The sequence below is a fragment of the Pseudomonas sp. YeP6b genome, from assembly GCF_025642995.1.
GTDB lineage: Bacteria > Pseudomonadota > Gammaproteobacteria > Pseudomonadales > Pseudomonadaceae > Aquipseudomonas.
Genome location: NZ_CP080090.1, coordinates 2491116 through 2952488 on the forward strand (window position 1 = coordinate 2491116; position 461373 = coordinate 2952488).

Annotated in this window: 370 protein-coding genes, 3 tRNA genes, 3 rRNA genes, 25 pseudogenes and 2 riboswitches (1 of these 403 cut by a window edge); of the genes and pseudogenes, 219 read left to right on the forward strand and 182 right to left on the reverse strand. The window is 60.0% G+C overall.

Going from position 1 to position 461373, the window contains the following annotated elements; all coding sequences use genetic code 11:
- Positions 1-60: 60 nt before the first annotated feature.
- Both KZH41_RS11230 and rhtA read right to left on the reverse strand, forming a co-directional pair.
- The gene (locus tag KZH41_RS11230) at positions 61-342 is read right to left on the reverse strand and encodes a hypothetical protein (RefSeq protein ID WP_094953514.1); all 282 of its coding nucleotides are present in this window, start codon (positions 340-342) and stop codon (positions 61-63) included.
- A 165-nt stretch (positions 343-507) separates the two neighbouring features.
- On the reverse strand, positions 508-1395 hold the full coding sequence (gene rhtA, locus KZH41_RS11235; RefSeq protein WP_094953515.1) for a threonine/homoserine exporter RhtA: 888 nt from the start codon (positions 1393-1395) through the stop codon (positions 508-510).
- Positions 1396-2096: 701 nt separating this feature from the next.
- Between rhtA and KZH41_RS11240 the strand changes: the two genes are divergently transcribed.
- The 6 genes from KZH41_RS11240 to mrdA all read left to right on the forward strand — a co-directional run bounded on the left by KZH41_RS11240 (position 2097) and on the right by mrdA (position 9651).
- A 16S ribosomal RNA gene (locus KZH41_RS11240) occupies positions 2097-3633 on the forward strand.
- An 82-nt stretch (positions 3634-3715) separates the two neighbouring features.
- A tRNA-Ile gene (locus KZH41_RS11245) sits at positions 3716-3792 on the forward strand.
- A gap of 30 nt (positions 3793-3822) precedes the next feature.
- A tRNA-Ala gene (locus tag KZH41_RS11250) sits at positions 3823-3898 on the forward strand.
- A gap of 251 nt (positions 3899-4149) precedes the next feature.
- Positions 4150-7041 (forward strand): 23S ribosomal RNA (locus tag KZH41_RS11255).
- A 170-nt stretch (positions 7042-7211) separates the two neighbouring features.
- Positions 7212-7327 (forward strand): 5S ribosomal RNA (gene rrf, locus KZH41_RS11260).
- The 16S, 23S and 5S rRNA genes sit together here with 2 tRNA genes alongside, the layout of an rRNA operon.
- 431 nt (positions 7328-7758) lie before the next feature.
- Positions 7759-9651: a penicillin-binding protein 2 gene (gene mrdA / locus KZH41_RS11265; RefSeq protein WP_094951188.1), complete on the forward strand. Its 1893-nt coding sequence runs from the start codon at positions 7759-7761 to the stop codon at positions 9649-9651.
- 1 nt (position 9652) lies between these two features.
- On the opposite strand, the gene KZH41_RS11270 is transcribed toward mrdA, so the two are convergent.
- A complete protein-coding gene (locus tag KZH41_RS11270; RefSeq protein WP_094951189.1) occupies positions 9653-10054 on the reverse strand; it encodes a GFA family protein in 402 nt (133 codons plus the stop codon).
- 96 nt (positions 10055-10150) lie between these two features.
- Between KZH41_RS11270 and KZH41_RS11275 the strand changes: the two genes are divergently transcribed.
- Positions 10151-10618 carry an SRPBCC family protein gene (locus tag KZH41_RS11275; protein ID WP_263274827.1) on the forward strand — a complete coding sequence of 156 codons (468 nt, stop codon included), beginning with the start codon at positions 10151-10153 and terminating at the stop codon, positions 10616-10618.
- A 54-nt stretch (positions 10619-10672) separates the two neighbouring features.
- Here KZH41_RS11275 and KZH41_RS30450 read toward each other — a convergent pair.
- Positions 10673-11047, reverse strand: a pseudogene (locus KZH41_RS30450) (hypothetical protein); the annotation flags it as partial.
- A gap of 157 nt (positions 11048-11204) precedes the next feature.
- On the opposite strand from KZH41_RS30450, the gene KZH41_RS11285 reads away from it, so the two are divergent.
- From KZH41_RS11285 to KZH41_RS11300, 4 genes are all read left to right on the forward strand, one after another.
- Positions 11205-13562, forward strand: a complete 2358-nt coding sequence (locus KZH41_RS11285) for a DNA polymerase II (protein ID WP_263274829.1) — start codon at positions 11205-11207, stop codon at positions 13560-13562.
- 74 nt (positions 13563-13636) lie between these two features.
- On the forward strand, positions 13637-14215 hold the full coding sequence (locus KZH41_RS11290) for a GNAT family N-acetyltransferase (RefSeq protein WP_094951192.1): 579 nt from the start codon (positions 13637-13639) through the stop codon (positions 14213-14215).
- 13 nt (positions 14216-14228) lie between these two features.
- A complete protein-coding gene (locus KZH41_RS11295) occupies positions 14229-14861 on the forward strand; it encodes a glutathione S-transferase N-terminal domain-containing protein (protein ID WP_094951193.1) in 633 nt (210 codons plus the stop codon).
- 163 nt (positions 14862-15024) lie between these two features.
- A complete protein-coding gene (locus KZH41_RS11300) occupies positions 15025-15606 on the forward strand; it encodes a DUF4174 domain-containing protein (protein ID WP_094951194.1) in 582 nt (193 codons plus the stop codon).
- 109 nt (positions 15607-15715) lie between these two features.
- Here KZH41_RS11300 and KZH41_RS11305 read toward each other — a convergent pair whose 3' ends face one another.
- Genes KZH41_RS11305 through KZH41_RS11360 form a run of 12 tightly spaced genes read right to left on the reverse strand, consistent with a single transcriptional unit; the run spans position 15716 to position 31091 of the window.
- Complete coding sequence (locus KZH41_RS11305; protein ID WP_094951195.1) at positions 15716-16750, reverse strand: acyltransferase family protein; 1035 nt, start codon at positions 16748-16750, stop codon at positions 15716-15718.
- Between the two features lie 43 nt (positions 16751-16793).
- Entirely contained in the window at positions 16794-18203 is a 1410-nt protein-coding gene (murJ, locus tag KZH41_RS11310; protein ID WP_263274830.1) for a murein biosynthesis integral membrane protein MurJ, read from the reverse strand.
- 2 nt (positions 18204-18205) lie between these two features.
- Positions 18206-19639, reverse strand: coding sequence for an O-antigen ligase family protein (locus KZH41_RS11315; RefSeq protein ID WP_094951197.1), 1434 nt, complete (start codon positions 19637-19639; stop codon positions 18206-18208).
- Positions 19636-20739 carry a glycosyltransferase family 4 protein gene (locus KZH41_RS11320; protein ID WP_263274831.1) on the reverse strand — a complete coding sequence of 368 codons (1104 nt, stop codon included), beginning with the start codon at positions 20737-20739 and terminating at the stop codon, positions 19636-19638. Before KZH41_RS11320 ends, KZH41_RS11315 begins: the two co-directional genes overlap by 4 nt.
- On the reverse strand, positions 20730-21947 hold the full coding sequence (locus KZH41_RS11325; protein WP_263274832.1) for a glycosyltransferase family 4 protein: 1218 nt from the start codon (positions 21945-21947) through the stop codon (positions 20730-20732). Before KZH41_RS11325 ends, KZH41_RS11320 begins: the two co-directional genes overlap by 10 nt.
- Before the next feature lie 8 nt (positions 21948-21955).
- The gene (locus KZH41_RS11330; protein ID WP_263274833.1) at positions 21956-23284 is read right to left on the reverse strand and encodes a GH39 family glycosyl hydrolase; all 1329 of its coding nucleotides are present in this window, start codon (positions 23282-23284) and stop codon (positions 21956-21958) included.
- Entirely contained in the window at positions 23274-24464 is a 1191-nt protein-coding gene (locus tag KZH41_RS11335; RefSeq protein WP_263274834.1) for a glycosyltransferase, read from the reverse strand. The genes KZH41_RS11330 and KZH41_RS11335 overlap by 11 nt, the downstream gene beginning before the upstream one ends.
- The gene (locus KZH41_RS11340) at positions 24464-26455 is read right to left on the reverse strand and encodes a GumC family protein (RefSeq protein WP_263274835.1); all 1992 of its coding nucleotides are present in this window, start codon (positions 26453-26455) and stop codon (positions 24464-24466) included. Before KZH41_RS11340 ends, KZH41_RS11335 begins: the two co-directional genes overlap by 1 nt.
- Before the next feature lie 14 nt (positions 26456-26469).
- Positions 26470-27246 (reverse strand): polysaccharide biosynthesis/export family protein, encoded by a 777-nt coding sequence (locus KZH41_RS11345; protein ID WP_094951203.1) that lies wholly within the window; start codon positions 27244-27246, stop codon positions 26470-26472.
- Positions 27247-27275: 29 nt separating this feature from the next.
- Positions 27276-28187 carry a glycosyltransferase family 2 protein gene (locus tag KZH41_RS11350; protein WP_094951204.1) on the reverse strand — a complete coding sequence of 304 codons (912 nt, stop codon included), beginning with the start codon at positions 28185-28187 and terminating at the stop codon, positions 27276-27278.
- 1 nt (position 28188) lies between these two features.
- Positions 28189-29652, reverse strand: coding sequence for a mannose-1-phosphate guanylyltransferase/mannose-6-phosphate isomerase (locus KZH41_RS11355; protein ID WP_263274836.1), 1464 nt, complete (start codon positions 29650-29652; stop codon positions 28189-28191).
- The gene (locus tag KZH41_RS11360; RefSeq protein ID WP_263274837.1) at positions 29652-31091 is read right to left on the reverse strand and encodes an undecaprenyl-phosphate glucose phosphotransferase; all 1440 of its coding nucleotides are present in this window, start codon (positions 31089-31091) and stop codon (positions 29652-29654) included. The genes KZH41_RS11355 and KZH41_RS11360 overlap by 1 nt, the downstream gene beginning before the upstream one ends.
- A gap of 506 nt (positions 31092-31597) precedes the next feature.
- Here KZH41_RS11360 and KZH41_RS11365 point away from each other — a divergent pair.
- Positions 31598-32227, forward strand: a complete 630-nt coding sequence (locus KZH41_RS11365) for a LysE family translocator (protein WP_263274838.1) — start codon at positions 31598-31600, stop codon at positions 32225-32227.
- Positions 32228-32277: 50 nt separating this feature from the next.
- Here KZH41_RS11365 and inhA read toward each other — a convergent pair whose 3' ends face one another.
- Positions 32278-32958 carry an isonitrile hydratase gene (gene inhA / locus KZH41_RS11370; protein ID WP_263274839.1) on the reverse strand — a complete coding sequence of 227 codons (681 nt, stop codon included), beginning with the start codon at positions 32956-32958 and terminating at the stop codon, positions 32278-32280.
- Between the two features lie 90 nt (positions 32959-33048).
- Here inhA and KZH41_RS11375 point away from each other — a divergent pair, with 90 nt between their 5' ends.
- Positions 33049-34017, forward strand: coding sequence for a GlxA family transcriptional regulator (locus KZH41_RS11375; protein WP_094951209.1), 969 nt, complete (start codon positions 33049-33051; stop codon positions 34015-34017).
- A gap of 84 nt (positions 34018-34101) precedes the next feature.
- Here KZH41_RS11375 and KZH41_RS11380 read toward each other — a convergent pair whose 3' ends face one another.
- From KZH41_RS11380 to KZH41_RS11400, 5 genes are all read right to left on the reverse strand, one after another.
- Entirely contained in the window at positions 34102-35007 is a 906-nt protein-coding gene (locus KZH41_RS11380; protein WP_094951210.1) for an alpha/beta fold hydrolase, read from the reverse strand.
- A gap of 84 nt (positions 35008-35091) precedes the next feature.
- Positions 35092-35637 (reverse strand): GNAT family N-acetyltransferase, encoded by a 546-nt coding sequence (locus tag KZH41_RS11385; RefSeq protein ID WP_263274840.1) that lies wholly within the window; start codon positions 35635-35637, stop codon positions 35092-35094.
- A complete protein-coding gene (locus KZH41_RS11390; RefSeq protein WP_263274841.1) occupies positions 35634-36113 on the reverse strand; it encodes a cysteine hydrolase family protein in 480 nt (159 codons plus the stop codon). Before KZH41_RS11390 ends, KZH41_RS11385 begins: the two co-directional genes overlap by 4 nt.
- A gap of 234 nt (positions 36114-36347) precedes the next feature.
- Positions 36348-38174: a glycoside hydrolase family 15 protein gene (locus KZH41_RS11395; RefSeq protein WP_094951213.1), complete on the reverse strand. Its 1827-nt coding sequence runs from the start codon at positions 38172-38174 to the stop codon at positions 36348-36350.
- Positions 38167-38967, reverse strand: coding sequence for a glucose 1-dehydrogenase (locus KZH41_RS11400; RefSeq protein WP_094951214.1), 801 nt, complete (start codon positions 38965-38967; stop codon positions 38167-38169). The genes KZH41_RS11395 and KZH41_RS11400 overlap by 8 nt, the downstream gene beginning before the upstream one ends.
- A gap of 156 nt (positions 38968-39123) precedes the next feature.
- On the opposite strand from KZH41_RS11400, the gene KZH41_RS11405 reads away from it, so the two are divergent.
- From KZH41_RS11405 to KZH41_RS11435, 7 genes are all read left to right on the forward strand, one after another.
- Positions 39124-39624, forward strand: a complete 501-nt coding sequence (locus KZH41_RS11405) for a sigma-70 family RNA polymerase sigma factor (protein ID WP_094951215.1) — start codon at positions 39124-39126, stop codon at positions 39622-39624.
- 26 nt (positions 39625-39650) lie between these two features.
- Positions 39651-40604 carry a FecR family protein gene (locus KZH41_RS11410; protein ID WP_094951216.1) on the forward strand — a complete coding sequence of 318 codons (954 nt, stop codon included), beginning with the start codon at positions 39651-39653 and terminating at the stop codon, positions 40602-40604.
- A gap of 108 nt (positions 40605-40712) precedes the next feature.
- Positions 40713-43118 (forward strand): TonB-dependent siderophore receptor, encoded by a 2406-nt coding sequence (locus KZH41_RS11415; RefSeq protein ID WP_094951228.1) that lies wholly within the window; start codon positions 40713-40715, stop codon positions 43116-43118.
- A 196-nt stretch (positions 43119-43314) separates the two neighbouring features.
- Entirely contained in the window at positions 43315-44268 is a 954-nt protein-coding gene (locus tag KZH41_RS11420) for a hypothetical protein (RefSeq protein ID WP_263274842.1), read from the forward strand.
- A gap of 153 nt (positions 44269-44421) precedes the next feature.
- Complete coding sequence (locus tag KZH41_RS11425; protein ID WP_242155301.1) at positions 44422-44763, forward strand: type III secretion protein; 342 nt, start codon at positions 44422-44424, stop codon at positions 44761-44763.
- 175 nt (positions 44764-44938) lie between these two features.
- Positions 44939-45301, forward strand: coding sequence for a hypothetical protein (locus tag KZH41_RS11430; RefSeq protein WP_141240554.1), 363 nt, complete (start codon positions 44939-44941; stop codon positions 45299-45301).
- A gap of 1 nt (position 45302) precedes the next feature.
- Positions 45303-45851 (forward strand): type III secretion effector protein, encoded by a 549-nt coding sequence (locus KZH41_RS11435; RefSeq protein WP_094951219.1) that lies wholly within the window; start codon positions 45303-45305, stop codon positions 45849-45851.
- A gap of 24 nt (positions 45852-45875) precedes the next feature.
- Here KZH41_RS11435 and KZH41_RS11440 read toward each other — a convergent pair whose 3' ends face one another.
- The gene (locus tag KZH41_RS11440; protein ID WP_094951220.1) at positions 45876-47027 is read right to left on the reverse strand and encodes an MFS transporter; all 1152 of its coding nucleotides are present in this window, start codon (positions 47025-47027) and stop codon (positions 45876-45878) included.
- 360 nt (positions 47028-47387) lie between these two features.
- On the opposite strand from KZH41_RS11440, the gene KZH41_RS11445 reads away from it, so the two are divergent.
- The 5 genes from KZH41_RS11445 to KZH41_RS11465 all read left to right on the forward strand — a co-directional run bounded on the left by KZH41_RS11445 (position 47388) and on the right by KZH41_RS11465 (position 54488).
- Entirely contained in the window at positions 47388-48374 is a 987-nt protein-coding gene (locus tag KZH41_RS11445; protein WP_242155305.1) for a diaminopimelate epimerase, read from the forward strand.
- A gap of 303 nt (positions 48375-48677) precedes the next feature.
- Positions 48678-50696, forward strand: a complete 2019-nt coding sequence (gene tssI / locus KZH41_RS11450; RefSeq protein ID WP_263274843.1) for a type VI secretion system tip protein TssI/VgrG — start codon at positions 48678-48680, stop codon at positions 50694-50696.
- Positions 50696-51532, forward strand: coding sequence for a DUF4123 domain-containing protein (locus KZH41_RS11455; RefSeq protein WP_263275098.1), 837 nt, complete (start codon positions 50696-50698; stop codon positions 51530-51532). Before tssI ends, KZH41_RS11455 begins: the two co-directional genes overlap by 1 nt.
- A complete protein-coding gene (locus KZH41_RS11460) occupies positions 51525-52316 on the forward strand; it encodes a hypothetical protein (RefSeq protein WP_094951221.1) in 792 nt (263 codons plus the stop codon). The genes KZH41_RS11455 and KZH41_RS11460 overlap by 8 nt, the downstream gene beginning before the upstream one ends.
- Before the next feature lie 15 nt (positions 52317-52331).
- The gene (locus KZH41_RS11465) at positions 52332-54488 is read left to right on the forward strand and encodes a lipase family protein (RefSeq protein WP_263274844.1); all 2157 of its coding nucleotides are present in this window, start codon (positions 52332-52334) and stop codon (positions 54486-54488) included.
- Positions 54489-54496: 8 nt separating this feature from the next.
- On the opposite strand, the gene codA is transcribed toward KZH41_RS11465, so the two are convergent.
- The 7 genes and pseudogenes from codA to KZH41_RS11500 form a co-directional block, all read right to left on the reverse strand.
- On the reverse strand, positions 54497-55732 hold the full coding sequence (gene codA / locus KZH41_RS11470; protein WP_263274845.1) for a cytosine deaminase: 1236 nt from the start codon (positions 55730-55732) through the stop codon (positions 54497-54499).
- A gap of 27 nt (positions 55733-55759) precedes the next feature.
- The gene (locus KZH41_RS11475) at positions 55760-56977 is read right to left on the reverse strand and encodes a PucR family transcriptional regulator (protein ID WP_094951224.1); all 1218 of its coding nucleotides are present in this window, start codon (positions 56975-56977) and stop codon (positions 55760-55762) included.
- A complete protein-coding gene (codB, locus tag KZH41_RS11480; protein WP_263274846.1) occupies positions 56974-58242 on the reverse strand; it encodes a cytosine permease in 1269 nt (422 codons plus the stop codon). The genes KZH41_RS11475 and codB overlap by 4 nt, the downstream gene beginning before the upstream one ends.
- A 191-nt stretch (positions 58243-58433) precedes the next feature.
- The gene (locus KZH41_RS11485; RefSeq protein WP_094951226.1) at positions 58434-59057 is read right to left on the reverse strand and encodes an NUDIX hydrolase; all 624 of its coding nucleotides are present in this window, start codon (positions 59055-59057) and stop codon (positions 58434-58436) included.
- A gap of 9 nt (positions 59058-59066) precedes the next feature.
- A pseudogene (locus KZH41_RS11490) lies at positions 59067-59252 on the reverse strand (GNAT family N-acetyltransferase); the annotation flags it as partial.
- Between the two features lie 138 nt (positions 59253-59390).
- Positions 59391-59747: a 6-carboxytetrahydropterin synthase QueD gene (queD, locus tag KZH41_RS11495; protein WP_003237990.1), complete on the reverse strand. Its 357-nt coding sequence runs from the start codon at positions 59745-59747 to the stop codon at positions 59391-59393.
- A 97-nt stretch (positions 59748-59844) separates the two neighbouring features.
- Positions 59845-60924, reverse strand: a complete 1080-nt coding sequence (locus tag KZH41_RS11500; protein ID WP_094953706.1) for a hypothetical protein — start codon at positions 60922-60924, stop codon at positions 59845-59847.
- A gap of 161 nt (positions 60925-61085) precedes the next feature.
- Between KZH41_RS11500 and KZH41_RS11505 the strand changes: the two genes are divergently transcribed.
- Genes KZH41_RS11505 through KZH41_RS11520 form a run of 4 tightly spaced genes read left to right on the forward strand, consistent with a single transcriptional unit; the run spans position 61086 to position 63686 of the window.
- Positions 61086-61388: a PepSY domain-containing protein gene (locus tag KZH41_RS11505; protein ID WP_263274847.1), complete on the forward strand. Its 303-nt coding sequence runs from the start codon at positions 61086-61088 to the stop codon at positions 61386-61388.
- Positions 61388-61702, forward strand: a complete 315-nt coding sequence (locus tag KZH41_RS11510; protein ID WP_263274848.1) for a PepSY domain-containing protein — start codon at positions 61388-61390, stop codon at positions 61700-61702. Before KZH41_RS11505 ends, KZH41_RS11510 begins: the two co-directional genes overlap by 1 nt.
- Positions 61702-62370 carry a response regulator transcription factor gene (locus KZH41_RS11515; RefSeq protein WP_263274849.1) on the forward strand — a complete coding sequence of 223 codons (669 nt, stop codon included), beginning with the start codon at positions 61702-61704 and terminating at the stop codon, positions 62368-62370. Before KZH41_RS11510 ends, KZH41_RS11515 begins: the two co-directional genes overlap by 1 nt.
- Positions 62367-63686: a sensor histidine kinase gene (locus tag KZH41_RS11520; RefSeq protein ID WP_094953710.1), complete on the forward strand. Its 1320-nt coding sequence runs from the start codon at positions 62367-62369 to the stop codon at positions 63684-63686. Before KZH41_RS11515 ends, KZH41_RS11520 begins: the two co-directional genes overlap by 4 nt.
- Positions 63687-64775: 1089 nt before the next feature.
- On the opposite strand, the gene KZH41_RS11525 is transcribed toward KZH41_RS11520, so the two are convergent.
- Positions 64776-66923 carry a methyl-accepting chemotaxis protein gene (locus tag KZH41_RS11525; protein ID WP_094952541.1) on the reverse strand — a complete coding sequence of 716 codons (2148 nt, stop codon included), beginning with the start codon at positions 66921-66923 and terminating at the stop codon, positions 64776-64778.
- 244 nt (positions 66924-67167) lie between these two features.
- Between KZH41_RS11525 and KZH41_RS11530 the strand changes: the two genes are divergently transcribed.
- The 4 genes and pseudogenes from KZH41_RS11530 (at position 67168) to KZH41_RS30460 (ending at position 71291) form a co-directional block, all read left to right on the forward strand.
- On the forward strand, positions 67168-68487 hold the full coding sequence (locus KZH41_RS11530) for a Na+/H+ antiporter family protein (RefSeq protein WP_176462983.1): 1320 nt from the start codon (positions 67168-67170) through the stop codon (positions 68485-68487).
- A gap of 178 nt (positions 68488-68665) precedes the next feature.
- Entirely contained in the window at positions 68666-69496 is an 831-nt protein-coding gene (locus KZH41_RS11535) for an N-acetylmuramoyl-L-alanine amidase (RefSeq protein ID WP_263274850.1), read from the forward strand.
- 115 nt (positions 69497-69611) lie between these two features.
- Positions 69612-70433: pseudogene (locus tag KZH41_RS30455) on the forward strand (cache domain-containing protein); the annotation flags it as partial.
- Between the two features lie 102 nt (positions 70434-70535).
- A complete protein-coding gene (locus KZH41_RS30460) occupies positions 70536-71291 on the forward strand; it encodes a methyl-accepting chemotaxis protein (protein WP_370004746.1) in 756 nt (251 codons plus the stop codon).
- Positions 71292-71314: 23 nt separating this feature from the next.
- Here the strand turns inward: KZH41_RS30460 and KZH41_RS11545 are convergent.
- Positions 71315-71425 (reverse strand): annotated as a pseudogene (locus KZH41_RS11545) (flagellar basal body rod C-terminal domain-containing protein); the annotation flags it as partial.
- A gap of 218 nt (positions 71426-71643) precedes the next feature.
- Positions 71644-72957, reverse strand: a complete 1314-nt coding sequence (gene yegQ, locus KZH41_RS11550; protein WP_263274851.1) for a tRNA 5-hydroxyuridine modification protein YegQ — start codon at positions 72955-72957, stop codon at positions 71644-71646.
- Positions 72958-73203: 246 nt separating this feature from the next.
- Between yegQ and KZH41_RS11555 the strand changes: the two genes are divergently transcribed.
- A complete protein-coding gene (locus tag KZH41_RS11555; protein WP_094952546.1) occupies positions 73204-74271 on the forward strand; it encodes an AI-2E family transporter in 1068 nt (355 codons plus the stop codon).
- A 3-nt stretch (positions 74272-74274) separates the two neighbouring features.
- Here KZH41_RS11555 and KZH41_RS11560 read toward each other — a convergent pair whose 3' ends face one another.
- The 3 genes from KZH41_RS11560 to KZH41_RS11570 form a co-directional block, all read right to left on the reverse strand.
- Positions 74275-74457 carry a hypothetical protein gene (locus KZH41_RS11560; protein ID WP_083359190.1) on the reverse strand — a complete coding sequence of 61 codons (183 nt, stop codon included), beginning with the start codon at positions 74455-74457 and terminating at the stop codon, positions 74275-74277.
- Between the two features lie 94 nt (positions 74458-74551).
- On the reverse strand, positions 74552-74746 hold the full coding sequence (locus KZH41_RS11565) for a hypothetical protein (RefSeq protein ID WP_010211349.1): 195 nt from the start codon (positions 74744-74746) through the stop codon (positions 74552-74554).
- A 233-nt stretch (positions 74747-74979) separates the two neighbouring features.
- Positions 74980-75333, reverse strand: coding sequence for a hypothetical protein (locus KZH41_RS11570; protein ID WP_083359188.1), 354 nt, complete (start codon positions 75331-75333; stop codon positions 74980-74982).
- 156 nt (positions 75334-75489) lie between these two features.
- Here KZH41_RS11570 and KZH41_RS11575 point away from each other — a divergent pair, with 156 nt between their 5' ends.
- Positions 75490-76308 (forward strand): shikimate 5-dehydrogenase, encoded by an 819-nt coding sequence (locus KZH41_RS11575; protein ID WP_094952547.1) that lies wholly within the window; start codon positions 75490-75492, stop codon positions 76306-76308.
- A gap of 119 nt (positions 76309-76427) precedes the next feature.
- Here the strand turns inward: KZH41_RS11575 and KZH41_RS11580 are convergent, their stop codons facing one another.
- Complete coding sequence (locus KZH41_RS11580; RefSeq protein WP_094952548.1) at positions 76428-77078, reverse strand: YceH family protein; 651 nt, start codon at positions 77076-77078, stop codon at positions 76428-76430.
- 116 nt (positions 77079-77194) lie between these two features.
- Here KZH41_RS11580 and KZH41_RS11585 point away from each other — a divergent pair, with 116 nt between their 5' ends.
- Complete coding sequence (locus KZH41_RS11585; RefSeq protein WP_094952549.1) at positions 77195-77704, forward strand: DUF1993 family protein; 510 nt, start codon at positions 77195-77197, stop codon at positions 77702-77704.
- Between the two features lie 91 nt (positions 77705-77795).
- Here KZH41_RS11585 and sstT read toward each other — a convergent pair whose 3' ends face one another.
- On the reverse strand, positions 77796-79016 hold the full coding sequence (sstT, locus tag KZH41_RS11590; RefSeq protein ID WP_094952550.1) for a serine/threonine transporter SstT: 1221 nt from the start codon (positions 79014-79016) through the stop codon (positions 77796-77798).
- A 240-nt stretch (positions 79017-79256) separates the two neighbouring features.
- Here sstT and KZH41_RS11595 point away from each other — a divergent pair, with 240 nt between their 5' ends.
- Positions 79257-80411, forward strand: coding sequence for an MFS transporter (locus KZH41_RS11595; RefSeq protein WP_094952551.1), 1155 nt, complete (start codon positions 79257-79259; stop codon positions 80409-80411).
- Between the two features lie 3 nt (positions 80412-80414).
- Here the strand turns inward: KZH41_RS11595 and nhaR are convergent, their stop codons facing one another.
- Positions 80415-81317 (reverse strand): transcriptional activator NhaR, encoded by a 903-nt coding sequence (gene nhaR / locus KZH41_RS11600; RefSeq protein WP_094952552.1) that lies wholly within the window; start codon positions 81315-81317, stop codon positions 80415-80417.
- 134 nt (positions 81318-81451) lie between these two features.
- Here nhaR and KZH41_RS11605 point away from each other — a divergent pair, with 134 nt between their 5' ends.
- From KZH41_RS11605 to mnmH, 4 genes are all read left to right on the forward strand, one after another.
- Positions 81452-81703, forward strand: coding sequence for a hypothetical protein (locus KZH41_RS11605; RefSeq protein WP_094952553.1), 252 nt, complete (start codon positions 81452-81454; stop codon positions 81701-81703).
- 28 nt (positions 81704-81731) lie between these two features.
- Positions 81732-82481 (forward strand): TerC family protein, encoded by a 750-nt coding sequence (locus KZH41_RS11610; RefSeq protein ID WP_094952554.1) that lies wholly within the window; start codon positions 81732-81734, stop codon positions 82479-82481.
- A 95-nt stretch (positions 82482-82576) separates the two neighbouring features.
- Positions 82577-83611, forward strand: coding sequence for a selenide, water dikinase SelD (gene selD, locus KZH41_RS11615; RefSeq protein ID WP_094952555.1), 1035 nt, complete (start codon positions 82577-82579; stop codon positions 83609-83611).
- Positions 83611-84714, forward strand: coding sequence for a tRNA 2-selenouridine(34) synthase MnmH (gene mnmH, locus KZH41_RS11620; RefSeq protein ID WP_094952556.1), 1104 nt, complete (start codon positions 83611-83613; stop codon positions 84712-84714). The genes selD and mnmH overlap by 1 nt, the downstream gene beginning before the upstream one ends.
- A 131-nt stretch (positions 84715-84845) precedes the next feature.
- Here the strand turns inward: mnmH and KZH41_RS11625 are convergent, their stop codons facing one another.
- Together KZH41_RS11625 and KZH41_RS11630 are read right to left on the reverse strand one after the other, a co-directional pair.
- Positions 84846-85901 (reverse strand): permease, encoded by a 1056-nt coding sequence (locus KZH41_RS11625; protein ID WP_094952557.1) that lies wholly within the window; start codon positions 85899-85901, stop codon positions 84846-84848.
- 47 nt (positions 85902-85948) lie between these two features.
- Positions 85949-86650 (reverse strand): histidine phosphatase family protein, encoded by a 702-nt coding sequence (locus KZH41_RS11630; RefSeq protein WP_263274852.1) that lies wholly within the window; start codon positions 86648-86650, stop codon positions 85949-85951.
- Positions 86651-86904: 254 nt separating this feature from the next.
- Between KZH41_RS11630 and KZH41_RS11635 the strand changes: the two genes are divergently transcribed.
- The 3 genes from KZH41_RS11635 (at position 86905) to hemB (ending at position 89555) form a co-directional block, all read left to right on the forward strand.
- Positions 86905-87603 carry a glutathione S-transferase N-terminal domain-containing protein gene (locus KZH41_RS11635; protein ID WP_094952559.1) on the forward strand — a complete coding sequence of 233 codons (699 nt, stop codon included), beginning with the start codon at positions 86905-86907 and terminating at the stop codon, positions 87601-87603.
- 18 nt (positions 87604-87621) lie between these two features.
- Complete coding sequence (locus KZH41_RS11640) at positions 87622-88464, forward strand: PhzF family phenazine biosynthesis protein (protein WP_263274853.1); 843 nt, start codon at positions 87622-87624, stop codon at positions 88462-88464.
- A gap of 116 nt (positions 88465-88580) precedes the next feature.
- The gene (gene hemB / locus KZH41_RS11645) at positions 88581-89555 is read left to right on the forward strand and encodes a porphobilinogen synthase (protein WP_094952561.1); all 975 of its coding nucleotides are present in this window, start codon (positions 88581-88583) and stop codon (positions 89553-89555) included.
- Between the two features lie 51 nt (positions 89556-89606).
- Here the strand turns inward: hemB and KZH41_RS11650 are convergent, their stop codons facing one another.
- The 5 genes from KZH41_RS11650 to KZH41_RS11670 form a co-directional block, all read right to left on the reverse strand.
- The gene (locus KZH41_RS11650; RefSeq protein ID WP_242155440.1) at positions 89607-89987 is read right to left on the reverse strand and encodes a hypothetical protein; all 381 of its coding nucleotides are present in this window, start codon (positions 89985-89987) and stop codon (positions 89607-89609) included.
- Between the two features lie 51 nt (positions 89988-90038).
- Positions 90039-90389, reverse strand: coding sequence for a hypothetical protein (locus KZH41_RS11655; protein ID WP_242155441.1), 351 nt, complete (start codon positions 90387-90389; stop codon positions 90039-90041).
- A gap of 141 nt (positions 90390-90530) precedes the next feature.
- Complete coding sequence (locus tag KZH41_RS11660) at positions 90531-90845, reverse strand: contact-dependent growth inhibition system immunity protein (protein ID WP_242155443.1); 315 nt, start codon at positions 90843-90845, stop codon at positions 90531-90533.
- The gene (locus tag KZH41_RS11665; protein WP_263275099.1) at positions 90842-95518 is read right to left on the reverse strand and encodes an RNase A-like domain-containing protein; all 4677 of its coding nucleotides are present in this window, start codon (positions 95516-95518) and stop codon (positions 90842-90844) included. Before KZH41_RS11665 ends, KZH41_RS11660 begins: the two co-directional genes overlap by 4 nt.
- Positions 95519-95714: 196 nt before the next feature.
- Complete coding sequence (locus tag KZH41_RS11670) at positions 95715-96329, reverse strand: LysE family translocator (protein ID WP_094952382.1); 615 nt, start codon at positions 96327-96329, stop codon at positions 95715-95717.
- A 144-nt stretch (positions 96330-96473) separates the two neighbouring features.
- Here KZH41_RS11670 and KZH41_RS11675 point away from each other — a divergent pair, with 144 nt between their 5' ends.
- A complete protein-coding gene (locus tag KZH41_RS11675; protein ID WP_263274854.1) occupies positions 96474-97559 on the forward strand; it encodes a DUF1615 domain-containing protein in 1086 nt (361 codons plus the stop codon).
- Here the strand turns inward: KZH41_RS11675 and KZH41_RS11680 are convergent, their stop codons facing one another.
- Positions 97560-98399: a DUF4349 domain-containing protein gene (locus KZH41_RS11680; protein WP_263274855.1), complete on the reverse strand. Its 840-nt coding sequence runs from the start codon at positions 98397-98399 to the stop codon at positions 97560-97562.
- Positions 98400-98484: 85 nt separating this feature from the next.
- On the opposite strand from KZH41_RS11680, the gene KZH41_RS11685 reads away from it, so the two are divergent.
- A complete protein-coding gene (locus KZH41_RS11685; RefSeq protein ID WP_263274856.1) occupies positions 98485-98883 on the forward strand; it encodes a PaaI family thioesterase in 399 nt (132 codons plus the stop codon).
- Positions 98884-99012: 129 nt separating this feature from the next.
- Here KZH41_RS11685 and KZH41_RS11690 read toward each other — a convergent pair whose 3' ends face one another.
- Genes KZH41_RS11690 through KZH41_RS11700 form a run of 3 tightly spaced genes read right to left on the reverse strand, consistent with a single transcriptional unit; the run spans position 99013 to position 101595 of the window.
- Positions 99013-100194, reverse strand: a complete 1182-nt coding sequence (locus KZH41_RS11690) for an acetyl-CoA C-acetyltransferase (RefSeq protein WP_094952385.1) — start codon at positions 100192-100194, stop codon at positions 99013-99015.
- 11 nt (positions 100195-100205) lie between these two features.
- Positions 100206-100865, reverse strand: coding sequence for a CoA transferase subunit B (locus KZH41_RS11695; protein ID WP_094952386.1), 660 nt, complete (start codon positions 100863-100865; stop codon positions 100206-100208).
- Positions 100866-100896: 31 nt separating this feature from the next.
- Positions 100897-101595: a CoA transferase subunit A gene (locus tag KZH41_RS11700; RefSeq protein ID WP_058425579.1), complete on the reverse strand. Its 699-nt coding sequence runs from the start codon at positions 101593-101595 to the stop codon at positions 100897-100899.
- A gap of 133 nt (positions 101596-101728) precedes the next feature.
- Here KZH41_RS11700 and KZH41_RS11705 point away from each other — a divergent pair, with 133 nt between their 5' ends.
- Positions 101729-102631 carry a LysR family transcriptional regulator gene (locus KZH41_RS11705; RefSeq protein WP_094952387.1) on the forward strand — a complete coding sequence of 301 codons (903 nt, stop codon included), beginning with the start codon at positions 101729-101731 and terminating at the stop codon, positions 102629-102631.
- A gap of 60 nt (positions 102632-102691) precedes the next feature.
- On the opposite strand, the gene KZH41_RS11710 is transcribed toward KZH41_RS11705, so the two are convergent.
- The 6 genes from KZH41_RS11710 to KZH41_RS11735 form a co-directional block, all read right to left on the reverse strand.
- On the reverse strand, positions 102692-103021 hold the full coding sequence (locus KZH41_RS11710) for a hypothetical protein (RefSeq protein ID WP_094952388.1): 330 nt from the start codon (positions 103019-103021) through the stop codon (positions 102692-102694).
- A gap of 1049 nt (positions 103022-104070) precedes the next feature.
- Positions 104071-104919, reverse strand: a complete 849-nt coding sequence (locus KZH41_RS11715; RefSeq protein ID WP_242155453.1) for an NAD-dependent protein deacetylase — start codon at positions 104917-104919, stop codon at positions 104071-104073.
- An 8-nt stretch (positions 104920-104927) separates the two neighbouring features.
- The gene (locus KZH41_RS11720; RefSeq protein ID WP_094952389.1) at positions 104928-105368 is read right to left on the reverse strand and encodes a CBS domain-containing protein; all 441 of its coding nucleotides are present in this window, start codon (positions 105366-105368) and stop codon (positions 104928-104930) included.
- 132 nt (positions 105369-105500) lie between these two features.
- The gene (locus tag KZH41_RS11725) at positions 105501-107450 is read right to left on the reverse strand and encodes a DNA topoisomerase III (RefSeq protein ID WP_094952406.1); all 1950 of its coding nucleotides are present in this window, start codon (positions 107448-107450) and stop codon (positions 105501-105503) included.
- 165 nt (positions 107451-107615) lie between these two features.
- Positions 107616-109238, reverse strand: a complete 1623-nt coding sequence (locus tag KZH41_RS11730; RefSeq protein ID WP_094952390.1) for an MFS transporter — start codon at positions 109236-109238, stop codon at positions 107616-107618.
- A gap of 65 nt (positions 109239-109303) precedes the next feature.
- Positions 109304-110950, reverse strand: coding sequence for a GMC family oxidoreductase (locus KZH41_RS11735; RefSeq protein ID WP_242155455.1), 1647 nt, complete (start codon positions 110948-110950; stop codon positions 109304-109306).
- Between the two features lie 129 nt (positions 110951-111079).
- Between KZH41_RS11735 and KZH41_RS11740 the strand changes: the two genes are divergently transcribed.
- On the forward strand, positions 111080-111973 hold the full coding sequence (locus tag KZH41_RS11740) for a LysR family transcriptional regulator (protein ID WP_242155457.1): 894 nt from the start codon (positions 111080-111082) through the stop codon (positions 111971-111973).
- A 213-nt stretch (positions 111974-112186) separates the two neighbouring features.
- Here KZH41_RS11740 and KZH41_RS11745 read toward each other — a convergent pair whose 3' ends face one another.
- The 4 genes from KZH41_RS11745 to KZH41_RS11760 all read right to left on the reverse strand — a co-directional run bounded on the left by KZH41_RS11745 (position 112187) and on the right by KZH41_RS11760 (position 117251).
- Positions 112187-114046 carry a DUF3857 domain-containing transglutaminase family protein gene (locus KZH41_RS11745; protein WP_094952407.1) on the reverse strand — a complete coding sequence of 620 codons (1860 nt, stop codon included), beginning with the start codon at positions 114044-114046 and terminating at the stop codon, positions 112187-112189.
- 156 nt (positions 114047-114202) lie between these two features.
- The gene (locus KZH41_RS11750) at positions 114203-115303 is read right to left on the reverse strand and encodes a DNA alkylation repair protein (RefSeq protein WP_094952393.1); all 1101 of its coding nucleotides are present in this window, start codon (positions 115301-115303) and stop codon (positions 114203-114205) included.
- A gap of 32 nt (positions 115304-115335) precedes the next feature.
- Positions 115336-116682 carry a glutamine synthetase family protein gene (locus tag KZH41_RS11755; protein WP_094952394.1) on the reverse strand — a complete coding sequence of 449 codons (1347 nt, stop codon included), beginning with the start codon at positions 116680-116682 and terminating at the stop codon, positions 115336-115338.
- An 11-nt stretch (positions 116683-116693) separates the two neighbouring features.
- Positions 116694-117251, reverse strand: a complete 558-nt coding sequence (locus KZH41_RS11760; RefSeq protein WP_242155461.1) for a helix-turn-helix domain-containing protein — start codon at positions 117249-117251, stop codon at positions 116694-116696.
- 22 nt (positions 117252-117273) lie between these two features.
- Here KZH41_RS11760 and KZH41_RS11765 point away from each other — a divergent pair, with 22 nt between their 5' ends.
- The 3 genes from KZH41_RS11765 (at position 117274) to KZH41_RS11775 (ending at position 119348) form a co-directional block, all read left to right on the forward strand.
- Positions 117274-117684, forward strand: coding sequence for a nuclear transport factor 2 family protein (locus KZH41_RS11765; RefSeq protein WP_263274857.1), 411 nt, complete (start codon positions 117274-117276; stop codon positions 117682-117684).
- An 82-nt stretch (positions 117685-117766) separates the two neighbouring features.
- Positions 117767-118075, forward strand: a complete 309-nt coding sequence (locus tag KZH41_RS11770; protein WP_094952396.1) for an RcnB family protein — start codon at positions 117767-117769, stop codon at positions 118073-118075.
- Between the two features lie 76 nt (positions 118076-118151).
- Positions 118152-119348, forward strand: coding sequence for an MFS transporter (locus KZH41_RS11775; protein ID WP_094952397.1), 1197 nt, complete (start codon positions 118152-118154; stop codon positions 119346-119348).
- Here the strand turns inward: KZH41_RS11775 and KZH41_RS11780 are convergent.
- From KZH41_RS11780 to KZH41_RS11790, 3 genes are all read right to left on the reverse strand, one after another.
- A complete protein-coding gene (locus KZH41_RS11780; RefSeq protein ID WP_094952398.1) occupies positions 119343-119618 on the reverse strand; it encodes a DUF1652 domain-containing protein in 276 nt (91 codons plus the stop codon). The two genes, KZH41_RS11775 and KZH41_RS11780, sit on opposite strands and share 6 nt — an antisense overlap.
- Positions 119619-119631: 13 nt before the next feature.
- Positions 119632-119883: a CsbD family protein gene (locus KZH41_RS11785; RefSeq protein WP_094952399.1), complete on the reverse strand. Its 252-nt coding sequence runs from the start codon at positions 119881-119883 to the stop codon at positions 119632-119634.
- Between the two features lie 131 nt (positions 119884-120014).
- Positions 120015-121514, reverse strand: coding sequence for a PAS domain S-box protein (locus KZH41_RS11790; RefSeq protein WP_094952400.1), 1500 nt, complete (start codon positions 121512-121514; stop codon positions 120015-120017).
- Positions 121515-121710: 196 nt separating this feature from the next.
- On the opposite strand from KZH41_RS11790, the gene KZH41_RS11795 reads away from it, so the two are divergent.
- The 9 genes from KZH41_RS11795 (at position 121711) to KZH41_RS11835 (ending at position 131429) form a co-directional block, all read left to right on the forward strand.
- Positions 121711-122679: a hypothetical protein gene (locus KZH41_RS11795; RefSeq protein ID WP_094952401.1), complete on the forward strand. Its 969-nt coding sequence runs from the start codon at positions 121711-121713 to the stop codon at positions 122677-122679.
- A 117-nt stretch (positions 122680-122796) separates the two neighbouring features.
- Positions 122797-123417, forward strand: a complete 621-nt coding sequence (locus tag KZH41_RS11800) for a hypothetical protein (RefSeq protein WP_242155468.1) — start codon at positions 122797-122799, stop codon at positions 123415-123417.
- A gap of 127 nt (positions 123418-123544) precedes the next feature.
- Positions 123545-123889, forward strand: coding sequence for an FKBP-type peptidyl-prolyl cis-trans isomerase (locus KZH41_RS11805; protein WP_263274858.1), 345 nt, complete (start codon positions 123545-123547; stop codon positions 123887-123889).
- A gap of 24 nt (positions 123890-123913) precedes the next feature.
- The gene (locus tag KZH41_RS11810) at positions 123914-124351 is read left to right on the forward strand and encodes a DUF1851 domain-containing protein (RefSeq protein ID WP_263274859.1); all 438 of its coding nucleotides are present in this window, start codon (positions 123914-123916) and stop codon (positions 124349-124351) included.
- 22 nt (positions 124352-124373) lie between these two features.
- Positions 124374-124976, forward strand: a complete 603-nt coding sequence (locus KZH41_RS11815; RefSeq protein ID WP_263274860.1) for a GNAT family N-acetyltransferase — start codon at positions 124374-124376, stop codon at positions 124974-124976.
- 620 nt (positions 124977-125596) lie between these two features.
- Complete coding sequence (locus KZH41_RS11820) at positions 125597-126313, forward strand: MgtC/SapB family protein (protein WP_094952804.1); 717 nt, start codon at positions 125597-125599, stop codon at positions 126311-126313.
- A gap of 299 nt (positions 126314-126612) precedes the next feature.
- Positions 126613-127242: a response regulator transcription factor gene (locus KZH41_RS11825; RefSeq protein ID WP_263274861.1), complete on the forward strand. Its 630-nt coding sequence runs from the start codon at positions 126613-126615 to the stop codon at positions 127240-127242.
- A gap of 6 nt (positions 127243-127248) precedes the next feature.
- Positions 127249-130875 carry a transporter substrate-binding domain-containing protein gene (locus tag KZH41_RS11830; protein ID WP_263274862.1) on the forward strand — a complete coding sequence of 1209 codons (3627 nt, stop codon included), beginning with the start codon at positions 127249-127251 and terminating at the stop codon, positions 130873-130875.
- A gap of 134 nt (positions 130876-131009) precedes the next feature.
- The gene (locus tag KZH41_RS11835; RefSeq protein WP_094952807.1) at positions 131010-131429 is read left to right on the forward strand and encodes a chemotaxis protein CheY; all 420 of its coding nucleotides are present in this window, start codon (positions 131010-131012) and stop codon (positions 131427-131429) included.
- Here KZH41_RS11835 and dkgB read toward each other — a convergent pair.
- On the reverse strand, positions 131426-132244 hold the full coding sequence (gene dkgB, locus KZH41_RS11840; RefSeq protein ID WP_094952808.1) for a 2,5-didehydrogluconate reductase DkgB: 819 nt from the start codon (positions 132242-132244) through the stop codon (positions 131426-131428). The genes KZH41_RS11835 and dkgB overlap by 4 nt on opposite strands.
- A gap of 231 nt (positions 132245-132475) precedes the next feature.
- Between dkgB and KZH41_RS11845 the strand changes: the two genes are divergently transcribed.
- Positions 132476-132871 (forward strand): carboxymuconolactone decarboxylase family protein, encoded by a 396-nt coding sequence (locus KZH41_RS11845; protein WP_094952809.1) that lies wholly within the window; start codon positions 132476-132478, stop codon positions 132869-132871.
- A 386-nt stretch (positions 132872-133257) separates the two neighbouring features.
- Here the strand turns inward: KZH41_RS11845 and KZH41_RS11850 are convergent, their stop codons facing one another.
- The 3 genes from KZH41_RS11850 to KZH41_RS11860 all read right to left on the reverse strand — a co-directional run bounded on the left by KZH41_RS11850 (position 133258) and on the right by KZH41_RS11860 (position 136102).
- Positions 133258-133458 (reverse strand): hypothetical protein, encoded by a 201-nt coding sequence (locus KZH41_RS11850; protein ID WP_242155475.1) that lies wholly within the window; start codon positions 133456-133458, stop codon positions 133258-133260.
- A gap of 122 nt (positions 133459-133580) precedes the next feature.
- Positions 133581-134159, reverse strand: coding sequence for a cupin domain-containing protein (locus KZH41_RS11855; RefSeq protein WP_094952811.1), 579 nt, complete (start codon positions 134157-134159; stop codon positions 133581-133583).
- The gene (locus KZH41_RS11860) at positions 134147-136102 is read right to left on the reverse strand and encodes an FAD-dependent oxidoreductase (RefSeq protein WP_263274863.1); all 1956 of its coding nucleotides are present in this window, start codon (positions 136100-136102) and stop codon (positions 134147-134149) included. The genes KZH41_RS11855 and KZH41_RS11860 overlap by 13 nt, the downstream gene beginning before the upstream one ends.
- Positions 136103-136233: 131 nt before the next feature.
- On the opposite strand from KZH41_RS11860, the gene KZH41_RS11865 reads away from it, so the two are divergent.
- From KZH41_RS11865 to KZH41_RS11915, 11 genes are all read left to right on the forward strand, one after another.
- Positions 136234-137004 (forward strand): class II aldolase/adducin family protein, encoded by a 771-nt coding sequence (locus KZH41_RS11865; protein WP_094952813.1) that lies wholly within the window; start codon positions 136234-136236, stop codon positions 137002-137004.
- Between the two features lie 39 nt (positions 137005-137043).
- Positions 137044-137682 (forward strand): TetR family transcriptional regulator C-terminal domain-containing protein, encoded by a 639-nt coding sequence (locus KZH41_RS11870; protein ID WP_242155479.1) that lies wholly within the window; start codon positions 137044-137046, stop codon positions 137680-137682.
- Positions 137683-137830: 148 nt separating this feature from the next.
- Positions 137831-138622, forward strand: coding sequence for an enoyl-CoA hydratase/isomerase family protein (locus KZH41_RS11875; protein WP_094952815.1), 792 nt, complete (start codon positions 137831-137833; stop codon positions 138620-138622).
- Positions 138623-138649: 27 nt separating this feature from the next.
- Positions 138650-139810 carry an acyl-CoA dehydrogenase family protein gene (locus KZH41_RS11880; protein WP_094952816.1) on the forward strand — a complete coding sequence of 387 codons (1161 nt, stop codon included), beginning with the start codon at positions 138650-138652 and terminating at the stop codon, positions 139808-139810.
- 18 nt (positions 139811-139828) lie between these two features.
- Positions 139829-141937, forward strand: a complete 2109-nt coding sequence (locus tag KZH41_RS11885; protein WP_263274864.1) for an acetate--CoA ligase family protein — start codon at positions 139829-139831, stop codon at positions 141935-141937.
- Positions 141927-143534 (forward strand): 5-guanidino-2-oxopentanoate decarboxylase, encoded by a 1608-nt coding sequence (locus KZH41_RS11890; RefSeq protein ID WP_094952818.1) that lies wholly within the window; start codon positions 141927-141929, stop codon positions 143532-143534. The genes KZH41_RS11885 and KZH41_RS11890 overlap by 11 nt, the downstream gene beginning before the upstream one ends.
- 19 nt (positions 143535-143553) lie before the next feature.
- Positions 143554-145140, forward strand: a complete 1587-nt coding sequence (locus KZH41_RS11895) for an ABC transporter substrate-binding protein (protein ID WP_094952819.1) — start codon at positions 143554-143556, stop codon at positions 145138-145140.
- Between the two features lie 159 nt (positions 145141-145299).
- Positions 145300-146259, forward strand: a complete 960-nt coding sequence (locus KZH41_RS11900) for an ABC transporter permease (RefSeq protein ID WP_263274865.1) — start codon at positions 145300-145302, stop codon at positions 146257-146259.
- A 3-nt stretch (positions 146260-146262) separates the two neighbouring features.
- On the forward strand, positions 146263-147090 hold the full coding sequence (locus KZH41_RS11905) for an ABC transporter permease (protein WP_094952821.1): 828 nt from the start codon (positions 146263-146265) through the stop codon (positions 147088-147090).
- A gap of 2 nt (positions 147091-147092) precedes the next feature.
- Complete coding sequence (locus tag KZH41_RS11910; RefSeq protein ID WP_263274866.1) at positions 147093-148712, forward strand: ABC transporter ATP-binding protein; 1620 nt, start codon at positions 147093-147095, stop codon at positions 148710-148712.
- A gap of 9 nt (positions 148713-148721) precedes the next feature.
- A complete protein-coding gene (locus KZH41_RS11915) occupies positions 148722-149423 on the forward strand; it encodes an NAD(P)H-dependent oxidoreductase (RefSeq protein WP_242155487.1) in 702 nt (233 codons plus the stop codon).
- Between the two features lie 512 nt (positions 149424-149935).
- On the opposite strand, the gene KZH41_RS11920 is transcribed toward KZH41_RS11915, so the two are convergent.
- Positions 149936-151015 carry a 3-deoxy-7-phosphoheptulonate synthase gene (locus KZH41_RS11920; protein WP_263274867.1) on the reverse strand — a complete coding sequence of 360 codons (1080 nt, stop codon included), beginning with the start codon at positions 151013-151015 and terminating at the stop codon, positions 149936-149938.
- Positions 151016-151636: 621 nt separating this feature from the next.
- Here KZH41_RS11920 and KZH41_RS11925 point away from each other — a divergent pair.
- Together KZH41_RS11925 and KZH41_RS11930 are read left to right on the forward strand one after the other, a co-directional pair.
- Positions 151637-152386 (forward strand): carbon-nitrogen hydrolase family protein, encoded by a 750-nt coding sequence (locus tag KZH41_RS11925; RefSeq protein ID WP_263274868.1) that lies wholly within the window; start codon positions 151637-151639, stop codon positions 152384-152386.
- Positions 152387-152833 carry a GNAT family N-acetyltransferase gene (locus tag KZH41_RS11930; protein WP_094953692.1) on the forward strand — a complete coding sequence of 149 codons (447 nt, stop codon included), beginning with the start codon at positions 152387-152389 and terminating at the stop codon, positions 152831-152833. It abuts the gene before it with no gap.
- 35 nt (positions 152834-152868) lie between these two features.
- On the opposite strand, the gene KZH41_RS11935 is transcribed toward KZH41_RS11930, so the two are convergent.
- Positions 152869-153108, reverse strand: coding sequence for a DNA-binding protein (locus KZH41_RS11935; protein WP_094953693.1), 240 nt, complete (start codon positions 153106-153108; stop codon positions 152869-152871).
- A gap of 82 nt (positions 153109-153190) precedes the next feature.
- Here KZH41_RS11935 and KZH41_RS11940 point away from each other — a divergent pair, with 82 nt between their 5' ends.
- From KZH41_RS11940 to KZH41_RS11980, 9 genes are all read left to right on the forward strand, one after another.
- Complete coding sequence (locus KZH41_RS11940; RefSeq protein ID WP_263274869.1) at positions 153191-153556, forward strand: helix-turn-helix domain-containing protein; 366 nt, start codon at positions 153191-153193, stop codon at positions 153554-153556.
- Between the two features lie 151 nt (positions 153557-153707).
- Complete coding sequence (gene uvrY / locus KZH41_RS11945) at positions 153708-154349, forward strand: UvrY/SirA/GacA family response regulator transcription factor (RefSeq protein WP_003190387.1); 642 nt, start codon at positions 153708-153710, stop codon at positions 154347-154349.
- Position 154350: 1 nt separating this feature from the next.
- Positions 154351-156174: an excinuclease ABC subunit UvrC gene (uvrC, locus tag KZH41_RS11950; protein WP_177017687.1), complete on the forward strand. Its 1824-nt coding sequence runs from the start codon at positions 154351-154353 to the stop codon at positions 156172-156174.
- A gap of 32 nt (positions 156175-156206) precedes the next feature.
- Positions 156207-156767 (forward strand): CDP-diacylglycerol--glycerol-3-phosphate 3-phosphatidyltransferase, encoded by a 561-nt coding sequence (pgsA, locus tag KZH41_RS11955; protein ID WP_003232771.1) that lies wholly within the window; start codon positions 156207-156209, stop codon positions 156765-156767.
- A 63-nt stretch (positions 156768-156830) separates the two neighbouring features.
- Positions 156831-156906 (forward strand) — tRNA-Gly (locus tag KZH41_RS11960).
- 242 nt (positions 156907-157148) lie between these two features.
- Positions 157149-157595: an integrase arm-type DNA-binding domain-containing protein gene (locus KZH41_RS11965; RefSeq protein WP_256589284.1), complete on the forward strand. Its 447-nt coding sequence runs from the start codon at positions 157149-157151 to the stop codon at positions 157593-157595.
- A 498-nt stretch (positions 157596-158093) separates the two neighbouring features.
- The gene (locus KZH41_RS11970) at positions 158094-158987 is read left to right on the forward strand and encodes a hypothetical protein (protein ID WP_242155491.1); all 894 of its coding nucleotides are present in this window, start codon (positions 158094-158096) and stop codon (positions 158985-158987) included.
- A 37-nt stretch (positions 158988-159024) separates the two neighbouring features.
- Positions 159025-159357 (forward strand): hypothetical protein, encoded by a 333-nt coding sequence (locus KZH41_RS11975; RefSeq protein ID WP_094952066.1) that lies wholly within the window; start codon positions 159025-159027, stop codon positions 159355-159357.
- Between the two features lie 74 nt (positions 159358-159431).
- Positions 159432-160598 carry a restriction endonuclease gene (locus KZH41_RS11980; protein ID WP_263274870.1) on the forward strand — a complete coding sequence of 389 codons (1167 nt, stop codon included), beginning with the start codon at positions 159432-159434 and terminating at the stop codon, positions 160596-160598.
- 41 nt (positions 160599-160639) lie between these two features.
- On the opposite strand, the pseudogene KZH41_RS11985 reads toward KZH41_RS11980, so the two are convergent.
- Positions 160640-160881, reverse strand: a pseudogene (locus tag KZH41_RS11985) (transposase); the annotation flags it as partial.
- Positions 160882-161073: 192 nt separating this feature from the next.
- Between KZH41_RS11985 and KZH41_RS11990 the strand changes: the two are divergent.
- Positions 161074-162528 carry a TrkH family potassium uptake protein gene (locus KZH41_RS11990; RefSeq protein ID WP_094952068.1) on the forward strand — a complete coding sequence of 485 codons (1455 nt, stop codon included), beginning with the start codon at positions 161074-161076 and terminating at the stop codon, positions 162526-162528.
- A 91-nt stretch (positions 162529-162619) separates the two neighbouring features.
- Here KZH41_RS11990 and KZH41_RS11995 read toward each other — a convergent pair whose 3' ends face one another.
- From KZH41_RS11995 to KZH41_RS12010, 4 genes are all read right to left on the reverse strand, one after another.
- Positions 162620-162916 carry a DUF6388 family protein gene (locus tag KZH41_RS11995; protein WP_094952069.1) on the reverse strand — a complete coding sequence of 99 codons (297 nt, stop codon included), beginning with the start codon at positions 162914-162916 and terminating at the stop codon, positions 162620-162622.
- A gap of 17 nt (positions 162917-162933) precedes the next feature.
- A complete protein-coding gene (locus tag KZH41_RS12000; protein ID WP_094952090.1) occupies positions 162934-164142 on the reverse strand; it encodes a D-alanyl-D-alanine carboxypeptidase family protein in 1209 nt (402 codons plus the stop codon).
- Positions 164143-164246: 104 nt separating this feature from the next.
- The gene (locus KZH41_RS12005) at positions 164247-165644 is read right to left on the reverse strand and encodes a sensor histidine kinase (RefSeq protein WP_094952070.1); all 1398 of its coding nucleotides are present in this window, start codon (positions 165642-165644) and stop codon (positions 164247-164249) included.
- Positions 165622-166302, reverse strand: a complete 681-nt coding sequence (locus KZH41_RS12010) for a response regulator transcription factor (protein ID WP_094952071.1) — start codon at positions 166300-166302, stop codon at positions 165622-165624. Before KZH41_RS12010 ends, KZH41_RS12005 begins: the two co-directional genes overlap by 23 nt.
- A 404-nt stretch (positions 166303-166706) precedes the next feature.
- Between KZH41_RS12010 and KZH41_RS12015 the strand changes: the two genes are divergently transcribed.
- Entirely contained in the window at positions 166707-168029 is a 1323-nt protein-coding gene (locus tag KZH41_RS12015) for a chloride channel protein (RefSeq protein WP_242155495.1), read from the forward strand.
- Positions 168030-168035: 6 nt separating this feature from the next.
- Here KZH41_RS12015 and KZH41_RS12020 read toward each other — a convergent pair whose 3' ends face one another.
- Positions 168036-169313 carry a DUF2254 domain-containing protein gene (locus tag KZH41_RS12020; RefSeq protein WP_242155497.1) on the reverse strand — a complete coding sequence of 426 codons (1278 nt, stop codon included), beginning with the start codon at positions 169311-169313 and terminating at the stop codon, positions 168036-168038.
- Between the two features lie 106 nt (positions 169314-169419).
- Complete coding sequence (locus KZH41_RS12025) at positions 169420-170673, reverse strand: cation:proton antiporter (RefSeq protein ID WP_094952074.1); 1254 nt, start codon at positions 170671-170673, stop codon at positions 169420-169422.
- Positions 170674-170973: 300 nt separating this feature from the next.
- Between KZH41_RS12025 and KZH41_RS12030 the strand changes: the two genes are divergently transcribed.
- On the forward strand, positions 170974-172854 hold the full coding sequence (locus KZH41_RS12030) for a DUF294 nucleotidyltransferase-like domain-containing protein (protein ID WP_094952075.1): 1881 nt from the start codon (positions 170974-170976) through the stop codon (positions 172852-172854).
- Complete coding sequence (locus KZH41_RS12035) at positions 172851-173573, forward strand: 3'-5' exonuclease (RefSeq protein WP_094952076.1); 723 nt, start codon at positions 172851-172853, stop codon at positions 173571-173573. The genes KZH41_RS12030 and KZH41_RS12035 overlap by 4 nt, the downstream gene beginning before the upstream one ends.
- A gap of 231 nt (positions 173574-173804) precedes the next feature.
- Here KZH41_RS12035 and KZH41_RS12040 read toward each other — a convergent pair whose 3' ends face one another.
- Positions 173805-175472, reverse strand: a complete 1668-nt coding sequence (locus KZH41_RS12040; RefSeq protein WP_094952077.1) for a BCCT family transporter — start codon at positions 175470-175472, stop codon at positions 173805-173807.
- A 341-nt stretch (positions 175473-175813) separates the two neighbouring features.
- Here KZH41_RS12040 and nhaA point away from each other — a divergent pair, with 341 nt between their 5' ends.
- The 3 genes from nhaA (at position 175814) to KZH41_RS12055 (ending at position 178499) form a co-directional block, all read left to right on the forward strand.
- Positions 175814-177007, forward strand: a complete 1194-nt coding sequence (gene nhaA / locus KZH41_RS12045; RefSeq protein WP_094952078.1) for a Na+/H+ antiporter NhaA — start codon at positions 175814-175816, stop codon at positions 177005-177007.
- Between the two features lie 412 nt (positions 177008-177419).
- Positions 177420-178061, forward strand: a complete 642-nt coding sequence (locus KZH41_RS12050) for a glycoside hydrolase family 25 protein (protein ID WP_242155498.1) — start codon at positions 177420-177422, stop codon at positions 178059-178061.
- An 81-nt stretch (positions 178062-178142) separates the two neighbouring features.
- Positions 178143-178499 carry a hypothetical protein gene (locus tag KZH41_RS12055; RefSeq protein ID WP_242155500.1) on the forward strand — a complete coding sequence of 119 codons (357 nt, stop codon included), beginning with the start codon at positions 178143-178145 and terminating at the stop codon, positions 178497-178499.
- Positions 178500-178693: 194 nt separating this feature from the next.
- On the opposite strand, the gene KZH41_RS12060 is transcribed toward KZH41_RS12055, so the two are convergent.
- Complete coding sequence (locus tag KZH41_RS12060; protein ID WP_263274871.1) at positions 178694-179137, reverse strand: GNAT family N-acetyltransferase; 444 nt, start codon at positions 179135-179137, stop codon at positions 178694-178696.
- Positions 179138-179269: 132 nt separating this feature from the next.
- Between KZH41_RS12060 and KZH41_RS12065 the strand changes: the two are divergent.
- A pseudogene (locus tag KZH41_RS12065) lies at positions 179270-180116 on the forward strand (DNA/RNA non-specific endonuclease).
- 831 nt (positions 180117-180947) lie between these two features.
- On the opposite strand, the gene KZH41_RS12070 reads toward KZH41_RS12065, so the two are convergent.
- The 5 genes from KZH41_RS12070 to KZH41_RS12095 all read right to left on the reverse strand — a co-directional run bounded on the left by KZH41_RS12070 (position 180948) and on the right by KZH41_RS12095 (position 184696).
- Entirely contained in the window at positions 180948-181595 is a 648-nt protein-coding gene (locus KZH41_RS12070; RefSeq protein ID WP_141240582.1) for a glycosyltransferase family 25 protein, read from the reverse strand.
- Positions 181596-181713: 118 nt separating this feature from the next.
- Positions 181714-182043 (reverse strand): hypothetical protein, encoded by a 330-nt coding sequence (locus KZH41_RS12075; protein ID WP_094952083.1) that lies wholly within the window; start codon positions 182041-182043, stop codon positions 181714-181716.
- A 229-nt stretch (positions 182044-182272) separates the two neighbouring features.
- Positions 182273-183334: an ATP-binding protein gene (locus tag KZH41_RS12085; protein ID WP_094952085.1), complete on the reverse strand. Its 1062-nt coding sequence runs from the start codon at positions 183332-183334 to the stop codon at positions 182273-182275.
- On the reverse strand, positions 183331-184080 hold the full coding sequence (locus KZH41_RS12090) for a response regulator (protein ID WP_094952091.1): 750 nt from the start codon (positions 184078-184080) through the stop codon (positions 183331-183333). The genes KZH41_RS12085 and KZH41_RS12090 overlap by 4 nt, the downstream gene beginning before the upstream one ends.
- A 313-nt stretch (positions 184081-184393) precedes the next feature.
- On the reverse strand, positions 184394-184696 hold the full coding sequence (locus KZH41_RS12095; RefSeq protein WP_176462971.1) for a hypothetical protein: 303 nt from the start codon (positions 184694-184696) through the stop codon (positions 184394-184396).
- Between the two features lie 218 nt (positions 184697-184914).
- Between KZH41_RS12095 and KZH41_RS12100 the strand changes: the two genes are divergently transcribed.
- The gene (locus KZH41_RS12100) at positions 184915-185691 is read left to right on the forward strand and encodes an ABC transporter substrate-binding protein (RefSeq protein ID WP_094952086.1); all 777 of its coding nucleotides are present in this window, start codon (positions 184915-184917) and stop codon (positions 185689-185691) included.
- A gap of 573 nt (positions 185692-186264) precedes the next feature.
- Here KZH41_RS12100 and KZH41_RS12105 read toward each other — a convergent pair.
- Genes KZH41_RS12105 through KZH41_RS12115 form a run of 3 tightly spaced genes read right to left on the reverse strand, consistent with a single transcriptional unit; the run spans position 186265 to position 188991 of the window.
- A complete protein-coding gene (locus tag KZH41_RS12105) occupies positions 186265-186891 on the reverse strand; it encodes a transcriptional regulator (RefSeq protein ID WP_094952087.1) in 627 nt (208 codons plus the stop codon).
- A complete protein-coding gene (locus KZH41_RS12110) occupies positions 186891-188024 on the reverse strand; it encodes an NAD(P)/FAD-dependent oxidoreductase (RefSeq protein WP_263274872.1) in 1134 nt (377 codons plus the stop codon). The genes KZH41_RS12105 and KZH41_RS12110 overlap by 1 nt, the downstream gene beginning before the upstream one ends.
- Positions 188025-188043: 19 nt before the next feature.
- The gene (locus KZH41_RS12115) at positions 188044-188991 is read right to left on the reverse strand and encodes an ornithine cyclodeaminase family protein (protein WP_263274873.1); all 948 of its coding nucleotides are present in this window, start codon (positions 188989-188991) and stop codon (positions 188044-188046) included.
- Positions 188992-190026: 1035 nt separating this feature from the next.
- Between KZH41_RS12115 and KZH41_RS12120 the strand changes: the two genes are divergently transcribed.
- The 4 genes from KZH41_RS12120 to KZH41_RS12135 all read left to right on the forward strand — a co-directional run bounded on the left by KZH41_RS12120 (position 190027) and on the right by KZH41_RS12135 (position 194979).
- Positions 190027-193722 (forward strand): DUF637 domain-containing protein, encoded by a 3696-nt coding sequence (locus KZH41_RS12120; RefSeq protein WP_263275100.1) that lies wholly within the window; start codon positions 190027-190029, stop codon positions 193720-193722.
- A complete protein-coding gene (locus KZH41_RS12125) occupies positions 193719-194117 on the forward strand; it encodes a hypothetical protein (protein WP_226501951.1) in 399 nt (132 codons plus the stop codon). The genes KZH41_RS12120 and KZH41_RS12125 overlap by 4 nt, the downstream gene beginning before the upstream one ends.
- A 128-nt stretch (positions 194118-194245) precedes the next feature.
- The gene (locus KZH41_RS12130; protein ID WP_141230115.1) at positions 194246-194536 is read left to right on the forward strand and encodes a hypothetical protein; all 291 of its coding nucleotides are present in this window, start codon (positions 194246-194248) and stop codon (positions 194534-194536) included.
- Complete coding sequence (locus tag KZH41_RS12135) at positions 194533-194979, forward strand: hypothetical protein (protein WP_263274874.1); 447 nt, start codon at positions 194533-194535, stop codon at positions 194977-194979. The genes KZH41_RS12130 and KZH41_RS12135 overlap by 4 nt, the downstream gene beginning before the upstream one ends.
- Before the next feature lie 421 nt (positions 194980-195400).
- Here KZH41_RS12135 and KZH41_RS12140 read toward each other — a convergent pair whose 3' ends face one another.
- Positions 195401-195688: an RstR family transcriptional repressor gene (locus KZH41_RS12140; protein WP_263274875.1), complete on the reverse strand. Its 288-nt coding sequence runs from the start codon at positions 195686-195688 to the stop codon at positions 195401-195403.
- A gap of 482 nt (positions 195689-196170) precedes the next feature.
- Between KZH41_RS12140 and KZH41_RS30285 the strand changes: the two are divergent.
- The 10 genes and pseudogenes from KZH41_RS30285 to KZH41_RS12190 all read left to right on the forward strand — a co-directional run.
- Positions 196171-196719 (forward strand): annotated as a pseudogene (locus KZH41_RS30285) (hypothetical protein); the annotation flags it as partial.
- A 63-nt stretch (positions 196720-196782) separates the two neighbouring features.
- Positions 196783-197945 (forward strand): IS3 family transposase gene (locus KZH41_RS12150; RefSeq protein ID WP_094953915.1). Its coding sequence is split into 2 segments (ribosomal slippage): positions 196783-197035 and positions 197035-197945, totalling 1164 coding nucleotides; the frame shifts between segments, so codons are not numbered across the junction.
- 309 nt (positions 197946-198254) lie between these two features.
- On the forward strand, positions 198255-198644 hold the full coding sequence (locus tag KZH41_RS12155) for a hypothetical protein (RefSeq protein ID WP_263273626.1): 390 nt from the start codon (positions 198255-198257) through the stop codon (positions 198642-198644).
- Positions 198645-198952: 308 nt separating this feature from the next.
- The gene (locus tag KZH41_RS12160) at positions 198953-199627 is read left to right on the forward strand and encodes a hypothetical protein (protein WP_318654903.1); all 675 of its coding nucleotides are present in this window, start codon (positions 198953-198955) and stop codon (positions 199625-199627) included.
- Positions 199628-200051: 424 nt separating this feature from the next.
- A complete protein-coding gene (locus KZH41_RS12165) occupies positions 200052-200456 on the forward strand; it encodes a hypothetical protein (protein WP_263274878.1) in 405 nt (134 codons plus the stop codon).
- A gap of 134 nt (positions 200457-200590) precedes the next feature.
- Positions 200591-201783 (forward strand): annotated as a pseudogene (locus KZH41_RS12170) (IS4 family transposase).
- A 223-nt stretch (positions 201784-202006) separates the two neighbouring features.
- Complete coding sequence (locus KZH41_RS12175; RefSeq protein ID WP_263274879.1) at positions 202007-202309, forward strand: hypothetical protein; 303 nt, start codon at positions 202007-202009, stop codon at positions 202307-202309.
- 178 nt (positions 202310-202487) lie between these two features.
- Positions 202488-202733, forward strand: coding sequence for a hypothetical protein (locus KZH41_RS12180; protein WP_263274880.1), 246 nt, complete (start codon positions 202488-202490; stop codon positions 202731-202733).
- 173 nt (positions 202734-202906) lie between these two features.
- Positions 202907-203458: a DUF6990 domain-containing protein gene (locus KZH41_RS12185; RefSeq protein ID WP_263274881.1), complete on the forward strand. Its 552-nt coding sequence runs from the start codon at positions 202907-202909 to the stop codon at positions 203456-203458.
- A gap of 154 nt (positions 203459-203612) precedes the next feature.
- The gene (locus KZH41_RS12190; RefSeq protein WP_083359004.1) at positions 203613-203858 is read left to right on the forward strand and encodes a hypothetical protein; all 246 of its coding nucleotides are present in this window, start codon (positions 203613-203615) and stop codon (positions 203856-203858) included.
- Positions 203859-203946: 88 nt separating this feature from the next.
- Here the strand turns inward: KZH41_RS12190 and KZH41_RS12195 are convergent, their stop codons facing one another.
- From KZH41_RS12195 to KZH41_RS12210, 4 genes are all read right to left on the reverse strand, one after another.
- A complete protein-coding gene (locus KZH41_RS12195) occupies positions 203947-204249 on the reverse strand; it encodes a DUF6124 family protein (RefSeq protein WP_242155542.1) in 303 nt (100 codons plus the stop codon).
- Between the two features lie 475 nt (positions 204250-204724).
- Entirely contained in the window at positions 204725-206065 is a 1341-nt protein-coding gene (locus KZH41_RS12200; RefSeq protein WP_263274882.1) for a c-type cytochrome, read from the reverse strand.
- Positions 206066-206081: 16 nt separating this feature from the next.
- Positions 206082-208319: a xanthine dehydrogenase family protein molybdopterin-binding subunit gene (locus tag KZH41_RS12205; protein WP_242155548.1), complete on the reverse strand. Its 2238-nt coding sequence runs from the start codon at positions 208317-208319 to the stop codon at positions 206082-206084.
- The gene (locus KZH41_RS12210) at positions 208319-208771 is read right to left on the reverse strand and encodes a (2Fe-2S)-binding protein (protein WP_094951512.1); all 453 of its coding nucleotides are present in this window, start codon (positions 208769-208771) and stop codon (positions 208319-208321) included. Before KZH41_RS12210 ends, KZH41_RS12205 begins: the two co-directional genes overlap by 1 nt.
- 287 nt (positions 208772-209058) lie before the next feature.
- Here KZH41_RS12210 and KZH41_RS12215 point away from each other — a divergent pair, with 287 nt between their 5' ends.
- Complete coding sequence (locus tag KZH41_RS12215) at positions 209059-209799, forward strand: hypothetical protein (protein WP_094951511.1); 741 nt, start codon at positions 209059-209061, stop codon at positions 209797-209799.
- A gap of 4 nt (positions 209800-209803) precedes the next feature.
- Here the strand turns inward: KZH41_RS12215 and KZH41_RS12220 are convergent, their stop codons facing one another.
- Entirely contained in the window at positions 209804-210229 is a 426-nt protein-coding gene (locus tag KZH41_RS12220) for a septation protein IspZ (protein ID WP_176462954.1), read from the reverse strand.
- A 211-nt stretch (positions 210230-210440) separates the two neighbouring features.
- Between KZH41_RS12220 and KZH41_RS12225 the strand changes: the two genes are divergently transcribed.
- Positions 210441-210731, forward strand: a complete 291-nt coding sequence (locus KZH41_RS12225; RefSeq protein WP_094951509.1) for a hypothetical protein — start codon at positions 210441-210443, stop codon at positions 210729-210731.
- Positions 210732-210998: 267 nt separating this feature from the next.
- Positions 210999-211499 (forward strand): hypothetical protein, encoded by a 501-nt coding sequence (locus KZH41_RS12230; protein ID WP_176462953.1) that lies wholly within the window; start codon positions 210999-211001, stop codon positions 211497-211499.
- Positions 211500-211548: 49 nt separating this feature from the next.
- Here the strand turns inward: KZH41_RS12230 and KZH41_RS12235 are convergent, their stop codons facing one another.
- Together KZH41_RS12235 and KZH41_RS12240 are read right to left on the reverse strand one after the other, a co-directional pair.
- On the reverse strand, positions 211549-212100 hold the full coding sequence (locus tag KZH41_RS12235) for a helix-turn-helix domain-containing protein (protein WP_176462956.1): 552 nt from the start codon (positions 212098-212100) through the stop codon (positions 211549-211551).
- 80 nt (positions 212101-212180) lie between these two features.
- Complete coding sequence (locus KZH41_RS12240) at positions 212181-212339, reverse strand: hypothetical protein (protein ID WP_176462952.1); 159 nt, start codon at positions 212337-212339, stop codon at positions 212181-212183.
- Positions 212340-212607: 268 nt separating this feature from the next.
- Here KZH41_RS12240 and KZH41_RS12245 point away from each other — a divergent pair, with 268 nt between their 5' ends.
- Entirely contained in the window at positions 212608-214722 is a 2115-nt protein-coding gene (locus KZH41_RS12245; RefSeq protein WP_094951507.1) for a TonB-dependent receptor family protein, read from the forward strand.
- Positions 214723-214861: 139 nt separating this feature from the next.
- Here KZH41_RS12245 and KZH41_RS12250 read toward each other — a convergent pair whose 3' ends face one another.
- Positions 214862-216694 carry a sigma-54-dependent Fis family transcriptional regulator gene (locus KZH41_RS12250; protein ID WP_094951506.1) on the reverse strand — a complete coding sequence of 611 codons (1833 nt, stop codon included), beginning with the start codon at positions 216692-216694 and terminating at the stop codon, positions 214862-214864.
- Between the two features lie 298 nt (positions 216695-216992).
- Between KZH41_RS12250 and KZH41_RS12255 the strand changes: the two genes are divergently transcribed.
- The 6 genes from KZH41_RS12255 to KZH41_RS12280 all read left to right on the forward strand — a co-directional run bounded on the left by KZH41_RS12255 (position 216993) and on the right by KZH41_RS12280 (position 223015).
- The gene (locus KZH41_RS12255) at positions 216993-218087 is read left to right on the forward strand and encodes an ABC transporter ATP-binding protein (protein WP_090402916.1); all 1095 of its coding nucleotides are present in this window, start codon (positions 216993-216995) and stop codon (positions 218085-218087) included.
- Positions 218087-219184 carry an ABC transporter ATP-binding protein gene (locus tag KZH41_RS12260; RefSeq protein WP_263274883.1) on the forward strand — a complete coding sequence of 366 codons (1098 nt, stop codon included), beginning with the start codon at positions 218087-218089 and terminating at the stop codon, positions 219182-219184. The genes KZH41_RS12255 and KZH41_RS12260 overlap by 1 nt, the downstream gene beginning before the upstream one ends.
- Complete coding sequence (locus tag KZH41_RS12265; protein WP_025858174.1) at positions 219181-220047, forward strand: carbohydrate ABC transporter permease; 867 nt, start codon at positions 219181-219183, stop codon at positions 220045-220047. Before KZH41_RS12260 ends, KZH41_RS12265 begins: the two co-directional genes overlap by 4 nt.
- Positions 220048-220057: 10 nt before the next feature.
- The gene (locus KZH41_RS12270) at positions 220058-220858 is read left to right on the forward strand and encodes a carbohydrate ABC transporter permease (RefSeq protein WP_003232361.1); all 801 of its coding nucleotides are present in this window, start codon (positions 220058-220060) and stop codon (positions 220856-220858) included.
- 10 nt (positions 220859-220868) lie between these two features.
- A complete protein-coding gene (locus tag KZH41_RS12275; RefSeq protein ID WP_094951503.1) occupies positions 220869-221141 on the forward strand; it encodes a DUF2160 domain-containing protein in 273 nt (90 codons plus the stop codon).
- Between the two features lie 131 nt (positions 221142-221272).
- On the forward strand, positions 221273-223015 hold the full coding sequence (locus tag KZH41_RS12280; RefSeq protein ID WP_263274884.1) for an ABC transporter substrate-binding protein: 1743 nt from the start codon (positions 221273-221275) through the stop codon (positions 223013-223015).
- Positions 223016-224225: 1210 nt separating this feature from the next.
- Here the strand turns inward: KZH41_RS12280 and KZH41_RS12285 are convergent.
- Complete coding sequence (locus KZH41_RS12285) at positions 224226-224657, reverse strand: hypothetical protein (RefSeq protein ID WP_242155556.1); 432 nt, start codon at positions 224655-224657, stop codon at positions 224226-224228.
- Between the two features lie 165 nt (positions 224658-224822).
- Here KZH41_RS12285 and KZH41_RS12290 point away from each other — a divergent pair, with 165 nt between their 5' ends.
- Positions 224823-225836 (forward strand): ABC transporter substrate-binding protein, encoded by a 1014-nt coding sequence (locus tag KZH41_RS12290; protein ID WP_263274885.1) that lies wholly within the window; start codon positions 224823-224825, stop codon positions 225834-225836.
- 1121 nt (positions 225837-226957) lie between these two features.
- Here KZH41_RS12290 and KZH41_RS12295 read toward each other — a convergent pair.
- Positions 226958-227746: an AraC family transcriptional regulator gene (locus tag KZH41_RS12295; protein ID WP_263274886.1), complete on the reverse strand. Its 789-nt coding sequence runs from the start codon at positions 227744-227746 to the stop codon at positions 226958-226960.
- An 85-nt stretch (positions 227747-227831) separates the two neighbouring features.
- Between KZH41_RS12295 and KZH41_RS12300 the strand changes: the two genes are divergently transcribed.
- The 5 genes from KZH41_RS12300 (at position 227832) to KZH41_RS12320 (ending at position 231773) form a co-directional block, all read left to right on the forward strand.
- Entirely contained in the window at positions 227832-228830 is a 999-nt protein-coding gene (locus tag KZH41_RS12300) for a bile acid:sodium symporter family protein (protein ID WP_094953425.1), read from the forward strand.
- 87 nt (positions 228831-228917) lie between these two features.
- Positions 228918-229280 (forward strand): hypothetical protein, encoded by a 363-nt coding sequence (locus KZH41_RS12305; RefSeq protein ID WP_094953424.1) that lies wholly within the window; start codon positions 228918-228920, stop codon positions 229278-229280.
- Positions 229281-229391: 111 nt separating this feature from the next.
- Positions 229392-230576 (forward strand): sugar transporter, encoded by a 1185-nt coding sequence (locus tag KZH41_RS12310; RefSeq protein WP_094953423.1) that lies wholly within the window; start codon positions 229392-229394, stop codon positions 230574-230576.
- Positions 230577-230716: 140 nt separating this feature from the next.
- Positions 230717-231415 carry an aquaporin Z gene (aqpZ, locus tag KZH41_RS12315; RefSeq protein ID WP_094953422.1) on the forward strand — a complete coding sequence of 233 codons (699 nt, stop codon included), beginning with the start codon at positions 230717-230719 and terminating at the stop codon, positions 231413-231415.
- Positions 231416-231503: 88 nt separating this feature from the next.
- The gene (locus KZH41_RS12320) at positions 231504-231773 is read left to right on the forward strand and encodes a hypothetical protein (RefSeq protein WP_263274887.1); all 270 of its coding nucleotides are present in this window, start codon (positions 231504-231506) and stop codon (positions 231771-231773) included.
- Between the two features lie 104 nt (positions 231774-231877).
- Here KZH41_RS12320 and tal read toward each other — a convergent pair whose 3' ends face one another.
- From tal to KZH41_RS12335, 3 genes are all read right to left on the reverse strand, one after another.
- Positions 231878-232801, reverse strand: a complete 924-nt coding sequence (gene tal / locus KZH41_RS12325) for a transaldolase (protein WP_094953421.1) — start codon at positions 232799-232801, stop codon at positions 231878-231880.
- A gap of 314 nt (positions 232802-233115) precedes the next feature.
- Positions 233116-233337: a hypothetical protein gene (locus KZH41_RS12330; RefSeq protein ID WP_094953420.1), complete on the reverse strand. Its 222-nt coding sequence runs from the start codon at positions 233335-233337 to the stop codon at positions 233116-233118.
- 147 nt (positions 233338-233484) lie between these two features.
- Complete coding sequence (locus KZH41_RS12335; RefSeq protein ID WP_094953419.1) at positions 233485-234429, reverse strand: aliphatic sulfonate ABC transporter substrate-binding protein; 945 nt, start codon at positions 234427-234429, stop codon at positions 233485-233487.
- Positions 234430-234636: 207 nt separating this feature from the next.
- Between KZH41_RS12335 and KZH41_RS12340 the strand changes: the two genes are divergently transcribed.
- Complete coding sequence (locus KZH41_RS12340) at positions 234637-235968, forward strand: LLM class flavin-dependent oxidoreductase (RefSeq protein WP_094953418.1); 1332 nt, start codon at positions 234637-234639, stop codon at positions 235966-235968.
- A 189-nt stretch (positions 235969-236157) separates the two neighbouring features.
- Here the strand turns inward: KZH41_RS12340 and KZH41_RS12345 are convergent, their stop codons facing one another.
- Positions 236158-236700, reverse strand: a complete 543-nt coding sequence (locus tag KZH41_RS12345; protein WP_094953417.1) for a thioesterase family protein — start codon at positions 236698-236700, stop codon at positions 236158-236160.
- 109 nt (positions 236701-236809) lie between these two features.
- On the opposite strand from KZH41_RS12345, the gene KZH41_RS12350 reads away from it, so the two are divergent.
- A complete protein-coding gene (locus KZH41_RS12350; RefSeq protein ID WP_263274888.1) occupies positions 236810-237769 on the forward strand; it encodes a GlxA family transcriptional regulator in 960 nt (319 codons plus the stop codon).
- A 1-nt stretch (position 237770) separates the two neighbouring features.
- On the opposite strand, the gene KZH41_RS12355 is transcribed toward KZH41_RS12350, so the two are convergent.
- Positions 237771-238634, reverse strand: a complete 864-nt coding sequence (locus KZH41_RS12355; RefSeq protein WP_242155565.1) for a LysR family transcriptional regulator — start codon at positions 238632-238634, stop codon at positions 237771-237773.
- A 102-nt stretch (positions 238635-238736) separates the two neighbouring features.
- Between KZH41_RS12355 and KZH41_RS12360 the strand changes: the two genes are divergently transcribed.
- Entirely contained in the window at positions 238737-239735 is a 999-nt protein-coding gene (locus KZH41_RS12360; protein ID WP_263274889.1) for a quinone oxidoreductase family protein, read from the forward strand.
- 63 nt (positions 239736-239798) lie between these two features.
- Here the strand turns inward: KZH41_RS12360 and KZH41_RS30290 are convergent, their stop codons facing one another.
- The 3 genes from KZH41_RS30290 to KZH41_RS12375 all read right to left on the reverse strand — a co-directional run bounded on the left by KZH41_RS30290 (position 239799) and on the right by KZH41_RS12375 (position 241567).
- On the reverse strand, positions 239799-240185 hold the full coding sequence (locus KZH41_RS30290; protein ID WP_318654900.1) for a hypothetical protein: 387 nt from the start codon (positions 240183-240185) through the stop codon (positions 239799-239801).
- Between the two features lie 144 nt (positions 240186-240329).
- Positions 240330-241052, reverse strand: a complete 723-nt coding sequence (locus KZH41_RS12370; protein WP_094953412.1) for a pirin family protein — start codon at positions 241050-241052, stop codon at positions 240330-240332.
- Between the two features lie 92 nt (positions 241053-241144).
- A complete protein-coding gene (locus KZH41_RS12375) occupies positions 241145-241567 on the reverse strand; it encodes a helix-turn-helix domain-containing protein (protein ID WP_263274891.1) in 423 nt (140 codons plus the stop codon).
- A gap of 170 nt (positions 241568-241737) precedes the next feature.
- On the opposite strand from KZH41_RS12375, the gene KZH41_RS12380 reads away from it, so the two are divergent.
- From KZH41_RS12380 to KZH41_RS12395, 4 genes are all read left to right on the forward strand, one after another.
- Positions 241738-242328, forward strand: a complete 591-nt coding sequence (locus KZH41_RS12380; protein ID WP_242155569.1) for an antibiotic biosynthesis monooxygenase — start codon at positions 241738-241740, stop codon at positions 242326-242328.
- Positions 242325-244163 (forward strand): amidohydrolase, encoded by a 1839-nt coding sequence (locus KZH41_RS12385; RefSeq protein ID WP_263274892.1) that lies wholly within the window; start codon positions 242325-242327, stop codon positions 244161-244163. The genes KZH41_RS12380 and KZH41_RS12385 overlap by 4 nt, the downstream gene beginning before the upstream one ends.
- Before the next feature lie 24 nt (positions 244164-244187).
- Positions 244188-244805 (forward strand): isochorismate family cysteine hydrolase YcaC, encoded by a 618-nt coding sequence (gene ycaC, locus KZH41_RS12390; RefSeq protein ID WP_242155571.1) that lies wholly within the window; start codon positions 244188-244190, stop codon positions 244803-244805.
- 178 nt (positions 244806-244983) lie between these two features.
- On the forward strand, positions 244984-245871 hold the full coding sequence (locus tag KZH41_RS12395; protein ID WP_242155573.1) for a LysR family transcriptional regulator: 888 nt from the start codon (positions 244984-244986) through the stop codon (positions 245869-245871).
- A 1147-nt stretch (positions 245872-247018) separates the two neighbouring features.
- Here the strand turns inward: KZH41_RS12395 and KZH41_RS12400 are convergent.
- From KZH41_RS12400 to KZH41_RS12425, 6 genes are all read right to left on the reverse strand, one after another.
- Positions 247019-247966: a D-isomer specific 2-hydroxyacid dehydrogenase family protein gene (locus KZH41_RS12400; protein WP_242155575.1), complete on the reverse strand. Its 948-nt coding sequence runs from the start codon at positions 247964-247966 to the stop codon at positions 247019-247021.
- Between the two features lie 13 nt (positions 247967-247979).
- Positions 247980-249236, reverse strand: coding sequence for an acyl-CoA dehydrogenase family protein (locus KZH41_RS12405; protein ID WP_263274893.1), 1257 nt, complete (start codon positions 249234-249236; stop codon positions 247980-247982).
- Positions 249233-250597, reverse strand: coding sequence for an LLM class flavin-dependent oxidoreductase (locus KZH41_RS12410; RefSeq protein ID WP_242155578.1), 1365 nt, complete (start codon positions 250595-250597; stop codon positions 249233-249235). Before KZH41_RS12410 ends, KZH41_RS12405 begins: the two co-directional genes overlap by 4 nt.
- A 14-nt stretch (positions 250598-250611) precedes the next feature.
- Positions 250612-251586, reverse strand: coding sequence for an ABC transporter substrate-binding protein (locus KZH41_RS12415; protein ID WP_263274894.1), 975 nt, complete (start codon positions 251584-251586; stop codon positions 250612-250614).
- A 99-nt stretch (positions 251587-251685) separates the two neighbouring features.
- Positions 251686-253269, reverse strand: coding sequence for a rhodanese-related sulfurtransferase (locus tag KZH41_RS12420; protein WP_242155581.1), 1584 nt, complete (start codon positions 253267-253269; stop codon positions 251686-251688).
- Positions 253266-253877 carry a cysteine dioxygenase gene (locus KZH41_RS12425; protein ID WP_242155582.1) on the reverse strand — a complete coding sequence of 204 codons (612 nt, stop codon included), beginning with the start codon at positions 253875-253877 and terminating at the stop codon, positions 253266-253268. Before KZH41_RS12425 ends, KZH41_RS12420 begins: the two co-directional genes overlap by 4 nt.
- Before the next feature lie 225 nt (positions 253878-254102).
- Here KZH41_RS12425 and KZH41_RS12430 point away from each other — a divergent pair, with 225 nt between their 5' ends.
- Together KZH41_RS12430 and KZH41_RS12435 are read left to right on the forward strand one after the other, a co-directional pair.
- Positions 254103-255008 (forward strand): LysR family transcriptional regulator, encoded by a 906-nt coding sequence (locus KZH41_RS12430; protein ID WP_263274895.1) that lies wholly within the window; start codon positions 254103-254105, stop codon positions 255006-255008.
- Between the two features lie 244 nt (positions 255009-255252).
- Positions 255253-256047 carry a class II aldolase/adducin family protein gene (locus tag KZH41_RS12435; protein ID WP_263274896.1) on the forward strand — a complete coding sequence of 265 codons (795 nt, stop codon included), beginning with the start codon at positions 255253-255255 and terminating at the stop codon, positions 256045-256047.
- 99 nt (positions 256048-256146) lie between these two features.
- Here KZH41_RS12435 and KZH41_RS12440 read toward each other — a convergent pair whose 3' ends face one another.
- Together KZH41_RS12440 and KZH41_RS30465 are read right to left on the reverse strand one after the other, a co-directional pair.
- A complete protein-coding gene (locus KZH41_RS12440; protein WP_263274897.1) occupies positions 256147-257229 on the reverse strand; it encodes an LLM class flavin-dependent oxidoreductase in 1083 nt (360 codons plus the stop codon).
- Positions 257230-257406: 177 nt separating this feature from the next.
- Positions 257407-257544 (reverse strand): annotated as a pseudogene (locus KZH41_RS30465) (two-component sensor histidine kinase); the annotation flags it as partial.
- Positions 257545-257753: 209 nt separating this feature from the next.
- Between KZH41_RS30465 and KZH41_RS12445 the strand changes: the two are divergent.
- The 5 genes from KZH41_RS12445 to KZH41_RS12465 all read left to right on the forward strand — a co-directional run bounded on the left by KZH41_RS12445 (position 257754) and on the right by KZH41_RS12465 (position 261341).
- Positions 257754-258785 carry an isopenicillin N synthase family dioxygenase gene (locus KZH41_RS12445; RefSeq protein WP_242155586.1) on the forward strand — a complete coding sequence of 344 codons (1032 nt, stop codon included), beginning with the start codon at positions 257754-257756 and terminating at the stop codon, positions 258783-258785.
- A gap of 13 nt (positions 258786-258798) precedes the next feature.
- Entirely contained in the window at positions 258799-259593 is a 795-nt protein-coding gene (locus KZH41_RS12450; RefSeq protein WP_263274898.1) for a MetQ/NlpA family ABC transporter substrate-binding protein, read from the forward strand.
- Positions 259590-260336, forward strand: coding sequence for a methionine ABC transporter ATP-binding protein (locus KZH41_RS12455; RefSeq protein WP_263274899.1), 747 nt, complete (start codon positions 259590-259592; stop codon positions 260334-260336). The genes KZH41_RS12450 and KZH41_RS12455 overlap by 4 nt, the downstream gene beginning before the upstream one ends.
- Positions 260333-260998: a methionine ABC transporter permease gene (locus KZH41_RS12460; protein ID WP_263274900.1), complete on the forward strand. Its 666-nt coding sequence runs from the start codon at positions 260333-260335 to the stop codon at positions 260996-260998. The genes KZH41_RS12455 and KZH41_RS12460 overlap by 4 nt, the downstream gene beginning before the upstream one ends.
- A gap of 142 nt (positions 260999-261140) precedes the next feature.
- Positions 261141-261341 (forward strand): hypothetical protein, encoded by a 201-nt coding sequence (locus tag KZH41_RS12465; RefSeq protein WP_263274901.1) that lies wholly within the window; start codon positions 261141-261143, stop codon positions 261339-261341.
- Here the strand turns inward: KZH41_RS12465 and KZH41_RS12470 are convergent.
- Positions 261319-262731 (reverse strand): PLP-dependent aminotransferase family protein, encoded by a 1413-nt coding sequence (locus KZH41_RS12470; protein WP_263274902.1) that lies wholly within the window; start codon positions 262729-262731, stop codon positions 261319-261321. The two genes, KZH41_RS12465 and KZH41_RS12470, sit on opposite strands and share 23 nt — an antisense overlap.
- Positions 262732-262854: 123 nt before the next feature.
- Here KZH41_RS12470 and KZH41_RS12475 point away from each other — a divergent pair, with 123 nt between their 5' ends.
- The 4 genes and pseudogenes from KZH41_RS12475 (at position 262855) to KZH41_RS12490 (ending at position 266830) form a co-directional block, all read left to right on the forward strand.
- The gene (locus KZH41_RS12475; protein WP_242155596.1) at positions 262855-263712 is read left to right on the forward strand and encodes a TIM barrel protein; all 858 of its coding nucleotides are present in this window, start codon (positions 262855-262857) and stop codon (positions 263710-263712) included.
- A gap of 67 nt (positions 263713-263779) precedes the next feature.
- A complete protein-coding gene (locus KZH41_RS12480) occupies positions 263780-264412 on the forward strand; it encodes a LysE family translocator (protein WP_242155598.1) in 633 nt (210 codons plus the stop codon).
- Positions 264413-264492: 80 nt separating this feature from the next.
- A pseudogene (locus KZH41_RS12485) lies at positions 264493-265551 on the forward strand (diguanylate cyclase).
- A gap of 49 nt (positions 265552-265600) precedes the next feature.
- Positions 265601-266830 carry a M20/M25/M40 family metallo-hydrolase gene (locus tag KZH41_RS12490; protein WP_263274903.1) on the forward strand — a complete coding sequence of 410 codons (1230 nt, stop codon included), beginning with the start codon at positions 265601-265603 and terminating at the stop codon, positions 266828-266830.
- 232 nt (positions 266831-267062) lie between these two features.
- Here the strand turns inward: KZH41_RS12490 and KZH41_RS12495 are convergent, their stop codons facing one another.
- The 3 genes and pseudogenes from KZH41_RS12495 to KZH41_RS12505 form a co-directional block, all read right to left on the reverse strand.
- A complete protein-coding gene (locus tag KZH41_RS12495; RefSeq protein WP_242155603.1) occupies positions 267063-267479 on the reverse strand; it encodes a hypothetical protein in 417 nt (138 codons plus the stop codon).
- A gap of 7 nt (positions 267480-267486) precedes the next feature.
- A complete protein-coding gene (locus KZH41_RS12500; protein WP_263275101.1) occupies positions 267487-272280 on the reverse strand; it encodes an RHS repeat-associated core domain-containing protein in 4794 nt (1597 codons plus the stop codon).
- A 285-nt stretch (positions 272281-272565) separates the two neighbouring features.
- Positions 272566-273432: pseudogene (locus KZH41_RS12505) on the reverse strand (efflux RND transporter periplasmic adaptor subunit); the annotation flags it as partial.
- Between the two features lie 98 nt (positions 273433-273530).
- Between KZH41_RS12505 and KZH41_RS12510 the strand changes: the two are divergent.
- From KZH41_RS12510 to KZH41_RS12525, 4 genes and pseudogenes are all read left to right on the forward strand, one after another.
- Positions 273531-273746: pseudogene (locus KZH41_RS12510) on the forward strand (MFS transporter); the annotation flags it as partial.
- Between the two features lie 137 nt (positions 273747-273883).
- Positions 273884-274750: a pirin family protein gene (locus tag KZH41_RS12515; RefSeq protein WP_263274904.1), complete on the forward strand. Its 867-nt coding sequence runs from the start codon at positions 273884-273886 to the stop codon at positions 274748-274750.
- 155 nt (positions 274751-274905) lie between these two features.
- On the forward strand, positions 274906-276351 hold the full coding sequence (locus KZH41_RS12520) for a mechanosensitive ion channel domain-containing protein (RefSeq protein WP_263274905.1): 1446 nt from the start codon (positions 274906-274908) through the stop codon (positions 276349-276351).
- Positions 276352-276383: 32 nt separating this feature from the next.
- Positions 276384-276533, forward strand: a pseudogene (locus tag KZH41_RS12525) (thioredoxin reductase); the annotation flags it as partial.
- Here the strand turns inward: KZH41_RS12525 and KZH41_RS12530 are convergent.
- Positions 276523-277221 (reverse strand): SDR family oxidoreductase, encoded by a 699-nt coding sequence (locus KZH41_RS12530; protein ID WP_242155610.1) that lies wholly within the window; start codon positions 277219-277221, stop codon positions 276523-276525. The pseudogene KZH41_RS12525 and the gene KZH41_RS12530 overlap by 11 nt on opposite strands.
- Before the next feature lie 105 nt (positions 277222-277326).
- Here KZH41_RS12530 and KZH41_RS12535 point away from each other — a divergent pair, with 105 nt between their 5' ends.
- Positions 277327-277755, forward strand: coding sequence for a winged helix-turn-helix transcriptional regulator (locus KZH41_RS12535; protein WP_242155612.1), 429 nt, complete (start codon positions 277327-277329; stop codon positions 277753-277755).
- On the opposite strand, the gene KZH41_RS12540 is transcribed toward KZH41_RS12535, so the two are convergent.
- Positions 277752-278339 (reverse strand): TetR/AcrR family transcriptional regulator, encoded by a 588-nt coding sequence (locus KZH41_RS12540; protein WP_263274906.1) that lies wholly within the window; start codon positions 278337-278339, stop codon positions 277752-277754. The two genes, KZH41_RS12535 and KZH41_RS12540, sit on opposite strands and share 4 nt — an antisense overlap.
- A 205-nt stretch (positions 278340-278544) precedes the next feature.
- Here KZH41_RS12540 and KZH41_RS12545 point away from each other — a divergent pair.
- A pseudogene (locus KZH41_RS12545) lies at positions 278545-279128 on the forward strand (LysE family translocator).
- Here the strand turns inward: KZH41_RS12545 and KZH41_RS12550 are convergent.
- The 5 genes from KZH41_RS12550 to KZH41_RS12570 form a co-directional block, all read right to left on the reverse strand.
- Positions 279070-279963: an AraC family transcriptional regulator gene (locus KZH41_RS12550; RefSeq protein WP_242155619.1), complete on the reverse strand. Its 894-nt coding sequence runs from the start codon at positions 279961-279963 to the stop codon at positions 279070-279072. The pseudogene KZH41_RS12545 and the gene KZH41_RS12550 sit on opposite strands and share 59 nt — an antisense overlap.
- A 74-nt stretch (positions 279964-280037) precedes the next feature.
- On the reverse strand, positions 280038-280463 hold the full coding sequence (locus KZH41_RS12555; protein WP_263274907.1) for a GNAT family N-acetyltransferase: 426 nt from the start codon (positions 280461-280463) through the stop codon (positions 280038-280040).
- Positions 280464-280533: 70 nt separating this feature from the next.
- The gene (locus KZH41_RS12560) at positions 280534-280920 is read right to left on the reverse strand and encodes a hypothetical protein (RefSeq protein ID WP_263274908.1); all 387 of its coding nucleotides are present in this window, start codon (positions 280918-280920) and stop codon (positions 280534-280536) included.
- 322 nt (positions 280921-281242) lie between these two features.
- Positions 281243-281734, reverse strand: a complete 492-nt coding sequence (locus KZH41_RS12565; RefSeq protein WP_263274909.1) for a GNAT family N-acetyltransferase — start codon at positions 281732-281734, stop codon at positions 281243-281245.
- A 241-nt stretch (positions 281735-281975) separates the two neighbouring features.
- Positions 281976-282233, reverse strand: a complete 258-nt coding sequence (locus tag KZH41_RS12570) for a fructose-bisphosphate aldolase (protein WP_406980447.1) — start codon at positions 282231-282233, stop codon at positions 281976-281978.
- A 951-nt stretch (positions 282234-283184) separates the two neighbouring features.
- On the opposite strand from KZH41_RS12570, the gene KZH41_RS12575 reads away from it, so the two are divergent.
- A complete protein-coding gene (locus KZH41_RS12575) occupies positions 283185-286298 on the forward strand; it encodes a metallophosphoesterase (RefSeq protein WP_263274911.1) in 3114 nt (1037 codons plus the stop codon).
- 45 nt (positions 286299-286343) lie between these two features.
- Here the strand turns inward: KZH41_RS12575 and KZH41_RS12580 are convergent, their stop codons facing one another.
- The 3 genes from KZH41_RS12580 to KZH41_RS12595 all read right to left on the reverse strand — a co-directional run bounded on the left by KZH41_RS12580 (position 286344) and on the right by KZH41_RS12595 (position 288809).
- Entirely contained in the window at positions 286344-287294 is a 951-nt protein-coding gene (locus KZH41_RS12580; protein WP_406980398.1) for an IS4 family transposase, read from the reverse strand.
- A gap of 237 nt (positions 287295-287531) precedes the next feature.
- Positions 287532-287720: a hypothetical protein gene (locus tag KZH41_RS12590; protein ID WP_263274912.1), complete on the reverse strand. Its 189-nt coding sequence runs from the start codon at positions 287718-287720 to the stop codon at positions 287532-287534.
- A gap of 360 nt (positions 287721-288080) precedes the next feature.
- Complete coding sequence (locus KZH41_RS12595) at positions 288081-288809, reverse strand: hypothetical protein (RefSeq protein WP_263274913.1); 729 nt, start codon at positions 288807-288809, stop codon at positions 288081-288083.
- Positions 288810-289198: 389 nt separating this feature from the next.
- Here KZH41_RS12595 and KZH41_RS12600 point away from each other — a divergent pair, with 389 nt between their 5' ends.
- Complete coding sequence (locus KZH41_RS12600; RefSeq protein ID WP_263274914.1) at positions 289199-290173, forward strand: hypothetical protein; 975 nt, start codon at positions 289199-289201, stop codon at positions 290171-290173.
- A gap of 458 nt (positions 290174-290631) precedes the next feature.
- Here KZH41_RS12600 and KZH41_RS12605 read toward each other — a convergent pair whose 3' ends face one another.
- Positions 290632-292047: a purine-cytosine permease family protein gene (locus KZH41_RS12605; RefSeq protein ID WP_263274915.1), complete on the reverse strand. Its 1416-nt coding sequence runs from the start codon at positions 292045-292047 to the stop codon at positions 290632-290634.
- Between the two features lie 250 nt (positions 292048-292297).
- On the opposite strand from KZH41_RS12605, the gene KZH41_RS12610 reads away from it, so the two are divergent.
- Positions 292298-293209: a LysR substrate-binding domain-containing protein gene (locus KZH41_RS12610; RefSeq protein WP_263274916.1), complete on the forward strand. Its 912-nt coding sequence runs from the start codon at positions 292298-292300 to the stop codon at positions 293207-293209.
- A 162-nt stretch (positions 293210-293371) separates the two neighbouring features.
- Here KZH41_RS12610 and argE read toward each other — a convergent pair whose 3' ends face one another.
- The 4 genes from argE to KZH41_RS12630 are packed head-to-tail and all read right to left on the reverse strand — an operon-like array spanning position 293372 to position 296968.
- Positions 293372-294517, reverse strand: a complete 1146-nt coding sequence (argE, locus tag KZH41_RS12615) for an acetylornithine deacetylase (RefSeq protein ID WP_263274917.1) — start codon at positions 294515-294517, stop codon at positions 293372-293374.
- Positions 294514-295191 (reverse strand): DUF1028 domain-containing protein, encoded by a 678-nt coding sequence (locus tag KZH41_RS12620; RefSeq protein ID WP_263274918.1) that lies wholly within the window; start codon positions 295189-295191, stop codon positions 294514-294516. The genes argE and KZH41_RS12620 overlap by 4 nt, the downstream gene beginning before the upstream one ends.
- Before the next feature lie 10 nt (positions 295192-295201).
- Entirely contained in the window at positions 295202-295612 is a 411-nt protein-coding gene (locus KZH41_RS12625) for a RidA family protein (protein WP_003207327.1), read from the reverse strand.
- A gap of 24 nt (positions 295613-295636) precedes the next feature.
- Positions 295637-296968 (reverse strand): flavin-containing monooxygenase, encoded by a 1332-nt coding sequence (locus KZH41_RS12630; RefSeq protein WP_406980400.1) that lies wholly within the window; start codon positions 296966-296968, stop codon positions 295637-295639.
- Positions 296969-297121: 153 nt separating this feature from the next.
- Here KZH41_RS12630 and KZH41_RS12635 point away from each other — a divergent pair, with 153 nt between their 5' ends.
- The 4 genes from KZH41_RS12635 (at position 297122) to KZH41_RS12650 (ending at position 302417) form a co-directional block, all read left to right on the forward strand.
- Positions 297122-297961, forward strand: a complete 840-nt coding sequence (locus KZH41_RS12635; RefSeq protein ID WP_094953437.1) for a helix-turn-helix transcriptional regulator — start codon at positions 297122-297124, stop codon at positions 297959-297961.
- A 45-nt stretch (positions 297962-298006) separates the two neighbouring features.
- Positions 298007-299389 (forward strand): aspartate aminotransferase family protein, encoded by a 1383-nt coding sequence (locus KZH41_RS12640; protein WP_242155643.1) that lies wholly within the window; start codon positions 298007-298009, stop codon positions 299387-299389.
- Positions 299390-299508: 119 nt separating this feature from the next.
- Positions 299509-300888 carry an APC family permease gene (locus tag KZH41_RS12645; protein ID WP_242155645.1) on the forward strand — a complete coding sequence of 460 codons (1380 nt, stop codon included), beginning with the start codon at positions 299509-299511 and terminating at the stop codon, positions 300886-300888.
- 38 nt (positions 300889-300926) lie between these two features.
- Positions 300927-302417: an aldehyde dehydrogenase gene (locus KZH41_RS12650; protein ID WP_263274919.1), complete on the forward strand. Its 1491-nt coding sequence runs from the start codon at positions 300927-300929 to the stop codon at positions 302415-302417.
- 65 nt (positions 302418-302482) lie between these two features.
- Here KZH41_RS12650 and KZH41_RS12655 read toward each other — a convergent pair.
- Positions 302483-302569 (reverse strand): annotated as a pseudogene (locus KZH41_RS12655) (DNA-binding response regulator); the annotation flags it as partial.
- A 275-nt stretch (positions 302570-302844) separates the two neighbouring features.
- On the opposite strand from KZH41_RS12655, the gene KZH41_RS12660 reads away from it, so the two are divergent.
- Positions 302845-303336 carry a GNAT family N-acetyltransferase gene (locus KZH41_RS12660; protein ID WP_242155649.1) on the forward strand — a complete coding sequence of 164 codons (492 nt, stop codon included), beginning with the start codon at positions 302845-302847 and terminating at the stop codon, positions 303334-303336.
- Positions 303337-303635: 299 nt separating this feature from the next.
- Here the strand turns inward: KZH41_RS12660 and KZH41_RS12665 are convergent, their stop codons facing one another.
- Positions 303636-304121 carry an HIT family protein gene (locus KZH41_RS12665; protein WP_242155651.1) on the reverse strand — a complete coding sequence of 162 codons (486 nt, stop codon included), beginning with the start codon at positions 304119-304121 and terminating at the stop codon, positions 303636-303638.
- 140 nt (positions 304122-304261) lie between these two features.
- On the opposite strand from KZH41_RS12665, the gene KZH41_RS12670 reads away from it, so the two are divergent.
- Entirely contained in the window at positions 304262-304591 is a 330-nt protein-coding gene (locus KZH41_RS12670; RefSeq protein ID WP_094953803.1) for a DHCW motif cupin fold protein, read from the forward strand.
- Between the two features lie 33 nt (positions 304592-304624).
- Here KZH41_RS12670 and KZH41_RS12675 read toward each other — a convergent pair.
- The 4 genes and pseudogenes from KZH41_RS12675 to KZH41_RS12690 form a co-directional block, all read right to left on the reverse strand.
- A pseudogene (locus tag KZH41_RS12675) lies at positions 304625-304813 on the reverse strand (LysR substrate-binding domain-containing protein); the annotation flags it as partial.
- Between the two features lie 15 nt (positions 304814-304828).
- A pseudogene (locus KZH41_RS12680) lies at positions 304829-305173 on the reverse strand (argininosuccinate lyase); the annotation flags it as partial.
- A 64-nt stretch (positions 305174-305237) separates the two neighbouring features.
- Positions 305238-305768 (reverse strand): copper chaperone PCu(A)C, encoded by a 531-nt coding sequence (locus KZH41_RS12685; protein ID WP_256589328.1) that lies wholly within the window; start codon positions 305766-305768, stop codon positions 305238-305240.
- Positions 305768-306376, reverse strand: coding sequence for an SCO family protein (locus KZH41_RS12690; protein WP_053255622.1), 609 nt, complete (start codon positions 306374-306376; stop codon positions 305768-305770). Before KZH41_RS12690 ends, KZH41_RS12685 begins: the two co-directional genes overlap by 1 nt.
- Before the next feature lie 180 nt (positions 306377-306556).
- Between KZH41_RS12690 and KZH41_RS12695 the strand changes: the two genes are divergently transcribed.
- The 3 genes from KZH41_RS12695 (at position 306557) to KZH41_RS12705 (ending at position 308926) form a co-directional block, all read left to right on the forward strand.
- Positions 306557-306940 carry a DUF2946 domain-containing protein gene (locus KZH41_RS12695; RefSeq protein WP_263274920.1) on the forward strand — a complete coding sequence of 128 codons (384 nt, stop codon included), beginning with the start codon at positions 306557-306559 and terminating at the stop codon, positions 306938-306940.
- Positions 306941-307002: 62 nt separating this feature from the next.
- Complete coding sequence (locus KZH41_RS12700; RefSeq protein WP_094953801.1) at positions 307003-307548, forward strand: putative natural product biosynthesis protein; 546 nt, start codon at positions 307003-307005, stop codon at positions 307546-307548.
- A 196-nt stretch (positions 307549-307744) separates the two neighbouring features.
- On the forward strand, positions 307745-308926 hold the full coding sequence (locus KZH41_RS12705) for a lysozyme inhibitor LprI family protein (RefSeq protein ID WP_242155657.1): 1182 nt from the start codon (positions 307745-307747) through the stop codon (positions 308924-308926).
- A 181-nt stretch (positions 308927-309107) separates the two neighbouring features.
- Here KZH41_RS12705 and KZH41_RS30295 read toward each other — a convergent pair.
- Positions 309108-309224: pseudogene (locus tag KZH41_RS30295) on the reverse strand (peptidase); the annotation flags it as partial.
- A gap of 111 nt (positions 309225-309335) precedes the next feature.
- Here KZH41_RS30295 and KZH41_RS12715 point away from each other — a divergent pair.
- The gene (locus tag KZH41_RS12715; protein ID WP_094953799.1) at positions 309336-309542 is read left to right on the forward strand and encodes a PLD nuclease N-terminal domain-containing protein; all 207 of its coding nucleotides are present in this window, start codon (positions 309336-309338) and stop codon (positions 309540-309542) included.
- A gap of 111 nt (positions 309543-309653) precedes the next feature.
- A pseudogene (locus KZH41_RS12720) lies at positions 309654-311072 on the forward strand (IS1182 family transposase).
- A 129-nt stretch (positions 311073-311201) separates the two neighbouring features.
- Here KZH41_RS12720 and KZH41_RS12725 read toward each other — a convergent pair.
- Positions 311202-311762, reverse strand: coding sequence for a type 1 glutamine amidotransferase domain-containing protein (locus tag KZH41_RS12725; RefSeq protein WP_094950191.1), 561 nt, complete (start codon positions 311760-311762; stop codon positions 311202-311204).
- Positions 311763-312047: 285 nt separating this feature from the next.
- Here KZH41_RS12725 and KZH41_RS12730 point away from each other — a divergent pair, with 285 nt between their 5' ends.
- Both KZH41_RS12730 and KZH41_RS12735 read left to right on the forward strand, forming a co-directional pair.
- Positions 312048-312260 carry a hypothetical protein gene (locus tag KZH41_RS12730; protein WP_263274921.1) on the forward strand — a complete coding sequence of 71 codons (213 nt, stop codon included), beginning with the start codon at positions 312048-312050 and terminating at the stop codon, positions 312258-312260.
- Between the two features lie 25 nt (positions 312261-312285).
- Positions 312286-312369 (forward strand): annotated as a pseudogene (locus KZH41_RS12735) (DNA methylase); the annotation flags it as partial.
- Positions 312370-312509: 140 nt separating this feature from the next.
- Here the strand turns inward: KZH41_RS12735 and KZH41_RS12740 are convergent.
- Entirely contained in the window at positions 312510-313295 is a 786-nt protein-coding gene (locus tag KZH41_RS12740) for a DeoR/GlpR family DNA-binding transcription regulator (RefSeq protein WP_094950193.1), read from the reverse strand.
- Positions 313296-313416: 121 nt separating this feature from the next.
- On the opposite strand from KZH41_RS12740, the gene KZH41_RS12745 reads away from it, so the two are divergent.
- A complete protein-coding gene (locus KZH41_RS12745) occupies positions 313417-314577 on the forward strand; it encodes an alpha-hydroxy acid oxidase (RefSeq protein ID WP_094950194.1) in 1161 nt (386 codons plus the stop codon).
- Between the two features lie 192 nt (positions 314578-314769).
- Here the strand turns inward: KZH41_RS12745 and KZH41_RS12750 are convergent, their stop codons facing one another.
- Positions 314770-315696 (reverse strand): alpha/beta hydrolase, encoded by a 927-nt coding sequence (locus KZH41_RS12750; RefSeq protein ID WP_094950232.1) that lies wholly within the window; start codon positions 315694-315696, stop codon positions 314770-314772.
- Between the two features lie 98 nt (positions 315697-315794).
- Positions 315795-316943, reverse strand: a complete 1149-nt coding sequence (locus KZH41_RS12755) for a sensor domain-containing diguanylate cyclase (protein ID WP_094950195.1) — start codon at positions 316941-316943, stop codon at positions 315795-315797.
- A gap of 116 nt (positions 316944-317059) precedes the next feature.
- Between KZH41_RS12755 and KZH41_RS12760 the strand changes: the two genes are divergently transcribed.
- Positions 317060-317647: an NUDIX domain-containing protein gene (locus KZH41_RS12760; RefSeq protein ID WP_094950196.1), complete on the forward strand. Its 588-nt coding sequence runs from the start codon at positions 317060-317062 to the stop codon at positions 317645-317647.
- A 608-nt stretch (positions 317648-318255) separates the two neighbouring features.
- On the opposite strand, the gene rtcR is transcribed toward KZH41_RS12760, so the two are convergent.
- On the reverse strand, positions 318256-319854 hold the full coding sequence (gene rtcR / locus KZH41_RS12765; protein WP_094950197.1) for an RNA repair transcriptional activator RtcR: 1599 nt from the start codon (positions 319852-319854) through the stop codon (positions 318256-318258).
- A 212-nt stretch (positions 319855-320066) separates the two neighbouring features.
- On the opposite strand from rtcR, the gene KZH41_RS12770 reads away from it, so the two are divergent.
- From KZH41_RS12770 to rtcA, 3 genes are read left to right on the forward strand one after another with little or no spacing between them, the layout of a single operon-like run.
- Positions 320067-321293 carry an RtcB family protein gene (locus KZH41_RS12770; RefSeq protein WP_263274922.1) on the forward strand — a complete coding sequence of 409 codons (1227 nt, stop codon included), beginning with the start codon at positions 320067-320069 and terminating at the stop codon, positions 321291-321293.
- A gap of 13 nt (positions 321294-321306) precedes the next feature.
- Positions 321307-322095 (forward strand): nucleotidyltransferase domain-containing protein, encoded by a 789-nt coding sequence (locus KZH41_RS12775; protein WP_094950199.1) that lies wholly within the window; start codon positions 321307-321309, stop codon positions 322093-322095.
- An 8-nt stretch (positions 322096-322103) separates the two neighbouring features.
- Positions 322104-323129, forward strand: coding sequence for an RNA 3'-terminal phosphate cyclase (gene rtcA / locus KZH41_RS12780; protein ID WP_242155670.1), 1026 nt, complete (start codon positions 322104-322106; stop codon positions 323127-323129).
- A 152-nt stretch (positions 323130-323281) separates the two neighbouring features.
- On the opposite strand, the gene KZH41_RS12785 is transcribed toward rtcA, so the two are convergent.
- Positions 323282-324154 (reverse strand): undecaprenyl-diphosphate phosphatase, encoded by an 873-nt coding sequence (locus KZH41_RS12785; RefSeq protein ID WP_094950201.1) that lies wholly within the window; start codon positions 324152-324154, stop codon positions 323282-323284.
- A gap of 122 nt (positions 324155-324276) precedes the next feature.
- Between KZH41_RS12785 and KZH41_RS12790 the strand changes: the two are divergent.
- The 7 genes and pseudogenes from KZH41_RS12790 (at position 324277) to KZH41_RS12820 (ending at position 331883) form a co-directional block, all read left to right on the forward strand.
- Positions 324277-324851, forward strand: a pseudogene (locus KZH41_RS12790) (GNAT family N-acetyltransferase).
- A gap of 79 nt (positions 324852-324930) precedes the next feature.
- Positions 324931-325197, forward strand: coding sequence for a hypothetical protein (locus tag KZH41_RS12795; RefSeq protein ID WP_094950203.1), 267 nt, complete (start codon positions 324931-324933; stop codon positions 325195-325197).
- A gap of 321 nt (positions 325198-325518) precedes the next feature.
- On the forward strand, positions 325519-327051 hold the full coding sequence (locus KZH41_RS12800; protein ID WP_371917666.1) for an ABC transporter substrate-binding protein: 1533 nt from the start codon (positions 325519-325521) through the stop codon (positions 327049-327051).
- Positions 327052-327063: 12 nt separating this feature from the next.
- On the forward strand, positions 327064-328005 hold the full coding sequence (locus KZH41_RS12805; protein ID WP_094950205.1) for an ABC transporter permease: 942 nt from the start codon (positions 327064-327066) through the stop codon (positions 328003-328005).
- Positions 328002-328856 carry an ABC transporter permease gene (locus KZH41_RS12810; protein WP_094950206.1) on the forward strand — a complete coding sequence of 285 codons (855 nt, stop codon included), beginning with the start codon at positions 328002-328004 and terminating at the stop codon, positions 328854-328856. The genes KZH41_RS12805 and KZH41_RS12810 overlap by 4 nt, the downstream gene beginning before the upstream one ends.
- Before the next feature lie 2 nt (positions 328857-328858).
- Positions 328859-330487 carry a dipeptide ABC transporter ATP-binding protein gene (locus KZH41_RS12815; protein ID WP_094950207.1) on the forward strand — a complete coding sequence of 543 codons (1629 nt, stop codon included), beginning with the start codon at positions 328859-328861 and terminating at the stop codon, positions 330485-330487.
- 157 nt (positions 330488-330644) lie between these two features.
- Complete coding sequence (locus KZH41_RS12820) at positions 330645-331883, forward strand: OprD family porin (RefSeq protein WP_406980144.1); 1239 nt, start codon at positions 330645-330647, stop codon at positions 331881-331883.
- Positions 331884-332491: 608 nt separating this feature from the next.
- On the opposite strand, the gene KZH41_RS12825 is transcribed toward KZH41_RS12820, so the two are convergent.
- On the reverse strand, positions 332492-333370 hold the full coding sequence (locus KZH41_RS12825; RefSeq protein ID WP_094950209.1) for a GntR family transcriptional regulator: 879 nt from the start codon (positions 333368-333370) through the stop codon (positions 332492-332494).
- Between the two features lie 142 nt (positions 333371-333512).
- On the opposite strand from KZH41_RS12825, the gene KZH41_RS12830 reads away from it, so the two are divergent.
- From KZH41_RS12830 to KZH41_RS12840, 3 genes are read left to right on the forward strand one after another with little or no spacing between them, the layout of a single operon-like run.
- On the forward strand, positions 333513-335018 hold the full coding sequence (locus tag KZH41_RS12830; RefSeq protein WP_242155672.1) for a serine hydrolase domain-containing protein: 1506 nt from the start codon (positions 333513-333515) through the stop codon (positions 335016-335018).
- 12 nt (positions 335019-335030) lie between these two features.
- A complete protein-coding gene (locus KZH41_RS12835) occupies positions 335031-336326 on the forward strand; it encodes an aminotransferase class III-fold pyridoxal phosphate-dependent enzyme (protein WP_263274924.1) in 1296 nt (431 codons plus the stop codon).
- On the forward strand, positions 336323-337750 hold the full coding sequence (locus tag KZH41_RS12840) for an aldehyde dehydrogenase family protein (RefSeq protein ID WP_263274925.1): 1428 nt from the start codon (positions 336323-336325) through the stop codon (positions 337748-337750). Before KZH41_RS12835 ends, KZH41_RS12840 begins: the two co-directional genes overlap by 4 nt.
- Before the next feature lie 195 nt (positions 337751-337945).
- Here KZH41_RS12840 and KZH41_RS12845 read toward each other — a convergent pair whose 3' ends face one another.
- Entirely contained in the window at positions 337946-338884 is a 939-nt protein-coding gene (locus KZH41_RS12845; protein WP_094950213.1) for a GlxA family transcriptional regulator, read from the reverse strand.
- Between the two features lie 173 nt (positions 338885-339057).
- Between KZH41_RS12845 and KZH41_RS12850 the strand changes: the two genes are divergently transcribed.
- The 3 genes from KZH41_RS12850 to KZH41_RS12860 all read left to right on the forward strand — a co-directional run bounded on the left by KZH41_RS12850 (position 339058) and on the right by KZH41_RS12860 (position 341562).
- Positions 339058-339687, forward strand: a complete 630-nt coding sequence (locus KZH41_RS12850) for a TetR/AcrR family transcriptional regulator (protein ID WP_094950214.1) — start codon at positions 339058-339060, stop codon at positions 339685-339687.
- A complete protein-coding gene (locus KZH41_RS12855; RefSeq protein ID WP_094950215.1) occupies positions 339684-340361 on the forward strand; it encodes a type 1 glutamine amidotransferase domain-containing protein in 678 nt (225 codons plus the stop codon). The genes KZH41_RS12850 and KZH41_RS12855 overlap by 4 nt, the downstream gene beginning before the upstream one ends.
- 79 nt (positions 340362-340440) lie before the next feature.
- Positions 340441-341562: an alkene reductase gene (locus KZH41_RS12860; RefSeq protein WP_263274926.1), complete on the forward strand. Its 1122-nt coding sequence runs from the start codon at positions 340441-340443 to the stop codon at positions 341560-341562.
- A gap of 165 nt (positions 341563-341727) precedes the next feature.
- On the opposite strand, the gene KZH41_RS12865 is transcribed toward KZH41_RS12860, so the two are convergent.
- Together KZH41_RS12865 and KZH41_RS12870 are read right to left on the reverse strand one after the other, a co-directional pair.
- Positions 341728-342726 carry an NAD(P)H-quinone oxidoreductase gene (locus KZH41_RS12865; protein ID WP_263274927.1) on the reverse strand — a complete coding sequence of 333 codons (999 nt, stop codon included), beginning with the start codon at positions 342724-342726 and terminating at the stop codon, positions 341728-341730.
- Between the two features lie 134 nt (positions 342727-342860).
- The gene (locus KZH41_RS12870) at positions 342861-343679 is read right to left on the reverse strand and encodes an alpha/beta fold hydrolase (protein ID WP_263274928.1); all 819 of its coding nucleotides are present in this window, start codon (positions 343677-343679) and stop codon (positions 342861-342863) included.
- Positions 343680-343825: 146 nt separating this feature from the next.
- Between KZH41_RS12870 and KZH41_RS12875 the strand changes: the two genes are divergently transcribed.
- Positions 343826-344893: an NAD(P)-dependent alcohol dehydrogenase gene (locus tag KZH41_RS12875; RefSeq protein WP_094950219.1), complete on the forward strand. Its 1068-nt coding sequence runs from the start codon at positions 343826-343828 to the stop codon at positions 344891-344893.
- Between the two features lie 177 nt (positions 344894-345070).
- On the opposite strand, the gene mntP is transcribed toward KZH41_RS12875, so the two are convergent.
- The 3 genes from mntP to KZH41_RS12890 all read right to left on the reverse strand — a co-directional run bounded on the left by mntP (position 345071) and on the right by KZH41_RS12890 (position 347082).
- Complete coding sequence (gene mntP / locus KZH41_RS12880; protein WP_094950220.1) at positions 345071-345634, reverse strand: manganese efflux pump MntP; 564 nt, start codon at positions 345632-345634, stop codon at positions 345071-345073.
- A 210-nt stretch (positions 345635-345844) separates the two neighbouring features.
- On the reverse strand, positions 345845-346627 hold the full coding sequence (gene scpB, locus KZH41_RS12885) for a methylmalonyl-CoA decarboxylase (RefSeq protein ID WP_263274929.1): 783 nt from the start codon (positions 346625-346627) through the stop codon (positions 345845-345847).
- Complete coding sequence (locus KZH41_RS12890) at positions 346624-347082, reverse strand: CoA transferase (RefSeq protein WP_263274930.1); 459 nt, start codon at positions 347080-347082, stop codon at positions 346624-346626. The genes scpB and KZH41_RS12890 overlap by 4 nt, the downstream gene beginning before the upstream one ends.
- Before the next feature lie 86 nt (positions 347083-347168).
- On the opposite strand from KZH41_RS12890, the gene KZH41_RS12895 reads away from it, so the two are divergent.
- Entirely contained in the window at positions 347169-347687 is a 519-nt protein-coding gene (locus KZH41_RS12895) for a LysR substrate-binding domain-containing protein (RefSeq protein WP_263274931.1), read from the forward strand.
- Positions 347688-347694: 7 nt separating this feature from the next.
- Here the strand turns inward: KZH41_RS12895 and KZH41_RS12900 are convergent, their stop codons facing one another.
- Complete coding sequence (locus KZH41_RS12900) at positions 347695-348282, reverse strand: LuxR C-terminal-related transcriptional regulator (protein WP_094950222.1); 588 nt, start codon at positions 348280-348282, stop codon at positions 347695-347697.
- Positions 348283-348411: 129 nt separating this feature from the next.
- On the opposite strand from KZH41_RS12900, the gene KZH41_RS12905 reads away from it, so the two are divergent.
- From KZH41_RS12905 to KZH41_RS12915, 3 genes are read left to right on the forward strand one after another with little or no spacing between them, the layout of a single operon-like run.
- Positions 348412-349590, forward strand: a complete 1179-nt coding sequence (locus KZH41_RS12905) for an acetyl-CoA acetyltransferase (RefSeq protein WP_242155687.1) — start codon at positions 348412-348414, stop codon at positions 349588-349590.
- 3 nt (positions 349591-349593) lie between these two features.
- Positions 349594-351126, forward strand: coding sequence for a class I adenylate-forming enzyme family protein (locus tag KZH41_RS12910; RefSeq protein ID WP_263274932.1), 1533 nt, complete (start codon positions 349594-349596; stop codon positions 351124-351126).
- Between the two features lie 43 nt (positions 351127-351169).
- Positions 351170-352498 carry an MFS transporter gene (locus KZH41_RS12915; protein ID WP_263274933.1) on the forward strand — a complete coding sequence of 443 codons (1329 nt, stop codon included), beginning with the start codon at positions 351170-351172 and terminating at the stop codon, positions 352496-352498.
- Positions 352499-352550: 52 nt separating this feature from the next.
- Here KZH41_RS12915 and KZH41_RS12920 read toward each other — a convergent pair whose 3' ends face one another.
- Positions 352551-353426: a LysR family transcriptional regulator gene (locus KZH41_RS12920; protein ID WP_263274934.1), complete on the reverse strand. Its 876-nt coding sequence runs from the start codon at positions 353424-353426 to the stop codon at positions 352551-352553.
- A gap of 93 nt (positions 353427-353519) precedes the next feature.
- Here KZH41_RS12920 and KZH41_RS12925 point away from each other — a divergent pair, with 93 nt between their 5' ends.
- The 4 genes from KZH41_RS12925 to KZH41_RS12940 are packed head-to-tail and all read left to right on the forward strand — an operon-like array spanning position 353520 to position 356212.
- Entirely contained in the window at positions 353520-354071 is a 552-nt protein-coding gene (locus tag KZH41_RS12925) for a DUF4865 family protein (RefSeq protein ID WP_263274935.1), read from the forward strand.
- Positions 354072-354124: 53 nt separating this feature from the next.
- A complete protein-coding gene (locus tag KZH41_RS12930) occupies positions 354125-354679 on the forward strand; it encodes a histidine phosphatase family protein (protein WP_094950228.1) in 555 nt (184 codons plus the stop codon).
- A gap of 45 nt (positions 354680-354724) precedes the next feature.
- Positions 354725-355480, forward strand: coding sequence for a precorrin-6A synthase (deacetylating) (gene cobF / locus KZH41_RS12935; RefSeq protein WP_263274936.1), 756 nt, complete (start codon positions 354725-354727; stop codon positions 355478-355480).
- Between the two features lie 12 nt (positions 355481-355492).
- Complete coding sequence (locus KZH41_RS12940) at positions 355493-356212, forward strand: alpha/beta hydrolase (RefSeq protein ID WP_263274937.1); 720 nt, start codon at positions 355493-355495, stop codon at positions 356210-356212.
- A gap of 802 nt (positions 356213-357014) precedes the next feature.
- Here the strand turns inward: KZH41_RS12940 and KZH41_RS12945 are convergent.
- The 7 genes from KZH41_RS12945 to gloB form a co-directional block, all read right to left on the reverse strand.
- Entirely contained in the window at positions 357015-358628 is a 1614-nt protein-coding gene (locus tag KZH41_RS12945; RefSeq protein ID WP_094953755.1) for an ABC transporter ATP-binding protein, read from the reverse strand.
- Between the two features lies 1 nt (position 358629).
- Positions 358630-359649, reverse strand: coding sequence for an ABC transporter permease (locus KZH41_RS12950; protein ID WP_094953756.1), 1020 nt, complete (start codon positions 359647-359649; stop codon positions 358630-358632).
- A 1-nt stretch (position 359650) separates the two neighbouring features.
- On the reverse strand, positions 359651-360724 hold the full coding sequence (locus tag KZH41_RS12955) for a microcin C ABC transporter permease YejB (protein ID WP_094953757.1): 1074 nt from the start codon (positions 360722-360724) through the stop codon (positions 359651-359653).
- Positions 360725-362557, reverse strand: a complete 1833-nt coding sequence (locus KZH41_RS12960; RefSeq protein WP_263274938.1) for an extracellular solute-binding protein — start codon at positions 362555-362557, stop codon at positions 360725-360727. It abuts the gene before it with no gap.
- Positions 362554-364383 (reverse strand): extracellular solute-binding protein, encoded by a 1830-nt coding sequence (locus KZH41_RS12965; protein WP_094953759.1) that lies wholly within the window; start codon positions 364381-364383, stop codon positions 362554-362556. The genes KZH41_RS12960 and KZH41_RS12965 overlap by 4 nt, the downstream gene beginning before the upstream one ends.
- A gap of 287 nt (positions 364384-364670) precedes the next feature.
- On the reverse strand, positions 364671-366083 hold the full coding sequence (locus KZH41_RS12970; protein ID WP_263274939.1) for a transglycosylase SLT domain-containing protein: 1413 nt from the start codon (positions 366081-366083) through the stop codon (positions 364671-364673).
- Between the two features lie 98 nt (positions 366084-366181).
- Complete coding sequence (gene gloB, locus KZH41_RS12975; protein WP_094953854.1) at positions 366182-366949, reverse strand: hydroxyacylglutathione hydrolase; 768 nt, start codon at positions 366947-366949, stop codon at positions 366182-366184.
- A gap of 65 nt (positions 366950-367014) precedes the next feature.
- Between gloB and KZH41_RS12980 the strand changes: the two genes are divergently transcribed.
- From KZH41_RS12980 to KZH41_RS13000, 5 genes are all read left to right on the forward strand, one after another.
- Positions 367015-367773: a methyltransferase domain-containing protein gene (locus tag KZH41_RS12980; RefSeq protein WP_094953853.1), complete on the forward strand. Its 759-nt coding sequence runs from the start codon at positions 367015-367017 to the stop codon at positions 367771-367773.
- A gap of 86 nt (positions 367774-367859) precedes the next feature.
- A complete protein-coding gene (gene rnhA / locus KZH41_RS12985; RefSeq protein WP_010171667.1) occupies positions 367860-368312 on the forward strand; it encodes a ribonuclease HI in 453 nt (150 codons plus the stop codon).
- Positions 368313-368392: 80 nt separating this feature from the next.
- Positions 368393-369133 carry a DNA polymerase III subunit epsilon gene (gene dnaQ, locus KZH41_RS12990; protein ID WP_176463026.1) on the forward strand — a complete coding sequence of 247 codons (741 nt, stop codon included), beginning with the start codon at positions 368393-368395 and terminating at the stop codon, positions 369131-369133.
- A gap of 1275 nt (positions 369134-370408) precedes the next feature.
- Positions 370409-372664, forward strand: a complete 2256-nt coding sequence (locus KZH41_RS12995) for an Orn/Lys/Arg decarboxylase N-terminal domain-containing protein (RefSeq protein WP_263274940.1) — start codon at positions 370409-370411, stop codon at positions 372662-372664.
- Between the two features lie 20 nt (positions 372665-372684).
- Positions 372685-373254 carry a GNAT family N-acetyltransferase gene (locus tag KZH41_RS13000; protein ID WP_094953791.1) on the forward strand — a complete coding sequence of 190 codons (570 nt, stop codon included), beginning with the start codon at positions 372685-372687 and terminating at the stop codon, positions 373252-373254.
- A 231-nt stretch (positions 373255-373485) separates the two neighbouring features.
- On the opposite strand, the gene KZH41_RS13005 is transcribed toward KZH41_RS13000, so the two are convergent.
- From KZH41_RS13005 to KZH41_RS13015, 3 genes are all read right to left on the reverse strand, one after another.
- The gene (locus KZH41_RS13005) at positions 373486-374073 is read right to left on the reverse strand and encodes a hypothetical protein (protein ID WP_263274941.1); all 588 of its coding nucleotides are present in this window, start codon (positions 374071-374073) and stop codon (positions 373486-373488) included.
- 183 nt (positions 374074-374256) lie between these two features.
- Entirely contained in the window at positions 374257-374517 is a 261-nt protein-coding gene (locus KZH41_RS13010) for a hypothetical protein (protein ID WP_141240631.1), read from the reverse strand.
- Positions 374518-374675: 158 nt separating this feature from the next.
- A complete protein-coding gene (locus KZH41_RS13015) occupies positions 374676-375593 on the reverse strand; it encodes a LysR substrate-binding domain-containing protein (protein WP_094953789.1) in 918 nt (305 codons plus the stop codon).
- Positions 375594-375738: 145 nt separating this feature from the next.
- Between KZH41_RS13015 and gspG the strand changes: the two genes are divergently transcribed.
- Positions 375739-376188, forward strand: coding sequence for a type II secretion system major pseudopilin GspG (gene gspG, locus KZH41_RS13020; protein WP_094953788.1), 450 nt, complete (start codon positions 375739-375741; stop codon positions 376186-376188).
- Positions 376189-376273: 85 nt separating this feature from the next.
- Positions 376274-376618, forward strand: a complete 345-nt coding sequence (locus tag KZH41_RS13025; protein ID WP_242155705.1) for a hypothetical protein — start codon at positions 376274-376276, stop codon at positions 376616-376618.
- A 62-nt stretch (positions 376619-376680) separates the two neighbouring features.
- Here KZH41_RS13025 and KZH41_RS13030 read toward each other — a convergent pair whose 3' ends face one another.
- The gene (locus KZH41_RS13030) at positions 376681-376914 is read right to left on the reverse strand and encodes a hypothetical protein (RefSeq protein ID WP_094953786.1); all 234 of its coding nucleotides are present in this window, start codon (positions 376912-376914) and stop codon (positions 376681-376683) included.
- Between the two features lie 227 nt (positions 376915-377141).
- On the opposite strand from KZH41_RS13030, the gene KZH41_RS13035 reads away from it, so the two are divergent.
- Positions 377142-377699, forward strand: coding sequence for an NADPH-dependent FMN reductase (locus KZH41_RS13035; protein WP_094953785.1), 558 nt, complete (start codon positions 377142-377144; stop codon positions 377697-377699).
- Positions 377700-378208: 509 nt separating this feature from the next.
- Here the strand turns inward: KZH41_RS13035 and KZH41_RS13040 are convergent.
- Positions 378209-379574, reverse strand: a pseudogene (locus tag KZH41_RS13040) (IS3 family transposase).
- Between the two features lie 695 nt (positions 379575-380269).
- Here KZH41_RS13040 and KZH41_RS13045 point away from each other — a divergent pair.
- Positions 380270-380626 (forward strand): annotated as a pseudogene (locus tag KZH41_RS13045) (LysR family transcriptional regulator); the annotation flags it as partial.
- Positions 380627-380629: 3 nt separating this feature from the next.
- Here the strand turns inward: KZH41_RS13045 and poxB are convergent.
- Both poxB and KZH41_RS13055 read right to left on the reverse strand, forming a co-directional pair.
- Positions 380630-382354: a ubiquinone-dependent pyruvate dehydrogenase gene (gene poxB / locus KZH41_RS13050; RefSeq protein WP_094953390.1), complete on the reverse strand. Its 1725-nt coding sequence runs from the start codon at positions 382352-382354 to the stop codon at positions 380630-380632.
- Positions 382355-382431: 77 nt separating this feature from the next.
- Positions 382432-383664: pseudogene (locus KZH41_RS13055) on the reverse strand (NADH:flavin oxidoreductase/NADH oxidase family protein).
- 72 nt (positions 383665-383736) lie between these two features.
- Here KZH41_RS13055 and KZH41_RS13060 point away from each other — a divergent pair.
- Positions 383737-384141 carry a MerR family transcriptional regulator gene (locus tag KZH41_RS13060; RefSeq protein ID WP_094953387.1) on the forward strand — a complete coding sequence of 135 codons (405 nt, stop codon included), beginning with the start codon at positions 383737-383739 and terminating at the stop codon, positions 384139-384141.
- 152 nt (positions 384142-384293) lie between these two features.
- On the opposite strand, the gene KZH41_RS13065 is transcribed toward KZH41_RS13060, so the two are convergent.
- A complete protein-coding gene (locus tag KZH41_RS13065; RefSeq protein ID WP_017136920.1) occupies positions 384294-384788 on the reverse strand; it encodes a DUF934 domain-containing protein in 495 nt (164 codons plus the stop codon).
- Positions 384772-386430: a nitrite/sulfite reductase gene (locus tag KZH41_RS13070; RefSeq protein WP_242155711.1), complete on the reverse strand. Its 1659-nt coding sequence runs from the start codon at positions 386428-386430 to the stop codon at positions 384772-384774. Before KZH41_RS13070 ends, KZH41_RS13065 begins: the two co-directional genes overlap by 17 nt.
- Positions 386431-386851: 421 nt before the next feature.
- On the opposite strand from KZH41_RS13070, the gene KZH41_RS13075 reads away from it, so the two are divergent.
- Positions 386852-387919, forward strand: coding sequence for an ABC transporter substrate-binding protein (locus KZH41_RS13075; RefSeq protein WP_242155712.1), 1068 nt, complete (start codon positions 386852-386854; stop codon positions 387917-387919).
- Here KZH41_RS13075 and KZH41_RS13080 read toward each other — a convergent pair.
- Positions 387916-388134 (reverse strand): DUF2970 domain-containing protein, encoded by a 219-nt coding sequence (locus KZH41_RS13080; protein ID WP_094953380.1) that lies wholly within the window; start codon positions 388132-388134, stop codon positions 387916-387918. The two genes, KZH41_RS13075 and KZH41_RS13080, sit on opposite strands and share 4 nt — an antisense overlap.
- Positions 388135-388247: 113 nt before the next feature.
- Here KZH41_RS13080 and KZH41_RS13085 point away from each other — a divergent pair, with 113 nt between their 5' ends.
- Positions 388248-395444 (forward strand): NEL-type E3 ubiquitin ligase domain-containing protein, encoded by a 7197-nt coding sequence (locus tag KZH41_RS13085; protein ID WP_263274942.1) that lies wholly within the window; start codon positions 388248-388250, stop codon positions 395442-395444.
- Positions 395445-396342: 898 nt separating this feature from the next.
- Here the strand turns inward: KZH41_RS13085 and KZH41_RS13090 are convergent.
- Both KZH41_RS13090 and metH read right to left on the reverse strand, forming a co-directional pair.
- Positions 396343-401163: a dermonecrotic toxin domain-containing protein gene (locus tag KZH41_RS13090; RefSeq protein WP_263274943.1), complete on the reverse strand. Its 4821-nt coding sequence runs from the start codon at positions 401161-401163 to the stop codon at positions 396343-396345.
- Positions 401164-401257: 94 nt separating this feature from the next.
- A complete protein-coding gene (metH, locus tag KZH41_RS13095) occupies positions 401258-404968 on the reverse strand; it encodes a methionine synthase (protein ID WP_263274944.1) in 3711 nt (1236 codons plus the stop codon).
- 166 nt (positions 404969-405134) lie between these two features.
- On the opposite strand from metH, the gene KZH41_RS13100 reads away from it, so the two are divergent.
- From KZH41_RS13100 to nfuA, 3 genes are all read left to right on the forward strand, one after another.
- A complete protein-coding gene (locus KZH41_RS13100) occupies positions 405135-407441 on the forward strand; it encodes a fatty acid cis/trans isomerase (RefSeq protein ID WP_263274945.1) in 2307 nt (768 codons plus the stop codon).
- 86 nt (positions 407442-407527) lie between these two features.
- The gene (locus KZH41_RS13105; protein WP_242156041.1) at positions 407528-408553 is read left to right on the forward strand and encodes an acyltransferase family protein; all 1026 of its coding nucleotides are present in this window, start codon (positions 407528-407530) and stop codon (positions 408551-408553) included.
- A 58-nt stretch (positions 408554-408611) separates the two neighbouring features.
- On the forward strand, positions 408612-409196 hold the full coding sequence (gene nfuA / locus KZH41_RS13110; RefSeq protein ID WP_017136914.1) for a Fe-S biogenesis protein NfuA: 585 nt from the start codon (positions 408612-408614) through the stop codon (positions 409194-409196).
- A 111-nt stretch (positions 409197-409307) separates the two neighbouring features.
- Here the strand turns inward: nfuA and cobM are convergent, their stop codons facing one another.
- The 4 genes from cobM to KZH41_RS13130 all read right to left on the reverse strand — a co-directional run bounded on the left by cobM (position 409308) and on the right by KZH41_RS13130 (position 411420).
- Complete coding sequence (gene cobM / locus KZH41_RS13115; RefSeq protein WP_242155720.1) at positions 409308-410054, reverse strand: precorrin-4 C(11)-methyltransferase; 747 nt, start codon at positions 410052-410054, stop codon at positions 409308-409310.
- Positions 410055-410123: 69 nt separating this feature from the next.
- Positions 410124-410516, reverse strand: a complete 393-nt coding sequence (locus KZH41_RS13120) for a cobalamin biosynthesis protein (protein ID WP_263274946.1) — start codon at positions 410514-410516, stop codon at positions 410124-410126.
- On the reverse strand, positions 410513-411220 hold the full coding sequence (locus KZH41_RS13125) for a CbtA family protein (RefSeq protein WP_263274947.1): 708 nt from the start codon (positions 411218-411220) through the stop codon (positions 410513-410515). Before KZH41_RS13125 ends, KZH41_RS13120 begins: the two co-directional genes overlap by 4 nt.
- An 11-nt stretch (positions 411221-411231) precedes the next feature.
- Complete coding sequence (locus KZH41_RS13130) at positions 411232-411420, reverse strand: CbtB domain-containing protein (protein WP_242155723.1); 189 nt, start codon at positions 411418-411420, stop codon at positions 411232-411234.
- Positions 411421-411515: 95 nt separating this feature from the next.
- Positions 411516-411721: riboswitch (cobalamin riboswitch) on the reverse strand.
- Between the two features lie 1007 nt (positions 411722-412728).
- Positions 412729-412929, forward strand: a riboswitch (cobalamin riboswitch).
- A 92-nt stretch (positions 412930-413021) separates the two neighbouring features.
- On the opposite strand from KZH41_RS13130, the gene cobW reads away from it, so the two are divergent.
- The 9 genes from cobW (at position 413022) to KZH41_RS13175 (ending at position 449221) form a co-directional block, all read left to right on the forward strand.
- Positions 413022-414089, forward strand: a complete 1068-nt coding sequence (cobW, locus tag KZH41_RS13135; protein WP_094952739.1) for a cobalamin biosynthesis protein CobW — start codon at positions 413022-413024, stop codon at positions 414087-414089.
- A gap of 3 nt (positions 414090-414092) precedes the next feature.
- On the forward strand, positions 414093-417854 hold the full coding sequence (gene cobN, locus KZH41_RS13140) for a cobaltochelatase subunit CobN (protein ID WP_263274948.1): 3762 nt from the start codon (positions 414093-414095) through the stop codon (positions 417852-417854).
- A gap of 96 nt (positions 417855-417950) precedes the next feature.
- The gene (locus KZH41_RS13145) at positions 417951-418949 is read left to right on the forward strand and encodes an ATP-binding protein (RefSeq protein WP_263274949.1); all 999 of its coding nucleotides are present in this window, start codon (positions 417951-417953) and stop codon (positions 418947-418949) included.
- A 53-nt stretch (positions 418950-419002) separates the two neighbouring features.
- Positions 419003-419605 carry a vWA domain-containing protein gene (locus KZH41_RS13150; RefSeq protein WP_083360413.1) on the forward strand — a complete coding sequence of 201 codons (603 nt, stop codon included), beginning with the start codon at positions 419003-419005 and terminating at the stop codon, positions 419603-419605.
- A gap of 215 nt (positions 419606-419820) precedes the next feature.
- Entirely contained in the window at positions 419821-432738 is a 12918-nt protein-coding gene (locus tag KZH41_RS13155; protein WP_263274950.1) for a non-ribosomal peptide synthetase, read from the forward strand.
- The gene (locus KZH41_RS13160) at positions 432735-444059 is read left to right on the forward strand and encodes a non-ribosomal peptide synthetase (protein WP_263274951.1); all 11325 of its coding nucleotides are present in this window, start codon (positions 432735-432737) and stop codon (positions 444057-444059) included. Before KZH41_RS13155 ends, KZH41_RS13160 begins: the two co-directional genes overlap by 4 nt.
- Positions 444060-444589: 530 nt before the next feature.
- Positions 444590-445741 carry a macrolide transporter subunit MacA gene (macA, locus tag KZH41_RS13165; protein WP_263274952.1) on the forward strand — a complete coding sequence of 384 codons (1152 nt, stop codon included), beginning with the start codon at positions 444590-444592 and terminating at the stop codon, positions 445739-445741.
- A 3-nt stretch (positions 445742-445744) separates the two neighbouring features.
- A complete protein-coding gene (locus KZH41_RS13170) occupies positions 445745-447703 on the forward strand; it encodes a MacB family efflux pump subunit (RefSeq protein WP_263274953.1) in 1959 nt (652 codons plus the stop codon).
- Between the two features lie 142 nt (positions 447704-447845).
- Positions 447846-449221 (forward strand): IS3 family transposase gene (locus KZH41_RS13175; protein ID WP_406991834.1). Its coding sequence is split into 2 segments (ribosomal slippage): positions 447846-448325 and positions 448328-449221, totalling 1374 coding nucleotides; the frame shifts between segments, so codons are not numbered across the junction.
- Between the two features lie 79 nt (positions 449222-449300).
- Here KZH41_RS13175 and KZH41_RS13180 read toward each other — a convergent pair.
- Complete coding sequence (locus KZH41_RS13180) at positions 449301-449978, reverse strand: response regulator transcription factor (RefSeq protein ID WP_094952733.1); 678 nt, start codon at positions 449976-449978, stop codon at positions 449301-449303.
- A gap of 231 nt (positions 449979-450209) precedes the next feature.
- Entirely contained in the window at positions 450210-451454 is a 1245-nt protein-coding gene (locus KZH41_RS13185) for a methionine gamma-lyase (RefSeq protein ID WP_263274954.1), read from the reverse strand.
- A 123-nt stretch (positions 451455-451577) separates the two neighbouring features.
- Here KZH41_RS13185 and KZH41_RS13190 point away from each other — a divergent pair, with 123 nt between their 5' ends.
- Both KZH41_RS13190 and KZH41_RS13195 read left to right on the forward strand, forming a co-directional pair.
- A complete protein-coding gene (locus tag KZH41_RS13190; protein WP_094952731.1) occupies positions 451578-452048 on the forward strand; it encodes an Lrp/AsnC family transcriptional regulator in 471 nt (156 codons plus the stop codon).
- Positions 452049-452242: 194 nt separating this feature from the next.
- A pseudogene (locus KZH41_RS13195) lies at positions 452243-452317 on the forward strand (carboxymuconolactone decarboxylase family protein); the annotation flags it as partial.
- A gap of 4 nt (positions 452318-452321) precedes the next feature.
- Here KZH41_RS13195 and KZH41_RS13200 read toward each other — a convergent pair.
- The gene (locus tag KZH41_RS13200; protein WP_094952730.1) at positions 452322-453092 is read right to left on the reverse strand and encodes an AraC family transcriptional regulator; all 771 of its coding nucleotides are present in this window, start codon (positions 453090-453092) and stop codon (positions 452322-452324) included.
- 94 nt (positions 453093-453186) lie between these two features.
- Between KZH41_RS13200 and KZH41_RS13205 the strand changes: the two genes are divergently transcribed.
- A complete protein-coding gene (locus KZH41_RS13205) occupies positions 453187-454317 on the forward strand; it encodes an MFS transporter (RefSeq protein WP_094952729.1) in 1131 nt (376 codons plus the stop codon).
- Here KZH41_RS13205 and KZH41_RS13210 read toward each other — a convergent pair.
- Positions 454307-456448, reverse strand: a complete 2142-nt coding sequence (locus tag KZH41_RS13210) for a TonB-dependent siderophore receptor (RefSeq protein WP_263274955.1) — start codon at positions 456446-456448, stop codon at positions 454307-454309. The two genes, KZH41_RS13205 and KZH41_RS13210, sit on opposite strands and share 11 nt — an antisense overlap.
- Before the next feature lie 671 nt (positions 456449-457119).
- Positions 457120-458016 carry a helix-turn-helix domain-containing protein gene (locus KZH41_RS13215; RefSeq protein ID WP_242155748.1) on the reverse strand — a complete coding sequence of 299 codons (897 nt, stop codon included), beginning with the start codon at positions 458014-458016 and terminating at the stop codon, positions 457120-457122.
- A 138-nt stretch (positions 458017-458154) separates the two neighbouring features.
- Here KZH41_RS13215 and KZH41_RS13220 point away from each other — a divergent pair, with 138 nt between their 5' ends.
- The 3 genes in view from KZH41_RS13220 to KZH41_RS13230 are tightly spaced (at most 21 nt apart) and all read left to right on the forward strand, a layout consistent with a single transcriptional unit that may run on beyond the window.
- On the forward strand, positions 458155-459513 hold the full coding sequence (locus tag KZH41_RS13220) for a glutamine synthetase family protein (protein WP_263274956.1): 1359 nt from the start codon (positions 458155-458157) through the stop codon (positions 459511-459513).
- Positions 459514-459534: 21 nt separating this feature from the next.
- Positions 459535-460623 carry a polyamine ABC transporter substrate-binding protein gene (locus KZH41_RS13225; protein WP_242155750.1) on the forward strand — a complete coding sequence of 363 codons (1089 nt, stop codon included), beginning with the start codon at positions 459535-459537 and terminating at the stop codon, positions 460621-460623.
- Positions 460620-461373 carry the 5' portion of an NAD(P)/FAD-dependent oxidoreductase gene (locus KZH41_RS13230; protein WP_094953820.1) on the forward strand. The gene runs 542 nt beyond the window's last position, so 754 of the gene's 1296 nt are visible here — the first part of the coding sequence; its start codon is at positions 460620-460622; its stop codon lies beyond the right edge, outside the window. The genes KZH41_RS13225 and KZH41_RS13230 overlap by 4 nt, the downstream gene beginning before the upstream one ends.

A 461373-nucleotide genomic window follows, 5' to 3' on the forward strand; every position in this document is an offset into this window, starting at 1 on the left:
GGCCGGGGCGACGTCAGAAATTTTAGAAGGGGGAGCAGTCGCAATTGACTGCTCGGGCGGTCATTTACAGATGACGATCATGCTGCGGCTGGTATAGCCGGCAGGGTTGAGGCCGAAAGGGTAGTCGCCAGGTTCTTCGGAGTTGTCACCCGACTTGGCGATAACCCGGTAGCCCTTGGCACCACATGAATTGGTTGCACTGGTGTAGCACTGGTCCCAGGAGGAGGACAGCCCGGAACAGTTGATATGCAGCCCTTTTTTGCCCCGTTTCACTTCTGTTTTGGTGGTCGCTGCACAGCCAGCAATGCCTACGACCAATAACAGTATCAAAATTCGCTTCATTCCCGTCCTTAATAGCCGCTTCGCAAAAAGGCGCTAGGCAGGCTTTACTCGCTCTCGATTGTAGCGTTCAGGCGTCCTTGTCGAAACTCTCCATGAATGACATTCGTTTGCGACTTAAACATGGCCTAAATGAGCGGCAAATACTAGAGCTACCTTTAAAGATGATCAGTCCGCCGGCACCAAGGGTTTGGATTCGTTGCGCATCGTCAGTGTGGCGCCTACTGAGGCCAAAATAATGCACGCGATGGCCAGCCATTGTGCCAGGGACAAATGTTCCTGCAGGAAGAACAGACCGGAAAGCGCGCCGAATGCGGGTTCGATACTCATCAGGGTGCCGAAGGTGCGGGCAGGAAGGCGAGTGAGCGCGACCATTTCCAGGGTGTAGGGCAAGGCCGTGGAGAGAATGGCGACACCAATCGCCACGGGGATCAATGCGGGCGTGAGTAGAGCGGAGCCAGCATGCACGATGCCGATGGGGGCGACAAACAAAGCGGCGATCATTACGCCGAGAGCCGCAGTTTGGACGCCATTGTCATTGCCGGCCTTCTGACCGAACAGAATGTACAACGCCCAGCAGACACCGGCACCCAGTGCGTAGGCTGCACCGGTCAAGTCGATGCCGCTGTTGGCTTCCCCAATTGGGATTAATAAAAGAAGGCCAGCAATTGCGAGGCCAATCCACAGAAAGTCCACTGCTCGGCGCGAAGCGTAGATAGCAACGGCGAGTGGGCCTGTGAATTCCAGCGCTACCGCGATGCCCAGTGGCACTGTGCGCAAGGACATATAGAAGAGAAAGTTCATACCGCCCAGTGCCATGCCATAGATGACGACGGTGCGCAGGGACTTGGCCGTCAGCTTGGCGCGCCAGGGGCGTAACAGAAGCAGCATAATCGCACTGGCGAAAATCAGTCGCAGGGTCGTGGTGCCCTGTGCGCCGACGATGGGGAACATGCTCTTGGCCAGCGAAGCGCCCGACTGGATAGAGGCCATGGCGATCAACAGCAGGCCGACAGGAAACAATGCCGAGGCCAGGCTGCGGGGTGGGGTGCTCATTGGGGGTGTTCGTCCGAAGTCATAGTAGAGAAGAAGCAGAAGGCCTATGATGCTTAACAGTTGAGTTTTGAGCAATATATTGCTCAGCCGGCTCTGTTTGACTCTCTATATAGAAGGGATGTGTAGGTTTTCTGACTGTTTGATAGGAAATCCAAATTAAGGGTTGACGGCAGATTCTGGAAGTCTATAATTCGCCCCACTTCCGGCGCAGTCGAAACGGAAAACTCCTTGGTAAACAAAGAGTTATGCAGAATTCGACAACGGTTCGCTTCAGTTAATCGAAGTCCAGAAGGAGTTGGTAGAGCAGTGTTGTTTGGCTCTATTAACGTTTCGATCTTCTCGGTCGAAAGCGGAGAAAAAGAGGTGTTGACAGCAGCGTGTAACGCTGTAGAATTCGCCTCCCGCTAACGAGAGATCGGAAGCGCAAGTGGTTGAAGTTGTTGAAGAAATCTTCGAAAACTTCTGAAAATAATCACTTGACAGCAAATGAGGCTGCTGTAGAATGCGCGCCTCGGTTGAGACGAAAGATCTTAACCAACCGCTCTTTAACAACTGAATCAAGCAATTCGTGTGGGTGCTTGTGGAGTCAGACTGATAGTCAACAAGATTATCAGCATCACAAGTTACTCCGCGAGAAATCAAAGATGTAACCAACGATTGCTGAGCCAAGTTTAGGGTTTCTTAAAAACCCAAAGATGTTTGAACTGAAGAGTTTGATCATGGCTCAGATTGAACGCTGGCGGCAGGCCTAACACATGCAAGTCGAGCGGTAGAGAGAAGCTTGCTTCTCTTGAGAGCGGCGGACGGGTGAGTAATGCCTAGGAATCTGCCTGGTAGTGGGGGATAACGTTCGGAAACGGACGCTAATACCGCATACGTCCTACGGGAGAAAGCAGGGGACCTTCGGGCCTTGCGCTATCAGATGAGCCTAGGTCGGATTAGCTAGTTGGTGAGGTAATGGCTCACCAAGGCTACGATCCGTAACTGGTCTGAGAGGATGATCAGTCACACTGGAACTGAGACACGGTCCAGACTCCTACGGGAGGCAGCAGTGGGGAATATTGGACAATGGGCGAAAGCCTGATCCAGCCATGCCGCGTGTGTGAAGAAGGTCTTCGGATTGTAAAGCACTTTAAGTTGGGAGGAAGAGCAGTTACCTAATACGTGATTGTTTTGACGTTACCGACAGAATAAGCACCGGCTAACTCTGTGCCAGCAGCCGCGGTAATACAGAGGGTGCAAGCGTTAATCGGAATTACTGGGCGTAAAGCGCGCGTAGGTGGTTTGTTAAGTTGGATGTGAAATCCCCGGGCTCAACCTGGGAACTGCATTCAAAACTGACTGACTAGAGTATGGTAGAGGGTGGTGGAATTTCCTGTGTAGCGGTGAAATGCGTAGATATAGGAAGGAACACCAGTGGCGAAGGCGACCACCTGGACTAATACTGACACTGAGGTGCGAAAGCGTGGGGAGCAAACAGGATTAGATACCCTGGTAGTCCACGCCGTAAACGATGTCAACTAGCCGTTGGGAGCCTTGAGCTCTTAGTGGCGCAGCTAACGCATTAAGTTGACCGCCTGGGGAGTACGGCCGCAAGGTTAAAACTCAAATGAATTGACGGGGGCCCGCACAAGCGGTGGAGCATGTGGTTTAATTCGAAGCAACGCGAAGAACCTTACCAGGCCTTGACATCCAATGAACTTTCTAGAGATAGATTGGTGCCTTCGGGAACATTGAGACAGGTGCTGCATGGCTGTCGTCAGCTCGTGTCGTGAGATGTTGGGTTAAGTCCCGTAACGAGCGCAACCCTTGTCCTTAGTTACCAGCACGTAATGGTGGGCACTCTAAGGAGACTGCCGGTGACAAACCGGAGGAAGGTGGGGATGACGTCAAGTCATCATGGCCCTTACGGCCTGGGCTACACACGTGCTACAATGGTCGGTACAGAGGGTTGCCAAGCCGCGAGGTGGAGCTAATCCCACAAAACCGATCGTAGTCCGGATCGCAGTCTGCAACTCGACTGCGTGAAGTCGGAATCGCTAGTAATCGCGAATCAGAATGTCGCGGTGAATACGTTCCCGGGCCTTGTACACACCGCCCGTCACACCATGGGAGTGGGTTGCACCAGAAGTAGCTAGTCTAACCTTCGGGAGGACGGTTACCACGGTGTGATTCATGACTGGGGTGAAGTCGTAACAAGGTAGCCGTAGGGGAACCTGCGGCTGGATCACCTCCTTAATCGACGACATCAGCTGCTCCATAAGTTCCCACACGAATTGCTTGATTCATTGAAGAAGACGATAAGAAGCAGCCCGAAATTGGGTCTGTAGCTCAGTTGGTTAGAGCGCACCCCTGATAAGGGTGAGGTCGGCAGTTCGAATCTGCCCAGACCCACCAATTTTGTGTGGGAAACGCCTGTAGAAATACGGGGCCATAGCTCAGCTGGGAGAGCGCCTGCCTTGCACGCAGGAGGTCAACGGTTCGATCCCGTTTGGCTCCACCACTACTGCTTCTGAAAGTTTTGAAAGCTTAGAAATGAGCATTCCATCGAGGTGATGGTGAATGTTGATTTCTAGTCTTTGATTAGATCGTTCTTTAAAAATTTGGGTATGTGATAGAAAGATAGACTGAACGTTACTTTCACTGGTAACGGATCAGGCTAAGGTAAAATTTGTGAGTTACTCGTAATTGAGTATTATCGAATTTTCGGCGAATGTTGTCTTCACAGTATAACCAGATTGCTTGGGGTTATATGGTCAAGTGAAGAAGCGCATACGGTGGATGCCTTGGCAGTCAGAGGCGATGAAAGACGTGGTAGCCTGCGAAAAGCTTCGGGGAGTCGGCAAACAGACTTTGATCCGGAGATGTCTGAATGGGGGAACCCAGCCATCATAAGATGGTTACCTTACACTGAATACATAGGTGTAAGGGGCGAACCAGGGGAACTGAAACATCTAAGTACCCTGAGGAAAAGAAATCAACCGAGATTCCCTTAGTAGTGGCGAGCGAACGGGGACTAGCCCTTAAGTGGCTTTGAGATTAGCGGAACGCTCTGGAAAGTGCGGCCATAGTGGGTGATAGCCCTGTACGCGAAAATCTCTTAGTCATGAAATCGAGTAGGACGGAGCACGAGAAACTTTGTCTGAATATGGGGGGACCATCCTCCAAGGCTAAATACTACTGACTGACCGATAGTGAACTAGTACCGTGAGGGAAAGGCGAAAAGAACCCCGGAGAGGGGAGTGAAATAGATCCTGAAACCGTATGCGTACAAGCAGTGGGAGCCCACTTTGTTGGGTGACTGCGTACCTTTTGTATAATGGGTCAGCGACTTATTTTCAGTGGCGAGCTTAACCGAATAGGGGAGGCGTAGCGAAAGCGAGTCTTAATAGGGCGTCTAGTCGCTGGGAATAGACCCGAAACCGGGCGATCTATCCATGGGCAGGTTGAAGGTTGGGTAACACTAACTGGAGGACCGAACCGACTACCGTTGAAAAGTTAGCGGATGACCTGTGGATCGGAGTGAAAGGCTAATCAAGCTCGGAGATAGCTGGTTCTCCTCGAAAGCTATTTAGGTAGCGCCTCATGTATCACTGTAGGGGGTAGAGCACTGTTTCGGCTAGGGGGTCATCCCGACTTACCAAACCGATGCAAACTCCGAATACCTACAAGTGCCGAGCATGGGAGACACACGGCGGGTGCTAACGTCCGTCGTGAAAAGGGAAACAACCCAGACCGTCAGCTAAGGTCCCAAAGTTATGGTTAAGTGGGAAACGATGTGGGAAGGCTTAGACAGCTAGGAGGTTGGCTTAGAAGCAGCCACCCTTTAAAGAAAGCGTAATAGCTCACTAGTCGAGTCGGCCTGCGCGGAAGATGTAACGGGGCTCAAACCATACACCGAAGCTACGGGTATCACTTAGGTGATGCGGTAGAGGAGCGTTCTGTAAGCCTGTGAAGGTGAGTTGAGAAGCTTGCTGGAGGTATCAGAAGTGCGAATGCTGACATGAGTAACGACAATGGGTGTGAAAAACACCCACGCCGAAAGACCAAGGTTTCCTGCGCAACGTTAATCGACGCAGGGTTAGTCGGTCCCTAAGGCGAGGCTGAAAAGCGTAGTCGATGGAAAACAGGTTAATATTCCTGTACTTCTGGTTATTGCGATGGAGGGACGGAGAAGGCTAGGCCAGCTTGGCGTTGGTTGTCCAAGTTTAAGGTGGTAGGCTGGAATCTTAGGTAAATCCGGGATTCTAAGGCCGAGAGCTGATGACGAGTTAACTTTTAGTTAACGAAGTGGTTGATGCCATGCTTCCAAGAAAAGCTTCTAAGCTTCAGGTAACCAGGAACCGTACCCCAAACCGACACAGGTGGTTGGGTAGAGAATACCAAGGCGCTTGAGAGAACTCGGGTGAAGGAACTAGGCAAAATGGCACCGTAACTTCGGGAGAAGGTGCGCCGGTGAGGGTGAAGGACTTGCTCCGTAAGCTCATGCCGGTCGAAGATACCAGGCCGCTGCGACTGTTTATTAAAAACACAGCACTCTGCAAACACGAAAGTGGACGTATAGGGTGTGACGCCTGCCCGGTGCCGGAAGGTTAATTGATGGGGTTAGCTAACGCGAAGCTCTTGATCGAAGCCCCGGTAAACGGCGGCCGTAACTATAACGGTCCTAAGGTAGCGAAATTCCTTGTCGGGTAAGTTCCGACCTGCACGAATGGCGTAACGATGGCGGCGCTGTCTCCACCCGAGACTCAGTGAAATTGAAATCGCTGTGAAGATGCAGTGTATCCGCGGCTAGACGGAAAGACCCCGTGAACCTTTACTATAGCTTTGCACTGGACTTTGAATTTGCTTGTGTAGGATAGGTGGGAGGCTTTGAAGCGTGGACGCCAGTTCGCGTGGAGCCAACCTTGAAATACCACCCTGGCAACTTTGAGGTTCTAACTCAGGTCCGTTATCCGGATCGAGGACAGTGTATGGTGGGTAGTTTGACTGGGGCGGTCTCCTCCTAAAGAGTAACGGAGGAGTACGAAGGTGCGCTCAGACCGGTCGGAAATCGGTCGTAGAGTATAAAGGCAAAAGCGCGCTTGACTGCGAGACAGACACGTCGAGCAGGTACGAAAGTAGGTCTTAGTGATCCGGTGGTTCTGTATGGAAGGGCCATCGCTCAACGGATAAAAGGTACTCCGGGGATAACAGGCTGATACCGCCCAAGAGTTCATATCGACGGCGGTGTTTGGCACCTCGATGTCGGCTCATCACATCCTGGGGCTGAAGCCGGTCCCAAGGGTATGGCTGTTCGCCATTTAAAGTGGTACGCGAGCTGGGTTTAGAACGTCGTGAGACAGTTCGGTCCCTATCTGCCGTGGACGTTTGAGATTTGAGAGGGGCTGCTCCTAGTACGAGAGGACCGGAGTGGACGAACCTCTGGTGTTCCGGTTGTCACGCCAGTGGCATTGCCGGGTAGCTATGTTCGGAATAGATAACCGCTGAAAGCATCTAAGCGGGAAACTAGCCTCAAGATGAGATCTCACTGGGACCTTGAGTCCCCTGAAGGGCCGTCGAAGACTACGACGTTGATAGGTTGGGTGTGTAAGCGCTGTGAGGCGTTGAGCTAACCAATACTAATTGCCCGTGAGGCTTGACCATATAACACCCAAGCAATTTGACTACTTCGGACTTGGAAACAAGTAGAGGCATCAGATTGCGGTGTGTGAAGACGATAGAACCGAAAGTTCGATCTCACAAAACACCGAAAGCTATCACATACCCAATTTGCTGAAGCGAGGCCATAAGGTCACGACTCAGTACCCGAATTTCTTGACGACCATAGAGCATTGGAACCACCTGATCCCATCCCGAACTCAGCAGTGAAACGATGCATCGCCGATGGTAGTGTGGGGTTTCCCCATGTGAGAGTAGGTCATCGTCAAGATTAAATTCAAGAACCCCTGTTTGCTAACGCAAACAGGGGTTTTGTTTTGGGCGGTCGGAAAGTGTAAAAGAAGTCATGCTCGCGAGTAATCTCAGTGTTAACGCGCGTATCTGACACGCTCTAGCGCCTAAGCCCTCAGGGAGGAAGCGCTGGGGCCATCGCCAACGACACACCCTACGGTCTCCAGGCCCACATTTTTTCCTCGGGCATAGGGACTGTAAAGAGTCCATACCCTTGCCGAGAGTATGGCACTTCGATCTGGAGGCCTTTCTGGAGCCAAAATCGGTCCTGGCCTGACAAAACAGCATGCCGTTGGGGAAATCGATGCAAAGTGTTTCTGCATTTTTGGTATGGTGCAGCACATTTTCACAAGGATTGATCTTTCATTCGCAGGACGCGGCGTCGACCTTCTTCAACGAGATGCTGTAGAAATGCCTGAACCGATACCGATCAAGGATCACGAAAAAGAAAACCGCCTGGTCAACAAGCGCCTGCTCGCCTGTGCGCTGTTGGTCATCGGCATCACCTGTGCCCTGGTGGGCCGCATGTATTTCCTGCAAGTGGTGCAGTACGACTATCACTCGACCATTTCCGAAAACAACCGGGTCCACGTCCTGCCGATTACGCCCACCCGCGGGCTGATCTATGACCGTAACGGCGTGGTGCTGGCCGACAACCGTCCCAGCTACAACCTGACGATCACCCGCGAACGTACCACCGACCTCAAGGGTGAACTGGACGCCATCGTCAATCTGTTGCACTTGCCCGCCGAAGACCGAGCCGTATTCGACAAGGCGCTGAAACAGGCGCGCCATCCTTTCGTGCCCGTCACGTTGTTCTACGAATTGACCGAAGAACAGATCGCCGTATTGGCTGTTAACGAATTCCGCCTGCCCGGGGTGGACGTTGAACCGCAGTTCGTTCGCCATTACCCGTTGGGCGCGCACTTTGCGCATTCAATCGGCTATGTCGGCCGAATCAACGAAAAAGAATCCAAAGCCCTCGACTCCGTGGAGTACCGCGGTACCCAGTCCATCGGCAAAACCGGTATCGAGCGCTTCTACGAGTCCGAACTGCACGGCCACGTGGGTTATGAAGAGGTCGAGACCAACGCCCAAGGCCGTGTGCTGCGGGTGCTTAAGCACACCGACCCGATCCCCGGTAAAAACATCGTTCTGAGCCTGGACGTCAAACTGCAGGAAGCCGCGGAAGAGGCCTTGGGCGATCGGCGCGGTTCGGTGGTTGCCCTCGACCCGCAAACTGGCGAAGTCCTGGCGATGGTCAGCAAGCCGAGCTTTGACCCGAACCTGTTCGTCACCGGCATCAGCTTCAAGGAATATGCCGCGCTGCATGATTCCATCGACCGGCCGCTGTTCAACCGCGTGCTGCGCGGGCTCTACGCGCCCGGTTCGACGATCAAGCCGGAAGTCGCTATCGCCGGCCTCGACAGTGGCGTGGTCACCGCGCAAACTCGCGTGTTCGACCCCGGTTACTACCAGTTGCCCGATTTTGACCACAAATACCGTAACTGGAACCACAGCGGCGACGGCTGGGTGGACATGGACGCCGCCATCATGCGTTCCAACGACACGTATTTTTACGACCTGGCCCACAAGCTGGGCATCGACCGCCTGCACGACTACCTGGCCGAATTCGGCCTCGGCCAGAAAGTCTCCCTCGACATGTTCGAAGAGTCAGCCGGCCTGATGCCTTCCCAGGCCTGGAAGCGCGCGACACGGCGCCAGCCGTGGTTCCCGGGCGAAACCGTGATCCTCGGCATCGGCCAGGGCTACATGCAAGTCACACCGTTGCAGTTAGCCCAGGCCACCGCTTTGATTGCCAACAAAGGCGTGTGGAACCGACCGCACCTGGCCAAAACCATCAATGGCGTGCCGCCAGTGGATGAGAACCCGATGCCCAACGTGGTCCTCAAGGACCCGCGTGATTGGGAGCAGGTTAACCATGGCATGCAGCTGGTGATGCATGACCCGCGTGGTATCGCGCGGGCCGCAGCAGCAGGCGCGCAATACCGCATCGCCGGCAAGAGTGGTACAGCACAAGTCGTCGCGATCAAGCAGGGTGAGCGTTACAACCGTAACAAGACCCTGGAGCGCCATCGCGACAACGCCTTGTTCGTTGGCTTCGCGCCGGCCGAGCACCCGACAATCGTGATCTCGGTGATGATCGAAAACGGCGAGGCCGGAGGCCGGGTAGCGGGCCCTGTGGTGCGGCAAATCATGGATGCCTGGCTACTCGACCAGGACGGCCACCTGAAGCCGCAATATGCCACGCCGGCCAAAGCCCCGGGCGACCCGCGCGTTTAAATCAGGCCTTCCATTCGTCCCAGTGCTCTACGCCTGCATACGCAAGCCAGGGCACATCATGGGCCGTCCAGATGTGCGCGGTGGGCCGTACGCCCGGATCATTATCCAGCGTCGCCACCCGCACAATCACATGGGGCTGATGCCCTCGCTCCGCCATCAGATGTGAGCCGCAACGCGAGCAGAAATGCCGGAGTTTGCCGGGCGAAGACTCAAACGATGACAGCAGCGCCTCACCCTGCGTCCAGCGAAAATGTTCGCGCATCACCCCAGCCGTGGCCACAAATGCTGCGGCATGCACCTTACGGCAGCTGTCGCAGTGGCAATGGCTGATGGGCATGTCCAGGTTGTCGACTTGGTAGCGCACAGCCTCGCAGAAGCAACTTCCATTCAACGGGTCAGTCATACTCGTATTACCTGATCAGGGATGGGCTCATCATCGCGCAGAACCGACGGTTGCGCATTGGTCGATGTCGCCTACTGTCAATGGAGGAGGTGACTTATGCATGTATTAGATCGCATCGAACGAAAAGTCCTGCTCAACGCTCCACGTAAACAGGTGTGGGAAGCACTCACCGATGCCGAGCAATTCGGCAGTTGGTTCGGCATCGCCCTCGAAGGCAAAACCTTTGCCCCCGGGCAAACCATCGAAGCGCCGATCACCTATAAAGGCTACGAGCATGTGGTGTGGAAGGCCAAGATCGAACGCATCTTGCCACAAACCCTGTTCTCGTTCTGGTGGCACCCTTACGCGGTCGAAGAAGGTGTCGACTACGACAGCGAAACACCAACCCTGGTGGAATTCACCATCGAAGATCGCGCGCCAGGCATTCTGCTGCGGGTGGTTGAGTCCGGTTTTGACGCCGTGCCCGAAGCCCGACGCCAGAAAGCCTTCAAGAAGAATTCCCGTGGCTGGGATGAGCAAATGAGCAACATCGAAACCTATCTGGGCCAGGCCCGTCGCGCCTGACCCAAACGGGCATCTTGATGCTGCCCGTTATCAAAACGCTCAGTCGTTTGACTGGTTGCGCGCCTGTGTCCAGATCCCCGTCAGCCCGACACTGAGTGTGTGGCTGACGGCACCTACCGTTCAGCCGGTCATCAAGCGGGTGTTGTCTTCCAAGTGGTGAATACGCGAGCCCGTCACCGTGCGTTGCCGAGATTGTCTGTCAGCGTCACCGACGAATAACGGCCATCCTCATCGGCATGTTTGTCGCCGCCCGCGAGGTAAGCCGTCCAGTGGTCGCTTAGGTCATATTCAGCGCGCAGCATGCCGACCGTGTCTTCAATATTGGTGTAACCCCATTTCGGTGCGTAGTGGCTAGCCGCCGATGTCGAGGTGTTCGCCAACCCGCCCATCGCTGCTGATGTCCGTGCTGAAACGGCGCAACGGCACATCCAAACGCGCAGACGACTCCGGCGCGAATAATAGTAAGTGTTATTAATGTTCTTCAGCCAATTTGTGAGATTGCGTTCGCCCTGCGCGTTAACGTGCCGCGTTTGCCCGGATGCCGAGTAGAATCACGCCCTGAAAGCGATTCCTGAGGTGCGGTACGGTGGATTTACAGCAGGGTTTTGTCCTGACCCGGCATTGGCGCGACACGGCGGCAGGTACGGAGGTCAGTTTCTGGCTGGCGACCGACCAAGGCCCCCGGTGCGTGCGCTTACCCGCGCAAACCTCGGTGATGTTCATTCCCGAGGCCTATCGCAAGCCGCTGGGTTGGTTGCTCAACGGCGAGCGCGATATCGAGCTGCGCCCGCTGCAGCTGTGCGATTTCCATCACCGCCCGGTATTGGGCCTCTACACCCGCCAGCACCGCCAGTTGATGGACCTGGAAAAACGCCTGCGTGCCGCCGGTGTGGATGTCTACGAAGGCGACGTGCGCCCGCCCGAGCGCTACATGATGGAGCGCTTCATCACCGCCCCGGTGTGGTTCGGCGGCACACCAGACGCCAACGGCAGCCTGATCGACGCGCAGATGAAACCCGCGCCCGACTACCGCCCGCCGCTGAAGCTGGTGTCCCTGGACATCGAGACCACCGCCCAGGGCGATCTGTATTCCATCGCCCTCGAGGGCTGCGGCGAGCGCCAGGTGTACATGCTCGGCCCGGCGAACAAAACCTGCGCGGTGGACTTCAAACTCGACTACTGCGACACCCGCGCGCAACTGCTCGAACGCCTCAACCAATGGCTGGCCACCCATGACCCCGACGCGATCATCGGCTGGAACGTGGTGCAGTTCGACCTGCGCGTGCTCCACGAGCATGCCCAGCGCCTCAACGTGCCGCTGTTGCTGGGCCGTGGCGGTGAAGCCATGGCCTGGCGCGAACACGGCAGCCGCAATCACTACTTCGCGTCTGCAGCGGGGCGCTTGATTATCGACGGCATCGAAGCCCTGCGCTCGGCCACTTGGAGCTTCGAGTCCTTTAGCCTGGAAAACGTCGCGCAAACCCTGCTCGGCGAAGGCAAGGACATCTCCACGCCGTACCAGCGCATGGACGAAATCAACCGCATGTTCGCCGAGGACAAGCCCGCCCTGGCGCGCTACAACCTCAAGGACTGCGAGCTGGTCACGCGGATTTTCGAGAAAACCGAGCTGCTCAAGTTCCTGCTCGAGCGCGCCAGCGTCACCGGGCTGCCGGCCGACCGCAACGGCGGTTCCGTCGCGGCGTTCACCCATTTGTACATGCCGCTGATGCACCGCCAGGGCTTCGTCGCGCCGAACCTGGGCGACAAACCGCCCCAGGCCAGCCCCGGCGGGTTCGTGATGGACTCGCGTCCCGGCCTCTATGAATCGGTGCTGGTGCTCGACTACAAAAGCCTTTACCCGTCGATCATTCGCAGCTTCCTGATCGACCCGGTGGGGCTGATCGAAGGCCTCAAGCACCCCGATGACAGCGAGTCGGTGGAAGGCTTTCGCGGCGCGCGCTTTTCGCGTACCCGGCACTGCCTGCCGTCCATCGTCACCCGCGTTTCCGAAGGGCGCGAAGCCGCCAAGCGTGACCACAACGCGCCATTGTCCCAGGCGCTGAAGATCATCATGAACGCCTTCTACGGCGTGCTCGGTTCCAGCGGTTGCCGGTTCTTCGACACCCGGCTGGCGTCCTCGATCACGATGCGCGGGCATCAGATCATGCGCCAGACCCGCGAGCTGGTGGAGGCCAAGGGGTATGAGGTGATCTACGGCGACACCGACTCCACCTTCGTCTGGCTCGGCAGTGCGCATGCTGCGGATGACGCCAGCCGCATCGGCCGGGAATTGGTGCAGCACGTCAACGACTGGTGGCGCGCGCATTTGCAAGCTGAATACGGCCTGCAAAGCGCCCTGGAACTGCAATACGAAACCCACTTCAGCCGCTTTCTCATGCCGACCATTCGCGGTGCGGAGGAGGGCAGCAAAAAGCGTTACGCCGGCTTGGTCGTGCGCGCTGATGGCAGCGAAGAGATGATCTACAAAGGCCTGGAAACCGTGCGCAGCGACTGGTCGCCCCTGGCCCGGCAATTCCAGCAGGAGCTCTACCAGCGCATCTTCCATCGCCAGCCCCATCAGGACTACGTTCGCGACTACGTGCGCCGCACCTTGAGTGGCGAACTCGACGACTTGCTGATCTACCGCAAACGCCTGCGCCGCCAATTGGACGACTACGAACGCAACGTGCCGCCGCATGTGCGCGCCGCACGCCTGGCCGATGAATACAACGACCGCCTGGGGCGCCCGCGCCAGTACCAGCGCGGTGGCTGGATCAGCTATGTGATCACGGTCAACGGCCCGGAACCGCTGGAAGTGCGGCAGGCGCCGATCGACTACGACCACTACGTCACCCGGCAATTGCAGCCGGTGGCGGATGCGATTCTGCCGTTCGTCAACGACGATTTCGCCACCCTGGTCGGCGGGCAAATGGGCCTGTTCTAAAACGCTTGCCTGGAGGGGATACGAGCCTGCACTCTTGGCCTGATGATGACCACCCTCAGACGGCGCAGCTTCTCATGACTCAGATCACCCTGACCGGCAACACGGTCGAACTCCAGCCACTGCAACGTGAACACGCGGCTGCCTTGGTCGAGGCTGCCGCCGACGGCGAGCTGTGGAACCTCAACGTCACCAATGTGCCCGGCCCCGAGACTGTCGACAAGTACCTCGACATTGCGCTCATCGGCCGTGAGGCCGGCAGCATGATCCCGTTCGCTGTGGTACGTCGCGACAGCGGCCAGGTGGTCGGCAGTACACGCTTCTGGAAGGTGGACAGGGTGAATCGCAAGCTTGAGATCGGCCACACTTTCTTGGCGCAATCCACGCAAAAAACCGCGGTCAACACCGAAGCCAAACTGTTGCTGCTGACCTACGCCTTCGAAGTATTGGAGTGCGTGCGCGTGCAATTCAGCACCGACGAACTCAACGAAAAGTCCCGCGCCGCGATCCTGCGCCTCGGCGCCTTACAAGAAGGCATCGTGCGCCACGAACGCATCATGCCCGACGGGCGCAAGCGCAACTCGGTGCGCTTTAGCATCATCGATTCGGAATGGCCGCAGGTGAAGGCCAACTTGCAGGCCAAACTGCTGCGATAAGGAAGAAACGCCCATGTACACGCTCTACGGCATTGATGAATCCGGCTCTTGCATGATCGAAATCGCCCTACAGCGTTGCGCGGTGCCCTGGCGCCGTATCGACGCCAGTTCCTGGGCGGACGGCGAGGGCAGCGAAGACCTGGCGCGCATCAACCCGCTCAAACAGATTCCCACCCTGGTCACGCCCGATGGCCAGGTGCTGACCGAAAGCGCCGCGATCCTGATCCACCTGGGCCTGGAGTTCCCCGCCTCCCATCTACTCGCCGGCAACCGCGCGCAGATCCTGCGCGGCCTGGTGTACATCGCCGCGAACTGCTACTCGGCCATCGGCATCATCGACTACCCGCAACGCTGGCTGGGCACCGCAGATGAAGCGCTGCAAACGCAATTGACCACCGGTACGCGGCGCTATCTGCATCACGCCTGGGTGGTGTTCGCCCAGCAGTTCGCCGACCAGTTGTTTACCCCGGATACTGTGCCGAATGCACTGGGCATCATGGCCGCAGCGGTGTCGCGCTGGGATGCGGCGCGGGATGTGTTAAACGACCTGGCGCCAGGCTTTGCCCAGACGCTGGCGCAGGTGGATGCCGACCCCCTCGTGGCGCCCGTGTTTGCTCGGCATTGGCCGGAATGGGGCGTCTCCTAATGTTTCTGCAATCAGAAGAAACAATCACCGTTGCACCTGTCCAACCCCTTGCGTAGCGGGCTTCCTGACCTACGCTTCTTAATGAGGTGTAGGAATCATCCTTGAATTTGGCTGTCGCAGACATGAAACTCAAGAACTTGCATGGAATTCAAAGGAGGTGCGCATGCTCATCCGGTCGCTGACCCTGGCTACCTTGATGGCTTTTACGGGGCCGCTGTTGGCCGCGGATGATATCAACCCGCTCAAGCAGGACGTGGGCAAGTCCCGTCCGCTGGTGGTGGTGGAACTTGATTCCGGCAACGACACATTGGCGACCCTCAAAAAACAGCTGGACGAGCCTGCCAACAAGCAGTCCTTTGAAGAGCGCAACATGGTGTTCTACACCGTGAAGTTCGGCAGCATCGGTGCTGAAGGCGAAAAATTCGCCAAGGACGCGAAGGACAACAAAAAGCTCACGCCGCCTGAAACCAACGCGCTGATCCGCGCCCTCAAACTCGGCGCCGGCAGCGGCACCAAAGTGATTCTGGTGGGCAAGGACGGCGAGAAGAAAGTCGAGAAAACCGTGCCACCGGATACCCTCGACCTGAAAGAGTTCTTCAGCGCCATCGACCAGATGCCCATGGCTGAAAAAGAACTCGCCGCCCCAGCCGAACCCGAGCCAGCCGCCGAGCCAGCCAAAGGCGCCAAAGCAGCCAAGCCTGCCAAGGCCGGCAGCAAGGCAGCCCCTGCGCAACTCGATGATTGAACCTACATAACCCTTGTGGGAGCGGGCTTGCCCGCGATGACGGAGTGTCAGTCAAAACACCTTTGAATGATCCACCGCTATCGCGGGCAAGCCCGCTCCCACAGGCGTGTTAGCGTTGCTCTGAAGTTTTAGCGGCCTTGCGCACCGGAAACGGAAAGTAGAAAAACCGCAGGAACGCCACCCGCTTGATCACTTCCCCGATCAGCAACGGCACCACCACCGCCACCACCAGGCCCACGCAGGCCGACACCAACGGGTGCAGGCCCAGGCGCTCCATCAGGTCGACGGTCTTGTGCTGGATCTCCCCATGGAAGATCAACAGGATCAGGGTCGACTGGCCGATGTAGGTCATCGCCCGCGTGATCACGGCCGAGACCATCAGCACCCGCGCCAGTGCCCAGCACGCGTACACGCCGATTACCGCCAGCAGGCTGGTCCACAACCAGTGGTCGTAGCGCCGCTGCGCCAGGTCCATGGTGTCGTGGCTGTAGAGGAACACCGCGGCGAACAGTGCCACTGAAATCACCAGCGTCAGCAGCGAGCCTTCATGGCGGCGCAGCCAATCGCGCAGCAGGTAGCCGTACACGAAGTAGGTACTGCTGATCAGGGTGATCTCGAGGCTGAAGGGCAGGCCGGGCAGCGTCCAGGTGTGCTCACCGACGGTCACGGGAATTTGCCAGAACCACGGCAGCACCCAGATGCCGAGTAACAGTTGCGCGACCATCAGCAGGCAGCCCATCGCCAGTGACAGCTTGAGGCGCTGGATCAGCCGCAGCATCAACCCACTGAACAGAATCGCTACCCAAAAGTGCGGCAGAAACCACAGTGCCTGCCATGGAATGGTGTCCACCGAGGCGTACAGCACGCCGCCAACATCCGGCAGCAGCGGTTGCCCGCGCAATAGGCTGCGTACGATCACATACACCAGCATCGTGAAGAAAAACGGCTTGAGCAGGCCGTCGGCCTTGCGTATCGCCATCTCCACAAACGGTTGCTCGGGCTTGAAGAACACCCCGGACAGGAAAAAGAACAACGGCAATATGAACGACGCGATGACCGGATAGATCAGCTCCGGAGAGTTGGCGACGAACCAACTGTGGCCATACACGATCATCAGGATGCCAATGCCTTTGGCAATATCCATCTGTATCCAACGATGTTTCACCTGACCACCCCCGAACGATTATTCACGCCTTGCGCCACGGCTTCAGCCACAGCCCCATGCCCAGCAACACCACGACGCCTGCCAGGGTGCTGAGCCCCAGTTGCAGCCATACGCCTTGAATCCGAAACAGCACCAGCGCGGCCAACCCCATGACAGCCGCACTGAGTAACCATTGCCGCGCCCAGGGCAGGGCGCCCAGCAGGTTTTGACGCTGCATCAGCAGCAATGCCGTGCAGATCACCCCCGCCAGCGCGGCCAGCGGGATACCCGCCAAGCCAAACGCAAACGGCAGGGCGCCCAGCAACAGCACGTTGACCAGGCTGCCGAGCAACTCGCAACGCAGCGGCTGGCGCGTATCGCCGGCGGCGTAGGCATAGCGCGCGAGTAAGGCGTTCCAGGCGCCGAACACCAGCGGCACGGCGAACCACGCCAGCAGCAGCGGCAGTGGCGAGTCCGCCGATTGTTTGGGCAGCAGCAGCGCCACCAGGCTCGGCGCCGCCGCGACCAGCCCAACCCCGGCCGGCAATGTCAGCACACTGGCGGTTTCCAGGCCGCGCTTGAGCAAGGCCAGGCGCTCATCGCCCTGGCGTCGGCTCATCATGCCCAGCAGCACCTGGTTGAGGCTCATCAACGCAATCAGCGGCAGGTTCATCAGCTTGCGGGCGAGGTTGACCCAAGTCACCGCGCCTTCGCCGAGCAGCGAGGCCACCAGCCGCTCGATCAACGCCAGCCCTTGGCTGGCGCCATTGCTCAGCAACAGTGGCCCGATGCGCTGGCCCAGCTCGCGCAGTGGCGCAACACTCAATTGCCAGCGCCACGGCCGCCAGCCCTGACGCCAGATCGACGGCAGCAGCGCCAAGGGCATCAACAGACTGCCGGCCAGGCAAGCGAGTGCCAACCCATGGGGTTGGGTGGCGGTGCCGGCCACGGCGAGGTACGTCACCGGCGGCAGGTTGAACAGCAGCGAACCCAGCCCCGCCAGCACAAACCGCTCGCTGGCCTGCAACGGAATACTGAACAGCGCATGCAGCATCAAGCCCGGCACACACCACGCGACGATCTGCAGGTTGCCGCTGGCCAGCGCCGTGGCACTCGCCGCGAGCCCCGGGCCCAGCAACTGCACCAGCCACGGCGCCAACAACGTCAGCAACAGGCTGGTGAGCAAGGCAATCAGCATCAATGCCGGGAACAGCACGCCCAGCCAGTCCAAGCGCTCGCCATCTTTGCGTTGCAGGTACAACGGCAGCGCGGCGGCGCTGAGCACGCCACCGGCCAGCGACATACGCAACGCCTCAGGCAAAAACAGCGCGATCAGGAACGCATCGCTGCGCTCGCCCGCGCCCCAGGCCGCCACCAGCAGCCACTCGCGGGCGAACCCCAGGCACAGGCCCAATAAGGTCGCCAGGGTCAGCCAGACGGCGCTGCCAAGCACGGCTAAGGCCTTGCGCCGTCAAGCATCGGCTTGCGAAGAGCCACGGCCTTGGCCTGCGGCAGTCGCGCCGGAAACAGCCGCCGTGCCTCCAGCACATTCAGGCCCACCATCAACCAGAACAGCGACACCATCACCACGGCAAAACTGAAGTAGTGGTCAAACAAGCCGCTGACCAGCGCCGAGAGAATCCCGGCGGTGCTGCCCAGCCACAACGCGTTGTCCTTGGTCAGGCGGATTGGGCCTGGCTCCGGGCGCGCTTCACGCCACCAGCGCACGGTGACGGCGACAAACAGCAGCATGCCGACAATGCCGATCTTGTAGATGTAGTTCAGCCACAAGTTCGAGATCCCTAAAAAGTGCGTACCTGGCACCGGCGGGTCAACCTTGAAGCCGATGCCGAACGGGTACGCCTCCACGGCCTGCGGGAACATGCGGTATTCGTCGAAACGGACTTCGGTACTGGCGTTGTCCGACGAAAAAATCGTCGCCAGGCGATCCTGCAGCGGCGGATAAGCCATCACCAGCGCCACCGTCAGTGCTGCGCCGATCATCAACAAGCGCCCGGTGTAGGGCACGCGACGCGTGGCCATCCAGATCAGCACCAAGGCCAGGCTGACCATCGCGCCACGGCTACTGGCCAATAGCAACGCAGCGGCGCCCAGACAGGCCACGCTTAGGCCCAGTGCGCGTTTCCAACCTTGTTCGGTCATGCCGTAGCAGAACGCCAACGGCAGCAGCAGCGCCATGATCCCGCCGATGGCATTGGGGTGCATCCACGGCGAGCCCATGCGTGATGCCATTGCCTCCAGGCCGAATTTCAACATGTCGAAGTTGCCGTAATTGAACAGCGCCAGAATCGGCGCAATGCCGGCGCCCGAGCGGGTGCGCACAAACACCGCAATCGACAGCACCAGCATCGCGAGGCTGCCCAGCAGCAGGGCAATGACCAGGGATTCGCGCTGCTTTTGGTTCACCAGTAACTTGGCGGTCAGGAACACCCCCGACAGGTTCAGCAACCAGCGCAGCCAGTTGGCCACGCCGCTGCTGTCGGCGTGGATGGTGACTTGGCCGACGATAAACGGGAACACGCTGAACAGCATCAGCCACAACAGCATCTGGTCGGTGGGGCGGCGCGACAGGCTCGGCGTGTCGGGCAGTCGCGACAGAAAGCTGTGCCACAGCACCGCGCCCCAAGTCAGCGCGAGGATGGCTTCGCTCACCGTACTGCGGATGCCCAGGTTGAGCGTCGAATACGGCATAAACGTCGCGACCCCGGCAAACAGCAACAAGCCCCAGAGCGGGAAGCGCAGGATGGTCACGGCAGCGGCCAGGCCGATCAACGCGAGGAACGCCTTGGCCGGTGACAGCAGCAAGGCCAGGGCGCCAAACAGCAGGCCGAACAGGATCGCGACGAGGCTTGCCAGGGAGACTCTCATTTCAATTCCTCGATCAGTTCGGCCAGGCGTCGGCGATAAGCCTGATGGTTGAAACGTTGCGCCCACAGCCGGCATTGCTCAGGCGACTCTTGCGCGGGGCGCGCCACTAGGTCGAGCATCAACTGCATCAGCGCTGGACCGTCAGTGGGCGAGAAGCGCGGCGCTGAAGGCGGAGTGATTTCATCCAGCGAGGTGCCACTGGCGACGGCCACCGGCGTGCCGACGCTCAGGGCTTCAATCACCGGCAAGCCGAACCCTTCGGCATACGACGGCTGCCACAGGCGCGAGGCCTGGCGGTACAGCGCGTGCAGCTCGGCATCCGTCACACCGCTGAGGGCGCGAATGCCCGGCAGGTTGCGCTGCGCCTCGGGCAAATGCTCAAGGCTGCCCACCAGCACCAAGGCCGGCACGTCGGGTGACAGGCGCCGCGCTTGCTGCCAGGCGTCGACCAGAAATGGCACGTTCTTGCGCAGTTCGCGGGTGCCCACCAGCAGCCAGAACTGCTCGGGCAGCTTGCGCGGCGTGAGGTCGGCCGCCAGTTCGACAAAACTGTCCACTTGATTGGGCAGCACCCGAATCTTGCCTGCTGCCTTGGGAAACAGCCGCGCGGTTTCTTCAAAGCTGTACTGCGAAGGCGTCCATACGCGGTCGGCGCTGTGCACCGCGTAGGCAATCGACAGCCGATCGCAGGTCTTGTAGATCAGCGCCTTCAAGCGGTTGGCGTGGTAGTTGTTCAAGGTGATCTGGAACAGGTCATGCAACAGCACCACGGTGCGCAAACCCTTGGGTTTGGGAGGCAGCGGCAGGCCCATATTGAAGGTGCTGATGTACAGGTCGATCTGTTGTTCACGCAATGCACGCGGCAAAAAACCGGCCTCGAAACGCAGGCGATTCTGCGGCTGATGCATTGCGGTTTTCGCACAACCCCAGGCCGGGCAGTGCGCCTGCAAGCGGGTTTCATCGCCCAGAGGCGCCACGGTAAACCGCTCAAGTTCAACCTGCGGCAAGGTACGCAAGGCAGCTTCCAGCGCGTACACTTGGCGGCTGATCCCTGAGTGCGGCGAGGTGCCGACGGTGCGGTAATCCAGGCCTATGCGCATGCGGGCTCCTTTTGATTGAGCGGCGCAAGGCGCGCGTACACCTGCTCAAGCTGGCTGGCGGCGACGCTCCAGTCATGAGCTCGGCGAACATAGGCGCGGCCCGCTTCGCCCATGGGCGCGGCGGCCTCGGGAAATTGCAGCAGGCGCACCACGGCATCCGCCAGGCTGTCGGCGGTTTGCCCGCCCAGATAGTCCAGGCCTTCGATCAGGTCCAAGCCCGACACGCCTTGCTCGGTACTCGCTAAGGGTAGCCCGGCGGCCAGCGCTTCGAGCACTTTCAATTTGGAGCCGCCGCCATGGCGCAGCGGCGCCAGAAACACCGAACAGCTCGATTGCAGGTTCAACAGGTTCGGCACAAACCCTTGCCATTCGATGCGCGGGTCTTTCCATCGCTCACGCCAACTGCCGGGCATGCCGAAGCCGCACACGCTCATGCGCGCGTCGGGGCAGCGCTCCCAGACTTTGGGCAGGATTTCATCCAGGGCCCACTCGATGGCGTCCACGTTGGGCGCGTATTCATAGTTGCCGAGGAACAACACGCGGCGCGTCGACGGGTCGGGGTGGGCGGCGGCGAAGTGATCGCAGTCCACGCCATTGACCACCACCGGCACCGGTTTACCGGCGATCGTTGCCAGCACCTGCGCATCGCCGTCGGTGACCGCCACCACCTGCGTGGCTTGGCGCATCACCCGGCGTTCCCAGTGCACATAGCGCCATTGATCGTAGCGAATGAACGGCAGTGCCCAGCGTGGCAGGCGGTCATAAGTGGCCGCGCCCAGCGCCGATTCAACGTTGTGTTCGGTCAGCACGAAAGGCTGGGATGTGCGCGCCAGGGCGTCTTCGTACGGCTGGAACGTGTAGCTGTGCTCGATCTGCACCACGTCCCAATGCTCCTTCAGCAATTGGTTGAAGGTGTCCTGCAACACCCCCGACAGGCCATTCACGCTGGCCAGCAACGGGTAGGGCGCAAACAGCCCGGCCACCAGGGTTTTCAAGCTGCGCAGCGGGCGGCGCGGCAGGATGATCAGTTGTTCCAGGAACGCTTCCAGCACCTGGCGATCGGTCAGCGACACCGGGTGCTTGTCATGCAGCAGCAAGGTAATCCGATGCCCACGCGCGGCGAGGCTGCGCAGCAGGTGAAACTGGCGCGTCTTGCCGCCGCTGGTGGCCGGCCAGGGCGAGTAAGGCAGGATCCATAAAATACGCATGGCGGGCTTCAATCCCATAACAAAATTTGCAGGTTCGACTTGACCGCGAGGGTCAGCCCGTTGGTGCCGCTCACCGGGGTTTGCGTGCCGCGCAGCGGGTCGTACAGCGTGGCGCTGGCGAGGTTGGGCAAGTGCGCGTTACCGCCTTGGGCCGACCAGAAGAACCACAGTTTGTGGCCGTCGGCGCGGGTCCAACCGATGCTGAACAGGCCGTCGGGCAATTGGTCGGCGGTCGGCGGGTCGCCGGGCGTGAGCTGCGGGCCGCTGACGTCGAGGAAGTTCTTCAAGGCGGTATAGACCGGCTTGGGGTTGGCGTCGATGTCGAGCAAGCCATAGAACTGGTCGCGCACGCTGGCGCGCTGGTCGAGGTCGCTCAAGGTGAACAGGAAGATCCGGTCGTAATCCATTGCGCTCATCAACGCCACGCGGCGCACCACATAATCGGCCTGGCCCTGCAGGGTGATGAGGTCCTGGGCGTCTTTCGGCCCGGGGTAGGTCGACCAGCCCCACTCGGTGCTCCACAGCGTTTGCACGCCGGCGTTGCGCAGGGACTGGTTAAGCGCAGTGGTCTTGGCGATAAAGTCCAGGTTGGCCGGGTCGTTGCCTTCGGGCAGCTGCGTGTAAGGGTGGTAGGAAATTACCGTGTTAAGGCTGGCCACGCCGAGTGCGCCGAGGGCATCGAACAGGGTCTGGCCGTTGGGCATTTCGCTGAAGAATGCCATGCCGGCCGCCACCACCGGTTTGCTCGGGTTAACCGCGCGTAACGCGGCGGCCGTGGCGGTCAGCAAGTTGGCGTAGCCGGCCGGGTCGGCCACCGGGCGCCAGAAACCGAGCAAATTCGGTTCGTTCCACACCTGCCAGGCATTCACGCTGGGGTAGCGCTGCGACAACAGCGCCATGCGGTTGGCAAACACGTTCGGGTCCTTGGGCGGGTATTGGTCCTGATAGGGCGCACCGACCGGCGCGGTGGTGGCGAAGGGCGCCGAGCCCACCAGGTAGAACACCGACTTGAGCTGGTTGGTTTGCAGGTTGCCGACCAATTGATCAAGGGTCGCCACCTGATACTGGTTTTCCACCGGCTCAAGTTGATCCCAATGCAGGTCCAGGCGCACCCATTCCAGGCCCAAGGCCTTGAGGCGGTCGATCTGCATCTGGTAGCGCTCGGGGCTGAACCACAGGAATTGCGCGTTAACCCCCAAAAAATCCTTCCACACCACCACCTTGTTGCCCTTGAGCACATGGCTCTCGGCGTCGGCCTGGCGGCCCCACATAAAGGCGGTCAGGCCAAGTGCGGCAACCACCGCAAGGATGGCGAGGAACGTGCGTTTACGCGCCATCAGGGGCTCCTGCAATTGCCTGCTCAAAGAGTTGCTTGAATTGCTGTGCGGTCAACGGCCACAGGCGTTCGCGGCCAATTTCCCCGGCACGTTCGGCCCAGTCGCGGGCCAATGTCGGCGTGCGCGCCAGGCGCAGCAGTTGTTCGCTCAGCGCCGCCACGTCGCCTTGGGGATAGATCGCGCCATTGCCGCTGGCGACTTCTTCGGCAAACGCCCGCGCATCCGAGGTAATCGCCCCGCGCCCGCACGCCGCAGCCCAGGACAGCGCGCCACTGGTGCCGCGCTGGCGCCCCAGCAGGCTGAGCTTTTTCGATTCGCGGTACGGCAGCACCATCACATGGTGCGCCTGGATCGTCTGTGCAATCTCGCTGGCCGGCAGGTTCAGCCGCCAGTCGATTGAGCCCGCCAGGCCAAGTTCAGCGATCTGGCGGTTCAACTGTTCGAGGTAATTGCCGCCTGCGCCGAACGCCATTTCGGCGGCAGTGCCACCGGCCAGGGTCAGGCGCACACGGTCACGCAATTGGGGGGCTTGCTTGAAGGTATCGGCCAGGGCCTGCAGCAGGTCCTCAATGCCCTTGCCACGGTAGACAAAACCGAAATACAGCAGGTGCAAGGTGTCCAGCGAGGTTAATGGCGCGGGAGCAATCGCCAGGTTGGCGTGGTTGATCACCGCCACTTTGCCCGCCGGCAGTTGCATGCGCAAGCCTAGGCAATCGGCACCCAGGCGGGTGAGGGTGATCAGCCGCGTCAGGCCTTGGGCGACGTGGCGTTCTTCACGCAAGGTCAGCGGGTCGGCGAGCACCACCGCCGCTTGCGGCAGCGGGTTGGGCAAACGTTCCAGCAGGTTTAACGGGAAGGGCAGGTGCTCGCGGCGCCACACCATGCGTTCCGGGTCGTGCACCGTGGCGGTCAGCGGCAGTCGGGGGTAAGCCTTGCGCAGTTCGCGCAGGGCCAGGAACTCGCCCAATCGCCCGCCGCCCAGCTCGGCGTGGACCAGGTCCACGCTGTGCCAGTCGAACGCGGCGATGGCGTGCTTGATCGCTTGCGTCGTGCCTTGCACGCCACTCAACGGTGTCGCCACCGTCACGCCCAGCTGTTCCAAGGCCGTCTTGAAATGGTTCGCGTAGTCGGCGATCCCATTTTTCTCCGGCGGCAAAGGCGCGAGCAGGGCGATGTGCATCAGAACGCCCCCCGGTATTTGGCGATGGTTTTAAGCACCTTGGCCGGCACTTCGAATCTGCGCCGGTTGATGATGATGCCGTCCACCTTGCCGAACGCGGTGTTGAGGATCGACAGCGCGTGTTCCACCACCGGCACCGTGCTTTTCTGCGCTTCCACCACCAAGGCGATCAGGTCGGCGCGGCGCAGGTTGATGAAGGCATCGCGGTTGTCCAGCAGCGCCGAGGCATCCAGTAGCACCACTTCGCCGCGGGCTGGCGGCTCGACGCCGCCGACCCGCACGGTGATGCCGTTTTCCTGCAGCAATTGACGCAGCTGTTCCACCACAAAGGTCACGCCTTCGCCGTGGCGCGCCGAGGTCAGCCCGAGGGTCAGGCCTTGTTCGGCCACGCGGTCCAATTGCAGCAAACTATACAGCCGGTAAATGCTCGCATTGAACGCGTTGGTACTCTGCGCGGTGCTGGTGTCCAGCTCCGGCAGTGTCGTCCACAGGGGCAAGCCGAACTTGCGCTCTACCAGCCCGCCGTCGTGAATGCGCTGGTCGAGCAGGTAGCACAGGTAGATCACCAGCAGGCCGACGACGATCGCGAACGGGATCGCCAACACCAGCATCACCAGGGTTTTGGGGAAGATGCGGCCTGGGTTCAAGGTGGCTTCTTCGATCACCGCGATGTTGCTGATTTGGCTGTTGTCCAGCTCACGGTCGATGCGCGATTTTTCCAGGTTGTCCACGTACAGCGCGTAGTTGCGCTCGGTGGCGCTCAGCTCACGGGCAAGGCGCGCCAGTTCCGGCTCTATTTCCAGGGCTTGCTTGCGCTGCGCTTCGAGGTTCACCAATTGCTTCTGCTGCTGCACCAACTGGGTACGCAAGGCCAGGTTGTTACTCGACTCATCCAGCAGCACGCGCTGCAAGTGGATTTCCAGGGTGTTCGGCGCACGGTTTTCCGAGCTTTGCACCGTGTTGCTTTCACCTGCAACCTGGGCCTGCATCGCCCGGATCGAGGCATCCAGGGCTTTGACCGGCGGCGCGTTGTCGGTGTAGGTGCGCATCATGTCGGCTTTTTCCAGCAGCTTCTGGTTGAGCAGGCGACGCAAATCTTGCTGCTGCGGGTTCAGCGCAATCTGGCGGACCGTGGTCACCTCCTTGGGCTGGGTCTTGAGCTGAGTGCGGGTGCTGTCCAGAGCGCTGTCGGAAGAGGCGATCAGGCGCGTGGTGTTGAACGTTTCGCCGCGCAGCACGTTGATGCGTTCGGACAAATCTTCCAGGCGATCGGTGATGCTCGCCGCGCCGATCTCATTTAAATGCTTGAGGATTTGCTCCTTATAGCGCTTGATCTCGGTGGCGCTGTTGGACACCTGGCCTTCATAGAAGGCGTAGAGGCTCTTGCGCCCCAAGGCCTGGGTGCGTTCGTTGATGTAGGTCTCGACCCAACTTTTGACCACCGCCTGGGCGATCTCCGGGTCGCCCCACTTGAAGCTGATATCCATCACCGTGGAGCCGGCGGCGTGGCTCACTTCGAAGTTCTTCTCCAGGCTCGCGGCCAGGCGTTCCACTGGGGTGGTTTTTTCAACGATGCCCACCGTTTCTAACACCACGCGCAGGCCGTCGAACACGGCGCCGACGCCACTTTTGACGTAGTACTTGGTGCGCTTCCAGAAGCCTTCCGGTGGCGGCATTTTGTCGATCGCTTCCAGGTATTGCTCGGCCACCGCACGCACGATGGGGCGCCCGGTCAGCAGGCGCTCCTCGTCGACAATCGGGTCACGCTGGGTGCTGGGCATGACCAGCGCCTGGCGGTTGCTGATCTCGATCGGCAAGGTCGAATCGCGCCCCGGCTTGACCAGCAGGCGCGCGGTGGATTCGTACTTGGCCGGCAGCAAAAAGGCCCCCAGCAAAATGATCACCAGCGCCGCGATGGCCGCCAGTTTGAACTCATGCCGGAAGATGAAGAACAGACGCAGAAGATCACGAAAAGAACGGATCTCGATCATGGGATGTCGCTCCTTTAGTTATTGCCGCCGCTGGTTCGGGTGTAGTTGTAGCCAACCCCAATGGACTTGGTGAACGGGATCAGTTGGTTCAAGTAGGTATCCACTCCTTGGATGCGCTCGCCCACATTGGATTTGGGCACGAACACCACGTCACCGCGTTGCAGGTGCACCGGTTTACGCCCGTTGGGGCCGGGCTTGAGGTATTGGCTGAAGTCCAGGAAGTAGGCGTGGTAGGCGCCTTGGGCATCTTCGCGCAACAACGCAACCATGCTGGCATTGCCCGATGGGTTCACCCCGCCGGCGCCGACAATCGCTTGCTCCAGGGTGTTGGCCGTGCCCAGTTGTACCGCCGTCGGGTTATTCACCGCGCCGCCGACGATCACCGAGTTGCCCGGTGCCTGGTTGATGTTCACCGTGACGCGTGGCTCGCGGTAAACCGGCGCGAGCTTTTTGCTTAGCTCGGTGGCCAGTTCCGATGGCTGGCGCCCGGCGACTTGGATCGGGCCCAGGAACGGGTAGTTGATCTTGCCGTCGGTCTGCACCGTGTACAGCGTCAGCTCGTAGATGGTGCTGACGTTGAACGCCGACAGCGTCGGCATCTCGCCGGCATCGCGCACGATGCGCAACTGGTCGCCGATGCGGATGCGTTCCACCGCCGGCGGCAACTGCGCCAACTGGTCGAGGGCGCGTTTGCCGTCCTCCACGGTCTGGTCATCCGGCGGGACGATGCGTGCCGGCGTATTGCAGGCGGCCAAGGCCAACATGGCCAAGAGGAGCACGGTTTTTTTCATCAAGGGGGACTTCCTGTAGGTCATGCTGCTCACCTCCAATAACCGGGGAACATGCTGATGCGCCGCTTGAGGGCGAGTGGGAGCCGGCGTTCCAGATGGCCCAGCCGATAGCCGAGCAACTTGAACGCGCTGCGCACCAGTACTTCGGGTACGCGGTGCAATGCACCGGCTGCGCGCAATGCCGCGAGCTCAGCCTGTACATAGCGTTTACCTTCACCGCCGGCATCGCCAAAGGCCTGGCGAATCCACGGCTCGCGGCCGTAAAACACGCCAATGTCGAAGTAGCGGTGAAACTCATCCATGAGTCGGTAATCGTGGGAGTGGTACACCCGCGCTGACGCGGCGTAGCGCACCTTGTAGCCGTCAAGCAGCAGGCGCGCAGCGACGTAGGCGTCTTCGCTGCCGATCACATCGGCGGGAAAACCGCCGACGGCCTGCAAGGCGCTGCGTCGGTACACGCAAAACGAGTCGGAGCTGAAGCAGGTCTTGATCCCCAACTGCGGCGCATCGGCCAGGCTCTTGCTGCGGCTGTGTTGCGGGTAGTTGAAGTGCCGTGATTGCGCACCCAGCACGCCGGCGCCGGGGTGCGGCAGTTGGCGGCCGTAGGCCACGCCGTTGAGCGGGTCTTGCTGCAATTCTTCGAGCAGGTTGGCGAAGGTCTCGGGGCTTTCGGGGATCGCGTCCTGGGTCATCACGATCAGCGCGTCACCGCTCACCTGTTCACTGGCCCAACGTCGTGTGCCGCCGTGGTTGAAATCGCGGGCGTTGATCACCTCGACCCGCGCGCCGAACTCTCGAAAGCGCGCCACGGTGTCATCGCTGGAGGCGCTGTCGACCACCAGCATTTCGTCCGGTAGCAGCGTCTGCATTTTCAGCGCGGGCAGCAATCGCGCCAGGTGGCTGGACGCGTTGCGGGTCGGGATGATCAGCGAGGTACGCATATCACTTTTTCACGTCGGCAGCGGGCGCACGCCCGTAAATGTCGTCAAAACGCACAATGTCGTCTTCGCCCAGGTACTCGCCGCTCTGCACCTCGATCATCACCAGGTCGATGATGCCGGGGTTGGTCAGGCGGTGTTTGTGCCCGGCCGGAATGTAGGTGGACTCGTTGGCGTTGATCAGGAATTCGCGCTCGCCATTGGTGATCTGTGCCGCGCCGCTGACCACCACCCAGTGCTCGCTGCGGTGGTGATGCATCTGCAATGACAGCGACGCCTGCGGCTTGACCACGATGCGCTTGATCTTGAAGCGGCTGCTTTCCTCCAGCACCGTGTAGGTGCCCCACGGCCGGGTTACGGTGCGGTGCAGGCTGTACGCCGGATGGTCCTGGCGCTTGAGTTCGGCAACGATGTAGCGCACATCCTGGCTGCGATTGGCGTCGGCGATCAGCAGCGCGTCAGGGGTATCGACAATGATCAGGTCGCGCACGCCGACAGCACCGAGGACACGCTTGGGCGAGTCGACGTAGCAGTTGTGCACGTCATGCAAAATCGCTTCGCCATTGACCTGGTTGCCATTGGCATCGCTGGGGGTGAGCTGGCGCAGCGCTTCCCAGGAACCGATGTCGCTCCAGCCGATGTCGCAGGGCACCACGGCAACTTGCTTGGACTTCTCCATCAGCGCCACGTCGATGGAAATATCCGGCGCAGCGCCAAAGCCTTCGGCGCTCAGTTCACGCTGGCGCGAGGTTTTATTCTGCAGGTTCTGGCTGTGTTCCAGCGCGGCTCTCGCGGCCGCGAGTACGTCGGGAGCATGAACGGCGAGTTCGTCCACCAAGGTGCTGGCCTTGAAGCAGAACATGCCGGCGTTCCACAGGTGTTTGCCACCGTCGAGGTAGCCTTGCGCGGTGGCCAGGTCGGGTTTCTCGACGAAGCGTTTGACGCGGTTGCCGGTGCCCAGCACGTCGCCTTTTTCGATATAGCCGAAGCCGGTTTCCGGGTGGTCGGGCTGGATGCCGAATGTCACCAGGTAGCCCGCTTCGGCCAGCTCACGGGCCTGGGTCACAGCGGCGGCGAACGCGGTTTCATCGCTGATCAAGTGGTCGGCAGGCATTACCAGCAGATGCGCCTGATCGCCGAAATGCTCCTGCACATGCAGCGCCGCCACCGCGATGGCCGCCGCGGTGTTGCGCCCGAACGGCTCCAGCAACAGGTCCAACGGCAGGTGCGCCTTGTTGACCACGCGGTAGTCATCCAGGGTGCGAAACAGCAGGTCGCGGTTGGTCACCGTGAGCACACTTTCCACACCTGGCAGGCGCGCGGCGCGCTGGAAGGTCTTTTGCAACAGGCTCATGCCGTCACGCATGCGCATGAAGGGCTTGGGCATGTTCTGCCGCGACACTGGCCACAACCGTGTGCCCGAACCACCGGAAATAATGCAGGGAATCAAGCCGTTGAGGGCATTCATCAATAGACCTCCTTGGTGGAGAGGACGGCGGGGACCGTCATAAAGACGATGTACAAGTCAAACCACACCGACCATTTGGAGATGTACTCCAGGTCGTACTCGACGCGCTTCTGGATCTTGATCAGGGTGTCGGTCTCGCCTCGGTAGCCGTTGATCTGTGCCCAGCCGGTGATGCCCGGCTTGACCCGATGTCGCGAACTGTATTCGCTCACCGCGACTTCGAACGGGATACCGGCGGCCTTGGTCGCCGTGGCGTGGGGGCGTGGGCCGACCATCGACATATTGCCCAGCAGCACGTTGAACAGCTGCGGCAGTTCGTCGATGCTGGTTTTACGAATAATCCGGCCCACGCGGGTGATGCGCGGGTCTTTGCGGGTGGTTTGTTGCTCGGCGGTGAAGTCGCTCTGGTCGGTGAACATCGAGCGGAACTTGAACACGCGAATCTCGTTGTCGTTGTAGCCGAAGCGGTTCTGGCGAAACAGCACCGGGCCTTTAGAGTCGAGCTTGATCGCGATTGCCGTCGCCAGCATCACCGGTGACAGCGCCACCAGTGCGAAGCTGGCCAGCAGCACGTCTTCACAGCGCTTGATTACCGGCGACCATCCGCGCAGCGGCAACTGCGAGGTGTTGAACATCAGAATGCCGCCCACGTCGGTGATGCGGCTGTGGCCGTAGCGTAGGGCGGCCATGTCCGGGACCAGCATCACGTTTACCGACATCTGGCGCAGGCGATTGACCAGCCCGTGGATACGTTGCTCGGCAGCCCACGGCAGGCAGATCATCACTTGGTTGACCTGCTCGGCGCGGATCAGTTTTTCCAGGTCGCGGGTGTTGCCCAGCAGCGGCAGGTTGCTCAGTTCCTTGGGAATGCGCTCGGTGCGGTCGTCGATAAAACCAATCAGGCCGGAGCGGATATCGCCATTGCGTTGCAGGTGGTCGGCGACGTGCACGGCGGTGTCGGTGAAGCCCAGGATTACCGTACGTTGCAGGTATTTGCCCTTGCGCATCAGGTTGCGGTACAGGCGTAGCATCAACAGGCGCTCAAGGCAGAACAGCCCTAGGCTGGCGAAGTACCACGCGACCAGATTGCGCGGGGTCAATTGCGGGAAAAACAGCAGGATCTGGTACATGAACAGCAAGATGCAGAACGCCGCCGACCAGGCGACTATCTTGGCCCGCAGGCGCAGGCGATTACTGAACAGATCCTCGGAATAGATGCTCAGGGCCTGGAACAGAATAATGGTCAGAATCGCGAAAAACAGCAGCAAACCGAGGAAGTGAGAACGCAGTTCGGGGGCCATCGGGTCGAGGAAAAGCACCAGCACCAGTGGCGGCAAAATAGCCGTCAGGCCGTGGATCAATTTGACGAAAACAACAAAAAACTCAACAAATCCGGCGCGGGTCAGAAACAGGCTGTCGACTGACGACTTCTCTCGCATAAAACATCCCTCATTGCACTCCAGACTTCTGTTCGGCTTGCTTGAATACGCACAAGACGAACGACGGCTACTCTGGCTAAAACGCAACTGACCCTTCATCTGAAGCTATCCAAATGAATGTTTTACGTGGGCAGTGACTTAAGGAATGTTCCTTAGGATTGCTTTGTCGGTGGGTTGACGATGCTCTGGAGGTGGCGTGCTAGACACGTTAACTGGTATTTTTTGTGGCATTTTATTGACGTTCCTTGTTCGAGCACTCGGTGTTGGGGGTGTGTTTTTGAGTGTAGGAACAAATATGAGAATTTTCCTGCTAGATGGGTAAAGCTTTTTTGAGCGGCGGTAGGAAAAGGGGACAAAGAGGGCACGCTAAGTCCCAGAAAGTACGGCCTTTGAGACGGGTGGAAGTTGTTTTTAAACTCAGATAAAAATGTATCCAGCACAATTTTTTGTGGGTTTTTTGACGGCCATTTAATCTGTCCGTTCTTATTGGGGTGGGTGGTTTGAGCATGATTGATTTCTCAACTTTGCTTGTGTTCTCGGGCGCTGTCTTGCTGTTGCTGTTATCGCCGGGGCCGAACATGGCGTTTGTTATCAGCCATGGTGTGAGTTACGGCTGGCGTGGGGGTGTGGCCTCGGGCCTGGGTATCTGCGTGGCGGACGTGCTGCTGACCGCGTTGACCGCCACCGGCGTAACGGCGCTGGTCGCCAGTTGGCCGCCGTCGTTTGATGTGATTCGTTATGCCGGTGTGATTTACCTGCTGTGGCTGGTGTTCAAGACCTTGCAGAAAAGCCCCGGGCTGGACACTGCCCAGGTAAAGCGCGTGCGTCTGAGCCGTGTGTTTGTGCAAGCGATGCTCAACAGTTTGCTCAATCCCAAGGCGTTGCTGTTTTTCATGGTGTTTTTGCCGCAATTCGTCAGGCCGCAGGCCGGCTCTATCACGCTGCAACTGCTGATGCTGGGTGGCGTACTGACCCTGATTGCCGGTGTTTTTCACGTGCTGCTAGGGGTTTTTGGCGGTGCGCTCAGCCGGTTTTTTGCCGGGCGCGCTGGCAGTGCCAGGCTACAGAAATGGGGCCTGGCGAGTGTGCTGATGCTGTTGGCCGCCAGGCTGATGCTGATGTCTCGGCCAGCCTGAGGCCGGCGAGCGGGCTCGCCACACGAAGCCCGCCAGCCACATTCATTGCATCACCCCAACCGCGCCGCCGCCCGTGCCGCGATCTCGCCGCGCACCCGACGCGATTCCGCCGTGCGTTTCCTGGCTTCCTCCAGCACAGGCTCGGGCGCGGTGTGCGGGCTGCCCGCATCGAACGGCGGCGCCGGCGCGTATTCAATCTGCAACTGCACCAGTTGCGCGGCGGCCTCGCTGTACAGCTCTGCCGCCAGGGTCAGGGCAAAGTCGATGCCGGCGGTGATGCCGCCACCGGTGAACAAGTTGCCGTCACGCACCACGCGCGCCTGCACCGGGATCGCGCCGAGCGGGGCGAGCAGGTCGTGGTAGGCCCAGTGAGTGGTGGCCTTGCGACCGCCCAGCAAACCCGCAGCCCCCAGTACCAGCGAACCGGTGCACACCGACGTCACGTAGCGTGCGGTTTGGGCCTGGGCCTTGAGAAAGTCCAGGGTTTGCGGGTCCTCCATCAACGCGCCTACGCCTGCACCTCCGGGCACGCAAATCACATCCAGGCGCGGGCAGTCGGCATAAGTCATGGTCGGGGTAAACACCATGCCGGTGCTGGACGTGACCGGCGCCAGGTCTTTCCACACCAGGTGCAGCTTCACATCCGGCAGCGAACCCAGCACGTCATAGGGGCCGGTGAGGTCCAGTTGCTGAATGCCGGGGAACAACAGAAAGCCGATCTGCAGGGTCATGAGTGAAGCTCCGATAAAGGGGTGGACGGCTTCACTCTAGCGGCCTAGGCTTTGGCGTATGCGCCATTGAGCCCACAGATTACGCCAATCATGACCCGGACTATTCACGTACTCGCTTTCAATAATGTCCAGGTGCTTGACGTCACCGGCCCGTTGCAGGTGTTCGCCACCACCAATGACTTGGCGCGCCAGCGCGGCCTGCCGTTGCCTTACGCGGTGTCGGTGATTGCCGCGCAGGCAGAACCCGTGATGACCTCCGCCGGCCTGGCACTGGTGGCTGAGGCGCTGCCCGCAGCCGACACGCCTTGCGACACCTTGGTGATCGCGGGCGGCTGGGGTGTGTACGGCGCTGCCGAAGACGTGGAGTTGGTCGATTGGGTGAAGCAAAAAGCCCAGCACACCCGGCGGATGACCTCGGTGTGTACCGGCGCTTTTCTGCTCGCCGCCAGTGGCTTGCTCGACGGCTGTCGCGTAGCCACTCACTGGACCCGCTGCGAAGAACTGGCGCGCAGGTTCCCGTCGCTGACCGTGGAATCCAACCCTATTTTCATCCAGCAAGGCTCGGTGTGGACCTCCGCCGGCGTGACGGCCGGCATCGACCTGTGCCTGGCCCTGGTGGAAGAAGACCTGGGCCGCGCCGTGGCCCTGGAGGCGGCGCGGCACTTGGTGGTATTCCTTAAACGGCCAGGCGGTCAATCGCAATTCAGCGTGGCCTTGTCCCTGCAAAAGGGCGACAGCCGCTTCGCTGATTTGCACGCCTGGATGGCTGACAACCTCACCCTCGACCTGAACATTCCTACGCTGGCCGCCCAGGCCGGTATGAGCGAACGCAGTTTCGTGCGCCACTACCGTGCCGAAACCGGCCAGACCCCGGCGCGGGCGGTGGAGTTGATCCGCGTGGAAACCGCGCGCCGGCAGTTGGCTGACAGCACAGCGTCGATCAAACGCATCGCCGTGCAGTGCGGGTTCGGCTGTGAAGAGACCCTGCGGCGCAGTTTCCTGCGCGCCCTGGACGTCACGCCCCAGGCCTACCGTGAGCGCTTCTACGACCCGGCTTGAACGAAAACGTGCACATTTGTATCAAGGTGCTATGTCGGCGTGATGACCTTGCGCCGTGGGTGGTCCCCTAAGCGCCGCTAACATTCACGCGCGGTCCAGCAACTCGCAGATCGCCGCGAGGGTCGCCTGCGGCGCTTCCTGAGGAATGTTGTGACCCACCCCCGGCAAAACGTCGCGCCGATAAAAGCCAATGAAGTGTTCCACATCGTCATCCTCCACCGGGGCCGGGCCCACGCCATCATCGGCGCCGCAGAGTGAAATCGTCGGCACCGAAATCGGCGGTTGCGCTACCAGCGCCTGCTCGATGGCCTCCACTGCCGGGTCGCCCGGCGCGTACATGAAGCGGTGGCGATAAGAGTGGATCACCACCTCGACAAAATCCGGGTTATCAAACGACGGCGCCGTGCGGCCATACAGCCCCGGCCCCTCGGCCCAGGTCGGCGACCACAGCTGCCACAGCAACTCACACAACTCACGGCGATTGGCAGTCAAACCGTCTACACCGCGCTGGGTATGAAAGTAGAACTGATACCACAAGCGATGCTCTGTCTCGGGCGCGTGAGGCTCGAGCGACTTGGCAATGTCCTGGATGTTATAGCCGTCCCCGGTTACCAACCCACGCACTCGCTGCGGCCACAACGCGGCGACGATACACGCGGCGCGGCCCCCCCAGTCGTAACCGGCGAGCGTGGCCTGCGGGATGCCCAGGGCATCCATGAAATCCAACAGATCCTTGGCCAACACCGCCTGTTGACCGGAGCGCATCACCTGCTCGTTGATAAACCGCGTAGGGCCATAACCCCGCAGGTACGGCACCAACACCCGGCAGCCACGCTCAGCCAGGTGCGGTGCGATGTCATCGTAGGCACGCGGGTCGTAAGGGAAGCCGTGCAGCAGGATCACCGGTTCACCGTCTTCTGGGCCGTGGGCTTCGTAGGCTACTTCGAGCAGGGGCGTACGCACAGACAGCAGTGGGGCGGAAATGGTCATGATGGGCTCCTCGAAGCCGGCCAAAAGTGCTTGAACTCTAGTCAAATGCTGTGACGGGGTCACGGGCATTCGCAGGCAATGTGCTTACTTGTCTAGCCACTCCTGTACCAACAACCCTAACACCACAAGGTCATGCCGCTGGCCATTCCAAAACCCAGCCTCTCGCAATGTCCCTTCGGCTTTGAAGCCCAAACGTTGCAACAGCGCCAGTGACGCCGTGTTGTGCGGATGCACCCAGGCTTCAATCCGATGTAATTGCATGTGCGTAAAGCCCCAGTCGAGCATCGACCGCAAGGCTTCGCTCATCAGACCTTGGCTGCGGGCTGCGGGTGCCAGTTCGCAGGAGAGGGCGCAGCTGTTCCAGCTGCGATTCCATTTGAACAGGCCGCAGCTGCCGATCAGTTCGCCAGCTCGTTCAATCCCCCAGCGTGTGCCGGGGTTGGGCTGGGTGCGCCATTGGGCGAAGGTGTCGATCAAGGCGTGGGCCTGGGCCAGGTCGATCATCGGATCGGCGCCAAACCAGCGCATGTTGGCGGTGTCGCCGTGGATGGCGAATAACGCCGGGGCGTCGGTTGCGCGTAATTCGCGCAGGCGCAGGCGCTGGGTAGCAAGCGTCGGGAATGCATTCATGAGGCGGTCGTCGCGATTACTTGGGCGCGATCTACTACGTTGCCGAAGTGATGCCGCCACAGGTCAACGCCTAATTTGCCTGACCGATCCAGCGATGAGCCCACGGTCAAGTCGCTGATCAATGTCGGCTGCAGCCCCGCATCAAACAATGCGAAGCCGGCCGCGAGGACGCAGGTGTCGGTCTGGATGCCACACACCAGCACGCAGTCCGGCGTCAGGCTTTTCAGGTAGTCGAGGGTCTCGGGCGTGGGGGCATAGCCGTGTTTGATGAAGATGCGCTCGGCGGCAATCAGGCTGTGGTCGTCCGGCGCAGGTTGCCAGCCGAGTTGGCGAGTGAAGGGGGTGATGCTTTCGTCGTGGCGCTCCACGGTGGCCACTGATGGCAGGCGCTCGAGCAAGGTGTTAATGCCATCGACCAGCCACGCCGGCGGGTTGAAACAGGGTTGCACGTCGATGATCAGCAGTACCTGGCGCATGGGGTTCCTGGTGGCGGCTTGGGGCTGCCTATTGTGCACCATAGACCTGATCCTGGAAGCTGAACTCAATCAAATGTGGGTGCTGGCTTACCTGCGATGCAGCCCCCTCGGTTTATCAGTGACACACAGTCGATGCCATCGCAGGCAAGCCAGATCCACATCTGAATCTCATTACTTTCAGGTAGAGATTGGCGGCTTTAGAGCTGTTTTTTTGCTTCTACCCCTCAGGCCTCCTCAGGGTTGCCAGGTGGTCTTCGTGCCACTGAGCTTACGGTCCAAAAACGTTGCCGCGCTGATCAACGCTAAATGGCTCAGCGCCTGGGGCGTATTGCCCAAGTGATGCGCCTGGTTATCGAACTCTTCGGCATACAGCCCCAACGGATTGGCGTATCGCAACAGTTGTTCAAATTCCAAGTGCGCCTTTTCCACTTGCCCAGCGCGGGCGAGGCATTCGACGTACCAGAACGAACAGGCAGCAAACGCGCCTTCGGTGCCTTGCAAACCGTCGATCTGGCTGTCGTCGTTGCGGTAGCGGTAGACCATGCCGTCACGCACCAGGCTTTTCTGAATCGCCGCAAGCGTCGACAGCCAGCGCGGGTCGGTAGCCGCAACGAAGCGCACCAGCGGCATCAACAGCATCGAACCGTCGAGTGCGGTGCTGCCGATATGCTGCACAAAGTGCCCGCGTTCTTCGTTCCAAAAGTTACTCCAGATATCCGCATAGATCGCCTGACGCGTCTGGTCCCACCGCGCGAACGGAGCGGGCAGCGAGCGCTTGGAAGCCAGGCGGATTGCGCGGTCCAGCGCCACCCAGCACATCAGCCTCGAATGCAGGAAGTGATGCTCCTCGCCGCGCATTTCCCAGATGCCCACGTCCTTGCTGTTCCAGATCTCGCAGACCTGATCAGCCACTTCCACCGTGTGTTTCCAACCTTCGTGGGAGATGGCTTCACCGTATTTATTGACCAGGTACACCGCATCCATCAGCTCGCCGTAGATATCCAGCTGGATCTGGTCGAAGGCCTCATTGCCGATACGTACTGGCTTGGCACCACCGTGGCCGCTGAAGTGATCAAGCGTGGTTTCGGGCAGTTCCTGGCGGCCGTCGATGCCGTAGAGAATGTTGATTTTGGTCGGCTGGCCGCAGCAGTCGCTGACGCGGCCTTTGAGCCAGCGCATGTAAGCATTGGCTTCTTCGATGAAGCCCAGGCGCATGAATGCATAGACCGTGAACGAGGCGTCGCGGATCCAGGTGTAGCGGTAATCCCAATTGCGCTCGCCGCCAGGGGTTTCCGGCAGGCCGAAGGTGGCGGCGGCGATGATTGCGCCGTGTTTGCGTGAGGTCAAAAGCTTCAGCGCCAGGGCCGAGCGGTTAACCATTTCGCGCCAGCGCCCACGGTAATTCGATTGTGCGATCCAGCCGCGCCAGAACTTCAATGTGTGTGCCAATGCCAAATCGGTGCAGCCGCTGTTGACCCGTGGATCATCTTGGCCGCCGAGGACGAACTCGGCGCCTTCTTCCTGGGCCAGGGTGAAACTGGCCACGGCGGCATCGGCTTCGATCTGCATTGCGTGGCTGCTCGCCAAGCGCAGGCCGGGCTGGCCGTCGGCGGCGAAATAGACCATGCCGTCGTCGATACTGGCTTGGGTCGGCGTGCGCGCGTAGTCGTGGCGTACGGCGCAGCGCAGATGGATTGTGGCTGTGCCGCTGACTACTCGTACGCGACGAATCAGCAGCGGCAAATCATCAATCTCTTCACTGATGACCAGCAGGTCGGTGATTTCGACCACCGCCTCATCGCTTAGCCAACGGGTTTGCAGCACGTTGGTGTCGGGCAGGTAGATTTGTTCACGGCGGGCGTTTTTCAGGTCGGGTGTGAGCTGGAAAACACCGGCCTCGGGCGTGTCGAGCAGCGAGCAGAAGATCGACGGGCTGTCGAATTCCGGCCAGCAGAAAAAGTCGATACTGCCGCGGTCATTGACCAATGCCGCACTGCGCATATCGCCAATAATGCCGTGGGCATCGATGGCGCTCTGCTGTTCATTTTTAAAATCAACCATTGCCACGAAACTCCGGATAAAGGCTCATGCCACCATCAATAAACAGGGTGCTGCCCACCACATAGTCGGAGGCATCACTGGCCAGCCACACCACCGCGTTCGCCACGTCTTCCACGTCGCCGACGCGGCCATAGGGAATCAACTTCAACAGCTCTTTTTCTGCCGCGCCTTCGGTGGCCGCACGGTTGATCGCCGTACGAATCGCGCCGGGCGCAATGCCGTTGATGCGGATACGCTGCTCGCTGACTTCCTGGGCGAGGGTGCGCATCAACATCTCCACACCGCCTTTGGAGGCGGCGTAATTCACATGCCCGGCCCAAGGGATGATTTGGTGCACTGAGCTCATGTGAATGATTTTGCCGGCGGCGCGCGACACGCCATCGCGCACGCCCTGGCGATTGAAAATGCGCACGGCGGCGCGGGCACACAGGAACTGGCCGGTGAGGTTGACGCCGATCACCGTGTTCCAGTCGTCGAGGGTCATGTCGACCAGGTTGGCGTCTTTTTGCAGGCCGGAGTTGGCCACCAGAATGTCCAGATGCCCGAAGGCATCGAGGGTCTGGGCGAACAGGCGTTCAACGTCGGCCTCTTGGGACACATCGCCGCCGATGGCAATTGCACGGCCGCCGTTGGCGTTGATCTGCGCAGCGAGGGCTTCGGCCGGCGCCGCCTGGGAGTTGTAATTGAGTACCACCGCCGCACCGGCCTCGGCCAACGCTTGGGCGGCGCCTGCGCCGATACCGGAACTGGCGCCGGTGACCAGGGCCACTTGTTGCTGCAAGGAGATCTGCATTGCCCACCCACCGTTTTAAGAGAGTCTTTGCAGCTGACTGGCGGCGCGTGGCGGAAGTTCACCAGTGGGAAGTCCAAGGCGCGGCGACGGGAAGCAATTGCTCCACTTAATAGGAAGCATTACTATTCACGCCCCCGCCTCCCCAGTGCTCACGCAATGATCCCTCAGCCGCCCCGTAGAACAGGCTTTTTCGAGCATTACGAAGAGTTGATCGGCACCTGGACACGCCGCCTGAGAAACCGTCAGCAGGCTGAAGACCTGGCCCACGACACCTTCGTGCGAGTGCTTGAGTCGCGTTCGAGCGAGGTTGAGCAACCACGCGCCTATCTGCATCAAACAGCGCGCAACATCGCCGTTGATGCCTACCGGCGCGAAGACCGGCGTGAGGCGCTGGCGCTGGAGACCTTTGACCAGCGTTCGCCCCACAGCGGCGACCCGGAGCATTTTATGCACGCGATCCAGTTGGCGGACTCCATCGAGCGGGCCTTGGCCGAGCTGCCGCTTAACTGTCGCAAGATATTTATCTGGCAGAAAATCGAAGGCCTCACCCAGCAGGAAATCGCCGTGCGCCTGGGCCTGTCTAAAAACATGGTTGAAAAGTATATGATCCGCACCTTGCGGCATCTGCGTGACCGTCTGGATGCGCTGGCCCCATGACCCGCTTTGATGAAACAGGACCTTCCATGATGGATAGCCGTGCTCGCGACGAAGCCGCGCAATGGTTTGTACGCTTGCAAGACGCCGAGCTGAACATCGAAGAGCGCCGGCGTTTCGACGCATGGCGCGCAGAACGGCCTGAGCACCAATATGAATTCGACGTGCTGCAAGGGGTGTGGAACGCCACCGACTTGTTGCCCAAGGCCCGTTTGCAGGCCTTGTGTGATGCGCCGGTGGAGCGGCCCATGCGCCGTACCATTGTGCGTTATGCAGTCGCCGCAAGCGTGGTGGCTATCGCCTTGGGCCTGGGTTTGTTCAGCGGCCTTGATCATCCAAAAGCTTACAACGCCGAGTTCAGTACGCGCTTGGGGGAGCACCGCCAGGTGGCTTTGCCCGACGGTTCGGTGATGGACCTCAACAGCCGCAGCGTGGTCGCAGTGCATTACGAAAAAGGCCGGCGCGGCGTGGAGCTCAAGCAGGGCGAAGCGATGTTCAGCGTCGAGCATGACGCCAGTCGACCCTTTGTCGTCGCCGCCGGGGCAGGGCAGGTGACAGTTACCGGTACGCGCTTTGATGTGCGCCGCGATGATGATCAGACCCGTGTGGTGGTCGAGGCTGGCACGGTCAAGGTCCAGGGGCGTGCATCGGACCGGATCGTCACGCTTACGGCGGGCCGAGGCACGCAAGTTGATGCCGTGGGGCAAGTGGCTGCGGCGTACGCGGTGAATACCGATGAGTTGACCGCCTGGCGCAGCGGCAAGCTGGTGTTCAACAACGCCAGCCTTGGCGAAGTGGCCCGCGAAGTGTCGCGCTACCGCGAGCAACCGTTGCGGGTCAGTACCGCTGCGGTGAGCAGCCTGCGCTTGACCAGTGTGTTCAAATCCAGCGACACCGACGCCTTGCTCAAAGCCTTGCCGCACATCCTGCCGGTCGCCTTGCGTACCTTGCCGGACGGCAGCCAGGAAATTATTTCACGCTGAGGTTCAGGTTTTTTTCGAGTTCTTCGTCTTCTCTTGCAACTGCAACTGGTTTGCATTAACAGCCGCACGCTCTTGCGATTACAGGGGTTTGATGTGAAAAGCTTCGATGTGAAAAAACTGACCGTCTCCCACAATAAAATTTCCCGCTGGGTGCCCCTGGCCCTGGCGCTTGCTGTCAGTGCCGGGCTGCCTGCGGCTTATGCTAACGACGGTATCCATATCCGCGCCCAGCCTTTGGGGGCGGCATTGAGCCAACTGGGTCAGCAAACGTCCCTGCAAGTGTTCTTCAACCCCGACATGGTCGCCGGCAAGCAAGCGCCTGCGGTGGACGGCAACCTCTCGCCCGAACAAGCCCTGCGCCAGTTGCTGCAAGGCAGCGGCCTGGATTACCAGATCGACGCCGGTTCAGTGACCCTGCGCCCGCAAAGCAACGGCACCGGTGAAGCCGGCTCGCCGCTGGAACTGGGCGTCACCGATATCAAAGTGGTCGGCAACTGGCTGGGCGATGCTAACGCCGAAGTGGTGCAGAACCACCCGGGCGCACGTACGGTCATCCGCCGCGAAGCCATGGTGGAGCAGGGCGCGATGAACGTGGGCGATGTGTTGCGCCGCGTCCCTGGCGTACAGGTGCAGGAATCCAACGGCACCGGTGGCAGCGATATTTCACTCAACGTGGGCGTACGCGGCCTGACCTCGCGCCTGTCGCCACGCTCCACCGTACTGATCGACGGCGTGCCGGCGGCCTTCGCACCGTATGGCCAGCCTCAACTGTCGATGGCGCCGATTTCCGCCGGCAACCTGGACAGCATCGATGTGGTGCGTGGCGCCGGTTCCGTACGTTATGGGCCGCAGAACGTCGGCGGTGTGATCAACTTCGTGACCCGCGCTATCCCCGAGACATTCTCCGGTGAGGTCGGCACCACCTTGCAAACCTCCGCCCACGGCGGCTGGAAGCACATCGAAAACGCCTTTATCGGCGGCACGGCGGATAACGGTATCGGCGCGGCGTTGCTGTATTCCGGGGTCAAGGGCGATGGCTATCGCAACAGCAACAACTCCAACGACATTGACGACGTGATCTTCAAGACCCACTGGGCACCGACCGATCAAGACGACTTCTCGCTGAACTTCCACTACTACGACGCCAGTGCCGATATGCCGGGCGGCCTGACCCAGAAGCAGTTCAGCGCCAACCCGTACCAATCGGTGCGTGACTGGGACAGTTTCAGCGGGCGCCGCAAGGATGTGTCCTTCAAGTACATCCGCCAGATCGACGACCGTACCCAGGCCGAAGTGCTGACCTACTACTCCGACAGTTTCCGCGGCAGCAATATCGCCAACCGCGACCTCAAGACTCTCAGTTCCTATCCGCGCACCTACTACACCTTCGGTATCGAGCCGCGGGTGTCACATGTATTCGACGTGGGGCCGAGCACTCAGGAAGTCAGCGTCGGTTATCGCTACCTTAAAGAAGGCATGCACGAGCAGGCCACCAGCCTGAACCTGGTCAACAATGTGCCGACGCCGGGCGGCCAGAGTGACGGTCACGTCTATCAGGACCGTACCGGTGGCACTGAGGCCAACGCCTTCTATATCGATAACAAAATTGATATTGGCAAGTGGACCATCACGCCGGGTATTCGCTTCGAAGACATTCGTACCGAATGGCATGACCGCCCGGTAGTGGCCTTGAATGGCACCCGCACCCAGGAAAAACGCCGCGAGGTCAATAACAACGAACCGCTGCCGGCCCTGAGCGTGATGTACCACGTCTCGGATGCCTGGAAAGTGTTCGCCAACTACGAAACCTCCTTCGGCAGCCTGCAGTACTTCCAGCTCGGGCAGGGCGGTAACGGCGACCAGACGGCCAACGGCCTGAACCCGGAAAAAGCCAAGACCTACGAGGTCGGTACGCGCTACAACGACAGTGTGTGGGGCGGCGAAGTGACGTTGTTCTACATCGACTTCTCGGATGAGTTGCAATACGTCAGCAACGACGTGGGCTGGACAAACCTGGGGGCGACCAAGCACCAGGGTATTGAAGCCTCGGCCCACTATGACCTGTCGAACCTCGACCCGAGCCTGGACGGCCTGACCGCCAACGCTGGTTTCACCTACACCAAGGCCACCTCTGAAGGCGATGTGCCGTTCAAGGGCCGCGACCTGCCGCTGTATTCGCGTGAAGTGGCGACTGTGGGCCTGCGTTACGACATCAACCACTGGACCCATAACCTGGACGTCTATGCCCAGTCCAGGCAACGTGCGCCAGGCACCGGCACCACCTACATCACCCAAGGCACCGCCGATGGCCAGTACGGCGACATCCCCGGTTATGTCTCGGTCAACGTGCGCAGCGGGTATGACTTTGGTGCGCAACTGTCGAACTTGAAACTGGGTGTGGGCGTGAAAAACGTCTTTGACCAACAGCACTACACACGCTCCAGTGACAACAATTCCGGGTTGTACCTGGGCGAGCCACGTACGTTCTTCGTACAGGCGAGTGTCGGGTTCTGATCTGCCGTTGATAGGAAAAATCGCAGCCTAAGGGCTGCGATTTTTTTTGCCTGTTTCCTACGCCGGTTCACGCGATTTTCTGCTTGATCAGGAACCTATTCCGACAGATACGCCACACAGGAGGCAAACCTGGTCGGCTTCCACATAAGCGGGCAGCGACAGGTTGATAATCGTACCCCTTGCCCTGGAGGCACTTATGTCGGTATCGAATACCACTGTTTCTGTATCAATTTCATCCAGTGCGGACACCACGCAGGTTAATTCCAACCCCGTAGCCCAGGCCAGTGCTTTTGCGTCGACTACGGCGCCTTACCACAGCCACAACGGTGCAAGCGTCAATTTTCACGCATCGCAAAGTCAGGGTGGGCCGGTGTTTGGCCAGCAACAACAGGCAGCGAGTCATCATAATTATTTCAATAGCTCAGCCCATTCCCAAGATTTTTCTGCCATGACGCACCATGCCTCACACTACGGGGGCACGCAGCAGCTTGAGCAATGGGGGAGGCCTTGGATGGGCAGGCCCAACCCACCCATTAATGCGCATGGCCCGTACCCGATCACGCTGGGTAAGCCGGACCCGCTGTATTCGAAGAAAAGCAACGATCAACTGGCGACCGATCTTCTGAGAAACGCCCGCGCGTTTACAACGCCGGGTAACCGTTCGACTATCAATAAGAGCGCTATTGAAGAAATGGCGTATCAAAAACCAGGCCGAAACCCTGTGATGAATCAAAACATTCGGCTGGCCAGCGAGCTCTTAAAACGTCCCGACGTGATGGATGCCTTTTTCCGGCAGCCGGGTACAGGTGAGCTTGGCGATCAGGTAGAAATCAGCAACCTCAGTGCGTTCAACCGCGATCCAAACCCCTTGAAATACAGCACTGATAAGCAAGTAGTTCAGGAGCTGCTGAGCCATTTCGATAATTTCACAGAGCACTTTGGTAGGCGCCAGATCGGCATCGGCGATCTCCAATATCTGGCCGGTCTAGGCCTGACGGGCATCCCTTCACTGGACCACTATCTTCAGTTGAGTAAAACGGCCGTCAATCGCAGTGACTTGCTGGAAATAATGGACAACGTTGCGAGTAAATATGGCGACAAGCGAATCAGCCAGGAAGGCCTGATGTTGTTGTCCCTCGGGATGGCATAACGCAGTGCAATAAGGCGCTGCTAACACGTAGCGGCGCCTCGTGCTTCGAATTGTGCAAGGAACTATTTCCACACATTTGCCACTCAGGGCATACACATCCAGCGGCTTTGACGGAGCCGGTCGCTTTTTCAGACACTGAATCAGGGCCCTGACATGACTTCAACTTCGTTTCAATCCTGCCAAGCGGGTGGCCATGACACCCTTCACAACAGCCATCTGGTTGAACGCTCACCCTCGGTAAACGGTGAGGGCGCGTCGCAAGATGTGCTCGGTGTGGCGCTGTCGAACGACTACGCCGCAGAACAGCAGCGCATGAAAGCGCTCGCGGGACAGCGTAGATTCCAGGCCCCGGTTGCCGATGATTTCGCTCGTGGCATGCTTGCCCCAGACGATGGCGGCGCGACAGTCACTGCGTCGCTGAAACGCTCCAATGGCGTATGGGCCGCATTGACGGGTGGCCTTACAGCCAGGTGGCGTGGGCAAAAATCTGTTTGATCCAGCGGCCCACTTTTTTACATGCTGTCATTAGTATTCAGCGGTTGCCCGGAACGATTGCATTCAACTCACCACATATCGGTTGCTAGCCGCCCTGGAATGGATTCGAAGAATTTGGGTGCCTCAATGGTGGCCTTCAGGCAAGCGTAGATCCGGAAAAGGTGGGAGATGAAACATGAAAATTGAGAGTGCAATACCGCACGTACAGCCAACGGCCATGGGCGTGCCAGAGGCTGGTCGGGCTTCGTCACCACCCAGTGTTCAGCCGCCTGGCGATGATCATTTCGCCCCGCCGGAGGTAGCGCGGCCGCGCCCCGGCCTGTGGCGCGGAACCTCGCTTTCGCCGCGCCGCCAGGCATTGCAGAACGCGCCGACTGTTCGTGCGAACACAACCCCGCCGGGCCCGAGCTTTACCGATAGCCAACTAGCGAGCGAGTTTCAGAAACACTTTGGCGAATTGCACGACTTTTTACAGGACGGCCGCCTGACGCTGTCATCCCTGCGCAAGATTGCGGCTCAACCGCTGGGGGGCGATTAACGTGCGCGACAGCATCATTCTGGTGGCCAGGGAAATTATCAGTCGCCCGCTACTGAACGATTCGATCATTGATGGCGACGGGTACATCACCCGCGACAGCCTGGGCGCAGCCGCATCAGCCTTGCGCGGTAACAGCTCCCCCGGCGCCTTCAGCCAGGATCCTTTCCATGGCCTGGGCAATGCCGACGTGGTTCAGGCCCTGCAAGGCTACTTCAAGCAATTGAGGGATAAGCCCAAGGACCGCACGGTTTTTTTTGAAACCTTTGAGTACGTGCATATTGCACTGCTCAGAACCGTGATGAATGACCCCGACGACACTGACTCAAATGGCATGCCCATTTTGGAACCGTCCACTGGGCTACCCAAGAAAAAGTACAGCGAACACTGTGTGTACACGGCAAAAAACACCATTGAACGCCCAGGTTTATTGCGTTCGTTAGAGCGCGCCAACAACATGCGCTTGTTAGGTCGCCCCAAGCATGAGGGATGGCTTTGCAATCGAAGCCTGGAGCGCTGGCTTGAACAGCATGAGGTGCACAAGGCCAGGTAACGCCTGGCCTTGTGCAGCAGCGGTTTACACTTTGAGAATTTTACCGCTGATGGCCACACCAGCCAGCAACATCGCAATCAGTACAAAGGCGGTGCTCAAACTGCTGCCGTGGGCGATAAAGCCGATCACCGCAGGGCCTGCGAGAATACCGGCATAACCCAGGGTGGTGATGGCCGGCACCGCAATATGCTCCGGCATAACTGTTTGCTTACCTACCGCGGTGTACAGCACCGGCACGATATTCGAACAACCGGCGCCTACCAAGGCATACCCCAGTAGCGCGGTTTCCCAAGCGGGGAAGAGTGTGGCGAGTAACATGCCGGCGGTGGCCAGCGCGCCGCCAATCACAATCACCCGGGTGGCGCCCAGGCGTCGAACAATCGCATCACCGGTCAGGCGGCCTGCGGTCATGGTCAAGGCAAAGGCCGCGTAGCCAAGCCCGGCGTAAGCCTCATCGAGACCCCGCTCGGCGCTGAGGAACACTGCGCTCCAATCCAGCACGGCGCCTTCGGCCAGAAACACGATGAAGCACAGGCAGCCGATAAACAGCACCACGCCGTGAGGCACGGCAAATGCCGGGCCCGAGCTTTCACTGCCGTAGGGCAACAGGTGTGGCCCGGCCTTGAGCAGCGCGGCCGCCATGATGACAATCACCACCAGGGTCGCCTGCAACGGCGACAGGCCCAACCCCAGCAGCCCGGAAACACCTGCCGCGCCGACGATGCCGCCCAGGCTGAACAAACCGTGGAAGCCCGACATCATGGTTTTGCCGCTGGCACGCTCCACAATCACCGCTTGCAGGTTGACCGTCGAATCCACGGTGCCTAGGCCTGCGCCAAACAGAAACAAGCCTGCCATCAGCAGCGGGATCGAACTGACCGTGGCGAGCATCGGCAGTGCCAGGCAGATCATGATCGTGCCGGCAGTCAGCACACGTCGGCAGCCAAAGCGTGATGCCAAGGCACCCGCCACTGGCATCGCGATGATCGACCCCACCCCCAGGCACAACAGCAACAGGCCAAGCGTGCCCTCATTGAGTTGCGCGCGCGCTTTGGCGTACGGCACTAGCGGTGCCCAAGCGGCGATACCGAAGCCGGCGATGAAAAAAGCGATACGGGTCGACATTTGCTCCAGCCGCCCGGGAACCACGGGCGCTGGGGTGGGGATGGCAGTCATGAAAAATCCTTGGTTTTGCGTTCAACGAACGATGTCCGGCGCGACATCCTTGCACATCAGGCCTTGTCGAGCGAGCCAGGTTCCCTGCGGATTGCGGATTGCGCTTGGGATAACGACTTTTATTTTTACAAACTCGGAACGCTCTGCACGAAGTCGCCACACATAAGCGTATCGAACGTGCGGGATGTGGCCTGGAAGGTGCGTAATCCTGGTGAGAATTGCTGAACCCCGGGGTTCTTGCACTGGATTACCACCTTCCAGGCCACCTCCCACAGGTTGGCGGTTCTGTAATACGCTGCCGTTCCAGTGTGTAGGCAATTGGATGGGCGAGCCGATGAAGGTTTTGAAACGGGTGGCAAAATGACCTTGTTCTACGACGCGCGGGGCAATATCTACGGCGTGGTCAGCCCGGCGTATCTGCGTAACCAAGGCGTTGACGTGCCCGAGCACGCGGGCCTGGCCGCGAGTACTCGCAAGGCTTGGACACCGTCGGCTATCGCCGCCGAATGTGGGTGGGGCGCCTTGCCCCATGCGGCCGATGCCAAGGCACACCGCTGCGATGGTTTGTTGGTCGGGCCATTCCAGGCCGCGCCGCCGTTTGACGTGCTGATCGTCAATACGGATGGCTCACTCGCCGAACGCAGCGGCAACGGCTTGACCATTTTTGCCCAGGCGCTGACCGATCAAGGCTTGATGACTCAGGGCTGTGAATTGCGCGTCCATCACGACAACGTGCACACGGCGTCACCGCTTGCGACCTATGTGGAACCTGCGGTCAACGAACAGGTTGCGGGCTTCTGGCTGGCCCTGGGGCAGCCGGCGTTCGGGCCATCTGCAGTGGCGGCTTGCGGTATTGAGCCGATCACTATGGGGCATCGAGAATTCAGCCATGTCGCTGCGCTGGCTGCGATCAACCCGCAATGGGCGCACAGCCAGTTTGTCCGTGTCGGTAACCCCCACTGCGTGACGCTCGTGGAGCACGCAGGGGCATTACCTGACAATCAGTCGATGCATCAGAGCGCATTGTTTGACCCTTTGCAGGCGATTGCCTTTGCGCCACCGGTGGGGCGCGGCCAACCCTGTGTGGCTGGCGTCAACCTGCAATGGGCCGCAAGGTCTTCGGGCAATCGGGTGATTGCGCGAGTGTTTGAGCGGGGCGAGGGGCCAACTGCGTCCTCCGGGACCAGTGCCAGTGCTGTGGCATGCGCGGCATGGCGGGCCGGTTGGGTTGAGGCTGGAGAAGTGGCCGTGGTCATGCCAGGTGGCACTGCGCCGGTACGGTTGCAGGGTCAGGCTGAAATATTGCTGAGCGTCAGTTTGTTCGGGACTGCACAGCGGCAAACCTGAATTTTGGTGTGCGGCTGATATCTTGAATAAGTGTCGGCTGTTTCCTTATCAACTAGTTAAGTTTGTAAAGTTGATGTGGGAAGTTTCTTGTTGTGGAAATGTGTTTAATTGATCGTTTGTCTTGTTTTGTAAAAGACACTTCCTCCCAAGTCGTACGAAACTTCTTTTTTGTTTTTTTCGGCGCCGCAATTCGCCTGTAATCGCTAAGCTTTAGGGCGTTCAGGTGCTTTTTTCCAGCAGTTAAATCGGTATCCGATGGGAGAAAGCCTTTCAATCAAATCATTGATGATGGGTAACTTGCGGATGGTTGATGCGTTTGTTTCTTCACGTTTTAAATTGATACTTCCACAAGTGAACAACGACTTTCAGGTGTTGGCCTTCAAAGGCAGCGAGTCCCTGGACCAGCCTTATTTCATTGAGTTGCAATTAGTCAGCGAAAACCCTTCCCTGGACCTGGAGGCGCTGCTCCACCAGCCTGCCTATCTAGACGTTGGCGAAGCGGATGCGGGCCTGCATGGGCAGGTCTACGCCATTGGCCGGGATGACCCCGGCGCCCGGCTGACCCGCTATCACCTCACCCTGGCACCCCGCCTGGCGTGCCTTGCCCATCGGCGTGACCAGCGGATCTTCCAGCAACGCAGCGTGCCGCAGATCATCGTCGCGGTACTCGAACCCCATGGCATCTTTGCCGACGCCTATGCCTTCGAACTTGGCCCTGTGGTCTATCCGCCGCGCACGTTCTGTGTGCAATACGCGGAAAGCGACCTGCACTTTATCCAACGGCTGTGCGAAGAGGAGGGCATTCACTACCACTTTCGCCACAGCCCGAATAATCATTTGCTGGTGTTTGGTGATGATCAAACGGTGTTTCGACGCTTGCCTGTGCAGCAATACTGCGCGGTGGGCGACCTGGCGGCTGAAACAAGAGCGATCCGGCGTTTCGACGTGCGCCTGGAAACCCGCAGCCGCCAAACGGTGCGCCGCGATCATGACTTCGAACATCCGTCGTTGCGCCTGCAACAAAAGGCCAGTGCTGCAGCGTTGCAAACCCTTGAAGATTACCGTTGCCCCGCCGGGTTTACCGGCCACGCACGTGGCAAGCAACTGGCACGTCGGGGGTTGGAACGCCATCTGAGCGATCGCCATCGTGCATTGGGTAAAAGTGATCAACCGGCGTTAAGCAGCGGCTACTTTCTAGAGCTGCGTGATCACCCGGACCCTGCCTGCAACGACCTGTGGTTGATCACGTCGGTGCGTCATGAGGGGTATCAACCGCAAGTGCTGGAGGAGGCCGTGCTTGAGGCTGACGTATTCCAAGGCTATCGCAATCGATTCACCGCTACGCCATGGCGTGCAACGCATCGACCGCCCCTCAAACATCCCAAACCGACGATCAGCGGCAGCCAGACGGCCACGGTGACAGGGCCGGAAGGCGAGGAGGTGCATTGCGATGCCTACGGTCGGGTGAAGGTCCGTTTTCACTGGGACCGGCTGGACAAAACCGACGATAAAAGCAGTTGCTGGGTCCGAGTGGCTTCCGGCTGGGCAGGCGATGGCTTCGGCGCGATGCTGATCCCTCGGGTGGGCATGGAGGTGCTGGTGACCTTTCTGTACGGCGACCCCGACCAGCCCTTGATCAACGGCTGCCTGCCCAATGCGTTGCACATGCCAGCTTATCCTTTGCCACAACACAAGACGCGCAGCGTGTTGCGCAGCTGCAGCGCCCTGGGCGGCGGCGGGGCCAACGAGCTGCACCTTGAAGACCGTCGCGGCGAGGAGCTTATCTACCTGCGCGCCCAACGGGACCTGGAGCAGCAGGTGGGGCATGACAGCCGCCTGGAAGTGGCCGGAGAGCGCCGTGAAATCATTCGTGGGGCAAGCACGGTTCGCCTGGAAAGCGAAGAGCACCATCACACCACGGGTAATCGCAACGTGGTGCTCCAAGCGAATGATCGCCTGGATGTGCAAGGTAACAGTGAGACCCGTGTGGGGCGCACGCTGGTCATCGAAGCCGGGCAACAGGTTTATCTCAAGGCCGGTGCCAGCCTGGTCATCGATGCAGGCGCACAATTGAGTTTGCAGGCCGGGGGAGAGCACCTGATGATCCAGGCGGGTGGGGTGTTCAGCAGTCGGCCCATCACTGTCGGCGGCGCCCCGCCTGCAAGCGTGTCGGCGAACCCGTTTTCTGCAGCGGGTGGCCCGAAGTTTACAGCAGCGCAGGGCGCTATCATGGATACGGCCCGGCAGTTAGGTGCCGACTACTGCCCAGTGTGTGAGCAATGCCGTGAAGGTCGGTGTGACATCCCAAGGAGGGCTGCATGATGGAGCGCATGCCCAGCCTGTGGATGGCCCGACAGCAACAGGCGGGGCGCCGCCTTTGTTTGATCCTTGAGGGAAACAATGACGCCCGCGAGCCGTTGTTGGCGGCTCGTAATGTTTCGCAGTACTGCTTTCTCTACGGTGAAACGGCCGTGGCCGAGCTGGCAACTCTTGGCCCGGTGATCCTGCTGCTGGAGCAGGTAGGGGAGCCCGCGCTGGTTCAATTGCTACAACACCCGCAGGCGAATTGGGGCTGGCTGGGCAGCCTGCCCGATGATGACCTGGCCGGAGTGGCTCGACACTGGCGCGAGCGAATGTTGGTAGGGCCCGCAGGCAGCCAGGCGCTGTATCGCTTTCACGATAACCGTACCGTGGCCCGCGCTTTAGCCCACCTGCCGATCGAACGTTGGCCGGTGTTTCTCGGGCCACTGATCAACGTGTACTACTGGCATGAGGGCCACTGGTGCGAGGGCGAAAACCCTGCCCCCGGTGAGTACCCGACGCCTGTGCCCGCGCCCTGGCTGAACACGCCCAACCCCCAGGCCGACGCCATCCTGCACGCCAATATCCTGCGCTACCTGCTGACCGAGCACGGCGAGGGCTTGGCCGCCATGGTCGAATTTCAGGAGCCCAGAATCTGGCTGGCCCAGGTGCTGGAACAAGCACGCGGTTGGCAATGGCGTGGGCCGCAGCAACTTGAATTCCTGGTGGTTCGCAGGTTGGAGGAGGCGACGCGAAGCAGTGTGATCCAGTGGCAGCCGCTGCAAGAGGAGGCGCCTGGCGATCATTTTGAGCGAGTGTCGCAGCAGTGGCGCACTTTGAGGAGTAAGCATGAGTAAGCGACTGCGTGGCGCCTTGATTGCGCTTGTAACGGGATGGCTTTCGGGGTGTGCACTGGTGCCGTCGGGGCCGGTGAATCACTTTACGCTGGAGGTGGACTTGCCGGCGCAATTCAGATTTGTAGGCGCGGCTTACTATGAACCCGCCAGGTACCAAATGTGCAAGTTGCCACAGCGTCGAGGCAACAGGCCTGAACGCAAGATCATTATTGCTGAATACAAACCCGTGGCTGGAAGGATGAGTTATGACCTGCCGTTGACTCAAACCATTGAGGGGTGCCCTACGACGCTACACCGTGTGATCTTCGAATTTTATGCGAAGTGGGGCGAGCGCAGCAGTGATGTCGGTGGGGATCTGGGGGGGATCTACTTTATGGATCCTATTGAGTCTGAGGATGTGGCGGGGATGCCGGATTCGGGCGTACAGGAATTACCTGGGCAATGTATGTGGTTTTTTCGGACGGTGGGGCGGTCGCATGCGATCAGGAAACTGCTGGAATGCAAAGCATTGGACGCAATGGGACAGCGGCAAAAAGTCCGGGCGGGTGGGCTTGTACAGCGCGAGCTGCTACCCGGAAAGACACTTAGGCTGGTGCTGGCATTTACAGACGAGGAGGCGCCGGCTTTTGACCGACGGTGGATAGCTGTACCAGGCGGCTGGAAACGCTGCCGGGGGGAAAGTTATGAGGATACGCGGGGCATTTGCGACAGCGATACAACAGACTTTAAACCCATAATAATGCCGGATGGACGCTCTTGTGATGTCTATCCCACGTGTAAATAACAAGGGAACTGGTTCATGAAACAGGAAGCATGGAAGCAACCTTTTTTTAGTGGCAAGATGCCTGCTTGCGCGTTGAAAGGGCACTGGGCAAGCTTTTGTCTGGTTGATGAAACGGGCTGTGGGAAGGCGTACGGCGGGCTCGCGTACAGCATCTGCGACAGTACAGGGCAGCAGTACAACGGAAGGCTGACGGGTGAGGGATTTGCCAAGCTGCAAGGGTTTTACTGCGGTCCCGTCGTGCTTGCTTTGGAAGGGCTGTATTCTGGGAAAGAGGAGCCGTATTTTGAATTGAGTACGCGCCAGACTTACAGATTACCTATCACCGAACTCCAAATTCGCGCTGAACAAACCCGCTTTGTTGCGGCTGATGGTCAGCGCATTGAGGGGAACCCCGCACAGCGGCAAGCGGATCGGTTTTATCAGGTTGAAGTACGCGACTTGGTCCGACATGTTGCCCACTTGCCGCCGTTGGCGCCCCGGATCTTCGCACCTCAGCGGCACGCGCTAAGAATGATGGCTGAGCTTGGGTTCGGTCCGCCTCAGCCGGCTTTGTCAGGCGTTGTGCTGTTCCCTAACCTGCACACAGTGCTGGAAGTACGACCGTTGCGTGCGCTACGCCCGATGCTGTCCGGGGATGATCGGTTTTGTGCCTTGAACCTGTATCAACTGGCGCTCATGTCTACGTTGAGTTACTGCGAGTTTGGCCAGGAGCCTCCAACCCGACCAGTGGATAAAGTCAGCTTTCCGCGGGATCCAAGCATAGGGAATTTGTTTGCGGAAAAACTCTCGGGGTATCAGGAAGCCTGGAAGGTCGACGGTAAGCAGGTTCAACGCTTTTATCCGCTCTATGAGGAAGTCGCCTACTCACAGCGCTTTGAAATTGTGCCCTTCGATCCGGAGTTGTATTCGCAGAACCGTACGCAGCTTGGAGCGAAACAGGAGCATCCTGCTCTCGTGCACTTTTTCGACGATAAAAATTTCGGCACTGATACGCAGGCATTTATTACTCACCACGATGAAGTCATCCTGATTGCTGTGCGAGGCACCGCCAGTGGCGCTGACGCACTGCGAGACGCAAACGCTCACCAAGTGCCGTTTGCCGATGGCGTAGGTAAAGCCCATGAAGGCTTCTATCTGGCCTATCGAGCGATGCGCGAATTTGTCTTGCAATACCTCGATAAATTTCACGACCGCCAACGCATTATCATTTGTGGGCACAGCCTTGGTGGCGCCATCGCCTTGCTACTGGCAGAAGGGCTGCGTCGAGTCTCCAGCGCCCACTACAACATTCTTCTCTACACCTACGGTGCGCCTCGCGGCGCCGACACCGAGTTCACCGAAGGCGCCTCATCCCTGGTCCACCACCGCATCGTCAACCACAACGACCCGGTCCCCAGTGTTCCCGCCACATGGATGAACACCACCGCCAAACTCTGGGTTCCTGGGGCCGTGATATTGTTCAGTGCCCCAGCGTCGGGCGGCTTGTTATTCGCCGCCGGGCTGGTGCGCGTCGTTGGCAATCCTTACCAGCATCATGGTGAACAACAGCACTTCATGCCGATCACGCTTCCGGATGGCACGCACTCCTCGGTGTTATGGCGGCCCGCGTGTGAGTCCATCCTGGAGGCCGGCTGTAATCGGGCGCTGCAACTGCAGGGCGACATGCCCGACCGCGCCAACCTGCTGAAACAACTGTTCCAGGCCAGCCAACACTCCATGACCGCCAGCTATATTCCAGCAGCCTGGGCCACATTTCGTCGCTGGCAACAAACCGTGGATAGGCAAGGGCCTTTGGTCACGCCAAGAGAGTTCGAGCTACTGGACCATGCGCTCGAAACCATGACTCAACAACTGCGCGACAAAAACCGCGAGCTTGATCGCCGCCGCCCTTCAAACCAGCGCGGATATGGGCACGAACATAACCAGGCATTGAATGCTGAAATCGATCGGTTGCGCACCAGTCGCCAGCGCCTGGAAACCCTACGCTGGCGACGTCTGGAAGCGCGCGACGTATACGGCAGTCACGCGTCCTCCAGCTATTTGCAACCCAGCCTGAAGCGCTGGTTCAGCCACCACGAAAACCGTGTGCTGGCGCAAGTTGCCAGTATTCCTTCACCGACTCATAACGGCCCAGGGCGTGCGCAACCGTTGGACCTCGATTCGATTGTCTGAAACGGCGCCTATAAAAACGCCACCTGCGCCGGTTGCCGTTTCATCAGCACCTTGCCATTGCGGATCGAGTACAGCGGCAGGCCTTGGCTGCGGATCACCTCGTAGTCGCTGTCGGCCGACAAGATCAACAGGTTGGCCGGGCGCCCAGGTTCCAGGCCATAACGCTCACCCAGGGCCATGGCTTTGGCGCTGTTGTCGGTGACCAGGTCCAGGGCGCTTTGCAGGTTGCGGTAGCCGAGCATGTGGCAGATGTGCAAACCGGCCTCCAGCACACGCAGAATGTTGCCGTTACCGAGGGGGTACCAGGGATCGACAATGGAGTCCTGGCCGAAGCACACGTTCATGCCGGCTTCGAGCAGTTCGTTGACGCGGGTCACGCCGCGGCGTTTCGGGAAACTGTCGAAACGCCCTTGCAGGTGGATGCTTTCGGTGGGGCAGGAGACGAAGCTGATGCCCGAGTGCCCCAACAGGCGGAACAGTTTGGCGCAGTAGGCATTGTCGTAAGAGCCCATGGCCGTGGTGTGGCTGGCGGTCACGCGCGCGCCCATGTCACGGCTGCGGGCTTCTTCGGCGAGCACTTCGAGAAACCGCGAGTGCGGGTCATCGGTTTCGTCGCAGTGCACGTCCACCAGGCAGCCGGTGCGTTCGGCCAGGTCCATGAGGAACTTCACCGAACTCACGCCTTGGTCGCGGGTGTATTCAAAGTGGGGAATGCCCCCTACCACGTCGGCACCCAGGCGGATGGCTTCTTCCATCAGTTCGCGGCCATTGCGGTAGGACTCGATGCCTTCCTGGGGAAACGCGACGATTTGCAGGTCGATCAGGTGCGAGCTTTCTTCGCGCACCTCGAGCATGGCTTTGAGCGCTGTGAGGTCGGGGTCGGTGACGTCGACGTGGGTGCGCACATGCTGGATGCCGTGGGCGGCGAGGGCCTGGATGGTTTTCTTGGCGCGGGTCTTGGTGTCCTCTTGAGTGATGGTGGCTTTACGCTCGCCCCAGCACTCGATGCCCTCGAACAGCGTGCCGCTCATGTTCCAGCGCGGCTCGCCGGCGGTCAGGGTGGCGTCGAGGTGAATATGCGGCTCAACAAAAGGCGGTATGACCAGGTTGCCGGCGGCGTCCAAGTCGCCGGCCGTTAAAGCAGGCACCCGCGTTTGTGGGGTGATGCTGGCGATCCGGCCGTGTTCCAGGTGCAGATCATGCAGGCCTTCACGGTTGCGCAGGCGGGCGTTGATGATATGCATGGGCAAGTTCCTCTTGGCTAAAGACAGTCAGGCAGATAGCCGCCAGATCATCAGGGCGATGCCGATGTCCAGGCGGTCATATGAGTTGTCCAGCGTCAGCCCACAGAGGGCTTCGATGCGCTGGACGCGGTGCGTCAGGGTGTTGCGGTGCACGGCCAGGCGCTGGGCGGCGGCGACTAGATTACCATTCTCGTGAAACCAGGCTTCCAGGGTCGGCATCAGGCTTGGGCCATGGTGCAGGTCGTGACGCAGCAACGGCCCCAAGCGCTCGTTAAGAAACTGGTCGAGCAGGGCGCGATCACGCACGCCGCTGAGCAGTTTCAACACGCCCAGTTCGTCGTACACACAGAGCCCGTTGCGGTCGCTGAAACGCCGCGCCGCCGTCAGCGCCTGGCGTGCCTCATCGTGCGCCTGGGCCAGGCGCGCAGGTGGGTGCGCAGCGGCGCTCAGGCCGATAAACAGCTTCAAGGGTGCCAGGCGCAGGTTCAAGGGGTTAAGCCAAGCGGCCAATTGCTCACGGTTGGCCAGCGCCGCAACAGCATCGGTGGCCGGCAGCAGCAAGGTCCATTGCCCAGCCCGCCCCAGCACCGGCAACAGCGCATGATGCTGCGCCGAAAACTGCCGCAACCGACGGCCAATACTGTCGTGCTGGCGCGCCAACTGCGCCTCCACCTGCGCCGTGTCGTTTTGGGCAAATAACGCCTCGCCACCCTCCAGTTGCAACTGGACGATCTGCCAATGCCCTGCCAGCGACATGCCCAGTTGCGCGGCGCGATGCAGTAACACCTCCAAGGATTGATAATCACCGGCCAGCAAGCGCTCCAGCACATCATGCCGCGAACGGCCCAGTTGCTCGGACTGGATCAACGCCGAGCCAATCGCCTGGGTCACCAGCACCATTTTCAGCGAATAAGGTTGCTCGATCAGCGGCATACCGGCGGCTTCGGCGGCGTCCAATAAGCGTTGGGGAATCGCCTGGATATAGGCAGGCCCTGTAAGAATCACCAACCCGGCGACTTGGCGCTGACAGGCCTCATCCAGCAAACGCAGCAAGTTGGCCTCATCGCGCGGGTGGTTGATACCGGTGACGAACACCAGTTCGCCACCCAGTACCCATTCGGCGATCCCACTGTTTTCCGCGACATAGGGCCAGCGCACGGTGTTATCGCGGCCGGTGTCACCGGCGCGCAGGCGCATCGATTCCAGGCCCGGCAAGGCCAGCACATCCGCGACCGTCAGGCTCATACCGGGGCGTCAGCCAGCGGCGCACGTACGCGCAGTACTAATGTCAGCACTATGTAGGTCAGCGACGCCGCCACAATCCCCACCAACGGCGCTACCCATGGCGAGTGGAACGCCAGCACGGTGCCCACCGCATAGGCCACCAGCCCAGGCCAATTGAAGGCGGGCAGGCGTGTCTCGGCCAGGCGCGGGTACTGGCCGCGATAGCGGTAGAAGAAATCGGCCATGATCACCCCGCCGATTGGCGGGATCACCGTGCCCAGCAGAATCAGGTAGGGCACCAGCATGTCGTACATGCCGAGCAGCGCCAGCAGGGTGCCGATCACTGCACCGGCGAGCGTCACGGTCTTGCGGCGTTTAGTGCGTAGCAGGTTGCAGCCGGCGACGGCGAAGTTATAGATGGTGTTGTCCTGGGTGCTCCAGATATTGAGCAGCAACATGGCCATTGCCGCCATGGCGAAGCCTTGCACCAGCAACACTTCGACCACGTCCGGTTGTTGATAGACGATGGCGCCATACGCCCCGATCAGCACCATCAAGCCATTGCCGACAAAAAATCCAATCAGGCTGGCCAGCACCGCGACCTTGGCCGAGCGGGAGAATCGCGTCCAGTTGGTGGCTTGGGTCGCGCCGCTGACAAAGGTGCCGAACACCAGGGTGATCGCGGTGGACAAGTCCAGTTCAGCCGCGGGCACCACCGCCAGCAGGCCATCCAGGCCGCCGACTTTAACGGTGGCGACCCACATCGACACAAACAGCAAAATGCCCATGGCCGGCACTGCGATGTAGGACAGGATCTCCAGCCCGCGATACCCCACATACGCGGTGGCGCAGAACACCATGCCGAACAGCACCATCAACCCCAGCACGCTGCCTTGGCTCAGCTCGAAGTACTTGCCCAGCACCACCGCGGCGGTGGTGGTGCCCCAGGCGTACCAGCCGATCTGGGTGAAGCCGAGGATCAAGTCACTGAGCTTGCTGCCCACTTCGCCAAAGCAGAAGCGGCCCATCAACACCGAATTCAAGCCACTCTTGAAGGCGATGTAACCCAGGCCAGCGGCGTAGATGCCCAGCAGTAGGTTACCCAAGGCCACGACGCCGAGCATGTCGGTGAAACTGAACGCTACGCCCAGCTTGCCGCCGGCAAACATGGTCGCGGTAAAAAACGTAAACCCCAGCAGCACCATGGCGGTGGACGCCAAGCCTTTGCGCGCATGCATCGGCACTTCGCTGAGGGGGTAATCGTTGCCCGGTTCTTGCTGCGTCATGTGCCTTGCTCCCTGAATGAGTGACGCAGGCTTATTGCACCGCGCGTGCCAAATCAGCAGCAGTGGCGCACGCACGGTGGGCGTTGTGCACTGTGCACAGTATTTATAGCCAAACAGGGGTGAATGGCCGGAAGGGGTGGTCTTTGTGCCCAGTCGGGCACGAAAGCGGTGCGCCAGTGATACAAATTGGATCAGTCGAACAGCGTCTGGGTGGTCTCGCCGCGATGAAACGCAAACGCAGCCTGCAGATCACTTTCGATGGTGCGCCCACGGGACAGGGGCGGCAGCTCATCCAAAGCAAAAAAGCCCACGTCTGTGGTTTCGAATCCGGCCATCGGTGCCAGCTGATCCACGCGTTCACACAGGAAGTACAACTTGTAGAAGTCCCGCACATCCGGGCGGTACAAACCCTTGGCCTTGTGCGTGACGCTGTACAGCGCCCGCGCAGTAACGTTCAGCCCGGCTTCCTCGCGAATCTCCTTGACGATGTTTTGCGCCGCCGACAAACCAATATCGGCGTAGCCACCCGGCAGCGCCCAACAGCCATCGGTCAGCTCACGCACCAGCAGAATGCGCTCGCCCTCGATCACCGCGCCGCGCACATCGATCATGGGCGTCGAATAGCGCTTGGCGAAATCCGGCACCAGCCCGGTGATACGTTCCAGCGGCACATCCGCCAGTTGCGCCAGCATGCTATGGGCAATCTCGGCGATTTCCTCAAGGCGTTCGCGCTCAAAGGCGTCGGTGCAAAAATGCAGCCCCGTGGACGCCAATGCCTGCAGGCGCTTGGCCTGGGCCAGCCAGATAGTTTCCATGGGCTTCTCCTAGAGGCGTTTGGTCATGTACGCGCGGCGCAGGCCATGCTCTTGCGCGCGATGGGTTTCGACATAGCCGCGGCGGGTGTACAGCGTGATGTTTTCGGTCATGGTTTCATGGGTGTACAGGCGGATCGCTTCGTAGCCCGCGTCGATCGCCTGTTGCTGCGCAAAGCCCATCAACAGCCGCCCGAAATCAGGGGCGACGGCCCGGCAGTGGCGGGGCGTATTGAAGGGCGCATCCACGCGTGCTCGTTTTGGTGGGGAGCCACGACTGTAAGGTAGGCGGCCATAAAAAAACCACCGCAAGGGTGGTTTTTTTACCGCAGCGGCTTACTCGCCGCGATAAATGCAACCGCTGGTGCAGGTCTCATGGATGCGAATCGCGCTGAGTTCCGGCAGCAGAGGTTTCAGCTCAGTCCAGATCCATTTGGCCAGCACTTCGCTGGTCGGGTTTTCCAGGCCTGGGATGTCGTTGAGGTAGTTGTGGTCGAGGCGTTCATAGAGCGGCTTGAAAATCGCCTTGATCTCCGAGAAGTCGCGAATCCAGCCGGTATGGGGATCCAGGTCGCCGCTCAGGTGGATTGCCACCTTGAACGAATGCCCATGCAGGCGCCCGCATTTGTGGCCTTCCGGTACGTGGGGCAGGCGGTGGGCGGACTCGAAGGTAAACTCTTTGAAGATTTCCACAGTATTTTCAGCTCGGTCAGGTATCTGGCAGGCGGCGAGTTTAGCAGTTTGATCCCTCGCCGGGCATACCGCCCCTCTGCAAGAGGCCTGTGTCGCGTCAAAGTGGCTGCAAACGCTCACCCAGGCCGCCGTTATCGGCCAATTGAAGGAACTCATCGCCCAGGCGTTGGCTCTCGCTCATCGCGGCCTGCCAGTATTTGTTGCGGCTCGGGTCATCGCCCATGAAACGCTTGAAGTCGCTGCGGTCCGGCAACTTGCCGTAGGGCAGGCGCGCCAGGTAGTCCTTGGATGGCGCGAGCAGCAACACATCCTGCAGACCCTGTTGATTGCTGCGCCGCCACGGCAGGCCTTTGTCGAACCAGCCGGGGATGACCCGGTCGGTGAAGTGCGGGTACAGCACGATGTCGTCGCCGTGGTAGGGCAGGTCGAGGTGATAGTCCAGCAGGCCACCGTCGCGGTAGGTGCCGGCGCCTGCGCCGGGCAGGTCGCGCACGCCTTGCATAACCATCGGGATCGAGCCGGATGCCAGCAGTGCCTGGCGCAGGTTGCCCAGCTCCAGCGCGAGGAAACGCGAAGGGAAATCCTTGAGCGGATGCACCGGTGGCGCCTGGCGTGGGTCGTGGATGATCAGCCGCTCGAAATGCCGCGACAGCCGCGCGCGACCGCGCAGGTTGTCGGCAATCACCGACGACAGGCCCAGGCCGAGCCGCCCACGGTGGTCATCGGCGAGCAGGCCGTGGCTTTTGACCACCATGATGTTCAGGCGATAGTCGGGGTTGTCCAGCACCCGCGCATCGCGGCCGGCGAACAGGTCATCGAGCATGCGCTGGCAGCTATGGCTGACCTCGGCCATGCTCACGCCTTTGGCAAAACGCTGTTCGTTGTACAAGCGGCCAAGGTCGAGCAGGCCTTGCACTGGGTCGGGCAGGCAGGCGCTGGCAAACCGCCAGGAGCCGATGGAGGCGCCGATCAGCGCACGTTCGCGTGGCGCACGCGGCAACCAATCGCCGAACAGCGCCAGGTCAAGGCCCTGGATGCCCAGCGCCTTGGGGCCACCGGCGGCGCCGGGAAGAATGCCGACATCCGCAGGCGCCAGGCCTTGTTCGCGAATGCGCGTGAAGGCGCGTTTGCCGGCCTTGAGCGTCAAGGCGGGGAATTTGATGTGGATGGCTGTCATACCGGTCTCTTTTGAAGCGAGCGGGGCAGTATAGAAAAACTCGCAGCGTGATAGGTGAAGAAGATCGCGAGGAAATTGCCATGGTGGCAATTCAGTTTCAGTTAAGTTGCAGCGGGTACGGTGGCCTGCGTAGGAAAAACATCCTGAAACGGAGACTTATCATGAAGCGCCTCACAGCGCTGGTCGCCGCCGGTATCATCGCCTTCTCGGCGGCACAGGCCCAAGCAGTGGACCCCGACAAGCCACTGAAATTGCCTGGCACTGTTACAATTGTCGCCTTCGATCAGCTGGAAGCCACGGCCCTGGCGCTGCACCCAGGTTCGAGCCTGCTGGACACCGACCTGGACGAGGCCTACGGCAAGTGCGTTTATCAAGTCGAACTGGAAGATGCCGACGGCATCGAGTGGGAAGTCGAATTGGACGCGCTCACCGGGCACGTTCTCAAGAATCATCAGGATACGTAATGAAGGTATATCGACGCGCCAGCGGTTGGATGGTGCTGGCGCTCATGGCTTTTTGCTCAAGCCTGGCGGCCCGCGACCTCAACCAGGATGAAGCCTTGGCCTTGCGCCAGCAGGGGGTGATCCTGCCGCTGGAGCAACTGCTGCAACAGGCCATGGCGCGCTACCCGGGCTCCCGGCTGCTGGAGGCCGAGCTTGAGACGAAGCACGGCCAATATGCCTATGAAGTGGAGCTGGTGACCACCGAGGGCGTGGTGCGCGAGATCAAGCTGGACGCAACGACCGGTGTACTGCTCAAAGATAAGGAAGACGACTGATGCGCCTGCTCCTGGTGGAAGACAACGTACCGCTGGCCGATGAGCTGCTGGCTGGCCTGCAACGCCAAGGCTACGCCGTCGACTGGCTGGCCGACGGGCGCGATGCCGCGTATCAGGGGCGCAGCGAGCCCTATGACCTGATCATCCTCGACCTTGGCTTGCCCGGCCTGCCTGGGCTGGAGGTGTTGGCGCAATGGCGCGCTGCCGCCCTGGCCACACCGGTGCTGGTCCTCACTGCCCGCGACTCCTGGGCCGAGCGTATCGAAGGGCTCAAGGCCGGCGCCGACGATTACTTGAGCAAACCCTTTCACCCCGAAGAACTGTACCTGCGCATCCAGGCCTTGCTGCGCCGTTCCCACGGCCATGCCAACCAGCCGACCTTGCAAGCCGCCGGCCTGCACCTGGATGAAGGCCGTCAGTGCGTGCTGCGCGATGGCGACGAGATTCAACTGACTGCCGCCGAATTTCGTCTGTTGCGCTACTTCATGTTGCACCCGGAACAGATCCTGTCGAAAAGCCACTTGGCCGAGCACTTGTATGATGGCGAGACCGAGCGTGATTCCAACGTATTGGAAGTGCACGTCAACCACCTGCGCCGCAAGTTGGGCCGCAGCGTGATTGAAACCCGGCGTGGCCAGGGTTACCGGTTTGGCGCCGGCCCTGCATGAAGTCCATTCAACGGCGCCTGAGCCTGGGGCTGATCAGCGTGATGGTGGTCGTCGGCGTGGTGCTGGCGCAAACCAGTTTGTGGTTGTTCGAGGCCGGTTTGCAGCGCTACCTGGAAGCCGGCTTGCGCAATGACGCCGAGAACCTGCTGGTGGCGCTGGTGCGTGGGCCGAACGGCGTGCAATTGGATGAACAACGCCTGTCACCGGCTTATCAGCGGCCGTTTTCCGGGCATTATTTTCGTATCGATTTTGCCGACATTCATTGGCGTTCCCGCTCGCTGTGGGACCAGGAATTACCGCGACTGCCCGAAGCCGGGCTCAAGGGCAACTTGCAGCTAGGCCCGGAAGGCCAGCAACTGCTGGTGTTGCGCGCGGACTACAAGCGTTTTGGCCAGTCGATTTCCATCAGCGTGGCCCAGGACTACACGCCGGTGCGGGAAAGTTTCCGTTTGATGCGTCAGATCGGCCTGGTGATGGGCCTCGCGGCATTGCTGCTGGTGCTGATCCTGCAACGCGTGACCGTGCGCCGAGCCTTGCGCCCGCTGGAAACCTCTCGCGAACAGATCGCCCAATTGCAACAGGGCCAGCGCTCGCAACTCGATACCCAGGTACCGCTGGAGCTGGAGCCGCTGGTGGCGCAGATCAACCACCTGCTGGCCCACACCGAAGACAGCCTCAAGCGTTCGCGCAATGCGTTGGGCAATTTGGGGCATGCGCTGAAAACACCCTTGGCCGTGCTGTTGAGCGTGGCATCCAGCGAACAGCTCAAGGCCCATCCCGAACTGAGCAAGCTCTTGCGTGAACAGCTGGAGCACGTGCAGCAACGCCTGAATCGCGAACTCAACCGCGCGCGCCTTGCCGGTGAAACCCTGCCGGGCGCCTTGTTTGATTGCGAAAAAGAGCTGCCGGGTCTGTTGGCAACGCTAAACATGATCCACGGTGAACACCTGGACTTGAGTTACCACGTCACGCCGGGCCTGCAATTGCCGTGGGACCGCGAAGACCTGCTGGAACTGCTCGGCAACTTGCTGGACAACGCCTGCAAATGGGCGGATGCGGAAATACGCTTGGTCATCAGCGAAACGCCGCGCAGCTATCTGCTGGCTGTGGAGGACGATGGTCCCGGCATTCCGCAGAGTCAGCGCGACCAGGTGTTCAGCCGTGGCACGCGCCTGGACGAGCAAATTGACGGCCATGGCCTGGGGCTGGGGATCGTGCGGGATATCGTCGAGGTGTGGGGTGGGGTGTTGCAGTTGCAGGAGAGTGAGTTGGGCGGGCTAAAGGTGCTGATCGAATTGCCCAAGCGCCAGGCCTGACCCACCGTCATCGCGGCGTAGGTATCTACACATCTTTTTATGGGCTGAATTCTTTGGTTGTCGCGGGGGGGGTACATATCCGTTGCTGCGGTAACGGCTTCGTAGGGTTCCGCTCTTACAGCGGGTCACTTTTGGAAAAGAGCCCCAAAAGTAACCAAAGGGCTCTTGCCCCACCACTCGGCACCTCGCCTGGGGCTCGGTGTGCCCTCACTCCGGCTTTGGGCGGGGCCGCCGCCATGGGCCATCCTTGGCCCATCGCGGCTAAACCGGCGTCCTGCCGGTTTACCCCGCTCCAAAGCCTGCGTTCGGCCAGCGTGGTTTAACGGGGCGCCTAAGATCAAGATCAAAAGCAAGAGCACGGCGGCCTAGTAGCCGACCTGAGTGGTTAAATCAAAAGCAAAACCGAGGCGGCCTGACAGCCGACCTGATCTTGATGGCTGAACTCAATCTAATGTGGGAGCTGGCTTGCTTGCCTGCGATGCAGACACCTCGGTCCATCAAGTACACCGAGTTGATGCCATCGCAGGCAAACCAGCTCCCACAGAAAAGCAGAGCACTGCGGTCTGGCAGCTAAACTCGGTCAAAATTGTGGGAGCGGGCTTGCTCGCGAAGGCGGTGGGTCAGTTACATATGAGCTGACTGACACACCGCCTTCGCGAGCAAGCCCGCTCCCACATTGGGACCTCAGTACATCAGCTAGAAAGGGTGGTGCTCTGCTTCTGCTCTGCTTCTGTCTTGCTTTTGCTTCTACCACTCAGGTCGGCTACTAGGCCGCCGTGCTCTTGCTTTTGATCTTGATCTTGATCTGAGGCGCCCCGTTAACCACGATGGCCGGAGTGAGGGCATGCCGAGCCTGGGCGAGGCACCGAGTGGTGGGGCAAGAGCCCTTTGGTTACTTTTGGGGCTCTTTTCAAAAGTGACCCGCCGTAAGGGCGGAACCAATAGCCGCCGTTACCGCAGCAACGGATATGTACTCATATCTACCTAAAACCCGGTCAAAAACTTAGCGCAACACAAAAGTTGCGTAGATACCTATGGCCATCGCGGGTAAGCCCGACTCCCACATTAATCATTCGACATTTTGAAGATTTAGACCCTGAACTGATCCATCAACCCCTGCTGCTGATTAGCCAGGCTGTTCAACGCCTGGCTCACCCGCGCCGATTCATTTGCCTGCTCTGACAGCGACTCGGTCACATCCCGGATCGTCGCCACGTTGCTGTTGATCTCTTCGGCCACCGCGCTTTGCTCTTCGGCGGCGCTGGCGATTTGCAGGTTCATGTCGCTGATCACCGTGACCGCCTCGCCAATCTGGCGCAGGGCGGTGACCGCTTGGCCGACTTGCTCGACACTGCCCTGGGCCTGGCGATAGCTGTTGCCCATGGAGCCGACCACTTCGGTGGTGCCGTTTTGCAGTTGCTCGATCACCACGCGGGTTTCCTCAACCGATTCCTGGGTGCGCCGCGCCAGGTTGCGCACTTCGTCGGCGACCACGGCAAACCCACGGCCGGCCTCACCGGCACGCGCGGCTTCGATGGCGGCGTTGAGTGCCAGCAGGTTGGTTTGCTCGGCAATGCCCCGAATCACTTCCAGTACCGAACCGATTTTCTCGCTATTGGCCGCCAAGCCTTCGACCTGAACCATGGCGGTGCTCATGTCCGCCGCCAGGTGCCCGATGTTGGTGGTGGTGCGGTCGATCACGGTCAAGCCTTCGCGGGTGGCCTGGTCGGCATCGCGCGCAGCGTGTGCCGCTTGGGCGGCGCTGCGGGCCACGTCCTGGGCGGTGGCGCTCATTTCGTGGGAGGCGGTGGCCACTTGGTCAACTTGGCGGTATTGCTGCTCCATGCCGGCGCTGGTTTGTGTGGCAATCGCGGCGGACTGGTCGGCGGTGCCACGGGCGTCCTGAACCGAGCGTTTGACCTCGGCAATAATCGGTTGCAGCTTGTCGAGGAAGCGGTTGAACCAACCGGCCAGTTGCCCCAGCTCATCGTGTTTGTCGTAGGCCAGGCGGCGGGTCAGGTCGCCTTCGCCACTGGCAATGTCTTCCAGCATGCGCGCCACGCCGAGGATCGGCCGGGTCACGCTGCGCGCCATCAGCCATACCAGGACCAAGCCGACCACCGCCGCCAACAAGCCCAGGCTCAGTTCCAGCAAGGTGCCGCGGGTGTTATCGGCATCCAGTTGCGCCTTCAGTACTTCGGCGGGGCCGACCAGGACTGTTTCCGGCACATCCAGCAACACGCCCCACGGCTTGCCGCCGGGAATGGGTGCGAAGGGCGCCAATACCTTGAGTTGATGGTCGGTGCGCAAGCTATGGATCTGCGTGCTGGTCGCCAGTGCGCTGATCAATTGCGCGCCGCTGGCCGTGTCGACTTTATCCAGGCGCTGGCTGAGTTTGCTGGCGTCCGGGCTGTAGCCGGCGAGCAAACCGCTGGGGCTGAGGATGCTGACTTGGGTCTGGCCGTCATACAGCTTCTGGCTCGCCTGTTGGCTCACGGCCTGCAGGCTGTTGAGGTTGATGTCCACCGACAGCGAGGCGATGACTTTACCGTTGACCATCAACGGGAACACGATGCTGGTCATCAGCACGTTTTGCCCGTCGATTACATAAAAGTACGGTTCGATCACGCAGGGTTTCAGGGAGGTGCGCGGGCACGTGAACCAGGCGTTGGCTTTTTCTCCGCTCGGCCCGACGCTGGTGTCGGCCATGTCACTTTCCGGCAGCGACATGGAAGTCAGCTTGCCCGGCGTCGGCTGCGACCAGTACAGGGCAAAGCGGCCTTTGTCATTGCTGCCCAGCTCCGCCTGGTTGGCGAACAACTCATCTTTGCCATCCAGCGCGTTGGCTTCGAACACGAGCGACAAACCGAGCAGGTCTGGGTTGGCCTGTAGCGCGGCCTTGACCTGGCGGGTCAGGTCTTCGCGGGTGTCGAAGGCGTCGAGGAAGCGCTTTTCGGCCTGTTCGCGCAAAAACAGCACTTGGCGGGAAAACCCATGACCGTACTGGTAGGCGTCCATGAATTGCTGGCGAATCCCCAACGCCTGCACTTCACCTTGGGCCTCGATGCGCGCCTGGGCAGACTCGTCGAGCATTTGCATACTCGAGGCTTTGACCTGCTGCGAGCTGTGCTCCATGCGATACAGCGACAGACCCACCAGCAGGGTCACGATCCCCAGCAGGCACAGGCCGGCGAGCAGGGTGATTTTCCATTGAATGGAGAGCTGTCTGAGGGGCATCGAGGAGCATCCTTAACCTGAAAACGCAGAGAGCCTCTGTATCGGCCGTTATTGTTGCTTCTTTATTATTTAAACGTTCAATTTAATGCTGAAAGCGACGCCGCTTTTTGACATGCGCGCCCGCCTGCTGCAAAGTGCGCGCCCTCTAATAAGACCTCCTAAAGCCTGCACGCCGGCAGCCAACCCCATGGACGCTCGGACGCGGGCATGCCTGTTTTTATGTTTCTGTCTTGAGGTAACCATGATTAACGCAGTCATCGCCGCGGTCGGCACCATGCTGGTGCTCAGTTTGTCCCGCGTGCATGTGGTCATCGCCATCATTGTTGGCGCCCTGGTGGGTGGCTTGACCGGTGGCCTGGGCATTGAGGCCACGCTCAAGGCCTTCAACGGCGGTTTGGGTGGCGGCGCGACCGTGGCGTTGTCCTACGCCTTGCTCGGCGCTTTCGCGGTGGCGATTGCCAAGTCCGGCCTGGCCCATGCCCTGGCGGACAAGGCGTTGACGCTGGTGGACCGCCAGGAAGCCACCGGCGGGAGCCACGTCAAATGGCTGCTGATCGGCCTGTTGTGGGTGGTGGCGATTGCCTCGCAGAACATCCTGCCGATCCACATCGCATTTATCCCGCTGCTGGTGCCGCCGCTGTTATACGTGCTGACCAAGCTGCAACTGGACCGCCGGCTGATCGCCTGTGTAATGACCTTCGGCCTGATCACCCCGTATATGTTCCTGCCGGTGGGCTTCGGCAACATCTTTCTCAACCAGATCCTGCTGGCCAACGTGGCCAAGAGCGGCGTGGACATCAGCCAGGTCAACGTCACCCACGCCATGGGCCTACCGGCGCTGGGCATGGTGGTTGGCTTGCTGGTGGCGGTGTTTGTCAGTTACCGCAAAAAACGCGTGTACGACCTGGAGAAAATCGAGCGGGTCGAGCAGGTGGCAGTGCAGTACAACCCGCTGACCCTGCTGGTGGCCGGGCTGGCGATTGCTTCGGCGTTCATCATTCAGCTGTGGCTGGACTCGATGATCATCGGCGCCCTGGCTGGGTTCCTGATCTTTTCGGTGTCGGGCATTGTGCGCTGGCGCGAAACCGACGATTTGTTCACCGAAGGCATGAAGATGATGGCGATGATCGGCTTCATCATGATCGCCTCCTCGGGCTTTGCCGAAGTGCTCAAGGCCACCGGTGACGTGCGCTCGCTGGTGGAAGCCTCGGCGGCGTTTATCGGCCACAGCCGTGGCGTGGGCGCATTGCTGATGTTGCTGGTGGGGCTGCTGGTGACCATGGGCATTGGTTCGTCGTTTTCCACGGTGCCGATTCTTGCGGCGATTTTTGTGCCGTTGTGTGTGCAGTTGGGGTTCAGCCCGCTGGCCATTGTGTGCATCGTCGGCACCGCAGGTGCGCTTGGCGATGCTGGCTCGCCTGCGTCGGATTCCACCCTCGGGCCGACCTCTGGGCTCAATATTGATGGTCAGCACCATCACATCTGGGACACGGTGGTGCCGACCTTCTTGCACTACAACATTCCGTTGTTGGCGTTTGGGTGGCTGGCAGCGATGACCCTTTAGTGCTTGCAGGCGTGTAGCGACACCCTCGGTGATTGAGGCTAAACAGAGAGCTTGCCTGAAGGTGCTCTTTTTTATGTAAGACCTTTCTCTATTCGGCACTCAGGCAGCATCTGTGCGGTATTTGGGTGGCAAGGGTCTTTACATTCTTGAGCATCTTATTCGCCGCTCAGGTACACCGATGAAAACGCTGATCCTTTTCCTAGCCATCCTGACCATGGCAGGCTGCACCACGGGCCCGAAAAACCTCATCGCAAAAAACGGTTACGCCATAGACACCACACATGAGTCCCAAAGCCAGAACGAACGGGTCCGCCATTTAGTCCTGCATTACACAGTCCTTGACGACCACCACTCCCTTCAAGCGCTGACCAACGGCACCGCCAGCGCTCATTACCTGGCCTTTACTACGCCGCCCACGCACCACGAACTACCCGTAGCTCTGCAGTTGGTGCCGGAGGGGAGGCGCGCCTGGCACGCCGGGGTCAGCCAATGGGCAAGCCGCAATAACCTTAATGACACGTCTATCGGTATCGAAATCGTCAATGCTGGCTTTATCGAGGGACCCACCGGGCGGCTATGGTTCCCGTACACGGAAGCACAGCTGACGTTGGTCAAGCGCCTCTCAGCAGACTTGATCAAGCGTTATGGCATCGAGCCGCAAAATGTGGTCGCTCACAGTGACATTGCCCCTTTGCGTAAATCAGACCCCGGCCCGTTATTTCCCTGGCAGGCATTTTCCGAACACGGCATAGGCGCTTGGCCCGACGCGGTCACCGTACAAAAGCACCTTGCCCAGCGCCCCGAGTTCCAACGGGTTGAAGCCGGTACGTTGCAAAAAGCCCTTGCTGCTTATGGCTACAAAATTGCGCAAACCGGAGTGCTGGACGAAGAAACCCGCCAAGTGTTTCGCGCGTTCCAAATGCATTTTCGTCCGGCTGGTATCTCGGGCATCCCCGACGCCCAGACCGAGGCTATTGCATTGGCCCTGGTGGAAAAATACAGACCCTGAGCGCCAAGGAGTACCGACCTGAAGGGTGAGCTCGGCGACACGTCGTTTGAGTCCTTTAGAATCCAGGCAGTTGGCCGTTAACCTCTCAAGTCGCCCCTAATAAGAGAGAAATGCCATGCGTCTGAGCTTGAAGGCCAAAGTCCTGTCCCTCGCCGTCGTGCCGGTGTTGTTGTTTGCTGTGGTCATCAGCCTGACCACCGTGTGGATCCTCCAGGGCCAGGCGCGCAACGAGGTGGATGAAACCCGCCAGCGCCTGCTCAACAACGCCAAGGCCACCCTGCAAAGCTATGTAGAAGTGGCCATGACCACCGTCAAACCGCTCTACGACGCTGCCGCCCCTGGTGATACCGCCGCGCGGGCTGAGGTGGTCAAGTTGCTCTCCAACACCACCTACGGCAAGGACGGTTACTTTTTCGGCTACGACTCCGAGACCATTCGCCTGTTCAAGGGCAATAGCCCGGACGGCGTGGGCAAGAGCTTCAAGGACAACCGCGACCCTAACGGCGTCTACGTCAACCGCGACCTGGTCAAGGTCGGCAAGGATGGCACTCACTACCTGCAATACAGCTCGACCCAGCCCGGCCAGAGTGAACTGGTGCCCAAGCTCGGCTACACCGAATACCTGCCCAAGTGGGACATGGTGATTGGTACCTCGGTGAACCTCGATGGTATCGAAGCCCAGGTGGCGGTGGTCGAAGCCAAGGTTGAGAAGCGCATGGAAGGCGTGCTGCTGAGCATTCTTGGTGTCGCTGTGGTGGTGTTGCTGGTGATTGCCGCCGTGGGCATGGTGACGGCCAATACCATCCTGCGTCCGTTGAGCTTGATGAAAGCCAACCTCGACGATATCGCGGCGGGCGAGGGTGACTTGACCCGCCGTCTGGCGATCACCAGCCAAGATGAACTGGGCGATCTGGCCGGTGCGTTCAACCGGTTTGTCGACAAGATCCACGGGCTGGTGCGCCAGATCACCGAGATGACCTCGCAGCTCACCGGGCTGGTCGGGCAGGTGTCTGAGCAAGCCCAACGCTCGGAAACCGCGATGGAGCGCCAGCGTCACGAAACGGACCAAGTGGCCACGGCCATTAACCAGATGTCCTCCGCGGCCCACGAAGTCGCCCGCAGTGCCCAGGGTGCCGCCGTCGCTGCGCAACAGACCGACGCCGAGGGCCAGGCGGCCAAGCGCGTGGTAGACGGCAGCATCGCGCAGATCCATGCGCTGGTGAACGACATTCGCAGCAGCGGCGTGTCCCTCGACAGCCTGCAGCAGGATGTGTCGTCGATTGTCAGCGTGCTCGGGGTGATCCGCTCGATTGCTGAACAGACCAACCTGCTGGCGCTCAACGCCGCCATCGAAGCCGCGCGGGCCGGTGAGGCCGGGCGCGGTTTTGCCGTGGTCGCCGACGAAGTGCGCGCCCTGGCCAGCCGCACCCAGACCAGCACCCAGGAAATCCAGGGCATGATCGACCGCCTGCAAAAAGGCACCGAAGCCGCCGTGGACGCGATGCGCCGCTCCAGCGATGCCGGCGACGGCACCTCGGCCCAGGCCAACCAGGCCGGGGCGTCGCTGGACACCATGGCCCAACTGATCGGCACCATCAACTCAATGAACGCGCAAATCGCCAGCGCCGCCGAAGAGCAGACCGCCGTGGCCGAAGAGATCAACCGCAGCGTGCATCAGATAGCCGTGGCGGTGGACAGCGTGGCCGACGAAACCCAACTGGGCGCCCAGACCTCACGCAGCCTGGCGGATTTGGGCCAGCGCTTGGGGCAATTGGTGGGGCAGTTCAGGATCTGATCTTCAGTGCATGGCCGGCAGCAGGTCATCTGTATCAAGGTCTTGAGGATCGTGCTCTCCGTCGAGATGGTCTTCGCGTTCGCCTGATAGTTGCTCTGGGCCTTGATCAGTTCCACCCGTTCGTTGGTCATGTTGGCCATGTTGACCACCACACCGCCGGGGTTGGCAGCGGCACCGTTGGCTTTCCACACGCCCCCGGTGCCCGGTAGCCCGTTGGCAATGGCCAGGGCGGTGTTGGAGGCCGTGCTCGGCGGGGTGACGATGCCGCTGAGTGTGCGCAAGGCGCATGGACGTTCGTGGGAGCCTGTATAGAGAGCCGGTGGAGGCCGCGGATTATTTACGTGGCGCCGGGTTAGAGGTCGCGCATCAGCAGGCCGAAGCGCAGGTCCATCTCGGCCGGGAGCGGCACATACACGGTGTGCCCATCGCCCGGCGCCACCTCGATGGCTTCGCCCTTGGCGTTGTGCAGCGTGGCCAGGTCAAAGTGAAAGTTGCCGGCGGGGGTCATCAGTTCGAGGCGGTTGCCCACGGCGAAGCGATTCTTGACCTTGACCTCGGCCAGCTCGCCACGGCGTTCGCCGGTCAATTCCCCGACAAACTGCTGGCGCTCCGAGACTGAACTGCCGTTCTGGTAGTTCTGGTATTCGTCGTGCACGTGGCGGCGCAGGAAACCTTCGGTGTAGCCGCGCTGGGCCAGGGATTCCAGGTCGGTCATCAGGGTGCGGTCAAATGCGCGGCCGGCCACCGCGTCATCGATGGCCTGGCGATACACCTGGGTGGTGCGTGCGCAGTAGAAGTGCGATTTGGTGCGGCCTTCGATCTTCAGCGAATGCACGCCCATGTGCGTCAGGCGCTCCACGTGCTGCACGGCGCGCAGGTCCTTGGCGTTCATGATGTAGGTGCCGTGTTCATCCTCGAACGCGGGCATGTGCTCATCGGGGCGGTTGGCTTCCTGCAACAGGAACACTTGATCGGTCGGCGCGCCGATGCCCAAGGTCGGCTGGAATTGCTGGACGATCTCGCCCGTGGCGTTTTCCACGGCCGGCGTGGCCTGGTACTTCCAACGGCACGCGTTGGTGCAGGTGCCTTGGTTGGCATCGCGTTTGTTCATATAGCCGGATAACAAACAGCGCCCGGAATAGGCCATGCACAAGGCGCCGTGCACGAACACTTCCAGCTCCATGGTCGGCACCTGCTGGCGGATCTCGTCGATCTCTTCCAACGACAGCTCGCGTGACAGGATCACCCGGCAGATGCCTTGCTGCTGCCAGAACTCCACGCTGGCCCAATTCACGGTATTGGCCTGCACCGACAAGTGAATCGGCATCAGCGGGAAGTGGCGGCGCACCAGCATGATCAGACCTGGGTCGGACATGATCAGCGCATCCGGGCCCATGGCGATCACCGGCGCCAGGTCCTTGAGGAAGGTCTTGAGCTTGGCGTTGTGCGGCGCGATGTTCACCACCACGTAGAAGCGCTTGCCCAGCGCGTGGGCTTCCTGGATGCCGAGGGCCAGGTGGGCGTGGTCGAATTCGTTGTTGCGTACGCGCAGGCTGTAGCGCGGCTGGCCGGCGTAGACCGCGTCGGCGCCGTAGGCGAAGGCGTAGCGCATGTTTTTCAGGGTGCCGGCGGGGGCGAGCAGTTCGGGGGCGATCACAGGGGGCATGGGCTCACGTCGCAAAAGGTCGCGAGGGTAGTGGAGCTTGAGGTGGGATTTATTGATCCAGGTCGGCCTTTGCTGATTTTTTATCATGACTTGATTGATGCGCAGGGCGAGTGCGAAGACTCAGGCTTCAAGCCCTTGAATCAGGCCGTCTATGCTGGTTGGAGAATCAAGGGCACTCCCAGGATTGGCTGCGGACTAAGCAACAGGGCCTACACAGGGCCTTTGCTTTTCTGACATGGACCGGACATGAATCAAACCAACCTGCAATTCAAAACCCTGCTGTTGCTGCTGGCCCTGGTGACCATCGCCTTCATCTGGATATTGCTGCCGTTCTACGGCGCGGTGTTCTGGGCGGTGATCCTCGGCATTATCTTTGCCCCGATGCAGCGGCGCCTGCAACAGCGGTTCAGTTGGAACCGCAACCTGACGTCGCTGGCGACCCTGACGGTGTGCCTGATCATTGCGATTCTGCCGGTGATCATCACCAGCATATTGCTGGTGCAAGAGGGCGCGACCCTCTACAAAAACATCGAAAGCGGCAAATTGGATGTGGCCGGGTACATCGAGCAGTTCAAGAACGTGCTGCCGCCGTACTTTCAGCACCTGCTGGACCGTTTCGGCATGGGCAACCTGGAAGGCCTGCGGGAGAAAATCGTCAAGAGCGCGATGCAAGGCAGCCAGTTCTTTGCGACCCAGGCATTCAGCTTCGGCCAGGGCACGTTTGATTTCCTGGTGAGCTTTTTCATCATGCTGTATCTGTTGTTTTTCCTGCTGCGTGATGGCCCCGAGCTGGTACGCAAGGTGCGCACGGCGGTGCCGCTGGCCGAGCCGCAAAAGCGTCGCTTGCAGCTCAAGTTCAACCGGGTGGTGCGGGCCACGGTCAAAGGCAACGTATTGGTGGCCGTGACCCAAGGTGCGCTGGGCGGTTTGATCTTCTGGTTTCTGGACATTCCCAGTGCCTTGCTCTGGGCGGTGTTGATGGCGTTTCTGTCACTGCTGCCGGCGGTGGGCGCGGGAATTGTGTGGGGGCCGGTGGCCGCCTACTTCCTGTTGAGCGGTTCGATCTGGCAGGGCGTGGTGCTGGCGTTGTTCGGCGTATTTGTGATCGGGTTGGTGGACAACGTGCTGCGTCCGATCCTGGTGGGCAAGGACACTAAAATGCCCGACTATTTGATCCTGATCTCGACCCTGGGCGGCCTGTCGGTGTTTGGCCTGAACGGGTTTGTGATCGGGCCGCTGGTGGCGGCGTTGTTCATGTCCAGCTGGGCGCTGTTTGTGGAGAGCAAGCCGCGGGTCAAGCTGCCGCTGCCTTGAGCATCACGCGTGCAGCCTGAACGTGGACGCTTGTTGCAACTGTTTTTGTGCGGCGGATAACGAGGTGAGCGGGCCGCTGATGGGCTCGCCATCGCGTACCAGGTACCAGCAGGCCAGTAATCCATGCTCGCGAAGAGAGGCGGGGACGGCGCTGCCGATGACGGACATGATCTGGACAGTGGGCATGATAGATACCTCCGATTGCTATGGAGGCCACCTTAAGCGGTGAATGCACGCAGGAAAAATCACCTGGCTCGATAGTCGACATCAACGCTAAGCGTCAATCCACGACCTGATCCAGCATGTTCACCACTTCCTGCTCACTGAGCAGGCCCTTGCGCACCAGGTTTTCTGCCAGCAAAGCCAGGAACTTCGCGCTGCGGTGGCCTTCCAGGTGTTTGAGTTCGGTGAGTGCGCTGTAGACCTTACTGGAGGTACACAGGCCGGCGGTGCGGTGTGGGTTCTGCGTGGGCATGGTCAGTCGTCCTTGTTGTTATTGGGTGGACAGGGTCAATTGTGAGACTGTTTCGTGACGTAAACATGACAGCGCGAGTATCGGTCCGGCAAGTAGACATTGGCCTTAATGATGTGCGATTACGGCCATGCCATTGTCCTCATAGCGACCTTGGCACTCTAAATCCGGACTTTGCGGGCAAAAAAAAGGCCCCGCGTGTAGGCGAGGCCTGTGCCTGTCATGTCAGTTAAGTGTTACCAGCCGCGACGGTAATAGCCGTGGGGAGGGCCGTAGTAGCCACGCGGTGGGCCGTAATAGACCGGCGCCGGGCGGTAATAAACCTGCTGTTGCACATACACCGGCGGTGGCGGTGCGTAGTAGACCGGCGGCGGAGCGGCATACACCGGCTGCGGCTGGACGTACACCGGCTGCTGCACGTAAACCTCACGCGGTTGGCTGGCAACCACGGAGCCCACGACAGCTGCGCCCACTAACGCACCCAAGACGGCCGGGCCACCCCATCCACCACCGTGGGCGGAGGCTTGGCCTGCCATAGCGAGTGCACCGATAAGCAAGGCGATCTTGGGGATTTTACGAATCATGGTCATTCCTCGGTTAGCCCCTGCGCTTGTGGTCTGCAATCAATAGACTCAAGGATTGTCGCGGGGATACTTTTAAGACAGCGTGTTTCTGAAAAACAGCACAGCCGATAGGTAAAGGTTGTGTAAGGTCTGTACCCAATTGCTTACTCAAAGGAGTTACCCATGCAGATGCACCCCAACAAGGACACCCAACTGTGCATGTCATTGTCGGCGCGCCCTGGAAATTTTGGCTTGCGTTTCCATAACCATCTGTATGAACAGCTGGGTCTGAACTTTTACTATAAGGCCTTCAGCAGCCAGGATTTACCCGGCGCGATCGGCGGTATACGCGCGTTGGGCGTGCGCGGCTGCGGTGTTTCCATGCCGTTCAAGGAGGCCAGCATTGCCCTGGTCGATGAGCTGGACGACTCGGTCAAGGCCATCACGTCCCTCAATACCATCGTCAACACCAATGGCCACCTCAAGGCCTACAACACGGACTACATCGCTGTCGAACAACTGCTGAAAAAGCACGCGGTACCGAAGGATTCGACCTTTGCCCTGCGTGGCAGCGGCGGCATGGGCAAGGCCGTGGCCAGCGCTTTGCGCGACGGCGGTTACGCCAACGGCGTGATTGTGGCGCGTAACGAGGCAGCGGGCCGGGCGTTGGCCCAGAACTTGGGGTATGAATGGCTGCCGGAATTGGGTGACCTGCGCCCGCAGATGTTGGTCAACGTGACGCCGATCGGCATGAGCGGCGGGGCGCAGGCGAATCAATTGGCGTTTGACGCTGAGGCTGTGGATGCGGCCGATACGCTATTTGATGTGGTGGCGATCCCCGCCGAAACGCCGCTGATCGTGCGCGGGCGTGCCAAAGGCAAACGCGTGATTACCGGGCTGGAAGTGATCGCGATCCAGGCGTTGGAGCAGTTTGTGCTGTACACCGGCGTGCGGCCGACTGATGAGCAGTTTAAGGCGGCAGTGGCCTTCGCCCGAGGCTAAGCCTTGTACATAGTCAATGTGGGAGCGGGCTTGCTCGCGAAGGCGGTGTGTCAGTCAATAGATGAACCGACTGATTAGCCGCTTTCGCGAGCAAGACCGCTCCCACATGTTTGACCGAGTTAAGCCTGTTCCAGCTGGGCCAGGCGCTCTTCCAACGCAGCAATCCTGGCTTCAAGCTCTTCGATACGATCCAGAGAGACTGCACCAGCCGACCGCTCCACCGGACTCCCGCGCGCCGCCAGAATCACCTCGATATCCGCCGGATCCCCCAGCGCGTGGGTATACCGGTCTTCCCGCTGCCCCGCCTGTTTCGGCACCAGCACCGCCAGCCCGCGCGCAATCAGGCGCTCCAGCTGGTGCACGACCTGCTCGGCATCTTCAAAGTCATGCATGCGCCCGCTGCGGGTCAGCAGCTCATTGACGGTTTGCGGCCCGCGCAGGAACAGCAGCCCGATCAGGATCACCTGTGCCGGTACCAGCTCCAGCGCCTTGTCCACGCGATGCTCCCAACGGTCGGCGCGGCTGCCCATCACCAGGCGGGTAAAGCCCTGGCCTTCCAGCGCGCGCAGGCTTTGGCCGACCTGGCCTTGGCTGAGGTTGGTCACCGGCTCGCGGCTGGTCTTCTGGTTGCAGGCCAGCACCAGGGCGTTGAGGGTCAGGGGGTAGGTTTCCGGGTTGGTCGCCTGTTTTTCGATCAGGCAGCCCAGGATGCGGATTTCCGTGCTGTTCAGGCGCGGCTCAGGGGTCTCGGTGTCGTGCTCGGCGGTCATCGCGCTTTCCCTATGCAGTGAATGCACTAGCCTAAGCTGGAAAAAATAAAAGACAAGCAGCTGGCATGTCTATAATCGCCGCTGGTTCCAAACCCTGCCATAACCGCGAGACTGTCATGACTATTTCCCTGTACGCCGCCTCCATCCCGGTCTTCAAGCAAATGCTCAACGCCCTGAGCGATGTGCTGAACAAAGCCGAAGCCCACGCCACCGCCAAGAACATCGAGCCGAACGCACTGCTGCAAGCGCGTCTGTTCCCGGACATGTTCCAACTGGTACGCCAGGTGCAGATCGCCGTCGACTTCGCCAAGGGTGTTTCCGCACGCCTGGCCGAGATCGAAGTGCCGAAGTACGAAGACAGCGAAGTGACCTTTGCCGACCTGCAGGCACTGATCGCCAAGGTGCTGGCATTTGTCGACACCATCAAGCCTGAGCAAGTCGACGGCAAGGAAGGCATCGAGATCATCACCCGCCCAGGCACGCCGAAAGAGAAGCGCTTCAGCGGCCAGTCCTACCTGCTGACCTACGGCCTGCCGCAGTTCTTCTTCCACGTCACCACCGCTTACGCCTTGTTGCGTCACAACGGTGTGGAAGTGGGCAAGCGCGATTACATGGGCTCTTTCTAAATAGCCGCTTTCTACATAGCCGCTTTCCAAGCCAAAAAAAGCCCGGGGTGGTTCTTCAATGAACCTCCCCGGGCTTTTTTGTGCCTGAGCGTTAAGCCGGTTGCTCTTCCTTGCCCAGGCACGCCGCCGCAGTAAACAGCACATCGGTGGACGAGTTGAGTGCGGTTTCCGCCGAATCCTGCAGCACGCCGATAATAAAACCGACGGCCACCACCTGCATGGCGATCTCGCTGGGAATACCAAACAGGCTGCATGCCAAGGGAATCAGCAACAGCGAACCGCCGGCCACACCCGATGCGCCACAGGCACACACCGCCGCGACCACGCTGAGCAGCACGGCGGTCGGCAGGTCGACGGCAATCCCGAGGGTGTGCACGGCCGCCAGGGTCAACACGGTGATGGTCGTCGCGGCACCGGCCATGTTGATGGTGGCACCCAGCGGGATCGACACCGAGTAGGTGTCTTCATGCAGGCCCAGGCGTTTGCTCAACGCCAGGTTCACCGGGATATTCGCCGCCGAGCTGCGAGTAAAGAACGCGGTGATGCCGCTTTCGCGCAGGCACAACAGCACCAGCGGGTACGGGTTACGGCGCAGTTTCCAGAACACGATGGCGGGGTTGACCACCAACGCCACGAACAGCATGCAGCCGATCAGCACCGCCAGCAGGTGCGCGTAGCCGAGCAGGGCGCCGAAACCGGAAGTGGCCAGGGTCGAGGCCACCAGGCCGAAGATGCCCAACGGTGCGAAGCGAATCACCACGCGCACAATCAGCGTTACCCCGTTGGACAGGTCATCCAGCACCGTGCGGGTCGTCTCGCCAGCATGGCGAATCGCTATGCCCATGCCGATGGCCCAGGCCAGGATGCCGATGAAATTGGCATTCATCAGCGCACTGACTGGGTTATCCACCACGCTGAGCAGCAAGCTTTGCAGGACCTCGCCGATACCGCCGGGGGCGCTGACGGTGAGGTCATGGGAGGCCAGTACCAGCGTCGAGGGGAACAGCGTGCTGCCCACCACCGCGACGACGGCAGCCGCAAAGGTGCCCAGCAAGTACAGGAACAGGATCGGCTTGATATGGGTTTCCTGGCCATGTTTATGGCCGGCAATCGAAGCCATCACCAGCACAAACACCAGGATCGGCGCCACGGCCTTGAGCGCGGCGACAAACACCTTGCCGATAAAACCGCTGGCCTTGGCTGCCTCGGGCAACAGCAGGGCCAACAGTATGCCGGCGACCAGGCCGATGAGGATTTGCGTGACCAGGCTGACGCGGGTCAGGCGCTGGAAGAGGGAAGGGGCGGCAGTCATAAACAGTTGTCTCTAGTTCTTTTAATGGGAAGCAGCATTGCAGGCAGGAAGCGCAGATGAAAGCAGGCGCAAAGTCTAACATGCTGTAGGAAGCGTCCCGTTCAGTGCGACATTCCGTCACCGCGGCCGTAGGCTTTGGCCATATCCCGACATACTCTGTTAACATTCTCGCCTCTCAACTTTCCTATCCGTCAGCGAGCCCTTCGGGCTGTCGTTGATGTCGTCGTTTCTGGAGTTTTCATGCTGTTTCCCATCCTGCTGCTGTCGGCTGCCGGCTTTACTGTGCTGACCACAGAATTCATCATCGTCGGCCTGTTGCCGGCCATTGCCCGGGACTTGCATGTCAGCGTGTCCCAGGCCGGGCTGCTGGTGACCCTGTTCGCCTTTACCGTGGCGGCGTTCGGCCCGTTTCTCACGGCGTACTTCGCACGCTTCCCACGCAAACGGCTGTTTATCAGCATCCTGATCATGTTCGGGGTGGCCAATACCGTGGCGGCATTGGCGCCGAATATTTGGGTGATGGCCTTTGCACGGTTGATTCCGGCGCTAGGGTTGCCGGTGTTCTGGGCCTTGGCCAGTGAAACCGCGGTGGACATCGTCGGCCCGGAATACGCCGGGCGCGCCATCGAAAAGATTGGTTTCGGCATCGTCTGCGCCACGGTGTTCGGCATCCCCGTGGGCACCTTGATTTCCGACATGTTCGGCTGGCGCACCGCGTTTGCCATCCTCGCCGTCGTGGCGTTGGCCAAAGCGTTGCTGCTGTTCATCTACCTGCCGGTGACAAAACCGAAGAACGATCAGGTGACGCTGCGCTCGCAGTTCAAGATCCTGCGTAACCCGGTGATGCAGGGCCATATTTTGCTGTCGATCCTGGTGTTCAGCGGCATGTTCACCGCCTACACCTACCTGGCGGACATCCTCGAGCGCCTGGCCGGCTTCGACGGCACACTGGTGGGCTGGTGCTTGATGGGCTTTGGCGCAGTGGGCTTGATCGGCAACTCCCTGGGTGGGCGCGCAGTGGATCGCCACCCGTTGATCGCGTCCATGGTGTTCTGCGGCTTCATGATCGCGGGCATGGTGGCCTTGGTCCCGGCGATTCACTCACCGGTCGGCCTGGCGGCGGCCATGGCGGTGTGGGGCGTGACCCAGGCGGCGATGTTCCTGGTCAGCCACGTGCGCTTGATGAAGGCCGCACCCCATGCGCCGGCGTTTGCCGCCTCGTTGAACATTGCCGGGGCCAACCTGGGGATTGGCCTGGGGGCGATGGTCGGCGGGCATGTGATCGACACCCTCGGCCTTGGCAGTCTGGGCTTTGCCGCCTCCGGGTTTATCCTGGTGTCGATCCTGCTGGCGCTGTGGCTGATGATTGCCAAACCGCCCGCCGCCCGCGCCTGATCATCAGGGCAGGGCGGTAAACAGCTCGCGTCGCGCCCCTTCGGTAATCGCCACGATGCCGGGGTGCTTGACCTTGCGCTCCACCGAGATCGCGTAGAACGACTCGGTGACCGCATCGGTCTGGCCGATCAGCGCCACGCCGTACTGGCGCACCACCTCATCGGCAATCACGCTGGGCGCGATAAAGATCCCGCTGCCGGATTGGCCAAATGCCTGCATCAAGGCACTGTCGTCGAACTCGCCGATGATCTTCGGTTGAATCTGCTGCTCGGCAAACCAACGCTGCAAGCGGCTGCGCACCACCGTTTCTGCACCCGGAATCAACAAGGGTGCGCCCTGCAAGCACTGTGGGAAATCGCCGCCGTATTGGTCAGCCAATGCCTGGGTGGCGAAAAAACTGATGCCGCATTCGCCCAGTTTCTGGCTGTAGCCCTTGATGTCCAGGTGCGTGGGCATGGGGCTGTCGGAAATTACCAGGTCCAGGCGCTGGATCGCCAAGTCGGCCAATAAACGTTCGAGTTTGTCCTCGCGGCAGGTGATGCGGATCGGCTCGCTCAGTTCCATGGTCGGTGCAATCAGCCGGTACACGATGGACTTGGGCACCACATCCGCGACCCCGACCCGGAACAGGATCTGCTGTTCATTGGGCTCTGCGCGCAACAACGCCTCCAACTCATTGCCGGTCTGGAACATCTGCTCGGCGTAGGGCAGGACGCGGCGCCCGGCTTCGGTGAGTTCCAACTGGCGCCCGACGCGCTGAAACAACGCGATACCAAAGGTTTGCTCCAGCAGGCTGATCTGCCCGCTGATGGTCTGGGGCGTGAGGTTAAGTTGCTCACAGGCGCGTACGATGCTGCCGGTCTTGGCCACAACCCAGAAGTAATGCAGCTGTCGGTAATTGAGCATGGCGGGCTACACTTCGTAAAAAACGAAGTATACGTGAAAAAAATACGAATTTTCCTGAAGTGTTCGCGTGCATAGAATGCCTCGCTATCGAGGGGCCACTATTTGGACCCAATGGTTCTAACGAGGAATACATCATGAAACTCAATTCTCTGGGCGCCGCGTCGTTGCTTGCGCTTTCATTGGTAATGGTCAGCGGCTGTGATCAGGTGGAAAAGAGCGCCCAGCAAGTGCTGGGCAAGGCCACCGAATCCGCCAAGCAGGCTATCGATGAAACCCATAAAGCTGCCGAACAGGCATTGAGTGAAGCGACACAGGGCCTGATCAGTCCGGAAAAAAACGATGATCAGAAACAAAAAGAATCTGAATCAAGCAGCAAAGAAGCTTAACTCCCCAGCACAACGTCAGGACTGACCTATGGATTACCTTTTACAACTGGCTGCCAGCCCCACCGCCTGGGTCGCACTGGCCACCTTGATCGTCATGGAAATCGTGCTGGGCATCGATAACCTGATCTTTATCTCGATCCTCACCAACAAATTGCCCGAGAAGCACCGAGCCAAGGCGCGGCGCATCGGCATCAGCATGGCGCTGGTGTTACGTCTGGGCCTGTTGAGCACCATTGCGTTTATCGTGCAGTTGACGGCGCCGGTGTTCGAAATCTTCGGCCAGGCATTTTCGTGGAAGGACATGATCCTGATCGCCGGTGGCCTGTTCCTGGTGTGGAAGGCGACCACCGAGATCCACCACAGCATGGACCCGGAGCCGGAGCAGAAGGAGTCCGTCAGTAACGTCGTGACCATTGGCTTTGCTGCGGCCATCGGCCAGATCCTGTTGCTCGACCTGGTGTTCTCCATCGACAGCATCATCACCGCCGTGGGCATGACCGAGCACTTGCCGATCATGATCATTGCTGTGGTGGTCTCGGTGATCGTGATGCTGGTGGCGGCTGAACCGCTGGCCAAGTTCATCAACGACAACCCGACCGTGGTGATGCTGGCCCTGGGCTTCCTGATCATGATCGGCATGACGCTGATCGCCGAAGGCTTCGGCGCCCATGTGCCAAAAGGCTACGTGTATGCGGCCATGGCGTTCTCGGCAGCGATTGAGTGCTTGAACATCGCAAGACGCAATCGCCATCAGCGTTTGCTCGCCGCCAGGCAGTAACGCTAGAAACGCAAAAAGCCGGCTGAGCTAACAAGCGCCCAGCCGGCTTTTTGCTGTCTGATAGAATCTGCGCACTTGTTACCTTGAGGTCCACCATGAACGAGCCGATTCGCCTCACCCAGTACAGCCACGGCGCGGGTTGCGGCTGCAAGATTTCACCCCAGGTGCTGGAAGTGATCCTCGCCGGCAGCGGCGCACAGAACCTGGATCCCAACCTGTGGGTAGGCAACGCCTCACGCGACGACGCGGCGGTGTACGCCATCGACGACGAGCGTGGCGTGGTCTCCACCACCGACTTTTTCATGCCGATTGTCGATGACCCCTTCGACTTCGGCCGCATCGCCGCCACCAACGCGATCAGCGATATCTACGCCATGGGCGGCGATCCGTTGATGGCCATCGCCATTCTGGGCTGGCCGGTGAATGTGCTGGCGCCGGAAATCGCCCGCGAAGTGATCCGTGGCGGCCGTTCGGTGTGCGACGCCGCCGGCATTCCGTTGGCCGGTGGGCACTCCATCGACGCGCCGGAGCCGATCTTCGGCCTGGCCGTCACCGGCATCGTGCAAAAGCGCCATATGAAGCGTAACGACACCGCCACCGCCGGGTGCAAGCTGTACCTGACCAAACCGCTGGGCATCGGCATCCTCACCACCGCCGAGAAGAAGGGCAAGTTGCGCGAGGCGGACATCGGCCTGGCCCGCGACTGGATGTGCACCCTCAACAAGCCTGGCAGCCGTTTCGGCAAGTTGGCGGGCGTTACTGCCATGACCGATGTCACCGGTTTCGGCCTGCTGGGCCATCTCGTGGAGATGGCTGACGGCAGCGGCCTGACAGCGCGCATCGAGTATGAAAAAGTCCCACGCCTGCCGGGGGTTGAAGACTACCTGGATCAGGGTTGCATGCCCGGTGGCACGTTGCGCAACTTCGACAGCTATTCGAGCAAGCTCGGGCGCCTGCAAGAACTGCACAAGCGCGTGCTGTGCGACCCACAAACCAGCGGCGGCTTGCTGATTGCCGTGACCCCGGAGGGCGACGCCGAATTCCACACGGTGGCCGCCGAGCTGGGCCTGAGCCTTGAGCCAATCGGCGAACTGGTTGAGCGACAGACCCACGCGGTAGAGGTGTTTTGATGGCAACTGACATCACCGACTACCGCGACATCTTCCTCAACGACCGGCCGATGATGGATACCCGCGCGCCAATCGAGTTCACCAAGGGCGCATTTCCCGGGGTGATCAACCTGCCGCTGATGACCGACGACGAGCGCCAGCGGGTCGGCACTTGCTACAAGCAGCAGGGCCAGCAGGCGGCAATCGTTTTGGGGCATGAACTGGTGTCCGGGGCGACCAAGGCCGAGCGCATCGAGCAGTGGGCGCAGTTTGCCAAGGCCAACCCTGAGGGTTATTTGTATTGTTTTCGCGGCGGTCTGCGTTCGCAGATCGTGCAGCAATGGCTGAAGACCGAAGCCGGTATCGAGTACCCGCGGGTGGGCGGTGGCTACAAGGCCATGCGTACCTTTCTGCTGGAGACGCTGGAGCACGCCACGGCAGAGTGTGATTTCGTGTTGTTGGGCGGCATGACCGGCACCGGCAAGACCGAAGTGCTCGGCCAACTGCGCAACGCCCTGGACTTGGAAGGCCACGCCAACCATCGTGGCTCCAGCTTCGGCAAACGCGCGACATCACAACCCTCAAACATCGACTTCGAAAACCGCTTGGCCGTGGACCTGCTCAAAAGACGCGCGGCCGGCGTCGAGCAGTTTGTCGTCGAGGACGAAAGTCGCACGATCGGCAGTTGCGCGCTGCCCTTGCCGTTGCACAAGGGCATGCAGACATTTCCAATGGTGTGGTTGGAAGACAGTATTGAAGGCCGCGTCGAAAGAATCCTGCGCGATTACGTGGTCGACCTCTGCGCCGAGTTCATCCAGGTATTTGGCGACAATGGCCAGGCGCTGTTTGCCGAACGCCTGACCCAGAGCTTGGCCAATATCCACAAACGCCTGGGCGGCGAGCGCTTCCAGCGGTTGCAGGCAATCCTGCAGGACGCTTTGGCCGAGCAGGCCCGCAGCGGTGCGGTGGAACTGCATCGGGTGTGGATCGAGGGCTTGTTGCGCGAGTACTACGACCCGATGTACGCCTTCCAGCGTGAAAGCAAAGGCGCGCGGATCGAGTTTGCGGGCGAGCAGAGCGCGGTGGTGGAGTACCTGCGCGAGCGCATTGCCAGGTCAGCATAATGGAGTGGGTTTAAGGGCCTTTTCGCGAGCAAGCCTGCTCTCACATTTTTGACCGCGTTCATTCTGTAGAAACGCGGTCAAAAAGTGGGCGCTGGCTTGCCTGCGATAAGGCCCTCAGCCTCACCTGAAAACTAAAGAATCACCGCCCCAATCAACCCACACACCACACCCACCAGCATGGTCAGCCCGGCCACCGTCACCAGCACCCGCGCATCGAAATCCTTGCGCAGCATCAACAGTGACGGCAGGCTCACGCTGGGCAGGGTCATCAGCAAGGCCACGGCGGGGCCGGTGCCCATGCCCAGAGTCATCATGGTTTGTACGATAGGGATCTCAGCTGCTGTAGGAATCACGAACAGTGTGCCGACGATGGCCAGCGGTACCAACCACATCAGGCTGTTGGCCATGGCCCCGTCGACATGGGGGAACAGCCAGACCCGCGCGGCACCCAACACCAGCACGGCGAGGATATAGACCGGGATCGTGCTCCAGAACAACTGCCACAGGGTACGCAACCAACGGCTCAGGAACGGTTGCGATTCGCTCAGGCTAGCGTCGGCTACCGCGTCTAAAGCGGCTTCGGGCACCTGATCGGGTCGGGCAATCCGCTGTGCCACCAGGGACACGCCGACCACCAGTACAATCCCCGCAACCAACCGCAACGCGGTAAAGCCCCAGCCCAACACAAAGCCCATGAACACCAGCGTCGCCGGGTTCAAGACCGGGTTGGCGATCCAGAACGCCAGTGCGGCGCCTACCGATACGTGCTGACGGCGCATGCCCGCCGCCACCGGTGCTGCGCAGCAACTGCACATCATGCCCGGCAAGGCGAACAGCCCGCCGCGCAGGGTCGAACCCAGGCCGGCGCGGCCAAACAGGCGCAGCAGCCAGTCGCGGGGGATCAACACTTGCAGCAGCGAACCCAGAATCACCGCCAGCACGGCGGCCTTCCAGATGGCTAGGAAATACACTTGGGCATAGGCCAGCGCGGCCGTCAGGGGGGCGGTTTGCTGATCATTGAGAATCGAGGCGCCGATGCTGTGGTTATCCGCTGCCACGAACGCCTTGAGGTAATAGGGCGACCACTTCACGTAGTAGAGGCCGATGCAGGCCACCAGCAGGAACAGCGCTGGTTTCCACCAGAACGACCAGCCCCGGTTGGGCTGGGTGGAGATGAGGTTGGGCATGGTGCAGGTCCGCAGAGGGTTCAATAGCGGGGCATCATACGCCTGTGTCAGATATCCGCAGCGGTCTGCGTTGCATCCGGGCACGTCTGCTGGCCGTTATCCAGGCCTTGCTTGTAGTTGCGGCTGAGCAGCGAGGCCTTGCCGTTATGCCAGGTCAAGGTCAGTACATACAAGGTGTCGAAGTCACTGCCTGACCAATCGTCGGTGATGGTGTGTTTTTCACCCGAGGCTTCACTGGCCACCTTGTTGATCAGCTCCGGCAGGTAGCCGTGGGACCAGGCGGTGTAGATGATCGAGTTGTGGTACTTGTCTTCCACCAGCTCGTCAGCGAGGTCGCTGGTGTCGTTGGCCGAGAATTTGATGTTAACCGGCAGGCCGAGCTTGATGGCGCTAGGGCTGATGGTCATCAACGGGCGAATGTAGCTGTACGAATTGTCCTTTTCGCCTTCTTCGACATTGCGCGTCGGGTTGGGGGCAAACACATAGTTGGCATTACCGAATTTTTGCGGCAGTACGGTGGCCAGGTTCATGGCGCGGTTCAGGCCTTGGCAGTTCAACTGGCCGAGGCCGCCGGCGGGTTTTTCGCCGTGGCGCAGGAATACCAGGGTTTGTACGCCGTCTACCGGCCCGGCGCTGCTGATTCGTGATTCCAGGGTCAGACCGATCGCGCCGCCGACCACGAGCAGCGGCAACACGATGTATGAGTAACGTTTAAGGCGACGAGCAAGGCACAAAGGCTTGATTCTCATTGTAGGTTCGAGTCTTCAGTGCATCGGGTTAAGGCGGAAAAGCCCGGCCCCAGCGACGCATGCGGCGCCCTGCGGTTTTTCCATGTCGTTGTAACAGGGTGTCTCCTTTCACCGTGATGGCGCAGTTAAGAGTGCATATAGCCACTTTGGTTCGCCTGCGCGCCAGATTAGCGTGGCAATGTTGCGCAATGATGACCCATGCACGACGCTGGGTAGGTGGTTATTATGTGAGCTTTGCGCCTGGGGATTTTCTGATGAACGCACTCGCCGCTTTCCCGATTAATAGCAAATGGCCTGCCCAGCATCCGGAGCGTTTGCAGTTGTATTCGTTGGCTACGCCCAACGGCGTCAAAGTATCCATCATGCTTGAAGAACTGGGCTTGCCTTATGAAGCGCACAAGGTCAGTTTCGAGACTCAGGACCAGTTTTCGCCTGAGTTCTTGTCGCTGAACCCCAACAACAAAATCCCCGCGATTATCGACCCCAATGGTCCGAGCGGTCAGCCATTGGCGCTGTTCGAGTCAGGCGCGATCCTGATCTACCTGGCGGAGAAAACCAGCCAATTGCTCTCCGAAGACCCGGCCACCCGTTACGAAACCCTCCAATGGCTGATGTTCCAGATGGCCGGTATCGGGCCGATGTTCGGCCAAGTGGGGTTCTTCAACAAATTTGCCGGCAAGGCCTACGAAGATAAACGCCCTCGTGATCGCTACGTGGCCGAGTCCCGGCGCTTGCTGGATGTGTTGGAAAAACGCCTGCTGGGCCGCACCTGGATCATGGGCGACGAGTACAGCATCGCCGACATCGCTACCTTTCCATGGATTCGCAACCTGATCGGCTTCTACGAATCCGGCGACCTGGTAGGCATTGCCGATTTCCCGAACGTACTGCGCGCGTTGGACGGCTTTGTCGCACGTCCGGCGGTGATCCGTGGCCTGAACATACCTGCCTGACCCCAAGAGCGTTGAAATATGCCGACTTTCGATTTTAAGCAACTGGATGTATTCAGCAGCGTTTCGCTCAAGGGCAACCCACTGGCGGTGGTGTTGGGGGCTGACAGCCTCACCGACCAGCAAATGGCCGATTTCGCCAACTGGACCAACCTCAGCGAAACCACGTTTTTGCTGACACCGCGCGACCCACGAGCGGACTACCGGGTGAGAATTTTCACCACGCTCAAAGAGCTGCCATTCGCCGGCCACCCGACGCTGGGCAGTTGCCATGCCTGGCTGCAAGCGGGGGGCGTTCCCAAAGGTGAGGAGATTATCCAAGAGTGCGAAATCGGCCTGGTGCGTATCCGTCGCGAAGGCGATGAGCTGGCCTTTATAGCTCCGCCGTTGTTGCGTAGCGGTGCCGTTGAAGCGCCCTTGCTGGAACGCGTGCGCTTGGGGCTCGGCCTGGCACCCGACGCCATTGTGCGTAGCCAATGGGTCGACAATGGCGCGGACTGGCTGGCAGTAATGCTCGCCGATCGCGAACAAGTACTGGCGCTGCAGCCGGATTACTCGCAACTGCATGGGTTGGCCATTGGCGTCATCGCGCCCTGTGACCCGACGAGGGACGCTGTGGGCACGCACTTCGAAGTCCGCGCATTTATCGCGGGCGACAGCGCCCAGGAAGACCCGGCCACCGGCAGCCTGAATGCGGGCATTGCCCAATGGTTACTGGGTGAAGGCCTTGCGCCGAGCCGCTACGTAGTCAGCCAAGGTACGGCCATTGGGCGCGCCGGGCGTATTCGCGTCGATCGCCACGGTGATGAAATCTGGATCGGCGGCGCCGTTTCGGTGTGCATCGAAGGGCGCGTACAGCTCTAGATCAATGAATTGTTACGGGCTGCGCAATACACTATTGGCCCCTCGGCGTTTGTGCTGCCGGGGCCAAGGGGCATAAGCTTTCGCCCCAACTATTTCTGCCGCAACCTAGGACAGCCATGACCAGCCAGTTCCCCCAAGCCCGTCCACGCCGCCTGCGCCGCTCCCCGGAGTTGCGTGGTCTGTTCCAGGAAACCGAATTCACCCTCAACGACCTGGTGCTGCCGATCTTCGTCGAAGAAGAAATCGACGACTTCGTCCCCATCACCAGCATGCCGGGTGTGCAGCGTATTCCTGAAAAGAAACTGGCCGGTGAGATCGAGCGTTATGCCCGCGCCGGGATCAAGTCAGTCATGACCTTCGGCGTGTCCCACCACCTGGACGCCAACGGCAGCGACACCTGGAAAGAACGCGGCCTGGTCTCGCGCATGTCCTCAATCATCAAGGACGCCGTGCCGGAAATGATCGTGATGTCTGACACCTGCTTCTGCGAATACACCGACCACGGCCACTGCGGCGTGATGCACGGCGCCCATGTCGACAATGACGCGACCCTGGTCAACCTCGGCAAACAAGCCGTGGCCGCCGCCCGCGCCGGTGCTGACGTCATCGCGCCTTCCGCCGCCATGGACGGCCAAGTCCAAGCGATCCGCCGCGCCCTGGACGATGCCGGCTTCACGCATATTCCGATCATGGCCTACTCCACCAAATTCGCCTCAGCCCTCTACGGCCCGTTCCGCGAAGCAGGCGGCAGCGCGCTCAAAGGCGACCGTAAAAGCTACCAGATGAACCCCATGAACCGCCGCGAAGCCGTGCGCGAATCGCTGCTCGATGAGCAGGAAGGCGCGGATGCGCTGATGGTCAAACCAGCCGGTGCCTACCTCGACATCATCCGCGACATCCGCGAAGCCTCGCGCTTGCCGGTGGCGGCGTATCAGGTCAGTGGTGAATACGCGATGATCAAATTCGGTGCCCAGGCGGGCGCGATTGATGAGGCGCGCGTGGTGCGGGAGACGTTGGGGTCGATCAAACGCGCGGGGGCGGATTTGATTTTCACGTACTTTGCGATGGATTTGGCGTTGGCGGGGATTTGATATCGGGTTGTAGTCCTGTGGCGAGCGGAACTGCTCGTCTCGGGGCTACATCTACACCGATTCTGCCCAGCGCTGGCAGAAGTCGTGTTGCTCCTGTATGTCGTTGGTGAGATTACTTTCTTCATAAGAGAAAATATGCACAAGTTCACCGTCCGGAACTCCCATAGTCAGCTCGTAGGCGACTAGGCCGTTAGACATTTGCGAAGACATTCCTGATGTGTGGACGTTGATTTTTGATCCTTTGCATAGAAATTTTATATCTTTCAAGTCTGCCCTCATTAAGCCGAAGCAGCCGTACAGGTCCAAGGCGGTGTAGGATTTTTGGGGCTCATTACCTAGAAGTAGATAAAGGGTAGGTTTGCCTCCTTCGTATTCGAGGATTGCGCTTTCACGTATGCCGTTTTTGATGATAGTGATTTTACGGGGTTTCATCGGTGATCCATAATTGAAAAGTGCGTTATTAAATATTTTCGGGTTTTGTAATTAAATAGTGAGTTGGGTCTTATTCTTTTGCTTGTTGTATTTTTTTAGTCGGCTTAGAAGGGTTTGCATAAAGCTTTGTTGGTGCGTTATGGGGGAGCTAAAATAGGTTGCCATCGTTTTGAAGATGGCGTCGAAGTTATCATTCTTTGATAGGTAGTGCTTGATAGAGGAGATAAACCATTTTTGTTCAAGGGCTGTATAAGCTAGAAATTCTGGTTTTGTCAGTGCGTCAAAGATCTCTATAAGCTCTTTTTCGTTATTTGGGTCTTTTGAAGAGATAAGTTTTTCTCTTTCTAAGTTATCTGTGTTTTCAATGTCGTAAGTGAACAGTAACCCACGGATTATTTCCATGCTCGGCTGTCTTTTCATATTTATGATTTGGTATGAGTGATTCTGGGTTTGTTGTTTGATTTTTTGTTTGTATCTTGTTTTTTGGCTGTATTTTGCTCGTCTCGCGAGTGTCCGCCTCTACGGATGCATCGAAACTTAAAATTAAAATTTCATTGTGTTCAGGTGTTTGTCGAACTTTTTCATTATATGGCTGAGCCACAACAGTCCTGATGGCCATTGATGAGGGTAATAGTAATAGCAATACTGTTCGTAGAGGAGGTTTTCTTGGAGGTCTGACTCATTTGTGTAGGAGTTTATCAGCTCAAGGATTTCTTTTTTTACGGAAATTATTACGTCTTTAGACGAGTCTTGTAAAAAGGAATCAATGACCTCATCGGCTGATGAGTATTCCTCAGTCCAGTCCTGATTGAAATAGGCGCCAAAAAACTGCTGGAGTTCTGTCAATGGTTTGTTCATTTTTCTAATGGGTATCCTGTCAGTAATAGGTAGCCTTTCGGCATGTTATGCTTTCGCTTTAAAACTAGCAAAAATTTATAAGCGGGAACTGATTTGTCAGTTCCTCTAATGACGCTAACTCCTACCGCCTGACTTGAGTTTTCTCTAATAATAAGTTTATCTTTTTTTCCTTTTAGGAATTCCAATATGTCTTGGTTGTGTGTCGCTAAGCTTTTGGATACGAGTGCTTCTGCCTCCTCTAAAGTTCTGAATGTAGATGCCGCTGGAATATTTGGCTCTGACTCAAGCCTTGCGGTTAGCTGAGCGTCCGTTTGATCTATGTGCTTCCTAATTAGGTGCCCCCCTGACTTTTCATGCGAGTCTAGTACAGGGGCCTTGCTTGATTGAAGGGGGTCGACGTTTGAGCCAGGGCACCCTCCAACCTTGCAACTTAATCCCAGCGGATCCACCCATCCCGTAGGATTGGGCGCGTACTGGTACGCGTTGATCCCACCGGCCAGCTTCACCGGGTCGGGAGTCAGGTAACGACCAATATCTGGATTGTAGTAGCGATGGCGGTTGTAGTGCAGCCCGCTTTCTTGGTCGAAGTATTGGCCTTGGAAGCGCAGCGGGTTGTCGATTTTATTGATGTCTAGGCGAGCAATTTCACCGTAGGCGCGGTAGTGCGCGGACCAGACGATTTCGCCGTCAGGTGCCGTGAGTTCTTGCGGGGTGCCAAGGTGGTCGAGTTGGTAGTGGAAGGGCTGGGTGTCTTTTGGACCAAAGCCTTCCAGCAGTGCCAGCGGACGGAAGCTCTCCGGTTCGTAGATGTAACGGCGATGGCGATCTGCGTGATGCTCCGCGATCAGCTTGTCGCCTTGCCAGAAAAACTCCGTGGTTATGTCATCAACGGTTTTGCTGATGCGCCGACCAAACGGGTCATAGCGGTAGCTGGCCGTTTGCCCGTTCGGTTGGGTAATGCCGATCAACCGATGCTGACAGTCGTAACGGTACTCGGTGACGAGCTGGTGACCCTTACCGCGCCTTTGGCGGATGAGGTTGCCAAAGGCGTCATAGTCATAATGATGATCGCCTTGGATCACTAACCGGTTACCCGCAACGATGTCCGGCCCAGGACGGTCTTGCATCAGCAGGTTGCCGGCTGGGTCATGGCCAAAGCATTCCTGCACATCTTGCGAGTGATCCGCTCGAGTCAGGCGGGCGAGGGGGTCGTAGTGGTAGTGGTGTTCACCTTTGCGAGTGTCTAGCAGGCGGGTCAGGTTGCCGGTTTTGTCGTAGTCGTAGTGGCGGCGGTAGAGGTCATGGTTTTCTTGAGTCACCGCGTGGGCGTGCAGGCGGTTTTGCTCGTCGTAGTGGTAGTGGCTGAGGAGCTGGCCTTGTTGGCGCTGGCGTTCTCGGCCGGTTTTGAACAGGTGAGACGTGAGGGTTTTGCCATTCAGCTCGACGGTGGCGAGGTGGCCGCCTTTGTCGTGGTTGAAGGTGAGACGATTGTTGTCCGGCAGGCGCAGGTTTTTCAGCTGGCCGCAGGCGTCGTAGCCGTAGCGCAAGGTGCCCCAGCCTTGGTGTTCGGCGGTGAGGCGGCTTTGGGCGTCGTATTCGTAGGCTAGCGCCCAGTGGCCGTCGTCGACGCTGAGGAGGTTGCCTTGGCGGTCGTAGGCGTAATCAACAACTCCACCGTCGGGCAGGGTTTTTCGTACGAGGCGGCCGGCAGGGTCTCGCTCGTAACGGGTGACTAGCTGACTGCCATCGTCGCCGTGTTCGGTCTTTTCCAGCAGGTTGCCGTTGAGGTCGTAGACGTAGGCCGTGCGCTGGCCGTCAAAGCCGATTTCTTGCTGGATCAGCCCGTTGAGGTGGTAATCAAGCTGGTAGGTTTCGCCAACTTCATTTTCGATCTCTGTCAGCAGCAACCGGGCGTTGTCGTAGCGGTATTTGACCTGGGTGCCGTCAGAATTAATGCGCCGGCTGATCAGGTGCAGGCCGTCGGCATATTCGTAGCGGGTGACGTGGCCCAGTTCATCGCGTTCGGTGGTGATTTTTCCGTAGGGGTTGTAGCTGTATTCCCGCGTTGCACCATCGGGCTGGGTCAGTTTCTGCAAGCGCGCGGCGGCATCCCATTGATACTGGGTCAGCGCGCCATGCTCATCCTCGCGCGCAACCTGTCGTCCAACATCGTCATAGCGATAACGCTTAACCCCACCATTCGGTAGTTGCTCTTCGGTGAGCTGGCCACGCTCATTCCAGACCAGCCGGTGACACCCGTTATCTGGGTACCAAACCCCAATCAGTTGCCCATGTTTGTTGTAGGTGTAGTCCGTAACGTGGCCATCAGGATCAGTCTTACGCGTGACGTCGCCCTGGTCATTACGCTCATATTTCCAAACCGCTTCACCACGCCGTACGACCCGTACGAACCCGTTGTCATGCTCGTAGGAAGTCGGCTCATCCTCTCCAGGAAACATCGCCACCAAGCGTCCGGCTTCGTCGTATTGATACGCCGTCACCGCCCCCAGCGGGTCCTGCTCAACCGTCAGCCGGCCCTTGGCGTCATAGGATTTGAAATGCTCAGCGCCGTCCGGATCAATGCGCTGCACCAGCCGCGCCCACTGGTCATGGACATAAACTTCCTGGCTACCATCCGCGTTGTGAACCGTAACCTTGCCGCCGTTTTCCCACAGATACCGCGTGTCCATCTGCGAAAAACTGGCCCAATGCCGAACACAGCGCGCCGCCTTACCAGCCCGTTCCCACTCCCAAAAGAAACTCGCCCCACCGGCCAACTGCCGCTCAAGAATGACGTGCTGATCGTCGTACCGATAAACCTCGCTTTCACCTACGGCATTGGTCGCTGAAACCAGTCGTCCAGCCTCGTCATAACCGTAGGAAACGACGTTCTGCTCGGTCACCCAAACATACGGCTCACGCCCTTTGGCACGATGAACCTGATAGTCAACGGCAACAATGCGACCGAGTTCGTAGCGTAGAAATAGCGACCGACCGGCACCGTTATCCAGCCGCTCAACCCGCCCCAAGCGATCACGAGAAATCCGCAGCCGGTTGTCATACGGATCGCTGATCGCGGTCAGCACACCGTCGCGAAAGTGATAAAACCGTGACGCCTGAGCCAGCACCAACTCATCAGGCAGCGACCCTAAGTAAATCGCCGCTTCCGCCAAGCTGTTGGTAATCGCCGGCCGTGAGGCGGTAGGCAACGGAAACTCAGTACTGCGGTTCTCATGATCCGTCCAAACCACCGAATCACCGTCCACCACCAACCGCTGCGCCAGCGAGTGACTCCAGCCAAACCCCAACCCACAATCCACTTCCACCGCACTGGTGCGGTACAAACGGGTCCACTCAAACGGCAAAATCCCGTCCAACGCGCCATCGGTAAGGGTCAGCAATTCCTCGCCGGTCACCATCGACACTGGGCAGCCATTAGTGGCCGTTTTATCCGCAGGCGCCGCCGCATCTCCCTGCGGATTCTTCGCAGCGACAGGCACATCATCGACATGTTCCTGGCGCACCAACGCCGTCTTCTGCGTCTTGCTGCGAACCGCTGGCACCGCGTTCGTAACCAGGTTCTCCCCAGCCTTCAACGGCGCACCTGCCACCGTGTTGATCGACGTCGCCGGCCCTGCGAGCAATATCGGCTTAGCCGCCTCAACATGGGCATCCAGGCGAGATTTGCTGAACTGGCTGGCCATGTGTTCCAGCCACTCGCGCGCTCGGCGAGACTTGATGCCGCCCAGCACCTTGGTGCTCAGACGTATCACAATACCCATGCCGGCAGTCGCAAGGCCCAGCAGCACGTTGATCAGTACTTCGACGCTGATCGACCCCAGCAACTCATTCATATACGGCGGCGGCATCATCCGCATCCAACTGACCATGGCCGCCAAGTAGATGAACAGCAGCGGCTCATCGCTCAGCACCAGCAGGCCTTTGGCGAGGGTTTCGGCGCTGACCTTCAGCAGTTTTTCGAGCTCGGCCTGTGACAGGTAATGCAGCAGCTTTTCGGCGTTCGCCAGTGGGTGAGCCAGCCACTCAACCAGCTGTTTGAGCGTGTCCCAAAGCGAGTACAGTGCATCGCCAAAGCCTTTGGCATACGCCTGGTGCAGCGAGAGATAGCGTTTGAGGAAATTTGCCTCGGCGTAGTTCTTCCACAGCGGCGCAAAGGTGCCGTTCCACTCACTGCGCAGCCAATCTTCCAGCGGTGCAATGACCGACTGATAGGAGGCATGCAGCGCCTTGAAGTGTTCTTTGGAAACGTTGGGGTAAAAACTGACTCGGTACTTCTGGTTACGATCACACTCGGTGATTTCCAGAATGCCGCTGGGCCCGATGGTTTTATGGATGGGTTCGCCCAGCGGGCCACCGTTGGGGTCGACACGTTGTAACACCACGGGCGTGTTGCCAATGGGCACGAATCGAGCACTCTGGAACATATGCACCAAGGTCAAGGTGCCGTCTTGCTTGCACGCTGCAACGGTGGTGCTGGGCAGGATAGAGCGATCGATCGGCGCGACGAGCGCCACCTCATTCCCGACTTTGAATACCTGCTCGACATCCAATGCCGAAAAGCTGAAAAAGCTCTCCGCCCAGGCGTCGTAGGTATTGAGGCAGCGTCTGAAATCGCTGAGAACGGATTCGACGTCGCGCGTCTTTGAATCCATGGCGGCCAGCACCAGAAGGCCAATAGCTTGGCTGGTGGCGGCGATCAAAAGACAGCCCCAAAAACTAGGGCTTTAACGGAAAAAACCATCTGCAATCCCTCGCACTGTGTGATCAGGCGAAGGACTTTGCAGAGGTTTTCAGGCGGTATCTGTAGAGCTTATCCGGTAGTTATGTGGGATGTTTCAGTAGTCCTTGTCAGCGCTGCGCAAACGCCAAATTCAACCCCAGTCCTGCAAAGGCTGCCGCAAAACTGCAGCGCAGCCAGTTCTGCACTCGAGGCGATTCGATCACGGCACGGCGGAAGCCATTGGCCAGCAGGCCATAGATCACGAAAACCGCAAACGTCATCGCCATGAATACGCCGCTCAGTACCAGCATTTGCACGGCGGGCGCGGTGCTGCCGAGGGTGACGAATTGGGGCAGAAAGGCCAGGAAGAAAATCGTCAGTTTGGGGTTGAGGATGTTCAGCAGCAAACCCCGGAGCATCAGGCTGCGCGCTGTGGCTACCGTCGGTGCGTCATTCATGGCGAAGGCCGAGCGATCACGCCAGGTGGCGTAGGCCAGGTAGAGCAGGTAGGCGACGCCCGCATATTTGAGTACTTCAAACGCCAGCGCGCTGGTGTGCAGCAGCGCGGAAAGGCCGAGCACGGACGCCAGCAAGTGGGGGAGGATGCCCGCGGTACAGCCCAACGCTGCGAACACGCTGGCGCGCTTGCCGGCGGTGAGGCCGGTGGACACGGTAAAGATCACACCGGTGCCGGGGATCAGCACGACGATCAGGCAGGTAACGAAGAAGTTCACACTGAGCATGGCATTCAAACTCCTGTAGGAATGGTCGATGACAGATCCTGTCACGTTAGTTTGCGGCTGGCGAGTGCAGCATGTCGGCGAACCCCGGTTAGACTTACCTGTCGATATGCGCAATGCCGGCCCGTCGTTAGCCAAGGAAACCCCATGTATTCAAGCCGCCTGATCCTGTGCCTCACCACGTTGCTGGTGCTGGCCGGTTGCTCCACTTCACGCAGCCCGCAACAGCCGGAACGCAGCGAGGCCGAGGTGACCGCGCAGATTGTGCGGCTGCTGCCGGCATCGGTACCGGACCGTAAAGGCTGGGCCCAGGATATCTACACTGCCTTTGACACCCAGAAGATCTACCCCAGCACCGAAAATATCTGCGCCGTGCTGGCGGTGACCGAGCAAGAGTCCACGTACCAAGTTGACCCTGCGGTGCCAAACATGGGCAAGATCGCCCAGGATGAAATCTTGCGGCGCGCCGGCAAGGTCCATGTGCCGGCCTTTGTGGTACGTAGCGCGCTGCAATTGCGCTCGCCCACGGGCAAGTCCTACGCCGATCGCTTGAGTGCTGCGCGCACGGAGAAGGACCTGAGTGGGATCTTTGACGATTTCATCAGCGTGGTGCCCTTGGGCAATACCTTGTTCGGCGGTTTCAACCCGGTGCATACCGCAGGCCCCATGCAAGTCAGCATCGACTTTGCACAGAAACAGGCGCGGGGTTATCCCTACACGGTGGATGGCACGATTCGCCGGGAAGTCTTCACGCGTCGCGGCGGCATGTATTTCGGTATCGCCCACTTGCTGGGCTACCCGGTCAATTATGACCAGCCGTTGTACCGCTTTGCTGACTTCAACGCCGGTTGGTACGCCAGCCGTAATGCCGCGTTCCAGGCAGCGCTCAGCCGTGTCACCGGTACCGAGCTGGCGCTAGATGGGGACTTGATTCGTTACGGTTCATTATTGCCGGGCACCACCGAGCTGGCGGTGCGCTCCCTGGGCGCCAAGTTGGACATGCGCAACCCCAGTATCCGCAGCCAGTTGGAGAAGGGTGAGCAATTGGACTTTGAGGAAACCACCCTCTACAAACGCGTGTATGCACTGGCTGATAAAGCTGCGGGCAAGCCAATGCCAAGGGCGATCTTGCCGGGCATCGTGCTCAAGAGCCCGAAGATCACTCGCAACCTGACGACAGCCTGGTTTGCCAAGCGAGTGGATGAGCGGTATCAGCGCTGCATGAAGCGCTGATCATCGTGACGATTCGACAAGCCCGCTCGCCACAGGAAGCTCGTTTGCAGCAGTACGCCTGCCCACCACAACAAAGCGGCGCCACAGCCACACCCACAGCCACACCACCGGGAACGCCAGGATCACGAACGGCAGCACATAACTGGCGCGCTCCAAGGCGTCTGCTGTGCCGCCCACTAGGTTGTCGCCCAGGTTGCTGAACATCCGGCTGAAGCGTGACGGCTGGTTCGCGCCATCGGATGAGCGGAAATTCAGGGTCACGCGGTTGGTATCAAGGCGGCGTTGCTGGCCTGCGGCGACCTGGGCGAGTTCCTGCAGTTCGTTTTCGATGCCGGCCTGTTCCTTGCTCAAGGCGATCAGGTCGCTGACGGTGATGTCCTTGCGTTCGGTCAGTTCGTCGAGGCGTTGCTGCTGGGCTTGCAGGCGGTCCTGGCGACGGCGCACATCGGCGACTGCGTCGGCCAGGTCTTCGGCGGTGGTGATGCGCTGGCCGAGTTTTCCACCTTCGGCGGCCAGTGCGACCATCGGCTCCACGCCGGTGGGCGCAATGCGCAAGATGATCTCGCCGCCGTTGCCATCCTCGGTGATGCCCAGGATATTGCAGACGCCAAAACGTGCCGACTCACAGGCCTCGCGAGTTGCCTGCATGCGCGGTGCGAGCAGGGCGCCGGGCAGGGCCAGGGTCAACTCGTGCTCATACGCCAATTGCGCGCCGGCTCGGCCCTGTTCGCCGTTGATCACGGTGGCGCGAGGGTGATCCTTGGGCGAACAACCGGCCAGGGCCAAGCCGGCCAGCAAGATCAAAAGCAGCGGTTTTGTTGTGCCGTCCAGGTGGCGCATTGCAGTTCCTTGGAGTGTGCGGGGGAAATTGACCGCGATTAAAGCGGGTCTGGCGGATTTACGCAAAGCATCGCGCAGGATTTGCGTGGCTGATGATGATGGCTGCCTTAGGGGGCAGGGCGTACACCTCAAGCCTTACTCCAAGGATGAATTCGCCATGATCGCCTACGCCGTGCTCGGCCTGCGCGCCGACAACCGTCACGCGAATGGGCGCGGCACGGTGCATGGCGGGGTGTTGGCGACCCTGGCGGATGTCGGCATGGGTTATGCGATGGCGTTTTCCAGTGAGCCGCCGTTGCCGTTGGTTACCGCGAGCATGACCTTGGATTACTTGGGGGCGGTGCAGGTCGGGGAATGGATCGTGGTGCGGTTGGAGCATCACAAGCGAGGGCGGCAGATGGCCTTTGCCACGGTGAGCTTGCAGGTGGGGGAGAAGGTGGTGGCGCGGGCGAATGCGGTGTTTGCGGTGCCTCGTACGGACTGATAATGCCGGTCATTGTGGGAGCAGCAAGCCAGCTCTCACAGTTGGACTGTGGTTTTTCAGGGGTACCGCGTAAAAAGAAAAGGCCCGATTTTTCGTGGAATCGGGCCTTTTCTCATGCTGCTCTTTGAATCAGCTGCGTTCGAGGGCGAGGGCTACACCCTGGCCGCCACCGATGCACAGTGTCGCCAGGCCTTTCTTGGCATCGCGCTTGATCATTTCATGCAGCAGGGTCACCAACACGCGGCAACCTGACGCGCCGATAGGGTGGCCGATGGCGATGGCACCGCCGTTGACGTTGACTTTGTCGGCGTCCCATTCCAGTTCTTTGCCCACCGCCAGCGATTGCGCGGCAAAGGCTTCGTTGGCTTCGATCAGGTCCAGGTCGCCCAGGTTCCAGCCGGCTTTGTCCAGGCAGCGGCGGGTGGCCGACACCGGGCCAATGCCCATGATCGCTGGGTCGACGCCGGCATTGGCGTAACTGGCGATACGCGCCAGAACAGGCAGGCCGAGGGCCTTGGCCTTGTCGGCGCTCATCAGCAACACTGCGGCGGCGCCGTCGTTGAGGCTGGAAGCGTTGCCGGCGGTGACGCTGCCGTCTTTCTTGAATGCAGGTTTGAGCTTGGCCAGGGACTCGGCGGTGGTGCCGGCGCGCGGTTGTTCATCCACGGCGAAGGCCACCGGGTCGCCCTTGCGCTGAGGGATCAGGATCGGGGTAATTTCATCAACAAACCGGCCGGCTTCAATCGCCGCAGTGGCTTTCTGCTGGGAGGCGGCGGCGAAAGTGTCCTGGGCTTCACGGCTGATGCCGTACTTGTCCACCAGGTTCTCGGCGGTGATGCCCATGTGGTAGTCGTTGAACGCATCCCACAGGCCGTCGGTGATCATACTGTCGATCATTTTGGCGTGGCCCATGCGCAAACCGGTGCGCGCGGCGGGCAATACGTACGGCGCCAGGCTCATGTTCTCCATGCCGCCAGCGATGATCACCTCAGCGTCGCCGCAACGGATCGCTTGGGCGCCCAGGTGCAGGGCCTTGAGGCCCGAGCCGCAAACTTTGTTGAGGGTCAAGGCCGGCACGGCGTGGGGCAGGCCGGCGAGAATCGATGCCTGGCGTGCAGGGTTCTGGCCGCTGCCAGCGGTGAGTACCTGGCCGAGGATGACTTCATCCACCTGTGCCGGGTCCAGGCCGGTTTGCTCCAGCAGGCGACGGATTACGGCGGCGCCCAATTGCGGTGCCGGAATGTTCGCCAACGAACCCTGGAAGCTGCCCACGGCGGTGCGGGTGGCAGCAACAATCACGACGTCTTGCATGGAATCTGTCCTCACTGGAAGTGCATTTCTGGAACGTGGTCCGGGACGATCAGTTTACCGGCGGTCTTGCTCACAATCTCTTCAACGCTGACGCCAGGTGCGCGTTCCTTGAGGACAAAAGCGCCATTTTCGATTTCAAGGTAAGCCAGGTCCGTCAATACACGCTTGATGCACTTGGCGCCGGTCAGCGGCAGGCTGCATTGGCTGAGCAACTTGGACTCACCGTCCTTGGACGCGTGGGTCATGATCACGATGATGTTTTCTGCACCGGCCACCAGGTCCATGGCGCCGCCCATGCCTTTGACCAATTTGCCAGGGATCATCCACGAGGCGATGTTGCCGTGTACGTCCACCTCAAACGCGCCGAGCACCGTGAGGTCAACGTGGCCGCCGCGAATCATCGCGAAAGACTCGGCGGAGGAAAAGATCGAGGCGCCAATGCGCGCAGTCACGGTCTGCTTGCCGGCGTTGATCATGTCGGCATCGATGGTGTCTTCAGTCGGAAACGGGCCCATGCCGAGCAGGCCGTTTTCCGATTGCAGCATCACTTCCATGCCTTCGGGAATGTAGTTGGCCACCAGGGTTGGAATGCCGATGCCCAGGTTGACGTAGAAACCGTCCTGCATTTCGCGGGCGACGCGTTGAGCCATTTGTTCGCGGGTAAGAGCCATTGTTTGTCTCCTTATTATTTGGGCTGGCGGATTATTTGCGGACAGTGCGCTGTTCGATGCGCTTCTCGAAGGTGCCGCAGATGATCCGGTCGACGTAGATGCCTGGGGTGTGGATCTGCGCCGGGTCCAGCTCGCCCGGTTCGACGATTTCCTCGACTTCGACCACGGTGATCTTGCCGGCGGTGGCCGCCAGCGGGTTGAAGTTCTGGGCGGTGTGGCGATAAATGACGTTGCCGAAATGGTCGGCTTTCCAGCCTTTGACGATGGCGAAGTCACCGGTGATGGACTCTTCCATCAGGTACGGGCGGCCATTGAATTCACGGGTTTCCTTGCCTTCGGCAACGGGGGTGCCGACGCCGGTGGCGGTGAAGAACGCCGGGATACCTGCGCCGCCTGCGCGCATTTTTTCCGCCAGGGTGCCTTGGGGCGTCAGTACCACTTCGATTTCGCCGCTGAGCAATTGCTTCTCGAACAGGGCGTTTTCACCGACGTAGGACGCGATCACTTTGCTGATCTGTTTTTGTTCCAGCAGCACGCCGAGGCCGAAACCGTCGACGCCGCAATTGTTGGAGACGACGGTCAGATCGCGGGTGCCTTTGCGCTTGATCTCGGCGATGAGGTTTTCCGGAATGCCGCACAGGCCAAAACCACCGGAAAGCACGGTCATGCCGTCTTCCAGGCCAGCCAGCGCTTCTTCATAGGACGCCACGCGTTTATCGAAACCTGCCATATGCACCTCTTTTATTGTTTGTGGGCCAGCCAATGACCTGAGTGTTGCGCCGACGGATTGATTTGTTAAGTTGTTTTTTAAGGTTGATTGATTTAGAAAACAGCATAGTCGACCCGCCGTCCGGAGCAGCCTCATGACAGTTAAACAGATGCGTGCCTTTCTCGCCGTGGCCCAGAGCCTGAGTTTTGCCGCCGCCTGCGAGCGCCTGCACCTTTCCCAATCGGCGCTGAGCCTGACCATCAAGGGGCTGGAGGAGGGCTTGGGCGGTCGTTTGTTCAGCCGTAATACGCGTAACGTTGCGCTGACGCCTGAAGGTGAGTCGTTGCTGCCCCTGGCGCGTCGCTTGATTGCGGATTGGGACAACGCCGAGGATGAACTACGCCAGCGTTTTACCTTGCAGCGCGGCCGGGTGACGGTGGCGGCGATGCCGTCGTTTGCGGGCAATTTACTGCCGCCGATCCTGAAGATATTTCGCGCACGTTACCCTCAGGTGAATGTGACGGTGCATGACCTGATCAACGAGCAGGTGCTGGAGATGGTCCGCGACCGTCAGGTGGAGCTGGGCGTGGCGTTCGAACCGTCCGAAGGTTCGTCATTGGCCTTCACGCCGTTGTACCTGGACCGGTTTATTGCGGTGGTGCCGGGGGATTCACCGTTGGCCCAGCGTGCCGAAATCGACTGGAAAACCTTGCTGGAACAGCCGTTCATTACCTTGCAGCGGCCTTCCACGGTACGGGTAATGCTGGAGGAGCATCTGGGCGCGTTGCAGATGAAATTGCCGGTGGCGTTGGAAAGCCATCAACTGGCAACGGTGGGCAAGATGGTTGCCAATGGCCTGGGCGTCAGCGCGGTACCGGCATTGTGTGCACGGCAGATGGAGGAGGCGGGCGCCCATTGCATCACGTTGAGTGATCCGGTGATTGAGCGGCCGATTGGAGTGCTGACCAAACCTGGCCATGAGCTGTCGGCGGCGGCGCAGGTGTTGTTTGATATCTTTCGGGATGAAGCGGGGAAGGGCAGATTTCCAACCTTTTAAGCGCACCGCAAAACAACGGTGGGAGCTGGTAAACCAGCTCCCACCGTGAGTAAGTTGTACTTAGTAGTAACGGTCGATGACTTTAACTTGCGAGTTGTCTTTGAAAGACGACCAGGCATTGTTAAGTGTGTCGAATACGTGCTCGATAAAGTTCTGGTCGGCGGCTGCCTTCTTGCCGACATAACCCTGGCCGCGGCGGTACATCTTCAGGCGCGCCGCCAGTTCACGGTTGTTTTTATCGAACTCTTCCTCAAGGGTATGGGGCGCCACGCAGTCGATATGGACTTGACCCGATTTTTCGACCCACAAGATATGGTCGTCGAGTGTGTCTTTCTGCGCTGCGAACATCTCAGCCAATTCATCGATAGTGGGTTGGTTGTTCAGATTCATGTGTAAGCCCCTTGACCAGTTGGCGATCTATCAGTTGATTCCGTTAAAACTGCTTAGTTGTCTCCGGCGTGGAAAACCGGGCGTCAGTGAGGGTCTGCCGAATACGGGCAGGGTCTTGAACCTGATGCATGTAGTCTTGCTGATGAACTGCTACGCAATGGTTTCATAACGAAGACAAGCAGCGTTTGAGCTCCTTGTACCGATCCTTACAGGCCGGTCAGCTTCATCAATCTGCCTTGTGGGCAGTGCACATCCGGAAAAAACAGCTCGGCGGTCAGACGAGCTTGTTCAAAACGCTTGTTACCAACGCTCCCGATCCGGGAGACGTCTCGATAATGCAAGGACAAAAAGGTTACGTCAACGATTATGTAGTGATTTTTTTAGGGCACTACATAAATCGTAGTGGGGACGGGAGAATGCGGGAAAACGTGACTTGGGCGTCATTTTTTGTGCGGTTGGTCGAAGGGCTGGGGCGGTCGATTCAGCGATGGATTCCCTGTGGGAGCTGGCTTGCCTGCGATGGCCATAGGTATCGACACAACTTTTTTACGGGTTGAGTACTGTGGTTGACGCGGGGCCGCTGGGTACATATCCGTTATTTGGATCACGGCTGCTATGGGGGCCGCCCTTACGGCGGGTCACTTTTGGAAAAGAGCCCGGAATGCCGGCCCAGCCAAAAGTAACCAAAAGGGCTCTTGCCCCACCACTCGGCACCTCACCTAGGCTCGGTGTGCCCGCACGCAGGCTTGGTTAACGGGGCGCCTCAGATCAAGCTCAAAAGCAGATCAAAAGCAAAGCTGAGGCGGCCTGACAGCCAGCCTGATCTCTGAAGCTGAACTCAATCAAATGTGGGATCGGGCTTGCCCGCGAAGGCGTCGGCTCAGCAAACATTGATGTTGACTGACCCACCGCTTTCGCGGGGATGAGGCGGCCTTTCAACGTTGTGTCGATACCTATGCTGCGATGGCTGTGTATCAGTCAGCAAATGCTTGCCTGACACACCGCCATCGCAGGCAAGCCAGCTCCCATATTTTTGATTTGCGGCGTTCTTACAGTCCCAGTCGCTCGACCAGCAACGGCAACAGCCGCTCGCATGAGGCCTCGACCTTCACCTGCAACAGCTCATCCCCGCGCGTTTTGCCCAGGTTGATGGCAATGACCGGTTTGCCTTGCTCCACCATCGCCTTGCACAGGCGAAAAGCCGAATAGGCCATCAGCGAGGAGCCCACCACCAGTAAACCCTCAGCGTTCTGCACCGCAGCCATGGCCTTGGCCGCCGTCGCCTGGGCGACGTTTTCACCAAAAAATACCACGTCCGGTTTCAACCGTTGGCCGTTGCAGTGCGGGCAGTGCGGGACTTGGAAGCGCTCCTCAAACGCGCGATCAAGCAGCGTATCGCCATCGGGTGCCTGCACGGCATCGACGCCGGCCAGGTACGGGTTCTGGTCTTCCATCACCCGTTGGATCACATCGCGCTCGCTGCGCTGCTGACAATCGAGGCACAGCACCCGGTGCAGGCTGCCGTGCAGTTCGATCACATCATGGCTGCCGGCCTGGTCATGCAAGGTATCGACGTTCTGCGTGATCAGCCCACTGATGCGCTCGCGTTGCTGCAGCGTTGCCAGCGCCAGATGCGCCTTGTTCGGCTGTGCAATGCGCACTCGTGGCCAACCCAGCATCGCCCTTGCCCAGTAACGACGCCGCGCGTGTGGGGTGGCCAGGAACTCCTGGTACATCATCGGCGCCTTGCCCCGGCGCACGCCTTCGCTGTCGCGATAATCCGGGATGCCCGAGGATGTGCTGATCCCCGCACCGGTCAAGACCAAAAAGCGCCGTTCAGTCATCGCCCGGTGCAGGGTGTCGAGGTGGTCCTCTTGGTGTTCCAGCGTGTCGAGCATGGGTTCCCCTATTCGCCGCGGATGTACTGCTCCAGTTGCTTGATCAGGTCAGCCTGTTCGGCAATGGCTTCTTTCACCAAGTCACCAATGGACAGCAGGCCGATCAGCTTGCCATCTTCGACCACGGGCAAGTGGCGCAGGTGACCGTCCGTCATGATGTTCATGCACTTTTCGACACTCTGGTGCTTGTCGACCGTGATGACCGGCGAACTCATGATTTCACTCACGGCCGTTGTCGCGGAAGAGCGGCCCTTGAGGATCAGCTTGCGCGCGTAGTCGCGCTCACTGATCACCCCCACGACCTTACCTTCGTCCACAACCGGCAAGGCCCCGACGTTTTTGGCTGCCATCTGGATCAATGCCTCCATCACCGTCTGGTGCGACTTGATGGTGTGGACCTCCTGGTTTTTCTGGTCCTTGGCTTTGAGCACTTGTGCGACGGTTTTCATGGCGGCCACTCCGGTGTTGTTGTTAGGTAGTCAGCAGGTCCTCTACAGAATCCTAGACGGCCCACGCCGGAACAAGGCCCAAAGCGGCATTAAACCCGTCGAAAAACGTCATTCTCTGGATTTATTCAACGTTTACCCGGCGTTTGTCGGTTTTTTTGCCCGCTTGGGCGTGCCAGTCGCCTTGCGGGGTGCGGCCTTGCGTTTGTTTTTCCACGGCGTGGCGCCTCGGACAGCGGGGCTGGCCGGGCCGGTGATGGTCATGCGCATGCCATTGCAGCGCGCCACTTGTTTACTCATCCACGCCGCCTGCTTGGCGACGAACTCCTCCAGGCTCATTTCACCGCTCTGCACCATGTCCAGCGCCTGTTCCCAGATCGCGGTGGTACCCGGGTCGGCGATGGCGCGTGGCACTGCGTCGATCAGGCTGAACGCCGCCGCAGTAGCTGACAGCGCCTTGCCGTTCTTCACCAGATAACCCCTGTCCAACAGGCCTTGGATGATACCGGCGCGCGTCGCTTCGGTACCGATGCCGGTGGTGTCCTTGAGTTTTTGCTTGAGCAGCGGGTCTTCCACCAGTTTGGCGACGTTTTTCATCGCCTTGATCAAGTCGCCTTCGGTGAACGGCTTGGGCGGCTGCGTCCACAGGTCCTTGAGGTTGACCTTGGCCACCGTGTAATCCTGGCCCTGAATCAGCGTCGGCAAGGCTTGCGGCGCGGGTGCCTCGCGCCCCTTTGCCGGTGCCAACGCTTCGGGCAAGGCGCGTTTCCAGCCTGGTTCGATGATGACTTTGCCCACCGCACGCAAGGCTTGGCCGGCGCAGTCGAAATCCGCCTGGGTGCGATCGTATTCATGGTTGGGCAGGAACTGCGCCAGGTAGCGCGCGCGAATCAGGGTGTAGACCGCGCGATGTTTGCCGGTGAGCTGCCCGACGTCCTTGCCGGCGCCTGTAGGAATGATGCCGTGGTGCGCGCTGACTTTGGCGTCGTTCCACGCCCGCGAACGGCGCTGGGCATCAATATGCGGCATCAGCTCGTTCACCGCCGCATCCGCGCGGCCCAGCGCGGCGAGGATTTTCGGCGCGTCACTGTGCTGGCTTAACGGCAGGTAGCCGCAATCGCTGCGCGGGTAGGTGATGACCTTGTGGGTTTCATAGAGCGATTGGGCGATATCCAGGGTTTCTTGGGCGCCGAGCCCGAGTTTCTTGGAGCAGATTTCCTGCAGGGTGCCGAGGTCGAAGGGCAGGGGCGCCACCTCGCGCATGCGTTCGGTACGCAGCTTCACCAGCCGCGCGGTGGCAGCGTTGCGCATGGCGTCTGCAGCGTCGCGAGCCAGCTGCGGGTTAAGGCAGCGACCCTGGTCGTCACAGGCATCCTCCATGGCGCGCCATTGGGCGGTGAAGGTCATACGCTCATGGCGCAGGTCCACATCGATGGCCCAGTAAGCCACCGGCACAAAGTCGGCGATGCTGCGGTCGCGGTCCACCACCAGGCGCAAGGTTGGGGTTTGCACCCGACCCACCGGCAGCACGCCTTGATAGCCGGATTGGCGCCCGAGCAGGGTGAACAGGCGGCTCATGTTCATGCCGATCAGCCAGTCGGCGCGGGAACGGCCCAGGGCCGAGTGGTACAGGCTGAAGGTTTCGGCGCCCGGTTTGAGCGCGGCGAGGGCCTTGCGGATGGACGCGTCATCCAGCGCCGACAGCCACAGCCGCTGGATCGGGCCGCGATAACGGCAATGCTCCACCAGCTCACGGGCGATCATCTCGCCCTCACGGTCGGCGTCGGTGGCGATCACCAGTTCCTGGGCTTCGCCCAGCAAACGCTTGACCGCCTTGAACTGGCTGGCGGTCTTGGGCTTGACCTGCATCTTCCATTTTTCCGGAACGATGGGCAGGTCGGCCAGCACCCAGCGTTTGTATTTGGCGTCGTACGCATCGGGCGGGGCGGTTTCCAGCAGGTGGCCGATGCACCAGGTGACTGTGACGCCATTACCCACCCAGCAACCGTCGCCGCGCCGGCTGGCGCCGAGCACGGCCGCGATATCTTTGGCCTGGGAGGGTTTTTCACAGAGGTACAGCCGCATGGTCATCACATCAGATCAGGTTGATGCCTTGCAGGATGCTGAGTCAGAAGGATTTGAGCAATCATTATCTGTATGGATGTACAGCTTTAAGTTTCAAGCTACAAGCTGCAAGTAGAGGCCGATCAGCTCCTACTTACCGCTTGCAGCTTGCCCCTTGAAGCTGACTCAGTTGTTATCGATGTCCACATGCCGAGTTTCTTTGAGGCAGAACAACCCCACGATCAAACTCACCCCGGTCACCACCACGGGGTACCACAGGCCATAGAAAATATCGCCGGTGTACACCACCAAGGCAAACGACACAGTCGGCAGGAACCCGCCAAACCAACCGTTACCGATGTGGTAAGGCAGCGACATCGAGGTGTAGCGGATGCGCGTCGGGAACAGTTCCACCATCAGTGCCGCCAGTGGGCCGTAGCACATGGCGGCGATCAGGATCAGCACCACGATCAGTACCACCACCATCACCTTGTTGACCTGAGCCACATCCGCTGAAGTCGGGTAGCCGGCCAATGTCACTGCGCCGCGCAGGGCCGCTTCGTCGAAACCGTCGATGCGCACATCACCCACGCTCACCTGCACTGGGCTGCCCGCTGGCGCTGCGCTGCTGCTGTACGGCAGGCCTTGCTTGACCAGGAAGGTCTTGACCTTGTCGCAGGGGCTGTCAAACCGCGCCTTGCCCACCGGGTCGAACTGGAAGGTGCACGTGGCCGGGTCCGCCAGTACAGTTATCGGTGCCTGACGGCTGGCCTGGTCCATCGCCGGGTTGGTGTAGTGCGCCAGGCCCTTGAAGATCGGGAAGTACAGCGCGGTCGCCAGCAGCAGGCCGAGCATCAGCACCGGCTTGCGACCGACCTTGTCCGACAGCCAGCCAAACAGAATAAAGAACGGCGCGCCGATCACCACGCTGATGATCAACAGCATGTTGGCCAGGGCCGGGTCCATCCTCAGGAATTGGGTGAGGAAGAACAGCACATAGAACTGCGCCGCGTAGAAAGTCACCGCTTGCCCACCGTTGATGCTGAACAGTGCAATCAGCACCACCTTGAGGTTTTCCCATTTGCCGAAAGACTCGCGGATCGGCGACTTGCTGGCCTTGCCTTCCTCTTTCATTTTCAAGAAAGCCGGCGACTCATGCAGGCTCATGCGGATCCAGGTGGAAATGCCCAGCAGCACGATGGAAAACAGGAACGGAATGCGCCAGCCCCAGACTTCGAATTGGTCGCCGGTGAAGTAGCGGCAGGCCAGCACCACCAGCAACGACAGCAACAGGCCGAGGGTGGCGGTGGATTGAATCCAGCTGGTGTGCAAGCCGCGTTTGCCGGCCGGCGCGTGTTCGGCCACATAAGTGGCTGCACCGCCGTATTCACCGCCCAACGCCAGGCCTTGCAGCATACGCAGCACGATCAGGATGACCGGCGCGGCAATGCCAATGCTGGCGTAGGTCGGCAACAGCCCGACACAGAACGTGGCCACGCCCATCAGGATGATGGTGACGAGAAAGGTGTACTTGCGCCCGATCATGTCGCCCAGGCGGCCGAACACCAGCGCGCCGAACGGGCGCACCACAAAGCCGGCCGCAAAGGCCATCAAGGCAAAGATAAACGCCGTGGTGTCGTTGACCCCAGCAAAGAATTGCTTGCTGATCACCGCCGCCAGGGCGCCGTAGAGGAAAAAGTCATACCACTCGAACACCGTCCCCAGGGACGAGGCGAAGATGACTTTTCTTGATTCGCTGCCGGTGCTCGCGCTGACGGCCGAGCCCAGGGGTTGAGCATGTTCTGACATTGGGTAACCCTCACAGTGATTATTTATTGTTGTTCCACTGTCGGCGCCGGGTGCGGCGCCGCTATTCAGATTGCATGAACCGTTTCTTTCTGCGGGGCGAGGCTCCTTGTGTTCGGCGAAAGAATCAACTGCGCGGCTTTCTCCGCAATCATCAGTGTCGGTGAGCAGGTGTTGCCGGACGTGATGCGTGGCATCACCGAGGCATCGGCGATACGCAGGCCCGGCACGCCATGCACGCGCAGTTGGGCATCGACCACCGCGTCTTTGTCGCTGCCCATGCGGCAGGTGCCCACCGGATGGAAGATCGTCGTGCCGATACGCGCGGCGGCTTCGTGCAGTTGCTCTTCGGTTTGCAGTGAATCGCCCGGCAGGTATTCCACCGGTTTGAATTGGCTCAAGGCGGGTGCGGCCACGATGCGCCGAGTCAGGCGGATCGCATCGGCAGCGACTCGCAGATCTTCCGGATGGCTGAGGTAGTTGGGCCGAATCAACGGTGCATCCGCCGGGTTGGCGGAGCGAATATCGATACGGCCACGGCTTTGTGGGCGCAGGTCGCAGACCGAAGCGGTAAACGCCGGGAACGCGTGCAAAGGTTCGCCAAAGCGCTCCAGGGACAACGGCTGCACATGGTATTCAAGGTTGGCCGAGGTCTGTTCCGGGCCGGAGCGGGCAAACGCGCCGAGCTGGCTGGGCGCCATCGACAGCGGGCCGCTGCGGTCATACAGGTAGCGCAGGCCCATGCCCATCTTGCCCCACACGGTGCCCGCGATCTGGTTCAGGGTGCGCGCGTTTTCCAGTTTGTAGATCAGCCGCAATTGCAGGTGATCCTGCAGGTTGCCGCCCACGCCCGGCAGTTCGTGCACCACGTCGATGCCCAACGGCTTGAGCACGTTGGAGGGGCCGATCCCTGAGCGTTGGAGGATGCCCGGCGAGCCCACGGAACCGGCGCACAGCACGATTTCCTTGCGCGCTTTCCAGCTCATCTGTTGGCCGTTTTGACGCCCGAGCACGGTGCAGGCGCGGCCGTTTTCCAGCACCACGCGGTCCACTTCGACGTCGGTCAGCACGGTCAGGTTGGGCCGCTGGCGGATCGGCTTGAGAAACGCCTTGGCCGCGTTCCAACGCACTCCGGCCTTCTGGTTGACTTGGAAGTAGCCGCAGCCTTCGTTATCGCCCCTGTTGAAGTCGCTGATCGGCGCGATACCGCTTTGCGCCGCCGCGTCGCGAAAGGCATCCAGGATCGGCCAGTGCAGGCGCTGTTGCTCAACGCGCCACTCGCCGCCATCGCTGTGAAATTCCGAGCTGCCGGCAAAATGGTTTTCGCTCTGCTTGAACAACGGCAGCACATCGTTCCAGGCCCAACCCGGGTTGCCCTGGGCCGCCCAACCGTCGTAATCCTGGGCCTGGCCGCGCATATAGATCATGCCGTTGATCGACGAACAGCCGCCCAGCACCTTGCCGCGTGGGTAACTCAGCGCACGGCCTTGCAGGCCTTCCTGGGCTTCGGTCTTGAAGCACCAGTCGGTGCGCGGGTTACCGATGCAGAACAGGTAGCCGACGGGGATATGGATCCAGGGGTAATTGTCGCGGCCACCGGCTTCGAGTAGCAGCACGCGATGGGCGGGGTTGGCGGACAGTCGATTGGCCAGCAAGCAGCCTGCGGGGCCGGCGCCTACTACCACGTAATCGTATTCAGCAGCTGCAATGGGCATCTGAGGTCTCGCTTGTTTTTCTTATTGGCCCCATCCTAGTTGTTAGTTTTCGTCTTAAAAATGTTAGTTTTTACCCAGCTGCTGTGCGTTTTTAAACAGCGCGGCTCAGGCTCTCGCATTGGAGGCGACATGTTCGACTGGAATGACCTGCGGTTTTTTCTCGAGTTGCAACGCAGCGGCCGCTTGATCACCGCCGCGCAGCGCCTGAAGACCACCCACGCCACTGTGGCCAGGCATATCGAGGCCATCGAGAAGAGCCTCGGCACTGCGCTGTTCGTGCAGCACGCTCAGGGCTATGAGCTGACGCCCTCTGGCGAAGCCCTGCTCAAGCACGCCGAAGCCATGGAAAACGTCGCGCTGCTGGCTGAAGACGAACTCACTCATTCCGCTGCGCCGCTGGGCAAGATTCGCCTCGGTGTGGCCGAAGGTTTGGGTGTGATGTTCCTCGCCGGTCGCATGGGCGGGTTGTTCGACCGTTACCCGGGCTTGGAAGTGGAACTGGTGGCTGTGCCGCGCTTTGTCAGCATCCTCAACCGCGAAGCGGAAATCAGCATCCACCTGGAACGGCCCAGCGTCGATCAGTTGGTCACGCGCAAACTCACCGATTACCGCCTGGCGCTCTACGCCAGCCGCGCCTATCTGGAGCGCAACCCGCCCATCGAGAAACGTGAAGACCTCGCCGTGCATGCGTGGATCGATTATGTGGATGACTTGCTGTTCAGCCAGGAATTGAAGTTCCTTAGCAGCTTCTGCCGCAACCCCAAGGTGGTGTTTCACAGCACTAGCGTGATTGCCCAGCACCAGGCGGCGCGTTCGGGTTTGGGCATCGCTGTGTTGCCGTGCTTTATGGCGGCGGGTGACCCGGATTTGGTGGCATTGCTGCCGGGGGAGGGGATTGAGCGTAGCTACTGGATCAGCTCGCGCCGGGAGCTGCACAAGTCGGTGCGGTTGCGGGTGTTGTGGGATTACGTGGTGGAGTTGTGCGCGCGCGAGCAGAGGTTGCTGCTGGGCGAATCTCACTGAGTAGGCCGGATCAAAAATGTGGGAGCGGGCTTGCTCCCACAATTTTGACCGAGTTCAACTGCCAGCACCGCAGTGCTCTGCTTTTCTGTGGGCGCTGGCTTGCCTGCGATGGCATCAACGGTGTGTCACTGATAGACCGAGGTGCCTGTATCGCAGGCAAGCCAGCTCCCACATGGGCTCTGCGTTTACAGGACCCAAGGGGGCTCACTTACCTTAAAGCTTCACCACCTGATGCACCTGCTCGGCACACGCCCGGGCTTCGTCAATCATCTTGCCAAACGCCTCACTGGCAACCTCGGCATGGGTCAGCCAACGCGTCTTCTGGCTTAGGCGATAGTGATAGCGCAGCCCGTCGTCCAACCGTTTCCCTTCCAGGTCCAGGTCATACCACGGCGAGCGCACCTGGCAGCCGGGAATGGCTTTTTCCATTTTTCCGCCCGTCAGCGTGAAGCTGTAGTCGTAGGTCTCAGGGTTGCCCAGGTAAAGGTCGGCCTGTTGATCGTGGCGGCGGTAGTTGATGAAGCCATCCCAGCGGCCTTTGAGCGACTCATCGGTATAGACGTAGTCATTCGCCAGTTTTTCCAGGGCGCGCTGGTCGTTCAGGGTTGCGTTGACGGTGTAGCCGTCGTGGACCACAAAGGCGGTGGGCGGGCGGGTGATCTGGCAGTCGCTGATGTCGTTGCCAAAGTGGGCGCAGAGGTTCTGGTCGGTGGCGGTGGTGCCTTGTTGGCGGTCGGCCACGCTCATTTGCATCAGCGGCAGGCGGCTGAAGGTGATGGTGGCCTGGGTGGCGCCATTGCCCTGTTTGTCGAAGTGCACCTGTTTATCCAGGCGCAAGGTGGTTTCGGGGTGTTCCAGCGGGATCTGTTCTTCGCGTACTTGACCCTGAGCATTGTTGACCAGCACCCAACGGTCCTGGATGTCGGGCATGGTCTGGCCTGGGGCGAACACCGGGTTGGTCGGGTCCAGCCACCAGACCTGGCCGTCCACTTCGGTGCGCACGATCGCATGATCCGGCGCATTGGTGCCGGGGATCAGTAATGCATACGCCACGTCGCCGCGGCTGACCCAGGCGGTCTCAGCCTTGATGCCGCTGGCTTTGAGCATCGCGGTCAGCAAGATCGCCAGGTCTTTGCAATCGCCATAACCATGCTGCTCGATTTCAGCCAGGTCGAACGGCACATAACCGCGCTCCGTGGCGCGCCAGTCGCCCAGGTAACGGTAGTGATCATTGATGTGCTGCATCAGCGCGGCGACCCGTTCCGCCGGCGCCAAGCGGCTTGCGGCTGCCACCGCGGCGGCCGCTTGTGCAGGCAGGTTGGCAGCGAGGATCTGGTTGTAGCGCTGGGCAAAATCACCGAAATACGCCTGGCGATCGAGGGCGCTGCCCACTTCCAGGCGCGGGATGCGTAACAGCGCGGCGCTGGAAGATTCGTTGATGTAGTTGAGATAGGTCGGGGCTTTTTGCACCACGTCCAACGTCTTGCCATTGGCCGACGGGGTCACTGTGAAACCGTCGAGCAGTTCGCTGCGCCACTGGATCGGTCGCTCGGCGGTAAAGCGCGCCTTGATGTGGTCGCGACGGAACGCGCTAGGGCCAAACGTAAGGGCATAGTGAAACTGGGTCACCAACGGTTTGGCGGCGTGATGTTTGCGCACGGTGTAGCGAATCTGTGTGCCCACGCGTAGGTTCGGGAAAGCCAGTGAGGTCTGCTTGTCGCGGCTGAAGCCCTGGTCAGGGTTGGGCGCGGTGCGCGTGTCGATTTGCGCGGCATCCAGGGCGACCGGCTTGGCGCCAGGTTGGGTGGATTGCGCGCTGACCACTTCAAAGGTGTCGCCTTCGGAGTAATCGAAGTCTATGCGCGACAGGATCTCGCGGCCGTTGGGCTTGAGGATGGTGTAGTGCTGTGTGGTGGTGCAGTCGGTGCTGGCGTCGCGGTTGAAGTGGCAATGTAGCTCGGTGTCGCTGGCCAGCGGGGCTTCGGCCATGGGTTGCAGTGCGGCGCTGACGGAATGGGTAACCAGCCCCAGGCTGATAGCAATCAAAGAGCGGTGACACGAAAATCGGTACAAACGGGACATTGGCGCCTCGGGTGACACATTGAAACAACTACCCGACGGGTAGTGAGAAGGCGACGGATGATAATGGGTCGCAACAAAAAAAGCCAGGATTGTTCGACAATCTATCTGGCTGAAAGCCCCGTGCTAGAGCCTTTTCTTTGATGTGTATCATGGTTTTCGCAGTTCGAACTCGGCGCTGGCGAGCTTCTCGCCGTTGACCAACACATGCACCCAATGCGTGCCGGGGTAGTGCTTGCGGGTGGTCAGTTCACGAATGTGTTGTTCGCGGCGAATGCTCTGATGCTCGCCCGCGCCGAGGGTAAATGCCTTGAGTTTGAACACTTTGGCCGCGCTATGACCGGCGCTTTTCACGTAGTCGACGGCGTAGTCCACCACCAGTTTTTGCGCGGTGGCCGCGGTGGATTCGAGGCTGAACGAGAGGCTGATGCGCTCGCCCAGGTTGATCACCGCCGGGGTGACGGCCAGGTGATGAATCTTCACCTCGGCCTTGGCCCCGGCGCCCATGAGCGTCAACGCGCGGGTGTTGCCTTGTTTGATCAGGCTGCGCAGCGCATGGCGGGCAATCCACGCAGTGTGCGGGTTATCCAGGTGCCAGCCTTCGATCAGGCTGAGCACCCAGCCTGGGTCATCCTTGGTGATGTCGTTGAGGTGGTTGGCCACCGACTTGCGTACGTACAGGCTGCTGTCAGCCTTGAGGTTATTCAGGATCGACGCGCACAGCGCGGGGTTGGCCTGCACTTGGGCCAGGCGAAAGGACCACGGCAGGCGAGGGCGCGAGCCTTCACTGGCCAGGCGGCGCACGTGATCGTTGGCATCCAGCGACCATTCCTGCATCACCGCCAAGGTGCGCTCGAAGTCGTGCAGCAAGAAGTGGCGGATGGCAAATTCGGCAGAGCCAAACGTGGTGAAGTACTTGAGCGCGGCCATGGAGCGTTTGAAGTCACCCAGGCCGTAACTCGCCACGTAGTGCGGCAGGAACAGACAGACAAAGGCGCTGTTCAGGCGCGGCGCCAGGGCGTAAAGCAGCTTGAGGGTTTGCGCGTAGCCCAGTGGGATCACCGCATGCAGGCTTTCGCTGACCCGCGCCATGCGCTGCATCACCGACAACTCGGCAAGCCCCACCTTCGCGTGCTTGAGAAAGCCCTTGGCATCGAACGCCGGGTATACCGCCGACATCTCGACGGCGATGTGTTGCAGGCGTTCGACGTTGAAGATTTCCTTGAGGGCTGGGGCGCTCTGCTCGGTCATGGGTGGGGCTCGGTCATCGGTGGTTCCAGGGGTTAGAGAAACCAGCGGTATTCCCGCGCGTTGATCTCTTGTTGAAAGGCCAGGTGGTCCTGGCGTTTGTTCTCGCAATACACGTCGACAAATTCTGCGCCCAGCTTATCGCGCAATATCGGTTGATGTTGCATGGCGCGTACGGCCTCGAGCATTTCCACGGGGAAATCGGTGCCGCTGAGGCGGTCTTCGTTCAGGGGGGCGATAGGTTCTTGCTTGGCTTCAAGGCCATGCTCAAGCCCTGCCAGAATCGCCGCCAGCACCAGATACGGATTGGCATCGGCACTGGCCAGGCGGTGCTCGATGCGCAGGTTGCGCGGGTCGGACTCAGGGATGCGCACGCACGCATCGCGGTCTTCAAAGCCCCAGCTGGCGCGGGTTGCGGCGTTGACCGTGCCACCCAGACGGCGGAAGGCGTTGTGGTTGGGCGAGAAGATCGGCATGCAATGCGCCAGCAATTCCAGGCAGCCGGCCACCGCATGGCGCAGCGGTTGCTGCTGGTGCGCGGCGAGCAAATTATTACCCGCCGCGTCGTAGAGGCTGACATGCACATGCATGCCGCTGCCGGGGTATTGGAGGTAGGGTTTGGCCATGAAGCTGGCGCGGTAACCGTGCTTGAGTGCAACGCCACGGGTGCTGCGGCAGAACAGGGCGGCCCAGTCGGCGGCGCGCAGGCCGTCTTCGAGGTGGCCGAAGTTGATTTCGAACTGGCCGGGACCGATTTCGGCAGTGATCACCGTGATGTCGATGCCCTGGTCCTTGGCGGTTTGTGCCATGTCGTCGAGCACCTCGCTGAAGCGCGACAACCGTTCGATGTGCAGGTTGGGTTGGTCGTCGGCGTCATCGCTCAGCGGGTCGCGGGCGAATTGCGGCAGGCCGTTGTCGAGCTTCTTATCGAACAGGTAAAACTCCAGCTCAAAGGCCACCACCGGATGAATGCCTTTGTGCTGCAAGCGCTCCAGCACCTTGGCCAGCACTTCGCGAGGTTCGAATTCGATCGGCGCTTCGGTGCCATCCGAGGTGATCAACATCTGCCCCAGCGGCTGCGACTCCCAGCTCACCGGCTTGAGCGTGCCCGGCACCAAGCGCCGGTTGGCATCCGGGTCGCCGTCGTGAAAGCAATAGTCACCAATCTTGAACAGCCCACCCTGCGCCCCGAGCAGCACGGCGTTTTGCGGCAGCTTCAGCGGGCTGCCGGCGGCGACCTTTTCGAGCATGTCCACCGGGTAGCGCTTGCCGTAGAAATGCCCGGGAATGTCCAGGGCGATCAGGTCGACGTAACGCACGTCGGGGTGGTTCTGGCGAAAGGTCCGTACTTCGGCCAGCAACGTGGAAGACTGGTTTTTCACGGGGGTTGCTCCTAGTTGTAAACCCATAGTACGCGGGCGGGCAGATCAGTCAGGTTGGCGTAGCGGCAATGCGCGAAACTGGCCAGGTGGAAGCTGTCGCCAGGGCCGAGGGTGACCGAATCCGGCTCGCCTTCCACCCACAGCGTCAACTCGCCCTCCAGCACAAAACCGGCCTGCTCGGCGCGGTCGCTCATGGTGTGTTCACCACTGTTGGCACCGGGCGCGAGCAAGCTGTCGAGCATCGAAAAGGCGCCGTTCATGCTGGGCGAGACGAGGATGTCGGTGATGCCATTGGCGTAATACACCGTGCGCCGTTCGTTGGGGCGGGTGACCCAATCCACCGCCTTGGGTTTGGGCAGGCTGTAGAAGTAGGTGGTGGGCACATCGAGGGCGTGGCTGATGGCGGTCAGGTCGGCCACGGTGGGGCGCGACAGGCCGCGTTCGACCTGGGAAAGGAAGCCCACCGAGCGCTCGATTTTTTGCGCGAGTTGCGCCAGGGTGAGTCTCTTGTGCTTGCGCAGGTCGTGGATCAGCACGGCCAGGGCGTCAAGTTCTTGTTGTTGGTTCATGAAATTTATATCAAGAAATTTCATGAAAAATTACAGGATTAATTTCATGGGGGCAATGGGCATGCAGTTGGAGCAGCATTTATTCGCCTTGGAACAGGCGCTGCAGCAATGCACCACCCGCTCGGATACGGAGCGATTGGCGCAGTTGCTGGCACACGATTTCGTTGAGTTTGGCGCCAGTGGCAATGTCTGGGGCAGCAAGGCCGAGGTGATTGCCGGGTTGAAGGACGAGGTGTTTTCGGCACGGCGCATGACTGAGTTCGCCGTGAAGTTGCTCGGGCAGGGACTGGCGCTGGTGACTTATCGCTGCCATCGCGAAGGCGTAGGGGACTCGTTGCGCAGTTCAGTGTGGCGCGAGGAGGAGGGGCAGTGGCGGATGGTGTTCCACCAAGGCACACCAGCGGCAGCTCCCTCGCCACAGAGGGGGCGATGAAAATCTTGAAAGGAGTTGGCTGAATGATTCCGTGCGTCCGCGGTCGGAACCTGGGTACGCACCATTTATTGAAGGAGCACCCATGAAGTCTAAAACCCTAGCCGCTTGCCTGCTGCTCACCGCCGGCCTGTCCACCGCCAGCTTTGTCGTGCAGGCCGGTGATACCCCGCAAGAAACCGTGCCGCCTTCAAGCATCAACGCCCGTGATTTGAAAGAAGGCGACCGTGCCCCGGATATGCTGATGCGCAAGGAGTCGGCGGTCAGCGATTGGAAAAAGCGCGGTTTGAAGCAGCCTGAAGCAGACAGCCAATGGGCCCGTGTGGGTGACAAGTTTGTGCTGCTCAAGACCACCAACGGCACCATTCTCGAGATCACCCCCGTCAAGAAATGACCGGTCTTTTTTCCTGGCGCTTGCGTTAAGGTAACGCGCAACACTGGTCGCGTTACCTTCAAAGAGCGAGAGCAGGATGCTTGCCACAATAAGAAGTTACCCTCGCACCGTGAACCTGTTGCTGTGCGCCACGTTGCTGCTGACGCTGGCCAAGGCGATTACCTTTCCGTACCTGGTGATTTACCTCACCCGTCACTTCAACCTCGACATTACCCAAGTTGGCCTGGTGATCGGCAGTTCATTGATCGTCGGCTCATTGCTCAGCGTGTACGGCGGTTTCCTGGTCGACCGCGTCAACAGTTACCGGCTGCTGCTCGGCTTGAGTGCGCTGTTTGTACTGGGGTTTGTCGGCACGCTAGTGGCCGATGATATCTGGCTGTTCTACAGCTGCCTGATCCTGATCAACCTGGCTTATGCCGTTATCGACATTGCCGTCAAAGCCGGCTTTGCCAGCTTGCTGGCGGAAGACGCGCGCAGCGAAGTGTTTTCCATCAAGTACACCCTGACCAATATCGGCTATGCCGTCGGCCCGTTTTTTGGCGCGATGGTGGCCAAGCTCGATATCAGCCTGCCGTTCATGCTCTCGGCGCTGCTGGGGGCGGGTTTTTTCCTGCTGTACTGGCGTTGGGGCGATCGCACGCTGGCTACCGTCGATGCCACGCAAAAAACGCTGGCGTTTCTCGCCGTCGGCCGCGTGCTGCTGCGGGACCATCGGCTGGTGTGCTTCACGCTTGGCGGCTTGCTCAGTGCCGTGGTGTTCGGCCAGTTCACTGCCTACCTGTCGCAGTACCTGGTGACGACCACCACCGCGGAATATACCTACACCGTGATCAGCGCCGTGCTCACCACCAACGCCGCGCTGGTGATTGCCTTGCAGTACGTGATTGGCCGGCGCATCTCGCACCGTTATCTGAGCCAATGGCTGATCGCCGGCCTGGGCATGTTCATGTTGGGGGTGATCGGGTTTGCCCTGGCCACCAGCGTGCTGTGGTGGGTGCTGGCGATGGCGGTGTTTACAGTGGGGGAGATCATCGTGTTCCCAGCTGAGTACATGTTTATCGACCGAATCGCCCCGGACCACCTGCGGGGCATGTATTACGGCGCGCAGAACCTGTCCAACCTAGGGGCAGCGTTGGGGCCGGTGTTGTGTGGGCTGGTGCTGGCCAGCCTGCCGGCCCACTCCATGTTCTACATGTTGGGGGCGTTTATCGTCGGGGGCGGGGTGTTTTACTTCATTGGAGCGTCGTTGAAACCACGACCAACGCGGTCATGACGCCGAAGGCGACATTGGCAGGTCTTCCAGGGTCAGATGCCCCATGGTGTTGCTCTGTAGCTCATAGCGCAGTTCTTCCACCATCTTTTCCACTGCGTGGGTGGACTGCAACTTGTTGACGCTGATGCCCGTCACCACCAAGTCGACCCGGCCGCTCTGGGCATCGAACACCTTCAAGGTCAACGAGGCGTCACGGCACAGGGTGAATTCACAGGTCAGGGGCAACAGCGCTTCTTCGATGCAGTTGCGCAGTTGGGAGAGGGTAAACATGTGCCCAGCCTCCTCAACGACGACGCAGCAACAAGCCCACCAACAGGCCGATACCGGCGACGACGGCCACGGTAGCCAGTGGTTTGTGCTTGGCAAAATCACTCACAGTGTCGAGCGCGTCGCCGTAGGTTTGCTGCAACTGGCCGGCGGCCTGGCGGGCAACCCCTTCGGCTTGCAACTGCTCATCACCGGTCAGGTCGCCGAGAAAACCCTGGGCCTTGCCCGTGACTTTCTCCACGGCGCCTTTGACTTGTTCGCTTTTCATGGTGCATTCCTTCAAGAGGTCAAATCATCACGGCACAGGGCCCAAGGCCCTGTGCCCACTCTTCAAGGTTAAGCACCGCGTCATGCGCAAATAAGGCGAATTTGCACTGGTTGCACTAGTGCATTTGCACTCTATTTCTTGCTTTTGACCCGCAATTCACCGGCAAACAGCCCGCGTTCACGGGCCCAAACGATGGCTGCGCTGCGGCTGTGCACCCCCAGCTTGGAGTACACCGTGGCCACATGGTTACGCACGGTGTTGGGCGCCAGTTTCAGGCGCGAGGCGATCTCCTTGTCGGCCAGGCCCTCGCAGATCAAACCCAGCACATCGCGCTCACGGGCGGTCAGGTCGGTGAAGGCCACGTTCGGCAGGTTGGGGCTGTTGTTGACGCTCTTGGCGTTGGCCAATTTCTCGATCAGGGTCTGGCTGAACCACGAGGCGTCCTGCATCACTTCCTCAATGGCCGCCACCAGTTCCAGCTCCGAGCGTTTGCGTTCGGTGATGTTCATCATCACCAGCAGGTAACAGGGCACATCCTCGATCAGCACCGTGTCGGCCCAGACCACGCAGTCGATCACCTCGTTGCCTTTCTTACGCACCTTGAGGTCCTGGCCGTCGAGGTTGCCGGCTTTTTCCAGGGTGGCGAACAGCTGCGCAAAGGCCTGGGCGCTGTCGATGAAGTTGATGTCCTCGACGGCTTTGCCGATCAGCTCTTCGCTGATAAAACCGGTGATGTTCATGAACGCTTCGTTGATATCCACCACCTGCCGGTTGGCCGCGCTGCACACCAAGGTTGGCACCGGCGTCAGGCGGAAAGATTTGGCGAAGCGTTCCTCACTTTGGCGCAAGGCAATTTCCGCTTTGCGCCGCGGTTCCAGGTCGGTGAAGGAAAACAGCATGCAGTCTTCCTCGTTCATGTCCAACGGCTGGCCCGCGACGATCACCAGTTTGCTTCCGCCTTCGGGCAGGCGCAGCTCGGCCTGCATCTGCGGGATGGTCGCGCCTTCGCTCAGGCGCTGGATGGCCAGGTCCTTACGCTCGGCCTGTTCCAGTACATCCAGTTCATACACCGAGCGGCCGATGACCTGATCGCGGTTGTAGCCGGTCATCTCCAAAAAACCCTGGTTGACCTTGATGTAGCGCAGGTCGCTCAAGCGGCAGATCACGGCGGGCGCCGGGTTGGCATTGAAGGTTTTCTCGAAGCGCTGCTCGGCGCTGGCCCATTCGGTGGCGTCGCTGAGGATCAGCACCAACAGTTCCGGCTCACCGTGAGCGTCGGTCAGCACCAGGCTGCGCAAGCGGTGGACCCAGCTGCGGTCTTCGCCGGTGGTGGGGGTGACTTCAACCACCACATCGCTGAATTCTTCACCGGCCGCCACCCGGCTGAGCGGGTAGCTGTCCAGCGCTAAAGGATGGTTGTTGCGGTAACGCAGGGCGAAACGCTTGGCATATTCCGCAGTATTGGCACCGAGCGCCTCGACGTCGCTGATCCCGTGCATGGTCAACGCGGCTTCATTGGCCCAGAGGATGGTCTGGTCGACTTCGGCCAGTATCACGCCGTCGGACAGCCCGGAGATGATCTGCTGCAATTGGCGGCGGTTGGTTTCTTTGGCGAGGACATCCTGGCTCATGGTTTCTCCCGGTAGACGGCACATGGGGGTACGACACCCGGGGTTGAGGATAGTGCAGAGAATGTGCGCATGAGGAAGTGCGAATGCACCAGTTGAACTGGTGCATTTGGGCCACGACTGAACGTATGTCCTTTCGCCACACTCCCAACCATCAAGGCATTTTGCCTTGCTCTCATAACGTGTGAAGGACCTCTGTATGACTACTGTCTATGAAACCAATCGTTCGCTGTTTCGTGTGTCCTGGAGTTCGGTATTGGCCGGTAGTGCAATTGCACTGGTGACCTACCTGGTGCTGAGTGTGCTGGGTACGGCCATCGGCGCGAGTGCCGTCGACCCGATGAAAGCGGGTAACCCGCTGAGCGGTTTCGGCACCGGCGCCGGGATCTGGTTGTTTGTGTCGACGCTGATCGCCATCGGCGTGGGTGCCTTCGTGGCCGGGCGCACCGCACCTGACCGCGGCGGCCTGCACGGCGTATTGACCTGGACCGTCACCACCTTGCTCACCACCTGGCTGCTGGCGGGTTTGGCCGCCAGCGTGGTCGGTACCGCCGGCAACGTGGTGGGCAAAGGTTTGTCCGCTGCCGGTAGCGGCATCGCGGCGGCTGCGCCGGGCATTGGTAACAGCGTCAAACAACAGTTGAACGAGCAAGGCATCCAGCTGGACTGGAACAGCCTGCAAGGTGAACTGGATACCCTGCTCAAGCAAAGCGGCAAGCCTGAGTTGGACCCGGCCAACGTTGAACAGAAGGCTGACCAGGCGGGCGCCGAGGGCAAGCAAGCGGCTACTGCTGCGGCGACCGATCCTGCCCAGGCCGGCGATGCGTTGAAGCAATGGTTCGAGCGTGTCAAAGCGTCCGGTGAGCCAGCGCTGAATGCCGCTGACAAAGACGCACTGGTCAACATCGTTGCCGCCCGCACCGGCAAGAGCAAGGAGGAGGCCACTCAGATCGTTGACAACTATGCCCAAGCTTATGAGCAGGCCATGCAAAAAGTGGCTGAGCTGAAACAACAGGCTGAACAGAAAGCCCGTGAAGCCGGTGAAGTGGCGGCCAAGCAACTGTCCCGTGCTGCCTGGAGCACCCTGGCGATGTTGTTGTTGGGCGCAGCGCTGAGCTTCTTTGTCGGTCGTATGGCACTGACTAACCGTCGCGTGCCGTTGGCTTGATAAGTCTGGTTTGATAACCCGGGAGGGGCGGCAAGGAGGCCGCTTTTCCTTTTCTCCACCTGCCTCAATGAATGCGTAAAATGTCGGCTTTTTACGCGAATCACGCAAAGGTGCCCCTTGAGCGCAGGCAAAGCCGTCGGATTGTTATTACTCACCTCCATGCTGGCGGCGTGCGGTACTTCGCCGCCACGCACGCCTAATGACATCTGCGGCATCTTCCGCGAAAAGGACGACTGGTACGACGCCGCCAAGGTCACGCAAAAGCGTTGGGGCGTGCCGATCCAAGTGCCGTTCGCCATCATGTATCAGGAGTCCGGCTTCCGTCAGGATGCCTTGGCGCCACGCAAATACCTGCTATGGATCATCCCCTGGGGCCGCGTTTCTACCGCTGCCGGCTACGCCCAGGCCAAGGATGAAGTGTGGAACGACTACCGCAAAAGCACCGGCCGCAGCGGCGCCAGCCGCCAGGACTTCGACGACGCCATCGACTTTGTCGGCTGGTACATGGACAAGACCTACACCGTCAACGGCGTGTACAAATACGATGCCTACGGCCAGTACTTGAACTACCACGAAGGTTGGGGCGGCTACCGCCAGCGCACCTATGCGGCTAAAGCCTGGCTGCCGCCGGTGGCGAGCAAAGTGCAGGCGCGGTCGCAGCTGTATGCAGCGCAATATGCGCGGTGCAAGGATGATTTGGGGCGCGGGTTTTGGAGCCGGTTCTGGCGTTGGTTATAAAGGGTTGCCCCGCCCCCTGTGGCGAGCCCGCTCGCCACAGGGGGGGTGTTTTTTGATCGCTCCCGCACTTGCCAAACCTACCCGATTCTGGGAAAACCCCAGCCTTTACGCATTCAAAGAGCCCCCTATGAGCAACGACGAACTGCAGGTCACCGACCTGCGCCAGGGCACCGGCAAAACCGTGGTCAAAGGCGCGCTGATCACCACCCAATACACCGGCACTCTGGAAGACGGCACAGTGTTCGATTCTTCCTGGGAACGCGGCAAGCCGTTCCAATGTGTGATCGGCACCGGGCGGGTGATCAAGGGGTGGGACCAGGGGCTGATGGGCATGCAGGTCGGCGGCGTACGCACGCTGTTTGTGCCTGCGCACCTGGCCTACGGTGAGCGCTCGATGGGCGCGCATATCAAGCCCAACAGCAATTTGCGCTTTGAAATTGAGTTGTTGGAAGTGCTGACGCGGGACGACTGACGTGCTTCGGCGCAAGGAGGCTGTATGGACGTGATTCAAGCGATACGCGACAGCTGGAGCTGGGTGGGTATCGACCCCGTCGAGGTGGTGGGCACCACAGCCTTTGGCAACGTGATGCTTAAGGATACGCAGGGCCGCTATTGGCGGCTGTGCCCAGAAGGGCTTTATTGCGAGGTGATCGCGCAGACGCGTGCGGCCTTGGATGAGGTCTCCAAGGATCAGACCTTTCTGCACGACTGGTATTTGCAGCCGATGGTGGCGCAGGCCGAAGAAGTGCTGGGGCCGTTGGCGTCTGGCCAGGTTTACCACTTCGTTATTTCGCCGGTATTGGGCGGCGAGTACGCCATCGACAATGTGCGTCAACTGGATCATGTCGAGCAGGTTCGGTTCTGTGGTGATCTTGCGCTTGAGATCAAGGATTTGCCTGACGGCGCGCACGTGACGCTCAGGATTGTTGACTAGTCATTCGAAAGGACATCACCTCATGGATGTGGTTTGTGACCCTGAACTTCCTCTAAGCGCCGCGCCGGATATCCGGGTGGTGCCGCTCACTTTGGCCGATGAGGCCGAGTTGCAGCACTTCTTCGAGCAGGCCCCCGACTACTTCATCGCGGTCAACGGCGAACCCGCGACGCCTACTGAAGCGCGTGAAGAGTTGCAGGGTGACCTGCCCGCAGGCTGGAGCTGCAGTCGCCTGTACTGGCTGGGTTACCGCGATGCTGCGGGTCAATTGGTCGCCGTGGTAAATATCGCCGCCGACTTGCTTGCAGCCGGGGTGTGGCATATCGGGCTGTTGCTGGTGCATACGCGCTTGCATGGCAGCGGGATGGCGCGGCGGCTGCATACCGAACTTGAGGCGTGGGCCCTGGGCAAAGGCGCCCAGTGGTTGCGGCTGACGGTGGTGGTCGGCAATGCCAAGGCGGAGCGTTTCTGGCCCAAACTTGGGTATGTGCAGGTGCGTACGCGGGAGGGGATTACGATGGGGCGGCAGGTCAATACGGTGTCGATTCAGGTCAAGGCGTTGGCAGGTGGCCGGATTGATGAATACCTGGAAAGGGTCGAGCGGGATCGACCGGGTACGCCGTAACCGCGGATGTACGCCGCTTACTGTGGGAGCTGGCTTGTCGGGTCGCCGCACCGCTGCGATGCAGACACCTCGGTGTGTCAGGCATAACCAGTTGATGCCATCGCCGCGATGCGGCGACCCGACGTGCCGGCTCCCAGATTGTTTCTTTGGTGTTTCCAGAAAAACAGTTCCTGAACTTACCCTGAAGAACCTTCCTAATCTCCATCGGTAAACTTTCCTACGGTTTACTCCCGCGGCATCGGCGCGTAAACTCCGCGCGTTTTCATCAATAGCGGAGACCCTCAGTGGGTACTTGTTCGAGTGACAGTCGTCGGCCGGTTTCGGTAACCGGCACCTACTTGGCAAGGTAACGCGCATTGTTTCTATGCCGTTGTCTCGCCTCAAAAAGCGAGAAGCGGCATCCCGGCAGCGCCTGTCCTGGCGCCTGCCCGAATCCCTCTCATCGACGCTGACCAGCACCTGAAATCATTCAGGCTGCGACGGACACGCCTACCTTTACGGTGGGCGGGCCAAGCTGACTGTGCCTTTAACACCGGCGCGGTGCGCACGGTTGTACCTGCACGAAGGTTTTCGGGTCGGCGGTGGCTTAAATTAGGCTGCTGCGTTCAGGGAGATTTCTTATGCAAGCAATCAACAACATCAACCTCAATTCCTTGGTCGATACCGTGGTCAGCCTCACTGCGGCGTTTATCCTGGGTGGCTTGATCGGCTTTGAGCGCCAGTACCGCCAGCGCACGGCGGGTTTGCGCACCAATGTGCTGGTGGCGGTGGGTGCGGCGATTTTTGTCGACATGGCCAGCCGCCTGGGCGGCGCGGAAGGCGCGGTACGTGTGGTTGCGTATGTGGTCTCGGGCATAGGCTTTCTGGGGGCCGGCGTGATCATGCGCGAAGAGGGCAACGTGCGTGGGCTCAACACGGCTGCCACGCTCTGGGCCTCGGCGGCCGTCGGTGCGTGTGCCGGTGCCGACCTGATCCTGGAAGCGTTGCTAGGCACGCTGTTTGTGCTGGCGGCCAACACCTTGCTGCGCCCGATCGTCAATAACATCAACCGCCAGCCGATGGACGTGGTGTCGGCAGAGGTCACCAACATCCTCTATGTCATCGCGCGGCGTAGCCAGCAGCAGGCGGTGATGGTCTTGCTGGAAGCCGAACTGGCGCGCTGCAACTACCCGGCCAGTGACGTCGACGTGCGGCCCTTTGGCAGCGAAGAAGTGGAGATCGAGGCCACCCTGGCCGCGACATCGGTCGATGGCGACGAACTGGATGCGCTGGTGGCGCGTATTTCCACGTCGACCTTGGTGGTGCAGGCCTTCTGGAGCCCGAGTACCACCGACTAGCGTGGTCGTAGTAAGCCTTGCCAAGTGCCGGATTGGCGGCACTTTACTCGGATAAGTCCTACATGTGGGTGGGATTATCCCTTCGGGTGAAACGTCATTTCGTTGCTAAGGTTGCGCACTTGCAGCTAGCAGGCGACGTCGGTTTGGTTGTACGTGTTCGCCGCGTTTTCAACCGAAGGGACCAGGCACAACCTGGCTATCGTCCCGGGTGAGGGCAGTGTCGTTGGTCGGCACTGTCATTTCTCACAGGTACCTGTGTTCCGAGTGATGTGTAAGGCTACTTACACCAAGGCATATTTATGAACAACAAAGCATTAATAGTCGATGACCACCCGTTTATCCGCCAGACCGTTCGGTTCTTGCTTAAGCAAGAAGGTTTCACCGACATCGATGAGGCGGGTAATGGCGCGGATGCTGTGCAGAAGGCCAGAGAGGGGCGCCCAGACCTGATTATTCTTGATTTGGCAATCCCGAAGCTGGGTGGGCTTGAGGTCATCGCCCGGGTCAAGGCGCTGGGCGTGCCGTGCAAGATGCTGGTACTGACGGCGGCCATTCCTGAGTATTTTTCCTCTCGCTGCATGCGTGCCGGTGCTATGGGGTTCGTCGCCAAGACCGGGGAGTTGGACGAGTTGCAAAAGGCGATCAAGGCAGTGATGTCCAACTACAGTTGTTTTCCCAGCTTACCGACCAGTTCGGTGCGCCGTGACGATTTGCAGTCCACGGAGATGCAGCTGGTAGAGTCGCTTTCGGACCGTGAGGTGGAGGTGTTGCGCATGCTGGCTCTGGGCCTGGGTAACAACCAGATTGCCGATCAAATGCTACTCAGCCACAAGACCGTCAGTACCTATAAAACGAGGCTCAAAGACAAGCTGTGCATGTCATCCGTGGTGCACATGGCCAAGTTCGCCCAGCGTAATCATCTGATCTGATTTGAAATGACCCCAACCCACATTCGAAGGTTGATGATTGCCCTGTTGATAGGGCTGCTGCCGATGGCGGCGGTCGCCCTTGATGAGCCTCAAGCCCTGCGTTTGCTGGGGCACGCCAGCCTGGATAGCCGTGGCCCATCCATGGAGCAAGGGGAGGCTGACTGGCACTGGCTGCGCGAGCGTCGTACGTTGCTCCTGGGGGTTTCCGCACCGGATTACGGGCCTTTCGAACTGACGAATAATAACGACGAGCTTGAGGGGATCACGGCCGACTATGCCGGGTTGCTCGCCCAGGCGCTGAATGTCAGCGTGGAGGTTCGGCGCTACGACACTCGCGATGAGGTGATCGAAGCGCTCAAGAAAGGCGCCATTGACTTGCTTGGGACGGCCAACGGTTTTGAAGCGGGCGACTCGGAGTTGGTCTTGTCTCGCTCCTACGCTAACGATCAACCGGTCCTGGTAACCCGCACCGGAGACGCCCAGGCCTTGACTGTCGATTTGGCAGGCAAGCGCGTGGCGATGCTCTATCACTATATGCCGCCCGACGCCGTACAGGCCTTCTATCCCAAGGCCCGTGTGGAACTGTTTCCGTCTATTTTCGAAGCCATCGGCGCCGTGGCGTTCGGTCGCGCCGATGTCTATCTCGGAGACGCCATCACCGCCAATTACCAGATCAGCCGCAACCACCTGAACAATGTGCAAATGGCAGACTTTTCCACGTTGGAATCCAACTCCTTTGCCTTCGCTGTTTCCCGCGATAACACTCGGCTGCTGCGCATCGTCAATACGGCGTTGCGGGCGATCCCGGCTAACGAGCAGATGGAAATATTACGGCGTTGGAGTGGCGGTAATCTTGGCCTGCTCGGTGCTGAGCGATTGCACTTGAGCACGGGCGAGCAGCGTTGGCTGGAGAAACATCCCCGGGTCAGAGTGGTAGCGTCCGACCAGATGCTGCCTTTGGCCTTCTTTACCGCGCAAGGGCAATTGGACGGATTGAGTGCCGACGTGTTGTCCCGGATCAGCCTGCGTACCGGTTTGAAGTTCGACGTTGTCCCTGGCGGGTCGATGCCCCAGCAGATTGACGCGGTCAGCACTGGCAGGGCGGATATGATGGCGGTGATTACCCCCAGTATCGAAGGCTCTGATCAGTTGCGCTTTACTCGGCCGTACCTGACCAACCCTCTGGTGCTGGTCACCCGCAACGACGACCCGGCGACGATGACCTTGGAGGACATGCCTGGAAAACGCCTGGCGATTACCAAGGGCAGTGCGCTGCGTGAGGTCATCAATCGCGATTACCCCGGTATCCACTTCGTGGAGGCCAAGAACCCCACACAAGCCATGGCGCTGTTGGGCAGTGGCGCCGCCGAGGGGGCCGTCAATTCATTAATCAATGCGCGCTACCTGATCGCCCTTCAGTACCGTGACACGTTGCGCGTGACCAGCACAGTCGGCTCTGACCCAGCACGCATGACATTTGGGGTCAACCGCGGCCAGTTGGAGTTGTATTCGATTCTGGACAAGGCGTTGCTGAGCATCCCGCCTCAGGAAATGGATGAGCTGATCAGCCAGTGGCGCACTGACGTTATCGTCGAAGACCATTGGCTACGCCATCGCAGCGCGATCATTCAAGGTTTTGGCCTGGCGGCGCTATTGCTGCTGATAACCCTGGGGTGGGCTTTTTACCTGCGCAGCCTGATACGCAAACGTGCCCAGGCCGAACGCGCCTTGAGCGACCAGATGCGCTTTATGGGGGTGTTGATCGACGGCACACCGCATCCGATTTATGTGCGTGATCGCCAAGGGCGGCTGATGGCCTGCAACAGTGCTTACCTGGACGTGTTCGGCTACAAGCTCGAAACGGTGATCGGCAAGACAGTGATAGAAAACGACAGCACTAACCTCCCGCAGGCTCAGTCTTTTCATGGCGATTACCTGCGGCTGATGGAGCGTGGCGAGCCGCAGATTCATGATCGGGTACTCAGGTTGCCCAGTGGCAAGGCGCTAACCATTTACCACTGGATGCTGCCGTACCGTGATGGCGACGATAACGTCGTGGGCATGATTGCCGGTTGGGTGGACGTGAGTGAGCGTCAGCGCCTATTGGGCCAGCTGCAGGAGGCCAAGGAGGATGCCGACGCCGCCAACCGCGCCAAGACTACGTTCCTGGCCACCATGAGTCATGAGATCCGCACCCCTATGAATGCGGTGATCGGCATGATCGAACTGGCCCTTGCCAATGCCGAGCAGGGCCGCGCCGACCGCGATGCGTTGGAGGTGGCTTCGGTTGCGTCTCACGGTATGCTGGAGTTGATTGGCGATATTCTGGATATTGCCCGGATCGAGTCTGGCCACCTGTCCCTGGCCCTGGAGCCGGCCAACCTGCATGAACTGCTGATGTCGGTGGTGCGGGTGTTCGAGGGGCTGGCGCGGGCCAAGGGCTTGGCGCTGCAGGTAGAGCTTGATCCGTTGATTGATTGCCAGGTGCTGGCTGACCCTATGCGGTTCAAGCAGGTGGTGTCCAACCTGCTGAGCAATGCCATCAAGTTCACCGCTGCAGGCCAGGTGCGGTTGGGCGCGCGCAGTTCGCCGGCGTCCGACACGTGCCAGCTGAGCCTCAGGCTATGGGTGGAAGACTCCGGCATTGGCATCAGTGCGCAAGACCAGCAACGGCTGTTCAACCCGTTTATTCAGGGAAGCAATACCGAGCAATCGGCGCGTAGCGGGTCGGGGTTGGGGCTGGTGATCAGCCGTAACCTGTGTGAAATGATGGAGGGTGAGCTGCACTTGAGCAGTGTGCTCGGCCAAGGAACGCGAGTGGACGTGACGCTGGCGTTGGCCAGGACGGCTACTTTGCCGGCTGAGGTATCAGCCCCCCAACCTGCCGTCCAGCCGGCGCGGGCATTGGACATTCTGGTGGTGGATGACTACCCGGCCAACCGTTTGCTGCTGGCGCGGCAATTGAGCTTCCTGGGGCATCGCATCATTACTGCCGAAGAAGGTATACAGGGGCTTGAGCTCTGGAGAACCGAGAAACCGGATGCGGTGATCACCGATTGCAACATGCCCCTCAAGGATGGCTACACCTTGGCCCGTGATATACGTACGCATGAGCGAGAGTTCGGCCTGGAGCCGTGCCTGTTATTGGGCTTTACTGCCAACGCACAACCGGAAGAAACCGAGCGTTGTCGGCAAGCGGGTATGGATGGATGCCTGTTCAAACCTGCCGGGCTTGAGGACTTGCGCTCGGCCCTGGCCTCGCTCACGGCCCTTCCTCGTCCAGATGCAACTGAAGTGGCGTTCGATTTGAGCACGTTAATCTCGTTGACGGGGGACGATCACGCCGCGCTGAAGGAGCTGCTGGAGCCGTTGCTCGATAGCTTGGAAACTGACCGCGCGCTGCTCCCGTCGCTGCAACACACAACGAATTTTCACGCGCTGCATGACCTTGCCCACCGCGCCAAGGGCGGGGCACGAATGGTCAAGGCCTTGGCGCTGATTGCCTGTTGTGAAACGCTCGAGTCGGTTTGTCAACGACAGGAACGTAAGGCTTTGGGCTCGGCGGTTGACGCCGTCAGTGAGGCAATCGGCGAGCTGCATCATTACCTGAGTGCTTATTGCAATCGGCATTGACGATGGTTGATGGTCATCTGGCGGATTTGGGAAAATTCCTACAATAAGTGGGAATAAGCCTGATTTTGTCTTCGAGATATGTCTGGAGAATGGGCGATGCTCACTGACGAGCACAGCCTGCCCAGGGATTTGCCATGCCGAACAAAGCACTGACCATCCTGATTGCCGATGAACAGCACCTGCACCGGCTGTACATCGAAAAAATGCTCAACCAGTTGGGGTATCACCGGATTGTCCCGGTGCAAACCTTCGAAGAGCTGCAGATTCTCACCGCCATCCCGGCCGAACCCTTTGACGTGCTGATCATTAATGCGGGGTTGATGGCCCATGCCGTCGGGCCACAGCCGCAGGTACGCCATGCGCTGGTCTACGATCACCAGGACCTGGGCCAATCCGATGTAACACCCAGCGTGTTGGTACGGCTGCCCGGCGCGCCAGACACCGTTAACCTTGAACACTTCATGGACATCATCGACCCCCCGCAGGCCACCGGTGGCCTGCGAGTGTTGCCGTGGCTGAGGGAATTATCCCGAGAGCCCGCCAGCAGGGTTTAGTCCCACTTCGGTGCGATGCCTTTGGGGCTGGTCAGGCGGTGGCCACGTTCCAGGCTGGCAATCTGCGCCATGTCGGCCGCGCTTAAGGTCAGTTGCAGGGCCTTGAGGTTACTCTCAAGGTTCGCGCGCTTGGTCGATGACGGGATCACCGCGTAACCCAATTGCATGGCCCAGGTCAGGGTCACTTGCGCCGGGGTGGCGTGATGGCGTTCGGCGATTTGCTGGATGATCGGGTCTTTGAGCACTTCGCCGTAGGCCAGGGTCATGTACGAGGTGATCTGGATACCGTTGGCGGTAGCGAAATCCACCACCTTCTGGTTTTGCAGGTAGGGGTGCAGTTCGATCTGGTTAGTGGCGATGTTCTCGGCACCTACCGCCGCAATCGCCTGTTTCATCAGGTCAATCGTGAAGTTGGAAATACCGATTTGGCGCGTGAGGCCCAGGCGCTTGGCTTCCAGCAACTGGCCCATGAATTCGGCGACAGGCACCTGGTCTTCCGGCGATGGCCAGTGGATCAAGGTCAGGTCCAGGTAGTCGGTTTTCAGTTTGCGCAGGCTCTCGCGCAGGCTGGGAATCAACTGGCCCTCGGCGAAGTTGGCGATCCAGATCTTGCTGGTGATGAACAGTTCGTCACGCGGTACGCCGCTGTCGGCAATGGCTTGGCCGACATCCGCTTCGTTCTCGTAGATCTGCGCGGTGTCGATGACGCGGTAGCCCAGTTCCAGGCCGGTGCTCACGGAGTCGATCACCACTTGGCCTTGCAGGCGGAAGGTGCCGAGGCCGAAGGCGGGGACGTTTTGGGTCGGGATAGACATCAGTAACTCCTGAAGAGGTGTGAACAATGGAGTCGAGTATCCGCCCGTCGTTCCTTCGGAAAAACCGTCGAATCCGAAAAGGACTCTTTACCGCAAATCACGAATCCTGTGGCAAGCCTGCCAGCCACAGACCGTTCGTCAACTTTATTACGGCGCACTGAACAGCTTCACTTGCCAGCAGAGGGCTCCGCGCGGTATTCCACAACGCTCTCTCAACGCCTTGGAAGTACCATGACTCAACACCTCACCGAATACGCCGATGCCAGCCCTGAAGTGCGTGCGGTTTATGACGACATCATGCAGACCCGCAAGGTCGATCATGTGAATAACTTCTGGAAATGCCTGGCCGCCCACCCGCCGACGCTGCGCCGTACCTGGGAAAACCTAAAGGAAATCATGGCACCGGGGGCTCTCGACCCGCTGACCAAGGAATTGCTCTATGTGGCCGTCAGCGTGACCAACAATTGCCCGTATTGCATCGCTTCTCACACAGCGGCTGCGCGCAAGGCCGGGATGACCGACGCTATGTTTGGCGAGTTACAGGCCGTGGTCGGCATGGCCAATGAAACCAACCGTTTGGCAGTCGGCTACCGCGTGCCGGTGGACGAGGTGTTCAAGTGGCCGTGAGGGCGGCGTTCATCGGTCGAACCGCGCACGCGCGTGAGGTGTTTACTGGTCGAGCAGGGCGGTGTTGGTAGAACTGGCCCTGTCGCGTCGTGCGGTTTTTGCGCGATAGGAAAGTGTTCCAGGTGGTGAAGTCGAAGCGAGTAGCAGAGACCACGTTTTCTTGGGCCAGCATGATGGGCAGGGGCGGGGTCGTTTGGGGGTAGTGCGTGTTGAACGTAACGTCCAGCGTGTCCTTATCCCGGTATCCGCTGAGTAGGGGAATCAAGGTAAACCCATGGTCCACACCTTCGGACTCTGTCGGTGTTCCGGCGAACTGTACGATCCCAACATAGACCTTGCGATCACTCAAGCTGAACAGGCAAGGCACACATTTAAAGGAAGAATGATCAGCAGGCCCATGAATGATCGGCCTCCATATTGCGCACCTGGCGCACCGCTTCTTGGTAGTGCGGCGATGCCATGATTTCGACAGCATCGACGCCAATGCCGCCACGTACGACCTTCCAGGTTTTAAGGGATTTGACGTCCCTTACTCGATCCCAATCATCTTGCGTTGGCTTTCCAAACAGCAACTGCAGTAAAGACATGGCGACAACCTCGAAAAGAAGTAGCCCGATTTATAACAAGCGACCTGCCTGCCTAACACTGATGGCATGCCGCGCCACCGTCGCCGGTTCCTGTAGGAAGCGTCTCCATTTGTGCCGGCGGCCTAAAACGTCGGCGGCGTAATCACCCAGATCACCACGGTCTGCACCTTGCCCGGGTTGCCATACCGATGCGGTTCGCTGCTGGCGAAGCTGAAGCTGTCGCCTTCATCCAGCAAAAAATGCCGCTCTCCCACCCACAGCTCAAACCGCCCACTCAACACGTAGCCGGCTTCTTCGCCTGCGTGGCTATAGCTCTGTTGGCTATAGGCGCCGGGAGGAAAGCTCGATTGCAGCATTTCCAGTTGATGGTTGGGCAACGGCGTCAGCAGTTGGTCGACGATGCCATCTTCATAACGGATGCTCTGCCGGTTGCCCTGACGCACCACATAACCTTCATCCGCCTCGGCGGGAATGGTCTCACTGGCGAAAAACCACTGGATAGTCACTTCCAGGCTGCGGGCAATATTGAACAGCGCCGGGATCGATGGATATGCCAGATTGCGCTCCAACTGGCTGAGATAGCCGGCGGTCAGCTCGCTGAGCTGCGCCAGCTCGGTCAGCGTCATGCCGCGCGCTTTGCGCAGGCCGCGAATGCGTGTGCCGAGGAACAGTTGCTGGGGGTCGTCGTTCAAAGGTGCCATGCGGCCTTGAGTCCTTCGTAAATCGCCTCTTCGGCGGTACGCGGGGCCAGGCAGTCGCCGATGCGATCAAAGGGCACCAGACCCGCCAGTTCCGCGCCCAGAGTGTCCACCGGCTGATGGCCCTGGCACAACACCAGGGTGTCGATATTTTCCAGCAGCATCGGCTCGCCGCTGGCGGTGTGTTGCAGGTAGACGGTGCTATCATCGCAGCCGTAGAGGCGCGCATAGGGGATGATCGGGATGCGCAGCCGGTGCAGCTCGCCGGCCAGTTGATCGCGCACGTAAAGGGGCAGGTTCTCGCCGCAGTGGGTGCCATTCACCGCCAATTGCACCTGATGGCCGGCGCGTACCAGGCGTTCGGCGATGCCGGGGCCGATCCAGTCGCAACGCCAGTCGACCACCACCACTGAGCGGCCCAACGTGACTTGATCGCGCAGCACCTGCCAGGCGTCCACCACCTGCAGTTCGCCACCTTGCTCGAAGGCCGGCCAATAGGGCTCGGCGCCGGTGGCGATGATGACGTGATCGGGTTGCGCCTGTTCCACCAGCGCACGGTCGACGCGGGTGTTGCGCACCACGCGAACACCCGCCAGCGCCATCTCACGTTGCAGGTTGGTGCTGGCACCGCCGAACTCACTGCGCCGTGGCAGCAATTGCGCCAACAACACTTGCCCACCCAACTGCCCGCTGGCCTCGTACAGCGTTACGTCATGCCCGCGTTGCGCCGCCACGGCGGCGGCCTTCATACCGGCCGGCCCACCGCCCACCACCATGATGCGGCGGCGCTTTAACGCCGGTTGCAGGTTGCCGAAGACCAACTCGCGACCGGTCTCGGGATGCTGGATGCAGGAGATCGGTAAGCCCTTATGAAAGTGACCGATACACGCCTGATTGCAGGCAATGCACGCGCGCACGTCTTCGGCACGGCCATCGAGGGTTTTGGCAGGCATCAGCGGGTCGCAAATCAGCGCACGGGTCATGCCGCACACATCGGCCTGGCCTCGCGCCAGGATCAACTCGGCTTCCTGAGGCTGATTGATCCGTCCGGTCACAAACAGTGGAATCGACAGGCTGGCCTTGAACGTCGCCGCCTCATCCGCCAAGTACGCGGCAGCGATGGCCATGGGCGGCACGATATGGATCGCGCCGCCCAGAGACGCTGAAGTACCGGCGACGATGTGTACATAGTCCAACTGCGTTTGCAGGTTTTGCACGGCCTCCAGGGATTCACTTTCGGTAAGCCCTTCGGCATCGCGTTCGTCAGCAGAAATACGCAGGCCGATGATGAAATGCGCATCGGTCGCCGCCCGCACCGCCGCGATGATTTCCCTCAAGAACCTCAAGCGTTGCTCCAGCGAACCGTTGTAGTCATCAGTGCGCCGGTTAACTCGCGGGTTGAGAAACTGCGCCGGCAGGTAACCATGGCTGGCAACCACTTCCACCCCGTCGATACCCGCCTGATGCAAGCGCCTCGCTGCCGCCGCGTAACCGGCGACGATCTCATCGATCATCGCCTGCTCCAGCGCCCGAGGCATCACTCGAAACCGTTCGTTGGGCACCCCTGAAGCCGAGTACGCCACGGCCAGCAAACCGTCTGCCGACTCCATGATTTCCCGCCCTGGATGAAAGATCTGCGACAGCACCACGGTACCGTGGGCATGGCAGGTCTGGGCCAATTCGCGGTAGCCGTCGATGCACGCATCGTCAGTGGCCATCAGCACATGCGAGGTGTACCGCGCACTGTCATGCACCCCGGCCACCTGCAGCACGATCAGCCCCACACCGCCTTCGGCGCGTGCACGGTGATAGGCGATCAACTGCGCGTTAACCTGGTTATCGGTAGGCATCGAGGTGTCATGCCCGCTGGACATGATGCGGTTTTTCAGGCGTTTGCCGCGCAGTTGCAGCGGCTGGAACAGGTGAGCAAAGGCGGGGTGCGACATGGTGCAGATACTCCAGGCGCTGTTATTGTTATTTTTCTATAGGAGGCGAGCGCCAGTAAAAAATCAACTTGTTTTTTTACTGGTGTCTGGCTTAGCGTCGCCCTCACCAACCCCGTGCCTGGAGAATAAAAATGACTCACTCCACCGAGCCATCCCAAGAACAGCAACTGCGTGAAGAGCTCGCCGCGTGCTATCGACTGATCGCGCACTACCGCATGAGCGACCTGATCTTCACCCACATCTCGGTGCGCATTCCCGGGCCTGAGCACCACTTTCTGATCAACCCCTACGGGCTGATGTTCGATGAAATTACCGCCTCCAGCCTGGTGAAGATCGGCCTGGATGGCCGCGCGGTCGAGCCTTCGCCTTACGCCGTCAACCCTGCCGGTTTTGTCATCCACAGCGCCATCCACGGTGCGCGCGAAGACGCCCAGTGCGTGCTGCACACCCATACCCGTGCGGGCTGTGCGGTGGCGGCGCTGGCGTGCGGCTTGTTGCCGGTCAACCAGATCTCGATGGAGTTCTACGGCAAGGTCGGCTATCACGATTACGAAGGTGTCGCCCTGGACATGGCTGAGCAACGCCGCTTGGTCGATGACCTGGGCGACAAGCCGGTGCTGATGCTGCGCAATCACGGTTTGTTGACCGTGGGCGAGACGGTCAGCCAAGCGTTCCTGCGCATGTACTACCTGGACAAGGCCTGCGAAATCCAGATTGCCGCCCAGGCTTGCGGCGCATTAATCCTGCCGCCCGCCGAGGTTTGCGCCTACACCGAGCAGCAATTCAACAACCCTGGCCGCGCGCTGGAGGAGGGCGAGCTGACCGACCCGGACGCCATGCAGTTGGCGTGGGCGGCATTGCTGCGGATGCTGGATCGGGTGTCGCCGGGGTTCCGTGACTGATGTAGAGTCGTGCAGCCGACTCAACCAGGACACTGCCCCATGACCCAGGAATCCCGCTTCTCCCGCATGGAGCCGCAATTGCGCAAGGCCAATCTGGTCCAGGCCACGCTCACGTGCCTCAAGCGCGATGGTTTCCAGGGCGCCTCGATCCGCAAGATCAGTGCCGAGGCCGGGGTGTCGGTCGGGTTGATCAGCCACCACTACTCCGGCAAGGACGAATTGGTGGCCGAGGCTTACCGCACGATCACCGGTCAAGTCATGAGCCTGCTGCGCGAGACCATGGCCAAGGCGCCGCCGGACCCTCGCGAGCGGCTCTCGGCGTTGTTCCGGGGTTCGTTTTCGGCTGAATTGCTCGACCCGCAACTGCTCGATGCCTGGCTGGTGTTCTGGGGCGCGGTGAAAACGGCGCCTGCTATCAACCAGGCTCACGAACATTCCTACGGTGAGTACCGCACCATCATGCGCTCCGCCCTGACCGACATGGCCAAGGAGGAAGGCTGGCAGCAGTTCGACGCCGATCTCGCCGCCATCGCCCTCAGCGCCTTGCTTGACGGGCTGTGGCTGGAGTCCGGGCTCAACCCCGGCACCTTTACCCCGGAGCAGGGCATCCAGATCTGCGAGGCGTGGGTCGACGGCCTGCAGAGCGGCGGGCGCCAGCGTTACCTGCTCAAACCCTGAGCCTTTCTCGCCGCCTGAACGCACTGTTCAGGCCGGTATTTGCCCTCTGAAAAAATTTGCTGTTTGCCGATTGCCTCCTTACTGAACACTCGTTTAGTATTTCGTCATGTCGCACCCCTCACGCCAATTAAAATAATTCGAGGAAGCCATGCCTACCGATTCGTCCGTGCTCACCTATGTGCAAGCAGGCGTTGCCTGGATCACCCTCAACCGTGGCCCACAGCGCAATGCATTGGACATTCCGACCCTCAAGCACCTGCATACCTTGCTCGATGCGTTCAACAGCGACCCCGCCGTGCGCGTGGTGGTATTGACCGGCAGCGGCCGCAGCTTCTGCGCCGGTGCCGACCTGGCTGAGTGGGCCGAAGCCGAATCGCGTGGCGCCCTGGAAACCTACGGCTGGACCGAAACCGCCCACGCCCTGATGACCCGCCTGCACACCCTCGACAAACCCACGATTGCCGCGATCAACGGCACCGCCGTCGGCGCCGGCATGGACCTGACGCTGTGCTGCGACCTGCGCATCGCCGCCCAGTCGGCGCGCTTCAAGGCCGGCTACACCAGCATGGCCTACTCGCCGGATGCCGGCGCCAGCTGGCACTTGCCACGGCTGATCGGCAGCGAACACGCCAAGCGCCTGCTGTTCCTCGACGAGCTGTGGAGCGCTGATCGCGCACTGGCTGCCGGGCTGGTGGGCGAAGTGGTTGCCGACGAGCAACTGCACACCCACACCACGCAGCTGGCCACCCGCCTGGCCAACGGCCCGACGTTCGCCTTCACCCAGACCAAGACGCTGATCCGCGAAGGCGCCGCCCGCAGCCTGCCCGAGCAATTGCAGGCCGAACTGGCCGCCGGGCTGTTGTGCGGGCGCAGTGCCGATGGCGCCGAAGCCCTGCGCGCGGCCATGGACAAGCGCCCACCGAATTTCTGCGGCCAATAACAACAATACCCCCGAGCAGGTAGCGCCATGAATTTCCAACTCAGCCAAGAACAAGACATGTTGGTGGACGCGGTACGCAGTTTTGTCGCCAAGGAATTGCTGCCCCATGAAGCGGCGGTGGACCGCGCCGATGAGGTGTCGACCGAGCTTGCCGCACAGATTCGCGACAAGGCGATTGCCGCCGGTTTCTATGCCTTCAACATGCCCGAAGAAGTCGGCGGTGGTGGCCTGGATTACCTGTCCCAGGCGCTGATCGAACGGGAGTTGTCCAAGGTCTCGTGGGCACTGCACGTGTTCGTCGCGCGACCGTCAAAAATCCTTATGGCCTGCACCGGCGCACAGATTGACGACTACCTGTTGCCCTGCGTGCAGGGCCAGAAAATCGACTGTTTCGCCCTGACCGAACCGGGCGCCGGTTCTGACGCCAACGCCATCAAGACCCGCGCCGTGCGCAGCGGCGATGACTTCGTGATCAACGGCAGCAAGCACTTCATCAGCCATGCCGGCCACGCTGATTTTGCCATCGTCTTTGCCGTGACCGACACCTATGAACACAACGGCCGGCAGCGCAACGCGGTGACCTCGTTTCTGGTTGATCGGGGCACGCCCGGCATGACGATCCGCCGTGGCCCCAAGTGCGTGAGCAACCGTGGCTATCACACCTATGAAATGTTCTTCGACGACTGTCGCGTGCCCGCGTCCAAGGTGCTCGGCGAGGTCGGCAAAGGCTGGGATGTCGCTAACGCCTGGCTCACCGCCGGGCGCGTGATGGTCGCCGCCAACTGCGTCGGCCAGGCCCAGCGCGCGTTGGATGTGTCACTGCAATGGGCGGCAGACCGCAAGCAATTTGGCCAGCCCATCGGTACCTACCAAGGCGTGAGCTTCAAACTGGCCGACATGGCCACGCAGATTCGCGCGGCCGAACTGCTGACCCTGCACACCGCCTGGAAGATGGACCAAGGCAGCATGACCGACGGCGAGGCTGGCATGGCCAAGCTGTTTGCCAGTGAAACCCTGGGCAAAGTCGCCGATGAAGCCGTGCAGATTTTCGGTGGCATGGGCTTGATGGACGAGGGGCCGGTGGAGCGCATCTGGCGTAACGCACGGATCGAGCGGATCTGGGAAGGCACCTCGGAAATCCAGCGCCACATCATTGCCCGTGAACTGTTGCGGCCGCTGTTGCGCTGATCGGCGCGGAGAACGCTTATGTCCCAGGCTATTCGCGACAACCTCAAACGCCTGCTGGCGCCCCGGCACTTGGCCTTCGTCGGCGGGCGCAGCATGGCACGCGCGCTCAAGCGCTGCGCCGACGGCGGTTTTACCGGGCAACTGTGGCTGGTCAACCCGCAGCACGACAGCCTCGACGGTATCCCGTGTGTGCGCCGCATCGCCGATTTACCGTGCGGCCCGGATGCGGTGTTTATCGCCACCAACCGTGAGCTGACGCTGACCTGCGTGGCGGAACTCGCCGCCATCGGCACCGGCGGCGCAATTTGCTACGCCTCGGGGTTTGCCGAAACCGGTGCTGGCGGCGCGGCTTTGCAACAGCAGTTACTGAAGGCGGCAGGCGACATGGCGTTGCTCGGCCCCAACTGCTACGGCCTGCTCGATTACCTTCACAGTTCGTCGCTATGGCCGGTGGCCCACGGCGGCAAAGCGGTGGAGAAGGGCGTGGCAGTGCTGACCCAGAGCGGCAACTTCGCCTACAACCTGTCGATGAGCGACCGCTCGTTGCCGGTGGCCTACATGGCGTCGGTGGGCAACCAGGCGCAACTGGGCGTTGCCGAATTGATGGATGTGTTGCTCGATGAGCCGCGCGTCACCGCCATCGGCCTGCACTTGGAAGGCCTGAAGAATGTGCCGGGGTTTGCTCGCGCGGCGCACAAGGCTTTGGAAAAGGGCATCCCGATCATCGCGCTGAAAACCGGCGTGTCGCAGATCGGTGCCGAACTGGCGTTGAGTCACACCAGTTCGCTCTCGGGCTCCGATGCGCTCTACGACAGCCTGTTTGCGCGCTTGGGGGTAATCCGCGTCAGCGGCCCGGTGAGTTTTGTCGAAACCCTGAAAGCGGCCGCGTGCGGCAATCTGCCGGCGGGCAATCGCCTCATGGCGTTGGCCTGCTCCGGTGGTGACGCGGGGCTGATTGCTGACTACGCCGAGCGCAACCATCTGGCCCTGCCAAAGCTGGATGAAGACCAGCGCGGCGAGCTGGCACAGGTGCTGCCCAGCTACGCCAACTTGGTCAACCCGCTCGACTTCACCACCGCCATCTGGGGCGACCGCGAAGCGCTCAACCGCATGCTCGACACGGCCCTGCGCACTGACGCGGACGCGGCCATGCTGGTGCTCGATTACCCGGCTGAATTTACCGGCGAGCGCAAGGAATGCGACGTGCTGCTGGAGCTGTTCTGCAACGCACTCAGCCGCCATGGCAAGACCGGCTTTGTCACCTCGGCCTTTCCCGAGTTACTGCCGCGCCACGCCCGCGAACATCTGCACGCCCACGGCATTGCCGCGCTGCAAGGCGTGGAGGATGCGCTGGCGGCGTGGGGGCGGATTGCCGATTACCAAAACAATCGTCGCGTATTGCTCGAGCGCGGCGAGTCGGTCCTTGAGCCGTTCTGCCCCAAGACCCTTGGGGGCCAAGCCCAGGCTCTGGATGAGTGGGCGTCCAAACAAGCCTTGCGCGCCTTTGGCCTGAGCACCCCAGCCGGCGTCTTGAGTACGCCGGGGCGGGCGATTGCGGATGCCAAGCTGTTGGGCTACCCGTTAGTGCTCAAGGCTGTCAGCGCCGACTTGCCGCATAAAACCGAAGCCGATGCCGTCGCGTTGAACCTGCAAGATGGCTTCGCCCTGACGGCCGCGCTCGAGCAAATGCGGCGCAAAATTGCGGTGCACGCGCCGGGTGTGGTCTTCGATCAATTGTTGCTGGAGTCCATGGCGGCGCCACCTTTGGCCGAGTTGATCGTGGGCATCAAGCGTGAGAACGACTTCGGCCTGGCGTTGGTGATGGGCGCTGGCGGCATCCTCGTGGAATTGCTCAAGGACAGCCGTAGCCTGTTGCTGCCGACCACCGACGGTGCGATTCGCAACGCCTTGCTCAGCCTGCGCAGCGCCGCCTTGCTGCAAGGCTTTCGCGGGCGTGAAGTGGCGGATATGGACGCCTTGGTCGCGGCGATCCGCGCCGTGGCCGACTACGCGTGCGCCAACGCTGAGCAGTTGCTGGAACTGGATGTGAACCCATTGTTGGTCAATGCCCGCGGCGCCACGGCGGTCGATGCGTTGATTCGTTTAGGAGAGGGTTATGCAGGATAAAACGATGACGGGCGGCCAGGCCTTGGTGCGCTTACTGGCTAACTATGGGGTCGACACAGTGTTCGGCATTCCCGGCGTGCATACCCTGGAGCTGTATCGCGGCTTGCCCGGCAGCGGCATTCGCCATGTGCTCACACGCCACGAACAGGGCGCCGGGTTTATGGCCGACGGCTATGCGCGGGTCAGCGGCAAACCGGGCGTGTGCTTTGTGATCACCGGCCCCGGTGTGACCAACGCCGCTACCGCCATCGGCCAGGCGTATGCCGACTCGATCCCGATGCTGGTGATCTCCAGTGTCAATCACATTGCCAGCCTCGGAATGGGTTGGGGCATCCTGCATGAGACTCAGGATCAGCGCTCGATCACTGCGCCCATCACTGCGTTTTCGGCCGTGGCCTTGAGTACCGAGGATTTACCCGAGCTGGTCGCCCGTGCCTACGCGGTGTTCGACAGCGAGCGGCCACGGCCGGTGCATATTTCGGTGCCGCTGGATGTGTTGGCGGCACCGATCGAAAGGGACTGGAGTAATGAAGTGGTACGCGGTGCTGGGCGTGGTTTGCCAGCGGCCGAGGTGCTGGATCAGGCGGCGGCGAAACTCGCCTCGGCCAAGCGCCCGATGATCATTGCCGGCGGTGGTGCGCTGGCGGCGGGGGAGGCCTTGCAGTGTTTGAGCAGGCAACTGGCGGCGCCGTTTTTCACCAGCGTCGCGGGCAAGGGTTTACTGGCGATGGATGACCCGCTGAACGCCGGTGCAACCCTCTGCGTCGAGCCCGGCTGGCAGTTGATCAGCGAGGCAGATGTGGTGCTGGCGGTGGGGACGGAAATGGCCGACACCGATTATTGGCGCGAGCGCCTGCCGATTAACGGCGAACTGCTGCGAGTGGATATCGACCCACGCAAATTCAATGATTTTTACCCCTGCACGGTGGCGCTGCACGGTGATGCCGTTCACACCGTGCTGGCGTTGCTTGCACGCTTGCCAACGACGCCGCGCAACCCTGAAGCCGCGAGCGAAAAAGTCGCCGCGCTGCTGCAGGCCGTTGAGCAGGGGCACGGCCCATTGCAGTCGATCCACCAAGCCATTCTCGACCGCATCCAGGCCGAACTGCCGGCCAACGCCTTCATCAGCAGCGACATGACCCAGCTGGCCTACACCGGCAACTACGCCTACCCAAGCCGCGCCCCGCGCAGCTGGCTGCACCCCACCGGCTACGGCACCTTGGGTTACGGCCTGCCCGCCGGCATTGGCGCCAAGTTCGGCGCACCGCAGCGCCCGGGCCTGGTGCTGGTGGGCGACGGCGGGTTCCTCTACACCGCCCAGGAACTGGCCACCGCCGTGGAGGAGCTGGACAGCCCGTTGGTGGTGCTGCTGTGGAACAACGACGCCCTCGGCCAGATCCGCGACGACATGCTCAGCCTGGACATCGAGCCTATCGGCGTGCTGCCGCGCAACCCGGACTTCGCGCTGTTGGCCCAGGCGTTCGGGTGCACCGTGAACCAGCCAAAGAACCTGGATGAATTGCAGACGGACTTGCGCAACGGCTTCAAACGCAATGGCGTGACCTTGATCGAGCTGAAACATGCCTGTGCCTGTTGATCTTTAGAGGAGCAAGACCGTGAGCGAAAACAACAACAAAATGACTCAAGCGATGCACCGACGGGATTTCCTCAAACACAGCGCCGTGGCCGGCGCGGTGGCGGCAGCGTTTTCCATGGGCTTGCCTATGCACGCTTTCGCCGCAGACGCGGCGCCCAAGCCGGGTGGCGTGCTGCGCCTGGGCCTGGCCGGCGGCAGCACCACCGACTCACGCGACCCAGGTTCCTGGGTCGACACCTTCACCTTCGTCGGCTTCTCGGCGGTGTACAACACGCTGACGGAAATCGCCGTGGACGGCAGCGCGATCCCCGAACTGGCCGAACGCTTTGAATCCACCCCGGACGCGCGCGTGTGGACCTTTCATCTGCGCCAGGGCGTGACGTTCCACAACGGCAAAAGCCTGACGGCTGATGACGTGGTGGTGTCGATCAATCACCACCTGAGCAAGGACTCCACCTCAGCGGCCAAGACCGTGCTCGGCGATGTCGCCAGCGTCAGCGCCAAGGGCAATGATGCGGTGGTGTTCGAGCTGCATTCAGGCAATGCGGATTTTGCCTATGTAGTCGCCGATTACCACTTGGTGATCATGCCCGCCAAAGACGGCGCCGCCGATTGGCAGGCCGGCGTGGGCACCAGTGGCTATCGCCTGAAAAGCTTCGAACCCGGCGTGCGCATGGACCTGGAGCGCAACCCCGATTACTGGAAACCCGGCCGCGCGCACTTTGCCAGTGCCGAGTTGCTCGCCATCGCCGATGGCGCCGCGCGGGTCAATGCGCTGGTCACCGGGCAAGTCGATGTGATCAACAAAGTCGACCTGAAAACCGTGGCCTTGCTCAAGCGCAATCCAGGCTTGGTGATTGAAGAAACCAAGGGCGCCCAGCACTACACCTTCCCGATGCTGTGCGACAGCAACGAATTCAAGAACAACGACATTCGCATGGCGATGAAGCACGCCGTCAATCGCGAAAGCCTGCTGGCGTCGGTGCTGTACGGCTATGGCCTGGTGGGCAACGACCACCCGATCCAGCCGGGCAGCCGCTTTATCAACGCCGCGCTGGAGCAGCGCAGCTACGACCCGGACAAGTCGCGCTTCTACCTGCGCAAGGCAGGGGTGGAGTCGCTCAAGGTGCGCCTGCAAGCCTCCGACGCCGCCTACACCGGCGCGGTGGACGCCTCGGTGCTGTTCAAGGAACAGGCTCGCCAGGCCGGTATCGACATCGACGTGGTGCGCGAACCGGCCGACGGCTACTTCTCCAATGTGTGGATGAAGCAGCCGTTCACCACCTCGTTCTGGTACAGCAGCCTGACGGCCGACCGAATGTTCAGCATCGGCTACGCCAAAGGCGCGGCCTGGAACGAAACCCATTGGGACAACGCACGCTTCAACCAACTGCTCACCGCCGCCCGTGGCGAGATGAACGCGCCGCTGCGCCAAGAGATGTACAACGAAATGCAGGCGCTGTGCCGGGACGATGGCGGCGCGATTGTGCCGTTGTTTGCCAGCTCCGTGGCGGCGCGTTCGAACCGCGTCAACCATGGGCCGCTGACGGCGCCGTATGGTGAGTTGGATGGGTTGCGGTTGATCGAGCGGTGGTGGCAGGCCTAGAGATCGCCCAGCCAATGAACATCCAATGTGGGCGCTGGCTTGCCTGCGATGAGGCCCGTCCCATCACGGCAGATCTCCAGGCCGCCATCGCAGGCAAGCCAGCTCCCACATCAGATAAGTGCAGTTTCAAGGAGCGTATCCACCGCATGAGAATCGTCCATGAATAGTCTGCTCAAACTAATCCTCCAACGCCTGGCCCTCGGCGTGTTGTCGTTGCTCGCGGTCTCGGTGATCATCTTCCTCGCCGTGGGCATGCTGCCGGGCGATATCGCCCAGGCCATGCTCGGCCAGTCGGCCACGCCGGAAACCGTGGCGGCGTTTCGCGCGCAGCTGGGCCTGGATTTGCCGCCGCTCACGCGCTTTGCGCAATGGCTGCTGCGCCTGCTGCACGGCGACCTGGGCGCTTCACTGGCCAACCAGCGGCCTATCGCCGAGCTGATCGGTGCGCGGTTGGGCAATACGCTGAGCCTGGCTGCGCTGGCGGCACTGGTTTCAGTGCCCACCGCGCTGGTGCTGGGCATGCTCGCGGCGTTGTACCGCAACAGCTGGTTTGATCGCCTGCTCAACACCACGGCCTTGAGCGCCGTGTCGTTCCCGGAGTTCTTTGTTGCCTACCTGCTGATCCTGGTGTTTTCGGTGAAGCTCGGCTGGTTTCCCAGCCTGTCCAACCTGGCGCCGGATGCGTCGTTCGGCACGGTCCTTGTGCGCTCGGTATTGCCGGTCGCGACGCTGAGCCTGGTGGTGATCGCGCAGATGATGCGCATGACTCGCGCCTCGCTGATCAACCTGCTGGCCAGCCCCTACATCGAGATGGCCCGGCTCAAGGGTATCAGCCAGTCGCGGATTATCTGGCGGCACGCGTTGCCCAATGCGCTGGCGCCGATTGTCAACGTGGTTGCACTGAACCTGGCGTACCTGGTGGTGGGCGTGGTGGTGGTTGAAGTGGTGTTTGTCTATCCAGGGCTGGGGCAATTGTTGGTGGACTCGGTGTCCAAGCGCGACATCCCGGTGGTGCAGGCGTGCAGCCTGATTTTTGCCGCCACTTACATCCTGCTCAATACCACCGCGGACGTGCTGTCCATCGCCAGCAACCCACGCCTGATGCATCCCAAGGGGTAGACCATGAGCCTGTTGAGCCACGTGGCCAAGGCGCCGTTGAGCGCCAAGTTCGGCCTGCTGATCATTGTGTTGTACATCGCGGTGGCGCTGTTCGCGCCGCTGCTGGCGCCGTATGGCGAAACCCAGGTGGTGGGCGAAGGCTTCGCGCCTTGGAGCCGCCAGTTTTTGTTGGGCACCGATAACCTGGGCCGCGATATGTTCAGTCGCCTGGTGTACGGCGCACGCAACACGCTGGGGATCGCTTTCCTGACCACCACGCTGGCGTTTCTGCTCGGCGGCTTGAGCGGCTTGGTCGCGGCAATCAAGGGCGGCTGGATCGACCAGGGTTTGTCGCGGGTGGTGGATATTCTGATGGCGATCCCGCAGCTGATTTTTGCCCTGCTGATCCTCAGCGTGGTGGGCACCAACGCCACCTCATTGGTATTGGTGATTGCGCTGCTGGATTCGACGCGCGTGTTTCGCCTGTCCCGCGCCGTGGCAATGACCGTGGTGGTGCAGGACTTTGTCGAGGCGGCGCGCTTGCGTGGCGAAGGTTTGTGGTGGTTGGTCAGCCGTGAAGTACTGCCCAACGCTGCCGCGCCGTTGATTGCTGAATTTGGCCTACGTTTCTGCTTTGTGTTCCTGTTTATCAGCGCATTGTCGTTCCTGGGCCTGGGCATTCAACCGCCCACCGCCGACTGGGGCAGCATGGTGCGCGACAACGCGGTGTTGATCACCTTCGGCGATATCAGCCCGTTGCTGCCGGCGCTGGCGGTGGCGTTGATTACGGTCAGCGTGAATTTTGTCGTCGACTGGATGCTGCATAAATCCAGCGGCCTGAAGGAGTGTTGAGGATGGACAAGCCCTTGCTGGAAATCCGCAACCTGCAGGTCGAAGGGCATTACGAAGACGCCTGGCACCCGCTGATCAAGGGCATCGACCTGACCTTGCAGCGCGGCGAGGTGCTGGGGCTGATCGGCGAGTCGGGCGCGGGTAAATCCACCCTCGGCCTGGCGGCGATGGGCTATGCGCGCGATGGCTGCCGCATTGTCGGGGGCTCGGTGTGTTTTGACGGCATTCAGTTGTTGCAGGCCAAGCCCGAGGCCCTGCGTAAATTGCGTGGCCTGCGCATTGCCTATGTGGCGCAAAGCGCGGCGGCGTCCTTCAACCCGGCGCATCGGCTGATCGACCAGCATGTGGAAACGGCGGTGATCAACGGCGGTATCAGCCGCGCCCAGGCCGAGCGCGAAGCGGTGGAGTTGTACCGCGTGCTGCGCCTGCCCAATCCCGAAACCATTGGCCAACGCTATCCCCATCAAGTTTCAGGCGGGCAATTGCAGCGAGTGATGACGGCGATGGCGATGGCCTGTCACCCGGACCTGATCATCTTCGATGAGCCCACCACCGCCCTCGACGTGACCACCCAGATTGAAGTGCTGGCTGCGATTCGTGATGCGGTGAAAACCTTCGGCAGCGCCGCGCTGTATATCAGCCACGATTTGGCGGTGGTCGCGCAGATGGCCGACCGCATCATGGTGCTGCGCCACGGCAAGCGGGTCGAAGAGGCTGACACCCGCAGCATGCTCAGCCAGCCGCAGCAGGACTACACCAAATCGCTGTGGGCGGTGCGTAGCTTCCGTACTGAGCCCAAGGCGTGCCCGACCCAGGACGTGCCGCTGCTGGAAGTGCGCCAAGTGTGTGCCAGTTATGGGCATCAACCGGTGCTGCATGACGTGTCGATGCAGCTGTATCGCGGCCAAACCCTGGCGGTGATTGGCGAATCCGGCAGCGGCAAAAGCTCTACCGCGCGCCTGATTACCGGGTTGTTGCCGGCGACGGCGGGGCAGGTGTTGTATGACGGCGAAGCGCTGCCAGTGGACTTTCGACGGCGCAGCAAGGAGCAGTTGCGGCGCATCCAGATGATCTACCAGATCCCCGACACGGCGCTGAACCCGCGCCAGCGCATCGTCGACATCATCGGCCGGCCGCTGACGTTTTACCTGGGCCTCAAAGGTAAGGCGATGCGCGCGCGGGTTGCCGAATTGCTGGAGATGATCGAGCTGGACCCGGCGGTTTTCATGGAGCGCCAACCTCGCGAGTTGTCTGGCGGGCAGAAGCAGCGCATCTGCATCGCCCGCGCGCTGGCGGCCGACCCGCAGTTGATCATCTGCGACGAAGTCACCTCGGCCCTCGATCAACTGGTGGCCGAAGGCGTGCTGAAGTTGCTCAACCGCCTCCAGCAGCAACTGGGCGTGGCCTACCTGTTTATCACCCACGACGTCGCCACCGTGCGCGCGATTGCCGATGAGGTGGTGGTGATGCAGCGGGGCAGGGTGGTCGACCAGGGCAGCCGCAGCGCGATTTTTACCCCGCCGTACCAGGACTACACCGGCCTGCTGTTTTCATCGGAGCCGGAAATGGACCCGGACTGGCTCGATCACTTGCTGGCCCAACGGGCGGCGCCCACTGTTTGAGGAGTTCACATGAAGGTTTTGATTGTTCACGCTCACCCTGAGCCGCAGTCGTTTACCGCCGCCTTGCGCGACCAGGCTATCGCCACGTTGCAAGGGCAGGGGCACGAAGTGCAAGTCAGCGATTTGTACGCCATGCAGTGGAACCCCGTGGCGTCGGCGGCGGATTTTTCCACGCGGGAGAATCCCGACTATCTGGTGTATGCCCTGGAGCAGCGGCTGGGTGTGAAGAAGCAGTCGATTGCGGCGGATATCCAGGGCGAGTTGGACAAGTTGCTGTGGGCCGATTTGCTGATCCTCAACTTCCCGATTTTCTGGTTCTCGGCGCCGGCGATGCTTAAGGGCTGGATCGACCGGGTGCTGGTGTCGGGCGTGTGTTACGGCGGCAAGCGTTTCTACGATCAGGGCGGGCTGGCGGGCAAGCGCGCGTTGGTTACGGTGACCTTGGGCGGGCGTGAGCACATGTTCGGCGAGGGCGCGATTCATGGGCCGTTGGAGGACATGTTGCGGCCGATTCTGCGCGGTACGCTGGCGTATGTCGGGTATGAAGTGCTGGCGCCGTTTGTGGCGTGGCATGTGCCGTATATCAGTGATCAAGCACGGCGCGATTTTTTGCTGGGGTACGGGGGGCGGTTACAAGGGCTGGCGGAGGAGCAGCCCTTGGTGTTTCCGAGGTTGGAGCAGTTTGATGAGGCGTTGTATCCGCTTTCCTGAGTCCGGTGATGTTCAGATGTGGGGGGGCTTGCCTGTGATGGCGGTCTTTGGGCTTGCGCTTCTGAGTGCATATCCGTTGCTGCGTTAACGGCGGCTATTGGTTCCGCCCTTACGGCGGGTCACTTTTGGAAAAGAGCCGGAATGCCGGCCCAGCCAAAAGTAACCAAAAGGGCTCTTGCCCCACCACTCGGTGCCTCGCCTAGGCTCGGCATGCCAGAACGAAGGCTTGAATCCGTGGGCCGCCGCCATGGGCCATCCTTGGCCCATCGCGGCTAACCCGGCGTCCTGCCGGGTTACCCACGGATTCAAGCCTGCGTTCGGCCAGCGTGGTTAACGGGGCGCCTCAGATCAAGGTGGTAGAAGCAAAAGCAGAGCATCACCACATCTAGCTGATGTACCGAGATCAACTGTGGGAGCGGGCTTGCTCGCGAATGCGGTGGGTCAGTCAGCTTATTTGCAACTGAACCACCGCATTCGCGAGCAAGCCCGCTCCCACAGTTGATCTCAACCAGTCAGTTAGCGCTGCGGTATTCCCGCAACCGCTCGGCCGCGCTGCGCAGCAGCTGCTCGGTACCGTCCCAGCCCAGACAGCCATCTGTCACCGACACGCCGTATTTCATCGACGCGCTCAGCGGCTGGCAACCTTCGAACAGATGACTTTCGAGCATCATGCCGATCAGCGAGGTGTCGCCTTGCAGGCGTTGTTCCAGCACGTTGTTGAACACGGCCGGTTGACGCAATGGGTCCTTGCCGCTGTTGGCGTGGCTGCAATCGACCATGATCCGTGGCGCGACTTTGGACTTGGCCAAATCGTGCTTCACCTGCGCCACGCTTTGCGCATCGTAGTTCGGCCCACGGTGACCGCCGCGCAGCACCAGGTGCGTGTCGGGGTTGCCCGGGGTCTGGATGATCGCCGGGTGGCCCTGGCTGTCGACGCCGAAGTGGCGGTGCGGGTGCGAGGCCGAGCGCATCGCGTCACAGGCAATCGCCACGCCGCCGTCGGTGCCGTTCTTGAAGCCGACGGGCATGCCCAGGCCGCTGGCCATTTCGCGGTGGATCTGCGACTCGGTGGTGCGTGCGCCGATGGCGACCCAACTGAGCAGGTCATCGAAGTAGCCGGCGGCCATGGGTTGCAGCAGCTCAGTGGCGACCGGCAGCCCCAGGCGCAGCATTTCGCGCATCAGCTCGCGCGACAGCGTGAGGCCTGCGGCCATGTCATCGCTGCCATCCAGGTGCGGGTCGTAGGCCAGGCCTTTCCAACCGATGGTGGTGCGTGGTTTTTCAACGTAGGCGCGGATCACCAGCAGCATCTGGTCGCTGACTTCCAGCGCCAGCTTCTTCAGGTTGCGCGCGTATTCCATGGCCGATTCCGGGTCGTGGATCGAGCATGGGCCGACAATCACCAACAAGCGTGAATCTTCACCCTTGAGAATGGCGCGCACGGCTTGGCGATGAGCGTGGATCTGTTCGTTGAGGAACGGGCTGAGGGGCAGTTGGTGCTTGAGCTCAAGGGAGCTGGGCAGGCGCTGGGTCAGGGCTTCATTGGCGCTGGCAAGGGTGCAAACAGGCAAAGCGGCGACGGAGGAGTTCATATTCAAGGCTTCCTGGGCAAGCGGCGGGCTGTTCCCGCACGCTCTGCCCTACTGGGGTGTTCGACAATTGGCCGTATTGGCTGCGTGTGTTGGCTTGCCACCAATAGGTGACCGATCGGAGGCGGCAGGCTGTCCCGAACGGAGCTTGCTAAATCGCCATGCAGTGCAAGTGTCGTAACGGTAATAGGTGGCGTAGTTCATGTCGTGAGTCCTTTTAGTAGTCGGTGTGAAGCAAAATGATTAAGGCCTGAAAAAACAAAACCCCCGGTCGGGGGGAGCCGACCGGGGGTTAGATTTCTCTGGTAGGCGACCCCTTGAGTAGTGGGCGCCGATTTCAGGTATCAGGCGCGCCAGTGGCTAAACCAATACCCAAAATAAAAGCTGACCAGTGCGCTCGAACCGTTCACGCGGGTAGCCGACACCGAGCGCGAGGCGCTGGCAGCAGGGCAAACCTGAGTGGGGGTGAGTGGCAACATGGTATTTCTCCAAATGATGGGCGGAGCTTACTAGAGGCACACGGGTGGGTTCAATCAGTAATTTCTATCGCGTGAGGTACTTACGGCTATGGGGCGAGTGCCGATATGCTGGTAACACTTAGATAATGATTGCTGGGACGCGACCATGACTGCCTTGGCCCTTGCTGCTGCTCAAACCACTTCCGTCGCAGGCGACGTGCCGGCCAATATCCTGCGGCACCTGGCGTTCATGCACGCGGCGGCGGAGCACGGCGTGCAGTTGCTGGTGTTTCCAGAACTGTCGCTGACCGGCTATGAGCCGACGCTGGCGGCCGGGTTGGCGATTGCCCCCGAGGATGCACTGCTCGCCCCCCTGCGCGACATGGCGCGGGCGCTGCGGCTGACGGCAGTGGTGGGGATGCCGATTCGTTTGGCGCCGCAGACGGGCGTGTTGATCGGCGCACTGGTGTTGGGCGCGGACGGTTCGCTGGCGGTCTATACCAAGCAGCATTTGCACCCGGGCGAAGACGCGGCGTTTATCGCGGGGCAGGGCGGCGCAGCCCTCGAATACGGGGATAACCGCATCGCGCTGGCAGTCTGTGCCGACTTTTCCCACGCCAGCCATCCGCGTCAGGCGGTTGAAGCGGGCGCCAATGTGTACGCGGCCGGTGTGCTGATCAGCGAGGGCGGTTACGCCACCGACAGTGCGCTGCTTCAAGGCTATGCCGCCGAGCACGGCTTGCTGGTGCTGATGGCCAATCATGGCGGCCCATCGGGTGGCTGGGCCTGCGCGGGGCGCAGCGCCATTTGGGCTGCCGACGGCGGTTTACTTGCCGCCGCGCCGGGTATCGGCGACGCGTTAGTCATTGCCCGCCCCGATGGCGAGCATTGGGCTGGCCACGTGGTGGCGTTGTAAATGACATTCCACCTGCGCGCAGCGACAAGCGAGGATCTGCCATTTGCGCGAACGCTGACCCTCGAGGCCATGGGCCGTTATTACCAGCAGTACGGGTTGTTCTGGTCTGACCGAGGCTTCGACGCCGGCTGGGCGGGACGGGAAAGTTGGCTGATCTGCAAGGATGAGAGCGTGATGGGGTTTGTCAGCGTGAACCGTGACAGCGAGGCGCTCTATATTCGCGAGTTGCACCTGCTGCAAAGCTGCCGTAAGCAAGGCGCAGGCAGTTGGGTACTGGAGCAGATGGTCATCAAGGCGCGCGCGCAGGGGCTGGGCCTTTTACGCTTGACCGTGTTCAAGACCAACCCGGCGAGGAGGCTGTATCAGCGCCAGGGTTTGAGCATCGTTGGGGAGGAGGGTTGCTTCTGGCGCATGGAGCGCGAGTGTCACGCAACCCCATCGGACTAAAACAGGCACGCTGTATGAATAAGCGCATACTGCCGTCAGGTAACCGCTTGCGCGTCGCGGTGTTGAGCAACAGGCTCATCCACGATAATCCCTTCTTTCATGCCCAGCAGGACTGCCACCTTATGGGCTTCCCCGCGCCGTCCCTTTTTACGCCCAGCGAGCACTTGATACGTCGTGGCGGGATCGACGCCGTGCTCACGAGCGAACGCTTGAACTGACTTTCCTTGATGGTCCAACCAAGCCTTGGCTTGTGCAGCAGTGCGAATACCGGGCATAGTTCAAAACCGTTCAAGTTTGTTTAAAAACGAGATGAGTGTGTCACCTCTTGGGGTGTGCCAGACAGGATCATACATCCAAATGAGTGGAATCGGTTCGCGCTTAAGGCAGGAAAGAGAACGTCTTGGCCTGTCACAGAAAGTTTTTGGTGAAATCGGCGGCGTTGAAGCAAACGCCCAAGGCAAGTATGAGAGCGGTGGCCGCGCACCCAAGGCGGACTACTTGTCACGCGTGGCCCAGCGTAGTGTAGATGTTTTATATGTACTGACGGGAAGCCCAACGCCGATCCAGCTGGAAAACCTGAGCCAGCTTGAAGAGAAAATCCTGGAAAACTACCGGGCGATGTTCAAGGAAGATCAGGACGCTATCCGCCGATTGACCTCCACACTGGCGGAACACTCCGTGTCGCAGAACGGAAAATACAAGTTGGCTCTCACGCAAAGCTGACCTTTTGCTCAGTAAAATCGGCTGTCTGGCGCAAGCCAGGCACCGATAGCGTGCGCAAACTCTATATATATGACGCTTGCAGCTAGGTCTGCGCCTTGGTTTTTTGCTAAGGTGTTCAGCAACCTATAAGACCATATCGCGAGGTGTCTGCTTGATTAGGGTGCTAGTAGTCGATGACCATGATCTCGTTCGTACAGGCATTACACGAATGCTGGCTGACATCGATGGCCTGCAAGTAGTCGGTCAGGCCGAGTCGGGGGAGGAATCCCTGATCAAGGCCCGGGAGTTGAAACCCGATGTGGTTTTGATGGACGTCAAGATGCCTGGGATCGGCGGTCTTGGTGCCACTACCAAATTACTGCGCAGCCATCCGGACATTAAAGTCGTGGTGGTGACCGTGTGCGAGGAAGACCCGTTTCCCACGCGCTTGTTGCAGGCCGGGGCGGCGGGTTACCTGACCAAGGGCGCAGGCCTGGCGGAGATGGTGCAAGCCATTCGCCTGGTGTTTGCCGGCCAGCGTTATATCAGCCCGCAGATTGCCCAGCAGTTGGCTATCAAGTCGTTCCAACCCACCAGTGACTCGCCGTTTGATGCGCTGTCGGAGCGGGAAATCCAGATCGCCTTGATGATCGTCGGTTGCCAGAAGGTCCAGACGATCTCCGACAAGCTGTGCCTGTCGCCAAAAACCGTGAACACCTACCGCTATCGCATTTTCGAGAAGCTCGCCATCAGCAGTGATGTTGAATTGACCCTGCTCGCGGTGCGCCACGGCATGGTGGACGCCAGCGCCTGACATGACCACACCGTTTGATCCGAGTGCCTTTCTCTCAACCTGCAGTGGCCGCCCCGGCGTGTACCGCATGTTCGACAGCGAGGCACGCCTGCTTTACGTGGGCAAAGCCAAGAACCTGAAGAACCGCCTGGCGAGCTACTTTCGCAAGACCGGCCTGGCGCCGAAAACGGCCGCGCTGGTGGCGCGTATCGCCCAAGTCGAAACCACCATCACCGCCAATGAAACCGAGGCGCTGCTGCTTGAGCAGACGCTGATCAAGGAATGGCGACCGCCGTACAACATCCTGCTGCGCGACGATAAATCCTACCCTTACGTGTTTTTATCCGACGGCAACTTCCCGCGCCTGAGCATTCACCGTGGCGCGAAGAAGCAGAAAGGCAAGTATTTCGGGCCTTATCCCAGCGCCGGCGCGATCCGGGAGAGTTTGAGCCTGCTGCAAAAGACCTTTTTTGTGCGCCAGTGCGAAGACAGCTTCTACAAGAACCGTACGCGCCCGTGCCTGCAATACCAGATCAAGCGCTGCAAGGCGCCGTGCGTGGGCCTGGTTGAACCGGCGGAGTACGCCGAGGATGTGCGCCATTCGGTGATGTTCCTCGAAGGGCGCAGCAATGCGCTCACCGACGAACTCTCCGGCGCCATGGAGCAGGCCGCCAGCACCTTGGATTTTGAGCGGGCCGCCGAGTTGCGTGACCAGATCTCCCTGCTGCGCCGCGTACAGGACCAGCAGAGCATGGAAGGCGGTACCGGCGATGTCGATGTGATCGCCGCGTTCGTCAACCCGGGCGGCGCCTGTGTGCACCTGATCAGCGTGCGTGGCGGCCGGGTGCTGGGCAGCAAGAACTTCTTCCCACAGACGGGCATCGATGAGGAGGTGGCTGAAGTCATGGCGGCCTTTCTGGGTCAGTACTATGTCAGCAGCCCCGAGCGCGACTTGCCCTCTGAGCTGATCGTCAACGTGGTGCACGAAGACTTCCCCACGCTGATCGAGGCCATCCACGAGCTGCGCGGCCGCGAGCTGGACATCAGCCACCGCGTACGCGGCACCCGTGCCCGCTGGCAGCAACTGGCGGTGACGAATGCCGAACAGGCCCTGAGCGCGCGTCTGGCGAATCGACAGCACGTGGCTGCACGCTTCGACGCCTTGGCCGAAGTCCTCAACCTGGACGAGCCACCTCAGCGTCTGGAGTGCTACGACATCAGCCACTCCAGCGGTGAAGCCACGGTGGCCTCCTGCGTGGTGTTCGGGCCGGAAGGGCCGATCAAATCCGATTACCGGCGCTACAACATCGAAGGCGTGACCGCCGGCGATGACTACGCCGCCATGCACCAGGCCCTCACACGGCGCTTTAGCAAATTGAAGGACGGGGAGGGCAAGCTGCCGGATATCCTGCTGGTGGACGGCGGCAAGGGCCAGCTGTCCATGGCCCGTGACGTGCTTAACGAGCTGGCGGTGCCCGACCTGATCCTGCTCGGCGTGGCCAAGGGCGCCACGCGCAAGGCCGGTTTCGAGACGTTGTACTTGAATGATGCCGCCCATGAGTTCACTTTAAAGGGCGACTCACCTGCACTGCACCTGATTCAACAGATCCGCGACGAGGCCCACCGCTTTGCCATTACCGGCCACCGCGCCCGTCGCGGTAAAACCCGGCGAACCTCAACCCTGGAAGGGGTGGCAGGCGTTGGTCCGACCCGTCGTCGCGACCTACTTAAACATTTTGGTGGCTTGCAGGAGCTATCCCGTGCCAGCATTGACGAAATAGCCAAAGCCCCCGGTATCAGTAAAAAACTCGCTGAGTTGATTTATGCAAATCTGCACAGCGAATAGAATGCCTTCTCACCTCGTAGCCAGTTGTGCCGATGAATATCCCTAATCTGATCACCGTTCTACGCGTCCTGCTTATCCCGATTTTCATTTTGTTGTTCTATTTGCCGTACGAATGGAGCTATGCCGCCTCCAGTTCAGTGTTTGCCTTCGCCGCCGCAACCGACTGGCTCGACGGCTACTTGGCCCGCCGTCTGGAGCAGAGCACGCCATTCGGCGCGTTCCTGGACCCGGTGGCCGACAAACTGATGGTAGCGGTCGCCCTGGTCCTGCTGGTGCAGGAGCATGGCAACCTGTGGCTGACCCTACCGGCCGCCGTGATCATCGGCCGCGAGATCGTCGTCTCGGCCCTGCGCGAATGGATGGCGGAAATTGGCGCCCGCGCCCACGTGGCCGTCTCCAACATGGGCAAATGGAAAACCGCTGCGCAAATGCTCGCGCTGGTGATCCTGCTGGCGAACCCGTCGGACTTCTCCTTCTGGGTACTCACGGGATACGCCTTGCTGCTGATCGCCGCCGGCCTGACGTTGTGGTCCATGCTCCAGTATTTGCGTGCCGCCTGGCCTCACCTGCGCACCACTGTGGAAAAGAAATAAAACTTTTTTGAATCAAGGGGTTGACGGGTTCTGATAATTCTATAGAATGCGCACCACCAAGACGCGGGAATAGCTCAGTTGGTAGAGCACGACCTTGCCAAGGTCGGGGTCGCGAGTTCGAGTCTCGTTTCCCGCTCCAAAATTTGATTCACAGATGTCCACTGGACGCTGGGATCCACGAAATAGACGCTTAGGCGTCTTTTTTCGTTTCTGCGGGAAACTACTGGGATCCAGGGTAATCCGGTATGTTTAAGTAGTCTGGTAAGTAGTTTTTACGGAACGACTAGAAAATGTATTTGGGCTGGGTCACTTCAGGGTACCGGACGAGCATCGGGTGCTGACTCTTTAACAGGAGCTCACCATGCACTCTCGGAATTCACTATTCGGCACGCCCAGCCTACGGGTAAACGATACATGCTCGGCGGCTTTGACGGCTTGTCACTCTTGGTGACTGCAGCTGGCAGCAAATGCTGGTTGTTCCGCTACTATTGGGCCGGCCGACAAGTGTGCATGTCCTTTGGCATGTATCCCGCCGTCAGCTTGAAAGAAGCGCTTACCCGCGGGGACCAAGCGCGCAAACTGCTTGCTCAGGATATCAACCCGCGAGAATATCGTGAGCAGCAGCGTTTTGAGGCTGAAGCTGAAGTAAAACATACCTTCCAGGCGGTCTACGACGAGTGGATTAGTTTCCGTCGCCTGAGCTTAATGAAGGCCGCCAAAGCACACTGTTGCAAAATCAAAAGCATTACCCGCCACGATCTGCTGGCCATCCTCAGCACCATCGAACAACGCAAAGCCTTCACCATGGCTGAAAATTGCCGAACCTAGTTCAACCAGCTGTTTCGCTATGCCCTGGTAAAAGTCGAAGGTATGGAACTCAATCCTGCTTCAGACCTGGACGTTGTCGCGCTGCCCAAGGGAGGAAGGTGGTGCCAGCCATCGCTGACGCGATGACTGTTCGCGCTAGGGGCACGGGGCGAACGAGTGGGGTAACGCAGCAGGGCTGCGCAGCGGCCTTGAAATCTCCGACCGCCTGGCATGATTTACAGGCCTATAGTCATTTGCGCGGACTATTCGATGTGGGCTTAATCCGGCACTCGCCATCTCCGCGTTGTTTGTCTTAGGTTCAAAGGCAAGGCCTGAACCTATCTTGGGTAGAACGGTGCTTATGCTAATGTGCCACTACGGATTGTATGGCGAATATGGAGATTAGGTATGGGATGGAAAGGGACTGTTCGTTCGTTGAAGGCATCAGCCAGAAGATCGGAGCGTAATGCCCATCGACGCCAACGTGACCTTGAGCGTCAAAGTAAAGAGTACGCTCGGATGGAGGCGCTTGAACAAGCAGCCTATGAGGTTGATGTCTACGAAAATCACCTTGAAGTCCTTCTGTCCATGCATAAAGAGTGTGGCGAGACCATCAACTGGGGCCGTTTGCTTTCGAAGCTCGAACCCAAATCTCCACAGAAAAATGATCGCTTTGAGCAAGAGGCCGTGCAGGATGTCAGGGATTACCGACCTGGTTTCTGGAGCCGATTGTTCAAGCTGGATGCTCGCCAACGAGCGGTCCTGCAACTAAAGGTTGAGGCTGGCCAGGCAGAGGACCGCAATCGTTACCAAGCAGCGCTGACTGAGTGGGAAAACACTCATTCGGAATGGATGCAAGAGCGCGACTTGGCCAAGCGCATTCTCGATGGCGATCGTCAGGCAAAGCTCGATGCCATCGAGGTGTTTGAGCCTTTTACGGAGATATCGCTGCTCGGTTCAGCCATTCAGATGACGGTGCATGAACACGCTATCCTCGAGTCCCGGCTCTCGATTCATGGTTCTGATGTCATCCCGACAGAGATCAAGTCACTTCTGAAAAGCGGTAAGTTGTCGGCCAAGGCCATGCCGATCGGACGCTTCAATGACCTTCATCAGGACTACGTTTGCAGCTGCGCCTTGCGAGTAGGGCGGGAGCTGCTGGCGGTCCTGCCGGATGATCTTGTGATCGTCACGGCAATGGATAATGTACTCAATGGCGCAACGGGCCATATGCAAGAGCTGCCGATCCTCAGCGTCGCGTTTTCCCGATCAACCATGGACGCGCTCAACCTCGATGCAATTGACCCATCTGACGCCATGAAGAATTTTGTTCACAACATGAGCTTCAAGAAGACCCTCGGTTTCGCGCCGGTGGCGGTACTTGACGCAGCACGGTTCTCTGTCGGTGCTTGACTGACTTGAAGAGGGGGTCGTTATGAGATGCATCGGAATGGTTTTAATCGTATGTCTTGGCGTTTCGCTGTCCTCAACAGTCAATGCTGAGTGCTTCGGCGAGGACGAATACATGGTCTGCTCGGACGTTGAACCGGACGCAGATGGCGATATCCACGCCCAGTCCTGGGATACCGAAGGGAATACCTATCACCTGGATACCGAGACGCGGCCCTATGCAAATGGTCACGTGGTCGAGTCGAGCGACAGCGAAGGGAATAGCTATTCAATCAAGTCTTGGAGTGATAGCAGCGGCGCTCACACCGAAGACAGCGAGGGGAACGTCTGTACGATCACCCCTACTGGCCAGATGATTGGTTGCGGGCAGTAAAAAGGTCCCTATGCCGCTCGATTCATCGCTCAACATGCCATGCAGCTCACCACCAAAAAACGGGATGAACTTCGATGATTTACCAGTGCAACGGATGCAACAGGACCACCTTCGAAACGGCATGCCCGTGGTGTACGAACTCTGAGTTGTCGCCCTCGTCTGAATTGAGTACTCGACATCTCACTCCTTTAGATCCTTCGTTTTACCCAGACTTCCAATACCGGTCGAAAGGTTTGATCAAAGACTTTCTGGGCAAAAAGAAGGAACAGGCCCAACTCAACGATTTACTGAATAACGTGTTGAGAAAATACGCAGAGTTGAAGCAGCCGTACTTCACCAATTTTATTCACACCACGCGTGAGGGCACGAGCGGTCGTGATGACGCCGAAGCGCCTGGGCCGAGGATGGATGGTGTTTATACGGAGAGGGAACTGTTCCGGGAGGTCTTGATTCGCAAAGGCTTTGATGAGCTGGAACAGCTTCCTTCGCTCTTGGATAAGCTGCTTCTGACGACATCGTTCAACTCGGTTTATTTGGGCTTTTCCAGAGAGCTTAGCCGGCATATCAAAGCCAACCTCTCTGACACTTTGAGGTCATGGATCGAGGAAGCAGGCACCACATTTCGAGCGGATCTGGCGCTGTTTTACTACTACCTGTGGGAGAGCCAGGTCGATTATTCCGGTATTCAATTCAATCCGCTGGCGACTTCCACGGCCGGTACGCCGTTGCTACCGATGCAGGCGTTCCGACAAGGTCTTAGCCTGTGCGAGACGATTTACTTCGATATCTTGGTGGAGCGACTGGCAAGTCAGCTCGAGCACTTCAACCCCAATCGCTTCATTACGATGTATCTCGTCGACGGAATGGATGGTTTCCAGTTTGAAGCGTTTTTGGTTGAGATCTTTCAAACCATTGGCTACGACGTCAAGGAAACCAAAAAAACAGCGGATCAAGGTGCTGACCTATTTGTGAGTCGCTTCGGCAAGAACATGGTTATTCAAGCGAAAAACTACACCGGTTCTGTGGGCAACTCCGCCGTTCAGCAGGCGATTTCCGCCAAGGCGTTCTATGGCTGTGATGAGGCGATGGTGGTTACAAATTCCTATTTCACCCGATCTGCCAAGGAGTTAGCCAGCACGACGGCCGTGCGGCTGGTTGATCGCGAGGGTCTTCAACGTTATTTGGATGACTATAACCAGAAGCTGATTGAGATGTTTCAGGCTGAAGAAGCTGGATATTGAAGGGGCTTAGGCATGGGGGCTGGGCTGTTCGCAGGACGCACCTGGATGATTTCCGCTTTGAGGCGCTCCTCCGCGTACATCTTCTTAAAGCGCCGGTTTTCCTCCTCAAACTCGCGCAACCGAGCCACCAGTGACGCATCCATGCCGCCGAACTTGGTTCGCCACTTGTAAAAGGTGGCAGAGCTGATGCCGTGTTCGCGACACAGCTAGGGGCCGGACTACCGGCTTCGGCTTGCTTGAGGATGGCGATGATTTGGCTGTCTGAAAAACGTGATGTTTTCACGCAAAATTTTCTTGATCCGGTTAGGAAAAAATTCTACTTCTGGTGAGTGCTTTTTTCAGGGGGGATTACCTTTGGAATAGGCTAAGGTTGACGAAGCGACTAAGCGCCCATAGAAATTTTACGAAAAAATTACGGGTGGAGACGTTTTGGCGCCGCGATACTGCGCGGCGCTAACTTGCCAGGTTATTGTTTATGTCCCACGCGGCAATACGACTCATCGGCTTTGTCTTAGGTCTGTTTCTGATTACGTTGGCCATCAGCATGGTTATCCCCATGATTACCTTGGTGGTCTATGAGCGCAGCGACGATTTGTCCGCCTTTCTTTGGTCCAGTTTGATTACGTTCATCTGCGGCCTCTTGCTGGTCATGCGAGGGCGCCCGGAGACCGCTCAACTTCGCCCAAGGGACATGTACCTGCTGACGACCGGCAGTTGGGTGGTAGTGTGTACCTTTGCGGCGTTGCCAATGGTGTTTATCAGTCACATCAGTTACACCGACGCTTTTTTTGAAACGATGTCTGGCATCACAACCACCGGCTCAACGGTGTTGAGTGGTTTGGACACAGCCTCGCCAGGGCTGTTGATCTGGCGATCGATGCTTCACTGGTTGGGAGGGATCGGTTTTATCGGCATGGCCGTGGCGATTCTTCCGCTGCTGCGAGTAGGGGGCATGCGGCTGTTCCAGACAGAGTCTTCAGACTGGTCGGAAAAAGTGACGCCGCGCTCCCATGTCGCAGCCAAATACATTCTTTTTCTCTATTTGGGGCTCACGGGCGTCGGCACGCTCGCGCTCTGGGTTGCCGGGATGACGCTATTTGATGCCGTCAATCACGCCATGTCGTTGATCTCTACCGGTGGTTTCTCGACGTCGGACGCCTCGCTTGGGCATTGGACACAGCCTGCTATTCACTGGGTGGCAGTTGCCATCATGATTCTGGGTAGCCTGCCTTTTACGTTATACGTCGCGACATTACGCGGCCATCGGCGCGCGCTGCTGAAGGATCACCAGGTTCGTGGGTTTATAGGGTTCTTGGTCTTCACGTGGCTGGCGGTAGGTGCTTGGCTTTGTCTTCACAGCGATTACGGATGGTGGGATGCATTTCGTATCGTGGCGGTGAATGTGACATCGGTTGTCACCACTACCGGCGTCGCCGTGGGTGATTACACCGTGTGGGGCAGTTTCTCCGTGTTGCTTTTTTTCTATTTGACCTTTGTGGGGGGCTGTTCAGGCTCCACGGCGGGGGGTCTTAAAATCTTCCGTTTTCAAGTGGCGGCAACTTTGTTGGTGAGCAGTTTGAAGCAACTGATCCACCCGCGCGCCGTGATTCAGAAAAAGTACAATGGCCACCCCATCGACGAAGAGATCTTACGTTCGCTTTTGACGTTCTCATTCTTTTTCACCATCACGATTGCTGTGATTGCCTTGGGCCTGAGTTTGATTGGGCTGGATTGGACAACGGCGTTGAGCGGTGCCGCTACGGCTGTGTGTAACGTCGGGCCTGGGCTTGGCACAATCATTGGCCCAGCCGGTAATTTCTCATCACTACCAGATGCCGCCAAATGGCTATTGACCGTAGGCATGCTGCTGGGACGACTGGAAATCCTGACAGTGTTAGTGCTCATAACGCCGGTATTCTGGAGATATTGAGTGTTCACTGTTGATAGGCTGGAGCCAAGATAGAGGGTCAGCACTCAGGGCCGTCGCGATGCGAAGCGCCGATGCATGTGCGACCCAACGGCTACTCGGTGATCCCATTTAGCGTGCAGTAATCCTTCCATGCCATCTCAACCATCTCTGACACTTCCCGATGGAACGCCAGGGTCAGGCGTTTCAGCTCTTGGGGAGACTGCGAAATCATTGTCAGCGTCAGCTCCCACACTTCTACCTCAAGCCTTGCGGCCTCTTGTTCAAAGGCCGATTCGATACACATTTTCTTTTCAGCCTGACTCAGTCCCTGTACAGCGTCATTGAGGGATGAATCGCCTTCGAAGAATTTTGAAAGCGCGAGTTCTTTGCGTAGATCATCGGAGTTCATGACCTTCTCCTCACTATTCACGTTACCTGGGCCTCATCGAACCAACTGCGGACCGTCTGGGTAAAAAACAAATGCACGGTATCCCACCAGCGTCGCCACCAATGACCTTGCTCTGCGTCCACAAGGACCACTAATGGCCGACTCCCCAGCTTATGCTCGGCGTCGAACAGGTCGAGCCTTCCGACGACCGTGCCTGCCGTGATAGGGGCTTCGATGGGGCCATCAAACGCCAGGCGCATCTCGACGTCTCGATTTCTATTCTTGGGCAGCGTGAGGGTCATGTCTTCAAGCAAACCCACATCCACGTAGTGTTGTATGCCTTTCCAGAGCGCGACCTGCGAGAGTACTTCGCCACCTTTCTTATAGGTTTGGGTGTCGTAGAAGCGAAAGCCATACCCCATCAGTTTTTCTGTTTCTGCCGTACGCTTATGGGCGCTACTGGCGCCCAGAACTGCGCTGATCAAACGTTGCCCATCCCGCTGTGAGGAGGCGACCAAGCAGTAGCCCGCCGCCTCTGTGTGCCCGGTCTTCAAGCCGTCATAGGTGGAATTACGCCACAAAAGCGTATTGCGGTTGGATTGTTGAATGCCGTTCCACGTGAAGGTTTTCTTGGCGTAAAGAGGGTAGTAGGTGGTCCCTTCGCTGATGACTTTTCGAGCCAGGGTCGCCATGTCACGTGCGGAAGAATAGTGCTGCGGGTCCGGTAGGCCGGTGGAGTTCATAAAGTGGGTGTTGAGCATTCCCAGTGTTGAAGCGGTTGAGTTCATCATCCCGACAAACCCGGCTTCGCTTCCCGCGATATGTTCGGCCAGCGCAACGCTTGCGTCATTGCCTGAATCGACGATCACGCCGCTTAGCAAATCGTGAACAGAAGCAGAACTGCCGGGCTTGAGAAACATGCGTGAGCCACCTGTACGCCAGGCATTTTCGCTCACTAGGACTTCATCGTTTGCGCTAATCAGGCCGGACTTGAGCTCATGCGTCGTGATGTATGCAGTCATTAACTTGGTCAGGCTGGCCGGTGGCAGGCGTGCATCACTGTTGTGGCTGGTAATGACCCTGTTCGTTGCCGCGTCGATGAGTATCCAGGCTTCGGCGCCCAGCTTCGGCGCAGCGGGGATCATTGTCCCCAGGGTTGCTTTGGCAGCCAGAGCGGCATTCGCCCATAGAAGCGGTGGCGTTACGCAGAGCACGGTTAACACACGCAGGAACAACAGATAATTCACAAGCAAAAGGCCTTGGGTCAGCAATATGTGCTGCCAAACTAGGCCTGGGCGGCAGGGCGCTCAAATTAACCAGTATTAAGTTAAATTTAACCTTCGGGTACAGATCAAGCGGTGGCATGACCGCTGAACATCGGGCAGTGAATCAATACGCGTGTTCCTCTGCCCGAGGCGCCAGGGTGGAGATCCAGTGTGTATCCGTGCAATTTCACGATGGCGGCGACTAACGACAGGCCTAAGCCGTGGCCTGGGTTTATCTGGCTTCCCTCGCCGCGATAGAGCCGGCGAATGACATGCGTACGGTCCGCTTCAGGGATGCCGGTACCATCGTCGACGACTTCAATAATGACGGCTGAGTCCTTGATGCTCCCCCGCAATTCGATATGGCCGCCCTCAGGGGTAAATTTAATGGCGTTATCGAGCAGGTTGACCAGCGCTTCGAACAGTAACGAAGAGTCGCCATACACCTGGGGACAATCGCTGGGAATGTCCAGCGAAAGCGTTTGGGCGCGGTCCAGTGCCATCGGCTCGTAAAACTCATGCGCCTGTTTCAACAACGTCATGATCGGGAAGGGCGCAAAGGCAGAGCGGCGACGAATATCCTCAAGCTCAGCGACCCGCAGCAGTCCTTGAAAGCGCACCATGATCGACTCGCTCTCCTCAAACGCCTGATTCAAGGTCTGCTTATGTTCTAGGGCCAGCGGTAACTGCTGGAGCTGATAGAGCCGTGCGCGTAAGCGTGTCAAGGGGGTGCGCAAATCATGGGCAATACCGTCGCAGACGCTTTTCACCTCATGCATCAACTGCTCAATGTGCTCGAGCATCGTATTGACGGCGTTGGCCAGCATATCCAGTTCATCGCGGCGTGCTGACAACGGCAAACGCTCAGCCAAGTTGCCCGAAACGATACTTTCGGTACACAGCTGCAGGCGTTTGACACGGCGTAATGGGCGACGTCGCAGTAAGCGCCAGCCAATCAAACCGGGGATAAGGGTTAATGACAACCCCCACATCAGGGCCTGCTCAATAATGCCACCCACGGCGGAAATCGACCCGCCGTCACGTGCCAAAATCAGGATATGTCCGTCAGGGCGCCGTGCCAGCAAGGCATAGCTGCTTCGGGTTTCGGTGCTGGGTAACGCAATGCTCAGGCCGCGCTCAAGGTAGTGAACCCGGCCGTCGTCGGGTAGGTTGGAGCGCAGTTTCAGCAGGTCGCCGGCGACATGGGTGCCATCGGGTGCAAATAAACCGTAGGCGTCGATCCCGGGGGTCGAGTAAGCCTCACTCGCCGCCAGCTCGTCGAGCAGTTTCGAGTCGTCGATCTTTTGATAATAGTGGGCGCGTTGCAGCAACGTACGCTCGGCAACTGTGCCCAGATAGTGGGAGATTTCCCAGTAAAGCACGCCGGTAAAGAGCGCTCCCCAGGCCACGAAAAACACCGCGTAAAACCCGATCAACCGACTACCGGACGAGCGCCATTCCTCATTTTTTGGTTGCGAGGACATAACCAGCACCGCGTATTGTATGGATCACAGGTGAGTTTTCGTCGCTTTCCAGCTTCTTGCGCAGCCGACCGATGTGCACATCAATGATGTTTGTTCCGGGGTCGAAGTGATAGCCCCAGACGCCTTCAAACAGCATGGTGCGAGTGACCAGTTGGCCGGCACTGCGCATCAGGTAGTTGAGCAGTTTGAACTCGGTAGGCAGCAACTGGATGTCTTCGTCATTGCGCGTCAGCTTGTGCTCCACTAAGTCCAGTCGCAGGTTGCCACAACTGAGGTGCGGGTTACTCAGATCTGCGGCAGTGCGTCTTAGCAATGCGTCAAGGCGTGCGACCATCTCGACCGCCGAAAAGGGCTTGGTCAGGTAGTCATCGCCGCCCGCACGAAGTCCCAGGACGCGCTCATCCACGTCCGAAAGAGCGCTGATCATCAGGACCGGCGTCTGAATCCCAAGACTGCGCAAGGTGCTGACAATCGTCAGCCCGTCAAAGTCCGGCAGCATGCGATCCAGCGTAATGGCGTCGTAGCCGCCTGCAATCGCCAAGGCCAATCCCTCGCGTCCAGTGGCGGCCCACTTTGAGCTGAAACCGTGGCGTTGGAGTTCAGCGACGATGATTTCGGCCGTCACCTGATCGTCTTCAATGACCAACGCATTACTCATGACTTCCTCCATTTGTACGTATTTTTCGGCGCTCCCGACTCAATGCCGACACCCAGTGCAAGCGAACCTTATTGTTCCAAGTTGCGCGCGAATACTAACTATTTCTTAACCCACCTTAACCCGGTCATCTCGCCTGCACGGATATATTCGCAATAACAGCCGAACGCGCTGACAGACATGAGGGTAAATAATGACAACCTATCTGGCTTTCTTCTTGCTGACATTCGCTTTGGTAGGCGCTCACACAAATTGGCTTACCCACAAAATAAAGTCGACGTGATGGGGCCACTGAGCCGGGAGTGAATAGCTATAGTTATCTGGTCACTGCCGGTTGGACGTGACCGTTTAACCCGTTAATCTTGTTTTTGCATGTTATTGAACCTCAACAACGGGAATCCGCTCGGGTGATCAAACCGATATTGCTGATACGTCGTCGCTTTGCCTCGATCCGATGGCGTACTCGGGTGACACTCTGGGTCGCTGCTACCCTCGCAGGATTGCTGGTAGTGATGTTCGCCCGGTTGGCTGACCTGGCGCTGATGCAGTTCGCCCAACAGGCCGCCGCCCGGCCATGGCTGCCGTTTATCTACACGCCGCTGATCGGCATGTTTGTGGTGTGGATGACCTCGCGTTTTTTTACAGGGGCTCAAGGTAGCGGTATTCCCCAGGTGATCGCGGCTACGCGGTTGGCCCACCAAGGCAAGTCCGTGAATAAGTTGGTGTCGTTGCGTCTGGCCTTCGCCAAGATAGGCCTCGGTACCCTGGCCCTGACCGGTGGTTTTTCAGCGGGGCGAGAAGGGCCTTCGGTGCAAGTCGCCGCCTCGGTCATGCATTTCTTTCATCGTTACCTGCCCAACGCACGCATCATTCGCCCTGAAGACCTTATCCTGGCCGGTGGCGCGGCGGGTATTGCCGCCGCCTTCAACACGCCCTTGGCCGGTGTGGCCTTTGCGGTAGAGGAGCTGGGGCGCAAGTTGGAAACCCGCACCAGCGGGGTGTTGCTCAGCACGATCATTTTGTCGGGGATGGTCGCGATTGCCTTGCAGGGCAACTACAACTATTTCGGGCACTTCGACGTACAAGAGGCCAATCTCGATATCGTTGTTCCGGTACTGGCGATTGGTATTGGCTGTGGCGTTATGGGGGGGTTGTTCAGTCGGATGCTCCTGTGGCCACAGCGGTATCGCAGTTTTGTCGTCTGGGAATGGCGCCGCCTGCATCCAGTCTGGTTCGCAGGTGGCTGCGGCATGATCGTGGCGATTCTCGGTTGGCTCAGCGGTGGGATGTCCTTTGGCAGCGGTTACGGGATCACCTCCCAGATCATCGTGTCCGATGTTGGTTTGCCGTGGCACGCTCCGATTACGCGTTTTCTTGCGACCGTCGTGACTTATTTTTCCGGCATACCGGGCGGTATTTTTGCCCCGTCTTTGGCGGTAGGCGCCGCTGTCGGTGCCAATGTCGCTGAATACTTCGCCTTGGCGGCACAGCCCATCATTGCACTGTGCATGGTGGGGTTTCTGGCAGCAGTCACGCAATCGCCGATCACCTCTGCAATCATCGTGATGGAGATGATCGACAGCCATGGCATGGTCATCAGTCTGATGGCTGTTGCACTGATTGCCAAAGCAGTCAGTGCCAGGATGGGCCCCGAGCTCTATCAGCAGTTGGCGCGTGGCTTTCTGCAATCGGACGGCAGTGGCGCCGCCGCGCAAAAAGCCAACACGTAGATTGGGTCAGTGCAGCAGCGGTCGCGCCGCTGCACTGAGCTTGTGACGGTCCTCTTGCAGTACAAGCGCAGTGTTCGCGTGCTTGAGCAGCAGTTCTGCGTGCCGGGTACAGGCCCCCCTGAACATCGCTGGGTTTATCTGTGCCAGGCTCACAAGGGCCTTCATCATGCGCAGGTCGACTTCCACCAGACCCGCGCCATCTCTGGCAATCGGTGCGAAGAAGTCATCGAACAGGTCATTCACGGTCAAACCGCGCAGGTAAACGTGCTGGCAGTCAGCGTCGATTTTCGCGGCGGGTTCTTTAGGTTTACCCCAACATGTCAGGCTTCTGACGCCGCGCCCAATGACGTCAATGGCGGTGCCGGGGTCATTGACGGCCGGCGACAAGGCGCGGGAGGCGATCTCCGACAACACTGACAAGCCGAACCGGGGGTCGTGTTCGAACGTTCGACGCACGCCGATAGCCAGGGTAGCGATGATTTTTTCGTTGCTCGACGCCAGCTCCTCCCCGCGCGCCCTGCTCAAGCTGACGGTTCGTGCGAGCGGCATGCCGACATGCACAAAGCTTCCCGGCAGGACGTCCATAAATATCTGTATCTCGTCTGCTTTGGCTATCGCGCCTAACGCCTGAACGTCAATGTGCTGGACGTACCCCGTGTGGAGGCTTGTGATGATCAGCGCGGAACTGGGGATCACTGACTCGTAAGGGTAGGCGGCTGCCCCCAAATGCGGCCATTGGACTCGATGGTTAATGGCATCAATGGCTGCTTGCTCGACACGGTCAATAGTTTCTCCCACCCGCCCAAGCTTGGACAAATGATCGATCCAGCGCAGCAGCGTGTAGACAATCAGAATGACCACGACAATGGTTACCGCGAATAGCAAAACCCTCCCTTGTGTACCGTAGGCGCCGGTACTCAGCGCAATGATCCCCACCAGGCTGAACAGGAATGAGCCAATAAAGGTGGCCAGGGCATTTTGTGTCGTGGTGTCTTCCATCACCAGTGTAGTGGCGCGGGGCGTCACGCCGCTGCTCGCTGCACCGTAGGCGGTGACCATGGTGCTTAACGAAAAGGTCGTCACCGCGAGCATGCTTGAGGCAATGATGCCTAAAATCTTATCGACGGCGTCGGCACCGATGCGGGCGGGCAACGATTCGGGAATGTAGTCCTTGAAGACAACGGCGAGTAACGCGGTGGCAATACCCAGCAAGGAAAACAGACTCGCCCTGAACCACAGCCGTTTGGTCAATTGGTGCAAAACCCAGCGCCAGCGTGCGAGCATTTTTATACCTCCTGCAAATAACGCGATGGGACCCATCGCACGGATTCAGGGAAACGAAGGCGGTGAGTCAATTATCCTTAATGGAGTCTGTCGTCTGGCCAAGGGTTCATCCAGCGTCTTTGTTTGCAGCACACGGAATGACTCTCTTGACCAATTTACCGATCGACATGCCTTGGATCAGGATAGAAAAAACGACCACTAGATACGTCAGGGAAACCACGATATCGCGAGCCGCGCCTGGGGGCAGCGACAACGCCAATGCCACCGATATCCCGCCCCGCAGGCCGCCCCAGGTCATCACACTCCAGGCACCTTCCGGTAGGCGGAAGCGTTTACCCAATACCGCAATGGGAACCCCTACAGTCAACAATCGTGATAACAACGTCAGCAATATGACCAGCAGGCCAGTGGTGAGCAATGGGTTGGAGAACTGGATCAAAACGACTTCCAACCCGATCAATACAAACAGCACTGCGTTGAGTATTTCATCGATCAGTTCCCAGAACATGTCCAGGTTTTTTTCAGTCTGCTCGGACATGGCATGGGAGCGCCCTTGGTTACCCACAATCAGTCCCATCACCACCATCGCCAATGGGCCGGAAACATGGAACTGAGTGGCGAGTGCATAGGCGCCGAGAACAGCGGCCAGGGTGATGAGCACTTCCTCCTGATAGCTATCGATACTTTTGAGCATTCTGTAAGTGATATAGCCCACGCAGGCGCCTAACAGAGCACCGCCTCCGGCTTCCGTCAGCAACAGCTGCGATGCGCCGATAACCGAGGGTGTCTCCCCGCTGGCAATCATTGCGACGATCAGCGAAAACAGCACGACACTCACACCGTCGTTGAACAGTGACTCACCGGAAATGACCAGTTCCACGCTATGGGGCGCGCCGGCAGATTTCAGAATGCCCATCACTGCGATGGGGTCGGTGGGGGAGATCAGCGCGCCAAACACCAGGCAATAAGAGAGCGGTAGCTGCATTTCTGTAAGAGACAACAGCGCCCAGAGCCCAAAGCCGATGATCAATGTTGAGAGCGTTGTCCCTACCACTGCCAAGGATGCAACTTGCCATTTGTAGGCCCGCAGTTCCGACAGATCCACATGCAGCGCGCCAGCAAAGAGCAGCAGTGACAGCATGCCTTGCATCAGCAGTTCGGAAAAGTCGATGGACTCCACCAGCGATTGCTCAAGGGTATGCAAGGCGTGAAAACCCAGCGCATCGGATGCCATATTCAACAGTGACAGGCCCAAGGCAATGCCCATCACACCGATGGCGGATGGCAGGCCTACGTAACGCCGATTGAGATAGGCGAGTACTGCTGTGATGCAAAGGAAGATCGCAATAATGTCCAGCATTGACCGGCTCCAAAAACGCAGGATGAGGAAAGAACCCTCGGCAATGCTGATCGCAAATACCTTTGAGCGTTCAGAAATAACCGCCGCCTGTGCTGTGCATTCAGTGAATGCCGCGCCTGCCGGTATTGCAAATATGACGGCCAGCCGTTGCGCAGCAGTTGTTGCAACTCATAGCGTAGATCAGACGTGGCGCTTGATCCTCGTATCGGGATGTGATGTGGTGGGCCACACAGAAAGACGACTGCCCTTTGCCATGCGGGGCGCTCGCAACTTTAATTCTTTTCAGCATTTCGAGGTTTCATGCAAATCGAGTTACAGGAGATTAGCGACCACCTCTATCGTTTCGCTCCATTTGATACGCTGCCAAAGGAATCGGTAGACGCCATCGCTCGGCGGGTAGAAGTGAGTTATTTCAAGGCCGGCAGTGACATCCTTGAAGCGGGTGCGATCATTCATGACTTGCACTATGTACGTAGCGGTGCGGTGGAGATTTACCGGCGCAATGGCGAACTCTACAACCGACTTGTCGAAGGCGACCTCTTCGGTCAGGCCGGTTTGTTGCGCAGTAACAAGGTGCGCTTTCCCGCCAGAGCCTTGGAAGATAGCCTGATTTATTACATACCCGCCGACGTCTTCGCCGACCTGTGCGCGCAGCATGATGCGTTTGCCGACTTCGTTGAAGCTGAGGGGCACTCCAGGCTCAAGACTGCCGTTGAGGCGCAGGGGCGTGCCAGTGAGCTTATTCAGCTCAAATGCCGAGGCCTTATCTCCCGGCCCTTGGTATGGGTCACGTCGGATACCTGCGTCGGCGACGCCGCAAAAATCATGACAGAGCAAAGCGTTTCTTGCGTTCTGGTGATGTCATCAGCGGGCTTACAGGCGGCTGAAATAGAAGGGATTGTGACCGATAGGGACCTTCGCACCCGCGTTGTTGCGGCAGGCCGAAACGCTGACGAAACGTCTGCTCGAGACATCATGACGGCCGAGCCGGTAGCGATAGGCGCAGACGACTCAGTGTTTGAAGCGATGCTGGTGATGTTGCGCCGTAATATCCACCATCTGCCGGTGGTCCATCATGGTCATCCGATCGGGCTGATCAACCTGTCGGATATCATCCGCTACGAGTCACACAGCAGTTTGTACCTGGTAAACCGAATCTCTAACCAGACTTCGGTCGACGGTCTGAAATCGCTTTTACGTGACCTGCGCGGAACCTACATCCGTATGGTGCGTGATGGCGCGACGGCGCACATGATTGGCAGCGCGATTTCGGGTATTGGTCGAGCCTTTACCCAGCGTTTGCTGGAACTCGCAGAGAAAAAACTGGGGCCGCCTCCGGTGCCTTACTGCTTCATGGTGCTGGGTTCCATGGCGCGTGATGAGCAGTTGTTGGTGACGGACCAGGATAATGCCCTGGTGCTCGACGACCGCTTCGATCCGCTCCAGCACGATGCTTACTTCCGAGCGTTGGCGACGTTTGTGAGTGATGGCCTGGCCGCGTGCGGTTACAGCTATTGCAAGGGCGGGATCATGGCGACGAACGACCAGTGGCGTCAGCCGTTGAAGGTATGGCGAAGTTATTTTGATCAGTGGATCGAAAAGCCTAACCCGACGACGTTGCTCAATAGTTGTATTTTTTTCGATCTGGATGGCGTGTTTGGCGAGCTCGAGCTTGTTCAGGAACTGAAGGTTCTGTGTGCTCGAAAATCCAGCGCACATCCTGTTTTTCTAAGTGCCATGGCGCGAATTGCCCTTAACCGGACACCGCCATTGGGCTTTTTCCGGACCTTTGTGGTGGAGACAGACGGGCAGCACAAACGGATTATCAACCTCAAGGGGCGAGGCACCGCACCGCTGACGGACCTGATCCGCATCCATGCGCTCGCGTGTGGCAGTACCGCGCAGAATTCATTTGATCGCATGGATGCCATCGCGAACAGCAACGTCATTCCGCCTGAAGCATTAAAGCAACTGCGATACGCGCTGGAGTTCCTGTCGATGGTGCGAATTCGACACCAGGTTGACGCACTGGAGCAGGGAGCGGCGCTCAATAATTACGTCGAACCGGAACGCTTTTCCAACAGTGAGCGACATAATCTCAAAGAGGCGTTTCAGGTCTTGAGTAATGGCCAGAATTTCTTGCGCTTCCGTTATCCGTCAAAGGGTCGCCTGTCGTCATGAAACACGTGAAAGCGCAGCCCAATCATAAAATGCTGGAGTGGTCTTCCAGGTTCGAGACCCTGGCAGACAATGCCGTTAACAGCCGCTTGCGACAGTTCTATCAAGCCGGCGCGGTCTCGGCACAGGCATCCATTGACAGCGTGCAACTGCTGGCCATGGACGTGGAAACCACCGGCCTTGATGCACAGGCTGACAGCATTGTGAGCATCGGGCTAATGCCGTTCACGCTGCAGCGCATTTATTGTGGGAGCTCGCTTTACTGGGTAATAAAACCAGCGTCCGAGCTGAATGAAAAGTCAGTGACGTTTCATCACATAACCCATGCTGAAATTTCAGATGCGCCCACCTTTGAGCAGGTGCTGGCCCCGTTGCTGGAGGCCATGGCAGGCAAGGTGATGGTCGTCCATTATCGGAACATTGAGCGAGCCTTTTTGGATCAGGCAGTGCGTAGGTATTTAGGGGAGGGGTTTGAGTTCCCGGTCATCGATACGATGCAGTTAGAAGCCCGACTACACCGGCAAAAGCGCGGGTGGTTCGCCCGACTGATGGGGCGCTCACAACAGTCCATAAGGCTGGCGGATAGCCGAGCGCGCCTTGGCCTTCCGGCTTATCACGCGCACCATGCATTAACCGATGCCCTGGCGACCGCAGAACTGTTGCAGGCGCAGGTAGCGACTCATTACTCAACGTCCACGCCTATTGGTGAGTTATGGAACTGAGTCACCGCTAGATAGTGAAACGCTTGCGGCTGTCTGACGGACATTCCTGAGGCCTACGCTTAGCCCGATGGATCTCGCTCTTGAGGTGCATTCGGGCGTTGGGTCTGCCGTCACCCTCCGCCTTGAGCAAATGGGCATTGACTCGCTAGCGGTACTCAGGCTGACGCCATCTGCGCAGGCGATGGCGTCACGGGTGTGTTTGCCGTGCGCTGACAGCGCCAGCCCTATTTGCTAACGAGGCTCAGACATCAGTCCTTTCACGAGGGATATGCATCCCAGCATTAGAACGATTGCGAAAGGCAAACCTGTGGACACTGCCATTGCCTGCAGTGCTACAAGACCGCCGCCCAACAGGAGAGCAATAGCAATCACCCCCTCGATCACCGCCCAGAACACACGTTGAGGCACCGGCGCATCCACCTTGCCACCGGCGGTGATCGTGTCGATTACCAAAGAGCCTGAGTCCGAGGAGGTAATAAAAAACACAATGACCAGAACGATGCCCAGGAATGAGGTGATCTCTTTAAGCGGCAACTCCCCCAGCATGGCGAACAACTTCAGTTCCAGCACAGCATCCTTGACGCCCGTCAGGCCCTGTAAGGTCGCTTGGTCAATGGCCGTGCCGCCGAACGTTGTCATCCACAGCACAGACACCACTGAGGGGACGAGCAAGACCGAGATCAGAAACTCTCTGACCGTTCGACCACGACTGACGCGCGCGATAAACATCCCTACAAACGGCGACCAACTGATCCACCACGCCCAGTAGAAGGCCGTCCAGCCTTGGGTGAATTGAGTGTCAGTGCGGCCGAATGGATTTGACAGCGCCGGCAGGTATTCAACATACGTCACCAGGTTCTTGAAGAACCCTGTGAAGATGGCCAGGGTCGGCCCCACTACGATGATAAACACCAATAAGAGCAATGCGAGTCCCATATTGATCTGGGAAAGCATTTTGACGCCCTTGTCCAAACCGGAAAGGACGGACCACAGCGCGATCAAGGTGATGCCAACGATCAGCACGACTTTGCTGAGATTCGTCGATTGTATCCCGAAGAGATATTCAATCCCCGCAGCAGCCTGCTCTGCGCCAATGCCCAGAGAAGTCGCCAACCCAAATAGTGTGGCGAATACCGCGAGAATATCGATGATATGCCCTGGCCACCCCCAAACGCGCTCACCCAGTAACGGATAGAAAATTGAGCGTATCGAAAGCGGTAAGCCCTTGTTATAAGAAAACAATGCCAGGGACAACGCCACAATCGCATAGATCGCCCAGGGATGAAGTCCCCAGTGAAAGATCGTAGCGGCCATTGCCAAGTCGGCGGATGCTTTCATATCGCCTGCTGCACCGCCCAACGGCGCCCAGTCCGTACGCACTCCGCTCGCATCGACTGTCACGCCTCCCATGGACGCCGCGTAATGCGACATGGGTTCGGCTACGCCATAGAACATCAACCCAATGCCCATGCCCGCGGCAAACAGCATTGAAAACCATCCGACGTAGGAGTGGTCTGGTTTCGCATCTCTGCCGCCCAAACGCACCTTCCCCAGCGGGGAGAAAATCAGCGCAATGCACAGCACCACAAAAACATTCGCAATGCTCATGAAGAGCCAGGCGAGGTGGCTGGTTAACCAGTTCCGGATAGCGCTGAAGAGGGGTTCTACTTCATTCTGCAGTGCCAATGTCAAAATGACGAACAGTAAAATTGTGGCGGCTGAAATGATGAATACTTTGCCGTGGATATCGAGCGAGAACGAAAACTCTCCCTTGATATTGTCTTGACCGATGACATAGTCAGTGTCGATCAGATTGGCAGCCCCACTAGGAGCAGGAATACCGTCCTCACTGGGGACGTGAGGGGTGTTAGGCCGATCATCCGTAGGCTTTTCAACCATGAGAATCTCCTTCTTGTTGGCACGTCTTAACGTGCGGTTGTCATTTTCCCCGCTGTTCCTATGGTAAAACGAGATGTTAGCGCCTTTATCCTAACAAGCTTTGAGGGCAAAACCGGCAAAACCTGCTTATTGCAACGCCGCGCGGTCGAAAATGTCACCGCTATATGCTTGTTGAGGTCATCCGCTCGGCTGTTCGATAGCTAAACGGCGTTGATCGTTCCAAGCATTTATTCAACCATGGCGGGCATCATGTAGAATGTGACAAGGGGTGTCACCGCAAAACGCGGGAGGGCAGGTTTAATTCAGCGCAGGTCGGGCCGCCGCGCGGAGTGACTGTGCCTATGAGCTTGAAATCTTCACGTCCGGATAAACCCCACGGCCATCGTGAATCACCCGCCACGCGTGCTTTTTTCTCCCGATTCCTGGCCGCGGAATCAGCGGGTGGCCTGATACTCATGGCTGCTGCTTTGATAGCACTCCTCGTCGCCAACTCCCCGTTGGCAGACATTTACTTCTCGTCACTGCACGTAAAAGTCGTTGGCCTCTCGATTGAGCACTGGATCAATGATGGCCTGATGGCGGTGTTTTTCATGCTGGTGGGGTTGGAGATCAAGCGTGAAATGTTGGTCGGCCAGTTATCGAGCTGGAGCCAGCGCGCTCTTCCAGGGTTCGCCGCGTTAGGCGGTATGCTGGTACCTGCTTTGATCTATATTGCGGTCAACTGGGGTAACGCCGAAACCTTGGGAGGGTGGGCTATTCCGGCTGCGACCGATATTGCGTTTGCCTTGGGCGTACTGTCGCTGCTCGGTAAACGTGTGCCCATCTCGTTGAAAATCTTTCTGTCTGCGCTGGCGATTCTTGATGACCTGGGTGCCGTGCTCATCATCGCGCTGTTTTACACCAGCGGCTTGTCCGTCAGCATGCTACTGGCTTCACTGGCCGTTATTGTGTTCCTGGTCATGCTTAACCGATGCGGTGTGACCAGGCTTTCGCCTTACCTGATAGCGGGCGGTCTGCTGTGGTTCTTTATGCTTCAGTCGGGTATCCACGCGACCTTGGCCGGTGTCATTCTCGCACTGTGCATTCCGATGCGAGCGGCGAGCAGCGAGCGAAAATCACCGCTCATCCACCTGGAAGGAAAGCTGCACCCGTGGGTCGCTTTCGCCGTTGTGCCCATCTTCGGTTTTGCCAATGCGGGTGTGTCTCTTGCCGGTATCTCGCCCAATAACCTGATCGACCCAGTACCTCTGGGGGTAACGCTTGGGCTATTGCTAGGCAAGCAAATTGGTGTGTTTGGTTTGGCTGCGCTGGCTATTCGCACAGGGCTGGCCAAGCTGCCTGAGCAATGTGATTGGTCTCAGCTGTACGGTGTAGCGCTGCTGTGCGGCATTGGTTTCACCATGAGCCTCTTCATCGGGGCGCTGGCCTTCCCGGGTAACCCGCATTTGGTCGATGAGGTGAAGGTTGGAGTGCTGATGGGCTCTATTCTTTCCGCTGTCCTCGGTGTTGCTGTTCTTTTGAAGGTTAAACGTTAATCCTGGGCTTATCTGCCCGCTGATAAATGCATGAGGGATGAGCATCCAGTCGCGTAGGCGGGTTCAAGCATCATGAATGCCGCTGACCGATCTCGATGTAAGTCGGTTTTTTGGACTGGAGATTCTCCGAAAACAAGTCCAGAGTTAAGTTTTTTCCTGCTTTGGCAAAAAATAAACCCCTTAATTTTCAAAGGGGCGGACGCTAGATGCGAGTCTCGTTTCCCGCTCCAAATACAAAGAAAAAGCCACTCTAACGAGTGGCTTTTTCTTTGTCTGAAATTTGACGCAGCATCGTGCATTGATGTGCAGGCTTTCACCCGAAATGAGTCATGTGCGGTATCCCGATAGTGCATAGCTGCGCGTCGTTGATGAAAAGATACGGCGACGAGACATTCACTGAAGGCGTGCAGATATGAGTTGCGAAGGACCGATTATTGATGAAAACGCACGGGGTATCGACGTGTCGCGCTGGCAGGGCAACATCGACTGGGCACGTGTGGCAGGCGCGGGTGTCACCCATGCGATAGCGAAGATGACGGAGGGCGGCGACTACACCGACCCCAAGTTCGTCGAGAACTTCCAGGGCATGAAGGCGAACGGCCTGAAGGCTGGGGTTTACCACTATTTCCGTGCGTTGAGCAGCACACCGTGCGAGCAATTGGCCAATATCAAGGCCCGGCTCGCTGAGGTGGGGTTCAAGGTCGGGCAGGACATCCTGGCCATCGATGTCGAGACCAACCGTAACGAAGCAGCCACTGCGGATCAGATGGCCGATGCGCTGTTCCAGCTGGTAACGCTTGTCAGGGTTTCGCTGCTGGAAGGCGCTTATCCGCATATTTATGCCTCGCCCAGCGTCTGGAGCAACAGCGTGGCCTGGCGCAAGCATGACTTCAGTGAATGCCCATTGTGGATTGCCCATTGGGACGCCGCCCAGCCCACCGTGCCAGAAACCTGGAGCTCGCGGGGCAAGAGCTGGCAGTGGTGGCAGCACAGCAGCAAGGGGCGGGTCGAGGGTATTCAGGGTGCGGTAGACCTGGATTGGGTCAAGCGCTGATGCCTACAGCGCAACGGCTTCGATAGAGGCCGTTGCACCTTTTTCTGCTAAGCCTCGCGATTGTTGGTCTTTCGGTAGGGGGTGGGGGCCGAGCGCGGTGAAGGCCAGCCGGTGGACTACGTCAAGGCCCGCGCGTTCTATCGTCTCTCGGGCAAGAACGCCAAGTTGCCACCGGGGCGCCTTATGGAAGAGGGCAAGGGCCGCCCGCAGGATCTACCCGGCGCGCTGGCCGTGTATCTGGACGCAGCCGAATACTGCCGCGACGATGCCTGGGAGGCGATGAGCCGTTTGCGCCGAGCAGGGCAGCCGCTTAATGAAACCCAATCCCGGCGTTATCAGCCGCTCTGGCTGGAAGGCTTTGTCGGCCTGCAGCCACGCCGTATGGCGGTGGGGAAGTGTTCGAGGCCGTCAATGCCACGGGTGAGCGCAAGCGCGTGACGTTGTCGTACCGCTTCAAGGCGGACAGCGGCGCCGCTGCCTGACAGTTCCGGCGAGATGGAGATCAAGGCACCGCTGGTGTTCCCAGCGCAAGCCCCCCAACACAAGCCTTACCTGAACGGGCTATGCGCCAGAAAACCCTGTGCTTGATTGCGCCGTCGCTACCGTGAACCCGTGACTTCGGCAGGCCTGCCTCAGCGAACGAATTTGACGTACACCCGTTCCGGGTCGCTGTCGTCCAGGTTCTCGATGTGCCCGCTCGGTACAAATCCAGCCTTGGCGAGCATCGCCTGCGCAGCGGTGTTGGAGGCATTGGTTGAAGCAAACAGCTTTGGCGTTCTGCACAGCGCTTGCGCGGCAGCCAGTAACCGCAGCGCCACGCCCTGGCGCTGGTAGGCCGGTGACACAACCACCAGCGCTACAAAGTCGTGGTTGAAAAAATCATAGGTGAGCACCAGGTAGCCCGCACACTGCTCTGCGTCAACGGCGACCAGGCATTGCTGGCGAGCGACGGCATCATGGATAAAGACGCGACGGCTGGTGTGGGCGTTTGCATAGGTATCCAGTGCGATCAGTGCCTGTACATCGTGGGGTAGCGCCTGGCGGACGTGCCGGGTCGTGTTCATTGGGTTGATCATCTTATTTCCAGCCAGTGGTAACGCTTATCCTCACATTGAAACATTTGTGCTGGTTTAATGTGTATGTCGACTCGCGAAGGAATCGCAACCGTCGATTTGCCATTTATTGCTGTCACCTCAAGGAGCTACACCATGCAAGGACGTATGAAGTTAAAGCACCTGGCGTATCTATTGATCCCGTTGCTTGCCGCCTGTACCACGCCCGATAGAACCCGCGAACCTCTTGTCACTGTTCAGCCCCCACTAGAGCCGGTGCTGCCGTTTGATAACTGCTCGGTGGGTTGCCCCAGCGGCGGCAGCCCGCTGACGTTGAACCGCCAGGCGTACACGCTGAACAACAATGGCTCGACCAAGTTTGCCAACTGGGTGGCGTACAGAATTACCAAGGACACACCGGCCAGCGGTCGCCCCCCGTGACTGGAAGACCGACCCGGATATCCCGCAAGGCGAAACCCTCGACCCAGTGGATTACAACGGCGCGAATGTCGCGCTCAAAGTCGACCGCGGCCATCAGACCAACCTCGCGTCGATGGCGGGCGTTGCTGATTGGCACACGCTCAACTACCTGTCGAACATCACCCCGCAGAAGGCCGATCTCAACCAGGGGCCTTGGGCGCACCTTGAAGATCAGGAGCGCAACCTGAGCAAAGCTGCCGGCATTGACCAGGTGTACGTCACCACCGGGCCGCTGTATGAACATTTTGTCGGCACGCTGCCGGGTACTAACAAGGTGCACACCATTCCCAGCGGTTACTGGAAAATCATCTTTGTCGGCAGTTCACCTGAAAACGGGATTTACGCCGCGTTTGTGATGAACCAGGAGACGCCCAAGGACGCGAATTTTTGCGACTACCAAGTGACGGTGAACCAGATCGAGGCGCGCTCAGGGCTGACGTTTTGGAGCAACTTGCCGCAACCGGTGCAGGCCGCGTTGAAGTCGAAGCAGGGCCAGTTGCCGAGCCGGATCGGCTGTCAGTAGCCGTAACCTGTGGCGAGGGCGCTTGCTCACGTTGGACTGCGTAGCAGGCCCATTTTTTGGGGCCGCTGTGCGCCCCAATGGGAGCAAGCTCCCTCGCCACAAAGTGAATGCCTGCTAACCCCGCAAAGACCTTTGGATTTGATGATCAAAGGTCTCTAGAAAATCCTTCATCCTGACGTCTCCCAGGTCGACCGCTTTAACGTCGAACGTCGCGATAAACGTGACGTCGGTGATACCCAGGACGTTCAGGGTCAGTTTCAAAGAGTGAATCGCAATGTCACGGCCTTTGATCGTCGCCTAGGCTCGGTGTGCCCGCACGCAGGCTTGAAACCGTGGGCCGCCTGGGCCTGTCAGATCAAGATCAACAGCAGAGCACGGCGGCCTGAAAGCCGACCTGAATGGTTGAAGCAGAAACAAAGCAAAAGCGCAGCAGCACTTCTCTGTCTGATGTACTGAGATCCAAATGTGGGAGCTAGCTCGGCTGCCAAGATCAGTTTGGCTGCCAGCACCGCAATGCTCTGCTTTTCTGGGGGAGCTGGCTTGTCGGATCGCCGCACCGCTGCGATGCAGAGACCTCGGTCTATCAGTGCCACACAGTCGACGCCATCGCAGCGGTGCGGCGCCCCGTTAAGCCCCGCTGGCCACCCACGGTCCAAAGCCTGCGGGTGGTGCCGAGTGGTGGGGCAAGAGCTCTTTTAGTGACGTTTGGGGCTCTTTGCCGCTGACCAGGCAGAAATACACCAGCGAGCACAGGTCACTGTGTTTGCCGGGTGCCTAGCTTCGCGGGTCAGGTAGCAACGTCAGGCCTGCGGGAGGAGGCGGGTGTAGCGACTAAAAATCTTTCCTGATCAGTGTTTTTCCAACGTTTCGGAGGATCTCTCGGTACTGTCTTTTCCAGTTGTTTTTCCAGAACAGCATCGTGGACCCTGAGCTGATATCGCTCGGGTTGATTTCTTCTGGTTGTTGTTGGCAGATCATCGGGAATGCGCAGTAGGCTTTGAAGTGCTTGGAGTAGAGCCTGTCTATCGGCTGTTCAGCATACTCAAACGTCAGCAGTTTTCTGCACGCTGAATCAGACATGATGTAAGCGTGAGTCCCTTTGGCGCGGCATCGGGCGACGTTCCAACTCCACGTGAGCCACAGCGTGCCCAGGGTCACACCGAGGAAAAAAATATCAGGCTGCCTTGAGCGCAAGAAGTGATTGATGCGCTGGATAGTCGAGCCTTTCACGCCGACCAGCGTGGCGTCATCTTCCAGGATCAGGACGTTTTTATACCCGCGTTCAAGGGCCAGCGCCGCGCAGGCCTGATGGGAAGTAAAACACCCGCGTTCAGGGTTGGTATCGCGTTTGGCAAGGTAAAATTCAATGTTCAAGTCAGCGTCTGCGAATTCCCTTAGAAGCAACGTACGGCGGTCCTCACGCTCTTCAAGGCTGATGCAAAACACACCGTCCACTTGTAATGCTCCTAAAGATGACATGGTCGCGATCACTGCCTTTAAACGTCTAAGTAGGTCAGTGAGCGAGGCTATGTTTCGAGGCGGTCATCGTCTGTAGGAGAGTTCGTAAAGGCGTTGCCGAAAACGGCAATTTACTCCGCTAATACAGACAGCTTTCCCGCGCCTCTTTGAGCAAGTCACGGGTGGCATCCGCACGCAGCAGTAGTGTCATTTGCGTTTCGTCGATGATGATTTCCGCCACGATCAACCCACAAATCATCGGGGCGGTCACCAGCCAGTGGCAGTAGCACTGGGTCGTTACGGACACGCAGACGCCCACCACCCACAACGCCAACACCCATTTGGGCGCGCGTTGCTGCAGCGGGATCCAGAAGCGCTGTAGTTTCTTGAGGCGCAAGGTGTGCAGTCTCAGTGCGTCTTCAAGGGTTGATAAGTACGCGTTAGCGAAGTGTTGCTGTGCAGTTGACATAGTCTAGGCCACCTAGAGTGCTAAACGATCCGGGCGCGGCTGGGCAGCGTGCTTCCCAGCCAGGCCAAGTTCACGTGTTCAACTTCTACCCAGTGCTCACCGGCAGGTTTTTCACCACAGCTCTTGAACGCCCTGCAAACGCCGTGGGTATCCAACAAGGCAAAGTGTCGATAGCGGGCGGTTCGCGTGAACCCCCAGGAAAAAATACGCATCGCAGTCCCTGGTTAAATCAAGCGTGCCAGCTGAGTTCGAACAGCGTTCCGCCGTTTTCCATCCGTCGGCAGGTCACGGCCCCACCATGGGCGAGGGCAATCGCGCGTACCACCGCCAGGCCCAGGCCGCTGCCACCCTGGGCACGGGAGCGGGAGTGTTCACCGCGTTGGAAGGCCTCGAATATGTGCTTGGCGAAACCCTCGTCAATGCCGGGGCCGTCATCGCGCACGCGCAGGTAATTGATTGAATCGCGGGTACTCAAATGCACGACGACGTTGCCCGGTGTCGCGTGCCGGCGGATATTGTCCAGCAGCGCCAACAAGGCCTGGCGGATCCTGGCCGGGTCGCAGCGCATCGTGCGGCGTTGCATGTCCAGCTGCAGCACAAACCCTGCGTCCGCCAGGCTCGGTTCGAACAGCCGCACATCTTCTTCAATCCCCGTGGCCAGGTCGGCTTCCTGCAGGTTGAGTTCCAGGTAGCCACTGTCGGCCAGGCCGACGACGCGCAAATCCTCGATCACGCGGGTCAAGCCTTCCACTTGGCCCAGCAGGCTGTAGAACTGCGCGGTGTCGGGCTCGAACACGCCTTCGGCCAAACCCTGCAGGCGCCCGCGCAGGATGGTCAGGGGCGTGCGCAGTTCGTGGGCAATCGCTGCATTCCAGAACGCCTGCTCCTGTGCCATACGCTGCAAGCGTTTGGCCATGCTATTGAAGTCATCCACCAGAATGGCCGCCTCACCAATGGATTGGTCGCCGGCCACGGCTTGCACGTCCAAGTCGCCGTCCGCCAGTTTGCGCAGGTTCTCGGCCACCGAGTTCAAGGGCATCAGGATCCGCCGAGATAATTTCAGCGCCACGATCGAACCCACCGCCAAGCTCACGCACGTGGTCAAGCCCATCCATATCCACTCGGCACTGGCCGGCAGCCACTGATCCACTTCGTCATCGGTGAGCGGCCAGTACGTCCAAAGCAACGCGTAGAAAATGTATGAGCCAATCACCGCCAACGCGATCACGCACAACACCACAACGGACATCGACAGGATGATCTGACGGCTCAAGCCGTTAAACATTTTCACGAGGCACTTCCAAAACGGTAGCCGACGCCCCGAATGCTGGTGGGCACGCCCTGCAACCCGAGGTCTTCGATCTTGCGGCGCAGTTTGCTGATGTGGCTGTCGACCGTGCGTTCCAGGCTGTCACTTTCCGGGGAGCATTGGGCCAGCAGTTCGGCGCGGGTAAACACCCGTTTCGGCGCCTTGGCCAACTGGGCCAGCAAGCGGAACTCGGTGACGGTCAAGGCCAGCGGCACTTTTTTACCGGCGACAGTCACCGTGACTTCATAGCTTTCCAGGTCGATATCAAACGCATCCACCCGCAACACTGTGGGGCAGGCGCGGTAGCTGTAATCGAGGGAGCGGCGCAGCACCGCCTGGGTGCGGGCCACCACCTCTGCCGGGTTGAACGGTTTGACGATGTAGTCGTCGGCCCCGATGCGCAGGCCCATCAGCTTGTCCATGTCCTGATCCTGCGCCGTCAGCATGATCACCGGCGTATTGCCGCGATGGCGCACTTCGGCGAGTACCTGCCAGCCATCCACGTGAGGCATCAACACGTCCAGCAACAGCAGGTCCGGCTTGAGTGCCAGGTGCATTTCTAAGGCGTGCCGGCCATCGAGTGCGTGGGCGGTGCGAAAACCGCTGCGTTTGAGATAAGCAATCAGGATGTCGGCGATCTCGGGCTCGTCTTCCGCAATCAGTACCAGCGCCTGAGTTTCGCGGGCGTTGTCCGGTCGGGGCATCGATGCAACGGGAAAATCATTCATGGTCTGCTCGGTGAATTGGTCGCGCGCCGTCCCATCCCTGTGCTCGCGGTTATCTGCCGTGTCTTGGCTGCCGTCCGTTGCCGTGTTCGAATGTTGATCATAGCCTTTGGGTGATGCCATTCGACCGTGGTCGGTGCATTGTGCGCAACAAACGTGCGCTTTTATGGGAGGTTTTGTGGAGGGACGATGGAGATGGGCAATAATTTTGCCCGCCGCACTCATTTCAGCTCAGGCTCGATCAGGCCGGCCACGCCACGCACGATGACCTCTGGGTAGCTGTATTCGGCATTGAGGTTGGTCAACACCACCACGGTCAGTTTGTCGTCGCTAAACCGAGAGAGGTGCGACGTGAAGCCTGCCAAGAGCCACCGTGCTCGACCACCCGGTGGCCGTTGATCGAGCGGATTTCCCAGCCAAAACCATAGCCCTTGGCGAGCACGACCCGGCCGTTTCGATAAATCCCCAAGGGCCGCCCCGGCAAGCCCTGCCGGGCCATTTCGGCGGCTACATAGCGGTCGATCGCCATGCTTTGTTCGCGGCTTAGGGCGTCTGCATCCACCGCCGCAGCCAAGCAAGAGGACATCATCAGGATGCTCGCCGTTATGGTTCGAAACATAAAACCTCAAGCCTTTAACGCCGTCTATGGGCGCCCAGTCTGGCCAACAGGTATGGAGCTTCATGGGAGGTTTTATGGCGCTGGCGTGGATGAATCAGGCGGATTGACGAGCAATACACAAAAGTCCAATATGGAATTATAAGTACATAAAATGTTCCGCCGGCTCCTTTCTTTCTTCACTTCTTGCCAAACCAACAACAACTTGCGAGACAACGATCATGAAGAAACGCACGCTTATCACCGCTCTGGCCCTGAGCCTGATTGCTTCCAGCCATGTGCTGGCAGCCGACAAACCCCTGCGTATCGGCATCGAGGCGGCGTACCCGCCGTTCGCGTCCAAGACGCAAGAGGGCAAGATCGAGGGGTTCGACTACGACATCGGCAACGCCCTGTGCGCGCAGATGAAAGCCAAGTGCGTGTGGGTGGAAGGTGAGTTCGACGGCCTGATTCCTTCCCTCAAGGTGAAGAAAATCGACATGGCCCTGTCGTCCATGACCATCAACGAAGACCGCAAGAAGTCGGTGGACTTCAGCCACAAGTATTACTTCACCTCCTCGCGCTTGGTGATGAAGGACGGTGCGGTGGTGGATGACCAGTACGCCAGCCTCAAAGGCAAAACCATCGGCGTGCAACGCGCCACGACCACCGACCGTTATGCCACCGAGGTGTTCGAGCCCAAGGGCATCAAGGTCAAGCGCTACAGCAACAACGAAGAGATCTACATGGACCTGGCGTCGGGGCGCCTGGACGCGATCTTTGCCGACACCATCCCGCTGAGTGACTTCCTGAACATGCCGCGCGGCAAGGGCTACGCCTTCGTCGGCCCGGAACTCAAGGACCCCAAATACGTGGGCGAGGGCGCTGGGATTGCGGTGCGCAAAGGCAATACCGCGTTGGTCAGCGAGTTGAATGCCGCCATCGACGGCATCCGCGCCAGTGGCGAGTACCAGAAGATTTCACAGAAGTACTTCAAGTCGGATATCTACGGCGACTGACTGTGAATACGGTTTTGAACCTAGCCTAGGTCTATGTGGGAGCTGGCTTGCCTGCGATAGCTGTCTGTCAGTCAATTCTTCATTGGCTGATGCACCGCTATCGCAGCATAGGTATCTACACATCTTTTTTACGGGTTGAGTACTGTGGTTGACGAGGGGCCGCTGGGTACATATCCGTTATTTGGATCACGGCTGCTATGGGTTCCGCCCTTACGGCGGCTCACTTTTGAACAGCGCAAAAGTAAGCAAAACGCTCTTGCCCCACCACTCGGCACCTCGCTTAGGCTCGGTGCGGCCAGCGTGGTTAACGGGGCGCCTGAGATCAAAAACAGATCAAGATCAAAAGCGAAGCCGAGGCGACCTGATCTTTGAAGCTGAACTCAGCCAAGTGTGGGAGCGGCGGTGCGACGATTCGACTTGCCCGCGAAGGCGTCGGCTCAGCAAACATTGATGTTGACTGACCCACCGCTTTCGCGGGGATGTGGTGGCCTTTGAAAGTTGTGTAGATACCTATGGCTATCGCAGGCAAGCCAGCTCCCACAGTTGACCGGTGGTGTTTCGAAGATTATCTGCTCAGCCCTTCAATTCCTTAAGGTGCTTGTAAACCGTCGCCCGCCCCATCCCCAGCACATTCGCCACATAGTTCGAAGCGCTCTTGCCCTTGAACGCGCCTTCGGCATGCAACGCCAACACCAGTTCGCGCTTATGGTCGCGGGTCAGCAGGTTCAGGCTCAACTGACGCTCGCGCATCCACGCATGCAAGAAGGTGTTGATCCGTTCCTGCCAGTCATCACGAAACAGCGAGTCCGGTTGCGGGATCAGCTTGCTTGGCGACAGGAACAGATCCAACGCCGCCTTGGCATTTTCGAACAGCGAGATATTCAGGTTGATGCACAGCACCGCCAGCCGGTGACCTTTGTGGTCGTGGAGCACGGTGCTCAGGCTGCGAATTTTCTGACCGTCCCAATTGAGCTTTTCGTACGGGCCGATATTCACTTCGCTGACGTCATCGCTGAGCATGTCCTCCAACGATGAGTCGTCACCGAGGGCGCGTTTGGACAGGTTATTGGCGATGTAATCGACTTTTTGCGTGCGCAGGTCATGCAGCACCACTTCCGCGTGGGGAAAGAACAACGTGGCGATCGCATCGGCAATCGCGCGGAAGTTCTGCATGACCTTGTCGTGTTCGGCGGTGTTCATTAATGCGGCTCCAGGCGGACGGGCGAGAGCATACCAGCGTCCAGGCCGAATCGCGTCAACGGCTCCGGCAGCGGCGCGCCACGCACCAGGGCTGCGCTCGCCTGGCCCATGGCCGGTGATGTCTGGATGCCATAGCCGCCTTGTGCCGCCACCCAGAACAACCCGGGCACCTGCGGATCGAAGCCCGAGAGCAAATCACCGTCGTGCACAAAACTGCGCAGGCCGGCCCAGGTCCGCGTCGGGCGGCGGATGGTCAAGGTGGTGGCTTCTTCGATCTGATAGATGCCCATGGCGATGTCGAGTTCTTCGGGCTGCACATCTTGCGGTTCAACCGGGTCGGCGTTGGCCGGTGAGCCCAGGAACATGCCGGCGTCGGGCTTCATGTAGAAGGCTTCGTCGAGGGCCACCAGCATCGGCCAATGATGGGTGTCCACGCCTTCGGGCCCGGCGAAGATAAACGCCGAACGGCGCTTGGGTTGCAGGCCGATGGACGCCGCGCCAGCCAGCCCGCCGATATGGTCGGCCCACGCGCCGGCGGCGTTGATGATGATCGGCGCGGTGTACGTCGCATCCTGGGTGCTCACATGCCACAGGCCGTCGGCGTCACGGTTCAAACCGAGCACGTGGCTGTCGGTGCGCACTTCGCTTTGGTTACGCCGGATGCCGCGTAAATAACCCTGGTGCAGAGCGTCGGTGTCGATGTCGCTGGCGGTGGGGTCGAAGATTGCGCCATGGACTTTTTCACGGCGCAGGATCGGCAACCGCGCGCAGGCCTCGTCGGCACTCAGCCGCTCGACCTGCGACACGGTGGCCTTGGCGCTCAGGTATTGGCTCTCCAACTCCGCTGGGTCGCCGCTGAAATCCACGGTCATTTCGCCGCGCGGCGTCAGCAGCGGGTGCTCACAGAAGCCTGCGGGTGGGTTGTCGAAGAACTCGCGGCTGGCCAGGGTCAGCGCGCGCACTTGCGGGGTGCCATAAGCTGCCGTATAGAGCGCCGCCGAACGCCCGGTGGAGTGATAGGCCGGGTGGTTTTCGCGCTCCAGCATCAGCACTTTGCCATGCTGCGAGAGCCAGAAACCTGTGGACGCGCCAGCAATGCCGCCGCCGATGATGATGAAATCTGCATGGCTCATAAACGTCTCCTTAAAGCGCTTAGCGCTGGATTTGGTACAGGGCATTGGCCAGCGCAATGTCTTCCAGGCCCAGGCCGATCGAGCGGAAAAACACATGGCGGTCGTAGTCCGGGCGCTGCGCCATGTCGCTGAGTAATTCGGGCAGGTCGCCGACGATGGCGCGCTTGTCCCAGCCGTGGCGTTCACTGGCGATCAGCATCTCACCGGCCGCGCCCGGGGTAGTCTGGCGATAGTCGCAGAACACGTGCATGTGCTCGAGGCTCGCAGGCGGCACTTCATGGGCGCGCGGGGCATTGGTGCTGATGGAGGTGATCAGTGCGGGTTTGCGCAAGCGTGTCGGGTCGATCACCGGGCCTGCCGAGGAGGTGCAGAGCAGAATGACGTCGGCATCTTCCACGGCCGCGTCGCAGGTCTGGGCGAGGGTCAGGCGTGGGTCCAGGCCTTTGAGGTGGGCGAGGGTCTCGGCATTTGCTCGGCTCAGGCTGGGCGAATACAGGCTGATGTGCTGCCAGTCGCGCAGGTTCTGCACATAACGCAGATGCGCCTGGGCAACCTTGCCGCTGCCGATAATCGCCAGGCGCCGTGCTGCCACCGGCGCCAGGGCGTCCACCGCCAATGCTGTGGTGGCGGCGGTGCGCGCGGTGGTCAACTCAGCCGCATCGCAGAGCAACAAGGGCTGGCCGGTGCGCATCGACATCAACAGCGTCCATGCCGTCACCAGCGGGCCTTGCTCGCGCACGATGTACGGCGAGGTCTTGACCCCGTAAACCCCGTCTTCGGCCAGCACGCCCAGGTAGTTGATAAAGTCGCCGGCGCCCTGCGGGAACGCCACCCACTGTTGCGCCGGTTGCACTGCAAGCCCTGCGGCCAGGTCGCGAAACAGCTTGCGCAGGATGTGAGGCACATCGATCTGGGCGAGTAATTCGCGAGCCTGGGCTTGGTTGATCACGCGGGGCGTGCTGGACATGGCGATCTCTGCAAATAAACTAATTTGTCCATTATGGACTTTTAGTTCTTCTGGGCAATATCCGTATTAAAAAAAGCTACGTCGCCGCCTTCCGATCAAAGTGATGCGCACCGTACCAAGGCAGAGACCGGCGCGGGCAGCGGCCACTCCACCGCCATTTCCATCAACGCGCAACTGCGACCGGACCTGGCGCAACGGCAAGTCAACGCAGTAAGCCTGCCAGGCTTCACCTTGCCTACCGGTCAGAACGGCTTGTTCCGCCTGAGCGGGCAGGGCGCCACCCAAGGGCAAGCGGCCCAAGGCACTACAGGCCCGCAGAACTGGACACTCGGCGGCGCGAGAGTCGACCTGGCGCAACGTCAACAAACCCTTCCAGCGAACTCGGCACGCACGCTTCAACTGGGCGACGTCGCCCAGGTGTCCGCAAGCACCCACGCACTGAGCGTCGCGGCCCGTACCGCAGGCAGCATTGATGCCAGTGCACGCGCGGTCAACGCTGCCGGCGTCGGCAGTGCCGATGCTGTCGTGCAACAGTCCGGCCGCACGACCGCTGGCGGTATCGCGCATGTCGACGGTATCGCGGCGTTAAGTGGCAGTGCCCAACCCGCCGTCGACCTTTCGCCGGTCCTGGTTGAGCGAGATGCACGGGTTGCTGTTACCGCGCCTGAGCGCCCGGCTTCGCTCCCAACGCTTGCTCCGCATGACGCCGTGGCCACCGTTGCGACTCAAACCAGTACGCAACCGAGCACCGTCAACAGCCAAACCATCAGCCGTGTGCAAGGCCTGCCCGCTAGAAGCGGCGTGTCGCAAGCGCACAAATACCTGATCGAAACCAACCCCGTGCTCACCGACATGAAGCAATTCATGAGCTCGGACTACCTGCTCTCTGGCCTGGGCTACAACCCGGACGAGAGCGCCAAGCGCCTGGGCGATGGTTTCTACGAACAGCGCCTGATCCAGCAAGCCGTGGTCGCGCGCACCGGCCAACGCTTTCTCGACGGGCAAACCACCGACGAGAAACTGTTCAAACACCTGATGGACAACGCCATCGCCAGCAAGCAAACGCTGAATCTGGCCGTGGGGGTAAACCTGACTTCCGAGCAAGTGGCAGCGTTGACCCACGACATCGTCTGGCTGGAAAAGAGCGTGGTCAACGGCGAAGAAGTGCTGGTGCCGGTGCTGTACCTGGCCAACGCCAACAACCGCCTGGCACCCACCGGCGCGCTGATTGCGGGTAACGATGTCAGCCTGATCGCCGGGCAAGACCTCAACAACGTCGGCACCCTGCGCGCCAGCAACAACCTGTCGGCCAAGGCCGGCAATGACCTGGTGAACAGCGGCTTGATTGAAGCGGGCAACCGCCTGGACCTGCTGGCCGGCAACAACATCGTCAACAAGGCCGGCGGCATCATTGCAGGCCGCGACGTCACCCTGACCGCCGTGAACGGCGACGTGATAAACGAACGCACCGTCACCCGTCACGACAGCAGCGACGGCGTCTCCAGCGAACACCGCGAGTTCCTCAGCAGCGCAGCCCGTATCGAAGCGGCCAACGACCTGAGCATCCAGGCCGGGCGCGACGTCTCCAACCAGGGCAGCGTGCTCGACAGCGGGCGCGACACCACGATTCAGGCCGGGCGCGACCTGAGCTTTGGGTCGGTGGAGCAGGTCAACAGCAACGCCAACACCCAAACGCGCTCCAACAGCAGCTCCGTCACGCAGAACGGCTCGTCGGTGACGGCGGGTCGCGACCTGTCGGCAAAGGCCGGTAGGGATTTGACTGCGATTGCCAGCCAGATTGAAGCCAAGCGGGATGTGGCGATGGCGGCGAGTGGGGACCTGATCTTGGCTTCGGCGGCGGATGAGCAGCATGCGGCGTTGAACCTGAAGAAGGTTAAGGCGCAGGAAGACCATGTGAGCCAGGTGGCGACTTCGGTTAAGGCTGGGGGGGATGTGGTGCTCAGCGCTGGGAAGGACTTAGCGCTGATTGCCAGCCGTGTCAGTGCTGGGGATGAGGCGTATCTAGTGGCGGGTGGCAACTTGGCGTTGCTGTCGGCGCAAGACAGTGATTACTCGCTGTATGACATGAAGAAGAAGGGCAGTTGGGGCAGCAAGGAAACCCAGCGTGATGAAGTCACTCAGGTCACGAACATCGGCAGCCAGATCACCAGTGGCGGCAATCAGACCCTGCAAAGCGGTGGGGACCAGCTGTACCAGGGCGCCAAGCTTGAAAGTGGCGGCGATATAGCGATTGTCAGTGGTGGGTCGGTGACGTTTGAGGCGGTCAAGGACCTGCATCAGGAGAGTCACGAGAAGAGCAAGAGTGACCTGGCGTGGAACAGTGCCAAGGGGAAGGGTAATACCGACGAGACGCTACGCCAGACTCAAATGCTGGCGCAGGGGAAGGTAGCCATTCAGGCAGTGGATGGCCTGAAGATCGATATCAAGAAAATCGACCAGCACTCCGTCAGCGAGACCATCGACGTGATGGTCAAGGCGGACCCGCAACTCGCTTGGCTGAAAGACGCTGAGAGGCGCGGCGATGTTGACTGGCGGCAAGTGCAAGAAATGCATGATTCGTTCAAGTACAGCCATTCCGGCCTTGGGCAAGGGGCGATGCTGGCGATCATTATTATTGTATCGGTGCTGACGGCCGGAGCAGCTAGCGGTCCGCTCGGTACGGCGTTTGCGGGTGTGGGGTCTGCGGGTTCTGGCACTGCGATGGCCGCCGCTGGCAGTTCGGCGATGGTGTCAGCAGGTACGGCAGCCGGTACAGCGGCCGCAGGATGGGGCAATGTCATGGCCACCGCTGCACTGTCGTCAGTTGCTAGCAACAGCGCGGTTAGCTTTATCAACAACGGTGGCAACATCGGCGCAACGTTCAAGGATATTACTTCAAGCAAAAGCATTCGTAATTATGTCACTGGGGCGTTGACCGCAGGTTTCACTGCGGGGGTATTGGACCCAGCGTTTGGAGTTACGGGTGATAACGTCAATAAGGTCACCAAAGGCTTCAATCTTAGTTCTGCATCGGATATCGGCAAGTTTGCGGCTTATTCAGGAGCGCAGGGGGCTGTACAGGCAGGTTTCGGGACGGCGTTGCAGGGGGGCAGTCTTGGAGACAACCTCAAGCAATCGTTGGTGTCGCAGGCACAGGGTGTGCTGCGAGGTGTGGCCTTTAATGCGGTTGGTGATTTTGCTGACCATAAGAAGTGGGACAACGCTAGCATCGAGAAGACAGCTCTCCATGCGCTGGTCGGTGGTTTGCTCAGTGAGGCGGCAGGCGAAGGCTTTGTCACCGGAGCGATGGCCGCGGGAGCAAACGAGGCGTTAAGTAACCGTTTAAGCGCGTTGGTGAAGGGCGATAAGCAGCTTGAATTGGCGGCGTCTCAGTTAGTGGGCCTTACAGCGGCAGCGATGGTGGGTGGTGATCTGCAAACCGGGATCGACATCGCCAAAGATGCGACGGCCTATAACCGTCAGTTGCATCCCGAAGAAAAGCGTCTGCTTAAAGAAAAAGCGGCTCAACTAACCCGCGATCATGTGCAGCAAAATCAGTCAGGGTTCAGTTGGGAGGAATTGTTGACATTGGCTAGTGACAGCCAGTTGGACAACAGCACCGCCCGAAAATACGAAGCTTTGCGTGCTCAGTTGGACTCACCCACTCAGCGAGGAAATCCGCAGGTTGAGCTTTTTTACAGGGCTATGGAATTTGCCCAAGCGGTTGTGAACCAGATGAGTGCTCAGGGCACGCCGCTTCGTTGGAGAGACGGCTCGGTTGTTACCGCACATGGCGAAGCGGTGCTGGCTTTCCAGGCTACCGCCGAGCAAAAAGCAGACAGCGGCCTATTTGGAGGCAACGGGGCCGGCTCTTGTGGACCAACAGGCGGCACGCTCCAGGCGGATGCCAATCGGTTTGGCGTTAAAACAGCGCTAAACCGACATCCCGAGATCAGCCTGTTCGACGGATCTAGCGATGTTTCTGACACCATCATCGAAGGCGTTAAGTACAAGGCTGAGATCAGTGGCTTAAAGGATTTTACCTTGCTCGACGTCTTGCCAATTGGGCGAGCCGCTGCGGTCGGGCGCAAGGTCGCGACTACGGTTGAAGCTGAATTCGTCGAGCAAGCGAGTGAGGCAGTACTGCGTGGTAGTGCCACTTTTGTTGAGAGCAAGGTCATCCAGGCAAATACAACGGTGCAACTGAGCGAAGCGGTGACACTCAAAGGTGGCAAGATCTTGCCGAAGGGCAGCGTTGTCACCGTTTCTGATGACGCGATGAAGGTTGTTTACCCGAATGGGGTTAGTGAAGTAGGCTCGTATAGCAAGGCTGTTTCTCAACCTCTGCTGCTGCCAGGTGCAAAAGAAATACCTAAGGAATTAGGTAAAGTGTCTTTTGATGCAGCTAATGGTGTGGGAACCATCTACTCTCCAAGAGTCACCATGAGCGGAAGTGAAATAACATTTGATGAGTTTGCGATAGGTACTTCGAAAGGATTCATTGGCGTTGGTGCTGATGGGGCCGCTGAATTAGCAGGACCATTGAAGAAAATGCTTGCTTATGCTCAGTCCCAAGGTGCAGGAAAAATTACTCTGACAGGTCGCTATGCATCCCCAGAAGGCTCTAAGCTTGGGACAGGTAGTTTTGATAATGTAAATCAGAATTTTTCCTTTAGCTTTCCCGCGACTAAGGAAGGCTTGAGGGATTTTTTAAAAGGCGTTGGACAATGAAGGTTCGTCGAACACTTGAAAAAAGGATGAAAGATGTTGAAGCCTTAGGTCGTGGGTTCTTTCATGAGGAAGCTGAAGATGGTGACATTTTATTTTCTACTGGGATAGAGGGTGGAAGGTTAGATGTATATGTTGATGGTTTTTTCTTTGGAAATAATGAAGTTGCGAATAAGGTGTTGTTTGCTGATATTTCTAGTATTGAAAGTCACCTGAATGTAGAACTTTTTTCGAATTCGAGTCGCTCGGGGGATGTTGATTTTTACGTTCCCTTAGATGTGAAATGTGGCTTGTCCAATTTTGCGTTATTTTTACCATTCTTGACTTACTCTAATGTTATGAATATTTTGGTTGGGCTTAGAGAGGATTGGGTGAGGCAGATATCTCCTAAAGGATAGTTGGTGCAAAAGGCGCAGGTACATCTCTAGAGCGAGGTCTTGCCTACGACAACCCATCTAACCTTATCCAAAGTCGTGTAAGTGAAATTCAGTCACAAATACCTGCGAATTCTCAAGGCCGAATAACTATGGGTGTTGCGGTAGTAGAGGATGCCAATGGTGTTCGCTCTGTTCTGGTCAGTACAAGTGAACCTCGTGGCTATCTTCGTCCTGGAGTGAGTTTGCAAGAAGGCGAGAAAGTAGTTGTTGGAACTGGCCACGCAGAAGCGGATATTGTTAGCTATGCCAACGCTAACGGATTGAAAGTTGTTGATATCGGTGCGACACGTCCTGTCTGTGCATCGTGTCAGAACGTAATTGAGCCGACAGGGGCCAATGTGTCAACGCCATTAAAACCACTGCCAAAGGCTAAACAATGATTATGCGTTTAGAAATGATTGATAAAGGACTTGTAGAAAAGCTTAAGTTGGTCAGTGAGGAGCAACGAAGAGTTGCTGTAAAAGTGGCTTGCGAACTTGCTTTCCAGGCTTGTCCAGTAGAAGTGCCTATTGTTGTCGAGTCTCTTAGGCAACTACTGTCTGGTAATAGACTCACAACTGATCAGGTTGCTGGGCTAGATGCTTTAGCTGCACAGTTAGATGAGAAGTATTTTGACTTGCAAGACAGCCTGGGTGAAGGGCAAAACTTAAATCTAGAAGGTCTTCAGTTGTTTGGCCAAGCTCGTGCTGTATCGGCGCTGTCATTAGCTGGTGGAGAGAATTCGCTTATGACAGCGACCGAAGCAATATATGAAGCATCGTCAGCCGTTGATGATGGAACTCATATTTTTAAAGCAGTACTTTCGGTTTTGCCAGAGTCTTAATCATTAGGTTTTTTGCTTTGGCTGAGATCCGGCGCACTCTTGCGCCGGTATTTCCAGTTTCTGTTGCGCCCTGATTGCACCCTGTTTGCACTCTTTTTGCATCCTTTCTGCAGTCAAGTTGCATCCCTTTTGCACCCACCCTGACGACCTACGGTCTATATTGCTCAATACGCCCTTTTTCAGCATGAGATTTTGCTCCTTAACAGGAGAAAAATCTCAATACACATCACGCACCTCTCGCGAGGTGGGTATTTTCTATATGTATCAATTAGTTATCCGGTTTCTGTCTGCTGGGTGCTGTTATACATTTGTAATACAAAACGAGTGTTTCACCCAGGAAGCACTGACGTGAGTTGTATAGCATTTGTTATACACAGCGGCAGCCCCACAGAACTGGTCCTTTTTTCAAGGTTGGCCCGTTTTATTGGCCCGGCAAGCTGTCTCTTTTAGTCGCAGCTTGTGTCCAGCGCTTGGCGTCGTGCATGTGCAATACGCTACTGATCACTGTCTCCAGGGCTTCGCGCTCTTTGTCATCCAGCTTGGAAATGGCCTCAAACTGAAGTTTCAGGCGGTCATCCGGCCCACGTTCTCCCTCATCAAATAGCAGCATATCGGCGCTGACACTCAGAGCCAGAACGGTCCTTCGAAAGACTTCGATGGTCGGTTGTGTTGTGCCTGCTTCATAGCGCCGTAGCTGCGAAATATGCACAATGGGGATCCGGAGACAAGATTGAGAGGGTTGTTGGCTAATCGTTCGATAAGCCAATCTGTTCCCGCGTTGGCTACAGCATTGGAGTCCGCGTTGCAAAGCGGTAGAGTCAAAGTCCAAGGCGTTACCGTTAAAGTCGGTTTGCCAGCACCCGCTAAAACAGGTCAAGCAGAAGTTAAGGTGGAACCATGGCCCAAAAAATAAATCAATTTGAACGCGTGGGTGTGAACCCAAGGTGGCCTTCCTACAAAAGCATACTCGCTCGCATCGCCAGAGGGCCGCATGTTGAGGACGCGTTTTATGTCGAAGCGATAAGTAGATACGTTACCCGGGAGGATGCAAAGCCCACTGATCCAATGATGGTTCCAAATAAAAACAATGCGACAAGTATCATCCCGAAGCGAATGGCACTGGGCAGACTTTATAAAGTTCTTGCCGCTGCCCCAGACAACCCGCAATGGTTGCAAGAATTGGCTCATTGGATGCGCTACTACCAAGTAGGTGTTTGGCAATTATTCTTTTGGGCACACCAGTACGATCAATTCTACGGCAACCATATTCGCCAACAAAACTACAGCTTCCAAACCGGTGCCAACATGATGGCCGCGATGGCGATCCTGGGTTGGAAGGATGCCGTCATCCATCAGGGCTATCTCACTCATGCGGCGCTTAATCGCGAACATCAGTTAGTGATCGAGTACGAAGAGCAGCACCGCCGCGCCCAAGCTTTTATGCTGCGCGTGTTTGCCGATTGGGTGGGCGATGTATCGCATCTTTGGCCGGCCTATGCATATGATGAGCCTATCTACGAAGCTCTACTGGCCAACTGGCGCACCGCCAACCCCGACGACTTGTTGCCCTGCCTGCTGGCCGCATGTGACCGCCACACCTGGCAAACCGGCAAAGACAGCCAAAAGAATTCGTACGATTTCGATCAGGAATGCCACATGGAGCGCGTGCCGGTGGAAATCCTCTACATATTGCGTCTACGCCAATGGGAAGGCTTGCCCAATCCTCAGCAGATTGATCATGTAGTGGTCTAATGAAACCGGACACCCATTTAGGCGAGAATGCTCGCCAGAACGAGGTGTCTCATGACCAAACAACGCCGTACCTTTTCCCCTGAATTCAAACGCGAGGCTGCCGACCTCGTTCTCAAGCAGGATTACAGCTTCATTGAGGCCAGCCGCTCGCTTAGTGTCGGCGAGTCTGCTTTGCGCCGCTGGGTTGACCAGGTGCAGCAAGAACGCACGGGCGTCACCCCGCAGAGCAAAGCGCTGACCCCGGAGCAGCAGAAAATCCAAGAGCTGGAAGCCCGAATTGCTCGCCTTGAGCGGGAAAAATCGATCTTAAAAAAGGCTACCGCGCTCTTGATGTCGGAAGATCTCGAGCGTTCGCGCTGATTGACCAGTTGAGCATCCACGAGCCGGTTGATTGGCTGTGCAAGGTGTTTGAAGTGACCCGCTCGTGCTACTACGCTCGGCATCTCAGGCGCCGCACACCGGATGTAGAACGCCTTCGATTGCGCAGTCGGGTGAACGAGTTGTTCACCCAAGGCCGCAGTGCTCCAGGTAGCCGTAGCATCATGGCTATGATGCAGGACGACGGCGAGCAGATCGGGCGATTCAAGGTGCGCAGCCTGATGCGCGAGCTGGAGTTGGTCAGCAAACAACCGGGATCGCATGCTTACAAAAAGGCGACGGTCGAGCGGCCCGACATCCCTAATATTTTGAACCGGGAGTTTGATGTGCCCGCTCCTGACCACGTCTGGTGTGGCGATATCACTTACATCTGGGCTCAAGGGAAATGGCAGTATCTGGCGGTTGTGCTAGATCTTTTTGCCCGCCGTGTTGTGGGCTGGGCGTTGTCGGGAAAGCCGGATGCGGACTTGGTCATCAAGGCCTTGGACATGGCTTACGAGCAGCGAGGGAAGCCTCAAGGATTGCTATTCCACTCCGATCAAGGCTCGCAGTATGGAAGCCGGAGTTTTCGCCAGCGCCTTTGGCGATATCGCATGCGTCAGAGCATGAGCCGGCGAGGAAATTGTTGGGATAATGCGCCGATGGAGCGGGTGTTCAGGAGCCTGAAAACCGAGTGGATACCGACCATGGGCTACACGACGGTCCAACAAGCTCAGCGGGATATCAGCCATTTTTTGATGCACCGGTACAACTGGATTCGACCGCACCAATTTAATGGTGGGCTGCCACCGGCTCAGGCCGAAAAAAAACTTAACATCGTGTCCGGGATCAGTTGACCACTACATCATCCGCTGATGGCCGCGCCCTTTGACCAATTGCCGCCCGAGCAGCCAGTGCCTGAGTTGGACGAATTGATGCAAGGTGTGCTCAAGCGCGCAAGGGAAGACTGGCCACAGTACGATGAAGTGCTGTCTTTGCCAGCATTGAAGAGTTGAATAGGTGCAAAAGGACCAGGGCAGGTTATTCCTGATGCAATCAGCCCACCTAAGTTCAGCCGGGTTGAAGACCTGTTTGGGCAGACATTTGAAAGTATCCCGCTGTCGCACCTTCCCAATTGGAAGACCGGTTCGCTTGTAAATGATGGGGTGTTGGGCGAGCAACTGGCCCTTCAAACCCTCAACGGAAAAACCGGCCTCAATTTCAAGCCATTGCAGAACGGTAGCAACCACGGCTGTGATGGCTGCGCGGTGGCGATCAATGGCGATACGATTACCGTGGTGGTGATGGATGCGAAGTCTTCGGTGAATGGCGTGAATAAGGCCGGTACGCCGCACGGAGATCCGGCGACGAGGTTGAGAGGGTGGTTGGGTAATAGCTCAATTGCCGATTCGGACCCAGCGTTACGTGATGCTTTGCGAGCAGCGCTGCTTTCTGAAAACGTCAAAGTCCAAGGCGTGACCGTCAAAGTCGGTGTTCCTGCCCCCGGTAAAACAGGTGTAGCAGAATTTAAGGTGGAACCATGGTCCAAGAAATAATTCAGTGCGAGCGCTCGGGCGTAAACCCGAAATGGCCTTCTTACAAAAGTGTGCTGGGGCGCATAGCCAAGGGGCCACATGTCTCGGATGAATATGAGATAGCCGGTATTCGCGAGTACGTTACTCGCGAGGATGCTTCGCCGAAGCGTTCAATGATGGTTCCAAACAGAAACAATGCAACAGATGCTCGTGCAGAATGGATGTCGGTGACAAGGGCTCACAAAGTACTTGCCACTGCAACGGGAAACCCGCGATGGCTTTCCGAATTGGCACACTGGATGCGTTACTACCAAGTAGGCATTTGGCAGTTGTTTTTTTGGGCGGGGCAGTTTGACGTTTTGGCTAAAGCCGTAGGTAATGACAGACGCCAACAAAACTACAGCATCCAAACCGCTGCCAACATGATGGCCGCCATGGCGATTCTGGGCTGGAAGGAAGCTGTCATCCACCAAGGCTATTTGACCCATGCGGCGCTCAACCGTGGTCATCAACTGGTCATCGAGTATGAAGAGGAGCACCGCCGCGCCCAAGCCTTTATGCTGCGTGTGTTTGCCGATTGGGTGGGCGATGTCTCGCATCAATGGCCTGCTTATGCTTACGACGAACCCATCTACGAAGCCTTGTTGGCCAAGTGGCGCACTCCCAGCCCCGACGACCTGATGCCCTGCCTGTTGGCCGCGTGTGACCGCCACACTTGGCAAACCGGCAAAGAGAGCCAGAAGAATTCTTACGACTTCAATCAGGACTGGCACTTGGAGCGCGTGCCGGTGGAAATTCTCTATATCCTGCGCCTGCGCCAGTGGGAAGGTTTAGCCAATCCGCAGAAGATTGATCATCCGCTGCTGGCCGTGCCCTTTGACCAATTGCCGCCCGAGCAGCCAGTGCTTGAGTTGGACGAGTTGATGCAAGGTGTGCTAAAGCGCGCAAGGGAAGACTGGCCACAGTACGATGAAGTGTTGTCGTTGCCAGCATTGAAGAGTTGAATAGGTGCAAAAGTAGCAGGCGAAGTCGGCCCAAGTACTGTTAAAGATGTAGATGTTGTTGCTAACGAAGGATCTAAAGAACTTCAGTTATTACTTGACTTTTCAAATGGGCGAAACCATTTGAGCATTATGCCAAACATTCTCAAGGGGTCATATTGGGCGGCAAGGGTAAAGCAACAGCGAAGCCAGATGGTGCGGATGTACGAGAATTTACTTCGTTAGACTCTTACGTTAATGTCGCACGATCTTTTTGGTCTCCCGCTGCTCGGGGAGGAGTACTGCAAGGAACTCGAACAGATGGCTCCATACTTAGATTTGAACCGTCGACTGGATACTTTGGTGTTATGAGAGGAGGAAAAATAAATACCTTCTTTAGGCCAAGCGGTGATGCTGCCGCACAGCTAAAATACTTTAAGGATCAGCTATGAAAGATGAAAGTGTATTTGAACTATGTTCGAGTGTTTTAACACGCGTTGGGTTTGGTGGTGAAAGTCTAATATCTTTAATTCAGAAGTGGAGGTTTTTTATTGAGGAGTGCAAGGGTGGATATCGTTGGGATTATTCTGAATACCTTAATGATATTAGGTTTAGGTCCTTGCTGCAGCGTTTGCTAGAAGAGCCAAAAATTGCTAGCGCAGATGAGTTTAGAGAGCTTTTTGATGAGTTGGCTTGCCTTGATGATATGTTTAAGAGTCTGCTGCAGCCCGACCTTTTTATAGGTGCGGGTGAGAGATGGTGGGAGAGAGGTGTATTGATTCGTGCTGGAGAAGAATATTGCTTTTATATGAAGGCGGCTCACGGAATTGTGGTTGAAAATATGGATTGTTGAACACAAAGGAAACTGGGAGTAAAAAGGGGACAGATTCTGAGGGATCCCCACAAATCCACTCCAAGCTCATATTGAAGAGGCCTGCATGAGTCGGCAACTTGGTTTGCACCACACAAAAACAAGAACCCGAACCCATGCAGGCCATCCGATTTTTACACAGAGCGTTCGCTCAAGCACTGCCTTCAATCCATTCTCGCCGTCTAACCACGCTGATGAGTTGTGTCAGTTCGTTACTGCAAGGCCGTCGCCTGACGCTGACAGCGCTGGGGCGTTTCATGCCAGGTCAGGCGTATCCCAAACATGCGATCAAGCGAGTGGACCGATTGTTGGGTAATCAACACCTAAGAGCAGAGCGGCCACTGTTTTACTGGGTGATGCTGCGGGCATTGTTGGGCTCCTTGAAGCATCCTTTAATTTTGGTCGATTGGTCTCGAATTGATGCGCCTGGCGATGCCTTCTTGTTGAGAGCCGCAGTCCCGTTTGCGGGACGCTCGTTTCCTATTTATGAAAGCGTTCATGAGCGCGAGAGTTGCCCAAAATACCAAAGCCGGCGGCTCAAAATGTTAGCCGAATTACTGCCTGATGGATGCGTTTCAGTCCTGGTCACTGATGCAGGCTTCCGGCGCCCCTGGATGCAGGCCGTAGCGGCGCAGGGCTGGTATTACGTGGCTCGCATACGAAATCGGGAGCTTTATCGTCGCGAAGAAAATGACTGGCAACGGGTAAAGAATTTGTACGCTCTGGCCACCTCATCACCTAAGTCGTTAGGTCGTGTAGAGATGACACGTAGCGCCCCTCACTTCGTCGATTTGTACTGCGTCCGTCACTCAGCTAAGGGCCGCAAACACCAACGCGTTACAGGCTCAATCGCCAGAAGCAAGCTAAGTCGGCAGTCCGCCATACGTAAGCGCGAGCCGTGGTTGCTTGCCAGCAACTTGCCGCAAAGCGAGTGGAACCCAGCAAAAATCGTGGCGATTTATAAGCGGCGTATGCAGATCGAAGAAGGCTTCCGAGATGTGAAAAGCGAGCACTTGGGGTGGGGCCTGAATCTGCATCGAAGCCAATGCCCAAAGCGCATTGAAGTGCTGCTGTTGATTGCCGCCTTGGCCAACTACCTCATCTTCTTAACAGGATTGCAGGCACGGGAGAACCAATTGGAACGGCGCTATCAAAGCAATAGCCTCAAAGAGAGGCGAGTACTTTCATTGTGGCGTTTAGGCCGGAATATTGGCGCAGTTGCACAGGTTTCGGTGACCGAGAGCATTTGGAAATATTGGAGCATGCTCTGCGCGATGAGATGCATCATCAGGCGCAGAGTTTGGAGTAGATTTGTGGGGATCCCTCAGGGTCTGCCCCGACTTTCCCTCACCATCATGTTAGAGATCGCAGATCGTTCCCACGCTCTGCGTGGGAATGCCGCCTGGGACGCTCCGCGTCCCGCCAGCCCACGCATGTCTCGAATGCTGCGTACGGGTGACGCAGAGCGTCACGGGATGCATTCCCACGCGGGAGCGTGGGAACGATCTATATAAGATTCCAGAGGTTATATAGTGATTACTCAAGACCTACAGTTAGTGAAGCAGATTTTTGAGTTGCTAGATGCTGGCATCGTGGATGGCTACGACTCGTTTTGTTATGAGGTAGTAGTAAGCGTGGGGTATATGGAAACTGTTCTTACTGTCGAGAAGGAAGGGGGTCAGGTGACGGATGCAGAAACGGATTACAATGGCGCAATCCTCTATCGTTTGGTGAAGGAATTGAGGGCGTGCGCCATCAGACGTGGTGAAAATTGGAATTCGTTTGTGATGACTTATACGCGTGGTGGACAAGTTAAAACCAAGCTCAATGCTTGATTGATAAAAAGTCTTATATCAAAAAGTATCTGTGAAAGCGGACTAGAAAGGGCGAGGCTATCTGTTTGGCTTTGCTCGGTTATTCAGGCGGGGAAAAAGGGATAAATTCATTTGGTTTTTTGATTGTGTTCGGCCAAATAAATGTGTTCCCTTTCTGCTATGCATCTAAGTGGTGTTTATGGATATTTTGAGTAAAGAGAGCATTGCCAGCGTCACGCTGTTTGATGTGAGGGTGTCGGAGAGCGAACTGATGGTGTTTGCCGACTGCATGAGAATTGTGATGGAGCACTACACCGATTCTCAGATTGCCGAGATGACTGTGTGTGAATCTAAGCAAGAGCTGTCTTACTTTCTGTCCGGGGTGACGGATGTCGTGAGAGAGATGGAGAGGCAGGAATATTTGCCTGATCGGTTTAAAGCCTAGCGGCTGGGTGGGAGGGCTATTCGCTCCGGTGTTCAGGCACGAAATAGGGGGCAGACTACGGTTTTGTAAAGGTAATCAAAATTGCTCTTTGAAACATGTGAATGGTAGTCTGACTCCTATTTCCACTCTAACGGTATTCCTATTGAGGTTATGAATTTCCCCGGGGCCAAGTGATGAAAGAAAAAGATGTTGTTGCAATTTTGAAGGAGCAGGGCTGGACCTGTGGCAAGGATGAGGTTGGTGATTATTTTTGCGTCACCGATATCGGAGGGGTTCAACTTCAGATTATTCCATCGGTGGGTAAGCGCTCGGATCATTTTCGGGTTTTGCTTATGTCCTCCGTGTCGTCCACAGAATTTTCGGATGCTGTTTCCTTTATATCGGGTGATAGGGGCAGTCATGCGCCGATTATCGTTAGCAATGAAGCACCGGAGAAGTTGTCTGTTTTTTCTACTGATGATGTCGTTAGGCTTTCTGAAAAGGCTGCATCTTGGGCTCGCTCTCAGAATATTGACGAGGGGTTGAAGATTTATAGAGAGCTGCCAAGCGATGTTAAGGGTGCAATGCCCCTCCAGCATCTGGCAGCTCTGGCAATAGCCGGTGATAGTGGACGTTTGGACGAATACAAGAAGAGTTTTGAGAAGGGCGATAGGCTCGGGTTCGTGCCTTACATTACCTCCGATATGATTGGTAGAGCACTGATGATAGCGCAAGGAAGTAAGTAATCATTCTGTAAGAAACCCAGCCAGCAGCTGGGTTTCTTATAGTGGAAAAGTAGAAGAGAAAAGGAAAAGAAAAAGGGACGGATTTATTTGATTTTTTGATTATGTTCGACCCGATAAATTTGTTCCTTTTCTGCTATGAATCTAAGTGGTGTTTATGGATATTTTGAGTAAAGAGTGTATTGCCACTGTCACGCTGTTTGACTTGAAAGTGTCAGAAGGTGAACTGATGGTGTTTGCTGATTGCCTAAAAATTGTTATGGAGAACTATAGCGATTCTGAGATTGCCGATATGACAGTTTGCGAGTCGAAGGAGGAGCTTTCTTACTTTCTTGCAGGTGTCACTGAGGTATTGAAAGAGATGGTGAGGCAGGATTACTTACCTGATCGGTTCAAATCCTAGCCTGTGCGTGAGAGGGCAATACCCAAGTAAAGTTTAACGTGGACTCATGTGGGAGCAGGCAAGCCAGCCCCCACAGTTTTTGCCGTGTTCAGGCAGGCGTTTTTGCGGGGTTCAGGCACTCAATAGAGCGGTCCACGGTGGTCTTGGCCATTTCCAGCAAATGCCACACCGCCAGAATCTTCGCCCGCTCGGGGTTAGGCAGTTGCTCACTGCAGTTGAGTGTCGTGGCCGAAGCGCTGTCGAGCAAGCTGGAAGTGTAGAGCAGGGCGTCTTCGAAGCTCAGGTCTTCGATTTGAACACCTTGGGTCGGCAGGTAATGGTCGATGGCGCGGTTGAAGGCGGCGCGGTCTTTGGTGGCATTGCGGGGTGGATCGGGGACGATTTTTTTCATTGTTTAGTACCTGTCTGATCAAGGAGCCGAAACTCTTCGCGACTAAACGAGGGTGGCGGCTGTACGCAGGTTAGTCGACCGGTCAGAACAGGAACCCGGCGCGCCCGAAGACGCCCTGCGCACAGCCACCATAACTTCTGGGGGACCATGCGCCTGTTCTGAAACCGAGCGACTAAACCCGATCACTGATGAGCAGTGACGGATCGCAGACTAGCCATCGATTCCAACAGGCACAAGGCGGCAGAGATTGTCTAGGAAACGTCCTGCAATTTAAAGCGACACGCCCTGCTGGCCCTTTACAAACCATGACCCAATACCACTAATCAGATCGTTCCTACGCTCTGCGTGGGAATGCCTCCTGGGACGCTCCGCGTCCCGCCAGCCCACGCACGTTTTGAATTCGGCGTATGGGTGACGCAGAGCGTCACGGGCGCCATTCCCACGCGGAGCGTGGGAACGATCTGCGATCCAGGCCTTAACGCATATGCAGAATAATCGGGCTGCTGCTCGCCGGGTCGGTGTGCCCGCGCAGCGTGTTCACCGCCGCTGCATCGACCGCACCGCCGTTGTTGCCCCACGTACCACGCACGTAAGTCAGCACCTGCGCGATTTCCGCATCCGACAATTGCTCCCGAAACGCCGGCATACGGTAGGCGTCCGGCACACCGGCGGTCACGATACGTTGTGAACCATTAAGCGTGATGTTGATCGCCGAGGCGCTTTCCTTGGCCAGTGCTGAGGTGGCGCCCGCCAGCGGTGGCATCCACTCCGGCTGGCCCTTGCCGTCCAGGCCATGGCAGGACGCGCAGCGGGTTGCGTAGGTGTGGGCACCAGGGGCGTCCGCGCGCGCGGTGGCCGCCTGATACTGCCACGGCGAACCGTCGCGCTGCGGGTCGCCGGGCAGGGACTTGAGGTAGCGGGCGATGGCGTTCAAATCCTCATCGCTCATGAACTGCGTGGAGTTATTGAACGCCTCGGTCATCGAGCCATACACCACCGCATGCTGGTTGCGCCCGGTCTTGAGGAACCGCACGATCTCGTCCTCGCTCCGGCGCCCCAACCCGGTGTTGTGGTCCTGGCGCAAGCTCGGTGCATACCAGCCATCGAGCAGAGCGCCAGCCAGGTAGGGCGCGCCGGACTCGTCCAGTGCCTTCTCGTTGAAGGCCAGGCCGCGCGGCGTGTGGCAACTGCCGCAGTGGCCGGGGCCTTGGACGATATAGGCGCCACGGTTCCACAGCGCGTCCTGGGCGGGGTTGGCCGCGTAGGTGGCGTTGGGTGCGAACACGCCGTTCCACAGGGCGATGGGCCAGCGCATGTTCAGCGGCCAGGGAATGCTGCTTTCGATGTTGGGCTGATTGGCCGGCTCCACGCCCTGCATGAAAAACGCGTACAGCGCACGCATGTCGTCATCGCTGAGCTTGGCGTAAGACGGGTAGGGCATGGCCGGGTAAAGCCTGCGCCCGCCCGGCGCGACGCCGTGGCGCACCGCACGGTCGAAGTCGGCCGCGGTGTAGGCGCCGATGCCGGTGTTGCGGTCGGGCGTGATGTTGGTGGCGTGAATCGCGCCCAACGGCGTGGCCATTTCCAGGCCGCCAGCGAACGGCGTCTTGCCCGGCAAACTGTGGCAGGCCACGCAGTCGCTGACGCGGGCGACGTACTCGCCGCGGCTGACCAGTGCCGGGTCCGCTTTGGCGGCGGGTTGTTGCTCAAAAGGCGAGGCGGGCTGGCGGGTCACGTACCAGGCCAGTACGCCTGCTGCGACCGCGCCGGCCAGCACCAGCCAGCCTGCGGTTCTTGCGAATCGGCGGTTGTTCATGCGCGTTCCTTGTCGGTCAGGCGAAAGTGTATCGGCTCAAAGGCAGGCTGCGGATGCGCTGGCCCGTCAGGTGCGCCACCGCATTGGCCACGGCCGGCGCCACGGCAGGCAGTGGTGGTTCACCGATACCGCCCATTTTTTCGCCACTCTCGACGATCTTCACGTGCACCTGCGCCATTCGCGACATAGGCAGGATCGGGTACAGGTCGTAGTTGCGCGCCCGTGGTTTGCCGTCGACGTACACCGCTTCCTCCAGCAAGGTTTGCGACAGGCCCAGGGCCACCGCGCCATTAACCTGCGCTTCGATGATCGCCGGGTTGACGATGCTGCCCGGGTCGATGGCTTCCCAGATGTGGTGCACCTTGACCTGGCCGTTTTCGATCGACACTTCGGCAACCACGGCAGCGTGGGAGCCGAACGGTGACGCCATGGCCACGCCACGCGCGCGGCGGCTGCCGTCTTCTGCGGTGTAGGGGCCACGCTTCCAGCCGCCGGACAACTCGCCCACCGCTTGCAGCAGGGTGGTCAGCCGCTTGTTGTCGCGTAGCAAGTGCAGGCGTAGCTCGTACGGGTCGTGCCCACCTTTGTCGGCCAGTTCATCGAGGAACGCTTCGTAGAAGAAGTCATTCAGCGAATTGCCCACCGAACGCCAGTAGCCGAGCATGGTCGGGCCTTTGACGTAGATCTGCGCGATACGCTTGTTGGGGATCGCGTAGCTTTTGCCCGACAGCCCTTCGAGGGCCGTGGGGTCGATTTTGTCGCCCTGTTTGCCGGCAATGGCTTCGCTGGGGCCTTCGGTGGCGCTCACGGCTTCAATCGCCAGCGGGAACCCTTGGGCGTCCAGCGCCGCGCGGAACTTGACCACGGCGACCGGGCGGAGCACGTCGCGCAGGAACTCTTCCTCACGGCTCCAGATCAGCTTGACCGGGCGGCCGACGGCCTTGGCCAGCGCGATGGCCTGCGGGTAAGGGTTGGCCGAGTCATACAAAAAGTGTCGGCCGAAAAAGCCGCCCAGCAGAGGTGAATGCAGGGTGATCTTCGCCGGGTCGAGGCCGGTGCGCTTGGCCATGTCGGCGCGGAACATATCCGGCGCTTGGTTGGGCAGCCAGACCTCCAGCGTGCCGTCGGGGTTGAAGCGTGCCAATGCCGACGGCGGCTCCAACTGGGCGTGGTTGACGTACTGGTTATGGTAGGTGGCTTCGACCTTGGTTTTGGCGTTTGCCAGCGCACCGGCTACATCGCCTTCGTTTTCATCGTCGCGGGCCGGGCCTTGCTGGGCGGCGAGGAAGTCGCGGTATTTGTCGCTGGAAAAATCCGCCGGCATCGCGCGTAGGGTCGAGTCCGCAGCGGCTTCCAGCCATTCCACTTGTAGGGCTTCTACCGCGCGCTTGGCGTGCCACCAGCGTTCGGCAACCACGGCCACGGCGCCGGGCAGTTGATGCACCGAGTGCACGCCTTTCATGGCTTCGACCTGCGCCTGGTTACGCAGGCTGCCCACGGTCATGCCCAGGCGTGGCGCATGCTGGACGGCGGCGTGGAGCATGCCGTCGACTTTGATGTCGATGCTGTATTGCGCCTTGCCGGTGGATTTGTCGTAGGCATCCAGGCGTTTCACCGGCTTGCCGATCCAGCGGAACTGGCTCGGGTCGCGCAAGGTGATGGTGGCCGGATCGGGCACCGGCATGTCCAAGGCGCGCCCGGCCAGTTCACCGTAGCCCAGCGAGCGACCGGACGCGGCATGCACCACGCGGCCGGGTTGGGTGGTCAACTGCGCCACCGGTACACCGAGCTGCTCGGCGCCGGCTTGCAGCAGCATCGCGCGGGCCAGGGCGCCGAGGCGGCGCATGGTCGGGTAGCTCATGCGCACCGACATGCTGCCGCCGGTGATGCGCATACCGTTTTCCATCACCACATACGCCTCGCCGGGCGGCGCGGCCTCGACGATGAAGGTGGCGGGGTCGGCGTCCAGTTCTTCACCGACAATCTGCGCCATCGCGGTGTGGGTGCCTTGCCCGCCTTCCATGAAGGGGCTGAGCAGGCGCACGCTGCCGTCGGGGCGGATCTCCAGAAATGCCGGCACCTGGGTGCCGCGTTCTGCCGGGTTGGCCGTGGCGGCGTAAACCCTGGCCGAGCCCAGTGGCAGGCCAAAGCCGATCACCAGCGCGCCCACGGCGGTACTGGCCAGGAAGTGTCGGCGCGACAGGTTGACCGGTTCGCTCAGGGGCGCGTCGAAGAATGCCTTGGGCGTGCTCATCAGACGCGCTCCTTGGCCAAATCATGCACGGCGGTGCGGATCGCGTTGTAGGTGCCGCAGCGGCACAGGTTGATCATCGCCGCTTCAATCTGCGCATCGCTGGGCGCCGGGGTGTGCTTGAGCAGCGCGGTGGCGGCCATCACCTGGCCGGACTGGCAGTAACCGCACTGCGCCACTTGATGCTCGACCCAGGCCGCGACCACGCGCTTGCCCACGTCATCGGCTTCAATCGCCTCGATGGTAGTGATCTCGCGGCCGACCACGCCTGCCACCGGCGTCACGCAGGAGCGCACCACGTTGCCGTCCACCAGCACCGAGCAGGCGCCGCATTGGGCCAGGCCGCAGCCGTATTTGGTGCCGGTCAGCCCCAGGTCATCGCGGATTACCCAGAGTAACGGTGTGTCCGCGTCGGCATCGACCTCGTAGGCCTTTTGGTTGATACGTAATTGCATGGTTCACCTGCTGATCAACGGTTGGTGTGGCTTTTCTTATAAGTGCCAGGCGATTGGTCGCCCATCGTTGAACTCTAGACCACGCGGCAAGGCCTATCTATCCAATCGCCGGAAAGTCCGGAGGATTAGGCAAGTATTCAACAGGATTGCACCACAGCTTCTGGCCTACGGACTTGTAGTCCTTTACTGATCTACGCCCGCGCGCTGCACTTTTTTTCATTCTTCTGATCTATCCCTGTCACGACCACGCCCATTCTGCGCGTGGACAGCAGCCAGACCCGGTGCCGATGGATCGAACGTTAATTGCTTTTATCACCCGATGGCCGCTGCTGATGGCGGCGGTGTTTGTGCTCTGTGCGAGCGGCTGCAGCCAGCAGGCAGGCCGCGATATCGCCAAGCAGTTCAGCGAGGGCAAACCCGACGAATTTTTTCAAACCAGCGTCGATCGCATGGCGACCTTAAGCATGCGCGCCAACCTGCAAAGCCTGTACCTGCTGATGAACAAGCTCTACTTGCGCAACCCCAGCCAGTGGCGGCAATCGGGTTACACGGATGCGGTGAGTGCTGCGCGGGAGATTCGCCAGGCCATCGAAAACCGTCAACCCTTGCCTGCGCTGGGGGACCGGCGTGACTTGGCGGCATTGAGCTATTCGTTGAGCCCGGAGTTTCGCGGCGACCGGGTCGGCGCGTTTATCTATGCCATCGGCAGCATGCTCGTGACGGCCCATGGTGGCCGCACCCAGTTTTATATCACCGACTCGATCAACCCGCAGTTTGTCAGCAACGCCGCGCGCAATATCGAGAAAGCCACCTGGCTGCTCAGCCAACGCCAGGACGCTAATGGCGTATTGCTGCTGTTTTCCAATGAGATCTCGGAGGAGGGCAGCAACTTAAGTTTTGCCGTTGAGTTCGGCAAAGTGGTCGCGCGCCTGGACCTGCTCGCGCAGATGCTTGATGAGCGTTACCGGCGTGTCGCACTGAATTACGCGCAGAGCTTGCTGCTGATGAATTTCCTGCCGGTGCAGTAAGCGTTTATGCCGGTTGGCGCCAGCCGACAGCCAGCACGCCGCCGATAAACAGCGGCGAGGCACCGTAGGCTTTGTAGTACAGCTGCACATCAAATGGCGCAAAAAAGGCAATCAGCGCGTTGACGATGGCCAGGCCGATAAACAGCAGTGAAAGGTGCAGGGTGAAGGTTCGCCATTGCGCCGGTGAGCGTTGCAACTGCCCGCCGAACACGCCGCGCAGCAGATTGACGCGGCATCCCACTTCCAGGGCCACGAGCAGCAGCGCGAATAAGCCGTACACGACTGTCGGTTGGACCCGCAGGAAACCTTCGCTGGGAAACACGAATAGACGCAGCGCCAGGCCGAGCAGCACGGCAAACAGCGAATACACAACAAGCGTGCGCCATAGAAGGCTGAAGGCCAGGGAAATTCGCTGCTTTGTCGTCGTCATGCGGTACATCCTGGTGGTCAAAAAGCCGCAAGTGTAACCCTTCGAGCGCGCGCCATGCCCCGACTGATCTGAATGGGCAAAACACATTGTGTTTAAGCCAGTACGGCGTTTCTCTCTCTTATGTAGGAAGTGGCCTATCTTGCCTTCCTCTGCTTGAAACACCTCCCGGTCGGCCATAGCCTCGGACTTTTCCTAATGATGAGTGCCTGACTTGGGTAAGCAAAAAACGGTTTGGCCTACTGAACGCGAAATTCGCCTGCGATTTATCCTGTTTGCCGTGATCGACGTGGCGAGTGCTCAAGGCGTCCCCGCCGAGGTGCTATTGCCCGCACACAAACTGCTACGCGACGCGCCCACCGAGGCGCAGCTGCTTGAAACGCTCGCCGATATTCTGGCGTGCGATGAGATGCTTGGGTTCAGGTTCCCAGCGGGAACGGAGGCGGATGATTTAATGTGCGCGTTGGAACGTGGGGCCGATACGACGAAGGGCGTGGTTTTTTAAACACTGTTTAGATCGTTTATTTCCTTACGGTTGGTCTCAAGACCTGAATCGCATATCCACAGCGACGTTTATCGGCATAAACAAGAGTGTTTAGACGTCGTAGCAACGCTCCGTCCGTCATCACAGCCTGCGCAGCTGTTCTGATTAACTAAGCTTGCCCCCGAACAGCCATTTTTGCTGCTCTGCCGCCGTCTTGCGCCGCTGCCCGGCGTCTCTAGAATCGGCGCCAGACCTTAGCCATTTGCTGTCGATTACGGAGTTTCGAACATGATGAATGCAATGCAGATGCCGATGAACACCTCCATGCCAATGATGCCGATGATGGGCATGCCGATGATGATGGCCACCCTGCAATGTGAAATGGCCGGCGGCGCCATGATGTGCACCATGAAGCCTGCGGCCGGGATGGACATGGCTCAGTTCAAGACCAACGCCGAAATGATGGCGATGATGATGAACTGCGGTATGCCGATGATGATGCAGTGCGCCAACATGACCATGATGTGCATGTCGGCCGACGCCATGAAAATGATGACTGACATGAACATGCCGATGATGGCCATGGGCATGTCGATGCCGATGATGAAGTGCATGATGGAATGCACCCTGATGGGCGACAGCCTGCAGTGCAAAATGATGCCGATGCCTGGCATGAGCATGGCCATGATGGAAAACTGCTGCATGCTGATGAACAAGCTGATGAACGACTGCGCGATGCCGATGATGATGAGCTGCAACGGCATGCCGATGATGTGCTGCACTTGCTGATAGATCCCGCAGCATAAAAAACGCCCCGATGATTCGGGGCGTTTTGCATTCAGTCCAGACGTTCCGGGTAGGTGATCACCAGGAACGCCACCGCCTCACTGTCTGCCGGGTTGCGGTAGCGGTGGGGCTGGTCGGCGTAGAACAGAATCGAGTCGCCGGTGGACAGCAGGTAGCGCTCATCGTTGACGCTGACTTCCAGCACACCTTGGGCCACCACCAGGTTTTCCTGGATGCCGGGGCCATGGCCTTCGGACACTTCTTCGCCGAGGGCCCGCAGGCGTATTTCATAGAATTCAGATTGGCGTGCCGTGTCGTAGGGGAACAACGCACGGCTGACGAACGCGCCGTTGGCACTCACCAGGCGTTTGCTCTGTTGCGCCGGCAACACCTCGACACCTTCAAAGGCACGGTCTTCCAGAAAGGCCGCCACCGACACCTTCAAACCCTTGGCGATTTTGCACAGCACCTTGATCGACGGCACGCTGCGGCCGGATTCGATCTGCGCCAGCATCGCCCGGCTGACGCCGCAGGCACGCGCCAGGCCGTCCAAGGAGAGGTGGCGTTTGCTGCGTAGGCGTTGCAGGTTCTGCGCGACACACAGGCTGGTGTCGTCATCATCAAGGCCGGGCTTTGGAAGGGGTTCGGGCGGTTCGGCAAGCACGTGTAGGAAATTTATCGGCGTTACGCCCGGCGCGTATCACTGGACGGCGCCGCCTGTACGGTAAACACCGCAAGCCCGGCACGCGCCGCGTACATCGCCCACATCAACTCGGCCGCTGCACGTGCCTGGCGGCGTTTACGGTGGAGGGTGAAGTCGATGACGGTGGCGGATGTTTGCATGGGGGCGATCTCTTGGGGCCTGGTTGGCCCACGTAAATGACTCAATGGCTCCACAGTAATGTGTAGCGGTTATTTCTTTAAATACTGAGTTTGCATGTGTTAATTCGTTTTTGGACTTAAAAAAACGCGTCGGACGCTGTTGTGGGAAGGGGCTGGTCCGTTAATCAGGCGTGACCTGGCAGGCCTGCCTGGCTTCCCATCACTGTTCGTGTGATGGCCGCCCACTTGGTCTGTGCCTGTCACGCCCCCGAATTCGAAGGACTTGCCCATGCTGTTGCGTCAACCTCCGCTGCTTTTTGCCACCCTGACCTTGAGTTCGCTGGTGCACGCCGACGCACTGCAACTGGCGCCGGTCGAGGTCACCGGCAGCGAAGCCAGCGCAGGTGAAGTGGCCCAGGCGCAACTCAAGAGCGTGCCCGGCGGCACTCACTACATCGACATGAACAGCGTGCAGCAGGGCCGGGTCAGCACCAACGAGGATGTGTTCAAGTACCAGGCCGGGGTGTACGCCAAGGCGGCCAACAATGAAGGCGTGAAACTCTCGATCCGCGGTTCGGGCTTGAACCGCAGCCCGGGTTCCCACGCCTCTGGCTTGTATGAAATGTTCGACGGTTTGCCGCTCACCGGCCCCGGCGGTACGCCGTATGAACTCAAAGACCCGCTGTGGCAAAGCCGCGTCGAGGTGCTGCGCGGCGCCAACGGCTTTGATCAGGGCGCGCTGGCCTTGGGTGGCGCGGTCAACTACGTGACGCGCACCGGCTACGACGCGCCCACGCTGCAAGTACGTTACGACGTGGGCAGTCGCGGTTATGCCCAGCGCGAGATCAGCTCCGGGCAGGTGCTGGGCGATGCCGACTACTACATCAGCCTCACCGACTCGGAGTCCGACGGCTACCAGCACCAGAGCGCCGGCACGGGCAAGGGCGTGGCGGCCAACTTCGGCTACCGTTTCAACCCGGACCTGGAGACGCGGTTCTATTTGCGTTACCGCGAAACCACCAACGACACGCCCGGCAAGCTGACGCGTTACCAGATCAGCCACACGCCAACGGCCGCCAACAGCCTTAACGCCGCCCGTGATTCCAAACGCCTGCAGCCAGGCTCCACGTGGATCGCCAACAAGACCACCTTGCAGTTGGATGACAATGCCCGCGTCGAGGTCGGGCTGGCCTATCACGACTACCCGATGGACCTGCGCGAGGGCACCAACCGCCTGAAAGTCGCCTACACCGATATCAGCGGCACCCTGAATTACATCCGCCAGGACACCGTGTTCGGCCACGACAGTAAAACCACGGTTGGCCTGCGCACCACCCAGGCGATGCCGAATAACGGTGCCTCGGAATATGTGCGCGTGCCTTCCACTGATCCCACAAAGTATTACGCGCCCGGCACCAAGACCCGCGATTACAGCTATCTCGGCTCGGACACCGTGCTGCATATCGGCAACGATCTGGAGTTGGTACCGGACCTATGGCTGACCACCGGCCTGGCCGCGATCTACACCCGCCGCGAAACCCAGGTCACTTACCCCGAAGGGCAGGCGCCGCTCAGCCAACATGATTGGGACTACGCCCCGCGTATCGGCCTGCGCTATGACTTCACCCCGCAATTGCAGGTGTACGGCAACCTCAGCCGCTCGGTCGAGCCGCCGCATGCGTGGTCGATGATTTGGGGTTCCAACAAGTACTTTTCGAGTGGTCCGGCTAACGGCTTAGCGCGTGAAGGCGTCAGCCTGCGCAACCAAACCGCTACCACCCTGGAGTTCGGCGGGCGAGGCGAGCAGTGGTTCGGCCAGTGGGACCTGGCGCTGTACCGCTCCGAAGTGCGCCACGAATTGCTCACGGTGGAAACCCAGGCTGCAACGATCAATAGCAGCGCGATCATCGCCGAAGCCAACGCCAGCCCCACGGTGCACCAAGGCGTAGAATTGAGCGTGCTCAGCCCACTCTGGGACGGCGGTCGCAACGGTCAGTTGGCCCTGCGCCAGGCCTACACCTACAGCGACTTCCACTATCGCGACGACGAGCGTTTCGGCGACAACACCTTACCGGGCATCCCCAAGCACTACTACCAGGCGCAACTGCGCTACAGCCACCCGACGGGTTTCTACACCAGCCTCAACACCGAGCATTCATCCCGCGTGGCGGTGGACTACGCCAACACCTACTACGCGGCGGCCTACACCACCCTCGGCGCCACCTTTGGCTACGACGCGCCCAAGCAGGACTGGCAAGCCTGGGTCGACGTGCGCAACCTCACCAACCGTCGCTACGCCAACACCGTCACACCGGGTTACGACGACAAGGGCCTGGATATGGCGCGGTCCACACCGGCAGACGGGCGGGGCATCTACACCGGCGTGTCGTGGCGCTGGCGTTAAGCAACACCTGTATGACCCTCTCGCCACAGGAAGCCCGCTCGGAACAGGAGGCCCACTTGCCACAACAGCTCCCACTCGCCACAACCACTGGCGTGTAACGCCCAAAAAAACACCACGGGTGCAGACCTGCCGCGCTAAGTCAGCTTTCGTGCTGCCGCAGGCGCTTGTACAGCGTATTGCGGCTGACGCCCAGTTCCCGCGCCAAGTGGGAAATGTTCCCGCCCGCCGCCTTCAGGCGTTGCGTCAGGTCGATGCCATCCTCGAGAAACTCGCTGGCAGGTAATGGCGCCGTCACCTTCAAGTCCACGAAAAAATCATCCGGCAAATGCTCCGGGCGCACCGGCTGCTCCTCGGCCATCGCCAGCGCCACCTGCAACACGCTGCTTACCTGGCGCAAATTCCCCGGCCACGGGTGCTGCTCGAACAACGCCAGCACCTCGCTGCTCAGCCCGGCCCATTGGGTCGGTTCGCGGTGCTGCTGCCACAACTGCTGGAACAGCGCCTGTTTGTCGGTACGTTCACGCAGCGGCGGCAGCTCCAGGGTCAGGCCGCCGATGCGGTAATACAAATCCTCGCGAAAGCGCCCGGCCTGTACCCATTCGCGTAGCGCGCGGTTGGTGGCGGAGATGATCCGCAAGTCCACCGGGAACAGCTCGCTGCTGCCCACCGGTTGCACGCAGCGTTCCTGCAGCACGCGCAGCAGGCGGGCCTGGGTCGGCAGCGGCATATCGCCGATCTCATCCAGGAACAGCGTGCCTTTGTCTGCCTTGCGGATCAGGCCGATGCTGCCTTTCTGATTGGCGCCGGTGAAGGCGCCTTTTTCATAGCCGAACAGTTCCGATTCGACCAATTCCGCCGGAATCGCCGCACAGTTCACCGCGATAAACGCCTGCGCGCTGCGCGAGCTGGCCTGGTGCAGGGCTTTGACAAACACCTCTTTGCCGACGCCGGTCTCCCCGTGAATCAGCAGCGGAATGTCCTTTTCCAGCAGGCGCACGGCCTGACGCACGGCTTTTTCCACGCGCACATCGCCAAAATGCAGGGTGTTGAGGCCGATCGACGTCGGTTTTGCGGGGGCCGTTTTGCTGAGCTTGGGCTCACTGAACACGCGCGCCTGCACCGGCATTTTCTTCGGCCGCTTCAATAAACACTGAAACCGATTGCGTCCCGCCGCTTGCAGCGAGAACGGCATGCCTTCCGGCTGATTCAACAGCTCCAGCAGCGACACCTTGAACAAACTGTCGATCAGCACCCGCGACAGGCTAATGCCCAGCAAATTATCCGCGCGACGGTTGGCCGACAGCACTTGGCCGCTCTCGTCAAAAATCAGCAAACCCGCCCATTGGCTGTCGAGGTTGTTCAGGCCGGTGTTGAAGGTCAGTTGGAAGTGCTCGCCGCGAAACAGGTTGAGGATCAGCCGGTTTTCCACGGTCTGGCTCATCATCTTGACCATGCCCAAGGTGTGGGAGGGCGGCAGGTAGCTGTCGCTGGACACGTCCAGCACCGCGATGATTTCGCGCTGGGCATCGAAGATCGGCGCCGCCGAGCCGGTCATGAAGCGGTTGGCCTTGAGGAAGTGTTCGTCATGCTCGATATGCACCGCCTGCGCGCAGGCGAGCGCGGTGCCGATCGCGTTGGTGCCGCTGCTGCGCTCCTGCCAACTGGCGCCGGCACTGAAACCGCGCGCCAGTTTCGGCTCGATAAACCGCTGGGTGCCCCACGAAGTCAGGACCTGGCCCTGGTTGTCGGCCAGCATGATCAGGCAGTTGGAATTGCTCAGGATGTTTTCGTAGTAGGGCAGCACTTCCTGATGGGTGGTCTGCACCAGCGAATGCTGGCTTTCCAATAACTGGCTGATGCCCTCGGCGGGCAGTTGGTCGAAGCTGGGCGTGCTCTGGTGGTCCAGGCCAAATGCGCGGCAACGCCGCCAGGACTCCTGGATAAGGGTGTCGTGAGCCAAGGGTTCGGCCATGGGGCGACCTTCATTTTTATTGTTGTGGGGTCAATCTGCTGGAGGAGCAGTTTTAAACAGGTGGGAGCGGGCAAGCCCGCTCCCACCTTTAGATCTGTGTCGCCCATCAATTGTTGTTCACAACTGTTCATTGCCAACCCCGCGCCTGTTCAGTTGTTCAGCCAGGGGTGTTCACTCGTGTTCATGCCTGAACAGCGTATTTGACCCATCTCCTTACAGATCAACCACCTGCCAGTTCTGGCACGAAACTCGCTCTGCAGGGTTGCCAGATTCATTCCAATAATAAAAAGGGCGTGTCATGTCATTGACCCTGGAACATGTCTCCCGCGTCGTCGAAGGCCAAACCTGGATCGACGACGCCAACCTGCGTTTCGAAGCCGGTTCCTTCAACGTGTTGCTCGGCCGCACCCTGTCCGGCAAGACCAGCCTGATGCGCCTGATGGCCGGCCTGGACAAGCCCGACAGCGGCCGCATCCTGATGAATGGCGTGGACGTCACGCAAAAGCCGGTACGCCTGCGCAATGTGTCGATGGTCTACCAGCAGTTCATCAACTACCCGACCATGACCGTGTTCGAGAACATCGCCTCGCCGTTGCGCCAGGCCGGTGTGTCCAACGAGCTGATCCAGAGCAAAGTGCTGGAAACCGCGAAGATGCTGCGCATCGAGAAGTTCCTGCAGCGCCACCCGCTGGAGCTGTCGGGCGGCCAGCAGCAACGCACGGCCATGGCTCGTGCGCTGGTCAAAGACGCCGAACTGATCCTGTTTGACGAGCCGCTGGTGAACCTGGACTACAAACTGCGCGAAGAACTGCGTCAGGAAATGCGCGAACTGTTTAAGGCGCGCCATACCATCGCCATCTACGCCACCACCGAACCCAACGAAGCCCTGGCCCTGGGCGGCACCACCACCATCCTGCATGAAGGCCGTGTCATCCAGAGCGGCAAGGCTGCCGAGGTGTACCACCAGCCACAGACGGTGCTGGCGGCCGAGCTGTTTTCCGAGCCGCCGATTAACCTGATGCCCGGACGTATCAGCGGCAATGAAGTGAGTTTCGCCAACTTTGTGCACTTCCCGCTCAACGTCGACCTGCGACCCATCGGCGAGGGCGAGTTCCGCTTTGGCGTGCGCCCCAGCCATATCAGCCTGGTGCCGAGCAACGACGATGACCTGGAGCTGGCCGTCACCGTGGAGGTGGCTGAGATCAGCGGCTCGGAAACTTTCCTGCACGTGCGCAGCGAGCATTTCCTGCTGGTGCTGCACCTGCCGGGCGTACACGAGTACGACGTCGACGCGCCGATCCGCGTGTATATCCCCACCCATAAACTCTTTGTGTTCGATGGCCAGGGCCGCTTGGTCCAGGCCCCTGGGCGCCGTGTTGCGAGGGTTGCCTGATGGCCGAGATCCATTTGCAGAACCTTGCCCACAGCTACAGCCCTACGCCGGCTGGCCCTGAGGACTACGCGATTCGGGAAATGAACCATGTGTGGGAGCAGGGCGGCGCCTACGCCTTGCTCGGGCCGTCGGGGTGCGGCAAGTCGACCTTGCTGAACATCATCTCCGGCCTGCTCAGCCCGTCGGAAGGCCAGGTGCTGTTCGACCATAAAGTGGTCAACGACCTGACTCCGGAAAAACGCAACATCGCCCAGGTGTTCCAGTTCCCGGTGGTGTACGACACCATGACCGTGTTCGATAACCTGGCCTTTCCGCTGCGCAACCAAGGCATGCCCGAGGCGAAAATTCACAGCAAGGTGCAGGAAATTGCCGAGGTCCTCGACCTGCAAAACCTGCTGAGCAAAAAGGCGCGCAACCTCACGGCCGATGAAAAACAGAAAGTCTCCATGGGCCGTGGCCTGGTGCGCGATGACGTGTCGGCGATCCTGTTCGATGAACCGCTGACGGTGATCGATCCGCACCTGAAGTGGAAGCTGCGGCGCAAGCTCAAGCAGATCCACGAGCAGTTCAATATCACCATGGTCTACGTGACCCACGACCAGCTCGAAGCCTCGACCTTTGCCGACAAAATCGCGGTGATGTACGGCGGGCAGATCGTGCAGTTCGGTACGCCGCGCGAGTTGTTCGAGCGGCCCAGCCACACGTTTGTCGGCTATTTCATCGGCAGCCCGGGGATGAACCTGATCCAGGTGCAGGCCGAGGCGGGCGGGGTGCGTTTTGCCGGGACGCTGTTGCCCTTGTCCGAGGCGTTGCAGCAGCGCATCCGCGACACCGGCTACAAGAAACTGCAGGTGGGCATCCGCCCGGAATTTATCCACGTGTGGGACGAGTACAACCCTGACGCGCTGCAGGCCAACGTCACTCACGTCGAAGACCTTGGCACCTACAAGATCATGACCCTCAACCTCGACGGCGCGCCGTTGAAAGTGCGCCTGGCCGAAGACAAGCCGGTGCCCGAAGGCAAAGCCTCGATCAGCTTCCCCGCGCAATGGCTGATGGTCTACGCCGATGACTATCTGCTGCAGGTGCAGCCATGAACAAGGTGCAGAACAACAAGGCCTGGTGGCTGGTGTTGCCGGTGTTCCTGCTGGTGGCGTTCAGTGCGGTGATCCCGATGATGACCGTGGTCAACTACTCGGTGCAGGACATCTTCGACCAGTCCAGCCGCTACTTTGTCGGCGCCGACTGGTACAAGCAGGTCTTGCTCGACCCGCGTTTGCACGACTCCTTGCTGCGCCAGTTCATCTACTCGGCCTGCGTGCTGTTGATCGAAATCCCGCTGGGTATCGCCATCGCCCTGACCATGCCGACCAAGGGCCGCTGGTCGTCGCTGGTGCTGATTATTTTGGCGATTCCGCTGCTGATTCCGTGGAACGTGGTGGGCACCATCTGGCAGATCTTCGGTCGCGCCGACATTGGCTTGCTGGGTTACAGCCTCAACGCTTTGGGCATCAGCTACAACTACGCGGCCAACACCATGGACGCGTGGGTCACGGTGCTGGTGATGGACGTGTGGCACTGGACCTCGCTGGTGGCGCTGCTGTGCTACTCGGGGCTGCGGGCGATTCCGGATGTGTACTACCAGGCCGCGCGGATTGATCGTGCGTCCGCCTGGGCGGTGTTCCGACATATCCAGTTGCCGAAGATGAAAAGCGTGCTGCTGATCGCGGTGATGCTGCGCTTCATGGACAGTTTCATGATCTACACCGAGCCCTTCGTGCTCACCGGTGGCGGGCCGGGTAACGCCACTACCTTTCTGAGTCAGACGCTGACCCAGATGGCTGTCGGCCAATTCGACCTGGGCCCAGCGGCGGCGTTTTCCCTGGTGTACTTCCTGATCATCCTGTTGGTGTCCTGGCTGTTCTACACCGCCATGACCCATTCCGACGCCAACCGCTGAGGCCGCCAACATGAGCAAACGCAAGCTAATACCCTTACTCATCTACATCCTGTTCCTGCTGGTGCCTATCTACTGGCTGTTGAACATGTCCTTCAAGAGCAACACCGAAATCCTCGGCGGGCTGACGCTGTTTCCGCAGGATTTCACCTTGGCCAACTACAAGGTGATCTTTACCGACCCGAGCTGGTACACCGGCTACCTCAACTCGCTGTACTACGTCAGCCTGAACACCGTGATTTCCCTGAGCGTGGCGCTGCCGGCGGCGTATGCCTTCTCGCGCTACCGTTTCCTGGGTGACAAGCACTTGTTCTTCTGGCTGCTGACCAACCGCATGGCGCCGCCGGCGGTATTCCTGCTGCCGTTTTTCCAGCTGTATTCGTCCATCGGGTTGTTTGATACCCACATCGCTGTGGCCCTGGCCCATTGCCTGTTCAACGTGCCGTTGGCGGTGTGGATCCTTGAGGGCTTCATGTCCGGGGTGCCCAAGGAAATCGACGAAACCGCCTACATCGACGGCTACTCGTTTCCCAAGTTTTTCGTGAAGATTTTTATTCCGCTGATCGGCTCCGGCATCGGTGTGACGGCGTTTTTCTGCTTCATGTTTTCCTGGGTCGAGCTGCTGCTGGCGCGCACCCTGACCTCGGTCAACGCCAAGCCCATCGCGGCGGTGATGACCCGCACGGTGTCAGCCTCAGGGATTGATTGGGGCGTGCTGGCGGCGGCGGGGGTGTTGACCATCCTGCCGGGCATGCTGGTGATCTGGTTTGTTCGCAACCACGTGGCCAAGGGCTTTGCCCTCGGCCGGGTCTGAGGAGTCGATGATGGAATGGATGGCCTGGACCACCCCCACTGCGTTGTTCTTTGGCGGTATTGCCCTGTTGCTGGTGGGCATGACCACGTGGGAATTGCGCTCGCCGAGCATCCCGCGGCGCGGCGTGTTGCCGATCAGCACCACCCGTGGTGATCGTTTGTTTATCGGTCTTCTCGGCAGCGCTTACCTGCATTTATTGGTGATCGGCGTTACCGACTGGAGCATCTGGGCGGCGTCCGCGCTGTCTGTGGTGTGGCTGTTGAGTGTGATGCGTTGGGGCTAGACATGTTCTGTGCAGGCCCGAGCGTGTTGTGGCGAGGGAGCAAGCTGCCTCGCCACAACACGCTCGGGCCTGCACAGACTCAGGGGCGCGTCGCGTCTGTAGTCCCGTTTGAAATTAACCAGGAGGTCTCTATGTTGAATAAAAACAATAAGCTGCGACATAGCATTTCATTGGCCGCCGTACTGGCCCTCAGCGGTTTGAGCGCCACGGCCTGGGCCGATGCGTATGAAGATGCGGCGAAAAAATGGATCGGCAGCGAGTTCAAACCGTCCACCCTCACCGAAGCCCAACAGCTCGAAGAGTTGAAGTGGTTTATCAAGGCGGCCGAGCCGTTCCGTGGGATGAAGATCAACGTGGTGTCGGAAACCCTCACCACCCACGAGTACGAGTCCAAGGTGCTGGCCAAGGCCTTCAGCGAAATCACCGGGATCAAGCTGACCCACGACCTGCTGCAGGAAGGCGACGTGGTGGAAAAGCTGCAAACCCAGATGCAGTCCGACAAGAACATTTATGACGGCTGGGTCAACGATTCCGACTTGATCGGTACGCACTTTCGCTATGGCAAGACCGAGTCGATTACCGACCTGATGGCCAACGAAGGCAAAGACTTCACCTCGCCGACCCTGGATATCAAAGACTTTATCGGCATCTCCTTCACCACCGCGCCGGACGGCAAGATCTACCAGCTGCCCGACCAGCAATTTGCCAACCTCTATTGGTTCCGCGCCGATTGGTTTGAGCGCCCGGAGCTGAAAGCCAAGTTCAAGGAAAAATACGGTTACGAACTCGGCGTCCCGGTGAACTGGTCGGCCTATGAAGACATTGCCAAATTCTTCAGCGAAGACGTCAAGGAAATCGACGGCAAACGCATCTACGGGCACATGGACTACGGCAAAAAAGACCCGTCCCTGGGCTGGCGCTTCACCGATGCCTGGTTCTCCATGGCCGGTGGCGGCGACAAAGGCCTGCCCAACGGCTTGCCGGTCGACGAGTGGGGCATTCGTGTGGAGGACTGCCACCCGGTGGGCTCCAGCGTGACCCGTGGCGGCGACACCAACGGCCCGGCCGCCGTATTCGCTACGCAGAAATACGTGGACTGGATGAAAGCCTACGCACCACCGGAGGCGGCGGGCATGACCTTCTCCGAATCCGGCCCGGTGCCGTCCCAGGGCAACATCGCCCAGCAGATCTTCTGGTACACCGCGTTTACCGCCGACATGACCAAGCCGGGCCTGCCGGTGGTGAACGCCGACGGCACGCCGAAATGGCGCATGGCCCCCTCGCCGGTCGGGCCTTATTGGGAAAAGGGCATGAAGAAGGGCTATCAGGACGTGGGTTCCTGGACTTTCCTCAAATCCACCCCCGAGAAGCAGAAACTCGCGGCCTGGCTTTACGCGCAGTTCGTGACCTCGAAAACCGTGTCGCTGAAGAAAACCATCGTTGGCCTCACGCCGATTCGTGAGTCCGATATCAACTCCCAGGCCATGACCGACCTGGCGCCCAAACTTGGTGGCCTGGTGGAGTTCTACCGCAGCCCGGCGCGGGTCGAGTGGACGCCGACCGGCACCAACGTGCCGGACTATCCACGCCTGGCGCAGCTGTGGTGGAGCAACATCGCGGCGGCTGCCAGCGGTGAGAAAACCCCGCAGCAGGCGTTGGATAACCTGGCCAAGGAACAGGACGCGATCATGACGCGCCTGGAGCGCTCTAAAGTGCAGCCGGTGTGTGGCCCGAAAATGAACCCCGAGCGTGATGCTCAGTACTGGTTCGACCAGCCGGGCGCGCCGAAGCCGAAACTGGCCAATGAGAAGCCTAAAGGCGAGACCGTGGCTTACAGCGATTTGCTCAAGTCGTGGGAGGCGGCGCGTAAGTAAACGCGTTGGGCGGTAGTACAAAGCGGCACTTAGGTGCCGCTTCGAATGTGGGGAGCTGGCTTGCCTGAGATGGCGGTCTGCCAGCCAACACATCAGTGGCTGATGCACCGCCATTGCAGCATAGGTATCTACACATCTTTTTATGGGTTGAATTCTTTGGTTGTCGCGGGGGCGCTGGGTACATATCCGTTATTTGGGTAACGGCTGCTATGGGTTCCGCCCTTACGGCGGGTCACTTTTGGAAAAGAGCCCCAAAAGTAACCAAAAGGGCTCTTGCCCCACCACTCGGCACCTCGCTTAGGCTCGGTGTGCCCTCACTCCGGCTTTGGACCGTGGGCCGCCGCCATGGGCCATCCTTGGCCCATCGCGGCTAAACCGGCGTCCTGCCGGTTTACCCCCGCTCCAAAGCCTGCGTTCGGCCAGCGTGGTTTAACGGGGCGCCTCAGATCAAGATCAATATCAAAAGCAAGAGCACGGCGGCCTAGTAGCCGACCTGAGTGGTTAGATCAAAAGCAAGCCGAGGCGGCCTGACAGCCGACCTGATCTTGGAAGATGAAACTCAATCAAATGTGGGAGCTGGCTTGCCTGCGATGGCATCGGCTGGTTATGCCTGACACACCGAGGTGCTTGCATCGCAGGCAAGCCAGCTCCCACAGAAAAGCAGAGCACTGCGGTGCTGGCAGCCAAGCCCGCTCCCACAGTTGGATCTCGGTACATCAGACAGAGAGTGTGCTGCTGTGCTTTTGCCCTGCTTTTGCTTCTACCACTCAGGTCGGCTACTAGGCCGCCGTGCTCTTGCTTTTGATCTTGATCTTGATCTTGATCTGAGGCGCCCCGTTAACCACGATGGCCGAACGCAGGCTTGAATCCGTGGGTAACCCGGCAGGACGCCGGGTTAGCCGCGATGGGCCAAGGATGGCCCATGGCGGCGGCCCACGGATTCAAGCCGGAGTGAGGGCATGCCGAGCCTAGGCGAGGCACCGAGTGGTGGGGCAAGAGCCCTTTTGGTTACTTTTGGGGCTCTTTTCCAAAAGTGACCCGCCGTAAGGGCGGAACCAATAGCCACCGTTACCGCAGCAACGGATATGTACTCAATCTACCTAAACCACCGCAGGCTAAAAGCAACACAAAAAGTTGCGTAGATACCTATGGCTATCGCAGGCAAGCCAGCTTCCGCAGTAAATGGCGGCGATCTCGCAATCAGCTCAGCTCAGCTCAGGGCTTGTGGCTGGATCTGCAATACGCCGTCGACATCCTTGGCCAACCCACTGGCCAGCAGCAGTGGCGCCAGGCGCTGGTGCAACTGCGGCTCGACAAACTCTTTCACCGTGTCCAACGCCAGCACACCACTGAGCGGCAACTCGGCCTTGGTGTACGACAGCCACGCCTGCTTGAGCTTCATCAACACATCGCTGCCTGCGGTCGAGGCGAAGCGACGGTGGGTCGGTTTGCCGTCGAAGTTGAACGTGTGTTGGAACGCGTAGCCGGTTTCATCGCCGTTGCTGGCGGCGCAACGTACACAGGTGCAGGGGCCGTCGCCGAACGCGCTGCGCAGGTAGGTGTTGAAGTCCACCACGGGCTTGAGTGACAGGCGCTTATCCACCTCGAACAAGTCCCCGGTCATTTTATCGTCAGTGTTCAACGTCCATTTCCTCGCAGGTCGGCAGGTGTATTTCAAAGCGCGGCACAATAACAGCCACACGGCATTTTGGGGATAATTTGCATAACAATAGATCCCGATATTCTTTTCCTGTCTTAAACATCGCCGCTAGGCTTCATCACCTTCTCGAAAGCGCGGCAGACCTCCATGACATTCAAGCGTTCCTCCCTGACCCTTTTAGCCGCGTCGCTGGCCGCCGCCAGCGCCTTGCTCAGCCCCGGCGCCCAGGCCGAAGGCAAGATCAGCATTGCCCAGCAATTCGGCATCGGCTACCTGATCCTCGACGTGGTGCGCGACCAGCACCTGATCGAGAAACACGGCAAGGAGCAGGGCCTGGATATCACGGTGCAATGGAACAGCATTTCCGGCGCCACTGCGATGAATGAATCGCTGCTGGCTGGCGCCTTGGACGTGGTCTCGGCCGGTGTGCCGCCGATGCTCACGCTGTGGGACCGTACCAAGGGCAAGCAGAACGTCAAGGCCATTGCTTCCTTGGGCTCGATGCCCAACTACCTGCTGACCAACAACCCTAACGTGAAGACGCTCAAGGACTTCACCGAGAAAGACCGTATCGCCGTGCCCGCCGCCGGCGTGGGTTTCCAGTCGCGCACCTTGCAGATCGAGACCGCCAAGCAGTTCGGCGCTGCCAACTTCAAGAAGTTCGACGATATTTCCATCAGCCTGGCCCACCCCGACGCCACGGCAGCGTTGATTGCCGGTGGTTCGGAGATCAATTCGCACTTCTCCAGCCCGCCATTCCAGTACCAGGAATTGCTCAACCCGAATGTGCACAAGGTACTCAGTTCCTACGACGTTCTCGGTGGGCAGGCGACGTTCAACGTGCTCTACACCACACAGAAATTCCATGATGAAAACCCCAAAACCTATAAGGCGTTCTACGCCGCGCTGGCTGAGGCCGAGAAGATCATCAAGGCCGACAAGCCTGCGGCGGCCAAGGCGTATATCCGCGTAGAGGAATCCAAGCTGCCGTTGGACGTGGTGGAGAAAATCGTCCAGGACCCGGAAATCGACTTCACCATCGTGCCGCAACGTACCTACATTTATGCCGAGAAGTTGCAGGAGCTGGGCGTGTTGAAGAACAAGGCGGGGAGCTGGAAGGATTACTTCTTTGAAGAGGCACATGGCGGGGATGGCAGCTGATCTCAGATACGCACACACAATGTGGGGGCTGGCTTGCCTGCGATGAGCATAGGTATCTACACATCTTTTTAGGGGTTGAATTCTTTGGTTGTCGCGGGGGCGCGGGGTACATATCCGTTGCTGCGGTAACGGCTGATATGGGTTCCGCCCTTACGGCGGGTCACTTTTGAAAGAGCCCAAAAGTAACCAAAAGGCTCTTGCCCCACCACTCGGCACCTCGCTTAGGCTCGGTGTGCCCTCACGCAGGCTTTGGACCGTGGGCCGCCGCCATGGGCCATCCTTGGCCCATCGCGGCTAAACCGGCGTCCTGCCGGTTTACCCCCGCTCCAAAGCCTGCGTTCGGCCAGCGTGGTTTAACGGGGCGCCTAAGATCAAGATCAAGATCAAGATCAAAAGCAAGAGCACGGCGGCCTAGTAGCCGACCTGAGTGGTTAGATCAAAAGCGAAGCCGAGGCGGCCTGACAGCCGACCTGATCTCTGAAACTGAACTCAATCTAATGTGGGAGCTGGCTTGCCTGCGATGGCATCAACTGGTTATGCCTGATACACCGAGGTGTCTGCATCGCAGGCAAGCCAGCTCCCACAGAAAAGCAGATCTGCTTCTGCTGTGCTTTTGCCCTGCTTTTGCTTCTACCACTCAGGTCGGCTACTAGGCCGCCGTGCTCTTGCTTTTGATCTTGATCTTGATCTTGATCTGAGGCGCCCCGTTAAACCACGATGGCCGAACGCAGGCTTGAATCCGTGGGTAACCCGGCAGGACGCCGGGTTAGCCGCGATGGGCCAAGGATGGCCCATGGCGGCGGCCCACGGATTCAAGCCGGAGTGAGGGCATGCCGAGCCTAGGCGAGGCACCGAGTGGTGGGGCAAGAGCCCTTTTGGTTACTTTTGGGGCTCTTTTCCAAAAGTGACCCGCCGTAAGGGCGGAACCATACGAAGCCGTTACCGCAGCAACGGATATGTACTCATATCTACCTAAAAACCCGGTCAAAAACTTAGCGCAACACAAAAAGTTGCGTAGATACCCATGCTGCGATGAGGCCGTGTCAGCTGACATATTTCCAGCTGACCCACCGCTATCGCAGGCAAGCCAGCTCCCACCTTTGATCCTCATCGCCCGAGCATCAGCGAAAGAACTCCCCCGGTGTTGCATCAAACTGCTGACGAAACGCTGCGATAAACCCCGACGTCGACTCATACCCACACCCCAGCGCCACATCCGTGACCCGCTCACCTTGTTCCAGCGCCGGCAGGGCACTCAGCAGCCGCAGCCGCTGGCGCCATGCGCGAAACGTCAGCCCGGTATCACTCAGGAACAACCGGCTGAGCGTCTTCTCACTCACCCCCAGCTTGCGGCTCCAGTCTCCCAAGGTCGTATGCTGTTCCGGGTGCAGATTCAGGCTGCGATAGATCTGCCGCAACCGCACGTCGTGGGGCAACGGCAGCATCAAGTCCACCTGGGGCGCAGCCGCAAGCTGGTCCAGCACCACCTGGGCCAGACGCCCATCGGGCCCATCCTCGGTGTATTCCACCGGCAGCTCGCTGAAGCTGCGGATCAACTCGCGCAACAAACTGCTCACCTCCAGCACCTGGCAACGCTCGGCCGCCCACGCGGTGACGCTGCAATCGAGGTACAGGCTGCGCATTTCCGTGTGTGGCGAACTGAACACTCGGTGCGGCACGCCCGCCGGGATCCACACCGCGCGCTGGGGCGGGGCGACGAAGCGGCCGACGCTGGTCTGGATCTCCAGCACCCCGGAAATCGCGTAAGACAACTGCACCCACGGGTGGCTGTGCCGGCGGGTCAGCGCACGATTGGGCAACGATTCGGTGCGCCCATACACCGGCCGTGGCAGGCTTGAAAGCCCGGGCACACTGCGCCGCACGGTCTTGTCATGTCCTTTAGGCGGCATTTACTGGCTCATTGGCGTTAGTCGGTAATAAGCCGTTAGGTTAGAGTCGCAGCGATGCTCTTGGCAACCCCTGGAAGATTTGCTTATGACCCGCCCGCGTTTTTTGCCCGATAACTTCACACTGATCCTGATCGCCACGGTGATCCTCGCTTCATTGCTGCCCGCCAGCGGCCAGACCGCCGTGGCCTTTGGCTGGGTGACGAACTTGGCTATTGCGCTGCTGTTTTTCCTGCACGGCGCCAAGCTGTCGCGCCAGGCCATCGTCGCCGGTGCCGGGCACTGGCGCCTGCACCTGCTGGTGTTCAGCTTGACCTTTGTGCTGTTCCCCCTGCTGGGCCTGGCGCTCAAGCCGTTGTTGTCGCCGCTGATCGGCAAAGACCTGTACATGGGCATGCTCTACCTCTGCGCGTTGCCGGCCACGGTGCAATCGGCGATTGCCTTCACCTCATTGGCGCGCGGCAATATCCCGGCGGCGATCTGCAGCGCAGCGGCCTCCAGCCTGTTCGGCATCTTCCTCACGCCGTTGCTGGTGGCCCTGCTGCTCAATGTGCACGGTGACGCGGGCTCGACCGTCGACGCGATCTTGAAAATCAGCGTGCAGCTGTTGCTGCCGTTTGTTGCCGGGCAAATTGCCCGTCGTTGGATCGGCGAGTGGGTGGGCCGCAACAAATCCTGGCTGAAATTCGTCGATCAGGGCTCGATCCTGCTGGTGGTCTACGGCGCGTTCAGCGAAGCGGTCAACGAAGGCATCTGGCACCAGATCCCGCTGTGGGAGCTGGGCGGCTTGGTGGTCGCGTGCTGCGTGTTGCTGGCGCTGGTGCTGGTGGCGTCCGCGGTGCTGGGCAAGGCCTTTGGCTTTAACCAGGAAGACCGCATCACCATCTTGTTTTGCGGCTCGAAGAAAAGCCTCGCCACCGGTGTGCCGATGGCCCAGGTGCTGTTTGCCGGCGCGACCATGGGCGTGTTGATTCTGCCACTGATGCTGTTTCACCAGATCCAGTTGATGGTGTGTGCGGCGCTGGCACAGCGCTACGCCAAGCGGCCGGAAAGCATCCCCGAGATGATGGGGCAGGTGGATCCGTGATCTAGGTCACACCCTTGGCCGAATCCCCTCAAGTTAACGCCTGCCCAGACGACTACCCTTATTGAGAGCCCAATAAGGAGTGTCGGCATGAACGTTAAAGGTATTTCGGTATTTACCGGCCTGTTTTGCCTCTGGGCAGGTGCCTGTGCTGCGGCACAGACAGTGGGGCAGGGCACCATTTATTTCACTGGCGCCATCGTGGAACCTGGGTGTGCGACAAATGCGCGCAGCGGCGCGGTGATGGAACTGAACGGGTGCGCCATTTCCAACCGGGGCAGCCGCTTCGATGTGAGCAATGTGTCGCCGGTGGCCAGCGTCAATGCCGCCCATGTCAAGCTGGTGGCAGACAGCGGCAACGGGCGCTATTACGACCAGCGCTATCTGCTGGTGGACAGCGCCGGCAAGCCGATCCAGTCGGGCAACTACGTGATCACCATGACCTCGCCCTAAACCTCAGCGCGACGATCCGCGTCAACAGCGTGGCCAGAAACCTATAGAATGCTCGGCGGCGGCGCTGTTCTGCGTGGCCGTAGGATCATCGCCAGAGTACCTCGCCCGCCAATGAGCATTTCAGCCGCAACCCCCCAAGCCAACTGGCAACCGGTCATCGCCCTCGCGTTGGCCGCATTTGTATTCAATACCACCGAATTCGTACCGGTCGGCCTGCTCAGCGCCATCGGCGCCAGCTTCGACATGCCCATCGCCAGCGTCGGCCTGATGCTCACCATCTATGCCTGGATCGTGTCGCTGACCTCGCTGCCGGTGATGCTGCTGACGCGTAACGTCGAGCGGCGCAAGTTGCTGATCGTGTTGTTCGGCTTGTTTATCGCCAGCCATATCCTCTCCAGCGTCGCCACCAGCTTCGGCTTGCTGATGGTCAGCCGCATCGGTATTGCCTTGTCCCATGCGCTGTTCTGGTCGATCACGGCCTCCTTGGCCGTGCGCTTGGCGCCGCAAGGCAAGCAAGTGCAAGCCCTCGGCCTGCTGGCCACCGGCACGTCCCTGGCGATGGTCTTGGGCATTCCGCTGGGCCGCTTGCTCGGTGAAGCCATGGGTTGGCGCACCACGTTCCTGGTGATCGCCGCGTTCGCCGCCGCCCTGGTGTTCTGGTTGGCGCGCACTTTACCGGCGCTGCCGAGCCAGAACTCCGGCTCGCTGCGCAGCCTGCCGATGCTGTTCAAACGCCCGGCACTGGTGGCGCTCTACGTGCTCACCGCCATGGTGGTGACTGCGCAATTCACGGCCTACAGCTACATCGAACCCTTTGTCGAAGGCGTTGCCGGCCTGAGTGGCAATGTGGTGACCCTGTTTCTACTGGTGTTCGGCGGCGCGGGCATCATCGGCTCGCTGCTGTTCAGCCTCGTGCACCGCTTCAACCCGCACCTCTTCGTGGTCAGCGCGGTGTTCCTGCTCGCCGCGTGCCTGGCGCTGATGCTGCCCTTGAGCGGCGCCGAGTCATACCTCGTCGGCCTGAGCGTGTTCTGGGGCATGGCGATCATGGGCTTTGGCCTGGCCATGCAATCTAAGGTTCTGGTGCTGGCACCGGACGCCACCGACGTGGCCATGGCGATGTTCTCCGGCATCTACAACATCGGCATCGGCGGCGGCGCCCTGATGGGCAGCTGGGTCGGCAGCCACTTCGGCTTCGCCTGGATCGGCGCGGCAGGTGGGGCGCTGGCGGCGGTGGCGTTGATTGGGTATTGCCTGGCGATTCATCGGTATGGGCAGGGTGTGGCGCGTAGCTGACGCGAAAAATCGGCACAGATTAAAGACAATTCCTACAGGGCGTTTTGTTGCCCATTGCTACCGTCGCGCCGGGCCTGCCACATCCCGTGGTGACGGCAATTGCCACGACCTTGAACAAGAGGCGTGGCACTTGGAATGCAATGGAGTCGATTGTGCAAAAACGTTTGACCGCAGAGTTTCTAGGTACCTTCTGGCTAACGTTCGGCGGCTGTGGCAGCGCCATTCTGGCCGCGGCATACCCAGGGTTGGGCATTGGTTTTGTCGGTGTTTCCCTTGCGTTTGGTCTCACCGTGCTGACCATGGCTTACGCGGTGGGTGGCATTTCCGGCGGGCATTTCAACCCGGCGGTGACGATCGGCTTATGGGTGGGGCGTCGTGTTCGCAGCGTTGATGTGCTGCCGTACATTGCGGTGCAGGTGCTTGGCGCGACGGTTGCCGCTGCGGCACTGTTCGAGATCGCCAACGGGCAACCGGATTTTTCGGCGGGCGGTTTTGCCGCCAACGGTTATGGCCCGCTCAGCCCAGGCAAGTTCGACTTGTTTGCCGCGCTGCTGGCAGAAGTGATCGCCACGTTCTTCTTTGTCCTGATCATCATGCGGGTGACTGCGCCGGGTGCGCCGGCCGGTTTTGCGCCGATCGCCATCGGCCTGGCACTGACCTTGATTCACCTGGTCCTGATCCCCGTCACCAACACCTCCGTCAACCCGGCTCGCAGCACCGGGCCAGCGTTGGTGGCCGGGGGCGAGTACATTTCGCAACTCTGGCTGTTCTGGCTGGCGCCGATCGTGGGCGGGATACTGGGTGCGTTGGCAGCCCGTGTGTTGGGCGAGCGCAACTAAGCGCGAGTCGTTTCCGAGAGCGTGTTTGGCGGCGGCGGGCCTATCTATAAGGCCGCCGTTTGCCAATGCCTCCCGGAGCCGATTGCCGATGCCATGTTCATTGATCAAACCCGCACTCTTCACCGGTATTTGCACACGGATGCTCAGCCTTTCAAACCAAGCCGCCAGTTTTGATTGCACGAAGGCCAAGGCCGCTGACGAGATCGCCATCTGCACCAACCGCAATCTCAATGACCAGGACGTAACGATGGCGTTGCTCTACGACCTGAACAAGCACTTCATGGCCATGGGTGGACGGGCAAGCGGCCTGGCTCAAGCAGCGGCGCAGGTGCGGGTCACGGGTGAGTTGCCTGAGTGACGCCTACATGCAACGGATTGGCATGTTGCGCGGGTTTATTGAAGAGCGGGTGATGACGAAGGGGCCGTTCTGAGCGCCCTCGCCACACGGGTCATGGTGCGCTGTTAAAGCGCAGCCAACACCGCCTCCAACTTCTCCTGATCCCGCGCAAACTGTCGAATGCCTTCCGCCAGTTTCTCTGTGGCCATCGCATCTTCATTCGACGCCCAACGGAACTGCGCTTCGGTCAATTGCTGACGCGCTTCGCCTTCGGCGCCCGGCAGCAGTTTGCGTTCCAGGGGGCCGTTATCCTCATCGAGTTTTTGCAGCAAGTCGGGGCTGATGGTCAGGCGGTCGCAACCGGCCAGCTCTTCGATCTGGCTGAGGGTGCGAAAGCTCGCGCCCATCACTACCGTCTCAATGGCGTTGGCCTTGTAGTAGTTGTAGATGCGCGTTACCGACTGCACGCCCGGGTCATCAACGCCGGTGTAGTCCAGGCCGGTGTTTTTGCGGTACCAGTCGTAGATGCGGCCCACGAACGGCGAGATCAAAAACACCCCCGCATCGGCGCAGGCCACGGCCTGGGCGAAGGAGAACAGCAAGGTGAGGTTGGTCTGGATGCCAGCCTTTTCCAGGCGTTCGGCGGTGCGGATGCCTTCCCAGGTGGAGGCCAGCTTGATCAGCACGCGGTCGCGGCTGATGCCGGCCTGGTCGTACAGGGCGATTAATTGGTTGGCTTTGGCCCACAGCGCGTCTTCATCGAAGGACAGGCGCGCGTCGACTTCGGTGGAGATGCGCCCCGGAATCACCTTCAAAATGCCGGCACCCACCGACACCGCAAAGTGATCGCAGGCCAGGCCCACGTCGCCTTTGGACAGGTTCACGGCATTGCGCAGCAGCTCGGCGTATTCCGGGATGGCGGCGGCTTTAAGCAGCAACGACGGGTTGGTGGTGGCGTCCACCGGGCGCAGGCGGCTGATGGCTTCGAGGTCGCCGGTGTCGCAGACCACGGTGGTGAATTGCTTGAGTTGTTCGAGCTTGGACGTCATGAGCGGCGGCCTCCAGGAAGGGTGGGCAAGGGCACCTGTTGTACCACTTCCTGGACGGCTTGTTTACCCGCTCGCTAATCCGTCAAGCCTCTGGAAAGCCGACTTTGTGTGGTCAGCGGTTCTGCAACAGTTGCACATCCAAGCGGCGAGACACTCGGTGGCATCGGCAATGTAGCGCGCGTGGATGGCGAAAATCATGCTCGGTGACCTGATCGCAAGGAGAGAAAGCCCTTTTTGCGGCCACCCGGTAGGGTTGCCAAATGAGCTTTTTCTCCTTCCATGATCATTCGCGACGCATTTAGTACGTTCGCTTATTAAAAGGGACGACCGGCAGGAGGAGGCGGCGGCGAGATTGTGTCATCAATGTATTTCTTCGCGCTAGCTAACGTGTCTTTGGTTATGCTGTTTCTCTTTCCAGTAGGGCTTATGGTGGTGTAAGCCTTGACCTGATCAACCAGGTTGTTATTGCTGTCGTAACGGCCCCCCGTTAGCCCTTCTTCAATTTGATAACCTTTGTAAGTTTCGACGATTGCCATGGGATGCTCCTTGCATGATGGGTTTACCACGACAGCCTAAAAAGACTCGCAGGGGGCGTCTACTGTGATAATTGACAGGTAATCAGAACAATTGGCGATAGGTTTTATAACCAGTCGCGCTTGAAGAATGAGGCCTGTCGATAGACCTCAGGGCTTCCAAGTCTGCACATCCTTGGCATCCACTGCCTTGGGCAACAACCCGGCCTTGAAGAATGCGTCCGCGATCTTCTGCTGTTCCCCCAACTGGTCGACCGTCACCGGTTTCACCTGATAACTGCGGTGCGCATTGGCGGCTTCAACCGTGGCCACGTCCAGGTTGCCCCACAGCGGGCCGAGCACTTTCGCCGCGTCCTGCGGGTTGGTTTTCACCCACTGGCCGGCTTTTTCCAATTGCGCATACACCACCTTCAACACCTCGGGGTGCGCCTTGGCGTAGGGCGTGCCGGTCAAGTAATAACGCTTGTAGCTGGCGAGGCCGGCGCCGTCCGCCAGGGTGCGGGTCGGCAGTTGACGCTGCACGCTGGTGAGGAAGGGTTCCCAGGTGACCCAGGCGTCAACCTTGTTGTTTTCGAAGGCCGCGCGGCCATCTGCCGGCGACAGGTAGGCCGGCTCGATATCCGAGAACGCCAAACCTGCTTTGGCCAGCGCGGCGATCAGTAAATAGTGAGTGCCGGCGGCCTTGGTGACCGCGATTTTCTTGCCTTTCAAATCCGCCAACTGCTGGATCGGCGAGTCCTTGCGCACCACGATGGCCTGGGCTGAAGGCGAGGGCGCTTCCTGGGCGAAGTAGGTGAGTTTGGCTTGGGCGGCCTGAGCGAAGATCGGCACGGTGTCGGCCACGTCGGCGCTGATGTCGACGTTGCCCACGTTCAGCGCTTCGAGCAGCGGCAAGCCGCTGGGAAACTCGTGCCAGCTCACGCCAATATTGTCGGCCTTGAGGGCTTTTTCCAGGGTGCCCTGGGTTTTCAGCAGAGTGATCAGGGTTGAGGATTTCTGGTAACCGATGCGCACGGTTTCCTGGGCCTCAGCACTGGCCGCGATCGAAAAAGCCAACAACCCGAGGACAACAACGAGGGGGCAGCGAATAGACATGGCGCGCTCGATATTCAGCGAAATATGGCCAAGCTTAAAGTTCTAAAAAGCATTCGATAAATACTCTTTCGGTCTGAGCTTAGGGCGCTTTTACTGCGTTTCGATGAATGGGGCATATCCATAGAATTATATCGTTCTTTCATAATGCCTAATTATCAATATAACTTTTAAGGCTGAATCTTTTAAGTCTCCCTGCTAAGGCCTTCCATGACCACGAGCCGCCAAATCCACCTATCGGCGTTCCTGTTGAGCGGCCCCGTGGTGCACAGCCACGCCGTGTGGCGCCACCCTGAAACCGTGGGCAATTACCTCGACCCCGACTACTACTCACGCATCGCCAAGGTGGTGGAAGAGGGCCTGTTCGACTTCCTGTTCTTCGCCGACCGCCTGGCCGTCGGCGACCAAATGGGCGGCTCCCGTGAGTTCGCCTTGCGCTACGGCGCCCAGGACGCCACGCGCCTGGACCCGTTGCCGATTCTGTCTTATCTGGTAGGCCAGACCCGCAAGCTGGGCCTGGGCGCGACGCGCTCCACCACCTACTACGAACCGGCACATATCGCCCGCGAGTTTGCCACCCTCGACCACCTGTCCAAGGGCCGCGCGGCATGGAACATTGTCACCTCGATGAACGACAGCGAAGGGCGCCTGTTCGGTAAGGACAAGCACCTGGAACACGACCTGCGCTACGACCGCGCCGATGAGTTTGTGGACGTCGCGCTGAAACTCTGGAACAGCTGGGGCAAGGACGCGCTCAAGCTGGACCGCGAGCGTGGCGTGCTCGCCGACCCGGCGTTGATTACGTCGGTGCAGCACCACGGCGAGTGGTTCAAGGTTGAAGGGCCGCTGAATATTCCGCGCACGCCCCAGGGCCGGCCGGTGCTGATCCAGGCGGGTTCGTCCGGGCGCGGTCGGCGGTTTGGTGCGCGCTGGGCCGAAGCGATTTTCACCATTCACCCGCACTTGGCGGCCATGCGCGCCTTTCGCGATGACGTGCGCGCCCAAGTGGTGCAGCAAGGGCGCGATGCCGACAGCTGCAAGGTGCTGACGGCGGTGATGCCGTTTATTGGCGGCAGCGAGGCCGAAGCGCGGGCCAAGCGCGACCAGCACAACGCCCTGGCGCGGCCCGAGTTGGGGCTGGTCACACTGGCTTCGCAACTCAATGTGGACCTGTCGCCATTCCCGCTGTCGGCCACCTTGGCCCAGATCGCCCAGTCGCCGCTGATCCATGCGGCGGCTGCCGAAAAACTGCTGATGCAAGGCCCGCAAACCACTCTGGAACAACTTGGCCGACTGTTCGCCAGCAGCGTGCGCGTGCCACAACTGGTGGGCACCGGGGCGCAGATCGCCGACCAGTTGGCGCAGCTGTTCGAGCAGGGCGGGTGCGATGGGTTTGTGATTTCACCGGGCTATTTGCCGGGGTCGTTTACCGAATTTGTCGAAAGTGTGATTCCGCATTTGCAGCGCAAAGGGTTGTTTCGCACCGCGTATGAAGGCTCGACGCTGCGCGAGCATCTGGGGCTGGCCGATCTGCAGGCCTGAACCCCCTCTTTGTCGCAAGCGGGGCTGTTGTCGCAAGCGGGCTTGCCCCGCGTTGGGGCGCGAAGCGGCCCTTAAACCTGACACCGCGCTCTATCAGTAAGCGCGCAGTGGCCTCTATTGGAGCCGCTTCGCCGCTCAGATGGGTTGGAGCCGGTCAGTGCCGGGACTGTCCGCGTCAGCGCCTTGACTTCAAACCTGCTCCTCTTCCCGCAACTGCACACTCATATCATCACAGCTCTTTGCCCAGTCGCTGAGCCACTGCGGCATAGCCGGTGACGCCTCGACCAAGCCCAGCTCCCGCACAAAATCTGCTGGGGGCAGGGTGCCTTTGGCTGAACGAAATAGCCCGCGCATCACCACCACCCCAACCACCCGGCCTTTGCTGACGAAACGGTGCTCCATCAGGCTCCACTTGTGGTCCCAGCCAAGCATGCGGGTGTGTACCTCAAACGCTTCGAACAGCTTCAGCTCGCGGCGAAACTTGCCCCAGGTATCGCCCACGATCGGCAGCGCCTTATTACGCAGGGCCACGCGAAACGCGCCGGTGCGCAGTACAAAATCCATCCGCGCAACGTCCGCCAGCGAGAAATACCGGCCGTTGGTGACATGCCGGTTGATATCCAGGTCCAGCGGCCACACCCGCATGCGCACCACGGTGGTGTCCAGGCCATGGGCGGGCTTGCGCCAGGGGCGACGGGACAGCATGAACAGCAATCGAAACCAGAGATTCATAAACGCGCCAGGCAGTTGATCAGTGGCAGCACTGTAAGGGCGTGGAATCGGCTAAGGTAGGTGCGCAAATGACTTATTACATGCGAAAAGCGCAAAGGGGCGCTCCTTTATGCACATTACCTTGCTCCTGGTCGATCAATGTTCTGCCGCCAGCGCCACCCTGGCGCTGGAGATGCTCAGCGCTGCCAACCTGTTTGCTGACACGCCTCAGTTTGAAATCGTGGTCGCGTCCCTCGACGGCCAGGCCGTAGACGCTTGGGGCGGGCAGCGCTTGCAGGTAGCGTGCTCGACCGCGCAGGTCCGCCAGACCGACTTGATCCTGGTCCCCGGCTTTCTGTTTACCCTCAAACAAGCCTTGCCGAATTTTCCTGCTTACGCGCCTTGGTTGCGCGAGCAGCATGCTCAGGGAGCTGTGTTGGCGTCGATGTGCACGGCGGCGTTTTTGCTGGCGGAGAGCGGCCTGTTGCGCGGCCTGCGCGCCACCACCCACTGGGCGTTTGCTGAGTTGTTCCGACGGCGTTACGCAGACGTGGTCCTGGAAGACGCGCAGATTCTCTGCGAAGAAAACCGTGTGATTACGTGCGGTGGCGCCAGTGCGGCGATGGACCTGATGCTGCACCTGATCCGCCGCTTCGGTTCACCGGAGCTGGCGCATACCTGTGGCAAATATTTGTTGATCGACAACGTGCGTACCGAGCAGTCGGTGTACGCCATGTGGTCGTTGCCCAAGAGCCACGGCGACGGTGAGATCCTACGGGTGCAGCATTGGCTGGAGCAGCAGTTTGCCCAAGCGCTGGTGATTGATGATGTGGCCCGGCGTTTTGGTTTTGGCGTACGCAATTTCAAGCGGCGGTTCAAGGAGGCGACTGGCTACACGCCAATCGCCTATGTGCAAACCCTGCGCCTGGAGCGCGCCAAGCAGATGCTCGAGTCGACGCGCATGACCCTTGAAAGCATCACCTATGCGGTCGGGTATGAAGACAGCAATTCGTTTCGCCGCCTGTTCCAACAGCGCGTAGGGATGCTGCCGGCGGCGTATCGCAAGAAATTCCTCGCCACGTCGTACTGATTCAACGCCGCAACTGCGCCTCACCTTCGATGCACGCCACCAGAAACTCCATCACCACTTTCACCGATGGCGAACGGCGTATATCGGGGTACACCGTCAGCCAGATATCGCGCATCGGCCCGTCGCTGGCTGTCGGCAATCGTGCCAGCAACGGGTCGTGATCGCCTACCAGCGTTGGCAATACCACCGCGCCGACATGCGCGCGGGCGGCCATTTGCTGGGTGATCAGGTCGCTGGCGGCAAACACGATCGGGCGTTGGCCGCGCAGTTGGTGCAGCCACGCCTGTTGCGGCAGGTGATCGCGGCTGTTGTCGTAGGCGATGAATGTCCATTGGCTGGCAGGCAGCGGGTTGAATGCCGGCGCGGCATACAGACCGAAGCGCACCACGCCGACTTTGCGGCGCACCAGTGCCTCTTCGTCGGGGCGCACGGTGCGCAAGGCGATATCGGCTTCGCCCTTGTCCAGCGCGGCCAGTTGCGTGGAGGGCATTAGCACCAGGTTCAACTGCGGGTAGTCGGCGCGCAGCCTGGCGACGTGGGGCGCGATGCAGTGGTTGGCGATGGACGGCGGGCAGCTGACCCGCACCGTGCCGGCCAGTTCGATGGAGGCGACCCGTGACAAGCGCAGCACCTCGGTGGCCATCTCGCCCATGCCTGCCGCGACTTGGGCCAGCGCCAGGCCTTGGGCGGTGAGCGGCCGGCTGCGTGGCAGGCGGTCGACGAGCTTCACGCCCAAGGCCTTTTCCAGTGCGTCGACCCGCCGCCCGACGGTGGCGTGTTCCACCTGCAACTCGCGAGCGGCCGCCGACAGCGACTGGGTGCGGGCCAAAACGGTGAAGTAATACAGATCCTGCCAATCGAACATCGGGTTATTTTCGCACAGAGCCTGGGAGATATTCGGGAATTTTCCAACCGAAGAAGTCCTTTTACCATGGCCGCTTCCCAGTGCAAACGGAGTTGTTCCCCGATGAAAGCCATTACCCTGCAAGCCTACGGCGGTCCCGAAGTCGCCCAATTGCGCCACGACGTTGCCAAACCCCAGGTCACGGCGGGGCATGTGTTGGTCAAAGTGGCCTGCGCCGGGATCAATTTCATGGACATTCATACGCGCCAAGGCAAGTACGCCAACTCGGCGACGTACCCGGTGCGCCTGCCGTGCACCTTGGGCATGGAAGGCGCCGGTGTGGTGGTGGAAGTCGGCCCGGGCGTGAGCCATCTGGCCGTCGGCGACCGCGTGGCCTGGTGCATTGCCTGGGGCGCCTATGCCGAGTACGCCAATGTGCCCGCCGACAAAATTGCGCAGATTCCCAGCGAGATCAGCTTCGATCAAGCCGCTGCGGCGATGTTCCAGGGCTGCACGGCGCACTACCTGATTGACGACGTGGCCCGGTTGCACGCGGGCAGCACCTGCCTGGTGCACGCAGCGTCCGGCAGCATTGGGCAATTACTGGTGCAAATGGCGCGGCGGTTGGGGGCCACGGTGTTTACCACCGGCAGTACCGAGGAGAAATGTGCGATTGCCCTGCAGCGCGGTGCGCACCAGGCCTGGACGTATGACCGGTTTGCCGATCAGGTCCTGCAAGCCACAGGCGGGCAAGGGGTGGACGTGGTGTTTGATTCGCTGGGTAAGAACACCTTGCGCGAAAGTTTGCGCGCCTGTCGCACACGTGGGTTGATCGTTAATTACGGCAACGTGTCCGGCTCGCTGACCGACCTGGACCCGATTGAGTTGGGCGAGGCGGGTTCATTGTTTCTAACCCGGCCCCGGCTGGCCGATCACATGATCGATGGCGCAACTGTGCAACGGCGCGCCAATGCGGTATTCGCGGCGATGCTGGAGGGATCACTGAGCGTCGCGATCGAGGGCCATTACACCCTGGAGACGGTGCAGCATGTCCATGCGCGCATCGAAGCGCGGCAACAGATCGGCAAGGCAGTGCTGTGGGTAGACCGCGACCTGCGCTGAATCCTGGACGAAAAAAAACCGGCTGATCAGGCCGGTTTGGGGTGCCCCGCGAACATGGCGGGGTTATGCGTTGTTGCCTTGCAGACGATCCGCACCGCCTTCGGCCAGGCCACGTTCTTGCAGACGATCGGCACCGCCTTCAGCCAGGCCACGTTCTTGCAGACGATCGGCACCGCCTTCGGCCAGGCCACGTTCTTGCAGACGATCAGCACCGCCTTCAGCCAGGCCACGTTCCTGCAGGCGATCAGCGCCACCTTCAGCCAGGCCACGTTCCTGCAGACGATCAGCGCCACCTTCAGCAACACGACGTTCCAGCAGACGGTCAGAACCACCTTCTGCTACGTGGTTACCTTGCAGGCGATCCGCGCCGCCTTCAGCGACAACCGGGTGAGCAAAAGCGTTTGCAGCAAGTACCGAGAAAGCGAGGCTAAGCAAGAGTTGGCGTTTCATGGTGGTGTGCTCCGAGTGTTCTAGTGGGGTGCCGTTTGGCATGGGTTTGATGGTACGCGTTGGATTTTTTAAGAGAACTTCATTGCGCTGATGGTGACTATCGATGCCAGCGATAGCCCGTTTTGAGGGCTATCGTGGCGACGGTCATGGCATCTGCGGCAGTTCCTGAGGGCGCAGGTCGAATACCAGCACCTCGGCATTCTCGCCATGGCTCAGGCGGATCTGCCGTTCATTGCGCACCCGGGCGCCGTCGCCTTCCTGCAAGCGCTGGCCGTTGACTTCAACGCTGCCCCGGGCCACGTGGATGTACACGTGGCGGTCGGGCGGCAGGTCCAGGGTCGCGGTTTCGTCGCCGTTGAACAGCCCGGCATACACCCGTGCATCCTGGCGAACACTCAGTGAGCCTTCGGCGCCGTCCGGCGAGATGATCAACTGCAAGCGCCCACGTTTCTGCGCCACGCTGAAGTGCTCCTGCTGATAGCGTGGCTCGGCGCCGACGACATTCGGCACAATCCAGATTTGCAGGAAGTGCACGCCCAGGCTCTGGCTGTGGTTGAACTCGCTGTGGGCCACGCCGCTGCCGGCGCTCATCAGTTGTACATCGCCGGGGCGAATCACCGAACCGGTGCCCAGGGTGTCCTTGTGTTCCAGGGCGCCGTCGAGCACGTAGGAGAAAATCTCCATGTCCCGGTGCGGGTGCTGGCCGAAGCCTTTACCGGCCGCGACGCGGTCATCGTTGATCACCAACAGGTCGGAAAACCCCTGTTCCTTGGGGTTCCAGTAACTGGCGAACGAGAAGGTGTGGAACGACTTCAACCAACCGTGATTGGCGGCGCCGCGTTCCGAGGCTTTGCGAAGGGTCAGCATGGGATGTTCTCCTCAAGGGAAGCGTTGCTGCGAGATGCAGGGCTTCGGTGTGAGGAGAAGATTACTGGTTATCGAAAGGTTGATTAAGAAGCTTAAACCTGAATGACTGTCTCTATAGGGTTGACAATAGCCAGCTGTGCCGTCCTGAGGTGATGGCGATAGCGCAGTTGCAGCTTGCGCCAGGTCAGCGGGTTCACGCCTTCGCTGCGGCTGAACAGGTGGCAAAAGTGCGCCTGGTCGCAGAACCCGCATTCTTGGCTGATTTGCGTCAGGCTCAGGGCGGAGCCGATGATCAGCAGCTTGGCCTGCTTGATGCGTTGTTGGCGAATCCATTCCTGGGGCGCCACACCGGTGGTGCGTTTGAACGCCCGGGAGAAATGGCTGCGCGACAGCTCACAGGCGCGCGCCAGTTCCGTCACTTCCAGGGGTTGGGCAAGGTTGGCGAGAATCAATTGCTTGACCCGTTGTTCCCGCTGGGCACACAGCGTTCCGGTTGCAGCTGCTGGTTGAGCCATGATCGATATCCGTGGTCGATGGGCGCTGGTTTTCACCCACCTTACCGGTGAATGAAAGCCCAGTGTAGACCGCTGCCGGCATCTCTTGTGCTGAGCACATACATGCAATTTTTCTGAATCGGGCCGTCGCACACTAGCGCGAACGCTCACGCATCCAGGGGAAGGGCACGATGGACTCAACAGCGCAAGGCGGGCCGGACGAGGTCGTGACCCTGGTGGTCAAGCACCGCATAAAACCGGGGTTTGAAGCCGACTACGAAGCTTGGCTGCGGCGCATCGTGCGCATTGCCGGTGAGCGCCCGGGCCACCTCGGCGTCGACGTGGTACGCAGCAAGCAAGGCGGGCTGGCGCTGTTCACGTGCGTACTGCGCTATCGCTCGGCTGATGACCTCAAAGCTTGGCTTAACTCGCCACAGCGCCTGGACCTCATCAACGAGGCAACGCCGATGCTCGCCGACGGCGACCAGACCGAAGTCGGCGCGGTCAACGAGTTCTGGTTTGCGCCGCTGGCCGATGCCGCCGCCAAGCCGCCACGCTGGAAACAGGCAGTGGTGACCCTGTTTGTCATCCTGCCGCTGACCCTGTTGATCCCGATCATCTGGGGCCCGGTGCTGCGCCTGCATCCGTTCCTCTCCAACTACGTGGTCGCGACCTTTCTGGTCACCCTGACCATCGTACTGCTGGTGGTCTACCTGCTGATGCCGGCCGCCACTCGCCTGTTCGCCCCCTGGCTTGAAGCCTCTGTCAAGGAAACCCTATGAGCGCCGATCTGATTCTGTTCAATGGTCAGTTCCACACCGTGGACCGTGAAAACCCGCGCGCCACCGCCGTCGCCATCCATCAGGGCCGTTTTGTGGCGGTCGGCACGGACGGCGAGGCCATGGCCTTGCGGGGCAATGGCACCCAGGTCATCGACCTTAAAGGCCGCACCGTGATCCCCGGCCTCAACGACTCACACCTGCACCTGATCCGTGGCGGGCTGAACTACAACCTCGAACTGCGCTGGGAGGGCGTGCCGTCCCTGGCGGACGCGCTGCGCATGCTCAAGGAGCAAGCCGACCGAACGCCGACGCCACAATGGGTGCGCGTGGTCGGTGGCTGGAACGAATTCCAGTTCGCCGAAAAGCGCATGCCGACCCTGGAAGAGTTGAACCAGGCCGCGCCGGACACGCCGGTGTTCGTGTTGCACCTGTACGACCGCGCCTTGCTCAACCGCGCCGCCCTGCGTGTGGCCGGCTATACCAAGGACACGCCGAACCCGCCGGGCGGCGAGATCGTGCGCGACAGCCACGGCAACCCCACCGGCATGCTGGTGGCGCGGCCTAATGCGATGATCCTCTATGCAACCTTGGCCAAAGGCCCGAAATTGCCCTTGGACTATCAGGTCAACTCAACCCGCCAGTTCATGCGGGAACTCAATCGCCTGGGCCTCACCAGCGCCATTGATGCCGGCGGTGGTTTCCAGAATTATCCCGATGACTATGTGGTGATCGAGCAACTGGCCAAAGACGAACAGCTGACGGTGCGCATCGCCTACAACCTGTTCACCCAAAAGCCCAAGGAAGAACTCAGCGATTTCAAGCACTGGACCGGCAGCGTCACCCTGCACCAGGGCGATGATTACCTGCGCCACAACGGCGCCGGCGAGATGCTGGTGTTTTCGGCGGCGGACTTCGAAGACTTCCTCGAACCACGTCCCGACCTGCCGCTGACCCTGGAGCAGGAGCTGGAGCCGGTGGTGCGCCACTTGGTGGAGCAGCGCTGGCCGTTCCGCCTGCACGCTACGTACAACGAATCCATCTCACGCATGCTCGACGTGTTCGAGAAGGTTAATCGCGATATTCCGTTCAATGGCCTGCCGTGGTTTTTCGACCACGCCGAAACCATCACGCCCCACGACATCGAGCGCGTGCGCGCCCTGGGCGGTGGGATTGCGATCCAGGACCGCATGGCGTTCCAGGGTGAATACTTTGTCGAGCGCTACGGCGCCAAGGCCGCCGAAGCCACGCCACCGATCAAGCGCATGCTGGCCGAAGGCGTGCCGGTCGGGGCGGGCACCGATGCCACGCGGGTATCGAGCTACAACCCGTGGACCTCGCTGTATTGGATGGTCAGCGGCCGCACCGTCGGCGGCCTGGAACTGCACGCCGAAGGCCTGCCGCGCCTCACCGCGCTGGAGCTGTTCACCCACGGCAGTGCCTGGTTCTCCTCGGAGCAGGGCAAGAAGGGCCAGATCAAGGTCGGCCAGTTGGCGGACGTCGCCGCACTCTCGGCGGACTTTTTCAGTGTCGATGAAGAGGCCATCAAGTGGATCGAATCGGTGCTGACCGTGGTCGGCGGCAAGGTGGTGTACGGCGCCGGCGACTTCGAAGGTTTAGCACCACCGTGCGTGCCGGTGCTGCCGGACTGGTCGCCGGTGGTCAAGGTGCCGGGCCACTGGCGCCCAAGCTCGCCGTTGCAAGCCCAAGTCCATCAATGCAGCGGCCCGTGTGGCGTGCATGCCCATAGCCACGAGAAGGCGCGCCTTTCCAGCGCGGCGGTCAGCGACTTCCAGGGTTTCTGGGGAGCGTTTGGCTGCTCGTGCTTTGCCTTCTGATTAACCCCCCAAAGGAGCTGACCCATGACTTACAAACGCTTGAACAAAGACGACGCCGTGGTGCTGTTGGTGGATCACCAGACCGGCCTGATTTCCCTGGTGCAGGATTTCTCGCCCAACGAATTCAAGAACAACGTGCTGGCCCTGGCCGACGTGGCCAAGTTCTTCAAGCTGCCGACCATTCTCACCACCAGTTTTGAAACCGGCCCCAACGGCCCGCTGGTGCCGGAACTGAAAGAGCTGTTCCCGGACGCGCCGTACATCCCGCGTCCTGGCCAGATCAATGCCTGGGACAACGAAGATTTCGTCAAGGCAGTGAAAGCCACCGGGCGGAAGCAATTGGTGATTGCCGGTGTGGTCACCGATGTTTGCGTGACCTTCCCAACTCTGGCCGCGTTGGCGGAAGGTTTTGAAGTGTTCGTGGTGACTGACGCCTCCGGCACCTTCAACGAAGCCGTGCAACGTGCGTCGTGGGCGCGCATGAGCGCGGCCGGTGCACACTTGGTGAACTGGTTTTCGGTGGCTTGCGAGTTGCAAGTCGACTGGCGCAACGACATGGAAGGCCTGGCCAACCTGCTGTCACCGCGCATTCCCAACTACCGCAACCTCATGAACAGCTACTCGGCGTTTACGGCCAAGTAACTCGACAGGTAGGGCACCGAACCCTGTGGGAGTCGGGCTTGCCCGCGATGGCGCAGTGTCAGTCGACATCACTGTTGTTTGACACTGCGCCATCGCAGGCAAGCCAGCTCCCACATTTGATTTGTGGTGCTATGACTGACCGGTTATAAATCAGCAAAATGTCCACCGAGAAGCGACAATGAACCCTTTCGAAGACATGCGCCTGTTCTGCCAGGTCATGGAGTCCGGCAGCTTCACCGCCGCCGCCGAGCAACTGGGCCTGTCCAAGCAATTTGTCAGCCGCCGCCTGATCCAGCTGGAAGACCGCCTCGGCGTGCGCCTGCTCAACCGCTCCACGCGTCGCCTGGACGTCACGCCACTCGGCCAGAGTTACTACGAATCGGCCTTGCGCCTGCTCAGTGAAGTCGAGCAAGTGGAGCAGGGCATCGCCGGCCAGAACAGCGAGCCGCGTGGCACCCTTCGCCTCAGCGCGCCGTTGTCGTTTGCCATGGCTCACCTGGGCTGCCTGTTGCCGTCATTTCTGCAGCGCCACCCGCATGTGTCGGTGGAAGTCGATCTCAGCGACCGCCCCGTGGACCTGATCGGCGAGGGTTACGACCTGGTGCTGCGCATCGGGACCCTCGAAGACTCCACCCTGATCGCCCGGCGCATCGCCAGCGTGCAGCGTGTGTACTGCGCCAGCCCCGAGTACCTGGCCTTGCGCGGCACGCCGCTCAAACCCGAAGATCTGGCCGCCCACGACTGCCTGCCCTACGGCCACGGCCGCCAGGTGCAATGGCGGTTCCAGACCAAGGGCAAGCTGCAATCGGTGAATGTCAGCGGGCGCATGCGTGTGAATAACGGCGAGCTGTTGCGCGACACGGCCATTGCCGGCCTGGGCGTCACCTACTTGCCGACGTTCATCGTTGCTGACGCCTTGAAGGATGGGCGTTTGGTCACGCTTCTGGAAGACTTCGCGCCCGAAGCCCTGACCCTGTCGGCCGTTTACCCGCAGCACCGGCAAAGCTCGAGGCCGGTGCAGGCGCTGGTGGAGTTCTTGCGTGAACGCCTGGCTGGCGGCTGCTAATTCACTGACACAAAACAACTGTGGGAGCTGGCTTGCCTGCGATAGCGGTAAGTCAGTTGGCATAGTCTCAGTTGACCCACCGCTCGCAGCATAGGTATCTACGCAAGTTTTTGTGTTGCTTTTAGCCTGTGATGGTTTAGGTAGATTGAGTACATATCCGTTGCTGCGGTAACGGCGGCTATTGGTTCCGCCCTTACGGCGGGTCACTTTGGAAAAGAGCCCCAAAGTAACCAAAGGGCTCTTGCCCCACCACTCGGTGCCTCGCCTAGGCTCGGCATGCCCTCACTCCGGCTTGAATCCGTGGGCCGCCGCCATGGGCCATCCTTGGCCCATCGCGGCTAACCCGGCGTCCTGCCGGGTTACCCACGGATTCAAGCCTGCGTTCGGCCATCGTGGTTAACGGGGCGCCTCAGATCAAGATCAAGATCAAAAGCAAAGAGCACGGCGGCCTGGTAGCCGACCTGAGTGGTTGAAGCAAAAGCAAGGCAAAAGCACGGCAGTACACTCTCTGCCTGATGTACTGAGATCCCAATGTGGGAGCGAGTTTAGCTGCCAGCACCGCAGTGCTCTGCTTTTCTGTGGGAGCTGGCTTGCCTGCGATGCAGACACCTCGGTGTATCAGGTACACAGAGTTGATGCCATCGCAGGCAAGCCAGCCCCACATTAGATTGAGTTCAGTTTCAAATATCAGGTCGGCTGTCAGGCCGCCTTGGCTTCGCTTTTGATCTAACCACTCAGGTCGGCTACTAGGCCGCCGTGCTCTTTGCTTTGATCTTGATCTTAGGCGCCCCGTTAAACCACGCTGGCCGAACGCAGGCTTTGAGCGGGGGTAAACCGGCAGGACGCCGGTTTAGCCGCGATGGGCCAAGGATGGCCCATGGCGGCGGCCCCGCCCAAAGCCGGAGTGAGGGCACACCGAGCCTAAGCGAGGTGCCGAGTGGTGGGGCAAGAGCCCTTTGGTTACTTTTGGGGCTCTTTTCAAAAGTGACCCGCCGTAAGGGCGGAACCCTACGAAGCCGTTACCGCAGCAACGGATATGCACCCAGCGCCCCCCGCGACAACCAAAGAATTCAACCCATAAAAAGATGCGTAAATACCTATGGCTATCGCAGGCAATCCAGCTCCCACATTTTAATTGAGGTTCGGCTCAAAGGTTAGCGAGATTGGCCAACTGCGAACCGCTCACATACCGCTCCAGATTCGCCAGGAACGTATCGGCAATCTCCTCTTTGCTGTTGGTCGAAATCGCCGAGGTATGCGGCGACAACCTCACCCGCGCATGGCTGTACAACGGGTGCCCATCCGGCAAGGGTTCCGGCTCCGTCACGTCCAGCGAAGCCAGCCCGATCTGCCCATTGTCCAGCGCCTCCAGCAACGCCTCCTGGTCCAGCAAACCACCGCGCGCGATGTTGATCAGGTGCAGCCCCGGCTTGGCGCTGCCGAGTACGTCGCGGTTGACGATATGTCGCGTGGCCTCGGTCAGCGGCGCCGCCAGCACCAGGTGGTCAGCACGGGCAAACAGGTCGTGGATATCCCGCGCGGCGTCTACGCCGTCCACTGCAAAAGGCGCCTGGCTCTGGCGCAGCGCAACCACCTTGATTCCCAGCGCCAAGGCCTTCTGCGCAAGGCTTTTACCGATGGCGCCAAAGCCGAGAATACCCAAGGTGGTGCCCTTGAGCGGGCGCAAAGCGGTGAAATTCCACTGCGCATCCTTCACCCAAATAGCCGGCAAGTGCTTGGACGCGGCAAAGATCGCCGCCAGGGCGAACTCGGCGAGGTTATCGGCGGCCGCGCCCCGCGAGGTAGTCACGGGTGGGCCGTTGAACAGCCACTGCGGGTAGAAGTCGATGCCCGACGACACCAAGTGCACCCACTGCGCGCCATATGGCCAGCCCGGCGGTGGGGTGTCCGGTGCGGTGTAGCCGCGCACGTTGATCGGGCGCAGCAATAGGATATTGGCCTGGGGCGGCAGGTCGCTGGGCACGCCGACCGGCACGCCGATCACCTGGGCTTCGGGGTGGATGGAAGCGAGGCGTTCGCGGAGCAGCGCGTTGTAATCTTCGTCCAGCTGGCTGGCAATAATCACCTGACTCATGTGCGCTCCTTATTCATTTTGGGCCACGTTGGGCGAAGACAGCTCTGCCGACGCCTTGCAGCACGGCGTCGTTTTGTGGCGTATGCACGCGACTGCACAGCACGTCGCGGTAATGGCGTTGCAGCGGGCTGTGGCGCGACAGGCCAGGGTTGCCCGAGGCTTCAATGGCCAACTCAACGGCGCGGATCGCATTGCCGGTCACCCAGTATTTAAGCTGCGCCGCATTGGCCGCCGGCGTGTGGCCCTCGGCGGCGGCATCGAGCAGGCTGCGGTTGGCAAACAGTAAGGTGTCGATATGGCCGACGGTCTCCTGAAAACGCGGCAAGGTCGACAACGCGGCGCCGAGATTAGACGGCGTGCGTTCTTCCAGCCACTGCACCAGCCAGTCCCGTGCGGCTTGGGCTACGGCGTCGTACACCGAGGACAGCAACACCGACATCCACAGGAATCCATCGCCATCCAGCTCCGGCTGCGGTGCGCTCCAGGGGCTGACGCTGACGGCGTGGTCCAGCGGCACCAGCACGTTGTCGAGCACCACTTCATGGCTGCAGGTGGCGCGCATGCCCAGGTGGTCCCAGGTGTCGATGATGCTCACGCCGGGGCTGTTTTTCGGCACCAGCCAGGCGCCTACCAGCGGGTCGGCGTCATCACTGCGCGCCCACACGCTAAACCAGCTCAGGCCATGGCTGCCGGTGGAGTAGATCTTGCGCCCGCTGATGCGCCAGCCTTCGGCGGTGCGCACGGCTGTGGTCGCCGGCAGGCCGCCACGCGCCGGGGTACCGAGGTCGGGCTCGACGCGCAAGGCGTTGATCAGCGCACCGTTGCGCACCGCGTCTTCGGCGACTTGCACGCGCAGGTGCTCAGGCCAGGTCTTGCTGTCTTGCAGGCGCGTGTGTTGCAGGTACTGCATCACCAGGATCAGCGCGGTGGAAGGCTCGCCCTTGGCAATCGCGCTGATCGCCTTGCGCGCCTGGGGCAAGCTGGCACCGCCGCCGCCCAGGGCCTTGGGCACGGTGAGGGCGACCAAGCCGTGGTCATGCAGGCGTTTGAAATTGTCATGGGGGAAGGCACCGCTTTCGTCGTACAGGTGCGCGGTGTTCGCCAGCTCGGCGCTGAGGCGGTCGAGCAGGGCGTCGAAATGCGCCGATCCTTGTGGGAGCCGGCTTGCCTGCGATGGCGGTGGGTCAGCCACCTGCAACGTATGCCCAGAGACCGCTATCGCAGGCAAGCCAGCGCCCACATTCGCGAGTCGGTTCAGATGTTTGCTCATGCCAGCACTTCCTGCTGCTCTTCGACCTCAGCGGCCACGCTGTAGCGGTTGGCCGGCACGTCCAGGCCCAGGTTGTCGCGCAGCGTGTGGCCGCTGTACTCGGTGCGAAACAGCCCGCGCTGTTGCAGCACCGGCACCACCAGTTCGGTGAAGTACTGCAAGCCATCCGGCAGCACCGAGTTGATGATGAAACCATCGCTGGCACCGGTCTCGAACCACGTCTGGATCGCATCAGCGACTTGCTCGGCAGTGCCGACAAAATCACGTTTGGGCTGCGAGAAACGCAGCGCCACTTCGCGCAGGGTCAGGCCTTCGTCCTTGGCCAGTTGCTTGATGCGCTCGGAGCCGCCTTTCTGGCTGTTGGCGCCCAGGTTGCCGAGTTCCGGGAAGGGTTCGTCCAGCGGGTATTTGCTGAAGTCATGGTCATTGAACGGGCGGCCGAGGGCGACAATCGCGTCTTCCACGGTGACCAGCGCCACGGCCTGCTGATAGCGGCTTTCCACCTCAGCGGCATCGCGCCCGACAATCGGGCGGATGCCTGGCAGGATCGACAGGCTGTTGGAGTCGCGACCAAAGCCCTGGGCGCGACGCCTCAAGTCGGCGCTGTAGGCTTTGGCTTCTTCAATGGTCTCGACGTGCACGAAAATCGCGTCGGCGTTTTCCGCCGCGAAGTTGCGCCCATCCTCAGAAGTACCCGCCTGGAAAATCGCCGGCTGGCCCTGGCGCGAGCGGGCGATGTTCAACGGGCCTTTGACCGAGAAGAACTCGCCTTTGTGGTTCAGCGCATGCAGTTTGCTGGGGCTGAAAAACTCGCCGCTTTGCTTGTTGTAGGCAAAGGCGTCGTCTTCCCAGGAATCCCACAGGCCCTTGACCACGTTGAGGTGTTCTTTGGCGATGCGGTAGCGCACCGCGTGCGGTGGGTGCTCGGCCTTGCCGAAGTTATCGGCGGTGCCGCTGAGCCAGGAGGTGACCACGTTCCAACCGGCGCGGCCGCCGCTGATATGGTCCAGGGAGGCAAACTGACGCGCCACCTGGTAGGGCTCGCTGTAGCTGACGGTGACCGTGGCGACCAGGCCGATATGCGTGGTCAGCGCGGCCAGGGCCGAGAGGATCGTCAGTGGCTCAAAACGGTTGAGGTAATGTGGGCTGGATTTGGCGTGGATGTGCAGGCTGTCGGCGATGAATACGAAGTCGAACTTGGCGCCTTCGGCCAGCTCGGTCTGCTGCTTGTAAAAACCAAAATTCGTGCTGGCATTCGGTTGCGCTTGCGGGTGGCGCCATTCGCCCCAGCCGTGACCAACGCCGTGAACCATGGCGCCTAGCTTCAAATGGCGTGGCTGCAATTGACCTGGCTTGCTCATGTGCTGCTCCTTGCTTAGCGCGATGCTTGGGAAGTGGGGAAACGGCTGGCGTTAAAGCTTTTGTCGAAGCCCTGGGACACGTCGATGCGCTTGGGCAGCAGGCCTTCTTTCTGATAGGTGTCGGCGGTAGCTTGCAGGCCGCTGATCACGCTGTCGTCGATCACGACGGGGCTCAAATGGGTGTCTTTGGCCACCTCGACGTGCACCGCCAATGGCAGGCCGGTGATTTTCGACTGGGCGGCGGCGTATTCATTGGGGTGCACGTTGGCCCACGCATAGGCGCGATCAACGCGGGCAACAAAATCGTCCAGCTGTACGCGTTTTTCGCTGATGGCCTGGCGGGTGGCAGCGAAGTACAGGTGGTTGCTCAGCAACTGGTTGCCGCTGACCAGAACTCTGGCCTGGCTTTGTGAGGTCACGACCGTGGTGTAAGGGTCCCACGTGGCCCAGGCGTCGACGGTACCGTTATCCAGTACCAACCGGGATTCGGCGGGCAGCAGAAAAATAAACTGCACATCGTTGCTCGTCAGCCCTGCGCTGGCCAGGGCCTTGATCGCCAGGTAGTGACCAATGGAGCCGCGCCCGGTGACGATTTTCTTGCCCTTGAGGTCGGCCACGTTTTTGATCGGTGAATCCTTGGGCACCACCAGGGCGGTGGTATTACGCCCTTCGGCGTGGATGATGCTGACCACCTTGAGCGAGGCACCGGCGCCCAGGGCAAACACATACGGTGCATCACCGAGCGCACCGACATCCACAGCGCCAGCATTTAAGGCTTCGCCCAGCGGCGAGGCGGAAGGGAACTCCGACCACTGGATTGAGTAGGGGACGTTTTTGGTTTCGCCGCTGGCTTCCAGCAATGCCTTGATCGTCGATTTTTGATTGGCTACGCGCAGCGGCTGCAGGTCGGCGGCGTGGGCGCTGGTGACCAGGCCGAGGGCGAGGGCGGCGCTCAGGAGCAGGCGTTTGAACGGGGTGGTAAAGGTCATGAGTGATAGATTCCAGGCAGATCGAAAAAGTGTGGGTTACCTCCGCCTGGAAAGGGGTCGGTGAGGCCTGCCCCGGTCCGGGGCAGGCGTAACGGTGAATCAGATCACATAGAAACCATGGGTGGCGTCGCGCGCCAGTTGCTCGACCAGGCCGAACTCCCAATCCAGGTAAGCCTGCATGGCTTCCTTGGGGCTGTCGGTGCCTTCGTACGGTCGGCGGTAGCGGTCGATACGCGGCGAAGCCAAGTGGGTTTCACCGGCTTCCAACGGCAATTGCTCGGCGATCCAGTGGGTGGTGCCGCCTTGCAGCAGGAACACCGGCTTGCCGGTCAGCGCCTCGACGTCGGCCACTGCCAGGCGTGCCAGCTGGCTGGTGCCGCAGGTCAGTACATAACGCTCGGCGGGCGGCACCTTGGCCAGCGCCTCGGGCAATTGCGCGCGTAAGGCCCAGTGGGCGCCAGGGATGTGGCGCTTGACGTAATTGACGCTTGGGGTGAAATCCAGCACCGCCGTGTCGCCGTGGGTTAACCACTCTGCCAAGGTGTGCGGGCTGATCAGTTCGGCTTGCGGCGCCACCGGCACCGGCGCGACCCACGCACCTTTTTCACTGAAGTGCGCGGGTTGCAGGTCGTCCAGCACGTGCACGTCCCAACCCAATTGCGCAAGCCAGGAGGCGGACATATTGGCGCGCACGCCATCGTCATCCACCAGCACCAAACGCGCACCGCGCACGCTGGCGACGTGGTCGGTTTCCTGCACCAATTGGCCGCCGGGCGTGGAGCGTGCGCCAGGCAGGTGGCCGGCTTCGAATTCTTCCGGGGTGCGCACATCGAACAGGTAAGTGGTGCGCGTCGGTTCCTGCTGCCAGCGTTGCAAGTCGGCCAGGGTGGCGCGGCCGACGCGGGCCTTGTCGGCAACGCGGCGGGCGTCCTGGGCGGCGATCTGGCGGTGTTCTTCAGAGGTCGGCGCAAAGCGGCGCGACTGGCCGTGGGCGAGTTTCTGCCCGGCCAAAGTCCAGCCGATGGTGCCGTTGCGCAGCGCCGACACCGGGTTGGCCACGCCGGCATTGATCAGCGATTGGGTGCCGATAATGCTGCGGGTGCGCCCGGCGCAGTTGACGATGATGCGCGTGCCTGGGTCCGGCGCCAGTTCACGGGCGCGCAGCACCAGCTCGGCACCGGGCACGCTGATGCCGGTGGGGATGCTCATGGTCTGGTATTCGTCGAAGCGGCGCGCGTCGAGCACCACCACATCGGCCTGGCTGTCGAGCAAGGCCTGCACGTCTTCGGCGGCCAGGGACGGCGTGTGGCGCTCACTTTCAACCAGCTCGCCAAAGGCCTTGCTCGGCACGTTGACGTCAATAAACAGCTCGCCACCGGCACGCCGCCAACCGTCCAGGCCACCGTCGAGCAGGCTGACCTGGGTGTAGCCCAGCGCAACCAGGCGCTCGGCGGCCCGCTGCGCCAACCCTTCACCGTTGTCGTAGACGGTGACGTGGGTGTCACGCCGCGGAATGCGCGAGTACACCTCCAGCTCCAGTTTGGACAGCGGGATATTCGCCGCGAACAGCGGGTGAGACTCGGCAAACGGCGCTTCTTCGCGCACGTCGATCAGGGCGATTTCTTCACGGTCCAACAGGGCCTGGCGAATCTGGGCGAAGCTGCGGTTCGATACGGTGGTCATAGGGCAGGGCTCTTTTCTTTGGACAAGTCCCAGATGTTCGGGAGGTAGGCGTTGGAATAACCGGAGATAAACAGTTTCTCGCTGCCGTCGGGCTGATACACCGCGCGGCGCACGGCCCCGATATTGGCGCCGTACACATGAATGCTGATCGACACCTGGTCGCTGTGGGCATTGCTGACCTGATGGATATCGCCGACCTTGGGCGACACCGCCTCGACCTGGCCCGGCACCAGCTGAATGGGCTTGCCTTCGGCGATCAGCCTGCCGTCGGGTGCGCGTTCAAAGCCCTGGGAGAATTCCGAGCCGCGCAACATGCCGATCAAGCCCCACACACGATGGTCATGAATCGGCGTGGTTTGCCCCGGGCCCCAGACAAAACTGACGATGCTGAAGCGCTGGCGCGAATCGGCGTGCAGCAGGAACTGCTGATAGCGCGCAGGGTCAGGTTGGGCGTATTCATCGGGGAGCCAGTCATCATGGCTGACCAATTGCGCCAACAGTTTGCCGCCACGGTGCAACAGGTCGCCTTCACGTGGGTTGCCGTCGATCAGTTCCGCCAGAGCGCCTATAAAGGCTCTGAGTCTCTCGGGGTGTCGGGCCTGGGTCATGGCAATTCCATCGCTGCGTTAACGGGGAGGGGTTGATGGGTTTATATAAGCATAATGTTTATAGTTAATATGCTAATTTTTAATGATTAGCTTATAGCTGAAGGTAATTTAGAACCGGTCTGAATAGCGTTAGACGTTATCGATCGCAGCGTGGGCTATCCAGCCAGCCTTACGGCAACTATGCTTGGTACACATCTTAATGACTGTTCTCTATGTGCGGCCCAAATGAAAATTGACGATATCGATGCCTTTGTCGAAGTGATTCGTTGCCAGTCCATCAGCCACGCCGCCGAGTCGTTGCAACTGACCCAGCCGGCCATTACCCGTCGCGTGCAGAACTTCGAGCAGGCGTTGGGGGTTGAGTTGTTCGACCGCAACACCAAGCCTCTAAAGCCGACGCTGATCGGTACGCGGGTGTATGAACAATGTCGGTTGATCCTGCGCGAGATGGATGCCCTGCGTGAACTGGTGGCCACCGACGCGCCACCGACTGGCGTGTTGCGCCTGGGCGTGCCGCAGACCATCGGCGATGTGGTGCTGCTGGACGCGCTCAAGCTCCTGCGCAGCGAATACGCCGAGCTGCGTGCCCAGGTCGCCACCGGTTGGGGCAGCCAACTGGTGGGCAAGATCGAGCGTGGCGAACTGGACGCAGCGGTGGCGCTGTTTCCGGCCGGCAAGATCTTCCCGGACAACGTCGTCGGCGAGTCCATCGGCAAGATGGAACTGGTGGTGGTCTGCGCCAAGGCACAGTTGCCGAAAAAGCCCTGCAAGCTGGCGGATGTGTACCAGAACGGCTGGATCCTCAACCCGGATGGCTGCGGTTTCCGTGCCGGTTTGCAGCGCACCTTGTCTGATCAAGGCTTGGCGCTGCGGGTGAACCTGGAGACTTTCGGTACCGAGTTGCAGTTAGGGCTGGTGGCGGACGGTTTGGGCCTTGGCCTGGTGCCAAGGCCGTTGCTGGAGCGTAGCGCCCACCGTGAGCAACTGGCAGTGATGCCACTCAAGGACTTCAAGCCGGTGATGGATTTGTGGCTGATCTATCCGCATTTTCTCGGCAACCTGCAAGGGCCGGTGGATGCGTTTGGCAAGCGGGTGGCGGACGCGTTGCACAAAATCCGCAAAGCCGCCTGACCCCTGTAGGCGCTGGCTTTGATGAGCATTCCCACGCGCCACGTGGGAATGCCTCTTGTGACGCTCTGCGTCACGCTTTGGGGCGCGGAGCGCCCTGGGCTGAGTTCCCACGCGGAGCGTGGGAACTATCATAACTATCATAAAAAAATATAATAATTAGCTTAGATTAAAATGTGCTTTTTATTATGTTTCGGCATCCCCTAGGCTGCCTGGAAGTCCTTAAGGCCACCCAGGAAGTTTTGCCATGAGCAGCGTCACCTCGATCTCCAGCGTCTCCAACACCGTTCGCCAGCGCGTCACGCCCGAAGAGTGGGAGGTGCGTGTCAAATTGGCTGCGGCCTATCGGTTGGCGGCCTTGTACAAGTGGACCGACCACATCTACACCCACTTCTCCGCCCGTGTGCCGGGGCCGGATGAGCATTTCCTGATCAATGCCTTCGGCTTGTTGTTCGATGAAATCAGCGCGTCCAACCTGGTCAAGGTCGACCTCGACGGCACGCCTGTCGATGACCCAACAGGCCTTGGCATCAACTACGCCGGTTACGTGATCCACAGCGCTATCCACGGTGCGCGCCACGATCTGCAAGCGGTGCTGCACACGCACACCCGTGATGGCATCGCGGTGTCGGCGCAGAAGGACGGCTTGTTGCCGATTTCCCAGCATTCCATCGCGTTCTCCGGGCGCGTGGCCTACCACGGTTATGAAGGCGTGGCGTTGGATCTGGACGAGCGCGAGCGGCTGGTGGCGGACCTGGGCGACAAGAGCGTGATGATCTTGCGTAACCATGGCTTGCTGACGGCGGGGGTGAGTGTGGAGCATGCCTTCCAGCAACTGCAGGGGCTGGAGCGCGCGTGCAATATCCAGGTGGCAGCGCAGGCGGGCGGCAACGCGCAGTTGATCTTCCCGCCAGCGGAAGTGGTGGCCAAGGTGGAAGAACAGGCCAAGGTGTTCAGCAACGGCGAAGGGCCGGGTGTGGCGCGGCATTGGAATGCGTTGATTCGCCAGTTGGAGCGCACTGATACCGACTATAAAAACTGATCTCAGCAGCGACGCCGGACGCCTGTGGGAGCGGCGGTGCGACGATTCACTTGCTCGAATCGTCGCACCGCCGCTCCCACAGTTGGTTTTGCTGTGTGCTTATGCGACCTGCTGGGCCTGCTCGCGCTCTGCGACCAACTGACGGGTAAGCGGGATCAACCGTTTGCCATAGTCAATCGCATCATTGAGCGGATCAAAGCCGCGAATCAGGAAGGTGGTAATCCCCAAGTCGTAGTAATCCAACAACGCTTCAGCGACTTGCTCGGCGGTGCCCACCAGTGAAGTCGAATTACCTTGAGCCCCGAGCAAGCCAGCAATCCCGGTCCATAAGCGCTTATCCAACCGCGACCCTTGCGCTGCCGCCGCCAACAACCGGCGCGAGCCTTCGTTCGGTGGTTCGCGTCGTACAAATCCGTTCTTCTCAGCCAACGCCGTAGCCTGCTGCAAGATCGTTTCGGCACGTGCCCACGCCAGTTCCTCGGTTTCGGCCAGGATCGGCCGCAATGACAAACTGAAACGAATCGTACGCCCATGCTTGGCCGCTTCGGCCCGCACCTGCGTCACCACTTCGCGCACTTGCTCATAGGTTTCACCCCACAGCGCATACACGTCGGCATGCTTGCCCGCCACTGCAATCGCCGCCGCTGAGGAGCCGCCGAAGTACAACGGGATATGCGGCTGCTGCGGCGACTTCACTGTCGAGTGCGCGCCTTCGACCTTGTAGTAGGCGCCGGAGAAATCGAACGGCTGCTCGCTGGTCCATTCTTGGCGCACCACGCTGAGGTACTCGTCGGTGCGCGCGTAGCGTTCGTCCTTGCCGATGTGGCTGCCATCGGCACGCAGTTCGCGGTCATCGCCGCCGGTGATGATGTGCACGGCGGTGCGCCCGCCGTTGAATACATCCAGGGTGCTGAACTGGCGCGCAGCCAACGTGGGCTGAGCAAAACCTGGGCGGTGGGCGATCAGGAACTGCAGCTTTTGGGTGACGCTGGCCGCATGCGCGGCGATCAGCGTGCTGTCCGGGCTGTTGGAATGGAAGGCCACCAAGGCGCGGTCGAAACCGGCCTCTTCGTGGGCGCGGGCCACGGTTTCGACGTAGTCCGGTTGCAGGGTCGGGCCGCTGCGCGGGTGAATCTCGGAAGCGTGATGGCCGCCGATATAGCCGATGAATTCAATGCTCATGGTCAGTCCTTGTCAGGTACGGGATCAACACCTCCTCCGGGCGCGGGGTCGGTCACTCGGGTCAAAAGTAAAGGGGCTGGCCGAGTCTGTAAAATGCCTGTTGGTTCTAACCTAAGTATTAAAAAAACGAATTATTAATCTGTTTGTTTATTATTAATATGCATTTAAAAGGCGCCGCTACAAGCTCAACCGAATCTGCGCACACAACCTGCCGCCCGTGCCACTTGTGCCGCGATTGCGTGAGCTTTCCACTCGATAAAACGGCTGCATGACCTGCACCCATTTGTCCTCGGCACTCCTGGGGCCGCGGTCTAGCCAGCGCTGCTGGCTGTGCCTGGTGCCCTTTATATTGCAGTGTATCTGGCGATAACGAGATACGCAGCGAAGCAAAAAAACCGACAGGCCAGGGTCCGGCGTCGTTCACCGGCGAGCCTAAGCTAATGCTAAAAAGGTATTTATTAAGGCTTTTTAAGATCGTTTAGCTTGGTCGCTCCAGCCCCAGACGCTTATGGAGTGAGCCGCCCATGCTGCAATCAATCACCACCTTGCCGCTGCTGGACCTGTCGCAGCTCGACGGCAGCCCGCAGCAGCGTGGCGAATTCCTCGATGAGTTGCGATCCGCCGCGCGGCATATCGGCTTTTTCTACCTCACCGGCCACGGTATCGATCCCGTGCTGCTGGCCCAGGTGCAGCAGCAAGCCCGCGCTTTTTTTGCCTTGCCTGAGGCCGACAAACTCGCCGTCGGTATGCTCAACTCTCCACACTTTCGGGGCTACAACCGCGCGGCTTCGGAGATCACCCGCGGCGAGCCGGACCTGCGCGAGCAGTTCGACGTCGGTGCCGAGCGCGAGCCGTTGAATGTTGATCAATACCCGGCCGCCTGGGCGCGTTTGCAAGGCCCCAACCAATGGCCGGTGGCGTTGCCCGAACTCGAGCCGCGGGTGCTGGCCTGGCAGCAGGCGATGACGCAGATGTCGTTGCGCCTGCTGCGCGCCTTCGCCCAGGCGTTGTCGTTGCCCGAGAATGCGTTTGACGCGTTGTACGGCAGCCACCCCAACGAGCACATCAAGCTGATGCGCTACCCCGGCCGCCACGCGCAACAAAGCCGCCAAGGCGTAGGCGCACACAAGGATTCCGGGTTTCTGAGCTTCCTGCTGCAAGACCAACAGGCCGGTTTGCAGGTGGAAGTGGAGGAGGGCCGCTGGATCGATGCGTCGCCGCGCCCCGACACGCTGGTGGTGAACATCGGCGAGTTGCTCGAGCTGGCCAGCAACGGTTACTTGCGCGCCACCGTGCACCGCGTGGTCTCGCCGCCGGTGGGCAGCGAGCGCTTGTCCCTGGCGTTTTTCCTCGGCGCGCAACTGGATGCGGTGGTGCCGGTGTATCAGCTGGCGCCTCAATTGCTGCGCGATGCCCACGGGCCGACCAGCGACCCACGCAACCCGTTGCTGCGCGATGTCGGCTGGAATTACCTGAAAGGCCGTCTGCGTTCGCACCCGGATGTCGCCCAGCGGTTTTACGCCGACGCCACACTTCCCCACGCACTGTCCGCCTGATCAGGAGATCACCATGTTGAAAAAAACCGCACTTACCCTGGCGGCGTTGCTGGCTTCATTCAGTGTGTCGGCCGCCGATGTGTTGCGCGTCGCCGCCGACCCGATTCCCCATGCACAGATCCTCGAATACGTGCAGAAACTCGACCCGAACCTGAACCTGAAGATCATCGAAATCCCCAGCGGCGTGAACTCCAACGAGTTGCTCGCCCATGGTGATGTCGACGCCAATTACTTTCAGCACCTGCCGTTCCTCAACGCTCAGGAGCAGGCGCTCGGGCAGAAATTTGCCGTGGCCGCCACCGTGCACATCGAGCCGCTGGGCATCTACTCCCGCCGCCATACAAGCTTCGCCCAGGTGCCGGACCAGGGCACGGTGGCGGTGCCCAACAACGTCACTAACCTCAGCCGCGCGCTGTACCTGTTGCAAGCCAATGGCTTGATTAAACTCAAGCCGGGTTTCAATGACGCCTCCAAGGACCAAGCCACGCCCAAGGACATTGCCGAGAACCCCAAGCACCTGAAGATTCTGGAGATTGAATCGCCGCAAATTCCGCGTGCGCTGGATGATGTGGACCTAGCGGTGATCAATGGCAACTTCGCCCTGGAAGCCGGGTTGGTGCCGGCCAAGGATGCCTTGGGGTTGGAGAAAGCAGAGGGCAACCCGTACGCGAATATCCTGGTGACTACGCCGAAACTGGCGGATGACCCGCGTATCAAGCAGCTCGCCAAGGACCTGCGTTCGCCGCAAGTCGCCACGTTCATTACCGAGAAATATGCAGGCTCGGTGATTCCGGTGGCGGTCGAATGATCGTCGTCGAGGGCGTCAGCAAAACCTACGCCGATGGCCAGCCGGCGGCGCTGGATAATGTGTCGTTACAGATAAGCGACGGTTCGATCTTCGGCATCGTTGGCCGCAGCGGGGCGGGCAAAAGCACCTTGCTGCGCTGCCTCAACCTGCTGGAGCGGCCAACCTACGGGCGCATCCTGCTGGATGGTCAGGACCTGACCCAACTGAGCGACAAACAACTGCGCCAGCAACGCCAGCGCATCGGCATGATCTTCCAGGGTTTCAACCTGCTGCATTCGCGCACTGTGGCGGATAACGTCGCGGTGCCGCTGGAAATCGCCAAGGTGCCCAAGACCGAACGGGCTGCGCGCGTGGCCGAATTGCTGGCATTGGTGGGCCTTAGCGAAAAAGCCCTGGCATTTCCTTCACAGCTCTCCGGTGGGCAGAAACAACGCGTGGGCATTGCCCGCGCACTGGCGGCGCGCCCGGCGTATCTGTTGTCGGATGAGGCCACCAGCGCCCTTGACCCGGAAACCACCGCGTCGATTCTTGAGTTGTTGCGCGACATCAATCGGCAACTGGGCGTGACCATCGTGCTGATCACCCACGAGCTGGAGGTGGTCAAGGCCATCTGCGACAGCGCGGTGTCCCTGGCCGATGGCCGCGTGTTGGAAAGCGGCACGCTGCTGCAGTTGCAAGCCGACCCGGCCTCGCGCCTGGGCCGCTCGTTAGCACCCAGCCTGCAAGTGGTGAGGGCCGTATGAAAACCGACTGGAATGAGGTGGTGCAACTGCTGCTCAACGCCACCGGCGAAACCCTGTACATGGTGTTGCTGGCGGGGTTGTTCACGCTGTTGATTGGCCTGCCGCTGGGCGTGGTGCTGTTTATCAGCCGACGCGGCGGCCGGTTGCCTTTGCCACGGCTCAACCGGGCATTGGGCGGGGTGATCAACCTGGGGCGTTCATTGCCGTTTGTGGTGATGCTGATCGCGTTGATTCCGTTGACGCGTTTGATCGTAGGTACGACGTTGGGCAGCACGGCGGCCGTGGTGCCGATCACCATTGGTGCCTTTCCGTTTTTTGCGCGCATCGTTGAAAACGCGCTGGACGAAGTGGACAAGGGCCGCATCGAGGCCATCGTGGCCATGGGCGGTGATATTCGCCATGTGATTCTCAAGGTGCTGCTGCCCGAAGCCTTGCCCGCGCTGGTGGCGGGGGTGACGCTGACGTTGGTGATGCTGATCGGCTTTTCCTCTATGGCCGGCGTGATTGGCGGCGGTGGGCTGGGGGATTTGGCGATCCGCTATGGCTACCAGCGGTTCAACAACCAGATCATGGTGGTCACGGTCATCGTCTTGGTGCTGCTGGTGCAAGGCGTGCAAAGCCTGGGGGATCGTTGCGTGAGATCGCTGGCGCATCGCCGATAAACGGTTATGTACTAATGAATTTTTAATGTTCCTAGTTATATGCGCGGCCGGGTAAAGTCTCCTTCACTTCTTTTATCTCGCCGCCGGGCTCAGTGCGATGCACGCCAGCGCCAATAAACGCGCATACCCCCAACAGGAGGTGATGCGCGAGCAGTTGCTGAGGTTGTTCAAGGTGCTGGGGAACACCTTGCTGTACGATATCGAAGACTTGATCGTGCGCGAGGCGTTTGCGGTTTGTGGTTTCAACCCGCTACGCACGGCGGATTTGTTGGGGATCACCCGCAACGCCATGCGCACCTTGCTGCTCAATCACGGCATGCTCAAGGGGCGCGCACGGCCTTGAGCAGCAGCGCCTCGAACACCCGCTGCGCCCGTGGCTCATCACTGTGGGCCACGTTAAAACGCATCGAATTGAGGTGCGCCGGGTCGTAGCCGAACAGCGCGCCCGGCGCCAGCACCATGCTGCGCTTCAACGCCTCCTGGGCCAACAGCTCGCCGTTTACGCCCGGCGGCAGGCGTGCCCAGATAAACATCCCGCCTTCATGGGCCATCGGCAGTTCGCAGCCGCAGCGCTTGAGCCATTGCTCGACGCGCCCGCCGGCCTCCATCAACCGTTGCACCATGCGCTTGCGGTGTTTGGCGTAACTGCCTTCGCTGAGCATGCGGTAGACGATCTGCTCGAACAGCTCGGAGGTCACGCCGCCGCTCATCAATTTCATGTTGGTCAGGTTCGCCGCCAGTTGCGGCGCGGCCACCACGTAGCTGACGCGGGTGTTGGCGCTGAGAATCTTGGAGAAGCCCGACAGGTAGGTGACCTGGCCCAGGCCGGCGAGGGCGGCCAGGCGCGGTGGCGGGTTGGGGTGCAGGTCGGCGTAGAGGTCATCCTCGACGATATGGCAGTGGTATTGCTGGGTCAGTTGCAGCAGGCGAAACGCCTGGCTGGGGCTGAAGGAATGGCCGGTGGGGTTATGCAGCACGCTGGTGGTCAGGTACAGACTGGGGCGGTGCTCGGCCAGCAGTTGTTCCAGTGCGGTGAAGTCAAAGCCGTCGGGGCGCCGCTGGATGGTCACCACCTTGACCCCGTGCAAGGCCAGGTTGGCGTGGAAGTTGAAGTAGCACGGCGCGTCCAGCAGCACCGTATCGCCGGGGCGCGCGAGCAGGCGCATGAGCATGTCCAGGCCCTGCACGGTGTTCGGCGTAGTGATGATTTGTTCCACCGGCACCGACAGGCCTTCGGCGTGCAGCTTGTGTTGCAGGGCTTGGCGTAACGGCAACAGCCCGGCCGGCGTGCCGAGCGCGGCGATGCGCAACGACGGCGCACGCACCACGCTGCGCATCGTCTGGCGGATGGCTTCGTTGTTCAGCCAGTCTTCCGGCAAATGACCACTGCCAGGGCGCAATTCGCCGCTGGCGGTCACCAAGGGGCGACGCAACACGCTGAGCAAGTCTTGGGGCAATAGATCGACCCAACTCGCTTGAGCTGGGCGCAGCGTGTCCATCGCCACAAAATAGCCACGGCCTTGGCTTGACGTCAGCAAATTGCGCCCGCGCAAGCGATCCAGCGCCTCGTTGAGGGTGAACTTGCTGACGCCCAGCACCTGGGTCAGCTCACGCACCGAAGGTAACTTGCTGCCGGGCGCCCATTCTCCCTGCTCGATGGCCTGGCTAAACGCCTCGACGATCTGCTGGACCTTGGGCGTGCCCTGCACAAAGGCGATGGCGGATATAAACATAAACCTTCCTGGTCTTTGCTGGTTATTTTACCGGTGAAGTAAGGCCGGATTAGGCCCCACTTTACCTGATCTAAGCAAGGCTGCCTCACTAGACTGAGCGTCTTCATCCAAAGGAAGCCGTCGATGGAAAGCGAACTCAGCCAGTTGACCACAGCGTTCTGTACAGGGCTGGCCCAGCAGAAATACATGGGCGCCGAAAAAGGCCTGCAAACCGCCGTTGAGGCGGGCTGCACGCACTGGTACATCGACGCCAGCCTGTATGGCGAAATGGTTGAGGACTGGACCGAAACGCGCATTGCCGGCCTGCAGGGGCAGATTGCGAAAACCGGCGTCAAGCCGATTTTCCATAGCAACTTCAAGGCGCCGCTGGGCAGTGACGTCGAAGCTTTCCGGACGGCGGCCGTGCAATACGTGAAAAGAGAAATCGAGATTGCCAGCCGTCTGGGCGCGCCATTGATCATCCACGGCGGTTGCATCGTCGAGCCGAAAATAGCGCCGATGGCCAAGCAGGTGGTCCTTGAACGCTACCTCAAGTCGGTGCAGGAACTGGCGCTGTATGCCGAGGCCAGAGGCACGGATATCTACCTGGAAAGCCTGTCCAGTTATGTCAATTACCGGATATTCACCCACGAGGCGCAATACGCGTGGGTGTTAGAGCACCTGCAACCACACGCCAATGTGTACTTCTGCCTCAATGCCGGCCACGCCATCATCGAACGTGGCCTGCCGGCGGCGGTGTTGCGCAAGTACCCCCATCTGATCAAAGGCATCGCCTTTCGCAATAACAGTGGCGCACAAGACCCGTACTTGCAGGAGCACGACGATAGTTGCGACTACGCCGACGTGGTGCAGGCCATCGTCGAGACTCACTGGCAAGGCCTGGTGACCTTTGAAACCCGCACCCAGACCGCCAAGGCCGCCCTGGCTGACCTGGCGCTGATGTATCGCCAGGCCCTGACGCGCGAAATAGCGGTTGGCTGATGGGCCCATGGTCAGCGCTCGCGTCATGCGTTGCGTTGTTGTTTCTATCACCTCAAGGTCTCGGCCCATGACAAGTGCGTTAACGCTTTCTTCGTTTCTCTACTTTCTGCTGTTTTGCGCCACCATGACCTTCAGTCCAGGCCCGATGACCCTGCTGCTGTTGAGCCTGGGTGTGAAAGACGGCTTACGCAGCTCGATCCCGGCGCAGATCGGCGCCAGTGTGTCGTACCTGATTTCGATCCTGATCTTTGCCGTAGGCTTCTCGGAGTTGATCAAGGGCAACCTCGCCATCACCCAGACCCTCCAGTTGGTCGGTGTGGCCTACATCCTTTACCTGGCTTACAAGCAGTGGACCAGCAGCGGCGTGTCGATCAACCAGACCGGTGCGGTGGAAGGCTCACGCAGCCTGTTCGGTAAAGGTTTGCTGACCGGGTTTTCCAACCCCAAGACCATCATCATGTTCAGCGCCGTATTCCCGCAGTTTGCAGGGGCGGGGGAGCACAGCTCAGCAGCGGATATCGCCATCCTCGGGCTGACCTTTCTGACGCTGCAATTTGCCAGCGGTTGCCTGTACTGCTATTTCGGCCAGCGCATCAAGCATGTGCTGGAAAACCCCAAGCGCCGGGTACTGTTGCAACGGGTCACAGCGGTGTTGTTGCTGGGTGTGGCGTTGATGTTGGCGCGAGGGTTTTCCCACTGAAGTATTAGCCTATAAGCGGTAGTGGCGATTTGACGTTGCCCTGATAGACTCCAGGCATTCATCCAGGATCACACCAAACCATGTCAGCCGCCGGAGGAAATGGACTTCCGCTCGCTTCACGGTTGTACAAGTCGCGCGCCTTGGGGATGTCGCTGGGTTTTGTGTGCGTGGTGTTTGGCATGTACCCCTTGCAGCCGCCACTGTGGGTGTGGGCCTGGATGCTGATCAACGCCTTCGTCTGGCCGCACTTGGCCTATCAATGGTCGCGCCGCGCGAGCAATTCCCTGCGCAGCGAACGGCGTAACCTGATGTTCGATTCCTTTTGCGGTGGCTTCTGGGTCGGCGCCATGTATTTCAACCCGTTGCCCAGCGTCACCACGCTGTCGATGATGACCATGAACAACGTCGCCATCGGCGGGCCACGCTTTATGTTGGCGGGCTGGGTGGCGCAGGCATTGGGCATCGGTGTGTCGTTACTGGTGTTCTCCCCAGCGTTTATCGCCGTGACCACGCAAACCCAGCTTTACGCCTGTTTGCCGATTCTGATGGTGTACCCCTTGGCGTTGGGCTGGATCTGCTATCGCCAGGCCGTGACCCTGGCTCGACACAAACGCGAGTTACTGGCCCTGAGCCGCACCGACAGCCTGTCCGGCCTGCTCAACCACGGCGCCTGGAAGGACCAACTGGAAATCGAATTCCAACGCTGCCGCCGCGAGCAGGTGGGCGCCGCCATTGCGCTGATCGACATCGACCATTTCAAGACCATCAATGACACTTATGGCCATGTAACCGGCGATATTGTGCTGCGCCAACTGAGCAAAATACTGCGCTAGAACCTGCGCGTCACCGACCTCGCCGGGCGCTATGGTGGCGATGAGTTCTGCGTGATCCTGCCGGGCATGCCGCTGCACCGCGCCACCGAAGTGATGGAAGCCTTGCGCGATCGCTTCAACGCCTTGGCCTATGCCCAGGACCCGACGCTGCGCGCCAGCTTGAGCATTGGCCTGGCGCCCTATCAACCTGCGCACGCCGATTCCACCAGTTGGCTCAACGACGCCGACCAAGCGTTGTACGAGGCTAAGAGTAGCGGGCGTAACCGCGTGAGTTCGGTGCAGGGGAGTTGGTTGCGGTCGGTCTAGTGGGGTAGGGTGTCGCAGCGCCCCCCCAACAAAAAACAAGGATCGGCCCATGCTCTTCACCTTCTCCCGTACCCTCCTGGCCGCGACCCTGGCCTTGTCCTTCGCCGTGCCGGCCTACAGCGCCGAACCCCACAAACAGATCCAGGCCGATTCCGAACAGTACAAGGCCGAGGCCCTGAAACTGCTTGAGCGCCTGGTGAATATCGACTCGGGCTCCGGCTACGAGCCCGGCCTGACCCAAGTGCGCAACATCGCCGTGGATGAATTGAAGCAGCTGGGTTTCAGCATCGAACTGGTGCCAGACAAAGCGGCCAACAACAGCCATGTGATCGCCACTCTCAAAGGCACCGGCAAAGCCAAGATCCTGCTGATGGCCCACATGGACACCGTGTTCAAGGAAGGCTCGGCCGCCGCCCGCCCGTTCCACATCAAGGACGGCCGCGCTTACGGCCCCGGCGTGATGGATGACAAGGGCGGCATCGTTGCCGGCATCTACGCGCTCAAAGTTCTGAAAAACCAAGGCTTCAAGGACTACGCGCAAATCACCTTCCTGCTCGACGCCAGCGAAGAAACCGGCTCCGAAGCCGCCTCCGAGCTGATCCGCAACACCGCCAAGGCGAACGACGTCACCTTGAACCTCGAACCCGGCCGCCCAGCCGATGGCCTAGTGGTCTGGCGCAAAGGCAGCGCCACCGCCGTGGTCGAAGTCAAAGGCAAAGCCGCCCACGCCGGCGTCGCCCCGGAACTGGGCCGCAACGCCGCCATGGAAGCGGCGCACCAGATCCTGCAACTGGGCAAACTCGGTGATGAAGAGAAGAAAACCACCATTAACTTTACCGTGATCAATGCCGGCGACCGTAAAAACGTCATCCCCGACCAAGCGACGGCCATGGCCGATGTACGCGCGGCGTTGCCGGAAGAGTTCGATCGGATCGAGAAAGACCTGGCACGCGTCTCGGCCAACAAGTTGATCCCGGACACTGAAGTGAAGACCAGTTTGCGCCGGGGGTTACCGCCGATGCCGCAGACGCCGGAGTCGGATAAGTTGGTCGCGATTGCCCAGGGAATCTATGGGGAGCTGGGGCGTACGTTGACCATTGAAGGCAGCGGCGGGGCCGCGGATGCGAGCTTGTCGGCTGGGGTAGGGACGCCGACATTGGATGGGTTTGGGATTGTCGGGGGGAATATTCATACCCCAGAGGAGTATGCGGAAGTGGAGAGTGTGGCGCCGCGGATTTATCTGCTTAGCCGGATGATAATGGAGCTTTCGAAGCGGTGATTGGGTCGTAGGGCTCGCCCATTCTCTAAGGGTGAACCTTGATCACCATGGTGAGCAGGCTCGTTGTGGCGAGCAGGCTTGCCCTGCGTTGGGCTGCGCAGCAGCCCCAAAACTGGCGAGGCGGGTTTGGCTGTTTAAACGCCGTCGTTCTTAATGGGGCTGCTGCGCATCCCAATGCGAGCAAGCTCGCTCGCCACAGGTTTGGGGGATGTCAGTGAGATAAATGATGCTCTTACCATGTGGATGGGTCTTCGAGGCTGGCTTTTTGGAGGTCGTCTTTCCAGACCTCGTTGGCTAATCGGTAGATGTCGGCAAAGAAGCCTCGGGGGTCCGCTATTTCTGTTTCATCCCAGGCCATCGTTATGTGCTCGTCGTAATCACTTTCAAACTCTTTTGCGAAATCAAAACCGGGCGAATCTAGCGCATCCTTGAGTATAGACATCAGCACAGAACGATGTCGGTAAGACAGATACATAAGGTCTTTCAAAACAAAAAGAATGATGATTGTTTCTCTGTCTTTTTCATTGTTAGGGTCGTATTTCCACAGTGCTTCGCCAGCGGTGTCTTCAAGGTCGTATATCGATAAGGCCCCCAATATGTGAGAGATGTTGGGGAGGTACGGCATATCCATGAAAGGCGATTTCAACATTGGCTACTCACTTAGGAAACGCTGTAAATGGTCGTGTTGGGTTGTTTTTATCAAGTCTAATTTCAGCGCTGTCCATACTTTCAATGTACTTTGGATTTCTTGGGTCTTTGCTGTTAGGTTTGTAACCTCGCCCTGCGCCAAGCAGTTCAACTACGACCACGGGGTTCCCCGTCTTATCGAAACCTGTAGGAGCGGGGGAATTGCTTTGCATTTTACCCAAGGCCTTGTTTATAGCGTGGAGCTGCATTTTCCAGGATTTAAATTGAGAACTTGAGCTGATCGGTCCTTTTGTGCCTGTGGTCGGATTTGTACCGTCTATAGAACGTTGCTTCAAGGCTTCGTCCGGTATCTCAGGCCCATGCTTTTCAGTCGCATGCATATCGTATTTTTGTTCCCAACCCAACACTTTTCGCTTTGCGTTTGACTCTGTTAGTTGATCTATTCTTGCCTGCCGCTCAGTTTTTGGCTGATGAGGTAGGGCGGGCGTTCCGTCATTAACTTTAGGTTTGGGTTCTGCAGTAGCGTTAGGCTTGCATCCGTCGCCACCAGGACAGGTATTTAGGCCTAGCGGATCTATCCACCCCGTAGGGTTGGGTACGTACTGGTACGCGTTGATCCCACCGGCCAGCTTCACCGGGTCGGGAGTCAGGTAACGACCAATATCTGGATTGTAGTAGCGATGGCGGTTGTAGTGCAGCCCGCTTTCTTGGTCGAAGTATTGGCCTTGGAAGCGCAGCGGGTTGTCGATTTTATTGATGTCTAGGCGAGCAATTTCACCGTAGGCGCGGTAGTGCGCGGACCAGACGATTTCGCCGTCAGGTGCCGTGAGTTCTTGCGGGGTGCCAAGGTGGTCGAGTTGGTAGTGGAAGGGCTGGGTGTCTTTTGGACCAAAGCCTTCCAGCAGTGCCAGCGGACGGAAGCTCTCCGGTTCGTAGATGTAACGGCGATGGCGATCTGCGTGATGCTCCGCGATCAGCTTGTCGCCTTGCCAGAAAAACTCCGTGGTTATGTCATCAACGGTTTTGCTGATGCGCCGACCAAACGGGTCATAGCGGTAGCTGGCCGTTTGCCCGTTCGGTTGGGTAATGCCGATCAACCGATGCTGACAGTCGTAACGGTACTCGGTGACGAGCTGGTGACCCTTACCGCGCCTTTGGCGGATGAGGTTGCCAAAGGCGTCATAGTCATAATGATGATCGCCTTGGATCACTAACCGGTTACCCGCAACGATGTCCGGCCCAGGACGGTCTTGCATCAGCAGGTTGCCGGCTGGGTCATGGCCAAAGCATTCCTGCACATCTTGCGAGTGATCCGCTCGAGTCAGGCGGGCGAGGGGGTCGTAGTGGTAGTGGTGTTCACCTTTGCGAGTGTCTAGCAGGCGGGTCAGGTTGCCGGTTTTGTCGTAGTCGTAGTGGCGGCGGTAGAGGTCATGGTTTTCTTGAGTCACCGCGTGGGCGTGCAGGCGGTTTTGCTCGTCGTAGTGGTAGTGGCTGAGGAGCTGGCCTTGTTGGCGCTGGCGTTCTCGGCCGGTTTTGAACAGGTGAGACGTGAGGGTTTTGCCATTCAGCTCGACGGTGGCGAGGTGGCCGCCTTTGTCGTGGTTGAAGGTGAGACGATTGTTGTCCGGCAGGCGCAGGTTTTTCAGCTGGCCGCAGGCGTCGTAGCCGTAGCGCAAGGTGCCCCAGCCTTGGTGTTCGGCGGTGAGGCGGCTTTGGGCGTCGTATTCGTAGGCTAGCGCCCAGTGGCCGTCGTCGACGCTGAGGAGGTTGCCTTGGCGGTCGTAGGCGTAATCAACAACTCCACCGTCGGGCAGGGTTTTTCGTACGAGGCGGCCGGCAGGGTCTCGCTCGTAACGGGTGACTAGCTGACTGCCATCGTCGCCGTGTTCGGTCTTTTCCAGCAGGTTGCCGTTGAGGTCGTAGACGTAGGCCGTGCGCTGGCCGTCAAAGCCGATTTCTTGCTGGATCAGCCCGTTGAGGTGGTAATCAAGCTGGTAGGTTTCGCCAACTTCATTTTCGATCTCTGTCAGCAGCAACCGGGCGTTGTCGTAGCGGTATTTGACCTGGGTGCCGTCAGAATTAATGCGCCGGCTGATCAGGTGCAGGCCGTCGGCATATTCGTAGCGGGTGACGTGGCCCAGTTCATCGCGTTCGGTGGTGATTTTTCCGTAGGGGTTGTAGCTGTATTCCCGCGTTGCACCATCGGGCTGGGTCAGTTTCTGCAAGCGCGCGGCGGCATCCCATTGATACTGGGTCAGCGCGCCATGCTCATCCTCGCGCGCAACCTGTCGTCCAACATCGTCATAGCGATAACGCTTAACCCCACCATTCGGTAGTTGCTCTTCGGTGAGCTGGCCACGCTCATTCCAGACCAGCCGGTGACACCCGTTATCTGGGTACCAAACCCCAATCAGTTGCCCATGTTTGTTGTAGGTGTAGTCCGTAACGTGGCCATCAGGATCAGTCTTACGCGTGACGTCGCCCTGGTCATTACGCTCATATTTCCAAACCGCTTCACCACGCCGTACGACCCGTACGAACCCGTTGTCATGCTCGTAGGAAGTCGGCTCATCCTCTCCAGGAAACATCGCCACCAAGCGTCCGGCTTCGTCGTATTGATACGCCGTCACCGCCCCCAGCGGGTCCTGCTCAACCGTCAGCCGGCCCTTGGCGTCATAGGATTTGAAATGCTCAGCGCCGTCCGGATCAATGCGCTGCACCAGCCGCGCCCACTGGTCATGGACATAAACTTCCTGGCTACCATCCGCGTTGTGAACCGTAACCTTGCCGCCGTTTTCCCACAGATACCGCGTGTCCATCTGCGAAAAACTGGCCCAATGCCGAACACAGCGCGCCGCCTTACCAGCCCGTTCCCACTCCCAAAAGAAACTCGCCCCACCGGCCAACTGCCGCTCAAGAATGACGTGCTGATCGTCGTACCGATAAACCTCGCTTTCACCTACGGCATTGGTCGCTGAAACCAGTCGTCCAGCCTCGTCATAGGCGTAGGAAACAAGATTCTGCTCAGTCACCCATACGTAGGGTTCATACCCTTTGGCGCGATGAACCTGATAGTCAACGGCAACAATGCGACCCAGCTCGTAGCGCAGAAACAGCGACCGACCCGCACCGTTATCCAGCCGCTCAATCCGACCGGAACGATCACGAGCAATACGCAGCCGGTTGTCATACGCATCGCTGATCGCCGTCAGTACACCGTCGCGAAAGTGATAAAACCGTGACGCCTGAGCCAGCACCAACTCATCAGGCAGCGACCCCAAGTAAATCGCCGCCTCGGCCAAGCTATTGGTGATCGCCGGTCGAGCCACCGTGGGCAAGGGCAGGGCAGTAGACCGGTTCTCATGATCCGTCCAAACCACCGAATCACCGTCCACCACCAACCGCTGCGCCAGCGAGTGACTCCAACCAAACCCCAACCCACAATCCACTTCCACCGCACTGGTGCGGTACAACCGGGTCCACTCAAACGGCAAAATCCCATCCAACGTGCCATCGGTAAGGGTCAGCAACTCCTCCCCAGTCACCATCGACACCGGGCAGCCATTGGTGGCCGTTTTATCCGCAGGCGCCGCCGCATCTCCCTGCGGATTCTTCGCAGCGACAGGCACATCATCGACATGTTCCTGGCGCACCAACGCTGTTTGCTGAGTCTTCTTACGAACCGCAGGCACCGGGTTTGAGACCAACTGATCCCCTGCCTTCAACGGCACAACCGGCACCGTCTTGATCGGCGTCGCCGCACTGCCCACCAGCAACGGCTTCACCACCTCGGCATGCGGCTCCAACCTGGGCATCACCAGCTTTTTAGCCAGCAACTCCAACAAATCCCGCGTCCGTCCAGACTTGATATGCCCAAGCACCTGCGTACCCAGGCGCACCGCCACACCCATTCCCGCCGTTGCCCAAATCAGCAGCAGGTTGATCAATACCTCGCCAGTGATCTCCCCCATCAACTCATTCATTTCTGGCGGCGGCAGCATGCGCATCCAGCTGACCATCGCCGACACATAAATGAACAGCAGTGGCTCATCGCTAAGCACCAGCAGGCCGTTGGCGATCGCGTCGTTGCCGAGCTTCAGCAGCTCATCAAGTTCGGTTTGGGAGATGTAGTGCAGCAACTTCTCGCTGTTGGGCTTGATGTCCGCCAACAGGTCATACAACTGCGTGATGTTGTCCCACAGCCCGTAAAACGCTTTGCCCATGCCACTGAGAAACGCCGCTTCCAGCATCCTGCGCCGGTCCAGCGGGGTAGCGTCCGTATAGTTTTTCCACTGCGCCTTAAACGTGCTGTTCCATTCGTCGCGCAGGCGCGCTTCCAGCTCCGCGATCACCGACTGATAAGACGCATACAGCGCCTTGACGTGATCCTTGGAAACGTTGGGGTAGAAACTGATTCGGTACTGCTGGTTGCGATCACACTCGGTGATTTCGAGAATGCCGCTGGGGCCGATGGTCTTGTGGATCGGCTCGCCCAATGGCCCGCCGTTGGGGTCGATGCGTTGCAGTATCACCGGCGTGTCACCGATGGGCACAAACCGCGCGCTCTGGAACATGTGCACCAGGGTCAATGTGCCGTTGGCCTGGCAGGTGGCGACGGTGCTGCTGGGAAAAATGGAGCGGTTGATGGGCGCGACCAGCGCCACTTCATTGCCAACCTTGAACACCTGTTCGACATCCAGCGCCGAAAAGCTCCAGAAGCTCGAAGCCCAGTCGTCAAAGGTGTTCAGGCAGTTGCGAAAGTCACGCAAGACGCCTTCAACGTCCGGCGCTTTGGCATCCATGGGCGTCAGGGCCAGCCGGCCAATGGCCGGGTTCAAACGACAGCCCCTTGAACAGGGGTTTCAACACCAAAAACCATCTGCAATCCCTCGCACTGTGTGATCAGGCGAAGGACTTTGCAGAGGTTTTCAGGCGGTATCTGTAGAGCTTATCCGGTAGTTACGTGGGATGTTTCAGTAGTCTGTGTCCTCTCCCGGCCATGCACCAAACTGCACAGCACCGGCAGGAGCAACAGCGTCAACATCGCACCGCCAGCCCCCCGCCTAGTTGTGCGGCAGGTGAGCACCGAGGGCGACGATGGGCACGCGGGTTTGTGGCGTCTGGCCGTTGCCTTGCAGGCGCACGGTGATGGTCGAGCCGAGGGCGAAACGGGTGACGGCGCCGTGCAACACGTAGCGCGCGCGGTAGGTGCGGGTGGCCGGGTCGGCGCTGGCGGACAGCTCGCGCAGGGGGGCGGTCACGGCCTGCTCGGGCGCGCCGGAGGGGAACGCCAGGGCTTTTTGCGAGGCTTGGTCGCGCTGGTTTTCCGGTAGGTTGACGATGGCTTCGCGGGCGCCGTCATGGGCCAGGCGCGCGACGATTTGCCCTTCGGCGACGACCTGGCCGCGATCCACGCGCACGTCGGTGATGATGCCGTCGCCATCGGCCTTGAGCACCGAGTAGGTGCGGCGGTTTTCGATCTGGCTGGCGTCGGATTGTGCTGATGCCAGCTCGGCTTCGGCCACGCGCAGGTTGTTCGCCGACTGATCGAAAACCTGCCGCGACACCGCGCCCGTGCTGGCCAGGCGCTGGTAGCGGTTTTCATCATCACGGCGCTGGCGCAATTGTGCCTGGGCTGCGTTTACGCGGTTCTTGGCCAGTTCGACGTCGCCGATGTCCAGCACCAGCAGGGTGTCGCCTCGGGACACGTGCTGGCCGGGGTCGACCTTGCGTTCGATGACCTTGCCACTGACCTGAAAGCCCACGTCACTTTCCGTACGCGCAGCCACCACGCCGGTATAGGTGCTTTGCGGGGTGCCGACCGCTTCAACTTGCGCGACGAGCGCTGGGCGGGGCAGCGGCACGTCGGCGGCGCTGTCGGCCTCGCTGTTGCAGCCGCTGAGGACGACCAACATGACCAGGAGCGTGAGAATACGCAGGGGAAGAGGGTTCATGACGGGCTCCGGGGGTAATCAGCTGTAAAAATTACGGTCGTAATCTTTTGCTCATATTATGGCTGAAATATAAATTTATCCAGCCCCGGATATTCCCCGTGGCAAACGCCCCAGCCCCCCCGCGAAGCCTGTTGCTTTTACGGGTGGCCCTTAGCGTGTTGGGTGAAGTGTCGGCCCAATTGATCAACCCGGGCCTGGGCGCCATCGAGCAGGCGCTGATGGCACTGTCGGCGTTTGTCGCCGCATTTGGCCTGGGGCAGTTGCTGTTCGGGCCGCTGTCGGACCGTATCGGCCGCCGCCCGGTATTGATCGGCGTGTTTATCAACCTGCTGGGGTTCAGCAGCCTTGAATACGGCAGAACTGTCCTATACGTAGAACGATCAAGGCCGATTTTGCCGTCTAGTACTCAACGGCCAGCGGACTTAGGGTGTACGCAACTTGGAGGTACACCATGAAAAAAATCATCGGCATCTACACCAGCCCCCGCGCCCATTGGGTCGGCGACGGCTTTCCGGTGCGCACACTGTTTTCCTACGACGCGATGGGCAAGCACATCAGCCCATTCCTGTTGCTGGACCACGCCGGCCCGGTCGATTTCACACCGACCGAACAACGTCGCGGCGTAGGCCAACACCCACATCGCGGCTTTGAAACTGTGACCATCGTGTATGACGGCGAAGTCGAGCACCGTGACTCCACCGGCGCCGGTGGCACGATCGGCCCCGGCGATGTGCAATGGATGACGGCCGCCAAAGGCATCCTCCACGAAGAGTTCCATTCCCAAGCCTTTGCCCGCAGCGGCGGGGCGCTGGAGATGGTGCAACTGTGGGTCAACCTGCCGGCCAAGGACAAAATGGCCGACGCCGGTTACCAGACTATCGTCGATGGCGATATTCCGGTGCTGCCGCTGGCGAACGACGCTGGGCAGTTGCGCCTGATCGCTGGTGAATTCGCCGGTACCCAGGGACCGGCGCGCACCTTCACGCCGATTGACGTGTGGGACTTGCGTCTTAACGCCGGTAAAGCGGTCACGCTGGACCTGCACGCCGGGCGCAATACCGCGCTGGTGATCCTGCGCGGCACGGTGCTGGTCAATGGCGAGGAAGTCGCGCGCCAAGGGCAACTGGCATTGTTTGAACGGGATGGCGAGCACATCACGTTGGAAGCCAACGACGACGCCAAGGTGCTGCTGCTCAGCGGTGAACCGATCGATGAGCCCATCGTCGGCCACGGCCCGTTTGTGATGAACACCGAGCAGGAAATTCATCAGGCATTTGCTGACTTCCAATCCGGTCGTTTCGGACAAATGCAGGCTTAACGGTCAAGTGCCAACCCCTGTGGGAGCGGGCTTGTTGTGGCAAGCCCGCTCGCCACAACAAGCCCGCTTGCCACAAGGGTTTTTACCCGCACATTTTGTTTTCCAGCGTTCTCAAATCATGCGATCTTCAGCGCATTCGCCTTGGAGTCGCCCGGATGCCCTCATTTATCGCTGATCACCCGATGTTGTGCGCCGTGGCGCTGATCTTTATCGACATCGCCGTGTGGCGCCTTATTTCCGTCAACCTCGCCAACTGGAAACTCGCCGCACGCCTGGCGATCTTTGCCGTGTACAGCGCCGTGCTGTTCAACGACGGCATGAACCCCATGCAACTCGCACCCTATGCCGACAACACCGCGTTGCACCTGGCCGCCACGGCCTTGCAGATCGGCTGGTGGCTGTTTGCCGCGCGCACCCTCACGGTATTGCTCGGCGCGGTGATGATGCAGCGGGTCGGGCATGGCGGGCGGTTGCTGCAGGACCTGATGGGCGCGGTGATATTCCTGATCGCGATCATCGCCGCCATGGCCTACGTGCTCGACCTGCCGGTCAAGGGCGTGCTCGCCACCTCCGGGGCGGTGGCGATCATCGTCGGCCTGGCGCTGCAAAGCACCCTGAGCGACGTATTTTCCGGGATCGTGCTCAACACCACCAAGCCGTACCAGCTGGATGACTGGATCTCCATCGACGGCACCGAAGGCCGCGTCACCGATATCGACTGGCGCGCCACACGCCTGCAAACCTCCCAGGGCAGCATGGCGGTGATCCCCAACTCCCTGGCCGCCAAGGCCAAAATCATCAATTTCTCGCGCCCGGCGGACATGTTCGGCCTGGCGGTCAGCCTGCAAGTCAGCCCGCATGCGCGCCCGCAAACCGTGATCGAGGCGCTGGAGCGGGCGATGCAAGGTTGCCGGCCGCTACTGGCCAAACCCGCGCCGAGCGTAGCGTTCAAGACCTCTGCCAGTGGCGGGGTGGAGTATGAAATCAGCGGCTTTGTGCCGGCCATGGGCGTCAAGCGCGAAGTGCGCAACCAGCTTTACGATTTGGCTTTCCGCCACCTGCAAGCGGCGGGCGTGGGCTTGCTGTCCGCCACCGAAAGCAGCGCGCCGGCGGCGCTGTCCGGTGCACGCGCATTGCTGGAGCGCTCGTCGATTTTCTCCACCCTGCGCCAGGAAGAGAAAGATACCTTCAGCCAGAACATGGTCCTGCACACCTACCGCGCCGGCGAGATGATCCTGCCGGCGGGCGAGGTCAGCGATCATTTGTTTATCGTCGAATCCGGTGTGGTCTCGGTGATGTTGATCAAGGCCGGCCACAAGTTCGAAGCCGGGCGCATGGGGCCGGGCGAGGTGATTGGCGAGGCGGGGATTTTGTCCGATCAGGCGGCGCTGGCGGATTTTTCCGCCAAAACCTTCTGCACCCTGTACCGCATCGAGAAGGAATACCTGAAACCCTGCCTGGACGCGCGCCACGACATCAGCGAAGCGATGAAGGCGCTGCTGGATTTCCGTCTACACACGGCGCAGGCCCTGACCCAGGACGCGCCGGTCGTGCCGGTGAAAAAAGGCTTCCTGCAATGGTTGCGCAGTCGCGGGCTGTAGCGCCGATCAAGGCGCCATGGCGATGCGGTAGCGCTCTGCACACCAACGGCATGCGCCAGACCTCGGTGGCTGGCGTGTTTGCCTGTAGCGACGCCTCACTGGCCGCCGGCTCCGTAGCGCTGGCGGTGGGCGAGGGCGTGCGCGCCGGGGTCGGCGCGCACTTTTCGTTGATCAGTGGTTGAGGTAGGCCGGGCTTTGCGTGGACAGCGAGGCTTTCACGGCATGGGTCATGTCGGTGATCAACGCTTCTTCGCGGTCTTCGCTCAGGGCTTGCAGGGTGATCGCGACCACTTCCTGGGGCGTGCTTTTCGGCACCTGGATATCCGCCACCATGTCGGTGTCGATGTAGGCCGGGTGCACGCCGATCACCAGGGTATTCTGCTCGCGTAGCTCGCCGCGCAGGCCATTGGTCAGGCCCCATTGGGCAGATTTGGAGGTGCTGTAGCCACCGGAGCCGGGCGGGCTCAGCCAGCTCAGAATCGAGAGGATATTGATCAGCGCGCCGCCGCCTTGCTTGGCCAGGATCGGCGCGAAGGCACGGCTCAGGCGCAAGGTGCCGAAGGTGTTGACTTCAAAGTGCTGCTGCAGGTTTTCGACACTGTCTTCGGCGAGTAACGAGCCGTACTTCAAAAAGCCCGCGTTATTGATCAACACACTGACGTCGGTGCACTGCTCGGCGGCGCGCTGCACGCTGGCCGGGTCGGTGATGTCCAGGGCAATCGGCGTGCTACCGGGGATGTTGACGCTGGCCGGGTCCCGCGCAGCGGCGTAGACCTTGGCCGCACCGGCTTCCAACAGCGCCGTGACGAACGCTTTGCCGAGGCCACGGTTGGCGCCGGTAACCAAAACCACTTTTCCACGAATATCCATGATCAGCTCCAGGCAACAAATTAGGTTTAATAATAAAACCGTTTTTATCTTGGGCTCGTTGGTCCTATAATGCAACCAAATATTTCTGATGACGCGAGGCCGACGATGAAACGCAAATGCCTGGAAGGCGACGATTGCCCGGTCGCCCGTGCGCTGGATGTGGTGGGGGATTGGTGGACGCTGCTGATCATCCGCGACGCGTTTGCCGGGGTGACGCGCTTCGGCGACTTCCAAAAAAGCTTGGGCGTGGCGAAAAACATTCTCGCCACACGCCTCAAGGACATGGTCGAGCAAGGCCTGCTGCACACCCGCGAAGTCGGCGCGCGCAGTGAGTATCAGCTGACCGACAAAGGCCGCGCGCTGATGCCGGTGCTGGTGACCTTGGCGCAATGGGGCGAGACGCACACCGAGCCTGAGCAGGTCGGTGCGCGTATAGTGGATGCGCGCTCGCTCAAGCCGCTGCGCAAGGTCCAGATCGTGTCCGAGGACGGTCGCGTGCTGGGCCTGGAAGATATCGTCACGCAGGTGGGTTAGGCGGGTTTGCCATCCAGCAACTGCTGAAACAACGGCGTCAGTAAGTCGATCAATACCTGCGGGTCCGCCTTGGCCAGCGCCGACACTTCCAGCATCTGGCGCATCACCTGAAAGCCTGACACCAACGCCATCACCAGCGCTGCGCGCTCTTGGTGATGCGCGCCCTCGAGCGCAGCGGCCAGGGCCGCCGAGTGGCCTTTTTCGAGTTGTTCGCGGCCGATCACGGCGGCGCGCTTGCTCAATGCCGACTGCAGCATGATCAGGAAGCCGTCCAGCGGCGTGCTGCCTGCTTCAGTGATGCTGACCAGCGCAGTGGCGATGCAGCGCCCAAGGTTTTCCACGCCGAGTTGGTCGGGCGTCAGGGCGACGGGGCTGGCCAATGCCTCGGCGATCACCTCGGCAAACAGCTGCTCCTTGGAGGCGAAGTAGCGGTTGACCAGCATCACGGTCAACCCCGCGCCGGCGGCGATTTCACCCAGCCCCGTGCGGTCGTAGCCCGAGTGGGCAAAGGCCTTGCGCGCGGCCACCAAAATGGCGTCGCGGGTGACGGCGGCATCGCGCCGGCGAGGAATCGGGTTGGGCATTGGCGTCCTGATGTGGCGGGTAATGGTGGGCGCGCAACCGGCGCGCGTCGACAGGGTACAGGGTCTGTTTGCTGTCGAGGAAGCCCAACAGCGGCGCATTGAACAACGCCGGGTCTTGGGCTCAGGGTGATTTTGTTCAATACCACGCCCGTTCAGCCCTTTATCGTGAGGCCATCGTTGTTTGGCATCACAAAAAGGAACCGCAATGAGCTTGATCATTTCCATGGCTGCCTTCGCCCTGGCCACCTCCATCACGCCGGGACCGGTGAATGTGGTCGCACTCAGCTCCGGCGCGCGCTTCGGCTTTGCCGCCAGCCAGAAACACGTGTTCGGCGCCGCCGTCGGCTTCACCTTGTTGTTGGTGCTGATCGGCCTGGGCCTGCATGAAGTACTGGTGCGTTGGCCGATCCTGACCCAGTTGATCCAGTGGGGCGGCGTCGCGTTTTTACTGTACATGGCCTGGAAACTGGCGGTGGACGACGGCCGCCTCGACGCCGAGGGCACCGCCACCGCGCCGTCGATGCTCTACGGCGCAATCATGCAATGGCTCAACCCCAAAGCCTGGCTGGCTTGCGTGGCAGGGATGGGCTTGTTTGTAGCGGATGGCGATGCGCGCCAAGTGTGGCTGTTCGCCGCGCTCTACCTGGTGATTTGCTACCTGTCGGTGGCGTGCTGGGCCTACGCCGGGTCTTGCGCCGCTACCTGAGCAACCCGCAAGGCGTACGCCTGTTCAACCGCTCAATGGCCGCGTTGCTGGTGGCCAGTGTGGGTTATTTGCTGATGGCTTGAGCAAGTCGCGGTACTGCCCGGGCGTGGCGGCAAAATGTTGTTTGAACGCCCGCTGAAAATGCGCCTGGTCGGCAAAGCCCGCGGCCAGGGCCACATCGGCGATCAGCTCGCCATTGCGCAATTGGGTGCGGGCAAACTGGATGCGCCGGTTCACCACAAAGGCATGCGGCGTGAGCCCGTAATACTGCTTGAACGCGCGGATCAGGTACGACGGCGACAGCTCGGCCGCTAGGCAAATCTGCTCCAGCTTCAACGCCTCGGTGCAGTGTTCACGGATGTACTCGGCGGCGCGCTCCAGCTTATGGTTGACCTCCCGCACCGGCGTCAGTGAAGGGTTCAGACGCTGCTGCACCTCGGTGAAATAACTCACCAGCGCGCTCTGCTTTTGCAGCAGTTCGGCCTGCTCATCCAACAAAATCCCGTACAGCTCGATCAAACCGTTGTACAGCAGCGTGTCGCGGGTGTGTGGCGTGTTGAACGGCCGATAACCCTGCTCAGTACTGAAACCCAGCTGGTATTGCAGGTCGGTCAGCCAAGGCGTGTCCAGGTACAGCATGTGATACGACCAGTGCTGGTCGTGGATCGGGTTGCACGCATGCACATCGCCGGGGTTCATCAACACCACCGTGCCGGCGCTGATCTCAAACGTCTGCGCGCCGTAGTGGTAATAGCTGCGCCCGGTGGTGATCGCGCCGATGGAAAAATGCTCGTGGGCGTGGCGGGTGTACGTGACCTTGCGCCCGTCGGCAATGGTCCGCGCCTCGATGAACGGCAAACGCTCGTCACGCCAGAAGCGCGGCGCGTGCGCGGGGTGAACGGGGGTGTTCAGCGACATGGCGCAGGCTCCATCCCTAGAAGAACGAGCAGGGATCATTACACAGCCCAGGGCTGAATCGCCATCGCCGTTGATCAAAGCGCTTTAGACAAAAACACCCGGCTGCTGCCCGCAGGTTCACAGGGTATTTCGCCAAACCGCACCCAACCGTGTTTCTCATAAAACCCCGGCGCCTGGAAGCTAATCGTGTACAGCACTGCATTCAGACAACCCCGGCGCCGCGCTTCGTCTTCGAAGGCTTGCAGCAATTGGCTGCCCAAGCCCGAACCGCGCAGGGCATCGGGCAGGTGGAACAGGTCGAGAAAGGCCATGCCCAGCGTGGTTTTGCCGGTGATGCCGCCGAGGACCTGCTGCGTATCGGGGTCTTTGATCAGTACCGTCAGTGGCAGGCGATCATTGGCGCCGGTAATCGCTTCATTGAATGCGGCGAGGCCGCTGCCGAGGATGCGTTCGGCGTCGGGGTTGGGTTGGTCGCTGACTTCAATGAAGGGTGCGCTCATGATTGCCTCTCAATAGGTGCGTGTTAGGCGGTATGCAGCACGTTCGTGATGCTCCATACCACCGGTTGCTTCACGCCTGCTGCCATCCACCCATGTCGTCGGCCTTGATCTCGAAATCTATCGCCTCGCGGTAAGGATCGCCAAGCGCGCTGTATCGGCCATTACCGGCGGCCTGGGTGGGCTGCCAGGCTTGTGTAGCGGGGTCGAATACTTCGGCATCATCGCCGGCGGTGTGATCAAGGGCGTTAAACATCGGGTTGTCGTTATCAATCCTGTGTTGTGCAGGCTGGCCGGGCATCGGGTGGCCATTCACAGGCAGTTGCCCCGAGCCCCACAGGACATCATCTCCAGCTGATTGATCAAGGGGATTAGCCCTTGGTTTAGCGCTATCGATCCTACCGGTTTCAGGCGCCTGGTACATCGACAGGGACGGGTTAAAAACACTGATTGAAGACATAGGCATACCTCTTTAATGGGCAATAAAGGCAACCTGCCGGACTCCTGTCTGGCGGGTTGCGTTGCAGGCTAGCTAGCCTTTAAGAGACCTTCAATGCAGTGATTTTTGGCGGATGTAACGGCTTAAAACCGCTGCCGCGCTTACCCATAAACTGAGCTGTTTGGCTGTAGGCCTCGTCCTGATAATTACGCGTAATGTCAGGTTTGGCGTCAGATTTCGGCAACGCGGCTAAGGTTTTTGTTTGTTGAAATACATTAGCCGGTTGTGAGCGGCTTTCCCGTCAGACGTCTCGATACAAAAATGCGACCAGAACGACGACGGCTTAGAGCCCCATCACCATCTCATGCCACGCCATCCCGCCATGCTCCGAAGGCGAAGGCTGCACATAGCTGTAGCCCATGCGGCGGTACAACGGCACATGCTGCTCCCTGCACATCAAATGAATCGTCTGCTTGCCCAGCGCACGCATGCGCTGCACAAACTCGGTCATCAACGCCGTGGAATACCCCTTGCCCTGATGCGCCGGGTCGACCACCACCGACATAATCACCACATTCGGCGCTTCGGCCGAATGCCCCACCAACTCCTTGAACGCCTCATCCGACATCACCACCTGATGCGCGCAGCCACAATTGATGAAACCCACCACCGCGCCATCCGCCTCCAGGATCAGAAAACCCTGCGGATACTGCGCAATACGCGTGGCGATCTTCTCCAGCGTCGCGGCTTCATCGCCTTCATAGGCGCTGATTTCAATCTCAAAACAACGGGCGGCGTCGGCGGGCAGGGCGTTGCGGAAGGCGAGGGCGGGCATGGGCGTTTCCTGAGGCGTTAAGCGAAAGGCCACATCATAACGGCGCGCCCATACCACCGCCATCGCCGCCTCTCACGCTATGCAGGTGCCGAGCACCCATCAAACAGTGGGAGCTGTCGAGCCCCAGCGAGGCTGCGAAGGCGCCAGCACCAACACCCCAAGGCCCGATCAGCCGTCAATTCGCGGCGCCCCAAAAACTAGAAAACCCGCCAACGCGGGTTTTCTCACAGCTCACATCACATCAACTCACAGCCGGCACATCAAACCCCCGCCGCTCCATCACCGTAAACACATCCGCCACATCCTGGACCATGATCCGAGCGGTATTGGCGACCGTATTGATGTCGTGCTCGGCATAGTCGGACACATTGGAACAGGCCATCAGGTGCAGGTAGGCGAGGGCGGCGTTGAGACGCTCGCTGGCGCAGGCATGGAGCTCGCTGAGCGGGGCGTCGCTGTCGATGAGGAGGACAGGGTATTCGGTTGCGGTTTGGGACATGGGGGTGAAGCGGCGGGGCGGGTGTTGAATTTTCAAGGTGGAAATCCCTAAGAAAGAAAAATTTCGGATAGCCGTAAAACAGGACGTCACCGGAAATCGGTTCTGTCGGGCTTAACGGTTTTTGGTGTAATTCCTTTTTAGGGCTGCGAATCCCATCGCCGATCAAGCTGGCGACGGGGCGGACTATAGAAGGCTGATTTTGGTGGGGCAATAGGGGGCGTTGCGGTTGTAGGACTGGTTTGCGGAGGCAGTGGCTATTTTGGGGGGCCGGTTAACGCTGCGGTTAAGCGCTCTATACCGTATGTTTAAAGGCGATGGGTGCCTGAGATGAGGTTGGCATGGTGGATGCGTTTTTCGAGCTTGTCAGACCTTTCTGACTTAGTTTTAAGAAGGTTTGTGTAGGTTCACAAACCTGCTCATCGATTTGCGGTCGACATACTCAGTTTTTTGCATCGGTTTTTACCAGCAGGTTTGCGTACATGATAGGCAGAAAGTGGCTGATAGCTGCCCTAGCATATGGGGCAGCTATCAGCCTAGAAGCGTCGAACGTGAGCTGCAGCAAACGGTCAACAGATGCCAATCAAATTGTACGAAAAATATAAATCGATTCAACTTGCAAATGTTGGTACTAATTCGGCAGGTTAAGCACTCATTGTGGCGTACGGCCATCAAATAAAGAATAATTATTATGATCACTGCATGCTATTCAAGAATTAAGAATTTTGCAACTTAGGCGTGGAGGCTCTTCACACGTCAAAATTGGGTAAAAAATAACTCGCTGGAGGAGAATTTCAAATGACCTCATACACCTTCCTTACTGGCTTTAAAAGTTACGGTCTATTTCGTTTGGAATCTAAAGTCGAAACATACAGAATGCTCTTATAGCTATTATTTTTTTGCCTCGCTAGATAAATTAGTTGATCGCGTACGGATAAAATCAAGGACGGAAAAATGAGAATCCTACATATCTCAGACCTGCATGTAACCAACTGCGCGGATCACTCCAGAACAATTAACGCGCTATGCGAGGATATAGCCAAGGCGAATAATAACAAGAAAATAGATGCGATATTATGCACCGGTGACATTGCCAATAGAGGAAATACTTCAAAGAGTGCTATTGAGGCTCAAGAAATAATAATTAGAAAGATACTCCAGAGCTCCAATTCGTCGGCAGTATTCTTATCCTGTCCGGGAAATCATGACATAAGCCTTAAAGATCGAGAAGAATTATATGAGTCAATATTCACCAATATAAAAACTCCTGAAGAGGCAAACAAGCTAATCGAAAATCTTATTAGTAAAGGAGATACTCCACTTTTGGGGCACTTGAGCGGCTACGTAGAACTTTCAAGGAGGATTGACTCTTCAACGTATGCAGGAAACATGTTGTTCACAACAAAGAAGCTGAAAATTGACTCTGCGCAGGTAGGCGTAGCCTCTTTAAATAGTACGTGGCGAACCGCTGGCGGAGGAGGAAAAGATAGAAATAGTCTATACGTTGGTGAACGGCAAATTGAACTTTCACTTGCTGAAATAGAAGATTGCGACATTAAAATTGCCATGATGCATCACACTTTAGATTGGCTGGCCCCCGAAGAAAAAAACAAAATTCAAAGAGCGTTATCAACTAACTTTGATCTTCTGCTATGTGGGCATAATCATAGTAATAGCGCCTCGCAAACAATATCAACATTAGGTAATCTATTAATCAGCAACACAGGATGTATCTTCGAAAGCAGAGAGCACTATAATGGCTACTCCATCATAGATATTGACAGCAAAGAAAATGTATTAAGAATAGAGGCGCGAGAGTATTACAGTCAAAGGAATGAATTTGACATTTCCCCGAGGTTTGCGAAAAATGGGGTATATGAGTTTAATTTGTCAAAAAATAATGGTGCAATTAAAGCATCTATTTCAAGTACCGCTATAAATGCCGCATTAGAAAAGGCCAATTCAAAGCTTTTATCTTTTTCAGCGTCTGATATCGCTCCAAAACATTTATCATCTATCTTTGTTGAACCACCGCTTGCAAAAAAAAGTGAGAAAAGCCTTGCTGCCAGTGATGATCTTGATACAAAAGATACCGATGAGGTCGTAAGTCTATACAGCTTATCGCAAGAAAAAATAGATATTATTTTTATCGGAAAAAGAGAGTCCGGAAAGTCAACGTTACTGAATCATATTGCAGTCAATAGATTTATGGAATTTCACGGAAATGCAAGAGTTGGCCTGCTGATTGATATCTCAACACTTTACAAGTTAACAGTGGCAGCTATTATCACTCAAGCAATAGAGTTCTTAGGCAACGAAATTCTTAAGAGGGATCTAATCACTTTATTAGAAAATGGTGAGGCATTAGTCATCTTTGATAGCTTTGATCTGCATAATTCTGCTCATAGAAAATTAATTGAAGAGTTTAGAGAGAAATACTCAGCGCCTCGCTATATACTGGCTACAAACGAAGAGTTGCAGGATGATCTTAGTCTCGAAAAGCTACCGTCCTTAAAAAACAACCCAACCGTGGTCTACATACACTCATTCAAAATAAGGCACACAAAGGAATTAGTAAAAAAGTGGTTCGGTGAACACGATCAGAACTCTGAAGAGCGATTCACGCTTGTAAAAAAATTATTATCTAAACTGAATGTACCACAAACCCCTTTCTTAGTTTCTATATTATTATGGGTAATAGAGCAGCAGCCCACAGCCAAGCTAATAAATCAAGCATCTGCAATAGAAGCGCTAATTTTCGGGCTGTTGGAGAAATTCACTGAGTCAAAGTCGCGATCAAATTATGACTCAAATATTCAGTCTCACTTTCTATCAGAGCTATCTACTGCTATGGATGAGGCAAGTGCAGAATGGGTAAATTCAAACGAGTTTGAAATTTTCGTATCAACTTACTTTAATAAGCGAGGTCTTACAGTCCCTTCAAGGGGGTTTACAGAAGAGCTTCTTAGGAAAGGCTTGCTATATGAAAGCAATCAAAAAATTTCATTTAAATTCGATTGCTTTAGGGCTTTTTTTCTAGCAAATAAACTTGCTGATAATGTGGAGGCGCTGGCAAAGGTTTTAACACCACTTTCAATCTCCAACTATACTACCGAGCTAGATCTACTTACAGGCCTTCATCGGGACCGGAAAGACATTCTAATCTCAGCTAGAGACTGTTGTCGGAAACTACTCGCTGACTCCGAGTTCGAAGTTGACATATCTCTGTTTGAAGCCCACGGCAGAGAGCAAGGAGTATTTAGTCAGTCGGAAAGTCTAACAAAAATGGAGGACGATTTTTTAAATACTCCGGTTGATGACAACCATAGAGCTAGATTCATTGAGGAAGCAGAAGTTCCTTCAAAGGCATCTATTGATCATGACCATGCAAGACAAAGGCACCCTAGTGCCCCGTTATCAAGTCAGATGCATTTCATAGGCGCATTAAAAGCATACTCTAATATATTAAGAAATAGTGAGCTCATAGATGACGTCGAGCTAAAAAAGCAGTGCCTTAACGAAGTGCTAACAATGTGGTCAAAAATCATTGTCTCGACAACAAAGTATTTCCATGAAATAAACCCGGACGACTTTCCAGACGAACTTCCGCCTGAGCTTGAGTTTTTATCTCCAGAACAATTTAAAAGTTTTATAAGGTTGATGGTTCCTCAACTAATCTCATCTTTAATGGCGGAGTCTTTAGCTACGCCAAAGCTTGAAAATTTTATTTTAGCAGAAACGAACAATGCGAATCAGTGTGTGCGGTTTCTATCCACAATGCTCACGATAGAAAATATAAATAGGGCAAGCATACAGGCAATTTGTAAGTTGCTAAAAGAAGCAGGCGCCAATAATATTGTTACGCAGGCCATTTTTATCAGGCTTTTAACGCTATATTATTTTGAAGCGCCTTCTAATTCATTGGAGCCAATAAGGGGCTGCATTGGTGATGCCTTTAATGCTCTTCGAGGCTCATCAAGTAGTGAGCGATCAGTATATAAAGGGCAGTTTTTGCGGCATATCGATGAGAAACGTGCGAAAACCCTGGACGATCTAGAAAACGACTGAGGTTGTGCGAAAATCGGGGTCAGACCCTGAGGGATCCCCACAAATCTACTCCAAACTCTGCGCCTGATGATGCACCTCATCGCGCAGAGCATGCTCCAATATTTCCAAATGCTCTCGGTCACCGAAACCTGTGCAACTGCGCCAATATTCCAGGCCTAAACGCCACAATGAAAGTACTCGCCTCTCTTTGAGGCTATTGCTTTGATAGCGCCGTTCCAATTGGTTCTCCCGTGCCTGCAATCCTGTTAAGAAGATGAGGTAGTTGGCCAAGGCGGCAATCAACAGCAGCACTTCAATGCGCTTTGGACATTGGCTTCGATGCAGATTCAGGCCCCATCCCAAGTGCTCGCTTTTCACATCTCGGAAGCCTTCTTCGATCTGCATACGCCGCTTATAAATCGCCACGATTTTTGCTGGGTTCCACTCGCTTTGCGGCAGGTTGCTGGCAAGCAACCACGGCTCGCGCTCACGTATGGCGGACTGCCGACTTAGCTTGCTTCTGGCGATTGAGCCTGTAACGCGTTGGTGTTTGCGGCCCTTGGCTGTGTGACGGACGCAGTACAAATCGACGAAGTGAGGGGCGCTACGTGTCATCTCTACACGGCCTAACGACTTAGGTGATGAGGTGGCCAGAGCGTACAAATTCTTTACCCGTTGCAACGTTGAAACCATCTCTACCGGTAACCGCGCCCGTGCTTTGCAATAAGCGCCGGTGTACACGCTGCCGGGGCTTAGCCCATCGCAGCAACGTTTGATCGAAAAATCATTCACGGCCTTCTGACAAGAACGGTCGGCATTCATGGCTTGGGCCAGAAACATCGACAGTGTTTCAGTCGGCGGGAACAACCGTTGGCGATGCTTGGGCGTCACTGACTCGACACGCTGTAGCAGTTCCGGATCGGCTAGCAGCTTAAAGAACGCATGGGCATTGCTGTTTTTGGTGTGCTGCTGAATGCGCTGCTGTTGATGCCTGACGATTTGGCGTCTACGATTCACGCGGGCTGTCCTTGTTCTCGTGGTGTGTGTTCGCAACTATCACCGTAGACCAAGGACGGCCTTTTTTAATTTTTTTGTAGTCATATCAGCTGGTTAGCTGTTAAGTAAGTGCCATTCGGGACGGATTTATTTGATTTCGATCACCAAGATCAGACATCAACCCGCAGACACATTCACCACAGATGGCCCTGTCAGCTGGGTGCGCCGAAAACAAATCTGCCAGAAAAGGCTAAAGGTTTATTTTTCGTTGGGTTGAGAATCAAGGCGCCCACGGCCGTAGTAATTCATGAACTCGCGCATAGTCGGTGAAAGCTTCTCCTGTGAAGCAATCCGCCAGAACTTTCTCTCCCCCAGAACCGGCTCTAACCGCTTGATGAGTTCCTGCGCCGTATTGTGATGGCCGACACGCAGCCAGTACCTGAACATGTACTCGTTTTCCTGCCTCGGTAGCTGTGCAGCTTGGAGCAGTCTGAGTGAGTATCGGTAGTTCAGTGGCCACAGTTGCTTTAGAAAGTCGAGTCTCTCAGCGATGGGAAGACCCACTAACCATTGCCTCACCTGCTTATCTACCTGAGCAATACTAGATCGTGATGCCACCTGTTCTGGAGTGAAAAGAGAGTCGTCCATGGTGCGCAAGGCCGAAAAGTTTAGGGGAAGATTTCATTCTGTCCTAAGCACAGGAATAGCGGGCAGCTTTATTTTTACCTATATGTCTGCTCTTGGCCGAGAGTACTCAGTCGTGTAAGGCAGCAATCTGCCAGAAGCAGCCCCTGACCATCCCCCCAATCACACCCGCACCGCAAACCCCTGCGCAGCCCGCCTCTCAAACATCGCATCCTCCGTCTCCCGCGTCGCCCGTTCGCCTTTATCAGACAACTGAGTAAAAAACGTCGCACTTCTGAACTCCCCTGGAACCATCGTGTGCGTATCTTTAAACAACGGCGCCAGATCAATAGTCTTAGCGAAATTCTCCTTAGTCAGGCTGTAGAACCCCATATAACTCCCCGACCACGGCGAATCAGCGTCCACCAAATCAATGGACGCATCGCGATAAGCCACGGCTGCCGCTTTAAGCCCCAGCGAGTTGTTGAGCAGGTCCGTGAGCCGCTGGGTGTCCGAGCTGCTGAGCTGTCCGGCGGTATCGAGCACTTTTAACTTGCCGTCGGCCTCAACCGTGAAGCCATACTTTTTGCTGGCAAGGTCGGGCGCGCTGGTCGCCAGCGTTGCCTGGAAGGCCTGGAAGGAGGTTTTCAGCGTCTGGTGCGCGCCGGCGGCGATATCAGCGAATCGAGGGAAGTCCGGCGATTGGGAGCGGCCAATCCAGGTGTCGACGGCCTCCAGCGGTTCCGCCGTGGTGCTGGTGCCTTCACTGGGGTGGTAGATGGCCGCCGGCGTGGCATTGGCCAGGGTGTTCTTGTCGGCATTCGTCATCGGCTGGGGCTCAAGCTTCTGTCCGGAAGGCGTGAGTAGCGTGTTAGCCGGTGGGAGGTAGGTTGCGCTGACGGAAAGGGCCATTTGATCACTCCATGATTGGCGGGTTTCCTAGAGGTTATCGACGGGGATGCAGCAAGCTTTAGGTCGGTCGCCAGTCGGCGTCTTGCTGTTCGCTGGCGCGCCGCGAAAATGAAAAAAACACCCGCGCAAATGGGGTCAGGTCACCCTTAATACAATGTGGTCTGACCCTGAGGGATCCAGCGACCTTTTCCTGATTTCATCCGACCGCTCTCTGCCGTCAGTTCCTCAATGACTATGCCGATGAAGCACCCCGGAACGTCCAGTGCGTAGGCATGTACTTAGACTGAAGTAGTCCATTTCTGAATCGTTAAAACCACCCCTATACGCGTCTTACCTCAGCTGTAGCGCCTTCTTATAGTCGTGCGCCTCAGTCACTTGGAGGTGCACGCATGCAGGGACCCTACGCATTTATCAATGAACGACCGCAGCCTTATCCACTGCTCAAATTGAGCCTGGCGCTTGATCCGCGTACTCACACCAAATTCGACACCCTCAACCAGCACATCCGCAACACGCTGGTGTTGCCGGGGCAGTTGGTGATCATTGGCGACAGCCGAACGGCCGCTTGCACCGCTGAAGAGGCACAGCTGATGCGCTCGGCGCTGAATATTAAGCTAGCGCTGTTGGCGTACTCCGCAACCGACCAGTTCCTGGTCAAAAACCATGATCAGTTGCAGGCCATCTTGTCCTATTCGTCCGTTGGCATCGGCAGTGCCAGCAGTGCTTGGAGCAAGCACTTGGCGCACGTCGAGAAGACCCTTATGGACATCGAGGATTTGCATCAGCAGTACTTGAGGAAGGGCACTACGGGGGCGAGGGAAGAGTTTTTGGTTAAGCGAAGGGCGCTGTTTGCCAAGTTGGACAGCCAAATCTCGGGGATGGCGCGCTTGGGTACGGGGTTGAGAAACGAAGGGTCGATTAAAAAGATGCTGGGTATTTCCAGTAAAAGCTACTGGCAGCATGGAGAAATTCGGGGGTATGAGGCGCGGGTCAAGCGGTTGGCCAAGGCTTCGCAGATATTGAAGAAGGGGACTTACGTTGGTATAGCGCTGGATGTTGGGGCGACGGCGTTGGAGATATCGCAGGCGTGTTCCACAGGGCGTGAGCAAGCGTGTACGCAGGCGAAGTATGTTGAAGGGGGTAAGTTGATAGCCGGAGTCGCGGGTGCATCTGGAGGCGGCGCGTATGGAGCCCAAATTGGTATCGCTGCTTGCATGATTGTTTTTGGCATACCTACAGCAGGCGCTGGAGCGTTGGCATGCGCCATCGTCGGCGGTGCCGCAGGCGGACTCGTTGCAGGCAAAATCGGAAGCGCTTTCGGAGAAAACACAGGAAAATTTCTCTATCAGACTGTGAGGGATTAAATGGTTTTCGAATACATCGGCATGTGTGCGTGCGTCATCATGATACTCAGTCTCCCACTTACTTTTTTTGTCATGTTCAAAAAGCTAGATGCAGCAGAGCGCTATGTGGAACACAGCGACTATGTAATTGCACACAGGCGCATTTTTCGTAATGCTCCATTTGAGGGCCGACAGGTACGTGTAGTCGCTATGGCGATCATTATTCTTATGCCCAAAGTACTCCAATGGAGGCGTTTAGTGCGGGTTGAGGACGTTGAAAAAATTCCACGGCATCTCAAGTACTGGATGGTCATACCGACACTGATTGGTTTCACATCCATGACCGTGATGTGTATCAGCTGGCTCTTTATAGATAACTAAACCGCCCCCAAAAACTTAAAAACCACCCAAACCCCGGCCGCAAAGCCAGGATATGAGTGGTTCAAAACATCACGATCAAATCACTGCAGGCAGTCGGCTTAAACCCCACTCACCAACTTCCCCCCCTCCATCCGACGTTTGTACGCACTGTCCCGACTCGCCAACCAGAAATACAACGGCGACGTCACCAGCAACCCCACCACCCAAGACAAATCCGCGCCATTAATGTGTTCGGAAATCGGCCCCACATACAGCGGCGTGTTCATAAACGGAATCTGCACCGCAATCCCCACTGCATACGCCAGCAGCGCCTGTGGGTTGTACTTGCCGTAGATGCCGCCATCCACCCGGAAGATCGAGGCAATGTCGTATTTGCCTTTGTGAATCGCGTAAAAGTCGATCAGGTTGATCGCCGTCCACGGCACCAGTACCACCAGCAGCACCAGTACCATGTCGACGAAGTGGCCGATGAAGTCTTTGGAGGCGAACACGGCTGCAATGGCGCAGGCGGCGAGTACGAGGATGGAGATTACCGCGCGGCTTTTCGCGGTGGGGATCCAGCGGTAGGCGAAGGTTTGCACCAGGGTGATGATTGACAGTACTGCGCCGTACAGGTTGAGGGCGTTGTGGCTGATTACGCTGAGCAAAAACAGCACCAGCATCAGCGGGCCGATAGCGCCGGTGGCGAGTTTGACGGCGTCCATGGTGTCCATGCCGACCGGGGTGGCGAGCACGGCGACGGCGCCGAAGATGAAGGCCAGGCTGGAACCGAGGACGGAGCCGAGGTAGGTGGTCCAGAAGGTGGAGGCGACGGGCACGTCGGCGGGCAGGTAGCGGGAGTAGTCCGACACGTAGGGCGCGAAGGCGATCTGCCACAGCGCGGCGAGGGACACGGTGGCCAGCACGCCTGCGATGTTGAAGCTGCCACGGGTGAGGAAGTCGGTGGTCTGCACGTGGGTGAAGATGTAGCCAAAACCCAGCACGATGCCGGCGCCGAGTACCCAGGTGCCGATGCGGTTGAGCACGTGGATGAAGCGGTAGCCGATGATGCCGATGATCCCGGAACCGATGGCGCCGATGACGATGCCGACCGGTACGGGCACGCTGTCGACCACGCCGTGCAGGGATTTACCCGCGAGTACGATGTTGGAGGCGAAGAAACCGATGTACATCACGCCGGCGATGACCACCACCAGCAGGGCGCCGAGGGAGCCGAACTGGGCGCGACTCTGGATCATTTGCGGGATGCCCATTTGCGGGCCTTGGGCTGAGTGCAAGGCCATCAACACGCCGCCGACCAAGTGGCCGACGAGGATGGCGACGATGCCCCACAACAGGTTCAAGTGGAACAGTTGCACACCCAGCGCACCGGTGACGATGGGCAGCGGCGCGATGTTGCCGCCGAACCACAGGGTGAACAGGTCTCTTACCTTTCCGTGGCGATCTTCCGGGGGCACGTATCCAATCGTGTGTTTTTCGATAAGCGGTGCGGAGGATGTTGCAGTGGTAACCATGACGAGCTCCAAGGCAAGGTGAGTACGTTGACGTACTTCGCTGTGCGCTGCACGGGCGGCGCTTTGTTGTTGGAGTGATCATCTGCAATGGGGGCGGGCAGGTAAATTAGTAAGTTTGTTGCTATAGACCTTAAAAAATATAGCTCACCGGTTTTTTTGCTCCGGTATGTTGCATGGACTTTAATCCGTGTGAAAAAGCCGATTTTCACGCACTTGTTTGGGGCGAAGTCCCACGTTTTTGGAGGTCCCGATGGCTGCCTATAACCTGCGCCAACTCAAATATTTTGTGACCACGGCCGAGTGCGGCAGCGTCGCCGAGGCGTCGCGCAAGCTGTATATCGCGCAGCCGTCGGTTTCCACGGCGATCAAGCAGCTGGAAGACAGCTTTGGTGTGCAGTTGTTTATCCGCCATCACGCCCAGGGTGTTTCGCTCACGCCCAGCGGGGCGCGGTTTTATCGCAAGGCGCTGGAGCTGTTGCGGGTGGCGCATGAGTTCGAGCAAAACGCTCTGGCTGACAATGATGTGGTGGCGGGGCAGATCGACATCGGCTGCTTTGAAACGGTGGCGCCGCTGTATCTGCCGCGCTTGATCGCCGGCTTCAAGGCGCGCTGGCCGGGGGTGGAGATCCGCATTCGTGATGGCGAGCAGCAAGAGCTGGTGCAGGCGCTGACGGCTGGCAGTATCGATGTGGCGATGCTGTTTGAGCATGACTTGGGCGGCACCATCGAGACCACGCCATTGATGCCGCCGCAGCAGCCGTATGCGCTGCTGCCGGCGGACCACCGCTTTGCGCAGCAGGCCAAGGTGTCGTTGGCGGACCTGGTGCTGGAGCCGATGATTCTGCTGGATGTGCTGCCGAGCCGGACGTACTTCGTGAGCATCTTTGAAGAGCGCGGGTTGACGCCGAATATCGTGTTCAGCTCGCCGTCGATTGAAATGGTGCGCGGCATGGTGGGGCGCGGGTTTGGGTTTTCGATTCTGGTGACCAAGCCGTTTACCGAGTACACCTATGATGGGCAGAAGGTCGTGTGTGTGCCGTTGGCTGAAACAGTGACGGGTTCCGGGTTGTCGGCGGTGTGGTTGCGGCGGGCGCCGCTGACCAAGCCAGTGCAGTTGTTTGTCGACTACTGCCGCGAAGAACTCGCACGGCTGCTGGGCTAAACCTGAAATGCTACCCAACAAACAACAGAGATCCACTGTGGGAGCCGGGCTTGCCCGCGATGGCGGTGTGTCAGTTGCCACAGGGGCTGGCTGATACACCGCCATCGCAGGCAAGCCAGCTCCCACAGTAGATGTGTGTTGCCGGGTAGGGGTGTGCTCGGCTCAGGCGCGGATCGAGTCGAGCATGCGCTCTAGCATGGCATCACACCCGGCCAGCTGCGCCACACTCACAAACTCATCCGGCTTGTGCCCCTGGTCCATGCTCCCAGGCCCGCACACCACCGTGGGAATGCCCACCGCGTCAAACAACCCACCCTCAGTGCCAAACGCCACGGTGCCGAAATCCCGGGAGCCGGAAAACGCCGCAATCAACTGCGCCGCCTGGCTGCGCTCATCGGTGACCAGGCCTGGGTAGGCCGACAACTCGGTAAACCGAATCGCGCTCTGCTTGCTGACGGCCTGCATACGCGGCAACACCTGCTGCATGGCGTAGGCTTGCAGTTCCTCAGCCACTTCACCCGGGTCCATCGAGGGCAGCGCGCGCACTTCAAAATCAAACCGGCAATCCGCCGGTACGATATTCAGCGCTTTGCCGCCGGAAATCACCCCGGTCTGCACCGTGCTGAATGGCGGATCAAACCTCGGGTCTTGCTGCTCGCGCAGCCGCTGCCCAATCCGCCCCAGTTCACCGATCAACTCCGCCGCGTGTTCGATGGCATTCACGCCATACGGCGCATACGCCGAGTGGCACGCTTCGCCCTGCACATCACAACGCATCGCGAGCTTGCCCTTGTGGCCGAGCACCGGTTTCAGCTCGGTCGGCTCGCCGATGATGCACAGCATCGGTTTTACCGGGCGCTGTTCCAATACCTTGAGCAACGAACGCACGCCCAGGCAGCCGACTTCCTCGTCGTAAGACAGGGCGATGTGCACCGGCAGGCGCAGGTCTGCCTTGACCAGCGCGGGCACCAACGCCAGCACGCAGGCGATGTAACCCTTCATATCCGCCGTGCCCCGGCCAAACAGCTTGCCGTCGCGCTCGGTCAGCTCGAACGGCGGCACTGTCCACGGCTGCCCATCCACCGGCACCACATCGGTGTGGCCCGACAGCACAATGCCCGGCAATTCCACCGGGCCGATGCTGGCGAACAGGTTGGCCTTGCTGCGTTCCTCGTTGTAGACCAACTCACTGGCCACGCCGTAACCCGCCAGGTAATCGCGCGCACACTCGATCAACTGCAGGTTGGATTCGCGGCTGGTGGTGTCAAACCCCACCAGCGTCTGCAGCCACTCGCGGCTGCTGCTCATCGGTCGTCTCCGGCCACGCCGTAGCCGGGCGAGCGGTCGGGGGCGAGGGCGCGGTCGAGGTAGTCCTGCACTTGCGGGCGGTAGGCGTCCCAGAGCTTTTGCAGTGCGGCGATCGGCTGTTCCTCGGCCCAATCCACGCGCAGGTTGATGATCGGCCAGGTCAGTTCGCCCACCACCACCAAGGCGGCGGAATGCACCGGGCCGGCTTCGCCACCGGCGGCGATGGCGGCGTGCATCGCGGCCAGCAGGCGGTCGGCCAGTTGACCTTCGCCGTGTTCGAAGGCTGTGACCATCGCCTCGATCACCGCGCGGTCGGCGAGCATATTGCCGGCGGCCACGCACTGTTCGCCCGCCACTGCATTGTGCGTGCCGAGGGTTTCGCTACCGCTGAAATGCACGCTGCGGCCCAGGTGATCAATCGCCGTCAGTTGCCGGTATTGGCTGTAGCCGTTGCGGGTCAGGGCGTTGTCGACAGCCTCGGCTGGCGACAGGCCTTGTTCCAACAGGTCGAGCACGTCCGGGCCCAGGGCCGGCAACGTGATATTTTGGGTCGAGACCGCGCCCACACCTGGGCGCAGCCACGGGCAGCGGGCGCCCACGGCGATGCTCGATGAGCTGATGGCGATGCCCAGCTGGCCGGTGTCTGCGCAACGGCCGACGATTGAAAAGGTCATGTGCGGCTCCTTATTCGGGAATAACAGCGATCACGTCAATTTCCATCAGCCACTGGGGCTGGCCGAGGGCCGAGACCACCAGCCCGGTGGAGATCGGGAACACGCCTTTGAGCCACTTGCCGACTTCCTGGTACACCGGCTCGCGGTAGCGCGGGTCGATCAGGTAGGTGGTGGTCTTGACGATATGGCTCAGGTCGGAGCCTGCTTCCTCAAGCAGCTGCTTGACGTTTTTCATCGCCTGTTCGGCCTGGGCCCGTGGGTCGCCAAGGCCAATCAGGTTGCCGTCGAAATCAGTGCCGACCTGGCCGCGCACATACACGGTATTGCCGGCGCGCACGGCCTGGCACAGGTCGTTGTCCAGGCTCTGGTTGGGGTAGGTTTCTTTGGTGTTGAACATGCGGATGCGAGTGTGAGTAGGCATCAAAAAAACTCCAGCAAAAGGTGATCAGGCGCTGACAGGTGCTTTGTGAACAACCGGTGCGGCTTCGCGGTACTCGAGGTATTGGCGCTGGATGGCGATGTGGTCGGCCACGTACTTAGCGTCGTGCCACACGCCCCAGATAAACGACGAGCCCCGGCGCGATTGCCACGGCAAACCGAGGAAGTAGATACCCGACTCAGGGGCCACACCGCGCTGGTGTTGCGGCTTGCCGGCGGCGTCAAACGCATCGACCTTGAGCCAGCTGTAGTCCACGGCAAACCCGGTGGCCCAGATGATCGAGGTGATACCGGCCTTGGCCAGGTCCAGCTCCAGGATTGGCTGTTTGATGCACTCGGCATCCGGGAATACGCGGCGCGCTTCTGGCTCCACGGGCAGGTCGAGGCCGTTGCGCTCGATGTAAGCGTCCGCCGCATCCAGCAGGGCCAGGTAGTTCTCATCGCCGCGCGCCAGGTTGTCGATCAAGTTGGGCTGGAAGCTGGCGGTGGTGCCGTTGAAGGCTTGGGTCAGGCCAACCAGGGTCATGCCTTGCTGGGCCAACTCGCGAAAATCGATGGTCTTGCCGCCGTGGGCGCCGCTCACGGCAATGGTCACGTGCTCGCGGCCGGGTTTCATCGCGGCCTGATCCCACTCGCCCAACACCCCCAGCCACCAGCAGAAATCGCGGTTGCGATAAGCGCGGGGCGGGCGGTCATGGGCGCCGACCGACAGGTACACCTGACGGCCGGAGCGCTGCAATTCATCGGCGATCTGCACGCCGGACGAACCGGCGCCCACCACCAGCACGGCACCGGCCGGCAGTTGTGCGGGGTTGCGGTAGTCGGCGGAGTGGATCTGGTGCAGCGCGGTGTCTTTGGGCGCAATCGCCGGAATCACTGGCTTCTGGAACGGCCCGGTGGCGGCGACCACGCGGTTGGCTTCGATCACGCCTTCGCTGGTGTGCACGGTGAAGCCTGGGCGACCGACATTACGCACCACGGAAATGACGTCCACGCCAGTGCGGATCGGCGCATTGAACTTGCGTGCATAGGCTTCAAAGTAATCCGCCACACGCTCTTTTGGCGCGAAGCCATCGGCGGCGACATCATCAAATTCCAGCCCCGGAAAACGGTCATGCCAGGCCGGCCCGTTGGCCACCAACGAATCCCAACGCCCGGTGCGCCAGCGCTCGGCGATGCGGCTGCGCTCCAACACCAGGTGCGGCACGCCTTGCTTGCTCAGGTGCTCGCTCATGGCCACGCCAGCTTGACCGGCTCCCACCACCAGCGTGTCTATTGTTGTTATTGCTTGAGTCATGTGTCTGTCCTTGCGTAATGCAGTTGGATTCAGCTTGGGCATGGCTTCAAGGCTAGGGGGAGGGCGGTTTTTAATAAAATATTATTAAGCTTTGAACAGAGCATAAATATCGAATGCAGGCTCACCCTATCGGGTGATTTCGAGGAGGGGGCGGGTGTGTGACCATCCTTGCAGTTCTTAACGCGAGTCTTTGAAGTGGAAAACGACCGGCTTTCTTCTGCGCAATGGTTCGAACAGATGGCCCGGGTGACCGAGAGCATCGGGCAGTCGGGGTTCGCCGCGACCTTGTTTGAGGCCCTTGGGGTGCTGCAGCCGATCCAGGCCACGACGCTGTATTTCTACCCGCGTGGTGGCATGCCCAGCGCGTTGTTCGAGTTGGATGGGCCGTGGTTGCCACAAGGCAATGTGCGCCAGTACCTGTCGGGGTTCTATTTGCTCGACCCGTTTTACGGCGCCTGCGTGGAGGGCGTCAGTTCCGGGTGTTACGGCCTTGCCGACATTGCCCCTGACCACTTCGAACTCACCGAGTACTTCCAGTCGTTCTACCGGCACTCGCAGCTGGAAGATGAACTCAACTACATCCTGCAATCGAGCAACGGCTCTAGCCTGGCGGTGTCGCTGGCCTTTACGCAGAAGCTCGACGCTGCCACCACCGCGCAGTTCAAGCGCATCGCCCCGTGGGTGCTGGCGGTGCTGGGCAAGCATTTTGTCGGCCTGGATGCCCAGGGCGCACGCTTTGAAAACCTGCTAGAGCAGCGCATTCACGCGGCGCTGAACAACTTCGGTTCGTCGATATTGACCGAGCGCGAATGCCGCATCGCCCAGTTGATCCTGCGCGGGCATTCCACGCGCTCATTGGCCGAGCGCCTCGGCGTGTCGGAGGACACCATCAAGTCCCACCGCAAACACATCTACACCAAGCTGGATATCGGCGCGCAGTCGGAACTGTTCGCCTTGTTCATCGACTCGCTGGCCGAAGCCCAGGGCGTGCTGAGCAAAGACCCGCTTGAACGCTACATGAGCAAGAACCGCTAGGCGGTGTTGCTCCTCCTTGCGTCATTACTATAAGAGAGAAAAACCATGAACTTACCCGCCCAACTGAATCGCCGCACCGAGGATTATCAGCGCGCTGATGCGGCCCACCACATCCATGGGTTTGTCGATCAAAAGGCGCTGAATGCCGAAGGCCCGCGTGTGATGGTGCGCGGTGAGGGCCTGTACCTGTGGGACAGCGAAGGCAAGCGCTACCTGGACGGCATGTCCGGCCTGTGGTGCACCCAGCTGGGCTATGGTCGCCGGGATTTGACCGCCGCCGCCGCCGCGCAGATGGATCAGTTGGCGTACTACAACATGTTCTTTCACACCACCCACCCGGCGGTGATCGAGCTGTCGGAACTGCTGTTCAGCCTGTTGCCGGGGCATTACAGCCACGTGATCTACACCAACTCCGGCTCCGAGGCCAACGAGGTGTTGATCCGTACCGTGCGCCGCTATTGGCAAGTGGTCGGCCAGCCGCAGAAAAAGATCATGATCGGCCGCTGGAACGGCTATCACGGCTCGACCTTGGCGGCGTCTGCGCTGGGCGGCATGAAGTTCATGCACGAGATGGGCGGGATGATTCCCGACGTCGCGCACATTGATGAACCTTACTGGTATGCCCATGGCGGCGAACTGACGCCAGCCGAGTTTGGCCGCCGCTGCGCCCTGCAGCTGGAAGAAAAAATCCTCGAGCTGGGCGCCGAGAACGTCGCGGGGTTTATCGCCGAACCGTTCCAGGGCGCGGGTGGGATGATTTTCCCACCTGAAAGCTACTGGCCTGAGATTCAGCGCATTTGCCGCCAATACGACGTGCTGCTGTGCGCCGACGAGGTGATTGGTGGCTTTGGCCGTACCGGCGAATGGTTCGCCCATCAACACTTCGGCTTTGAGCCGGACACCTTGTCGATCGCCAAGGGCCTGACCTCCGGTTACCTGCCGATGGGCGGCCTGGTGTTGAGCAAGCGCATCGCCGAGGCGCTGGTGGAGCAGGGCGGAGTGTTCGCCCACGGGCTGACCTATTCCGGGCACCCGGTGGCGGCGGCCGTGGCGCTGGCCAACCTCAAGGCCCTGCGCGATGAAGGCATCGTGCGCCAGGTCAAGAACGACACCGGGCCGTACTTGCAGAGCCTGCTGCATGAAGTGTTCGGCAACCACCCGATGGTCGGCGAGATCCAGGGCGCAGGCCTGCTCGGGGCCCTGCAGTTCGTTGAAGACAAGGCCACGCGCAAACGCTTCGACAATGAAAACGACCTGGCCTGGCAGTGCCGCACCTTTGGCTTTGAGGAGGGCGTGATCATCCGCTCCACGCTCGGGCGCATGATCATGGCGCCGGCACTGGTGGCCACGCGCGCGGAGCTGGACGAGCTGGTCGACAAGACCCGCATCGCGGTTGATCGCACCGCACGGATCGCGGGAAAGCTGTGAAGTGACCTGCTCACCCCCACGCACGGGGTGGTGAGCACCCTCCATCAGACAACGCTTGAACGGCAGCCGATGCCATCGACTGCCGCGACGGCCTGCATCCCGATTTCCAGGAGTCACCCATGAATACAATAACAAGCGTGGCCGAAACTCCCTCCCATCACCGCGCGCCCAAAGCCGCTTCGACCCGCAAGTTTCGCCAGCCGCTGGGCCTGGTCGGGCTGGTGCTGTTCGGTCTTGCGTACATGGTGCCGCTGGCGGTGTTTACCACCTATGGGCTGGTAACCCAAATGACCAAGGGCCACTTGCCCACCGCCTATATGCTGACCCTCGCCGCCATGCTGCTGACGGCCTACAGCTATGGGCGCATGGTGCAGGCGCATCCCTTTTCCGGCTCGGTGTATTCCTATACCCGCAAGGCGTTTGGCGCGTATTTCGGCTTTATCGCTGGCTGGACCTTGCTGCTCGACTACATCTTCTTGCCGCTGCTGAGTTATTTGCTGATCGGCATCTACCTGTCCGAATACTTCCCCGGCGTGCCCACTTCCGTGTGGGTGCTCGGCTCGATTGCGCTGGTCACGGCGCTGAACCTGGTGGGCATTGAGTCCATCACCCGGGTCAACTGGATACTCATCGTCGCCCAGTTGGTGTTCATCGTGGTGTTCGTGGCGTTGTCGGTGCACACCCTCAGCGGGCAGCCCGCGCCGGTTTCGCTGTTGGCGCCGTTCCATCATGAAGGCTTCAGCCCGCCGTTGATCATGGCGGGCGCGGCGGTGCTGTGCCTGTCCTTTCTGGGCTTTGATGCGGTGTCGACCATGGCCGAGGAAACCCCCAACCCGCGCCGAACTATCCCGCTGGCGATCATGGTGGTGTCGCTGTTTGGCGGCCTGCTGTTTTTGCTGGTGTCGTATTTCGCGCAACTGGTGTTCCCCGAATGGAACAGCTTTGTCGACCCGGATTCGGCGTCGGTGGACGTGATGCGCCGCGTGGGCGGCGAACTGCTGGTGACGGCTTTTACCGCCACCTATGTGGCGGGCTGTTTCGCCTCGGCGATGGTCTCCCAGGCGAGTGTGTCGCGGGTGTTGTTCGCCATGGGGCGCGACGGCGCGCTGCCGAGGGTGCTGGGCAAACTGGTGACGAAAAAACGCGTGCCGGCCACGGCGATTGTGCTGGTCAGCCTGTTCTCGTTGATTGCCCTGTTCATCACCCTGGACACCGTGGCCAACATGATCAGCTTCGGTGCGTTGTTCGCGTTTTCGGCGGTGAACCTGGCGGTGATCAAGCACTACCTGCTCGACCAGAAGTTACGCGGCACCCGCAATTACCTGTTGTACGCCGCGCTGCCGGGCCTGGGGTTCCTCAGCACCGTGTGGCTGTGGACCAGCCTGTCCAGCATGTCTTTCACGATCGGCTTGTGCTGGATGGGGGTTGGCCTCCTTTGTTTGCTGGGCATTACCCGAGGTTTTAGCGTGAAGATGCCGGAACTGCAGATCGCTGAATAAACCTCGCGCTATCCATCGATATTTATTGGGAGTACACCGTGTTCGACCTTAATTACTGGCAACAGCGTGTTGCCCGCCAGACCTTCATCGACACTGCCTTGATCGGTGGCCAACCCGTCAACGCGGCTGGCGGCGCGACGTTCGACGCTATCAACCCGGCCACCAATCAGCTGCTGGCGCGTGTTGCCGCCTGTGGCGAGGCCGAGGTTGACCTGGCTGTGCGCAGCGCGCGCCAGGCCTTCGACACCGGCCCTTGGCGGCGCATGCCGCCGCTGGAACGCAAGAAGGTCCTGATCAAGCTCGCCGAGTTGCTGATGACCCACCGCGAAGAGCTGGCGCTGCTTGATTCGCTGAACATGGGCAAGCCGGTGATGGATGCGTACACCATTGACGTGCCCGGCGCCGCGCATGTGTTTGCCTGGTACGGCGAAGCCCTCGACAAAATCTACGATCAGGTCGCGCCCACCGCGCGCAATGCGCTGGCGACTATCACGCGTGAAGCGTTGGGCGTAATTGCAGCCGTGGTGCCGTGGAATTTCCCACTCGACATGGCCGCCTGGAAGCTCGCACCGGCGTTGGCAGCCGGTAACAGCGTGGTGTTGAAACCCGCCGAGCAGTCGCCATTTTCTGCCCTGCGCCTGGCCCAGCTTGCCCTGGAGGCAGGTATCCCAGAGGGCGTTTTGAACGTGGTGCCAGGCCTCGGTGAACATGCCGGCAAGGCGCTGGGCCTACACCCGGACGTGGATGGCCTGGTGTTCACCGGCTCCACCCAGGTCGGCAAATACTTTATGCAGTATGCAGCTCAATCCAACTTGAAGCAGGTGTGGCTGGAGTGTGGTGGCAAGAGCCCGAACCTGGTGTTCGACGACTGCCAGGACCTGGACCTGGCGGCAGAGAAGGCCGCCTTCGGGATTTTTTTCAACCAGGGCGAGGTGTGCTCGGCCAACTCGCGGCTGTATGTGCAACGCTCCATCCATGACGAGTTCGTTGAGCGCCTGATTGCCAAGTCGCACGCCTGGATGCCGGGTGATCCGCTGAACCCCGCCAGCGCTGCCGGTGCAATTGTCGACCGTGAGCAGACCGCACGCATCATGCACGCCATCAGTCAGGCCCAGGGCGAGGGCGCCAGGCTGTTGTGCGGGGGCGAACAGGTGACCCTCAATGGTTCATCAAACTTTATCCAGCCGACCATTTTTGGCGGTGTGACCCGCGACATGCAGCTCTCGCGTGATGAAGTGTTCGGCCCGGTGCTGGCCGTTAGCGCGTTTGACACGGAAGAGCAGGCCATACAGCTGGCCAATGACAGCCTCTATGGCTTGGCGGCCTCGGTGTGGAGTGATGACCTCAACCGCGCCCATCGTGTTGCGCGGGCCTTGAATGCCGGCACTGTGTCGGTCAACACCGTCGACGCCCTGGATGTTACGGTGCCGTTCGGCGGTGGCAAGCAGTCCGGCTTCGGCCGTGATTTGTCGCTGCATTCATTCGACAAGTACACCCAGCTGAAAACCACCTGGTTCCAGTTACGCTGACTCAGGCGGCCAGCCGGTCGTGCATTCATGGGGGCACGACGACTCAGCCCTGCCAGGAAAAACGCCTAGAACTCCCCGGAGTACTTGCCCTCAGCCGCGGCCCGCGAGGGCACCCTCAAGCTGCGCAGCAGCGATGACACGTGAATGCGCACTTGAGGTGATCTTCGGAGGGTTTCATATTGCTGCAGCCGGCAGCGCCAATGATCAATGCGCCCAACAGGGTGAGGCGGGTAACGGAGGAGTGCCGTTTCATGGTGTTTCTTCCTTGGGTTTGTCATGGTTTTTTCAGCGCGCACCGCGCCCACGCGCGATAAATGCACGGTGCCAGGGGGCGTTGGAAGTGCCGCGGAATATAGCGCCGCCGGGCAAAGGGATCGATTAGCACCAGTGTGCTAATCGCACGATGAGTTCATGGACGGAGAAAGCAATGCTAGAGATCAAACGCGCCACCCCAGAGGACGCCCAGGCGGCGTTCGACATTCGCCTGTTGGCCATCCGCAGCCAATGCATCGGCGCCTACACCCGCGAACAAATGCTGCTGTGGACCCGCGGCCGCGCCGAAGACGGTTACAGCGTGCTGATGGACAAGCCGTTTTACCTGGGCTGGGTGAACAATGAACCCGTGATCACCGGGATGCTCGACCCCGACAACAACGAAGTGGGCGCGTTGTTCGTGCTACCTGAGTTTGCCGGGCGGGGGTATGGCAAGGCGATGCTTGACCATTTGGAAGGGGTTGCGCGGGAACTGGCGATTGAAGAAGTGGTGCTGGATGCGACGCTGAATGCGGCGAGCTTCTACAGAGCCTACGGTTATGTGGGCGAGGAGCAGGCGGTGTATCACTCGCCGTCGGGGCTGGAATTGGCGTGCATCCCGATGACCAAGCGACTCATTGCTAGGGATGCGATCAGCGCCAGCTAACACAGGTGCTCCCACAGGGGATCAGCTTTGTCGGTCAGGTTTCGGTTCGCAGGGCCATTGCGGCGCATGCAGATCTCCTCAGCAACACTGTTCCAATGTGGGAGCTGTCGAGCCCCAGCGAGGCTGCGAAAGCGGTGGGGCAGGCGACAACTGTGCTGACAGTGCCGCCGCCTTCGCAGCCTCGCTAAAGCTCGACAGCTCCCACAGGGGATCAGCTTTGTCGGTCAGGTTTCGGTTCGCAGGGCCATTGCGGCGCATGCAGAGCTTTTCAGCAACACTGCTCCCACAAGGGATCGGGGTCAGGCTTGAAGGGCGGTGCGCAACCGCTCGATCACCCGGCCAACCGAACCCCCTTGAACCGCCGGCGGTGTCGGGCTCTCGCTAAACTCGCGCCACACAAACAGTGTCAATTCAGCCCCATCGGTCAGCGCCTGCGCTTGTTCCGGGGCACCAAAATTTTGCAGCACGCGGTAGCGCTGATCCTGCCAAAACGCTTGCTCCACCCAGTCATACACTGGGATGAAATGAAAGTGCAGCGGGAAGCCGGGCATGTGCCCGTAGCGGCTGATATACAGCCATTTCGGCTGGAGCTGCGCCTCGATCACCCGTTGGGTTTTAGCCAGTAAGCCCCCCAGTTCCGCCAGCGCTGCGTCCGGCATGTCGGCGAGGGAATCGATGGGGGCCTTGGCGCCCAGCATCAGGTAGCCCGGCAGCTTCGACGCAAGGTGATGGTTGAGCCGCCAGTGCTCGGTCTCGTGAAGGATGAAAGCGGGGTCGATCTGCATAAGCACGCGTCCGTGAAGGCAGGGCGGGTAGGTTAACAAGCATGGGCGCCTGTATCTCACAAAAGCCGTCGATCTGTGTCTACCGCTGCGCGTTTCAGGCAGATAGGGTCGTGCCACGTTAATTGATGACCGAGCCCACCATGGAACTGACTGCTGTCCCGTTTGGCACCACCGACTGGTCCACCGTCGAACCCGAACTTCACCCGGGCGTTACCGGCAGTGCCCTGTGGCGTACTTGCCACTTCGGCACGACCCGTGTGCGCATGGTCGAGTACACCCCCGGTTACTTGGCCGATCACTGGTGCTGGCGCGGGCATGTGTTGCTGTGTCTCGAAGGGGAACTGCACACCGAATTGGAAGACGGCCGCCAGTTCACGCTGACGGCCGGGATGAGTTACCAGGTGGGCAATGACATGGAAGGCCATCGCTCATCCACCCGCAGTGGGGCGAAGCTGTTTATTGTGGATTGAGCCTTACCCTTTGCGATACACCGCCCCCAGCTCGGAGGCCGGCACCACCGAGATGCCTTCGCCGGCCACCACTAGGCTGACGTTGGTCAGCATGCGTTCCACTTCAAAGGCAATCGTGGGTTCGAAATCGGCGTTCTGGCAGGCCTTGATCAGGTTGGCGTACATGCCCGGCGCGCCGGGGTGGCGAGCCAGGATGAAGCGTTCATCCTTGAGCGCGCCGAGTGGGGTGGTGCTGTTGCGCATCAGCAAGCCCGGGTTGCGCTCTTGCGGCATGGCGCTGCTGGTGTAGGTGGCTTCTTCATCCAGTAACAACCACGGGCGGATCTGGTGATATTGGGTGTGGATGTCGCCAATCATCGCGCCCACACGAATCGCCGATGATGACGCCAGGTTGGCCGCCTCGATGGGAATGTCGTAGGTGGAGACTTGGCTCGAATCCAGCGAGTTCTCGTGCACGCCATCAAAGTCCAGCCGCTCGGCCAGGCGCTGGCAGTTCAGCGGGTAAGCTGAGTTCGCCAGCACGGCGGTGCCCATCGAGCTTTTGTTCAAGCGCGTGTACAGCTCGCGGGTGCGCTGGCCATCAGGGCAAGCCCACTCGCCACAACAACCCGCTCGCCACGGCAGCGTCCCTCACCGCCGAAGCGGTTTAGTGCATCTTGCCGTGGTCCATGCCGTTCTCGCCGTCTTGGCCGTCTTGGCCATTCTGACCATGCATGCCATGTTTGCCATCCATACCGTTCAACCCACGCGCCGGCGCTTTCACTTCAATCACCTGCTTCTCACCCTTGGCGTTCTCTACGGTCAAGGTCAAAGGCACCTGATCACCTTCCTTGATCTGCCCAGTCAGCCCCATCAGCATCACGTGATAACCGTTCGGGTCCAGCTTGACCGCTTTACCCGCAGGCAAGGCCACCGAGTCCACCGGCCCCATGCGCATCACGTCATCCTTCATGCTCATCTCATGAATCTGCGCATCCTTGGCTACCGGCGACGCTACGCTGAGCAGTTTGCTGTCGCTGTCGGCGGTGACGGTCATGAAGGCGCCGCTGGACGTTTGGCCCGCTACGGTGGCGCGTACCCACGCGTCGCTCACTTGTACCTGGGCACTGGCGTGGGCAGCGAGGCCCAGCAGCGTCAGGCCGAAAGTAAAGCGCTTGAGGTGTTGAACGGCAGTCATTAGCAGACCTCCATGACGGTGAGCAGGTCTTCTGCGCACTCTTTAGCGGTAAGGGATGCCGACAGGCCCAGGCGTAGGTTGCCACGGGTGTCGAAGACGAAACTGGTCGAGGTGTGCGACAAGGTATAGGTGTCACCGGCAGGGATCTTTTCATAAAAGATCCCGAACTCCTTGGCGGCCACGGCGATTTCTTCCGGGGTGCCGTACAGCGCTTCGAAGCTGGGGTCGAAGGCCTTCACGTACCTGTCGAGCAATTCCGGTGTGTCGCGCTCGGGGTCGAGGGTGATGAACACCACTTGCATGATCTCGCCATCGCGGCCCATCAGCTTCTTGGCTTGGGCGGCGCGGGCCAGGGTGGTTGGGCACACGGCCGGGCACTGGGTGAAACCAAAGAACACCACTGGCATCAGGCCACGGAACGAGCTCAGGGTGACGGTTTCGCCGTCGGTGTTCTTGAGCTTGAAGGTGCGGCCCATGATCTTGTCACTGAGGTCCTTGCCGTACTTGAAGTTCAGCTTGGGGCTGTAGTCACAGCCGCCCAGCAGGCTGCCCAGACCCAACAGGCCCATACCGGTCAGCACTTTGCGGCGGGTGAATAACGTACTCATTAACTGTGCATCCTGTGAAACGCCTGCATTGCTCTGGATCTACATAACAGGCTTTGAAAAGGAGTAATGATGCGGGCGCACAGTCTACCAGCCCCGGCCAGCCCACGTAATCTGCGACGTTCTGCCACAGGGGCGCGCGGTGCTTCATCCCTTTGGGGCTTCGGTGGTAGAGTCGCCGCCATGAAATTGAGCCACCCTGACCGTTCGCTGATCGCCTGGGCCCTGTACTTTTGCGTGCTGATGAACGTGTTCGCCTGTGGTTTGGGGCATGGGCAGATGATGGGCCAACAGCTCAATGGCATCGGCGGGGCCTTCTGTTCGGTGGACGGTAGCCAGGCGCCACTTTCCGACAAAGGGTTGGGAAACCCGCCTTCCAGCAACATCTCGAACTACTTTGCCTGCCCGGTGTGCTCCGCCGTGACCGTGGCCATCGTGTTCCTCATCGGCCTGGCCTGGCTGTTGAGTCTCCAGCAAACCCCGCGCCCGGCCTATGAGCGGCGCAACAAGGCGCCGCCGCGATATTCCTGGCCCTCAGCCAACCCCCGCGCTTCCCCCGCATTCTGACGTGTGCCTTGTGCTTCCTGTGATCAGGAGGCGTTCTATCGTCACGACTGTGAGTGCGTTTGATGAACCATCTATTGCCTGCAGGCGCCAGCCGCCTGGTCAGCAAGGCGTCCCGTCGCTTGCGCGCGGAACCGACACTGCCTGAATACCCCAGCAATTCCCGCTGCTTCGTGCACCTGGATGCGCGTTTGTTGCCGTATTGGCACACCTTGTTCGACATCTGCCCGGCACTGCTCAAGCTCGACCCACCCGAGGGGTTGAACCTGTTTCGCAGCTTCATGATCTGGGCCTATCACAACCAGCCACCGCAGGACTGGACGTATCACCTGAACGTCTGCCGCTGGCTGCTGGGCTCGGCGTACCGCGCGCAAATTGACGAGGAGCCCATCGAGGCCTTCATGGCGGCTGCGGCTGCGTGTTGGATAAGCACCGATGACAGCCAGGCCCAAGGGGTGGTTCTGGCCTGGCGGGGGTCAAGGATTTTTGACTGGAAAGGTGCCGCCGTTGCGGGCGCTGAACATCAAGTGTTGCCGGCGAGTGCAGGCGACTTTGCCTGGAGCCCGCTGACCCGACAGGGCGGCTTCAGCGGCTGGTTGCCGGTGCCTTGAGGTGGCGGCCAATCCATTGCGACGCTGGTCACGGTGATGTGCAGCTGAGCGTTGAAGGTTACGGCGGCCAGGTTCGCGAGCAAGGTCGGCACTTCAGGCGCGGGAGCGCTTCGATGCGACCCGGCACGAAGCTTTGTGATCGGCGTGTCAGCGCTGCACAATACGCGCCTCGAAAGGACCTCTGGCAAGGAATGTGATGGACTACTCGGTTAAATCGTTGTGCCCGCTGATGGGGATGGCCGCTGCACTGCTGTGTGCCGCAGCGCCGGCCGGGGCTGCGTCGTATGACTGCAAAAAGGCCACCACGCCTGTCGAGCAGACCCTCTGCGCCAACCCGGAGCTGAGCCGCCTCGACGGCATGCTCGGCGAGCATTACCTGAGTGCGATGGGCAAGCTCAAGGGCCCGCAACGCGACGCGCTGCGCAATGCTCAGCGAGCCTGGCTGAAAACCCGTGATGCCTGCGGCACCGACCCGGCCTGCTTGCAGCCATTGCTGAGCAAACGGTTGATTGAGGTGGGCCAACTCACCCAGCCGCACACCGCCGAGCTGGATGCGATCATCGCCAGTATTCCTGATCATCCAGCAGACGCCGCTCAGGGCTTGCGACGTTTTCCCCAGAGTGAACTGGCGGCCGCCTGGTTGGTGTACCTGCAACGCTTTGAACCGCAGAGCGGCGTCACCGCCCAAGAAGCCGAAGAAAAACGCCAGCAGGTACTCGCGGTGCTCAAGACCGACAGCTATCCATGGGAGATTTTCCAGGACCTGGACAGCGACCCGGTATTCAGCCGCGACCGCATCACCCTGACGCTGTTACGCATGATGGTCGAACGGGCACAGTACGAGGTGTTCGCCGACCAGCGTGCGTATGTGCACTGCTTCGTCTTCAGCCGTCACGGCGCAGACGCCTATGAGGCATTCGGGCCGCTGTATGGTTCGACCCGCGACAGCTTCGCGCCGTTGTGCGCGCCGCAAGGCGAGCTGTTCAAGCAAGCGCCGTGGCAGCAATTGGACGCGGGCTTTGACCCTGCTATTGCGACCGCCAGCGGCAACAGCGGCACTATTCGTTTTGCGAGCTATGCCGAGTGGCGGCGCCTGGATTTGCGTGCGACGGTATCGCCGCGCGACTTTCTCAAACCGGTGGAGGGCGCAGAAGACCCTGAACCGGCCATGCGCAGTTGGAACGATGAAAAGTCATGGCCGAGCAAATCGCGCACGCTGGCGCTGGCTGCGGTCGAACCGGCTCGGCAAGTCACCGCCGCGTGGCTGCAGAGTGAGCGTGGTTTCTCTGTGGAGGAGGCGCAGGTGGCGGCACGAGAAATCGTCCGCCAGTGGCTGGAGAAGCGCCTGGCTTTTATCGGCGAGTCAGGCGGTGAATAGGTAGCGGTTAGCTGTCGCTTCGCGGCGCCTTTTTCTTAGTCTTCTAGCTGGCAGGCTGTTTGAGTGATGAAACGCGGGTAGAGGCCTTTTCTTTTGGCGCTGTTTCAGCCTTCTTGTCGCTGTCGCACGGGCTTCTGGCGTAGGTGCCCGGAGGCAGGGCGGAGCCGGCGGCGCTGTTGCCGCTCAGCGAGTTCTTCAAGCTCGACAGGTATTCGCGCAGACGTGGGTGGCCCACCGAGCGCTGGTTGAAATTCCCGCTCATCGGGTGGATTAAAAAACGTGAGTGCGGTGAGTCTAGAAGGTCGCGCAGGATTAGCCGCAACCGTTGGGCGAGAGCGCCTGGGTGCAAATCGGATGGAACCCTGGAGCCATACGGCTGACCTAATGCATAGACCTCAGGAGGTGAACTATGCAATTGGAAACTATCTGGATCATTTTGGCCGTGATTCTGCTGATCTTGGAATTGTGGGCGATCAACGTCGTCTTGCGCAGCACCGGTGGCTGGGAGACCAAGGGGTTGTGGTTGATCATTCTGATTTTCGTGCCGCTGTTCGGGCTGATCGTGTGGGCGATGTTCGGGCCCAAACGTGAGATGGCTGATCAGCGTAAAAGCTGAACTTAAGCACCACAGTAAACAGGCGCCCTAGCAGACTGTGTGAAAACCTAGCAATCTGCGCAGCGCTCAAAGAAAATGCTCCGTATCGAAAGATACGGAGCATTTTTCGTTATGGCCTATATCCAAGGAGAGTCCCGCAGCCAGACCAGTCTGTTCCCGGTCTCGTTGGAGGAATTGATCCCCGAGGATCACCTCGTTCGCGTCATTGATCTCTATGTCGCCAGGCTGGATCTGGTGCAACTGGGCTTTGATAAAGCGTTGCCCAAAAGCACCGGCCGCCCGTCTTATGACCCCGCCGACCAGCTCAAACTCTACCTTTATGGCTATTTCCAGCGGATTCGCTCATCGCGGCGGCTTGAAGCCGAATGCCAGCGCAACATCGAAGTGATGTGGCTGATCAATCGGCTCAAACCTGACTTCAAGACCATCGCCGACTTTCGCAAAAACAACAAACTCGCCTTTGTGGCGACGTGCCGTGCCTTTGTTCGGTTTTGCCGCACAGCCGGTCTGATCGCCGGTGAGTTGGTGGCCATCGACGGCAGCAAATTTCAGGCGGTGGCGTCCTCGCGGCGTCATATGAATTTGAAGCAGCTCAAACGTCAGGAAGAGAAACTGGATAAGCGCATCGCTCAGTATCTGGCCGAGCTGGATGAGGCCGACAAGGCCGAAACCACAGAGGCGATTGATCGCAGCGCAATCAAAACAGCACTGGCGCAGCTTGAAGTCCGGCAGCAGGATAATCAGAGCTGCCAAGCGCTAATGAACTCGATGGGCCTGGAGCAATTCAACACCCAAGAAAGCGATGCCTGAATGATGCGCACGCCCAAAGGGCCGCGGGTGGCTTACAACGTACAAACCGCCGTGGACGCCGCACATTGCCTGATCCTGCACCATGAAGTGACCCAGGATGGCGATGACCGCAAGCAACTCGAGCCAATGGCCAAGTCCTCAAAAGAACATCTGGAACAAGATGCCCTGAGCGTGACAGCCGATGCTGGCTACTCCAACGGCCAGCAGTTTCAGGCCTGCGAGGAGGCTGGGATTACCGTGTACGTGCCGCCCAATCGCTCGGTCAACCCAGGCGGTGAGGAGCTTTTTGAGCGCAAAGATTTTATCTACGAAGCCGAACACGATCGTTATCAGTGCCCGGCGGGCAAGTGGCTGACGCTCAAGCAGCGCAACAAGGGAGATCGAATCTATCAGGGCGATGTCAGTGACTGCGCTGCCTGCCCGCTCAAATCCCAGTGCACTGGCGCCCAACGTCGCTATGTCTCACGCCATGCCCATGAGGAAGCCTTTGAGCGAATGGAGCAGCGAATGCTGGCGCATCCGCAGATGATGGCCAACCGAAGATCCATCGTTGAGCACCCTTTCGGAAACCTCAAGCAATGGCTATTTGGGAATGGTCGTTTCCTGTTGCGCCAGTTGGAGGGCGCAAAAGCAGAAATGGCCTTGGCGGTGAACGCTTATAACCTTAAGCGAGCGATTAGCGTGCTCGGAGCCCGCCAGTTGATGGAGCTGATGGGCTGAAAGGCCTTTTTTCATCTATTGCTCGCACAAAAACAAACGCCCCGAACAAGTCGGGGCGTTTGTTGAGCTGGCCTTCAGTGCGTTTTCACACAGTCTGCGAGGGCGCCTGTTTTGCTTTAAACGGCTGGTTTAACCCGCAACCGCCTTGGCAATCGCCTCGTTGAACGCCGGCAGGTCATCCGGCGTACGCGAGGTGATCAAGGTCCAACCATTGGCCGGGCATTGCTTGACCTCGACGTCCACCCAAGCGGCAGCGCCGGCGTTTTGCAGGTCGATGCGCACGCTTTTGTAGGAGGTCAGGGTCTTGCCCTTGATCACGCCTGCATCGATCAGCGCCCACGGCCCGTGGCAGATCGCCGCGACGGTTTTACCGGCCTTGACGAAATCGTTGATCAGGCGCAACGCCGCCGCATCCTGGCGCAACGTGTCGGCGTTGACGGTGCCGCCTGGGATCACCAGGGCATCGAAGTCGCTGCTCACCACCGCCGACAATTGCACGTCGGACTCCACGGTTTTGTCCTTCTCGGTGTCGCCAACAAAGGTCTGGGTAGTGCCGCCCTTGCTGGACGCGTGAGTCACCGTGGCGCCATAACCGCGCAGCGCTTGCAGGGGTTTGAGCAGCTCATCGCGCTCAATACCGGTGTTAGAGGTGATGATGAGGATGTGCTTGCCGTTGAGTTGCGAACTCATGGTCGAGTGTCTCCTGGGTCAGGGATGATTAGTGGGCGTGTCTGGCTTGCAGCTCAGTATTTTTTTCATCAGCAGAGTAGTTATGTGGATCTCCTTGAAATCCACGGTGGCGTGATGCCGTACCTGACTGTTGAGCGGGGCCCTGGGCAAAAGGTTTAAATTAATGCGCGTTTTTTTCTCCGGTGGTGCAGCGCGGTAAATTCCTTGAACTATCGAAATTCGGTGGGCTCTGCTGAATATGGGCCCGCTATTTTTTGCGGGCCTTCAACTGCTTGGAGAAAGACTGTGACTGCCGATAAAACCCCAGCCCCCATCAGCTCCGAAGACGCCCAGAAAGGCACTGAAAAACCCGCCAAGGGCCAGACCCTGGAACGTCCGAACCCGAAGACTGAAACCGTTGACAAGGTGCTGACGCCCACCTCGATCAAGGACATCGAACGCCAGACCGACGCCATCAACGAGCAGGCCGCCAAAGCTGAGCGCAAGCTGGGCCACTGAGCATGGCCAGGTCGATTACTTGAGTGTGGAGCAGCAGGGCCGCGACACCGCGCGCAAGTTGCAGCACTGCACCGCCAGGGAACTGGTTTCAATGCTTGGGCGCGCGCATGTGGGAGCTGTCGAGCTTTAGCGAGGCTGCGATGCAGGCGCTACGGTCTTGCAGGTAGAACGCGGTGATCCCATCGCAGCCTCGCTAACGCTCGACAGCTCCCACATTCAACCTGCTTTGCTTGGACGTTCGTTTTTCACCTACTCGACCTCAACCCGCAGCACTTCCAAACCTAACTGCTCATACGCCTCGACACCCTGCACATGCCACTCGGTGATCAGCGTATGGATGCGGTTGCACGGCCCCACCACAAATGGTTCTACGGCGCCAAGCTTGTCTGCCATGGTCACGGCCACCACGTGCGATGCACTGTCGAGCAGCGCTTGCTTGACCGCCACTTCATCGAAATGCAGCGAGCTGATGCCCACCTGCGGGTGCAGCGCGCACACGCCGGTAAACAGCAGGTCGGCCTTGATGCTCTGGATCAGGCGCACGGTTTCGTGGCCGCTGGTGGACAAGGTGGCGGGGTTGAGTTGGCCGCCGGTCAAAATCACTTTCACGTCGGGATGGTCGGCCAGGGCAATGGCAATCATCGGCGACGGCGTGACCACGGTCAGGCGGATCGAGCGCGGCAAGGATTGGGCAATCTGCAGCGTAGTGGAGCCGGAATCGAACAGTACGATCTGGCCATCTTCAACGCGATCCGCCGCCAGTTGCGCGAGGTGGCGCTTGACCTCATTGGTCTCGCCGACGCGGGTGAAGAAGTCTTTGCCGGTGTCTTTGGGCCGGGGCAGGGCGCCGCCGTGCACGCGTTGCAACAGGCCGGCGGCGGCGAGTTCACCGAGGTCGCGGCGGATGGTGTCCTGGGACACCGCAAAGTGTTCCACCAATTCTGAGGCGGTGACTTTGCCGTCGCGCTCCAGCAGCAACAGGATTTTCTGTTTGCGCAACGAAGGTAGGTCGATGGCTTGATGAGTGCTGTGCATGTTTGTGCATCTTTCTGCGGTGTTATGCGAGATTAAGCTTGCCTCGATATAAACGCAATGACTGGTTGCGCCGCCGATGGGCGGTTACTCTCTGGGCTCAGTTCAGGGAGAGGTGACCTAGATGCCGTTGATCACAACCATCGAAGACTTACGCAAGCTGGCGCAAAAACGTGTCCCACGGATGTTCTACGACTACGCCGATTCCGGCTCCTGGACTGAAAGCACCTACCGGGCGAATGAAAGTGATTTTGCCCGCATCCAATTCCGCCAGCGCGTGGCGCGCAATATCGATCAGCGTTCGATCCGCGCCAGCATGATTGGCCAGGACATGGCCATGCCCGTGGCACTGGCACCGACGGGGCTTGCGGGCATGCAGCATGCCGATGGCGAGATCCTCACCGCCCGCGCCGCCGCCGCGTTCGGCCTGCGTTACACCTTGTCGACCATGAGCATCTGCTCCCTGGAAGATATCGCCGAACACGTCGGCCAGCCGTTCTGGTTCCAGCTGTATGTGATGCGCGACCGTGCGTTTATCGAGCAGTTGATCGAGCGCGCCAAGGCCGCCGGGGTTGATGCGCTGGTGCTGACCCTCGATTTGCAGATCCTCGGGCAACGCCACAAGGACTTGATCAACGGCCTGTCGGCGCCGCCGAAACTGACCTTGCCGAATATCCTCAACATGGCAACCAAGCCGCGCTGGGTAATGGGCATGCTCGGCACTAAGCGCCGGGGTTTCGGCAATATCGTTGGGCATGTAAAAGGTGTGGCGGACATGAGTTCGCTGTCGTCGTGGACCGCGCAGCAGTTCGACCCGCGTCTGAGCTGGGACGATGTGGAGTGGATCAAGAAATGCTGGGGCGGCAAGCTGATCATCAAGGGCATCCTTGATGTGGAAGATGCGCGCCTGGCGGCCAACTCCGGTGCAGACGCGCTGGTGGTGAGCAACCACGGCGGCCGCCAGTTGGATGGCGCACCGTCGAGCATCAGCCAACTGCCGGCGATTGTTGAGGCGGTAGGCACGCAAATTGAAGTGTGGCTCGACGGCGGCATTCGCTCCGGCCAGGACGTGCTCAAGGCGATGGCGTTGGGCGCCAAAGGCACCATGATCGGCCGCCCGCACTTGTATGGTTTAGGCGCCATGGGCGAAGCGGGCGTGACCAAGGCCCTTGACATCATCGCCCGGGAGTTGGATGTGTCGATGGCGCTGTGTGGCTATAACGATATACGCGATGTGAGTCGCGAGATTTTGCTGCCTGGAACGTTTCCCACAGGCGTTTGCTGAGCAAAAAAATCGTAAAAAAGTAAAAAGAGTTGTCCACGAAAACCGTGGGTATCTCTGTGGATAACTTTGCGAAGGCCCGGCAGGGTTGGCGATTTAGCCCTCGGTCAATATTTGATCAACTTTCAACGCGGGCCAGTATGGGCAGGGTTTGCGCTTGACAGCCAAGTGCGAACCCAGTGCCGAAAAGTATGTTTATGAGTCGCTATCACGGCCTGTGGAGTGCGTGACCACCTGCGCCGGTGCTTTTGCGCGCATGAGGTTTTCCAGCGCCTGGCCATAACTGCGTCCGGCCAGGCTCATGCTGTTGTTGTGTGTGGCGCCCGGCACCAGCAACAGCCGCTTGGGCTCCTGGGCGGCATCAAACAATTGCTGGCTGAAACGCGGTGGCACGTACTGGTCGGCCAGGCCGTGGACCACCAGCAGCGGCATGTGCACGTTGGCCATTTTGTCGATGGAGTCAAACTTCTGCGACAGCAGCCAGCGCACCGGCAACGAGGTATTGGCGACGGCGGCGGCCGCGTCCCCCAGCGAGGTGAAGGTGGATTCGATCACCAGCCCGCGCACGGGCAGCGGTGTCTGCTTACTCAATTCGGCCGCCAGGTCGATGGCCACCGCGCCACCCAGGGAGTGCCCGTAGATCAGGCGTTTGGCTGGGTCGGGTTGCAGCACTTGGAAGCGTTCCCAGGCGATGCGGGCGTCTTCATACACACTGGTTTCCGACGGCAAATCGCCGTGGCTTTGGCCGAAACCACGGTAGTCGATGGCCAGCACCGAGAAGCCCAGCGCGTGCAGTTGCTCGATGCGAAACAGCTGCCCGGTGAGGTTCCAGCGCACGCCGTGCAGGTAGAGAATGGCCGGCGCGTCCTTGTTGTCGGCCGGGTACCACCAGCCGTGAAGGTTTTGCCCCGGTTTGAAACTGGCGGGCTTGATATCGAATTCCTGCACCGCCTTAGGCAAGCCGGTGTACCAGCCGGCCGTGCCCGGCTCGATACGGAACACCAGCTCGCGCTCTTTGTGTTGCAGCACGGCGCAGCCCACCGGCAAACCGATGATCAGGATGGCCATGCACAGCAGGGGAAACCAGCGCAGGCCCAGGCGAGCGATAAAACGAGATGACATGAAGGTACCCATATAAAGGCGAAGCACGGGTTTTACCAGATGGCTTATGCAGGCAGGAATTAATTCGACAGCCGCGCATGGGGTTTGCTTGCAAAGTGTTACAGCGCGGCGGCCACCTGCACCCGATTGCGCCCTCGTGCCTTGGCCAGGTACAGCGCCTGGTCGGCCTGCGAGAGCAATTGAGAGAGGTCGCCGCCCGCCTGGGAGGTGACGATGCCAATGCTCACGCCCAAGTAGCCGGGGGCCAACAGGTCCAACTGCGCGAACGTCTGGCGAATACGCTCGGCCACTTCAAACGCGCCGGCGGCATCGCTGTCGGCGAGCAGGCAGGCGAACTCTTCGCCACCGATGCGTGCGAACACGTCGGTGGACCGCAATGTCGCTTCAGCCACCCGGCTGAACGCGATCAAGGCCTGGTCGCCCATGGGGTGGCCGAAGTTGTCATTCAGGCGCTTGAAGTGGTCCAGGTCGCACAGCAGCAGGGCTGCGCCCTGGTTACGCCGAGCGCTGTCGGCCAACAGTTGCTCACCTTTGAGCATAAAGGCGCGGCGGTTGCCGATGCCGGTCAACGCATCACTGAAGGCGGCGGCTTTGAAGCGCAGTTCGGCGCGCTCCTTGACCATCGCCAGGGTGACGTAGGCAATGCCGATGGCGTACAGCATGGATTCAAACAGCATGAACGAGAAAAACGGCACGCCTTCGCTGCCCGAGGCCTGCGCGCTCTTGATCGGCAGGCCGGGGTCGGTAAAGGCACGAATGCCATAGAAACCGGTGTGCCACAGGGTCAGCACCAGGGCGGGGGCGTAGGCGACTTCCAGGCTGGCGCGCCGGCGCCATAGTTCCAGCGCCGACAACACGCCATACCCGGCCGCCAACAGCGAATACAGCGTGACCCGCGCCGACAGCGAGGCGTAGAACGGCGGCACCAGGCACATCAACAACCACAGCCCGGCACCGGCAAAGATCCCCGGCACATTGGGTTTGCGCTGCACAAAAGCGCGCATGGCGGTCCAGTTCATGGCGGCGCTGAGCAGCAGCACCACGTTGCCGATGATCAGCGCGACAAAGTCCATGCCCATACCGCGTACCACAATCAGCCCGGTGCCCAGGGAGGCGAGCAACAGCATGATGCCCAGATAGCCTAGGGTCGGTTCGCGGCCACGGCTCCAGGCATGCGCCGTCAGTAGGCCCATCAGGCAGAACACGAACACGGCCACTATCAATAGCGTCGGGATGTGCAGCATCATTTCCTTGAACCCGCAGGGAGATCCTTCTTGGGGCGCGATTGTAGCCGCAAGTGATGCGCTTGACGCTGGTATTGACGGCGCGAGATGCTCCTGCACATTTGCGCAGAGGCCTGAGCATGGACAACAGCCCCATTCGAATCACCGCTGAGGAAACCCTCTCGGACAGTTGGTACCTTCTGAAAAAGTACAGCTTCGACTTGCGCAGGCAGGACGGCAGTTGGCAAGCCCAGACGCGCGAGGTGTATGACCGGGGCAACGGTGCGACCATCCTGTTGTACAACCGTGCGCAGCGCACGGTGCTGCTGATTCGCCAGTTTCGTATGCCCACCTTCGTCAACGATTACCCGGGTTACTTGATCGAAGCCGCTGCCGGTTTGTTGGACAATGCCAGCCCTGAGGAACGTATTCGCCTGGAAGCTGAGGAAGAGACCGGGTACCGCGTTGGTTATGTGGAGAAAATCTATGCGGCGTTCATGAGCCCGGGGTCGGTGACTGAGCGGATTCACTTCTTTATCGGTGAGTATCAGGCGGAGGATCGGGTCGGTACGGGGGGTGGCTTGGAGGAAGAGGGCGAGGATATCGAAGTGCTGGAGCTGGGCTTTGAGCAGGCGCTGGCGATGGTGCAGAGCGGTGAGATTGTGGATGGTAAGACCATCATGCTGTTGCAGCACCTGGAGTTGCGTATGTTGAAAGAGGGGTGGTGAGGGGGGCACTTTTGGCAAACGCCCGGAATGCCGGCCCAGCTAAAAGTAACCAAAAGGTCTTTGCCCCACCACTCGGTGCCTCGCCTGTGTTCGGCCATCGTGGTTAACGGGGCCTGTCAGATCAAAAGCAGTGAGTGGTTGAAGCAAAAGCACGGCAGAAGCAGAACACCACCACATCCACCTGATGTACTGAGATCTAAATGTGGGAGCTGGCTTGCCGGATCGCCGCACCTGATGCCATTGCAGGCAAGCCAGCTCCCACATTTGATTGAGTACAGTTTCAGAGATCAGGTCGGCTGTCAGGCCGCCTTGGCTTCGCTTTTGATCTAACCACTCAGGTCGGCTACTAGGCCGCCGTGCTCTTGCTTTTGATCTTGATCTGTTTTTGATCTTGATCTTGGGCGCCCCGTTAAACCACGCTGCCCACGGTCCAAAGCCTGCGTGAGGGCACACCGAAGCGTGAGCGAGGTGCCGAGTGGTGGGGCAAGAGCGTTTTGCTTACTTTTGCGCTGTTCAAAAGTGAGCCGCCGTAAGGGCAGAACCCATATCCGCCATCACCCAAATAACGGATATGCCCTCAACTCCCCCCCAAAAAAAAACAACCCGCTTTACTTGAGCGCCGCCAACTGTTTCCAATCAATCGCAAACCGCGCCAGGTACTTGCGTAACCGATCCGCGTCATTCGGTTGTACCTTGGCCTGGCGCGACACGCCGAACAATCGCCGGCCAGCATCCGACAGGCTGTCTGCCTGCAAGCACACCTCAATCACCGCCTTCAGTTGCAGCTGGTCAAACAGATCCAGATCCGCAGGCAGCAAGGCTTGCCACTCAGCCTGCGGCGCAGATAAGCCCCAGGCGTAGCGCAAACGTTGGATTTCTTCTTCAGCCTGGGCCTCATCAATACGCCCGCTGTCCGCCAGCGTTGCCATACGCGTGATCGAAGCAGACAACTCACGAAAGTTGCCCAGCCACGCCGCTTCGCTGGAGCAGGCGAACGCCAGGTAACGACGCCGCGCCTCCAGATTGAAGCGCACGTGGCGGCCTTGCTCGCGGGCGTGCCGTTCCAGTTCGAAATCGATATTGGGCTCGATGTCTTCACGCCGGCCCGCAAGGCCGGGCAGGTCAAAGGTCCACAAGTTGATACGCGCATACAGGTCTTCGCGAAACAGCCCCTGGGCCACGCGCCCGCGCAGGTCACGGTGGGTGCCGGCGATGATCAGGAAGTCGCTGGCCACTTCCTGGTCGGCGCCCAGTGGGTAGAAGCGTTTTTCTTCGACGGCCTTGAGCAGCATCGCCTGCTCATCCAGCCCCAGTTCGCCGATTTCATCGAGAAACAGCATGCCGCCATCCGCCGCGCGCAGCAGGCCGTCACGGGCATTTTGCGCGCCGGTGAAGGCGCCTTTGATGTGGCCGAACAGCGCCGACATCGCACCATCGCCGCGCAGGGTGGCGCAGTTCACTTCCACAAAACGCCCCTGGATTTGGTGGCGGCTGCGCTTGAGTTCGTAGATGCGCCGGGCGAGGAATGACTTGCCGGCACCGGTGGGGCCGATCAGCAGCATCGGCGCCTTGGAGCGCACGGCCACGCGCTCGATTTGCTCGATGGAGCCGTTGAAAGCGCTATTGCGTGTGGCAATCCCCGACTTGAGAAACGCCAGGCCTTCTAAACGTTTTTCGGCAAAGCGCGAGGCGATGCGGTCGTAGCGCGACAGGTCGAGGTCGATCAGCGTGTGGGTGCCAGTGGCGGGCGCGCTGTCGTCACTGCGGCGTGCCGGTGCGGTCTGGATCAGGCGTGCCGGGAGGTTGCGCGCCTCGGTCAGCAGGAACCAGCAAATCTGCGCCACGTGGGTGCCGGTGGTGATGTGGACGAGGTAGTCCTCGTGTTCGGTATTGAAGGCATAGTCTGTGGTGAAATCGTGCAGCGCGGCGTAGACCTCTTCGAAGTCCCAGGGGTTTTGCAGTGGCATCGCGTGCAGGCGCACCTCGGTGTGCGGTGATATCTGCAGGATGTCGGCGCGCACCCGTTCGGCGAGGCTCACGTCGCGCGCGTCGACGTCGTGGATCAGCTCCAGGCGATCAATCAGCACATCGGCTTGCTGGCACAGGCCGACACTGGGGCGCCAGTAGTTCCAGCGGTTGGCGCCCTTGCCGACGCGATCCAGCTTGGACCCGATAAACCCGATGGCGACGGTGCGTTTGCGCTTCATGACTAGACCAAAAGATAAGTGACGATAAGCTAGGATATAAATTAGCCATTGAACTTGTCATCGCTTTTCATTATTTAAATCTGAGTGTTTGTAAATAACTATATAAAACAATGAGATAAGAATTTTAATTGAGTTGGTGAAAAAGCTGGCACGCCCGCTGCTATAGCTCAATCAACGCCGCAGTGACGGCTTTCAAAAAAAGAATCGAGATCATGCAAGAGAAGACCTACCAACTGCTGGAAGTGGCCAACGGCAAGCCGATCAAACTGTGGACCCAGGGCGTGCCCGTGGAACCTGAAGCCCGCCAGCAACTGATGAACACCGCCAAGATGCCGTTTATCTTCAAGCACCTCGCGGTGATGCCGGATGTGCACCTGGGCAAGGGTTCGACCATCGGCAGTGTGATCCCGACGGTGGGCGCAATTATCCCAGCGGCGGTGGGCGTGGACATCGGCTGCGGCATGATCGCGGCGCGCACCACGCTGACCGCCAGCGACTTGCCGGACAATCTCCACGGGCTGCGCTGCGCCATCGAAGCCGCCGTGCCCCATGGCCGCACCCGCAGCCGTAAAGGTCGCGACAAAGGGGCGTGGGAAGACGTGCCGGCCCAGGCCGATCAGGTATGGGCGGCGCTGCACCCGCGCTTCAAGGCGATCACCGACAAGTACCCACAGTTGGAGCGCAGCAACAACCGCCAGCATTTGGGCACGCTCGGCACGGGTAACCACCTTGTCGAGGTGTGCCTGGATGAAGCCAACCGGGTCTGGTTCATGTTGCACAGCGGCTCGCGTGGCGTGGGTAACGCCATCGGCAACCTGTTTATCCAGCTGGCCCAGGCGGACATGCGCCAGCACCTGGCCAACTTGCCGGACCGCGACTTGGCCTATTTCGAAGAAGGCAGCCAGCACTTCGATGACTACGTGCAAGCCGTGGGCTGGGCCCAGGACTTTGCCCGGCAGAACCGCGAGTTGATGATGCGCGCGGTGGTCCAGGCCACACGCCAGGTGATCAGCAAGCCGTTTGAGGTGGCGTTGGAAGCGGTGAACTGCCATCACAACTACGTGCAAAAAGAGCGGCACTTTGGTGAGGATGTGCTGGTGACGCGCAAGGGCGCGGTGTCGGCGAAGAAGGGCGAGCTGGGGATTATTCCGGGCTCCATGGGCGCGAAAAGTTTCATCGTGCGCGGCCTGGGCAACGAAGAGTCGTTTTGCTCGTGCAGCCACGGCGCCGGCCGCACCATGAGCCGCACCAGGGCAAAAAACACCTTCACGGTGGCCGACCAGATCCGTGCGACGGCCCACGTGGAATGCCGCAAGGATGCCGATGTGATCGATGAAATTCCGATGGCCTACAAGGACATCGACGCCGTCATGCACGCCCAGCGCGAGCTGGTGGAAGTGCTGCACACCTTGCGTCAGGTGGTGTGCGTAAAAGGTTAACAGGGGAAAAACCATGGAAAAGGAAAAACACCACCCATTGAGCGACGCCATGCGTGCGCGGGTGCTGGATGAGTTGGAGCGCATAGAGCGCGAGCGCAACGTGACCGTGTTGTATGCCTGTGAGTCGGGCAGTCGCGCCTGGGGTTTTGCCTCTACCGACAGCGACTACGACGTGCGCTTTGTCTACGTGGAAAAGCCCGATTGGTTTATGCAGGTGGATACGCCACGGGACGTGATCGAACGCCCGCTGGATGATGAGTTGGATGTCAGCGGTTGGGAGCTGCGCAAGACCCTTGGCCTGTTGCGCAAGTCCAACCCTACATTGCTGGAGTGGCTGGATTCGCCGCTGGTGTATCGCCAGGAAACGCAGGCGACAGAGCAACTGCGGGCCTTGGCCGAGGCGTTCTACAGCCCGCCGGCGGCGCGTAATCACTATTTGTCGATGGCCAAGAAGAATTTTCGCGGTTACCTGCAAGGCGACGAGGTGCGGTTCAAGAAGTACTTCTACGTGCTTCGGCCATTGCTGGCGGTGCGCTGGATCGACCTGGGCCTGGGGCGGCCGCCGATGACCTTCGCCGACCTGCTTGGCACGGTGGATGATCCGCAACTGCTCGACGAAGTGGCAACGCTGCTCGCCCTCAAGCGCAATGCCGGGGAAGCCGCTTATGGCCCACGGCGCCCAGCGCTGCATGAATTTATCCTGCGCGAACTGGAACGCAGCGTGCCGGTATTGCCACGCACGCAAGAAGACTCACAACGGCTGGACCAGTACCTGCGGGACACCGTCAAACGCTACGCATAAGGATGAACATGAAACAGGAGGTGATTGAACTCGACGGCGCCATCGGCGGTGGCCAGGTGTTGCGCAGTGGCTTGAGCCTGTCGATGGTGACTGGGCTGACGTTGCGCATCAAAAATATCCGCGCCAAACGCAGCCGGCCCGGCTTGATGCGCCAACACCTGACGGCTGTGCTGGCCGCCGCGCAAGTCTGTGGCGCCAAGGTTCAAGGCGCTGAACTGGGGTCGCAGACCCTGCTGTTCGAGCCCGGGCCGATTCAAGGCGGCGAGTACCGCTTTGCCATTGGCACGGCCGGTAGCTGCACCCTGGTGTTGCAGACGTTGTTACCGGCGCTGTTGCGCGCACCGAACGCCAGCCGCGTGACGATCAGCGGCGGCACCCATAACCCGCTGGCGCCGCCGGTGGACTTTTTGCAGCGGGCCTGGCTGCCACTGTTGCAGCGCATGGGCGCGCGTGTTGAATTGACCCTCAATCGCCATGGTTTCGTCCCGGCTGGCGGCGGTGAGATTGAGGCGTTTATCCAGCCATCGCAACTGCTGCCGTTGCAGCTGATGCAGCGCGGCAAGCTGCTGGAGGCCCGCGCCACCACGCTGAATGCCGGGCTGCCCGCTCAGGTGAGCGAGCGTGAGTTCAAGCGCGTTCGCCAGCGCCTGGGCTTCGGCGAAGCCCAGCTATTTCCAATAGAGATCGACCCGCAACAGGGGCCGGGCAATGTGCTGATGCTGGAATACGTCCACGCGCACGTCACCGAGGTGTTCAGCGCATTTGGCATGGCCGCTGTGCGTGCCGAAACCGTGGCTGACGAGGCCATTGACCAGGCGATGGAATGGCAGGGCACCGACACAGCGGTGGGTGAACACCTGGCGGATCAGTTGCTGCTGCCGATGGCGTTGGCGGGCGGCGGCCGCTTCACCACGCCGCACATGAGCGAGCATTTGCACAGCAACATGACGGTGATCCAGCGCTTCTTGCCGGTGGTGATTGAGAGCCATGTGCGCGAAGAGGGCGGGTTGCTGGTCGAGTGCCGGGCGCGTTAGAGATGCTCCGACGTCACGTTCTGCGGCGGGATAGGCACCCGGTGCCGCAGAGGATCAAGCGCCTCGGCGCTCTGCAATTGCACTCGCGCCGTCGCCGTCTGGCGCGGGTGCCAATCTGTCACCACAGGCCGGCGGTATTAGCTCAATGCGGCTTAACTCAACAGCCCGGTGCTGACCGCCACGATCAGGAAGATCCCCAACAGCGCGCGGTAGATCACGAACGGCCAGGTGGAGAACCGCTCCAGGAACTTCATCAGGCCCCAGATCGCGAAGAACGCCGAGATGCTGGCGACCACCAGGCCAAAGATCAAGTGCGACCAAGCATGGGCGGGCAGGTCTGCGTGCAGCAGCACCCACAATTCTTTCAAGCCGGCGAGGGCGATGGCGGGCAGGCCCAGCAGGAAGGAAAAGCGCGCGGCTTCTTCCCGCTTGAAGTTGAGGAACAGCGCGGCGGTCAGGGTGGAACCGGAACGCGACACGCCGGGAATCAGCGCGCCAATCTGTGCAATGCCGACGATCAGTGCGTCGCGCAGGCGCATCTGGCTCATCTCGCGGGTGTGGCGTGCACGCAGCTCGGCGACTGCGAGTAGCACCGCCATCACCACGCAGGCAATCCCGATCACCATCAGGCCGCGCAACGGCGAGTTGCAGGTATTCAAGGTCGAAGACAGCGCCAGGCCGGCAATCCCAATCGGGATGGTTGCCAACACAATCGCCACGGCCAGCTTGAACCAGCGGTCGTTGTAGTCCCCCCGGCGCACTGCGCCAATGCTACCGGTGGTGACCTGGCGCACATCGCGCCAAAAATAGCTGACCACCGCCGCCAGCGCCGCCAACTGCATGGCTGCCGAAAACGCCGAGCCCGGGTCTTGCCAGCCGAGCAGGGCGGGTACCACGCGCATGTGCGCGGTGGACGACACCGGCAACAGCTCGGTTATGCCCTGGATCACGCCCAGGATGAAGATCTGCAGGTAGTCCAGGGAGGCAAAGCCCACATCCAGGCCGGCGGAACAGACATTGGTCAAAGTACATGTCCTTGCAAAAGGGGCTTGAGAAAACAGCGGGTTGGACAAAGTTTATTCTAAATGTTTCAAGAATTTGGTCCGCCCCAGACAAATCCGCAATCGGTTCAGCAAATAGAAAGGTTATGCAATGTATTGGCCTGCGCTACTCTTTTGTGAACAATGGCGGCCTGCATTTTTGACCGAGAGCCCCATGCCTGAAACCACCGTCGAATTGATCCAGACCGGCCCCGATGCGTCTGAGCTGATCCGTAATCTTTACCAGTACTACGCCTACGAATCCTCGGATTGGGAGCAGGAAGATGTCGAGGCGGACGGCCGTTTCTACATCCACGACGAGCACCTGACCCGCTACTGGCAAGACCCGCAATGGAGCGCCAACCTGCTGCTGGTGGATGGTTATATCGCCGGCTTCCTGCTGATTGAAGGCAGCGAGTTACCGGGTATCAATGCGCTGGAACTGGCCGACCTGTTCATTCTCAAACGCTACCGCCGCAAAGGCATCGGCCGTGCCATCGCCACTCAGGTATTGAGCAGTGGCGAGGCCAATTGGCTGGTGCGCTTTTACGATCAGGACGAAGTGTCCCAGGTATTCTGGCGCGCCGTACTGGACGACCTGCCGCGCCCGGCGCAGATGATTGAGCTGGAGGATGATCCGCAATTGGTGAGTTACCTGATTACGCGTGCGGCGCTGCATTAAACGCGATGTTGAACTTAACCGGGCGAGGCGGCTCCTAGGCTCATCGGCCGCTTCGGCCCTGAATTCACAAGGATGCGAAATGAGCACGTTCTCTTCGTTCAAGTTTGTCGTGTGCGCGGGGCTGATGCTGACGCTCGGCGGTTGCCTGACGATGTCAGGTCGTTACAAGGTGACGGGCGTGGACGCCAATGGCGTGCCTGGCAGGGTGGTGATCCTGACCAAAGGCAGCGGAATCTATTCCGCGCGCAATTCGTACTGCATGGCCAACCCCAAAGGCACGGTGACCATCCGTGACATGGACACGGATGAAGAACTCACGAGCGAAAGCCCTTATCACTGTCGCTAGGTCTTAACCAGAGGGCCTACGGGCGCGCGTTGGTTTCATCTCCTAAAGAGGCTTCGGCCTCTTTTTTGTTGCCTTGAAAAACCATTAGTGACGGCGGTATTAGTTTTTAGTGTTTTTATATGCATAAAAAAACATTTACAAGCTTCGTTCATGCTGTGAATATGTCCTGGAGAATTTAAAAAAACAAAAACATCCGCGGCACTGACCCCATTCAGGCCATAACAACAACGACCTCATACAGGCTTGAAGCCGGCTCCTGCCCCAGGCCGGTTTTCTCAGCGAAGGAGAACATCTCCCGTGAATCGCTTACTCAATGGCACGCTGTGCGCCACCCTCGCACTGGGCGCCGGCCTCGCGCAGGCCCAAACCACCTTACGCGTTGGCTTGAATGCCGACATCCGCAGCACCGAGCCGGGCGTCAACCGTGACGAAAATACCGACACCGTGATGCTGCACATCGTCGAAGGCCTGGTGGCCCACCGCGAGGATGCTTCCGTCGGCCCGTTGCTGGCCCGCGAGGTGCAGCGCTCCGATGACGGTATGACCTACACCTTCACATTGCGCGAAGGCGTGCACTTCCAGAACGGCGCGACCTTGACCGCAGGCGATGTGAAATGGACCTGGGATCGCTACCTCAACCCCAAGACCCAATGGCGCTGCCTGGCCGAATTCGATGGGCGTGGCGGGGCGAAAATCACCGCCATCGACACGCCGGACCCGCTCACTGTGGTGTTCCACCTGGACCAGCCCAGCGGGCTGTTCCTCGCCTCGATGGCGCGCCCCGATTGCGGGGGCAGCGGCATCCTGCACCCCGATTCGCTGGCCGCCGATGGTAGCTGGAAAGCCCCTGTCGGCACTGGCCCGTTCAGCCTTACCGAATGGAAGCCTGGGCAATACGTGGCACTGTCGCGCTTCAACGATTACAGCCCACGTGATGAAGCCGGGCCGGATGGCTTCACCGGTAAGAAGCAGGCGCTGGTCGACGGGGTGCGCTTTATGGTGATTCCCGACCCGTCGTCGGCCAAGGCGGCGTTGATGTCCAACAATATCGACTTGCTGCCCAACGTCAGCGCCAGCGATGCCCAGGAGCTGAAAGCCACGCCGGGCGTGCAGATTTCGTTCAGCCCGATCATGGCCATCTGTGGGTTGCTGTTTCAGACCAACGACCCGTTGCTCAAGGACGTGCGTATTCGCCAGGCCATTGCCCACTCCCTGGATTACGGGCAGATGGTCAACGCGCTGACCAATGGCACCTCCGAGCCGAATAATTCGGCCATCGCGCAAACCAGCCCCTTCTACAGCGCCACCGCCAAGCACGGCTATAGCTATGACCCGCAGCAAGCCCAGCGCCTGTTGAAAGAGGCCGGTTACCACGGCCAGCCGATCAAGATGATCGTCAACAAACGCTACTCGCAGATGTTCGACATGGGCCTGCTCAGCCAGGCGATGGCGGTGACTAGCGGCTTGAATATCCAGATGGAAACCCTGGAGTGGGGCACGCAGCTGGAGCGCTACCAGAGCGGCAATTACCAGATGATGGCGTTCTCTTATTCCTCGCGCCTGGACCCGGCCACCAGCTTTGATTCGCTGATGGGCGACAAGAGCAAGGAGCCGCGCAAGGTCTGGGACAACCCCCAGGCCCAGGCGGTATTGCGTGACGCGGTGCGCGAGAGCGACACGGCCAAGCGTCAGGCGCTGTTCGACCAACTGCACACGATGATGATCCACGACACCCCCATGGTGATCATCTACAACGGCACGGTCGCCGCAGCGCTGCGTGACAGCGTGCAGGGCTTCCATTCTTGGCCGGTGTCGTCGCCACGGTTGTGGGGCGTCAGCCTCGCAGCGCACTAACGAGGCCTGAGCATGTTGCGTTTTATTCTGCAAAAACTCGGCATGGCGATTCCCACGCTGCTGCTGATTTCGGTGATGGTGTTTGCGCTGATTCGCTTGATCCCGGGCGACCCGGCGCTGCTGATGCTCGGCGATATGGCCGACCCGCAAAGCCTCGCCGATATGCGCCATACCCTGGGCCTGGATCACTCGCTGGTCACCCAGTTCCTGATCTGGTTCAAGGCGGTGTTGAGCTTCGACCTGGGGTTTTCGATCAGCACCAAGCAGGCGGTTTTGCCGCTGATTCTCGACCGCTTCAGCGTTAGTGCGACCATCGTGTTGGTGGCGGTGTTGTTCGCCACGCTGATCGCGGTGCCGATTGGCTTGATCGCCGCGTGGAAACAAAACAGCGCGCTCGACCTCGGCCTGGTGTCCGTCGCCACGTTGCTGCTGTCGATTCCCAGTTTCTGGCTCGGCCTGTTGTTGCTGCATGCGTTCGGTATCCAGCTGGGCTGGTTGCCGGTGGTGGGCTACGTGAGTTTTGCCCAGGCGCCGTGGCAAGCGATCAGCTACATGGTGCTGCCGGTGGTGACCCTGACGTTGGTCGAAGTCGGCGCGATTACCCGCATGGCGCGGGCCAGCACCATCGAAGTGCTGCGTCTGGAATACATCGCCCACGCCCGGGCCAAAGGTTTGTCGGAGCGTGCGGTGTTGTGGAAACACGCCTTGCCAAACGCCTTCGCCCCGACCTGGACATTGGTGGGGTTGATCCTCGGTAACCTGCTGGGCGGCATCGCCGTGCTGGAAACCGTGTTCACCTTGCCCGGTATCGGCCGCTTGATGGTGGATGCGATTTTCGCCCGTGATTACCCGGTGCTGCAGGGCTGCCTGCTGCTGATCACCTTTGTCTACGTGCTGGTCAACCTGTGCGTGGATCTGCTCTATCCGCTGTTCGATCCAAGGGTGAAGTTATGAGTTCAACTATTGCCGTGCCCGTAGCTGCCAAGCGCCGGCGCGTGTGGGCGCCGGCCAACGCCTTGATCGGTGGCGGGCTGCTGGTGGCGTTGATTGCCCTGGCGTTGATGGGGTTGGTGTGGTCGCCGTTCGACCCGCTGAAGATCGACCTGATGTCGCGCTTCCAGGCGCCCTCGGCCAGCCACTGGCTGGGCACCGACGAATTCGGCCGCGATGTGTTCAGCCGTCTGTTGATCGGTGCGCGCACCAGCCTGTGGGTGAGTTTGCTCACGGTGAGCGTCGCCGTGCTGGCGGGCACCTTGATCGGCATGCTCGCCGGTTACCTGCGCGGTTGGACCGACCGCGTGCTGATGATGTTCAACGATGCGCTGCTGGCGTTTCCCGGCATCCTCATGGCGCTGGGCATCATGGCAATCATCGGCGCCAGCAAGTACGGCATCGTCTTGGCCTTGGGCATCGCCTACACGCCGTCGGTGGTGCGCGTGGTGCGCGGCACCGTGTTGTCCCTGCGTGAGCTTGAGTACATCGAGGCCTCGCGGGTGATCGGCAACTCGGAGCTGTACACCATGCTGCGGCACATCGCCCCCAATTGCCTGGCGCCGTTGTGCGTGCTGGCCACCAGCATGTTCGGCTGGGCGCTGCTCTCGGAGAGCGCGCTGAGCTTCCTTGGTCTCGGCGTGCCGCCGCCGGCCGCCACCTGGGGCAACATGCTTGCCAGCAGCCGGCCGTACATTGCCTCGGCACCTTGGCTGGGGGTGTTTCCCGGGCTGTTTATCTGCCTGACGTTGTTGGCGATTAACCTGTTTGGCGACGCCCTGCGTGATCGTCTTGACCCCCGGATGAGGAAGTGAACATGCCTGCCACTCCTGTGTTGTTGAATGTGCAAAATCTCAAGATTCGCGTGGGCGAACACGGCCCGTTGGCGGTGGATGACCTGAGTTTCAGCATCGCGCCGGGTGAGATTGTGGCGCTGGTGGGTGAGTCCGGCAGCGGCAAGACCATGGCCGCCCGCGCCGCCATTGGTTTGCTGCCGTTGCCCATGCAAGTGTGTGGCGGGCGCCTGGACTTCCAGGGGCGCGACCTGGCCAGTGTCGGCACCGAGGAACTGCGCGCGATTCGCGGTGCGAGTATCGGCATGGTATTCCAGGAGCCGATGGTGTCACTCAACCCGGCCTTGAAAATCGGCCAACAGATGAGCGAAGCGCTCAGGCTGCACACCGATCTGGACGCTGCGCAGATCCGCGAACGTTGCCTGACCATGCTGCGCCGCATCGGCATCCAAGCGGCGGAGCGTTGCCTGGAGTCCTATCCGCACCAGTTCTCTGGCGGTATGCGCCAGCGCATCATGCTGGCTTCGGTGATGCTGCTGCGTCCGGCGCTGTTGATCGCCGACGAACCCACCACCGCGCTGGACTGCCTGGCGCAACTGGACGTGATCGAGCTGATGCTGGAGCTGACCCGCGAGCAGGGCACGGCGATCCTGTTTATCAGCCATGACCTGTCGCTGGTCGCCCGTTACGCGCACAAAGTGGTGGTGATGCGCCACGGCCAGGCGGTGGAGCAGGGCAGCATCGAAGACGTCCTGCTGGCGCCCAAGGCCGAGTACACCCGCCAACTGCTCGAAGCCTTGCCAAGGCGTGGCGTGTTAGCGGCGTTGCCGGCCAGCAACGGGCCGTTGGTGGAGGTTGACCACGTGTGCATCGAACACCCGGGGCCGGCTTCATTTTGGGGTAAGCGCCAGTTCAACCGTGTGGTGCATTCGGCCAGCTTGGTGATTGCCCCTGGTGAAACCCTGGCGCTGGTCGGTGGCAGCGGTTCGGGCAAGACCACGCTGGGCCGCTCGCTGGTAGGGCTGATCAAACCCTGCGCCGGCGCGATCCGCTTCAAGGGCGTGGACATCCTCAAGGCCGCCAACCGTACCCACCGGCTGCAATGCCAGATGATCTTCCAAGACCCGTATTCATCCCTGAACCCACGGATGAAAATCGGCGAAATCCTTGCCGAGCCGTTGCGTCACGAACCCGACCTGAATGCCGCCGAGCGCCGTGAGCGGGTCACCCAAACCTTGCAGGATATTGGCCTGGGTGAGCAGTTTGTTGAACGCTTTCCCCATCAGTTATCCGGCGGGCAGCGCCAGCGCGTGGCAATCGGCCGAGCCTTGGTGCGCCACCCGCAATTGGTGATTGCCGATGAACCGATTTCGGCGCTGGACATGACCATCCAGAAACAGATCCTCGAGCTGTTCGAGCGTTTGCAAGCGCAGTACGGCTTTGCCTGCCTGTTCATCTCCCATGACTTGGCGGCGGTGGAGCGCATCGCCCATCGGGTGGCAGTGATGCACCAGGGCCAGGTGGTGGAAGTGGGCGCGCGTGAGCAGATTTTCGATCACCCGCAGCACCCGTACACCCGCCAATTGCTTGCCGCCGCCAGCCCATTGGAGCAACTGCCGGACGGCGGCTACCGAATACGACCGGCTATTTAACCCCCTGATTTCAACCGGCGCGCAGGCCTTTCGAACCTGTGCGATGGGAAATGTCGTGCCCAAAAAAACAATAAGACCTACTCATCGATAACGACTGCCAGGAGCCAAGAACATGCATAACAATAACCTCAACCTGATCTTGAAGGGCGTCGGCCTTATGAGCGGGGGCCTGCTGTGCGCCCCGGTCCAGGCTGAATTCATCAAGGACAGCAAGGCAGACCTGGACCTGAAGAACTACTACTTCAACCGCGACTACCGCGAAGATGCGGGGCAATCCAAGCGTGAGGAATGGGCTCAGGGTTTTATCCTCAACCTCAAGTCGGGCTTTACCGAAGGCACTGTCGGGTTTGGTGTGGATGTGGTCGGGATGCTCGGCTTGAAACTCGACTCCAGCCCGGATCGCTCGGGCTCCGGTTTGTTGTCGCGGGATACCGACGCCACGCCGGGCAAACCGAGTTATTCCAAGCGCGCGCATGACGAGTACTCCAAGTACGGCGTGACCGGCAAAGTGCGCATTGCCCAGAGCGAATTACGCAGCGGCTACCTGCTGCCGGATTTGCCGACTTTGCAGCCCAACACCAGCCGGCTGTTCCCGCAGACCTTCCGCGGCACGCAAGCGACCTCCGCAGACATCGCGGGGCTGGCGTTGATTGGCGGCCAGATCGACCAGACCAAGCAGCGTGAGTCCACCGAATACGAAGACATGAGGCTGACCAGCCAGAGCGGGGCCTACAAGAGCACCGCCAAGAGTGATCGTTTTCGCTTTGCCGGCGGCGATTACAAGCTCACGCCGGGTATGACCCTCAGTTATCACTTTGCGCAGTTGGAGGATATCTACCAGCAGCACTTTGTCGGGGTGAAGAACAGCTTTGCGCTGGGTGGCGGCACGCTCAAGACGGATATCCGTTATTTCGATGCGGACAAGTCGGGTTCGGGGTTGGCGGGCAAGGTGGATAACCGTGCGCTGAGTACGCGGGCGATCTTCAGCTACAAGGGGCACAGCATTGGCGGGGGTTATCAGGCGCAGTATGGGGCGACGCCGTTTACCTATGTGGACGGGACCAATACGTATCTGTTTTCCGAGTACCAGTTGAGTAATTTTTCACAGACCAATGAGCGGGTTTGGCATGCGCGGTATGACTTTGACTTTACAGCGTTGGGGGTGCCGGGGCTGACGTTTTCTACGCGTTGGGCCAAAGGGGATCAGGCGCAGGTGAAGGGGTTTGTGGGGGAGGGGCGTGAGTGGGAGCGGGATATTGATTTGGGGTATGTGTTTCAGTCCGGGGCGCTGAAAGGGGTTTCGTTGCGGTGGCGCAATGGGTTCAGCAAGGCCAATTATCTGCGTGACATGAATGAAAACCGCGTGATCGTCGGTTATACCGTGGCGCTTTGGTGATGACCGTGTTCCGGGAGGAGTGTGCCGGGGTTAAATGTGGGAGCTGGCTTGCTCGCGAAAGCTATGTGTCAGGCGCTAGAGGTCTTGGGTCGGAGTACATATCCGTTGCTTCGGTTATGGCTGCTATGGGTTCCGCTCTTACAGCGGGTCACTGTTGGAAAGCCCGGAAGCCGGCCCAGCCAAAAGTAATCCAAAGGTCTTCGCCCTACCACTCGGCACCTCGCCTAGGCTCGGTGTGCCTCAGATCAACATCAAAAGCAGAGCACGGCGGCCTAGTAGCCGCCCTGAGTGGTGTAGATCAAAAACGCTTTGCTTTGCTGTGTTTTTGCTGTGGCTCTTACATCCTTTGCGCTGACGAAGTCAGCGATCTTTTGATCTGCGGTTTTGATCTTGATCTTGCCTGTGATCTTGATTTTAGGCGCCCCGTTAAACCACGCTGGCCTGCGTGCGGGCACACCGAGCCTAGGCGAGGTGCCGAGTGGTGGGGCAAGAGCCCTTTTGGTTACTTTTGGGGCTCCTTTCCAAAAGTGACCCGCCGTAAGGGCGGAACCCATAGCGGGCATAACCGCAGCAACGGATATGCCCCCAATCAAAATGCCAAAAACGCATCACCCCTTATTCCGCGCCACCCGCAACTTACTCGCCACATCCAAGTGCCGATGCAACAACGTCGAGGCCCACTCATTGTCGCCTTGCTCCAAGGCATCCAGAATCGCCAGGTGCTCCTGGCACGAAACCCTGACCCGCTCCACATTGCTCACCGTGTGGAACTCGGTCAACCGACGCAACCGGTTCTGCTGCTGGATTGCCTGCAAGATATACCCATTGCCGGACGCCGCCGCCAGCAGTTCATGGAACTCCGCGTTGCACTCGATAAAACGCTGCCCATCAACCTTGCCCTCCAGCAGTTCCATTTGCCGCTCACGGCAGCGGCGGAATTGCTCAGGGTTGATCTTGAACGTCGGCTCCAACAACCCAGCCGGTTCCAGCAGCATGCGAAAGCGGTAGCTCTCAAAGCGCGTCTGCGGGCTGTTCAGCGTCGGCAAAAATTGCCAGCCATGCCCGTGCTTGCGCTGCATCACACCCTCGTCGGACAGGCGCAGCAAGCACCGGCGCAGCACGCTTTTGCCGACGCCGTAGCGGCGCAGCAAATCGCTCTCGGAAATCTGATCGGGCAGCACCTGGTTCAAGCGGTCGTCGATCAGCCGCGTGTAGAGCTGGTCCTCTTCGTTGTGCAACTCACTGACCTGTTGCACCAGGCCATCGCCGGCGTCCAGGGGCACACGAAAGCCCTGTTGCGCCAACGGCTCGATGGCTTTCTGTTCGGCCAGGTACGACAGCGCACTGCGGATCGGCGAGCGCGACACACCCAGGCGCTGGGCCAGTTCCACTTCTTTGAGGTGCATACCGGGTTGCAGGTCGCCATTTGCGATGGCGGCAAGGATCTGGCCGGCGACTTTGGTCTGCAGCGAGGTGAGTTGGGACATGGCGCGAAGTTGTTCCTGTGACAGGGGGAGGCAAGGATACCCGGAAAAACTGAATTATAGGCGGCGCAAATACATCAGGGCCGCAGCGAACAAATCTTTATCTGCATTATTTGAAATATAAAAACATCAACGAGGACCCATCATGACCTACATTCCGCTGCCCAGGGCCTTGCCCCATGAACGCGGTGTCGACCCTGCCGGCATTGTCGACTTCCTCCAGGCTGTGACCGAGGCGGGCCTTGAGCTGCACAGTTTCATGCTGTACCGCCAAGGCGCAGTGGTGGCCGAGGCCTTCTGGCAGCCTTATTCGGCGCACCGCATGCATGTGCAGCATTCGGCAACCAAGAGCTGGACCGCCACCGCGATCGGCCTGTTGGTGGACGACGAGCGCCTGCGGCTTGACGCCAAGGTCGCAAGTTTTTTCCCCGATCTGTGCCCGCAACCCATCAGCGCCAACCTCGCGGCCATGACCGTGGAAGATTTGCTGACCATGCGCACCGGCCATACCCGCGGTATTTCCGGTGGCGACTGGCGCAACCTGCAAAGCAGTTGGGTCGAAGCCTTTCTCAATGAACCGGTGGACGAGCCGCCGGGCCATTCGTTCATCTACAGCAGTGCCTCCAGTTTCATGCTCTCGGCGATTGTCACCCAAGTGACCGGGCAGACGATGCATGCCTTGTTGCAGGCGCGTGTCCTCGATTATCTGGGGCTTGATAGGCTCGAATGGGACCTGGCGCCGGGTGGTTTCAACTCGGGCGGCAACGGTCTGAGCTGCACCAGTGAGGACGCGTTGAAGTTCGGTGTACTGCACCTCAACCACGGCCAGTGGCAGGGCCGCCAATTGTTGTCGCCGCAGTGGGTGGCGCAGGCCACGCGAAACCAGGTGCAAGACGTGTGGATGGGTGAATTCGACGGCAAGCAGTACCTGCCGCGCGACAAGAATAAGGCCAACGATGCCCAGCGCGAAGGCTACGGCTACCAGTGGTGGATGACCGAGCACGGCGGCTATTACGCCTCCGGGGTGTTCGGCCAGCAATGCATCGTGCTGCCGCAACAGGACACGGTGATGGTCTTCACCTGCGGCCTGCGACTGGGCGAGAAACGTTTGCACAAAGCGCTGTGGCAGCACCTGTTCCCGGCGTTGGGCCGCACTGCTGTGGATGCTCAAGCCAGCCAAGCGCAACTGGGCGCGTTGATCGACGGCCTGCGCCTGCCCGCGCTGCAAGGCTTGCAAACCTCGCCCGCCAGCGCCGCACTGCAAGGCCGTTTCGCCATCGAGCCGAATGAAGACGGTGTGCGCGAGTTGGCCTTTGAACTCAAGGGCGACCACTGCGATGTCACCCTGGTCGACCATCGTGGCATCCACCACGTACGCGCCGGTTTTCAGCAGCCGATTGAAACCACCACCAGCATCACCGGCAATTACCTGCACCACCAATATCAACCGGAGCAAACGCCTGTCGTCGCCGAGGCGCGTTGGACGCCCGAGGGCGAGTTGCGCATGCATTGGCGTTTTGTCGAAACCGCCTTCGGTGACCACGTCAGCTGCCGCATGCAGCACGGCCGCCTGCACTTCGAGCGTGGCGTCAACACCAATGCCGGAGCCCTGCAACGCCCGACCCTGATCGGCACGCGAATCCAGTCTTAAGGAGTACAACCAATGACCTCGTCCCTGTGGGCACCCTTTACCGCGATGCGCCCCTTCAATCGCCAGCCGATGCTGTTTGATCGCGCGGCCGGCATGCACTACACCACCACTGAGGGGCGCGATGTGCTCGATGCCATGGCTGGGCTCTGGTGCGTCAATGCCGGCCACGGCCAGCCGCGTATCGTCGAGGCGATTCGTGAGGCGGCGGGGCGCCTGGACTTCGTGTCCTCCTTCAAGATGAGCCACCCGGCCGCGCTGACCCTGGCTGATCGTTTGGTGGCCATAGCCCCGAATGGCCTGGACAAAGTGTTCTTCACCAACTCCGGTTCCGAAGCGGTAGACACCGCGTTGAAGATCGCTCGCGCCTACCATCAGGCGCGCGGCGACTGCCGCCGCACCAAGCTGATCGGCCGCGCCAAGGGCTATCACGGCATGGGGTTTGGTGGGCTGTCGGTGTCGGGAATTGGCCGGCAGAAGCGTGACTTCGGCCCATTGCTCGGCGATGTGGCGCACTTGCCGTTGCCGTATGACGCGGGCTCGCGTTTCAGCCGTGGCCAACCGGAGCAGGGCGCGCACTATGCCGATGCGCTGTTGCAACTGCTGGAAATCCACGATCCGGCGACCGTGGCGGCGGTGATTGTCGAGCCGGTGACCGGTTCCGGTGGTGTCTACGCACCGCCCGTGGGTTACCTGCAAAAGCTGCGCGAGATCTGCGACCGCCATGGCGTGCTGTTGATTTTTGATGAGGTGATCACCGGCTTCGGCCGTGTCGGCCACGGTTTCGCTGCTCAAACCTTCGGCGTCACGCCGGACGTGATGACCCTGGCCAAGGGCCTCACTAACGGCGCGGTGCCCATGGGTGGCGTGTTGGTCAGTGGCGCGGTGTACGAGGCCTTTATGCAAGGCCCGGAACAGGCCATCGAGTTGATGCATGGCTATACCTATTCGGCTCACCCTTTAGCCTGCGCCGCCGGCTTGGCAACGTTGGAAGTACATGAAGAGCTTGGCATCAACGCGCATGTCCAGCGCATTGCTCCGCTGTGGCAAACCCGCGCACTGGCGTTGCGCGAACAATCTTTGGTGCTGGACGTGCGCGCGATTGGACTGCTCTGCGCCGTGGAACTCAAACCCCGCGACGGTGCGCCGGGTGCGCGGGCTGGGGAGGTGGCGCAGCGCTGTTTCGACGCGGGCGTGCTGGTGCGCGCATCCGGGGAAAACATCGTGCTGTCGCCGCCGTTGATTATCAGTGAAGAACAGACCGCGCTGATTTTCCGCACCTTGGGTGACGCACTTGAGGCGACGCGATGAACCCGCAGGATTTCTATATCGACGGCCAGTGGGTCAAGCCCTTGGGGGCCGAGACCTTGGCGGTGATCAACCCGTCCACCGAGTGCGCCATCGCCAGCATCAGCCTGGGCTCCCGCGCCGACCTGGACCTGGCGGTGGCGGCGGCCAAGCGCGCTTTCGACAGTTACAGCCAGTGGACTGCAGAGCAACGTTTGGCGTTGCTGGCGGCGATCATCGACGGTTATCGCCAACACAGCGAAGCCCTCGCGCAGTGCGTGCACGAAGAGATGGGCGCACCTTTGTCCCTGGCGCGCAGCGCACACGTCCCGGCAGGCCTTGGTCATCTGCAACGGGCTTATGAGTTGTTGAAAGACTATGAGTTTGATCGCGCCCACGGCAGCACCCTGATCAGCCGCGAACCGATTGGCGTGTGTGGCCTGATCACACCGTGGAACTGGCCGCTGAACCAGCTCACCTGCAAGCTCGCCCCGGCCTTGGCAGCGGGCTGCACGCTGGTGCTAAAACCCAGCGAGAAGGCGCCGCTGTCGGCCATGTTGCTGGCCGATATCCTGCATCGGGCCGGGGTGCCCAAGGGCGTGTTCAACTTGGTCAATGGCGATGGCCCGACCCTCGGTGACGGCATCGCCCGGCACGCTGATATCGACATGGTCTCCTTCACCGGCTCCACCGGCGCCGGTATTGCAGTGGCCAAGGCGGCGGCGGAGACGGTCAAGCGCGTCTCCCAGGAGTTGGGCGGCAAGTCGGCCAACCTGATCCTCGTGGACGCGGATCTTGATGCGGCGGTGCGCCACGGTGTCAGCAGCTGTTTTCGCAACAGCGGGCAGTCGTGCAACGCACCGACGCGCCTGCTGATCCCACGGGCAGTGCAGGCGCGTGCGGTACAGATTGCCCGGGAGGTGGCGGCGCAGGTGTGTTTTGACGACAGCAACCCGGCCACGGCCATGGGGCCGCAGGCCAATCAGGCGCAGTTCGAACGGGTGCAGGCATTGTTGGGGGCAGTGGATCAGCCTCCGGTGTGCGGCGGCGTGGGCCGACCCGACGGCGTGACGACTGGTTTTTACACGCGGCCCACGGTGTTCGCCGATGTCGACCCGCAACTGCCGATTGCCCGTGAGGAAGTGTTTGGGCCGGTGCTGGTGATCATTCCTTACGACAGCGAGGAGCAGGCCATAGCGATTGCCAATGACAGCCCCTATGGGCTCTCCGGTTACGTGACCGCCGGCACCCTGGAACGCGCGCGGTCGGTGGCTCGGCGCTTGCGCACCGGCATGGTCCATCTCAATGGCAGCAAGGCCGACAATGGCGCGCCGTTTGGCGGGTACAAGCAGTCGGGCAACGGACGTGAGTGGGGCGTGTTTGGCTTGGAGGATTACCTGGAGGTGAAGTCGATGTTCGGCTACGCGCCTGACCCCGATGCCGTTTAGTCAAGCGAACGCAAGGCCCAAAGCAGCGAAGATCAAATGCGGGGCTTGCCCCGCGTTGGGCTGCGAAGCAGCCCCGAAACCTGTCGGCGCGGTTTGTCAGTGATACCGCGGCGGCTGGATTGGGAGCGCTTTGCGCTCCAACGCGGGGCAAGCCCGCTCGCCACAACAAGCGGGCTTGCCACGGCGGCATTGCGTCTAACTCGGATTGAACAACACCTGCTGCATCGCCTGCGGCGGCTGCCCGAACGCGCGCAGAAACGCCTGGCGCATGCGCTCGCGATCACCAAAGCCGGTTTCGCGGGCGACCACCTCGACCGGGTGACGGCTGGTTTCCATCATCGCCCGCGCAGCTTCCACGCGCAGCGACTCGATGGCCTTGGCTGGTGTCTGCCCGGTTTCTTCGCGAAATACCCGGCTGAATTGGCGCGGGCTCAGCCGGGCCACGTCGGCCAGGGCTTCCACCGACAGGTCGTGGGTGAGGTTCTCGCGGGCATAGGCCAGGGCCAGTTGTACGCGGTCGGACTTGGGGTCTAGCTCCAATAGCGCTGACAGTTGCGATTGCTCACTGCCACGGCGCTGGGCAATCACCAGTTTGCGCGCGATACGCCGGGCGAGGTCGCAGCCCAGGTCGGCCTCTACCATCGCCAACGCCAGGTCCACCCCGGCGCTCATGCCGGCGCCGGTCCAGACCTGGCCGTCGACCACAAACAGTTTGTCTTCTTCCAACTGGATATCCGGGTAGCGCTTGCGAAATGCCGGCGCGTGAATCCAGTGGGTGGTGGTGCGCTTGCCTTCAAGCAAACCGGCCTCGGCCAAGACGAAAATGCCCATGCACAGCGAGGCCACGCGGCGCGACTGCGCGGAGGCGGCCTTGACCAATTCCAGCAGGTTGGCCTCGGGCAGGCGAAACTCCAGGTAGCCGCTGACAATCAAGGTGTCGTAGCCCTGCGGCCGGATCGGCGTGGTATTCACCGAAAAGCCCTGGGAGGTCATGACCGCGCCGCCACTCTCCGACACCAGGTGGAACTCATAGGCCGGCTCGCCGCGCAGCAGGTTCGCGCACTCGAACACCGAGCCCAGGCTGAGGCTCAGGGATTGGAAGTTCGGGTAAACCATCAGCGCAACGCTGTGCATCGTCATTCTCCAAGGGGCGCGGGAGAGGCGATTGTCGGCGGGTGCCAGGAAAACGGCAACCGACTTTGTGTCATGTCCGGAATCCTTGCGGATATGACATTGTTGAAGTTTTTCTCGACGCCTAACATCCCCTCAACGAACTAGACGACTGGTCTAATCGGACGGGATGAACGATGACTAATGCAACTAAAAGTGCAAGGCAGACGATTCTGGATTCGGCGCAATTGCTGGTGAGCCGCAAAGGGTTTTCTGCGGTGGGGTTGAACGAAATACTGCAAGCCGCCGATGTACCGAAAGGTTCGTTTTATCACTACTTCAACTCCAAAGATGCGTTCGGCGTTGTCCTGCTCGATACCTATTTCGACCACTACGTGAAAGGCATAGAGCAACTGTTCCAGCACACCGAGCTGTCCGCAGCCGCCAGGTTAATGCGCTATTGGCACACCTGGATCGACAATCAGACCGGCTGCACCGACGCGGGCAAATGCCTTGCCGTCAAACTAGGTGCTGAGGTGTCAGACCTTTCAGAGCCAATGCGTTTGGCCCTGCAGCGCGGCACCGCACGCACCATCGCCTTGCTTGCCGAGGCCTTGCAGAGCGGCATCGAAGACGGCTCGCTGACGGTCCGGCAACACCCCGAAAGCCTGGCCCAACGCCTGTATGCGTTGTGGTTGGGGACCAGCGTCATGAGCAAGATCACCCGAACATCTGCACCTTTTGACCAGGCGCTGCTGATGACCCGACAGCTGTTGGGTTGCCCTGAGCCTACTGACAACCACATCGATCGAGGTACTGGAAAATGAAAGTATTAATGGTACTGACCTCTCACGACCAGCTTGGCAATACCGGTCGTAAAACCGGCTTCTGGCTCGAAGAGTTTGCTGCTCCCTATTACACGTTTAAGGACGCCGGCGCCGAACTGGTACTGGCATCCCCGGCCGGCGGCCAACCTCCGCTGGACCCGGTCAGCGACCAGCCGGATGCACAGACCGAGCAAACCCGCCGCTTTGCTGCCGACCCGGCGGCCCAGCAGGCGCTGGCCAGCACCGTCAAGCTGGAATCGATCAACGCCGACGACTTCGACACGGTGTTCTACCCAGGTGGTCATGGGCCATTGTGGGACTTGGCCGAGTCAGACACCTCGATCGCACTGATCGAAGCCTTTGAGCGTGCCGGCAAGCCCATCGGCTTTGTGTGCCATGCGCCGGGCGCGCTGCGTCACGTCAAGGCGGTCAATGGTGAGCCGCTGGTCAAGGGTCGCCGTGTTACCGGCTTCTCCAACGCCGAAGAGGCCGCTGTGGGCTTGACCGATGTGGTGCCGTTCCTGATTGAAGATGATTTCAAGGCGCTCGGCGGCCACTATGAAAAGGGCGCTGATTGGCAATCCTTTGTGCTTGAAGATGGCTTGCTGGTCACCGGGCAGAACCCTGCCAGTTCCAGTGATGTGGCCAAGGCACTGCTGAAACTCACCGAATAAATTAATTAATCGCTGGATTGGTTGGCGGCTCTTAAGAGCCGCCAATGTTTTCGCTCGCCTCGAATTTGGACGTTTTTACATGACTAGTCGTTTGAATACCCCGGTAAAACTGGGTCACCACACCTTGAATAACCGTGTTGTTTTGCCGCCCCTGACCCGTCAACGCAGCGCGCAACCCGGCGATATCGCCACTGACCTGATGGCCGAGTATTACCGCCAGCGCGCCACGGCCGGTTTCATGGTCAGCGAAGGCACGCAGATCGAGCCGCGCGGCCAGGGTTACGCCTGGACGCCGGGTATCTACAGCCCGGCGCAGATCGATGGCTGGCGCACAGTCACCGAGGCGGTGCATGCCGAAGGTGGGGTGATCTTCGCCCAGCTCTGGCACGTTGGCCGCGTGTCCCATAACGCGCTGCAACCGGAGGGCGCCGCACCGGTTGCGCCGTCTGCCCTTGCGGCGCTGCAAGCGAAAGCTTTTATCGAAACCGGGCCAGGTGTGGGCGAGTTGATGCAGCCGCCCGTACCGCGTGCGTTGAGCACACTGGAAATTGAGGAGTTGGTAGGGCATTACGCCCAGGCCGCGCGCAATGCGTTGGATGCCGGCTTTGATGGCGTGGAAATACATGCCGCCAATGGTTATCTGGTCAACCAGTTCATCTCGGCCCACGCCAACCAGCGTGACGACGAGTACGGCGGTTCGCTGCATAACCGCCTGCGTTTTCTGCGCGAAATCGTCGAAGCCGTGACCGCCGTAGTCGGGCCGGAGCGCCTCGGTGTGCGCTTTTCACCGCTGTTCAGCGGCACCGACCAGGACCGCGTCTACATCGGCCTGGTGGAAGAGGACCCGCATCACACCTACATCGAAGCGATCAAGGTGCTCGAAGCGTCGGGGATTGCCTACGTATCCATCGCTGAAGCCGACTGGGACAACGCCCCCGACTTGCCAGAAACCTTCCGCCGGGCCGTGCGCAGCACGTTCAGTGGGCGGATCATCTACGCTGGTCGCTACACCGCTGAGCGTGGTGCGGCATTGGTAGAGGCCGGGCTGGCGGACTTGATTGCGTTCGGGCGCCCGTTCATTGCCAACCCGGACTTGCCGCAGCGGCTCTTTAACGGCTGGCCGCTGAACCCGCTGCGGGCGGAAGGCATGTACGGCGGCTCGGCGCTGGGCTATACCGATTACCCGGTGTATGCCGAGTAGGCGTTTTCTACCACTGCAAAGATCCTTTTGTGGGAGCCGTCGAGCCCCAGCGAGGCCGCGATAGCGGTGGGGCAGTCGCCAGAAATAGTGACCCTGCCGCCGCCATCGCAGCCTCGCCGGGGCTCGACAGCTCCCACAGTTGATCTTCGCCGAGGCAGATCAGCCTCACTCCACCCGCAACACAATCTTGCCAATATGGTCGCCGCCTTCCATCCGTGCATGGGCCTGGGCGGCGTCGGTGTATTCGTAGACCTTGTCGATGATCGGCAGGCAGCGACCGGCCGACAGCACCGGCCACACGTATTCGCGCAGTTGTTCGGCGATGGCGGCTTTTTCGTCCTTGGAACGTGCGCGCAGCAGCGAACCGGTGATGACGGCGCGTTTGCCGAGGATGGTCAACAGGTCGACATCATTGGCCTTGCCGCCGCCGAGGAAACCCAGCATCACCAAATGCCCGTCCATGCCCAGGGCCTTGAGGTTGTTGTTCAGATACGAGGCCCCCATGATGTCGAGGATCACATTCACGCCCTTGTCGCCGGTTTTCTTGGCGATGACGTCGGCGAAGTCTTGCTCGCGGTAGTTAATCGGCTCGGCGCCCAGCTTGGCAATTGCCGCGCATTTGTCGGCACTGCCGGCGGTGGCGAAGGCGTGGATGCCGAACTCGCGGCAGAGCATCAGCGCGGTGGTGCCGATGCCGCTGGTGCCGCCATGGATCAAGGCGCGCTGGCCTTTGTGCGCGCTACCGAGGCCGAACAGGTTGGCCCAGACGGTGAAGAAGGTTTCCGGCACGGCCGCGGCTTGAACCCAGTCCATGCCCTCCGGGATCGGCAACGCCTGGCTCGCAGGTACGGCGCAAAACTGCGCATAACCGCCGCCATTGGTCAGGGCGCAGACCTTGTCGCCAATCGCGTACTCATTCACACCGGCGCCCAGCGCGACCACTTCACCGGCCACTTCCAGGCCAGGGATCGGGCTCATGCCCGGCTTCATCGGGTACTTGCCGGCGCGCTGTAAGGCGTCCGGGCGGTTGACCCCAGCCGCGTGCACACGAATCAGGATCTCGCCTGGGCCTGCCACCGGCACGTCGGCTCGACGCGGTTGCAAGACCTCAGGGCCACCGGGGGTGGTGATTTCGATCAGGGTCATTTCTTTAGGGAGCGACATTTGCGATTACCTGCAGCGATGAGCGTATGAGTTGGGACCGCGTCGGGCAGTCGCCGGTTCAGCAGCATCCTATCGAAGGGCGGCATCTAACAAAAAAAGCCGGGCAAGCCCGGCCAAAAACAAGGTGAGGGTGTTTAGCGCTTCAGGAACGCCAACAAGTCTTCGTTCAACTGCTGGGTGTGGGTGGCTGCGAAGCCGTGTGGCGCATCCTTGTACACCTTCAACTGCGCGCCTTTGATCATCTCGGCCGCGACTTTACCCGTGGTCTCGAACGGCACGACCTGGTCGCCGTCACCGTGGATCACCAGGGTCGGCACGTCGATCTTGGCCATATCCGGGCGAAAGTCCGTCTCGGAGAATGCAGTGACGCAATCCACCGTGGATTTGAGCGACGCCAGCAGGGCGATCTGCAGGGTCTGCGTCAGTACGCCCTGGGAGACTTTCTGGCCCTTGTTGATGCCATAGAACGGCGTGTTGAAGTCGCTGATAAATTGCGCGCGGTCTTGCAGTAGCCCAGCCTTGATGCCGTCGAACACTTCAGTCGGCACGCCCTGTGGGTAATCCGGTTTTTGGCCGAAAATCGGCGTCACTGCGCCCAGCAGCATCAGGCCCGCCACACGGGCGCTGCCATGGCGTGCGATGTAGCGCGCCACATCACCGCCACCCATGGAGAAGCCCACCAGCGTCACGTCCTTGAGGTCAAGGTGTTCGATCAGTTGGGCGATATCGTCGGCGAACGTGTCGTAGTCGTTACCGGTCCACGGTTGGTCGGAGCGGCCAAAACCTCGGCGGTCGAAGGCGATGGTGCGAAAGCCACGGCTGCTCAAGTATTCCATCTGGTATTCCCACATATCGGCATCCAGCGGCCAGCCATGGCTGAACAGCACGGGTTTACCGCTGCCCCAGTCCTTGAAGTAGATCTGGGTACCGTCGTTGACAACGAATGTGCTCATGGAAAACTCCTTGGGTCAGGGGGCAAAAGCTCGGCGTTACTGTTGCGTTAAACCGGACGAAGGGCTTGTATGCATGTGCTCGGTTGAACGGTTCCGCGTCTATATTGGTCCACTGACCTCTACCGTCAGTTCAACAGGTGAACCAAATGGCCAAGACATACAGCTACGCCGCGCGGGATTCCAAGGATGCACTCAAACCCTTTACTTTCGAGCGCCGCGCGCCAGGCGCCGATGACGTCCAGATCGACATTCTTTATTGCGGCGTCTGCCACTCCGACCTGCACACCGCGCGCAACGAGTGGCACAACACGTTGTACCCGTCGGTGCCCGGCCATGAAATCGTCGGTCGCGTCACGGCCGTCGGCGCCGATGTAAAGACATTCAAGGTCGGTGATTTGGCCGGTGTCGGTTGTATGGTCGACAGCTGCCAGCATTGCGCGTCCTGCGCCGAGGGCGAGGAGCAATACTGCGAGAACGGTTTTACCGGCACCTACAACGGCCCGGTGTTCGGCGGTGAAAATACCTTTGGCGGCTACTCGGACAGCATCGTGGTCAAGGAGAAGTTTGTATTGCGTATCTCCCACGATGATTCGAACCTGGCGGCTGTGGCGCCGCTGCTGTGCGCCGGGATCACCACGTACTCGCCGCTGCATCACTGGAAGGTTGGCCCTGGCAAGAAAGTCGGTGTAGTCGGCCTCGGTGGGCTAGGGCATATGGCGGTGAAGATCGCGCATGCCATGGGTGCGCATGTCACGTTGTTCACTACCTCGCCGAACAAGCGTGAAGATGGGCTGCGTTTGGGGGCTGACCAAGTGGTGGTGTCGAAGAACCCGGATGAAATGGCCAAGGTTGCCAACAGTCTGGACTTCATTCTCAACACCGTCGCGGCGCCGCACGACCTGGATGCGTTTCTCAATCTGCTCAAGCGTGACGGCACCATGACTCTGGTGGGTGCGCCTGACAGCCCGCACCCGTCGCCATCGGTGTTTAACCTGATTTTCAAGCGCCGCAGCCTGGCCGGGTCGTTGATTGGTGGCATTCAGGAGACCCAGGACATGCTGGATTTCTGCGCCAAGCATAAGATCGTCTCGGACATTGAGATGATTGATATTCAGGGCATTAACGAGGCGTACGAGCGGATGCTCAAGGGTGATGTGAAGTATCGCTTTGTGATTGATATGGAGAGTTTGAAGAAGGAAAGCCACGCGGCTTGATAGCACCTTTGCTTTTTGTGGGGGCGGGCTTGCTCGTGAATGCGCTGGGTCAGTCACAAATAAGCTGACTGGCCCACCGCATTCGCGAGCAAGCCCGCTCCCATATTTGATTGGGTTCAGCCTTCAAAATCAGGTCGACTGCCAGCCGGCCTCGGCGTTGCGGGTGCTTGTGTTTTTTCAGGCCGAAAGATGCTCATACAAAATAGTCGCACCCACCAGCATCAACACCACGCCACCCACCATCTCAGCGCGCTTGCCCACCACTGTACCCAACACCCGCCCAAGCATCATGCCGATGGTCACCATGGTCATGGTTGCCAGACCAATAGCCGCCGAAGCCACCAGGATATTCACGTCGACAAACGCCAAGCCTACGCCCACCGCCAGCGCATCAATACTGGTAGCAAAGGCAGTGACAGCCAGGATCATGAACGAGTGCTGCGTCGGTTTCTCAACCTCGTCATCGTCCACCTTGAGCCCGTTGTAAATCATGTGCAAACCCAGCGCGACCAGCAGGGTAAAGGCGATCCAGTGGTCCCAGTCTTCGACCCAGCGGGTCGCGGCATGGCCGATGGCCCAGCCGATCATGGGCGTGATGGCTTCGATCACACCAAAGATCAAACCGACGCGCAGGGCTTCGATAAAGCGGGGTTTGTGCAGGCTGGAGCCTTTGCCGATGGCCGCCGCAAAGGCGTCCGTGGACATGGCCAGGGCGAGAAGGATAAGGGAAATAGGGTTCACGGTGAGGCTTCCAGTCGGGCTATATGAGTCAACGACACAACCACACGCCCGACTTTAGGCATGGATGTGTCGCTGGTCTCACCAACCACAACGGTGTTCGTACCACGGCAGGTTGCCGAATATGTTGATACGAACGCTTCTGAGCAGGTCAGAAGCCGGTTACTCCCCAACGAAGGGCCGCAGCATAGACGATCAACTATGAAAAAACCATCAACGCCCTTCAAATACCGCTGGGCGCCGTTCGGCAAACGCTGCCAGTCCTTCACTAAAGTCAGCACTGGCGCAGGCCTGGCGGCGTAGCTCGGCGATTTGTTCCATGGCTTGCACGGGCATCGGTTGCAGGTCTTCGAGGATGCGCAATTGCTCTTTCACTGCCTGAATCGCCAATGGGGCCTTGGCGGCGATGCCTTGGGCGTATTCCAGGGCGGTGGCCTCCAGGGCGTCGGTGGGCACCAGTCGGTTGATCACGCCGAAGCGTTCGGCGCGTTCGGCGTCGAGTTTCTGGGCGCAGAAGAACATTTCCTTGAGCACATGAATCGGCAAGTTGTTGAAGAAACGCAGCAGGCCGCTGGTGGTGTAGGGCAGGCCGATGTTGGCCGGGGTCATGGCGAAGCTGGCGCTGTGGTCGGCTATCACCATGTCGCAACTCATGGCCAGGTCCACGGCGCCGCCCCAGGCCGAGCCCGAGATTAAGGCGATGACCACGCCGGGGTAGGCACGGATGCGCCGCAGTACGCGTTCCAGCGGTTTACCGTAGGCCACGGGGTCGCGGTCGCGGGCCACTTCGCCGAGATCGTGGCCGGCGTTCCACACGGTCTGGCCGACGTCGGCGCCGAGTATTACCACGCCGACGCGCTGGGCGGCGAGGGCGATCAGGCGCTCATCCAGGCTGTCGAGCAGTTGCGCGCTAAGGGCATTGCGCTGGCTGGGGTTGCTGAATGTCAGGCGCGCAATGCGCTTGTCGATGAGAGTGTGTGAAACGTTGACCGTCATGATGCGGTTCCTGTGTGGCTATCAAATTCGGGGGCCTGGAAAAGCACGCAGGCGTTGAGCAGGGACTGGATCGAGGCCGGTGTAAAACCGGCTTGTTGCAGCACCTCAACGCTGTGCTCGCCGAGCAGCGGCGGTGGCCGCAGTGCGCTGCTCGATTCGGCTGCGCTGAACACCGGCGCCACCACCTGGCGCACGGTGCCCAGAGTGGGATGCTCCACCGTTTGGGTCAACCGGCTGTGCAGCACGTGCGGGTCGGCGAATACTTCATCGAGCGTATTGATGGGGCCGGTGGGCAAACCGGCGGCGATAAAGCGTTCGCTCCAGTCGCGTTTGGTGCAGGGTTTGAGGCGGCTTTCCAGAATAGCGTTCAGTTCATCGCGACGCTCCACGCGGGCTTCATTGCTGATAAAACGCCGGTCGCCCGGCAGCTCGGGCAAGTCCAGCAGCACACACACAACCGGCCTCATATGACCGAGGTGATCGGCGCCAGGTTCAGGGGGCCGTCCAGGGTCTGGAACACACCGTAAGGCGCAATCACCGCGTGGGCGTTGCCAGTACGGCGTTGCTCATTGCCCAACCGGCGATCAGCCAGCAGCTGCGCAACCTGGAGCAGGACATGGGCATGCAGCTGCTTGAGCGCAGCCCCCAGGGCATGGTGCCCACCGCGGCCGGCCAGACCTTATACCGGCATGCCGTCGAGCACCGCGCGGATGCTCGCCATGCCGCTGGCGCGCACCCTCGCAGCCGCGTCGAATCGGCCATGCAGGGAGCCGGGTTGCCGTTTGCCGTGGAGTTTGAAGCCAACTCCACCGACCTGTTGTTCTCGGCGGTGCTGGCGCGGCTTGGCGTGACCATCCTGCCGTGGGCGGCGGCGTATGTTGAACTGGCGCAGCAATCGCTCAAGCTCGCCCGGATTGATCACCGTTTATTCAGTCGAGAACTGTCGTTGTGCGGGCCGGATACGGCGGTGCAGAGCAACGCCGTGCAGAAGGTCAAGGGGACGATCCTGGAGTTGTTCGAAGGGCTTGAGCCGCAACAGGGCTGGGCGGCGGCCGGGTAATGCCTGGCTATAACCAGGCACGCCCGCCAACGAAAATCATCTTCGACACCAACTCCACACTGTTTTTGACCTCAAGTTTCTTCATCAGCCGCGCCCTGTGCACCTCCACCGTGCGGTGGGAGATTGTCAGGCGTTGGGCGATTTCCTTGGATTTGAGGCCGTTGACGATGTGCATCGCCACTTCCCGCTCCCGTGGCGTGAGGTCGCCGGTGCCTTGGTGGGTGCGGTCCAGGCGTTCGAAGTGCCAGATCATCAGTTTGAACGGGTCTTTGGGCGTCAGGGTGTAGCCGTGGGACTTGGCCCAGAACACTTCGCCGTTTTTGTGCTGCATGAAGCGTTCGTCGGAGTAACGGCCGTTTTTACTGTCGAGCAGCCAGTCGTGGCTGCGCTTGCCGATGGCGTGGTAGTCGGCCTGGGACGGGTAGATCAGCAGGGTCAGTTGGTTGAGCAAGGCGTCGCGCGCATAGCCGAACAACTGCAAGAAGGCTTCGTTGCAGTCGATGATCACGCGGTTGTTGGTGACCAGTTGCGGGGCAGGGGACAGTTGGAACGCCAGGCGCTCGATATCTTGGAGTTGCTGTGTAAACGCGTTCATTGGGCATCCTGCCTCGTTGCTTTTCTCACCTTGGGCTACTTATCCATGTAAGTAGTTACACGAATTGGCGACTGCCCGGCGGTGCGTCATTGTAGGTAATCTTCGCACCAAAAACAGAAGAAATTGATTATGCCAGCTGATTGCGTCTCCATTGTTGCCGCCGGTCACTCACGCTTTGGTCGCCTGGAAGGCACCACCCTTGAAGACCTGATCGTGCAGGTCACCCGCGAAGCCCTGACGGACGCGGCTATTGATGCGTCAGAAATCGATGCGTTGTTCCTTGGCCACTTCAACTCGGGGCTGGTGCCTGACGGCTTTGCCTCGTCCCTGCTGCTGCAGGCCGACCCTGGCCTGCGCTTCAAGCCGGCCACCCGTTGTGAAAACGCCTGCGCGTCCGGCTCCGCGGCGATCCAGGCGGGGATTAACGCGATCCTCTCCGGCAGCGCCGAACTGGTGCTGGTGGTGGGCGCCGAGAAGATGACCCACACGTCCACCGCTGAGGTCACCCAGGCCCTGGCCGGCGCCGGCTATCAGAACGATCCGGCCGAAGCCGGCTTGAGCTTCCCACAACTGTTTGGCCGTGCGGCACGCCAATACACCGAGCGCTACCACTGCCCGTTGGGCTCGATGGCGGCCATCGCCACCAAGAACCACTCCAATGCCATGGCCAACCCGTTGGCGCAGATGCACCGGGTGATGGATTTTGAGCACTGCAACAATGTGTCCAAGAGCAACCCGTTTGTGGCCGAGTCGCTGCGCCTCACCGATTGCTCGCTGATCAGCGACGGCGCCGCCGCGATCATCCTTGCCTCGCCCAAGCGCGCGCGGGCGTTTCGCCGGGATGTGCAGATCTGCTCGATGACGCAAGTCAACGACTGCCTGCCCATCGCCCAGCGCGACATCCTGGCCTTTGAAGGCCCGCAACGGGCGATTCACTCGGCGCTGCGCGGGGCCAATATCACCCTGGCCGACCTGAGTTTCGCCGAGGTGCATGACTGCTTCACCATCGCCGAACTGCTGATCTACGAAGCCATGGGCCTGGCGCCCAAAGGTGAGGGCCATCGCGTGCTCGACAGCGGCGTGGTGCGCGCGGGCGGGCGGCTGCCGGTGAACCTTTCCGGTGGGCTCAAGGCCAAGGGGCATCCGGTGGGCGCCACTGGTGTGTCGATGCATGCCTTGGCGTTCCGCCAGTTGACCGGCGAGCCGATCGGCCTGTCGGTGCCCAACCCGGAGTTCGGTCTGGTGTTCAACATGGGCGGCATGGCCGTGGCCAACTACGCCTCGGTCCTGCACGCGCGCAGGAGCTGAACCATGAACATCGCCAACTGGCTGCATGACACCCAGCGCCGCGACCCGCATCGCCCGGCGCTATTCGAGGGCACGCGGCAAGTGGCCGACTACGCCACCTTTGCCGCCCATGTGCGCCAACGCGCCGCGCACCTGGTGGATCAACACGGCCTGGTACCGGGTGATGCGGTGGCGGTGCTGATGAAGAACAGCTGTGATTACCTCGAATTGCTCTACGCCATCTGGTGGCTGGGCGCGGTGGCTGTGCCGATCAACGCCAAGCTGCATCCATCGGAAGCAGCATGGATCGCGGACAACGCCGAGGCCCGCCTGATCTTTACCGACGGCGGCCAGGTGTTTTCGTCGCGGGATTTGCCCCAACGCTGCAAGGAACTGGACGGGCACACGCTGCCGCCGACCCGTGGCTGGCCGACCTTGGAACAACCGGTACCGCGCCAGGACCAGGACCTGGCGTGGTTGTTCTACACCTCCGGCACCACCGGGCGTTCCAAGGGCGTGATGCTGTCCCACGGCAACTTGATCGCGATGTCGCTGTGTTACCCCACCGATGTGGACCCGGTCAGCCCCGACGACGCGGCCTTGTATGCCGCGCCGATGTCCCACGGCGCCGGGCTGTATAACTTTATTCATGTGCGCTGCGGCGCGCGGCATGTGGTGCCGGTCTCCGGCGGTTTCGACGCCGCCGAGCTGTTCGGGCTGGCCGCCCTGTTGGGGAATGTCTCGCTGTTTGCCGCGCCGACCATGGTCAAGCGCATGGTCGAACAGGCCCGCCGCCAGGGTTACGGCGGCGAAGGCATCAAGACCATCGTCTACGGCGGCGGCCCGATGTACCTGGCTGACCTGTGCGCGGCCGTCGACACCTTCGGCCCGCGCCTGGTGCAGATCTACGGCCAAGGCGAAAGCCCGATGACCATCAGTGTGCTGCCACGCGCGCTGATTGCCGACCGCCAGCGCGCGGGCTGGGCAACCCTGGCTGCCTCGGTGGGGCACGCGCAATCCTGTGTCGAAATCCGCATTCTTGACGCACAGCACCAGCCGATGCCGACGGGTGAGCGCGGCGAAATTGCCGTGCGCGGCGCCACGGTGATGCAGGGTTACTGGCGCAACCCCGAAGCCTCGCGCCAGACCTTGGTGGAGGGCTGGTTGTTGACCGGCGATATCGGCTTTCTCGACGCGGCCGGCTACCTGACCCTGACGGATCGCTCCAAGGACGTGATCATCACCGGCGGCAGCAACGTGTACCCGCGTGAAGTCGAGGAAGTGCTGGCGCAGCATCCCGAGGTGTTCGAGGTGTGTGTGGTCGGTGAGCCGGATGCGCAGTGGGGTGAATCGGTGGTGGCGTTTGTGGTGACACGCGGCGGGCAAACACTCGACGAAGCCGAACTGAGCGCCTGGTTTGTGCAACGCATGGCTTCGTTCAAAAAACCCAAGAAGTACCTGTTCCGTAATGAATTGCCCAAGAATAGCTACGGCAAAATCCTCAAAACCGACTTGCGGCAGTGGCTGAAAGCAGCGAATATCGCCGCGCTTACCTAACCCCGCTTTTCATGGACAGATAACAAGACAAGGAGTCCCTTCGATGGGCAATCAAGCGCAAGACACGGCCCGCAAACGCCGCCGTGCATTTCTCGGTGCCACCTCCGGCCATTTGATCGAGTGGTACGACTACGGCGTGTACGGCTTTCTCGCCGTGTACATCGGCCAGGCGTTCTTCGTCTCCGATGACCCCACCACCAGCCTGCTGGCCAGCTTTGCCGCGTTCGCCCTGAGTTTCTTTATTCGGCCATTAGGCGGGCTGTTTTTCGGCCCGCTGGCGGATAAGATTGGTCGCCGCAAAACCCTGATCATGGCGCTGGTGATGATGACCGGTTCCACCGTCATGCTCGGCCTGTTGCCAAGCTACGCAACCCTGGGTATCGCCGCGCCGATCCTGCTGATCCTGGTGCGCTGCGTGCAGGGTTTCTCGGCGGGTGGCGAGATCGGCACGGTGACCAGCTTCATCTCCGAATACGCCGGCCCCGGCCGACGCGGCTTTGCCACGTGCTGGCTGATGGTCACCGCCGTACTCGGCCTGCTGCTGGGCGGCGCCGTGGCCAATGGCATGACCTGGATTCTCGGCGCCGAGGTGATGCAGGAATGGGCCTGGCGCATACCGTTTTTGATCGCCGCGCCGCTGGGCTTTATCTCCATGTACATCCGCCTTAAGCTCGAAGACAGCCCGGAGTTTCTGGCCCTGCAACGCACCGGCCAGACGTCCCGCGCACCGTTGCGCGAAGTTTGGCAGTGGAAGCGCGCTATCGCCCTGGTGTTCTTTATCATCACCTTGCACAGCTCGATCTTCTATCTGGTGCTGACCTTCGCCTCGACCTACATGGCCAAGATTCTCAAGTTCGACAGCGGCACCACGTTGCTCTACGTATTCGTCGCGAGTTTCTCGGCAGCCTTCGTGATGCCGTTTGGCGGTGCGTTCACCGATAAATACGGACGCAAGCCGTTCCTGATGGTGGTCGGCACCTTGGCTACGTTGGCGATGTTCTGGCTGTTCAAGTCAGCGCCCACCGCCACACCTGCGACGTTCTTCGCGCCGTTGATGGCGGTGGCGATCCTGTTCGGGCTGTACGCCTCATCCACCTACGCGCTGATGAGCGAGCTGCTGCCGACGCGCATCCGCTCCACCGGGATTGCCGTGGCGTACAACGTGCCGGTCGCGGTGTTTGGCGGCAGCGCGCCGCTGATCTCCACGTGGCTGATCAAGGTGACCGGCGACATCACTTCACCGTGGTATTTCTACGTGGCCACGGGCGTAGTGTCGCTGATTGCCTTGGTGGTGTTGCGCAAGGAAGATTTTGTCGCCAGTGGCAGCCCGGTGGTGGCGCCAGCGGGGGCAGTGTTGGCACCTGCATCCTGATCGAATAAGGGGTGGAAAAACCGGCTACGTTGTTTCAGGCGCCTATCATTGATCAACAAGGAAGGCATGACCATACGCCGCGAAACGTTGCGCTCAACGCGCGCACTGTTTCGCGGGACCGTGCATCACTGATCCGGCTATGCAGTACCACCTCACTGACGGGTAATGCGGGCAAACCGTATTGCTCGCTCACGTCCACCGCCCCGGCCGGGGCCACGCGATGGGCGAGGGCGGCGACGCCCAGCCCGGCGCTCACCGCGGCGCCCACCGCCATTACGCCACCGCCGACAAACACTTCAGTCCAGTCGATACGTGCCGCATCCAAGGCCCTTACCGCCAAATGTCGAACGCCACAGGGCGCGGCCATGGTCGCCATGCGCAGCGGGGTGCCGCTGCTGTGTTGCCAGGTGGGTGCGGCAAACCAGCCGAAGCGTTCTACTGCCAACACTTCGCCGTCCTGGCGGTCGCCTTCATTGCGTACGATCACCGCGTCCAGCTCATTGCGGTCGAATGCGGCGACCAGGTCGCGGGACGAGGCGATGCGCACTTCGAGTATCACCAATGGGTCGTAGGCGGCGAGGCGGCTGAGCCACGTGGGCAAGTCCGGCCCGGCCACGTGGTCGCTGATGCCGATCACCAAGCGCCGTGGTGCGTGTGTGCCCATGTCGCCGAGTGCGCGTTCATGGGCATTGAGCAGGGCGCGGGCGGCCACGATGAATTGCTCACCCTGGGGCGACAGACGCACATGGCGCGGCGTGCGTTCCAGCAGGCGATAACCGAGGCGTTCTTCCAGGCGTTTGAGCTTGAGGCTGATGGCGGCCTGGGAGGTGTCCAGCGCTTCGGCGGCGCGGGTGAAACTGGCGAAATCGGCCACCAGGACAAAGGCTTGGACGGTGTCAATATCCAGGGGTTTGAGCGCATCAGCCATATCAAATCCTTATCGCACATATATCTGGCCATATCTTGTTGAAATCATCGCTGCTGCGCAAGCTCAAACCTCATCTTGCACGGGAGCTTTGCCATGTTTGCCAAACAGTATTCACACCGCTTGCCTGCCGACTACGACATGGGCGTGATTCGCCGGCGCGCCGCGCAGTTAGGGCCTTTGTGGGATCACACCGAGGGGTTGTTGTTCAAGGCGTTCATCGCCCAGGAGCGCGGGCAAGCGCAGGGTAATGTGTATGCCTCGGTGTACCTGTGGGCCGATCCATTGCAGGCTGCTGATTTTTTACTCGGGGAGCGCTTTCAGAAGGTGCTCGACAGCTTCGGCCGCCCGCACATCGAGAGCTGGTTGCCGTTGGATGTGCAGCGTGGGCCGGCGCAGAACGCGTTGAGTCTGTACCGCGAGGAGTGGCCGTTGGAGCCTGGGGCGGATCGGGCCGGGATACTGGCCGAGGAAAAACGGCGCAATCAGCAGTTGGCGGATAACAGTGATACGTTCGCGGTCTTCTTGGCGCTGGATGTGCAGGCTTGGCGTCTGGTGCGGTTTACCTTGTCGGCGAAGGTGCTGGAGATGGACCGCCTGGGAACGGGCTACCAGGTGCTCTATCTGGCGCAAGGCGTTGCGCGATAGCGTTAACTGGGCCAGTCTTGCAGGCTTGATTCTCGTCTTCGGAGCACTCTGCGTTGCCTGCCACGCGTTTGACACTGATCTGCCATGCCGCTACCTCGTCGCAAAAGCAGGCGCGGTTTCCCGATGACGAATCCGTCGCGATGGATTGGCAAAGCGCGGTGTTATCCCTCGCCGGCCGCTTCAAGAAAAGCCCGCGCCTGGTGTGCGGGCCAGAGGCCAGAGCCCGCCAGACAGCGGGCTTGTTCGGCGGGAACGCGCAGATCGAAGACGCCCTGCGCGATGGTGATTTTGGCGCTTGGAAAGGCCAGGTCATCGGCGAGATCGACAACCACGCGTTAACGGCCTGGATGACCGACAGCACCAGCGCGCCCCACGGCGGCGAGTCGGTGGAGCAGATTTGCGCCCGCGTTGCGCAGTGGATGAAATCCCTCGAAACCCAGCCCGGTCATGTCGTCGCCATCACGCACCCATTTGTGATTCGCGCCGCGATGCTGTACGTCTTGCAGTTCCCGATCTCGATGTTCTACCTGATCGACGTCGAGCCGCTGTCTAGCACCGAACTGCGCTTCAACAACGTCTGGCGCCTGCGCCTGGAAACTCACGCTTGAGCGCGTGAACATGGCAAAATCCACGCCCCGCAACGAGAGCAACCCATGAAACGCATCCTGATCATCGGCATTGGCGCCGGCAACCCTGACTACATCACGATGCAGGCCGTGAAGGCGCTGAACCGCACCGACGTGTTTTTCCTGATGGACAAGGGCCAGAGCAAAGACAAGCTGATCGACCTGCGTCGCGAGATCTGCCAGACCTACATCACCGAGCCCGGTTACCGTTTCGTCGAGGCCGACTGCCCCGAGCGCGTGCGCGGCGATATCGACTACACCACCGCTGTGCAGGACCTTAACCGCGACAAGCAGCAGACCTTCGAGCGCATGATCAACGAGGAAATGGCCGACGGTGAAGTCGGCGCTTTCCTGGCCTGGGGCGACCCTGCGCTGTACGACAGCACTATCCGCATCTTGCAGGCGATCCTCGCCAGCGGCCGCTGCACGTTTGAGTTTGAAGTGATCCCCGGTATCACCAGCGTGCAGGCCCTTGCGGCCCAGCACAAAGTGCCGCTGAACCGCATCGGCCGCTCCATCGAGATCACCACCGGGCGTCGGTTGGCGGCGGGGCAGGCGAGTGATGCCGATACCTTGGTGGTGATGCTCGACGCTGACGATGCCTACCGCACGGTGGCCGACCAGGACCTGGATATCTACTGGGGCGCCTACTTGGGCACGCCGGACGAAATCCTTATCAGCGGCAAAGTCAGTGACGTGGCTGAAGAAATCGAACGGGTGCGCAAGGCGGCGCGCCTGGAAAATGGCTGGATCATGGACACTTATTTGTTGCGCAAACCCTGAGGTCGCTTCCCCATGTTCAAACTGTTTGCCCTGGCACTGACCCTGGTGGCTGGCGCTGCCCACGCCGACTCCACGCTGCACACTGATTTGCCGTTGTCGTACCTGGAACAGACCCAGGGCGATGCGCGTAACCAGCCGTTGGTGATTTTCCTGCACGGGTTTGGCAGCAATGAGGAAGACTTGTTTGGCATCAAGGACGCGCTGCCGCCGACCTGGACCTACCTGTCAGCGCGCGCGCCGATGCCGGTGGACCCGCATGGCTATCGCTGGTTTACCAAGACCCCGGGGGGCGGTGATTACGACGGTGAGACCGCCGACTTGCAACGCAGCGCCAAGCTGATCGAAGACTTTGTGGGAAAGGCCACGGCCAAATACCACACTCAGAGTGATCGGGTGTTCCTGGTGGGGTTCAGCCAGGGTGCGATCATGTCTTACGAGGTGGGCTTGCGAAAGCCTGAGTTGGTGCGTGGGATCGCGGCGTTGAGCGGCAGTGTGTTGCCGGTGCTCAGGGCTGAGCTCAAACCCAGCGAATCATTGGGCAAGTTGGCGATCTTTATTGGCCACGGTACGTTGGACCAGGCTCTGCCGTATGCTTCAGCAACGCGGGCGAATGAAGTTTTGGTGGGGCTTGGGTTGACGCCACAGTTTCATGGGTATCCGGGGATGCCGCATACCGTGAGTGAGGTGGAAGTGCAGGATTTGAAGGCTTGGTTGGAGAAAAGCCTGGAGTAAGCGTGCTTGGTAGATGTGGGTACATATCCATTGCTGCGGTAACGGCGGCTTAGGGTTCCGCTCTTAGGCGGGTCACTTTTGGCAAACGCCCGGAATGCCGGCCCAGCCAAAAGTAACCAAAAGGGCTCTTGCCCCACCACTCGGAGCCTCGCCTAAGCTCGGCATGCCAGAGTGAAGGCTTGAATCCGCGGGATGGCCATCGTGGTTAACGGGGCCTGTCAGATCAAAAGCAAGAGCACTGAGTGGTAGAAGCAAAAGCAGGACAGAAGCAGAGCACCACCACATCTAGCTGATGTAATGAGATCCCACTGTGGGAGCGGGCTTGCTCGCGAAGGCGGTGGTTCAGCCAGCTCATGTGTAACTGACCCACCGCCTTCGCGAGCAAGTCGAGTCGTCGCACCGCCGCTCCCACAGTTGATTGAGTTCAGTTTCAGAGATCAGGTCGGCTGTCAGGCCGCCTCGGTTTTGCTTTTGATTTGCTTCAACCACTCAGGTCGGCTACTAGGCCGCCGTGCTCTTGCTTTTGATCTTGATCTTAGGCGCCCCGTTAAACCACGCTGGCCGAACGCAGGCTTTGGAGCGGGGGTAAACCGGCAGGACGCCGGTTTAGCCGCGATGGGCCAAGGATGGCCCATGGCGGCGGCCCCCGCTCCAAAGCCGGAGTGAGGGCACACCGAGCCTAGGCGAGGTGCCGAGTGGTGGGGCAAGAGCCTTTTGGTTACTTTTGGGCTCTTTCAAAAGTGACCCGCCGTAAGGGCGGAACCAATATCAGCCAATACCGCAGCAACGGATATGTACAAGGTCAACCGCCAACCCCAGCAGGCACCAAAAACGCCGCCTCCAACAACTGCCGCGTATAAGCATGCTGCGGCTCAGCAAAAATCGCCGCCGCGTCCCCCTGTTCCACCACCTGCCCATGCTTGACCACCATCAACTGGTGACTCAGCGCCTTGACCACCGCCAAATCATGGCTGATAAACAGGTAGGTGAGGTTGTACTTAGCCTGCAAACTGCGCAACAACTCCACCACCTGCCGCTGCACCGTTCGATCCAACGCCGACGTCGGTTCATCCAGCAAAATCAAGCGTGGCTTGAGCACCAACGCACGAGCAATGGCAATCCGCTGCCGCTGGCCACCGGAAAACTCATGCGGATAACGATGCCGCGACTCCGGGTCCAGCCCAACCTCGCGCAGCGCCGCAATAATCGCCGCTTCCTGCTCAACAGCCGTGCCCATCTTGTGAATCCGCAACCCCTCGCCAACAATCTCGCTGACACTCATCCGCGGGCTCAAACTGCCGAACGGGTCCTGAAACACCACCTGCATTTCCCGCCGCAACGGCCGCACCTGTTGCTGGCTAAGCCGGTCCAGTTGCTGGCCTTCAAAGCGAATCCCACCAGTGCTCGCAATCAAGCGCAAAATCGCCAGGCCCAGGGTCGATTTGCCCGAACCACTCTCACCGACGATGCCCAAGGTCTGGCCCTGGGGCAGGCTGAAATTGATGCCGTCCACCGCCTTGACGTAATCCACGGTGTTACGCAAAAAGCCCTTCTTGATCGGAAACCACACTTTCAGGTCATCGACTTCCAGCAACGGCGGCCCGACCTCATTGGTCGCAGGCCCACCACTGGGTTCAGCCGCCAGTAATTCCTGGGTGTAAGGATGTTGGGGCGCCTGGAACAGCGTCTCGCAATCGCCTTGTTCAACGATGCAACCCTTCTGCATTACGCACACACGATGGGCGATGCGCCGCACTAGGTTCAGGTCATGGCTGATCAGCAACAACGCCATGCCCAGCCGCGCCTGCAACTCCTTGAGCAACTCGAGAATCTTCAATTGCACCGTGACGTCGAGGGCCGTGGTCGGCTCGTCGGCGATCAGCAGTTCCGGCTCGTTGGCCAGGGCCATGGCGATCATCACCCGCTGACGCTGGCCGCCGGACAGCTCGTGGGGCAGGGCCTTGAGGCGCTTGTGCGGCTCCGGGATGCCCACCAACTCGAGTAATTCCAGAGTGCGCCGGGTGGCGACTTTGCCGGTAAGGCCTTTGTGCAGGCCGAGCACTTCGTTGATCTGCTTCTCGATGCAATGCAGCGGGTTCAACGAGGTCATCGGCTCCTGAAAGATCATCGCAATGCGGTTGCCGCGAATATGCCGCAGGGTTTTTTCTTTGAGGGTCAGCAGGTCTTGCCCGGAATAACTGATGGTGCCCGCCGGATGACGGGCCAGCGGGTAGGGCAGCAGGCGCAGGATCGAGTGGGCGGTGACCGATTTGCCCGAGCCGCTTTCGCCGACCAGGGCCAGGGTTTCGCCGCGCTTGATATCGAAGCTGACGTTGTTGACCACGCGGTGGTGGTGTTCGCCGGTGACGAACTCGACGCAGAGGTCGCGGACTTCGATCAGATTGTCCTGATTCATCTCATTTCCTCGGGTCGAAGGCATCGCGAGCGGACTCGCCGATAAACACCAGCAAACTCAACATGATCGCCAGTACGGCAAAGGCACTCATGCCCAGCCACGGCGCTTGCAGGTTGGATTTGCCCTGGGCCACCAGTTCACCCAATGACGGTGAGCCGGCTGGCAGGCCGAAGCCGAGAAAATCCAGGGCGGTGAGGGTGCCGATAGCGCCGGTGAGAATGAACGGCATGAAGGTCATGGTCGACACCATGGCATTGGGCAGGATATGCCGGAACATGATCGCGCCGTTTTGCATGCCCAGCGCCCGCGCCGCACGCACGTATTCCAGGTTGCGCCCGCGCAGGAACTCGGCGCGCACCACGTCGACCAGGCTCATCCACGAGAACAGCAGCATGATGCCCAGCAGCCACCAGAAGTTTGGCTGCACGAAGCTGGCGAGGATGATCAGCAAATAGAGCACTGGCAACCCGGACCAGATCTCCAGGAAGCGCTGCCCGGCCAGATCGACCCAGCCGCCGTAAAAGCCCTGCAAGGCCCCGGCGATCACGCCGATGATCGAGCTGAGCACCGTGAGCGTCAGGGCAAACAGCACCGACACGCGAAAGCCGTAGATCACCCGCGCCAGTACATCGCGGCCTTGGTCATCGGTACCCAGCAGGTTGACCGAGGAGGGCGGGGCCGGCGCCGGTACTTTGAGGTCGTAGTTGATGCTCTGGTAGCTGAACGGGACCGGCGCCCACAGCGTCCAGGCGTCCTTGGCTTTGAGCAGTTCCTGGATGTACGGGCTCTTGTAGTTGGCCTCCAGCGGGAATTCGCCGCCAAACGCGGTTTCCGGGTAGCGCTTGAGCGCGGGGAAGTACCAGCCGCCGTCGAAGTGCACGGCCAGCGGCTTGTCGTTGGCGATCAGCTCTGCGCCCAGGCTGAGCACGAACAGAATCAGGAACAGCCACAGTGACCACCAGCCACGCTTGTTGGCCTTGAACCGCTCGAACCGGCGGCGATTGAGGGGGGATAAGTTCATCTCAATGCTCCCGGCTGGCAAAGTCGATACGCGGATCGACCAGGGTGTAGGTAAGGTCGCCGATCAGTTTCACCACCAGCCCCAGCAAGGTGAAGATAAACAGCGTGCCGAAGACCACCGGGTAGTCACGGTTGATTGCCGCTTCAAAGCTCATCAGGCCCAGGCCGTCGAGGGAGAAGATCACTTCGACCAGCAACGAGCCGGTGAAGAAAATCCCGATAAACGCCGAGGGGAAGCCGGCGATCACCAGCAGCATGGCGTTACGGAACACATGGCCGTAGAGCACGCGGTGGTTGGTCAGGCCCTTGGCCTTGGCGGTGACCACGTATTGCTTGTTGATCTCGTCGAGAAAGCTGTTTTTGGTCAGCAGGGTCATGGTCGCGAAGTTGCCGATCACCAGCGCGGTGACGGGCAGGGCCAAATGCCAGAAATAATCGAAGATCTTGCCGCTCCAGCTCAGCTCATCGAAATTGTTCGAGGTGAGCCCGCGCAACGGAAACCAGTCCAGGTAACTGCCGCCGGCAAACACCACGATCAGCAGGATCGCAAACAGGAACGCCGGGATCGCATAGCCGACGATGATTGCCGAGCTGGTCCACACGTCGAAGTGGCTGCCGTGTCGTGTGGCCTTGGCGATCCCCAGCGGGATCGACACCAGGTACATGATCAGCGTGCTCCATAACCCGAGGGAGATCGACACCGGCATCTTTTCCTTGATCAGGTCGATGACCTTGGCGTCTCTGAAGAAGCTGTCGCCGAAATCCAACTGGGCGTAGTTCTTGACCATGATCCACAAGCGTTCCGGCGCCGACTTGTCGAAGCCGTACATCTTCTCGATTTCCTTGATCAACGCGGGGTCCAGGCCCTGGGCGCCACGGTAGCTGGAGCCGGCCACCGAGACTTCGGCACCGCCACCGGCGATGCGGCTGGTGGCGCCTTCAAAGCCTTCGAGCTTGGCGATCATCTGTTCCACCGGGCCACCGGGAGCGGCCTGGATGATGATGAAGTTGATCAGCAAAATCCCAAACAGCGTGGGGATGATCAGCAACAGGCGGCGAACAATATAGGCCAGCATTTAATCGCCTCCGCTCGCCGGGTCGGCGCTCGTGTCCAGGGTAACGGCAGGTTTCACGTCAGGCTTGGCCCACCAGGTGGAGGTGCCGACGTCGTAGCGCGGCGAGACTTTGGGGTGCCCCAAGTGGTCCCAGTACGCCACGCGGAAGGTCTTGATGTGCCAGTTGGGGATCACGTAATAGCCAAACTGCAATACGCGGTCCAGGGCCTTGGCGTGGGCGATCAGGCTTTGACGCGAGTTGGCGTCGATCAGCTCTTCGACCAACTGGTCGACGGCCGGGTCCTTGAGCCCCATGTAGTTGCGGCTGCCGGGTTTGTCGGCGCTGGAAGACGCCCAGAACTCGCGTTGTTCGTTACCCGGCGAGGTGGATTGCGGAAAGCTGCCCACCAGCATGTCGAAATCGCGCGAGCGCAGGCGGTTGATGTACTGCGAAACGTCAACGCGTCGAATGACGAGGTTGATGCCCAGGTCGGCCAGGTTGCGCTTGAACGGCAGCAGGATGCGCTCGAACTCGGTCTGGGCCAGCAGGAACTCGATGGTCACCGGTTTGCCGGTGGTGTCGACCATCTGGTCATCGACGATCTTCCAGCCGGCCTCTTGCAACAACTGGTAGGCCTCGCGCTGCTGGGTGCGGATCATGCCGCTGCCATCGGTCTTGGCCGGTTCGAACGCCTGGGTGAAGACTTCGGCGGGGATCTTGTCGCGAAGCGGCGCCAGAATCGCCAGCTCATCCGGGCCGGGCAGGCCGGTGGCGGCCATTTCTGAGTTTTCAAAGTAGCTGCGGGTGCGCGTGTACGCGCCGTTGAACAGCTGCTTGTTGCTCCACTCAAAATCCAGCAACAGGCTGATCGCCTTGCGCACCCGCACATCCTGGAACATCGGCTTGCGGGTGTTGAACACAAAGCCCTGCATACCGGTCGGGTTGCCGTTGGGGATTTCTTCCTTGATCAACCGGCCCTGGGCCACCGCCGGAATGTTGTAGGCGTTGGCCCAGTTCTTCGCGCTGAACTCCAGCCAGTAGTCGAATTGCCCGGCCTTCAAGGCTTCCAGCGACACGGTGCTGTCGCGGTAGTAGTCGGTGATGCGGTTATCGAAATTGTAGAAACCTTGGGTCACTGGCAGGTCCTTGGCCCAGTAATCCTTGACCCGCTCGTAGCGCACCATGCGCCCGGGCTTGACCTCGGCGACCTTGTACGGCCCGCTGCCCAGCGGTATTTCCAGGTTGCCCTTGGCAAAGTCGCGGGTGGCCCACCAATGCTTGGGCAAGACCGGCAATTGGCCGAGGATCAGCGGCAGTTCGCGGTTATTGGTGCGCTTGAACTTGAACAGCACCCGCAGCGGGTCTTCGGCCACCACTTCGTCGACGTCGGCGTAGTAGGTGCGGTAGAGCGGCGAGCCATCCTTGATCAGCGCCTGGAAGGTGAACACCACGTCTTCCGCGCGGATCGGGTGGCCATCATGAAAGCGCGCTTCGGGGCGTAGGTAGAACCGCACCCAGCTGTTGTCCGGGGCTTTCTCGATCTTGCCGGCCACCAGCCCGTATTCGGTGATGGGCTCGTCCAGGCTTTGCATGGCCAGGGTGTCGTATATCAGCGGCAGGTTGTCCGCTGGCACGCCCTTGCTGATGTAAGGGTTGAGACTGTCGAAGCCGCCCATGCTCGATTCGCGGAAGGTGCCGCCCTTGGGCGCGTCGGGGTTTACGTAGTCGAAATGTTTGAAGTCGGCGGGGTATTTTGGCGGCTCGTTGTAGAGGGTCAGCGCGTGTTGCGGCGCGGCGCTGACCGCGCTGCACAGCAACAGGCTGGCGAGTAATGCACGGCGTAAATACATCATTGGGCTTTCTCCGAAGCTTTCAGCCACCATGCGCTCAGGCCCAGGCTGTAGGGCGGCGTGGTGACAAAGGCGAACCGGTTGCGGTACGCCAAACGATGATAGTTGAGGTACCAGTTGGGAATGCTGTAGTGCTGCCACAGCAGCACTCGGTCGAGGGCGCGGCCGGCGGCCAATTGTTCTTCGCGGGTTTGCGCCGCCAGCAGTTGCTCCAGCAGGCGATCGACCAGCGGGTTGGCGATGCCTGCGTAGTTCTTGCTGCCCTTGATCGCGGCTTGGCTTGAGTGGAAGTACTGCCACTGTTCAAGGCCGGGGCTCAAGGTCTGGTTGAGGGTGATCAGGATCATGTCAAAGTCGAACTGATCCAGGCGCTGCTTGTATTGCGCGCGGTCAACGGTGCGCAGGCGCGCGTCGATGCCGATGCTGATCAGGTTCTCGACATACGGCTGCAGGATGCGCTCCAAGTTCGGGTTGACCAGCAGGATTTCAAAGCGCAGCGGTTGCCCGTCACTGTTGAGCAGGCGTTGCCCCGACAGCTTCCAGCCGGCTTCGCCCAACAAGGCCAGGGCGCGGCGCAGGGTCTCGCGTGGGATACCGCGACCGTCGGTCTGCGGCAGGCTGAAGGCTTGAGTAAACAGGTTGGCCGGCAACTGGTCGCGGTACGGCGAGAGCATCAGCCATTCATGGCCCACCGGCACGCCGGTCGCGGAAAACTCGCTGTTGGGGTAGTAACTCAAGGTGCGCTTATAGGCGCTGCTGAACAGGGTGCGGTTGGTCCATTCAAAGTCGAACATCAACCCCAAGGCTTCGCGCACCTTGGTCTGGGCGAAGGTTGGCCGCCGCGTGTTCATGAACAGGCCCTGGCTCTGGGTCGGGATCTGGTGGGCGATCTGCGCCTTGATCACTTCGCCCCGGTTGACCGCCGGGAAGTTATAGCCGGTGGCCCAGTTCTTGGCCTGGTGTTCGATATAGATATCGAATTCGCCGGCCTTGAAGGCTTCGAAGGCCACGTCGCTGTCGCGGTAGAACTCCACTTCGACCTTGTCGTAGTTGTAGAAGCCCCGGTTGACCGGAAGGTCTTTGCCCCAGTAATCCTTGACCCGTTCGAACACCAACTGCCGCCCAGGGGTGACCTGGGTGATGCGGTACGGCCCGCTGCCTAAAGGCGGTTCGAAGGTGGTGGCCTTGAAGTCGCGGTTTTTCCAATAGTGCTGGGGCAATACCGGCAGTTCGCCCAGGCGCAGGATCAGCAACGGGTTGCCGGCGCGCTTGAACACAAAGCGGATACGGTGGCGGCTAAGGATGTCGACCCGCGCCACTTCCTGCAGGTTGGTGCGGTACTGCGGGTGGCCTTCGGTTAGCAAGGTGCGATAGGAAAACGCCACGTCGTAGGCGGTGATCGGTTTGCCATCGTGGAAGCGCGCTTGTGGGCGCAGGTTGAACACCACCCAGCTGCGATCCTCGCTGTACTCCACTGACTCGGCAATCAGCCCATAACTGGAGGTGGGTTCATCGCCGGACGGCGCGTACTGGCCGGTGCCGACCATCAAGGGCTCGTTCAGCTCATTGACGCCGTATTGCAGGAAATTGGGGGTGGACACCGGGCTTGAGCCCTTGAAGGTGTACGGGTTGAGCGTGTCGAAGGTGCCAAATGCCATGACCCGCAATGTCCCGCCTTTCGGCGCTGCAGGGTTTACCCAATCGAAGTGGGTGAATTTGGCCGGGTACTTGAGCGTGCCGAACTGCGTGTAACCGTGGCTCTCGGTAATCGTCGCGTTCGCACCAAAGCTCAAGGCCAGACTTATTAGTAGAAGGAGGGGACGCTTCAAGTCAGAGATCCGATCCAGGCGGCTTGGGCTTTATGATCGGTACAGTAACAGCTTGTTCCGGTTGGAAAAAGGCTGCTGAAAACACCCCGCTTGGGGGCTGCTAAGGTATTGAACTGTGTGGAGAACAAATGTGGGAGCTGGCTTGCCTGCGATGCAGGCAACGCGGTGTATCAGGGGCGCCAGGGTGATGCTATCGCAGGCAAGCCAGCTCCCACACAAGCCAGCTTCCACACAAGCCAGCTTCCACACAAGCCAGCTCGCCACAGCAAGCCTGCTTGCGCAGAGGTTTATCTTGGCCCGGAAACCACCAGCATCTGCCCAGGTTTCAACGCCTGGCCGGTGCGCGGGTTCCAGCGCTTGAGATGTTGCATCTCAACGTTGAAGCGCTTGGCGACGATGTACAGCGAGTCGCCTTTCTTGACCTTGTACTGCACCGGCTTCTTGGCGCCGGCCTTGGCCACCAGCTTGCGCGTGTCTTGCATCACCAGGGTCTGGCCGACCTTGAGGGCCTGGCCGTTGAGCTTGTTCCAGCGCTGCAGGTCATGCACATCGACCTTGTTCGCCTTGGCGATCAACGTGAGGTTGTCGCCATTGCGCACCTTGTAGTTGCGGGTGCGCCCGGCCACTCGGGTGGTCTCAACTTCGTCGAATACCTGCTTTTTAGGGCGCATCGCCAGCAATTCTTCCGGCTTCATCGTCGAAAGGGTGCTAGTGAGCAGTTGCGCCTTGGAACTCGGCACCAGCAAATGCTGGGGGCCATCGAGTGTAGTGCGTTGTTTCAAGGCCGGGTTGAGCTGGAAGAGCTCGTCTTCGTCGATTTCAGCCAGCGCGGCAACCCGTGAGAGGTCCATGCTTTGCTTGACTTCAACCACTTCGAAGTACGGTGTGTTGGCAATCGGGTTCAGGTTGACGCCGTAGGCCTCGGGGGCCAGTACCACCTGAGACAGCGCCAGGAACTTGGGCACGTAGTCCTTGGTTTCCTGGGGCAGGGGCAGGTTCCAGTAGTCAGTGGGCAGGCCGAGCTTCTCGTTACGCTCGATGGCCCGGCTGACCGTGCCTTCGCCGGCGTTGTAGGCCGCCAGGGCCAGCAGCCAGTCGCCGTTGAACATGTCATGCAGACGCGTCAGATAGTCCAGGGCGGCGGTGGTGGAGGCGGTGATGTCGCGGCGGCCGTCATAGGCGCGGGTCTGGCGCAGGTTGAAGTAGCGCCCGGTGGAGGGGATGAACTGCCACAAGCCGACTGCATCGCTGCGCGAATAGGCCATTGGGTTGTAGGCACTTTCAATCACTGGCAGCAGCGCCAGCTCCAGGGGCATGTTGCGTTCTTCAAGGCGTTCGACGATGTAATGAATGTAGAGGCTGCCGCGTTCTCCGGCGTTCTCCAAAAAGGACGGGTTGCTGGCGAACCACAAACGCTGTTGCTCGATGCGTGGGTTGACACCTAAGCCGTCCTGCAATTGAAAGCCCCGTCGCATGCGTTCCCAGACATCCTGGGGCACTTCGGGGCTGGGCTTCTCTGATAGCCAAATAGGTTTTTGCTTGATCTTGACGGCAAGATTGGGTTTGGGTTGCACGGTGGATTGTGCAGCGTAATTAGTCGATTGGCAGCCCGCCAGAGTAGCGGACACAGCCACCGCCACGGCTTGAGCCAGGCGGGTCAATGCGTCTGAAGAAATGGAATTACGAATAGATGACGACATTGGCTGGAAGTAAGTTCCGGGCAAAAATGTCGGGCGATTCTAGAAAGCGCTTTGGTTCCGGTCAACCATTCAGAAATTTCGTATCAGGTTGCATCCTGTTAGAACTTATCTTTCCATGCCCTCAAGCTAGCAAACACCTCGGCCCCAGAGCGGTTATCGCGCCCATTCCGTTCGTCTGCTTTTTGTTTAACGGATGTTTCAGCGGTACGTAGAAAAGGGTTAGTGCGTTTTTCCAGGGCCAGGTTGGACGGCAGCGTGATTTCGCCGCGAGCCCGCAGCTGCTTGACGGCTTCCACTCGCTCGGCGATATCGGTGTTATCCGGCTCCACGGCCTGGGCGAATTTAAGGTTACTTTGTGTGTACTCGTGGGTGCAGTAAACCAGTGTTTCGGCAGGCAACGCGGCGAGGCGTTCCAGCGAGGTGTACATCTGTTCCGGCGTGCCTTCGAACAGTCGTCCGCAACCGGCGGCAAACAGCGTGTCGCCACAGAACAGCAGGCCCAGGTGGTAAAAGGCGATATGCCCAAGGGTGTGGCCCGGCACGCTATAAATGTCGAAGTCCAGGCCCAATACGGTGACACGGTCGTTATCTTGCAAGGCGACGTCCCGAGCCGGGATCTTCTCGTTCGCCGGGCCGTAGACCTTGGCGCCAGTAACACTTTTCAGTTGCTCGACGCCGCCGACATGATCATGGTGATGGTGGGTGATCAGGATGTCGCTGAGGCTCCACTGCGGGTTCTGCTTGAGCCAGGCCAGCACCGGCGCGGCATCGCCGGGGTCGACCACGGCGCAGCGCTGGGTTTGCGGGTCCTGTAACAACCAGATGTAGTTGTCGGTGAACGCGGGTAGGGCACTGATCTGTATCATTCTTCGATTCGCCAAGCTGAACACATTGGTGCATCTTAGAACGTCTAGGCGAGTTGGAGAATGCAATGACTGATAAAGCGTTCGCCCAGGCCGATCCTGAGTGGCTGGCCCTGATCAGCGCAGCCCGTGAGTGGCTGTCCGGGCCCATCGGGCAATTTTTGCTGGATGAAGAGCGGCGCATGCTCGAAGACGAGCTGGGCCGGTTCTTTGGTGGCTATCTGGTGCATTACGGCCCATCGGCCCAAACGCCGCCTGCTGCGCCCCAGGTGCAACGTAACGTGCGCCTCGGTGCGCCGTTGCCGGGCGTCGAGATTGTGTGCGAGGAGCAGGCCTGGCCCTTGAGCGAGCATGCCGCCGACGTGGTGGTGTTGCAGCATGGCCTGGATTTCTGCCTGTCGCCCCACGGTTTGCTGCGCGAAGCCGCAAGCAGTGTGCGCCCTGGTGGCCATTTGCTGATTATCGGCATCAACCCCTGGAGCAGTTGGGGCCTGCGCCATGTATTCGCCCATGACGCCCTGCGCCAGGCGCGCTGTATCTCGCCTTCGCGGGTAGGCGACTGGCTGAACCTGCTGGGCTTTGCGCTGGAGAAACGCCGCTTCGGGTGCTATCGTCCGCCGCTTGCGTCGACCAAGTGGCAAGGCCGTCTGGCCGGGTGGGAACGCCGGGCGGGCGCCTGGCAACTGTCGGGTGGCGGCTTCTATTTGTTGGTGGCACGCAAGATCGTGGTCGGGCTGCGGCCGGTACGCCAGGTGCTGCGCCAACCTATGGGCAAGCTGGTGCCGATGCCGATGGCCAAGGTCAATCGCAAGCAAAGCGAACCGTAAAAACTCTTTTTGATTACCGGCCGAGTCTTTCGGCCTCGGGATACTGTCGGTCCATTACCGCCAGCCCGTTTTGATGGATGCAACCGATGACCGATAGCGTAGAACTCTTCACCGATGGCGCCTGCAAGGGCAACCCGGGCCCCGGCGGCTGGGGCGCCTTGCTGGTGTGCAAGGGCGTGGAGAAGGAGTTGTGGGGCGGCGAAGCCAACACCACCAACAACCGCATGGAGCTGATGGGCGCCATTCGTGGGCTGGAAGAACTCAAGCGCCGCTGTGACGTGCTGTTGGTGACCGACTCGCAATACGTGATGAAAGGCATCAACGAGTGGATGGTCAATTGGAAGAAGCGCGGCTGGAAAACCGCCGCCAAGGAACCGGTGAAAAATGCCGACCTGTGGCAACTGCTCGATGAGCAATGCAACCGCCATAACATCACCTGGAAATGGGTGCGCGGGCACATCGGCCACCCAGGTAACGAACGCGCCGACCAGTTGGCCAACCGGGGTGTGGATGATGTGCGGGGCTACAAGCAGAGCTGATGGTGACTCACGTGTTAACATCGCGCCCCTTGATTCACACCACACTGCATACCACCGTTGAGAGCTGAACCCTGATGGCCATCCGATCTGTTGTACTCGATACCGAAACCACCGGCATGCCGGTGACCGATGGTCACCGGATCATCGAAATCGGCTGTGTCGAATTGATGGGTCGGCGCCTTACCGGTCGCCACTTCCACGTCTACCTGCAACCGGACCGTGACAGTGACGAAGGCGCTATCGGCGTCCACGGCATCACCGACGAATTCCTCAAGGGCAAGCCGCGCTTCGCCGAAGTGGCCGACGAGTTTTTCGAGTTCATCAACGGCGCGCAGTTGATCATCCACAACGCGGCGTTCGACGTCGGTTTCATCAATAACGAATTTGCCCTGATGGGGCAGAAGGATCGTGCGGATATCTCCCAGCACTGCTCGATCCTCGACACCTTGATGATGGCCCGTGAGCGTCACCCGGGCCAGCGCAACAGCCTGGATGCCTTGTGCAAACGCTACGGCGTCGACAACTCCGGTCGTGAACTGCACGGCGCCTTGCTCGACTCCGAGATTCTGGCCGACGTTTACCTGACCATGACCGGCGGGCAGACCAGCCTGTCCCTGGCGGGTAATGCCTCTGACGGCAACGGCTCGGCGGAAGGTTCAGGCAACCGCCCTTCGGAAATTCGCCGTCTGCCGGCGGATCGCAAGCCCACTCCGATCATTCGTGCCAGTGAGCAGGATTTGGCTGAGCATGCGACGCGGTTGGAAGCGATTGCCAAGTCGGCCGGTGCGCCGGCGTTGTGGTCGCAACTGACGCAGCAATAAGATCGGCTGAACTTGATCAAACGGTGGGAGCTGGCTTGCTTGCGATAGCCATAGGTATCTACACATCTTTTTATGGGTTGAATTCTTTGGTTGTCGCGGGGGCGGTGGGTACATATCCGTTATTGGGTGATGGCTTAGATTGGTTCCGCTCTTACAGCGGGTCACTTTTGGAAAAGAGCCCCAAAAGTAACCAAAGGGCTCTTGCCCCACCACTCGGCACCTCGCTTAGGCTCGGTGTGCCCTCACTCCGGCTTTGGGCGGGGCCGCCGCCATGGAACCATCCTTGGCCCATCGCGGCTAAACCGGCGTCCTGCCGGTTTACCCCCGCTCAAAAGCCTGCGTTCGGCCAGCGTGGTTTAACGGGGCGCCTAAGATCAAGATCAAAAGCAAGAGCACGGCGGCCTAGTAGCCGACCTGAGTGGTTGAAGCAAATCAAAAGCAAGCCGAGGCGGCCTGAAAGCCGACCTAATCGTGGAAGCTGAAACTCAATCAAATGTGGGAGCTGGCTTGCCTGCGATGGCATCAACTGGTTATGCCTGATACACCGAGGTGTCTGCATCGCAGGCAAGCCAGCTCCCACAGAAAAGCAGAGCACTGCGGTGCTGGCAGTCGAACTCGGTCAAAATTGTGGGAGCGGGCTTGCTCGCGAAGGCGGTGGATCAGCCAGCTCATGTGTAACTGACCCACCGCCTTCGCGAGCAAAGCCCGCTCCCACAGTTGGATCTCAGTACATCAGACAGAGTGTGTACTGCCGTGCTTTTGCCCTGCTTTGCTTCAACCACTCAGGTCGGCTACTAGGCCGCCGTGCTTTTGCTTTTGATCTTGATCTTGATCTGAGGCGCCCCGTTAACCACGATGGCCGAACGCAGGCTTGAATCCGTGGGTAACCCGGCAGGACGCCGGGTTAGCCGCGATGGGCCAAGGATGGCCCATGGCGGCGGCCCACGGATTCAAGCCGGAGTGAGGGCATGCCGAGCCTAGGCGAGGCACCGAGTGGTGGGGCAAGAGCCCTTTTGGTTACTTTGGGGCTTTTTCCAAAAGTGACCCGCCGTAAGGGCGGAACCCTACGAAGCCGTTACCGCAGCAACGGATATGTACTCAATCTACCTAAACCATCGCAGGCTAAAAGCAACACAAAAAGTTGCGTAGATACCTATGCCCATCGCAGGCAAGCCAGCTCCCACAGCTGATTTACAGCGCCTGTAAAATCTTCATTCGCCACATCCGCTCCCAGCTTCTACCCTGAGTACATAGCCCTCAGGACTATCAGCACTCATGTACAAAGACCTGAAGTTCCCTGTTCTTATCGTACATCGCGACATTAAGGCCGATACCGTTGCCGGTGATCGGGTTCGAGGCATCGCCCGAGAGCTGGAACAAGAGGGCTTCAGTATTTTTTCCGCCGTGGACTACGCCGAAGGGCGGCTAGTGGCTTCTACCCATCACGGCCTAGCGTGCATGTTGATCGCTGCCGAAGGCGCCGGGGAAAATACCCACCTGCTGCAAAACATGGTCGAACTGATCCGCCTGGCGCGGGTGAGGGCGCCCAACCTGCCGATCTTTGCCCTGGGCGAGCAAGTCACCCTGGAAAATGCGCCGGCCGATGCCATGAGCGAACTCAACCAACTGCGCGGCATTCTTTATTTGTTCGAAGACACCGTGCCGTTTCTGGCTCGGCAAGTCGCTCGCGCGGCGCGCACTTACCTTGATGGCTTGTTGCCGCCGTTCTTCAAAGCCTTGGTGCAACACACCGCCGACTCCAACTACTCGTGGCACACACCCGGCCATGGCGGCGGCGTGGCGTATCGCAAGAGCCCGGTAGGGCAGGCATTTCATCAGTTCTTCGGTGAAAACACCTTACGTTCTGACTTGTCCGTTTCAGTGCCGGAACTGGGCTCGCTGCTCGATCACACCGGGCCGTTGGCGGAAGCCGAAGCCCGCGCCGCGCGTAACTTTGGCGCCGATCACACGTTTTTTGTGATCAACGGCACCTCGACCGCCAACAAGATCGTCTGGCACTCCATGGTCGGCCGCGACGACTTGGTGCTGGTCGACCGCAACTGCCATAAGTCGGTGTTGCACTCGATCATCATGACCGGCGCGATCCCGCTGTACCTGTGCCCGGAACGCAATGAACTGGGGATCATCGGCCCGATTCCCTTGAGTGAGTTCAGCCCCGAGTCGATCCGCGCCAAGATCGATGCCAGCCCCTTGACCCGTGGCCGGCCAACCAAAGTGAAGATGGCGGTGGTCACCAATTCCACCTACGACGGCCTGTGCTACAACGCCGAGCTGATCAAGCAACAATTGGGCAACAGTGTCGAGGTGTTGCACTTCGACGAGGCCTGGTACGCCTACGCGGCCTTCCACGAGTTCTTTGCCGGGCGTTATGGCATGGGCACCTCGCGCACCCCGGACAGCCCGCTGGTGTTTACCACCCACTCGACCCACAAGTTGCTGGCCGCCTTCAGCCAGGCCTCGATGATCCATGTGCAGGATGGCGGCGCACGGCAACTGGACCGCGACCGCTTCAACGAAGCGTTCATGATGCACATCTCCACCTCGCCGCAATACAGCATCATTGCCTCGCTGGACGTTGCCTCGGCAATGATGGAAGGCCCGGCCGGACGTTCGCTGTTGCAGGAGATGTTCGACGAGGCCCTGAGCTTTCGGCGTGCCCTGGCCAACTTGCGCCAGCACATCGCTGCTGAGGATTGGTGGTTCTCCATCGGGCAGCCGCCATCGGTGGCGGGCATCGACCGGGTCGTTACGGCTGACTGGCTGCTGCACCCGCAGGATGACTGGCATGGCTTTGGCGATGTGGCCGAAGATTACGTACTGCTCGACCCGATCAAAGTGACCCTGGTGATGCCCGGCCTGAGCGCCGATGGCGCCTTGAGCGACTGCGGGATTCCCGCCGCAGTGGTCAGCAAATTCCTCTGGGAGCGTGGGCTGGTGGTGGAAAAGACCGGGCTGTATTCCTTCCTCGTGTTGTTTTCCATGGGCATAACCAAAGGTAAATGGAGTACCTTGCTCACCGAATTACTGGAGTTCAAGCGCAGCTATGACGCGAATGTGAGCTTGGCAAGCTGCTTGCCATCGGTGTTTGCCCAGGGCCCAGCGCGCTATCAAGGCCTGGGCTTACGCAACCTGTGCGATCAATTACACGGCTGTTACCGTGGCAATGCCACGGCCAAACACCTCAAGCGGATGTACACGGTATTGCCGGAAATCGCCATGAAGCCGGCCGACGCCTACGACCAATTGGTCAGGGGGGAAGTGGAGGCGGTTTCCATCGATGCCTTGCCAGGGCGCATCGCTGCCGTGATGCTGGTGCCTTATCCGCCGGGCATTCCGTTGATCATGCCGGGCGAGCGCTTTACCGAGTCGACGCGATCGATCATCGACTACCTGGCTTTTGCCCGGACGTTCGATAGCAGCTTTCCCGGTTTTGTCGCTGATGTTCATGGGTTGCAACACGAAGACGATGGCAATGGTCGTTGTTACACCGTCGATTGCATCAAGGGTTAAGGATGTTTATGCAAGCTGTAATGAACCCGAAGTACCCGGGGCTCAGTGTGCGGGTCGCTGACGAAGGCTTTGATGCCTACGTGTGGGGCAATGATTTCAGCTTTGAAGTCAACGCCTACGGCGTGCCACAGATGGGCCAGCGCGTGGAACAATGGCCCGTGGAGCGCATCGTGCCGTATCGCAAGTGTTACGGCATCGACCCGGAAGAATTCGCCAGTTTCCGCGATGCACCGGACAGTGCGATCTTCATGGCCTATCTGGATGACCGTGCGGTGGGGCATGTTGTGGTCAGCACCAACTGGAATGGCTTTGCCCACGTCGACGAACTGGCGGTGGCCTTGCCGGCGCGGCGCCATGGTGTGGCGAAAGCGTTGCTGGACGTGGCGCAGTTCTGGAGCCGCAAGAAAAACCTGCCGGGCATGATGCTCGAAACCCAGAACAACAACCTCGGCGCGTGCCGCCTGTATGAGCGTTGCGGGTACGTGATGGGCGGGATTGATCAACTGCGTTATCGCGGGATTGATCCACAAACCCGCGAAGTGGCGATCTTTTGGTATCGGTTATTCAAGTCAGAGTTGGAAACGGCCTGAACGTCGCTGTTGGCTGACGTTTGGGCCGCGTGTCGGCGCTGAAAAGGTTATGTATCAAGCCAGGAATGTTCGGCGCCCACTTTGACTTTCAACTGACTGTGAAGCGCCATGTAGCGCTGCTTCCCCTCCTGTACTGTCTGCTGGATATTGTCGGGCGCCGTGACGCCTTTGTCCGCGTAATACTTGCGGGTACCGCTTACCACATCGACGATTGTCCCGCCCTTAAGCTCATCATTGGCCTTGTCGCGGGCTGCGCTTCATCCCTCCGGCATGCTGGAGCAGGTCATCACTGTGTAAGTCGAGGGCGTGGGCGTACACCCTGGCGATATAGTCCGTGCGCTCGGAGTCAAAGGCCCTGGGCGTTTGCGAGCGCGCTGGTTTCTCTACGGCTTTTTCGCCATGTTCGTCTGGGAGGGGGTTAAACCGCAGGGTTCGAGTGAGTTTGCTGGCGTCTTTTACGTCGAGTTTGTCGTAGGGCGGCGAGTACTTTTCGTTCAGGCCATATTGGTTTGAAAGAGTACCGGCGTGGGTGTCAATGCGATAAACGCTGATTTGCTTATTGCGCGTGATCTTCACGTCCAGCGTGTGACCTCTTTTCGTCAGGGTTTGGGTGAAGAAGTCCGTGCCCATCTTGTATTCATCGGTACGGAAAAATTCGAGCTGGCCATACTCAAAGTTTTTCTTATCCTCCGGCGGCAAGGTCGAGATCAGGTAATGGGTCAGGCCCGTGTGACCCTTTTTCAGGGCTTCTGCGGCCTGTTTATAGCGTTCGGCAAAGGCGTCTGCGACGTCAGTTTGCCGCTCGCGGATTTTGCGCAAAACGCCAGAATGGGAATTCGCTTGTCCTGGGTTTCCCAATGCTCTATGCCGTCATTATTGACCTTGTCACCGTGGATGACGATATCGAGCATGGAGTTTTGCGCGCCGGCGTTTGCAGGGGCTCCGGGTCCAGGCTCAGGTGGATGGCTGCCAGCAAGTAGTCATTGCCGCTGGTAGTGGTCGCTATGCCGCCCAATTGGGTTTGTATGGCGCGGCCCAGCGCCTGCGCCTCGGCCGAACCGAGCAGCGATGTTTGGTTGCCAGCTCGTTCCAGTTGCAGCGATCAGCAAAGGCTTTTTTCAGCGCCAGTGGGTTGTCGAGTTCGTCAGGGCCTGTGTCGTTGGCCGCGACTTCGGTCACTTGAGTATTCGTGGCTTGCGTGGCTGGGAGAATCGCAGGGTTGGTGAGCGGTAGAGAAGCAGGGAAAGATTGAATGATGGGCATGGGGATCCTTTCCATGGTGATGGGACATCGTCCGCAAGAAAGCGCGGATAGGCGCCTTCTTCAGTGTGTGGGTGTGAGAATCCACGGACGGGGTTCCACCCTGACTGTCAGGTGTTGTGTCGATGACAGTGTAAGGAAAGACGCTGATGGGGCGTGGTTCAGGGTGCAGGCGTGGACGCTGATGTAAAGGCCAGCAGGGCCTCGGCCTTGTTGGCGACGATCTCCAGCAGCGCGTTCAGCGCAGGCGTGGGTTCAGCGTCCTTCAACGTCAATGCGTAGAGGATGACAGGAATGGGTGGCGATAACGGGCAACTATCCAGCCCGACCTCCCGCGCGCCAAAAGCGGTGAACGGGTCGACAACCGCCAGGCCTTCCCCGGCTTCCACCATGCTGCGCATCATCTGGTAGGTCTGCACCCGCGTCTGCACCACTGGCAGTGGGCGCAGAGCGTGCAGCTTGGCGTCCAGCAGGCGGCTCAGCGGGTCATGCCCCTCAAGCCCGATCATCGACTGCCCGGCCAGGTCCTGCAGCGCGATGTACTTTTGCTTGGGTTTGAGCCAGCCATGGGGCGCGAGCAGTTGCAGTTTGCCCTCGGCCAGCACAGTGCTTTGGATTTGCGGGTGTTGCGGGTCATGCAGGCTCAGGCCCACATCGGCTTCGTGCAGGAGCAGGCTCCTGACAATTTCCCGCGTCGGTTGGCTCGACAGGTTGCACGGCGTGTCCTGGAACCGTCGACGCAGCAGCGCGATACTTTGCGGCAACAGTTGATTGGCCAGGGGCGGGGTGCACAAGGCGCGCAGTGTGGGGGCATGGTGGTGTTTCAAGCGACTGGCCAAGCGTTGTACCGGTTCCAGTGCTTCGTAGAGGTGGGCGATTTGTGCCTGCAGCTCAAGGGTTTCACGGGTTGCCTGCAAACGCCCGCGCACACTGGCAAACAGCATGAAGCCCAATTGCTGCTCGGCGTCCTTGAGGGTTGCATCCACGTCGCCCACGGGGAGTTGCAACCATTCGGCGGCCGTGCCGAGGTGTCCGGTCTGCAAGATGGCCTGAATCACTTCGATATGACGTAAACGCATCGCCGGAGTCTATGTTCAGTACGGTGGGGTTTCAATGGCTTGGGAAAAAACAGCGCGGGTCGGCTACCGTTAAGCGTGCTCGCCACTGCAACCTGCGGGTCATACAAAACGTGTAATAACTGACCAACCTTCAGGGAGCCTTGCGATGTCCGGCAATACCGCAACAATTGGCAGCGTGCACACCCAGCATGGCTTTACGCGTTGGGCGGTGCTGGTGGTGTTGGTCATTATCGGGTTGCTGGCCCTGGCGGTGGGGCCACGGCTGTTCGGCGATGTCACGCTGGCAGAAATAGCCCAGGCGAAGGCCCAGGTGAGCGAATTGGGCAGGGCGGTCGAACGGTTTCATCAAGACACCGGTCGCTACCCCACGGATGAAGAGGGATTGGAGGCATTGACCACGCGACTTGTTGGCGAGGCGAAATGGAAAGGCCCCTACGTTAACGAAGACTTGCTGAATGACCCTTGGGGCATTGCCTACCAGTACCACTACCCGCCAACCCAGCCGAACACGCCCTTCGACCTGTTTTCATTCGGCAAAGACCGCACCCTGGGCGGCGTAGGCGACAACAAGGATATTACCTACGGCGACAACTGATAGATCTGGCAATACCCATCGACCTGATTAGAATGGCTGCTCTGATCATCAACGACCAATACAACAAAAACAGGTCTGGTCTCACATGCCTCTACCCTCGATCTTCTTCGGGGTAACGGCCAAGCAACTGCTGGTCTTGGTGACCGTGGGGTGCGTGGCTGCTTATCTCTTCAATACTCCCGATGAACACACGCCGGAAAACCTCGCCCTCGAGGCGTTTATCCGTTCCCAGGAACAGGTGGATGCGCAGGTGGGCGCGGTGCTGGAGATTGCGTTGGTCAGGCAGGTGGTGGCCTATCCCGCGTATGGCACGACGGGCTACAAACGTTCGTTGTATGCCGTTGAAGGAGAGCGGGGGAGGTTGATGGTGACGCTCAAGCACGTGGATGGCGGGCAGGGCGTGGAGGTGACAGAGATTCGCCGGCCTTGATCACCAGCCCAGTCAATGCCGTCAATGGCCAGGACTGAGCAGGTCGATAAGGTGAGAGCTTATTAAGCCTGGAACGTTGGGGATTCGCGGGTGATAATTTTGTCCGACTGGATCAGTCTGAATTCATCGCCTTCCATTTTTTCTACGCGATCGCCAATGGCCAGCTTGTAGGTAGTGGTGGGCGCCGAACCAGCCTGGTCGCCTTGCACCGGGTTGGATTCCTGGAACTCATGCACGGAATACACGCGTCCTTCCGCGTCTCTGGCATGGAACTGTCCGACAAGTACTGCAGCCATCTGTTTAGAACCTCTGGAGATAAACACTCGATTTGCGGTTCTGTAGACCGTCATGGAGCGGGGTAGTTTACCTATGGAAAAAAAATACTATTCGTTGATCTTTTCAGACGCTTCCTACGCAGGTGATCGCGTAGAAAACCTCTTGGGGATTATCAAAACCTGCTGGTGAACCTGCCGTGAAGACTTTATAACTACAAGCTCCTTAGTCAGACGTCGGGAAAACCTCAATGAGCAAGGTCTACACGATTGCCGTACTGGTTGGCAGCTTGAGAAAAGAGTCGATCAACCGCAAGGTCGCCCTGGCCTTGGCCGAACTGGCCCCAGCCAATCTGAAGTTGAACATTGTGGAAATTGGCGATTTGCCGCTCTACAACGAGGACCTCGACGGGGCATCACCGCCCGCAGCCTACAGTACTTTGCGCAAACAGGTGAGTTCATCCGACGCGGTGTTGTTTGTGACCCCGGAATATAACCGCTCAGTGCCGGCGGCGTTGAAGAATGCGATTGATGTGGGGTCGCGGCCTTATGGGCAAAGTGCCTGGAGTGGTAAGCCTGGGGCGGTCATCAGTGTGTCGCCGGGGGCCATTGGTGGGTTTGGTGCTAACCACCATTTGCGCCAGTCCCTGGTGTTTCTCAATGTGCCTTGTATGCAACAGCCGGAGGCTTATCTGGGTGGGGCGGGGAGTGCCTTTGATGAGGCGGGTAAATTGTCGGAGAAGACCAAGCCGTTTTTGCAGGCGTTTGTTGATGCCTATGGGGTGTGGGTGGAGAAGCAGTTGGGGTGATGGGGGGGCTTTTTGAGTACATATCCGTTGCTGCGGTAACGGCGGCTATTGGTTCCGCCCTTACGGCGGGTCACTTTTGAAAAAGAGCCCCAAAGTAACCAAAGGGCTCTTGCCCCACCACTCGGTGCCTCGCCTAGGCTCGGCATGCCCTCACTCCGGCTTGAATCCGTGGGCCGCCGCCATGGGCCATCCTTGGCCCATCGCGGCTAACCCGGCGTCCTGCCGGGTTACCCACGGATTCAAGCCTGCGTTCGGCCATCGTGGTTAACGGGGCGCCTCAGATCAAGATCAAAAGCAGATCAAAAGCAAAAGCACGGCGGCCTAGTAGCCGACCTGAGTGGTTGAAGCAAAAGCAGGGCAAAAGCACAGCAAAAGCACAGCAGCACACTCTCTGTCTGATGTACCGAGATCCAACTGTGGGAGCGGGCTTGCTCGCGAATGCGGTGGGTCAGTTATATATGAGCTGACTGACCCACTGAAGTGCGCCCCAAAAGTTGGACAGCTAATGGTTAGGCTACCGCGGACCGGGTTCTGTAAGCCACAGGGCTCAGTCCGCCAAGCTTCGTTTTGATTCGCTTATGGTTGTAGTAATGGATGTACTTATCCAGCCCGGCCTGCAGCTGAGCAACGCTGTCGAAGCTTTCCCGATAGTAAAACTCCGACTTCAGGGTACCGAAAAGCTTTCCATTGTGGCGTTGTCATAGCAGTTCCCTTTGCGAGACATACTCTGTTCCAACCCAGCTTTTTCCAGTTTTTCCCGATACTTTGAGTGTCGATAGTGCCAGCCCTGATCCGAGTGCAGCATGGGTTTGGCGCCTTCGGGCAAGCGCTCAAGGGCCAGCTCCAGCATGTCGCCTACCAAGGCGTATTGGGGGCGGACGGCGGTCTTATAGGCCACAATCTCTCCGTTGTACAAGTCCAGTACTGGGGACAGATACAGCTTTTGCCGGCCACTTTGAACTCGGTGACATCGGTCACCCATTTCTGATTTGGTTGCTCAGCTTCGAACTGACGAGCCAGGATATTGGGCGATACCTCTCCCATTGGCCCTTTATACGATTTGTATTTTTCGGTCGCACTGTGCATTTCAGGCCTAACTCTCCCATCAGCCGTCGTACCGTTTTACCGTTGATCAACGGCGTTTGCTTACGTAGCGCTAAAGTCATCCGACGGTAACCAAGGCGGCCCTCATTCTCGTCTTGGATAGTCTGGATAGAGGCTTTGATCGAGATAAACCGGTCCGCAACGCCCATCGCCTTGAGTTGGTAGTAGTACGTACTTCGCGCAAGACCTACCAGCTTGAGCAAATCACTCAAGGGGAAAGCTTGTTTGAGCTCAGTGACTAATCGGGCTTTTTCTTCGCTTCTCTCTCGCCTCATCACCGCCTCGCCCAACTCTCCAAGCTTTTTAGGTAGGCGTTCTCCATGCGCAAATACTGCAGTTCATCGAGTAATGCCTTGTGTGCAAGCTGTGCGTCGGTGAGTGGGGTGGTAGTTTTACGCGGTTTAGAAGGCGGCTTGGGCATAGCGGTAATCGATCCTTTTTCCCTGACTCCAGGGCTTCAATACCGCCACTGTAATACTGCTGTTGCCATCTGCCCACCTGGCTTGAGTTACCCAGGTTGAAGAGCGCCGCTGCGGCGCAAAGATAAGGAGTCGCGCCACATGCGTTGCAGCACTGAAAACTTGAACAAGGGACTGTAGCGTTCGCCGGTTCTGCTTAGACAGGCTTCGCCATGTAATCGGTAAGCCTCCACCCAACGACGAAGCAAGGTGGGATCCATTTGGAATTGAGCGGCTATGCGGCGAAAGCCTCGGCCCTGCTCAAGAAAGTGGTAATGGCGGAAAGCTTGAACTGCGTCGTGTATTTGCTCATGAAAAGCCCCAGGAGTTGGACGGGTGTCCAACTTCTGGGGCGCACTTCACCGCATTCGCGAGCAAGCCCGCTCCCACAATTTTGACCGAGTTCGACTGCCAGCACCGCAGTGCTCTGCTTTTCTGTGGGAGCTGGCTTGCCTGCGATGGCATCAACTCGGTGTACTTTGATGGACCGAGGTGTCTGCATCGCAGGCAAGCCAGCTCCCACATTAGATTGAGTTCAGTTTCAAATATCAGGTCGGCTGTCAGGCCGCCTCGGTTTTGCTTTTGATTTGCTTCAACCACTCAGGTCGGCTACTAGGCCGCCGTGCTTTTGCTTTTGATCTTGATCTTAGGCGCCCCGTAAAACCACGCTGGCCGAACGCAGGCTTTGGAGCGGGGGTAAACCGGCAGGACGCCGGTTTAGCCGCGATGGGCCAAGGATGGCCCATGGCGGCGGCCCCGCCCAAAGCCGGAGTGAGGGCACACCGAGCCTAAGCGAGGTGCCGAGTGGTGGGGCAAGAGCCCTTTGGTTACTTTTGGGGCTCTTTTTTCCAAAGTGACCCGCTGTAAGAGCGGAACCCATATCAGCCATCACCCAAATAACGGATATGCACCCAATCCTAGCCCACCCCTCACGCCAAACGATCCGCCAACACCCACGCCCGCGTAGCAGACTCCCGACGAGAAGCCTGATCAACCTCCACTCCAAAAATAGTCGATGCCTGGTCTGCGCAACCGCTGCTGACGTTACCGACGCCCTTGTCCTTGGCATTGTTTCCCGAGCCCTGTCCTTACCGCGAGGCGGCGCTGACCCGTCTTGCCCAGCGCACCGCGATGCACTACACCCGTTACGCCGCACTGCAGGCCGCAGCGTTGGCCGGTTTTGCCGTTGCCCCGATGGCGCGCAGCCAAGTGGGGCCTGGCTTGACGGTACTCGGCGCCGAGCACGGCTTACCCGTGTTGCCCGATGCCGAGTTTCGCCTGTTCAGCGCGCCGCAGACGGACCCGCGCCTGGCTGAGGTGGTCACCCAGTCGGTAGTCCGCTACGGGGCTGTTCGCCGTTACTAAAACTCAGCGCAACCAGTTGGTGCGCGCCAGTTCGATCACTTCATCGCCGCGCCCGCTCATCACCGCCTTGAGCATATACAGGCTGAACCCCTTGGCCTGTTCGAGCTTGATTGTCGGCGGCATCACCAGTTCCTGAGTGGCTGTGACCACGTCGACCAGCACCGGGCCGTCATGGGCGAGGGCACGGCGTAAGGCCGGTTCGAGGTCTTCGGACTGCTCCACGCGAATGCCGAGGATGCCCATGGCGTTGGACATGGCAGCGAAATCCGGGTTTTTCAGCTCGGTACCGGTGTCCAGGTAACCGGCGGCTTTCATTTCCATGGCGACGAAACCCAGTGACGAGTTATCGAACACGATGACTTTGACTGGCAGTTTCAATTGCGCCAACGAGATGAAGTCGCCCATTAACATGGCGAAGCCACCGTCGCCGGACATCGAAATCACCTGTCGCCCAGGAAAGGCTGCCTGGGCGCCAATGGCCTGCGGCATGGCATTGGCCATCGAGCCGTGGTTGAACGAGCCGATCAGGCGGCGTTTGCCATTCATCTTTAAATAGCGCGCAGCCCACACGGTGGGTGAGCCGACGTCGGCAGTGAAGATGGCATCGTCATCCGCCAATTCGCTGAGCAACCGCGCGACGTATTGCGGGTGGATCGGCCGGTCGGGTTTCGACGGCTGCGCCAAGTCGTCCAGGCCTTGGCGGGCTTTCTCGTAATGCTTCAACGAGGTGTCGAGGAAGCTGCGATCAGCCTTGCGGGTCAGGCGTGGCAGCAGCGCGTCGAGGGTCTCGCTGACGTCGGCTGCGATGCCCAGGTCCAGCGTGGCCCGGCGCCCGAGCGCCTGCGGGTTGCGGTCGACCTGGATGATTTTCGCGTCGGTGGGGTAGAACTGGCGATAGGGGAAGTCGGTGCCGAGCATGATCAGCGTGTCGCAGTTGAGCATGGCGTGGTAACCCGAGCTGAAACCGATCAGGCCGGTCATGCCCACATCAAACGGGTTGTCCCATTCCACGTGCTCTTTACCGCGCAAGGCGTGCACCACTGGCGCGCCGAGGGCATCGGCCAGGGCTACCACTTGGTCGTGGGCACCGGCGCAGCCACTGCCGCACAGCAGGGTGACTTTCTGGCTGCTCTGCAGGATCTCGGTGAGGCGTTGCAGGTCCTGTTCCGCCGGCAAGGTGCGCGGTGCGTGCAGGGCTGGCCAAGGCTTGAGTTTGTCTTCCACTTCCAGCAACGATACGTCGCCTGGAATCACCACCACCGCCACGCCACGGTTGAGGATCGCCGAGCGCATCGCGCGGTGCAGCACCTGGGGCATCTGCTCGGGGTTGGTCACCAGCTCGATAAAGTGGCTGCACTCTTTGAACAGCTCCTGAGGATGGGTTTCCTGAAAGTAGTTCAGGCCGATCTCCGAGGACGGAATTTGCGCCGCAATCGCCAGCACCGGCACATGGTTGCGATGGCAGTCGAACAGGCCATTGATCAAGTGCAGGTTACCCGGCCCGCAGCTGCCGGCGCACACCGTCAATTCGCCGGTGGCGGCGGCTTCGGCACCGGCGGCGAACGCGGCGACCTCTTCGTGGCGCACGTGCATCCACTCGATGCTGTCCATGGTGCGCAGGGCGTCGGTCAGGCCGTTGAGGCTGTCGCCGGTCAGGCCCCAGATGCGCTTGATGCCCGCCTGTTCAAGGGTGGTCGCCAATTGCTGGGCCAGGTTGATTTTCGCCATGAAGAACTCCAATCGTCAGTGAGGTTAAAAGCTGCTGATCAGTAGAGGACAGTTCGATCACGGCGAATGCTCCGCGCTTAATGTGAAGATTGCGTCATGGCGGCGCGGTATTGGCGGGTGCGGCGGGCGAGAAACCACTGATCGCGGACCAGCGCGATGCACGGGGCCACCTTGGCGTTGGGCCGGTGGCCGCGGCTCAATTGGCGCATCTGGTAGCGCACCACGGCCAGGGTGGCGAGGGCGGCCAGGGGCTTTCGCTGCCAGTTGATGGGTTTGAGTTGCGGGTTGAGGTCGCGGCCTGCGCGCCAGTGTTTGATCAACTGCGGCTCCAGGGTCAGGGCGGTGGCGATGCCGGCCATGGCGATGCCGCTGTCGAGCACGTGTTGCACCACCGGCAGGCGCCGAATGCCGCCGGTGACCATCAGTGGCATGCTGGCGAGGGTCGCCACTTCCTGGGCAAATGCCAGAAAGTACGCTTCACGCGCCAAGGTGCGACCGTCCCGAGCTTCGCCCTGCATGGCCGGCGCTTCGTAGCTGCCGCCGGACAATTCCAGCAGGTCGATGGGCAACGGGTTGAGCATCTCGACCACGGCACGCGCATCGGCCTCTGCAAACCCGCCGCGCTGGAAGTCCGCCGAGTTGAGCTTGACCGACACGCAAAACGACGGGCTGACAGTGGCGCGTACCGCGTTGATCACCTCCAGCAGCAGGCGCGCACGGTTCTCCAGCGAACCGCCCCAGCGGTCGGTGCGTTGGTTGCTGAGCGGTGAGAGAAACTGGCTGATCAAGTAGCCGTGTGCAGCGTGGATCTACACCCCGGTAAACCCGGCTTTCTCGGCCAGGCGTGCGCTGGTGGCGAAGCGCTCGATCACGTCTTGAATATCCGCCTCGGTCATGGCTTTGGGCTTGGCGAACATCTTCGAGAAGCCGCCCAGGTCGAGGGCTACCGCAGAGGGCGCCAAGGCTTGCTGGCGCAGGTTGGCGGGCGTCTGGCGCCCCGGGTGGCTGAGTTGCAGCCAAAAGTGCACGTGCTTGGCTCGCGCGACATCGGCCCACTCACGGAAGCTGTCCAACTGCTGCTCGTCCTCAAGCACAACGCCGCCGGGGCCGGTCATGGCGCGGCGGTCGATCATCACGTTGCCGGTCAGCAGCAAGCCAGGCTCACCCTCGGCCCAGGCCTGGTACAGCTGCTTCAATTCGCGCGACGGCGCTTGACGGGCGTCGGCCATGTTCTCTTCCATCGCCGCCTTGGCGATGCGGTTGGCGAGGACTTGGCCGTTAGGCAGTTGCAGAGCTTCAAAAGGTGACATGGGTTGACTCCTGAGCGGGGGAGGCCTCAGGCTAAGCTTAAAGTTAACTTTAATGTCAAGCGGGGCGTGGCGATGAATATTGGCGAGCTGGCAAAACAAAGTGGGCTGGCGGCATCACGCATTCGCTTTTATGAAGCTCAAGGGCTGATCAGCCAGGTGGGGCGCCAGGCCAATGGCTATCGGCGGTATGCACCGCAGGCGTTGCAAACGCTGCAACTGATTCAGAGTGCGCAGCAGGCCGGGTTTACCTTGCAGGAGCTCAAGGCGTTGATGCCGGCGCCGGGCGAGCACAAGCGCGATGAGCTGATCGAGGCGTTGGAGCGCAAGGCGCAGCAGATCGAAGTGATGCAGGCGCAGTTGGCGCACAGCAAGGCGCAATTGCTGGGGGTGATCGAGGCAGTGCGTGCGCAGCCGCAAGATCTGCCGTGTTCCATGGGCCAGAAGCAGGTGCTGGCGTCGATCAAACTCAACGCATGATCGTATGATCGTTCCCACGCTCTGCGTGGGAATGCATACCGTCACTCTCCAGCCGGACGCGGAGCGTCCCAAGCGGCATTCCCACGCAGAGCGCGGGAACGATCACGCATAAAAAAGCCCTGGCATGCCAGGGCTTTTTTATAGGCTGACGCTTAGCGGCGGCGGAACAGCGGCAACGGTTCATCCGTGGCCGCCTGGTACGTCACCGAGAAGTCCTTGAGGCTTTCCAGGGCTTCGTACGGGTCTTTGTCAGCGCGCAAGGCGAAGGCATCGAACCCGCAGCGGCGCAGGTAGAACAGTTGGTCGCGCAGCACGTCGCCAATCGCGCGCAGCTCGCCCTTGTAACCGTAACGGTCACGCAGCAGGCGCGCGTTGGAGTAGTTGCGACCGTCGGTGAAGGCCGGGAAGTTCAGGGCGATGACTTGGAAGTGCTGCACGTCATCACCGATTTCTTCGGCTTCTTCATCGGCGTCTAGCCACACACCCAGGCCGCCGTCGCGGGCCTTGAGCGCATGGCCGTGTTCGCGCCACAGGGCCAACGGCACGATCAGGTCGTCGCAGTTGGAAATGCCGTCGAAGCTCGCGTCCTTGGGCAGCAGGTGCCAGGTTTCATCGAGGACTTCGTTGTTCTTAATGATTCGCTGCATAGACGCGCTCCTTGAACAGGTCGATGCCGATGCGCTGGTAGGTGTCGATGAAACGCTCATCTTCGGTGCGCTGTTCGATGTACACATCGATCAGCTTGCCGATCACCTCGGGCATGGCTTCCTGGGCGAAGGACGGGCCGAGGATCTTGCCCAGGCTCGCATCGCGGCTGGCGCTGCCACCCAGGGACACTTGGTAGAATTCTTCGCCTTTCTTGTCCACGCCCAGGATGCCGATGTGGCCGACGTGGTGGTGACCACAGGCGTTCATGCAACCGGAGATGTTCAGGTCCAGCTCGCCGATGTCGAACAGGTAGTCCAGGTCGTCGAAACGGCGCTGGATCGATTCGGCAATCGGGATCGATTTGGCGTTGGCCAGGGAGCAGAAGTCGCCACCTGGGCAGCAGATGATGTCGGTCAGCAGGCCGATGTTCGGCGTGGCGAAACCGCCTTCGCGCAGCTCGCCCCACAGCGTGAACAGTTGGCTCTGCTCAACGTCCGCGAGGATGATGTTCTGCTCGTGGGAGGTACGCAGTTGGCCGAAACTGTAGCGCTCGGCCAGGTCGGCCACGCCGTCCAGCTGCTTGTCGGTGATATCGCCCGGTGCTACACCCGTGGGTTTGAGCGACAGGGTCACGGCCACATAGCCTGGTTTTTTGTGCGCCAGGGTGTTGCGGGTACGCCAGCGGGCGAAACCTGGGTGCTGCTGGTCGAGGGCTGCCAACTCAGCATCCTGATTGCTCAGGGCTTTGTATTGCGGGTCGACGAAGTGCTTGGCCACACGGTGTACTTCGGCTTCGGTCAGGGTGGTCTGGCCGCCGCGCAGGTGTTCCATTTCAGCGTCGACTTTCTGGGCAAATACCTCAGGCGTCAGCGCTTTGACCAGGATCTTGATCCGGGCCTTGTATTTGTTGTCGCGACGGCCGTAGCGGTTGTAGACCCGCAGGATGGCGTCGAGGTAGCTCAACAGGTCCTGCCAGGGCAGGAATTGGTTGATGAATGCGCCAACCACCGGCGTACGACCAAGGCCGCCACCGACCAGCACACGGAAGCCCAGCTCGCCGGCCGCGTTGTGCACCGGCTCCAGGCCGATATCGTGCACTTCGATCGCCGCGCGGTCCGAGGTCGAGCCATTGATGGCGATCTTGAACTTACGTGGCAAGTAGGCGAATTCAGGGTGGAAGGTGGTCCATTGACGGACGATTTCACACCAGGGGCGCGGGTCGATCAATTCGTCGGCGGCAACCCCGGCAAATTGGTCGGTGGTCACGTTGCGCAGGCAGTTACCACTGGTCTGAATGGCGTGCATCTGCACGGTCGCCAACTCAGCCAGGATGTCCGGCACGTCTTCCAGTGCCGGCCAGTTGAACTGTACGTTCTGGCGGGTACTGATGTGGGCGTAGCCTTTGTCGAAGTCGCGGGCAATCTTGGCCATCATGCGCGTCTGGCGCGAAGTCAGTTGGCCATAGGGCACGGCAACCCGCAGCATCGGCGCAAAGCGCTGAACATAAAGGCCATTTTGCAGGCGCAGAGGGCGGAACTCTTCTTCGCTCAGCTCACCAGCCAGGTAGCGTCGGGTCTGATCACGGAACTGCTTGACGCGGTCCTCGATGATGCGCTGATCGTATTCGTCGTATACGTACATATAGGTCCTGTTCTCGGCAAATCTGCGCGCACGGCCGCGCACTCCCAACGGAGCCGGCGCACGATACCAGTTTGCGTTTATGCGCAAAAGTGATGTTTGAGTATATGCACATAACCAAAATGACTAATGAGAAGGGTTATCGCGATACCCACATTTGTCATGCGGGCAATCATGATCTTTACTGTCGTCGAGTCTTAGTGCAATCACCTATAAAACCGACAAGAGGCGATGCGATGAGCAATTCGACTAAAGCCCGTAAACCCGACAGTACCGTTGATGCCTGGGCCATTCTGTTCTTGATAATCCTGGTGGTGGGCACAGCCGTATTCTGGGTCAGCCACCAGTAAACCGCTTGATTGAGCCTCGATTCAATGTCGCATTGCCATTATCCTGTGGGTTAATGCTTAAGGCTCAAACAATCATGTTGAAGGTTCTGATTGCGTGTGTGTGGTTAGTGGGATCGGCGTACGGGGCGATGGCCCATGCGACGTCAGTGGTATTTCTCAACCCGGGCACATCCACCGAGACCTTCTGGGTCAGCTACGCGCAATTCATGCAGGCCGCTGCCAAGGACCTCGGCCTGGATTTGCGCGTGCGTTATTCCGAGCGCGACGCCCAGAACACCCTGGCCCAGGCCCGCGAAGCGCTGCAAGGCAGTGAGCGCCCCGATTACCTGGTGCTGGTGAATGAGCAATACGTCGCCCCGCAGATTTTGCGCATGGCCCAGGGCAGTGGGGTCAAGTTGCTGATCGTGAATAACGCGTTGACCCCCGACCAAGTGCAATTGCTCGATGCCCGCAGCGACGCCAACTGGGTGTGCAGCCTGGTGGCCGACGACGAGCAGGCCGGTTACCTGATGCTCACCGACCTGCTGCGCCAACACGGGCCGGTTGCACCGGGTGAATCCCTTGACCTGCTGGCGTTTTCCGGCGCCAAGAACACCCCGGCCGCGCAACGCCGTGAACTGGGTTTGCGCCGCGCCTTGGCCGAGCATCCGCAAGTGCGCCTGCGCCAGTTGGTTTACGGGGAGTGGAGCCGCCAGCGCGCCTTTGAACAAGCCTCGCAGTTGTTCAAGCGCTACCCACAGACGGCGTTGGTGTGGTCGGCCAATGATGAGATGGCCCTGGGCGCTATGCAGGCGCTGCAAGACAGCGGGCGAGTACCGGGCAAGGACGCGCTATTCAGCGCGGTCAACAGTTCGCCGGGCATATTGCGGGCCTACCTGGATGGGCGGTTGACCACGCTGGTCGCCGGGCATTTCACCTTGGGCGGCTGGGCGATGGTGCTGATTAATGATGATGCCAAGGGCGTCGACATCAGCGCCTACGGTGGGCGGGATCGGCAGGAGGCGCTGTTCCAACTGATTGATGCCAGCCAGGCGCAACGGTTGCTGGGGCCAGCGCCGCCGGTGGATTTTCGTGCGCTCTCCGCCCAAGGCAAGCCCGCGTCCTACCGTTACCCGTTCAGCCTGCAACTGCTGCTGCGCTAAACCCCGGCCAGGTGCAGCACCAGCTTGACGATGCCGAACAGCATCAGCGCAAACACTGCCGTGAACAGAATGCCCAGCACCACGAAATGGCTGGGCTTGCCATGAGTGAAGTCGCGTGCGCGATTTTTCCCGCTCTGCACGCCAAAAGCCGCCGCCATCACGCTGTGCAGCATTTGCCAGAAGGTGGGCGGCTTGTTGTCGAGTGGATCGTCCATAAAACCCTCGTCAGGATGACTGTCCTACAGAGCATAGACGCCCTGTATCTATGCACCACCGGTCTGGCGTTGAACGGTGATGTGCTGTCACTCCATTTAACAGGAGTCACAGCATGTCCGATTTACCCCCCCGTTCCGACGCTGGCGAACCGCTGGCGGCGACCCGAAGTGTTCACGGCGATTTTCTCGAAAAAGCCGTGCCTCAATGGCTGGTCGACGCGACGCCCGCTCGCCGCTCGGCGCTTAAACGCGCCGCGCCGGTCCTGCCGAGCGGATACAAAAACGCCTCGCCCGAGCGACGCAAGGCCCTCAATGCGAGCCTTAAGGCCAGCGCTATCGCTCAGGTGCAACTGGACACAAGCATGGCGACGTTCCTGGACGTCGATGCATTCGCCCGGCCGTTGCTGCTCAAGGCGTTGAAAGACCAGTACCAAGTGGAAGTCGATGTCGACAAGACCTTCCTTTGCCTGCGGCGCCCGCTGGCGATCAGTGTGGCCGAAGTGGAAATATCGTCGTTCGAGCTTCTCAAGTTATCGATGCTGCAAGCGGCCTTGCATAACTTTGAAGCCTGGGAGTGCAAGCCGAGTGCTTACCACGAGACCTCCGGTTTTGTGCTGGAAACGACGACAGCCGGCACCTATGAATCGACGACCGTCAACGTGACGGTCAGCCAGTTCATGACCGTGTGCCGCCGCCTCGATATCGGGGCGCAGTATCAGACCTATCTGAAGGCGTTCTTTGCACCGGTCGACGCAAGCCCTGAACCGCCTCTTCGCCAACACTTTATCGCCAGCCAGAAAGCGACCCTGAAGGCTGCCGCTGACTACGCCTTGATAACCGGGGACATCGAAGCTGCGGACCACGCGATGATTGTGTCGGTGGTCAACGGCAATCTTTATCCCACGATCGGCAGCAAACGGGTGTGGCTGCTCGACCTGAGCCTGATGAAAAAAAGACTGACGGGCTGCGTGTATTTTGCAATTGGTGACAAGTACAGCGACGAGTTGATTCTCTACATCCCGCATGACCCGGCCCATCCACTCAAACGCTACACCAAGCAACACCTGCGCGATGAGTTCAAGCGCCTGTTCACCGCACGCGAGGGGATGTCGGCGCACGACCCCGCGCCAACGGCCTATCAGCGGTTTTTCAGCCAGTTCGTGCCCTACGATCAGCGGCCTTACTACTTCAGCCAATTCACGCAAAAGTCCGCCGACTCTCCGAGCAGCCCGTTGATCTCGCCTTGGCGAACGTTCGTGCAGAGCGTGCTCGGCACGTCGGCGCTGACCCAAATCAAAGAGCTGCCGCCCGAAAAACCCGCGAAAATGGAACCGGTAGACGACCCTTATATTCAACCTGGCAGCATGATGCCGTATCGCGGTACTGGCACCTTTTCCGGCCTGCTCGACCTGTGGCCCTTCCTCTACGAAAAGCACCGCGACAAGATCCTGGCCGATGCCCGTGCCCATGCAGTGCCCACCGCTGACGTCGACGCTAAGGCGCGAGAAGCCAAATTGGCGCACTTGCTGGAAGTCGGCATGCTGGCGCTCAACCTGGTCTCGATGTTCGTGCCGGTGCTGGGCGAGATCATGATAGCGGTGATGGTTGAGCAACTGCTGAGCGAGACCCTGGAAGGCTCGATCGAGTGGGCCGAGGGCGACAAACGCGCGGCCAAGGCGCACCTGATCGATGTGGCCGAAAACCTTGCGCAGATCGCAGTGATGGCGGGTGTGGGGGCCGCGGTGAGCAGATTCAGGGCGGCCAAAGCCGTGCCGGTGATCGAAAACCTCAGCCCGGTCATTCTGCCCAATGGCGAAACCCGTCTCTGGAAGCCGGACCTGAAGGGTTATGAAAGTGCCGTCACGCTGCAGGCCGACGCAGTCCCCAATGCGCAGGGGCAACATACGCTCAATGGCAAGACCTATATTCGCCAGGGCGATCAGGTTTATGAGCAGGTGTTTGATGAGTCGATCAAGCAGTGGCGGATCAAGCACCCGACCAATGCCGAGGTGTACCAACCGATTCTTCAAAGCAACGCTCGAGGCGCCTGGCGTCATACCCTTGAACAGCCCTCGCAGTGGGATCGCCTGACCCTGTTACGGCGTATAGGGCATGAAACCGAGGCCTTTTCCGATGCAGAGCTGATCAAGGTGGCGGACGTCAGCGGCGTCAGCGACAGCGCCTTGCGTAAAATGCACATGGACCTCGCAGCGCCGCCCCCTGAGCTACAAGATGCCCTGCGCTTGTTCAAGGCCGACGCGGGCAGCGGCCAGGTGATCGAGCAGTTGCGCGGCAGCCAGCCGATCGACGAGCGATATCTGTTTGTGTTGCCGCTGGTGGCCGAAATGCCGCGCTGGCCTGCGGGGCGGGCGCTTGAGGTGTTCAAGGGCGCGCAGTTCTCCGGGGAATCGTTGCGCTACGGTGCCGGGCGCGCGCCTCGTGGCGCGGCCGCGAAAGCACCGATCCAGATCACCCGCGCCGACGTTCTGGGTGGGCGATTGCCGGCGGTCATTCTGGCGGCCTTGGATGAGTCGGAAACCACCAGCCTGTTGGGGGCCGAGGCCGCGCGGGTGCGTGACGTGAGGCCGCAGGAGTTTGGCAAGCAAATCGCCGATTTTGCCCAGACCCGCAAAGCCGCCATTTTCGACAGCCTTTACGCCGGTACCGAGCCGCTGGATAGCCAAGTCACGTTGCTGCAGCGTACCTGCCCAGGGCTCAGCGAAGCCGCTGCGCGGGAAACCCTGGCCCACGCTTCACCGCAGGATCTGAAACGTCTGAACGTAACGCGCCGGGTGCCGCTGACGGTGCTGGAGGAGGCCCGCTGGTATGCGCGCGAAGGTCGCCAGACCCGTGCGTATGCAGGCTTGCGTAGCGAAACCATGGCCTCGACGGACAGTCGCCGGCTGGCGCTGCATACCCTGGAAAAGCTACCGGGTTGGCCGGACACCTTGCGCCTGGAAATTCGCGAAGGCACTGAAAGCGGCCTGCTGCTGGACAGCATCGGCAGTGACACGGCACGGGACAAGAAGTACTTGGTGAAAAAAGGCCCGCGTTTTCAGGCGTTCAACGACCGCGGAGAGGAACTCAATAGCCTGCCCATAGAGGGTGATAATTTTTATGCCTCGCTGATGCATGCCCTGCCCGATGAAGCGCGTCGGGGGTTGGGTGTGCCGCAGGTGAGTCAGAGCGCTCAATTGCAAGCAAAAATCATCGAGGGTGCTGACCTTTATCGCTATGAAACGCCACAATTGCTGGAGCCCAAACGCAAAGGGTTCAAGCCGCCCGCGCGGATCAACGATACGTTGGTGGGGTATTACGCCAGCGGACGAGCGCCGGGCCTGAGCTTTGGTCTAGCGTCACGGGCGCAAGATCTCTACGGCCTGAGCGACGCTCAAGCCAGCGCTTACATTAAGCGGTTGCGAGTGAGCGGCAAGGACGACAAGGCCATATTCAACCATCTGCAAACCCGTGGGCGTGACTACCAAACGCTGGTGTCGAGCCTTGACGAGTGGGTCGAGGCTCAGGGGCGTACCGACGATTACGCGTACCAAACTAGAAGCCACGTTGCGAATCAGCTTAAGGATGCCTGGCGCAAGGAACCGGTGGTAGGAACGGTCTATGACGCCGAGAGTTTGTACGTCAGTGCCGATGAGCATCTGCCGCCATTGACGGTTGATTTTCAGCATATTCGTAAGTTGACGCTGGTCGGGCGCAAGATGAGTGATGCCGGCGCGGAGGCTTTTCTGGCGCGGTTTCCCAATGTGGAAAGCCTGTCTATTGGCGATGTTCCTCCGCTGTTTGGTTCAACCCAAACGGGGCCCAGGTTGGCGCTGACGACGGTGCCCCCGGCGGTGACCCGGATGACCGGCCTCAAAAAGCTGAAGTTCAGCTCGGCGGCCGACCAACTGGCGCCAGACTTTAGCTCAACCCTCAACAGCCTGACTTCGCTGGAGGCGTTGCATATCCAATACCGCGGGTTCTCTGCGACAGTCCTCAATAGCCTGGACCTGTCCGCGCTGCAGCAGTTGAAACGGCTGAATATCGACGCGCCTGTTGGCCTGTCGCAATGGCCGGCCAATGTTGAGAACCTTCCGCGCCTGGAGCACCTCGATTTGAGCCGCACTGCGGTCAGCACGCTCCCTGCCGGCCTGTATAGCGGGCATGAACAGCTGTGGACGGGGCTGTCGATGGACTGGTCAAGGTTCCCCCGTGAAACGTTCAAGCCTGCCTATGAATACGTCAAAAACTATAAGGGTGAGCACGGGCACCTGGTTGACCTGCACGAGATGGTCAGCAGCTACGCCAACGGCGAGTTGAAGTTTTTGAACGCTGATTCAAGCGTGGCGAGTGCACTGCATAAAAAAATAATGACGACCGCGTACACCCCCGAAGAGCGGTTTGCTGCGATTGAGGACATTAGCCGCCAGTACAATGCCCTTTTTTCGAATTTCTACGACCCGTCTGCCGTTGCCGCACTGCGCTTCAGGTTTCGTGCCGACTCATGGCGCACCGGGTCAAATGCTCACGTGATCAGTGCACTTGAAACCAATTGGTGGGGCGCGCAGGGCGAGCGTTATGGAATACCCAGCCAAGCGTCGACGCTTGAGTTGCCGGCGCCGCAGCTTCAAGGGACCGTCCCCCTGATGCCGGTGGGCACGGTTGAACTGCCCCCATTACCCGCTGCAAGTTTTGCCCATGTACGCACCTTACGCATGCGTTGGCTGGGAGAGTCCACCGAGCAGACACGCGGGTTTATCCGCGCATTCAGCGGTGCGCAAACCCTAGAGCTCAACGGCAGTGGTTTGACCGAAATACCCATTGGCGCGGGCGACCTTCCTGCATTGACCCGCCTCGACCTTTCCAATAACAGCCTGGTCATGCCGGCTCTGCAGGCGCAGCTCAATGAGCTCGGCAGCCTGGAGCAGTTGGACCTGAGCCATAACAGCAAATCGCTCACAAACGTGGATGTCAGCGCGTTGACGCAGCTCAAGGCGCTCAACTTGCGCGGGACAACATTGAAGGCCTGGCCAACCGGTGCCGAGCGTCTGCCGAGTTTGACCTGGCTCGACCTGCGCGACAATCAGCTGTCGAGTTTGCCGCCCCAGGTACTGACTGACGACGCGTTATTGATGAAAACCAACGTGGCGGGTAATCGGTTCAGCCCCACAGGTGAGGTCGAGCTGGAATCGGCGCGTCAGCGGGTCGAGACTGACCAGGGCTTGCCTAAGGGCGCGTTGGCTCGGTTTGAACAGCAACGTGTGCCGAACTTTCCCCCGCAAGAAACCGGCCTGACGATGGCACGTTACTTGTTGCTAATGCCCCTGCAAGTCGAAGCGGCTGAAGGGGCTGCGGGGTTTGTCAGTCGCTTGCAGGAACTGGCGCCGTCGGTGACCGAGCAAAAGGCCCTCCAATGGTTCGAGCAATTGCGTACCGGTGGGATGAGTGATGCGCAAATTGACAGCCTGTTGGCCACACGGCACCAGGAGCTCAAAACCCTGACGCGCGAGCTTAACGGCTGGCAGTATACCCGCGACTTGCAAGGCCCGATCCCGGACCTGGTGCTAGCGCAACGCAGGCGTGTCGCACTCAAAGTCGTTGAGTGCTGGCAAACCGGTGTGTCGGCCCAAGCCGGTTATGAACTGAGCCTGCACGGGCTACTAGCCGACACTTTGCCGGAATTAAGTGTGCAGTTTGACCGTGTACACACACTGGATTTAACCGGCGTGCAGTGCTCGACGTCGGGCGCCGAGGGCTTCCTCAACGGCTTCCCCGCACTGCGCAAGCTGGTGTTGAGTGGTAACCAACTGGCGGCCGTTCCCGAGGCCGTGGGGCGCATGGCCCAGCTTGAAGAACTGGACCTGGCGGTGAATGCCCTCACCGACCCTGTGCTTCTGTATCGCCAATTGGGTGGCGAACGCTTGCGCCGGTTGAATCTGAGCAAAAACAACCTGAGGGTGTTCAGTACCCAAACCTTCAGCCGGCTTGAGGCCCTGGACCTCAGTTACAACGGCATTACGCAGTGGCCCGACGCTGCATTGGACGCTGCGAACCTGCGCACGTTGAACCTGAGCGGCAACGACCTCACGACTCTCCCGGATGAATTGCTTGATGGCAGTCACGATGCGTTGGTGAGCGGCACGGATATTTCCGAAAACGAATCGCTTTCCCTCGACAGTCTTGAGCAGATGAGGCGCTACAGCGATCGGCATCAGAGGGGACCGGTGATGGGCTGGAGCAGGGAGGAGATTGACAGGTGGATTGACGGGTTTGAGAGAGGGGGCGACGGCTCTGATTCGAATGGTGACGATGACGATGACGATGACGATGATGACTACGAGCCCCTGGAACCCATTCCTGACCCACAGGGGGTTACGGACGAGGCGGCGCTGACACCTTGGCTGGCGCACTCACCTGCTGATGGGGTCGCCTCCCGACGCCTGTTGTGGCAGCAACTGGCCCAGGAACCGGAGCATGAGCGGTTCTTCCATTTGCTTGAGCGCCTTCGCGATACCCACGAGTATCGGTTTGTCGGCGCAGATCTTACCCGGCGGGTATGGGCGGTGATCGACGCTGCCGCCAGCAGCGAGCAACTGCGAGGTGCGATATTCACCGCCGCGCAAACCCATGGTACCTGTGGCGACGGGCGTATCCTCACGTTCAGTTCAATGGAGGTGGTGGTGTTCGAAGCGGATGTTCTGCGTGAGGTTCCGGCGCACGACCTGAGGCTTAGAGGGCAGAGTTTGTTCGACCTTTCCCGCCGATTGTTCCGGCTGGACCAGGTCAATACGTTGGCTGAACGCAATGCCGTAGGGCAAGACTGGGCGGAGGTGCACCTGCAGTATCGGATCGCCATGACCCGCGGTTGGCCCGACGGGCTGGAACTGCCGGGGCAGCCCACCCATATGATGCATGCGGTGCCGATCAGTGGAGAGGTTTTGGCTAATGCGCGTAATCAGGTGCTCCTGGCGGAAGCGTCCGATGCGTTTTATGAGAGCCTGATTGCGCGTGAGTATTGGGTCAGATACCTGGAAGAACGCTACCCCGATGAGTTCCAAGCGTTTGATAGCGACGATGCCATGCGCTCTGACGCATTGGAGGAGGAGCATGCTGACAGGGTGCGGGATACCGACAGCCAGACGCGCTACGACGAGGCGTTGACTCAGCGCGAGGTTGACCGAGGCCGCACGAAGGCGCGGCTGCTACTGGAGTTGTCTCGCAGGGAGGCGTTGGCGTTAGGGGTGGCTCCTGTTGTTACGCCACCGTCAAGGCCTCTGTCGCCACAGCCAGGTCCGTCGACACGGCAGCAGTGAGTCTGGCAGCACTATTGGACGCGGGCTTGCTCGCTTCCTTTATCTGAGCATAGGTATCTATGCTAAGCCTGTGACAAGTGAACGTGGTTTTGTGGTGGGCTTCGGGCTGGGGCGTCTTTAGGTAGATTGAGTACATATCCGTTGCTGCGGTAACGGCGGCTTAGGGTTCCGCTCTTACAGCGGGTCACTTTTGTAAAGACACAAAAGTAACCAAAAAGTCTTCGCCCCACCACTCGGCACCTCGCTTAGGCTCGGTGTGCCCGCACGCAGGCTTGAATCCGTGGGCCGCCGCCATGGGCCATCCTTGGCCCATCGCGGCTAACCCGGCGTCCTGCCGGGTTACCCACGGATTCAAGCCTGCGTGCGGCCAGCGTGGTTAACGGGGCGCCTCAGATCAAGATCAAAAGCAAGAGCACGGCGGCCTAGTAGCCGACCTGAGTGGTTGAAGCAAAAGCACAGCAACACCACATCTACCTGAATGTAATGAGATCCCAATGTGGGAGCGGGCTTGCTCGCGAAAGCGGTGGGTCAGTCAGCTCATTTGTAACTGACCCACCGTATTCGCGAGCAAGTCGAATCGCCGCCGTGCTCTGTGTTTGATCTTGATCTGACAGGCCCCGTTAGCCACTCTGGCCGCACGGATTCAAGCCTTCGTTCCGGCACACCGAGCCTAGGCGAGGTGCCGAGTGGTGGGGCCGGCATTCCGGGCTCTTTTCCAAAAGTGACCCGCTGTAAGAGCCGTACCAATAGGGGCCGTTATCGCAGCAACGGATATGTACCCAGCGGCCCTGCGCCATGCTCATCTACGCCTTCTGGCTTGACGCTGTGCCGCAAAAAAATCCGAGGCCGCTGATGGCCTCGGATTTTTTTGTGACGTTAGCGCTTACTCAAGGTGCGCCTACTGATTTTTAGCCTGCTCTTCTCCCAGCTTGAGGAACAGATCGTAATCCAGCGGCGGTTTGATCTCGGCTTTATCCAGATTGATCACGGCGCGGTTGTCTGCCTTGGCCTGATCGATCAACTCTCTACGCGTAAAGAGCTGCTCCTCTTTGGTCTTCAGGTGGCCGAAGCTGCTTTGTAATATCGGTGTATCGACGCGTAGGTAATGGAAATGTGCGTACCACAAGAGGGTTTCCTCAGGCGGTTTCTTAGCCTCAACTTTGCTTTTATCGCGCACGGTATATTCGTCGATATAATCGCCCGTCTTGAGTAACTTGCGCCGTTTTGCCAAGTTGATATCAACAAACCCATGTCTCCACAGGTAGTCGACTTTGTAGGCTTGGGGGCGCTGCTGCAGGTAGCCTTCACTGCACATCTGACGGGCCTGCTTCTGTGTGTCGGCCGCCTCGTCGAGGTACGTCTGGATCAACGCGTCGGCGTTAGCGTGGGTGGCGTGGTTGCGGCGGATTTCATTGGCCAGGGCCTGCACGTGGTTCGCATGGTTGGACAGCATGGTGTCCCAGTCCAGCGGGGTGAGATCTTCGCGTCGTGTGGGGTCTTGGAGTTTTTTCTGCTGGGTGCGTATCGAGCGTTCGATTTTCGCCCTTTCGGTTTTCAGGGCGTGTGCGCTACGTTCAATCGTTCTCAACGAACGAATCGTCGGCGCTGCCGGCGGTGCTTGCGGCGCCGCCGGGACAACCTCGACCCACACCCCTTCAGCGGCGTGTTCGAGGTAAGTGGCCACGGTGGTTCCGGTGATCGGGTCCTTGATGTCGACAAAGTTGCCGGGGGCCTCGGTCTGAGGCGGGCGCAAATCCCCCACCAGCGTGTTTTTGTTGCGCGTCCTGAACACTCTGCGAGTGGCCGGTTTCGTGCGTGTGGGGCGTGGCTCGCTCGGCACAGGCGCGAACCCTTCCTGTGTGAGGATCACATCGGCCAATTGCGCCTCAAGGCTGGCACGGGCGACGGCGAGTTGCTCCAGAAACTGCGCCCGATAGGCTTCGCGCACAAAGGCGGAGCCCATGTCAGTCAGTGAGTTGACCGCGTTTTCCAAGCGCTCATAGCGCGCAAGAACGCCCTCGAGCACGTCCATTTGTTCGCGCGCCGAGTAGCCACTGGTGGTGAGCATTTCCGTATGGGCCAGTATGCTGGCAGCGTTTTGGGGGGCGATCATGTCGAGGATGAACGGGTGTTCCGTTATGTCGCTGTCTGCAGAACTGCGATCCAGTACCAGCTCGATCAGGGTGTAGAGCATTTTTTGTTTCAGGGCGACTGAGGCGTTTCGATTATAGGGGTCGTCTTTCAACAGAAATTCGCGCAGTGCCGGATCGGCCTGTTTGAGGAGACTTTCAATTTTTTCTGCGGGCTCGAGCATCTGTTGGAACACTTGAAATTGCAGATTTTTGCTCTCGATGTACGTCTGATAGCCGTACACAACACGTTCGGACAGTTCTCGATTGACGCGTTCAGAGAGCTCTTCGTAATTTTCACCCTGATCAGTTTCAAAGGTATAGGAGAGTTTTTGCACCAGCACCTGATAGACCTCTGCCCAATAGGCATAGAGGCTTTTTGCGGCGATATTGCGGTCGTGTGTATGCTTGGGATCGGTCTTGTCGGCTTCCATCAGTTCGCCTGCCTTGGCTTCGATCAGCCGCATTTGCGCATTGACGGTCTCGGCGTTTTGCCGGTACTTATCGAAGGCAATCTCCCACTCGACCATGGCTTTAGCGGTTAACCCGCGCCTTTGCTCATGGCGCACGGCGATGCTGGCTTGCAGCCCGGCAATTGTGCTCGGGGTGTTGAGCCTTATCCAATCCTCGCGCAGGGCTCTTTTGCACTTGACCCACTCGGCACGGGCAAGCTCCATGGTTTTGTTTAACCCAACTGAAGCATTCGCCAACGGCAGCATTTCCTTATTGAGGCTCTGCAACTCTCGCTTGAGCGCGGCGATCCGATCGCGGTGTTTGCGCTGCCATTTATCCAGTTTTTCCCTGGGCATACCGCCCTCCAGCCGGGCCTTGCGCTCCAGCCGCCAATGCCCTTGACCGTCGCTGGCCAGCTTGAACCCGGGGCGCAGCGGGTGCTGTGGGTCAACCAGATACACCTCGCCGAAACCCGGCACCACGCTGACCTGGAACAGCAGCCCGCCGAGGCTGGCGTGCCAGGTAGCGCCAATGCGGTACAGCCCTTTGAGCGCGCCGCCTGCCTCGGGAGGCGGCAAGGCGTCGGGCCAGGGCACGTGCACATCGAGCAACGCCTTCAGCAACCGTGCGCTGGCCTTTGGGGCGGCAATCGAGCGGCTGAAATCCAAAGGCGTGTGGCCGGTGGCCGGCGGCTCGCCGGGCAGCGCCACTGCGCCCTTGCGAATCAACGGCGTGCCGGGCTGATGGGCTTGGGCCGCAGCACGCCGCCAGGGCGCCAGGCGTAGCACGGTGTCTTGGGCCGCGAGTGGCTGACGGGTTTGGGGGGTGGGTGTCGCGGCGTGCAACAACACCATGGCGGCATTGAGCAGCAGGTCAATCAGCGCCAGCTCGCGGGTGGTCGAATCGCTGCTGTCCAGGCCTGTCAGGTCCTGTTCCAGGCTGGCGACCAGTACCAGCAGCCAGCCGGCCAACATGGCCGGGCCGCGTACCAGTGGCAATACCAAGGTGTTGAACAGCAGCCAGGCGCCTTCCATCACAATGGCCCAGCGGCTTTCGCTGTTGGACACCGATTCGCGATCCGCCAGGTCCACCAGGGCCCGCGCGGTGCTGCCGAACACGTGGTTGAGCAGTTGGCCGTTGACTTGCGACTGCAACCATTCATCGGCGCCTTCATCGACGGCCAGCGTCGCCGGCGCGGGATGCTCCGGCGGGGAGAACTCATCCCCCGGCAGAAAGTGAATGATGTGCGGCTCTTTGAAGCCACCGTTATCGTAGACCGGCCGCGCCTTGTCGCTCAGCCACGCCAGCACACTGGTCTGCAACTCGCCGGGGGCGGCCAGCGCATTCAGCAAGGCTTGGCGTGTCGGGTATTGATACAAGGCCGCGCCATACAGGGGTCGATACAGCAGGTGCGGGCCGGTGTGGGCGTCCCGGGGCTCGATGATGAAAACGTTGTTGACGGTATCCGGCGCGGCACCGGTTTTGCGGCACAGGGCCAGGGGGCGCAGCACGATCTCCTGGCCGTCGACGACTCTGTCTGCTGGGGTTTCGCCCATCAAGGCTTTCACATACCGATAGCCAGTGGTGGTGACGCCGTATTGCTGCCTGATCGCATATTCCAGCGCCAGCATCGGCAGTTGGACCTTGAGTTCGCGGGCAAACAGTTGTTCCCGGCGGCGCGCGTCAACACTGTCGGACAGCAACAGGTCCTTGATCGTCTGCGGGTAGGTTGTGCCAATGTCCACCCGCTGGATCAAGCCTTGGCTGCCCAGCAGATAGGCTTCGTTCAGCCAGGCGGGAATCGTCGTGGCGCTTTTGGAGGACAGCGTCAGCGTGCCCTTTGGCTTGCCGGCGAGGTTTTTCAGGGCCAGTTCGGTCAGCGACATCCGCACATGTTCGATAATGCCCGTGGTGCCTGGATAACCAGCAGCCACGGCGAAGTCCAGTACCAGGTCATCGGGATCGTAATCCCCATGGTCGGTTTGCATCTGCTTGCGCAACGCGGCGCGGCTGAAGGCGTGGATGTTTTCGATGCCTTCGTTGAAAGAGCGTCCCTGGTTCTGTTTGATCACCTGCGCCATGTCTTGCAAGTGGCGATGGTAGGCAAAGCGGTCATCGGCGCTGGCGTGTTTGAGCCACTGCGGAAGTTGCGCGTTAACCGTTTGCAAACGCTGCGGAGCGGCCTTGGGGGCGAGCGTAAACAGCAGGGCCGGATCGGTGAGTTTATCCAGCGTGCGTGCAAGCGCTTCTTCGCCTTGACCTTGAAATGACAAGGTTGCCAGGTCTTCCAGTTGCTGGTTGAGAATAAGCCCGGCTTGCTGTTCGAACACATTGCCGTCCGGTTCATTAAGCCGCCAGGTGAGGGTGTTGAACTGCAACTCAGCCTGCATCCTAGCGCCCCAGCTTTCGCCAAAGGCATCCAGTGAGGCAAACGGTGTGATTGCCCCGGCGACGCTGCACAGCAACACCTGCCTGTCGCGTATCAGCAGCAAGTCCGGCGTCAGCAGGCACACCTCCTGTGTGCCTGTCGACAGCGTGGTCTCAATGAAATACGCATACGTAGTAGGGGTGGAGCGGGGCAGGCGTTCCAGGCGCCCCGGCCAGGCGCAGGTGACCGCCAGCATGTCCCGTTGGGTATCGCTCAACGTTGAGGGGCTGCTTGCGGTTGCGCTCATTTGCCCCTGGAGAAACTCGCCGAGCCATTGCCAGCGACTGCTGCCGTGGCTGTCGGTGGCGCTCCAGAAGTCTGCCAGGTCCTGCTGGAAATACAGGTAAAGCGAGCCAGGCAGCTCGGCGATGAGTTGCGCAACCACCTGCATGTCGATGTCGGCCAGGCCACTGCCTGGCGCGGGCGAGAGGTAGAACGGCATTTCGCCACGGGGTCGCAGGTTCAGCAATTGCGGGTTCAGGACATGCGCAACGGCGACGTTGACCAGCAGTGGGAAGGCATAGCCACCGGTGGCGGTGGGGCTGGCCAGCTTGAGCGTGAGCAGGTCGAATGGCTGACTCGCAAAACGCTGTCGCAGCCCTGCATGCAGTGCTTTGAACACCACTGAAAACAAGGTGGGGCGCGCGGCGAAATGGGCATGGATGGCCTGGCTGGGCAATGGGCTCAGGGCCGTTGGGTGTTCGGGCATGACGAAATCCTTTTTCTGTAGAGGTCCTGCACAGAAAAGCGGATTTCGTCGTCACACGTGCGGCATTGGGATACCGCAACCCTGCTCCAGGTGTTTAGTTGTCGTAACCCAGGTTCGGCGCCAGCCAGCGCTCGGTCACAGCCAGGTCCTGGGCTTTACGGGCGGTGTAGCTTGTGACCTGGTCCTTGTCGACTTTGCCCACGGCAAAGTACTGCGCCTGTGGGTGGGCGAAGTACCAGCCGCTGACTGCTGCCGCCGGGAACATCGCGTAGTGCTCGGTGAGGAACACGCCACTGCGCCCGGCCTGCATTTCGCGTGCCTCAGGGTCGAGCAGTTGGAACAGCTGGGCTTTCTCGGTGTGATCCGGGCACGCCGGGTAGCCCGGGGCAGGGCGGATGCCGCTGTATTGCTCTTTGATCAGCGCCTCGTTGTCCAGTTGCTCGTCCTTGGCGTAGCCCCAATGCTCTTTACGCACCTGCTGGTGCAGCCATTCGGCGCAGGCTTCGGCGAGGCGGTCGGCCAGGGCCTTGACCATGATCGAGTTGTAGTCGTCGCCCGCGTCCTGGTAGGCCTTGGCGACTTCTTCGGCACCGATGCCGGCGGTGGTGATGAAGCCACCGATGTAGTCGGTCACGCCGCTGTCTTTTGGCGCGACGAAGTCGGCCAGGGAGAAGTTCGGCTTGCCGTCGGTTTTGATGATTTGCTGGCGCAGGTGGTGCAGTTTGGCAATCGGCTGACCGTCTTCGCCGTAGACCTCCAGGTCATCTTCCTGCACCTGGTTGGTTGGCCAGAAACCGAACACCGCGCGGGCGCTGATAAGCTTCTCGTCGATCAGCTTGTTGAGCATTTCCTGGGCATCGGCGTACAGCGCGGTGGCGGCTTCACCGACCACTTCGTCGTCGAGGATGCGCGGGAACTTGCCGGCCAGGTCCCAGGAGATAAAGAACGGCGTCCAGTCGATGTACTCGGCCAGCACCTTGAGGTCGATATTGTCCAGCACCTTGGCACCGGTAAACGTCGGCTTGACCGGCGTGTAGGTGCTCCAGTCGAACTGCGGCTTCTTGGCGATGGCGGCGGGGTAGCTCAGGCGCTCGGTGCGCGCGCTGCGGTTCGAGGTACGCTCGCGCACGTCGATGTATTCCAAGCGGGTTTTCTCGACGAAGCCGGGCTTCAATTCCTTGGACAGCAACTGCGTGGCCACGCCCACTGCGCGCGAGGCGTCAGTCACGTAAATCACCGCGTCATTGCTGTACTTAGGCTCGATCTTCACCGCCGTGTGCGCTTTGGAGGTGGTCGCGCCACCGATCATCAACGGCAGGTGGAAGTCCTGGCGCTGCATCTCACGGGCCACGTGGACCATTTCGTCCAGCGACGGTGTGATCAGGCCGGACAGCCCGATGATGTCGCACTTCTGTTCCTTGGCCACCTGCAGGATCTTCTCCGCCGGTACCATCACGCCCAAATCGACGATGTCATAGCCGTTGCAACCGAGCACCACGCCGACAATGTTCTTGCCGATGTCGTGCACGTCACCTTTAACGGTGGCCATCAGGATTTTGCCCTTGGCTTCCGGCTTGTCGCCTTTTTCCAGCTCGATAAACGGGATCAAGTGGGCCACGGCCTGTTTCATCACCCGCGCGGATTTGACCACCTGGGGCAGGAACATTTTGCCGGCGCCAAACAGGTCGCCGACGATGTTCATGCCGGACATCAGCGGGCCTTCGATCACTTCGATTGGGCGCGCGAATGACTGCCGCGATTCTTCGGTATCTTCGACGATGTGCGTGGTGATGCCTTTGACCAGCGCATGTTCCAGGCGCTTGTTCACTGGCCAACCGCGCCATTCTTCGGTCTCGGCTTCTTTTACGCTGCCGTCGCCCTTGTACTTGTCGGCGATGGCGAGGAGGGCGTCGGTGCCTTCCGGGGTGCGGTTGAGCACCACGTCTTCCACCGCATCGCGCAGCTCGGCCGGGATCTGGTCGTAGATCTCCAGCTGCCCGGCGTTGACGATACCCATGCTCAGGCCGTTGCGGATCGCATACAGCAGGAACACCGAGTGGATCGCCTCCCGCACCGGGTTGTTGCCCCGGAACGAGAACGACACGTTGGACACGCCACCCGAGGTCAGCGCATACGGCAGTTCGTCGCGGATGTAGGCACAGGCGTTGATAAAGTCGACGGCGTAGTTGTTGTGCTCTTCGATACCGGTGGCGACCGCGAAGATGTTCGGGTCGAAGATGATGTCTTCCGGCGGGAAGCCGACTTCATTCACCAGGATGTCGTAGGAACGTTTGCAGATCTCTTTTTTGCGCGCTTCGGTGTCGGCCTGGCCGGCTTCGTCAAAGGCCATCACTACCACGGCGGCGCCATAGCGCTTGCACAGCTTGGCGTGGTAAATGAACTGCTCGACGCCTTCCTTCATGCTGATGGAGTTGACGATGCCCTTGCCCTGGATGCATTTGAGGCCGGCCTCGATCACTTCCCACTTGGAGGAGTCGATCATGATCGGTACGCGGGAGATATCCGGTTCGCCGGCAATCAGATTGAGGAAGGTGACCATGGCCTTCTTCGAATCGAGCATGCCCTCGTCCATGTTGATGTCGATCACCTGGGCGCCGGCTTCCACCTGTTGCAGGGCGACTTCCAGGGCTTCGGTGTAGTTGTCTTCACGGATCAGGCGGGCAAAACGCGCGGAACCGGTGATGTTGGTGCGCTCGCCGACGTTGACGAACAACGAGCTGCGATCAATCGTGAACGGCTCCAGGCCCGACAGGCGGCACGCCTTGGGAATGTCCGGAATCGGGCGCGGCGCATAACCGGCAACGGCCTTGGCGATGGCTTCAATGTGGCCCGGTGTGGTGCCGCAGCAGCCGCCGACGATGTTCAAGAAGCCACTCTGGGCGAATTCTTCGATGACCTTGGCCGTTTCCGACGGCAATTCGTCGTACTCGCCGAACTCGTTGGGCAGGCCGGCGTTCGGGTGCGCGGAAACGTGGGTGTTGGCCTTGTTCGACAGCTCTTCCAGGTACGGACGCAGTTCGCTGGCACCCAAGGCGCAGTTCAGGCCCACCGACAGTGGCTTGGCGTGGCTGACCGAGTTCCAGAACGCTTCGGTGGTCTGGCCCGACAGGGTCCGGCCGGAGGCATCGGTGATGGTCCCGGAGATCATGATCGGCAGTTCGACATTCAGTTCTTCGAACACACCTTGCACGGCGAAGATCGCTGCTTTGGCGTTGAGGGTGTCGAAGATGGTTTCGATCAGGATCAGGTCGGCGCCGCCCTCGATCAGGCCTTTGGTGGCCTCGGTGTAGTTTTCCACCAGTTCATCAAAGGTCACGTTGCGGTAGCCGGGGTTGTTCACGTCCGGCGACAGCGAGCAAGTACGGCTGGTAGGGCCGAGCACGCCGGCGACGAAACGCGGCTTGGCCGGGTTTTCCAGGGTCTTGGCGTCGGCGACTTTGCGCGCCAGTCGCGCGCCTTCTACGTTCAGCTCAAAGGCCAGTTCTTCCATGCCGTAATCGGCCATGGAAATGCGCGTGGCGTTGAAGGTGTTGGTTTCCAGAATGTCGGCGCCGGCATCCAGGTAGGCTTTTTCGATGCCGCCGATCACGTCCGGACGGGTGAGCACCAGCAGGTCGTTGTTGCCCTTGACGTCGCTCGGCCAGTCGGCGAAGCGTTTGCCGCGGTAGTCGTTTTCCTCAAGCTTGTAGCTCTGGATCATCGTGCCCATACCGCCGTCGAGGATCAGGATACGTTCCTTGAGGGCTTGGTGAAGGGCTTGCAGACGAGCGCTACGATCGGACATGGGACTACTCTGGTCAGGCATTTCGGAGGGGGTGAATCATAGCAAACCTGTGCCGATTTACAGCATGCCTAGGTTTTGCATGAATATCGTTCATGTTGGAGGCGGTCATGGCCCGGTAGAATCGCCGGCACTTCTCTATCGCTCGCATTGAATCGGGACCGGATACATGTCACTTCGTCTTATCGTCAGCGCCGTACTGGCCTTGATTGCCAGTACTGCCCAGGCAGACGCTTTACCGGTCAACAGCCCCGCCCCGGCGATTTCCTATACCCGTGACGTGCAGCCGATCTTCACCGAAAAGTGCGTGGCCTGCCACGCCTGCTACGACTCAGCCTGCCAGCTCAACCTGGGCAGCGCCGAGGGCGCGGCCCGTGGTGCGAGCAAAACACCGGTTTACGACGGCGAGCGCAGCCAGGCCGCGCCGACCACGCGGCTGTTCTATGACGCGTTCGGCAAACAAGCCTGGCAGCAGAAGGGCTTCTATTCGGTACTCGACGCCCAAGGCAGCCAGGCCGCCTTGATGGCGCACATGCTGGAGTTGGGGCATAACGCGCCGCTGCAACCGAATGCCAAGCTGCCCGACGAGATCGTGCTGGGCCTGAATCGCGAGAACCTGTGCGCCATGCCCGGCGAGTTCAATGCCTACGCAGGCAGCCATCCCAAGGAAGGCATGCCGCTGGCGGTCACCGGCCTGACCGACCAGCAATACCAGACCCTGCAACGTTGGCTCGCCTCCGGTGCGCCGATTGATGAGCAAGGCCTGGCGCCCAGCGCCAAGGAAGCCTTGCAAGTGCAGCAGTGGGAAAACCTGTTCAACCAGCCCGGCGCCCGCGAAAGCCTGGTGGCGCGCTGGTTGTATGAGCATCTATACCTGGCGCACATTTACTTTGAGAACGGCGAGCCGGGGCATTTCTTCCAATGGGTACGTTCGCGCACGCCAAGCGGCCAGCCGATCGACCTGATCGCCACCCGCCGCCCCAACGATGACCCGGGCACCCAGGTGTATTACCGCCTGTGGCCGGTGCAGGGTGTGATCGTGCATAAAACCCACATCACGTACCCGTTCAGCGCGGCAAAAATGGCGCGGATCAAAGCGCTGTTCTACGCCGGTGACTGGCAAGTCAACGCCTTGCCGGGCTACGGCCCCGGGCGCCGGGCCAATCCGTTCGAGACGTTCGAGGCGATTCCGGCCAAAGCGCGCTACCAATTTATGCTCGATAACGCCGAATACTTCGTGCGCACCTTTATTCGTGGGCCGGTGTGCCGTGGGCAGATTGCTACGGATGTGATTCGCGACAACTTCTGGGCCCTGTTCCAGGACCCGGACCACGACCTGTACATCACCGATGCGCGTTATCGCGGCCAGGCCACGCCATTGCTGGCGATGCCGGGGCAGAACGACGACGTGGGCAGCGTGCTCAGCCTGTGGTTGGCGTATCGCGACAAGCGCAACCAATACGAAGCCTTGCGCCGTGACAGCTACGCTGATTTGCCGCCACCGAGTTGGTCCAGCCTGTGGGCCGGTAATGACAATGCCTTGTTGAGCATTTTCCGCCACTTCGACAGCGCTTCGGTGAACAAGGGCTTGATCGGTGAGGTACCGCAGACGATGTGGCTGTTTGACTATCCGCTGCTGGAGCGCACCTATTATCAGTTGGCGGTGAACTTCGATGTGTTCGGCAACGTGTCCCATCAAGCCCAGACCCGGCTGTACTTCGACCTGATCCGCAATGGCGCCGAGCAGAACTTCCTGCGCCTGATGCCGGCGGATACTCGCGATGATTTTATGGATGATTGGTACCAGAACAGCGGCAAACTCAAGCTGTGGCTGGACTATGAAGCTATTGATGACGACAAACCGAGCGGGCTGCATTTGGATGAAAAGGATCCGAAGCGAGATTTTGCCAACCAGTTGTTGACGCGCTATGGCAACCTGAACGCTAGTCCGGATCCGATCAACCGCTGTACCGGGGCCTATTGCTCGCGCGATGGGATTGATCCAGCGTTACAGGATGCGGAGCAGGCGCTGAGCCGTCTGACGTCGCGGCCGGCGGCGGGGCTCAAGGTGATTGATCAGTTGCCTGAGGCTACGATGCTGCGGGTTGAGACGGCCAATGGTCAGCGGGTGTTTTACAGCCTGCTGCGTAATCGGGCGCACAGTAATGTGGCGTTTTTGTTGGGTGAGGCTTATCGCTATCAGCCGGGGTTGGACACGTTGACTGTCTATCCGGGCGTGCTGAGCAGTTACCCGAACTTCATGTTCAATATTCCGGCGCAGCAAGTGCCGGAGTTTGTGGCAGCGATGGAGAATGCCAAGGATGCCAAGCGGTTTGAGAAGATTGTCGACCGTTGGGGCATACGCCGCAGCCATCCGCAGTTCTGGCAGTACTTTCACGACTTGTCACAGTACATCCGCGAAACCACGCCGGTGGAAGAGGGGGTTCTGGACATGAACCGGTATGAGAACCTATAAGTATTGCAGTGACTCAGTCATCTCTCTAAGCGAGTGCTGAAGCAGTCGGGTATCTATCTTGCGGGATTGGAACAGGTATTCCGATGATGCTGATTTCAGTGCAGGCGCTACGTGCCTTGGCAGCGTGGGTGGTGGTGGGGCACCACTTCATGCAGGTTTTTTTCAACTTTGAGGTCCATGGCCCGCTGGAGTATCTGTTTGCCGACAAAGGCGCCGTTGGCGTGGATATTTTCTTTGTCATCAGTGGCCTGGTGATTTTCCTTGCGAGCGCAGACAAAGCCCTGACACCGTGGCGTTTTATGCTTATGCGCGTGGCAAGGATCGCGCCGGCATATTGGTTCTATACCCTGCTCATGGCCCTGCTGATCGTGGCGGTGCCCGCGATGTTCCCAAATGATGAGTGGGTGCTGAGCCACGTGGCCCTGTCGATGCTGTTTATCCCTGCCCAGCACCCCGCGGGCTTTGGGATCTATCCGCTGTTGGACGTCGGCTGGACCCTCAACTTCGAGATGCTGTTTTATCTTCTGTTCGCCTTGGCCTTGTGGGTTCGTACGTCGTATCGGTTTTGGGTGGTGGCCGGGCTGCTCTATCTTGTGTGCGGCATCATCAGTCCGGCTTTGAACCTGGCCGGCGGTTTTTACAGCAACGACATTGTCCTGGAGTTTCTGATGGGCATTGTGATCGGCATGCTGTATCGCCGTGGTCTGTGCCGGGCCAGGGCGTGGCTGCCGTTGTTGGGTATCGTGGGTGCGTTAGTAGCGATTTATATCGGCGCAGATGTACCCCGTTCGCTGGAGTGGGGCGTGCCCAGCGCGGTACTCGTCATCAGCTGTGTGACACTGGAGCCTTACTTCAAGGGCTCGCGCCTGTTGAAGATGCTCGGGGATTGCTCTTATTCGGTGTATTTGATCCACACGATGGTGCTGTACGCTGGGCGATGGGCTGCGGAACACACGGGCATAGACCCTTATGCGATCCTGCCCGTTTGCATCGCAGTGACGGCATTGTGTGCATTTGCGAGCTACCAATGGCTGGAAAAGGGCAGCTATCGCGTGTTCAAGCGTTGGTTTGGCATGGATGACCCGACACGCCTTTCCCGACAAAAACACTAGGACTTTGTGCCTCTGTAATGTTTGGCGTAAACTGCCCGCAAGCCTGTGAGGAGTTTCCATGACTGCCATAACCATTACCGACGCCGCCCACGATTACCTGGCTGACCTGCTGTCCAAGCAGAACACCCCGGGTATCGGCATCCGCGTCTTCATCACCCAGCCCGGCACCCAATACGCCGAGACTTGCATCGCCTACTGCAAGCCTGGGGAAGAAAAACCTGAAGACACCGCCCTGGGGCTCAAAAGCTTCACCGCGTACATCGACAACTTCAGCGAAGCTTTCCTCGACGACGCCGTGGTCGACTACGCCACCGACCGCATGGGCGGCCAGTTGACCATCAAGGCGCCCAACGCCAAGGTGCCAAACGTCAACGCCGACAGCCCGGTCAACGAGCGCATCAACTACTACCTGCAAACCGAAATCAACCCGGGGCTGGCCAGCCACGGCGGGCAGGTCAGCTTGATCGACGTCGTGGAAGACGGTATCGCCGTACTCAAATTCGGCGGTGGCTGCCAAGGCTGTGGCCAGGCGGACGTGACCCTGCGCGAAGGCATCGAGCGCACCCTGCTCGAGCGCATTCCTGAGCTCAAGGGCGTACGTGACGTGACTGACCACACGCAGAAAGAAAACGCCTACTACTGAGTAAGGTGTTCACTGCGAACAAAAAACGGCGCCCCGTGAGCGCCGTTTTTTTATGTATGTAATTCAATGCTTTGCAATATATATCTAACAAAGATGATCAACTGTGTTTTATCAGGGCCGATAGAGGTGCGCGTGACCCGCGCGATACAGCGACGACTCGCTGAAGCTGTCGTTCGCCAGCACCCGACCCACCACAATCAGCGCCGTACGACGGAAACCCTTGGCGGCCACTTTCTCGGCAATGTCCACCAACGTACCCACCACCCAATCCTGATCCGGCCACGTCGCGCGGTGCACCACGGCAATCGGGCAATCCGCACCGTAATGCGGTAGCAGCTCAGCAACGATCTTCTCCAGATGATTAACCCCCAAGTGAATCGCCATGGTCGTGCCGTGGCGCGCCAGGCTGTCGAAATCCTCACCGGCCGGCATGCTGGTTTTATCGGCGTAGCGGGTCAGGATCACGCTTTGGGCGATACCCGGCAGGGTCAGTTCCGTCTCCAGCAATGCCGCGCAGGCCGCCACCGCCGTGACGCCTGGAATGATCTGAAAGGGGATATTCAACTCACGCAAATGACGGATTTGCTCACCAATCGCCCCATACAGGCTGGGGTCGCCGGAGTGTACGCGCGCCACATCATGGCCCTTGGCATGGGCTGCCGTGATCAAGTCGATGATTTGCTCGAGGTGCAATTCGGCGCTGTTAACCACCTGTTTCGCCTGATGGCCCTCCAATACCGCCGCCGGCACCAGCGAGCCGGCATAGATGATCACCGGGCAGCTGCGGATCAGCCGCTGGCCTTTGACGGTGATCAATTCCGGGTCGCCGGGGCCAGCGCCGATGAAGTAGACGGTCATGGGAGTTCCTGTTGAAAATCGGGCGAGCATGAAGATTGCTCATGATCGAGAAGGGCGATTATCGGGTTTTTAGTCGGCGCAGGCTAATGCAAAGGTGGCCTGGGCGACTTTTTTGCGCGTGATCAGCAGGCGGGCAGGGCCGTGGGAGAGCTGTTCAGCCAAGGCCAGCGCGGCGCTTTCGGCGATGCCGTAACAGCCGGTATGGGCAAAAGCGACCTCTGATTTGTGGCTAAGACGGTGTTCAAAAACCGTCAATTGTGTGGCGCTGAAACAGTGCAATGGCAGGTTCAGCACCTTTGCTAGAGCGAGCAGCCCAGGTTCATTCTGCTTGCGGTCAAGACTGGCCAGCGCGGTGATGCGATGGCGTTCGACACTGCCCTCGGCGAGGGCAGTGTCGAGCAGGCCCAGCAGGGTGTGAACATCACAGCCCCGCTGGCAACCCAGGCCGACCACCAGGGTCATGCCGAGTATTGACCGTCGCGGTTGCGGCGGAACAGCCAAGCGCTGATCAGACCCAAGGCCAGCCAGAAGGCGACGTTGGTCAGCTGCGAAGCGATTTTGAATTGTGCTTCCAACGCTTCTGGAGCCAGCATCGAATGCACTTCAGGCTGCGGCGCACCGATCACATGCGGCACGGCGAGGATCGCCACGCCCAACACTTTGAGCAGCCAGTTGCGGCCAAACACCAGCAGCGCGATACCGGTAGCGGTGGACGCAGCCGTGCCAATCCACCAGACCTGACGTTGGGCCAGGTCAGCGGCGGCGGTGCCCGGCAACTCCGGCGGCAGGCCCAGGGTCGGCGCGAGTACAAACGTCGCGTAACCGGCCAAGCCCCACAGCAAGCCTTGAGCCGTGCGGGTCGGTGCGCGCAAGGTATAGAGACCGGCCAGCATCAGGGCAAAACCAACCGCCACCACCAGATTACCGCCGGTAGTCGACAACACACGTTGCCAGCCGTTTTCCGGCTCCCAGGCTTCCGCGTCGTGGGTGTGAGCGGCGGCGCCTTGTGCATGTTCATGGGGCATTACTTCGGCAGCGGCCGGGGCGTTTTCAAAGGTTTCCGCCTGCAGAATCAGCGGGGCGACCCAGAAGCTTTGCAGCAGAGTCAGCAACAGGGCGGCCAGCAAGCCGGTGAAGCCTGCGGTTTGGGCGATACGCTTGATCATGTCGGCAGGTCTCAGTGGCACGGGAACGCGGCGCTGTGGCGGGTATCGTGGGCGGCGTTGTGCACCGCTTCGATATGCGAGAAACCGGCGAAATACACCAGGCACGCGCCGAGGATCGACGCACCGATGGCGGCGGTCAGGCGTTGGCTCAGGGTGGTGGTGCTGCTGGCGGTGTGCGAGGTGCTGCTGATGATCGACATGGCGCGTCCCTTCTGGGTGTCAGGGTGAAACGGGCGCATGGAAACCCCGCGAGCCGGGCACGCGGGGTTCTGAACAGCGCCCGCCCACCGCGGGTTTGTTATCTGCTTTTTCGGGCCGGTCTCCGGGCTTGCGAGGGACACTGGGTCTAAAAAGCATCGCCTTCCCATGCCTTGCAGGCACAGTGGCTGTGACGCTTCGCTCGCTTACCGTTGCGGGGGCAGCACCGGACTGGTCATGTATGCATGATTTACCGGTTTCCCGTTTCACCCTGTGAAGGGCACCCGAAACAAGATGTGTAGGAGAGCATGGGGGTGGGAGGGGAGTCAATTGGGAGTTTTTTTGGGGTACATATCCGTTGCTGCGGCAACGGCTTCGTAGGGTTCCGCTCTTACAGCGGGTCACTTTTGGAAAAGAGCCCCAAAAGTAACCAAAGGGCTCTTGCCCCACCACTCGGCACCTCGCTTAGGCTCGGTGTGCCCTCACTCCGGCTTGAATCCGTGGGCCGCCGCCATGGGCCATCCTTGGCCCATCGCGGCTAACCCGGCGTCCTGCCGGGTTACCCACGGATTCAAGCCTGCGTTCGGCCATCGTGGTTAACGGGGCGCCTCAGATCAAGATCAAGATCAAGATCAAAAGCAAGAGCACGGCGGCCTAGTAGCCGACCTGAGTGGTAGAAGCAAAAGCAGGGCAAAAGCACAGCAGCACACTCTCTGTCTGATGTACCGAGATCCAACTGTGGGAGCGGGCTTGGCTGCCAGCACCGCAGTGCTCTGCTTTTGTGGGGCTGGCTTGCCTGCGATGCAAGCACCTCGGTGTGTCAGGCATAACCAGCCGATGCCATCGCAGGCAAGCCAGCTCCCACATTTGATTGAGTTTCATCTTCCAAGATCAGGTCGGCTGTCAGGCCGCCTCGGCTTGCTTTTGATCTAACCACTCAGGTCGGCTACTAGGCCGCCGTGCTTTTGATCTTGATCTGAGGCGCCCCGTTAACCACGCTGGCCGAACGCAGGCTTTGGAGCGGGGGTAAACCGGCAGGACGCCGGTTTAGCCGCGATGGGCCAAGGATGGCCCATGGCGGCGGCCCCCGCCCAAAAGCCGGAGTGAGGGCACACCGAGCCTAGGCGAGGTGCCGAGTGGTGGGGCAAGAGCCCTTTGCTTACTTTGGGGCTTTTCCAAAGTGAGCCGCTGTAAGAGCGGAACCATTAGTGGCCGTTACGGCAAGAACGGATATGTACACCAACCAACCAACCAACCAACCAACCAACCAACCAACCCAACCCCATCATTGACCATCCCCCACGCACTGCGTAGCCTTGCACCTTCGAGGTTCTTCGGCCCACGCCGAAGCTAAGAAGGGAACGCGGTCCAAGCCGCGGCTGCCCCCGCAACTGTAAAGGGTTTAGCTGACTGCCACGCCACTGCCAATACGGCGGGAAGGCGCAGCCAGCGCCGGTCGCAAGACCCGCACGCCCCAAGCCAGGAGACCTGCCTCGCAACCGATTTTCTACTTCAACCGGGCGGGGTGATCCGGTGACGAAATCCGCTGCTGCGCGCCGTCGCAGGGCCTATCGTCCCGTATGCCCGCCCCAAAGGGCATCCGATGAAAACACTGGCCAAACTCCCCGTCACCATCGTTACCGGCTTTCTCGGCTCGGGCAAAACCACCTTGCTACGCCACATGCTCGACAACGCCCAGGGCCGTCGCATCGCCGTGATCGTCAACGAGTTCGGTGAGTTGGGCATCGACGGTGAAATTCTCAAGCAGTGTTCCATCGGTTGCACCGAAGAAGAAGCCAACGGCCGCGTGTACGAACTGGCCAACGGCTGCCTGTGCTGCACCGTGCAGGAAGAGTTCTTCCCGGTGATGCGCGAACTGGTTGCCCGTCGCGGCGACCTCGACCATATCCTCATCGAAACCTCCGGCCTGGCCCTGCCAAAACCGCTGGTACAAGCCTTCCAGTGGCCGGAAATCCGCAGCGCCTGCACCGTTGACGCAGTGATCACCGTGGTCGACAGCCCAGCCGTGGCCGCTGGCACTTTTGCGGCGTTCCCGGACCAGGTCGACGCCATGCGCAAACTCGACCCGAATCTGGATCACGAATCGCCGCTGCACGAGCTGTTCGCCGACCAACTGGCCAGCGCTGACCTGGTGATCCTCAACAAAGCCGACCTGATCAGCCCTGAAGACTTGGCCCGCGTGCGCCTGGAAGTCGCCGAAGAGCTGCCGCCTGCCGTGAAGGTCATCGAAGCCAGCAGCGGTCGCCTGCCGCTGGACGTGCTGATCGGCCTGGGCGCCGGCTCCGAAGAACACATCGACGGCCGCCACAGCCACCACGACCATCACCACGACGATGAAGGCGAGCATGACCACGATCACGACGCCTTCGACTCCATCTCCATCGACCTGCCGCAAGCCGACGAAGCGTTGCTGCTCGACGCCTTGACTCAGTTGGTGGTGCAGCACGGCATCCTGCGCGTCAAAGGTTTCGCCGCGATCCCGAACAAGCCGATGCGCCTGCTGATCCAGGGCGTGGGTACGCGTTTCGACAAGCACTTTGACCGTGCCTGGGGCGCCGACGAAGCACGCATCACGCGCCTGGTGCTGATCGGTCAGGAACTGGACGCGGCGGGCCTCGAAGCGCAGCTGCGCGCAGCGCTCAGCGTTTAACCCATGCACCTGCTCAGGACCCAGCCCGGTGGTTTCGTCTCCGACGACAATATTGCCGACTTAGGCCAAACCCCCGCTGAACTGGTGATCCTGTGCAGCGGTGATTCCAGCCTGGCGTTGTTGGCCGAAGCGGCTCAACAGCTGCCCGACGACTACCCAAGCGTTCGTCTGGCCAACCCGATGCAGGTGCAAAACCACGCCTCGGTCGACCTGTACGTCGATGAGGTGCTGCGTCACGCCAAGGTCATCCTGATTTCGCTGCACGGCGGCATCGGTTACTGGCGCTACGGCATCGAGCGCCTGGTGGAGTTGGCCGAGCGCGGCGTGCAACTGATCCTGGTGCCGGGCGATGACCGCCCGGACCCGGAACTCAGCAGCCTCAGCACCGTTGGCGTAGACGATCGTGATCGCCTCTGGCACTTCCTGCGCCAGGGCGGGCTGGGCAATGCCTTGGATTTTTATCGCTGTTTGGCAAGCCGCTACCTGGGCCGCGACTACGCCTGGGCCGAGCCGCAAACCTTGCCGCGCACCGCGATTTATCACCCGCACATAGCCAACGCACGCCTGAATGATTGGCAGGCGGATTGGCAGCCGGATCTCCCCGTGGCGGCGGTACTGTTTTACCGCTCGCACCTGCAGGCGGCCAATACCGGTTTTATCGATGTGTTCTGCCAGCGCTTGCAGGCGGCGGGCCTTAACCCGTTGCCGATGGCGGTGGCCAGTTTGAAAGAGCCTGGCTGCCTGACGGTGGTCGAGGACTTGCTGGATGAAGTGCAGGCGGCGGTGATTCTGAACACCACCGGGTTTGCCCAATCCAGCCCCGAAGCGCCGCATTTGCGCCCGTTTCGCCGCAATATCCCGGTAATCCAGGCAATTTGCGCCCAGGACAACCAGCCCGGCTGGGAGGCCAGCGAACAAGGCCTCGGCCCACGCGACTTGGCGATGCACATCGCCTTGCCGGAGCTGGACGGGCGCATTATCAGCCGCCCGATCAGCTTCAAGGACCTGGCCTGGCGCAGCGAGCGCAGCCAGTCCGACGTGGTGTGCTACCGCGCCGCGCCCGAGCGCATGGATTTCGTCGCTGAGCTGGCACGCCGTTGGGTCGAACTGGCGCGGGTGCCGAACGCGGATAAACGCATCGCGCTGATCCTCGCCAACTACCCGACCCGCGACGGCCGTATCGGCAACGGCGTGGGTCTGGATACGCCGGCGGCGGCGCTGAATATCCTGCGCGCGCTGCAAGCCGAAGGCTATCCGCTGCCCCGTGAGTTGCCCGACAGCGGCACCGCCCTGATCCACGAATTGCTCGGTGGCGTGACCAACGACCTCGACAGCCTCGACCTGCGCCCGTGCCATCAAAGCCTGGGCCTGGATGATTACGAGACGCTGTTCAAGCGCTTGCCCGAAGCCAATCGCCAAGCCGTGCTGGAGCGCTGGGGCGCACCCCACACCGACCCGATGTGCCGCGACGGCCGCCTGATGATCGCCGGCCTGCGTTTTGGCCTGACCTTCGTCGGCATCCAGCCGGCGCGCGGTTATCAGGTCGACCACAGCGCGGTGTACCACGACCCGGACCTGGTGCCGCCTCACGGTTACCTGGCGTTCTACTTCTGGTTGCGCCACACCTACGGCGCCCACGCCGTGATCCACGTAGGCAAGCACGGCAACCTCGAATGGCTGCCGGGCAAAGGCGTGGGGCTGTCGGAAAACTGCTGGCCTGATGCGCTGCTCGGGCCGCTGCCGAACATTTACCCGTTTATCGTCAACGATCCGGGTGAGGGCGCCCAGGCCAAGCGCCGCACCCAGGCGGTGATCATCGACCACTTGATGCCGCCGCTGACCCGCGCCGAAACCTACGGCCCGCTGCGCAATCTTGAGCTGTTGGCGGACGAGTATTACGAGGCGCAATTGCTCGACCCGCGCCGCGCGCTCGAACTGCAAAAAGACATCCTCAAGCTGGTGCGCGAGACCCGTATCGACCAGGAACTTGAGCTGGATAACGAGGCCGACGCGGCGGTCTGGCTGCCGCGCCTGGACACCTACCTGTGCGACTTGAAGGAGTCGCAGATCCGCGACGGCCTGCATATCTTTGGCGAGTCGCCCGAAGGCCGCTTGCGCATCGACACCTTGCTGGCCTTGCTGCGCATCCCGCGCGGCGATGGCCGTGGCCCGCAATCGAGTTTGCTGCGCGTATTGGCCAAGGCCTTCGAGCTGGGTTTTGACCCGCTTGATTGTGCGCTGGCCGAGCCCTGGACCGGGCGCCGCCCCGAGGTGTTGCAGCAAATCGATCAACAGCGCTGGCGCACCGCCGGTGATACCCGCGAGCGCCTGGAGTTGTATGCCGCGCGTTTGATCGAGCAAGCGCTGGAAGGGCCGCTTGAGCAACTTGAAGAGCCCGGTTGGGAGGATGTGAAGTCGGTCATTGAGAGCCTGCGCATCGTCGTCGCGCCACGCCTGGACGCGTGCGGGCCGGCGGAAATGCGCGGTTTGCTGGATGCTTTGAGCGGCCTTTTCGTTCCGGCCGGCCCCAGCGGCGCGCCAAGTCGCGGGCGCCTGGATGTGCTGCCCACCGGGCGCAATTTCTTTACCGTGGACGTGCGCAACCTGCCCACCACCACGGCCTGGCGCATTGGCTTCCAATCCGCCAACCTGATCCTTGAACGGCACCTGCAAGACCATGGCGATCACTTGCGCCAGCTCGGCCTGTCGGTCTGGGGCACGGCCACCATGCGCACCGGCGGCGACGACATCGCCCAGGCCATGGCGTTGATGGGCGTGCGCCCGGTCTGGGCCACGGGCAGCCAGCGGGTGGATGACTTTGAGATCCTGCCGATCAGTTTGCTCGACCGCCCGCGTGTCGACGTGACGCTGCGCGTGTCCGGGTTCTTCCGTGACGCGTTCGCCAACCTGATCCGCCTGTTCGATGCGGCGGTGCAGGCGGTGGCGGCCCTGGATGAACCGGATGATATGAACCCGCTGGCGGCCAAGGTGCGCAGTGAGCGTGAGGCCTTGCGCCTCTCGGGCCTGGACGCAGAAGCCGCAGCCAAACAAGCCGGCTGGCGCATCTTTGGCGCCAAGCCGGGGGCGTATGGCGCGGGCGTGCAGGGCGCGATTGACGGTCGTCTGTGGCAGAGCCGCGAGGACTTGGCCGAGGTCTACTTGAACTGGGGTGGCTACGCCTACGGTGGTTCCGATGAAGGCACCGCTGCCCGCGAACAGTTCGCCCAGCGCCTGAGCCAGGTGCAGGCGGTCCTGCAAAACCAGGACAACCGCGAGCACGACTTGCTCGACTCCAACGACTATTACCAATTCCAGGGCGGTATGCTCGCCGCCGTGGAAACCCTGAGCGGCGATAAGGCCGCCAGCTACCATGGCGACCATAGCCAGCCCGACTTGCCGAAGATCCGCACCTTGAAGGAAGAGCTGAACCGGGTGATCCGTTCCCGCGCCGCCAACCCCAAGTGGATCGACGGCGTGAAGCGTCATGGCTATAAAGGTGCGTTCGAAATGGCCGCAACCGTGGACAACCTGTTCGCGTTCGACGCCACCACCGCACTGATCGATGATCACCAATACGCCTTGCTCGCTGACGCGTACCTGCTCGATCCTGACACCCGGGCCTTTGTGCAGCAGCACAACCCCGATGCCCTGCGCGACATGACCGAGCGCATGCTCGAAGCCCAGCAGCGTGGCATGTGGCAAAAGCCGGGCGCCTATCGCGAGGCGTTGGAAAACCTGTTGTTGGACATAGAAGAAGGCAGCTAGCGCGCCACAACAAGCGGCAGCCACAACAAGCAGGCTAGCCACAACAAGGCCGCCCACAGGAAATTACCTGTGCCGCAGAATTTAACGAGAACGTGCATGACTGATATTCCACATTTCCCACTGTCCGCCGTGGTCGGCGCCGACGACCTGAAACTGGCGCTGTGCCTCACCGCCATCGACCCGAAAATCGGCGGTGTGCTGATCGAAGGCCCGCGCGGCATGGCCAAGTCCACCCTGGCACGTGGCCTGGCGGACCTGCTCGCCAGTGGTCAGTTCGTCACTTTGCCGTTGGGCGCCACCGAAGAACGCCTGGTCGGCACCCTGGACCTGGACGCCGCACTGGGCGAAGGCCGTGCGCAGTTTTCCCCCGGCGTACTGGCCAAGGCCGATGGCGGCGTGTTGTACGTCGATGAAGTCAACTTGCTGCCCGACCACTTGGTGGACCTGCTGCTGGATGTGGCCGCCAGCGGCACCAACCTGATCGAGCGCGATGGCATTTCCCATCGCCACTCGGCACGTTTTGTGTTGATCGGCACCATGAACCCGGAGGAGGGGGAGTTGCGACCGCAGCTGCTCGACCGTTTCGGTTTCAACGTGGCATTAAGCGGGCAAACGCTGCCCACCGAGCGCGGGCAAATCATCCGGCGTCGGCTGGATTTCGACAGCGATCCCGCCGCGTTCTGCACGCAGTGGGCCGAGCCGCAAGCCGCCTTGCGTGAACGCTGCACCCAGGCGCGAGCACAGCTCGACGGCATTGAGCTGGATGACCAGGCGCTGGCACAGATCACCGAGCGCTGTTTTGCCGCCGGGGTCGATGGCTTGCGCGCTGACCTCGTCTGGTTGCGCGGCGCCCGCGCCCATGCGGCCTGGCGTGGCGCTACCGCCATCGCCGAGGAAGACATCGAAGCGGTGGCCGAATTTGCCTTGCGCCATCGTCGTCAAGCGCAAACCCCGCCGGCAAGCCCGCCCAATCAAGGCCAGGCGCCCCAGCCTTCAGACACTTCACCTGGCCAGGGCCAGTGGGGCGACATGCCCGCGCCGGCCTTGCCCACGGGCGCACGCCGGGAAGTACCCACCTGGCCAAAAAAGCCCTAGGCATTCGCCCCCGACCTGACGCGGGGGCGGATGCCCGGCCCAAGGCGGGGCGACTGGACAAAGGCAGGCACGGCAAGGCGCGCAGCGCCAAACACGGCGCGATCAACTGGCCCGGCACCTTGCTCGGCGGCCGGCCGCAGTGCCGTGAGGATCTACTGTTCCACCTGCGCAACCGCGCGGCCCATGAGTTGTGGCTGGTGATCGTCGACGCCTCGGCGTCTACGCGGCGCCATGGCGCGTTGACCGACGCCAAAGGCCTGCTCGCCCAGTTGTTTGATGACGCTTACCGGCAACGCGCGCGCATGGCGTTACTCACGGCCAGCGGCCACTCGCCGAAGTGGCAAGTGCAGGGCCTCAAGGCCGCCAAAGGCTTGGCCGGTTGGCTCGCTCAGCTCGGCGCCGGCGGCGGCACGCCGTTGCTGGCGGCCTTGTCCGAAGCCGGGCAGTGGCTGCACGCGCGGCGCCAGCGTTACCCCGCCGAGCAGCAGCGTTTGCTGGTGATTACCGATGGGCGGCTCAAGGCTATCGACGGCCTGCCGCTGCTCGATTGCCCGGGTGTGCTGGTGGATATCGAGCGCGGGCCGATCACTCTCGGCCGGGCCAAACAGCTGGCGCTGCAATTGCACCTGGACTATCGGCATATCGACGCCGTGTAACTGCAATAAAAGTGAACGCTGCTTGATTCCCGCTTGTCCCCGCTTCCCATGTCACCCCCTACCTGCCAAATCCCTTAATTTTCCAAGCCTGCTGGAAGCCTCTTCAGGCACCCGGCTGCGCCCGCAGTTTTTTCAGGGCGCCCAGCACACCCTATGCAAGCGGCAGATGAAAACGGACTTTCTCCTCAACCGTGACTTTTCAGCAGGTTACCCCCATGCAGTTCAGCGAATTATTGGCAGCGATTTCCACCCACGCGATCCGTCTGCAACTGGAAGAGGGCGACCTGATTATCCTGGGCGACGACGCAGCGCTGGATGACGCGCTGTGGGATCAACTGATCGCCCACAAACCCCGCCTGCTTGAGTGGGTGGCCGAGCACGGCGGCGACTGGCTGAGCCCGGCCTATCGGATCACCCCGGACATGCTGCCACTGGTCAACCTCGATCAACCGGCCATCGACCGCATCGTCGCCGCCATCCCCGGCGGCGCGGCGAACGTGCAGGACATCTACCCGCTGGCGCCGCTGCAAGAAGGCATGCTCTACCACCATCTTTCGGCGCAGCAGGGCGACCCTTACGTGCTGCACGCGCAGTTTGTATTCGACAGCCGCGCACGCCTCCATGCCTTCGCGCAAGCGCTGCAATGGGTGATCGACCGCCACGATATCCTGCGTACGTCCATGGTCTGGGAGCGCCTCGACGAGCCGTTGCAAGTGGTGTGGCGCAAGGCGACCCTGGCTTGCGAAGAAGCCCATTTGAACGGCGGTGACGCCCTGGCCCAGTTGCTGGCACGCTACGACGCCCGCACCTACCGCATGGCCCTGGGCCAGGCGCCGCTGCTGCGCCTGGTGTTTGCCGACGACCCGGCCAACCAGCGCGTGGTGGCAATGCTGCTGTTCCACCACACCATTCTCGACCACACCGCCCTCGATGTGGTGCGCCATGAAATCCAGCTGTACCTGGCCGGTGAGCAAGCCCAGGCCGGTGAGCCGGTTGCGTTTCGCAGCTACATCGCCCAGGTGCGCCATGGCGTCAGTGAGCAGGCGCATGAGGCGTTCTTCCGCGCGATGCTGGCGGATATCGATGAGCCAACCTTGCCGTTCGGTTTGCAGGATGTGCAGGGCGATGGTCAGGGCATCAACGAAGCGCGCGTGCCCGTCGACAGCGCACTCAGCCGCCGCCTGCGCCGCCTGGCACGACCGCTGGGCGTGAGCGTGGCGAGCATGATGCACCTGGCCCTGGCGCGCGTGTTGGGCGTGGTGTCTGGTCGCGACGCCGTGGTGTTCGGCACCGTGATGCTTGGCCGCATGGGTGCAGGCGAGGGCGGTGACCGCGCCTTGGGCATGTTCATCAACACCTTGCCGCTGCGCGTGGATGTGGGCGAGCAGGGCGTGCGCGCCGGGGTCAAAGCCACCCATGAGCGCCTGACCACCTTGCTCAATCACGAACATGCCTCGCTGGCACTGGCCCAGCGTTGCAGCGGTGTAGCCGCACCCACGCCACTGTTCAGCGCGATGCTCAACTACCGCCACAGCGCCGCCACCGACATGGCCGCCGTCATCGACGTGGCCGAAGGCATCCAGGTGCTGGGCGCCGAGGAGCGCACTAACTACCCGCTGACCGTCAACGTGGATGACCTGGGTGAAGAGTTTGCGCTGACGGTGATGGTCGACGCGTCCATCGACGCGCAACGTGTCGCCGGTTACCTGCATACCGCGCTGGAAAGCCTGGCCGATGCCTTGGAACATCGACCGGATCAGCCGCTCTGCGGCCTGAACATCCTGCCCGACACTGAGCGCCACCACCTGCTGCACAGCCTCAACCAAAGCCCCGCGCACTACACCGACACCGCCCTGATCCACCGTTGCGTCGAAACCCACGCCGCCGCCCAGCCTGAAGCCATCGCCTTGCGCTTCGAGCATCTGTGCCTCACCTACCGCCAACTCAACGAACGCGCCAACCAGGTCGCCCATCGCCTGCTCGCCCAAGGCGTGAGTCCGGATGACCGTGTGGCCATCTGCGTAGAGCGTGGCCCGGAAATGATCATCGGCCTGCTGGGCATCCTCAAAGCCGGCGCCGGTTATGTGCCGATTGACCCGGCTTACCCGCTGGAACGCATCGCCTACACCCTGGCCGACAGCCAACCGCTGGCCGTGCTGGTGCAAGCCAACACCCGCCACTTGGTGGGCGAGCTGGCGCAAATCGACCTTAATAGCCTCGGTAGCGAGCCCATCGTCAACCCGCGCATCCCTCTCAGCCCCGCCAGCCTTGCCTACGTGATCTACACCTCTGGTTCCACCGGCCTGCCCAAAGGCGTGATGATCGAGCACCGCCAGGTCGCACGGCTGTTCAGCGCCACTGACCACTGGTTCGGCTTCAACCGCAACGATGTGTGGGCGCTGTTCCATTCCTTTGCGTTCGACTTCTCCGTGTGGGAGATCTGGGGTGCGCTGATGCACGGCGGCCAATTGCTGATCGTGCCGCAACTGGTCAGCCGCTCGCCGGATGAGTGCTACACGCTGATCTGTGAGGCCGGCGTGAGCATCCTCAACCAGACGCCCAGCGCGTTTCGCCAGTTGATTGCGGCCCAGGCGCAGAGCTCGCAGGTGCATTCCCTGCGCCAGGTGATTTTCGGCGGCGAAGCGCTGGAACCGGGCATGCTCAAACCCTGGTACGCCCGCGCCATCAACGCCGGTACGCAACTGGTGAACATGTACGGCATCACCGAAACCACCGTGCACGTGACCTATCGCGCGCTGGAGGCGGCGGACGCGCAGTTGGTCGGCGTCAGCCCGATTGGCGTGCGCATTCCCGACCTGCAGCTGTACGTGCTCGATGAGCGCCGCGAGCCGCTGCCGATCGGCGTGGTCGGCGAGTTGTACGTCGGCGGTGCCGGCGTGGCGCGCGGTTACCTGAACCGTGACGCGCTCAACGCCGAACGCTTCCTGGCCGACCCGGCCACCGGTTTGCGCATGTACAAGACCGGCGACCTTGGCCGCTTGCTGGCTAACGGTAACGTCGAGTACCTGGGGCGTAACGACGACCAAGTGAAGATCCGTGGTTTCCGTATCGAACTGGGTGAAATCCAAGCGCGCCTGGCCACCGCCAGCGGCGTGCGTGACGCCGTGGTGATCGCCCGTGAAGACGCGCCGGGTGACAAGCGCCTGGTGGCTTATGTGATCGCCGAGCGTGACATCGGTGCAGCCGAACTGCGTGACCACCTGCTGCTGAGACTGGCCGAGTACATGGTGCCCAGCGCGTTTGTACTGCTGGATAAATTCCCGCTGACCACCAACGGCAAACTCGACCGCAAGGCGTTGCCCGCACCGGATGCCGACGCGCTGGCGCGACGTGACTATGCCGCCCCGCAAGGTGCAGTCGAAACCGCCATCGCTGCGATCTGGCAGGCGATATTGAAGCTCGACAAGGTCGGCCGCGACGACAATTTCTTCGAACTTGGCGGGCACTCACTGCTGGCGGTCAAGCTGATCGAACGCATGCGCCAGGTGGACTTGAGCGCCGATGTGCGCGTGCTGTTCGGTCAACCCACGCTGGCTGCACTTGCCGCAGCGGTGGGCGGGCAGCAGGAAGTGCAGGTTCCGGCCAACCTGATCAGCGAGACGAGCGAGCGCATCACGCCGGACATGCTGGCGCTGGTGGAGCTGGACCAGGCCGCCATCGACCACATCCTCAAGACTGTGCCCGGCGGCATCGCCAACGTGCAGGACATCTACGGCCTGGCGCCCCTGCAGGCGGGCATTCTTTACCACCACCTGGCAACCACCGAGGGCGACCCCTACGTGTTGCAAGTGCAGTTCAGCTTCGCTGACCAAGCGGCGGTGGATGCATTTATCCGCGCGTTGCACAGCGTGATCGAACGCAATGACATCTTGCGCACCGGCATTCTCTGGGAGGGCCTGGATGAGCCGGTGCAAGTGGTGCTGCGCCAAGCGCCATTGGCCGTGGAACGTGTCGACGTACAGGGTGATGAAGCCTTGGTACAGCTGCAACAGCGCTTCGACCCACGCCATTATCGCCTCGATCTGTCCCGCGCCTCGCTGATGCATTTTGGCTACGCGCAACAGGCGGGCGGCTACGTCGGCATTTTGCTGCTGCACCACATCCTGCTCGACCATACCGCCTTGCAAGTGCTGGTCGAAGAAATGAGCGCCAGCCTGGCCGGAAACAGCGCGCACCTGCCGGACGCGGTGCAGTACCGCAACTACGTAGCCCAGGCGCGTCTGGGGGTTACCCAGGCGCAACACGAAGCGTTCTTCAGCGACATGCTCGGCGATATCGACGAGCCGACGTTAGCGTTCGGCTTGCAGGATGTAAATGGCGACGGCAGCGGCATCGTCGAGGCGCACTTGCCGTTGCCAGCGGCGCTCAGTCACGGTCTGCGTGAACAGGCGCGGCAACTCGGTGTGAGCACCGCCAGCCTGGTACACCTGGCCTGGGCCCAGGTATTGGCCCAGGTTTCCGGCCAGCAGGACGTGGTGTTCGGCACCGTGTTGCTGGGCCGCATGCAAGGCGGCAAGGGCGCCGACCGTGCGCTGGGGATGTTCATCAATACCTTGCCGCTGCGCGTTAGCCTGGGCGCCGTCAGCGTACAAGCCGGCGTGCGCGCCACCCACGCGCGCCTGGCGCAGTTGCTCGGGCATGAACATGCCTCGCTGTCACTGGCCCAGCGTTGCAGTGGCGTACCGGGGTCGTTGCCGTTGTTCAGCACCTTGCTCAACTACCGTCACAGCGCGCCGGGTGAAGCCCCGGGAGACAGCCCGTTTGCCGCCTCTGGTATCGAAATTCTCAGTTCCGAAGAACGCAGCAACTACCCGCTGGTGCTCAGCGTCGATGACCTGGGCGCAGGTTTTTCGCTGACGGTACAAGGCCTGGCCATGCTGGATGTACAGCGCGTGGGCGAGTACATGCTCACCGCATTGCAGCACTTGATGACCGCGCTGCAACAAGCGCCGACCACGCCCTTGCAGGCGGTGTCGATTCTGCCGGCCGCCGAACGCCACCAACTGCTGGTGGCGTTCAACGCCACCGCCCGCGACTACCCCTCGCAGCTCACCGTGCAGCAACTGTTCGAAGCCCAGGCGCTGGCGCGTCCCGAAGCCGTGGCGGCGGTGCATGGCGCGTTATCCTTGAGCTATCGCGACCTCAACCGCCGCGCCAATCGCCTGGCTCATCACCTGATCAACCAAGGTGTGCAGCCGGGTGAAAGCGTGGCGATTGCACTGCCGCGCTGCCTGGATTTACTCGTGTGCCAGCTGGCGATCCTCAAGTGCGCGGCGGTGTATGTGCCGCTGGACGTCAATGCGCCGGTTGAGCGCCAGGCGTTCATCGTGCAGGACAGCGGCGCGCATCGGGTACTCAATAGCCTGGCCGACCTGAACCTGGACGCGCAATCGCCGCGCAACCCTGAGCGGGTCCAGTCCTCGGAAAGCGTGGCGTACATCATGTACACCTCCGGCTCCACCGGCGCACCCAAAGGTGTGCAAGTGCCGCATCGCGGTATCACGCGGCTGGTGCTCAACAACGGTTACGCCGACTTCAACGCCGCGGACTGTGTGGCCTTCGCCTCCAACCCGGCGTTCGACGCCAGCACCATGGACGTGTGGGGCGCGTTGCTCAATGGCGGCCAGGTGCAGGTGATCGACCACGCCACCTTGCTCGACCCGGCGGCATTCGGTGAAGCCTTGGAGGGTGCGACGGTGCTGTTTGTCACCACGGCGCTGTTCAACCAATACGTGCAGATGATTCCTGAGGCGTTGGCCGGCCTGCGCATCCTGCTGTGCGGCGGTGAGCGTGCCGACCCGGCGGCGTTCCGCAGTCTGTTGGCGCAGGCGCCCGAGTTGCGTTTGGTGCATTGTTACGGGCCAACGGAAACCACCACTTACGCCACCACCTATGAGGTGCGCGCGATTGCCAATGACGCCGACAGCGTGCCCGTGGGGCGGCCGATTTCCAACACGCAAATCTATCTGTTGGATGCTTGGCAGCAGCCGGTGCCACTGGGGGTGAGCGGTGAAATCTGCATCGGCGGCGACGGCGTGGCCAAGGGGTATCTGAACCGGCCTGAACTGACCGCTGAGAAATTCGTGCAAGACCCGTTCAACCCAGGCGCCCTGATGTACCGCACCGGCGACCTCGGTCGCTGGACGGCGGACGGCTTGCTTGAGTGCCTTGGGCGCAATGACGATCAGGTCAAAATCCGTGGTTTCCGCATTGAACTGGGTGAGATCGAAGCGCGCCTGGCGACCTGTGCGGGCATCCACGACGTGGTGGTGCTGGCGCGTGAGGACGTGCCGGGCGACAAGCGCCTGGTGGCGTATTTCACTTGGGCTGGCGAACCCGTCGGCATCGACAGCGTGCGCGCGCATCTGCAAGGCCAATTGCCGGACTACATGCTGCCGTCGGCGTATGTGCCGCTGGCGCATTTGCCGCTGACGGCCAATGGCAAGATTGACCGTAAAGCGTTGCCGGCCCCCAGCGTTGACGCGATGAATAGTCGCGAGTTTGAAGCACCGCAAGGCGAGGTGGAAACCCTGCTGGCGCAGATCTGGCAGGACGTGCTCAAGCTTGAACGCGTGGGGCGCCATGATCATTTCTTCGAGTTGGGCGGGCATTCGCTGCTCGCGGTGAGCCTGATTGAACGCATGCGCCAAGTCGGCCTGAGCTGTGACGTGCGCGCACTGTTCAGCCAGCCAAGCCTGGCGGCGCTGGCGGCGGCGGTGGGCAGCGGGCGTGAAGTTGTGGTGCCGGTGAATGGCATTCCTTCGGGCTGCACGCAGATTACGCCGTCGATGCTGCCTCTGGTGCCGCTCGACCAGACAGCTATCGACCGTATTGTCGCCACGGTGCCGGGCGGCGCAGCGAATGTGCAGGATATCTACCCGCTGGCGCCGTTGCAGGAAGGCATTCTCTACCACCATATCAGCGCCGAGCAGGGCGACCCGTACCTGCTGCAATCGCGCATGGCGTTCGACAGCCTTGAGCGTTTGCACGCGTTCATGGGCGCGCTGCAACAGGTCGTGGCCCGTCACGACATCCTGCGCACCGGCGTGGTCTGGGAAGGCTTGGACAGCCCAGTGCAAGTGGTCTGGCGTGACGCGCAGTTGGTGGTGCAGGAAGTCGCCCTGGACCCAGCCGACGGCGGCATCCTTGAACAGCTGCACACACGCTTCGATGCTCGCCACTACCGGCTGGACATCACCCAGGCGCCGCTGCTGCGCATGGTCTACGCCCAGGACTCGGCGAATAACCGAGTCGCGGCGATCCTGTTGTTCCATCACTTGGCACTCGACCATACCGCCATGGAAGTGGTCGGCCAGGAGATGCGCGCGTTCCTGTTCAACCAGGCCGATGCGTTGCCCGCAGCGGCACCGTTTCGCAACTATGTCGCCCAGGCCCGCCTGGGTGTCAGCGTGGCTGAGCATGAGCAGTTCTTCCGCGAGATGCTCGCTGATGTCGATGAGCCGACCTTGCCGTTTGGCGTGCAGGATGTGCAGGGCGACGGCCGCGCTATCGAAGAAGCCGAGCGGCAGCTGGACGCGGCGCTGGCGGTGCGTGTGCGTGAACAGGCGCGGGTGTTGGGCGTCAGCGCGGCCAGCCTGATGCACCTGGCCTGGGCGCAAGTGCTGGGGTTGGTGTCCGGGCGTGACGACGTGGTGTTCGGCACCGTATTGATGGGCCGCATGCAGGCCGGCGAGGGCGCTGATCGCGCGTTGGGCATGTTCATCAACACCTTGCCGCTGCGCGTCGATGTGGGCGCCAGCGCCGCCGTTGCGGTCAAGGCCACCCATGCGCGGCTGAGTGCATTGCTCGGTCACGAGCACGCGTCCCTGGCGCTCGCCCAGCGTTGCAGTGGCGTATCGACGGCCGTGCCGTTGTTCAGCGCCTTGCTCAATTACCGCCACAGCACGCCCGGTGAAATGGCCCGCGACGGCCAGGGCATCTGGGAAGGTGTGCAGCTGCTGGGCGGTGAGGAACGCAGCAACTACCCGCTGACCCTCAGCGTCGATGACTTTGGCGCAGGTTTTGGCCTGAGTGTGCTGGCGCTGCCGCAGATCGGCGCCCAGCGCCTGTGTGGCTACATGCACAGCGCCGTGGAGCAGCTGGTTGCGGCCTTGGAAAGCGCGGCGAAAACCGCGCTCAACCAACTGCCTGTTTTGCCCCAGGCGGAGTGCGAAACCCTGCTGCGTGAATTCAACGCGACCGCCGCCGACTTCCCCACCGGGCATACCGTGCATGGCGCCTTGGAAGCCCAGGTCGAACGCCAACCCCATGCGATTGCCGTGCAGCAAGACGGCGAAGTTCTGACCTATCAGCAACTCAACCAGCGCGCCAACCAGTTGGCCCACCACCTGCTGGCGCTCGGCGTGCAGCCGGATGATCGCGTGGCGATCTGCTGCCGCCGTGGCCCGCAGATGCTGGTGGGTCTGCTGGGCATTCTCAAAGCCGGCGCAGGCTACGTGCCCATCGACCCGGCTTACCCCGCCGAGCGTATCGCCTACTTGCTGCAGGACAGCGCTCCGGCAGCGGTATTGGCCGAGGCAAGCACCCGCGACCTGTTGGGCGCGCATGCCGCTGTCGACCTGTTCGACGAGCGCTTGCAACACCACCCCGTCAGCAACCCGCGGCTGGCAACCCTGACCCCGGCACACCTGGCCTACGTGATCTACACCTCCGGCTCCACCGGCCAGCCCAAAGGTGTGATGGTGGAACACCGCACGGTGGAAAACCTGGTGCACTGGCATTGCGAAGCCTTCGGCCTGGACACGCGCAGCCACACCAGCAGCGTCGCCGGGTTTGGTTTCGACGCGATGGCCTGGGAGGTCTGGCCGGCACTCTGCGCAGGCGCCACCCTGCACCTGCCGCCCGCGCACGTGGGCAATGAAACTATCGACGAATTGCTCGCCTGGTGGATGGCGCAACCGCTGCACGTGAGCTTTCTGCCCACACCCGTCGCTGAGTACGCCTTCAGCCAGAACCTGCACCACCCGACCTTGCGCATCCTGTTGATCGGCGGTGATCGCCTGCGTCAGTTTGCCCAGGAGCGGCGCTTTGCAGTGGTCAACAACTACGGGCCTACCGAGGCCACGGTGGTCGCCACCTCCGGCCGTGTGCGCGCCGGGCAGGCGTTGCATATCGGCCAGCCTATCGCCAATACCCGCGTGTACGTGCTGGATGCGCAACTGCGCCCAGTGCCGGTGGGCGTTGCCGGTGAGCTGTATGTGGGCGGCAGCGGTGTGGCGCGGGGTTATTTGAACCGCCAGGACTTGACCGCCGAACGCTTCCTGCAAGACCCGTTTAACAGCGGGCGCATGTACCGCACCGGCGACCTGGCGCGCTGGTTGCCTGACGGCAATATCGAGTACCTGGGCCGTAACGACGACCAAGTCAAAGTGCGCGGCGTGCGCGTTGAACTCGGCGAAATCGAAAGCCGCCTGGCGGCACTCGACGGCATCGCCGAAGCGGTGGTGCTGGTGCGCGAGGGCCGTCTGGTGGCCTGGTTCACCGAACACTACCCACTGGCGATTGAAACCCTGCGTGCGCAACTGCAAGCGCAGCTGCCCGAAGCGCTGGTGCCGGCGGCCTACGTCAAACTCGACACGCTGCCGCTGACCGCCAACGGCAAGCTGGACCGCAAGGCCCTGCCGCAACCTGATCAGTCGGCGTTGCTGAGCCGCGACTATGCAGCGCCTGAAGGTTCAGTGGAGACCGCCCTGGCGCGGATCTGGGCCGAGGTGTTGCAGGTGGAGCAAGTCGGCCGCCATGACCACTTCTTCGAACTGGGCGGCCATTCGTTACTGGCTGTCAGCCTGATCGAACGCATGCGCCAGGTCGGCCTCAGCGCCGATGTGCGTGTGTTGTTCAGCCAGCCAACCCTCGCAGCGTTGGCCGCTGCCGTGGGCAGTGGTCGCGAAGTTTCGGTGCCCGCCAACCGCATCGCCGCCGACTGCCAGCGCATCACCCCGGACATGTTGCCGTTGGTGGATCTGGACCCAGCAACCCTCGACGAGGTCGTCAGCCGCGTACCCGGCGGCGGCGCCAATGTGCAGGACATCTACCCACTGGCGCCGTTGCAGGAGGGCATTCTTTACCACTACATCACCGCCGAGCAGGGCGACCCGTACCTGCTGCAATCGCACCTGGCTTTCGACAGCATCGAGCGCCTGAATGCCTTCACCCAGGCGCTGCAACAGGTCATCAATCGCCATGACATCCTGCGCACCGGCGTGGTCTGGGAAGGCCTGGCGCAACCGCTGCAAGTGGTGTGGCGTCAGGCTCAATTGCCGCTTGAAGAGCTGCACCTGCAAGGTGATGTACTGGCCGGCTTGCATGCGCGTTTCGATGCGCGACGCTATCGCCTGGACATCAGTCAGGCACCCTTGATCAGCTTGAAGTACGCCCAGGACCCGGCCAATCAGCGTGTGGTGGTGGTGTTGCTCTATCACCATATCGCCCTCGACCACACCGCATTCGAGGTGGTGCTGCGCGAAATGCAGGGCCACTTGCTCGGCCACCAAGCCCCAACGGCGCCGCCGATGCCGTACCGCAACTACGTGGCGCAGGCGCGCTTGGGTGTGAGCGAGCGGGAGCACGAAGCGTTCTTTTGCGAGATGCTCGGTGATGTCGATGAACCCACCTTGCCGTTCGGCCTGCAGGATGTGCGCGGCGACGGCAACGCGATCAAAGAGCATCGCCTGCGCCTGGGCAGCGACCTCAACCGCCGCCTGCGCGCCCAGGCGCGCTTGCTCGGTGTGAGCACGGCGAGCCTGTTCCACCTGGCCTGGGGCCAGGTGCTGGCGGCCACGTCGGGGCGCCAAAGCGTGGTGTTCGGCACCGTGCTGGTTGGTCGAATGCAAGGTGGCGAGGGCGCCGACCGTGCGCTGGGCGTGTTCATCAATACCTTGCCGCTGCGCCTGGACATCGACGCGCAAGGCGCACGCGCTGCCGTGCGTGCCACCCATGCGCGGCTGACCGCGTTGCTCGGGCATGAACACGCGTCCCTGGCCTTGGCCCAGCGTTGCAGCGGCGTGGCGGCACCGGCGCCGCTGTTCAGCTCGATGCTCAACTACCGCCATCGCGGCGCCGCCACGCGATCGGCTGAGGCGCAGCAGGCCTGGGAAGGCATGCAGACGCTGGTCAACGACGGGCGCACCAACTACCCGCTGACCTTGAACGTGGATGACCTGGGTGATGGTTACGACGTCACCGCCCTGGCCCAAGTCGACGCGCAACGGGTGTGCGGTTACCTGCAGGTTGCTTTGTCCGGATTGGTCGAAGCCTTGGAGCAGGCGCCGCACCAGGCGCTCAATCGTTTGCCGATTCTGGGCAGTGAGGAACGGCAAAAACTGCTGGTGGAGTTCAATGCGACCGAGGTGAACTACAACCTTGAGCAAACCCTGCACGGCCTGTTCGAAGCCCAGGTCGAGCGCACGCCGCAGGCCGTGGCGGTCAAGGCCGGTGACCAGCACCTGACCTACAGCGAGCTCAACGAACGCGCCAACCGCCTGGCCCACCACCTGCGTGAACTCGGCGTGCGGCCGGATTCGCGGGTGGGTATCTGCGTCGAGCGTGGCCTGGACATGGTCATCGGCCTGTTTGCCATCCTCAAGGCCGGCGGCGGTTATGTGCCGCTGGACCCGGCGTATCCACGCGAACGTCTGGCCTACATGCTGCAAGACAGCGCGCCCGTGGTGGTACTGGCGCAAGGCGCAACCCGCGAGTTGCTGGGTGATGTGCCGGTGATCAACCTGGACCACAGCACTTGGCAGCACCAGCTCGCCAGCAATCCGCGGGTGCCGGGCCTTACCGCCCAGCATCAGGCTTACGTGATCTACACCTCCGGCTCCACCGGCCAGCCCAAAGGCGTGATCAACGAACACGCCGGAGTGGTCAATCGCCTGCTGTGGATGCAGGACGCCTATGGCCTTAAGGCCCATGACGCGGTGCTGCAGAAAACCCCGTTCAGCTTCGACGTGTCGGTGTGGGAGTTCTTCTGGCCGCTGTTTACCGGCGCACGCCTGGTCATGGCGCGCCCGGGCGGGCATAAAGAGCCTGAGTACCTGTGCGCGGTGATCGAGGCCGAACAGATCACCACGCTGCACTTTGTACCGTCGATGCTCGATGTGTTCTTGGCCCACGGCGATGTCAGCCAGGCAGCTGTGCTTGTGCGCGTGATGTGCAGTGGCGAAGCTTTGCCGGGCAGCTTGGTGCGGCGCTTCAAGCAGCAATTGCCGGGGATCGGCCTGTACAACCTGTATGGCCCGACCGAAGCGGCGGTGGACGTGACCGCCTGGAACTGCGCGCGCCCCGACGTGCCGGACAACACGCCGATCGGCAAACCGATTGCCAACACGCGCATGTACCTGCTGGATGCGCAGTTGCAGCCGGTGCCGTTGGGCGTGGTCGGCGAGCTGTTTATCGGCGGTGTGCAAGTGGCGCGTGGCTACTTGAATCGCCCTGAACTGACCGCCGAACGCTTCCTCAAGGACCCATTCACCCTTGGGCGCATGTACCGCACTGGTGACGTTGGCCGCTACTTGCCTGACGGCAATATCGAGTACCTGGGCCGTAACGACGACCAGGTGAAGATCCGTGGCCTGCGCATCGAGCTGGGTGAAATCCAGGCGCGGCTGCTGGAGCATGCGCAGGTCAACGAGGCGGCCGTGGTCGCCCGCGAAGACCGGCTGGTCGCGTACTACACCGGCATAGCCACCGACATCGAACAGCTGCGCGCGCATCTGCTGCAGCACCTGCCGGACTTCATGGTGCCCGCGCTGTTCATGCACCTCGACGCGCTGCCGCTGAGCCCCAACGGCAAGCTCGACCGCAAGGCTTTGCCTGCGCCAGGCATGGACGCGCTGATCGTGCGCGAGTACGTGGCCCCCGAAGGTGACACCGAAACCCTCCTGGCCAAGCTGTGGGCTGAGCTGCTCAACGTCGAGCGGGTCGGGCGCCACGACAACTTCTTTGAACTGGGCGGGCACTCGCTGCTGGCCGTGAGCTTGATCGGCCGCCTGCGCCAGGAAGGCCAGGAAGCTGACGTGCGGGCGCTGTTCGAGCAGCCGACCCTGGCCGGCTATGCCGCCATAACCGAACGAATGGAGATCGTCCTGTGAGCATTTCTGAGCTGTTGGCGACGCTGAAAACCAAGGACATCCAACTGGCGCTCAAAGGCGAGCAGTTGTCGGTGCAAGGCAATAAACAAGCACTGAGCGACCCGGCGACCCTCGCCGCGTTGCGCGAGCACAAACCGGCGTTGATCGCGTTGATCAAGGCCGGCGAGTACTCGGCGACCAAGGCCGGCGAAGTGCAAGTGCCCGCCAATGGCATCCCGGCGGGCGCCGAGCGCATCACGCCGGCCATGCTGACCCTGTCGACCCTGAGCCAGGACGAGATCGACCGCATCGTCGTCACGGTGGAGGGCGGTGTGGCGAATATCCAGGATATCTACCCGCTGGCGCCGTTGCAGGAAGGCATTCTGTTCCACCATGTCAGCGCTGAGCAGGGCGACCCGTACGTGATGCAGTCGCAGTTTGCGTTCGACAGCCTGGCGCGCTTCGAGGCCTTCGCCCAAGCCCTGCAACAGGTGATGAACCGCCACGACATCCTGCGTACCGGCGTGGTCTGGGACGGTTTGCAGCAACCGTCGCAAGTGGTCTGGCGCCAAGCGCAACTGCCGGTGCAGGCGTTGGCGTTGGACCCGGCTGACGGCGATATCGCCGCGCAGCTGCACGCGCTGTTTGATGCGCGCCACTATCGCCTCGACGTGACCCAGGCGCCGCTGCTGCGCCTGGTGCGTGCCGAAGATCCGGCCCATCAGCGCATCGTCGCCACCTTGCTGTTCCACCACATGGCCCTTGACCACAGCGCCCTCGAAGTGGTGTGCCATGAACTGCAGGCGTGCCTGCTGGGGCAGGGCGCCGCGCTGGGCCAGGCGGTGCCGTTTCGCAACTATGTGGCGCAGGCGCGGTTGGGGATCAGCGAGCAGGAACACGAAAGTTTCTTCCGCCAAATGCTCGGCGACATCAGTGAGCCGACCTTGCCGTTTGGTTTGCAGGACGTGCAAGGCGATGCCCGTGGGATTGCCGAAGTCAGCCTGCCGCTGGCGCCAGCGCTCGGGCTGCGTTTGCGTGCACAAGCCCGGCTGCTGGGCGTGAGCGCCGCCAGCCTGTTCCACATGGGGTGGGCGCAAGTGTTGGCTGTGCTGGCCGGTAAACAACAGGTGGTGTTCGGCACGGTCTTGATGGGCCGTATGCAAGGCAGCCATGACACGGATCGGGCGCTGGGGATCTTCATCAACACGTTGCCGTTTCGCGTGGACGTAGGCGCCGAAGACGTGCGCGCCGGGGTCAAGGCCACCCACGCGCGGCTGACTACCTTGCTGCGCCACGAGCACGCCGCCTTGGCACTCGCCCAGCGTTGCAGTGGCGTGGCGGCGCCGACACCGCTGTTCAGTGCGTTGCTCAATTACCGCCACAGTGCCCCGGCCGCCAGTGCCGCCGCCGTATCGGCCTGGCAAGGCATCGCGGCGCTCAGCGCCGAAGAACGCACCAACTACCCGCTGACCTTGAGCGTGGATGACCTCGGCGAAGGCTTTGGCTTGAGCGTGCTCGCCAGCACTTTGGTGGACCCGCAGCGTGTCTGCGCCTACCTGCAAACCGCCCTGGAAAACCTCGTGACCGCCCTGGAGCAGGCGCCGCACACGCCGCTCAATCACGTCTCGGTAGTACCCGCCGCCGAGCAACAACAGCTGCTGCAGCAGTTCAACGCGACCCAGGTCGAGTTCCCCCAAGGCACCACCTTGCACGGGCGTATCGAAGCCCAGGCCGCGCGCACGCCCGAGGCCATCGCCGCCGTGCACCAAGGCCGCCAACTGACTTACGCCGAGCTGAACCAGCAAGCCAACCTGTTGGCCCATCACCTGCTGGCGCTGGGGGTCAAGCCCGACGACCGCGTGGCCATCGTCGCCCGCCGTGGCCTGGACACCCTGGCCGGGTTGCTGGCGATCCTCAAGGCCGGCGCCTGCTATGTGCCGGTGGACCCGTCCCACCCGGCCGAGCGTCTGAATTACCTGCTGACCGACAGTGAGCCGGTGGCGGTGCTGACCCAACAGGCGCTGCTGGACCGCCTGCCCGCGCTGGAGGTGCCGGTGATCAACCTCGACCGCTTCACCTGGCAGCACCATTCGGCGAGTAACCCCAAGGTCAATGTCACGCCATCGAACCTCGCCTATGTGATTTACACCTCCGGCTCCACCGGCCTGCCCAAAGGGGTGATGGTCGAACACCACACCGTGGCCAACCTGGTGGACTGGCATTGCCGCGCGTTTGACCTGTGCGCCGGGCGCCACACCGCCAGCGTCGCCGGTTTCGGCTTTGACGCGATGGCCTGGGAAGTGTGGCCGGCGCTGTGTGTCGGCGCGACCTTGCACCTGCCGCCGGCCAATGACGGCGCCGAAGACATCGACGCCTTGCTCGCCTGGTGGTGCGCGCAACCGTTGGACGTGTGCTTCCTGCCCACGCCGGTGGCCGAGTACGCCTTCAGCCAGCAGATCGAACACCCCACGCTGCGTACCTTGCTGATCGGCGGCGATCGCCTGCGCCAGTTCGTGCGGGCCCAGCGTTTCGAGTTGATCAACAACTACGGGCCGACCGAAGCCACGGTGGTCGCCACTTCCGGCAAGGTCGAAGTGGGCCAGCCGTTGCATATCGGCACACCTATCGCGAATGCCACGGTGTACCTGCTGGACGAACAGCAACGCCCGGTGCCGTTGGGTGTCGCCGGTGAGCTGTATGTGGGCGGCAAAGGCGTGGCGCGCGGTTACCTGAACCGCGAGGATTTGACGGCCGAGCGCTTCCTGCAAGACCCGTTCAATGCCGGGCGCATGTACCGCACTGGCGACCTGGCGCGCTGGTTGCCGGACGGCAACATTGAATACCTGGGGCGTAACGACGACCAGGTGAAGGTCCGTGGCGTGCGCATCGAGTTGGGCGAGATTGAAACCCAACTCAACCAACTGCCGGGCATTCAGGAGGCGGTGGTGTGGGTCCGTGAAGAGCGGTTGATCGCCTACTTCACTGCAAACCCTCAGCTCGACCCGCTGGCTGTCGGCGATATCCGCGCCCATCTGGTCGCGCATTTGCCGGACTACATGGTTCCGGTCGCCTACGTGAAACTCGATGCATTGCCGCTCACCGCCAACGGCAAACTCGACCGCAAAGCCTTGCCGGCGCCGGACATGGCCGCCGTATTTACCCGCGATTACGAGGCGCCCCAAGGCGAGATCGAAACCGTGCTCGCACACATCTGGGCTGATGTGCTGCAAGTAGAGCGCGTTGGGCGTCGCGATCATTTCTTTGAATTGGGCGGGCATTCGCTGCTGGCGATGCGCATGGTTTCCCAGGTGCGTCAGCGCCTGGGTGTCGAGCTGAGCCTCGGCGACCTGTTTGCCAATGCCGAGCTGGCGGCGGTCGCCGAAGTGCTCGCCCGGGCGGGGCGCAGCACGTTGCCGGATATCTTGCCCGCTAACCGTGATGAAGACGTGCCGCTGTCCTTCGCCCAGCAGCGCCTGTGGTTCCTGGCACTGATGGAAGGCGCCAACACCGCCTACAACATTCCCATCGGCCTGCGTTTGCGCGGGCAGCTGCATGTCGAGGCGCTGCAACGGGCGCTGGCGCGTATCGTCGCGCGCCACGAAACCCTGCGCAGTCGCTTCGCCCAACACGGCGACGACGCTCAGGTGCTGATTGTGCCCGCCGAAGACGTGCTGCCGTTGCAAGTGCAGGACCTGCGCCGCCACCCACAACCCCAGCAGGCGCTGGACGCTTTGATCCAAGGCGAAGCCTCGGCACCGTTCGACCTGGAGCGCGGCCCGTTGCTGCGCGGGCGGTTGGTGGTGATGGCCGACGATCACCATGTGCTGTTGCTGACCTTGCACCACATCGTCTCCGATGGCTGGTCGATGGGCGTGCTCACCCGTGAGCTGATGGCGCTGTACCAAGCCTTCAGCCACGGCCTGCCCGACCCGTTGCCGGCACTGCCGATCCAGTACGGCGACTTTGCCGTGTGGCAGCGTTTGTGGCTGAGCGGCGAAGTGCTGCAGCGCCAAAGCACGTATTGGCAACAGGCCCTGGCCGGGGCGCCGGCGCTGCTCACGCTACCAACGGACCGCCCGCGCCCGGCGCAACAGGACTACGCCGGCAGCAGCGTCGAAGTGCGCCTGGATGAACGCCTCACCGCCGGGCTCAAGGCCTTGAGCCAACGCCATGGCACCACGCTGTACATGACCTTGATGAGCGCCTGGGCCTCGCTATTGGCGCGGCTGTCCGGGCAGCCGGACCTGGTGATCGGCTCGCCGGTGGCCAACCGTACACGCAGCGAAGTCGAAGGGCTGATCGGCCTGTTCGTCAACACCCTGGCGGTGCGCATCGACACCTCGGGCGCGTTGAGCACCGAGGCACTGTTGGCGCGGGTCAGGGCGTTGACGCTTGAAGCCCAAGCCCATCAGGACCTGCCGTTCGAGCAGGTGGTGGAAATCACCCGGCCGGTGCGTAGCCTGGCCCACAGCCCGTTGTTCCAGACCTTGCTGAGCTGGCAGGACAGCAGCGCGCCGACCCTGGCGTTGGGTGACCTGGCCCTGGAAGGCATCGTCGAGAGTAGCCACTTTGCCAAGTTCGACCTGTCGCTGAACCTCGGCGAAGTGCAGGGCAGTATTTTGGGCGCGTTGGAATATGCGGTGGCGTTGTTTGATCAATCGACCGTGCAGCGTTACGTCGGCTATTTCACGCGCACCCTACAGGCGATGGTCGATAACGATCAGGCCGTGCTTGAACACACGCCGCTGGTGGATCCGCGTGAGCGTCAGCAGCTGCTGTTTGATTTGAATGCCACCGACGTCAATTACAACCTCGACCAAACCCTGCACGGGATGTTCGAGGCGCAGGTCACGCGCACGCCGCAGGCGATTGCGGTCAAGGCTGGCGAGCAGCAGCTGACCTATGCCGAGCTGAATGCGCGGGCCAACCAGTTGGCCCATCACCTGCAGGCGTTGGGCGTGCAACCGGATTCGCGGGTGGCGATCTGCGTGGAGCGGGGCTTGGACATGGTCGTTGGCCTGTACGCGATCCTCAAGGCCGGCGCCGCGTATGTGCCGCTGGACCCGGCTTATCCGCAAGAGCGCCTTGCCTACATGCTGGAAGACAGCGCGCCGCTGGTGGTGTTGGCGCAGGGCTCCACGCGCGGGTTGCTGGGCGCGGTGCCGGTGGTCGATCTGGACCAGCCCTGCTGGCAGCACCAGCCGGTCGCTAACCCCGATGCAGCGGGCGCGACGGCTTATGTGATCTACACCTCCGGCTCCACCGGCCAGCCCAAAGGCGTGATCAACGAACACGCCGGGGTGGTCAACCGGTTGCTGTGGATGCAGGACGAATACGGCCTCAAGGCGCATGACGCGGTGCTGCAGAAAACCCCATTCAGCTTCGACGTGTCGGTGTGGGAGTTCTTCTGGCCGCTGTTTACCGGCGCGCGCCTGGTGATGGCGCGCCCAGGCGGGCACAAAGACCCGCAGTACCTGTGCGACGTGATCGAGGCCGAACAGATCACCACGCTGCACTTTGTGCCGTCGATGCTGGATGTATTCCTGGCCCACGGTGATGTGCGCCAGGCGGCCGGGCTGGTGCGTGTGATGTGCAGCGGCGAAGCTTTGCCGGGCAGCCTGGTGCGGCGTTTCAAGCAGCAGTTGCCGGGCAGTGCGTTGCATAACCTGTATGGCCCGACGGAAGCGGCGGTGGACGTGACGGCGTGGAATTGCGCGGGCGCGGTGACGCCGGACAACACGCCGATTGGCAAGCCCATCGCCAACACGCGCATGTACCTGCTCGACAGCCAGTTGCAGCCGGTGCCGTTGGGTGTGGTCGGTGAGTTGTTTATAGGTGGTGTGCAAGTGGCGCGCGGTTATCTGAACCGGCCTGAACTGACGGCCGAGCGCTTCCTTGACGACCCGTTTATCAATGGGCGGATGTACCGCACCGGTGACGTCGGGCGCTACTTGCCGGACGGTAACATCGAGTATTTGGGGCGCAATGATGACCAGGTGAAGATCCGTGGTTTACGCATCGAGTTGGGTGAGATCCAAGCCCGCCTGACCGAGTATCCGTCGATTAATGAAGCAGCGGTTGTCGCCCGTGAACAACGCCTGGTGGCTTATTACACCGGCGCATACAGCGAAATCGATGCGCTGCGCAGTCACCTGCTGCGGCACCTGCCGGAGTTTATGGTACCGGCGATGTTCGTCCATCTCGACGCCTTGCCGCTGAGCCCCAACGGCAAGCTCGACCGTAAAGCCTTGCCCGAACCGGGCCTGGATTCGGTGGTGGTGCGCGAGTACGAGGCGCCTCAGGGCGATACCGAAATTGCCCTGGCCAGCCTGTGGGCCGAGTTGCTCAACGTGGAACGCGTGGGCCGCCACGACAATTTCTTTGAATTGGGTGGGCATTCGCTGCTGGCCGTCAGCCTGATGGGGCGCATGCGCCGCCTTGGGTTGTCGGCGGACGTCAAAGTGCTGTTTGGCCAGCCGACCTTGTCTGCGTTGGCGGCGGCGCTGGGTGGTGGGCGTGAAGTGGCGGTGCCGGCGAATGGCATTGCACCCGACTGCACCTACATCACCCCGGACATGTTGGCGCTGGTCCAGTTGGATCAGCCGGCTATCGAGCGCATTGTCGCCTGTATCCCAGGCGGCGCGGCGAATGTGCAGGACATCTACCCGCTGGCGCCGTTGCAGGCCGGCATTCTCTATCACCATCGCGCAGTAGTGGAAGGCGATGCGTACCTGCTGCAGGCGCAGTTTGCGTTCGACAGCCTCGTACGGCTGCAAGCGTTTGCCCGGGCGTTGCAGGCGGTGATCCAGCGCCATGATGTGCTGCGTTCATCCTTGCACTGGGACGGCCTGGAAGAACCGGTGCAGGTGGTTTGGCGTGAAGCCTTGTTAAGCGTCGAAACCGGGCCGCTGCCGCAGCGTCTCGACCTGGCTCAAGCCCCGCTGATGCGCTTGGTTTACACCCAGGAACCGCAGCGGGTGGTCGCAACTTTGCTGTTCCATCACCTGGTGATGGACCACATCGCACTGGACATCCTGCAGCACGAAATGCAGGCGTTTTTGTTGGGCCGAGAGGATGAGTTGGGCGCTGCGGTGCCGTACCGCAATTACGTGGCCCAGACCTGTTTGGGTGTTGACGATCACGAAACGTTCTTTCGCGAAATGCTCGCTGAGATCGACGAACCCACCGAGGTCGAAAACCTGGGCGGCGATGAAGCAGCCCATCTAGCGATTGACCTTGAGTTGAGCCGGCGCCTGCGTACCCAGGCCCGCCAAGCGGGCGTGAGCGCCGCCAGCCTGATGCACCTGGCCTGGGCCCATGTGCTGGGCAAGGTCAGCGGCCGCGAGCAGGTGGTATTCGGCACCGTGATGCTTGGCCGCCTGCAAGGTGGCGAAGGCGCCGAGCGCGCCATGGGGGTGTTTATCAACACCTTGCCGTTTCGAGTCGACCTAGGGGAACACTCGGTGCGTACAGCCTTACGCGCCACCCATGCCCGCCTGACTCAACTGCTCAGCCATGAGCACGCGCCGCTGGCAGTGGCCCAGCGTTGCAGCGCGGTGCCGGTGGCGACGCCGTTGTTCAGCGTGCTGTTCAACTACCGCCACAGTGCGCCGCAAACCGCTGGCGTGGCCGAAGCGTGGCAGGGCATTGAGCTGCTCAAGGCGCAGGAACAGACCAATTACGGCTTGTCGGTGAGTGTGGATGACCTCGGTGAGGGTTTCAGTCTGGAAGCCATGGGGCAGGGCGCCCGGCGGTTGTGTGACTATCTGCACGCTGCACTTGAGCAGGTGGTTGAGGCGCTGGAACACAACCGTGAAATCGCCATCAGCCGCCTGCCGATCCTGGCGGCCGCAGAGCGCAGCCAGCTGGCGGGCTTCAACGCCACCACCCGCACGTTCCCCCGTGAACACACGGTGCAGCGCCTGTTCGAAGCCCAGGCCCAGGCGCGTCCCGGCGCCGTGGCAGTGCTGCATGGCGAGCAGGTGTGGCGCTACGGTGAACTCAACACCCGCGCCAACCGTCTGGCCCATCACTTGCTGGGCTTGGGTGTACGCCCCGCCGATAACGTGGCGATCCTGCTGCCGCGCTGCATCGACCTGCTGGTCAGCCAACTGGCCGTACTCAAATGCGCGGCGGCCTATGTGCCGCTGGACATCAACGCACCGGCCGAACGCCAGGGCTTTATGCTGCAGGACAGCGGCGCGACGTGGCTGTTGACGCGCAGCGAGGCGCTCGTTGAATATCCGGCCCGGCGCCTGGACTTGGACACCCTGGCCCTCGACCCGCAACCGAGCCATAACCCGGACTTGTCGCAGTCTTCCGACAGCGTGGCGTACATCATGTACACGTCCGGCTCCACCGGCACGCCCAAGGGCGTCTTGGTGCCGCATCGCGGTATCACGCGGCTGGTGCTCAACAACGGTTACGCCGACTTCAACGCCGCGGACTGTGTGGCCTTCGCCTCCAACCCGGCGTTCGACGCCAGCACCATGGACGTGTGGGGCGCGTTGCTCAATGGCGGCCAGGTGCAGGTGATCGACCACGCCACCTTGCTCGACCCGGCGGCATTCGGTGAAGCCTTGGAGGGTGCGACGGTGCTGTTTGTCACCACGGCGCTGTTCAACCAATACGTGCAGATGATTCCTGAGGCGTTGGCCGGCCTGCGCATCCTGCTGTGCGGCGGTGAGCGTGCCGACCCGGCGGCGTTCCGCAGTCTGTTGGCGCAGGCGCCCGAGTTGCGTTTGGTGCATTGTTACGGGCCAACGGAAACCACCACTTACGCCACCACCTATGAGGTGCGCGCGATTGCCAATGACGCCGACAGCGTGCCCGTGGGGCGGCCGATTTCCAACACGCAAATCTATCTGTTGGATGCTTGGCAGCAGCCGGTGCCACTGGGGGTGAGCGGTGAAATCTGCATCGGCGGCGACGGCGTGGCCAAGGGGTATCTGAACCGGCCTGAACTGACCGCTGAGAAATTCGTGCAAGACCCGTTCAACCCAGGCGCCCTGATGTACCGCACCGGCGACCTCGGTCGCTGGACGGCGGACGGCTTGCTTGAGTGCCTTGGGCGCAATGACGATCAGGTCAAAATCCGTGGTTTCCGCATTGAACTGGGTGAGATCGAAGCGCGCCTGGCGACCTGTGCGGGCATCCACGACGTGGTGGTGCTGGCGCGTGAGGACGTGCCGGGCGACAAGCGCCTGGTGGCGTATTTCACTTGGGCTGGCGAACCCGTCGGCATCGACAGCGTGCGCGCGCATCTGCAAGGCCAATTGCCGGACTACATGCTGCCGTCGGCGTATGTGCCGCTGGCGCATTTGCCGCTGACGGCCAATGGCAAGATTGACCGTAAAGCGTTGCCGGCCCCCAGCGTTGACGCGATGAATAGTCGCGAGTTTGAAGCACCGAGCGATGCGTTGGAGCTGACCCTGGCGCAGCTGTGGGCTGAGGTCTTGAAGCTGGAACAGGTTGGGCGGCATGACAGCTTCTTTGAACTGGGCGGGCATTCGTTGCTGGCGATTCGGCTGGTCAACCTGATGGAAGCGGCGGGGTTGCAGGTGTCCCTGGCTGAGCTGTTCGAGCATGCCAGCGTGGCCTCGGTCGCCGCGATGCTGCAACAACGTACGGATGAACCGGTGCGTGACACCTCGGTGATCACCGTGCGCAGCCGTGGCGCGCAACCGCCGCTGTTCCTGGTCCACGAATTCAGTGGCATGGACGTGTACTTCCCGGCGCTGGGTCAGCACCTGCCCGGTGACTATCCCATCTACGGCTTGCCGGGCGCGGCGCTTGGCGACTCGCACCTGAACACCATGGAAGGCCTGGCGGCGCGCATGGTCGGGCTGATTCGGGGTATCCAGCCCCATGGGCCGTACCGGCTCGCAGGCTGGTCGTTTGGCGGCGTGTTGGCCTATGAAGTGGCGATGCAGTTGTTGGGGCTGGATGAGGCGGTGGCCTTCCTCGGTTTGATCGACAGTTACGTGCCGCGCATGACCGACCAAGGCAAGGCGCGTTGGCGCGGGCCGGATGCGCTCAAGCGGCATTTGCTGTTGCAGTGCACGGCGTATTGGACAGCACAAGGAGGTGTGGATGAGCTGGCGAGGCTTGAACACTTGGAGGCGGGCATTGGACAGCTGGACTTTGCGGGTCTGCTGCAACGCTGTCGCGATGAAGGTTTGCTATACGCGCAAATGGCAGCGGCTGCGGACGCGGACCTCTTGAGTTTTATCGAGCGAGAGGTCGGGCATGGGCATGCGCTGGCGCATTACAGCCTGTTCCCATTGCCGGTTGCGGTGCACCTGTTCAGCGCTATGCAACGGCCGACCGAGTTGTCCCGGCGCAGTGACACGCTGGGTTGGCAGGACGCGTTGGCGCCGGGGCAATTGCGCCAGGTGCAGGTGCCGGGAGATCACCAGAGCATGATGCAGGCGCCGCATATCCAGGCGTTGGGCCGTGCGATGACTGAGGCGTTGGCGGTGGGTGTGCCGGTCGCTGAGGCGGCGCATCAACCGTTGTTGCGTATTCAGAGTGGGCGGGCGGGGTATGCGCCGGTGTTTTGTGTGCCCGGCGCGGGGGACAGCGTCACCGGGTTTGTGGGGTTGAGCGAGGCCCTGGGGCGCGACTGGCCGTTGTTGGGTTTGCAGCCACGAGGCTTGGATGGCGAGGCGGTTCCGCATAGCCAGGTGGAAGCGGCGGCGCAGTGTTATCTGGCGGCGCTGGCGCAGGAGTGCCCGCAGGGGCCGGTGCATTTGGTTGGGCATTCGTTTGGCGGCTGGGTGGCGTTGGAGATGGCGCTGCGGCTGCAGGCGATGGGCCGTGAGGTGGCGTCGTTGACGGTTATTGACAGTGAATCGCCTGGGGGTTTGGGTAAGCCTTATACGACCACGGCGGCGTTGTTGCGGTTGATCGAGGCGATGCAGTTGGCGGCTGGGAAGCCGTTGGGCATAGACCCGGTGGAGTTTGCCGAGCGTGATGAAGTGGCGCAGCGCCAATGGCTGCATGCAGGGATGGTGGGCGTGGGGTTGTTGCCGGGGCGCTCTGCGGTGGATGCCATGGATGGGCCGGCGCGCACGTATGCGTCGGCGTTGCGCACGGTGTATCGACCTTTGCAGCGTTATAACGGGGTGGTGCGGTTGGTGTTGGCTGAGGATCCTTCGCTGGATGCGGCGGGGAATCAGCGGGAGCAGGGGTTGATGGTTGAGGGGTGGCGGCGGCAGGGGAGTGGGTTGCAGGTTTGGTATGGGCCGGGGAACCACTTTACGTTGCTTAAGGCGCCGAATGTGTTGGGGTTGGCGCGGTGGTGGGTTGAGGGGGTGGTGATTGGGGAGGTGGTGTCTTGAGGGCTGTATGCCGGTCTGAATGTGGGAGCTGGCTTGCCTGCGATAGCGGTGTGTCGGTGTGCATATCCATTACTGCGGTAACGGCTACTTATGGTTCCGCTCTTACAGCGGGTCACTTTTGGAAGGCCCCAAAAGTAACCAAAAGGTCCTCGCCCCACCACTCGGCACCTCGCCTAGGCTCGGTGTGCCCTCACGCAGGCTTGAATCCGTGGGCCGCCGCGATGGGCCATCCTTGGCCCAGCGCGGCTAACCCGGTGTCCTGCCGGGTTACCCAAGTATTCAAGCCTGCGTTCGGCCAGCGTGGTTTAACGGGGCGCCTCAGATCAAAAGCAAGATCAAGATCAAAAGCAGATCAAGAGCCGAGTGATCTCTTCCTGATGTATGGAGATCCAAATGTGGGAGCTGGCTTGCCTGCGATAGCGGTGTATCAGCCAGGCACACAGTGACTGACACTCTGCAATCGCAGGCAAGCCAGCTCCCACACTAGACCGTGTTCGCTGTAGACCCTCTTCATCTTTTTATGGTCATTTATGCAAAAGTCAACGTTTCGCAAACTCGGAATGCTCGCGGTATTGGCGGTTGCCATCGGCCTTGTCGTCTACACCGTTCAAGCACCCGCCGACGCGCCGCAATACCTCACCGCCACGGCTGAACGGGGTGATATTGAAAATGCCGTCCTGGCTACTGGCGTGCTGGAAGGCATCAAGCAGGTTGACGTCGGTGCCCAGGTTTCCGGGCAGTTGAAGTCGCTCAAGGTCAAGGTCGGCGACAAGGTGAAGAAGGGCCAATGGCTCGCCGAAATTGACCCGTTGATCCTGCAAAATACCCTGCGCAAAGCCCAGGTTGATGAAGAAAACCTGCAGGCCCAGCGACGTGCCACGGCGGCGCAGCTCAAGCAGGCCAAGTCTGTCTATGAGCGCTACAAAGGCTTGCAGGTCGACGAATCGGTGTCGCGCCAGGATTTTGAGGACGCCGAGTCGACCTTTCAGGTGCAGCAAGCCAACCTGTTGTCCCTGGATGCGCAGATCAAAAGCGCGCATATCCAGATCGACACCGCCAAGGTCAACCTGGCCTATACCCGCATCGTCGCGCCCATCGACGGTGATGTGGTCGGCATCGTCACCCAGGAAGGCCAGACGGTGATTGCCAGCCAGTTGGCGCCGGTACTGCTCAAGCTGGCGGACCTGGACACCATGACCGTCAAGGCCCAGGTGTCCGAGGCGGATGTGATTCACATCAGCCCCGGCCAGCAGGTGTATTTCACCATCCTCGGCGAGGCCGACAAGCGCTACTACGCCAAGCTGCGTGGCACGGAGCCGGCGCCGCAGAGCTTCCTCGAGACCCCGACCGCCGGCACGCCCAAGCAGAACATGGCGGTGTTTTACAACGCGCTGTTCGACGTGCCCAACCCCGACCACCGTCTGCGCATCGCTATGACCGCCCAGGTGCGGATCGTGCTCGATACTGCCCAGGCCGCCTTGATGGTGCCGGTGGCGGCGCTCGGTGCGCGTAATGCCGATGGCAGCTATCCGCTGCGCGTGCTGGATGCCAAGGGCAAGGCCGTGTCGCGCGATGTGCAGATCGGCATCAATAACAACGTCAAAGTGCAGATTCTGGACGGCCTGGACGAGGGCGATAAAGTGGTGATCGGCGACGCATCGCCTGTTGTGGCGGGGAGTTGACCCATGACCCAGCCACTGTTGGAACTCAAGGGCATCACCCGCAGTTTCATGGCCGGCGAGCGCGAGTTCATTGCGCTCAAGGGTATCGACCTGACCATTCACGCCGGGGAAATGCTCGCGATTATCGGCGCTTCCGGCTCGGGTAAATCGACGCTGATGAACATCCTTGGCGGCCTGGATTACGCCACTGCCGGCAGCTACAAGATCAATGGCATCGAAACTCGCTCGCTGGGCGATGAGCAACTGGCGGAACTGCGCCGCGATTACTTCGGCTTTATCTTCCAGCGCTACCACTTGCTCGCGCACCTGAGTGCTTTGCACAACGTGGAAATGCCGGCGATTTACGCCGGTACTCCCGAGACGCAACGCCACAGCCGCGCACGCGATTTGCTCACGCGCCTGGGCCTGGCGGGGCACACCAGTCACCGGCCGAGCCAGTTGTCCGGTGGGCAGCAACAGCGGGTGAGTATTGCTCGCGCGTTGATGAACGGCGGTGAGGTGATCCTCGCCGACGAGCCCACCGGTGCCCTCGACACCCACAGCGGCAAGGAGGTGATGCGCATCCTAGCCGAGCTGCACGCCGCCGGGCACACGGTGATTATTGTGACCCACGACCCGAAGGTCGCGGCGAATGCCCAGCGCATTGTCGAGGTGTGTGACGGCGAGATTGTCAGCGACAAGGCCAATGACCGTGTCGGGCTGGACGCGCCCACTGAGGCGCCCATCGAGACCCGGCGCAGCGGCGCACGACGGTTGGTGGCGAGCCTGGGTTTGTTCAAGGAAGCGTTCAACATGGCCTGGGTCGCGCTGATTTCCCATCGCATGCGCACCTTGCTGACCATGCTCGGTATCGTCATCGGTATCACCTCAGTGGTGTCGATCTCGGCCATCGGCGAAGGTGCCAAGCGTTATGTGCTCAAGGACATCCAGGCCATCGGCAGCAACACCATCGACATCTTTTCCGGTACCAGTTTTGGTGACAGCCGCGCGTCAGCCATCGAGACGCTGATGCCGTCGGATGTGGAGGCATTGAATCAGCTGTATTACGTCGACAGTGCCACGCCGGTGGTGGGGCGTAACCTGCTGCTGCGTTTTGGCAATATCGACCTGGATGCACAGGTCAATGGTGTCAGCGACCGCTACTTCAAAGTCAAAGGGCTGAAGCTGGAAGCCGGGATTGCCTTCAGCGAAAACGACGCGCGGCGCCAGGCGCAGGTGGTGGTGATCGACCACAACACCCGGCATCGCCTGTTCGGGCCGAATGTGGACCCGTTGGGCCAGGTGATCCTGGTCGGCAACCTGCCGTGTACGGTGATTGGTGTGACGGCCGACAATAAGAACATGTTCGCCGCCAGCAAGGCGCTGAACGTGTGGGTGCCTTACGAAACCGCGGCCGGACGCCTTCTGGGCCAGCGCCATCTGGACAGCATCACCGTGCGTATCAAGGACGGCCAGCCGAGCAAGGTGGTGGAAGAAAACGTCAATAAGCTCATGCTGCAACGCCATGGCACCAAGGATTTTTTCACCAATAACCTCGACAGCATCATGCAGACGGTGCAGAAAACCAGCCGCTCGCTGGCGCTGCTGTTGTCGCTGATCGCGGTGATCTCGTTGTTGGTGGGCGGCATCGGGGTGATGAACATCATGCTGGTGTCGGTCACCGAGCGTACCCGCGAGATCGGCATTCGCATGGCGGTGGGGGCGCGTCAGTCGGATATCCGCCAGCAGTTTCTGGTGGAGGCGGTGATGGTGTGCTTGATCGGCGGGATGATCGGGATCTCGTTGTCCTTTGCGATCGGCTATCTGTTTTCGTTGTTTGTGAAGGAGTGGGAGATGGTGTTTTCCTTAGGCTCGATCGTGACCGCGTTTGCCTGCTCGACCCTGATCGGCATTGTGTTTGGCTTTGTGCCGGCCAGGAATGCGGCGCGGCTGGACCCGATTGAGGCGTTGGCACGGGACTGACTGGATCAGGTATCACTGACACTTTAGATCAAATGTGGGAGCGGGCTTGCTCGCGAAAGCGGTGGGTCAGCAGTACATTTGGCGCTGACACACTGAAGTGCGCCCCAGAAGTTGGACACCCGTCCAACTCCTGAGGCTTTTCATGAGCAAATACACGACGCAGTTCAAGCTTTCCGCCATTACCACTTTCCTTGAGCAGGGCCGAGGCTTTCGCCGCATAGCCGCTCAATTTCAAATGGATCCCACCTTGCTTCGTCGTTGGGTGGAGGCTTACCGATTACATGGCGAAGCCTGTCTAAGCAGAACCGGCGAACGCTACAGTCCCTTGTTCAAGTTTTCAGTGCTGCAACGCATGTGGCGCGACTCCTTATCCTTGCGCCGCGCAGCGGCGCTCTTCAACCTGGGTAACTCAAGCCAGGTGGGCAGATGGCAACAGCAGTATTACAGTGGCGGTATTGAAGCCCTGGAGTCAGGGAAAAAAGGATCGATTACCGCTATGCCCAAGCCGCCTTCTAAACCGCGTAAAACTACCACCCCACTCACCGACGCACAGCTTGCACACAAGGCATTACTCGATGAACTGCAGTATTTGCGCATGGAGAACGCCTACCTAAAAAAGCTTGGAGAGTTGGGCGAGGCGGTGATGAGGCGAGAGAGAGAAGCGAAGAAAAAGCCCGATTAGTCACTGAGCTCAAACAAGCTTTCCCCTTGAGTGATTTGCTCAAGCTGGTAGGTCTTGCGCGAAGTACGTACTACTACCAACTCAAGGCGATGGGCGTTGCGGACCGGTTTATCTCGATCAAAGCCTCTATCCAGACGATCCAAGACGAGAATGAGGGCCGCCTTGGTTACCGTCGGATGACTTTAGAGCTACGTAAGCAAACGCCGTTGATCAACGGTAAAACGGTACGACGGCTGATGGGAGAGTTAGGCCTGAAATGCACAGTGCGACCGAAAAAATACAAATCGTATAAAGGGCCAATGGGAGAGGTATCGCCCAATATCCTGGCTCGTCAGTTCGAAGCTGAGCAACCAAATCAGAAATGGGTGACCGATGTCACCGAGTTCAAAGTGGCCGGCAAAAAGCTGTATCTGTCCCCAGTACTGGACTTGTACAACGGAGAGATTGTGGCCTATAAGACCGCCGTCCGCCCCCAATACGCCTTGGTAGGCGACATGCTGGAGCTGGCCCTTGAGCGCTTGCCCGAAGGCGCCAAACCCATGCTGCACTCGGATCAGGGCTGGCACTATCGACACTCAAAGTATCGGGAAAAACTGGAAAAAGCTGGGTTGGAACAGAGCATGTCTCGCAAAGGGAACTGCTATGACAACGCCACAATGGAAAGCTTTTTCGGTACCCTGAAGTCGGAGTTTTACTATCGGGAAAGCTTCGACAGCGTTGCTCAGCTGCAGGCCGGGCTGGATAAGTACATCCATTACTACAACCATAAGCGAATCAAAACGAAGCTTGGCGGACTGAGCCCTGTGGCTTACAGAACCCGGTCCGCGGTAGCCTAACCATTAGCTGTCCAACTTTTGGGGCGCACTTCACACCGCATTCGCGAGCAAGCCCGCTCCCACAGGGTTTTTTGGTGATTCAGAGGATTGTGACCGTTCCTTCCTCAGTCGCATACATCCACCGCAATAACGAATGCCGCCCACTGATCCCCAGCTTGATTGCGGCGCGCTTGAGGTAACTCTCGATGGTGTTGACCTTCAGCGTCAGTTGCTCCGCCAACTCCGGTGCAGTGCGCCCGGCTAGCAGACCAACGCACACCTCGAGTTCGCGGTTGGACAAGGTCAGCCCCGATTGCACCAGGCGTTCTTCAATGCGTCGGCGCAGGGTTTCGATGCCCTGGTTTTCCGGCATTGCCGGGTCGTTGTTCTGGCGGCACGGCTGGATCGCGGTGATGTGTTTTTCCACCATCGGCAGCAGCAGCGTGGAGAAGTCCTGCAGCATGCTGCGTTCTTGCGGCGAAAAACTTTCCGACTGGTGCGAGCGGTACACCGACAACACGTAGCTTACATCGTCCTTGCGGCGCGTGAGGTGCAGTTGGGCTGCCGGTTGTTCTGCGCCTAAGGCCACTACCGAATCGGTGTAGACCGGGCTGATCCGGCGGCGGGTATGGCCTTCGGCACCCACCCGCAGCTGCGTGATATGGGTAGCGTCCACTGCCAGTTGGGTAAGGATGAGGTCATGCAGCATACGTGGGAAGTGGCGACTGCCGGTGCTGGCGATGACCTTGCCTATATGTGGGAACAGGTGTGAGTTCATCAGTTCTTCCATGAGTTTCGAGTGCAGGTATTCAGCCTTATAGCGACGGGGATTAATAAGGTAACCAGGGTGAATAACCTACGGTGATAATCCCCCCGCCGAGACCTATGCTAGTACAGCATTGCGAGCTGAGGGGGATCCAATCTGGAAAAATCAGATTAAAAACGCATAACGATGGTCGGACCTGTCCGACACACCGTGTGTGGGAAAGTATTACTTGGCATGTAGGCCTTATTTTACTGCGTGCTCTTCTATCATCGCCTGACGCGGGGCGGCGCGGGTGCACTTGGCCAGCGCCTGCTGCACATCCGCCAGCAGGTCGGCGATGTCTTCCAGCCCCACCGACAATCGCACCAAGCCTTCACTGATACCGTGTTGCGCGCGTTCTTCCGGGGTGTAGGTGGAATGGGTCATGCTCGCCGGGTGCTGGGCCAGTGACTCGGCATCGCCCAGGCTCACCGCGCGGGTGAACAGCTTGAGGGCATTCATGAAGCGCCGCCCGGTCTCAATCCCGCCCTTGAGTTCGAAGGCGATCATGCCGCCGGACTGCTTCATCTGCCGCGCCGCCAGTTCGTACTGTGGGAAAGAACGCAGCCCGGGGTAGGTCACCCACTGCACGGCCGGGTGCGCCTGCAAAGCTTCGGCCACTGCCTGGGCATTGCTGCAATGGCGATCCATGCGCAGCGCCAACGTCTTGAGCCCGCGCATCAGCAAGGACGCATCCTGTGGCGACATCACCGCGCCGGTCAGGTCCTTGAGCCCTTGCAGGCGGATGCGTTGCGCCAGGGCCTGGCTGCTCACGGCGATACCCGCTGTGATATCGCCGTGGCCGCTGAGGTACTTGGTGGCTGAGTGCACCACCACGTCGGCACCCAGTTCCAGAGGGCGTTGCAGGTAAGGCGTGCAGTAGGTGTTGTCGACTACCACCGTGACATTCGGTTGCTGGTGCGCAAGTTCGGCCACGGCGGCAATGTCCACCAGACGCAGGTTGGGGTTGGCTGGGGTTTCGCAGTAGATCATGCGGGTGGCGGGGGAGAGTGCCGCACGTAAGGCGGCCAGGTCGGTGAGGTCGACATGGCGCACCTTGATGCCGAACTCGCCAATGCCATGGTGCAGCAGGGCGAAGGTGCAACCGTAGAGGGTCTGGCTGACGATCACTTCATCGCCAGGGCGCAGCAGGGTCCAGAACGTCGCGGCAATCGCGCCCATGCCGGAGCTGAAGGCCACGGCGGCCTCGCCGTTTTCCAGGGCGGCCATGCGCGTTTCCAGCAGGGCCAGGGTTGGGTTAGAGATGCGTGTATAGAAGTGGCCGCTGGCTTCGCCGGCAAAACAGGCGGCGCCGTATTCGGCGGTGGGGAAGGCGAAGGTGGCGGACAGGTAGATCGGCGGAACGAGGGCGCCGTGGTGGTCTTTGGGGTCATAGCCGTGGTGGATGGCGCGGGTGGAAAAGCCGCATGCATTATGTTTATTGTTCATGTCGGGCGCTCCTTATTTCCTACAATGCTATGCTCATAACCAAGGAAGAAAGTTGCAAAGTTTGCCGATATTTCCCGCGTTAAGGGATGGAACGTCCATAAAAATAATGAGTAGAGGCAAGATATGCCCGTCAATCTTGATCGCACTGACAAGGCTCTTTTGAACGCGTTGCAAGGCAATGCCCGTCTGACCGTGGCGGAGTTGGCTGACCGGGTGGCCCTGACCACCTCACCGTGTTGGCGCCGGGTGCGGAGCCTGGAGGAGAGTGGGGTGATCAGTGGGTATCAGGCGATCCTGTCGCCCAAGGCGTTGGGGTATGGGGTGACGGCGTTTGTCAGTATCATGATGGACAGTCATACGCGGGAAATTGCTCGGGCGTTTGAGCAGCGGCTGTTGGAGATTCCTGAGATTGTGGCGTGCCATAACGTGTCGGGGCGGTATGATTTTTTGCTTGAGGTGGTGGCTCGGGATCTGGAGTCGTTTGGGGAGTTTGCGCGGGAGGTGTTGCAGACGTTGCCTTGTGTTAAGGAGATTTATTCGAGTTTTTCGTATAAGTCGGTGCGGCGGTTGCGGGTGATTCCTTTGCCGGAGTGATTGGGTACATATCCGTTGCTGCGGTAGCAGCGGCTTAGGGTTCCGGCCTTACGGCGGGTCACTTTTGTAAAGACACAAAAGCAACCAAAAAGTCTTTGCCCCACCACTCGGATTCAAGCCTGCGTTCGGCCGTCGTGGTTTAACGGGGCGGCTCAGATCAAGATCAAAAGCGAGAGCACGGCGGCCTAGTAGCCGACCTGAGTGTGGCCATCGCCACCATCAACAGCTGGAACCGCCTGGCCGTGGGCTTTCGCAAGATGCCCAAGTGAGCCCTCAGCGTGACTTGAAATACCCGCGTGGCGTGGTGCCGGTCATGCCCTTGAAGAAAGCGATCAACGCGCTGTCACTGGCAAAGCCCAACTCGAAAGCGCAGTAGCCCAGGCTCCGGCCGCTCGCAAGCAGTTCGATGACCCGCATCAAACGCCACTGTTGGCGCCATTGCTGATACCCCAGGCCGGTTTCCCGCAGGAAAATCCTGCCGATGGTCTTGGCGCTGGCGCCAATCTGCTTTTCCAGCTCTTGCAGGGTGGGCGGCAGCGTTTGGAGATCGACCAGCAACGGTGCCAGGCGTTTATCCTGCGGCAAGGGCAGGAGCATCGGTTGCTCGGTAGCAGCCTGGATTTCGTCCAGGCACAGCCCCAACAAATGGGCGTACCGGCCGGCCTGCCAGTCGGTCTCGAAGGGCGCCATCGCCATCGGTTCCAGCACCGCGCGCAACAAGGCGCTCACCTCGATCACCCGTACCTGTTTCGGCAATTGCTCGGCCAACGCCGGGCTCACATACATCGAACGGTAATCCACGGTTTTGTGCATCACCGCGCGATGGGGTACGCCGCAGGGTATCCACGCCGCGCGCGTAGGCGGCAGCAGGCAAAGTTGGTTGTCCAGGGTGATACGGGTGCAGCCTTGCTGAGTGAACAACAGTTGCCCACGTTGGTGCCGGTGCAGACCGGAGTCATGGTCGCCAAGCAGTGCGGCGATGCCGATGACCGGGGTCGTCAAGCGGTCGGGATCGAAAGATGCGGTGGCGGAGAGCCAGGCCATAGGTTGTCCGATTCGATGGATAAACTGTCGAAGTTTGGATAATACCCCAGTCGCCAGTCCTTACACTCCTTGCGCTGTTAAATGGGAGTGAGTGATGAACGTTAAAAACCTGCTGGTGCTGGCGATGGCGTTGCTGATGTTTCCGCAACTGGCCCAAACGCTGTATAGCCCGGCCCTGGGTGACATCGGCCGGGCCTTTGCGGTCGGGCCTGAACGGGCAGGGCAGACACTGTCGGTGTACTTCCTGGCGTTCGCCTTTGGCGTCGTGGTGTGGGGCCGGCTGTGTGATCGCTGGGGGCGGCGGCCGGTGATGTTGGCCGGGTTGGCGCTGTACGTTGGCGCCTCGGCGCTGGCCTTGAAAATGACCACGTTCAACGCTTTGCTGCTGGCCCAGGCCTTGGCGGCGTTTGGCGCGGCCGTGGGTTCGGTCGTCACGCAGACGCTGTTGCGCGACCGCTACCATGGCGCCGAACTGGCCCAGGTGTTTTCGCTGATGGGCATTGCCCTGGCTGCCAGCCCGGCACTGGGTCTGTTCAGTGGCGCGACGCTGGTGCAGTACTTTGGCTATCGCGGCGTGCTCACCGGTTTGCTGCTGCTTGCACTGGCGCTGTGGGGTTGGTGCTTGTGGGCCTTGCCCGAGACGCGGCCTGCATCGTTACCGACGGCATCGCTGCCCCAGACCTTGGGCCTGATGCTCAGGGACGCGGGAATATGGCGTTCGGTCGGCTTGGTGGCGGCGTTCAATATTGCACTGTTCGGCTATTACAGCGTGGGCCCGTTTATCTTCGCGCGACAGGGGTTGTCTGCCGCCGAGTTCGGCTACAGCGGCGTGCTACTGGCGCTGGGGTCAGGGCTTGGCGCGTGGCTGAACACGCGCTTGCTCAAGCGCGGCATGAACGGTGAGCAGTTGGTGCTGACCGCTGCAGCTATCGCGGTGCTGGGTGGTTTGTTGGTACTGCTGCTGCAGCACAGCTGGTTATTCGTAGGGCCGATGTTGCTGGTGGTGTTGGCGTTCGGCATGGCGATTCCCAATGTGTTGGGGGCCGCGTTGGTCGCCTATCGCGACCGGCTGGGCACCGCCGCTGCGCTGTTTGGCTTGATGTATTACCTGCTGATCGGTGCCGGGCTCAGCTTGGTAGCCTGGGCCCAGGATCTGGGTTGGAGCCTGTTGATCTGTGGTCTGGCCGCGCTGTGGCTGGCAGCGCCGCGTGTGTTCAGAAGTTGACCGTGGCGCTCAGGCGTGCGGTCAACGGCGCGCCCTGGAACAGGTAGTCATCGCCCATGTATTCGCCCGCGTCGCGCCAGTAGCGCTTGTCGAACAGGTTGTCGACGCTCAGGCGAAACACCGTCTCATAGCCATCGAGTTTGGTGGTGTAGCGACTGCCGACATTGACCACCGCGTAATCCCCGACCTCAACATTGCCGGTGCGGTTGGCGGACTTCTTGGCGCTGTATTGCACGCCGCCGAGCACGGCCAACCCGTTCACCCACGGCAGGGCGTAGTCGGCGTACACGCTGGCGCGCAGTTTGGGCACGTTGATCGCCTGATGGCCTTCGTAATCCGGCGTGCCGCTGCCGTTCACCCGCGCGCGAATCGCCGCCACGCTGGTTGCGATTTGCAGGCGGTCGGTGGCCCAGCCGTTGGCCGACAATTCAATCCCGGTGTTCTTTTGCTGGCCCTGTTGCACGTAGTTGAACTTGCCATTTTCGGGTTTGGCGTACTGGTAAGCCTGGCGCGTCTGGAACACGGCGGCGGCGAAGCTGATGCGGCGCCAGTCGTATTTCACGCCGGCTTCGATTTGGCGTGAGACGGTTGGGGCAAGGGTTTCACTTTCGTTGGTGGCGAACCAAGGTGCCGTGCCGCCCAATGACAGGCCTTTGCTGTAGCTGGTATACAGCGAGACGTTTTCGATTGGCTTGTAGATCAGCGAGGCCTGCGGCAGGAACACGTATTGCTTGGTGTGGCGTGCTTCGCTGCCATTCTCATCGAAGGCTTTTTCATCCAGGCGCACTTCACGGCCGCCGAGGATGGTTTGCCATTGTTCGTTGAAACGAATGCGGTCGGTGACGAACAGGCCGTACTGGCGGCTGTCGAGGTTGCGGTGGCTGTCTTTCAGCGGTTTATCGGTAGGCTTGAAAGTCGGTGCGTCTTCGTTGATATTGCCGCTGCCGATGTATTCGTTGACCGCTTCGCGTTTGTCGATCACCCGGCGGAACGCGCTGGTGCCAAAGGTCAGTTCATGGCCCAGGCCTGCGGTGTCGAACAGCCCGGTCATGGCTGCCTGGATTTCATCGTCGCGGCGGGTGTCGTCGGGGCTGCGGTAGTCGTAGATGTCGTAGTTGCCTTCGGGAGTGAAGTGATTGCCGAAGCCCTGGGTGTCGCCACCCCACGCAAACGAACTGTAATCGTCAATCACCACCTTGCTGCGCGCCGCACTTACGCTGCCTTTCCACTGATCACTGAAGCGGTACTCGAACTTGCCGTTGAGGTTCAGCGACTCAATGCCGACCTGTTTGGAACCACTCTGGTGCCCCAACAGCTTTTTCGGTGACGCGCCATGCGGTACTTCGGTTCCCCCCAACAGCTGATACCCCGGCACCGAGCGCTGTTGCTTGTTCTGGTACTCCGCATCCAGTTGCAGCAGCGCATCGGGGCTGATGTTCCAGTCGAAGGCCAGGGACACAAAATCGCGCTGGCCATTGGCGTGTTCCACATAGGCATTGAGGTCTTCATGGGCGACGTTGGCGCGCAGGCCGAACTGCTGCTCGCTGCCAAACCAACCGCCGACATCGGTGGCGACATAGCCGCTGCCGCGATCATCAGTGGACACGGTCACCGAACGCACATCCTCTGGGCGCTTGGTCACGTAGTTGATCACGCCGCTGGGCTCGGAAATCCCGCTTTGCAAACCGGCCAGGCCTTTGAGTACTTCCACTTGCTGCTTGTTTTCCAGGGCGACGTTCTGCTCGCCGGTGATGGTGCGCCCGTTGATCTTGTAGCTGCTTGCCGCGTTCAGCGAGAAGCCGCGCACCACAAAATTTTCGTAGTAGCCGATGGGGGCGTAGCTGTCGCCCACCGAGGCGTCGTTGCGCAGCACTTCACTGAGCAGGCGGGCTTGCTGGTCCTTGATCATGGCGGCGTTGATCACGGTGATCGAGGCGGGCGTTTCGAGCAACGGCGCTTCATCGAAGCCACCGACCGAGGCGGTGTTGGTGCGATACCCCGATTCATCCTGACCCTGGACGTTCACTGCCGGCAGTTCTATTTCAGCTGCCAGGCTGCTACCGATACCGCCGCTGAGCAGCAGGCCGAGGGCGAAACGCGAAGTGACGACGGGGCGAAAACGCAAAACCATGGGGCAAGGCCTTAAAGCGCAGGGCGGGGGGCGCATAAGCTAGGTGGATCGACGGGGTTTTACAAGTTATTGAGAGTGGTTCTGTCACATCGCTAACACGGGTGGGAGCTGGCTTGCCTGCGATGGCATCAACTCGGTGTACTTGATGGACCGAGGTGTCTGCATCGCAGGCAAGCCAGCTCCCACATTAGATTGAGTTCAGTTTCAAATATCAGGTCGGCTGTCAGGCCGCCTCGGTTTTGCTTTTGATCTAACCACTCAGGTCGGCTACTAGGCCGCCGTGCTCTTGCTTTTGATCTTGATCTTAGGCGCCCCGTTAAACCACGCTGGCCGAACGCAGGCTTTGGAGCGGGGGTAAACCGGCAGGACGCCGGTTTAGCCGCGATGGGCCAAGGATGGCCCATGGCGGCGGCCCACGGTCCAAAGCCTGCGTGAGGGCACACCGAGCCTAGGCGAGGTGCCGAGTGGTGGGGCAAGAGCCCTTTTGGTTACTTTTGGGGCTCTTTTCCAAAAGTGACCCGCTGTAAGAGCGGAACCCATATCAGCCATCACCCAAATAACGGATATGTACTCAGCGGCCCGGAGACAACCCCAGCACTCAACCCGTAAAAAAGTTGTGTAGATACCTGAGGCTACCGCAGGTAAGCCAACTCCCACAGGGCGATTGCATTTCAGCTGGAGCGCTTGAGGGTCTCGCTCGGCAGCTCTTGGAACAACGCCCGATAGCTATTGGAAAACCGCCCCAAATGCCAGAACGACCAATTCATCGCCACTTCCGCCACGGTGGTGTCCGTTGAACTCAGCAACTCGCGCCGCGCCCCGTTCAAGCGGCGCAAGCGCAACCACTGCGCCGGGCTCATGTCGGTGTAGGTCTTGAAGCCTTGCTGCAATTGGCGCAACGGCACGCCAGCAATCTGCGCCAGTTCCAGCAGGTTGACGGTTTCATCCGGCGCATCCGCCGCCCATTCACCGATGCGTGCCATCAACCGGCGTTCTTCGCTGCGCCGTTGCAGTGAGCTGCGGTCCAGGCACACACAGGCGTTGTCGAGGATGAACAGGCAGTCGTCGAGCAACTGTTGGGTGAGGGCATCGCGGCTGATCGGGTCGACGGTCGCAGACAAGCGCGTGAGGGTGCCACTGAGCCAGCGGGTGAACAGCGCGTTCTGCTGGCAGGTCAGCGGCGCCATGAACAGGCCCTCGAGTTTGGCCACATCCAAACCATGGCGCTGCACGAACTGCGGGCCGAACACCACCGCCACTTCGCGGTAGTTTTCCGGGGTGATCCAGGTGTTGTGGCTTTCGCCATTGAGCATGTACAGCGCGTTGTCGCTGCCGTCGAAACAGAACGCCAGTGAGCCTGGCGGTGCGTTGAAGTGCTGTTCCACGCGGGTGTTCATGCACTCTTCGTACACCTGCACGCCTTGCAGGTCGAGGTAGCGAACCTGCCCGGCAAAATGCCCCGGGGACATCTGCTGGTACTGCTGCACCCAACCGGGTGTCGCACTGCATTGAGCGGCCACATCACCGGTGGTGAAGGCCTGTACGCGCAAAGCTGTTGCCTGTGTCATGGGTGATCCGTGCGCACTCTATTGGTGCGTTGTGCTGCGTGCAAAGTGGATAGATGCCGTTACAAGGCTGGCCCAAGATAGACCTCAATGCGCCAGGAGTACAAGCCGGCGCATCATCCAACCCATGACGAGGTCCTTATGAACGCCCCCTTCGATCAGCTGCACGCCTGGCTGAAAGAACACAAGATTACCGAAGTCGAATGCGTGATCAGTGATTTGACTGGCATCGCACGCGGCAAGATTGCGCCCACCAATAAGTTCCTGCATGAGCGAGGCATGCGCCTGCCGGAAAGTGTGTTGCTGCAAACGGTAACCGGGGACTTTGTCGACGACGACGTCTACTACGACCTGCTCGACCCGGCCGACATCGACATGATCTGCCGCCCGGTGGCCAACGCCACGTACGTCATCCCTTGGGCGATCGAACCCACCGCCATCGTGATCCATGACACCTTCGACAAGCAGGGCAACCCCATCGAGTTGTCGCCGCGCAACGTGCTGAAGAAGGTGCTGCAGCTGTACACCGACCAAGGCTGGCAGCCGATTGTCGCGCCGGAAATGGAGTTCTACCTGACCCAGCGCTGCGAAGACCCGGACCTGCCGTTGAAAACCCCGGTTGGTCGCTCCGGTCGCGCCGAAACCGGCCGCCAGTCGTTTTCCATCGACGCCGCCAACGAATTCGACCCACTGTTTGAAGATGTCTACGACTGGTGCGAATTACAGGGCCTTGACCTCGATACGCTGATCCACGAAGACGGCCCGGCGCAGATGGAAATCAACTTCCGCCACGGCGATGCGCTGGACCTGGCCGACCAGATCACCGTGTTCAAACGCACCCTGCGCGAGGCCGCACTGAAGCACAACGTGGCGGCGACGTTCATGGCCAAGCCGGTGGCCGATGAGCCGTGCAGCGCCATGCATTTGCACCAGAGCGTGGTGGACATCGCCACCGGTAAGCCGGTGTTTGTCGATGCCGACGGCAAGATGAGCCAACTGTTTTTGCATCACATCGGCGGCTTACAGAAGTACATCCCCAAGCTGCTGCCGATGTTCGCCCCGAATGTGAACTCGTTCCGCCGCTTCCTGCCCGACACCTCGGCGCCGGTCAATGTGGAGTGGGGCGAAGAAAACCGCACCGTCGGCCTGCGCGTGCCAACTTCCAGCCCCGAGGCGATGCGCGTGGAAAACCGTTTGCCGGGCGCCGATGCCAATCCGTACCTGGCGATTGCCGCAAGTCTGCTGTGTGGCTACCTGGGCATGATCGAAAAGATCGAGCCGAGCGCGCCGGTGGAAGGCCGCGCCTATGAGCGCCGCAACCTGCGACTGCCGTTCACCCTCGAAGATGCCCTGGCGCGGATGGAGGACTGCGACACGGTCAAGCAGTACCTGGGCGAAAAGTTCGTGCGCGGCTACGTCGCGGTCAAGCGCGCCGAGCATGAGAATTTCAAGCGGGTGATCAGTTCCTGGGAGCGTGAGTTCCTGCTGTTGAGCGTCTAAAAAACTAAAAGGGGTGTCGATATGCGTCTTGCGAAAAAGCTTCTCCCGCTGGCCCTGGTGGCGGCGTTCAGCAGTGCCGGCCAGGCCGCGCCGACGGTGAGCGTCTATAACTGGACCGACTATATCGGCGAGACCACCTTGGCTGACTTCCAGGCCAAGACCGGGATCAAGGTGATCTACGACGTGTTCGACTCCAACGAGACCCTGGAAGGCAAGCTGCTCGCAGGCCGCACCGGCTATGACGTGGTGGTGCCGTCCAACCACTTCCTGGCGCGCCAGGTGAAAGCCGGGGCGTTCCTGAAACTCGACCGCTCGCAGTTGCCCAACTTCAAGAACCTCGACCCCAAGCTGCTCAAGTTGCTGGAGAACAACGACCCGGGCAACGCGCACTCGGTGCCGTACCTGTGGGGCACCAATGGCATTGGCTATAACGTCGACAAGGTCAAGCAGGTGCTGGGCGTCGACCACATCGACTCGTGGGCGGTGCTGTTCGAACCCGAGAACATTAAGAAGCTGCACGAGTGCGGCGTCGCCTTCCTCGACTCGGCAGATGAACTGTTCCCGGCGATCCTCAACTACATGGGCAAGGACCCGCGCAGCGAGAACCCTGAGGATTACAAGCAGGCCGAAGCCAAGCTGTTGACGCTGCGGCCCTACATCACCTATTTCCATTCCTCCAAGTACATTTCGGACTTGGCTAACGGCGATATCTGCGTGGCCTTCGGCTATTCAGGGGACGTATTCCAAGCGGCCAACCGCGCCAAGGAAGCCAAGAATGGCGTGAATATCGCCTACTCGATTCCTAAGGAGGGCTCCAACCTGTGGTTCGACCTGCTGGCCATTCCGGCCGACGCGAGCAACCTGAAAGAAGCCCACGCCTTTATCAACTATTTGCTCGACCCTGAGGTGATCGCCAAGGTCAGTGCGTCGGTGGGTTATGCCAACGCCAACCCCGCCGCCAAACCCTTCATGGCGCCGGAACTGGTGAATAACCCTGAGGTTTACCCCTCCCAGGAAGTGCTCGACAAACTCTATATTTCCACCACGCCGACCCCGACGACCATGCGCCTGATGACCCGCGCCTGGAGCAAAGTGAAGACCAATAAATGACTCAGTCCCAAGACCACGCCCAGTCCTACTATCGGGCTTCGGCGAATGCCATGCCCGAGCGTCCAGCGCTGGGCGCTGACCTCAGCGCCGATGTGTGTGTGATCGGCGGTGGTTTCACCGGCGTCAACACGGCCATTGAGCTGGCCCAGCGCGGGCTCTCGGTGATTCTGCTGGAGGCCCGGCGCATCGGCTGGGGCGCCAGCGGGCGCAACGGCGGGCAGTTGATTCGCGGCATCGGCCACGACGTGTCGGGGTTTGCCAAGTATGTAGGCGAGGAGGGCGTGCGTTACCTGGAGCGGTCCGGGATTGATTCGGTGGCGCTGGTGGGCGAGCGTATTCGTCAGCACAGCATTGACTGCGATTTGCGTTGGGGCTTTTGCGAGCTGGCCAATACCCCGGCGCAATTCGCCGCGTTCAAGGGCGAACAGCAGAGCCTGGCGGCGCTTGGGTATGCGCATGAAACGCGGCTGGTCGAACCGCAGGACATGCAGCAAGTGGTCGGCTCGACGGCCTATGCCGGTGGCCTGGTGGACATGGGCTCCGGGCACCTGCACCCGCTGAACCTGGTACTCGGCGAGGCCCAGTTGGCCGAGTCGCTCGGGGTGCGGATTTTCGAGCACACCCAGGTCCTCGAACTGATCCACGGCGACACCGTGCAAGTACGCTGCGCCGCAGGCACGGTGCGTGCCGCTAAGTTAGTGCTGGCCTGCAATGCACACCTGGAAGAGTTGGAGCCACGCTTGAGCGGCA

Excerpts from the sequence above, each read along its gene's own strand:
- KZH41_RS11230 (WP_094953514.1), bottom strand. The coding sequence starts at position 342 with ATGAAGCGAATTTTGATACTGTTATTGGTCGTAGGCATTGCTGGCTGT.
- rhtA (WP_094953515.1), bottom strand. The coding sequence starts at position 1,395 with ATGAGCACCCCACCCCGCAGCCTGGCCTCGGCATTGTTTCCTGTCGGC.
- mrdA (WP_094951188.1), top strand. The coding sequence starts at position 7,759 with ATGCCTGAACCGATACCGATCAAGGATCACGAAAAAGAAAACCGCCTG.
- KZH41_RS11270 (WP_094951189.1), bottom strand. The coding sequence starts at position 10,054 with ATGACTGACCCGTTGAATGGAAGTTGCTTCTGCGAGGCTGTGCGCTAC.
- KZH41_RS11275 (WP_263274827.1), top strand. The coding sequence starts at position 10,151 with ATGCATGTATTAGATCGCATCGAACGAAAAGTCCTGCTCAACGCTCCA.
- KZH41_RS11290 (WP_094951192.1), top strand. The coding sequence starts at position 13,637 with ATGACTCAGATCACCCTGACCGGCAACACGGTCGAACTCCAGCCACTG.
- KZH41_RS11295 (WP_094951193.1), top strand. The coding sequence starts at position 14,229 with ATGTACACGCTCTACGGCATTGATGAATCCGGCTCTTGCATGATCGAA.
- KZH41_RS11300 (WP_094951194.1), top strand. The coding sequence starts at position 15,025 with ATGCTCATCCGGTCGCTGACCCTGGCTACCTTGATGGCTTTTACGGGG.
- KZH41_RS11305 (WP_094951195.1), bottom strand. The coding sequence starts at position 16,750 with ATGGATATTGCCAAAGGCATTGGCATCCTGATGATCGTGTATGGCCAC.
- KZH41_RS11315 (WP_094951197.1), bottom strand. The coding sequence starts at position 19,639 with ATGAGAGTCTCCCTGGCAAGCCTCGTCGCGATCCTGTTCGGCCTGCTG.
- KZH41_RS11320 (WP_263274831.1), bottom strand. The coding sequence starts at position 20,739 with ATGCGCATAGGCCTGGATTACCGCACCGTCGGCACCTCGCCGCACTCA.
- KZH41_RS11325 (WP_263274832.1), bottom strand. The coding sequence starts at position 21,947 with ATGCGTATTTTATGGATCCTGCCTTACTCGCCCTGGCCGGCCACCAGC.
- KZH41_RS11330 (WP_263274833.1), bottom strand. The coding sequence starts at position 23,284 with ATGGCGCGTAAACGCACGTTCCTCGCCATCCTTGCGGTGGTTGCCGCA.
- KZH41_RS11335 (WP_263274834.1), bottom strand. The coding sequence starts at position 24,464 with ATGCACATCGCCCTGCTCGCGCCTTTGCCGCCGGAGAAAAATGGGATC.
- KZH41_RS11340 (WP_263274835.1), bottom strand. The coding sequence starts at position 26,455 with ATGATCGAGATCCGTTCTTTTCGTGATCTTCTGCGTCTGTTCTTCATC.
- KZH41_RS11345 (WP_094951203.1), bottom strand. The coding sequence starts at position 27,246 with ATGAAAAAAACCGTGCTCCTCTTGGCCATGTTGGCCTTGGCCGCCTGC.
- KZH41_RS11350 (WP_094951204.1), bottom strand. The coding sequence starts at position 28,187 with ATGCGTACCTCGCTGATCATCCCGACCCGCAACGCGTCCAGCCACCTG.
- KZH41_RS11355 (WP_263274836.1), bottom strand. The coding sequence starts at position 29,652 with ATGAATGCCCTCAACGGCTTGATTCCCTGCATTATTTCCGGTGGTTCG.
- KZH41_RS11360 (WP_263274837.1), bottom strand. The coding sequence starts at position 31,091 with ATGCGAGAGAAGTCGTCAGTCGACAGCCTGTTTCTGACCCGCGCCGGA.
- KZH41_RS11365 (WP_263274838.1), top strand. The coding sequence starts at position 31,598 with ATGATTGATTTCTCAACTTTGCTTGTGTTCTCGGGCGCTGTCTTGCTG.
- inhA (WP_263274839.1), bottom strand. The coding sequence starts at position 32,958 with ATGACCCTGCAGATCGGCTTTCTGTTGTTCCCCGGCATTCAGCAACTG.
- KZH41_RS11375 (WP_094951209.1), top strand. The coding sequence starts at position 33,049 with ATGACCCGGACTATTCACGTACTCGCTTTCAATAATGTCCAGGTGCTT.
- KZH41_RS11380 (WP_094951210.1), bottom strand. The coding sequence starts at position 35,007 with ATGACCATTTCCGCCCCACTGCTGTCTGTGCGTACGCCCCTGCTCGAA.
- KZH41_RS11385 (WP_263274840.1), bottom strand. The coding sequence starts at position 35,637 with ATGAATGCATTCCCGACGCTTGCTACCCAGCGCCTGCGCCTGCGCGAA.
- KZH41_RS11390 (WP_263274841.1), bottom strand. The coding sequence starts at position 36,113 with ATGCGCCAGGTACTGCTGATCATCGACGTGCAACCCTGTTTCAACCCG.
- KZH41_RS11395 (WP_094951213.1), bottom strand. The coding sequence starts at position 38,174 with ATGGTTGATTTTAAAAATGAACAGCAGAGCGCCATCGATGCCCACGGC.
- KZH41_RS11400 (WP_094951214.1), bottom strand. The coding sequence starts at position 38,967 with ATGCAGATCTCCTTGCAGCAACAAGTGGCCCTGGTCACCGGCGCCAGT.
- KZH41_RS11405 (WP_094951215.1), top strand. The coding sequence starts at position 39,124 with ATGATCCCTCAGCCGCCCCGTAGAACAGGCTTTTTCGAGCATTACGAA.
- KZH41_RS11410 (WP_094951216.1), top strand. The coding sequence starts at position 39,651 with ATGATGGATAGCCGTGCTCGCGACGAAGCCGCGCAATGGTTTGTACGC.
- KZH41_RS11420 (WP_263274842.1), top strand. The coding sequence starts at position 43,315 with ATGTCGGTATCGAATACCACTGTTTCTGTATCAATTTCATCCAGTGCG.
- KZH41_RS11425 (WP_242155301.1), top strand. The coding sequence starts at position 44,422 with ATGACTTCAACTTCGTTTCAATCCTGCCAAGCGGGTGGCCATGACACC.
- KZH41_RS11430 (WP_141240554.1), top strand. The coding sequence starts at position 44,939 with ATGAAAATTGAGAGTGCAATACCGCACGTACAGCCAACGGCCATGGGC.
- KZH41_RS11440 (WP_094951220.1), bottom strand. The coding sequence starts at position 47,027 with ATGACTGCCATCCCCACCCCAGCGCCCGTGGTTCCCGGGCGGCTGGAG.
- KZH41_RS11445 (WP_242155305.1), top strand. The coding sequence starts at position 47,388 with ATGACCTTGTTCTACGACGCGCGGGGCAATATCTACGGCGTGGTCAGC.
- tssI (WP_263274843.1), top strand. The coding sequence starts at position 48,678 with ATGGTTGATGCGTTTGTTTCTTCACGTTTTAAATTGATACTTCCACAA.
- KZH41_RS11455 (WP_263275098.1), top strand. The coding sequence starts at position 50,696 with ATGGAGCGCATGCCCAGCCTGTGGATGGCCCGACAGCAACAGGCGGGG.
- KZH41_RS11460 (WP_094951221.1), top strand. The coding sequence starts at position 51,525 with ATGAGTAAGCGACTGCGTGGCGCCTTGATTGCGCTTGTAACGGGATGG.
- KZH41_RS11465 (WP_263274844.1), top strand. The coding sequence starts at position 52,332 with ATGAAACAGGAAGCATGGAAGCAACCTTTTTTTAGTGGCAAGATGCCT.
- codA (WP_263274845.1), bottom strand. The coding sequence starts at position 55,732 with ATGCATATCATCAACGCCCGCCTGCGCAACCGTGAAGGCCTGCATGAT.
- KZH41_RS11475 (WP_094951224.1), bottom strand. The coding sequence starts at position 56,977 with ATGAGCCTGACGGTCGCGGATGTGCTGGCCTTGCCGGGCCTGGAATCG.
- codB (WP_263274846.1), bottom strand. The coding sequence starts at position 58,242 with ATGACGCAGCAAGAACCGGGCAACGATTACCCCCTCAGCGAAGTGCCG.
- KZH41_RS11485 (WP_094951226.1), bottom strand. The coding sequence starts at position 59,057 with ATGGAAACTATCTGGCTGGCCCAGGCCAAGCGCCTGCAGGCATTGGCG.
- KZH41_RS11500 (WP_094953706.1), bottom strand. The coding sequence starts at position 60,924 with ATGACAGCCATCCACATCAAATTCCCCGCCTTGACGCTCAAGGCCGGC.
- KZH41_RS11505 (WP_263274847.1), top strand. The coding sequence starts at position 61,086 with ATGAAGCGCCTCACAGCGCTGGTCGCCGCCGGTATCATCGCCTTCTCG.
- KZH41_RS11510 (WP_263274848.1), top strand. The coding sequence starts at position 61,388 with ATGAAGGTATATCGACGCGCCAGCGGTTGGATGGTGCTGGCGCTCATG.
- KZH41_RS11515 (WP_263274849.1), top strand. The coding sequence starts at position 61,702 with ATGCGCCTGCTCCTGGTGGAAGACAACGTACCGCTGGCCGATGAGCTG.
- KZH41_RS11520 (WP_094953710.1), top strand. The coding sequence starts at position 62,367 with ATGAAGTCCATTCAACGGCGCCTGAGCCTGGGGCTGATCAGCGTGATG.
- KZH41_RS11525 (WP_094952541.1), bottom strand. The coding sequence starts at position 66,923 with ATGCCCCTCAGACAGCTCTCCATTCAATGGAAAATCACCCTGCTCGCC.
- KZH41_RS11535 (WP_263274850.1), top strand. The coding sequence starts at position 68,666 with ATGAAAACGCTGATCCTTTTCCTAGCCATCCTGACCATGGCAGGCTGC.
- KZH41_RS30460 (WP_370004746.1), top strand. The coding sequence starts at position 70,536 with ATGGAGCGCCAGCGTCACGAAACGGACCAAGTGGCCACGGCCATTAAC.
- yegQ (WP_263274851.1), bottom strand. The coding sequence starts at position 72,957 with ATGCCCCCTGTGATCGCCCCCGAACTGCTCGCCCCCGCCGGCACCCTG.
- KZH41_RS11555 (WP_094952546.1), top strand. The coding sequence starts at position 73,204 with ATGAATCAAACCAACCTGCAATTCAAAACCCTGCTGTTGCTGCTGGCC.
- KZH41_RS11560 (WP_083359190.1), bottom strand. The coding sequence starts at position 74,457 with ATGCCCACTGTCCAGATCATGTCCGTCATCGGCAGCGCCGTCCCCGCC.
- KZH41_RS11565 (WP_010211349.1), bottom strand. The coding sequence starts at position 74,746 with ATGCCCACGCAGAACCCACACCGCACCGCCGGCCTGTGTACCTCCAGT.
- KZH41_RS11570 (WP_083359188.1), bottom strand. The coding sequence starts at position 75,333 with ATGACCATGATTCGTAAAATCCCCAAGATCGCCTTGCTTATCGGTGCA.
- KZH41_RS11575 (WP_094952547.1), top strand. The coding sequence starts at position 75,490 with ATGCAGATGCACCCCAACAAGGACACCCAACTGTGCATGTCATTGTCG.
- KZH41_RS11580 (WP_094952548.1), bottom strand. The coding sequence starts at position 77,078 with ATGACCGCCGAGCACGACACCGAGACCCCTGAGCCGCGCCTGAACAGC.
- KZH41_RS11585 (WP_094952549.1), top strand. The coding sequence starts at position 77,195 with ATGACTATTTCCCTGTACGCCGCCTCCATCCCGGTCTTCAAGCAAATG.
- sstT (WP_094952550.1), bottom strand. The coding sequence starts at position 79,016 with ATGACTGCCGCCCCTTCCCTCTTCCAGCGCCTGACCCGCGTCAGCCTG.
- KZH41_RS11595 (WP_094952551.1), top strand. The coding sequence starts at position 79,257 with ATGCTGTTTCCCATCCTGCTGCTGTCGGCTGCCGGCTTTACTGTGCTG.
- nhaR (WP_094952552.1), bottom strand. The coding sequence starts at position 81,317 with ATGCTCAATTACCGACAGCTGCATTACTTCTGGGTTGTGGCCAAGACC.
- KZH41_RS11605 (WP_094952553.1), top strand. The coding sequence starts at position 81,452 with ATGAAACTCAATTCTCTGGGCGCCGCGTCGTTGCTTGCGCTTTCATTG.
- KZH41_RS11610 (WP_094952554.1), top strand. The coding sequence starts at position 81,732 with ATGGATTACCTTTTACAACTGGCTGCCAGCCCCACCGCCTGGGTCGCA.
- selD (WP_094952555.1), top strand. The coding sequence starts at position 82,577 with ATGAACGAGCCGATTCGCCTCACCCAGTACAGCCACGGCGCGGGTTGC.
- mnmH (WP_094952556.1), top strand. The coding sequence starts at position 83,611 with ATGGCAACTGACATCACCGACTACCGCGACATCTTCCTCAACGACCGG.
- KZH41_RS11625 (WP_094952557.1), bottom strand. The coding sequence starts at position 85,901 with ATGCCCAACCTCATCTCCACCCAGCCCAACCGGGGCTGGTCGTTCTGG.
- KZH41_RS11630 (WP_263274852.1), bottom strand. The coding sequence starts at position 86,650 with ATGAGAATCAAGCCTTTGTGCCTTGCTCGTCGCCTTAAACGTTACTCA.
- KZH41_RS11635 (WP_094952559.1), top strand. The coding sequence starts at position 86,905 with ATGAACGCACTCGCCGCTTTCCCGATTAATAGCAAATGGCCTGCCCAG.
- KZH41_RS11640 (WP_263274853.1), top strand. The coding sequence starts at position 87,622 with ATGCCGACTTTCGATTTTAAGCAACTGGATGTATTCAGCAGCGTTTCG.
- hemB (WP_094952561.1), top strand. The coding sequence starts at position 88,581 with ATGACCAGCCAGTTCCCCCAAGCCCGTCCACGCCGCCTGCGCCGCTCC.
- KZH41_RS11650 (WP_242155440.1), bottom strand. The coding sequence starts at position 89,987 with ATGAAACCCCGTAAAATCACTATCATCAAAAACGGCATACGTGAAAGC.
- KZH41_RS11655 (WP_242155441.1), bottom strand. The coding sequence starts at position 90,389 with ATGGAAATAATCCGTGGGTTACTGTTCACTTACGACATTGAAAACACA.
- KZH41_RS11660 (WP_242155443.1), bottom strand. The coding sequence starts at position 90,845 with ATGAACAAACCATTGACAGAACTCCAGCAGTTTTTTGGCGCCTATTTC.
- KZH41_RS11665 (WP_263275099.1), bottom strand. The coding sequence starts at position 95,518 with ATGGATTCAAAGACGCGCGACGTCGAATCCGTTCTCAGCGATTTCAGA.
- KZH41_RS11670 (WP_094952382.1), bottom strand. The coding sequence starts at position 96,329 with ATGCTCAGTGTGAACTTCTTCGTTACCTGCCTGATCGTCGTGCTGATC.
- KZH41_RS11675 (WP_263274854.1), top strand. The coding sequence starts at position 96,474 with ATGTATTCAAGCCGCCTGATCCTGTGCCTCACCACGTTGCTGGTGCTG.
- KZH41_RS11680 (WP_263274855.1), bottom strand. The coding sequence starts at position 98,399 with ATGCGCCACCTGGACGGCACAACAAAACCGCTGCTTTTGATCTTGCTG.
- KZH41_RS11690 (WP_094952385.1), bottom strand. The coding sequence starts at position 100,194 with ATGCAAGACGTCGTGATTGTTGCTGCCACCCGCACCGCCGTGGGCAGC.
- KZH41_RS11695 (WP_094952386.1), bottom strand. The coding sequence starts at position 100,865 with ATGGCTCTTACCCGCGAACAAATGGCTCAACGCGTCGCCCGCGAAATG.
- KZH41_RS11700 (WP_058425579.1), bottom strand. The coding sequence starts at position 101,595 with ATGGCAGGTTTCGATAAACGCGTGGCGTCCTATGAAGAAGCGCTGGCT.
- KZH41_RS11705 (WP_094952387.1), top strand. The coding sequence starts at position 101,729 with ATGACAGTTAAACAGATGCGTGCCTTTCTCGCCGTGGCCCAGAGCCTG.
- KZH41_RS11710 (WP_094952388.1), bottom strand. The coding sequence starts at position 103,021 with ATGAATCTGAACAACCAACCCACTATCGATGAATTGGCTGAGATGTTC.
- KZH41_RS11715 (WP_242155453.1), bottom strand. The coding sequence starts at position 104,919 with ATGCTCGACACGCTGGAACACCAAGAGGACCACCTCGACACCCTGCAC.
- KZH41_RS11720 (WP_094952389.1), bottom strand. The coding sequence starts at position 105,368 with ATGAAAACCGTCGCACAAGTGCTCAAAGCCAAGGACCAGAAAAACCAG.
- KZH41_RS11725 (WP_094952406.1), bottom strand. The coding sequence starts at position 107,450 with ATGCGGCTGTACCTCTGTGAAAAACCCTCCCAGGCCAAAGATATCGCG.
- KZH41_RS11730 (WP_094952390.1), bottom strand. The coding sequence starts at position 109,238 with ATGTCAGAACATGCTCAACCCCTGGGCTCGGCCGTCAGCGCGAGCACC.
- KZH41_RS11735 (WP_242155455.1), bottom strand. The coding sequence starts at position 110,950 with ATGCCCATTGCAGCTGCTGAATACGATTACGTGGTAGTAGGCGCCGGC.
- KZH41_RS11740 (WP_242155457.1), top strand. The coding sequence starts at position 111,080 with ATGTTCGACTGGAATGACCTGCGGTTTTTTCTCGAGTTGCAACGCAGC.
- KZH41_RS11750 (WP_094952393.1), bottom strand. The coding sequence starts at position 115,303 with ATGACCGAGCAGAGCGCCCCAGCCCTCAAGGAAATCTTCAACGTCGAA.
- KZH41_RS11760 (WP_242155461.1), bottom strand. The coding sequence starts at position 117,251 with ATGAACCAACAACAAGAACTTGACGCCCTGGCCGTGCTGATCCACGAC.
- KZH41_RS11765 (WP_263274857.1), top strand. The coding sequence starts at position 117,274 with ATGAAAAATTACAGGATTAATTTCATGGGGGCAATGGGCATGCAGTTG.
- KZH41_RS11770 (WP_094952396.1), top strand. The coding sequence starts at position 117,767 with ATGAAGTCTAAAACCCTAGCCGCTTGCCTGCTGCTCACCGCCGGCCTG.
- KZH41_RS11775 (WP_094952397.1), top strand. The coding sequence starts at position 118,152 with ATGCTTGCCACAATAAGAAGTTACCCTCGCACCGTGAACCTGTTGCTG.
- KZH41_RS11780 (WP_094952398.1), bottom strand. The coding sequence starts at position 119,618 with ATGTTTACCCTCTCCCAACTGCGCAACTGCATCGAAGAAGCGCTGTTG.
- KZH41_RS11785 (WP_094952399.1), bottom strand. The coding sequence starts at position 119,883 with ATGAAAAGCGAACAAGTCAAAGGCGCCGTGGAGAAAGTCACGGGCAAG.
- KZH41_RS11790 (WP_094952400.1), bottom strand. The coding sequence starts at position 121,514 with ATGAGCCAGGATGTCCTCGCCAAAGAAACCAACCGCCGCCAATTGCAG.
- KZH41_RS11795 (WP_094952401.1), top strand. The coding sequence starts at position 121,711 with ATGACTACTGTCTATGAAACCAATCGTTCGCTGTTTCGTGTGTCCTGG.
- KZH41_RS11805 (WP_263274858.1), top strand. The coding sequence starts at position 123,545 with ATGAGCAACGACGAACTGCAGGTCACCGACCTGCGCCAGGGCACCGGC.
- KZH41_RS11810 (WP_263274859.1), top strand. The coding sequence starts at position 123,914 with ATGGACGTGATTCAAGCGATACGCGACAGCTGGAGCTGGGTGGGTATC.
- KZH41_RS11815 (WP_263274860.1), top strand. The coding sequence starts at position 124,374 with ATGGATGTGGTTTGTGACCCTGAACTTCCTCTAAGCGCCGCGCCGGAT.
- KZH41_RS11820 (WP_094952804.1), top strand. The coding sequence starts at position 125,597 with ATGCAAGCAATCAACAACATCAACCTCAATTCCTTGGTCGATACCGTG.
- KZH41_RS11825 (WP_263274861.1), top strand. The coding sequence starts at position 126,613 with ATGAACAACAAAGCATTAATAGTCGATGACCACCCGTTTATCCGCCAG.
- KZH41_RS11830 (WP_263274862.1), top strand. The coding sequence starts at position 127,249 with ATGACCCCAACCCACATTCGAAGGTTGATGATTGCCCTGTTGATAGGG.
- KZH41_RS11835 (WP_094952807.1), top strand. The coding sequence starts at position 131,010 with ATGCCGAACAAAGCACTGACCATCCTGATTGCCGATGAACAGCACCTG.
- dkgB (WP_094952808.1), bottom strand. The coding sequence starts at position 132,244 with ATGTCTATCCCGACCCAAAACGTCCCCGCCTTCGGCCTCGGCACCTTC.
- KZH41_RS11845 (WP_094952809.1), top strand. The coding sequence starts at position 132,476 with ATGACTCAACACCTCACCGAATACGCCGATGCCAGCCCTGAAGTGCGT.
- KZH41_RS11850 (WP_242155475.1), bottom strand. The coding sequence starts at position 133,458 with ATGTCTTTACTGCAGTTGCTGTTTGGAAAGCCAACGCAAGATGATTGG.
- KZH41_RS11855 (WP_094952811.1), bottom strand. The coding sequence starts at position 134,159 with ATGGCACCTTTGAACGACGACCCCCAGCAACTGTTCCTCGGCACACGC.
- KZH41_RS11860 (WP_263274863.1), bottom strand. The coding sequence starts at position 136,102 with ATGTCGCACCCCGCCTTTGCTCACCTGTTCCAGCCGCTGCAACTGCGC.
- KZH41_RS11865 (WP_094952813.1), top strand. The coding sequence starts at position 136,234 with ATGACTCACTCCACCGAGCCATCCCAAGAACAGCAACTGCGTGAAGAG.
- KZH41_RS11870 (WP_242155479.1), top strand. The coding sequence starts at position 137,044 with ATGACCCAGGAATCCCGCTTCTCCCGCATGGAGCCGCAATTGCGCAAG.
- KZH41_RS11875 (WP_094952815.1), top strand. The coding sequence starts at position 137,831 with ATGCCTACCGATTCGTCCGTGCTCACCTATGTGCAAGCAGGCGTTGCC.
- KZH41_RS11880 (WP_094952816.1), top strand. The coding sequence starts at position 138,650 with ATGAATTTCCAACTCAGCCAAGAACAAGACATGTTGGTGGACGCGGTA.
- KZH41_RS11885 (WP_263274864.1), top strand. The coding sequence starts at position 139,829 with ATGTCCCAGGCTATTCGCGACAACCTCAAACGCCTGCTGGCGCCCCGG.
- KZH41_RS11890 (WP_094952818.1), top strand. The coding sequence starts at position 141,927 with ATGCAGGATAAAACGATGACGGGCGGCCAGGCCTTGGTGCGCTTACTG.
- KZH41_RS11900 (WP_263274865.1), top strand. The coding sequence starts at position 145,300 with ATGAATAGTCTGCTCAAACTAATCCTCCAACGCCTGGCCCTCGGCGTG.
- KZH41_RS11905 (WP_094952821.1), top strand. The coding sequence starts at position 146,263 with ATGAGCCTGTTGAGCCACGTGGCCAAGGCGCCGTTGAGCGCCAAGTTC.
- KZH41_RS11910 (WP_263274866.1), top strand. The coding sequence starts at position 147,093 with ATGGACAAGCCCTTGCTGGAAATCCGCAACCTGCAGGTCGAAGGGCAT.
- KZH41_RS11915 (WP_242155487.1), top strand. The coding sequence starts at position 148,722 with ATGAAGGTTTTGATTGTTCACGCTCACCCTGAGCCGCAGTCGTTTACC.
- KZH41_RS11920 (WP_263274867.1), bottom strand. The coding sequence starts at position 151,015 with ATGAACTCCTCCGTCGCCGCTTTGCCTGTTTGCACCCTTGCCAGCGCC.
- KZH41_RS11925 (WP_263274868.1), top strand. The coding sequence starts at position 151,637 with ATGACTGCCTTGGCCCTTGCTGCTGCTCAAACCACTTCCGTCGCAGGC.
- KZH41_RS11930 (WP_094953692.1), top strand. The coding sequence starts at position 152,387 with ATGACATTCCACCTGCGCGCAGCGACAAGCGAGGATCTGCCATTTGCG.
- KZH41_RS11935 (WP_094953693.1), bottom strand. The coding sequence starts at position 153,108 with ATGCCCGGTATTCGCACTGCTGCACAAGCCAAGGCTTGGTTGGACCAT.
- KZH41_RS11940 (WP_263274869.1), top strand. The coding sequence starts at position 153,191 with ATGAGTGGAATCGGTTCGCGCTTAAGGCAGGAAAGAGAACGTCTTGGC.
- uvrC (WP_177017687.1), top strand. The coding sequence starts at position 154,351 with ATGACCACACCGTTTGATCCGAGTGCCTTTCTCTCAACCTGCAGTGGC.
- pgsA (WP_003232771.1), top strand. The coding sequence starts at position 156,207 with ATGAATATCCCTAATCTGATCACCGTTCTACGCGTCCTGCTTATCCCG.
- KZH41_RS11970 (WP_242155491.1), top strand. The coding sequence starts at position 158,094 with ATGGAGGCGCTTGAACAAGCAGCCTATGAGGTTGATGTCTACGAAAAT.
- KZH41_RS11975 (WP_094952066.1), top strand. The coding sequence starts at position 159,025 with ATGGTTTTAATCGTATGTCTTGGCGTTTCGCTGTCCTCAACAGTCAAT.
- KZH41_RS11980 (WP_263274870.1), top strand. The coding sequence starts at position 159,432 with ATGATTTACCAGTGCAACGGATGCAACAGGACCACCTTCGAAACGGCA.
- KZH41_RS11990 (WP_094952068.1), top strand. The coding sequence starts at position 161,074 with ATGTCCCACGCGGCAATACGACTCATCGGCTTTGTCTTAGGTCTGTTT.
- KZH41_RS11995 (WP_094952069.1), bottom strand. The coding sequence starts at position 162,916 with ATGAACTCCGATGATCTACGCAAAGAACTCGCGCTTTCAAAATTCTTC.
- KZH41_RS12005 (WP_094952070.1), bottom strand. The coding sequence starts at position 165,644 with ATGTCCTCGCAACCAAAAAATGAGGAATGGCGCTCGTCCGGTAGTCGG.
- KZH41_RS12010 (WP_094952071.1), bottom strand. The coding sequence starts at position 166,302 with ATGAGTAATGCGTTGGTCATTGAAGACGATCAGGTGACGGCCGAAATC.
- KZH41_RS12020 (WP_242155497.1), bottom strand. The coding sequence starts at position 169,313 with ATGCTCGCACGCTGGCGCTGGGTTTTGCACCAATTGACCAAACGGCTG.
- KZH41_RS12025 (WP_094952074.1), bottom strand. The coding sequence starts at position 170,673 with ATGCTGGACATTATTGCGATCTTCCTTTGCATCACAGCAGTACTCGCC.
- KZH41_RS12030 (WP_094952075.1), top strand. The coding sequence starts at position 170,974 with ATGCAAATCGAGTTACAGGAGATTAGCGACCACCTCTATCGTTTCGCT.
- KZH41_RS12035 (WP_094952076.1), top strand. The coding sequence starts at position 172,851 with ATGAAACACGTGAAAGCGCAGCCCAATCATAAAATGCTGGAGTGGTCT.
- KZH41_RS12040 (WP_094952077.1), bottom strand. The coding sequence starts at position 175,472 with ATGGTTGAAAAGCCTACGGATGATCGGCCTAACACCCCTCACGTCCCC.
- nhaA (WP_094952078.1), top strand. The coding sequence starts at position 175,814 with ATGAGCTTGAAATCTTCACGTCCGGATAAACCCCACGGCCATCGTGAA.
- KZH41_RS12050 (WP_242155498.1), top strand. The coding sequence starts at position 177,420 with ATGAGTTGCGAAGGACCGATTATTGATGAAAACGCACGGGGTATCGAC.
- KZH41_RS12060 (WP_263274871.1), bottom strand. The coding sequence starts at position 179,137 with ATGATCAACCCAATGAACACGACCCGGCACGTCCGCCAGGCGCTACCC.
- KZH41_RS12070 (WP_141240582.1), bottom strand. The coding sequence starts at position 181,595 with ATGTCATCTTTAGGAGCATTACAAGTGGACGGTGTGTTTTGCATCAGC.
- KZH41_RS12075 (WP_094952083.1), bottom strand. The coding sequence starts at position 182,043 with ATGTCAACTGCACAGCAACACTTCGCTAACGCGTACTTATCAACCCTT.
- KZH41_RS12090 (WP_094952091.1), bottom strand. The coding sequence starts at position 184,080 with ATGAATGATTTTCCCGTTGCATCGATGCCCCGACCGGACAACGCCCGC.
- KZH41_RS12095 (WP_176462971.1), bottom strand. The coding sequence starts at position 184,696 with ATGTTTCGAACCATAACGGCGAGCATCCTGATGATGTCCTCTTGCTTG.
- KZH41_RS12100 (WP_094952086.1), top strand. The coding sequence starts at position 184,915 with ATGAAGAAACGCACGCTTATCACCGCTCTGGCCCTGAGCCTGATTGCT.
- KZH41_RS12105 (WP_094952087.1), bottom strand. The coding sequence starts at position 186,891 with ATGAACACCGCCGAACACGACAAGGTCATGCAGAACTTCCGCGCGATT.
- KZH41_RS12110 (WP_263274872.1), bottom strand. The coding sequence starts at position 188,024 with ATGAGCCATGCAGATTTCATCATCATCGGCGGCGGCATTGCTGGCGCG.
- KZH41_RS12115 (WP_263274873.1), bottom strand. The coding sequence starts at position 188,991 with ATGTCCAGCACGCCCCGCGTGATCAACCAAGCCCAGGCTCGCGAATTA.
- KZH41_RS12120 (WP_263275100.1), top strand. The coding sequence starts at position 190,027 with ATGGACAACGCCATCGCCAGCAAGCAAACGCTGAATCTGGCCGTGGGG.
- KZH41_RS12125 (WP_226501951.1), top strand. The coding sequence starts at position 193,719 with ATGAAGGTTCGTCGAACACTTGAAAAAAGGATGAAAGATGTTGAAGCC.
- KZH41_RS12130 (WP_141230115.1), top strand. The coding sequence starts at position 194,246 with ATGGGTGTTGCGGTAGTAGAGGATGCCAATGGTGTTCGCTCTGTTCTG.
- KZH41_RS12135 (WP_263274874.1), top strand. The coding sequence starts at position 194,533 with ATGATTATGCGTTTAGAAATGATTGATAAAGGACTTGTAGAAAAGCTT.
- KZH41_RS12165 (WP_263274878.1), top strand. The coding sequence starts at position 200,052 with ATGAAAGATGAAAGTGTATTTGAACTATGTTCGAGTGTTTTAACACGC.
- KZH41_RS12180 (WP_263274880.1), top strand. The coding sequence starts at position 202,488 with ATGGATATTTTGAGTAAAGAGAGCATTGCCAGCGTCACGCTGTTTGAT.
- KZH41_RS12185 (WP_263274881.1), top strand. The coding sequence starts at position 202,907 with ATGAAAGAAAAAGATGTTGTTGCAATTTTGAAGGAGCAGGGCTGGACC.
- KZH41_RS12190 (WP_083359004.1), top strand. The coding sequence starts at position 203,613 with ATGGATATTTTGAGTAAAGAGTGTATTGCCACTGTCACGCTGTTTGAC.
- KZH41_RS12195 (WP_242155542.1), bottom strand. The coding sequence starts at position 204,249 with ATGAAAAAAATCGTCCCCGATCCACCCCGCAATGCCACCAAAGACCGC.
- KZH41_RS12200 (WP_263274882.1), bottom strand. The coding sequence starts at position 206,065 with ATGAACAACCGCCGATTCGCAAGAACCGCAGGCTGGCTGGTGCTGGCC.
- KZH41_RS12205 (WP_242155548.1), bottom strand. The coding sequence starts at position 208,319 with ATGAGCACGCCCAAGGCATTCTTCGACGCGCCCCTGAGCGAACCGGTC.
- KZH41_RS12210 (WP_094951512.1), bottom strand. The coding sequence starts at position 208,771 with ATGCAATTACGTATCAACCAAAAGGCCTACGAGGTCGATGCCGACGCG.
- KZH41_RS12215 (WP_094951511.1), top strand. The coding sequence starts at position 209,059 with ATGGATCGAACGTTAATTGCTTTTATCACCCGATGGCCGCTGCTGATG.
- KZH41_RS12220 (WP_176462954.1), bottom strand. The coding sequence starts at position 210,229 with ATGACGACGACAAAGCAGCGAATTTCCCTGGCCTTCAGCCTTCTATGG.
- KZH41_RS12230 (WP_176462953.1), top strand. The coding sequence starts at position 210,999 with ATGATGAATGCAATGCAGATGCCGATGAACACCTCCATGCCAATGATG.
- KZH41_RS12240 (WP_176462952.1), bottom strand. The coding sequence starts at position 212,339 with ATGCAAACATCCGCCACCGTCATCGACTTCACCCTCCACCGTAAACGC.
- KZH41_RS12245 (WP_094951507.1), top strand. The coding sequence starts at position 212,608 with ATGCTGTTGCGTCAACCTCCGCTGCTTTTTGCCACCCTGACCTTGAGT.
- KZH41_RS12250 (WP_094951506.1), bottom strand. The coding sequence starts at position 216,694 with ATGGCCGAACCCTTGGCTCACGACACCCTTATCCAGGAGTCCTGGCGG.
- KZH41_RS12255 (WP_090402916.1), top strand. The coding sequence starts at position 216,993 with ATGTCATTGACCCTGGAACATGTCTCCCGCGTCGTCGAAGGCCAAACC.
- KZH41_RS12260 (WP_263274883.1), top strand. The coding sequence starts at position 218,087 with ATGGCCGAGATCCATTTGCAGAACCTTGCCCACAGCTACAGCCCTACG.
- KZH41_RS12265 (WP_025858174.1), top strand. The coding sequence starts at position 219,181 with ATGAACAAGGTGCAGAACAACAAGGCCTGGTGGCTGGTGTTGCCGGTG.
- KZH41_RS12270 (WP_003232361.1), top strand. The coding sequence starts at position 220,058 with ATGAGCAAACGCAAGCTAATACCCTTACTCATCTACATCCTGTTCCTG.
- KZH41_RS12275 (WP_094951503.1), top strand. The coding sequence starts at position 220,869 with ATGGAATGGATGGCCTGGACCACCCCCACTGCGTTGTTCTTTGGCGGT.
- KZH41_RS12280 (WP_263274884.1), top strand. The coding sequence starts at position 221,273 with ATGTTGAATAAAAACAATAAGCTGCGACATAGCATTTCATTGGCCGCC.
- KZH41_RS12290 (WP_263274885.1), top strand. The coding sequence starts at position 224,823 with ATGACATTCAAGCGTTCCTCCCTGACCCTTTTAGCCGCGTCGCTGGCC.
- KZH41_RS12295 (WP_263274886.1), bottom strand. The coding sequence starts at position 227,746 with ATGCCGCCTAAAGGACATGACAAGACCGTGCGGCGCAGTGTGCCCGGG.
- KZH41_RS12300 (WP_094953425.1), top strand. The coding sequence starts at position 227,832 with ATGACCCGCCCGCGTTTTTTGCCCGATAACTTCACACTGATCCTGATC.
- KZH41_RS12305 (WP_094953424.1), top strand. The coding sequence starts at position 228,918 with ATGAACGTTAAAGGTATTTCGGTATTTACCGGCCTGTTTTGCCTCTGG.
- KZH41_RS12310 (WP_094953423.1), top strand. The coding sequence starts at position 229,392 with ATGAGCATTTCAGCCGCAACCCCCCAAGCCAACTGGCAACCGGTCATC.
- aqpZ (WP_094953422.1), top strand. The coding sequence starts at position 230,717 with ATGGAGTCGATTGTGCAAAAACGTTTGACCGCAGAGTTTCTAGGTACC.
- KZH41_RS12320 (WP_263274887.1), top strand. The coding sequence starts at position 231,504 with ATGCCATGTTCATTGATCAAACCCGCACTCTTCACCGGTATTTGCACA.
- tal (WP_094953421.1), bottom strand. The coding sequence starts at position 232,801 with ATGACGTCCAAGCTCGAACAACTCAAGCAATTCACCACCGTGGTCTGC.
- KZH41_RS12330 (WP_094953420.1), bottom strand. The coding sequence starts at position 233,337 with ATGGCAATCGTCGAAACTTACAAAGGTTATCAAATTGAAGAAGGGCTA.
- KZH41_RS12335 (WP_094953419.1), bottom strand. The coding sequence starts at position 234,429 with ATGTCTATTCGCTGCCCCCTCGTTGTTGTCCTCGGGTTGTTGGCTTTT.
- KZH41_RS12340 (WP_094953418.1), top strand. The coding sequence starts at position 234,637 with ATGACCACGAGCCGCCAAATCCACCTATCGGCGTTCCTGTTGAGCGGC.
- KZH41_RS12345 (WP_094953417.1), bottom strand. The coding sequence starts at position 236,700 with ATGAATCTCTGGTTTCGATTGCTGTTCATGCTGTCCCGTCGCCCCTGG.
- KZH41_RS12350 (WP_263274888.1), top strand. The coding sequence starts at position 236,810 with ATGCACATTACCTTGCTCCTGGTCGATCAATGTTCTGCCGCCAGCGCC.
- KZH41_RS12355 (WP_242155565.1), bottom strand. The coding sequence starts at position 238,634 with ATGTTCGATTGGCAGGATCTGTATTACTTCACCGTTTTGGCCCGCACC.
- KZH41_RS12360 (WP_263274889.1), top strand. The coding sequence starts at position 238,737 with ATGAAAGCCATTACCCTGCAAGCCTACGGCGGTCCCGAAGTCGCCCAA.
- KZH41_RS30290 (WP_318654900.1), bottom strand. The coding sequence starts at position 240,185 with ATGAAACGCCAACTCTTGCTTAGCCTCGCTTTCTCGGTACTTGCTGCA.
- KZH41_RS12370 (WP_094953412.1), bottom strand. The coding sequence starts at position 241,052 with ATGCTGACCCTTCGCAAAGCCTCGGAACGCGGCGCCGCCAATCACGGT.
- KZH41_RS12375 (WP_263274891.1), bottom strand. The coding sequence starts at position 241,567 with ATGGCTCAACCAGCAGCTGCAACCGGAACGCTGTGTGCCCAGCGGGAA.
- KZH41_RS12380 (WP_242155569.1), top strand. The coding sequence starts at position 241,738 with ATGGACTCAACAGCGCAAGGCGGGCCGGACGAGGTCGTGACCCTGGTG.
- KZH41_RS12385 (WP_263274892.1), top strand. The coding sequence starts at position 242,325 with ATGAGCGCCGATCTGATTCTGTTCAATGGTCAGTTCCACACCGTGGAC.
- ycaC (WP_242155571.1), top strand. The coding sequence starts at position 244,188 with ATGACTTACAAACGCTTGAACAAAGACGACGCCGTGGTGCTGTTGGTG.
- KZH41_RS12395 (WP_242155573.1), top strand. The coding sequence starts at position 244,984 with ATGAACCCTTTCGAAGACATGCGCCTGTTCTGCCAGGTCATGGAGTCC.
- KZH41_RS12400 (WP_242155575.1), bottom strand. The coding sequence starts at position 247,966 with ATGAGTCAGGTGATTATTGCCAGCCAGCTGGACGAAGATTACAACGCG.
- KZH41_RS12405 (WP_263274893.1), bottom strand. The coding sequence starts at position 249,236 with ATGAGCAAACATCTGAACCGACTCGCGAATGTGGGCGCTGGCTTGCCT.
- KZH41_RS12410 (WP_242155578.1), bottom strand. The coding sequence starts at position 250,597 with ATGAGCAAGCCAGGTCAATTGCAGCCACGCCATTTGAAGCTAGGCGCC.
- KZH41_RS12415 (WP_263274894.1), bottom strand. The coding sequence starts at position 251,586 with ATGACCTTTACCACCCCGTTCAAACGCCTGCTCCTGAGCGCCGCCCTC.
- KZH41_RS12420 (WP_242155581.1), bottom strand. The coding sequence starts at position 253,269 with ATGACCACCGTATCGAACCGCAGCTTCGCCCAGATTCGCCAGGCCCTG.
- KZH41_RS12425 (WP_242155582.1), bottom strand. The coding sequence starts at position 253,877 with ATGACCCAGGCCCGACACCCCGAGAGACTCAGAGCCTTTATAGGCGCT.
- KZH41_RS12430 (WP_263274895.1), top strand. The coding sequence starts at position 254,103 with ATGAAAATTGACGATATCGATGCCTTTGTCGAAGTGATTCGTTGCCAG.
- KZH41_RS12435 (WP_263274896.1), top strand. The coding sequence starts at position 255,253 with ATGAGCAGCGTCACCTCGATCTCCAGCGTCTCCAACACCGTTCGCCAG.
- KZH41_RS12440 (WP_263274897.1), bottom strand. The coding sequence starts at position 257,229 with ATGAGCATTGAATTCATCGGCTATATCGGCGGCCATCACGCTTCCGAG.
- KZH41_RS12445 (WP_242155586.1), top strand. The coding sequence starts at position 257,754 with ATGCTGCAATCAATCACCACCTTGCCGCTGCTGGACCTGTCGCAGCTC.
- KZH41_RS12450 (WP_263274898.1), top strand. The coding sequence starts at position 258,799 with ATGTTGAAAAAAACCGCACTTACCCTGGCGGCGTTGCTGGCTTCATTC.
- KZH41_RS12455 (WP_263274899.1), top strand. The coding sequence starts at position 259,590 with ATGATCGTCGTCGAGGGCGTCAGCAAAACCTACGCCGATGGCCAGCCG.
- KZH41_RS12460 (WP_263274900.1), top strand. The coding sequence starts at position 260,333 with ATGAAAACCGACTGGAATGAGGTGGTGCAACTGCTGCTCAACGCCACC.
- KZH41_RS12465 (WP_263274901.1), top strand. The coding sequence starts at position 261,141 with ATGCGCGAGCAGTTGCTGAGGTTGTTCAAGGTGCTGGGGAACACCTTG.
- KZH41_RS12470 (WP_263274902.1), bottom strand. The coding sequence starts at position 262,731 with ATGTTTATATCCGCCATCGCCTTTGTGCAGGGCACGCCCAAGGTCCAG.
- KZH41_RS12475 (WP_242155596.1), top strand. The coding sequence starts at position 262,855 with ATGGAAAGCGAACTCAGCCAGTTGACCACAGCGTTCTGTACAGGGCTG.
- KZH41_RS12480 (WP_242155598.1), top strand. The coding sequence starts at position 263,780 with ATGACAAGTGCGTTAACGCTTTCTTCGTTTCTCTACTTTCTGCTGTTT.
- KZH41_RS12490 (WP_263274903.1), top strand. The coding sequence starts at position 265,601 with ATGCTCTTCACCTTCTCCCGTACCCTCCTGGCCGCGACCCTGGCCTTG.
- KZH41_RS12495 (WP_242155603.1), bottom strand. The coding sequence starts at position 267,479 with ATGTTGAAATCGCCTTTCATGGATATGCCGTACCTCCCCAACATCTCT.
- KZH41_RS12500 (WP_263275101.1), bottom strand. The coding sequence starts at position 272,280 with ATGGATGCCAAAGCGCCGGACGTTGAAGGCGTCTTGCGTGACTTTCGC.
- KZH41_RS12515 (WP_263274904.1), top strand. The coding sequence starts at position 273,884 with ATGAAAAAAATCATCGGCATCTACACCAGCCCCCGCGCCCATTGGGTC.
- KZH41_RS12520 (WP_263274905.1), top strand. The coding sequence starts at position 274,906 with ATGCCCTCATTTATCGCTGATCACCCGATGTTGTGCGCCGTGGCGCTG.
- KZH41_RS12530 (WP_242155610.1), bottom strand. The coding sequence starts at position 277,221 with ATGGATATTCGTGGAAAAGTGGTTTTGGTTACCGGCGCCAACCGTGGC.
- KZH41_RS12535 (WP_242155612.1), top strand. The coding sequence starts at position 277,327 with ATGAAACGCAAATGCCTGGAAGGCGACGATTGCCCGGTCGCCCGTGCG.
- KZH41_RS12540 (WP_263274906.1), bottom strand. The coding sequence starts at position 278,339 with ATGCCCAACCCGATTCCTCGCCGGCGCGATGCCGCCGTCACCCGCGAC.
- KZH41_RS12550 (WP_242155619.1), bottom strand. The coding sequence starts at position 279,963 with ATGTCGCTGAACACCCCCGTTCACCCCGCGCACGCGCCGCGCTTCTGG.
- KZH41_RS12555 (WP_263274907.1), bottom strand. The coding sequence starts at position 280,463 with ATGAGCGCACCCTTCATTGAAGTCAGCGACCAACCCAACCCCGACGCC.
- KZH41_RS12560 (WP_263274908.1), bottom strand. The coding sequence starts at position 280,920 with ATGTCTTCAATCAGTGTTTTTAACCCGTCCCTGTCGATGTACCAGGCG.
- KZH41_RS12565 (WP_263274909.1), bottom strand. The coding sequence starts at position 281,734 with ATGCCCGCCCTCGCCTTCCGCAACGCCCTGCCCGCCGACGCCGCCCGT.
- KZH41_RS12570 (WP_406980447.1), bottom strand. The coding sequence starts at position 282,233 with ATGTCCCAAACCGCAACCGAATACCCTGTCCTCCTCATCGACAGCGAC.
- KZH41_RS12575 (WP_263274911.1), top strand. The coding sequence starts at position 283,185 with ATGAGAATCCTACATATCTCAGACCTGCATGTAACCAACTGCGCGGAT.
- KZH41_RS12590 (WP_263274912.1), bottom strand. The coding sequence starts at position 287,720 with ATGTTCAGGTACTGGCTGCGTGTCGGCCATCACAATACGGCGCAGGAA.
- KZH41_RS12595 (WP_263274913.1), bottom strand. The coding sequence starts at position 288,809 with ATGGCCCTTTCCGTCAGCGCAACCTACCTCCCACCGGCTAACACGCTA.
- KZH41_RS12600 (WP_263274914.1), top strand. The coding sequence starts at position 289,199 with ATGCAGGGACCCTACGCATTTATCAATGAACGACCGCAGCCTTATCCA.
- KZH41_RS12605 (WP_263274915.1), bottom strand. The coding sequence starts at position 292,047 with ATGGTTACCACTGCAACATCCTCCGCACCGCTTATCGAAAAACACACG.
- KZH41_RS12610 (WP_263274916.1), top strand. The coding sequence starts at position 292,298 with ATGGCTGCCTATAACCTGCGCCAACTCAAATATTTTGTGACCACGGCC.
- argE (WP_263274917.1), bottom strand. The coding sequence starts at position 294,517 with ATGAGCAGCAGCCGCGAGTGGCTGCAGACGCTGGTGGGGTTTGACACC.
- KZH41_RS12620 (WP_263274918.1), bottom strand. The coding sequence starts at position 295,191 with ATGACCTTTTCAATCGTCGGCCGTTGCGCAGACACCGGCCAGCTGGGC.
- KZH41_RS12625 (WP_003207327.1), bottom strand. The coding sequence starts at position 295,612 with ATGCCTACTCACACTCGCATCCGCATGTTCAACACCAAAGAAACCTAC.
- KZH41_RS12630 (WP_406980400.1), bottom strand. The coding sequence starts at position 296,968 with ATGCCCAAGCTGAATCCAACTGCATTACGCAAGGACAGACACATGACT.
- KZH41_RS12640 (WP_242155643.1), top strand. The coding sequence starts at position 298,007 with ATGAACTTACCCGCCCAACTGAATCGCCGCACCGAGGATTATCAGCGC.
- KZH41_RS12645 (WP_242155645.1), top strand. The coding sequence starts at position 299,509 with ATGAATACAATAACAAGCGTGGCCGAAACTCCCTCCCATCACCGCGCG.
- KZH41_RS12660 (WP_242155649.1), top strand. The coding sequence starts at position 302,845 with ATGCTAGAGATCAAACGCGCCACCCCAGAGGACGCCCAGGCGGCGTTC.
- KZH41_RS12665 (WP_242155651.1), bottom strand. The coding sequence starts at position 304,121 with ATGCAGATCGACCCCGCTTTCATCCTTCACGAGACCGAGCACTGGCGG.
- KZH41_RS12670 (WP_094953803.1), top strand. The coding sequence starts at position 304,262 with ATGGAACTGACTGCTGTCCCGTTTGGCACCACCGACTGGTCCACCGTC.
- KZH41_RS12685 (WP_256589328.1), bottom strand. The coding sequence starts at position 305,768 with ATGACTGCCGTTCAACACCTCAAGCGCTTTACTTTCGGCCTGACGCTG.
- KZH41_RS12690 (WP_053255622.1), bottom strand. The coding sequence starts at position 306,376 with ATGAGTACGTTATTCACCCGCCGCAAAGTGCTGACCGGTATGGGCCTG.
- KZH41_RS12695 (WP_263274920.1), top strand. The coding sequence starts at position 306,557 with ATGAAATTGAGCCACCCTGACCGTTCGCTGATCGCCTGGGCCCTGTAC.
- KZH41_RS12700 (WP_094953801.1), top strand. The coding sequence starts at position 307,003 with ATGAACCATCTATTGCCTGCAGGCGCCAGCCGCCTGGTCAGCAAGGCG.
- KZH41_RS12705 (WP_242155657.1), top strand. The coding sequence starts at position 307,745 with ATGGACTACTCGGTTAAATCGTTGTGCCCGCTGATGGGGATGGCCGCT.
- KZH41_RS12715 (WP_094953799.1), top strand. The coding sequence starts at position 309,336 with ATGCAATTGGAAACTATCTGGATCATTTTGGCCGTGATTCTGCTGATC.
- KZH41_RS12725 (WP_094950191.1), bottom strand. The coding sequence starts at position 311,762 with ATGAGTTCGCAACTCAACGGCAAGCACATCCTCATCATCACCTCTAAC.
- KZH41_RS12740 (WP_094950193.1), bottom strand. The coding sequence starts at position 313,295 with ATGCACAGCACTCATCAAGCCATCGACCTACCTTCGTTGCGCAAACAG.
- KZH41_RS12745 (WP_094950194.1), top strand. The coding sequence starts at position 313,417 with ATGCCGTTGATCACAACCATCGAAGACTTACGCAAGCTGGCGCAAAAA.
- KZH41_RS12750 (WP_094950232.1), bottom strand. The coding sequence starts at position 315,696 with ATGTCATCTCGTTTTATCGCTCGCCTGGGCCTGCGCTGGTTTCCCCTG.
- KZH41_RS12755 (WP_094950195.1), bottom strand. The coding sequence starts at position 316,943 with ATGATGCTGCACATCCCGACGCTATTGATAGTGGCCGTGTTCGTGTTC.
- KZH41_RS12760 (WP_094950196.1), top strand. The coding sequence starts at position 317,060 with ATGGACAACAGCCCCATTCGAATCACCGCTGAGGAAACCCTCTCGGAC.
- rtcR (WP_094950197.1), bottom strand. The coding sequence starts at position 319,854 with ATGAAGCGCAAACGCACCGTCGCCATCGGGTTTATCGGGTCCAAGCTG.
- KZH41_RS12770 (WP_263274922.1), top strand. The coding sequence starts at position 320,067 with ATGCAAGAGAAGACCTACCAACTGCTGGAAGTGGCCAACGGCAAGCCG.
- KZH41_RS12775 (WP_094950199.1), top strand. The coding sequence starts at position 321,307 with ATGGAAAAGGAAAAACACCACCCATTGAGCGACGCCATGCGTGCGCGG.
- rtcA (WP_242155670.1), top strand. The coding sequence starts at position 322,104 with ATGAAACAGGAGGTGATTGAACTCGACGGCGCCATCGGCGGTGGCCAG.
- KZH41_RS12795 (WP_094950203.1), top strand. The coding sequence starts at position 324,931 with ATGAGCACGTTCTCTTCGTTCAAGTTTGTCGTGTGCGCGGGGCTGATG.
- KZH41_RS12805 (WP_094950205.1), top strand. The coding sequence starts at position 327,064 with ATGTTGCGTTTTATTCTGCAAAAACTCGGCATGGCGATTCCCACGCTG.
- KZH41_RS12810 (WP_094950206.1), top strand. The coding sequence starts at position 328,002 with ATGAGTTCAACTATTGCCGTGCCCGTAGCTGCCAAGCGCCGGCGCGTG.
- KZH41_RS12815 (WP_094950207.1), top strand. The coding sequence starts at position 328,859 with ATGCCTGCCACTCCTGTGTTGTTGAATGTGCAAAATCTCAAGATTCGC.
- KZH41_RS12820 (WP_406980144.1), top strand. The coding sequence starts at position 330,645 with ATGAGCGGGGGCCTGCTGTGCGCCCCGGTCCAGGCTGAATTCATCAAG.
- KZH41_RS12825 (WP_094950209.1), bottom strand. The coding sequence starts at position 333,370 with ATGTCCCAACTCACCTCGCTGCAGACCAAAGTCGCCGGCCAGATCCTT.
- KZH41_RS12830 (WP_242155672.1), top strand. The coding sequence starts at position 333,513 with ATGACCTACATTCCGCTGCCCAGGGCCTTGCCCCATGAACGCGGTGTC.
- KZH41_RS12835 (WP_263274924.1), top strand. The coding sequence starts at position 335,031 with ATGACCTCGTCCCTGTGGGCACCCTTTACCGCGATGCGCCCCTTCAAT.
- KZH41_RS12840 (WP_263274925.1), top strand. The coding sequence starts at position 336,323 with ATGAACCCGCAGGATTTCTATATCGACGGCCAGTGGGTCAAGCCCTTG.
- KZH41_RS12845 (WP_094950213.1), bottom strand. The coding sequence starts at position 338,884 with ATGCACAGCGTTGCGCTGATGGTTTACCCGAACTTCCAATCCCTGAGC.
- KZH41_RS12850 (WP_094950214.1), top strand. The coding sequence starts at position 339,058 with ATGACTAATGCAACTAAAAGTGCAAGGCAGACGATTCTGGATTCGGCG.
- KZH41_RS12855 (WP_094950215.1), top strand. The coding sequence starts at position 339,684 with ATGAAAGTATTAATGGTACTGACCTCTCACGACCAGCTTGGCAATACC.
- KZH41_RS12860 (WP_263274926.1), top strand. The coding sequence starts at position 340,441 with ATGACTAGTCGTTTGAATACCCCGGTAAAACTGGGTCACCACACCTTG.
- KZH41_RS12865 (WP_263274927.1), bottom strand. The coding sequence starts at position 342,726 with ATGTCGCTCCCTAAAGAAATGACCCTGATCGAAATCACCACCCCCGGT.
- KZH41_RS12870 (WP_263274928.1), bottom strand. The coding sequence starts at position 343,679 with ATGAGCACATTCGTTGTCAACGACGGTACCCAGATCTACTTCAAGGAC.
- KZH41_RS12875 (WP_094950219.1), top strand. The coding sequence starts at position 343,826 with ATGGCCAAGACATACAGCTACGCCGCGCGGGATTCCAAGGATGCACTC.
- scpB (WP_263274929.1), bottom strand. The coding sequence starts at position 346,627 with ATGACGGTCAACGTTTCACACACTCTCATCGACAAGCGCATTGCGCGC.
- KZH41_RS12900 (WP_094950222.1), bottom strand. The coding sequence starts at position 348,282 with ATGAACGCGTTTACACAGCAACTCCAAGATATCGAGCGCCTGGCGTTC.
- KZH41_RS12905 (WP_242155687.1), top strand. The coding sequence starts at position 348,412 with ATGCCAGCTGATTGCGTCTCCATTGTTGCCGCCGGTCACTCACGCTTT.
- KZH41_RS12910 (WP_263274932.1), top strand. The coding sequence starts at position 349,594 with ATGAACATCGCCAACTGGCTGCATGACACCCAGCGCCGCGACCCGCAT.
- KZH41_RS12915 (WP_263274933.1), top strand. The coding sequence starts at position 351,170 with ATGGGCAATCAAGCGCAAGACACGGCCCGCAAACGCCGCCGTGCATTT.
- KZH41_RS12920 (WP_263274934.1), bottom strand. The coding sequence starts at position 353,426 with ATGGCTGATGCGCTCAAACCCCTGGATATTGACACCGTCCAAGCCTTT.
- KZH41_RS12925 (WP_263274935.1), top strand. The coding sequence starts at position 353,520 with ATGTTTGCCAAACAGTATTCACACCGCTTGCCTGCCGACTACGACATG.
- cobF (WP_263274936.1), top strand. The coding sequence starts at position 354,725 with ATGAAACGCATCCTGATCATCGGCATTGGCGCCGGCAACCCTGACTAC.
- KZH41_RS12940 (WP_263274937.1), top strand. The coding sequence starts at position 355,493 with ATGTTCAAACTGTTTGCCCTGGCACTGACCCTGGTGGCTGGCGCTGCC.
- KZH41_RS12945 (WP_094953755.1), bottom strand. The coding sequence starts at position 358,628 with ATGAATCAGGACAATCTGATCGAAGTCCGCGACCTCTGCGTCGAGTTC.
- KZH41_RS12950 (WP_094953756.1), bottom strand. The coding sequence starts at position 359,649 with ATGAACTTATCCCCCCTCAATCGCCGCCGGTTCGAGCGGTTCAAGGCC.
- KZH41_RS12955 (WP_094953757.1), bottom strand. The coding sequence starts at position 360,724 with ATGCTGGCCTATATTGTTCGCCGCCTGTTGCTGATCATCCCCACGCTG.
- KZH41_RS12960 (WP_263274938.1), bottom strand. The coding sequence starts at position 362,557 with ATGATGTATTTACGCCGTGCATTACTCGCCAGCCTGTTGCTGTGCAGC.
- KZH41_RS12970 (WP_263274939.1), bottom strand. The coding sequence starts at position 366,083 with ATGTCGTCATCTATTCGTAATTCCATTTCTTCAGACGCATTGACCCGC.
- gloB (WP_094953854.1), bottom strand. The coding sequence starts at position 366,949 with ATGATACAGATCAGTGCCCTACCCGCGTTCACCGACAACTACATCTGG.
- KZH41_RS12980 (WP_094953853.1), top strand. The coding sequence starts at position 367,015 with ATGACTGATAAAGCGTTCGCCCAGGCCGATCCTGAGTGGCTGGCCCTG.
- rnhA (WP_010171667.1), top strand. The coding sequence starts at position 367,860 with ATGACCGATAGCGTAGAACTCTTCACCGATGGCGCCTGCAAGGGCAAC.
- KZH41_RS12995 (WP_263274940.1), top strand. The coding sequence starts at position 370,409 with ATGTACAAAGACCTGAAGTTCCCTGTTCTTATCGTACATCGCGACATT.
- KZH41_RS13000 (WP_094953791.1), top strand. The coding sequence starts at position 372,685 with ATGAACCCGAAGTACCCGGGGCTCAGTGTGCGGGTCGCTGACGAAGGC.
- KZH41_RS13010 (WP_141240631.1), bottom strand. The coding sequence starts at position 374,517 with ATGCCCATCATTCAATCTTTCCCTGCTTCTCTACCGCTCACCAACCCT.
- KZH41_RS13015 (WP_094953789.1), bottom strand. The coding sequence starts at position 375,593 with ATGCGTTTACGTCATATCGAAGTGATTCAGGCCATCTTGCAGACCGGA.
- gspG (WP_094953788.1), top strand. The coding sequence starts at position 375,739 with ATGTCCGGCAATACCGCAACAATTGGCAGCGTGCACACCCAGCATGGC.
- KZH41_RS13025 (WP_242155705.1), top strand. The coding sequence starts at position 376,274 with ATGCCTCTACCCTCGATCTTCTTCGGGGTAACGGCCAAGCAACTGCTG.
- KZH41_RS13030 (WP_094953786.1), bottom strand. The coding sequence starts at position 376,914 with ATGGCTGCAGTACTTGTCGGACAGTTCCATGCCAGAGACGCGGAAGGA.
- KZH41_RS13035 (WP_094953785.1), top strand. The coding sequence starts at position 377,142 with ATGAGCAAGGTCTACACGATTGCCGTACTGGTTGGCAGCTTGAGAAAA.
- poxB (WP_094953390.1), bottom strand. The coding sequence starts at position 382,354 with ATGGCGAAAATCAACCTGGCCCAGCAATTGGCGACCACCCTTGAACAG.
- KZH41_RS13060 (WP_094953387.1), top strand. The coding sequence starts at position 383,737 with ATGAATATTGGCGAGCTGGCAAAACAAAGTGGGCTGGCGGCATCACGC.
- KZH41_RS13065 (WP_017136920.1), bottom strand. The coding sequence starts at position 384,788 with ATGCAGCGAATCATTAAGAACAACGAAGTCCTCGATGAAACCTGGCAC.
- KZH41_RS13070 (WP_242155711.1), bottom strand. The coding sequence starts at position 386,430 with ATGTACGTATACGACGAATACGATCAGCGCATCATCGAGGACCGCGTC.
- KZH41_RS13075 (WP_242155712.1), top strand. The coding sequence starts at position 386,852 with ATGTTGAAGGTTCTGATTGCGTGTGTGTGGTTAGTGGGATCGGCGTAC.
- KZH41_RS13080 (WP_094953380.1), bottom strand. The coding sequence starts at position 388,134 with ATGGACGATCCACTCGACAACAAGCCGCCCACCTTCTGGCAAATGCTG.
- KZH41_RS13085 (WP_263274942.1), top strand. The coding sequence starts at position 388,248 with ATGTCCGATTTACCCCCCCGTTCCGACGCTGGCGAACCGCTGGCGGCG.
- KZH41_RS13090 (WP_263274943.1), bottom strand. The coding sequence starts at position 401,163 with ATGCCCGAACACCCAACGGCCCTGAGCCCATTGCCCAGCCAGGCCATC.
- metH (WP_263274944.1), bottom strand. The coding sequence starts at position 404,968 with ATGTCCGATCGTAGCGCTCGTCTGCAAGCCCTTCACCAAGCCCTCAAG.
- KZH41_RS13100 (WP_263274945.1), top strand. The coding sequence starts at position 405,135 with ATGTCACTTCGTCTTATCGTCAGCGCCGTACTGGCCTTGATTGCCAGT.
- KZH41_RS13105 (WP_242156041.1), top strand. The coding sequence starts at position 407,528 with ATGCTGATTTCAGTGCAGGCGCTACGTGCCTTGGCAGCGTGGGTGGTG.
- nfuA (WP_017136914.1), top strand. The coding sequence starts at position 408,612 with ATGACTGCCATAACCATTACCGACGCCGCCCACGATTACCTGGCTGAC.
- cobM (WP_242155720.1), bottom strand. The coding sequence starts at position 410,054 with ATGACCGTCTACTTCATCGGCGCTGGCCCCGGCGACCCGGAATTGATC.
- KZH41_RS13120 (WP_263274946.1), bottom strand. The coding sequence starts at position 410,516 with ATGACCCTGGTGGTCGGCCTGGGTTGCCAGCGGGGCTGTGATGTTCAC.
- KZH41_RS13125 (WP_263274947.1), bottom strand. The coding sequence starts at position 411,220 with ATGATCAAGCGTATCGCCCAAACCGCAGGCTTCACCGGCTTGCTGGCC.
- KZH41_RS13130 (WP_242155723.1), bottom strand. The coding sequence starts at position 411,420 with ATGTCGATCATCAGCAGCACCTCGCACACCGCCAGCAGCACCACCACC.
- cobW (WP_094952739.1), top strand. The coding sequence starts at position 413,022 with ATGAAAACACTGGCCAAACTCCCCGTCACCATCGTTACCGGCTTTCTC.
- cobN (WP_263274948.1), top strand. The coding sequence starts at position 414,093 with ATGCACCTGCTCAGGACCCAGCCCGGTGGTTTCGTCTCCGACGACAAT.
- KZH41_RS13145 (WP_263274949.1), top strand. The coding sequence starts at position 417,951 with ATGACTGATATTCCACATTTCCCACTGTCCGCCGTGGTCGGCGCCGAC.
- KZH41_RS13155 (WP_263274950.1), top strand. The coding sequence starts at position 419,821 with ATGCAGTTCAGCGAATTATTGGCAGCGATTTCCACCCACGCGATCCGT.
- macA (WP_263274952.1), top strand. The coding sequence starts at position 444,590 with ATGCAAAAGTCAACGTTTCGCAAACTCGGAATGCTCGCGGTATTGGCG.
- KZH41_RS13170 (WP_263274953.1), top strand. The coding sequence starts at position 445,745 with ATGACCCAGCCACTGTTGGAACTCAAGGGCATCACCCGCAGTTTCATG.
- KZH41_RS13180 (WP_094952733.1), bottom strand. The coding sequence starts at position 449,978 with ATGAACTCACACCTGTTCCCACATATAGGCAAGGTCATCGCCAGCACC.
- KZH41_RS13185 (WP_263274954.1), bottom strand. The coding sequence starts at position 451,454 with ATGAACAATAAACATAATGCATGCGGCTTTTCCACCCGCGCCATCCAC.
- KZH41_RS13190 (WP_094952731.1), top strand. The coding sequence starts at position 451,578 with ATGCCCGTCAATCTTGATCGCACTGACAAGGCTCTTTTGAACGCGTTG.
- KZH41_RS13200 (WP_094952730.1), bottom strand. The coding sequence starts at position 453,092 with ATGGCCTGGCTCTCCGCCACCGCATCTTTCGATCCCGACCGCTTGACG.
- KZH41_RS13205 (WP_094952729.1), top strand. The coding sequence starts at position 453,187 with ATGAACGTTAAAAACCTGCTGGTGCTGGCGATGGCGTTGCTGATGTTT.
- KZH41_RS13210 (WP_263274955.1), bottom strand. The coding sequence starts at position 456,448 with ATGGTTTTGCGTTTTCGCCCCGTCGTCACTTCGCGTTTCGCCCTCGGC.
- KZH41_RS13215 (WP_242155748.1), bottom strand. The coding sequence starts at position 458,016 with ATGACACAGGCAACAGCTTTGCGCGTACAGGCCTTCACCACCGGTGAT.
- KZH41_RS13220 (WP_263274956.1), top strand. The coding sequence starts at position 458,155 with ATGAACGCCCCCTTCGATCAGCTGCACGCCTGGCTGAAAGAACACAAG.
- KZH41_RS13225 (WP_242155750.1), top strand. The coding sequence starts at position 459,535 with ATGCGTCTTGCGAAAAAGCTTCTCCCGCTGGCCCTGGTGGCGGCGTTC.